The 461373-nt window shown below is 55.7% G+C and carries 329 protein-coding genes, 1 pseudogene and 1 riboswitch (2 of these 331 only partly in view); of the genes and pseudogenes, 135 read left to right on the top strand and 195 right to left on the bottom strand.

Features of this window, described 5'->3' with window-relative positions; all coding sequences use genetic code 11:
- Together Pla52nx_RS27065 and Pla52nx_RS27070 are read right to left on the bottom strand one after the other, a co-directional pair.
- Positions 1-241, bottom strand: partial view of a hypothetical protein gene (locus Pla52nx_RS27065; protein ID WP_146519803.1) — the start only. Its footprint begins 278 nt before the window's first position; only the first 241 of its 519 coding nucleotides appear in the window; it begins with the start codon at positions 239-241; its stop codon lies off the left edge, out of view.
- A gap of 104 nt (positions 242-345) precedes the next feature.
- A complete protein-coding gene (locus Pla52nx_RS27070; protein WP_146519804.1) occupies positions 346-738 on the bottom strand; it encodes an AtpZ/AtpI family protein in 393 nt (130 codons plus the stop codon).
- A 637-nt stretch (positions 739-1375) separates the two neighbouring features.
- Here Pla52nx_RS27070 and Pla52nx_RS27075 point away from each other — a divergent pair.
- The 10 genes from Pla52nx_RS27075 to Pla52nx_RS27120 all read left to right on the top strand — a co-directional run bounded on the left by Pla52nx_RS27075 (position 1376) and on the right by Pla52nx_RS27120 (position 16024).
- The gene (locus Pla52nx_RS27075; protein WP_146520441.1) at positions 1376-2731 is read left to right on the top strand and encodes a DUF4912 domain-containing protein; all 1356 of its coding nucleotides are present in this window, start codon (positions 1376-1378) and stop codon (positions 2729-2731) included.
- 3 nt (positions 2732-2734) lie between these two features.
- Positions 2735-3481 carry a ThuA domain-containing protein gene (locus tag Pla52nx_RS27080; RefSeq protein ID WP_146519805.1) on the top strand — a complete coding sequence of 249 codons (747 nt, stop codon included), beginning with the start codon at positions 2735-2737 and terminating at the stop codon, positions 3479-3481.
- A gap of 109 nt (positions 3482-3590) precedes the next feature.
- Positions 3591-4160 (top strand): Fur family transcriptional regulator, encoded by a 570-nt coding sequence (locus tag Pla52nx_RS27085; RefSeq protein ID WP_146519806.1) that lies wholly within the window; start codon positions 3591-3593, stop codon positions 4158-4160.
- Positions 4161-4354: 194 nt separating this feature from the next.
- Positions 4355-5326: a TIR domain-containing protein gene (locus Pla52nx_RS27090; protein WP_197454543.1), complete on the top strand. Its 972-nt coding sequence runs from the start codon at positions 4355-4357 to the stop codon at positions 5324-5326.
- 505 nt (positions 5327-5831) lie between these two features.
- On the top strand, positions 5832-6695 hold the full coding sequence (locus Pla52nx_RS27095) for a hypothetical protein (protein ID WP_146519808.1): 864 nt from the start codon (positions 5832-5834) through the stop codon (positions 6693-6695).
- Between the two features lie 53 nt (positions 6696-6748).
- Entirely contained in the window at positions 6749-11122 is a 4374-nt protein-coding gene (locus Pla52nx_RS27100) for a hypothetical protein (protein ID WP_146519809.1), read from the top strand.
- Positions 11115-12530, top strand: a complete 1416-nt coding sequence (locus tag Pla52nx_RS27105; protein ID WP_146519810.1) for a TRAFAC clade GTPase domain-containing protein — start codon at positions 11115-11117, stop codon at positions 12528-12530. The genes Pla52nx_RS27100 and Pla52nx_RS27105 overlap by 8 nt, the downstream gene beginning before the upstream one ends.
- Before the next feature lie 141 nt (positions 12531-12671).
- Positions 12672-13289, top strand: coding sequence for an SUMF1/EgtB/PvdO family nonheme iron enzyme (locus Pla52nx_RS27110; RefSeq protein WP_231741934.1), 618 nt, complete (start codon positions 12672-12674; stop codon positions 13287-13289).
- A 2-nt stretch (positions 13290-13291) separates the two neighbouring features.
- Entirely contained in the window at positions 13292-14998 is a 1707-nt protein-coding gene (locus Pla52nx_RS27115; protein ID WP_146519812.1) for a hypothetical protein, read from the top strand.
- A 24-nt stretch (positions 14999-15022) separates the two neighbouring features.
- The gene (locus Pla52nx_RS27120; RefSeq protein ID WP_146519813.1) at positions 15023-16024 is read left to right on the top strand and encodes a hypothetical protein; all 1002 of its coding nucleotides are present in this window, start codon (positions 15023-15025) and stop codon (positions 16022-16024) included.
- Positions 16025-16225: 201 nt separating this feature from the next.
- Here Pla52nx_RS27120 and Pla52nx_RS27125 read toward each other — a convergent pair whose 3' ends face one another.
- Positions 16226-17752 carry an alpha/beta hydrolase gene (locus Pla52nx_RS27125; protein ID WP_197454544.1) on the bottom strand — a complete coding sequence of 509 codons (1527 nt, stop codon included), beginning with the start codon at positions 17750-17752 and terminating at the stop codon, positions 16226-16228.
- Positions 17753-17972: 220 nt separating this feature from the next.
- Positions 17973-18395, bottom strand: a complete 423-nt coding sequence (locus Pla52nx_RS27130) for a hypothetical protein (protein ID WP_146519815.1) — start codon at positions 18393-18395, stop codon at positions 17973-17975.
- A 258-nt stretch (positions 18396-18653) separates the two neighbouring features.
- Between Pla52nx_RS27130 and Pla52nx_RS27135 the strand changes: the two genes are divergently transcribed.
- A complete protein-coding gene (locus tag Pla52nx_RS27135) occupies positions 18654-19598 on the top strand; it encodes a tetratricopeptide repeat protein (RefSeq protein ID WP_231741935.1) in 945 nt (314 codons plus the stop codon).
- A 309-nt stretch (positions 19599-19907) separates the two neighbouring features.
- Entirely contained in the window at positions 19908-20237 is a 330-nt protein-coding gene (locus tag Pla52nx_RS27140) for a hypothetical protein (protein WP_146519817.1), read from the top strand.
- Between the two features lie 18 nt (positions 20238-20255).
- Here the strand turns inward: Pla52nx_RS27140 and Pla52nx_RS27145 are convergent, their stop codons facing one another.
- Genes Pla52nx_RS27145 through Pla52nx_RS27155 form a run of 3 tightly spaced genes read right to left on the bottom strand, consistent with a single transcriptional unit; the run spans position 20256 to position 24318 of the window.
- On the bottom strand, positions 20256-21203 hold the full coding sequence (locus Pla52nx_RS27145; protein ID WP_146519818.1) for a CNNM domain-containing protein: 948 nt from the start codon (positions 21201-21203) through the stop codon (positions 20256-20258).
- Positions 21200-22549: a CNNM domain-containing protein gene (locus Pla52nx_RS27150; RefSeq protein WP_146519819.1), complete on the bottom strand. Its 1350-nt coding sequence runs from the start codon at positions 22547-22549 to the stop codon at positions 21200-21202. The genes Pla52nx_RS27145 and Pla52nx_RS27150 overlap by 4 nt, the downstream gene beginning before the upstream one ends.
- Entirely contained in the window at positions 22549-24318 is a 1770-nt protein-coding gene (locus Pla52nx_RS27155; RefSeq protein ID WP_146519820.1) for a hypothetical protein, read from the bottom strand. Before Pla52nx_RS27155 ends, Pla52nx_RS27150 begins: the two co-directional genes overlap by 1 nt.
- A 362-nt stretch (positions 24319-24680) precedes the next feature.
- Between Pla52nx_RS27155 and Pla52nx_RS27160 the strand changes: the two genes are divergently transcribed.
- The gene (locus Pla52nx_RS27160; protein WP_146519821.1) at positions 24681-24860 is read left to right on the top strand and encodes a Flp family type IVb pilin; all 180 of its coding nucleotides are present in this window, start codon (positions 24681-24683) and stop codon (positions 24858-24860) included.
- Positions 24861-24987: 127 nt separating this feature from the next.
- The gene (locus tag Pla52nx_RS27165; protein ID WP_146519822.1) at positions 24988-25884 is read left to right on the top strand and encodes an NAD-dependent epimerase/dehydratase family protein; all 897 of its coding nucleotides are present in this window, start codon (positions 24988-24990) and stop codon (positions 25882-25884) included.
- 11 nt (positions 25885-25895) lie between these two features.
- Here Pla52nx_RS27165 and Pla52nx_RS27170 read toward each other — a convergent pair whose 3' ends face one another.
- Both Pla52nx_RS27170 and Pla52nx_RS27175 read right to left on the bottom strand, forming a co-directional pair.
- Positions 25896-26765 (bottom strand): DUF4465 domain-containing protein, encoded by an 870-nt coding sequence (locus Pla52nx_RS27170; protein ID WP_197454545.1) that lies wholly within the window; start codon positions 26763-26765, stop codon positions 25896-25898.
- 60 nt (positions 26766-26825) lie between these two features.
- The gene (locus tag Pla52nx_RS27175) at positions 26826-27629 is read right to left on the bottom strand and encodes a DUF1559 domain-containing protein (protein ID WP_342190268.1); all 804 of its coding nucleotides are present in this window, start codon (positions 27627-27629) and stop codon (positions 26826-26828) included.
- A gap of 288 nt (positions 27630-27917) precedes the next feature.
- Positions 27918-28251: riboswitch (cobalamin riboswitch) on the bottom strand.
- A gap of 90 nt (positions 28252-28341) precedes the next feature.
- Between Pla52nx_RS27175 and Pla52nx_RS27180 the strand changes: the two genes are divergently transcribed.
- The 4 genes from Pla52nx_RS27180 to Pla52nx_RS27195 all read left to right on the top strand — a co-directional run bounded on the left by Pla52nx_RS27180 (position 28342) and on the right by Pla52nx_RS27195 (position 32633).
- Positions 28342-29277, top strand: coding sequence for a 3-deoxy-manno-octulosonate cytidylyltransferase (locus Pla52nx_RS27180; protein ID WP_146519825.1), 936 nt, complete (start codon positions 28342-28344; stop codon positions 29275-29277).
- A 40-nt stretch (positions 29278-29317) separates the two neighbouring features.
- Positions 29318-30958 (top strand): CTP synthase, encoded by a 1641-nt coding sequence (locus Pla52nx_RS27185; protein WP_146519826.1) that lies wholly within the window; start codon positions 29318-29320, stop codon positions 30956-30958.
- Between the two features lie 6 nt (positions 30959-30964).
- Entirely contained in the window at positions 30965-31429 is a 465-nt protein-coding gene (locus Pla52nx_RS27190; protein ID WP_146519827.1) for a DUF1844 domain-containing protein, read from the top strand.
- A gap of 70 nt (positions 31430-31499) precedes the next feature.
- Positions 31500-32633 carry a hypothetical protein gene (locus Pla52nx_RS27195; protein WP_146519828.1) on the top strand — a complete coding sequence of 378 codons (1134 nt, stop codon included), beginning with the start codon at positions 31500-31502 and terminating at the stop codon, positions 32631-32633.
- 21 nt (positions 32634-32654) lie between these two features.
- On the opposite strand, the gene Pla52nx_RS27200 is transcribed toward Pla52nx_RS27195, so the two are convergent.
- The 9 genes from Pla52nx_RS27200 to Pla52nx_RS27240 all read right to left on the bottom strand — a co-directional run bounded on the left by Pla52nx_RS27200 (position 32655) and on the right by Pla52nx_RS27240 (position 45302).
- Positions 32655-33518 (bottom strand): ABC transporter permease, encoded by an 864-nt coding sequence (locus Pla52nx_RS27200; RefSeq protein WP_146519829.1) that lies wholly within the window; start codon positions 33516-33518, stop codon positions 32655-32657.
- Positions 33519-33527: 9 nt separating this feature from the next.
- Positions 33528-34415: an ABC transporter permease gene (locus tag Pla52nx_RS27205; protein ID WP_390620378.1), complete on the bottom strand. Its 888-nt coding sequence runs from the start codon at positions 34413-34415 to the stop codon at positions 33528-33530.
- A gap of 499 nt (positions 34416-34914) precedes the next feature.
- The gene (locus Pla52nx_RS27210) at positions 34915-35679 is read right to left on the bottom strand and encodes a sulfite exporter TauE/SafE family protein (RefSeq protein WP_146519830.1); all 765 of its coding nucleotides are present in this window, start codon (positions 35677-35679) and stop codon (positions 34915-34917) included.
- 5 nt (positions 35680-35684) lie between these two features.
- Positions 35685-36995: an MFS transporter gene (locus Pla52nx_RS27215; protein ID WP_146519831.1), complete on the bottom strand. Its 1311-nt coding sequence runs from the start codon at positions 36993-36995 to the stop codon at positions 35685-35687.
- Between the two features lie 40 nt (positions 36996-37035).
- Positions 37036-38046, bottom strand: a complete 1011-nt coding sequence (locus Pla52nx_RS27220; protein WP_146519832.1) for a TauD/TfdA family dioxygenase — start codon at positions 38044-38046, stop codon at positions 37036-37038.
- Between the two features lie 141 nt (positions 38047-38187).
- Positions 38188-39339, bottom strand: a complete 1152-nt coding sequence (locus Pla52nx_RS27225) for a glycosyltransferase (protein WP_146519833.1) — start codon at positions 39337-39339, stop codon at positions 38188-38190.
- Positions 39336-40640: a glycosyltransferase family 4 protein gene (locus tag Pla52nx_RS27230; protein ID WP_146519834.1), complete on the bottom strand. Its 1305-nt coding sequence runs from the start codon at positions 40638-40640 to the stop codon at positions 39336-39338. Before Pla52nx_RS27230 ends, Pla52nx_RS27225 begins: the two co-directional genes overlap by 4 nt.
- Positions 40641-40857: 217 nt before the next feature.
- Positions 40858-41457 (bottom strand): aspartyl/asparaginyl beta-hydroxylase domain-containing protein, encoded by a 600-nt coding sequence (locus tag Pla52nx_RS27235; RefSeq protein WP_146519835.1) that lies wholly within the window; start codon positions 41455-41457, stop codon positions 40858-40860.
- A gap of 1661 nt (positions 41458-43118) precedes the next feature.
- A complete protein-coding gene (locus Pla52nx_RS27240; protein WP_146519836.1) occupies positions 43119-45302 on the bottom strand; it encodes an arylsulfatase in 2184 nt (727 codons plus the stop codon).
- A 241-nt stretch (positions 45303-45543) separates the two neighbouring features.
- On the opposite strand from Pla52nx_RS27240, the gene Pla52nx_RS27245 reads away from it, so the two are divergent.
- On the top strand, positions 45544-46542 hold the full coding sequence (locus Pla52nx_RS27245; RefSeq protein WP_146519837.1) for a glycosyltransferase family 2 protein: 999 nt from the start codon (positions 45544-45546) through the stop codon (positions 46540-46542).
- Positions 46543-46564: 22 nt separating this feature from the next.
- Here Pla52nx_RS27245 and Pla52nx_RS27250 read toward each other — a convergent pair whose 3' ends face one another.
- The 15 genes from Pla52nx_RS27250 to Pla52nx_RS27320 form a co-directional block, all read right to left on the bottom strand.
- Positions 46565-47239, bottom strand: coding sequence for a hypothetical protein (locus Pla52nx_RS27250; RefSeq protein ID WP_146519838.1), 675 nt, complete (start codon positions 47237-47239; stop codon positions 46565-46567).
- Positions 47240-47241: 2 nt separating this feature from the next.
- Entirely contained in the window at positions 47242-47598 is a 357-nt protein-coding gene (locus Pla52nx_RS27255; protein ID WP_197454546.1) for a hypothetical protein, read from the bottom strand.
- 74 nt (positions 47599-47672) lie between these two features.
- Positions 47673-50744 carry a DUF6493 family protein gene (locus Pla52nx_RS27260; RefSeq protein ID WP_146519839.1) on the bottom strand — a complete coding sequence of 1024 codons (3072 nt, stop codon included), beginning with the start codon at positions 50742-50744 and terminating at the stop codon, positions 47673-47675.
- The gene (locus Pla52nx_RS27265; protein ID WP_146519840.1) at positions 50741-52078 is read right to left on the bottom strand and encodes an SWIM zinc finger family protein; all 1338 of its coding nucleotides are present in this window, start codon (positions 52076-52078) and stop codon (positions 50741-50743) included. Before Pla52nx_RS27265 ends, Pla52nx_RS27260 begins: the two co-directional genes overlap by 4 nt.
- 82 nt (positions 52079-52160) lie before the next feature.
- Complete coding sequence (locus tag Pla52nx_RS27270; RefSeq protein ID WP_146519841.1) at positions 52161-52556, bottom strand: rhodanese-like domain-containing protein; 396 nt, start codon at positions 52554-52556, stop codon at positions 52161-52163.
- 213 nt (positions 52557-52769) lie between these two features.
- Complete coding sequence (locus Pla52nx_RS27275; RefSeq protein WP_146519842.1) at positions 52770-53282, bottom strand: hypothetical protein; 513 nt, start codon at positions 53280-53282, stop codon at positions 52770-52772.
- A 60-nt stretch (positions 53283-53342) separates the two neighbouring features.
- The gene (locus tag Pla52nx_RS27280) at positions 53343-53735 is read right to left on the bottom strand and encodes a hypothetical protein (RefSeq protein WP_146519843.1); all 393 of its coding nucleotides are present in this window, start codon (positions 53733-53735) and stop codon (positions 53343-53345) included.
- A 117-nt stretch (positions 53736-53852) separates the two neighbouring features.
- Positions 53853-54614 (bottom strand): hypothetical protein, encoded by a 762-nt coding sequence (locus tag Pla52nx_RS27285; protein WP_146519844.1) that lies wholly within the window; start codon positions 54612-54614, stop codon positions 53853-53855.
- A gap of 72 nt (positions 54615-54686) precedes the next feature.
- Positions 54687-55136 carry a hypothetical protein gene (locus tag Pla52nx_RS27290; protein WP_146519845.1) on the bottom strand — a complete coding sequence of 150 codons (450 nt, stop codon included), beginning with the start codon at positions 55134-55136 and terminating at the stop codon, positions 54687-54689.
- On the bottom strand, positions 55130-56707 hold the full coding sequence (locus Pla52nx_RS27295) for an ISKra4 family transposase (protein ID WP_342190269.1): 1578 nt from the start codon (positions 56705-56707) through the stop codon (positions 55130-55132). The genes Pla52nx_RS27290 and Pla52nx_RS27295 overlap by 7 nt, the downstream gene beginning before the upstream one ends.
- A gap of 547 nt (positions 56708-57254) precedes the next feature.
- Positions 57255-58019 (bottom strand): hypothetical protein, encoded by a 765-nt coding sequence (locus Pla52nx_RS27300; RefSeq protein WP_146523728.1) that lies wholly within the window; start codon positions 58017-58019, stop codon positions 57255-57257.
- 160 nt (positions 58020-58179) lie between these two features.
- Complete coding sequence (locus Pla52nx_RS27305) at positions 58180-59292, bottom strand: hypothetical protein (protein ID WP_146523727.1); 1113 nt, start codon at positions 59290-59292, stop codon at positions 58180-58182.
- 854 nt (positions 59293-60146) lie between these two features.
- Positions 60147-60659 (bottom strand): hypothetical protein, encoded by a 513-nt coding sequence (locus Pla52nx_RS27310; RefSeq protein ID WP_146523726.1) that lies wholly within the window; start codon positions 60657-60659, stop codon positions 60147-60149.
- A gap of 79 nt (positions 60660-60738) precedes the next feature.
- On the bottom strand, positions 60739-81357 hold the full coding sequence (locus Pla52nx_RS27315; protein ID WP_146523725.1) for a putative Ig domain-containing protein: 20619 nt from the start codon (positions 81355-81357) through the stop codon (positions 60739-60741).
- A gap of 541 nt (positions 81358-81898) precedes the next feature.
- Positions 81899-82498: an ANTAR domain-containing response regulator gene (locus Pla52nx_RS27320; RefSeq protein WP_231742863.1), complete on the bottom strand. Its 600-nt coding sequence runs from the start codon at positions 82496-82498 to the stop codon at positions 81899-81901.
- A gap of 266 nt (positions 82499-82764) precedes the next feature.
- Between Pla52nx_RS27320 and Pla52nx_RS27325 the strand changes: the two genes are divergently transcribed.
- Positions 82765-83451 (top strand): hypothetical protein, encoded by a 687-nt coding sequence (locus tag Pla52nx_RS27325; RefSeq protein ID WP_146523723.1) that lies wholly within the window; start codon positions 82765-82767, stop codon positions 83449-83451.
- 9 nt (positions 83452-83460) lie between these two features.
- Entirely contained in the window at positions 83461-84651 is a 1191-nt protein-coding gene (locus Pla52nx_RS27330) for a glycosyltransferase (RefSeq protein WP_146523722.1), read from the top strand.
- 64 nt (positions 84652-84715) lie between these two features.
- On the opposite strand, the gene Pla52nx_RS27335 is transcribed toward Pla52nx_RS27330, so the two are convergent.
- Together Pla52nx_RS27335 and Pla52nx_RS27340 are read right to left on the bottom strand one after the other, a co-directional pair.
- The gene (locus Pla52nx_RS27335) at positions 84716-85312 is read right to left on the bottom strand and encodes an FkbM family methyltransferase (protein WP_146523721.1); all 597 of its coding nucleotides are present in this window, start codon (positions 85310-85312) and stop codon (positions 84716-84718) included.
- 13 nt (positions 85313-85325) lie between these two features.
- Positions 85326-86657 carry a PQQ-binding-like beta-propeller repeat protein gene (locus Pla52nx_RS27340; protein WP_146523720.1) on the bottom strand — a complete coding sequence of 444 codons (1332 nt, stop codon included), beginning with the start codon at positions 86655-86657 and terminating at the stop codon, positions 85326-85328.
- Positions 86658-87127: 470 nt separating this feature from the next.
- Between Pla52nx_RS27340 and Pla52nx_RS27345 the strand changes: the two genes are divergently transcribed.
- Positions 87128-88705 carry an ISKra4 family transposase gene (locus tag Pla52nx_RS27345; protein ID WP_197455184.1) on the top strand — a complete coding sequence of 526 codons (1578 nt, stop codon included), beginning with the start codon at positions 87128-87130 and terminating at the stop codon, positions 88703-88705.
- Here the strand turns inward: Pla52nx_RS27345 and Pla52nx_RS27350 are convergent.
- From Pla52nx_RS27350 to Pla52nx_RS27360, 3 genes are all read right to left on the bottom strand, one after another.
- A complete protein-coding gene (locus Pla52nx_RS27350) occupies positions 88689-90608 on the bottom strand; it encodes a PQQ-binding-like beta-propeller repeat protein (RefSeq protein ID WP_146522134.1) in 1920 nt (639 codons plus the stop codon). The two genes, Pla52nx_RS27345 and Pla52nx_RS27350, sit on opposite strands and share 17 nt — an antisense overlap.
- 562 nt (positions 90609-91170) lie before the next feature.
- Positions 91171-92481 (bottom strand): GspE/PulE family protein, encoded by a 1311-nt coding sequence (locus tag Pla52nx_RS27355; RefSeq protein ID WP_231742308.1) that lies wholly within the window; start codon positions 92479-92481, stop codon positions 91171-91173.
- A gap of 73 nt (positions 92482-92554) precedes the next feature.
- The gene (locus Pla52nx_RS27360) at positions 92555-93622 is read right to left on the bottom strand and encodes a type II secretion system F family protein (RefSeq protein ID WP_231742309.1); all 1068 of its coding nucleotides are present in this window, start codon (positions 93620-93622) and stop codon (positions 92555-92557) included.
- Positions 93623-93931: 309 nt separating this feature from the next.
- Between Pla52nx_RS27360 and Pla52nx_RS27365 the strand changes: the two genes are divergently transcribed.
- Positions 93932-95914 (top strand): redoxin domain-containing protein, encoded by a 1983-nt coding sequence (locus Pla52nx_RS27365; RefSeq protein ID WP_342190270.1) that lies wholly within the window; start codon positions 93932-93934, stop codon positions 95912-95914.
- Positions 95911-98307 carry an efflux RND transporter permease subunit gene (locus Pla52nx_RS27370; protein ID WP_146522137.1) on the top strand — a complete coding sequence of 799 codons (2397 nt, stop codon included), beginning with the start codon at positions 95911-95913 and terminating at the stop codon, positions 98305-98307. The genes Pla52nx_RS27365 and Pla52nx_RS27370 overlap by 4 nt, the downstream gene beginning before the upstream one ends.
- Positions 98308-98845: 538 nt before the next feature.
- On the opposite strand, the gene Pla52nx_RS27375 is transcribed toward Pla52nx_RS27370, so the two are convergent.
- The 4 genes from Pla52nx_RS27375 to Pla52nx_RS27390 all read right to left on the bottom strand — a co-directional run bounded on the left by Pla52nx_RS27375 (position 98846) and on the right by Pla52nx_RS27390 (position 106082).
- Entirely contained in the window at positions 98846-100354 is a 1509-nt protein-coding gene (locus Pla52nx_RS27375) for an AAA family ATPase (RefSeq protein WP_146522138.1), read from the bottom strand.
- A 1071-nt stretch (positions 100355-101425) separates the two neighbouring features.
- Entirely contained in the window at positions 101426-102457 is a 1032-nt protein-coding gene (locus Pla52nx_RS27380) for a hypothetical protein (protein WP_146522139.1), read from the bottom strand.
- The gene (locus tag Pla52nx_RS27385; protein ID WP_146522140.1) at positions 102454-104583 is read right to left on the bottom strand and encodes a hypothetical protein; all 2130 of its coding nucleotides are present in this window, start codon (positions 104581-104583) and stop codon (positions 102454-102456) included. The genes Pla52nx_RS27380 and Pla52nx_RS27385 overlap by 4 nt, the downstream gene beginning before the upstream one ends.
- Positions 104580-106082: a MotA/TolQ/ExbB proton channel family protein gene (locus tag Pla52nx_RS27390; RefSeq protein ID WP_146522141.1), complete on the bottom strand. Its 1503-nt coding sequence runs from the start codon at positions 106080-106082 to the stop codon at positions 104580-104582. Before Pla52nx_RS27390 ends, Pla52nx_RS27385 begins: the two co-directional genes overlap by 4 nt.
- A 971-nt stretch (positions 106083-107053) precedes the next feature.
- On the opposite strand from Pla52nx_RS27390, the gene Pla52nx_RS27395 reads away from it, so the two are divergent.
- From Pla52nx_RS27395 to Pla52nx_RS27420, 6 genes are all read left to right on the top strand, one after another.
- Positions 107054-107542, top strand: coding sequence for a hypothetical protein (locus Pla52nx_RS27395; protein ID WP_146522142.1), 489 nt, complete (start codon positions 107054-107056; stop codon positions 107540-107542).
- Between the two features lie 77 nt (positions 107543-107619).
- Positions 107620-109335 carry a helix-turn-helix domain-containing protein gene (locus Pla52nx_RS27400; protein ID WP_146522143.1) on the top strand — a complete coding sequence of 572 codons (1716 nt, stop codon included), beginning with the start codon at positions 107620-107622 and terminating at the stop codon, positions 109333-109335.
- Between the two features lie 488 nt (positions 109336-109823).
- Entirely contained in the window at positions 109824-110906 is a 1083-nt protein-coding gene (locus tag Pla52nx_RS27405; protein ID WP_146522260.1) for a hypothetical protein, read from the top strand.
- Between the two features lie 126 nt (positions 110907-111032).
- Positions 111033-114839 (top strand): cytochrome c biogenesis protein, encoded by a 3807-nt coding sequence (ccsA, locus tag Pla52nx_RS27410; protein ID WP_231742316.1) that lies wholly within the window; start codon positions 111033-111035, stop codon positions 114837-114839.
- Positions 114840-115787: 948 nt separating this feature from the next.
- A complete protein-coding gene (locus Pla52nx_RS27415; RefSeq protein WP_146522144.1) occupies positions 115788-117740 on the top strand; it encodes an ABC transporter ATP-binding protein in 1953 nt (650 codons plus the stop codon).
- Positions 117741-118286: 546 nt separating this feature from the next.
- Positions 118287-119594 carry a PQQ-binding-like beta-propeller repeat protein gene (locus tag Pla52nx_RS27420; RefSeq protein ID WP_146522145.1) on the top strand — a complete coding sequence of 436 codons (1308 nt, stop codon included), beginning with the start codon at positions 118287-118289 and terminating at the stop codon, positions 119592-119594.
- Between the two features lie 261 nt (positions 119595-119855).
- On the opposite strand, the gene Pla52nx_RS27425 is transcribed toward Pla52nx_RS27420, so the two are convergent.
- The 3 genes from Pla52nx_RS27425 to Pla52nx_RS27435 form a co-directional block, all read right to left on the bottom strand.
- Complete coding sequence (locus tag Pla52nx_RS27425; protein ID WP_146522146.1) at positions 119856-120902, bottom strand: prenyltransferase/squalene oxidase repeat-containing protein; 1047 nt, start codon at positions 120900-120902, stop codon at positions 119856-119858.
- 94 nt (positions 120903-120996) lie between these two features.
- Positions 120997-121881: a bifunctional DNA-formamidopyrimidine glycosylase/DNA-(apurinic or apyrimidinic site) lyase gene (gene mutM / locus Pla52nx_RS27430; protein WP_146522147.1), complete on the bottom strand. Its 885-nt coding sequence runs from the start codon at positions 121879-121881 to the stop codon at positions 120997-120999.
- The gene (locus Pla52nx_RS27435; RefSeq protein WP_231742317.1) at positions 121874-122878 is read right to left on the bottom strand and encodes a DUF429 domain-containing protein; all 1005 of its coding nucleotides are present in this window, start codon (positions 122876-122878) and stop codon (positions 121874-121876) included. Before Pla52nx_RS27435 ends, mutM begins: the two co-directional genes overlap by 8 nt.
- Positions 122879-122954: 76 nt before the next feature.
- Here Pla52nx_RS27435 and trpB point away from each other — a divergent pair, with 76 nt between their 5' ends.
- Entirely contained in the window at positions 122955-124178 is a 1224-nt protein-coding gene (gene trpB, locus Pla52nx_RS27440; RefSeq protein ID WP_146522148.1) for a tryptophan synthase subunit beta, read from the top strand.
- Positions 124179-124340: 162 nt separating this feature from the next.
- Complete coding sequence (locus Pla52nx_RS27445) at positions 124341-125024, top strand: metal-dependent hydrolase (RefSeq protein ID WP_146522149.1); 684 nt, start codon at positions 124341-124343, stop codon at positions 125022-125024.
- A gap of 25 nt (positions 125025-125049) precedes the next feature.
- Here the strand turns inward: Pla52nx_RS27445 and Pla52nx_RS27450 are convergent, their stop codons facing one another.
- Positions 125050-125388, bottom strand: coding sequence for a Rieske (2Fe-2S) protein (locus Pla52nx_RS27450; RefSeq protein ID WP_146522150.1), 339 nt, complete (start codon positions 125386-125388; stop codon positions 125050-125052).
- Between the two features lie 136 nt (positions 125389-125524).
- On the opposite strand from Pla52nx_RS27450, the gene Pla52nx_RS27455 reads away from it, so the two are divergent.
- On the top strand, positions 125525-127360 hold the full coding sequence (locus Pla52nx_RS27455; RefSeq protein ID WP_146522151.1) for a TIGR03960 family B12-binding radical SAM protein: 1836 nt from the start codon (positions 125525-125527) through the stop codon (positions 127358-127360).
- Positions 127361-127410: 50 nt separating this feature from the next.
- Here the strand turns inward: Pla52nx_RS27455 and Pla52nx_RS27460 are convergent, their stop codons facing one another.
- The gene (locus Pla52nx_RS27460) at positions 127411-128613 is read right to left on the bottom strand and encodes a hypothetical protein (RefSeq protein WP_146522152.1); all 1203 of its coding nucleotides are present in this window, start codon (positions 128611-128613) and stop codon (positions 127411-127413) included.
- Positions 128614-128766: 153 nt separating this feature from the next.
- On the opposite strand from Pla52nx_RS27460, the gene Pla52nx_RS27465 reads away from it, so the two are divergent.
- Positions 128767-130161 (top strand): arylsulfatase, encoded by a 1395-nt coding sequence (locus Pla52nx_RS27465; protein ID WP_146522153.1) that lies wholly within the window; start codon positions 128767-128769, stop codon positions 130159-130161.
- A 435-nt stretch (positions 130162-130596) separates the two neighbouring features.
- On the opposite strand, the gene Pla52nx_RS27470 is transcribed toward Pla52nx_RS27465, so the two are convergent.
- From Pla52nx_RS27470 to Pla52nx_RS27585, 24 genes are all read right to left on the bottom strand, one after another.
- Positions 130597-131637, bottom strand: a complete 1041-nt coding sequence (locus Pla52nx_RS27470; protein ID WP_146522154.1) for a Gfo/Idh/MocA family protein — start codon at positions 131635-131637, stop codon at positions 130597-130599.
- The gene (locus tag Pla52nx_RS27475; RefSeq protein ID WP_146522155.1) at positions 131630-132955 is read right to left on the bottom strand and encodes a Gfo/Idh/MocA family protein; all 1326 of its coding nucleotides are present in this window, start codon (positions 132953-132955) and stop codon (positions 131630-131632) included. The genes Pla52nx_RS27470 and Pla52nx_RS27475 overlap by 8 nt, the downstream gene beginning before the upstream one ends.
- A 90-nt stretch (positions 132956-133045) precedes the next feature.
- Positions 133046-134890 carry a heparinase II/III family protein gene (locus tag Pla52nx_RS27480; RefSeq protein ID WP_146522156.1) on the bottom strand — a complete coding sequence of 615 codons (1845 nt, stop codon included), beginning with the start codon at positions 134888-134890 and terminating at the stop codon, positions 133046-133048.
- 51 nt (positions 134891-134941) lie between these two features.
- Positions 134942-136294, bottom strand: coding sequence for a glycosyltransferase family 4 protein (locus tag Pla52nx_RS27485; RefSeq protein WP_197454908.1), 1353 nt, complete (start codon positions 136292-136294; stop codon positions 134942-134944).
- 193 nt (positions 136295-136487) lie between these two features.
- Complete coding sequence (locus Pla52nx_RS27490) at positions 136488-136952, bottom strand: serine O-acetyltransferase (RefSeq protein ID WP_146522158.1); 465 nt, start codon at positions 136950-136952, stop codon at positions 136488-136490.
- Positions 136949-138055, bottom strand: coding sequence for a glycosyltransferase family 4 protein (locus Pla52nx_RS27495; RefSeq protein WP_146522159.1), 1107 nt, complete (start codon positions 138053-138055; stop codon positions 136949-136951). Before Pla52nx_RS27495 ends, Pla52nx_RS27490 begins: the two co-directional genes overlap by 4 nt.
- 39 nt (positions 138056-138094) lie before the next feature.
- Entirely contained in the window at positions 138095-139291 is a 1197-nt protein-coding gene (locus Pla52nx_RS27500; protein WP_146522160.1) for an O-antigen ligase family protein, read from the bottom strand.
- Between the two features lie 60 nt (positions 139292-139351).
- On the bottom strand, positions 139352-141214 hold the full coding sequence (asnB, locus tag Pla52nx_RS27505) for an asparagine synthase (glutamine-hydrolyzing) (protein WP_146522161.1): 1863 nt from the start codon (positions 141212-141214) through the stop codon (positions 139352-139354).
- Positions 141215-141218: 4 nt separating this feature from the next.
- Complete coding sequence (locus tag Pla52nx_RS27510; protein WP_342190271.1) at positions 141219-142457, bottom strand: hypothetical protein; 1239 nt, start codon at positions 142455-142457, stop codon at positions 141219-141221.
- The gene (locus Pla52nx_RS27515) at positions 142408-143766 is read right to left on the bottom strand and encodes a glycosyltransferase family 4 protein (protein ID WP_146522163.1); all 1359 of its coding nucleotides are present in this window, start codon (positions 143764-143766) and stop codon (positions 142408-142410) included. Before Pla52nx_RS27515 ends, Pla52nx_RS27510 begins: the two co-directional genes overlap by 50 nt.
- A 52-nt stretch (positions 143767-143818) precedes the next feature.
- The gene (locus tag Pla52nx_RS27520) at positions 143819-144457 is read right to left on the bottom strand and encodes a class I SAM-dependent methyltransferase (RefSeq protein ID WP_146522164.1); all 639 of its coding nucleotides are present in this window, start codon (positions 144455-144457) and stop codon (positions 143819-143821) included.
- 26 nt (positions 144458-144483) lie between these two features.
- A complete protein-coding gene (locus tag Pla52nx_RS27525; RefSeq protein ID WP_146522165.1) occupies positions 144484-145995 on the bottom strand; it encodes a lipopolysaccharide biosynthesis protein in 1512 nt (503 codons plus the stop codon).
- A gap of 3 nt (positions 145996-145998) precedes the next feature.
- Complete coding sequence (locus Pla52nx_RS27530) at positions 145999-146937, bottom strand: NAD-dependent epimerase/dehydratase family protein (RefSeq protein ID WP_146522166.1); 939 nt, start codon at positions 146935-146937, stop codon at positions 145999-146001.
- On the bottom strand, positions 146934-147872 hold the full coding sequence (locus tag Pla52nx_RS27535) for a glycosyltransferase family A protein (RefSeq protein WP_197454910.1): 939 nt from the start codon (positions 147870-147872) through the stop codon (positions 146934-146936). Before Pla52nx_RS27535 ends, Pla52nx_RS27530 begins: the two co-directional genes overlap by 4 nt.
- A gap of 74 nt (positions 147873-147946) precedes the next feature.
- Positions 147947-148564, bottom strand: a complete 618-nt coding sequence (locus Pla52nx_RS27540; protein WP_146522168.1) for an acyltransferase — start codon at positions 148562-148564, stop codon at positions 147947-147949.
- Positions 148561-149262 carry a cytidylyltransferase domain-containing protein gene (locus Pla52nx_RS27545; protein WP_146522169.1) on the bottom strand — a complete coding sequence of 234 codons (702 nt, stop codon included), beginning with the start codon at positions 149260-149262 and terminating at the stop codon, positions 148561-148563. The genes Pla52nx_RS27540 and Pla52nx_RS27545 overlap by 4 nt, the downstream gene beginning before the upstream one ends.
- Positions 149263-149304: 42 nt before the next feature.
- Positions 149305-150489: a UDP-N-acetylglucosamine 2-epimerase gene (gene neuC, locus Pla52nx_RS27550; RefSeq protein ID WP_146522170.1), complete on the bottom strand. Its 1185-nt coding sequence runs from the start codon at positions 150487-150489 to the stop codon at positions 149305-149307.
- Entirely contained in the window at positions 150486-151541 is a 1056-nt protein-coding gene (locus tag Pla52nx_RS27555; protein ID WP_146522171.1) for an N-acetylneuraminate synthase family protein, read from the bottom strand. The genes neuC and Pla52nx_RS27555 overlap by 4 nt, the downstream gene beginning before the upstream one ends.
- Positions 151542-151586: 45 nt before the next feature.
- Complete coding sequence (locus tag Pla52nx_RS27560) at positions 151587-154226, bottom strand: O-antigen ligase family protein (protein ID WP_146522172.1); 2640 nt, start codon at positions 154224-154226, stop codon at positions 151587-151589.
- A gap of 94 nt (positions 154227-154320) precedes the next feature.
- A complete protein-coding gene (gene gmd / locus Pla52nx_RS27565; RefSeq protein WP_146522173.1) occupies positions 154321-155352 on the bottom strand; it encodes a GDP-mannose 4,6-dehydratase in 1032 nt (343 codons plus the stop codon).
- A 17-nt stretch (positions 155353-155369) separates the two neighbouring features.
- Positions 155370-156338 (bottom strand): GDP-L-fucose synthase family protein, encoded by a 969-nt coding sequence (locus Pla52nx_RS27570; RefSeq protein WP_146522174.1) that lies wholly within the window; start codon positions 156336-156338, stop codon positions 155370-155372.
- Between the two features lie 165 nt (positions 156339-156503).
- On the bottom strand, positions 156504-157913 hold the full coding sequence (locus tag Pla52nx_RS27575) for a UDP-glucose 6-dehydrogenase (RefSeq protein ID WP_146522175.1): 1410 nt from the start codon (positions 157911-157913) through the stop codon (positions 156504-156506).
- An 86-nt stretch (positions 157914-157999) separates the two neighbouring features.
- The gene (nusG, locus tag Pla52nx_RS27580; protein ID WP_146522176.1) at positions 158000-158563 is read right to left on the bottom strand and encodes a transcription termination/antitermination protein NusG; all 564 of its coding nucleotides are present in this window, start codon (positions 158561-158563) and stop codon (positions 158000-158002) included.
- A 541-nt stretch (positions 158564-159104) separates the two neighbouring features.
- Positions 159105-160646, bottom strand: a complete 1542-nt coding sequence (locus Pla52nx_RS27585) for an MraY family glycosyltransferase (protein WP_231742318.1) — start codon at positions 160644-160646, stop codon at positions 159105-159107.
- A 386-nt stretch (positions 160647-161032) separates the two neighbouring features.
- Between Pla52nx_RS27585 and Pla52nx_RS27590 the strand changes: the two genes are divergently transcribed.
- A complete protein-coding gene (locus Pla52nx_RS27590; protein ID WP_146522178.1) occupies positions 161033-162217 on the top strand; it encodes a hypothetical protein in 1185 nt (394 codons plus the stop codon).
- 110 nt (positions 162218-162327) lie between these two features.
- Positions 162328-163644 carry a polysaccharide biosynthesis/export family protein gene (locus Pla52nx_RS27595; RefSeq protein WP_146522262.1) on the top strand — a complete coding sequence of 439 codons (1317 nt, stop codon included), beginning with the start codon at positions 162328-162330 and terminating at the stop codon, positions 163642-163644.
- A 77-nt stretch (positions 163645-163721) separates the two neighbouring features.
- Here Pla52nx_RS27595 and Pla52nx_RS27600 read toward each other — a convergent pair whose 3' ends face one another.
- Genes Pla52nx_RS27600 through Pla52nx_RS27620 form a run of 5 tightly spaced genes read right to left on the bottom strand, consistent with a single transcriptional unit; the run spans position 163722 to position 167426 of the window.
- Positions 163722-164054: a histidine kinase gene (locus Pla52nx_RS27600; protein ID WP_231742321.1), complete on the bottom strand. Its 333-nt coding sequence runs from the start codon at positions 164052-164054 to the stop codon at positions 163722-163724.
- Complete coding sequence (locus tag Pla52nx_RS27605; RefSeq protein ID WP_146522180.1) at positions 164054-164899, bottom strand: sugar phosphate isomerase/epimerase family protein; 846 nt, start codon at positions 164897-164899, stop codon at positions 164054-164056. The genes Pla52nx_RS27600 and Pla52nx_RS27605 overlap by 1 nt, the downstream gene beginning before the upstream one ends.
- 20 nt (positions 164900-164919) lie before the next feature.
- The gene (locus tag Pla52nx_RS27610; RefSeq protein WP_146522181.1) at positions 164920-165606 is read right to left on the bottom strand and encodes a hypothetical protein; all 687 of its coding nucleotides are present in this window, start codon (positions 165604-165606) and stop codon (positions 164920-164922) included.
- On the bottom strand, positions 165603-166154 hold the full coding sequence (locus tag Pla52nx_RS27615; protein ID WP_146522182.1) for an NUDIX hydrolase: 552 nt from the start codon (positions 166152-166154) through the stop codon (positions 165603-165605). The genes Pla52nx_RS27610 and Pla52nx_RS27615 overlap by 4 nt, the downstream gene beginning before the upstream one ends.
- A gap of 48 nt (positions 166155-166202) precedes the next feature.
- Positions 166203-167426 carry a lactate racemase domain-containing protein gene (locus tag Pla52nx_RS27620; RefSeq protein WP_197454911.1) on the bottom strand — a complete coding sequence of 408 codons (1224 nt, stop codon included), beginning with the start codon at positions 167424-167426 and terminating at the stop codon, positions 166203-166205.
- Positions 167427-167551: 125 nt separating this feature from the next.
- Here Pla52nx_RS27620 and Pla52nx_RS27625 point away from each other — a divergent pair, with 125 nt between their 5' ends.
- From Pla52nx_RS27625 to Pla52nx_RS27635, 3 genes are all read left to right on the top strand, one after another.
- Complete coding sequence (locus Pla52nx_RS27625; RefSeq protein WP_146522184.1) at positions 167552-168937, top strand: hypothetical protein; 1386 nt, start codon at positions 167552-167554, stop codon at positions 168935-168937.
- A 77-nt stretch (positions 168938-169014) separates the two neighbouring features.
- Positions 169015-170073, top strand: coding sequence for a HEAT repeat domain-containing protein (locus Pla52nx_RS27630; protein ID WP_146522185.1), 1059 nt, complete (start codon positions 169015-169017; stop codon positions 170071-170073).
- 356 nt (positions 170074-170429) lie between these two features.
- Entirely contained in the window at positions 170430-171089 is a 660-nt protein-coding gene (locus Pla52nx_RS27635; RefSeq protein WP_146522186.1) for a hypothetical protein, read from the top strand.
- 185 nt (positions 171090-171274) lie between these two features.
- Here Pla52nx_RS27635 and Pla52nx_RS27640 read toward each other — a convergent pair whose 3' ends face one another.
- Positions 171275-172375, bottom strand: coding sequence for a lactonase family protein (locus tag Pla52nx_RS27640; protein WP_231742323.1), 1101 nt, complete (start codon positions 172373-172375; stop codon positions 171275-171277).
- 123 nt (positions 172376-172498) lie between these two features.
- On the opposite strand from Pla52nx_RS27640, the gene Pla52nx_RS27645 reads away from it, so the two are divergent.
- Entirely contained in the window at positions 172499-175957 is a 3459-nt protein-coding gene (locus Pla52nx_RS27645) for a DUF11 domain-containing protein (RefSeq protein WP_146522188.1), read from the top strand.
- Positions 175958-176049: 92 nt separating this feature from the next.
- On the opposite strand, the gene Pla52nx_RS27650 is transcribed toward Pla52nx_RS27645, so the two are convergent.
- The 3 genes from Pla52nx_RS27650 to Pla52nx_RS27660 are packed head-to-tail and all read right to left on the bottom strand — an operon-like array spanning position 176050 to position 178185.
- Positions 176050-176868, bottom strand: coding sequence for a hypothetical protein (locus Pla52nx_RS27650; RefSeq protein WP_146522189.1), 819 nt, complete (start codon positions 176866-176868; stop codon positions 176050-176052).
- A gap of 10 nt (positions 176869-176878) precedes the next feature.
- Positions 176879-177541, bottom strand: coding sequence for a hypothetical protein (locus Pla52nx_RS27655; protein WP_146522190.1), 663 nt, complete (start codon positions 177539-177541; stop codon positions 176879-176881).
- Positions 177542-177591: 50 nt separating this feature from the next.
- Entirely contained in the window at positions 177592-178185 is a 594-nt protein-coding gene (locus tag Pla52nx_RS27660; protein ID WP_146522191.1) for a peroxiredoxin, read from the bottom strand.
- Positions 178186-178531: 346 nt separating this feature from the next.
- Between Pla52nx_RS27660 and Pla52nx_RS27665 the strand changes: the two genes are divergently transcribed.
- A complete protein-coding gene (locus tag Pla52nx_RS27665; protein ID WP_146522192.1) occupies positions 178532-179179 on the top strand; it encodes a hypothetical protein in 648 nt (215 codons plus the stop codon).
- Between the two features lie 69 nt (positions 179180-179248).
- Here the strand turns inward: Pla52nx_RS27665 and Pla52nx_RS27670 are convergent, their stop codons facing one another.
- Both Pla52nx_RS27670 and Pla52nx_RS27675 read right to left on the bottom strand, forming a co-directional pair.
- Complete coding sequence (locus tag Pla52nx_RS27670) at positions 179249-180226, bottom strand: sugar phosphate isomerase/epimerase family protein (protein WP_146522193.1); 978 nt, start codon at positions 180224-180226, stop codon at positions 179249-179251.
- A 105-nt stretch (positions 180227-180331) separates the two neighbouring features.
- Complete coding sequence (locus tag Pla52nx_RS27675; protein WP_146522194.1) at positions 180332-182056, bottom strand: NADPH-dependent assimilatory sulfite reductase hemoprotein subunit; 1725 nt, start codon at positions 182054-182056, stop codon at positions 180332-180334.
- A 159-nt stretch (positions 182057-182215) separates the two neighbouring features.
- On the opposite strand from Pla52nx_RS27675, the gene folD reads away from it, so the two are divergent.
- Positions 182216-183115 (top strand): bifunctional methylenetetrahydrofolate dehydrogenase/methenyltetrahydrofolate cyclohydrolase FolD, encoded by a 900-nt coding sequence (gene folD / locus Pla52nx_RS27680; protein WP_146522195.1) that lies wholly within the window; start codon positions 182216-182218, stop codon positions 183113-183115.
- Positions 183116-183306: 191 nt separating this feature from the next.
- Here folD and Pla52nx_RS27685 read toward each other — a convergent pair whose 3' ends face one another.
- The gene (locus Pla52nx_RS27685; protein WP_146522196.1) at positions 183307-183630 is read right to left on the bottom strand and encodes a flagellar biosynthesis anti-sigma factor FlgM; all 324 of its coding nucleotides are present in this window, start codon (positions 183628-183630) and stop codon (positions 183307-183309) included.
- Positions 183631-184189: 559 nt separating this feature from the next.
- The gene (locus tag Pla52nx_RS27690) at positions 184190-186292 is read right to left on the bottom strand and encodes a fused MFS/spermidine synthase (protein WP_146522197.1); all 2103 of its coding nucleotides are present in this window, start codon (positions 186290-186292) and stop codon (positions 184190-184192) included.
- 335 nt (positions 186293-186627) lie between these two features.
- On the opposite strand from Pla52nx_RS27690, the gene Pla52nx_RS27695 reads away from it, so the two are divergent.
- From Pla52nx_RS27695 to Pla52nx_RS27720, 6 genes are all read left to right on the top strand, one after another.
- Positions 186628-187275, top strand: a complete 648-nt coding sequence (locus Pla52nx_RS27695; RefSeq protein WP_146522198.1) for an RNA polymerase sigma factor — start codon at positions 186628-186630, stop codon at positions 187273-187275.
- A 4-nt stretch (positions 187276-187279) separates the two neighbouring features.
- The gene (locus Pla52nx_RS27700) at positions 187280-189652 is read left to right on the top strand and encodes a WD40 repeat domain-containing serine/threonine protein kinase (protein WP_146522199.1); all 2373 of its coding nucleotides are present in this window, start codon (positions 187280-187282) and stop codon (positions 189650-189652) included.
- 215 nt (positions 189653-189867) lie between these two features.
- Complete coding sequence (locus Pla52nx_RS27705; protein ID WP_146522200.1) at positions 189868-193950, top strand: DUF4011 domain-containing protein; 4083 nt, start codon at positions 189868-189870, stop codon at positions 193948-193950.
- 665 nt (positions 193951-194615) lie between these two features.
- The gene (locus tag Pla52nx_RS27710) at positions 194616-195602 is read left to right on the top strand and encodes a hypothetical protein (RefSeq protein ID WP_146522201.1); all 987 of its coding nucleotides are present in this window, start codon (positions 194616-194618) and stop codon (positions 195600-195602) included.
- A gap of 224 nt (positions 195603-195826) precedes the next feature.
- Positions 195827-196513 carry a transposase gene (locus Pla52nx_RS27715; protein WP_146522202.1) on the top strand — a complete coding sequence of 229 codons (687 nt, stop codon included), beginning with the start codon at positions 195827-195829 and terminating at the stop codon, positions 196511-196513.
- 723 nt (positions 196514-197236) lie between these two features.
- The gene (locus tag Pla52nx_RS27720; RefSeq protein ID WP_342190272.1) at positions 197237-198871 is read left to right on the top strand and encodes an SHD1 domain-containing protein; all 1635 of its coding nucleotides are present in this window, start codon (positions 197237-197239) and stop codon (positions 198869-198871) included.
- 894 nt (positions 198872-199765) lie between these two features.
- Here Pla52nx_RS27720 and Pla52nx_RS27725 read toward each other — a convergent pair.
- A complete protein-coding gene (locus Pla52nx_RS27725; protein WP_146522204.1) occupies positions 199766-200080 on the bottom strand; it encodes a hypothetical protein in 315 nt (104 codons plus the stop codon).
- 272 nt (positions 200081-200352) lie between these two features.
- Between Pla52nx_RS27725 and Pla52nx_RS27730 the strand changes: the two genes are divergently transcribed.
- Entirely contained in the window at positions 200353-202062 is a 1710-nt protein-coding gene (locus Pla52nx_RS27730; protein WP_231742324.1) for a hypothetical protein, read from the top strand.
- A 394-nt stretch (positions 202063-202456) separates the two neighbouring features.
- On the opposite strand, the gene Pla52nx_RS27735 is transcribed toward Pla52nx_RS27730, so the two are convergent.
- The 13 genes from Pla52nx_RS27735 to Pla52nx_RS27795 form a co-directional block, all read right to left on the bottom strand.
- A complete protein-coding gene (locus Pla52nx_RS27735) occupies positions 202457-203383 on the bottom strand; it encodes a transglutaminase family protein (RefSeq protein WP_146522206.1) in 927 nt (308 codons plus the stop codon).
- 43 nt (positions 203384-203426) lie between these two features.
- Positions 203427-205976: a circularly permuted type 2 ATP-grasp protein gene (locus Pla52nx_RS27740; protein ID WP_231742326.1), complete on the bottom strand. Its 2550-nt coding sequence runs from the start codon at positions 205974-205976 to the stop codon at positions 203427-203429.
- A 510-nt stretch (positions 205977-206486) separates the two neighbouring features.
- Entirely contained in the window at positions 206487-209810 is a 3324-nt protein-coding gene (locus tag Pla52nx_RS27745) for a DUF2126 domain-containing protein (RefSeq protein ID WP_146522208.1), read from the bottom strand.
- Positions 209807-210757 carry an alpha-E domain-containing protein gene (locus tag Pla52nx_RS27750; RefSeq protein WP_146522209.1) on the bottom strand — a complete coding sequence of 317 codons (951 nt, stop codon included), beginning with the start codon at positions 210755-210757 and terminating at the stop codon, positions 209807-209809. The genes Pla52nx_RS27745 and Pla52nx_RS27750 overlap by 4 nt, the downstream gene beginning before the upstream one ends.
- A 5-nt stretch (positions 210758-210762) precedes the next feature.
- On the bottom strand, positions 210763-212316 hold the full coding sequence (locus tag Pla52nx_RS27755; protein ID WP_146522210.1) for a circularly permuted type 2 ATP-grasp protein: 1554 nt from the start codon (positions 212314-212316) through the stop codon (positions 210763-210765).
- 218 nt (positions 212317-212534) lie between these two features.
- Positions 212535-213422: a peptide chain release factor N(5)-glutamine methyltransferase gene (gene prmC, locus Pla52nx_RS27760; RefSeq protein ID WP_146522211.1), complete on the bottom strand. Its 888-nt coding sequence runs from the start codon at positions 213420-213422 to the stop codon at positions 212535-212537.
- A gap of 75 nt (positions 213423-213497) precedes the next feature.
- The gene (prfA, locus tag Pla52nx_RS27765; protein ID WP_146522212.1) at positions 213498-214580 is read right to left on the bottom strand and encodes a peptide chain release factor 1; all 1083 of its coding nucleotides are present in this window, start codon (positions 214578-214580) and stop codon (positions 213498-213500) included.
- Between the two features lie 106 nt (positions 214581-214686).
- Entirely contained in the window at positions 214687-214923 is a 237-nt protein-coding gene (rpmE, locus tag Pla52nx_RS27770) for a 50S ribosomal protein L31 (RefSeq protein WP_146522213.1), read from the bottom strand.
- Between the two features lie 629 nt (positions 214924-215552).
- On the bottom strand, positions 215553-215867 hold the full coding sequence (locus Pla52nx_RS27775; RefSeq protein WP_146522214.1) for a hypothetical protein: 315 nt from the start codon (positions 215865-215867) through the stop codon (positions 215553-215555).
- A gap of 3 nt (positions 215868-215870) precedes the next feature.
- Entirely contained in the window at positions 215871-220463 is a 4593-nt protein-coding gene (locus Pla52nx_RS27780; RefSeq protein ID WP_146522215.1) for a bifunctional serine/threonine-protein kinase/formylglycine-generating enzyme family protein, read from the bottom strand.
- Between the two features lie 82 nt (positions 220464-220545).
- Positions 220546-222075, bottom strand: a complete 1530-nt coding sequence (locus Pla52nx_RS27785) for a sulfatase family protein (RefSeq protein WP_146522216.1) — start codon at positions 222073-222075, stop codon at positions 220546-220548.
- 511 nt (positions 222076-222586) lie between these two features.
- Positions 222587-223174 (bottom strand): HAD-IA family hydrolase, encoded by a 588-nt coding sequence (locus Pla52nx_RS27790; protein WP_146522263.1) that lies wholly within the window; start codon positions 223172-223174, stop codon positions 222587-222589.
- Positions 223175-223621: 447 nt separating this feature from the next.
- Positions 223622-224581: a bile acid:sodium symporter family protein gene (locus tag Pla52nx_RS27795; RefSeq protein ID WP_146522217.1), complete on the bottom strand. Its 960-nt coding sequence runs from the start codon at positions 224579-224581 to the stop codon at positions 223622-223624.
- A gap of 138 nt (positions 224582-224719) precedes the next feature.
- Between Pla52nx_RS27795 and Pla52nx_RS27800 the strand changes: the two genes are divergently transcribed.
- Entirely contained in the window at positions 224720-226093 is a 1374-nt protein-coding gene (locus tag Pla52nx_RS27800) for a hypothetical protein (RefSeq protein WP_146522218.1), read from the top strand.
- A 127-nt stretch (positions 226094-226220) separates the two neighbouring features.
- Here Pla52nx_RS27800 and Pla52nx_RS27805 read toward each other — a convergent pair whose 3' ends face one another.
- Both Pla52nx_RS27805 and Pla52nx_RS27810 read right to left on the bottom strand, forming a co-directional pair.
- Positions 226221-227249, bottom strand: a complete 1029-nt coding sequence (locus tag Pla52nx_RS27805; RefSeq protein WP_146522219.1) for a hypothetical protein — start codon at positions 227247-227249, stop codon at positions 226221-226223.
- Between the two features lie 470 nt (positions 227250-227719).
- Positions 227720-228841, bottom strand: a complete 1122-nt coding sequence (locus Pla52nx_RS27810; RefSeq protein WP_342190214.1) for an ISAs1 family transposase — start codon at positions 228839-228841, stop codon at positions 227720-227722.
- 35 nt (positions 228842-228876) lie between these two features.
- Here Pla52nx_RS27810 and Pla52nx_RS27815 point away from each other — a divergent pair, with 35 nt between their 5' ends.
- On the top strand, positions 228877-229968 hold the full coding sequence (locus Pla52nx_RS27815; protein WP_425289855.1) for an ISAs1 family transposase: 1092 nt from the start codon (positions 228877-228879) through the stop codon (positions 229966-229968).
- 218 nt (positions 229969-230186) lie between these two features.
- Here Pla52nx_RS27815 and Pla52nx_RS27820 read toward each other — a convergent pair whose 3' ends face one another.
- Positions 230187-230615: a hypothetical protein gene (locus tag Pla52nx_RS27820; protein ID WP_146521964.1), complete on the bottom strand. Its 429-nt coding sequence runs from the start codon at positions 230613-230615 to the stop codon at positions 230187-230189.
- A 22-nt stretch (positions 230616-230637) separates the two neighbouring features.
- Positions 230638-231759, bottom strand: a complete 1122-nt coding sequence (locus tag Pla52nx_RS27825; RefSeq protein WP_146521963.1) for a DUF1573 domain-containing protein — start codon at positions 231757-231759, stop codon at positions 230638-230640.
- Between the two features lie 710 nt (positions 231760-232469).
- On the opposite strand from Pla52nx_RS27825, the gene Pla52nx_RS27830 reads away from it, so the two are divergent.
- The 9 genes from Pla52nx_RS27830 (at position 232470) to Pla52nx_RS27870 (ending at position 247483) form a co-directional block, all read left to right on the top strand.
- Positions 232470-233000 carry a hypothetical protein gene (locus Pla52nx_RS27830; RefSeq protein ID WP_146521962.1) on the top strand — a complete coding sequence of 177 codons (531 nt, stop codon included), beginning with the start codon at positions 232470-232472 and terminating at the stop codon, positions 232998-233000.
- A gap of 868 nt (positions 233001-233868) precedes the next feature.
- On the top strand, positions 233869-235323 hold the full coding sequence (locus Pla52nx_RS27835) for a sulfatase-like hydrolase/transferase (protein WP_231742272.1): 1455 nt from the start codon (positions 233869-233871) through the stop codon (positions 235321-235323).
- Positions 235324-235492: 169 nt separating this feature from the next.
- Positions 235493-235936, top strand: coding sequence for a thioredoxin family protein (locus Pla52nx_RS27840; RefSeq protein WP_146521961.1), 444 nt, complete (start codon positions 235493-235495; stop codon positions 235934-235936).
- Between the two features lie 331 nt (positions 235937-236267).
- Positions 236268-239525: a tetratricopeptide repeat protein gene (locus tag Pla52nx_RS27845; protein WP_231742270.1), complete on the top strand. Its 3258-nt coding sequence runs from the start codon at positions 236268-236270 to the stop codon at positions 239523-239525.
- A 62-nt stretch (positions 239526-239587) separates the two neighbouring features.
- Positions 239588-240511, top strand: coding sequence for a MotA/TolQ/ExbB proton channel family protein (locus Pla52nx_RS27850; RefSeq protein ID WP_146521960.1), 924 nt, complete (start codon positions 239588-239590; stop codon positions 240509-240511).
- 4 nt (positions 240512-240515) lie between these two features.
- Positions 240516-240938, top strand: a complete 423-nt coding sequence (locus Pla52nx_RS27855) for an ExbD/TolR family protein (protein ID WP_146521959.1) — start codon at positions 240516-240518, stop codon at positions 240936-240938.
- 4 nt (positions 240939-240942) lie between these two features.
- A complete protein-coding gene (locus tag Pla52nx_RS27860) occupies positions 240943-243684 on the top strand; it encodes a prenyltransferase/squalene oxidase repeat-containing protein (protein ID WP_231742268.1) in 2742 nt (913 codons plus the stop codon).
- Positions 243685-244091: 407 nt separating this feature from the next.
- Positions 244092-246143, top strand: coding sequence for a PQQ-binding-like beta-propeller repeat protein (locus Pla52nx_RS27865; protein WP_342190273.1), 2052 nt, complete (start codon positions 244092-244094; stop codon positions 246141-246143).
- A complete protein-coding gene (locus Pla52nx_RS27870) occupies positions 246140-247483 on the top strand; it encodes an MFS transporter (RefSeq protein ID WP_146521957.1) in 1344 nt (447 codons plus the stop codon). Before Pla52nx_RS27865 ends, Pla52nx_RS27870 begins: the two co-directional genes overlap by 4 nt.
- Before the next feature lie 190 nt (positions 247484-247673).
- On the opposite strand, the gene Pla52nx_RS27875 is transcribed toward Pla52nx_RS27870, so the two are convergent.
- From Pla52nx_RS27875 to Pla52nx_RS27890, 4 genes are all read right to left on the bottom strand, one after another.
- The gene (locus Pla52nx_RS27875) at positions 247674-248852 is read right to left on the bottom strand and encodes a hypothetical protein (RefSeq protein ID WP_146521956.1); all 1179 of its coding nucleotides are present in this window, start codon (positions 248850-248852) and stop codon (positions 247674-247676) included.
- 82 nt (positions 248853-248934) lie between these two features.
- On the bottom strand, positions 248935-250437 hold the full coding sequence (locus Pla52nx_RS27880; RefSeq protein WP_231742267.1) for a pectate lyase: 1503 nt from the start codon (positions 250435-250437) through the stop codon (positions 248935-248937).
- A 105-nt stretch (positions 250438-250542) separates the two neighbouring features.
- Entirely contained in the window at positions 250543-252030 is a 1488-nt protein-coding gene (locus Pla52nx_RS27885) for a vitamin K epoxide reductase family protein (protein ID WP_231742265.1), read from the bottom strand.
- A 198-nt stretch (positions 252031-252228) separates the two neighbouring features.
- Positions 252229-252843, bottom strand: a complete 615-nt coding sequence (locus Pla52nx_RS27890; RefSeq protein WP_197454877.1) for a BON domain-containing protein — start codon at positions 252841-252843, stop codon at positions 252229-252231.
- Between the two features lie 433 nt (positions 252844-253276).
- On the opposite strand from Pla52nx_RS27890, the gene Pla52nx_RS27895 reads away from it, so the two are divergent.
- Genes Pla52nx_RS27895 through Pla52nx_RS27910 form a run of 4 tightly spaced genes read left to right on the top strand, consistent with a single transcriptional unit; the run spans position 253277 to position 258316 of the window.
- Positions 253277-254764 (top strand): sigma-54-dependent transcriptional regulator, encoded by a 1488-nt coding sequence (locus Pla52nx_RS27895; protein ID WP_146521954.1) that lies wholly within the window; start codon positions 253277-253279, stop codon positions 254762-254764.
- 42 nt (positions 254765-254806) lie between these two features.
- On the top strand, positions 254807-256729 hold the full coding sequence (locus Pla52nx_RS27900) for an ATP-binding protein (RefSeq protein ID WP_146521953.1): 1923 nt from the start codon (positions 254807-254809) through the stop codon (positions 256727-256729).
- A gap of 35 nt (positions 256730-256764) precedes the next feature.
- Complete coding sequence (locus tag Pla52nx_RS27905) at positions 256765-257202, top strand: response regulator (RefSeq protein WP_342190274.1); 438 nt, start codon at positions 256765-256767, stop codon at positions 257200-257202.
- A gap of 4 nt (positions 257203-257206) precedes the next feature.
- On the top strand, positions 257207-258316 hold the full coding sequence (locus tag Pla52nx_RS27910) for a sensor histidine kinase (protein WP_146521952.1): 1110 nt from the start codon (positions 257207-257209) through the stop codon (positions 258314-258316).
- 29 nt (positions 258317-258345) lie between these two features.
- Here the strand turns inward: Pla52nx_RS27910 and Pla52nx_RS27915 are convergent, their stop codons facing one another.
- On the bottom strand, positions 258346-259266 hold the full coding sequence (locus Pla52nx_RS27915; protein WP_197454875.1) for a PP2C family protein-serine/threonine phosphatase: 921 nt from the start codon (positions 259264-259266) through the stop codon (positions 258346-258348).
- Positions 259267-259666: 400 nt separating this feature from the next.
- Here Pla52nx_RS27915 and Pla52nx_RS27920 point away from each other — a divergent pair, with 400 nt between their 5' ends.
- Together Pla52nx_RS27920 and Pla52nx_RS27925 are read left to right on the top strand one after the other, a co-directional pair.
- Positions 259667-260572 carry a response regulator gene (locus Pla52nx_RS27920; protein WP_197454874.1) on the top strand — a complete coding sequence of 302 codons (906 nt, stop codon included), beginning with the start codon at positions 259667-259669 and terminating at the stop codon, positions 260570-260572.
- Positions 260573-260666: 94 nt separating this feature from the next.
- A complete protein-coding gene (locus Pla52nx_RS27925) occupies positions 260667-261467 on the top strand; it encodes a response regulator (RefSeq protein ID WP_197454873.1) in 801 nt (266 codons plus the stop codon).
- Positions 261468-261492: 25 nt separating this feature from the next.
- Here the strand turns inward: Pla52nx_RS27925 and Pla52nx_RS27930 are convergent, their stop codons facing one another.
- The gene (locus tag Pla52nx_RS27930; RefSeq protein WP_146521949.1) at positions 261493-261912 is read right to left on the bottom strand and encodes a response regulator; all 420 of its coding nucleotides are present in this window, start codon (positions 261910-261912) and stop codon (positions 261493-261495) included.
- A gap of 205 nt (positions 261913-262117) precedes the next feature.
- On the opposite strand from Pla52nx_RS27930, the gene Pla52nx_RS27935 reads away from it, so the two are divergent.
- Positions 262118-263092: an SHD1 domain-containing protein gene (locus Pla52nx_RS27935; protein ID WP_146521948.1), complete on the top strand. Its 975-nt coding sequence runs from the start codon at positions 262118-262120 to the stop codon at positions 263090-263092.
- A 16-nt stretch (positions 263093-263108) separates the two neighbouring features.
- Here the strand turns inward: Pla52nx_RS27935 and Pla52nx_RS27940 are convergent, their stop codons facing one another.
- From Pla52nx_RS27940 to Pla52nx_RS27965, 6 genes are all read right to left on the bottom strand, one after another.
- Positions 263109-264398 (bottom strand): class II aldolase/adducin family protein, encoded by a 1290-nt coding sequence (locus tag Pla52nx_RS27940; RefSeq protein WP_146521947.1) that lies wholly within the window; start codon positions 264396-264398, stop codon positions 263109-263111.
- A gap of 36 nt (positions 264399-264434) precedes the next feature.
- Entirely contained in the window at positions 264435-265925 is a 1491-nt protein-coding gene (locus Pla52nx_RS27945) for an aldehyde dehydrogenase family protein (protein ID WP_146521946.1), read from the bottom strand.
- A gap of 562 nt (positions 265926-266487) precedes the next feature.
- Positions 266488-269907: a glycoside hydrolase family 78 protein gene (locus Pla52nx_RS27950; protein WP_146521945.1), complete on the bottom strand. Its 3420-nt coding sequence runs from the start codon at positions 269905-269907 to the stop codon at positions 266488-266490.
- Between the two features lie 192 nt (positions 269908-270099).
- Positions 270100-270297, bottom strand: a complete 198-nt coding sequence (locus Pla52nx_RS27955) for a hypothetical protein (protein WP_146521944.1) — start codon at positions 270295-270297, stop codon at positions 270100-270102.
- Between the two features lie 15 nt (positions 270298-270312).
- On the bottom strand, positions 270313-271761 hold the full coding sequence (locus Pla52nx_RS27960; protein ID WP_146521943.1) for a purine-cytosine permease family protein: 1449 nt from the start codon (positions 271759-271761) through the stop codon (positions 270313-270315).
- Between the two features lie 37 nt (positions 271762-271798).
- On the bottom strand, positions 271799-273082 hold the full coding sequence (locus Pla52nx_RS27965; RefSeq protein WP_146521942.1) for an L-rhamnose isomerase: 1284 nt from the start codon (positions 273080-273082) through the stop codon (positions 271799-271801).
- Positions 273083-273453: 371 nt separating this feature from the next.
- Between Pla52nx_RS27965 and Pla52nx_RS27970 the strand changes: the two genes are divergently transcribed.
- On the top strand, positions 273454-274341 hold the full coding sequence (locus Pla52nx_RS27970) for a helix-turn-helix domain-containing protein (RefSeq protein WP_146521941.1): 888 nt from the start codon (positions 273454-273456) through the stop codon (positions 274339-274341).
- Between the two features lie 52 nt (positions 274342-274393).
- Positions 274394-275896 (top strand): sulfatase, encoded by a 1503-nt coding sequence (locus Pla52nx_RS27975; protein WP_146521940.1) that lies wholly within the window; start codon positions 274394-274396, stop codon positions 275894-275896.
- Between the two features lie 745 nt (positions 275897-276641).
- Here Pla52nx_RS27975 and Pla52nx_RS27980 read toward each other — a convergent pair.
- The 3 genes from Pla52nx_RS27980 to Pla52nx_RS27990 all read right to left on the bottom strand — a co-directional run bounded on the left by Pla52nx_RS27980 (position 276642) and on the right by Pla52nx_RS27990 (position 280738).
- Positions 276642-277193: a hypothetical protein gene (locus tag Pla52nx_RS27980; protein ID WP_231742262.1), complete on the bottom strand. Its 552-nt coding sequence runs from the start codon at positions 277191-277193 to the stop codon at positions 276642-276644.
- Positions 277194-278101: 908 nt separating this feature from the next.
- A complete protein-coding gene (locus Pla52nx_RS27985) occupies positions 278102-278815 on the bottom strand; it encodes a hypothetical protein (protein WP_146521938.1) in 714 nt (237 codons plus the stop codon).
- 48 nt (positions 278816-278863) lie between these two features.
- A complete protein-coding gene (locus Pla52nx_RS27990) occupies positions 278864-280738 on the bottom strand; it encodes an RHS repeat-associated core domain-containing protein (RefSeq protein ID WP_146521937.1) in 1875 nt (624 codons plus the stop codon).
- 628 nt (positions 280739-281366) lie between these two features.
- On the opposite strand from Pla52nx_RS27990, the gene fliP reads away from it, so the two are divergent.
- From fliP to Pla52nx_RS28010, 4 genes are read left to right on the top strand one after another with little or no spacing between them, the layout of a single operon-like run.
- On the top strand, positions 281367-282275 hold the full coding sequence (gene fliP, locus Pla52nx_RS27995) for a flagellar type III secretion system pore protein FliP (RefSeq protein WP_231742260.1): 909 nt from the start codon (positions 281367-281369) through the stop codon (positions 282273-282275).
- Positions 282276-282320: 45 nt separating this feature from the next.
- A complete protein-coding gene (locus Pla52nx_RS28000; protein ID WP_146521936.1) occupies positions 282321-282584 on the top strand; it encodes a flagellar biosynthetic protein FliQ in 264 nt (87 codons plus the stop codon).
- Positions 282584-283387 carry a flagellar biosynthetic protein FliR gene (locus tag Pla52nx_RS28005; protein WP_197454871.1) on the top strand — a complete coding sequence of 268 codons (804 nt, stop codon included), beginning with the start codon at positions 282584-282586 and terminating at the stop codon, positions 283385-283387. The genes Pla52nx_RS28000 and Pla52nx_RS28005 overlap by 1 nt, the downstream gene beginning before the upstream one ends.
- Before the next feature lie 3 nt (positions 283388-283390).
- Positions 283391-284152: an EscU/YscU/HrcU family type III secretion system export apparatus switch protein gene (locus Pla52nx_RS28010; RefSeq protein ID WP_146521934.1), complete on the top strand. Its 762-nt coding sequence runs from the start codon at positions 283391-283393 to the stop codon at positions 284150-284152.
- Positions 284153-284490: 338 nt separating this feature from the next.
- Here Pla52nx_RS28010 and Pla52nx_RS28015 read toward each other — a convergent pair whose 3' ends face one another.
- Entirely contained in the window at positions 284491-284685 is a 195-nt protein-coding gene (locus Pla52nx_RS28015; protein WP_146521933.1) for a hypothetical protein, read from the bottom strand.
- Positions 284686-284818: 133 nt separating this feature from the next.
- Between Pla52nx_RS28015 and Pla52nx_RS28020 the strand changes: the two genes are divergently transcribed.
- The 6 genes from Pla52nx_RS28020 to Pla52nx_RS28045 all read left to right on the top strand — a co-directional run bounded on the left by Pla52nx_RS28020 (position 284819) and on the right by Pla52nx_RS28045 (position 293865).
- Positions 284819-285412, top strand: a complete 594-nt coding sequence (locus Pla52nx_RS28020) for an RNA polymerase sigma factor (protein WP_146521932.1) — start codon at positions 284819-284821, stop codon at positions 285410-285412.
- Positions 285409-288501, top strand: coding sequence for a protein kinase domain-containing protein (locus Pla52nx_RS28025; protein WP_146521931.1), 3093 nt, complete (start codon positions 285409-285411; stop codon positions 288499-288501). Before Pla52nx_RS28020 ends, Pla52nx_RS28025 begins: the two co-directional genes overlap by 4 nt.
- Before the next feature lie 316 nt (positions 288502-288817).
- Positions 288818-290386 (top strand): 2-isopropylmalate synthase, encoded by a 1569-nt coding sequence (locus tag Pla52nx_RS28030; protein WP_146522232.1) that lies wholly within the window; start codon positions 288818-288820, stop codon positions 290384-290386.
- Between the two features lie 51 nt (positions 290387-290437).
- Positions 290438-290704, top strand: coding sequence for a DUF2007 domain-containing protein (locus Pla52nx_RS28035; protein WP_146521930.1), 267 nt, complete (start codon positions 290438-290440; stop codon positions 290702-290704).
- 83 nt (positions 290705-290787) lie between these two features.
- Positions 290788-291834, top strand: a complete 1047-nt coding sequence (locus Pla52nx_RS28040; RefSeq protein WP_197454870.1) for an exo-alpha-sialidase — start codon at positions 290788-290790, stop codon at positions 291832-291834.
- 144 nt (positions 291835-291978) lie between these two features.
- Complete coding sequence (locus Pla52nx_RS28045; RefSeq protein WP_146521928.1) at positions 291979-293865, top strand: protein kinase domain-containing protein; 1887 nt, start codon at positions 291979-291981, stop codon at positions 293863-293865.
- Positions 293866-293917: 52 nt separating this feature from the next.
- Here the strand turns inward: Pla52nx_RS28045 and Pla52nx_RS28050 are convergent.
- Positions 293918-294436, bottom strand: a pseudogene (locus Pla52nx_RS28050) (Uma2 family endonuclease); the annotation flags it as partial.
- Between the two features lie 356 nt (positions 294437-294792).
- On the opposite strand from Pla52nx_RS28050, the gene Pla52nx_RS28055 reads away from it, so the two are divergent.
- A complete protein-coding gene (locus tag Pla52nx_RS28055) occupies positions 294793-295971 on the top strand; it encodes a calcium-binding protein (RefSeq protein WP_146521926.1) in 1179 nt (392 codons plus the stop codon).
- Between the two features lie 102 nt (positions 295972-296073).
- Here the strand turns inward: Pla52nx_RS28055 and Pla52nx_RS28060 are convergent, their stop codons facing one another.
- Positions 296074-297639 (bottom strand): sulfatase-like hydrolase/transferase, encoded by a 1566-nt coding sequence (locus Pla52nx_RS28060; RefSeq protein ID WP_146521925.1) that lies wholly within the window; start codon positions 297637-297639, stop codon positions 296074-296076.
- 74 nt (positions 297640-297713) lie between these two features.
- Complete coding sequence (locus Pla52nx_RS28065; RefSeq protein ID WP_146521924.1) at positions 297714-300002, bottom strand: glucuronate isomerase; 2289 nt, start codon at positions 300000-300002, stop codon at positions 297714-297716.
- A 541-nt stretch (positions 300003-300543) separates the two neighbouring features.
- Between Pla52nx_RS28065 and Pla52nx_RS28070 the strand changes: the two genes are divergently transcribed.
- The 6 genes from Pla52nx_RS28070 (at position 300544) to Pla52nx_RS28095 (ending at position 308910) form a co-directional block, all read left to right on the top strand.
- A complete protein-coding gene (locus Pla52nx_RS28070) occupies positions 300544-302160 on the top strand; it encodes a S1C family serine protease (protein ID WP_231742255.1) in 1617 nt (538 codons plus the stop codon).
- A 172-nt stretch (positions 302161-302332) separates the two neighbouring features.
- Positions 302333-303589 carry a formylglycine-generating enzyme family protein gene (locus Pla52nx_RS28075; protein ID WP_390620403.1) on the top strand — a complete coding sequence of 419 codons (1257 nt, stop codon included), beginning with the start codon at positions 302333-302335 and terminating at the stop codon, positions 303587-303589.
- 3 nt (positions 303590-303592) lie between these two features.
- Positions 303593-304357, top strand: a complete 765-nt coding sequence (truA, locus tag Pla52nx_RS28080) for a tRNA pseudouridine(38-40) synthase TruA (protein ID WP_146521923.1) — start codon at positions 303593-303595, stop codon at positions 304355-304357.
- A gap of 398 nt (positions 304358-304755) precedes the next feature.
- Positions 304756-306321 (top strand): serine/threonine-protein kinase, encoded by a 1566-nt coding sequence (locus Pla52nx_RS28085; RefSeq protein ID WP_231742254.1) that lies wholly within the window; start codon positions 304756-304758, stop codon positions 306319-306321.
- Between the two features lie 59 nt (positions 306322-306380).
- Positions 306381-307421, top strand: coding sequence for an FHA domain-containing protein (locus Pla52nx_RS28090; RefSeq protein WP_146521922.1), 1041 nt, complete (start codon positions 306381-306383; stop codon positions 307419-307421).
- A gap of 88 nt (positions 307422-307509) precedes the next feature.
- Positions 307510-308910 (top strand): lipopolysaccharide biosynthesis protein, encoded by a 1401-nt coding sequence (locus Pla52nx_RS28095; protein ID WP_146521921.1) that lies wholly within the window; start codon positions 307510-307512, stop codon positions 308908-308910.
- Between the two features lie 107 nt (positions 308911-309017).
- On the opposite strand, the gene Pla52nx_RS28100 is transcribed toward Pla52nx_RS28095, so the two are convergent.
- Positions 309018-309830 carry a hypothetical protein gene (locus tag Pla52nx_RS28100; protein ID WP_146521920.1) on the bottom strand — a complete coding sequence of 271 codons (813 nt, stop codon included), beginning with the start codon at positions 309828-309830 and terminating at the stop codon, positions 309018-309020.
- Positions 309831-310108: 278 nt separating this feature from the next.
- Here Pla52nx_RS28100 and Pla52nx_RS28105 point away from each other — a divergent pair, with 278 nt between their 5' ends.
- The 6 genes from Pla52nx_RS28105 (at position 310109) to Pla52nx_RS28130 (ending at position 320109) form a co-directional block, all read left to right on the top strand.
- On the top strand, positions 310109-310738 hold the full coding sequence (locus Pla52nx_RS28105; protein WP_146521919.1) for an NYN domain-containing protein: 630 nt from the start codon (positions 310109-310111) through the stop codon (positions 310736-310738).
- Between the two features lie 258 nt (positions 310739-310996).
- A complete protein-coding gene (serC, locus tag Pla52nx_RS28110; protein ID WP_146521918.1) occupies positions 310997-312109 on the top strand; it encodes a 3-phosphoserine/phosphohydroxythreonine transaminase in 1113 nt (370 codons plus the stop codon).
- Between the two features lie 120 nt (positions 312110-312229).
- Complete coding sequence (gene serA, locus Pla52nx_RS28115) at positions 312230-313852, top strand: phosphoglycerate dehydrogenase (protein ID WP_146521917.1); 1623 nt, start codon at positions 312230-312232, stop codon at positions 313850-313852.
- 765 nt (positions 313853-314617) lie between these two features.
- A complete protein-coding gene (locus Pla52nx_RS28120; RefSeq protein WP_197454868.1) occupies positions 314618-315037 on the top strand; it encodes a BlaI/MecI/CopY family transcriptional regulator in 420 nt (139 codons plus the stop codon).
- Positions 315034-318579, top strand: a complete 3546-nt coding sequence (locus tag Pla52nx_RS28125) for a M56 family metallopeptidase (RefSeq protein WP_146521916.1) — start codon at positions 315034-315036, stop codon at positions 318577-318579. The genes Pla52nx_RS28120 and Pla52nx_RS28125 overlap by 4 nt, the downstream gene beginning before the upstream one ends.
- 753 nt (positions 318580-319332) lie before the next feature.
- Positions 319333-320109, top strand: a complete 777-nt coding sequence (locus tag Pla52nx_RS28130; RefSeq protein ID WP_146521915.1) for a ThuA domain-containing protein — start codon at positions 319333-319335, stop codon at positions 320107-320109.
- A 964-nt stretch (positions 320110-321073) separates the two neighbouring features.
- On the opposite strand, the gene Pla52nx_RS28135 is transcribed toward Pla52nx_RS28130, so the two are convergent.
- The 5 genes from Pla52nx_RS28135 to Pla52nx_RS28155 form a co-directional block, all read right to left on the bottom strand.
- Positions 321074-322126 (bottom strand): hypothetical protein, encoded by a 1053-nt coding sequence (locus Pla52nx_RS28135; RefSeq protein WP_146521914.1) that lies wholly within the window; start codon positions 322124-322126, stop codon positions 321074-321076.
- Between the two features lie 105 nt (positions 322127-322231).
- Positions 322232-322861, bottom strand: coding sequence for a hypothetical protein (locus tag Pla52nx_RS28140; protein ID WP_231742248.1), 630 nt, complete (start codon positions 322859-322861; stop codon positions 322232-322234).
- Between the two features lie 1204 nt (positions 322862-324065).
- On the bottom strand, positions 324066-324530 hold the full coding sequence (locus tag Pla52nx_RS28145; protein WP_146521912.1) for a hypothetical protein: 465 nt from the start codon (positions 324528-324530) through the stop codon (positions 324066-324068).
- Positions 324531-324648: 118 nt separating this feature from the next.
- On the bottom strand, positions 324649-325278 hold the full coding sequence (locus Pla52nx_RS28150) for a super-infection exclusion protein B (RefSeq protein ID WP_146521911.1): 630 nt from the start codon (positions 325276-325278) through the stop codon (positions 324649-324651).
- A gap of 196 nt (positions 325279-325474) precedes the next feature.
- Positions 325475-325732 (bottom strand): hypothetical protein, encoded by a 258-nt coding sequence (locus tag Pla52nx_RS28155; RefSeq protein WP_146521910.1) that lies wholly within the window; start codon positions 325730-325732, stop codon positions 325475-325477.
- A 2692-nt stretch (positions 325733-328424) separates the two neighbouring features.
- Here Pla52nx_RS28155 and Pla52nx_RS28160 point away from each other — a divergent pair.
- Positions 328425-328751 (top strand): type II toxin-antitoxin system RelE/ParE family toxin, encoded by a 327-nt coding sequence (locus Pla52nx_RS28160; protein ID WP_146521909.1) that lies wholly within the window; start codon positions 328425-328427, stop codon positions 328749-328751.
- 32 nt (positions 328752-328783) lie between these two features.
- Here the strand turns inward: Pla52nx_RS28160 and Pla52nx_RS28165 are convergent, their stop codons facing one another.
- From Pla52nx_RS28165 to Pla52nx_RS28265, 21 genes are all read right to left on the bottom strand, one after another.
- On the bottom strand, positions 328784-329008 hold the full coding sequence (locus Pla52nx_RS28165) for a hypothetical protein (RefSeq protein ID WP_146521908.1): 225 nt from the start codon (positions 329006-329008) through the stop codon (positions 328784-328786).
- The gene (locus Pla52nx_RS28170; protein ID WP_146521907.1) at positions 328998-329399 is read right to left on the bottom strand and encodes a type II toxin-antitoxin system VapC family toxin; all 402 of its coding nucleotides are present in this window, start codon (positions 329397-329399) and stop codon (positions 328998-329000) included. The genes Pla52nx_RS28165 and Pla52nx_RS28170 overlap by 11 nt, the downstream gene beginning before the upstream one ends.
- Before the next feature lie 1157 nt (positions 329400-330556).
- Positions 330557-331024, bottom strand: coding sequence for a hypothetical protein (locus Pla52nx_RS28175; protein WP_146521906.1), 468 nt, complete (start codon positions 331022-331024; stop codon positions 330557-330559).
- Positions 331025-331402: 378 nt separating this feature from the next.
- A complete protein-coding gene (locus Pla52nx_RS28180) occupies positions 331403-332500 on the bottom strand; it encodes a hypothetical protein (protein ID WP_197454865.1) in 1098 nt (365 codons plus the stop codon).
- Positions 332491-334410: a group II intron reverse transcriptase/maturase gene (gene ltrA / locus Pla52nx_RS28185; RefSeq protein ID WP_197454864.1), complete on the bottom strand. Its 1920-nt coding sequence runs from the start codon at positions 334408-334410 to the stop codon at positions 332491-332493. The genes Pla52nx_RS28180 and ltrA overlap by 10 nt, the downstream gene beginning before the upstream one ends.
- A 560-nt stretch (positions 334411-334970) precedes the next feature.
- Positions 334971-335912, bottom strand: coding sequence for a DUF1559 domain-containing protein (locus Pla52nx_RS28190; RefSeq protein WP_146521903.1), 942 nt, complete (start codon positions 335910-335912; stop codon positions 334971-334973).
- Positions 335913-336179: 267 nt separating this feature from the next.
- Complete coding sequence (locus tag Pla52nx_RS28195) at positions 336180-336362, bottom strand: hypothetical protein (protein WP_146521902.1); 183 nt, start codon at positions 336360-336362, stop codon at positions 336180-336182.
- A gap of 372 nt (positions 336363-336734) precedes the next feature.
- Entirely contained in the window at positions 336735-337301 is a 567-nt protein-coding gene (locus tag Pla52nx_RS28200; RefSeq protein WP_146521901.1) for a hypothetical protein, read from the bottom strand.
- 99 nt (positions 337302-337400) lie between these two features.
- The gene (locus Pla52nx_RS28205; RefSeq protein ID WP_146521900.1) at positions 337401-337787 is read right to left on the bottom strand and encodes a hypothetical protein; all 387 of its coding nucleotides are present in this window, start codon (positions 337785-337787) and stop codon (positions 337401-337403) included.
- Between the two features lie 110 nt (positions 337788-337897).
- A complete protein-coding gene (locus Pla52nx_RS28210; RefSeq protein ID WP_146521899.1) occupies positions 337898-338389 on the bottom strand; it encodes a hypothetical protein in 492 nt (163 codons plus the stop codon).
- A gap of 317 nt (positions 338390-338706) precedes the next feature.
- Positions 338707-339066: a hypothetical protein gene (locus tag Pla52nx_RS28215; RefSeq protein ID WP_146521898.1), complete on the bottom strand. Its 360-nt coding sequence runs from the start codon at positions 339064-339066 to the stop codon at positions 338707-338709.
- Positions 339067-339563: 497 nt separating this feature from the next.
- Entirely contained in the window at positions 339564-339884 is a 321-nt protein-coding gene (locus tag Pla52nx_RS28220; protein WP_146521897.1) for a hypothetical protein, read from the bottom strand.
- Positions 339885-340035: 151 nt separating this feature from the next.
- Positions 340036-340473, bottom strand: a complete 438-nt coding sequence (locus tag Pla52nx_RS28225) for a hypothetical protein (RefSeq protein ID WP_342190275.1) — start codon at positions 340471-340473, stop codon at positions 340036-340038.
- Between the two features lie 876 nt (positions 340474-341349).
- Entirely contained in the window at positions 341350-341901 is a 552-nt protein-coding gene (locus tag Pla52nx_RS28230) for a hypothetical protein (protein WP_146521896.1), read from the bottom strand.
- A gap of 336 nt (positions 341902-342237) precedes the next feature.
- A complete protein-coding gene (locus Pla52nx_RS28235) occupies positions 342238-342513 on the bottom strand; it encodes a hypothetical protein (RefSeq protein WP_146521895.1) in 276 nt (91 codons plus the stop codon).
- A 371-nt stretch (positions 342514-342884) separates the two neighbouring features.
- The gene (locus Pla52nx_RS28240; RefSeq protein ID WP_146521894.1) at positions 342885-343238 is read right to left on the bottom strand and encodes a hypothetical protein; all 354 of its coding nucleotides are present in this window, start codon (positions 343236-343238) and stop codon (positions 342885-342887) included.
- A gap of 918 nt (positions 343239-344156) precedes the next feature.
- A complete protein-coding gene (locus Pla52nx_RS28245; RefSeq protein WP_146521893.1) occupies positions 344157-344459 on the bottom strand; it encodes a hydrolase in 303 nt (100 codons plus the stop codon).
- 120 nt (positions 344460-344579) lie between these two features.
- Positions 344580-345059 (bottom strand): hypothetical protein, encoded by a 480-nt coding sequence (locus tag Pla52nx_RS28250; protein ID WP_146521892.1) that lies wholly within the window; start codon positions 345057-345059, stop codon positions 344580-344582.
- 123 nt (positions 345060-345182) lie between these two features.
- Positions 345183-345647, bottom strand: coding sequence for a hypothetical protein (locus Pla52nx_RS28255; RefSeq protein ID WP_146521891.1), 465 nt, complete (start codon positions 345645-345647; stop codon positions 345183-345185).
- Between the two features lie 486 nt (positions 345648-346133).
- Complete coding sequence (locus Pla52nx_RS28260; RefSeq protein ID WP_146521890.1) at positions 346134-346622, bottom strand: hypothetical protein; 489 nt, start codon at positions 346620-346622, stop codon at positions 346134-346136.
- 121 nt (positions 346623-346743) lie between these two features.
- Positions 346744-347355: a hypothetical protein gene (locus Pla52nx_RS28265; protein WP_342190276.1), complete on the bottom strand. Its 612-nt coding sequence runs from the start codon at positions 347353-347355 to the stop codon at positions 346744-346746.
- A 105-nt stretch (positions 347356-347460) separates the two neighbouring features.
- Between Pla52nx_RS28265 and Pla52nx_RS28270 the strand changes: the two genes are divergently transcribed.
- Positions 347461-347628 (top strand): hypothetical protein, encoded by a 168-nt coding sequence (locus Pla52nx_RS28270; protein WP_342190277.1) that lies wholly within the window; start codon positions 347461-347463, stop codon positions 347626-347628.
- A gap of 915 nt (positions 347629-348543) precedes the next feature.
- Here Pla52nx_RS28270 and Pla52nx_RS28275 read toward each other — a convergent pair.
- Positions 348544-348693, bottom strand: a complete 150-nt coding sequence (locus Pla52nx_RS28275) for a hypothetical protein (RefSeq protein ID WP_197454771.1) — start codon at positions 348691-348693, stop codon at positions 348544-348546.
- Positions 348694-349215: 522 nt separating this feature from the next.
- Between Pla52nx_RS28275 and Pla52nx_RS28280 the strand changes: the two genes are divergently transcribed.
- The 8 genes from Pla52nx_RS28280 to Pla52nx_RS28315 all read left to right on the top strand — a co-directional run bounded on the left by Pla52nx_RS28280 (position 349216) and on the right by Pla52nx_RS28315 (position 361510).
- Positions 349216-350604: an integron integrase gene (locus Pla52nx_RS28280; protein WP_342190278.1), complete on the top strand. Its 1389-nt coding sequence runs from the start codon at positions 349216-349218 to the stop codon at positions 350602-350604.
- Positions 350605-351935: 1331 nt separating this feature from the next.
- On the top strand, positions 351936-354017 hold the full coding sequence (locus tag Pla52nx_RS28285; protein ID WP_146521311.1) for a flagellar biosynthesis protein FlhA: 2082 nt from the start codon (positions 351936-351938) through the stop codon (positions 354015-354017).
- A gap of 32 nt (positions 354018-354049) precedes the next feature.
- The gene (locus Pla52nx_RS28290) at positions 354050-355294 is read left to right on the top strand and encodes a flagellar biosynthesis protein FlhF (protein ID WP_146521312.1); all 1245 of its coding nucleotides are present in this window, start codon (positions 354050-354052) and stop codon (positions 355292-355294) included.
- Positions 355295-355501: 207 nt separating this feature from the next.
- A complete protein-coding gene (locus Pla52nx_RS28295; RefSeq protein ID WP_146521313.1) occupies positions 355502-356299 on the top strand; it encodes a FliA/WhiG family RNA polymerase sigma factor in 798 nt (265 codons plus the stop codon).
- 246 nt (positions 356300-356545) lie between these two features.
- The gene (locus Pla52nx_RS28300) at positions 356546-358312 is read left to right on the top strand and encodes an SMP-30/gluconolactonase/LRE family protein (RefSeq protein WP_197454772.1); all 1767 of its coding nucleotides are present in this window, start codon (positions 356546-356548) and stop codon (positions 358310-358312) included.
- A 17-nt stretch (positions 358313-358329) separates the two neighbouring features.
- A complete protein-coding gene (locus Pla52nx_RS28305; protein WP_146521315.1) occupies positions 358330-359511 on the top strand; it encodes a glycosyltransferase family 4 protein in 1182 nt (393 codons plus the stop codon).
- 61 nt (positions 359512-359572) lie between these two features.
- Positions 359573-360523, top strand: coding sequence for a serine/threonine protein kinase (locus Pla52nx_RS28310; protein ID WP_146521316.1), 951 nt, complete (start codon positions 359573-359575; stop codon positions 360521-360523).
- A gap of 6 nt (positions 360524-360529) precedes the next feature.
- Entirely contained in the window at positions 360530-361510 is a 981-nt protein-coding gene (locus Pla52nx_RS28315; RefSeq protein ID WP_146521317.1) for an acetyl-CoA carboxylase carboxyltransferase subunit alpha, read from the top strand.
- 212 nt (positions 361511-361722) lie between these two features.
- Here the strand turns inward: Pla52nx_RS28315 and Pla52nx_RS28320 are convergent, their stop codons facing one another.
- Complete coding sequence (locus Pla52nx_RS28320) at positions 361723-362367, bottom strand: hypothetical protein (protein ID WP_197454773.1); 645 nt, start codon at positions 362365-362367, stop codon at positions 361723-361725.
- Positions 362368-363047: 680 nt separating this feature from the next.
- Between Pla52nx_RS28320 and Pla52nx_RS28325 the strand changes: the two genes are divergently transcribed.
- A complete protein-coding gene (locus Pla52nx_RS28325) occupies positions 363048-363410 on the top strand; it encodes a DUF5684 domain-containing protein (protein ID WP_146521319.1) in 363 nt (120 codons plus the stop codon).
- A gap of 342 nt (positions 363411-363752) precedes the next feature.
- On the opposite strand, the gene Pla52nx_RS28330 is transcribed toward Pla52nx_RS28325, so the two are convergent.
- Positions 363753-364463 carry a CvpA family protein gene (locus Pla52nx_RS28330; protein WP_146521320.1) on the bottom strand — a complete coding sequence of 237 codons (711 nt, stop codon included), beginning with the start codon at positions 364461-364463 and terminating at the stop codon, positions 363753-363755.
- A 151-nt stretch (positions 364464-364614) separates the two neighbouring features.
- Here Pla52nx_RS28330 and Pla52nx_RS28335 point away from each other — a divergent pair, with 151 nt between their 5' ends.
- Positions 364615-365388: a metal-dependent hydrolase gene (locus tag Pla52nx_RS28335; RefSeq protein WP_146521321.1), complete on the top strand. Its 774-nt coding sequence runs from the start codon at positions 364615-364617 to the stop codon at positions 365386-365388.
- 164 nt (positions 365389-365552) lie between these two features.
- Here Pla52nx_RS28335 and dtd read toward each other — a convergent pair whose 3' ends face one another.
- Complete coding sequence (gene dtd / locus Pla52nx_RS28340) at positions 365553-365990, bottom strand: D-aminoacyl-tRNA deacylase (protein WP_146521322.1); 438 nt, start codon at positions 365988-365990, stop codon at positions 365553-365555.
- Between the two features lie 69 nt (positions 365991-366059).
- On the opposite strand from dtd, the gene Pla52nx_RS28345 reads away from it, so the two are divergent.
- The gene (locus Pla52nx_RS28345) at positions 366060-367040 is read left to right on the top strand and encodes a DUF1559 domain-containing protein (protein WP_231742134.1); all 981 of its coding nucleotides are present in this window, start codon (positions 366060-366062) and stop codon (positions 367038-367040) included.
- A gap of 19 nt (positions 367041-367059) precedes the next feature.
- On the opposite strand, the gene Pla52nx_RS28350 is transcribed toward Pla52nx_RS28345, so the two are convergent.
- Complete coding sequence (locus tag Pla52nx_RS28350; RefSeq protein WP_146521323.1) at positions 367060-368280, bottom strand: argininosuccinate synthase; 1221 nt, start codon at positions 368278-368280, stop codon at positions 367060-367062.
- 160 nt (positions 368281-368440) lie between these two features.
- On the opposite strand from Pla52nx_RS28350, the gene larB reads away from it, so the two are divergent.
- The 4 genes from larB (at position 368441) to Pla52nx_RS28370 (ending at position 372348) form a co-directional block, all read left to right on the top strand.
- Complete coding sequence (gene larB / locus Pla52nx_RS28355) at positions 368441-369412, top strand: nickel pincer cofactor biosynthesis protein LarB (RefSeq protein WP_342190279.1); 972 nt, start codon at positions 368441-368443, stop codon at positions 369410-369412.
- Entirely contained in the window at positions 369409-370311 is a 903-nt protein-coding gene (locus Pla52nx_RS28360; protein ID WP_146521324.1) for an NAD(P)H-hydrate dehydratase, read from the top strand. The genes larB and Pla52nx_RS28360 overlap by 4 nt, the downstream gene beginning before the upstream one ends.
- An 82-nt stretch (positions 370312-370393) precedes the next feature.
- Complete coding sequence (locus Pla52nx_RS28365; RefSeq protein WP_231742136.1) at positions 370394-371350, top strand: bifunctional riboflavin kinase/FAD synthetase; 957 nt, start codon at positions 370394-370396, stop codon at positions 371348-371350.
- A complete protein-coding gene (locus Pla52nx_RS28370; RefSeq protein ID WP_146521325.1) occupies positions 371347-372348 on the top strand; it encodes a DHH family phosphoesterase in 1002 nt (333 codons plus the stop codon). The genes Pla52nx_RS28365 and Pla52nx_RS28370 overlap by 4 nt, the downstream gene beginning before the upstream one ends.
- A 2-nt stretch (positions 372349-372350) precedes the next feature.
- Here Pla52nx_RS28370 and Pla52nx_RS28375 read toward each other — a convergent pair whose 3' ends face one another.
- Positions 372351-374303, bottom strand: a complete 1953-nt coding sequence (locus tag Pla52nx_RS28375) for a membrane or secreted protein (RefSeq protein WP_146521326.1) — start codon at positions 374301-374303, stop codon at positions 372351-372353.
- Between the two features lie 307 nt (positions 374304-374610).
- On the opposite strand from Pla52nx_RS28375, the gene purB reads away from it, so the two are divergent.
- On the top strand, positions 374611-376047 hold the full coding sequence (purB, locus tag Pla52nx_RS28380) for an adenylosuccinate lyase (protein ID WP_146521327.1): 1437 nt from the start codon (positions 374611-374613) through the stop codon (positions 376045-376047).
- A 47-nt stretch (positions 376048-376094) separates the two neighbouring features.
- On the opposite strand, the gene ppk1 is transcribed toward purB, so the two are convergent.
- The 3 genes from ppk1 to Pla52nx_RS28395 form a co-directional block, all read right to left on the bottom strand.
- Positions 376095-378272, bottom strand: a complete 2178-nt coding sequence (gene ppk1 / locus Pla52nx_RS28385; protein ID WP_231742218.1) for a polyphosphate kinase 1 — start codon at positions 378270-378272, stop codon at positions 376095-376097.
- Between the two features lie 225 nt (positions 378273-378497).
- Positions 378498-379571: a c-type cytochrome domain-containing protein gene (locus Pla52nx_RS28390; protein ID WP_231742137.1), complete on the bottom strand. Its 1074-nt coding sequence runs from the start codon at positions 379569-379571 to the stop codon at positions 378498-378500.
- Positions 379572-379896: 325 nt separating this feature from the next.
- Positions 379897-380493 carry a hypothetical protein gene (locus Pla52nx_RS28395; protein ID WP_197454774.1) on the bottom strand — a complete coding sequence of 199 codons (597 nt, stop codon included), beginning with the start codon at positions 380491-380493 and terminating at the stop codon, positions 379897-379899.
- A gap of 333 nt (positions 380494-380826) precedes the next feature.
- Here Pla52nx_RS28395 and Pla52nx_RS28400 point away from each other — a divergent pair, with 333 nt between their 5' ends.
- Together Pla52nx_RS28400 and queC are read left to right on the top strand one after the other, a co-directional pair.
- Positions 380827-381792: a 3'-5' exoribonuclease YhaM family protein gene (locus Pla52nx_RS28400; protein WP_197454775.1), complete on the top strand. Its 966-nt coding sequence runs from the start codon at positions 380827-380829 to the stop codon at positions 381790-381792.
- Positions 381785-382510 carry a 7-cyano-7-deazaguanine synthase QueC gene (gene queC / locus Pla52nx_RS28405; protein ID WP_231742138.1) on the top strand — a complete coding sequence of 242 codons (726 nt, stop codon included), beginning with the start codon at positions 381785-381787 and terminating at the stop codon, positions 382508-382510. Before Pla52nx_RS28400 ends, queC begins: the two co-directional genes overlap by 8 nt.
- A 237-nt stretch (positions 382511-382747) precedes the next feature.
- On the opposite strand, the gene Pla52nx_RS28410 is transcribed toward queC, so the two are convergent.
- The 9 genes from Pla52nx_RS28410 to Pla52nx_RS28450 all read right to left on the bottom strand — a co-directional run bounded on the left by Pla52nx_RS28410 (position 382748) and on the right by Pla52nx_RS28450 (position 398705).
- Positions 382748-385870, bottom strand: coding sequence for a redoxin domain-containing protein (locus Pla52nx_RS28410; protein WP_146521330.1), 3123 nt, complete (start codon positions 385868-385870; stop codon positions 382748-382750).
- Positions 385867-387000, bottom strand: coding sequence for a prenyltransferase/squalene oxidase repeat-containing protein (locus tag Pla52nx_RS28415; protein ID WP_231742139.1), 1134 nt, complete (start codon positions 386998-387000; stop codon positions 385867-385869). The genes Pla52nx_RS28410 and Pla52nx_RS28415 overlap by 4 nt, the downstream gene beginning before the upstream one ends.
- A gap of 17 nt (positions 387001-387017) precedes the next feature.
- Positions 387018-387803, bottom strand: a complete 786-nt coding sequence (locus tag Pla52nx_RS28420) for a hypothetical protein (RefSeq protein WP_146521331.1) — start codon at positions 387801-387803, stop codon at positions 387018-387020.
- On the bottom strand, positions 387800-388657 hold the full coding sequence (locus Pla52nx_RS28425) for a hypothetical protein (protein ID WP_146521332.1): 858 nt from the start codon (positions 388655-388657) through the stop codon (positions 387800-387802). Before Pla52nx_RS28425 ends, Pla52nx_RS28420 begins: the two co-directional genes overlap by 4 nt.
- Positions 388654-391971 (bottom strand): hypothetical protein, encoded by a 3318-nt coding sequence (locus tag Pla52nx_RS28430; protein WP_146521333.1) that lies wholly within the window; start codon positions 391969-391971, stop codon positions 388654-388656. Before Pla52nx_RS28430 ends, Pla52nx_RS28425 begins: the two co-directional genes overlap by 4 nt.
- Positions 391972-392260: 289 nt before the next feature.
- On the bottom strand, positions 392261-394453 hold the full coding sequence (locus tag Pla52nx_RS28435) for a hypothetical protein (protein ID WP_146521334.1): 2193 nt from the start codon (positions 394451-394453) through the stop codon (positions 392261-392263).
- Complete coding sequence (locus tag Pla52nx_RS28440; RefSeq protein WP_146521335.1) at positions 394450-396615, bottom strand: BatA domain-containing protein; 2166 nt, start codon at positions 396613-396615, stop codon at positions 394450-394452. Before Pla52nx_RS28440 ends, Pla52nx_RS28435 begins: the two co-directional genes overlap by 4 nt.
- A complete protein-coding gene (locus Pla52nx_RS28445) occupies positions 396612-397520 on the bottom strand; it encodes a DUF58 domain-containing protein (RefSeq protein ID WP_146521336.1) in 909 nt (302 codons plus the stop codon). The genes Pla52nx_RS28440 and Pla52nx_RS28445 overlap by 4 nt, the downstream gene beginning before the upstream one ends.
- Positions 397521-397685: 165 nt before the next feature.
- Positions 397686-398705 carry an AAA family ATPase gene (locus Pla52nx_RS28450; RefSeq protein WP_146521337.1) on the bottom strand — a complete coding sequence of 340 codons (1020 nt, stop codon included), beginning with the start codon at positions 398703-398705 and terminating at the stop codon, positions 397686-397688.
- 374 nt (positions 398706-399079) lie between these two features.
- Here Pla52nx_RS28450 and Pla52nx_RS28455 point away from each other — a divergent pair, with 374 nt between their 5' ends.
- On the top strand, positions 399080-401320 hold the full coding sequence (locus tag Pla52nx_RS28455; protein WP_146521338.1) for a hypothetical protein: 2241 nt from the start codon (positions 399080-399082) through the stop codon (positions 401318-401320).
- Between the two features lie 428 nt (positions 401321-401748).
- Here the strand turns inward: Pla52nx_RS28455 and Pla52nx_RS28460 are convergent, their stop codons facing one another.
- Positions 401749-402384 (bottom strand): PEP-CTERM sorting domain-containing protein, encoded by a 636-nt coding sequence (locus tag Pla52nx_RS28460; protein WP_146521339.1) that lies wholly within the window; start codon positions 402382-402384, stop codon positions 401749-401751.
- 275 nt (positions 402385-402659) lie between these two features.
- On the opposite strand from Pla52nx_RS28460, the gene Pla52nx_RS28465 reads away from it, so the two are divergent.
- A complete protein-coding gene (locus Pla52nx_RS28465) occupies positions 402660-403676 on the top strand; it encodes a hypothetical protein (protein WP_146521340.1) in 1017 nt (338 codons plus the stop codon).
- A 26-nt stretch (positions 403677-403702) separates the two neighbouring features.
- Here the strand turns inward: Pla52nx_RS28465 and Pla52nx_RS28470 are convergent, their stop codons facing one another.
- The 8 genes from Pla52nx_RS28470 to Pla52nx_RS28505 form a co-directional block, all read right to left on the bottom strand.
- The gene (locus Pla52nx_RS28470) at positions 403703-404377 is read right to left on the bottom strand and encodes a PEP-CTERM sorting domain-containing protein (protein ID WP_146521341.1); all 675 of its coding nucleotides are present in this window, start codon (positions 404375-404377) and stop codon (positions 403703-403705) included.
- A 604-nt stretch (positions 404378-404981) separates the two neighbouring features.
- Entirely contained in the window at positions 404982-405434 is a 453-nt protein-coding gene (locus tag Pla52nx_RS28475) for a YraN family protein (protein WP_146521342.1), read from the bottom strand.
- A gap of 125 nt (positions 405435-405559) precedes the next feature.
- Entirely contained in the window at positions 405560-405913 is a 354-nt protein-coding gene (gene rplS / locus Pla52nx_RS28480) for a 50S ribosomal protein L19 (RefSeq protein WP_146521343.1), read from the bottom strand.
- Positions 405914-405987: 74 nt separating this feature from the next.
- On the bottom strand, positions 405988-406695 hold the full coding sequence (gene trmD, locus Pla52nx_RS28485; protein ID WP_146521344.1) for a tRNA (guanosine(37)-N1)-methyltransferase TrmD: 708 nt from the start codon (positions 406693-406695) through the stop codon (positions 405988-405990).
- A 59-nt stretch (positions 406696-406754) separates the two neighbouring features.
- Positions 406755-407198 (bottom strand): 30S ribosomal protein S16, encoded by a 444-nt coding sequence (rpsP, locus tag Pla52nx_RS28490; protein WP_146521345.1) that lies wholly within the window; start codon positions 407196-407198, stop codon positions 406755-406757.
- A 67-nt stretch (positions 407199-407265) separates the two neighbouring features.
- On the bottom strand, positions 407266-408738 hold the full coding sequence (gene ffh, locus Pla52nx_RS28495; protein WP_146521346.1) for a signal recognition particle protein: 1473 nt from the start codon (positions 408736-408738) through the stop codon (positions 407266-407268).
- Between the two features lie 151 nt (positions 408739-408889).
- On the bottom strand, positions 408890-409708 hold the full coding sequence (gene hisN, locus Pla52nx_RS28500; protein ID WP_146521347.1) for a histidinol-phosphatase: 819 nt from the start codon (positions 409706-409708) through the stop codon (positions 408890-408892).
- A 5-nt stretch (positions 409709-409713) separates the two neighbouring features.
- Positions 409714-410376, bottom strand: coding sequence for a signal peptidase II (locus tag Pla52nx_RS28505; RefSeq protein WP_146521348.1), 663 nt, complete (start codon positions 410374-410376; stop codon positions 409714-409716).
- A 240-nt stretch (positions 410377-410616) separates the two neighbouring features.
- Here Pla52nx_RS28505 and thrC point away from each other — a divergent pair, with 240 nt between their 5' ends.
- Both thrC and dapB read left to right on the top strand, forming a co-directional pair.
- On the top strand, positions 410617-412044 hold the full coding sequence (gene thrC, locus Pla52nx_RS28510) for a threonine synthase (protein WP_146521349.1): 1428 nt from the start codon (positions 410617-410619) through the stop codon (positions 412042-412044).
- Between the two features lie 159 nt (positions 412045-412203).
- Complete coding sequence (dapB, locus tag Pla52nx_RS28515; RefSeq protein ID WP_146521350.1) at positions 412204-413007, top strand: 4-hydroxy-tetrahydrodipicolinate reductase; 804 nt, start codon at positions 412204-412206, stop codon at positions 413005-413007.
- 166 nt (positions 413008-413173) lie between these two features.
- On the opposite strand, the gene Pla52nx_RS28520 is transcribed toward dapB, so the two are convergent.
- Positions 413174-413503 carry a hypothetical protein gene (locus Pla52nx_RS28520; RefSeq protein ID WP_146521351.1) on the bottom strand — a complete coding sequence of 110 codons (330 nt, stop codon included), beginning with the start codon at positions 413501-413503 and terminating at the stop codon, positions 413174-413176.
- A gap of 693 nt (positions 413504-414196) precedes the next feature.
- On the opposite strand from Pla52nx_RS28520, the gene Pla52nx_RS28525 reads away from it, so the two are divergent.
- Positions 414197-415075: a hypothetical protein gene (locus Pla52nx_RS28525; RefSeq protein WP_146521352.1), complete on the top strand. Its 879-nt coding sequence runs from the start codon at positions 414197-414199 to the stop codon at positions 415073-415075.
- Between the two features lie 187 nt (positions 415076-415262).
- Positions 415263-415622, top strand: a complete 360-nt coding sequence (locus Pla52nx_RS28530) for a hypothetical protein (protein WP_146521353.1) — start codon at positions 415263-415265, stop codon at positions 415620-415622.
- Positions 415623-415695: 73 nt separating this feature from the next.
- Here the strand turns inward: Pla52nx_RS28530 and Pla52nx_RS28535 are convergent, their stop codons facing one another.
- On the bottom strand, positions 415696-416505 hold the full coding sequence (locus Pla52nx_RS28535; protein ID WP_146521354.1) for a DUF4058 family protein: 810 nt from the start codon (positions 416503-416505) through the stop codon (positions 415696-415698).
- A gap of 233 nt (positions 416506-416738) precedes the next feature.
- Between Pla52nx_RS28535 and Pla52nx_RS28540 the strand changes: the two genes are divergently transcribed.
- The 5 genes from Pla52nx_RS28540 to Pla52nx_RS28560 all read left to right on the top strand — a co-directional run bounded on the left by Pla52nx_RS28540 (position 416739) and on the right by Pla52nx_RS28560 (position 426349).
- Entirely contained in the window at positions 416739-418091 is a 1353-nt protein-coding gene (locus Pla52nx_RS28540) for an MFS transporter (RefSeq protein ID WP_146521355.1), read from the top strand.
- Between the two features lie 107 nt (positions 418092-418198).
- The gene (locus Pla52nx_RS28545; protein ID WP_146521356.1) at positions 418199-418762 is read left to right on the top strand and encodes a hypothetical protein; all 564 of its coding nucleotides are present in this window, start codon (positions 418199-418201) and stop codon (positions 418760-418762) included.
- A 615-nt stretch (positions 418763-419377) separates the two neighbouring features.
- Positions 419378-421033, top strand: a complete 1656-nt coding sequence (locus Pla52nx_RS28550) for a hypothetical protein (RefSeq protein WP_146521357.1) — start codon at positions 419378-419380, stop codon at positions 421031-421033.
- A 51-nt stretch (positions 421034-421084) separates the two neighbouring features.
- Positions 421085-422671, top strand: coding sequence for a hypothetical protein (locus tag Pla52nx_RS28555; protein ID WP_146521358.1), 1587 nt, complete (start codon positions 421085-421087; stop codon positions 422669-422671).
- A gap of 30 nt (positions 422672-422701) precedes the next feature.
- Positions 422702-426349 carry a hypothetical protein gene (locus Pla52nx_RS28560; protein WP_146521359.1) on the top strand — a complete coding sequence of 1216 codons (3648 nt, stop codon included), beginning with the start codon at positions 422702-422704 and terminating at the stop codon, positions 426347-426349.
- 672 nt (positions 426350-427021) lie between these two features.
- On the opposite strand, the gene Pla52nx_RS28565 is transcribed toward Pla52nx_RS28560, so the two are convergent.
- From Pla52nx_RS28565 to Pla52nx_RS28580, 4 genes are all read right to left on the bottom strand, one after another.
- Complete coding sequence (locus Pla52nx_RS28565) at positions 427022-427819, bottom strand: S8/S53 family peptidase (RefSeq protein WP_146521360.1); 798 nt, start codon at positions 427817-427819, stop codon at positions 427022-427024.
- A 7-nt stretch (positions 427820-427826) separates the two neighbouring features.
- Positions 427827-428231, bottom strand: coding sequence for a YkgJ family cysteine cluster protein (locus Pla52nx_RS28570; protein ID WP_146521361.1), 405 nt, complete (start codon positions 428229-428231; stop codon positions 427827-427829).
- Positions 428228-429607 carry a phosphomethylpyrimidine synthase ThiC gene (gene thiC, locus Pla52nx_RS28575; protein ID WP_261344260.1) on the bottom strand — a complete coding sequence of 460 codons (1380 nt, stop codon included), beginning with the start codon at positions 429605-429607 and terminating at the stop codon, positions 428228-428230. The genes Pla52nx_RS28570 and thiC overlap by 4 nt, the downstream gene beginning before the upstream one ends.
- A gap of 87 nt (positions 429608-429694) precedes the next feature.
- The gene (locus tag Pla52nx_RS28580; RefSeq protein ID WP_146521363.1) at positions 429695-431131 is read right to left on the bottom strand and encodes a hypothetical protein; all 1437 of its coding nucleotides are present in this window, start codon (positions 431129-431131) and stop codon (positions 429695-429697) included.
- A 340-nt stretch (positions 431132-431471) separates the two neighbouring features.
- Between Pla52nx_RS28580 and Pla52nx_RS28585 the strand changes: the two genes are divergently transcribed.
- From Pla52nx_RS28585 to Pla52nx_RS28595, 3 genes are all read left to right on the top strand, one after another.
- Positions 431472-432446, top strand: a complete 975-nt coding sequence (locus Pla52nx_RS28585) for a hypothetical protein (RefSeq protein WP_197454777.1) — start codon at positions 431472-431474, stop codon at positions 432444-432446.
- Complete coding sequence (locus tag Pla52nx_RS28590) at positions 432431-433171, top strand: class I SAM-dependent methyltransferase (RefSeq protein WP_146521365.1); 741 nt, start codon at positions 432431-432433, stop codon at positions 433169-433171. Before Pla52nx_RS28585 ends, Pla52nx_RS28590 begins: the two co-directional genes overlap by 16 nt.
- 152 nt (positions 433172-433323) lie before the next feature.
- Positions 433324-435261: a carboxypeptidase-like regulatory domain-containing protein gene (locus Pla52nx_RS28595; RefSeq protein ID WP_146521366.1), complete on the top strand. Its 1938-nt coding sequence runs from the start codon at positions 433324-433326 to the stop codon at positions 435259-435261.
- 25 nt (positions 435262-435286) lie between these two features.
- On the opposite strand, the gene Pla52nx_RS28600 is transcribed toward Pla52nx_RS28595, so the two are convergent.
- The gene (locus Pla52nx_RS28600; RefSeq protein WP_146521367.1) at positions 435287-436822 is read right to left on the bottom strand and encodes a hypothetical protein; all 1536 of its coding nucleotides are present in this window, start codon (positions 436820-436822) and stop codon (positions 435287-435289) included.
- Positions 436823-436836: 14 nt separating this feature from the next.
- Positions 436837-437877 (bottom strand): threonine aldolase family protein, encoded by a 1041-nt coding sequence (locus Pla52nx_RS28605; protein ID WP_146521368.1) that lies wholly within the window; start codon positions 437875-437877, stop codon positions 436837-436839.
- 248 nt (positions 437878-438125) lie between these two features.
- Between Pla52nx_RS28605 and hisD the strand changes: the two genes are divergently transcribed.
- The 6 genes from hisD to Pla52nx_RS28635 all read left to right on the top strand — a co-directional run bounded on the left by hisD (position 438126) and on the right by Pla52nx_RS28635 (position 444251).
- The gene (hisD, locus tag Pla52nx_RS28610) at positions 438126-439490 is read left to right on the top strand and encodes a histidinol dehydrogenase (RefSeq protein ID WP_146521369.1); all 1365 of its coding nucleotides are present in this window, start codon (positions 438126-438128) and stop codon (positions 439488-439490) included.
- A 73-nt stretch (positions 439491-439563) separates the two neighbouring features.
- Positions 439564-440613 (top strand): histidinol-phosphate transaminase, encoded by a 1050-nt coding sequence (hisC, locus tag Pla52nx_RS28615; RefSeq protein ID WP_197454851.1) that lies wholly within the window; start codon positions 439564-439566, stop codon positions 440611-440613.
- Positions 440614-441027: 414 nt separating this feature from the next.
- Positions 441028-441615, top strand: coding sequence for an imidazoleglycerol-phosphate dehydratase HisB (gene hisB, locus Pla52nx_RS28620; RefSeq protein ID WP_146521371.1), 588 nt, complete (start codon positions 441028-441030; stop codon positions 441613-441615).
- The gene (locus Pla52nx_RS28625) at positions 441616-441825 is read left to right on the top strand and encodes a hypothetical protein (protein WP_146521372.1); all 210 of its coding nucleotides are present in this window, start codon (positions 441616-441618) and stop codon (positions 441823-441825) included.
- On the top strand, positions 441815-442288 hold the full coding sequence (locus Pla52nx_RS28630) for a hypothetical protein (RefSeq protein WP_146521373.1): 474 nt from the start codon (positions 441815-441817) through the stop codon (positions 442286-442288). The genes Pla52nx_RS28625 and Pla52nx_RS28630 overlap by 11 nt, the downstream gene beginning before the upstream one ends.
- A gap of 106 nt (positions 442289-442394) precedes the next feature.
- Positions 442395-444251 carry a cation:proton antiporter gene (locus Pla52nx_RS28635; RefSeq protein WP_146521374.1) on the top strand — a complete coding sequence of 619 codons (1857 nt, stop codon included), beginning with the start codon at positions 442395-442397 and terminating at the stop codon, positions 444249-444251.
- Between the two features lie 99 nt (positions 444252-444350).
- On the opposite strand, the gene Pla52nx_RS28640 is transcribed toward Pla52nx_RS28635, so the two are convergent.
- Positions 444351-444629, bottom strand: a complete 279-nt coding sequence (locus Pla52nx_RS28640) for a pyrimidine/purine nucleoside phosphorylase (RefSeq protein WP_146521375.1) — start codon at positions 444627-444629, stop codon at positions 444351-444353.
- Positions 444630-444766: 137 nt separating this feature from the next.
- On the opposite strand from Pla52nx_RS28640, the gene Pla52nx_RS28645 reads away from it, so the two are divergent.
- Positions 444767-445954: a DMT family transporter gene (locus tag Pla52nx_RS28645; protein WP_146521376.1), complete on the top strand. Its 1188-nt coding sequence runs from the start codon at positions 444767-444769 to the stop codon at positions 445952-445954.
- On the opposite strand, the gene Pla52nx_RS28650 is transcribed toward Pla52nx_RS28645, so the two are convergent.
- The 11 genes from Pla52nx_RS28650 to mnmG form a co-directional block, all read right to left on the bottom strand.
- A complete protein-coding gene (locus Pla52nx_RS28650) occupies positions 445930-446796 on the bottom strand; it encodes a hypothetical protein (RefSeq protein ID WP_146521377.1) in 867 nt (288 codons plus the stop codon). The genes Pla52nx_RS28645 and Pla52nx_RS28650 overlap by 25 nt on opposite strands.
- Positions 446793-447245, bottom strand: coding sequence for a hypothetical protein (locus Pla52nx_RS28655; RefSeq protein ID WP_146521378.1), 453 nt, complete (start codon positions 447243-447245; stop codon positions 446793-446795). The genes Pla52nx_RS28650 and Pla52nx_RS28655 overlap by 4 nt, the downstream gene beginning before the upstream one ends.
- Positions 447246-447625: 380 nt before the next feature.
- A complete protein-coding gene (locus Pla52nx_RS28660) occupies positions 447626-449230 on the bottom strand; it encodes an SUMF1/EgtB/PvdO family nonheme iron enzyme (protein ID WP_197454779.1) in 1605 nt (534 codons plus the stop codon).
- A 381-nt stretch (positions 449231-449611) separates the two neighbouring features.
- Positions 449612-450067: a transposase gene (locus Pla52nx_RS28665; protein WP_146521380.1), complete on the bottom strand. Its 456-nt coding sequence runs from the start codon at positions 450065-450067 to the stop codon at positions 449612-449614.
- Positions 450068-450766: 699 nt separating this feature from the next.
- Positions 450767-452230, bottom strand: coding sequence for an Asp-tRNA(Asn)/Glu-tRNA(Gln) amidotransferase subunit GatB (gene gatB / locus Pla52nx_RS28670; RefSeq protein ID WP_146521381.1), 1464 nt, complete (start codon positions 452228-452230; stop codon positions 450767-450769).
- Positions 452227-453702, bottom strand: a complete 1476-nt coding sequence (gatA, locus tag Pla52nx_RS28675; RefSeq protein WP_146521382.1) for an Asp-tRNA(Asn)/Glu-tRNA(Gln) amidotransferase subunit GatA — start codon at positions 453700-453702, stop codon at positions 452227-452229. Before gatA ends, gatB begins: the two co-directional genes overlap by 4 nt.
- 254 nt (positions 453703-453956) lie before the next feature.
- Positions 453957-454256: a type II toxin-antitoxin system RelE/ParE family toxin gene (locus tag Pla52nx_RS28680; RefSeq protein WP_146521383.1), complete on the bottom strand. Its 300-nt coding sequence runs from the start codon at positions 454254-454256 to the stop codon at positions 453957-453959.
- The gene (locus Pla52nx_RS28685; protein WP_197454780.1) at positions 454249-454470 is read right to left on the bottom strand and encodes an addiction module protein; all 222 of its coding nucleotides are present in this window, start codon (positions 454468-454470) and stop codon (positions 454249-454251) included. Before Pla52nx_RS28685 ends, Pla52nx_RS28680 begins: the two co-directional genes overlap by 8 nt.
- 159 nt (positions 454471-454629) lie before the next feature.
- Positions 454630-455856 (bottom strand): sensor histidine kinase, encoded by a 1227-nt coding sequence (locus Pla52nx_RS28690; protein WP_146521385.1) that lies wholly within the window; start codon positions 455854-455856, stop codon positions 454630-454632.
- 53 nt (positions 455857-455909) lie between these two features.
- Positions 455910-456497, bottom strand: coding sequence for a response regulator (locus Pla52nx_RS28695; protein ID WP_197454781.1), 588 nt, complete (start codon positions 456495-456497; stop codon positions 455910-455912).
- Positions 456498-456897: 400 nt separating this feature from the next.
- On the bottom strand, positions 456898-458718 hold the full coding sequence (mnmG, locus tag Pla52nx_RS28700) for a tRNA uridine-5-carboxymethylaminomethyl(34) synthesis enzyme MnmG (protein ID WP_146521387.1): 1821 nt from the start codon (positions 458716-458718) through the stop codon (positions 456898-456900).
- A 185-nt stretch (positions 458719-458903) separates the two neighbouring features.
- On the opposite strand from mnmG, the gene Pla52nx_RS28705 reads away from it, so the two are divergent.
- On the top strand, positions 458904-461060 hold the full coding sequence (locus Pla52nx_RS28705; RefSeq protein WP_146521388.1) for a hypothetical protein: 2157 nt from the start codon (positions 458904-458906) through the stop codon (positions 461058-461060).
- Between the two features lie 235 nt (positions 461061-461295).
- A protein-coding gene (gene holA, locus Pla52nx_RS28710; protein WP_146521389.1) for a DNA polymerase III subunit delta crosses the window boundary here: on the top strand, positions 461296-461373 show its 5' end (the start). The gene runs 966 nt beyond the window's last position; 78 of the gene's 1044 nt are visible here — the first part of the coding sequence; the start codon lies at positions 461296-461298; the stop codon falls past the right edge of the window.

The raw sequence follows: 461373 nt of genomic DNA on the forward strand, positions 1-461373 counted from the left end.
ATGCCGGACTGGACTGGCCGGCCCCCTTGGGAAGCCACTCGACCATCGCGCCAGGCATCAATGCACAGAGCGACACCGCAACACTGCCCAGGGCAACCCACACGAACTGACTCATCGAGGCAAGCGAGGCAGTAACCACAAGGCCACCCACCAAACCAACAGAAACCGCCCACAACAACAAGAGGTAGACACCCACCGTCGTAAAAGGCTTCTGCGTTCGATTGGGAGACAACAAATCCATGAGAACTACAAATCTGAATGTTCTGATTCGACAAACAAACGAAACGCTGCAGGCAAACACCGACTGCCCGCTCTCTCGCTCCGAAACTCTCTCTCCGGGACCAATCAAGCCCCACCGCGTCTCTGAGAAAGTACTGCCATGCGAACGAGGCGGTACATCCCAAAACAAAAACCAACCAGTCCGAACAACGCCGTCAAAAAAGGCTTCGCCGTCCCCAGACGACCATCCAACCAATGCCCAATCCCGCCAAGCACGATCGTGTACAGGGCGATCTCCATCCCCACACCGACGAACCGCATCCAAGGCTTGCCTCGCTCATCGGAACCGGAACGCTTGAAACCAACCTTGCTGGGCGACTCACCATCCGTCCCCATTTCGCTCGATGCCGCAAGCGGACCTGCAGTGTCTGAATCCGACTCGGAATCACCTCCCACGGACTCGCCTGCATGGGAACGCTGGGGCGGAACACCGCCGGAGGAGTGAGACAAATCTGTCACGGGTTTGAGTGTCCCTCGTGCGTGGCAGCAGTCTGACTGCCGCTGACAACTTCGCTAGGTATCGCGACCGATCGCCGCACCAAAAAACACACCAGCCGAGCACGCATGCTAACGCATTGAAACTCGGGCCAGTACCGGCAGCCGACTCATTCAGGCCAAGAATTGACGCAAAGCGACCGTGCGCGAGATGGACAGATACCGAACACCGCGAATGGGGGACCTAGCGAAACCGTGGAAGAAATCTCTTTTGTGGCGATTGAAACGGGAAAACCCGGGTCAAGTCGTACCGAATAGCAGGTTTCTTCAAGGCAAAGCCTGGAACTATTGTCGCACAGTTGGCATAATGCGTTCGGGCGGTGATTACCCCATTAAGAGCAACTGAGTGGCTATGTGGCCCTTCCAAAACCCCGTTCCTGGGGGATTTGGTGGTAAAAACCCACATTTAACCGCTTTGATCTCTCCCAAATGCAATCACCCACACCCACAACTCCCTGACATCACCCTGATGGCTTGGGGCAAGGAAGCAACGGAAACCTGCATCAGTAAGTCTCCGTGCCGCATCAAGACGATGCCCGTCCTGCCTATCAACGAGAGTCTCAACGGTGAACAGCCGTTGATGCCGCTGGAGAAAACAAAAGTGATCAAGACCGCTGATTTGAAAGCCCAAACCCGGCGCGAGCTGGCGACACTGGCAAAGAACTACAGTGTCGAAGGCTGGCATGCGATGAAAAAGGACGAGCTGGTCGACGCGATCACCAAAGTGCAACGGCGTCTGCGACGCAAAGCAAATGGCTCTGCAAAACCAGAGTCGAAAACCGGCACCAAGACCTCTCGTGCCGCCGCCCCCAAATCAAAGACGACGACCGTCAAGGCACAATCCAGAGCGGTAGCTCCGACGTCAAAAGACAAACGCACCGCGGCGGCCGGTACCCCATCTCGAAGCGACGACGCCCGCAAATCAGCAGGACGCAGCACTCGGCGATCCTCCTCGACAAAGTCGCGTCGCTCGGCCGCCAACACATCCCTCAATGACCGCCCCCTGCCGGAGATGAAACCGCCGCGGATCTCTGCCAAAACGGCCCGCATCCGATCACTGATGCGGAAACGACAGGAACTGGTGCAAAAAAACCGCGATCTGTCAACCGGCACGCTCGTGGGCGGCTCCGCCGTGATCAGCGGCGCCCAACGATCCAGAACCGAGGAACCACATCGCGACCGCATCATCTTGCTGGTGCGCGATTCCTACTGGTTGCAAGCCACCTGGGAAATCACCCGAGGCAGCGTTCAACGGGCACAGTCATCACTGGCGGAACGATGGCACACCGCAACCCCAACTCTGCGAGTACTGTCTGTCGGTGACGTCACTGCCAACGGCGCCGAAACAGCAGAACGAGACATCACCATCCACGGCGGCGTCGACACGTGGTATGTCGATGTCCAAGAACCGCCGTCTCGCTTTCGCGTCGCGATCGGCTATCTCACCGGCGACGGGGAGTTCTACACCATCTGCCGCAGCAACGTCGTCGAAACACCTCGTCCCGGTGAATGCGAGCGACTGGACGAACACTGGCACGACATCGCCGAAGATTACGAGCGGATTTATTCCCTCAGCGGTGGCTACGATACCGACGGCGGTGATCTCAGAGAAGTCTTCGAAGAACGACTTCGACGCCCTATGCCCATGCGTGGCGAAAACGGCCAAACCGTGGCCGAACCGACCCTGCTGCGCCAAACCAAGTTGCCCTTCAAAGTCGATGCGGAACTGATCGTCTTCGGAAAGACATCCCCCGGCTGCTCGGTCAATGTTTCGGGACGCCCTGTGAAATTGCAGGCCGACGGCTCCTTTACCGTCCGCATGGAACTGCCCGACAAACGCCAAGTTCTGCCGGTGACCACCGAGAGCCGAGACGGCTTGCGTCAACGGACGACCGTGATCGCTGTCGAGCGAAACACCAAAGTGATGGAAACCGTCGAACTGGAAGACAACCGCTAAGCCATGAAATTCGCCCCCCGCCTGCTCATCGCCCTGGCCGCAACGTTCGTTTTCGGCGTCGCCCCCAGCCTAGCCCAGAAACCTCTCAGCCTACTGCTGATCACCAGCGGTTGCTGCCACGACTACGATTTCCAAACCAAATCGATGCAACTTGCTTTTGAAAAGCAGGGCGTCGAGGCGAATTGGACAGTCGTGAATGAAGGTGGCACCGGCACAAAGGCCGAAATCGAGTTCTACAACAATCCGGATTGGGCCAAAGGATTCGACGTGGTCATCCACAACGAATGCTTCGCCGGGACCACCAACCCGGAATATATCCGCAAGGTCACCAGTCCCCACCACGCCGGCGTCAATGCCGTGGTCATCCACTGTGCGATGCACACCTATCGAGACGCCACCATCGACGACTGGCGTGAATTCCTGGGCGTCACCAGCCGACGCCACGAACATCAGAGCAACTACGAGATCAAAGTCGTCGCGGCCGACCATCCGATCATGAAATCGTTCCCCGATGGCCACAAGACAGCCAAGGACGAACTTTATGTGATCGAAAAGACTTGGCCAAACACCACCGTCTTGGCGACCAGCAAGAGCGAGCGAGATGGAAAGGTTTACCCCGTTCTGTGGACCAACCAGTACGGAAAAGCAAGGGTTTTCGGCACAACCTACGGCCATTCCAACGAAACCTTTCAGGATCAGGTCTTCCTCGACGCTCTGGTACGTGGAACCGTCTGGGCGGCCGGTCGATAGAGCGGCCTTTTGCCACTTGCCCCCCAGCAGCGTTTCCCCTCATCGAAATATCGCCTAAGATGGAACGACAGGCCAGTGATTGCGTTTCGTTTTGGCCTGCCTGATTTCAATGCAGCAGGGCCCCGATCTTTTGTCCGACTCGTCGCCAGTTCGTTCCAGAGCAGTTTCGACCGCCTCACCTAACGGTCAAGACTCACTGACACCCATCAAGGTATCCCTGACGCCACAACAGCGTTTCGAGGAATACCTGCAGTCACGCGGCTTGCGACAGACGAACCAGCGAAAGTTTCTGATCGATCGCGTCTTCAGTCACCACGAGCACTTTGACGCCGATGAACTGATCGAACGGCTCCCGCGACGAGGCCAGGAAAACTACGTCAGTAGCGCGACCGTGTATCGAACCCTGCGGGAATTCGTCGACGCCGGTTTGCTGAACAGTTTTCAGTTAGACGGACGAACGGTCTACGAACACGGCTACGGATATCCCCAGCACGACCACCTGTATTGCACCTCCTGTCGCGAACTGTTCGAATTCCAGAGCGACGACCTCCTAGAACTCCGCAACGAAGTCGCCGCCCAGCGTGGCTTTCGAGTCAACAGCCACCGCATGATCATCCAAGGCGTCTGCCAAAAATGCAGCAAAAAACGCCGCAAGAAACGCAAACAAGATCTCGTCTGATCGACGGTCCATACGTCTCGCCTCACTAAAAAAACCTTGAGCGTGGCGGTCGAGGGGATACACTACCACCTGCGGAGGTTTCGCTGGGCCCGCACGATCAAACATCGACCGGTGCCACAAAAGCCGCTCCAATCAGTGTTGGTTTTGGTTTTTCGTCATGGGTCGCAGGGAGTTTGTGATCGGGGATGACAGACATGAGCGTAGATGCATTCATCAGCTACTCGACCCAGGATGATCCAGTGGCCATCGAGATTCGTGATGCTCTTGAGGACAACGGAATCCGCTGCTGGTACGCGCCTCGCGATGCTCCCCCTGGATATGTCTACCAAGACACCATTCCCGCTGCGATTCGCCAAACCAAGTTCCTGCTGCTGATCCTCTCGGAACATTCCATTCAATCTCGGTATGTCCACAGCGAAGTCTCGGTCGCCTACTCCATGACCCCGGTCGCCAAACCCATCCTCACTTACCGGCTCGATGAATTCGAGATCCCTGACAGGTTCAAGTTCCTGATTGGTCATCGAACTTGGATTGATGCCCATCACGGCGCCCCAATCGATCACCTACGGAGCCTTGTTCAAAGTGCTCGTCTGCTCTGCGATCGCTCTTCGACAGAAATCGGAACGCCGCCCACAATTAAAAAACCACAAATCGAATGCGATTTGAAAGAAAACCGACGTCAGGCCGTTACCACATTGCGACTATCCGGCCCCGACGTCACCAGTGAAACCCTCCTCGATCTGGGTGACGTAACTCAAGGCCGACTTTGCAAGATTTCCGACGCCACCCAGTTACGAGGACTATCGCTATACGACACACAGATTGACGACCAGGCATTGGAATTGGTGTCGACGTTGCCCTCGTTGACGCTGTTGCGAATCGAACGAACTCCGGTTACCGACCGTGGAATGGAACATTTGCCCAAACTACAGAACCTCGAAGATCTCTGGCTTTCGGGAACAGAGATCACCGACAGGGGAATATCATCATTACGATCAATGCAACGTCTCGAACAGATACGCGCAAACGACACACGAATCACTGACGACGCCATTCCAGCGATATTGGAGATCAGCCGTCTGAAAGAGCTACATATTGAGCGAACTGGCATCACCGAGAAAGGAATCAAACGGTTGGAAACCATGCTACGGATTGTGCACCATTGAAAACATATTCCGATGCGAAACCCACCGCCGGAATTACACTCTCCCTAGGAACTCCGGCCACATTTGCTTTCAGGAGACCATTTTGCCAGACTCACAAAAAACTCGGATTGACTCTGGACCTGAGGCTCATCGTCAGGTGAACCATCAATCCACTCCTCGCCTCGCCATGGCAACGACTGAGTCCGCGCAACTCGCTCCTCCGCCCAGCGGCGAAACGCGATCTTCCCAGCAAGATCCGAGGCAACTTGAACCGCCAAGCCGAGACGGTCAATCAACACTGTCGTCCACCAGCAGGCATCCGTCGATTGACACAAACCTAGGAGCTGACCTCGGGTGCGCCTGGAGTTTCGAGACGCTCAACCCAAAGCATTCGGATCCTCGGCGTCGAGAATTCCTTCGATGCACGCAGTGCAAATGCCTATTCCTGAAAATCAAATGGCCCGGCCAGTGCCATCTCTGCGGATGCCAAACAGCCGATCCCGCGTCAATCAACCCGGTCCCACCTGTGACGATCAGACAGAGGACCGCGATCCCGTACAACAGCGGTCCACTGAACTCGATTCGCGACACGCCGTTGGGCATGTCCACCGGGACGATCTACCGATGCGATTGCAGCGAGCAATTGGTTCTGTTTCAGAACAACTCCAGTCAACCGATTGAATTGCCCACGGACTTCGGGCCCACTTGGATGACCGTCAGTTGGAGATCACCTCATCCGTCACATGAGCCCCAGGATGAAAGTCCAATTGTCCGCCAAGTCTCTACCTTAAAGCTCTCATTGCCTCCCAGAAAAGCCGTGCTGGCACGCGTCCGGCTCCACCATTTTCGCCCCCCCAGCCGAGAATCCTTCATCAGCATTCACGGTGAACAGGGGATCCTGGTTGCAACACACCAGGAAGCCTGGGTTCCCAACCTGATTGCTGTTGGACTTTTGGGCTTGGTATTCCTTGGGTTCAGTTTTGGTCCATCACCGCTCAGTTCGGCTGCAGTCTTGGGTGCTCTTGCTGGTTCAATTCTGTTCTTATCACCCAAGCTTTATCTGAAATCATCTCGAATGTTCGGACTGGCACCTCCGTGTGAAGATGCCTTCACTGGCGACACAGACGCCTCAGTGTCGACGACCTTGACAACGAGATTCCTGCTCTGCTTGGTGATTGGCATCCTAGCGACGTTCCTGACGTGGCCAATGCTTCTTGGGATCTTTGCGGTTGCCAGCCGTCTAACGCCGATCTTGTGGTTTGCTGGAGCGATGAGCGTGTTGGCAGGCGTCGATTTTTGGCTCAGCAGACATGACGTCGGGATTTTCTGTTTCGCCAAGAAAAGATTAGCCGGCCGACAGAGTCCCAGCCAAACGTCAGCACCATCCTAGCGACCGCATCGGATCGATTTTCAAAACCAATTGCGATTTGGAATCTCATCTCAATGTTCGAATCCGATTCAGACGAATCAATTGACGCTGCGAGCTCACCTGAGCCATCGCCTGATGAGAATCCCGACACGGCGATGGATGAAGAAATGGGGTCGCTTCCCACCTCGCAAAGCGAACCCAACGAGAATGTGAGTCACGATGCAGCGGAGGAATCCCTCACGGTCGATTCCGCTCATGCCGAGAACCTTTCCGATGACACGGAGCGTGACTTTGAATCGGAAAGGACGCAAGAATCAGAGTCGGAGCCTGCGGACGACGCCACGCCGCAAACGACACAGCGAAACTCGATCGTCGATCTATCGCGACTGGGCAGCGTCTCGCAGCGACGAGATCAAGCGAACGCCAAGCCTCGCCTGACCCAGATCGTGGCTTCAACGCTGAACAGGATCGAGTACCTCTTTGTCGAGCCGAAAAGTTGTAAAGCATTCCGCGACCTACTGCGAGTGGGCGATGCGTTCCATCCCGACAAGCGGATCTTCTTGATCGACGGACTACCAAAGACAGGCCGATTCACCTGCGCCGTTCGACTCGCACTTTGGCTTACAGAACAACGACGGCATCGTACCTGCTTTAGCTATGAACCACGCCACCTGTTTCTCGACGAAATCATCGAACAACCAGACGCTTTCCAGGAACAGTCTGTCTTCATCATCCGCGATGCATTCCAAAAGTCCGTCTCCATCGACTCACTGGGTGGAGAATACCTAGACATTGTCAATCAACGATTAGAGAAGAACGATTCCTATTTAATCATGACGACCGTCGACACCGACAACCGAGTGTTGCAAACGTTGGCGGGATATCTACATCCCTTGCAAATCGAAGCTGACCATGAGGCAGAGTTCATTCAGCAGGTCATTTCCAATCACTTAAAATTCTATCGTCAGGGGGACGGCACGGCGACGAATGACCTCCTCTGGGACACCTTGGGCGAAGTGATCCAGGACACAAACAACGAGCTATCGAAAGAGCTTCGCAACCCTGTCCAAGTGAGTGTGTTCTTTCTGCGATTGAGCCAAAGCGGATTGACAAACATCGACGACGGCGATCCTCGTCGTTTGTTGATGGAACTCAGTCACGAGGTCACGCGAAACGATCGCCGCATCGTTCGATCATGGTTCCGGCAACTGTCAATCAACGCAAAGCTCTACGCGATGCTGATCAGTTTGTTTCAGGGACTCGATGCGGACATCGTTCACGAACTGTATCGAGAATCGCTGTCCGAACTATTGCCGCTGCGAATCGAGGGATTGCATGATGACCGCCAAGATGGACTGGAACAATTGTTCGAAGAGCTTCATGTCATCGAAGCAAACGACGCCGGCTCACTGGAATTTACGCCCAGCGCGTTTGGACAAGAAGTCGATTTTCAAATTGAAAGCTACCGGCACCTGCTCTGGACGGTCATGGCATCGACCGGCTTTCATTGGATCAATCGATTTCGCGAACGCGAGTTCTGGGAACTGCGACGCAGCCTTGGTCGTGCCTTGGGACGGCTCGGGATTCATGATTGGGAAAAACTCCGAATTCTTTTGACCAGTCTCGCATCGCATTCGCACGGCGCCATCGCTTCGGTACCCGGATACGCGTTGCAAGTCATCATTGAACGTGGCGGCCCCAGCGGTGATCCCGAGCGATTGCCCCGCATCGGCGAACTGCTATCGGAATGGGTGGAGTCCGGCAACCCGAACCTGATGTGGGCCTCAGCAGCATGCTGTTGGCGATTTCATGACGCGTTGGCGGAAACCGCTGATCATGCCCAAGAAGCGATCGAAAAGCAATCACTACAATCTCAGTCCGCGATCAAGGCTGCCAAGGAAACACTGGAGCACTGCGAGTCCCTCCTTGCCAAACTCGCCAAGCGATTCAACCAATTCGACTCTGCCGCGTTGAAGGATTTGCAAAGCGAACTTCCCAGCAAAGTCACCATCGATTCGCTAAGGTCCCAAGCGGCGAGCGATAACTTCGATAGTGTGCAGAGAGCCATTTGTGAAATCTATCGACTGCATCCCAGCCGAGCCGTCGATTTGATTTGCGATTGGATCGGAGCGTTGGACAACCAAGTGGATCAGGATACTGTCGCCGATGACTCAGAATCGAACTCGCTCACGGGACAGAACGACGACGATGATCCAGATCGTCGTCATCTGCAGGCTCAAGAAACGGATTTCGCCGAGCGAATTATCCTGCAACAATTCGGCGCCGCCATCGGGCAAAAACTCCTGGAAAACCACAAGGACCCTTTACTGCTACGTGAGAGCTATGCACCACTCCTGCGATTGATTCGCCCAGTGCTTCATCTGGCAGCCGACCGATACAACGCAGAAAACGAACTGGCGGATTCCTACGGAACCTATCAGCAAGTGGTCGACTCGCTGTTGGATGTACTTCGGCACTGGTTACAGAATTCCAGGTGGACCGAACGCGTTTTCAGAGAATTGCTCCAAGCAATCAATCGATCGACTCAACATCAGCGACGCAGAATCACTCGCACACTCATCAATGAATGGCTACCCGATGAGGATCCTGGACTGAGGCACATCGCAGAAACGCTTCTCGCGCGGGCGTTGATCATCGATGGCGTGCCCGTCGATCTACCAAACGCTGAGGCCGGAATCATTCTGCTTGAGACAACATCTACGGCCAGGAGAAATCGGATCCTATCCGACTCCGGTCTGCCGCTTTATCATCGTTTCCGAACCCAAGCAGATATCTACGTAGGACAACTCGGGATGAATCAATGGATCGTCGAGCCGACAGCGGATTTTGACGAAAAGAAATTCGTTCACACGGAATCGAGGCTGCCATTGACCGTCCCGTTGCTGGAAACAAAAGACCCCGGCGACATTCATTTCTTGCTGATCATCGCTTGCCAAACCCCATGGGATATCGAAGACATCCAGTCGGTCCATCCCGATTGGTTGCAACGAACGATCGGTCGTATTGCCAACCCAAAGCTCTCTGCCGATGGGCTGGAAGAGATCGGATTCATAGCGAAACACTTTCGCGCGTTCAATCGCTTGCTGCATGAAAAGGAACGGGAAAACATTTGCTACTCAGTGGACCAGCGAATCGCTACCGTTTTGGCCGCTCGGGGTTCGAGCAAATGGTGGAGTTTGTTGAGTCCGTATCTCGCGAACGCCGACCCTGCGGACCTGCAGAGTGTCTGTAACCAGATTCAAGAACTTTCTGATCGACTCGACGACATTCCTGATCCCGATGATCAAGTCGATACCGCGCGACTGGTGGGCTGTGCCTTGCAATGGCTCAATGCCGTTTCACCCCACAGTCTCGTTGAGCTACTCAAGCGTTGGATACAGTTGGACGAAGACGCACCCCAGGTTCCGATGGGTCGTTCCTACACGAGAATGCTCTTTCGAATCATGGGCCTCTATCCCCAAAAGAATGGCCTGAGCGAACAGCCGCAAGAAACCAGTCAACGCAAGACAGACATCTGGGGCGTACCCGTTGACTCCGAAGACCTAAGCATCGCTACGATGGAGCCGGAACCAGCTTCGGACGATGAATCAGCATTTTTCCCAAGTGTTGAGACTCACTCTCCCCTGCTAAGCCTTGCCCCGCTGGTCGCCGCCAAAGACGATTGGCAGTGCGTCAAGGCCATCCTGCATTGGGTGCGGCGTTGGTGCCACGATCCTGCCTGGGCTCAACACTTTAGACAGTCGCTGGAACTCAGAGAGATGATTGAGAACTGTCCCTCGACATGGCGATCACATCTTGCGACCTACCTCACCGACTTTACAAAAGCTCGTTCCGGTTGGGGCGAAGAATCGGTGCCTGAGCAAGCCGAGCGTATCGGAAACTCTTTGTTGGTCCATCTACTACTTGGTCCTAGAAAGGCGATCCCTGAACTCAAGGAAGACGAAGAGCTTCTCGTCATCATCGTTGACTCGCACGTGATGAAACTGGCTAAGATTGCCACCGGACTGTTTCGATACTACCGAAGATCTGCCCCCGTTGGTTCGAGATATGCAAAGAAGATTCGCCCGATTCTGTTTCGATTGGGGCAGAACGATCCCGTTGCAGTAGCCAGTGATCCAATCGCATTCGACTCGCTTCATTTGCCTGACGCACCACGCTTTGCACCGACAATACTCCCGATCCTTGACCGCTTGCCGAGAGACCAAATTCGACGGCTTGTGCTACTCAGCAATACACCCGTGATGGATCTGGAGGATTGTCAACAGGACTGGACGGCGGACGGCAGTTTCTACTGTGACCACGCGAAAAAGAACATCCATTGGGCTCCATCCTGGGACACCATCTCACCAGATCGACACGACAAGAAAGCCCTAAAGAACATTATCGAGCATCTCAACGGAATACTCGAAGGAGAAATCAATGACTAAGGAATTGCGGTGTCCCTACTGCACCAACCCCGTCCTGCAGTGTGTTCAAGCGGGCAAGTGCCCGTTGCCCATCGACTACGAAAAGAAATGTGCTGCCGCGCCGGCAACTTGGATCACCTCCGTGGGCTTTTCCGGGCACGGCAAGACCGTCTACTTGTCAGCGTTGAGCTTGATGCTCGATCAACTCGCCGACGCGATTCCCAACTTTACCTGTGATTATCTGGATCAATACACGCTGGATACTGTTCGGGAGATGCGTTGGCAAGCGAAAAACGGCAGCCTGAGCGAGTCGACACAACCTCGTAATCCCCAGCCGCTGATGATGCAAATCGACGGTCGCTTGGAACCGAGTTCGCCAAGTACTAAGCGAACCCTGGTCATCTACGATGCAGCAGGCGAATTCTTTACCAGCCTGGAAACGCTCAACGAAAACCTGCCTGCAATAGAGCATGTCCAAACGATCTGGTTCCTGGTCAGCGTCAGCGATTTTCGTCAATCAGAAGAACAAACCTCGCTTACCGATCTTTTTCGATCCTACCAAGCCGCGATGGAATCTTCACGAGTCGATTTGCGAGGTCGGCAAATCATCGTCGTTTTCACAAAGTCCGAGTTGATCCGCCGCGACCTGCCCGCCGACGTCATTGAGTACCTATCGAATGATCCTTTCGCCGACCTCAATGAGGGAACCTCCAAACTGGATCCATCGTTTTCTGTTTCTCATTACCTGGAGAAAGCGGCCGAAATTTCGGACCTGCTCGAGTCATTCGCCGAAACCCTGAGCGGAGGACGGCAGTTCATCAATATGGTGCGAAAACATCAAATGCGATTGCGTTTTGTCGCCACATCCGCGCTAGGACATCACCCAGATGATTCCTCCAATCGATTGATAGAGCGAGCGAAACGCTACCGTGTTCTCGATCCACTGTTTTGGACGATCGCTGCGCCCACAGAACAATCTGTGTTGAAGAAAGATCCTTTGTTGCTGATTGTTGACTGCAGTAGTGAGTGTGATCCCTTCTATGCGAACGATACACTGCAGCAGTACTGGCGTGCGATGTCGTCACACGGAGACACTTGGACACATTACCTGGGAGGGTTGCGACCGGCGAGTCATGTCGGTCAGCAACCACCGGAATCACCCTCCAAACAACGTCGTTCCAGAATCATCGGTTCGATTCTTGACCGAGCTCCCGCTGGTTGCCGTGCTCTGGTCTTAACTGCAGGCCCGATCATTGACATCGCTGATTTTGTCACTTCGCCATTGCGGGATCGCATCTTGATCGGTGTTGCAGACGAGCAGTTCGAAGACATCTGGCCGCACACGTTTGTGATTCGTCCCAACGACGACCCCAACGCCGTGGTACACCGACTCATTCATCTCGACCGCGAGGCGTCGTTCGTCAACTAACAAGCTTTACTTGCTACAATCCCGTTACTCAAGCAGAGTCCACTCTCAGCTTTTCTCACCCTGTTTCGCCGTCTTTCGAGCCTCAGTATGTCCGCGTTCACTGACACTGATTCATTCACGTTGGATCGCACTGGTTTTCCAATGTTCTGGAGTTCAGCGGTCGATGCCTATGTGAGCTGTCTACCGATCACCAAGATTCAATTTGAGTACTTTTTGAGCGACCGACCTGAGCCACACTTCGATGAACAATGGTATCGCGGCGTCCTGGAACGTAGCCCTCGCGTTTCTCCAGGAAAAGTGCGAATGAACAATTACTGGCATTGTTTCATCACCGGCATCACTCCGACCGATGCACAGTCATTTGCAAACTGGTGCGGAAAAAACAGTGATGACACCTACGAACTGCCCTCCAGCGAAGAGTGGTACAGCATCTATCAATCGATCAAGACGGAGCCAACGATCGCTGGTTCGCTCTATCGCGAATTGGCCCTGAAACCTCGCGTCGAGAGCCTGCTGAATCAATTGGAATTGTCGGCAGCAAAGGTGCAGGGCGGACAGCGAAGCATGCCGGATTCCCTATTGATGCGTGAAGGGATTTTTGAGTGGGTACGGATGAAAGCAGACCAATGGGGCGGAGCGGGATTACCGCACGGAGAAGCCGGCGGAGGAATCATCAATTTAGACGCAGGTCAACCGAGACAACCGACGACGATTGATCCGGCGCCCGCCTTTTACGGATTTCGACTGCTAAAAAGATAGCCATGCCATCAATCATCGCAGAACAACTTGTCTTCACGCGACTGCAGCCTGCCTATTCTCCCACACGGCGGGCGGGCTATCAGATCGCCTATCATTCTCCCGGCCTGGCGAACGATGCCCGAGAGATCGAGAACCGTGTCAAATGTTTTGGCGTCGGCCGACGTGATCCGCACTCTGAGAGACTGCAGTATTTTCGGCTTCGAGATGGGCGAATCGTACTCACTTACTCCTGCCCTGTATCCCACGCTGAAATCGTCGATAAACGTAGCGGGGCGTTTCTTGCTCACTGCCTCGTCTTGTCCCCGCAGGAGTTTTCAAAACTCCGGAACAATCCGTTTGCAATTTTTGATGGTAGCGATCCCTTTGTCCACGATGCCGAACAGCTCGTTGAACGCTTCATCGAACCCCAAGAAATCGATCCGTTTCTTAGAATCGACTGCGATACAACCAATCCTCCTCACACAGACTGGCCTGCGTCTTCCTTGATAGAACTGAGACGACTGGGCCTGATGGCACAATCGATGAACCGCAATAGCGAGTCGGTTCTGCTGATCGGGGATAGCGACGAGGCTGCCGATGTGTTGAGAGTCCTGTTTTCACTGTTGGACAATGAATCCTTGCGCATCCACTGCACGTTCAGCACACATGTTGAAACATGCCGAGTCGAACCGGGTGAATACTGGGCGGTCGGTGCTCGCAACCGAGAACGCCCCGGATTCTTGGAGGTCGATACGAGCAGGCAGCAAATCGCGGATAAACCGGAGGGAATCCCCGACCGAAATGACTCTCACTACATGATCTGGTTGCACGAGAGCTTGAATTCGACCCCTCCTGATGAAGTCGTTCGGCGGGCATCAACCATTCAGTACCTTGAACGCTCTTTGGTTCACGGAGAAACGATACCCGACGATGTGAAATTAATCCCGGCCGCATGTGCCGATTTCCATCGCCTCTTTCCTGAATGCTCACTTTCCATCATTGATAATTGTCTCTCCAAGCAACTCTCGCAACGCACCGCAAGATTGTTGGCCGACTTCATCGACGAACAAACGGCTGATGAGGAACTGCCTCTGCGAGCGACCGGGACCGTGTCCCCTTTCAACCGCTCTGAAATCGCGAAATGGATTCTGCGGTGGCTGAAGGTATTCTCGGACGATGCCGAATGCCTAAGACTAAAGTCCCGCGACTGGAACTCGATTCGATCATTCGCTTATGACAATGAATATTGGCAACTGATGCTCTGGGCAACGATCTTGGACACGACCCGATGGTTCAAAGGTTCATTGGATCGAGTACGACTGAATTCGCTGCAGCAAATGGATGAACGCGCATTCCAAGCCTCCTTGGCATTGCTGCAAAGACCGGTGGCAGCCCACCAATTCGTCATTCGTCGACACAGCGCCACTCTGCTAGATGCGTTGGATTGGTCTCTCATGAATTCCGATTCATTTCAGCTTCTCGTAGAAGCACTTGCGATGGAAGGTGCCATCGAAGCGTTCGACGATGATCGTCTATGCCTGTTCGTTGCACGACTCACTCGAAAAGAATCGCTCCGCCTGCACAAGAAACTTAGCCGCTTGCAGTTGGAACAAACATCCCTGTCAAAAGCACTGCAAGCCGGTCCGCAAAACGCACGGAGCAACGGCTCGGTCTTTCCTCCCGCCGCATCCTTGGTATTGAAAAACTCCCCTCCTCAAGTCGATCCATAATCCGCCCAACCAGAGAGGCCCAACGTGCTGTCACTTTTTGGCAAACGAAAGAAATCAATCGAGTGCTGTTACTGTGCCAAGATGATGCGAATCGTCGAGGATGCGGATCGGTGTGAATGCGGCAAAGAGGAGAACCCCCGCTTTTACATGCAGGACTACGCGATCGCAAAACCGTTCTATGTCCCGATCGTTGGATGGTCCTCCGTCGGTAAAACCGTATGGCTCCATTCTCTCACCCGACGCATGCGTGAACTCAGTCGAACCGCCTGGGATCAGTTTACGCCGACACCGGCTAACGAAGCCACGATGCGTTTCCAAAAGGCGGTCGAAGAATCAATCCGAAGAAAGGAACTCCCCGAGATGACTCAACTCGGGGTTCAGGAAGCCTACATCATGGTACTTTCAAAGATGCCGTATTGGGGCAGTCGCACCTTTGTACTCCGAGATTGTGGCGGTGAGAATTTCAACGATTTTGAGATTCCCGAGACCCAAGTTCCCTTTCTCCTCAACACTCGAACCTCGTTCTTTATGTTTAGCCTCAGCGATTTCCAGGATGAAACCACTGATTCGTCGAGCAGATCAATGGAGCAGTTGTTGCAGGGTTACGTCAACACGCTGCTGAAGTACAACGCCAATGTCCGACAGGAGCGTCGAAAAATCATCGTGATTCTAAGCAAGGTCGATGCATTGAAGGCAGACTTGCCGAAAAACCTCTTTGAGTACACCGTTAGCGATCCGATCGCCTTGGCCGCAAACAACGGAACGAAACTCGCCGGCTTTGACAGTGCTGGCATGAATGACTACATGAAGGTTCTGCAACGAGTGAGCGATCAGATTCGTGAGTGGCTGTCCTCTCGGACCGACGGCAAACAATTCATCAACTTTGCCAACAATCAAAATATCGACTTGAGATTCACCGTGGTTTCGTCTCTGGGCGGCAGTGCTCAGGGTGACCGAACCGAGCAATGGGAGCCCTATCGAGTCCTGGACCCATTCTTTTGGGCTCTCGACCTGCACAGCAATTGACACAGCAATGCTATCGGGAAGAAAACGTGACGGAGGTGGTTTTCCAGAATCGGCAGTAGTTTCTGGTATTTGCAATCATTCGTCGCTTACGAAATTGCAGTGTGTCGCTCCGGAAAACAGTAGCTGGGGAGATTTCACTGGACTCCCATGTCTGAGTCCACAATGCAGACGCGTCGCCAGACCACCGACTGGTCCAGCGCCCTAGTCTTCGGGATTATGCATCGCCGCGAATTCGATGGGCGGCAATTTCAGCTCGTCAGGCAGTTTGAGCGACGCGATAGTTTGGTTGCTGAAGTCGGCGTCGAGAAACCGCATGACATGATCGTGAAAACTGGGGTCGTGCTTTGCGATTTGCATGATGGCGGCGTGAGTGCCGCCGTGAATGCGAATCAGATGCGCGTTCGACGAGAACTCCATTTGCTCTTTCGCGTTTTCGAAAGGTGTCGACATATCCAAATCGCCTTGAACCATCAGTACCGGCAAGTCCGTCTTCAAAATCCGAAACGATTCCGGAATGACTGGCGTCGGCGTGACGTCTCGTGTCGCCTTATAAGTGGCGTTCAGTTCGCCGATCCATCTGCGGCCCGGTTCATTGTCGATTCGCGACAGACGCACTTCGCTAATATCAAGGCTATTGTCGATCAGATAGGCCTGCAAGGGCGAGGCACCGACGGAGTTTTTGCGAGCGGCTTTCGCTGCCAATACCGTGTAGTTTTCCATGTAAATTTCGTAGACGAACTTGGGCATCTTGGCGATGGATTCGTGGGTTTCGCGATGTGCTCCATGCCCACCAAGCATCGCGCGTTGAAAATCCGCAGGTCCAATCACCACTTCCGTCTTTCCGGTCTTCGCACGAACAGGCTGTGACTCTAAACGTTTAACAATCGACTCAATGGCGTCCGTCAACGAAACCTCTGGAAACCCCAACTTGTCACGGTCGGGGGCAATGCGTTTCTCCAACCGCTTGATCACATTCCAAATCCCCTGAGGGCTGTCCCAGCCATGATCGATTGGTTCGATTCCCGACAAAACGGCGCGGTCCACATGATCGGGATACTTCTGCATGTAACAGAAAGCCCACTGCGAGCCAAAACTGCCGCCGTACAAGACAATCTTTTCATAACCCAGTTTCTCACGCACGTCATCAAGATCCGCCGCCACGTTCATGATGTCGTAGCCAGCCAAGTCGATGCCTTGCTGAGCACAACGATCGATTGCCATCTTGTAGTTCTCTTGAATCCGGCCCTTCATCGCATCGTGGTCGTAGGGTTCCCCCACGGGGGCACCCAAAGTCATAAACATCATGGACATGAACGCTGGTCCAGCGCCACGCTGATTGACAAACACGACATCTCGCGTTTCGGCAAACTCCCAGACCTCGCCTAGCATGCCGCCGGTGGGTTTGTGATTCAACCGTTCGATCAGTTTGTCTCCAAAAAACTGACCTGGCCCACCACCTAAAAGAAAGATCGGCGCGTATCCGGATGGCTTGCGGGCCTTGATTTGATAACCATACAAACGAATATGACGACTCGATTCCGACGCCCGATTCTCGGGAACAGACAAGCGAAACTTTTTCGTCTCTGGGCCGTCCTGAATCACAAAATCGATCATGTCGAACGCTCCCGCTGGCTGATCACTGTGCGCGGGCAAAAGCGTCACATCGATCGCTAGCCCACGCACTGTCGCAAGGATACAGATCAGGAACAGGTAGATTTGAAGACGCATTCTGGCCCCCATGTTTTGTCGCACAAACGTAGATTCTGAGGTCATTCTACTCCAGGCGTTTCGCCAACTGGAATCCGAGCCCCACTGAGTCACGGACACATCAAAGCGTTTGTCTGAACACCGAAAATGCGTTCCAGTCCGTTCGGACCACTGAGTCAGTCGATGCGTGATACGCTGGCAACCGTTCGAAAAACTCGTGTCGGTGCCAACATCAGGAGACTCAGGAGAAAATCTGTTGCAAGATCGCTGCGAAGACCTGCTCGTTGGCGTCGTAGTCGCGACTCTCGGCCTGCATCTGAATGATCAACCGCTCGTCGCCACGTGATGTCAAAACGATCCGGGAGATCACGATCAGGTCAAGGTAGTAAAACCGCAACTCCAAGCCTCGGTCTTCAGGCCCCAGTTGATCGATCTGGATGTCCTCCCGCTCGACTTCGTCGTACTCCGCTGCAATTGCCGAGACGACGCGTTCGATCAACTCGTCGTCCGGCAACAGTGAATCATCCTTCTCGATCGAAAAGAACCCGCCGCTGGGCAACTCCAAGGTGACTCCGCTGCCCGACTCCTCGTCCGGTCGTTCAGCCACCACCCAATTGTCGGGGTACAGAAACTGAACGCCAAAGGAATCAAACTGGGCGGGCATGCCGAATGCTTTACGCTTTCTTGGGGCGGGAAATGAGGGATCGAGTTGCCGAGACTCGCGATATCATGCCAGAGTGGCCCCGAAGGGACAACGCAAGCAAATGCCGATTTTTTCATGCGCAGCCAAGTTCACGGATTTGCTTTCAACCTGCGAACCTTTTTTCCATTGCCTGCGGCCCGTCAGAATTGGTAAACCCTGCAGGGATTGATGACCTTTTCTCAACCACTGCACGCTACCGTCAAGCAATACCGTCAAGCAATGAATCGCCCTTCCGCCCCCCTGCGATCCATTGCCTGCCTGCTTTTCATCGTCCTCACTCCAACCGCTTTGACCGGTTGCCGGGCGATCCGCAAGATCGGCGACAACGGTGAATCGATCGCCGCCCGACGCTTGTCCCGCGAAGGCATCAAAGCGATGCATGACGGACGATGGGATGTCGCGGAAAACTTATTCGGCGATGCGTTGGAGATCTCCAAGGCAGATGACCGCGCCCACCGTGGACTCGCCGAAGCACTCTGGAATCGCGGTGAGCATGACGCCGCGATCGTGCACATGGAAAACGCCGTGCGGCTTAGTGCGGGTGACCCTAAACTCGTCGCTCGACTCGGACGAATGTACCTGGAGAACGGACGCTTGGAGGACGCCAACGCTCAATGTCAGATCGCGCTGTCTGCCGAAAGGAATTCTGCCGACATTTGGGCTCTCCACGGTGACTGCTTGAACGAACACGGCGAAGTCGATGAAGCGTTGTCGGCCTACCATCGTGCACTCGCCTTGCAACCCAATCACCTGGACGTTCAGATCCAAACTGCTGAGATCTATCGCATCAAGAAACGATTCGACCGACTGCTCGCGACCCTGGATCGCATCGAACTCAATGGCGATGGAGCCGACGTCCCCGCCCGAGTCGACTTGCTGAGAGGAATCGCGATGCGTCAACTGGGCCGCACACAGGAGGCGCATGAGAACTTTGCATTGGCGGCGAAGAAAAATCCTGACGACGCCGAACCGTGGCTGCACATGGCATCGATCGAAACGGAAGCCAAGAATTTCAACAACGCTCGCCAATACGTCGCCATGGCGATGGAACGAGACCCCCAATTGGTTCAACAGTCAGGTTGGAGCCGCCTGGTCGATTCACCAGGAACGATGAGTCAAGACATACCCCATGTTGCCGATGCTCGCGACGCAGTGCTGCAATGAAGACGAATCCGTGATTCTCGACGAGTATCGATCGAACCGATTGCACGCATTATTCACTCGATTCACTCGTTCCAATGCTGACGTCTCACCCTCAATGGGCAGCGATTCATGTTTTTTTCAATCTGTCGACGCATCCCCGTGGTGGTCCGTAGCGTAGGCTTTGGACGTTGCGTTGTGCCGCAGGCCCCGTGAAAATGAGGCCTCGCTATAACAAGGCCTCTTGAATCTCTAGGACCCTGTGCACATCGCTCGACCTGACACTCACGCACCAATGGATTGGCTGCTCTTATCAACCGACAGAGAGTTCCCATGCCAGCACCGAGCGTTCACAACGACACGACGATGATCAACTCCCCAAACTCCTTTGGCCTGGGCATCGCCAACTCATCTTCATGTGGCGAATCCCATTCAACCGGCGATGAGAGCGGCACATTCTTTGATCGTCGTCGCGGCAACGAATCAGGTGGCAAAGCGGAGCGTCGACAGTTTGGCAGTTCGCATGACGGACTCACCGAAAACGGTCGAGAACTCGCACTGGCCATCGACCAGTACAAGCTGGCCCATCACCGCAGATACATCACTTGTGATGAAATGCTGGCTGTACTCTCGACTCTCGGCTACCGAAAGTGCGACGAGTAGGCGTCCAAGCCCAGTCCCCTACAGTGTCTTCAGCATCGGCTGCAACAACTGACGCCGGGTCACGCAATAACGCATCTCACCTTTGTCGTCCGACAGCACGGCCACTTCGCTGCCCGCGTCGTACATCCGCAGCAACAATGACAAATGTCGGTCGTTGATTCGTCCCCGAATCACCGGCCGAACCTCTGGCGTCTCTTGTCCGCCAAACAGATTGCTGTATCTGAGATAGCCGATCACTCGTCCGCCCCTGCGAACCAAGATGATCGGATGATTCTGCCGCCGAGCTTTCTGTACCGCGATTTGTGGATCAATCGGAGAGTCAACGGCAGCCAAACGATCCGGCGGCACGGCAAAAGAGACAGCGGGTTGATTACCCACCACAAACAATTGCTGCACCAGCGACCGTTGCCCGGCCCCCAAAATACCCGCTTCCTGACCGGCCCGCATCACTTGGTCCAACTCACCTCTCGCCATCGCCAACTGCAACCGAAACGGTGTTTGCCCGGTCAACCAACTGAGCACCGTCCCCAGCAGTCCCAAGACCAGCGAAACGGGCAAGAAGACCACCGTTGCAATCAATAGCAACGGTCGCACCATCGTCAGCATACGATACGGCGCTTGATAGAAAAGATACTTTGGCAACAACTCACCAAATACGAACACGACAGGTGTCATCAACATGGGACCGAGTAATTCTGCCGTGGAGGAATGCCCGAAACACTGCGCCACGCCCCAAACCAATGCAAAACTGGTGACGAAATTCGCCACGTTATTCCCAACGAGCGTCGTCGCGACGAAAATCGCTGGTCGATTGAGCAACCAAATCAACGCTTTGGCCGATGCTGATCCATCCAGTCCGTCCAACACCAATCGTGTTCGCGAAACCCGATACAAACCGGTTTCCGATCCGCTAAAGAATGCGCTCAAGCCCAAACCACAGAGAAACAAGACGATGGCAATGATCATCTTTCACCTCCCATCGTGTCTGTGTCCGTTCGTTTCTTCAATTCGATCGTCAGCTCACCGTCGGTTTCCTGCATGACAACCATCTCGTATGGCTCCAAAATGGCTGTGTCCCCCACTCGTGGCAACCGCTCGTTGGATCGCTGGATGTAGCCCGCGACCGTTGCGATGGATTCGTCTGAGACCTCCACGCCGAGACGTTTTGCGACCGCGCGAAAACTGGTCGAACCCATGGTTTGATGATGGCCTTCGCCGATCGTATCAATGTACGACTCGCCCAGCATCTGTTCTGGACCACCACCGCTTTGAGCCAAGATGTGCCGAAAGATACGTTCAATGCTCAGCGCCCCGATCGCTTCTCCGTACTCGTCAACCACAACGGCGACACTCAATTGCTCTTCGGTGAGCTGTTCCAACACCATCGATACGCGCGCGCTCCAAGGCACATAAATCACAGGTTCAATCGCTGAATTCAAATCGTCGAGCTGACTGGGGCGAAGCAGACGTACGCCGATTGAACCGATGATCTGGTTTTCTTCTTCGCCAGTGACCATCAAATAGCCACCGGCAGGCTCGACCCCCTGCAGCACGGCATTGCTGACGGGTGAGGAACAAAGAATCAACTTGCCCCGCGGACGCATCAATTCACTGGCTCTCGTCTCCGCCATCTCCACCAACGCACGCAGTGCGGACCGCTCACGTTGCAAGAGTGCAGCGTCATCGGTGCTCAGTTCGATTGCACGTTCGATATCGGTTAGCTCGATATCCGGCTCGGGCTGAAAATTGGGCCAAATGAGCCGTCCTGCCAACACATTGGAGACTTTGACCAGCGGCAGAAACGGCGACACGACGCGAACGGCCACGTTCAACGGAATGGCGACCAAAACACTCAGCCGCAGCGGTGACAAAACGGCGATGCTCTTGGGCAACATCTCGCTAAAAAAGATGACCGTCAACAAACTCAGCGACGTGAACACGATCGCCGAGGACGCATTGCCCGCGATACTCTCTCCATCATCTTGGGTGCCGCTTGTCCCGGACTCTAAATCACCGGCAAGAATCGAGGCGATTGCAAAGAACGTCATGTTGATGAGCAGATTCCAGAACAGGATTGCCGAAAGCAAACGTTCAGGATCGTCCAACAACCGGTCCGCGATTCGCCCGCCAACCCCCGCCCTGGCCAGCTTACGACGACTGCGGGCATGAAGCGAAAACAGGGCCGCTTCGCTGGCACTGAACAACGCGCTGGCAACAACCAATACGAACATCGTCAGCAGCCAAGGCCAAGTCTCGGCCAACCAAACGGCGGGAACAAATGCGGCAATGCCCCCAGCAAACCCCGGTGTCATCAAGCCGCATCTCCGGGGGCACCACGATCTCGCTCCAACGAAACGTCAAATTCGCTCAACGCCGGAATCATCAGCGCCGCAGTGGTGAACCCATAACCCACGACAAGCGGAAACACGACGAACAGGTGATCCGTTTGCAGCAAGAACTGAGTGATGGCATAAAACGTGATGACAGGCAAAAAGAACGACGAGAGAAAAATCGCCGACGAGGGGTTCCGCCAACCCAGCGACGCAAACAAAGCCGCCCCGCCGCCCAAAATCATCACCAGGAACGGTGCCAACTGCAACTGAAACGCACCGCGAAAACTGACCATGATCGTCATGCAAATCGCGATACCGATACACAAAAAGAAGACCGTTCCCAAACTCGCGAGTGTCGCTGTCCGCCCCGCCACATAATTCAGCCCGGAGTGAACCCCCAGCATCGCCACAAAGAAGAACAGGACCAACGCCCCCACAATCGCGTACACGGTGTTCTCCAAAGTCATCACGCCGGTTGCCGCCAAATAGACCAGCAACAACAGAGGCAACAATATCATCTCCTTGCCCACATACAACACTCCCAACAATTTGCCAAAGACAAACTCACTGGGATTCAAATCCGTGACCAACAACAAATCGATTGCCAATCCGTCTCGCTCGCCCGTGATCGAGTTGACGGCCAAAGCGTTGACGAGAACCAAACTGACGACACCGATCGCCGCGACAGGCAAAGTTGCCGCGGGTAACGAACGAGCAATGCGTCCGGCAGGCTCAAACGCCACCCCGCTTTGAACCTGCATCGCCACGACGCCGGCAACCAACAAAAACAATCCCGCAAACGCCACGCGAATGATCACGACCTTGCGGCCATAAGCCCAAGTTCGAATCTCTCGCCATAAAATTGGGTTGTCCCAAACCGGTCGCGGCGCACGAACTTTCCAACTCCGTGGCCCAGACTCCGCTTCCATCTCTTCGCTCGTCTCGATCTCCGGTGCCTTCAGTCGAACCTCTCGCGACGGATTCCAAACCCGCACACGATTGACACCAAAGGCCAAGACAGCGATCGACAGGGTGAACGCCAATACGGTGAAGTAAATCACGCCGGTGGACGTGGCCTGTGACAAACTTGCTAAAGGAGATGCCGCTGCCATCAATGCCCTGACGGGACTAAATGCGAGCTGAAATGATTCGGGCAAAGCAAATAACACCGAAACGATTTCCCCCGTCCCCACCAAGATCAATAGCAACAACACGGTCAACGCGATCGCCTGAAAGGTTTTCTCACGCCACATTCCCACGACCGTTCCGACCGACCCCGCCAAAATCACCGTTGCCGCCGTCACGACAAAAACACCCAACACCTGCTGAGGCGATACGCCGCCCAACAAGGGAAAAATCAAGAACAAGGGCAGGGCACAGACAAGCATCGAAAGCGGCCCCAACAACGTGGCGGTCAGCTTTCCCACCACCACTTCGAAGCCACTGAGACGTGTCATCAACAGCAGGATCAATGTTCGCCGATCCTTTTCCTGAGCAACACTGCTGGCCGCGCCCACGGCAGCCAAACTGCTCAAAATCAGCAACTGCAGGGGCGAAAGCATCGCAAACATCCACCCGCCAAAACGCGACGAATCAGAAACCGTCGCCAGCGAACGAGACCCATCAAGCACCAAGTAGCCAGTGCAAATCAGGCCAAAAAGTGTCAGCAGATACAATCCGCGGGCCAAATACGTCTGTGGTCGCTTGGGAACGACACTGGCTTCGCGATTGAAGACGGGTCCGAACATACGGGTTCTGCAAAAAATGACTGGATTGAAAGTACGGGTCGGAATCAAGTCCCCATGATAGCAGGACGCGGCTCGACACCGAGACCGGCCCCCCCCACTCCCGACCGAATCGCCCGACCGAATCGCCCGACCGAATCGCCCGACCGAATCAACTTGACCGCACATCGGCACACACTTGGGGTGATTCCATCGACACAATCGTCAGATCGCGTCCCCCCTGCACTTGGGATAGGTACGCACCAACCTCCAAAAAAGCCCATTCGCTCGCGTCAGGCCTCAGATGACGTAGGCTTTGGTGGAACATTCCTTCGGGGGCGTTCCCCAAAAACTACATCGTGGTCCTCCATGCTGAATATAAAACCGTGAATCAATCCACCCGCGAATTCCTACGAGAGGAAGAAGGCGCTACGGCGGTCGAATATGCCGTCATGCTTGCTCTGATCGTTGCTGTCTGTATCGGTGCCGTTTCGACACTGACCAATAACACAAAGCAGAGCTTTGACGAATCCGCCAATGCCATATCAGGCGCATTCGGCAACTAGCCCCGCGACTTTTCTTCTCTCATTCATCATCATTTGCTAATCTCCTCAGCCCACGGCCTGCTTCGGCAGCGTCGAGGATCACTGTCCGTCCGAACGGATGCTCCGTCAAGCTCGATAGGATTTGCAGATGTTGGTTTCTCTCACCGGTGGAACTGGTTTCCTCGGGCGTTACCTGATCGAACGATTCATCACCGCGGGCTATGAAGTCCGCGCATGGTGTCGCTGTTTACCCGACGAAGACCACTTGGATCCGCGGGTCCACTGGATCCAGGGAACTCTCAAAGACGATGAGTCCGCAGAACGACTGCTGGCCAAGTCCGACGCCGTGGTCCACTCCGCCGTCCACCGCTCCACGGACAGTTTCATCGCCGACGTGGACGATCCACAGCACTACTTTGACCTCAACGTGGGGGGATCGCTCAAGCTGCTGGAAACCGCCGCCCGTCAGCGGGTCGGACGTTTTGTGTTCATTTCATCGGGAGCCGTTCACGATCAAATTCTCTCCGACAGACCGCTCGATGAAACGCATCCGCTGTGGCCGAAATCCTTCTACGGAGCATGCAAAGCTGCCACCGAAGCGTTAATTCATCACTACGGCATGAGCGGTAAACTGCAAACCTGCTCGCTGCGTCCCACCGCCATCTACGCAGTCGCCCAACCGACCGAGCAGTCCAAGTGGTACGAACTGATCACCCAAGTCGTCAGCGAAAGGGATGTTGACGTCAGCGGCGGCAGCAAAGAAGTGCACGCGTCGGATGTTGCCAAGGCAGCCCATCTGCTGCTGACGACCGACCGGCCCATCGCAGGCGAATCATTCAACTGCTGCGACCGCATGATCAGTCATCACGAAGTCGCCTCCATCGCTAAGCGTCTCACCGGCAGCCACTCCCAAATTCACGGTGACCGCAAAGAAGCCAAGCATCAAATCGACACGAGCAAGATCCGATCACTGGGAATGGAGTTCGGCGGCACGCCACTGCTGGAACAAACCATCCAAACGTTAGTCGATTCGCTGCGCGCCTGATACAGCAAAGGTCACACTCGACGGCGACGACGTCGACAAATCGCCCCACCGACGACCGCGGCCGGCAAAACCACAGAACTCGGTTCGGGAACTGCCGAAACAAAACTGATGTTGTCCACCGCAGCATAAGAAGGCACATCGCTGAAAATGCCAAACGGCCCAAAGTCACTGATCTGACTGGATGTCGCCGAGAACATCAGTGATTGAGTAAGACCGAATCCGGACAAGTCGATGGTTTCCCACGAATTGAGAAAGAAGTCGTCGCCGACACCTGGACCACCGTAGTTTGCCAAGTCGTATTCGATCACCCCGGTCGAATTTCCCGTACCGGCCGCTCCGTCAAAACCGGAGATCCGTATCCGGAAAAAATCTCCATCTGAAAACTGTTGATTGGCGTCGAAGTCGGGCGATCCAAAAGCATCCAAACCGTTGAGTGCATATTGCGCAACATAAGTCGTGTTTGCCAGATCAAGTGAATTCAAGAGCGTGGGTTGCGCAAACGAAATCGTCGCCCCATTGGTTGGCTCACCGTTGAGCAAGGTAGAGGAACCCGTATTGACCACCCCGTACGCAGAGCCAACTTGCACGCCTCCGGCACCGTTGGAGCCACCTCCTGGGAAAGCGGCAAACTGGTTGGTAAATCCAGGCAGAGTGGTGTTGATCACGTTGGAGTACGACCAGCCTGGCCCAAACTCGTTCGTGGTAAACGTCACACTCTGCAACTCAAACCCAGCCGAATTGGCGCCGGCACCGTAGCCGTTGAACACCGAATCCGCCCCCGGCAGCAAACCCTCGAACGTGACTGTTTCTGCGGGCACCGACCGAACGAAAACGCAAATCGCAACTAGCGATGCGACGATGAAACTTTGATTCATAATCATGCTGTATCTCTCGTGTCTCTTCATTTCAAAAACTAGCCATTCCAAGAATTGGCGCTGCACCTAAAAAACATCTGCTGGGATCACTTCGTGACCTGCTCTAGTAATCATCTGCCCCAACACGACACGATCCATCGACTCATTGAGCAGATGGACAGATCCATCCAAAAACAAGACCATTGCCCCGGCGGGATGCAATGATCGGATTTCGTTGTCGCCGACCCACACGGTGGGATCATTGATCGGGTAGGACTGCACAAAAATGTTTCTGCCATTGATCCATTCACTGTCCGGCCCCACCATGTCCTCTCCGGTGGCGATCGTGTGAGACAACCCGTCGATGCAATCACGAAACTTGATGATCGTGTCGTAGAGAAACACCCCATCGTCAGGCCGCGAGTCGACAAGCCGCTCTCCAAACAACCCGCCATAGCTGATTTCGCCACGCGAGCCGTTTTCCGGAATCTCCGTGGGGCACATGTACGACTCAACCACCACAGCCGCCGCGTCGGCATTCTTGGGGTGGTCAAATGCGTAGTCAAAATCGACCGCTTCATACAACGGCTGCTCGCCCATTTGCGGCAACAACAACGCCGACCAAGCAAGATTCTTCCGCGTCATCGGTTGCCCATGTCCCCGCCACTGTACGCATCCGATCGGCAACGAACGATGACAGTTGTGATAGGCCTGCAAGGCGATCCCGATCTGATGCTGATGATTCTTGCAATTCGCCTGCCGCGCGGCTTCACGAGCAAACTGAACAGCGGGCAGCAACAAACTGACGAGAATTCCGATGATCGCCATAACGACCAACAGTTCCACCAACGTGAACGCGTCTCGCATCTGATTCTGATGATGGGCAGTCACATCAGGGTCCCAGTGTGTAAACATTCCGACGGTCGAGCTCATCCATCACATGACGTTTGCTGCGCAGCCATTGCTACAACGGCAGTAACGCTTTGCCGCCAGCGCGATACCGACACATCGATACCGCCCTGGCGCAGCAACCATACCCGGACTCCACAACCGGAAATCCTTAGATGGTGGGATGCATCCATTCGTCCGTACGCAACCTCTCCGGTGAAGAAACTTTTCTCCGTCCGAATCATCACGTACGACTTGAGCTCTCAACGCCGACCTCACCCAAGAAGGTCACGAAGCGTCCGTCACGTGGTAGGTCTTCTGACTCCCGATGAATCACAAGTGTCCCGCCTTCTCGTCGTCCAGCCTCCATGACTCGGGCAATTGACACCGGCTCGGCAGTTGACTGCCCGGCGGCACCCTTGCACAGGATCACAATGACTGTGGACAATGGCAAAAAGAATGAAACACTGGCGGATCGAGTTGAAATCCCGTGGACGTAAAGCCCGTGGCCTCAACTCCATCACATCGGTCACAGCGGCCGGGCCGTCTTGGATTCTCACCAAAGTTCCCTGTTCACACGGTTGCCATTCCCGACAATCGTGTCACCACATGACGTTGACGAGAACCTATTGCTCCCATCGCTGGCTGTCAAGCGAATTCGTCAAAATGCACGCCACCTGTTCTCGCTCAAGCGAGCCGACTCTTGAAGAATGCCATGAAAAACCGGTGTCAAATCGTCATTCCCGCACGTTTGGCGTCCACACGCCTGAGCGAAAAATTACTACAAAAAGTCGCCGGGCGAACCGTTCTGGAACACACCTTCCGGGCCGCCTCAGCCGCCACCTGCGCTGAGGCGGTCTTGATCGCCGTGGATGATCCCCGGCTGGCCGAAATTTGCGATTCCTTCGCCGCGCCCTGGATCATGACCCGCCCCGACTGCCCCAGCGGTACCGATCGGATCGCCGAGGTCGCATCCCAAATGCCCGATGTCGACGTGTTTGTGAACGTTCAAGGAGACGAGCCGGAAATCGATCCCCGGGCAATCGACGCCGTCGCCCAAACGCTTTTGCAACACGAATCTGCCGACATGTCGACGGCCGCCGCCCCGATTCGCTCCGTCCAGGCACTCCAGGATCCCGGAATCGTCAAAGTCGTGATGGGGGACCCGTCGCCGCAGCAGCCTCCTCAGTCAGTGAGCCGCAAGGCGCTAGCCGCGGGTGCAAAGACGCCACCGACGGGTGAAACACCATTATCGGCGGCCAGCGACTTGCCAGCCACCAATGCAGGACGTGAAACGATTGAATCCACAACCTGCCAGGACAGCGAAAAGCAGAATCTCGAAAAACAGGGCAGGGCGATCTATTTCAGCCGCGCCCCGGTTCCCTACGATCGGGATCAAAACCCCGAAACACGACTGCACCAGTTCCCGCCCGTCTACTGGCACCACCTAGGACTGTACGCCTACCGCCGAAGCTTTTTACAATGGTTTGCCGCTCATCCGCCCAGCCCGCTGGAGCAAATCGAACGCCTGGAGCAGCTCCGAGCCATCCAAGCAGGCAAGACGATCATGGTCGCCCACGTCGACTCCGCAACGCCGGGAATCGACACCCAAGCCGACTTGGACGCGTTTCGTCAGCGACTTTCTCAGTAGCACCTTTTGCATTTCCATTCGCGCGTTATCATTCGTCTCCATGACGAAGCATATTTTTGTAACCGGCGGTGTGGTCAGTTCTCTCGGCAAGGGCCTCACCAGCGCCTCGCTTGGAATGCTCCTGGAAGCTCGCGGGTTGCGGGTCCGGATGCAGAAGCTCGACCCCTACATCAATGTCGATCCCGGCACGATGAGTCCCTATCAGCACGGGGAAGTCTACGTGCTGGATGATGGCAGCGAGACCGATCTGGATCTCGGGCACTACGAACGGTTCACCTCCGGCCGTTTATCTCGCGACTGCAATTACACGACTGGGCAGATCTATCTGTCCGTCATCGAAAAAGAACGCAAAGGGCGGTTTCTGGGCAAGACCGTCCAGGTGATCCCCCACATCACCGATGAAATCAAATCCGTTATCTCCCGCATGGGCGGCGATGATGTCGATGTGGTGATCACCGAAATCGGGGGAACCGTCGGCGATATCGAAAGCTTGCCCTTCATGGAAGCGATCCGGCAGTTCTCGCAAGACGTCGGACGAGAAAACGTGCTGTACATGCACCTGACCCTCGTCCCCTATCTCAAAGCCGCCGACGAACTCAAAACCAAACCCACCCAGCACTCCGTCGGCCAACTTCGCCAAATCGGCATCCAACCCGACATCCTGGTCTGCCGCTGCGAACACTCGATCACCCGTGAGGACCGTGAAAAGATTGCTCTTTTCTGCAACGTGCCCGTCGAAGCCGTGATCGAAGAAAAGGACAAGGACTTCTCGATCTACGAAGTCCCGATTTCACTGGTCGACAACCGACTCGACGAACTGGTCGTCAACCGCCTCGGACTGCACGCCAACGCTCTGGACATCACACCCTGGACCGACCTGCTGCACCGGTTGCGTAATCCGCGACACGAAGTCGCCATCGCCGTGGTCGGCAAATACGCCGAACACAAAGACGCGTACAAGTCGATCTACGAATCGATCGACCACGCCGGCATGCACCACCAAGCCTCCGTTCGCGTCGGACGAATCCAAAGCAGCGATATCGAACGTGAAGGCGCCGAACGACTGCTCAGCGGATATCACGGTATCCTCGTCCCCGGCGGTTTCGGCGAACGCGGTATCGAAGGCAAGGTGCAAGCCATCCAGTTCGCACGCCAACGCGGCATCCCCTTCTTTGGAATCTGCCTGGGAATGCAATGCGCCGTCGTCGAATTCGGACGCAACATCTGCGGTCTGAACGAAGCCAACAGCAGTGAATTCAACAAAGACACCGCGCACCCCGTCATCTGCTTGCTCGACGAACAACAAAACGTCACTCAAATGGGTGGCACCATGCGATTGGGCAGCCAGCCGACCAAATTGGCCCCCAACACCAAAGCCGCTAGCGCCTACGGCAAAGAAAACGTTGACGAAAGACATCGGCACCGCTACGAATTCAATAATCAGTATCGTGGCCAATTCGAAGCCAACGGGATGACGTTCTCCGGAACAAGCCCCGACGGCAGCCTGGTCGAAATCATCGAACTGCCCGATCACCCATGGTTCCTGGCGGTTCAATTTCACCCCGAATTCAAAAGCAAACCCCTGGCAGCACACCCGCTGTTTGCCGGGTTTGTCGAAGCCGCGATCAAACGTCACGCTCGCCGTAATGAATCCGATTCCCCCGCCATCATCAACCAGTAAGCAACCATGCCTGACTCCGAACCAGAATTGATCGTCGACAGCGACTGGAAAGCACAGGTCGAAAAGGAAAAGCAACAAGCCGCAGCGGCCAAGGATGCCGGGAAAACACCATCGGATGAGCCGACCGATGATTCCAGTGCAGTGGTAGATACCGACGCCATCGATACCGACGCCATCGATACAGACGCGATCGATTCAGACCCTGCTGATCACGGCCCCATCCCGCCCGCCAGCCTCGAAGTCCTGCTGACGACTCTTTACTCCCAAACAATGATGTCCCTCGGGGTGATCCCCAACCCGAGCACGCAGCAGGCAAAGACGGACTTGCCGATGGCCAAGCATTTCATCGACACAATCGAAATCCTGCAAACCAAAACCACCGGCAACACCAGCGACGATGAGTCCAAGATGTTCGAGGAAATTCTCTACAACCTGAGAATGGCATACGTCCAAATGTCCAAGAATTCCTAACTCGTACGTCAGGCTTTCTAGCCTGACCTACCACCACTCGCTCCGCCGTGCCGAGTCATAATGGACAGTCATGTCCATCAACCCCTACCAAGCGCCCGGCGAACTCACTGACGAGGATCCCGCCAAAAACCCCGACACGATCGGTGTTGTGTTTCACACCGATTGGTCCGACGACGGTCTACGCGAACGAATGCAGCAACGTTCGCGAGGACATGTCCTCAATGCGATATTCGCCCTGACGTCAGCAGGATTTGGGCTGTCAATTCTGATGGCGTTTTTTGGCGTCAGCTCCCACATCCCTTGTCTGGGCTTCGTCGTCTGGACGTGGCTAGGGATTTTCTGGCTCAGCGCCCTGGTCGAGCGTCGCTCAGGCGTACCTTCAGTGCCCGGATTCGCAGGCCCCGTTGCCGGAGAACTCACCACGGAATACCTGATCGTCAGCGGACCCTCCTCGACCCTGGTCGCGCTGCAAACGATCCCCCGCGGAATGATCCTCAAACGCAATCTAGAAATCCGCTTGCCAGCAATCCCCAAACCATTTCCGATCGCGGATACCGATGTCATACGCTGCTTGAACTCCACCCAGACATCCCCGATTGACGACCCACTAGACGCAGCCTCGCAACTGGCAAACTCAAACCTTCCGACAGAAGCTCACATTCGCGTGGAAGGAAAACTACTCGGCCAAGACCTCAAGTCTTTTCCTTGCTACTTGCAATGGCTGCTGGGAGCCATCGTGCTGACAGTCTTGTGCCTTGGCTGCATCGGGGCCGCCATTTGGATCTATCGCTCCATTCCGTCATCTGCTCTCAACTTCCCCCGTGGCTACGTGATTCGAGACCGATATCAAAACTCGATTTCGTTGATCTATGTTGCCGCAGCCGTCGCGATTGCATTGGGCATCTGGGCAGCATTCGTGACCTCCAGGTTGTTTTGCAATCACGGCATTTTCGCCGCCGAGATCTCACCCCATTCAATCACAATCGCCGACAGACAATACAAACGCGCCTACGCCATGCGAGGTGAGTCGCTGGGCCATTTTCAATGGACTACCGCCGGACTGGCCGTCAAATCATTTCACGACAAACCGCTGTTTATCATCCCGACACGTTGGCTCTCAGACGCCCAAGCTCTCCAGATCCAAACCTGGAGCGACCAATGGCCTCCGTTATCGCGAGACAACTACTACGGCCCCAGCGTCTAGCGGCCTGTTGATTGAGTGCCTTTAAGAACTCGCGCTCCGGTAACTCCCCAACGCCAGCCGAAACACCCATCGGCTGATCAGCACACTCAACACCGTTGCGATCACTGCCAATCCGACCATCTGCCATTCCCAATTCGTCCGCGGCGAGATCGGCTTGGCAAGCAACCTGGCCGGCACATTGACCACCAATAAAATCGGGATCACAAACGTAAAGAAGCCATACAACGGCTTGCCCCAACCCTTGTCATAGATTTCCATCGGGTAACGGCTGAAGTTGGTGATGTAGAACCAAAAATTGTACAGCGACTGATTCCGCCCCAACCAAATACTCGTCGCACTCAAACAGATCATCAAGCTGTACATCATCACCACGCCGCACAAGATGAACACAACGTACAACAAAACAGACCACCACGACGGGATCATCGGATCGATATCACGGGTCGCCAAACTCCATAACGCATAACCCGCAATCACCAAACCGGAGGCAAAGTTCGAGAGGGCACTCCACTCGATCCGCCGGAACGAAATCAGAAACTGCGTATCGATAGGTTTCAACAACGCAAAATCCAATCCGCCGGTCCGGATCAGTTCACTGAACTCCTGTGCGTTGGGCATGAAAAACGCCTGCACCAGACTGTTGATGAACCAAGTCGTCGCGATGAACAAAAAGAATCGATCGCGATCCCATCCGGTGCCTTCGCCGATCGACGCCGTGTGTTGAAAAATGATCAGGTAGAAACCGACGTTCATCGCGGTCCAGCCGACACTGCTGACACATTGCAACAAGAAATTAGTGCGGAAGGTCATGTCGCGAACCAGACTGTTTCGCGCAAACGTCAGGAAAACTTTCCAGTAGTTCGGACGGACGGGCAACTCATTCATCAATGAAACTTAGCCCCCAAATCCGCTGTAGCGTCGCACGCCGCGGGCGTAGGCTACCCTGCATGCGACCACGAAAAAAACCAACCAGGCCGCTTCGACCGCCAACTCCATCGGCAATTCCTCCTCCGGTACCTTTCCCAAAAATACCGCTGCGGGAAAATACGCGAGGTACTTGAAGGGCAGAAAATTCACCAACCCCTCCACTCCGTCGGGCAACATCGTCAGCGGAAACATGTGCCCGCTGAGAAAGAAACTGAACAGCATCATCACAAACAGCAACGAGCTGACCTCCAAGAACCAAAATCCGATCATGCCGATCAGGGCTTCAAAGAAAAAACCGATCAAAAACCCCATCACCAATGACGCGCAAAAACTAAAAAACACGTTCAACGGCGGCCATCCGTCGACAAAGTATTCGCGGCACAGATAGAACACCAACGCGAACGGCAGAATGGCGATGGTGTAATACGCCAGCTTGTGTGCCACCCGAGTCAGCAGCAGGAAACCGATGAAATCGATCGGCTGGATCATGTACCGCTTGATCTCGCCGTCGCGCACTTGTTGTGAGATCCCCGAAGCCAAACTCGGCATGCTGGAAAACGCCCTCGCGATCATCGTCAACAAGTAGTAAGCGACCATGTCCGGAAACTGGTAACCTCCGATCTCGGCGGCCTTTTCTCCCTCGACTTGTCCGATCGCATCAAACACCGCCGACCATAAGAACACCTGCGTGATGATCGGCAGAAAACGCATCAGCGTTCCCAGCACAAAATCCCCGCGATACACAAAACGCTCTTCCAAGGCCGTCCGCAGAATCATCCACCACAGGGACAATTTCCAAGCGATCCCGCTGTGATGCGGGACAGGCTCATCGATAGTGGATAAAGTCGACGACACGCGAAGTTCACACAGAGTTCAAACGAGGACAAAAGTTCGCTTACAGCCCCAAGGTTCGATGAACCATTTGCTGGAACACCTAGTAGTGGGATTCGCCAGAATTCCTTTTGCACAGGATTTCTGGCGAAATCCACTACGCCATCTATTGATAATGCGCCCAACGGACATGCGTAGCATGATAGCCGCAAGATGAGTTTGACTCCATGTCACTGGTTGATTCGCTACGGACGAGCATCGTTTACGCCTCCTCAATGCTTTGCGATGTGGCGTTTCGTGTTCAAACTGAGATCAAACCCTAATCCAGTATGCTACCTCTCCCTCAACTTGTTGGGGGAGAGGTCGGACGAGGCGTTTAGCCTTCGTCCGGGTGAGGGGGTGATACGTGACGGTAATGTGCGTAGAACGCCCCTCACCCGAACATCGTGAAATCCAAAACTCATTCACTCATAAGTCAAGTTCATACGGTCCTGAGAAAGATTTGTGGTCCAGACCAAGCCCGTTATCCCTCTCCCCGTAAAACAAACAATACCGCAATCCCGACCAGCGCCACCGCGACGACGACCTGAAACCAGCCGGCCGAAAGTCGACCGCTAAAGTACGCCCCCACGCGAATGCCAATGATCGCCAACGGAGCCAACCACAACGCTTGGTAACAAACCTCCCGGTCAACCAAATCACGCACCAGCAATGCGGCAACCTTGTAAATCGAAACCGCCAATAGGAATTGATTCAAAAACGCCTTGAACCGTTTCTGTTCCCAACTCTGCTGCAATGCCCACGCCGCGACCGGCGGGGCTGCAATACTGACCGCTCCTGCGAGAAACCCTCCGTATGCGCCAGCCAGCGCCGCATGACCGCCCAAAGACTGACCGCCCGACGCATGGCAATCAGAGCGTTGCTGAGCCAATCGTCGATTTCGAAAACTCATCCACACCATCACCAGAATCGCCACTCCGGTGCCGCGAACGAGATAGTCCATCGACATCCGCTCGAACGCCAGCACACCCAGCGGCAGACCGATCGCCGCTCCCGCCAATGCCTTGAGCAAACTGCGATAGTCTGCACCTTCACGATACGTCCAAACCGTACCAATCAGGACCGGAACACTGGCCAAACTGATCAGGACGTGGGCTTGCCTTGCGTCAATCACCAGCGGCATCAGCGTGACCGCGACGATTCCAAACCCAAACCCGATCGCGCTGTGGATAAACCCTGCGGCCAACGCAATCGCACAGATCGAGACGATCACCCAGAACGGTTCCACCTCGCCTAAGCCTCCACCAAATCGCGATCCTTGGTCTCGGGCAACGTCAGTATGATCGCAATCCCCACCAAGAACAGCAGCGACAAGCCCATCACGGCTGTGCTCAGCGAAACGTCCTCACGGCTCTTCAACCACCCAGAAAACAGCAACACGGGAACCGCCATCATCCGACCGCCGTTGAAACAAAAGCTCGCACCCGTGGCGCGAATATTCGTTGGAAACAACTCGGGAAAGTAAATCGCGTAGCCCGAATGCATTCCCAACGTCAAAAACCCAAACACGGGTAACAAGATCAACAACTGTGTGTACGTCTGCGGCAAAAAACAAACGCAAGGTACGATCGCCAACGCTGCGGCATGAAACCCGATGAACGTCCGCTTGCGGCCGAACCTGGCAGCCAACGGGCCGAAGGACAGCAATCCCAAACCACCACCAGTGGCCTGCACGATCCCGTAAGCAAACTTGGCCCTTGATTTCGCGTCTTCCTCCACCACACCTCGCTCCAACAGAAACTCGCGCACGATATCCTGCCCCGCCACCGTCACTGCCCAAAACGTTCCAAGCCCGACTGCCGCCAACAGCATCCCGCGAATGGCCAAGCCATTCCATTGGGAGTTGAGCAACAACTCTCGGAAACTGCCCATCTGACTGACCTCGGTCGACCGCCTGCGTTCTTCCCATCGCTGAGGCTCTTTGACGCTGACACGAACCCAAACGATCAACAATGCGGGCAAGACTCCGATCAAATAGGCGTACCGCCATTGCGACGCCACCCAGATCCCGACCAAAGCGGCCAGCCACGTCCCCAAGATGCTCGTCGCATGAAAGATCCCCGACGCATGCGCTCGCGCGTGCTTGGGAAATACCTCCGCGACCAAGCTGGCGGCAACGGCCCACTCGCCGCCAATGCCCAGTGCGACCAAGAATCGCAATCCACCGATCGTGTAGATGTCGCTGGCAAAAAAAGTCAGGCCCGAAAACACGCTGTACATCAGGATCGTCGCGATCATGATCGGCTGCCGTCCATAACGGTCGGCCAATGAACCGAACAGCAGCCCGCCGATCGTACCGCCACAGAGGAAGATCGCAAGAAAGAAGTCCCCCCACTGCTTGGTCGCCGCCTCATCACCGCCCAACACCTCAAGCAACATGTCTTGACGGGTGATGTTAAAGATCTGACCTTCGTATACGTCAAACACCCAACCGGCGCAAGCGATGATCAACACCAGCCACTGATAGTTTGTGACACCGTGATACCACTTGCGAGGCTCCGTTTGCGTCTGTTCCGTATTCGGCGCTTCGTTGTCCGCGTTCATGCGTACCGACTTGTCTAGAGATTGGGATTGATCGCGAAGACTAGGAAACCGTCAAAGCATGTGTTCGCATTTCAGCAAGTGATGCCAAGATCTTTCGCGTGCCTGAAAACGGTCGACGCGCATGCATGGCAACCGTGTTGTCCAACAGCACAACATCACCTTGAACCCATTGATGGTCGTAACAAAGTTCTTCCGATAACTCGATCGCCACATTGACGGCTTCGCTATCCAGCGGCGTACCGTCACCATGACGAATCGCTTTGGACGGATCGTTGCGATCATCGCTCCAGCCACAATACGCGGCGATCAATTGATTAAAGAAAGTTTTTTGACCAGGCGCGACTTCCATCACCGCAGGCAACGGCGGCGTGGTCGCTTTCAAGCATCCGTTGTCCATCCACTCATACGAGTACCTCAATTCACCCAAACGCGACTCGGCTTCCTCGCGAGTCTGCACACCCAGCGTGCTCTGCCAACTTCGCCCCATCCCGGACTTGGCATCGTCGCTATCGGGCATCACGTTGGTGTAACACAAGCCTTTCTCTTCGCACGTCTTGGCAAATTCCGGGCAGCGTTCCGCCAATTTCTGGAACAACAAATCGCTGCGACACAACGGCGTCGCACCACCGCTCTGGGCCGGGATCTCGCAGTAAAAAAAGATGTACTTGGGGTACAGAGGCGTCTGCGCCATCTCATGGTGAAAAAAGATTCTCACCTCAGGCGGAGCTTCGTTGGCCGAAAACACGCGTTCAGTTCGATTGACACGCACCGCGTTTGACAGTGATTTCTTGTACGGAAAATTCTCTAACTGCAGTTCGCTGACAACACGATCAAAGGCTTCGACCGTCGACGTTGGAAATCCTCTCAACGCGACCGCCCCATGAACACGCATCAAACGCAACAGTTCCTCGCGATTCTCCGCCACCCACCGGGCGGTATCCTCCAAGGTCGCATTCGCATCATCACACGCAAACACGTAGGGAAATCGAGAATCGCCGTAAGCCTGCTGCCCATCAACCGTGGCATTGGCATTCACTGACAATGAGTTCATTTGGATTGAATGTTCTGAAAGAAACTGCGGGGTGGGGGAAGTACACGACCGCTAACTTAATGGGTGCGCGACCTCCCATGTCCGGCCAGAGCCGATTTGCGAGAACTTTTTCAACGACATCACACGCAACGACAACGCGTGTCAGACGACGTGATCACGCAGCGACTGGACGATTCGCTGCGATACTCGGCTGAGAGAGTAGCGGCTGAATAACTCATCGCGGATCGATACGATCGTCGCTTGATCGACATCCAACGCGTTTTTCAGAGCCTGATCAAGGCTGTCGACGTCCGCCAAATCGAACGCACCAAACCGACCGACGCTTGGCAAAATTTCATCCACCGATGTGCCCCGGACGTAGCAGACCGATGTCCCCACGTAGTAGGCTTCCACTGCGGGCAACCCAAACCCCTCAATCTCACTGGGCATCAACAGCACCCTGGCTCGACCGACCCACGACTGCAACTGGGGTAGCGTTTGCCGAGGCAGCAACTCCACGTGCTGCAATTCAGCCAAAATCGACCGCCCCGCCACATCCAATTCACCGACCAGTTTCAACGGCGGCAATGATCCCGAACGCTGCTGCAGTGTTCGCCACATCTCCAACAGACGATTGGTCTTCTTGTGAGGAGAAGTCGAAGCGAGATGAACGACAAAATCCTCCTTTTGAAAATCCTTCAGCCGCAATGTTTCCCATACACTGCCCTCGTACGTGACCTCGATCTTGGGCTGCGGCAATCGATGACGATCACAAAAATCACGCAGTTGATTGGCCGCGTGATTGGAGATCGTCAACACGCAATCCAACCTCGTCAGACTGCGTTTGGTCACATTGATCCAATAGCGGAACGCGCCAGCAGTCCGTGTCTCGGGATAATGGTCCGCGTAATGCTGAACAATGGTGTCGTGCATCGTGCCGACAGAGGGCAACCGGGCGACTGCAAATCGAGGAACGTAACCTTTGGGATAATACCAAACGTCCACATCAGGCCGGGCGATCCAAGGATGAACCGAATCGGCGATCAAACGTCCCAACGAGTGATCGGTCCGAAATGGCAAACGAATCGTCCTGAATCGAGACTCACGCTGATGATGCGAACTGCGACTGGTGATCTGCGTCATCAATAAATCATTTCGCTTGGCCATCTCACCGAGCAAAGATTCTGTCATCGACGTGATGCCGAGACTACGGTCACGGTGCGGGTTTTGATCGGCCAAGTAGACCGCCACCCGCAACACTTCTAAGTCTCGCTCACTGAGCTGGATCGGCTGTGCCGCTATCACGCTACTCATGAACGACTCCCCGAAGATTGCAGTGATGTCGATCGGACGGGAGTCTCTGACTGCAAATCCGACTGCAAATCCACGCTTGGTGAGATCGGCAAACCTCGCCGTCTCGCAATCGCATTACCGACCGCCAATACGAACTGATCCGCCGACGCCTGAGGTGTCCTGCCCCGAACCGACAAACGTGCACGCTGCGACATTTCCTGCCGCTGCTCAGGCGTCAACGTCACGTAGCGACTCAACGCCAGTCCCAATGATTCGATGAATTCTGGATCGTACAAATACCCATTCACACCCGACTGCAGGAGCGTCGTCGCCGCCTGACTATGACAGCTTCCGATCACTGCCAAGCCTGAGAACAAAGCCTCATCAACCACCAACCCCCATTCATCACCAAGCGTCGGAAACAACATCACGTCGTTCGCTCCGTAGTGCTGCCGAATCTCGTCCGGATCGCAATGACCATGCAGAATCAATTCAACATTCTCCGGCATCTGTTGGCCTCGAAGCTGGGATTCCAACGGCCCACTGCCCACTAAATTCCATTGGACTCGCCTCTCTGGATTTTGGCGAGCCCAAAGACCGAGCTGCTCCATCGCCTGCACCACACCCTTACGCGCAGCAAGCTGACCAACGGTCAAAATACGGATCGCTTCACCGCGACCAGAATCCCCCGACCATGACTCCAGTCGCTCTCCCAGGAACGCTTTCTCTGGATCCGACGCGTAATTCCAAGCCGACATGTTTTGCGTCGTCGCCCCAAGCGACAGCAGCAAACGCTCACAACTGGGACCATTCTGCGTCACCCAATCGGCGCGCCGTAGCAACCGCCTGCGGACAAACCGACGTATGCCCCCGCGTCCCGCTTCGCTTCGCTCCGATGCGTAGACCGCCACCACATGAGCACACGTTCGACTCAACGTTCGGTGCAACGAAGAAAAAAACGTTCGCGCCCCCAGCTCCAACGAAACGATCGCATCCGGGTCCAATCGACGCAGTTGACTCAAGCTATCCAAGGGCACATGAATGTAGTTGTGCTCCTCATACCCCCCTGGATGCTTGACCGTCCGCGTGATGGTCCACGTTTTTTGCACGATCACATCCAGACCTCCTGCATCCATTTCCCACTGCCGATTAGCCTCCATCTCGACCGAGGAAAGCACCGTCAGCCGTCCGACCCGTTTGGCGACTTCCTTCAACACCGCCACCAAATTGGGCGCAACGAAATTGACCAGAAAGACGACATGTGCGTCTCCGGCGAGTAATTGGGGATCGGTTGGGCGTTGCGGAACAGGTACCTCGGGCATCGCGACATTATCGATGCCCGTCCCAATTTTTTCAGAGCTTTTTTGTCAGGTCACCGTGAATTCTGACCCTTTTTTGTCCACATTCCATCGCGAATGGGTTCAAACCAGCACTATGGGGGCGATGCGGCCGACCCCCCTTGAGGCAAACGGGCTCCCAAACCCGCCCTAAATGCGAACCGCCGCCCACTCGGGAAACAGCTCGCCGTAGTTCATCGCGTCATACAGTGGACCCCGGCAATAAGGACCGGACCCAATCGTTGGGCACCATGTCGATGGTCAAGTTGATGCGTTCCTCCAACCCGCCATGCGTGATCCGATGCGGATCGGTCAGCCTCAGATACCAACACTCTCCCGCTTTCATCGGCACCACTGTCCCATTGAGAAAAAACTCCACCGCATCCTCTGTTTTGATCGGCACCGTCAGCCGTATCACGGACTTTGGGATCTCAAGTCCCAATGTCGGATCAGTGTGCTCATCCACGACCGCACCGGCAGCTAGACGCAGCAAACGCACGAGCGTGACGCTGCAGTGAGCCCGAAAGAAATCCACCACGCTGGTGAGATAAGGAAACGACGTCAGCGCAGGTGTATCCAGCCACGGCGTCCACGATCCGTCCGCATAATCCGCAGCCGGTGGTGGAGGGTTCAGTGACGAATCGACCAAGTGCGCCGGGGACCTCAGCGGCAGGACATCGTAGTACAGAAAATCCGCCAACTGCATCGCACGGACTTCATCAAGCATCCGCTCTGCATCAAACGTGAAATCAAGCCGAATCCGATCACCCATCGTCCCGTTACCCGTCGCATGATCAGTCATGATGGAACCTCGGTTTATCGAATCATCAGCAATACCCATCCGATTGTACTCAATTCAAAGGATCATCGTCGCTCGTCTCTCCGGTTCAAGAACGCTCCCACATCCAGCACTCAAACGCCATCGACCTGGAAGGTCGAGCGACATTGTCGTTCGACTCTCAGAGTCGAAAACGCTCCCACACCACCCCAAAGCCAAGAACCGCATCCAGGACTCAAACGCCATCGACCTGAAAGGTCGAGCGACATTGTCGTTCGACTCTCAGAGTCGAAAACGCTCCCACACCACCCCAAAGCCAAGAACCGAACCCAGGACTCAAACGCCATCGACCTGGAAGGTCGAGCGACAATGTCGTTCGACTCTCAGAGTCGAAAACGCTCCCACACCACCCCAAAGCCAAGAACCGAACCCAGGACTCAAACGCCATCGACCTGGAACGTCGAGCGACAATGTCGTTCGACTCTCAGAGTCGAAAACGCTCCCACACCACCCCAAAGCCAAGAACCGAACCCAGGACTCAAACGCCATCGACCTGGAAGGTCGAGCGACAATGTCGTTCGACTCTCAGAGTCGAAAACGCTCCCACACCACCCCAAAGCCAAGAACCGAACCCAGGACTCAAACGCCATCGACCTGAAAGGTCGAGCGACATTGTCCTTCGACTCTCAGAGTCGAAAACGCTCCCACACCATCCCAAAGCCAAGAACCGAACCCAGGGCTCCAACGCTATCGACCTGGAAGGTCGAGCGACAATGTCGTTCGACTCTCAGAGTCGAAAACGCTCCCACACCACCCCAAAGCCAGGAACCGCACCCAGCACTCTAACGCCATCGACCTGGAAGGTCGAGCGACAATGTCGTTCGACTCTCAGAGTCGAAAACGCTCCCACACCATCCCAAAGCCAAGAACCGCACCCAGCACTCAAACGCCATCGACCTGGAAGGTCGAGCGACATTGTCGTTCGACTCTCAGAGTCGAAAACGCTCCCACACCACCCCAGAGCCAAGAACCGCATTCAGCACTCGAACGCCATCGACCTGGAAGGTCGAGCGACAATGTCGTTCGACTCTCAGAGTCGAAAACGCTCCCACGCCATCCCAAAGCCAAGAACCGAACCCAGGACTCAAACGCCATCGACCTGAAAGGTCGAGCGACATTGTCGTTCGACTCTCAGAGTCGAAAACGCTCCCACACCACCCCAAAGCCAAGAACCGAACCCAGGACTCAAACGCCATCGACCTGGAAGGTCGAGCGACAATGTCGTTCGACTCTCAGAGTCGAAAACGCTCCCACACCACCCCAAAGCCAAGAACCGAACCCAGGACTCAAACGCCATCGACCTGGAACGTCGAGCGACAATGTCGTTCGACTCTCAGAGTCGAAAACGCTTCAACGCCACCCCAGAGCCAAGAACCGCATCCAGCACTCAAACGCCATCGACCTGGAAGGTCGAGCGACATTGTCGTTCGACTCTCAGAGTCGAAAACGCTCCCACACCATCCCAAAGCCAAGAACCGCACCCAGGACTCAAACGCCATCGACCTGAAAGGTCGAGCGACATTGTCGTTCGACTCACAGAGTCGAAAACGCTTCAACGCCACCCCAAAGCCAAGAGCCGCACCCAGGGCTCAAACGCCATTGACCTGGAAGGTCGAGCGACATTGTCACAGCTCGATCACCACTTTCGTCACCTTTCCGCTCAGCGGATTGGGCGACTCGTAGTCGTCCACGTTTCCTCCGCTGTCTTGCCCCACCTGCAAACCGTCGATCGGTTGACTCGTCATCGGCCAAGCAATCGCACTCTCCGCCACGACTTTGTCGTCCACGAATAACTTCGCCGCACCTTTGCGTCCCACCGAGACACGGATCTTGCAATCACCCATCACGAGAGATTCGCTCACCATCGACTCACGTTTTCCAGCAATCGTTGCGCAAAACACTGGCCTGCCATCACGAATGTGCAACGACCAGCCGTGTGCCGTCCCACCCTGAGCAACGACGACGCCGTCACCGTCAACGGAAACCTGTGCCTCGACACTCAGTGGGCGTCCAACCACGTACGGTGCCGACTCGCCACCAAGGTCCGCGCCGCCAACAAGCTCAAATCGTCGTTGCTCCCTGTTTGCCGCATTCCTATCTGCAGCATTCTTCTTCGCCCCCGGATTGAGCGGCAACACGTTGGCGCGTTCGGCATAAGCGTGCCACATCTGAGCAAGCTCCTCTGCACGCTCCGGCATTTCGCTCGACAAGTCGTTTTGTTCGCTGCGATCCTTGGAGATGTCGTACAGCTCCCAAGGACCGTTGGCACCCTTGGCGACCAACTTGTCGTTCCCGACTCGGATCGCACGATTGCCTTCGTGCTCCCAGTAAATCGCCCTTTGCTCGATCGATTTCCCATCAAAGGTCGGCGCCAGTGAGACGCCCTCCATCGGCTTGATCGGCTTTCCGTCGTGATAAACGGCCGGATACTCCGCGCCACCGACATCCACGGCGGTCGCCATCAAATCGACCAAATGCCCTGGAGTCGAATCCAATTCGCCAGCACGCTTGATACGTTGCGGCCAATGCGCGATCAGCGGCGTCGAGATTCCGCCTTCATGGTTGTAATGTTTGTATTCACGAAACGGCGTGTTGGACACGGTCGCCCAACCACGACCATAGCCGATGTAGGTATCCGCTCCACCCGCCATCACACCCTTGCCGGTTCGCACGGGATAGCCGTCACGCGATTGCTTTGGCTGCATGTCGGGTTGCAGATAATCATCCGCCAACGGGGGCAACGTCGGCGCATCCGCTCGCGGTTGCCCATTCCCGCCACGGCCATAGTTCTCCGCACACCCGCCGTTGTCTTGAAAGAAACAGATGAGAGTATTGTCAAACTGATCGGTGTCCTGAAGCGACTCAACAATCCGTCCGATCCCCTGATCCATGCTGTCGATCATCGCGGCATAAACTTCCATGTTGTGTTTATCCCATTCCCAAAACTCGGTTTCCTTCCACTCGTCCGCAATGGGCCAGTTCACCGTGCTGTCTTCGGTGATCAAACCCAGCTCCAGCATCCTTCGATAACGAGCGTTTCGGACCGCGGCATACCCCTCATCGTACTTCCCGGTGTACTTGGCAATGTCTTTGGGCAACGCGTGCATCGGCCAGTGGGCTGCAGTGAAGCTGACGTACAGAAAGAAAGGTTGATCGCCCGTCTGGATTCGATGCTCGTGAATGAAGCGACAAGCTTGATCCGCAATCGCATCGGTGTAGTAAAACGTTCCGTTGGATTGGTGAGCGACTGTGTACGCTGGATCGGCCAACGGTGAGATGTACTGGTTGTCACGCGTCAACGTGTTGGGGTCAAAGAAACTTCCCGCGCCATGGATCGTCCCGTAAAAACGGTCAAACCCACGCTGCAGCGGCCAGTTGAACTTGTCCGCATCCGTCTTCGGCCTGACTTCGCGAGTGACGTGCCATTTCCCGGAAAGGTACGCTCGATAACCGGCACTCTTGAGTGCTTCGGCGATTGTCACGCAGTTGCGATTCAGTTCGCCGCGATAACCGTCAAAACCACGATCCTCCATCATGTGCCCGATTCCGGCTTGATGGGGATACAACCCGGTCAGCAGACTCGCGCGTGTCGGGCAACAACGTCCCGTGTTGTAAAACTGCGTGTACCGAATCCCGCCGTCGGCCAGCATGTTCAAATTCGGCGTGCTAATCTCGCCACCGTAACACTCGATGTCCGAGTAACCCATGTCGTCCGACATGATGTAAACGATGTTGGGCTTTTCAGCCGCGGAGGCAACGGCAAGGACAAGGAGTCCAAATGCAACGGACAGGGTGGATCGAAAGATCATTGTTGGAACGTAGAATCCAGCGTGGGGAATGACTTTTTCCGACAACAGATATTCAAACGCAGGTGGATTGAAATCATCGGAATGCAGATTCGAGTATACCTAAGTCGGAACGTACCAGAGAGGATTCAGGTCACCTAAAACCTCGAAACTTTCCCCTCGACGGAACCTGTTGTGCCTCACTCCCCTCGTCAAAAACAATCCGTAGCAGAAATCTCTCGCCGGTTGCATTAGAATCGGTTCCATGAACACGCAAGCTCGACAGCGACACAACCTTCGTGTGCTTCAACGTTTATCTGCAGAACGCTCACGCCTGAAACGGGCGGTCGAGAGTATTGAGATCATCCGTCGCTTGCCGCCCCCATCACTCACGCAACTCATCTGCGTGATGGTGGTGTTCAATGAGTCCTTGCGTCTCCCGGATTCACTTCGCCACTATCGCAGCTTGGGCATTGAACGATTTGCCATCATGGACAACTCGTCCACCGACTCAACTCGCGACTACCTACTGCAACAACCCGATGTGGATCTGTACTCCGTCCCGTTGGACTACAAGACATCCGTTGGCGGATGCGGCTGGGTGTCGGCGTTGATCCATATACACTACGGAGCCCACCGCTGGGTCGTCTGGTCCGATGCGGATGAGCAGCTCGTATTTGATGGCAGCGAGCAACACGATCTGCATGCTCTAACGGACCACATGAAAGCGATGGGAAATGCCTCGCTGCCCTGCGTCATGGTCGATATGTACTCCCACGGAGACCTTTCATCCGTGATTCTCCATGCGGACCAAACCCTGCTGGAGTGCTGCCCGTATTTCGATGGCAACGGATATCAACGTCAAGAGATCGAGCCTGACGGCCTTGTGCCGCGGGTCGTTTGGTCTGGAGGAGCCAGCGAACGTGTCTTCGGAAACCAACGCGGCTGGATGGCTAAAATCCCACTGATCTACTGGCGACCTGAGACCTGGTATTGGAACCCCCACGTCGCCTATCCCTTCGAGCTAAACTTCAACCAACCCTCGGGTGCTCTACTCCATTTCAAATACATGGCTGATTTCGCAGCCACGGTAGACCGCGAAGTAAGCCGAAACCAACATGCGTCCAATGCTGAAAAATACCGTGTGTTTCAAAACCATCTGCGGAATTCGGACACCACCAGCCTTCATTACGGCGAAAGTGCTCGCTATGAAAACTCGACATCTCTGCTGGAACGAAAGCTAATCACAGCGATCCATTGGTAGCACGACTCCCAACTCGCGTTGATCACTCAACACGATTCACGTCCCCGCCGAAATCACGCCAAAAGAGAAAGTCAGCAACAAGCTGGATTCGCCGCATGAATTCGACAGATTCGATCGGCTTGAGCATTGAAAAGTCGATCCCAGGATCGACCACTTCTTGGTTTTGCAAAATGGTGTCCACCACGCGGGTGTAAAGATCTACCGCATCCGGTACTTGGCAGACGCCCGGCATCCCTGCGATGCGTTTACTTTCTTCGCCACGCTTCACATCCCCTGACAACAAGGCCACGTACTTGGACGCAGCCGCGCGACTCTCGGCGGAGTTCGCACTCAATTCCTCCAACTGGCTCGACTCCAGTTCTCGAAATCTTCCTGGCAGCGCATTAACGAGTGAACGCCCCCACTCCTGTGCTTCCTTACGACTATGGATTTCCGTCCATCCCCTGCCAGAATCGTTGGCAATTTCAGTGATCAAATCGATCACGCAGAGCTCTTTGTACAAGTACCCGTGATTCAGAAACGACACAACCGCGTAAGCATAAAATGCAGGTGACTCGCTACCGGACTGGTTGATAACGACGGCCTGGTGGTGCCCCCCTTTCCGTTTTCTAAAGAAGTAAAGCCCACAGACGCTACTTGAATGAAGCCGAAACTCAGCAGCTTCCAAGTCGGTACAGAAATCAGTTTCATACAACATGGTTAGCTGCCGAATTGAGGCTCCCAGAACTTCTGCCCCTCGACATCACTGTAGCATTCAAGAAACTCAGAGAAAGATCGCGACGTTACCGAACGAGAGTCTGGCTGCGAAAGCAACTTCAATCCCCATTGGCCGTAATTGACGTCCTGAAAGAGACAAACGCTCTCAAAATGCAACCAAAAGCTTGCAAGGTCCGGAGGAAAACCGGCGATTTCTGGCGATTCTATAACGGGCTTTGAGGTGCACTGCATTGGCATTTCAAGTGACGCACGTGCATCGACCATATACTGCGGCACACGTGGAGTTGCCCACAGTGAGACAAGAATCTCAATGAGTTCGGGAACTGTTTTTTTGCTCATTCCTGATTGCTACTCTACGGTCGAAGGTCAACGTGGTGCGCTTTAACGCAACCTGCGGTGACTGGTGCGACACTTCATTTGGGTTTTGAGGAATCGCCGTGACCATCCATGAACGAAGCTGTGGCATGCCAACGTTCACCTCTCTGGACGAACGTTGCGAGCACCAGGGAATCCAGATCTTGACGGGAAGTTGCTTCAGTAAGTTTGACCAGTTGTTTGGCAAGTTTGGCGGTTTTGGAACTGCCGGATATCGCCGACAGTTTTTCTGCCAGAGTCTGACCTGGTGCAATGCCAAGGTCTGAGCTGGACTCAAGCAGGACACTCAAGAGAAGTTGAATGTCGATGGGCAGCTCCTCCAAGTGAAGTATCGTAAACTCGATCGACTGCGAGATGACAAATCGATGCAGCTTGGATTCCCCCGCAACCGAACTCAAAACTTTGCTGAGGCGATTTAGCTTGATGAATGGCAAGGTGTTGGCGATGACCGTTCCCAATATCTCTGGCGACACCAACGAGCGAGCAATCGCGTCCAGCAATCCATCCGTGGCGAGAATCCGATTTTCACCTCGCTCGTCGCCCGCAGCCATCACGAATAGTCTGCAGGTCGCATCGTTCCACGTGGACTCCGGATCGAGCAGATGCCCCAGATGTCCCGCCATGCAACTGGCTGAGGTATCGAATGGGTTGGTCAATGACTCCCAGGTATCCAACCAAGACTGTTTGTCGGTGGGTGCCTTGACACGATGGAAAAAGGGTTCAACGGACAAAGCCACTTCTGCCAATGAAAAAGGAACGGTTGGGTCATCCGTAATCGCTCCTTCAATGGCAATGCTTTGATCATTGCGGTAGAACGCTTTTGCGATGGGCAAGACCGGCGCAACATTTGGCAAAATCACATGGCGTGCCCGGACTGCCGCTGCCTTGACCGCATCTTCGCCCCAGCCGCCGAAGGACTTCAGCTCACAGTCATCCCCCAATGCATAACGCAGCAAGTGACCGCCGTTGTAGTGACTTGGCTTGTCCAATTGTCCCAAGGCCTGCGATCGCCCCTCGGGCATCAATCGCAGCAAAGCCTGCGCGAAGTCATAGCTATCAAGCAACTCTCGATGCTTGGCGTAGTGATCATTGATTCGTTGGACGAGAACCATTGGATCGATCCAACCACCCAGGTGCGTCGGAAGCGATAAAAGCGGCATCGGGACACTATCTGCACGCCGATATGCCTGACGCGACTGCACGATGTCATTCGTCAGTCCAGAAATACGTTCGCGCAGGAACCAACCACGCATGCTGTACCAGTGCACATTTTGGTCAGCGGGCGTCTCGGGCATTTCGAGCCAGGTGTTCAGCAAGCGAGTCAAGCCGATACTATTCGCTTGGTCAAGAAATCTGCCTGAGTGACGTTCACTTTGTTTGACGATACGTTTCTTGAGCGAGGACGTACGCGAATCGAAATCGGCTGGCCGCTCTCGATGAAACCGAGAGATACCATCGAGAATCCGCTCCAAATCCATAACGTCCTCGATTGACTCGATCGTCGATGACACCAACTCGATCAGCTCCGCCACGTTTTCGACGGGATTGACTTGCCGATCTCGATCTCGTCGAGGGACCTCGTGGGGAGTAACCGGTGGCCAAGTCAAACATTTTCCCGATTCGTGTTGCTCAAACGCTGCGAGCAGGCCCGACGTTTTCTGAATCAACTTGGGCAGCTTCTCAGCTCGTTCCTTCAAAGCTTTCAGATCTGCCAACGCTACTCCTGATGAATCAGACTTTGACTTGGTTTGGCTCTCGCCTGAATTTGGTTTACGGCCTGAACTCGGTGGGTCTCCTGCAGGCTCGACTGGCTCGATGTTCACCTGCGTGTCTTGTCTCAGCAAACTCTCTAGGTCATTCTTCAATGAAGCCGCTACGTGTTCGCGGAGTGATGCCAATCGAGATTGTGCCTCAACCGGAATTGGACCCTCGATCGCATCCAATAGTTTCAAGCAAGCACTCTGAACATCAGCGTTATCATGCTGAACTCCCTCGACGATGGCGATCGCAGCGGCCGCTTGAATCGACGACTCTTGTTTGAGCAACTTTTTCGTGATCCCCAAGGCCTTCATCGGCTGGGCTTTCTTTTCAATTCGAAACACATCCGGCAACGCGGCAAAAAATGCATTCGCGTCCAGCCGCTTTGCTTTCAGCAAGACCTCGCAGGCTGCCAAAGCTTGTCCGACCACGGTGGATTGACTCGCAGAAAAGAGCGACAAGTATTCCTGCAGAAAAGATTCGCGTTCTTCGACGGTCGGCCCTAGCAACTGATGAAACTTCCCCATTCCCGTCAAAGTGCCGGGCGATAGCGGCAAGCCCATGCCTTGCAGACTTCTCTTGAGCAACTCGCGTCGATCGATTTTCCCCTCATCCGACAGTGATACTAAGGCCTCGCTCCACGACTCATAAGCATTCCGCATGACGGAAGAATCAAATTCAAAGATACCCCAGATCTCTTCTTTCAACAGCTCTGGATCCGCATCAATTACTTCTTTGACGCTCCGCCGCTTGCGTTTGAAAACATCCGTTTTCCAAGCGTCCGCTGGATAACTTTCCATGCTGTCGTTAGCAAGACGATCGTAGTAACCCGAGTCACGACTGGCTGGGATAAGACCCTCACGAATGAGACCTCGCTCGACAAACGAGTTGGGCACTGGTCGTTCATTCCTCCATTCCTTTTCGACCCACTTTGCGAGCCATTTCGGCTTGCGCGCTACCAAAATACGCAGCAGTCTTTCAGGCATGCCCGAAAGATCGTCGCGTAACCAGGACAAACCCTGATCCCAGGGTTTGTCAAGCGTCTTTAAATCGCAGACCGCAACCACCAACAGATTGACCGTCCATCGCGGCACCCGCCAATCAACATAGTTCTGTTTATCCAAAGCCTTCAGAAGATCACGCTGACTTTCGACCAATGCATCGTTCGATATGTCAATCTCCAAACCGCCTGGTCCCCAATATCGATCGATCGCCACTCCGATCTCCAAAGCTTCCTCCTTCAATTCGGATCGCTGTTTCTCATCCAGAGGATCTAACAACGTACACAGTTTTTCACGGTCTCCTTGGACGACAAGATCACGTAGTTGATCAATCAGTCTTGCATCATTCATGCTTCTTCACCCCTGCATATCATCGCGGCCAGAATATGTTTGCACGGTCCCCGCGTTGTCTTGTGCTTGCTGTACCAAATGCACGAGCACTTGTAGGACTGCTGCGTCACTTCCACCAAATGCTCAACACCACTGCCTTGGACAATCCAGCGTTCCGAGTCTGAGTTGCTGTCGCAACCCGAAATACGATTCTGTTGCACAATTTTGCGTGCCGCAATCAAGCGAGGCTGCAATGACTCGACCAGCGAGGACTCGAACGGCATCACACGGTAGAAGTACCGTTGCTGATAGAGGTCATATCCCAATACTCCCCGTGTTGCCAGTGCCGTCAATGCGGATGAAATCTCGTTGCGAGGAAGCTTGAGCTTGGCGGCAAGCGAATCCGAATCCAAGTTCTCATGCCAATTCAAAACACCACGCACACGATCAATGGCGTTCTTCCAAGATTCGTCGGCGAGATCCGACAACACTTGGCCTTCACCGGAAAACCCGCGATAAATGCCTGGACTCAAAAGCATTCCGAATTGCAGATTTCCGAACTCACAGAACCAAGAACTGGTTGCTTGGTCGGGAATTCGGCCCATCGAAATGGTTCCATCGTGAGACCTCAAAAGCTTTTCCATCAACCGAAGCCGGTCTGTCCCCACCAACGGTACCGCCTGGTCCGTTTCGCGAGTCGATGCACGCAATCCTTTACCCGACGGCACGATCCACAGAGGATGCTGACGAGCCGCGTTTCGAGGCAAGCCTTGTAAGAACTTACGCACCTCCCGACTAGAACATGTGATGCGATGCTCAACGCGTGCCAAAATGTTCTGAACTTCACAAAACCCTCTCAGCCAACGCAGCGGCAGCTTGACCTTCTTTTCTCGATATGAAGAATCCTCGTCGATCAACTCCACGGCATCATGTCTCACCAACAGACTCAGCGATTGCTTTTGCCGGAAGAGCGACAGGCCGTTTCGAAAATCATCGTTGAAGTCAACATTGGTTGTGCCAAACTCGAATTGGGCGTTGTCAAACATCGGTTCCATAAAGTTTGCAGTGACATAGACACCGCAACAACCACTAAAACCTTCGAATCGAACCCCATTGGGATCGCAGGTGACGACCGGATCAAGCATTCCCGGTGCAGCATACGCAAAATTTGATCGAACGATATCAGAAAGGCACAGCAAAGCGTCGCAGAACAATCCCGAGTTTGCAAACTGCCCCTGGAACGAAAACGGACGATCGGGAGCGAGTATCACCTGACCATCAGTACCAGATGCCCCATCCGACAGATGACTCGAATTTCGATACGAGTAACGATGCTCAAGCGTGTCAAGTGACATCGTAGGGTAGGGATGCCTTCTGAGGAACGGTATATTCTTGGTCGCCCGGGTTCTCGATGATCACTCCAAATTGCTCAGCGTCTCACTCGTATTTCGATTTAATGTCGTCGTACCCACCTGCGTTCTCAACGTTGGTGAACCCGAGTTCCTCAAGCTTTGTTTTCGCTTTTCCCGCTCTGCCGCCAACGGCACAGTAGACGACAATTTTCGCGTCTTTGTCATCAGTCACGTTGCTGATTCTCTCTGCAATCTCCGTGTGAGGAATGTGAACTGCCTGTTTGACATGTCCCGAGTCCCACTCTTCCTGAGAACGAACGTCGATCACGATCACATCGGGTTCGGTTCCTGTTTCGCTGCCAGCCTGAACAGGAGCAACATCTGCCGACACAGCGGTGTCTTGGTCTGTACTCACCGACGACGTCTGCGTCGTGCATCCGACAACGGCTGAGGCAAACAAACAAATCAAAACCTTTCGCATGGAACCATCTTTCGCTAGAGTCAGTTCGGACGGTCAATCTCAAGTGTCCATGGAACATTCATGAACCGACTCGATAGCCTAAAACGTAAGATCAACCGAAAACACCCCTCAATCCTAATCGATGCTCCGTACGTGCGCAATACGGCAGGATGAATCCTAGGCAGAAGTCTCACCACGGCGCTGACGAGACTCTGCATGCGCCAATCAACTTGCTTACAGCCCTCCGACCACTGATCTGAAGAAATCACGGCAAGTTGCACTCCCCGCTCGCTCTGAACATTGATGGACGATCTCGAGCCCGCGACCTTTCCATTTCACACGATTCACAATGGCTTCGGCGGCAAATAACAGGGCATCCAGGAATTGCTCTGAACTCTCGGCGCAAGCCATCGGTGCAACTTCGGGCGAATCATGATGCAACATCCAAATCTTACGCTCATGATCGACCACAAGTGGATCCGCTTCGCAGAACCCGAACCGAACTCCTCCTTGCGTAGGCACAACACCCGAATCAAATCGTACGATCCCGATCGCAACGGCTGAGCAATCAAACGCCGTCACCAGTCGCTCAACCTCCGTGCTCACTGGCCCACCAGAGTTTCTCGGTTTTGCGTCAAATGCGGATTGAATCTCCTCGATCTCATCAGCGTCAAGTCCGTACTCAGCTAGGTCCTTGGCTCTGGGCATGAATGCTCGCAGTGAATTTGCAAATGCAATTGCATCCATCAACCAATCCCCTATTCACGTGGTTCTTCTCGGGAGCCTCATAGGCTTCAGACACCGGAATCATTCAAAGATCTTCTGCAACGATTGAATTGCATCAATGATCAGAGTGGCCTGAGTATCAACAAACTCTATGGGCGTTTCGCCTGCTCTTGTTTCAAAAAACTCGCCCGGGACGAAATCCCCGTAGCTGGACACGAAACATTTCAGTGCTTCACAGGATTCCTTCATCGACGTCCGAAAACTTGCGTCGTTATGAAAGGCTTGCAGTTCAACATCAATCATCCCCGGGGGTGCGGCCAAACCCTGCTGCTTGAGTTCGCTGATGAAATGCTCGACTCCGGCGTGGAGGTACTCGTCGCCAAAACACTCTTCCGCGAGCAAACCCACTAGCAAGCAAACTTGGTCGTTGAGCCGCACGGCTCGACTTCGAAATTCAATGTAGCTTGATGCCATTGAAGCATTTTCCCTAGGACAAGGCTCGGGACATTATCTCTTCCACTTCAAGATCCCTCTCCCGTTACGTGCTATCGCAAAGACTCCGTTCAATTCGGTTTGAATTCGCACCGAGATTCAATCGAACAGCTTGTTGTTTCGCCGGAATTCCAATCCCGTCAATCCTGCATCTCGCAAAGCCTCGTACAGTTCCCGTCGAACGTATGTCTCCGTCGCACTCAGTTTTCCCATGCCGAAGATGGCAGGCTTGGGGGCGTGTCCCGCCATGAATGTCAATTTTTTGTAGGCGAGCCGATTGAAACGTTTGCTTCCTTCCAGCTCCCCTTTCATCGCTTGAACTTTCTTCTGCTTCAAGTCCTCAACCGAAGAGACTTCGACCAAGTGCTTCGGGCTACCCGACATTTCCTCAAGATAGAATTCACACTCACCAATGTCGATATCTTCCATCAAGACATGATTGGCAACGAAGAGCAAGGTGTACCGCTGCACCTCTTTTCCGCGACGCACTTCCGCTTTGTACTTTTTTGATTTACCCAAATCAAATTGCTCGAAAACAGCAAGTGCTTTGTCGCTAAGCAAAAACGCGTGAGACCAAAGCCCTGCCGACAACACGTCAGTCCACTTGGCAGCTCGACTTAACTCTAGCACGATCGGTTCGTGCAGGGACTTGGGAAAGCGGTCCTGATACAGATCACCATCGTCTTCCAAATACTCCTTGCTTGTATCAAGACTTGCCTGGGGATAGTCTCCGACCTCGGATCTCTCTGTCGAGAGCATTGCGGCAACAAAGTTTCGTGAGGCGGATTGATCGCCAATGAACCGATCAACCTCGCTTTCGATTTGCAAGACAAGATCGTCCAACTCAGAATGTTCGTCCATTTTGTTCGTCCAACTGTGGAATGCGGATAGTCAACAGGTGAAATCAAAGGCCTGACCGCCTTGATGGCTGTACTAAAGATCCTCGTCGTACAACTTAATCAACATCTCGGCTTGCTTCACTGTAGGACTAACCTGAAAAGGATCACCTACGTATGCAAACTCGGGGATCTCTTCGTCACCATTTGACGACTTCCGCTCGATCACTCCTTCCCAATACCTCAAAGCCTCTATCAATAAATCAGAATCAAAGGTGACTGACTGGGCGGTGCCGAAAATACTCTCCAAGAAAGTCCATTGCTGTGTTACGACGAGCTTATGTCCATTACCCAATAGCTGAATAGGCCCACCTGAATCCGGCAAAATTGCAGCGAGTGATTCATTCAGGTAGTGACGACAAGAAGCAACTGCCTTTCCTACATCTTGTGTCAGGAAATTTCCTATGACTTCAAAAGGTGGGTCAAAAACGGCGATCCAGATCTCGTCACTTAAATCGAGTGTGACCGGCAACCCGCCGGTTAACATGCCATGGTAAGCGGAGTGTAGTGGCAGACCATGTTACGGTTTGGATGGGTGCTCTCGCTCAACTCCGTGACTCGCTGTTTGCAGAATTTATCCCAGTAGTCACTCTGAAATACCGCCCGCACGTTGAGCATGCTCCGTGCAGCTTCCAGCGTCCAACGCATCCCGCTTCGTTCCATGCGGTCCTTTACCAAGTGCCCGCACGCGCCTTCGATCACACCCGAGGCAATCGGGTAGCCTGCAGCAAGATATTCGTCGTAACGCATCCGATCCTTGTGTTTCTCGAAGTAACCACAGATGCGTCGAAGGTCTTTGAGTTTATCGCCCTTGAGTTTCCCAAGCGAACCCATTCGACGTAGCCCTCGGATCACCCCGTTGACCTCACCACGCAGGATTTTCAGCAATCGCTCCCGCGTAAACGCTGCTCGCTTTTCGCTGGATTTCTCGAACAATGACGAAGCCTCCCACACGTAAGTCGCTACGTGAATGATGTCCAAGATTGGCACCACTAATGGATCGTCGCCTAAGTGTAACTGCGCGACTTCCCAGAGGCTCTGCTGACCGTCCATTAACAGAATGATCACTTGGAGTTTCTTTCGGCGGACACTGACTTGATCTGCGAGCCATGCGATCCCCTCGTGGATACCGCTGATGGGAACCTCCGTATCGTCGTCCACGAAGGTCGCGGGAAAGTGAGCCGATGTGTGCTTGTGCTTTGGCCGCGGTCGTTTCTTTTTGCTCTTGCGTGATTGCGTGCCGGGTTCTTTGTCATCACGGAACAAGGCAGCGACAATTTGCTCGGCTGTGCGAACATAGGGATCGACGGTGTAAGCACTCGTGACCGTTGCCATGCGACGGTTTCCGGGCCGTTTCTTTGCTGTCTCAAAAGCAGCCACTTTGGCGGCATCGTCTTTGATTAAGGGAACGCCCTTGCAGTCGGCCGAAGCGACGAGAAGCTCGGCTTCATCCTTCTTTTTGGGCGTCGGCAAGTCGTCCAGAAAGGCATCGGCCTCGACCCCCATTCTCTGGCTGGTCTGTTCGAGCGTGTCGATCGAGAATTTCGCTCCGAAAACGAGTTCGAGATTATCAGCGGCCTGGTTGAATGCGGATTCGACGCAGAACATTTGGGAGAACTCTTGGAGCAGGTACGACCAGCGGTGCTCCGGCAGTTGCATGCGGGCGCTGATCGGATGCAGTTCGATTCTCTTGTTCTTTCCCGGGCTGTAGGTGTACTGTTGAAAGGCGTGTTCACCGAAAATCGACCGAACCACCGTGTCGGTCGGTTTCTCGCTGCGTCGCAGTGTTTTGCCTGATTCGCTGACCGCTTGATCACCAAGGTCCCCCTTGCCTTGGAGTTTGGTGAAGAGCTCCATCGCCAGAAAGCCGGTTTTCAAGACAAGATTCCACACGGCACGCTCGGTTTCATCGAAAGACTGGCCGCATTTAGAAGCATTGACGACGTGTTCTCGGATGGTGTCGCCGCACTGCTGCAGTTTCTCGGCGATTTGCTCGGGCGACTGCGGAAAAGAAGACGAAGTGGGGTTGTCAATATCGCTTGAATGTTCGACGCTCATTTCAGCGGCCTCCTGCCTTTGATACCTGGAAGTTAGAACCCAAATCATGGCAGGTTGGCCGCTTTTTGTTTACCCAGATTCCGCAATGCTCCGCAGAAGCCCCGCGGGTTGCCGGTCACACTCACTTAAATCGACCACTCTGCCAGAAACTCTCGTATTCATATTCTGCCGTTTAAGCATTTTGCCACGCTGAATGAGCAACACCGTCCCTTAAAAGCGTCTTGATTTTCGCATCTTTCGGGTAAGTTTAGCGGATCACGCTTGGAGGAGCGTGGATTGGACTTGGAAAACGAAAACGCGAGCACCAGCAATCGTTTTAGTGGCAACCACCTCAAACTCCGCTGCACGCACGATGTGTCCCCTGGGTCACAGCATCAATCCTCAAACAACATCAGCACGCGGCGAATGAGTCGTCGGAGTTGCGCCCGCAGCGACAATCGAAGTCCACTAAACCAATCAGCGCAGGACTGCTCAGTAAACGGAACCGCTTTCTGTCTTCACTCAAACTCGTCCACGAACACGACAGGTTGGGGGGCAGCTCGATTTCCTACAGAAACAATCGAGTATTACTGGCAAATTGAAGTCCAGACACACCTGCTTTCAGCAAAGCGTCTCGCAGCGGAGTGGAAACGTACGTTTTTGTGTCCAATTGACTCATCCCGAAAATGTCAGCTGAAGGTGCGTGTCCTGGCAGCAGCTGAACCTTTCCCATTGCGATCCTGGAAAACGGCTCGCTGTCGGGTAGTGACCCTTCGTTTGCCTGCTGGACTTTCGCCAGGTAATCAGCCTTGTCAACGACTGCTATCTCGCCCAATGGATCACTGAGCATATCGACCAAAAAACATTCAGTTCTAGGAAAGTCGACATCGTCCAGCGTCACGTGGTTGCAAATGAAGATGTAGGTGTAATCCCTCTTCTCTTTCTTCTTGCCCAGAACCGCCGCTTCGTAGTACTTCACGTTCCCCAGATCAAAACGTTTGAAAACTTCCAACGCTGTCGAGTTCACGAGGAGACAAAAGTACTTGATCGACGCGGACAACACATCGGTCCACTCTGCCCCACTTTGCAGTCGCAACTCAATCGGATTGCCAGCCGGCTCGGGGAACCGGTCAAAGTACAAATACCCATCGTCCTGGAAGTCACCGTTCGCTTTCGGAGGGGCCGCCTGCGGATACACTCCGACGATGTCCTCGTCTAAACAAAAAGACAGCTCGACGACGGAATCGCTCCCACTCCTCCCCTTTGAAATGCTCTGGGACCTCAACTCCAATTGCTCAGCCGCTTCGTCAAGCGATGACTTTTTCTTACTCATCCAAGGTTCCTGAATTGATGGAAGCGTTTCGTTACGAAACAGATCAAGAGTCACAGGGTACCAATATAGCTCGATGGCGATAGCGTGCGTGGTCGCGGGCGGCGGTACCGAAATGAGTAAATTGGTTGCGTTGTTTTCATCAATCCGATTCAGATAGCCTTTAGCTATTTCGATCGCTCAAATAACTAGCGAGTCTATCGCGATCAGACGACAAGCCCTTCAACCCAAACCACCTAGAAATGTGATTCACAAACCTTTCTTCGTCGCCCCACAAAGAATCATTTTCAATGACGGCGTTGAGAACAATTCTTTGCGGGCAAGTCAACTTCTCTGCCCCATCCTCAAAATTCAGCCTGTCTGGGAAATACGCTCTTACGATCTCAACGCATGAGTCGCTCAGCAACACATTTGAATGACTCACGCGTTCTGCAAATGCCCGCGCAACATCATCGCTTGATAGAAATTCGCTCGAAAGAAGAATTCGCTCCGCAATGACCACGACATTTGGATGAAACCATGGAAAAATGAAATCATTGGTGAGATCTGCGGGGAACCCATAGGCGAATTTTTCGATTGCTTGCTTCGGATGACGGCAACATTCAACAAGAGCTAAAAACAGGTCCAAGTCTGACGCCAGCTTGACCGGCGAAACGGTGACCGCCGTGACAAGTCGTTCCTCAAACGACAACTCCTTCGGTCCAGCAAAGCAAATCGGAACCTCTGCATAGCTTGATAGTTGATTTGCTGCCATCCTGAGCCCGGCTTTGTCGATCGGTTCCTGCGAACGTTCCCAAAACTCCTGCAACCAACCAGATGGGTCGATCATGGAACGACGCTGGAACTTCCTCTCCAACAAAGCAGCATTCGTGACAACGTAAGACAGAACGCTCAGAAAGCCTGGGTGAGAGGAGTTCGCGCTAAGCAATGAAGATTCAGATTCCCCAATCAGGTCGGTGCAAGCAATCGCTATCTCAAAAACTTGTGAGTCGGCTCCTGACTGTTCAAGACTCTCTTTGCAGTTTTCCAGCATCCGACCAGCCAACGAACCAGATCGCAACGATGCCTTCCCCCCAGCGAGAAATGTTTTGATCAGCGGATCGAGACAATGGGGAAAGCAATCGTAAACGCGTCCGTAGTCAACGCCTGAGCTTTCCCACAATGTGGCCAAAGCTGCACCAACCACCTTCTCATCCGAACCATTGAGCTGCCGAAACAATTCCGGAAACTCTTCACAATCATCTTCCTCGCTCTCCAATTGCTGCCAATCAACCATTGTCTCTCCGAGTTGATGTCAAACGCCATTTACAGCTCTTCCTCGCCGAGTGGAGTACGCCGCTGGGCCGACAGTCTAAATGCAGCGAGCTTCCACTCCGAAAGCGGCTAGCTTTCACGCTCGATCCGGCCGGGAAAACGGGACAACAGCCCCAATAAGATAGCAGCAGCGGATCGAACCCTGGCCTGCAAAGCCATCGCCACGAGGAAACCCATCGCCTGCCTTCACCTCGCGGCACCACCACCGACCCACCCCATGAAGCGACGCGTCCCTCAAATCGCTTCTTCTCGCGTTCGACGAGCGGGTGACGCATAGCAGGAGAGTCGATGGGCATCAACTGAAACGCAAAGAGCTCCACCGGATGAATTCACAGTGCCTCGCACAAGCTTCGCCCGAACCCTCGTAATCCAGGTCTTCGCGAAAGCTCGCTGCATGCAACACACCTCGTTGTGGGGACAAATACAGTCAACCTCTTTGAGCGGCCCGTGGTGAGCTTGGCATCAAGCTGGCGATCCTGCTAGCAGAAAACCAAATCGCTAACGATCACTTTCCGCTACACAGAGGCCCGCCCCCTTGTTTTTCCCCAAGCAAAGTGCTGTGTCCCCAGGGTGGTTTTGTGACCTTCATCGTGAAACAGTGCCCGTCGACCATCACCCCGAGTGATCAGGTGATAGATAGCCGCGAGGAACTGGAAGCGGTGAGGACGAGGCATGATCAACCTTGGAGCGGAGCACGATCAAACGGCAATTGAATCCAGAACCGCCGAAAACCCAATGCAAGGCCTGACCCCAGCGAAGCTGCTTCATGGCAAGCAAAAATATCAACACTTCACGGAACGGTTACGATTTTTCTGCCTACAAACCACCAACCACCGACCTGTAGAAACCGAGGTACCCACTCCCCCCCGCCCGCTCGGAACATTCACGAGCAACTTCGATACCGCGACCTTTCCAGCCCACTCGATTAACAATTGCGTCGGCGGCAAAAAGCATGGCATCCAGGAAACGTTCAGAATCCTCAGCGCAACCTATCGGGTCAGCATCAATAACGTCGTGATGAAGCATTAAAATCCTACCATCACCATCCACGACTAGCGGATCTGCTTCACAGTACGCAAATCGAGTCCCTCCTTTAACGGATGTGACACCAGAATCAAATCGCACAATCCCGATCGCAATGGAGGAACAATCAAATGCCGTAACCAGATGTTCAACTTCCGTGTTCTTTGCCTCATAGGTCTGTCTCTGCTTCGCGTCAAATGCTGATTGGACATCCGCAATCTCTTCAGCGTCCAGCCCGTACTCCTCTAAATCCACGGCGGAGGGCATCAATGTTCGAAGCGAATTTACAAATGCAACTGCATCCATCAATCAAATCCAAAAGCTGTGTCCAACGACTTCTTTTCTACCCAACCCGGCCCAATTCTAATCCAGTTTCAATTCCTATTCAATGGCTGTGGAGCACAGACGTCCATTGCTGATGAACTGTTACGGGAAGTGGCACCGCCGTGCGCCCATGGTCGATGTGGTGATGGTGGAGCACGTCCTGCTTAAAGCTCATGTGAGACGGATTGTGCTCAATCCACTTTGGATCAACCTTTGGTGACAACTCAAGCACTTCAATCTTATATCGATTCCCCGCACTGAACATTTCAGGGTACTTATCAAGAAGCTGACGCCAGAACCAGTTTGCGTTACGAACTTCTCCGAACGCATTCTCCGTCGACCCTGCTAGAGCACGCGCAGGCTCCATATCAATGATATGCCGTGGATCCATGTACGATCCCGGAATAGCCGAGTACAAAGCTTTGTCGGGTACATAATCCGCATCAGCGTTATGCACAAGAACACCGGCGACGCCAACTCGATAAACATGTTCACAATGAACTTCAATGTTAAACACGTCGCTTGGCAGCACGTCACTTGAAATGCCTACGACGCTAGTTTCACCACAAAGTGATGAAAGCCGCTCTCCCTGCGTCAAATTGCCAATTTCTTTCCATTCGCCCTCACTCAATGACCAAACAAGGTGATTATTGGTCCCTACAATTGAATCTCCGTTTTGCAAAGCAACTCGCACAAGGTTTGTAGCGTCGCGAGTACAAAAAGTACCGATAACGACTCGGCCAGGTCCGCGATCAATTGTGAAGTCGCGGTTAATGTGAACTATTTTAGCAATCCCAAAATTGTTTAACTCGTTCACCCTAAGATCAATGACTTGTCCCTCCTCAAGTCCAAACATGTCGATCCACCATTGTGGACGCAGCAATTCAGTTTCAACCGTTATCCCATCATCACGGGTATGCTGCAAAACGACCTTCCGCCAATCCTCGGCGTTTGGCTCGTCGAACGCTGGATCTTTTTCCAAAACTACGTCTGCTGACGATTCAACTCTCGCACCAAGCTTTATGTCCTGTAATCGTGACAAGCCGGTAGTCATTGATACGTGCGACAGAACACTACTGGATGCAGAGCGATGCCAATCTTTGCTATGGCTCACGCATTCGGATTCAGTAGCATTATGGACGAGCGTTTCTCCAACGAAGCAACCTCCAAACCGGCCGATGCATTCACCAAACAACTTCTTTCCATACTTCGACAATAGCAACAATCCACTCGCTGCCATTCCTATCAAGTTGGTTGCCGCAGCCCACATTATACTTTGTCCACCGATTGTCACATCGGAGACAACTCTAATTCCAAAATCTAATATATTTCTTGCAGCGATTGCTTTCCGCGTCTTGTTACCTATTCCTGCGGTAACAAAGTTTGCTATGAAATTTGTACCGAGACTCCTTGCTAGTTCATAATTAGTTGTCTCGAAAGGAATCCCGGTAATCAGAGCAATAAACTTTCCAACAATTACCTCGACAGTCGTCTCAATCACGCTGATGGCGAATTGCTTTGCAGAATAGACTGCTAGTCCATGCCACGAGAAATTCGCGGTGCTGATTCCGATTGCGCCCAGCATTCCTCCCAGACTCCACATTCCCGTCGGGTCGGTGTTGGAGATCGGGTCGCTGTGGGCGTAGGCGTATTTGTGGAATGATTGGGGATCTTCCGCGTTGCCCGCGAATGGATCCAGGCGGTTGAAGCGACCCGTGGCCGGGTCGTAGAAGCGTGCCCGGAGATACTGTTGGCCGGATGCGGCGTCAAACCGTTCGCCGGAATATCCGATGTTGGTCAACGACGCTGATTCACCGCCGGCGACGAAGTTGCCTGTGTCGTCGTGAACGGCGATGGTCTGTCCATACGCGGAATAGGTGAGCACCTGTTCGAGCACGCCAGAGACCGTCTCGGCCAGGTCGTAAAGCACTCGCACGCTGCCGTGGCCGTCGTGACCGAAGACGAGACGCGTGTCTTGCGTGACGACTCCAGAGGAATTGCGAATGACCTTGCGTTGGGCAATCTCATCGTGGCCGAACGTGTAGTCGATGGTGATCGTGCTGCCGTCGGCATTGAATTCCGTTTCGCGGATGGCTTGCGTGTAGTCCGTCGGATTGTGGCGATCGGCCAGGAACTCGACCGTGGAGGTTTCGACGAAGTTGTTGTCCAGATTTGGATCGTTTTCGTTGACCACGCCGACGCGAAAATCGGCACCGTCGTACTCGTATCGAGTTCTGGTCCGTGACGTCAGCGTTTCGGAGCCGTCATATGCTTCGTTGGTGACCGAAGCCATGCGTCCTTGCAGGTCATAGGTAAAGAACTGGCGACTGACGACATTTGGGAGGCTCGCCGGCGCAGTATTCTCGTCGACAAAGCCGCTGTAAACGGTGGTTTCCGTTTGCTGAGTCTGGTCGTATTGATAGGCCGTGGTGACGTCGATATCCATGTCGGCGTCGTTGTCCAACCAGGCAAACAGCAGGCGGTCATTGGCATCGTATTCGTACGTGAACGCTTCATCCTGCTTCGCAACGCCGGCGTAGTCGATGGTGTGCGAAACGCGATTGCCGGTCAGGTCATAGACAAACGATTCCGTCTGCGAAATATCCGCGTCGTGATGCGTGATGACTTCATCGGTCAGACGACCAATGTCGTCATAGGTCCAGTCATATTGGTTGGATTTTTGTTCACCCGGATCGACCGTTCCGTCCTGGTCTTCGTCGTACCAGAAGGTTTCATCGAGTTGGCTGCGCTTGCCGTCCGCGCGGACGTCATAGTCATATTGGGCCAGTACGTTTCCGGACCCGTCCGTTTCGGTCTGAACGTCTAGACGCCCGAGTTCATCGTGATCGTACGTCGTTGTCACCGAACCATTGTCGGCCGTCGTCGTCTGCTCTCGCATCATAGATCGAATGTCGAATTCGTAATCCGTGTCGACCTGAGGTGCATCATTGGGGTCTGCAGGTGTCTCGTCTTCTTCCACACCCGACAATCGTCCCAGTGCGTCATACTCGTAGTGCGTGACGCGATCTGGTGTATTGGTCAGCGGTGTCCCTGCCGGGCGGACTTCCGAGGCAACCATGCGACTGAGGTTGTCGTACTCGTAGCTGATCGAGCCTTCTTCGCTGATTTCGGCAATGATTCGGCTACGATCGTCGTATTGAGTTGATTCGGTTCTAGAGACGGAAAAGGAACCGTGAGTAGCTGCCGACTGAGTGTCCGCGATGGTGGTTGGAGTGGCCGCGTCGAATCGAGCCCAACCTTCTTTCCTGCCTCGCTGATCGTAGATCACTTGATCACGCTGGCTGACCAGACCGGAGTCGTAATCCGATTCGGACTGATAATGGTTCACGGCCCACATCCGTCCGAATTCATCGTAGAGGTTTTCTGTGACGACACCCTCGAACGAGTAGTGCAGATGCTGACGTCCTTTTGCATCGTACGTCGTTCGCTCCGTGAACGGCTGAGACCCCGCATCCAGGCGAAGATTCTCTAGATCAACAGCGGACGCAATTCCATCATCGCCAAATCCATAGGGCAGTGTCCTCGTCGCTTGGAACCCGCGATCCGAGAAAGTAAATCGTGTCTCTCGCCCCAGCGGATCACGCAACAAGACCTGGTTGCCACGTTCGTCGTATCCATATTCATACTTCGGCCGGACGATCGCGTTTGAGTTGTTCGGGTCAGCGACCGCAGGCAATTCGACGGACGAAAGTCGATCATCAACGTCGTAGTGAAATAGTTTGGTTGGAACCGCCGTGGTGGTGCCGTCAATGACAAAGCTATTTTCCGTTTCACTCCATACCGCCGTCGTTGCACCGTCTGTCATTTGCATCTCGGCGACAACACGACCCTGCTCGTCAAACCGCTTCAACATGTAAGAGTGAACGGAACCGCCGGTACGCTCCGTCAGACCTGTGGTGGTGTTGTACTGAACCGTTCCGCCAACGATGAATTCGACGCGATACGGGCGTCCAAAAGCGTCGGTGAACGTTTTGGTGTCGACCGACTGAGCGTCCAAAACGTCCACGAAGTCGCCATCGGGTTCTTCGACATGAGCGAGTCCTTCGCGAGTCAGATACGCTCGACCGTACGAGTCGTACTGAATCTCAGAACGAGCGCGAACGAGATTTCCGTCATAGTCGGTACCGCTGAGGCCGAGATCGGCAGCAGGTAGCGGATGTCCCAGCGTTCCGATTTGACGGCCGCGAGCATCATAGATTGAGTCGGTAATGATCCCAGGGGATAGATTGAGAGATTCGTACGGGTCAACGACTCCATTTCGAACGGGATAGTTTGACAGTGCCTGGAATTGCGATTGTGCTTTTGCCGATAATGATGCCAATGGAACACGACCCGAAATCGTCCGGTACGCTCGTCCAGCCGAGTCGTAAAGTGTTTCAGAAACGCTTTCAAGTTGCCCGATATCGTCAATCGTCGGCGACGGAGAGTAGGTCAGATTCACATCCTGGCTGAGCGAGACCAGGGCATCAACATAGGTCTCTGATGCAACCGCACGACCTTGATCATCGTAGACGGTTTTCGATGCGACGACCGCGACCGGTTCGCGCAAACCGGTTCCCGAGTTCAATGGATCTTCGCCCAGGGGTGTATCGATGGGAACGATGAATTGCCCGGTTTGAAGCGTGACTCGCCCCTTCGAATCGTAAATCGTGCGGGTCACGAGCCAACTGTGCGTCCCGTCAGTGGCGACCACCTCGTTTCTTGACTCGACAATTTCACCGAACTGCCCATACAGAGATTGGGTTCGCAAACCATAGTCGTTTTCTGACTCAATGACCCGGCCGACTTCGTCGTAATGGCTGCGTGAAAAGCCGATGACTGTACCGGGCGAACTGACAACGGATTGAAGCCCGATGGCGGTGGAAATGATGTCGATATCAACGCCAATCAGATTCTCAGTTCTTTCCACTCTCCCAACGGCATCGTAAACCGTGTGGGTACCGCTGACTTCAGAAATTGCCGCGTCTTCTGGTAAACCCGACGTGGAATAAATCACTCGACCCAAGTCATCGTAGACGGTGTTGGAAATCAGCCACGTGCTGACACCATCAGAATCGACCGTCTCGATACGCGACTGTATGACTTGGCCACGAGCGTCGTACACGGTCTCGGTGGTTCGACCGTTGTCGTTGATCTGTACGGAGGGCCGACCCAAAGCGTCGTATCGCGTCGTGTACGCGCTTCCTTGCCCATCCGTCGTCCCATCGGCGACGCCATCGGGGCCGATCACATTGGATGTTGTGATCGTCTGGTCAGGCAATATTCCCAGCGGATCTTGCCATGTGCTCGTCGTTTCTGTTTGAATGCCAATGGCGTTGTATGTAACGGTTCTCTCTTTGCCCTCGTGACTGGTCGTACCGATGGCATCGCCGTATGTGTTGTATTCAAGTTCGATCGTCGTTCCCGTCGATGATCCTGATTCCCTTTGCGTTAGCGAATTGACATTGCCGAATTCGTCGTAGCCGAAGTTTGACGAATTGCCGTCCGGGTCAGTCATCGAGGCGACGTCGCCTTCGTCGGTGAACCAGTAGGTTGTGATTTCACCGTAGGCGTCGATTTCCCGTGATGGAAAACCTCGTTGGTCATAGACGGTTTGCTCACTGTTTCCTCTGGGGTCGACGACTCCTGTTCGTTGACCGTGCGAATTGTAGGTGTACGTCATCACCAAATCGTCACCGGTTCCATTGGCAATTTGCTCAGGCGTATCCGGCAGACCGATGATGTAAGTCTCTGACGATTTGAGTGCACGGTTGCCGTCCTGATAGGTCGTTACAGTGACGCGTCCTTGCTCGTCAACTTGTCGTACAGGATTACCAAACGTATCGAGAGTCACCTCCTGCGGTCCTGTTCCGGTGTCCCGTGTCAAACTGAGTTCGTCAATGTCGTAGCTCAATTGCGCGACATTGCCTTCAGCGTCCGTCATTCCCCTCATTCTCCCGGTCTCATCGAAGTTGGACTGGGCGATCGTGACACCGAGCGGGTCGATGATCTTCGTCAGGAAGTTCGCGTAGTCGTCATTGGAATCTCGATACTCATAACGGAAGGGTTCGTCGGCAGTTCCATCGTCCAAGTCGCGAGAAAGCCTTCGATCCGAGAATGACACCAGTCGACCGGCGGCATCGTAGCCATACCGCAACTCAAATCCGGCCGGATCCGTGATGGTGGTGATGCGGCCTCGCCAGTCTCGTGTGAATTCGATGCTGCGACCGCGATTGCTGGTGATTCCGTCGTCGCGAAACTGCAGCTCATTGCCATACTTGTCCGCGACTCGTGTGCCCTGCAACAGTTCGGTCGAGATCGTGTACTCAAGCCCCTTGGATCCGGGAGCGACTTCCTTGAGCAGGTACGCTCCACCGTACGTCGGATCTTGCGCGGAGTAGATGTCGCCGTAGAAATCTTGATAGCCGGTGCTGCCAACTTTATTGAACATCTGATCCGCTCCCGGAGGAATCAGGTCATAGTCATTTCCGGGATCAGGGTCGAAATTGGGGCGATAGTATCGTTGCAAGCCGAGCGCTCCGTAGCCGTCGTCAGCCCCCACACCTCGGAACGTGAACCCTTCTTCCTTGCCATTCGGCGTTGTCACGATCACTCGTGTGCCATCGACGAATGTTGGGTAACGTCGATCGTTGGGTGTCGATGTCGTCCCGGCGACGATTTCGAGTTCCGGTTGCACGATTTCCAAATTCCAGCCGTAGCCGAAGTCCCCGGACGATCGGGAATCGAGCGTTTCGTAGGTTCTCTTGACGGTGATGGGGATTCCCGCAACGGGAACTTCCAGATCAGTGAATGAGAGACTGAAATTGCCGAGCTTCAAGCGACCTTCCACAGACAGATTGATGCTATCGCGGCCTTCGTTTCCTCCATTGTCGGTCGCGATCAGCGTGACACCATAGCTCCCGTTGGCGAGAATCGTCGGGTCGAATAGTCCCACGGCAGCAGGATTGGGGACCAAGCCGGTTCCGGTTGCAATTGTTCGTGGTGAGCCGCCGTCGGGCGAGAACGGTGTCAGGATCAATTCCCAAGCCAATTCCGAACCGTCATCCGTGATCGTGCCGATCAGTTCCGTCGGTGATGTGATCTTGCCAGTCGGCTGAACCAAGTTGACTTGAGGGCGCTGCGTATCATTGGGATCGGTGACCTGGACAGTGATTGGATCCGAGGTGGACGTGTTTCCCGCCGCGTCGGTGGCCGTTGCAGTGAAAGTCAACACACCGAGATGCTCTGCCAACGCCGTGAGGCGGTGCACATTGGCGGCCGTGAGTGGCAGCGACTCGTTCAGCGTCGTGGTGTTGTTGGACAAGTCGGTGACACTCACCAACGTCAATGTACGAGCTGTGACCGCGACATCGTCGACCGCATGAACCTGTAAGTCTACGAATTCGTCGATATCCAGCTTGCTTTTACTGGCGACAACGGTAACCGCCGGCCCCGTCGTGTCGGCCGAAACTGTCAGGTCGAACGACTCCGTTCCGGTCAAACGTCCGTCGCTGACCGTCACTGTGACGGTGTGGGGCGAGGAGGTGATGTCTCCATCATCGGTGGGCCAGGTGATTCGTCCGAGTGAATCGATGGCAAGACCGAGTGATTCAGAAGCGGTGTCCAGGCTGTACGAAAGATCGTCGCCATTTGCATCGCGTCCGTAGGCATCGATGCGAAGCGTTGCACCGGCGGTCAAGTCGACGTCATCGATCGGATCGATCGTGGGCGCGACGTTGGCCGCACCGATCACGACCGTGTATTGAAAATAGCTCGAAAGTGATCCGTCACTGACAACAACCTTGAACGTCGCCGTGTCATTGGGATTGCCCGTCGCCGTCCCCGTGATCACTCCGGTACTGGAATTGATCGACGCCCAACTCGGCTTGACCGGCAGACTAAATGTCAGCGTGTCGTTTTCAGCATCGGTGGCATCAAAGTCATAGTTGTACGATTCGCCCGTGGGAACTCGCTGGGGTGGATCGATCGTGGTGATCCGTGGAGCGGTGTTCGGCCCGGTGCCGCCGCCTCCGCCTCCGCCCGTTCCCGTCACAACGGAAACGTCAAAGATATGTGCAAAGCCGAGCCCAAATTCGTCCACGACGTTGACTTGAATGCGATTGGTGGCGACCGCAGTGGGCGTCCACGAAATCAATCCTGTCTGGCTATCGATGGTGATCGCCCCATTGGTGTCCGCCGTAGTGGCTTCGCCGAGCGAGTAGGTCAGCTCGTGACCGTCGGGATCGGATGCTTCGACGTCATAGGCATACGTTTCCCCGACGTATGCGACCGTAGGCGGATCAGAAAGCAACTTGGGCGGACGATTGACGCTGCCGACATCGATTTGGAAATTCAATGTATCGATTCCGCCTCGACCATCGACGACCGTGAGTTGCACATCGTGCTTGCCCAATTGCGAGGCCGTCGGAATCCACTGAATCAGTCCGGTGTTGTAGTTGATGACCATGCCATTGGGCTTGGTCGCCAAAGCGTATCGAAGCGTGTCACCGTCGGCATCCGTCGCATCGGCGTCGAACTTGTACAGACCGTCGGCGACGGCATTTAGTTTTGGCGGTGTGGTGAACATGGGCGGGGTGTTGTCCGCTTTGCTGGTAACGTCCAACGTGAACGTCTCAGCGTCCGTACCGCCCCGGCCATCGTCGGCAGTGACCGTGAACGTGTGGCTACCGAGTTGATCGCTGGCCGGAGTCCAGTCGAGGATCCCCGATGCGGACACGGTCAATCCGGTCGGACCATTGCTGATCGTAAACGTCAGCGGATCGCCATCGGGGTCGGTCGCTTGAAGATCATGGACTAGTCGTTGACCGATCTGCAAGCTCCCCGAAAGCGTACTGCCGATCGTTGGCGGATTGTTCGGCCCAGCAGGATCGCGAACCCGAAGCGAGAATTCTTGGACGTCGCGGGCACCGTCATCGTCGGTGACCGAAACGAAAACCGTGTAGACGCCGACGGCCGCAGAGGTCCAACTGATTTGCCCCGTGACAGAATCAATCAGCATGCCACGGTCCAAGGACACCGGATCGATCGCGTAGGTAAGCGTATCGCCTGCGTTTGGATCGACGGCGTCCGCATCGTACGAATAGCTCTGTCCGACATCGACCGTGGTCACCGGATCGGAAGTGAACCGCGGGGGCGCATTCTCCAGAACGGGGAGATGGAATCCTTGTTCGTCATTCCCGCCCGATGGATCGGTGGCGATCACGTGAATCGTAAAGGTCCCGTCCACCGTCGGCGTCCATGTGACCAATCCGGTCAATGAATCGATCCCCAAGTCGCCGATCGCTTCGGCTGGAATGGCAGACGTGTCCAGAGACCAAGTCACGTCGTCGCCGTTGGGATCCGTCGCAATGGCTTGATATTGCCAAAGCACATCACGAACGGCGGGCCCCGTCGGGTTGCTGGTGATCTTTGGCGGATCGTTGGCGGACTGAGGTGCCGAGACCGTGATCTGGAACGACTGAGTGACAGCGGAGTTGATTCCATCGCTGACCGCAACGGTGACATCCGCAGTCCCCAATCGATCGGGCCGCCAAGAGATCTCCCCCGTTGACGAATCAATCGACATTCCCAGAGGGGCCGAAGCGAGCGTGTAGAGCAACGAATCCCCATCAAGGTCCGTTGCCGAAACGTCGTACTGGTAGACGTCTCCCAACACCACTGATGTGACCGGGATCGAACGAATGACCGGAGGCACATTGTTGCCCGAGGTACCGTCGATGACCGCTGCCAAGCGGAATGTCTGTTCCGAATAGGCACCATGGGGATCGGTGACGCGGAAAGTGAAATCAATGGTCTGCTCAGTCGACGGAGTCCAAGAAACTGCTCCGGTCATCGAATCGAAAGTCAATTCAGATGATGTGCTCGGCGATTCCATCGACAACGTCAACGTCTCAATCGCATCGTTGAGGTCCTCCGGCTCCAGCAAGTACGTCCATTCGTCGCCGACGATCGCCGGTCCACTCGGACGCGAGACGATCTCAGGTGCGACATTCGTACTGACCACACTGAGGGTAAAGGATTGAGTCGCTGTCCCCCCATTACCATCGTCTGCGGTCACTGTGACAAAGACTTCACCGACCGCATCCGGCGTCCATTCGACTCGACCACTTGCCGAATCAATGCTCATTCCCAGAGATTCCGATGACGCGTCCAAGGAATAGGTGAGCGTGTCCCCGTCGTCGTCGGTCGCTCGCGCCATGTACGACCATAGTTGGCCGAAGAATACCGGGCCACTGGGCTTGGAAACGAACTGAGGTGGTTCGTTGTTGGGATCGAACGTCGGCGGAGCCACTGAATCGACCGTAAACGTTTGAGTCGCAGTTCCATCAACATTGTCCGTCGCCGAGAGCGTCACGGTGAGCGTCGCACCGGCAATCGAAGGTGTCCAACGCAATGAACCGGAGTTCGTGTCGAAGTCCACCGTCTCGGTACCGGTGCTGCTCGTCGCCGAATCAAGCGAATACTCCAGGACATCCCCATCGGCATCAACGGCATTGAATACATACTGCCATTCGTCGCTTTCAATCGCTGGGCCCACCGGTGTGGACGTGATCCGCGGGACCGCGCCTGGTGGATCGACAATATCGAGCGTGAACGTTTGAGTGACCGAACCGTCGATGCCATCATCGGCCACCACATCAAAGGTCACTTGGTTCGCTGTTCCCGGCTCAAATGTCAGCAACCCACTCGTCGGATTGATCGAGGCACCGGTGACAGGACTGCCCAGCGAATAAACGATTTCATCTCCGTTGGCATCGATGGCAATCGTTGGATAAGTCCATGTCTTACCCCGAACAGCCGGTCCGGTCGGAACGCTTGTGATTTCCGGCAGTGCACCTTGACGATTGTCAGCCGCGGTGGCGGTGAATGACTGCGTGACCCACACACCGGTTCCGTCGGTGACTCGAATCGTAAACGACTCGGTCCCCGGCGCAGAGGGTGTCCACGACAAGACATTGTCGGTGATCGAAACGTTCGGGTTACCGGTTGGCAGATCGAGCGTGTAGTCCAATTCCAAATCGTCGCCATCGGGATCAATGGCATCGATTTCGTAGGTCCACGTTTGCCCGGTGTAGATCGGCCCCTCGGGTCGAGAAAGAATCTGAGGCGGCTCACTGGCGACCGCGGGTTCGACAACCGACAATGTGTAAGTCTGCGTTTGTCCCTCCCCGAGGTCATCCAACGCCGTGACCACAACTTCGAACTCGCCGAGGGTCTCCGGAGTCCACGACAGAATGGTGCCGTTGAATGTCATTCCGCGAGAGATGGCGTCGTCGGAAATGGAAACGGTCACCGTGTCCCCTGGATTGGGATCTTCCGTGGTGATCGTGTATTGATAGAGGTCTCCCACGGGGGTGACCGTATTGGGTGTCGACGTGATCCGCGCGGGCGCATTGTCGGTCACACGCACAAAGAACTCTTGACGATCCGTTCCTCCACGATTGTCGTCCGCGATCATCACGACTCGATAGGTTCCTTCGTCGCCGGGAACCCAATTGATCACGCCTTGAGCATCGAAACCCATGCCTGTGGGCGGATCGATGAGTCGAAACTGCACGAGGTCCCCATTAGGATCCTCCGCAGCAGGTTCGTATTTCCAAAGAACGCCGGTCGCTGCGGAAAGCTCCGGCAGAGTAACGATCGTCGGTGCCGCATTGACGTCGGTTACCACGAGCGTGAAGGACTGCAGATCAGTTCCTCCCCGCGGATCTTGAACCATCAAGGTCACGTCGTATTGCCCAATGTCAGCTTCCTGTGGTCGCCATGCAACCAATCCCGTCGTGCCGTCAACCACCATGCCCGCCGGTCCGGCGGCCAGCTCATAGGTCAACGCGTCACTTTCGGCGTCGGCAGCTTGAGAGTGATAGCGATAGAGTTGTCCTGCGACGGCAGTATTGATCGGCTCGGTGTAGAAGTTCGGCGCCGTGTTTCTTTCGAAACGTGACACGTTCAAGACCACTTCCTGTACGTCTTCGCCGCCGCGACCATCGAGCACACGAACTTTAAATGAGACTTGTCCCTCTTCCGCGATTCCCGGCGACCAAGTGACCAGACCACTGGCGGTGTCGATCGACATACCGATCGGCGTGTTGGACTCTAAGTGCGGTTCGATGTAGTAGGCTACCGGATCGCTATCGGGATCTGTGGCGATCGCTTGGTACGCAAAATCACTACCAGCCTGCGCAACGGTCGGCGCTGGGGAAGTGATCTCGGGATCTTCGTTGGGATCGCCCGATGAAACGTGAACGGTGAAGGTCTGTGTATCAAAACCGCCGCGGCCGTCCTCGGCACGTACGGTGAACTCGTAATCGCCAGGCTCCGGCGGTGACCAGTGCAGTAGCCCCGTAACGGGATCGATGGTGGCACCGTCCGGCGCGTCGTCCATGCTGTAAGTGATCGGGTCGTCATCAGGATCGATGGCGTCGACGTCGTAGCGGTAGCCTTCATTGATTCGCACGGGGATCGACCCCAACACGACACCGGTACCCGAACGGACGAATAGCAAGTCAAATGAATGGCGGAAGCCATCGCCGGTGAATTCAGCATCGAACGTGACCGTATCGCCGGGTGCTTTGTCCTGGAGGACTCCTGTCAAGTTCTCAAACAGCGTCGAACCGTTGCTGGCGATCACGTCGACGTCATAGGAAACACCGACCAACGCGGATTTCACAGCAGTGACGATTCCGGCCGCGAACGGAGAGAGACCGTTGCCGGGATCTCCGACAGAAGGATTGGTCAGGCTGACGGTCGCAGTGGAAGTGCCATCCAAACCATCATCAATCGTGTACGTAAAGCTCTCTGCAACATGGCCGCTGGCGGGCGGATCATAAATCAAATAGTCGCCGCTTGAGCTGATCGTGACCGTTCCGGCAGAGGGCTGGGTCACCGAAGTGATTGTCAACTGATCATGGTTGATGTCTTCGTCGTTGTTGAGCACATGAAGATTGAAAACATGACCGGTACGTTGGTCGTAGATGTCGTATGAATCATTGACCGCGTTGGGCGCCGTCGCTCCCAATCCGCCATGAGAATGATTGTGAAGTTCGACTTGGGCCGTTACCGAGTTCCCGTTGCCATCACTGACGGTATAGCTGAACACCGTGTCGACGAAACCGGTCACTGGAGGTGTGTAAATCAGTCGATCGCTGCCGGAATCAATACTGACGGAACCGGCCGTGGGCTGCGTGATGGATGTGATCGTGAGTGAATCACCCTCAGGATCATAGTCATTGTTGAGAGTATGAATCTCCATGTCATGGCTATCGTCAACGCTCATCAGATAGATGTCGTCCTTTTGCAAGACCGGCGGAGCGTTGTAGCCACCGTATCCACCGTAGCCGCCGTATCCACCATAGCCGCCGCCTCCATAACCTCCGCCACCGTAGCCGCCCCCGCCGTAGCCACCACCATAACCGGCATAGGCTTCGTCTTCGATGTGGATGGTCGCCGAATGCTCCGTTCCGTCGTCAGCGGTGATGGTGTAGTCAATCGAAGTGTCTGCGTGACCGGACGACGGAGGCGTGTAGAGAATACGGTCTCCTTCGGCTGCGATGGTGGCGGTCCCGGCGGATGGCGTCGAGATCGATGTGATCGTATAACGACCGGCGACATCGGTATCGCCGTCGTTGTTCATCGGATAGATCTCGACCGTTTGGCCGACATCGAGATGCCCCAGGTAAACTTGATCATCAGCGGCGCCACCATAGTCGCCGTAATAGCCGTAGTATCCACCATAAAAATCGGTGTACGTCGAGTTGTCCAGTTTCGATCCCGCGGCGAACAAACGAACGGTTGCACTACCGGTTCCGCCCTCGGCATCGGAAACACTGTAGACAAACTCATCGTCCTGAAAATCACCGGTTGGTGTGTAGGTGACGAAATCGCCGTCAGCGCTGATCGTGACAGTACCGTGCTGAGGTTGGGACGAAACGCTGGTGACCGTCAGTTTTCCGTCCGCGGTCGATGTATCGTTACCAAGCACAAACAGATCAATCGGCTGGCCTGGAACACGGTTACCAAGAAAGACATCGTCGTACTGCGCATCGACATACCCACCGTAGCCGCCACCGTAGGATTCGTCGAAAAAGAAATAGTAGGGGTCGCCTTGCTCGATCGGATCACCACTGATGCCACTGTCCACTGGCGTCGACGAACTGTTGACCGCACCGGTCAATTTCGCAAGTGCCTCCAGGACTTGTCTGGGGGCGCTGGATGCACTGGTGCCGGTCCCAACACCGATCACCAAGGCACCAAGATCGTTTAATGCATCAATCGTTTCTTGAATCTGGGCACCACGACCGCCCGGCGTCGACCCACGAGACATCGACAGAAATTCAGTCAATGCAACGGAGACTCCTCCATCTCCGTAAATCGTCGTATTGCTGGGGTTGGGATCGGGCTCGTAGGCCGTTCCCACATCGGTTGCCGAGATGATGATCGGAACGGCAAACCCTCGAAAACCGGCGCCGCCAAAATCACCCACGGGCGACAAGACATTGTTGGATGGGTCCGCAGTGAATGAATCAAACGCGGGCACGTCGCCACCGTAGCCGGGATTGGTTTGTGTGGATGCGAGTCCCGCAGGACCACTGTCTGTCGTGTCGCCGTCTCCGTTGCCGTCAAAACCAATTCCGGTGGCGAGTTGGTAAAGTGATTCGATGAGCGATTCCGGTGCATCGGCACCACCACCGGGCGCAGTGCGATTGAGTGCCGACAACATGGCAAGATCAAAATTCGGATCACTCGGCAGCGCGATCGGATGACTGAGGATGAACGGTCGATCTCCCAAACCCGTCGAGTAGTCCTCAAACCGACCGACACCGAATCCCAAACTCACTCCGGCAAGCTCTGGATCGTTCAACAGGGCGGCAATGATCTCGGGAAACTCAGCGGCAATCTGGGGACCGGCGTTACTGAAGCTCCCCGTATCGTCAAAGTTCAGAAAAACATCCGCCGCCAATCCCTCCGGCGAGAGCGTTACCGAAACAGGTTCTACATGTTGTTGCCCGTTGGTCAGCCCAAGGTCGATCACCAGTGGCGTGACATCCCCTGACGCAGGAGAGTTCTCGCCAGAGATCTCGAAGTAGGTTGACGGTTCACTGATGATGACCGGCGGATGATTTCCCGGCTCGGGATGAACATAAATCAAGTAATCCTGGATCGCAGTCCCGCCTTGCCCGTCGGAAACTTCTAACGAGACAGGCACGTGCTGTCCCACCAACTCCGGAGGAGCGACCCAGTCCACGACCCCGGTCGCCGGATCGACGATGGTCAAGTTCTCTGGACCTGAAATGACAGTGAATGAAAGCGGATCCGCGTCGGGATCGAACCCGGCTCCGGGATACTCGTACGGCATGTTGACATAGGCATCGACGACGGGATCACTGGTCCAGCGTGGCGGACGATTCGGGACGCCATCGACCACCGAAATCACATAGGCTTGTTCGTCAGATCCGCCATGCCCATCCTCCGTGGTGATGCGAACATAGTGGTCGCCAACGTCACCAGTGGTTGTTGCCCACGAAAGAACCCCGCTGGATGGATCGATGGACAATCCACTCGGCCCCACAGTCAACGCATAGGTCAACGTGTCTTGGTCAGGATCCATCGCGTCGGAGTCGTATTGGTACGTCGCCCCCGCAGCCACTTGGACTCGCGGTGGTGTGACGAAACGTGGATCGCGGTTGGGTGATCCAAATACGACGAGCTGATAATCAAATGGATGGCGGTCGGGGTTATCAAACGCCAACGTAAACGTCTCAGAAGCATCGCCTGCCGGCAAACCGCTTTGCGCTACCAGGGAGGTGATGTCGTAATACGGGATTCCCTGAGGACTGTATCCGTCCGGATTTGCCAGCGCGACTCTCGGATCGGAGATGTCTTTGACACCCACTAAAATGGGACCTCTGACTGCAAAACTGCCTTGATTCTCGATTTGCAGGTCCGTATAGAGTCTGTCAATTCGATCCTCGAACGAGGTTCGCCCGTAGTTGGGAAACAGACCAGCGGAAGCCGCACTTTGAGTCACCGAAAAATCGATCCCCGAGTAAGGATGGACGTTGCTCGTTTGGAAGTTCGCTGAGTTCAACGCGTCCGCTCCCGTCACATCGCTCGCCGAAACCGCGATGCTGCCATTGGGTGGAGTGCTCGGGACCGCAGCAAAGAAGTTGCCGGCCGCATCGACGGTCACCGACGATGCACCGGAAACAGAAACCGAAGCAATCGCATCCGGATTGGGCTGCACCGTCCCTGTGACCAAGACGCTGGATTGAGGATCAATCACGTCGCTACTGATCGGGTCATTGACCGTCAAAAAAGGCGGATCAGCAATTCCCTCGGGAAAGGTATTCAGCGAAACCGTGTCGCCGTTGCCGAGCTTTTGAACCTGCAACGAGAATGTGGTCGAAGCAATACGGAATGGAGCGACATAGCTCTTTAACTCGGCATCCACAATCAGCTTGTTACTGGATGAACCGCTGTTGGCCCACTTATGGACCTCGATGGCAATCACGTTCGTGCCGACGACCAACTCCGTGGGACTGACTTTGATGTCGTAGTAGGTGCTGGTGCTGTTTGAGTCTCCACGGGGTTTGGTGTCGTAATCCACCGCGCCAAAGGGCATATTGTGCCGAGCGATCTCGACACCATTGACGTAAACGACGGCACCGTCATCTCGACGCAAAGCCAAATTCAAGCCCGTGTAGTCGTCACCGCTGACCGTGAACTCACTACGGAAATACGTGGTGTTATTCTTGTCACTTGAATTGCCACCATAACCGATGGTCGTCGTTTCCCCCGCTCCGTACCCCAGTGGTGCCTGACCAGTCGACCAAGCCGAGTCATCAAAATCGGAGTCCTTCCAATGGGCGCCCGTCGATGTTTGCTCCGGCGGATCGGCATCCGTGACCAAATAGCTCCAGGTAGAGTTTTTGCTTAGGAACGTAACATTGGAATCATTGCCGTTGTCCACCCAGTCAACTGAATCGGGGTAGACAAACACCTCCCCGCGAGTTTTGTCCACGACATACAGATTCGCACCGAACGTCCCCACACCGGTCGGCTCCGTGGTGAGATCGGTCGGGTTTTGGTTTCCGGGATCCAGGTCCCAACGCCCCAAGTACGAACCACTGGAGCGGTCATAGACAAACACTTCGCGACGGTTGAGATCCGTCACAAAGGCACGCGTCGCATCGACCGCCAATCCGCTCGGATCCGTATTCTGGGAGTTCAGTGCAAAGGAAGACGTCGCATTCTGATTGCCCGAGGGAAGCGTACCAGCGGCGTCCTCGTAGAAGTAGATTCGAGAGCTGGATCCATTCTTGTCGACGACCCAAATGTCCTGACTGTCCGTCGCAATATCGGTCGGCTGCGTCAAAGCCGACCCGCCAGCGGTCTTCGGATTCCAAGATCCGTTCAATGCCAAAACATGATTCACAACGTCATATGAATATTCGTAAATCGATTTGTCCTGATCGATGGACCAAAGCTGAGAACCGTCGTGATTGCTCGTCAGCCCGATGGACTGATCGTTTGCCGCCGTCGGGTCAAGCTCGGTTTGAACGGCGTTGCCCTGCGAGTTGTAAAAGAAAATCTGATCATTGGTCGACGCGTCATTGTCGACAAAGAATTTTGGAGTCTGTGTCTGAGAGATCGGCGTGATTTTGATGGTGAAGTTCAGGTCATCGTAGTCTTCGTCCGAGTTTTGCCCGGAAACGCCGTATTGACCGCGCAGCAAGTCTTCATGTCCATATCGCAACGATCCATCCGGCAAAGTGCTGACACGAAAGTGAGGGTGTGCATCGTCTGGATTCGCCTCTTTGGCGGTAAAGAATGCCACCCGTTTGTAGTTGCTGGGATTGATCGTGTTGCTGGGATTGTTCGCGATCCACCAGTCCGTCGTTTGGTCCTGAATTGCGTAAAAGGAAACAAACGAACCTGCTTCGACCATCACTCGATAGTTGTGCTGCTGCCGAGAGGGACCGGCCATGTTTTTGGTTTCAGCCATGAAGTCGCGGTGCAAAATCACACGGCGACTCGCGTGCGTGATTGCCGCTTCCGCATACCCACTATCCCCCGGTTGCAACAAAGTCCCGCTGCTATCGCGAATCGAACCGTCGACGTCCTCGACGATAAAGATCCCCAGCTCGTTGTTGTAGCCTGCCTCGACCTCCAAACCAGACAGGTCCAACTCGATGAAGGAATCCTCCGTGATGGTGATGATATCTCCGGCGATGTACGCCTTGAATGCTCGTTGGGCGACTCCCCCATCGTCATCCGTCACCGTCACCGTGACGTCGTATGTCCCGTTGGACGTGTAATCGTGCGTGCCACTGACCGTCCCGCTGCCCGCGGTGGTTGTCAGCGAGCCTGACGACGTCGAACCGTCACCCCAATCGACGACATAAGTGTGGGTATCGGCAAGTCCGACGTCGGCAAATCCTGTCGAAAACGAGATTCGACGTTCTTCACCTGAGGGCTGCAACTCATTGTTGATCGCAATGTCTTGGATGAATTCGATCGTGGGATCAACATTCACAATGGTTGCCAATGCCTGCTCCGAAGCGATCTCAACTCCTGACTGAAAGACAGTCACGTTGACTTGATAATTCTCCGGTTGATCGTCCGCGTAGACATGGCTTGAGGTGATTTGCAAGTCTCCACCAACCGCAGTAACCGTCGCCGCTTCGGCGGACGACCCATCACCCCAGTCGACCTGAGCCGTGTAACCTGTAGCGTCGCCAACTCCTGTCAACACCGCCACCAGCGGAACACTCGATCCCTCGTTCTGGTTCAGAGGATCGACCGACAACTCCGATGATCCGGGACGAAGCCGAAACATGGTGGAGTCGTCGTCATCATTGTTGACCAACCGTAAAACCAAGTCATACGTCGCCCCGGCAGGCAAACTCGAGATATCCAACTGCACAATGCCGGACTGCGACATCGAACCGGTGGTCACGGTGTGTGTGACTCCGTCGCCAAGAGCTTCGCTGAGCTGTTCCGTCAAATTGAAGAACGAATCTCGATCGCGACCGATCGTCGGAATCACGCTGTATCCGTCTTGCCCCAAAAGTGCGACTTCAAAAGCATCGTTGATGAAGTCATCATCACTTGTGTCAAATTCCCCTTCGTAAGCAAACTCCAGAATCGTTGGCACCTCTGGAATCACCACCGTTTGATGCAGCTCGACCAGAAATGAGTTGCCTTCGGTCAACAGCAGACTGCCGTTGTCATCCGTTACGGCACCAAAACCTGTCACGCCCCCACCGTACTGGGTTTGAGTCCAACCGTCGAAAGGATCAGGGCTGCCGGGCTCAATCACCAACGGATCAAACGTCGGTCCGCCAGGATCGACAATCACACCATTGGCGATTCCATCGGCATCACCTCGACCACCATCGATCAGATGCAACGTGATCTGATTCCCGTTGATGACTGCGCCGGTTTGCCCGTCAAAACTGAAGTCGTATGCATCACCAGTTGCGGGATCGATTTTTGAATAGCCGTCAGCAATCACGCCGTCAGGCAACAACAATTCGACTTCGGCCGAACCACCAATCTCGACATCCGTGATGTCAAACTGGAACTGCCCCAAAGGCAACTTTTTCTGCCCAGTCCATTCGTCGTCATTGGCATGCCAATCCACGTTGGTCAGTTTGTGCGCGCCGCTGCGAAGCCCAATCGGCTTGCCGTCCTTGCCACCGTCAAAACGATACTCGTTGTCGGCGATGCGAGTCGCGATACGTCGATTCTCGACCACTGCGGGCACCTCCTGATCCAGCCCCGCTGTCACCGTGATCTCTGAAGTCGCATCTGCAACTCCAGATTCAAGTTCGTTGACAATTCCCGCCAACTCGCTTTGTGGACCGTCTGAGCGCAGACCGGCATCCCCGGACGCAGATGCCGTATCCGATGTTGCGTTCACCGCACCATCGACCGGGGCCACCGCATCACCTGCATCGCCCGCATCGCCACCGCCACCTCCTCCCCCACCACCTCTCGAACCGGAGTGACTGACGCCCATCGCACCACCGACAGAATCAGCGGCGACACCCGTTGGTGTCCGGAGCGAACCGAATCCACCTCCAGAGCCACTCTCCAATGAAAGGGGATCCCCCATATCAAATCCGCTTGAGACCGTGATCGGGTCATCCATTTCCGCAGCTTCCGCGATCGAGGCGTCTAGCTGTTGGTTGACAAGATCTCGATCATTGAGCGACGACAATGGATACCTGGCTGGTGCCGCGAACCCTGACCCCAGCAAAGGTAGACCAAGCGGCGGTGCGATATCCAAGTCCGGTCGCTGAAACGATTCGTCGCCCTCCAGGTTCCCCGAATATCCCGACCGGAGATCCAACCCCATCGCGTCGAGCGACGTTGATGAAACGCTCGTTTGCGATGCACGCAGGGGCTGGCCAATCGTCTCGCGTTGCGTTCGGAACTGCTCGGCCTGGATCAACGACTTGGCGATGGGATCTCCGTCTGGGTCGCCAAGTGTCATGCGAGCGACATTGCTGGCGAGTACCTCCCACATGCTTCCTGGAGCCGCTCTGGTTTCCAGAGACTGGACGAGATGAATTCTCTTTTTTCGGCGTTGAAATGCAGAACGCCGCTTATTGCGAGCAGAAAAGAAACGCTCGGCAGAAAGCAATTGTGGCATCGAAACCCTCTTGCATACGGTGATCAGATGAACGGATTGCGTGCCAGTGATGGGCAGCGATCATCAAAACCGTGGTATGGACCAATCCGACGCGAATCGTACGCGGCGATGTCCATACATTTTCGAGGGTAGCTTCGGGGCCACCAAACCTGTTGCCGGTGCGTTCCAATCAGAGTTCAATCAGAATTCGATCAAAAAACACAGCAACATTGATGAGCAAACAAGACTCACAAAACAACCTCACCGGCAATTGAATTCAGCGGGTCGTGACTGAAAGGTTCAATGAGGTTGGGGTGAGTATACGGAGCAAGATGGCTACGTCAAATTTATTTTTGGGAAAATCAGAACCCATTATTCTCGTCGAGCCGACCTCGCACGACATCGTCAATAACAGCAAGGATCGCAAGCAAAACTCGTGCCGAATGAACCGCGTGAATGAGCTGTCCGAACATGAATGAGCGGCCCGATCAGACCGCGATCAGACCACGATCCTTTGCGAATCGTGAACCACACTTCGATTCGCGAGGAACACGGACTCTGACTACGCGGTCCCACATGCACCACTTGCTAACAAAATCGTCCGTGCCACGTCGATCATCTTTTGATTGCCACTTCGTGCCGTCAACTTCAATCGCGTGAATGCTTCCTGTTCCGTCAATCCCCAATCACGCATCATCACTCCCTTTGCTCGCTCGATCATCTTTCGATCCTCCAATGCCTGACGCAGATTCTGAAACTCTCTCTGCAAAAGATACAACTCATCGAAACGGGCCCTCGCGATCGTGATCGCCGCGGCCAGGTTCCTCTTGTCAATGGGCTTCACAAGATAGGCGAGAATGTGTTCACGACTGGCACGCTGAAAGAACTCTTGATCATCAAACTTCGATACGATGATCAATGGTAGCGGGCGTTGTCGATAGATTTTTGCAACCACACTGAATCCGTCCATGTCTGACATCACCACGTCGGTGACGACAAAATCTGGTCTGTGCCGGGCACAGCTTTGCAGCAAACCAGCGCCAGAATCAGACGCGGAAACCACATGATGCCCTAAGCCGGTAAGACATTCCTTCAATCGCTCACGCATCTCTTGATCATCGTCCGCAATGCAAACCGATAAACTTTCGCCCTGAACAGCCATCTTCGCTACCCCATTTTTGCCCACGAAACGTTCACGCCAGAGAACGCATTCTAGGGGAATTCCACTAGGCGTAGGTACTGAGAAATCATTTTTCCCATCGCTTCCATGGATGGATTTCCTCGTTTGACAACAAAGCCAGCAATTGGATACTGATGCATCCATTGTCAACACAATGGGTTGGACTGGGAATCATGTGAAGTCGCAATGATCGTTCCGTGATCCTGCAATGAAGTCCCTCGTCATAGTCAATGGAGATGTCGGGGCAAATGAATCGGCAAGAATTCAACATAACCGGTCCGAGAAAGGTGTTTGCCGTCCTCGGACCCTATCGTGGCGGAACCTCACTCGTCACGGGGATTCTCGAAGCATTCGAAGTTTTCGTCGGTGACGATTTCTTCAATGCGGAAACAGGATACTGCACCTATGAAGACACGCGTCTTCGTCTCACGTGCTTGGCTTGCTTTGACGAACGCGAAGGTCACTGGTACTACCGCAAACCCCCTCCACAACGCGTCGCTTTGCTGCAAACCTGGCACCACTGGGCGGCGGCACGCGCTGAGACACTGGGACGACGGGCATTCGGCGGAAAACACCCGTTGTTATGCAAGTTGATTCAGGAAATCTCACTCGCTTGCAACACGACATCGGTAGAGAACATTGTCTTCGTTTCCGTGAATCGCCCGGTCGACGACGTGCATCGTTCTTGGATTCGCAGAACCCCACAGTCGCCTACCTCATGGTGGCCTCGTCGTGATCGTCGGCAGGTCATCGATGACTTGGTGCAGTCTCGCGACAACAGTTTGAGAGGCCGCCCTCACATCCAAATCGAATTCAATGACTTGATCGCCGATCCGGCATCAACACTCGAGAAATTCGCAGACCAATGCGGACTTCCCTCTCATCGCATTCCGGATGCGATCCAACGTATCCGAGAACGCAAATCGAAGTCCTAGAGTGGAACCATGACCAGAATCCTTTACGCGTGGGAATGGGGAGCCGGGGTCGGACACATTGCGAGGTTCGCGCCGATCGCGCAGCGTCTGAAACAGGACGGCAACCAGATCGCCGTCGCACTACGATCGCATTCGCATGTCGACTCCTTTTTCCCGTCCGATCAATACGAGATCTATCAAGCCCCGGTCACACCGGACAGGCCGCCTCGATCGATCCGCCATCCTCGAACGTTGGCGTCTCTGTCGTGGAACTTGGGTTACTGCAGCAAAGAGCGGGTCGGGTCTCTGGTCAAACGTTGGATTGAATTGGTGCACGGCATTTCACCCGACGTCATCATCTCCGATTTTGGCATCGGGGCGGCAATTGCTGGAGCAGCGATGCAGATTCCACAAATGCGTCTGGGAACAGGCTACGAGTGTCCGCCACCTCAATCACCGCTGGCGGAAATTCGCTTGGCAGGTTTTCCCAGCTCTGTCTGCGAGCGTGACGTCGAAGATCAAATTCTCAACTGGATCACCACCGCGTTGCGTGAAAGTGGCTTCCATGGACACAGCATTTCCTGCTTCGCGGACTTGATCGGCGACCAAGCACTGCTGTCCACTGTTGGAGAGTTGGATCACTACGAGCGGGCGACTCCTGAAAGCAGCTATCTTGGGATTTGGGACCATGGTGATGGCCCGCCCGCGCAATGGCCTTCCAACGAACTGCCCCGTGTCTTTGCCTATCTAAAACCGCACCCCAATGTCCCCCAATTGCTACGTGAAATCACTCGTCATGGCTATCAAGTCGCGGTCGCGTCCGATGTCTTGAAGATGCAGCGTTTGATTCCGTCTGATCTTTCGACGGTTCGCTTGCAAAGCCAACTGGTTTCTCTTGAGCAGATAGCTGACGACTGCCAATTCGCCATCACCAACGGTAACCACGGCACAACACTTCGCTTGCTCAGCTACGGGTTACCCATCCTGGCGTGCCCTCTGTTCATCGAGCAACAGGTGACCTCGCAACGCATTGCTCATTTGGGACTCGGACGCCAAGCAAGCCTGAATTCAGTGGGACAATTCAGTTCGGCCATCCAACAAATGAACAATCACCAAATCAAAGAGACCGTCAGATGTTTTTCGAATCGAAATTCGGACTCCCTGGATGCTCTCGCCTTGGACCGGGCTCTCACACAACTCCAAGGGTTCCTCAACACATGACTCGTCCGACAGATGTCAGCCAAATGACTCCCATCTAGCATTCGGCGTGAACGGCACCTTCCGTTCAACTCCAGGGCAAAAGCCGCACTCCCGATTGTCGTAGCTGCTGTTCCAATTGCCGACGGGAATTTTGTGTTTCACTCTTGAGTAAGCGGACATGCCACTCGATGAAAAGCAGTTTGATTCGATCGATCACGCCTTCCGCGATCAAGTGACGAAGCACAGGAAACTCCGCTCCCTCGATGTCCATTTTGACCACGATGTGATCCGCCGGTGAATAGGACCGAAGCATTTCCGCAAAGTCGACGCAAGGAACTGCAATGGGCGGCAACAACGCCGGATGGTGACTTTCCAGTGACGTGATTGCACTGCCCCAACCATCGATCTCGCTTCGCCCATCGGTGGGCGATCGGTTTCTCGCAAGACGATGGTTTTGTTGCGAAAACTGAATTCGTCCGTCCTCGATCCAAACGGCGGCGTTGTGTACTTGGATGTCCCGTTCCGTGCCCAGTTTCGAGCCACGCATTCGCTCCACGAGAAAGCACTCGGGATTCGGCTCGAATAGATGTATCTCCCAATCGCTATCGATCCCCAATCGGATCGCTAGCGGTTCAAGTGACTCGCCGTGATGCGCCCCAAGATCGAACAAGACTTTTCGCATTTCCAGAAACCCCTCACGGATTGGCAAATCGATACAAGGCTGCTTTCGTGCGGATCAGCAAGTCGCTGCCGACCGGAACAGGACTCGCCATGACCTGCTCCCCGAGATCAGCCGTTTTGATTTCCTGGTATTCGCCGCCGGCACGGAAGACCGTGATTTCGCCATCGTGATTGGCGATGAACAGCTTATCCCCAGAAAGCAACGGCGATGCCGAAAACGTTCCGCCAATCCGCTTTCGCCATCGTGATGCCCCGTCGGCCAACGACACCGCGGTAACGATCCCATCGTCACTGACCAAGTACACCAATTGACCGTCGCTGATCGGCGACGGTTTGGCGGGAACGCCTCGATTGATTCGCCAACGCACATGGGTTTGTGTGACGTCCCCGCGACCGGTCGGATCAACGGCGACCAGCTCGGGGGTGATGTAGCCGGTAGAAAATACAACCAATCCACCCGCGTAGATCGGCATCGGTGTGACACTGAAACCCGAACCGTGATCGGCACGCCAGTGCTCACGACCTGTCGCAGGATCGTACGCGACGATCCATTGTGCACCGGGAATGACGGCTTGCGTTTCACCATCAACCTCGATGATCAGCGGCGTGCAGTAAGCTTTCTGGAATTCGCCATTGGGCGTGCGCATCTTGGGCCGCGGTGTCTGCCAGAGGACTTCGCCCTCAGACAGCGAGACCCCCGCGACGAACTGCTTGTCGATACCGTCACACACCAACAGCACAATGTCGTCGACCACGATCGGGCTGCTGCCAGGTCCAACACTATCGTCGACCACCAGTCGTTGCGTCCAAATCGTTTCACCCGTTGTTGCATCCAAACACCAAGTGCCGTATCCACCGAAGTGGCAAATGAGTCGATCGCCTACCAAGGCAGGCGTCGGGGATGCGTAACTGTTCATCGGATGAATGGGGTTGGGATCTCCGATCTTGCCGAGAGATTTCTCAAACAGAATCTCGCCGCTGGTGGCATCGACGCACTGTGCCAGCAACTCGATGGAACCCGCCACATCCTTCATGTTTGCCATTTGCACTTTGGCCAGCTTCGCCTTGCGCTGCTCCTGCGTCGCTTCGGTGACGATCGCCGATGTCAACCAAACCCGCTGCCCGTCGGTCACCGGCGAAGACCACCCGACGCCACGCAGCGGTGTGCGGAAGGCCGGCGTTTCGAAATTCAGGCCCACCGAGTCGCTTGACGCGACGCCCATCCCTTGCGGCCCGCGAAACTGCCCCCACACGCCCGGCGTCGGTGACTCCGCTTGCGTTGCCGTCGCAACAATGCATAAAAGCGTGAAGATGCAGAGCAGGGCACTGGAAGATTTCAAAGTCATTGTCTTGCTGAGTAGCTGGAGAAAAACGTTCGGAACGAGAGAGTTGCCATTGTGAAAACAATTCAAAGAAAGAATACCAGGGCGGGCAAAAGATCTTTCAGGCAAAGCCCGCTTTTTTCTCCGGGTTCGACTCTTTTAATAGCACACCAAAACGATTGATTTTGCTACTCCGTGTTCAAGAACCAATCTCGTATTTCGCGTACAACACGGCGGAACCTGCTCCATAGAACGCAACATACGAGATGCCCCAACACACGGCTTCCGCCAATCGACTCCCCCACCCAGACCTGCGGGCAAAATATCGGCAGGCCAACAGCGTGGGCACGGCGGCGACGAATCCAAACAAGGAGTGTGACCGGCAACCCGCGAGGCTTCTGCGGAGCATTGCGGAATCTGGGTAAACAAAAAGCGGCCAACCTGCCATGATTTGGGTTCTAACTTCCAGGTATCAAAGGCAGGAGGCCGCTGAAATGAGCGTCGAACATTCAAGCGATATTGACAACCCCACTTCGTCTTCTTTTCCGCAGTCGCCCGAGCAAATCGCCGAGAAACTGCAGCAGTGCGGCGACACCATCCGAGAACACGTCGTCAATGCTTCTAAATGCGGCCAGTCTTTCGATGAAACAGAGCGTGCCGTGTGGAATCTTGTCTTGAAAACCGGCTTTCTGGCGATGGAGCTCTTCACCAAACTCCAAGGCAAGGGGGACCTTGGTGATCAAGCGGTCAGCGAATCAGGCAAAACACTGCGACGCAGCGAGAAACCGACCGACACGGTGGTTCGGTCGATTTTCGGTGAACACGCCTTTCAACAGTACACCTACAGCCCGGGAAAGAACAAGAGAATCGAACTGCATCCGATCAGCGCCCGCATGCAACTGCCGGAGCACCGCTGGTCGTACCTGCTCCAAGAGTTCTCCCAAATGTTCTGCGTCGAATCCGCATTCAACCAGGCCGCTGATAATCTCGAACTCGTTTTCGGAGCGAAATTCTCGATCGACACGCTCGAACAGACCAGCCAGAGAATGGGGGTCCAGGCCGATGCCTTTCTGGACGACTTGCCCACGCCCAAAAAGAAGGATGAAGCCGAGCTTCTCGTCGCTTCGGCCGACTGCAAGGGCGTTCCCTTGATCAAAGACGATGCCGCCAAAGTTGCTGCTTTTGAGACAGCAAAGAAACGGCCCGGAAACCGTCGCATGGCAACGGTCACGAGTGCTTACACCGTCGATCCCTATGTTCGCACAGCCGAGCAAATTGTCGCTGCCTTGTTCCGTGATGACAAAGAACCCGGCACGCAATCACGCAAGAGCAAAAAGAAACGACCGCGGCCAAAGCACAAGCACACATCGGCTCACTTTCCCGCGACCTTCGTGGACGACGATACGGAGGTTCCCATCAGCGGTATCCACGAGGGGATCGCATGGCTCGCAGATCAAGTCAGTGTCCGCCGAAAGAAACTCCAAGTGATCATTCTGTTAATGGACGGTCAGCAGAGCCTCTGGGAAGTCGCGCAGTTACACTTAGGCGACGATCCATTAGTGGTGCCAATCTTGGACATCATTCACGTAGCGACTTACGTGTGGGAGGCTTCGTCATTGTTCGAGAAATCCAGCGAAAAGCGAGCAGCGTTTACGCGGGAGCGATTGCTGAAAATCCTGCGTGGTGAGGTCAACGGGGTGATCCGAGGGCTACGTCGAATGGGTTCGCTTGGGAAACTCAAGGGCGATAAACTCAAAGACCTTCGACGCATCTGTGGTTACTTCGAGAAACACAAGGATCGGATGCGTTACGACGAATATCTTGCTGCAGGCTACCCGATTGCCTCGGGTGTGATCGAAGGCGCGTGCGGGCACTTGGTAAAGGACCGCATGGAACGAAGCGGGATGCGTTGGACGCTGGAAGCTGCACGGAGCATGCTCAACGTGCGGGCGGTATTTCAGAGTGACTACTGGGATAAATTCTGCAAACAGCGAGTCACGGAGTTGAGCGAGAGCACCCATCCAAACCGTAACATGGTCTGCCACTACACTCCGCTTACCATGGCATGTTAACCGGCGGGTTGCCGGTCACACTCCCAAACAAGAACACCCACTGCGTGACCAAGCTCAGCCGACGACAGACCAGAAAATACCCCCAACACGTCGCAAGAAAAATCAGCACTCCGTACAGATCCCCACGTGATCTCGACTTCGATTGCTCTGTTTTCGCCAAGCGTCGCGATGACTTGCTCAAGTAAATCGCGACCGTCAACGCGACAAACAAACACCCCGGCCAAGTGAACACAAAATCATTCGTCACCAAGCTGATCACGCCGCCCGAAACAAGACATGCGGCAAAAGCCCATCCGGCAAAGACTCCTCGATACCACTTCCCCGAGATCCTTCGGCGTTTCACAACGGCAACTCCTACCGTGGCCAACGCAGCCGCCAAGAAACAGCCGCTAATCGCGATGAACCAATTCACCAACCAACGGCTTGTCGGCGGGTCCATCGCGTACTCCGGTTCCACACCCAGAACCACACTCCAGTCCCAGTAGCGTCCGGAAAGCTCCGATAGAGGAATCGCATTCTCACGAACCGTCGGACTGATGAATGCCTCCTCGCCAAGATGCAGACAAACCAATCGTTCTTGATTGCGAACATACAGGCATCCCCGGTGTAACGCGGGAGCCGCCCAACCGATCTCGCCCCCCAATACCGACACGCGTCCCAACTCTTCGTAACGCGATGGGTTCGCCTTCGCGAGAATCAACTCTCCCAGATCGCTGAGCAAAATCAATTTGTCATCGGCAACCACAACGCTCGCGTGACCCACGGTTTGCGTCTTTGCGTTCTCGTCAAAATCCGTGCTGCGGCGAACTTTCAGCGAACCGTTTTCCCACTGGGTTTCACCTGTCATAAAATCAATGCAGCGAAACTGTCCGCGCGACGGACGGTGTGCTTTGGATTGTGCTTCCGCCAAATCAAACCCGTAGACATACCCATCCACCAGAACGCTGGATGCAACATCGTTGGACATGTTGTCTCCCTGCATCACACGCTGGATGCTCGCTGCCCTGTCGCCCTCGCTTGGCAGGACCTTGAACAATTGCCATCCGGCCTGAAAGGGCGCGGAGATCCACAGATGAGGTTCCCGGTACAACGGCCAAGAAGAGTGCTCGTCGTACCCTCGCGACAGACTGACCTTCCACAACTCATTACCAGTGAGCAGATCGAATCCACACAAGGCGTGTTGCATGTAGCCGACAACCTGTGTTTGCTGTCCGACACGAATGGGCAACGCGGATGCATAACTGGCCGGTTCGTCACCTGAATGCCACGCTACGCGACCTGTGGCCGCGTCCAAGGCAACCATGCTGGCGTTCTTTCCTCCCAGCGGCAACAAAACGTGTCCCTGTTCGATGACGGGACTGCACGCGTACCCGAATTCCGTTCCGCGAGAACCGAAACGTTCGGCCAAGTCAACGGACCATAAAAGCACACCATCCCAACTGAGACATCCGACAACCGCGTCGGGGCTGGTGAAGTAGACGCGATGATCGGCGACCGTCGGCGTACTGCGCGGCCCCGGGTACAAACCGGTTGCTTCGTAAGCCCAACCGTAGCGGTGCTCCCAAATCGTGTCCCCTGATGCGGCATCCATGCACAGAACGTACTGCCCGGCAAGCGTCTGATACTGTGTGAAAACACGATCATGCGCCGTCGTGACCGACGAATAGCTTTGCCCCAGCCGTCGAGTCCACAACACCGGTGGCCCTGATGGCGGCCAAGCGTCGGCAAGATGAATCTCATCGCTGTGGCCGTTGAGGTGTGGTCCTCGCATCGTCGGCCACCCCAACTCGGAGACTCCATCGGGCAGGAATGCATTACGGGTTGATTGTGCTGGTGCGCAATAAGCCATCGTCGCCAAGATCATGGGCACAAACAGCAATCGATGGATTTCGCGAAGAGGCATCCCGCCATCTTAAGCCCTGCGAAACCTCTCCGCTTGATCGAGCGTCATCCGACGCACCGAGGTCAAAACATTTCAACACCACCCCAGAGGCAAGAACCGAAGTCAGGCCTCGAACGCTATCGACCTGGAAGGTCGAGCGACAATCATTGTCGTTCGACGCCTGGAATGTGAAAAGAATTGTTGCTGCAAATGACCGTGAAGCGGTCTCAGACGGTGGCCGGCGATAGAGCGCAGCGATCATCGCCGGTCGATTCGGTCTCGCAAGAACCGACCCCGAAGGCGGTCGCAGCCCAGATTCCGAGTAGTCTGCGACACCCTGCGGGGTCGATTCAAAATGGTCGTCGCACACCACGGGTGCGCCTTCGGCGACCCGTGGCTACCTTCTGCGATCCCTTGCGGGATCCAATTTCGCTCACACGAATCAGCACCCTTACAGCCAGGTAATCAAAGACGTCAGCAATACATCTCACGTTCCCCGAGTCGATAGCGATTCAACACCACCCCAAAGCCAAGAACCGAAGTCAGGCTTCGAACGCTATCGACCTGGAGGGTCGAGCGACAATCAGATTCGCATCGTCATCCCGAGCACTCGGCGGACTTCTTGTGCCGTCGTCTTTCCCTCACGGACCAACTCGGTGGCTCGTTCCCATAGCGATTTCATGCCCGATTCGACCGCGATTCGATACGTCGCTCGACTGTCCTTGGTGTCCAAGATCGCGTCGGCCAAGGCGGAATCCTTGAGCGACAGGAACTCACTGATCACCTTTCGGCCTTGGTACCCTGAATCATTGCATCGCTCACAACCCCGCGCGATCGCCGTTCGCTCGATCGGTAATCCACAGAAGTCATTCTGGTCTGTGGATTGATCTGCACACTCGCAGACCAATCGCAACAACCGCTGACACAGAATTCCGATCACGCCACTGCGCAACAAATAGGGTTCGATGCCCATGTCCAACAGACGACTGACTGCAGTGACGGAGCTGTCGGCATGGAATGTGGTGACCATCAACTGGCCCGTCAACGAAGCCTGGATCGCAATCTCAGCGGTCTCGGGATCGCGTATTTCGCCGATCATGATGACCTCCGGATCCTGCCTCAGCAGTGATCTCAATCCCGTGTTCAGATCGAATCCGGCCGCCACATTGACTTGACTTTGTGATGCCCCAGGCACGGGCACTTCGATCGGATCCTCCAACGTCATCAGATTGCGAGCGCCGCCGGTGGTCGAAACGAGATGTCGCAAACAAGCGTACAACGTCGTCGACTTGCCACTGCCGGCCGGACCGCAGATCAGCATCGCACCGCTCGTTTCGGCCAAGCAATCGCGAATCATCTCGGTGACATCCGGCGAGTGTCCCAGCTCGTCGAGTTTCTTGAATCGGTTTCCGTGGCCAAAGAATCGCAGCACGGCACGCTCGCCATGCAATGTCGGATAAGTGCTCACGCGGACTTCTGTCGCATCACTCGGCGCCGCGATACGGCCTTCCTGTGGAATATCACTTCGATAAGTCAACAGGTTGGCGATCACCTTCAACCGCGAAACGATCGAAGAACTCGCACCGACGGGAAACTCTCCCAGCGGCTGCAACACGCCGTCGTTTCGAAACCGCACTTCAAATCCAGTCAGCGTCGGCTGGAGATGCAAATCGCTGGTCCGCACCCGCGCGGCGAACTGCAGGATTTGATCGACAAACTCGGTCGCGTAAGCATCCGTCTTGGGCTGCAAATGCAACAACCGATCGACGATCAACTTACGCTGCTCAGCCAAATCGATTGGTTCATCGACAGTTGCTGCATCCGCACGTGAATATCTACCGTTCACTTCTGTCGGACGATTCGTCCGGCTGACTTCATTCGTATTGGATGCCACGTTGCTCACTCAATGGTTGTATTGTTCAATGTCGGGGTACGGCAAAATGCCTGGGTAGCCCGCTGCTGCTGGATCAACGGTTTGCCCGATCCATCGCACCTTGCGCGGCACTACCGATGTTGTCCACATAAAGTGAAAACACCCTGAAGATGATCACCATCAGCGCGGCTGCGATGATCATCCAAATCAATGCGGACGCCACGTAAGTGATCGTTGCCATCGACGATCGAACTTGACTCTGCAAATGACGAAAGTGTTTGTCGAGAGTTTCCGCCAAACGACCCGATTCTTCACCAAGCTGCACCGCTTCGATCGTCTCTCGCTGAAACAATTGAGTGTTCTGCAAGACATCGTGAATTTCTTTCCCTTGCAGAATCGATTCTTTGGCCGGTTCGGCTCGGCTGGCAAACTGGGGCGTCCCGGCGGCTCGAAACGAAAGATCCACCGCTGTCCACGCGTCAATGCCCGACTCGATCGCCATAGAAAGCGTTTGCACAAATCGGGCTTCGGGAAAGACCGAGAATACATTGCCGATCCATGGCAGTCTCGCTGCCCAGTCAGCGGCGAACCCAAAGTGTCCGTTCTTGCCCAACATCACCAACGCAAACAACACCAAACACGCGATACCGACATAGACGATGTACGTGATCAACCCGGACACGCCGACGAGTCCAAATCCGAGCAGATCGCGACTGGCTTCCGAATTCTCAGGAACAATGACCGACGGCAAATAGATCAGGAGGCCGACGATCAGGACGGCCAGCACCAATTGAACGACCGGCCAAAGAATGGAACTGACAAAGAGCTTTCGGAAATCTGCCAGCTGTTGGTAGTAGTCTGCCAATCTCCCCAAGACACGATCCAGTTGACCAGTCCGTTCGCCACCCTCGATCATGTCCGCAAAGTTAGACGGAAAATAGTTGCCCTGCGCCTTCACCGCATCCGCGAGCGATCCGCCGCGACTGACGTGGTCCGCCACGGACTGCATATGTCGACTGTAACGGCTGCCCCGTTTCTCGGCCTCACGAGCAAACACGCGGTGGGGGTCCAGGCCGACGTCAAAAGCAACGCCGACACGTTCACAGAGTGTGCTGAGAGTTTGGTGTTTGATGCGATTTGCGAACACGGTGTCTTGGTTCAAATTTGGGGAGGGTGGTGGTGGATTTCGCCAGAAATAGGTTGGGGACGGGAATTCTGGCGAATCCCATTACGGTGGGCCGAGCCGATGCGGGCTGCGGAAGTTAGCAGGTGATGGTGAAGCCTGGACGAAGATCCGGGGAAGACAGCATGTTGACTTTGCTGCTCCAACGGCGTCGCTTGAACGAATCGGTGCAAAGACGGTATCATGCAAGCTTCGTTTTCTAAGCATTTCTCGATCGATTGCCCTGCTATGCATTTTCTGCCCGGCGTACGCTCGTGGGTTTGGCTGTCACTTTGTTGCTGCTTGATCGTGGCCACAGCCCCCCAACTGGACGCCGCCGACGCGACCTCCTCTGCACAGGCATCCTCTGCACAGGCCGTTGTGCCGTTTCAGCAAATGACCTTGCGTGGCACCGATGGAAAAGACATCACGTTGCCGCCCTCCAAGTTCACGGTTGTCTGCTTTCTCGGCACGCAATGTCCGCTCGCAAAACTCTACGGTGGTCGATTACAAGACTTGTCTGACCGCTACGCAGATCGCGGCGTGAACTTCGTCGGTGTCAACAGCAATGTCCAAGACTCACCCGCCGAGATCGACGCGTATGCTCGTGAGCATCGAGTTCACTTTCCGATGGTCAAGGACGCGGATCAATCCATCGCTGATGCTTTGAAGGCGACACGGACTCCGGAGGTCTTTGTGTTGGACGCTTTGGGGATCGTTCGCTACCAAGGACGCATCGATGACCAATACGAACCGGGCCGAGCACGAGCCGAACCGTCACGCAACGACTTGGATGATGCCATCGCCGCATTGCTGGCCGGTGAACCCGTAAAAAACCCAGAGACCGCCGGCGTCGGTTGCTTGATCACACGCGTCAAACGGCCGGAGGACAACGAGCCCTCCAAAGTCACCGTGACGTTCAACCGCGACATCGCCCCGATCCTGAATACACACTGCGTCGAATGCCACCGCCCGGGCGAAATCGGACCGATGGAGTTGACCGACTACGACGAAGTCATCGGGTGGGGACAGATGATCTTGGAAGTCATCGACGAAAAGCGAATGCCACCTTGGCACGCCGATCCGGCGGTCGGCCACTACGAAGGCGAACGGATCATGCCTCGCGCTGACCGTGACACGATCGCCAAATGGATCGATGAAGGCATGGCGGAAGGTGACGCAGCGGACCTGCCGCCACAACAGCACTTCGCCAGCGGTTGGCATTTGGAGACCAAGCCCGACGCGGAGCTTCCGATGCGTGATCGTCCTTTCCTCGTTCCGTCCGAAGGCATCATCGAATACCAGTATTTCGTCGTCGACCCGGGCTGGAAAACCGATCAGTGGATTCAAGCCGCTCAAGTGATCCCGGGTGACGCGAGTGTCGTCCACCACTGCATCGTATTCGTCCGCCCGCCCGACGGTTCCCTTTTCAATGGCATCGGCTGGCTTGGAGCATACGTTCCCGGCCAACGAACATTTGCACTGCCACCGGGGCACGCGCGTCGCATCCCGGCGGGCTCCAAGCTGGTTTTCCAAATGCACTACACGCCCAACGGGCGAGAGACCAACGACCAGTCCCGTGTCGGCGTCTGGAGGATCCCCGAGTCCGAAGTGACTCACGAAGTCACCACGCAGATTGCGATCAATCATGAATTCGAGATCCCGCCAGAGAACGGTGATTTCGAGGTCAAGATGACGAAAGATTCGTTCTACGCCGGTGGCCGAATGCTGGGGATCACGCCCCACATGCACTTGCGTGGCAAATCGTTTCGACTCGATGCGACCTGGAAAGACGGCAAGACGGAAACGATGCTCAGCGTACCGCACTACGATTTCAACTGGCAACACTGGTACGCGTTTCGAAAACCGGTCGACTTGGACGCGATCCAGTCCTTGGAAATGACGGTCACGTTCGACAACTCACGCGGCAACCCGGTCAACCCGTCGCCTGAGGAATACGTCTCCTGGGGCGACCAGACACACGAGGAAATGGCGATCGCTTTCTTTGACGTGGCCACCCCAGTCGGCGCTATCGAGAATAATTTTCTCAAAGGCGTTGACTTGAGTGATGCCGACGAACAACGCATCAAGGATCTGACCCAACAGTTCGCGGATCAGTTTCGCAAACAGATGGACCGCGACGGAGACGGAACGATCGCCAAAGAAGAGACCCCGCAAGGTTTCCAACGATACATGTTTCGCCACATGGATGAAAATGGCGATCAAGTGCTCGATGCAGCTGAGATCGAGAGTGTCGCACACGACCGCGCCGTCAACACGGTGCTGAAATGAGTGACGGCCAACCGCCCGAGACTCAGCTTGCCGATGACGACTCGCCCCGACCTCGCTTGACCACGCGTTGGTTCTATTGGTGGGCTGATCACACGTGGGTGCAACTCTCGGTCTTCGTCGTGCTCTCCACGTTGGCACTCATCGGGTACTTTCGTCCCTCACTGATTCGCGACCTGTTCTTGGCACCGGATCAGCAGCAGGAGCATCGCTATTACATCGACGCCGGAGGTCGCTCCCGGCTCAATGTCACCCTGGCGTCCAACGCCACCCAATCAATACCGGCGAGACCGAGACCATACGTCGAACCCTTTCGGGTCAGCGGTGGTGACTGCGTGCTGGTCGCGACGATTCCCGATGACAATGAGCTAGGATTCTTTAACAAGGAAAACTTGCAAGCGATCTATTCCGTCGCCGATCGCTTGCAAGAACTGCCGCAGGTCCATCGGGTGATGTGGCTGGACAACATTCCGGGTTTCAACCTGTTCGGCCTGACGGGAACACTGGTTCCCAGCCCCAATGCGTCGCCTCGACAGTTGGCAGAAGCCCGAAAACAGGTCCTGGACAATCCACTCGCCGTCGGGCAGTTGATTTCCGCCGATGGTAAAACGCTGTTGATGCACGTTACCATCGACTGGTTCTTCGTCGACAGCGATGACGCCGTGACGGTCGCGTTGCGGCAGTGTGCCGAGCAGGCGACCGCAGAGGTTCCGGGTGCCAACATTCGTTATCAAGTGACCGGACAGGTTCCACTGCATCTGATGGTGGCGAGCAATCACGTGACCGATTCGGTGAAGTACCAGTTGATCGGCTACTCGATCATGATGGTTTCCGCGATCGTGTTGTTTCGAGGATTCGCGGCCGTGATCATCGTCGCCCTCGCGCCGGCCGTCGGCGTGTTTTGGACGATGGGGATGCTGCATTTTTTTGACTTGCAAGACAACCCCTTCAACGACATCATCGTGCCGGTGCTGATCAGCCTGGTCGGATTGACCGACTCGGTTCACTTGATGGTCGAGATTCGTCACCAGCGTTCGACCGGCTTGCCGACCAGACAAGCCGCTCGGGTCGGGATCGCCAGAGTCGGCATGGCGTGTTTCTTGACCAGCGCCACCACGGCGATCGGTTTCATCTCTCTGTGGTGGGCGCACCACGTCATCGTCCGCGATTTCGGCATGTGCTGCGTCGTCGGAGTCGTGATGACGTTCGTCAGCGTCTTGACCGTGACTCCCTTGGGATGCCGTTCACCCTTGGGGCGTCGACTGCATATCGGGATGGGCAAGAGCTTGATCGACGGACAACTTCGCCGCATCGGGCCGCTGGTCCAATGGATCTTGCGACACGACCGCAAGGTTTCGCTTGCTGCGATCCTGTCGACGATCGTGTTGGTCGTGATCGCGTTGCAACTGACACCCGACGAGAAACGTTACAGCGGTTTGAGCGAATCGGGTGAAGCGGCAATAGCGTTGCGACATCTGGACCGTTCTCTCGGCGGACTGGACTTCGGAACGGTCAACGTCTCGTGGAACAAGCGATCCACGGAGGCCGATGTCTTGCAGGTGCTTGATCGTGTCGGCAAAATCCTGAAGGACGAGCCGCTGATCGGTAATCCGTTGGGCATGCGTCAGATCCTCGATGCGCTGCCCGGCAGCGGCGATGCGGCCGAACGAATGTCGCTGTTGGATTTGCTGCCGCCGTCGCTGAAGCGTGCATTTTATGACCCCGAGGGCCGCCACGCTGTCGTCCAGTTTCGCATCCAAGACCTCGGTATTGCGGCCTACAGCGATACCTTCAGCCGTATTGAAAAGGAGCTTGAGCGGGTCACGAACGATTACCCAGGGTTCGGCATCGCTTTGGATGGCAACGCGGTTTGGCGTTGGCGCAACGTGTTTCAAATCGTGACGGATTTGGCGACCAGCCTGGGCACGGCCAGCATCGTGATTTGGCTGGTACTGACACTGGTGTATCGATCATTGAGAATCGGGTTGATCTCGATCATCCCCAACGTGTTTCCGTTGGCGGCAACGGGCGCGATGTTGGTGTTGACCGGTCAGCACTTGGAGATGGTAACGGTGTGCGTGTTCACCATCTGCATCGGAATCGCGGTGGACGACACGATCCATTTCTTGACCCGATATCAGGAGGAGATGCGTAAAGGCGGAGACCATCAAGAGGTGATCCGCCGCGCGTTCACGGGAGTGGGATCTGCGTTGTTGATGACGACGATCGTATTGGTCGCCGGAATGGGTTCCGCGATCGTGGGCGATTCCCGCGACGCCCGCCTGTTCGGCATTATGGGCTGCCTGACACTGACCACAGCACTATTCGCCGACGTGATCCTGCTGCCAGCGATGTTGAGCCGGTTTGCAAAGAAGAACACGGCGGAGAGTACCTAGCCTCTGTTTGCGTATTCGACTCGGTGAGTCGAACGACTGTCGCTCGACTCTCCGAGTCGTTAGCTTGCCCCGGCGTGCGTCCGCCCACCGCCTAACGATGTAGCGTCACAGACACGATAGACATCGTAAGCTTCGGATTGCAGGTACAACCCTTCTCATGGTTTTGATCGAAATCGATCATGCGTTGAACGATTGTTTTCGTCAAACGAACAACCGATTCACATCCGTGTTCATGCCCCCTCACCCCCGGCCCCTCTCCCCCAAATCCTGGCTCGCTGAGGCTCGCCAGGATTCGGGGGAGAGGGGAGCCATGAGAGTGTGAGGCGATTGCCTGATAACCCTTCAGCGTCGAAGGCTACAACCAGTGTAGATGGAGCCCATGGTACGGCTGGACTGACAAAAGGTTGCGGTAGACACGGAATTCAGTTTCGCAAGTTTTGTTCCGCGAAGCTCCTTCCGTCGAGTTTGTCTCGGCGGAGGAAACAACTGACGGCTACCTTCCCTGACGACGCTGCTATTGCGTCGCGTTGTCCCGCTATCATCCTTCTCCGTCGTCTTTCTTCTTTTTCTTTTTACGCTTCTCTTCTGCCTTCTTCAGACGCGAATAGTCCAGGTAATACAGGTTTGCCTGGATATTGTCGGTCGCTGAATAGACATAGGCCAAAAAGAACTCAGTCACACTTGCATCACGGTTGGCCAACTCTTCGACGGTGCGTAACAATAACGCCGGTCGGTTTTTGTTTTCTTCCTCAAAGGCCGTCCACCACTTCCGCGCCGAGCCGGTGGTTATTCCCCAACTCAATTTGGATGCCTTGAGCATCTCGATTCGATTCCAAATCCTCTCGTTTGACCAACTCGACGCATTGGTGATCTTTCCCGATGCGGTTTCCACTTGATCGGGCTCGCGAACTACCGGGGCGGGTGTCGCGGGCAATCCCGCCAAGGCTTCCTCACGCAATGCGAGATCCAAACGCTCTCGCTGGGTTGATTCGCGAAACAACTGCGGCTGCCCATTGCTCGTCGCACAGTCAAGATCGATCACGACGCGGGTCACCCCGTCAGTCGCCAACTCGTGCCAGCGATGATCCACCGCGTCGACGGCTCGCCCGATCAAACGATGCAACCCCCGAGCGCCGGTTCCCAACTGGACCGCTTCCTCGGCGATGGCATCCAACGCTTCATCAGACAACTCCAATTCGATCCCATGCAACTTCGCCAGCAACTGTTGCTGGTCCAATGCCGATCGCGTGACGGTGCCACGTACGATTTGTCGCAAGTCCTGGCGAGAAAGGTCGTGCAGCACGCTGACGGTCGCGAATCGACCGATGAATTCGGGGATCATGCCAAACTCGACCAGATCCGCGGTTTGTGACTGACACAACGCCGAGTAGGTCGGTTGATCGGGGTACTCGTCGACGTCCTCACCCGCGCGAGGTGCGAAACCGATCTTGGATTTTCCCGTGCCCAAGCGTCGCTGGACGATCTCTCGCAATCCGACGAACGCGCCGGTGCAAATGAACAGAAGGCGAGAGGTATCAACAGAAGCGTGCTCGTTTCCGTCCAAACCGGACGAACGTCGACCATCCAGCAAGGTCAACAAAGCATTCTGGACTCCTTCGCCACTGATATCGCGACCACCCGTTTCCCCACGACGGATTTTGTCGATCTCGTCGATGAACACGATTCCCTTTTCCGCTTTCTTGGGATCCCCTCCGGCGCGATCCAACAAACTGCGGACGACTGTCTCCACAGAGTTCCCCTTGTATCCGGCCTCCACCAAGCCCGCCGCACTGGCAAACCCGATGGGGACGTCCAAGTAATCTGCCAAAGTCCGAACGATATACGTTTTCCCAACACCGGTTGGGCCAATCAACAGGATGTGATGACGCCCCAAGTCGATGCCTTCGCGTTCGCGATAGGCTTGCGAGAGATAGTGGTTGTAGATCGCAACCGCGATGTCTTGTTTTGCACGCGATTGACCTCGCACAAATTGATCCAGGTGCCCGATCATGTCCGACGGTGTGGGCAATAACCGAGGAGACTCCATACGATAAACTCCAAAAACGATGCGGCGAAGTGATTGGTCGCCGGTATTGTAAACGGGTGCGACCGAGGAAATGAGTCCGTATACGTTTTCGAATCGTCGAGTCGAACGACTGTCGCTCGACTCTCCGAACGTGAAATGTATTGCTGACGTCTTTGATTACCCATCTGTGTGGGGACTGATTCGTGAGTGCGAAATTGATCCCGCGAGGGATCGCAGAAGGTAGCCACGGGTCGCCGAAGGCGCACCCGTAGTATGCGACGACCATATTGAATCGACCCCGAAGGGTGTCGCAGACGTCTCGGAATTGGGGCTGCGACCGCCTCCGGGGTCGGTTTTCATAACACCGAATAAACCGGCGATGATCGCTGCGCTCTATCGCCGGCTACCGTCTGTGACCGCTTCACGGTCATATGCAGCAAAAATTCTTTTCACGTTCCCCGAGGCGTGCGAAAGGGACGATTACCGTCCCGAAGGGACATGACAAAATAGCCCAGGGCAGAGCGCAGCGTCGCCCTGGGTTGTTGTGCGCCGTGAACCTCCAAGCCCCGAAGTGGGCGTTGCAGCGCTTTCCTTGACGCGAAATTGTGTTTGGCGAACGGGTCGATTGAGATTGCGACCGATGTTCTGCCCTTTCAGGGCGAGATGTTAGTCGGTTGTTCGATTACCCAGGGCGGCGCTTCGCTCTGCCCTGGGCTTTCCTGTTCGGCCCCTTCGGGACGTGGGGTCTTGTTGGTTGCCCAACAGACCCGCCTGGACGCAACAAAATCTCATCCGTATTCATTTCCCCCTCTCCCCCAAATCCTGACTCGCATAGGCTCGCCAGGATTCGGGGGAGAGGGGAGCCATGGGACTGTAAGTGCTTGCGTTTTCGACTCGTCGAGTCGAACGATTGTCGCTCGACTCTCCGAGTCGTTAGCGTGCCCCGGCATGAGACTTGGCCGTTGCCGAATGATGACCATCACCGAGAACAACAAACGTTGTTGGATAGGAGTTTTCAAGAAAGGCCCGACCGCTGACGCGTCGCGGCTCATGGCGTTTAGATCTCGCCATCCGGTTTGCGCTTCAGACGTGCTATTGCGCGCTGCTGCGGGTGCCGTGGGGGCTGGCCATGATGGGGCGGTGGGCTTCCAGGGGGCGACCGGCGGTTGCGAAGCCGCGTTCGTAGAGGTTTTCTTTCAACGAACGAAACGCGGCGTAGCTGTCGGGATACACCCACACCGTGACCGTTGTCGTCGCTGGGTTGCGGCCAGCGAGTTGGATGTCGAGCCACTGGCGGTCGCGCAGCACTTCGTCCATCATCAATCCGTGCGGCTCGTTCAACGGCTCGAACATGATCGCTTGCAGTTGCACCATTGTCATCCGTCCCACAGCACCACCGCGTGCGACCAACTCCTCCGACTTGTGCAACGCGTAACGCGCCACATAGTCGTTGACCGGTCCGATCACCGCGTCCATCATCCCATCGCGTGAACCACCGGCGACTCGTGACAAGTCACGTTTCAATTCGTCGAGCAATCGATCCACCGGAACAACGCTTAAACGATTGTCTTTCAACCGCATGTGGATCTCGGTACCAAACACAGTCTTGGCCATCGGGGTGGGCAAGTGCGACACGGCGATCACGGGCGTGTCTTGATTGGCCAAACGTTGCAGTTCACCGTCGACCGTCTCAAGCTCTTGATGCAACAACGCCATCTCCTCGTTTTGCTTGGAGCGTTCACGAGCCACTTCGTCGAGCGACTCCTGATGTTCCTTCCATGCCTCCTCCGCAACCCGCAACACGTCGAGCATTGTCGCCCTCTGTTCGGCTTTGGATGCGAGCTGTTGATCCAATACCTTGATCGTCTTTTCCAGACGCAAGGAATCGGCGCGGGCGGCGGCGGCACGTGTGGCTTCGGTCGCCAAGTCGCTGAACTCAGCATCGCCTGCGTAAGTGATCTTGGGTTCTTCGTTGAGTTTCTGTTCCTGCGTCTCCCGGATCACTTGTTGGCTCTTGGCACCCAAGATGACGACCAAGATGATCAGGATTCCGACGAGGTTGGCGACGATGTCCAGGAAGGCATCGTTGCCGTTCTCTAGTGAAGATCGTTTTCTGCGTTTCATGGTCCGTTACTCCGCTCCACTTCGATCCCACTGCCCGTCATCAATGTGCGTAGCTGATGAAAACGGTGATCCCCTCGCTCCATCACGGTCACGTCCAAACGAGGCTGCCAACGACCACCGGGGATGGCGGCACCCCAACTGCTGATGCGGTCTCGGATCGCCGTTGCCAACTCCAACGTCGCCCGGTTGACTTCACCATCGGTGAAACTGAACGACTGAGCACGCTCACCCGGTCGTGAGGATGGCAGCAGCACGAAGGAATCCTGATAACACTCCACGCGGATCGAGCGAACGATCGCGTTGCCCCGCGACTGGGCGACTTCTGGTGGCAACGCCCAGTCCATGCCGCCACGACGCACGGTGCTGGCCGAAGGAGGTGTCGAGGATTTTGTAACGTTTGCCGAGAGACCGCTCGGCGGTTGAGCCGATGGGTCGACATTTTGCATATCCGCCGGCAGATCGGGACTCATCTGGCTGCCTCGCGTCGAGGAGCCCGCCACCTGATTGGGATTGGATGGACTGCTTTGGTTCTGCGGAGGCGTGCTGCCAGAGTTAATGGATGAAGTCATCGCCGAGGACCCAGTACTGGTTGCTGGCGGTGTATCGGTCATCGGCGCGGTGAGACTCATCGCGGCATCGGACGATGCCATGCGATCACCTGGGGCACTGTTCCCTGCGGCCGTTTGCGAATCCATCGCTTCGGAAGGCGCGTAGGGATTCTGTTGATACTTTCCACCAACACGTTGTTCGCTGGCCGTGGCGGTCGGCGGTGGCACACCGCTGGGTGGATTTTGTGTGAGCTGACGACCAAGCTCATCCGTTGCGGTTCCGGCTGCGATATCACTTCCCTGTGGATACCCGAGCCCAGAAAGTGGGTCGCCGGGCAATCCACCATCCGTATTGAGCTGCGACGCGGCTTCTCTCAGTCGAGCGTCCAGCTTGGCGGCGACGTCATCACCGGTTCCGGCGGAGTAAGGATTGCTGGCGCCGTACGAGCCCGAGTAGCTCGAACCGACAGGTGCACGATGGTCATCAAACCCACTGCTGCGTCCTTGACGGTCCATTTGCGCAGCGGAGAGTCTCGGCAGCGGTTTGTCAGGACTGTTGGAGACTGTTCCACCTCCAACGCCCGATGCAGAACTTGGAACTTGACTACGTGTTGCGTTGGCAAGCGAACGCCCAGAGCCTCCGCCGCCTGGACCGCGGTCCGCGATGGCTTGGAAGCTGTATTGTTTGATGACGGCTTGCCGGATCGCGTCCTCCATTCGATTTTTCAGCTCGATATCCGGCGTCGCATATGCCAGTTCGACTTGAGCAGGGACCAACTCATAGCCGAATTGGTCATCCCAATCTTGCATCGCAGTTCGCGCAGCGGAGTAGGATGCAACGCCGTCGGGACGCACGATCAACATCGGATACGGTGCGACTTGATCACCGTAATCTTGCAGGGCACGATAGCGGGCAACACGCAGGGCGGCATCAAGTGGATTGGCACTGCGTGTCGTGTCCTCCAAGCTGCCCATCTCGATCTTGGAACCCTCCGGCCAGATCGTCACTCCCTCGGCCGTGCACTCGATATAGATGGGGCGTCGATCCGTTCCGTTGGGTCCCTTGTGGGGAACAATCACCACTCGCGGAGTCTTGTCCTTGGACTTCTCACGCAGTTTCTCCAACTCGGCTTTGTTCTTTTCGAGTTGTTCTTGCAGCACAACGAGTTTTTCATCGTCAACCGGATCCGACGGCGAATCTGATTCAGCCGCGATCAGTTGATCGTTGATGTGTTTGAGCTTCAGACGAATACGACGGATGTGATCGTCCAGGTGCGCGAGTTGATCACGTCGATTCTCCAAGTCTGCGGTTTGCGCGTCGCGCATGTCGACGAACTCTTCCGTGCGGAATCGTTCTTCTTCGATCAAGTCTTGGACTTGAGCCATCGTCAGCTTGGGCTGATCGGAATCCCCTGACAGATCCTCCACCTGCTCAGCCTCAGCGGCAGCAACAATCGCGTCCGTCGAGTTTTCGGCGACCAACGCCAACAGCAAAATCAGCGTTCCCAGCGTACACACGAGGACGGCGAGGAACGGAAACAGCGATGGCGATAGCGTTTGGCGGCGACGCCCGCTCATGCGGCTTCCCTCGATCGAGTCGCATGGTCAGCTTCGTTGCCCGGTTTGATTGTCCGCGTGGCCGCAACTGCAGTCGACGGAAGAACTGCACTGACGATGTCACTTGTTGCAGCGGTTTTGGCCGCAGCAGTTTTCGCTGCAGATGCGGGAAGTTGTTTGGACAGCACGTCGACGGCGCGGGCCAGGATTCGCATTGCATCGGCCATGCCTTGACCGGCCGCGGCACCCAGATTCTTGTCGATCTGTTGACCGGCAACTTGCAAACGTTCCAGATTCGAATCCAACGCGGCTTGCAGTTGCATCAGCAGTCCGGTGTCGGTGCTGGTTTCCAACATCCGGTCACACTGAGCGATCAGTGTTTCGTGATGGCTAGCAAGGACTTGAGCACCGCCGTCCATGGCGTCTTGCCACTGCCCAATTCCTTGCTGCCACCGGTCCCAAAGTTTTTCGGTGCGTTCGTGATTGCGTTGCGATGACGATTCCAATTGATAGGCGTGATCGATGAGCGCGGGCTTGAGCGTCGACTCGATCGCGTCGATGATCCCGTTGGCTTGCGTCTCATGAGCGCGTTGCCAGTACTGCTGGGCTTCGTCGATCGTACCGCGCCACAGGTCGGCTTGGTTCGCCAATGACTCGGCCACCGCGGCGCGGACGCCTTCGCACAAGTTGGCCAGCAACTCATACTGGTTGTCGGCCGGCTCGTCGCTGGGCAGACCGGCTGAGAGCAAGTGGCCGACACGGTGATCGATCTCTGCAAGCAGACGCTGTTCGCTTTTCTCGACGGGGAACTGCAGGAAGATCGCGAGCACCGAAAGGACCAAACCCAAGGCCGTCGTATCGAAGGCCACGTACAGGCCGCTCTTGAGATTATCCACGGCCGCGTTGCCGTTGGAGAAGTCCAATCCACCAAGTGTCTGAGTGATACCGATCACGGTTCCGAGAAATCCCAACATCGGAATCGCCCAAACGATGATGCGGACCAACGCCAGCGAATCATGCGCATCATCGGCGTCACGCGATGACAACTCGCGCAAGTCATCCGACAGATGCTTGGTCGTGCCCCGTTGAGACTGCCGCGTCAGCAGTTCTTGCAAACGGATGACCAGCCAACTGCGTTGCATGTTGAGCGTCAGACCCGAAAGCGACTTGAGCCATCCACGGGCAACGTGCCCCGCGTCGTGCCGGTTGCGATAGTCGTCCGAGGGCGACAAGTTCTCGTTGCGCGGAAAGAGCCGTTCGTCGGCAATCCCGTTGATGGTTTTCCACTGCGTCGAGACCGCCAGCCATTTCACCGCCAGAATCGCGACGGCGAAACAGAACAGGACCGTTGCGGCGACAGCCACGGGGTGCCCTAGGAAATATCGCTGCAGAGGCGACCAAGGAACGAAGGCGACCAAGAGATAAAAGCAGCCCGCCATCGTCGCGCCCAAGACGGGCACCATGTAGCTCGGGGTCGTCTTCTTGCTCGCCAGAACCACGCTCTTGCTAGCTTCGCTCACGTCAACATCCCTGTATCAATGCGTTCCATTTCGGGAGGCGATTCTGCCGGAGTCCAAAAAAAGGCGTGATCAGCCAAGTCGAGCTCACCGGAGAATCCCTTCACCCGGATCGGCTAACGCGACCGGCTGACTTGACCTAATCGTCAGAGTTTGTCACCGGGCGTGCTAGCATTCGCAGGACATCACTGGGATGTTCAAAATTCGGGGTTGTGGCACTATGGCGCTCCGCAAGTTTCTGTCACCTCTCCCGGCGCAGCTGGTGGCCCCCAGTGAGCCTCAGACGCTAGCCGTGAGCCTGAGGCGGATTGTGGCCGGCCCACGGCTAGCCCGGATTATTCATCAGCCGGCACGCGATAGCGTCCGGTTCCCGAATTACAGGCGTGAGAACCGGACGCTATCGCGTGGCGGCTGATGTGCGCAGACTGTTTTCGTGCACGGTTTCCGTTTGACCCGTAGCCAACGGCGCAGGCGGAAGCGGCGGTGGACTGTGCGGTGCAATGCGTTTGGTAGCGTCTCCTACGCCTTCGGCTGCGGGTCAAACGTAGGGAAAGGCCTAGCCTGGATGATTTATCAGCCGGCAAGCGGGTGAATTTGGCGACTCACTCGCTTGCGTTTCGTGCTGGTATGCCCTGCGTTTCGGCAAATAAAATGCTTCACCGCGTTGCGTGCTGGGGTTGCCGGGAAGGGCGGCGGATTGATACCAGGGGAGAAGCCGTTTTTGCGTCGTGAGGACGCTGTTGTCATCCTGGAGTCTTGCCGTGACTATAACCTTCCACTCCGGTATCCAATCGATTCGTCGAGGCCGGATTGCAGTCTTGATCGTAGCAGCATGGATCACCCTCTCCGGGACCTCCCAGAGCCAGCGACCTGACTCAGGACAAACCTTTACCTCGGGCACACAGATCGGCGCGGCCCCCCCTTCGTCGATTCCGGTTTGGGAAGGTGGCCAGTATCGCACCGAGCCGGACACAGTGGCCACACCCCCCCTCAATTCGGCGGCCACGCCGGGCAAGAAGATGAGCGCTGCCGAGTATGTGCGATTTCTCGAAGGCGGCTCGCCACAAGCAGCGGTATCTGCCCCCTCTGCATCCGCCAATGCAGATGTGTCAGCGCCAGCGGGTTCAGAAATCGCCCAGGCCCCCCCAGCCGACCAACCACCCCTCATTGGGGGCGTCGACGCATCGAGTTTGTATAAAAATCAAGCAAAAGCGGACGATGGTGCCGATGAAGTGGGTGCTGCCGGGCAGATGATCGGTTTTTCACATTCTGACGGCTCGGGAACTCAAACAATTACGCTAGTTCATACCGGCAAATCGTGGATGGCCGTGTATCATATTGATAGGTCGGGCCAGATCCGTTTGGTCAGTAGCCGCCCGATCGACGACGACTTTTCCCTATTACTGAATGCCACTTCCCCCACTCCCAGCGAAATCCGCGGGATGAATAGTGTGGGCAAGTGAGGCATGCTGGATGATCGCATGGACGATCTCTGGCTGCCACAGCACCAACCAGCCAGCTTTCGGAGCCCGTATCTCCCATGCCAAACTATCTGTCACTCGAAGAAGCCGCCGCAAAACTAGGTGTGCCCACGGACCGTTTGGTGGAACTGCGTAGCCAAGGTCAGATCCGTGGATTCAAAGACGGCAGCAGTTGGAAATTCCCCGACACCGAGATCGACCGTCTGGCTGACGAACTGGCCATGGACGGCGTCGGCTCAGGTGAACTGGTCGACTTCGGCGGCGGCATCGGCTCGATCATCGGTGATGATGAAGGCACCGATGACGGGGCGGGCAGTGACTTGGGCATCGGCGGCGAACCGCTGAAAGAAGGCAGCACCGGTGGCAGCGATGTCAACTTGATCGCCAATGCGAGCGAGGACGGCAGCGATGTTTCGCTCGTCCCTAGCGGCAGTGGCATCGAACTCGATGATGATGACGATCTGCTGTTCGATGACGACTCGATGAATTTGGTGGAAATCGATTCGGCCGAACTGCGACTGGACGATCCAGCGATCTTGCACGATTCAGATGAATCCATCGACTTGGCGATCGATCCCAAAGAAGGCAGCACGGGGCCGGTTGCACGAAAAGACATTGATGATGCCCTGGCCGAGTCCGCCAGTTCGTTGAGCTTGGAAGGCGAGAGTTCAGACGAATCCAAGAGCGACTTGAGTTTTTCTGGATTGGCGGATGACGATAGCGACGATGCGATGATCGGCGATGACAGTGGGTCCATCGACGCACTTGCTGACGACGATCTCGGCTTGGCATCAGCGGGCGCCAGCAGCCTAGAACTGATGAACGATTTGGATGCGCCCACGGGCGGCGACAATCCGATTCGCTCCTCCGGTGCCGACGTGCTCAGTGAGCTGGACTTGCTCAGCGCAGAACAGTCCGGCAGCGGACTGATCTCCGGCGACAGCGAGAGCCTGCTCTCCTCATCCGGATTGGGCAGCAGCCTCTCATCCGGCGTGCTGGCGGAGATGGACGACGCGTTGGATAGCGACGACGATCTCGTGATCGCGGACGATGACGCAGACTTGATGCTCGACAGTGTCAGCGACATCTCCGTTGCCGGCGACAGCGGCATCAACTTGATGAGTCCCTCCGACAGCGGATTGTCCTTGGAAAGCGAACCTTTGGACTTGGCGGGCAGCAGCATCTCCGCGCTGGACCTGGGCGCAGAACTTGCCGAAGGCAGTGACATTTCCGGCTCCGCCATTTCCAGCGGCGATGGCAGCGCGGTTGATTTTCAGTCCGACGAAGAATTCCAACTGTCTCCCTCGGGCGTCGGACTGGAAATCGAATCCGACAGCAGCTCTCAAGTGATCGAAATCGAAGACACCGAAGCGGTCGGTGAAGCCGTTGTCTTTGACGACGACTTTGGTGACGCAGTACCCGTGGGTGATGCCGCTGGTTTTGCCGCTGGCGGTGCGTCGATGGACGCGTTTGGCGACGGGATGCCCGTTGGCCAAGCGACCCCTGTGGCCGTTGACCCGATGGGGGAACCCGTCCAGCCGGACATGATGATGGAGGAAGAAGTCGCGGCCTCGCCTCGTGCATCGGTCGGCGGATTTGAAGTCCCCTTCACGCTGCTACAATGCGTCGTTTTGTTGCTGATCATGATGATCCTCAGCCTCGGTGGCATGCTGATGACCGACTTGGTCCGCAACATGTGGGCTTACTCCGAAACCACGGCCCCAGTCAGCTCCTTGACCGATGCGTTGATCGGCTTGATGGGCTGGGATTCCTAAAAAACAACAGGAAATCCAGGAGCGCACCAGGTAGTGGGATTCGCCAGTCTTTCTCGGTCCGCTGCTCAACCGGACAACTTGACGCATGGCCGACGCAGCGATTTTCAACAACATCGCTGCTATCATTAGCTTTGCTTTATCTCAACGTCCCGAAAGCGTCCGAATACGGACGATGGAATGATTCTCGGGTACGATGAATGGTGCCCAGACGTTTATACTGTCGGAGAGCGAATACTTCGGTCTGACTCTCCTCCCTCAGTCTGACCGCTGCGCGCGTTCGTTCCGCTGGGCTGGGTCACAGGACTTCACTCAACAGGGCGACAGTCCACTCACCAATCATCCGACGTGGCCCCCGCTCGCCACAACTCCGTCGGATCAATCACGCTTGATTTAGGTCACCGATGCATCGGGCTACCGTTATTCCCACAACCACCTCTGCCGCTCAACGCGATTGCCCTCACCAGGCAAACACGCGTCAATCGTCGCTGATGTTCCTTTGGCTGGCGTGCGTCGCAACTTATGTCCTCACCGCCATCGGTTGCTCCGAGCCCGAACCGATCACAAAGTATCGGATTCCGACGCAGATCCCTGCGCAACTATTACCTGGCAAGGACAGGATGCTGGCGGCAATGGTTCCCCACGGTGGCGACGTGTGGTTCTTTAAGGTGACCGGCCCAGAGGATTCCATCAAAGAAATCCAAGAAACCTTTCGTGACTTTGTGATCAATGTGCAATTCGTCGACAGTTCACCAGATCTCAGCAATCCGCCCAAAGGATGGAAACGAGGCCGCGAACGACAAATGCGTTTCGCCAGCTTTGACGTGACCACCAAAGACAAACAACTCGACGTCAGTATCTCAATGCTTCCCGGTCGCGACGACTGGGACGACTACGTTTCAGAAAACGTCAACCGTTGGCGCGGTCAACTTGGCCTGGAACCCTCCACCGAAAGATGGGCAGCGGCAGAAACCATTGAGGTGCCGGCAGCGGACGGTGATTCGATCTGGTTAGACATCACCGGAAAACCGGGCGGCGGATCCTCCATGATGCCGCCGATGATGGCATCGCAAAATCAATCGCGTCCAATCCCCCCACAAGCCAGCGCCCCTGAGGTTGCCCCCCAATCGCCTGCCGGAGAGATGACGGCCGATCGGGACAACCTAAAATTCGAGCGACCGGACTCCTGGCGGGATGGACGTCCCAGCAGCATGCGATGGGCGTCCTTTGCCGCTGGCCCGACAGATGCCGAAGCAGAAATATCGATGATGCCCGCCGGCGGCAACCTGCGTGACAATGTGGCTCGATGGCTGGAACAGGTTCGCCTAACCAAGCCACCCGAGGATGTCGTCGATCAAGCCATGGCGGCGGCCGAAAAACGAACGGTTTCCGATCGCGACGCGCAGCGGTTTATCTTGACAGGCGAAAATGCCCAGGAGGGCGAGATCATTGACGCGACGATCGTGCCCGTCGGTGCCGGATTCAGCATGTTCATCAAAATGAAAGGCCCGGCGGCCACCGTCAGCAGCCAACGCGAAGCGATGGGCCAGTTCCTGGATTCATTGAAATTCTGACCAGCACCCTCGAGAAGATCGACGACTTGCTGGCCAGTCCAAATAGACGCGTCAAATAGACTCGCCCTACCAAACGCGCCCAATCAAACCTTTCCGACCAACAACGACTCCTTTCGGAGACCTCCAATGGCAACCGTCACGAACAACGACGCGCTTCATAGCGAATCTGTCGAAAACCACGACGTCCTTGACTCGCTGGCATCTGTCCTCCGCGTTCTCGGTTCGCTCAAGATCACGGTCGCCCTGTTCGCTTGTTCGCTGATCCTTGTCCTCGTCGGCACACTTGCCCAGGACGAGATGAACATGCAAGACGTCAAGCAGCGGTACTTCGTATCGTGGATCGCCCGAATGCACGTGGACGACTTCTTTCCACAAGCCTTCTACCCACACACGCGGCCCTTTGAACTGGTGCTGCCGTTTCCCGGTGGAGCGCTCATCGGCACGATGCTGCTGATCAACTTGATCGCCGCCAAAGTCACCCGGTTCAAGATCCACGCCAAAGGAAACCGACTCGTTGCTGGATTGGTATTCCTGGCTATGGGCGCATTCCTCACCACCTTGATCGTGTTCACCGGGCACAATGCGGAAGGCTTGCAGGGAGCACCTCCGATGAGTTCGGCGACACTCTGGCGGTTGGTCCAAGTCACCATGGGATTGGGAGTGGTGGGACTCGTGTTCGCCGCCAACAGCATCAAACAACCTGTCCTGCAAAAACTGACGTTTCTCCTAGCGACGATCATCGGCATGGTGCTGATGTACACGATCTTTTCAGGCAACCGCATCGACGATCCAGGACTACGTATCGTCTGGCAGTTGACCAAAGGCCTCGGTGCAGGACTTGTCTTGATGGTCGGATGCATGCTGGTGTTCGATCGCCAAGGCGGCAACGTGCTGCTGCACCTCGGTGTCGCACTGTTGATGGTCGGACAGTTTCAGTTCGGCGATCGTCAATTGGAGCAACGCATCAGCTTGGTCGAAGGCGACTCGACGAACACGCTGGTCAATCTGGACCAAGTCGAATTGACTCTGATCTCCAAAGGCGAGACGGACGACGAAGTCATCGCGATCCCCGGCAGTCGGCTGATCGATTCCTTTGAGTCCAAGACCGCCATCTCCGATCCAACATTACCCGTCGATGTCCGCGTGTTGAGCTTCTACGAAAACTCCAAACTCGCCGACCTGGATCCCAATCAAACCAACCCCGCGACGAAGGGAATCGGCACCGAACTCCAGGCGGTCGAAGACCGCAAACACGGCGGCACGGATTCCGAAGTCAATGTCGTGTCGGCTTACATCGATTTGATCGACAAAGAATCCGGAGCCTCGATCGGTACCTACCTTGTCAGTCAGCTCCTGTCTGATCGCAAAATGCTGTTCCCCGGTGAAAAGGTGGACAACCACTTCGACTCGGTCACCATTGCGGACACCGAGTATCAACTGGGCCTGAAATATCATCGCGAAGTCAAACCGTACTGGGTCCAACTGGAAGACGTTCGTCGCACCAATTACGCCGGAACCAGCACACCACGTGATTATTCTTCGTTCGTGCGAATCATCGACCCCGAAACGGGAGAAGATCGCAGGGAACGCATCTGGATGAACAACCCACTGCGTTACCGCGGCGAAACATTCTTTCAATCCAGCTACACACCCTTGCCCAGTGGTAAGGAACTGACGGGACTACAGGTCGTCCGCAACTCGGGCTGGTTGATCCCCTACGTCGCCTGCAGCATCACGTCGCTGGGCATGCTGGTCCACTTCCTGGGCACCCTGAATCGCTTTGTCGGTCGACGTGAACGTGAACTTCGCCAAAGACGACAGCTTCAAAAACTCGCCGGTGATACATCGTCCGGCATCAAAGGGTTTGTTATCGCAGCGGCAATCATGGCAGTCTTTGCCGTTTTCAGCCTCGTTCCTTGGACCGCGGTCAAAGATTCACTGCGGCCACAAACACGCGACACTCATTTCGATCTCTATGCCGCTGGAAAAATCCCGACCAAGTACGGCGGTCGCGTGTTGCCGCTCGATGCATACGCCCGTCAAGCACTCAAGGCGATGAGCAACCGCGAATCGCTCTACCTGGAAATCCCAGAACCTTACGAGTACGACGAGTCGGACGAGACCAAGACCTCAGAAACCGTGTCCGCCAATAACGTCGCCTTCACTCAAGCTGAGAACAGCGACACAGCCGACACGGACACAGCGGATTCCACTCCAGACGCCGACGCCGCCCAGGACCCGAATTCTGACACGGAGGATCCGTTGGCCGCAATGAAAGACCGCGTCGGAGGCAAGAAAGAAAAGATCTCTGCCCTGCAGTGGCTGATGGAGGTCGCGATCGACTCAGATTCGCTGCAAGAACTGCCGATGTTCCGCATCGACTCAGACGAGATCCGTACCGAACTCGGACTGGAACGACGCAAGAGCAAACTCTACTCGCTGATGGAATTGAGGACCAACTGGAGCCGTGCGTTGACCTTGATGCGAGAAGCCGGAGAAAAAGATCCCGCTGAGCGATCTTTCAAAGAAAAGAAACTGATGGAGTTGCAAGGACGTTTCACGCAATACGTGATGACCGCGCAAGCCTTTCAACAACCCTTCCTGCCGTCCATCGATCCCGCTCGCTTGCCGCCGGGCATCACGATGCAGGACGTCATGACACGGGCCTTGCAAGAATTGGCAAGCGAGATGGCACGACTGTCCAATTCATCGGCACCCGCCATCATTCCGCCATCGGCCAAGGATGCCGAGGTAGCCGTCGACACCGTTGCTTGGCAACCGTTTGCCTCAGCAGCGTTTGAGCAGATGAAAGCCGCCGCACAAGACAGCGAAGAAACGATTGCCGGCGTGGCCACCTTTGAATCCATGCTCAGTGCCTATCGCACGAAGGATCACGAAGCGTTCAACAAAGCGGTCGATCAGCACATTGCGGATGTGCAAGCCTATCCGATCCCCCGTTACTCTCCCGGCAAAGTCCGCTTGGAGCGATGGATGAACTCGAACTGGCCCACCGGTGTGGCGACGGTTTTCTACATCATCGCTGTGATTTTGGGACTGATCTATTTTGCTACCGGATTCTCAAACATCCGAACGGCGACCACCGGTGTCCTGCTGGTGACATTGATCATTCATACGATCGCGATCCTTTCGCGGATCTACATCACCGGACGCGCGCCCGTGATCAACATCTATTCGTCTGCCGTGTTCATCGGCTGGGCGGCTGTCGTGTTTGGCATGGGTGTCGAACAGATCTTCAAACAAGGGTTCGGCAACATCCTCGCCGCCACCAGCGGCATGCTGACCCTGCTCGTCGCGTACGGATTGAGCTCGGGCGATACGATGCCCGTGCTGCAAGCCGTATTGGACACCCAATTTTGGTTGGCCACCCACGTGATCAGTGTTTCACTCGGATACGTCGCCACACTCGTCGCCGGCATGCTTGGGATCGGCTTGCTGGTGGCCAATTGGAGCGGGATGACGAGCGAAAAACAACGCAACCTGTATCGAATGATTTATGGTGCATCGTGCTTCGGCATCCTCTTCAGCTTCGTCGGCACCGTACTGGGCGGACTGTGGGCCGACGACAGTTGGGGACGTTTCTGGGGATGGGACCCCAAAGAAAACGGAGCGTTGCTGATCGTCATCTGGAACGCATTGATGTTGCATGCCCGCTGGGACGGCATGGTGAAAGACCGCGGATTCGCCATCTTGGCCATCGGTGGAAACATCGTCACGGCGTGGAGCTGGTTCGGCACGAACGAGTTGGGCATCGGCCTGCACAGCTATGGCTTCACGCAAGGTGTCCTGATGTGGCTCTCGATCTTTGTGGTCTCACAACTGACGTTTCTCGTCGCCGGACTCTGCTTCTGGCGAGACAAAAACGACGACGGGCCAATCGCACCACGCTCCGTCGATCCCTCGATTTCGATTTGATTGGCGGCCATTGTCGTTCGACTCTCAGAGTCGAAAACGCTTCGACACCATCCGACAGCCGAGAACCGAACCCAAGGCTCCGACGCTATCGACCTGGAAGGTCGAGCGACAATCATCGTCGTTCGACCCTCGGACTCGAGAACCGAACCGAGGGCTCGACCATTGTCGTTCGACTCTCAGAGTCGAAAACGCTTCAACACCATCCGACGGCCGAGAACCGAACCCAAGGCTCCGACGCTATCGACCTGGAAGGTCGAGCGACAATCATCGTCGTTCGACCCTCGGACTCAAAAACCGAACCAAGGGATCGGCCATTGTCGTTCGACTCTCAGAGTCGAAAACGCTTCAACACCATCCGACGGCCGAGAACCGAACCCAAGGCTCCGACGCTATCGACCTGGAAGGTCGAGCGACAATCGTCGTCGTTCGACCCTCGGACTCGAGAACCGAACCCAAGGGATCGGCCATTGTCGTTCGACTCTCAGAGTCGAAAACGCTTCAACACCATCCGACGGCCGAGAACCGAACCCAAGGCTCCGACGCTATCGACCTGGAAGGTCGAGCGACAATCATCGTCGTTCGACCCTCGGACTCGAGAACCGAACCGAGAGCTCGACATTTGTCGTTCGACTCTCAGAGTCGAAAACGCTTCAACACCATCCGACGGCCGAGAACCGAACCCAAGGCTCCGACGCTATCGACCTGGAAGGTCGAGCGACAATCATCGTCGTTCGACCCTCGGACTCGAGAACCGAACCGAGGGCTCGACCATTGTCGTTCGACTCTCAGAGTCGAAAACGCTTCAACACCATCCGACAGCCGAGAACCGAACCCAAGGCTCCGACGCTATCGACCTGGAAGGTCGAGCGACAATCATCGTCGTTCGACCCTCGGACTCAAAAACCGCAGGACCTTGCCGACTCACCCTGTGGCGACTACCAATAGTGGATGCCAATTCTCACCAGTCGACAACGATTCCGTCAGTACCGTGAAATGGTCCGCGAGCGAAATGCACGCGGACAATCAGCCAGCGAGCGAGGTCACGGGCACCATCACTCGGAACACAAGCCCAAGAAACTGGGCGACAAGGATCGTGGATTCTTTGAGCTATTCGGTTCCTTTTGGAGCCTGCTGGCCAACCACCGTCGCCAAATCCTTTTCTCGCTAGCCTTGCTGACCGTCGCCATCTCGCTGCGGCTGATTCCGCCCGTGGGCACCAAGCTGGCAATCGACTGCGTCCTGACGACACCGCCGAAGCCGTTTCCGGCGTGGCTGGAATTCATCGCAGTCCCATCGTCGCGACTGGGGCAATTGTTTTTCATAGCAATGGCCGTCGTCGTGGTCACACTGATCGCCACCTTCATTCATCTGTGCAGCCGTTGGATCGCCACCAAAGCCGTCAACCAAACGCAGATCACCGTACGACGTCGCGTCTTTGAACACACCATTCGACTGCCGTTGCACCAAGTCTATGACCTCAAGAGCGGTGGCGTTGCCAGTTTGATCCGAGAAGATGCCGGCGGTGTTGCCGATCTGATCTTCAGCATGCTCTACAACCCCTGGCGTGCGATCGTCCAATTCATCGGCAGCCTGATCATCCTGGTCTTCGTCGATTGGAAACTGATGGTCGGCGGTTTGCTGTTGTTGCCCATTGTTTGGTTGACTCACCGAACCTGGATCAACCGTATTCGCCCGATGTACCGCGACATCCGCAAACAACGCCAAAAAATTGACTCGGGTGCGACCGAAACATTCGGTGGCATCCGCGTGGTCCGAACCTTCTCGCGTTCTCGTGATGAGTCGTCACGATTCGTTCGCGAAGGCGGCTTCCTGGTTCGACAACAACTCTTTACCTGGTGGTGGACCCGGATCATCGAAACGATTTGGGAAGTCATCATTCCGCTCGCTTCGACCGCGCTGCTGCTCTACGGCGGCTATCAAATCATCAACGCGGAATTGACGCTTGGTGAGCTGATGATGTTCTTGATTTACTTGACCATGCTGTTGGACCCGATCGCGACGATCGCCAGCAGTGCCGTCGGATTCCAAAACAATTTGGCCGGCCTCGATCGCGTACTCGACGTGTTGGAAGCCGAGAAGGAGCTGCCCAGTCGCCCCGGTGCCGTCAGCGTCGAAAAAGAGCTTGTCGCCGGCAATATCGAAATCAGCGGTCTGTCGTTTGCCTATCCCGGCAGCGAAACACAAGTGCTGCACGATGTCACACTCACCATCGCTGCAGGGGAAACGGTCGCATTGGTCGGCCGCAGTGGTGCCGGAAAGACGACGCTAACCAACTTGATCGCCAGGTTCTATGATCCACAATCGGGCAGCATTCGATTGGATGGACGCGATCTGCGAGACATTCAACTGGAAAGCTATCGGCGTCTGCTGGGAATCGTCGAACAAGAAGTATTCATGTTCGACGGAACGATCCGCGAGAACATCGCTTACTCGACTCGACACGCAACAGATCAGGAAATCGTGCAAGCGGCGACGGCGGCTGCGGCCAACGAGTTCATCGACAAGCTACCACTGGGTTACGACTCCGTGATCGGCGAACGCGGTGTCAAACTTTCCGGAGGCCAACGCCAACGACTGGCCATCGCACGCGCGATTCTGGCCAATCCCAAAATTCTGATCCTTGACGAAGCCACCAGCAACTTGGACAGCGAAAGCGAACGCTTGATCCAACGCAGCCTGGACGAACTGCTGCAGGACCGGACCGCGTTCGTGATCGCCCACCGCCTGAGCACGATCACCGGTGCCGACAAGATCATCGTGTTGGAGGACGGCCGCGTGGCCGAAGTCGGAACGCACGAGGAGCTGCTGCGTAAAGGTGGCCGGTATCGCGATATGATTCATCTGCAAATGAGCGACCCCGTCGTCCCCTCACCGAGCTAGCCCGGATTATTCATCAGCCGGCACGCGATAGCGTCCGGTTTCCGATTACAGGCGTGAGAACCGGACGCTATCGCGTGGCGGCTGATCTGCGCAGACTGTTTTCGTGTCAATCCGCGTAAACCGTTTGGTGCAAACGTATTGCGAAGACTGTCGTCAGTGGCGTGAATAATCCGGGCTAGCGGGCCGTTCAAGAGTGAGCGGCCGACGACGAGGTCAACACACAGCTTGTCAGAACGATTCGAAATCTGGCATTTTCCAACGTTTCTGATCGAGTTTGCTATACTGAAGCGGCACTACCCTGGACTGTCAAAACGTTGGGGTGGATACGGAATTCTGGTTTGCAAGTTTTGTTCCGCGCAGCTCCTGCCGTCGAGCTTGTCTCGGCGGAGGAAACCACTGATCACGGTAGCTGCCAGTTGTTGCTCCGAACCGGGGCAAGCCCGGCGGAAGCAAGGAATCAATCTTGTATCAACCGAGAATGCCACACCCCAAACTCTTGACAGTCCAACACATTGCCCCTCCCTCCCGCCGTCGTTCTGCCGACTGATGCCTCACCTGCTTCCTCGCGTCACCACTTCGTTTCTGCTTGCCTGCACACTCACCTGCGTCACCGCATCATCCGCACGCTCCGGCGACACAGATTGGCCCCAGTGGCGAGGCCCCAATCGCGACGGACACGCCGCTCCCCAAGAACTGTTGCAAGACTGGCCATCAGGCGGTCCGCCGATGAGTTGGACGGCGGTGAATTTGGGTACGGGCTACTCCACCGTGTCGGTCGTCGACGGAAAAGTTTTCACGATGGGTGCCAACGATGACGAATGCTTTGCGATCTGCCTGTCGCTCGGTGACGGCAGTGAAATCTGGAAAACACCCGTCGCCCGCGCCGGCAACTCGGGCGACTACAACGACCAGTGGGGCGCCGGCCCTCGCGGCACACCGACGGTCGATGGCGACCAAGTCTTCGTGGTCACCGACATTGGTACCGTGGCTGCTCTGGCCAAAGACACCGGTGAACTTCTCTGGTCGACTTCGATGACCGCCGACCACGGCGGCCAGGTCCCGACCTGGGGCTACAGTGAATCGCCATTGGTCGATGGCGATCGAGTGGTGGTGACACCGGGCGAAAATAACTTCATGATCGCCTTGGATCGAAACAGCGGAAAAAAAGTCTGGGGTTCAAAAGGAATTCACGAACCCGCACAGTACGTCTCCATCATGCGAGGCCAACGAAAACAAACTGCGTTTTACTTGACCGCCAGCAAAAGCGGTTTGATCGCGGTTGATTGCAAGAGTGGAGACGAGGTCTTTCGTGATACCGCAACGGGCAATCAAACCGCTGTGATCCCGACGCCCATTCTGCATGATCGCTTCATCTATCACACCAGCGCGTACGGCGCGGGCAACACCCTGCTGAAGATCAAGGACAAACCGGACGGACTCTCGGTGCAGTCCGTCTATGCACTGTCCAACAAATCCATGGAAAACAATCACGGTGGCGTCGTTTTGGTCAACGACGTGATCTACGGATTCACGAAATCCAACGGCGGGAACTGGATGGCCCAAGACATGCAGTCCGGTGACACGCTATGGGAACAAGGTGAACGCCCCAACCGCAGCGGCGCCATCTGTTACGCCGACGGTCGTCTGTACTGCTACAACGATCAAGACGGCACGGTCCATTTGGCGGAACCCAATCGCAGCGATTGGATTTCCCACGGCAAATTGACGCTGCCCAAGCAAACCGAGCTGGATCGCGGCAAAGGAGCCATCTGGACGCACCCGGTCGTCGCCGCCGGCAAGTTGATCATCCGCGACCAAGACCTGATGTACGCCTACGACATCGCCGCGGATTGAATTCACGTAGGTCATGCTCCGCATGACGAAATACGCGAATCACAAGCGAGTCTCGAAGGCCAACCCAGCAAACTTCACCCCCAGCCTCGTTTGACCCGTAGCCGACAGGCGCAGGCGGCGTTGGACCATGCGGGCCAAGCCGGTTGGTAGCGTCTCCTACGCCTTCGGCTGCGGGTCAAACAAAATTGCGCAGATGTCAGCCTGGAAAGGCTGACGTACACAAGACGTACGTGGAAACGGCATCCCTATGCGTTCAACTGCTTACCGCTGATAGATCGGTAGGTAGCTGTGGTCCAATTGCATCATGATCAGGTTACAGGCGGACACGTAGACTTGATGGATCTGGCCTTCCCAATATCCATCGGGACGCTGCGTGGTTGCGATTTGATCGTACAGCTTTTGACGAAACGGTTTCCAAAGCTCGTCGCCTTGGCGATACACGACTTGGCTGTAGTACAAGTAGGTGTAGTTCCAGTGACCGAACGCGCGAGCCGTGTCACTGATGTTGTGCAAATTCTCTTTGGCGTAAGCGAGCATCTCGGGTACGTGCTCGCTGTCGTAGTCACCCGCGTTGTAAAGCGCCGCCAAGGCCGCCGCAGTGATCGCCGGACGACTGCTGCCACGCTGGCGACTGCTGTAGCTGATTCCGCCATCCTTGTTCTTACAACCGTAGATGTAGTCTTTTGCACGTTGAATGATCTCGCCGCTCACAGGAATCCCCGCGTTGCGACAACCACGCAGCCCTTGCACTTGCGTGATCGTCGTGGAGCCTTCGTCGAAATCGTTTCCTTCGGCCGCTGAAACGTAGCCCCATCCGCCAGCCGCCGTCTGAGCGTTGCCGCTGAACTCGACTGCCTTAGTCAACACCTCGACCAGTTCACGTCGCCGATCCAACAAGCCTTCTTCGCCCAAGACTTGCGACATAAACAACATCGCAAATCCGTGCCCGTAGGTGTAGCGTGAATCGGTCTTCGGATCTCCGATCAACCCGTTGCTGTTGGCTTTGCTGATCAAGTAATCCGCAGTTCTTGCGATCGGTTTGGCGTAGGGACCCTGAGTCGTCGTCGAACCACTAGCGATCATCGCCGTCCCGGCAAGCGCCGCCATCGCGGTCGGATAGACCTGAGTGTTCCAATGGCCGCGAGAGGACTGGGTTCGGCTCAACCAATCAAGCCCTTTGCGAACGGACTCCTCCCATTTGGCATTTTCCTCAGCATGGACAGGCCGCCCCACGGACGCAGACAGCCCGATCGCGGACAACACTGTCGCCTGCCGAAGCCAGTCACGTCGGGTTTGTTTTGGATTCATGAAAACATCTCAGTTCGAAAGAGTCGCCAAACTTTGGGCGTTCAGACCACACCATTATTCTACCAGAGCAGCCAAATTCCGGCTCGATCAGTTTTCACACATCGAGTGACGACTCCCGCAAATCGGCCACTCCCTCGTATAAACCTGACTTTCGCTGGCAAACCGGACAGAAAAATGTGCTTCGTTGAGCTTGAACGATTCGGCGAATTTCGGCTTTTCCGCAACGGGCACAGCATTCTCCCTCTCGATCGTAGACCCGATGATAGTTTTGATAGCCACCTGCGTCATTCAATGCGTTTCGATAGGTTCCATCGCTGAGCGTGCTGCCCTCGTGCTCGATCGCCTCCGCCAGAACCAACTGCGCCGCGGCACGAATCCGCTGCCATTGGGGCCGCGTCAACCGGTCACATCGCGTCCTCGGATCGACCCCGGCAACGAACAGAATTTCCGCAGCGTAGAGATTGCCAATTCCAGCGACTGCGGATTGGTCCAGCAATGCCACCTTCACGGCGCGCCGGCTGGACTTGAGACTTTGCTGCAGTTGCTGCGATGTGATCTCCAGAGCATCCATTCCCAGTCGTGCACGTACCTTTGTCGCCAACTCACCGGGGCGGTACAAACGCACCGTACCGAGTCCCCTACGATCCCAGAACAGCAACTGTCGATTCGACTCACTTGATAACTCTAATCGCAAACGCAAGTGTTCTATGGTGGGCGGATCGCTCAACAAGACCAAGCCGGTCATGCGAGGCTCCATTACGATCGCTTGATCATCCTCCAAGATCACAATCACCCGTTTGCCCAACCGCTGAATGTCTGTGATCGTCTTGCCGGCAACGCGTCGATCAAATGTGGAGATCGTCGGCTGAAACAGAATCGGACGACGAGGGCAGGGCGGTCGTTCGGCGGAAACGATGCGTGTGCCCACGATCGGCAGCACACCTCGTCGCATCGTTTCGACTTCGGGCAATTCAGGCATAAACACGTCCCTCGACCGGATATCGGTGGTGACCGGCCAAATGTTGATGGTCTGCGGCGGCCCAATCCTGCCAGCTTCCCAAACCCGCCAACACCGCATCCAAAGCGTCACCGCCGGAATCATTCATGATCACACGACGTCGATAGGGCGTCAGCTCCACCCAGCGAGTGATCGTTTTCAAAATCACCTGCCGCGTCCTTTTGTGGATCGCTTCGGGCGGTTTGCCACCAGATTGTTTGTAGCGCTGATGCGGCAATCCCAATCGCTTCAACGTGGACGACGGACAGGCCTCAACCACCAGCCGCGAAACCGGTTTCCGCGACCGCAACCGTTCGTACTGAAATGGCAGCACCGCAACATCGGAGCGGCCTGCCAGCGGTGCCAGAACGTCTTTCATCCCATGATAGGTCTGGTAGATGATGCGATAGTGATAGCAGTCAAACGGCGTTTGTGTTTCTCGATCCGTGTCCCGCCGCGTGTGCATCGTCGAAACTCGCTGCTGGGTCAATTTGACGAGATGTCGACCGTAGTCCTTGGCCCCGACAGAGGATCTGCCTTGGATGCCCGCGAATCCCTGATCGCGAGAAAACTCCGCCACATGCTCCAATTGCGACGGCCAATCCCCCAACTGGAGCTCGATCGGCAATCCGAAGGGAAAATCGCATCCCCAGAAAGTTTTCTCGCCGCCGGAAATCCGGTCCACTAAATAACCACAGACGGCTTCGCGTCGATCCTCGCCCGCCAAACGGCCCAGTCGGTCCAAAGAATCCAGCCTCAGCCTGGGCAAACCGTCCGCGCAGACACCAATGGGTCGCATTTGAGCACACCACGCTGTTTTTCCGGACAATGCGGCACCACTGAAATCAACGCCCATGACGGACCGGATCTCGGGCAGACGGATGGTCGATGGTTTCGTCGCGTTGACCAACTCGGATGGTCCAGAGAGAATCGGGGAACAGAACGGCGTCTTTGCTGTCGAATAAACTTTAGCGGCCACGGTCGATCTGAACACCGATCGCCCCCATCACCAACACCAAAACCACTTCGCTGACCTCTGCCCCTCGGAAATCCTCATGAGTATCGCACCGGATTCCTCTCACGCTTCAGCATCGGTTCCCGACGCGCGGGGCAGGTTCGGCGACTACGGCGGTCGATTTGTCCCGGAAACGCTCACTCGCGCCCTCGACCAACTGATCGATGAATACGAGCGAGCCAAGAAAGACCCCGAGTTCCAACGTGAACTGAACGGATTACTGAAGACCTTCGTCGGCCGCCCCAGCCCGTTCTACCACGCAAAACGACTGACGGAAGCTTGCGGGGGCGCCCAGATCTGGCTCAAACGCGAAGACCTCAATCACACCGGTGCCCACAAGATCAACAATACGCTTGGTCAAGCCCTGCTGACGCTGCGAATGGGCAAGACACGCGTGATCGCGGAAACAGGTGCCGGACAACACGGCGTCGCCAGTGCCACCGCCTGTGCCCACTTCGGCTTGCCATGCACGGTCTACATGGGCGCCGAAGACATCCGCCGCCAAAAACCAAATGTCTTTAGCATGAAACTCATGGGTGCGGAGATCCGCAGCGTCGAGAGCGGCTCGCGCACTTTGCGTGACGCGGTGAACGAAGCCATGCGGGACTGGATGTCGTCCGTCGAGAATACCCACTACATCATTGGCAGCGTCATCGGCCCCCATCCGTTTCCGATGATGGTTCGAGATTTCCAGGCCGTGATCGGACGCGAAACACGTGATCAATCTCGCGAAATCCTAGGCAAGTTGCCCGAGTGCGTCGTTGCTTGTGTGGGCGGTGGCAGCAACGCGGCAGGCATGTTCTATCCCTTTGTCGAAGACGACGGCGTGCGGATGGTCGGCGTGGAAGCGGGCGGACGAGGCAGCAACCCAGGCGACCACGCCGCCCCGATGTCGTTCGGTTCACCGGGCGTGCTGCACGGCAGCTACAGCTACGTGATGCAAGACGCCGACGGACAAACCTGCGACGTTCACTCGATGAGCGCCGGACTGGACTATCCGGGCGTCGGCCCCGAACACAGTTATTGGAAGGACACCGGGCGGGTCGACTACATCCAGTGCGGAGACGACGAAGCCATGGCGGCGTTCGATCAGCTTGCCCGCACCGAAGGCATCATCGCAGCCCTGGAGTCCAGCCACGCATTGGCCAAAGCGATGCAGATCGCCAGCGAGATGTCGTCCAAGGAAAACCTTGTGGTCTGCCTGTCCGGACGCGGCGACAAAGACGCCATGGAAATCGCCCGCCTCCGCGGCGAAACCTGGTAACCCGTACATCAGCAACAAGTACGTCAGCCTTTCCAGGCTGACATGCCCTCACCCAGTCAGGCTAGAAAGCCTGACGTACAAAAACCCAGTCAGGCTAGAAAGCCTGACGTACAGAAACCCAGTCAGGCTAGAAAGCCTGACGTACTCACCCAACGAAGCACGATGACGAAACTCACTTGGCTTTCTCACGCCTCTTGGCTGATCGATACCGGTTCGCATCGCATCCTGCTCGATCCTTTCTTGACCGATAACCCAACGGCCAAGTCCAAGCCGTCCGACTTCACGGACATCAGCCACATCCTGATCTCACACGGACACTTTGATCACGTGGCCGACGCTGCGGCAATCGCCAAAGCGAACGACGCTACCGTGATCGCTGTTTTTGAGATCGCTCAATGGTTCGCCGACACTCATTCCATCCAATCGACCCTCGGAATGAATCTTGGTGGCTCCGCTGACTTGCCATTCGGCACCGTCAAGATGATTCCCGCTCTGCACAGCAGCTCACTGCCCGACGGCAGCGACGCGGGTTGCCCGGCCGGATTCATTCTCACGATCAACGGCAAACGGATTTACTTTGCCTGCGACACCGCACTCTTCAGCGACATGCGTTTGTACGCTCAGGGTGTCGACGTAGCCGTGTTGCCCATCGGCGACCTGTTCACGATGGGAGTGGACGACAGTGTTGCGGCAACCAAACTGATCGAGCCGTCGGTGGTGCTGCCCACACATTATGGAACTTGGCCTCCAATCGCGCAAGACGCACAGGTTTGGGCGGAAAAGATCACCCAGCAAACCGGCGCGACGCCGGTTGTCCTGGATGTCGACGGAACCTACGAAATCTAACAAACCGCATCCGGCAGTTCGACACTCACTCCACATCTCCCTCTTTTTCCACCACCCGTTCACGAACCTTCACGTCATCGCCATCGACCTGCACTTCGAACGAGTCGACCTTGACCCGGGGATTGTCTTCCCAAGTCCCATCGGCAACGCAGAATCGCCATGCGTGCCAGGGGCAAGTCACCGAATTGCCCTCCACGTATCCTTCGGCCAGCGACGCCCCCATGTGAGGGCACAGGTCGTCGATCGCGTACCACTCGCCACTTTCCTGGCGAAATACCGCGACCATTCGACCGTCATACGGCACCGCACGGCCGCGACCGACCTCAAAATCGCTCACTTTCCCGACCACTTCAAAATCACTCACGTTCATATCCTTTAGGCTGACACCGGTTTCCCTTGTGGAAATCGGCTTGTTTCGACCAGAATTGATTTCACCCAATGGTGCAAATTTACCGCACTGCGAAATCTTGCCCACCTGACCAACCACCAAAAGCCTCCGCATGATCAATCACGAACGCCGCCGACTGCTGGAATCACGTATTTGGCCCCACGTTCAAACTCCCGCACAATACGTCGGCGGCGAACGAAACATCGTGGTCAAGGATCATGGACACCTTCGCGGCAAGCTGTGTATCGGATTCCCCGATGCCTACACGATCGGTATGAGCCACCACGGGCTGCAAGTCCTGTACTCGCTGATGAATCGCCGCTCCGACTGGTGTGCCGAACGGGTTTTCGCTCCATGGCCAGACATGGAACAGCAACTCCGCAAACACGACATACCACTCTACAGCCTGGAAACCTTCACCGCCCTGTCGGATTTCGACGTCGTCGGACTGAGCCTGCAGTACGAGATCAGCTCGCCAAACGTGTTAACCATGATCGATCTGGGAGGCATTCCACTGGATGCCGTGGATCGCACGATGGCCGATCCGCTGTTGGTCGCTGGCGGCCCGTGTTGCCAAAACCCGGAACCGATGGCGGACTACTTTGACGTCATGATCACCGGCGATGGAGAACCGGCACTGCCAGTCATCTGCGACCTCTGGATCGAACTCAAAGAAAAATATCGCCGCGCCGATGGCAGCTTTGCCGACGGTGAGACTGGCCGCCAACAGCGTGCCGATGCTTTACTCGTCGTCGCCCAACAAATCGAATACGCCTACGTCCCACGCTTCTACCAATGCGAATACGCCGACGATCGCATCCAATCCCTCACGCCCACACGCGACGACATCCCCAAAACAGTCGCCCCCAGCGTCATCAGCGACTTGGACGGAATCCCCCTACCGACCAAGCCGATCGTTCCCTACATCGAATGTGTTCACGATCGAATCGCATTAGAAATCATGCGTGGATGCCCGCACCTCTGTCGGTTCTGCCAAAGCACGGTGATCAAACGCCCGCTGCGAATCCGCGAAGTCGAAACGATCGTCGACGCCGCTTGGGAAAGCTATCTCAACACGGGCCACAACGAGATCAGCATCCTCTCGCTCTCCAGCAGTGACTACCCGCACTTCGAACCCCTGGTCAAACGACTCCACGAAGTCTTCAAGCCGGTCGGCGTGAACATCAGCGTCCCCAGCCTTCGCGTGAATGATCAACTGCGCTCGTTGCCGCAATTGATCGGTAGCGAACGTCGAAATTCATTGACACTGGCACCCGAAGTCGCCCGCGATGACATGCGGGAACAGATTCGCAAAAAGATCAAGAACAGTGACTTGATCGAAGGCTGCCGGGCCGCGTTCCAAAACGGCTTTGAGAGCGTCAAGCTGTATTTCATGTGCGGCCTGCCCGGCGAACGCGCCGTCGATCTCGATGGCATCGTCGACTTGGCTGAAACGATTGCCACCGTAGGTAAAGAAGTCCGTGGTCGCTACGCACGCGTGACCGCCAGCGTGTCTAACTTCGTCCCCAAAGCTCACACGCCGTACCAGTGGAACGGAATGCAGCGTCGGGAATACTTTCAATGGGCACACAAGTATTTGTGGAGTCGACGCACGATCCGCAGCGTGAACATCAAGTGCCACGACATCGAAACGAGCCTGCTAGAAGGCGTCATCAGCCGAGGCGATCGCCGAACCGGCAAAGCCATCCGACTGGCGTGGGAACGCGGCGCTCGCATGGACGGATGGACCGAATACCTCGATCCGCAACGATGGTGGCAAGCCCTAGCGGACGCCGGAATCAACGTCGATCGTCAAGTCCACGATAGCTATGAAATGATGGACAAGCTGCCCTGGGATCACGTCAACATCAAATTCGGACGCGGCTATCTAGAGAAAGAGCAGGGCAGGGCAACGGTTCAACTGGCCGCCATGGCCAATGCCACCTAGCTGCTGCGGGATCGAATGAAGCTTGCCTCACAACCCGACATGCATGTCCGCTACGCCCCCAGTACCGCGATCTGCTCCACCGCGTTGACGTCGGCGACCTTGGTTTCTGCGCCAGCCGAGTCGAGTCGGTACACGCCGCCACCATCGCTGTACAACACCGCCCCGTCATCCGCTACCGCATACGCCATCACGTGCTTTGCAATCGACTTGGCGGAACCGGTATCGAACGACTCACCAGGCTCGAAACGCACCAACTCCCAATCCCCTGGGACCAGCCGCATGCGTTTCTCTTGCCCCTTCTGCTGAATCGCTTTCTGCGTTTCCAAAACCCTGCCCCACAAGACACGACGCTGCGTTTGCGTCTCGGGTGTCTCCACCAGATGCTCGCTGGTCAACGGTTTGCCGACGAACATCATCGACATGAAATTGGCAAAGAAAAATAGCATCCGCATGAAACGATACGGCAACAAGAAAAAATCCTTCACCGTCGTTTTCAGATCGCCACTCTGCCGCTGCATCGGTGGTTTGTACGGTCGCCGAATCGCGTACAAAGCGCCCTGATGATCCAAACGCGGATTTAAAAAATCGTACGCTTCGTCACTCACCAAATGCTCCACGTCGCCTTCATCAACCGCAATGCGACAGATCTGCCCCGGGCCTCGACCGATCGGGTAGCCTTCGGGCGTACGTCCAACAGCCGTGCTGTGAAAATACAAAAACGCGGTTTCGTCATCACGATGCCACCACGGACACTCGTCACAGGTGTCGCCATCAGTGATCTGCCGTTGATGAGGGCGATCCGTGTGCTTGAGCTTGATGTGGACGGTACCGTCGCCTGCGGCCACCGCGAATGCCAACATGCCGTCCCAGGCATTGGCAACCAAGCCTTGCGGGTCAAAGTCGTTGCTGTGCATCAACCGCGTCTCGAACCCTTTCTCCAAGTCATACGAGAACAATCCGCCAGCGCCAAACACGTTCATCGAATAACACATCGTATTGCCGATGCCACGCGTCACCCCCGTGAATCGCGGAATCGCTTGTGGCCGCGCCGCATTCTGAAACGCACCGAGTCCGGGCATCATGCTGGCATTCAGATCCCAAGCGTCCGTTTCTTGCTTCCAACTGTTGGTCGATCGAGACCGCTGCACTCGCGACTCGGCCTCCTTGGCGAACCGACTCTCATGCGTCGTCGGATCACGATCGCCATCGACCAAATAAACCTTTCCACCGCTCAGCAAAGCCAATTTTGTCATCGTATCGGACGTCGATTCCGTGTTTCCGCTAAGTTACTGTGACATCACCTGAGACCGATCTTAATCGATTGAACCCTGCTCCGGTGCCAGCGACTGGACTAAGATAGAACGTTCCCATCACACATTTCCCAACTCTCAATGACTTGTCAATCGATGCTTCAGAAACTACTTTCCCTGACCGCACTGATCTGCTTGCTCGCCATCCAGGGCTTCAGCCCCGCTGAAGCAGCCGAAAAACCAAACATCATCTACATCCTGCTGGACGACGCGGGCTACGGGGATCTGTCCTGTTACGGACAACAGAAGTTCCAGACACCCAACATCGACCGACTGGCCCAGGAAGGCATCCAGTTCACCGACCACTACTCCGGTAGCACCGTCTGCGCACCGACGCGTTGCTCGCTGATGACCGGCCTGCATACCGGTCACACCTACGTCAGAGGAAACCGCGAAGTCAAACCGGAGGGGCAGGCAGCCATGCCGGCAGATATCGTAACGATCCCTCGCTTGCTACGTAACGCCGGCTACAAAACCGGCGCGTTCGGCAAATGGGGACTCGGCGCACCAGGCTCGCCAAGTGATCCTGCGAATCACTTCGACGTGTTCTATGGATACAACTGCCAACGTGAAGCACACAATTATTACCCGACACACTTGTGGAGCAATTTTGAGCGTGTTGAACTCGACGGCAAGACCTACACCGCACCGCTGATCGCGAACGCAGCAACTCAATTCATCAGGGACAATAAAGACGTTCCGTTCTTTGTTTACTTGCCCGTCACCATTCCGCATGCCGCCATGCACGCGCCCGAGTCCGATGTGGCACCGTTCCGCGATCAGTTTCCTGAGTACGAAAACAAAATCGGAAAGTACGCGGGCACCGAGTTTCGCAACCCCGCCGCAGCCTTTGTCGCGATGATGACGATCCTGGACAACGAAGTCGGTGAGTTGATGACGCTCCTTCAAACACTTGACCTTGACGACAACACCATCGTGATGCTCTCCAGTGACAACGGTCCACACCGCGAAGGAGGTCATGACCCGGTGCTCTTCGACAGCAACGGACCACTTCGAGGTTTCAAACGCGACCTTACCGAAGGCGGCATTCGGGCTCCGATGATCGCCCGATGGCCCGGAAAGATCGCCCCCGGCAGAAAAACGTCACACGCCTCTGCGCACTGGGACGTCCTGCCAACCGTCTGTGAACTGGCCGGCGTGAAGACACCCAACAACATCGATGGCATCTCGTTCGTCAACACCCTGATGGGCAAACCCGACCAGCAACCCCAACACGACTACCTGTACTGGGAATTCTACGAACAAGGCGGAAAACGGGCGGTCCGCTTCGGCAACTGGAAAGCGATCCAGTTGAACCTGAACAAAAATGCGGACAGTCCCGTCGCACTCTACGACCTCAGCCAAGACATCGGCGAAACCAACGACGTCGCATCCGAACATCCCGACTTGGTCGCCAAAGCAAAACGCTTTTTCACCGATGCCCACACACCCAGCGAGTTCTGGAGCTTCGGCACAAAAAAGCAGAAGTAGCCGCACGCTATCGACTTTCCAAGTCGAAAACGAACGCCACCATACGCCCAAACACAAACCATACGCTCTCCGCCGCGACTCCCTACCGCCACCTCCCCCAAGGAACTTGGGGAACGTCGAGCGACGATTGTCGTTCGACTTTCTAAGTCGAAAACAAACGCCACCATACGCCCAAACACAAACCATACGCTCTCCGCCGCGACTCCCTACCGCCACCTCCCCCAAGGAACTTGGGGGAGGTCGAGCAGAGCCTTTTAGGCGAATGCGAGGGAGGGGGCCTGTCTGCCCAAGAATACGTTTGAACGTGGCAAATCGCTTGCCGGGGCACGCTATCGACTTGGAAAGTCGAGCGACAATTGTCGTTCGACTTTCCAAGTCGAAAACGAACGCCACCATACGCCCAAACACAAACCATACGCTCTCCGCCGAGACGCCTTAACGTCGATCAATCTCCGCCGCCGCACCGATTCGAATCGATTCGGTTGCGGCCAAGCACATTGCGACCGACCATCGCCCGTCCTCCGCCGTGCAATGCAACGCGGTGCCGTTCTGAATTGCATCGGCGACGCGAACGATCTGATCCTCCAACTCAAACAACTCACCGGTCGGTTTCTCGATCGGGATCGTTGTGACTTCGTTGCCATCAAACGCCCGCAACGAAAAAGTCGGATGCCGAGTCCGATCCATCGCACCACTCCACGACGCCCACAAAGCACCCTTGGTCCCTGTGATCTTCGCCGTTTGATGATGCTCAAACGCGCTGAGCGTTTGCGTCACCACGGCATAGGCGCCCCCATCAAGATGCATGATCGCGCTGAAATTGTCTTGCAACTCAGGGTGATCCGGCTGCCGAGAATTGGCCGTTGCATAAACCGATTTTGGCTCGCCTGCCGACGCAAGGTACCAGCGTGCCAAGTCAAAGAAGTGGATCGGTTCCTCAAGAATCCAGTTTCCGACGCGATGGATGTCGTACCGCCAACCATCCGCTCCTTGACGATACGGATTTCGAGACAATTCGACGAGACAGTACTGCGGCGTCCCAATGAATCCGTCTTCGATCATCTCCTTGGCCTTGCCCCACATCGATGACAATCGCAGTTCGTGTCCGACGCACAGCAAACGATCCCGTTCCTTGGCCAAATCGATCATCGAATCGCACTCGCCCAGCGAAACACCCATTGGCTTTTCCAACAGCAAGTGCTTTCCAGCGGACAACACCGCCGTGGCGACTTCATGGTGCAGATAGCTGGGCACCACCACATCAACGACGGTGACTTCACCACGAGACAACAGCTCTCGATAGTCGGTGGTCACAAAAGCATCAGGATACATCTCGCGTGCAGCAGCAGCAGACGCATCGCTTCTGGCCGCAATGGCAACCAACTTTGCATTGTCAGCTTTCGCGATCGCATCGGCATGATGTTTTCCCCATGCTCCAAATCCGATCAGTCCGTAGGCAACCTTATTGTCATCCATCAATCTCGTATCCCTTTCGATAACTGCGTTTCATCAATGATGCGGCGACTTCATCCCCGACAATCTGCTCCTGCACGGGGTCCCAGGTGATCTCTCGATGCACTCGCAAACAGATGTTGGCCAAGTGACAGGTGGTCAAAATCCGATGATGCGAATCAATGTCGGAGATAGGAGTTTGGCGAGTCCGCAAACACTGAAAGAAATTGCCCATGTGCGACCCGGGCTCGCCACCGTACAAATCTTGCAACACACCCTCGGGCAGCGGACGTTCCGCCAACTGCGTGACCGGCGTGCCCTCCAAAGTTCCTCGATTGACAAAGAAACGTCCTTGCGTCCCCGTGAACGTGATTCCGTTTCGCGACGAATCAATCAACATTTCAATGTCGTTGTCAAACTGACAAGTGACTGAAAAATTGATCGGCGTGTTGTAGGTGTCATCACGCGTCGGCATTCCATCGACCAGCGTCTGATTCATCTTCGCGGTCCCCGCAACACGCTTGGGGCCACCGTCGGCTTGACCGATCGCCCATTGCGCGATGTCAACGTGATGTGCCCCCCAATCACAAAGCTGCCCGCCTGCGTACTCATACCACCAGCGAAACGTTCGGTGCGTTCGCTCCGGTATGTACTCCGTCAACGGCGCTGGCCCCAACCAACGCTCCCAGTTCAGGGTTGCCGGAGGCGACGACGCGTCAAACGGACCACCTTCCCAGCCCTTATCAAGTCCGATGTGAATCTTCTGCAGGGTCCCGACGCGGCCATCTCGAACCATCGCGATCGCTGTCAAAAAACGATTGTTGTATTCACTCCGCTGCTGCGTCCCCACCTGAAACACTCGCCCGGTTTCCTTGACCACATCGCGGATACGTTTTCCTTCGTCGATCGTCACCGCAACCGGCTTTTCACAGTAAACATCCTTGCCCGCTCGCATGGCTTCGATTGCGATTTTGGCGTGCCAGTGATCGGGCGTTGCGATCAAGACCGCGTCAATGTCTGGCCTTTCTAGCACACGACGATAATCGTCGACCAGTTCACAGCGATCGCCTGTGACATGCTTCTTCGCGTACCGCCCGGCATCCTGATCCAATTCACATATGGCAGCGATATCGCCCAATTCCGCAGCCAGCTTTCCGATCGCGATCCCCCGTCCCTGTCGCTTGGTTTTCGGCTGAAATCCAGCGCCGATCAATCCCAACACCGGCCGATCATTCTTTGCCGAATCGTCGGCCAACACATCACCGTAACAGACGCTCGTGGACGCCAACGCGGTTGCCGCAGTCGCCAAGAATGCGCGGCGGTTCGTCTTTCGATGTTTCATGAATACGATTCGCTAACAAGCCAGGAAGACAGATAAAATCGGATCAGGTGATGGACCATTGTAACCATCTCCAATCCGCGCCGGGGCACCTTAGGATGCCCTTGGAATCTGAACGCAGCGTCCATCTTGCAATCCCAAACGCACAAAATCTCCATCGACCTCAATTCGCTCCACACTCATCACCTCACGGTCTTGATCGCCCCAAGTCAACGTCCAGCCAAGCCAAGCAAATCCCGATGAGGATTGAGACAACTGCAGGACATCGTTTGGATGTCTGACACCAAACTCAGGACAATACCAACCTGTTCCCTTGCCCCACCGATCACTCTCTCGAAGACTGCGAAGACGTACGATGTCTTGGCCGTAAATCAATTCGGCCACCTCGGACGCACCAGAAAGCTCACACCGCCAGCTTGGATGGACATGCAACCGACTGACCAACTGATGCTGCCCACGTGATCGAATCCAGTCCACGACCGTCCACGAGCATCCATCCGCCAAAACCAAGCGTCCTACTTCGCGAACGCCCAAGTGACGATACGCGTCGTGCGTTGCCACACACCAACTTAGCGAGTCTTCTCTGCCGCTTGCGCGCCACGTGATGTGCCCTCGACGCCCCATGCGAAATCGACTCCACAGATCACAGTGATCCACACCATCGACCTGCAATACATTGTGTGCTTCCGTCGCGCGACAATACCGCCGCATCTCAGATGGCTCGTAGTCAAAATTCCCCGAGTCCACCAACAGCGGGCGGCCAGCAACCGAAGCGACTACCTGCAATAAATCCGCGTGCGCATGAGCGGGCAATGAATCACACCCCACGTCGCTGACATCAAAGACAAACTTTTCCCGACCACTGGGGCAATCAACCCAAGGTTCAGCCACCGTCTCCGTGCCATCGAATCTGATCGTCGAGTTTTCTCCTGTCCACTCGAACAACACCGATGGATTTGGAGTCTCGTCCATCGCCGAATCGCCAAACAGCGGAATGCTGCCGTCCGAATGAAGCACATGCTGTAACCACCGGCACATCAACTCGGCTACCGTGACCAATTGACCTCGCATGGGATGCGACGCAAATTCGGTCGCATCGACCAACTCCAGTACGCAAAACAGCATGATGGCATGATACGTCGGCGTGCGTTCAAAATGCTCACCGCTCGGCAAAACCTGCAATCGAATCTCACGCATCAATCGCGACTCGAACCGTGGCAGCGACTTCCCTGAGAGCGTCTCTAAAAAGCAATTCGCAAACACCAACGTCGCCAGGTTTTCCAGCAGATGGTTCCCCCCGAGATCCCACTCAAGATTGCGTGCCAGCCACCGCAACTGGTCGTGAACACTCAACCAAAAAGCAGTCTCGATGTCATCCTCGAGCTCAAACGCCGCAGCGAAACAGATCCAAACACGCAGTCGACGTGAGATGCAAAACGGATGCCAAGCGTTTTCATCTCGATCTGGAAATTGATGCAGCGGATCACTGAGCCAACCGCGCAGCAAATCATTCGCGGCCTCCAAATCATGCTCTGCCAATTCCAACAGGTATTCGTGACACTGCAGATGGAACAACCACAACCGAGGCTCGTCTCCTCGCCAACGAATCGACTGGAGCGACGTCGTATCCTGCTCGGTCAGCCTGACCGACTGATTGAGAAAACAAAACGTGCCTTCGGCCATTTGAGATCCGTCATGGCCGCGATGCGACCAAGCACTCAGTCGCTTTTCAGATAGCCGGGTCAGCGACTCCTTCGCTCCGGCTCGTAGACAGCATGCATCTCTGCCAAGCTGAAAGATCATCCGTTCGGGAAGACGACGACGGACCTTAAGCTGCACGCTCTTCCAAGCCCGTCCAATCAGTTGGCTGGGTTTGTGATAGGCCAGCAGGTTCGACACACGAGCGAGCCGGCGTCCAAAGAACCGTTCGCTCAGCATACCTACTTATTCCATCTCTTTGCGTCGATCGATCTGCGGGAGTCGAGAAAACTACCCAACCTGTTCCGCTTGCGTTTTCGCAGCAACACCAGCCGATGAACTTGACTTCGATCGACGCTCCTCAGGACCGATCGCAGGCAAATCTGCCACAACGGTGGTGACCGGCTGACCGGATGCAACCTCCCGCAACAATGTCAGATAGGTTGCGGCGAGATCGTTTCGGTCGAAGTGCTTCAGTGCAAAACGCCTTGCGTCGCTCCCCATCGCACGCGCCAGCTCGGGATCCTCCGCCAACCGCAAGACGGCATTGAACAACTCGGCATCGTCTTCCGGCTCGACGGCCACACCGCCGCCCGCCATCATCACGATGTCGCGCGCGGGCCCTTTCACGCCCATGATGATCGGTCGTTCCATCGCCATGGTTTCAAAAATCTTGGATGGAATCACCGTCGCAAACAACGCGACATTGCTCAAGTGAACCAAACACGCGTCCGATGTCGCCAACACCTTGGGCATCTGAGGCTTATCCAAATGCCCGGTCATCACGATGAAATCATCCAGCCGAAGCTCTGAAACCGTCTCACGCAATGACGACAGTTTCGCGCCTCCTCCAACGACCATGAACACGACATCGTCACGACCTGCATCGCGTAGACGCTCAGCGGTTCGCACCACGATGTCCAATCCATGCGCCAGCCCCACGGTACCGACATAGGAGCAGATGAACTTGCCCTGCAAGCCATAGGTCTCCACGATGTCCAAACAACGTTCCTCGGGTGTGAACTGCTCTGGGTCCACCCCGTTGGTGATCACTGAAATCCGATCACCCAAGCCAACCTTTTTCATGATGTTGGTTCGGTAACCCGAACCAACGGCGACGATGTGTGATGCGTTTCGATACATCCATCGTTCGATCACCTCCAACGCTCGGATGATCGGTGATCGCCCCATGGCACCAACGGTTAAAATGGATTCCGGCCATATATCGCGAATCTCCAACACCAATGGCCGCCACTTCAACCAGCTCGCCAAGACGCCGGCAACGCCACAAAAAAACTGTGGACTTGTGGCGACGATCACGTTGGGCCGTCTGACAAAGAACACGAAGGCGAACAGAGCGGAAAACATGTAGGACAAGAAATTCAGGATCAAGTCCTTCTTGCCTGGCTTGGGGCGAATGCGGGTCCACACCCGGACCACTTCTATCCCGTCGATCGTTTCTCTAACCGGCCAAAGTCCGTTCGAGTATCCCTCGTAGACCTCTCCATTAGGCACATTGGGCGCACAAGTGATCACCGTGACCTCATGCCCGGCCGCCGCCCACCGCGCGCAATGGTCATGCGTCCGAGATGCCGGCGCATTCCCTTCGGGCGTGAAGTAGTGCGAAAAGAAGACGATTTTCACGGTCTGATTGGCGTGGTCAAGAAAAGTGCGGCCCCAATCGGGCATCGGGATGAGAGCAAAATAGGCTGGGCTTTAGAAGGCTCCATTGTCTTCAATCGCGATCGCCTTCGCACAGAATAAGCGACGAAATGGCCGGTGAAATCCCAAATTCACCAACGTTCAGTCCGATCGCGAAAGCTGTAGCACGCTGCGGCTAAGGAACAATCCCGCTAAGAACCGTTTCCAATTCGTACTGAGTCAGCTCTCGCACGACTTTGGCCGGCGATCCGACGGCCAGTACCCCATCCGGCAAATCGCTCAGAACGACACTGTTTGCACCAATGATGACTCGGCTACCGATGCAAATCGATCCGGAAACCACCGCGCCCGTTGCAATGTAAACATGGTCGCCAATCTTCGGCACGCCCGGCTGACCAGGATTTCGACCCACCGTGACATTGGTGCCAATATGACAATAGTCGCCGATCACACAATCCTTGTGCAACACCACTCCCAGTCCCCAGTATCCGATGACGATCGACTTGCCAAGTGAAGCACTTGACGGAACGAAACCGCCAAAGATCAATCGGTTGATCCAAGTGATCACCCAACCGATTCGCCGCATCCCATGTCGATGAAACCAATTGCCAATCCGGTAGCAAATCACGGTGGGATTCATCTCAACAATTCCCTGAACTGCTGGACTGCATTTTCAAGCGAATTCTCACGCACAGCCCGACGATACGCGTTCTCGGCAAACTGCGATCGCAACGATCGATTACCACATAGCTCAATCACGCGTGCGGCCATCGCCTCATGATCTGCGACATCAACAATGAAGCCGCCGACTTCATCGACAACCATATCGGACACCGCTCCCACATCGGTCGCAACCGTCGGCACCTTCAACGCGATCGTCTCCAGCAATGCATTGGGGAAACCCTCCGCATGCGAACAAAACAAAATCACGTCCAACTCTCGCAAACGCTCTTTCTTGTCGTTGTCTAGCCAACCGCCATACTTGATTGCACCGTCACCGCGTTGTTGAATCAAACGCTGCAACTCGTCCAAATCCGCGCCATCGCCAAACACAATCGCGCGAATCTGCGGGTTCACTTTCCGCAATTGGTCAACCACCTCAACAAAATCCCAAATCCCTTTCGATTTCTCGATCCGATTGTAAAAACCGACCACCGCACCGGTTCCATCGGACGACGACACAGGTTCATCGATGTCCACAAACGCCGACGCTCGCAACCAGTTCTCTAATACGACAAAGCGAGATTCGGCTTCCCCGACTTGGGCGTACATCTCCACATAAAAATCTTTCCAACGCTCACTCTGACAGAGGACGCGCCACGAGCACCGAACAACCAGTCGACCAAATCTGCGCATCCAAGCACGAGATTGCAGTTGGTTCATCAAGTGACCTGATCGTGGGAACAACACCACTCGTTTCCCAAGACAACGTCCCAGGATCGCGATCGTCCCCTTCTCCAAGAAACTGTTTCCATGGCTGGTGAAACAAACGACATAACGCACCCGACTCGTCGTCATCAACCAGAGACTTTTCAGAATTCGAATCACGGATGATGGTGCACGTCGCCAGCCAGACTGATTGCGAATGCTGCTGATCGTCGAATCGACCAACAAGAACTCGTAGTCCTGCTGCAATTCACTCTCGACCAGACTACTGCACGCAAAAGCTAAACCGCCAATCCGATCGTCCTCGGCGGTACGCCTGAACGCTCCGATCACCAACACCTTCTCTTTCTTACTCATGTGGCTGCGGCTACTGAACGATCCTGACCGGCATATTCCTCATGCATTTTGATAAGGTTGCCATGCCAACTCGTCCTCATGGGCAAACCTGATGAACTGAACACAAACACCGAGCATGACCCAAAAGTGAATCATACCGACCATGTCGTTGCCAAGCGAATTGAGCATGCTGACCGCCAAGAAACCGATCACGAAATCACGTTCCAACCCCATCCCCTCTGTCGCTTTCGCCAATCGGTACATCATCAATGCAAAACAACAAAAGCCAAAGAAGCCCCATTCGGTCAACAGCGTCACATAGAAATTGTGCGACCCCAGTTTCCGCAGCGTTCCATCCGTTCGGCGTTCACGAAAGAACTTGGTGTGGTATTTCTCTCGGTACTGCCCAAACCCGATCCCAACGAACCCGTGCTCGTAACCCACCTGCAATGCAGCGGATGCCACGGCAATCCGTCCCGCACCTCCCCTCGCGATGACATCTCGATTGGTCAATCGCGTGAAAACGGCTCGCTGAGTGATGCGGCTGATCTCTTTTTCAAAATAGAGTGATACCCCAGCGATCACCAAACCAGTGATCAACAACCCATTGAACAATCTCGGATTGCGCCAGGTCTGTGACATGAAACATCCCACCATTCCCACCAGCGCATTTCGGGAACCGGTCAAAACCATAATCGGAATCAGCCCAACCGCGACTGCCAAACGCACACCGTTTGGAATCACCAGGTTGCGGTTGATGACGATCAGCAACACAAAGCAACCACCAAATCCGATAGCGTTAGGGTTCTCAAACAAACCCGACAACCGATACTCGCCCTGATTGAAAGCCAACAGTCCAAAGTACGCGGAGACAATGAAAGAGACGACAGATGCATACAGTCCGATGATCAGTGAGCGTCGTGACGTCACCCCAAACGTCGCCACATAAAGAATCAGAATAGAACCGATCAATGGCACGTTTGCCAACATGTCTCGACCGCCGAAGAGAACCGTTACGATCGAGCCATAGAATATGGCCGCGAACAGCAACCTGGAAAACTGGCGTGTCACAGCGGCCTCACGAACAAATTTGGGCCACACAAAGGCACAGATAACCAGTGCAATCACACGATAGGGCTTGAACATTGTGTCAATGCCGACCAACTCCAGTAAATTGGGAACATTGACGAACAACATCATGCCCCAATACAGGTAGTCCGTCACCGCATAGCGTTGCTTTCCTGAATCATTCTGCATAACGCACTATTTCCATTCGCGACGATCTCGACGAGTCCATGTCAAATACTCGACCTGTGCTCACATCGCCACCTGATACTTATCGAACCAGATCGCCAACTGAAACAGTTTCCACAAGAAGAACGCATCACGCTCTGATCCAGATTGATGCCTCGCCAGCATTGCATCCACAGCAGACTGCTTCAGCATGCCCTTTTCAGCCATGCCCGCAAAATGGTCACGAGCCATTTCATTGAGCGGCCCTCGCAACCACGCTGAGTAGGGCACGCCAAATCCAGACTTCCTCGCTGTCAATATCTCACTAGGAACAATTCCCGAAAGAGACTCGCGAAGCAACCACTTCTGTACGCCCGAACGGACCTTGAATGAACTAGGAAGCGATACAGCAAAGTCGACCAAGTCATTCTCAAGTAACGGCACTCGCACTTCTATTCCATTTGCCATCGACGCTCGATCGACTTTCTCCAGAAATACGTCGGGCAATACAATCTCCAGGTCCGTCAGCAACATTGCTTGGACACTGTCCAAACTCGAGTACTTACCGGCGATTTCTTTGTATCGCTCAAACGGTTGTTGATCCAGCAATCGACGCCCGATGCCATCACTAAACACACCACTCAATCGTTCTGTCGAGGTTTCGGTCGTCAACAACCGTGCGAACCTGTCTCCTCTATTTTTGGGCAGGAAGCATTGCAGATACCGTGAGAGACGCTGAGGCAGTGCACCCGAAATTCCGGGAATCCTGAGAACTTGAGCGATGCACCGATAGAACGCCTCATGAGTCAGCGTTCGATATCGCCGATATCCTCCAAACAATTCATCTCCGCCATCGCCCTGCAACACAACCTTGATGTCTGCAAGATTCTGTCTGCACAGCAGGTACAACGGAATATTTGCCGAATCGCCAAAGGGCAAATCATGGCACTCCACCAACGCCGAAACGGTTGCCTCCAGCCCAAAACCGGAAACTTGAACCTCGTGATGCTCCGTATCAAATCGCTCCGCAACGAGCTTGGCCAATTCCAACTCACTTTTGTCAGCGAAATCAAAGGCCACCGAGAATGTCCGGAGCTTTCCTGGGTAATGCCGGGACGCAAACGCAGTGATGGCCGAAGAATCCAAACCGCCGCTGAGAAACACGCCAATCGGAACATCTCCCGTCAACTGAGATCGAACCGCCGCCTCCAATCGCTCGCGTGTCTCCTCAATCGCATCTCCAACTGTTCCCGAGTATCCACCAGGTTCCGGATACCAATAGACTCCCGTCACCGGCGACTGATCACCGCGACTCCAGATCGCATAGCTCGCAGGCGGCAACTGCGAGATTCCCGCGAATAGAGTCTTGCCACCCAGCGAAACTCCAAATTGCAGGAACTCGGAAAACGCCTGAAACTGCACTTCTCGCTTCAGCTCCGGTACCGCGTGCAAAATCGCCTTGATCTCCGAAGCGAGCACCAACTGCCCGCCATGGGAATAAAGGTACAGCGGCTTGACGCCCAACCGGTCTCTCGCGACCGTCAGCGTCTTGGCATCACGATCCCAAAACGCGAACGCAAAGATCCCATTGAGCTTCCTTAGACAATCAACTCCCCAGTGCTTCAAGCCATAGGCCAACACTTCGGTATCGCAGTGGGTACGGAACCGCACTCCGAGAGCTTCCAACTCGGACTTGAGCTGAGCAAAGTTGTAGATTTCACCGTTGTAGACCAGGGTAAACCTACCGCCGTCAATGGTAAATGGCTGATTGGCTCCCGCGGTCAAGTCGACGATGCTTAATCGTGTATGCCCCAATCCCACATGCTCATCGACAATAGCATCACTGAAATCTGGACCGCGATGAGACAACGTTTCGGTCGCCTCGCGAACCCGAGACGGATCAATCTCGGTTTCATTCGAATCAAAAAGGGCAAAGATTCCACACATCGACCTAGACCGCCGGCCGACGAATCTGGTCACGGAACTGTGATGTCACTCGCTGACCAAAAAACAAACCCGCCGCTGTCATTGCGTTTCGTATCTTGTCATCAGCAAGCTCTCTATCAGCAACCAATCGATCGAGCGCAGCAACAAGCTCGGACTCGCTCGGCTGTGTCACCAAGCAACCAATTCCGTGCTCTCTCACGAACTCCGACAAAAACGCGTTCTCCGGTGAATGCACCAACAGGGGCAGCCCGCTCAACATCATCGGAATGGTGCGAGTTGGAAAAATCGTTTGATACTCGACAGCTCCGTACCCACCCGTCAACCCGTGCGTCAAAGCAACTAGGTCATACTGCCGGATCTCCGACATCATGTCATCGAACGACAGATGCCCCAACGCCCCGTGATAGTGCTCTGTGGAAACGTTCAAGCCACGCTGAGCCAACAACAATCGCGGAACATCTGTGTAAAAGTGCAATTCATAGTCACAGCGAGATCGCACAGCCGCTTGCAAACGCAACGTGGCATCCAGATTGGATTGATTGAAATTCCCAAACAGGACAATTCTCTTCGTCCCTGTGACAGAAACGGGCTCTCTTTCAAAACGGGACGGATACTCACAAAACACATGCGTCAAGACGGAGAACTTGACCTCCGGATAAGTGTCCCGCATGTAGCCCAACATGCCATCGCTCATCACAAAAACTGTTCGTGACCTCTCAAAGATCTCAGCTTGATATTGCTGGGCACGCACGTCCTCGATGGCATCGTTGTCAACATAGGTGTTGTGAAAATACGAATCGAACGGGACATTCAATCTCTTGGCCGCCAAACATGCAGCGTAACACCACAGATCATCGGGATAGACTCCCAAAATGTGGTTGCATCGGTGCCGGGTGGCGACATCCATGATCCTTTTCACCAAGCGGTCCAATAGCCGCCAACGAAGCCGCTTAAAAAAACGAGCCCCTCTGCCTCCCAGGGACATCGCGGTCCCGAAATACTCGACCTCGGGAAACCCCTGCTGGCGCTGATGCTCAGTACGCTTTCCAAAGGCACAATCACCCAGCAAAACCAGCTCATCCGCGGAAAAGTGGGCAGCAAAGTTCTCCATCACGATCGACGAACCGCATCGCTTTGGCAGCAGCGACTCCGACACAACAAGCGTTTTGATCGAATCGACCATCAAACGATCGTCAATTTCCCATCTCAAGAATTCGGTCGAATGCGGTCGCAACTCGCTCACAACTCAGACCATCGATGGCTCGGCACTCCCGTGCCAAAGTCTCTGCTCGTTGCTGATGGTTGCGATCCGGATCTGTGAGATAGGCGTCGATTTCAGCTTCCAGTTGCGCAAAGGAATCAACAGGAGAAACGCCTCCCATTTCGATCAGTTTCTTGTAATGTGGATACTCACGAATCCTGCTCGCAGACTGCCACCACGGCAAATCGGTTCGATCGGCATCAAACATCGTCAAAACAACTGGTTTGTTGTGCGCCAGTGCATCGATCGAAAGCGTTGATCCGCTGTTGAGACAGATCGAGCACCCGGCCAACAGATTCACCAAGACGGTCAGATCGCGAGTCTCCAAGTCCCAACTCAGACCACGCTGACTCAACAATGGCAAATTCAATGCGACTCGACTGCTGCGCATTGCCTTGAGTCGATCGAGCCAACTCACGTCGGCCATGTTCCCGGTCACATTCTGTGGATGAGGACGGATCACCAGTTGCATATCGTCGCCGAAGCGCCCAGTGGACACATTGTCGGCAAGCCACTGCACAACATCGATTTCGTGAGGCGCAAAAATCGGAGCACTCATTCCGAGGAAGAGATACGGCTTGCCAGGGTCCAACCCCAAATCTTGCAACACATCACTGTTCAGGCTCGGATCGATCTCCTCTCGATGTGCATCAAAGTGAGGCACGCCCACTGGAAAGATCCGATCGCAATCCACTCCATAGTGCTGCTCAATCTCCTCCGACATGACAGGCCCCCAACTGACGAAATAGTCGGGAACCGCCGTGAACCTTCCTTTACAGGTGATATTGTCCCACGAAAGCAGATGCCCGACCGTCTTGATTCCCAATTCCTTCGCAGCCAACAACCCACTGATCTCGAACGGATCGACAGGATAGGTTGAAACGACCAGCGACGGTGAGATCGACCGAAGCTTGTCCACCAACGCCGCACGCCGATGAAACTTGCGATCCACGGCGTCAAATGCTCGATGAACAAACTGGCGTCGAAACAGCAAACGATGGGCAGCGTGATTCATCCAAGCACGATACTTCGCGTAGTTGCCGGCCAATCCAGACGCCACATACTGATGGCGAGACCACAACGCTGCGTTCTCCTGGATCGGTTCGCGTAAATATCGCCGCGCATCGTTGAGCGTCATCAGCAAATGCGTTTTCTGAAACGCAACCGACTCCGTTGCCAACTGGTCCGACTGAAACGCTTTGATCGATCCGGCCCCTGAATCAGGAGTCAACACCACCAAACGGAATCCCGCTCTGCGGAGTTGCGTTGAGAGCTTACTGTGCAGCACCATCCTTGCCGAAAATCCATTCGACAAGAGATAGCAAACTGTTGGCCCTGTCTGCTCAGATTCCAAGACAATTGCCGTCACGATAAAACACTGCCGTTCCGTTGTCCTTCCGGGACCCCGGTGCCATTCCAAAGAACTCGATACAGCGGAAGCCGGCTTCTTTCATGTGATCATAAATGGGCCGATACTCTTCGCGGACGCAGTCGTCCAACACCATCACTCCACGATCGCTCAAGAGCTTAACGGCCTCCTTACTACACTGCACCCGTTCCAAACCGTCCACCACAATGAAATCAAACTGCCGTCCTAACGTGCCCGCAAACGTGATGTACTCGGGCAATTGCTTGAGGTGGATGTCGACGACGCGTTGATCAACCTGAGACAGCAGCTTGTTGTACCAGTCCGAGTCGCTTTCAACAGAAACAACAGATTGAGCCAACTTGGAATAAAACAGCGTCGAGTTTCCGCTGCCGTACTCCAACACAGTCATTGACGAATCGAGACGAGGTGTCAGGAACTTCACAAATGGGATCGTCAGCCATGGAACCGGTGTTCCATCTTTCGCCACAGGCGATTGTTCTGCAAACGAACGTATCCAGCCATTCTGAAACAGATACCCGCTATGCGTCATCATGTACAAATAGCTCAACTGCCGCTTGTTCAACAAAAAACGAACGGTTCGTCCAATATTCATTTTATCTGCTGTAAATAAAACATGCGTCAAGCGATGCTAGGTCGATTCAACCGAACCCAAACCCGCTTCAAATCCGAGAGCAACGACTGCAGCGTCTCTCGATAGCGAGGGAACGCCCAATAAGCTGCGAGCATCACGGGAAACCCCAGGCAGTATCCACACATCAGATTCATCCACGGGGCGTCAAAGTCTATGACCGTCCCATTTGCCAGCAGCAGCCCCGCGAAAACCGAAACACAAACAATCACGTTGACTAGGTAGTCCGCAACGTAGCCAACGACCTCAATGAGGCCCCGTCGCCCAGCGAACATCAGCAACAGCCCCTGCACACCAATCAACCCGGTAAGAACAAAGGCAATCGTAACAGCCGTCAAACCGAATCTCGCTGCAATCGCCAAGCTGACGGTCAAGAGTGAGAAACAGATCGCGTAGTAGAACGTCAAACCACGGATGTCCGCATGAGCCACGTGCGCGAGGTAGCAGATCATGAGTGTGATGTGCACCCAGATATAGGGAGCCAGAATCGCAAACAGGGGAGCAACTGGTGCCCATTTCTCTCCCATCGTGAACATCACCAAGTCATCCGAAAAGGCCGCTGCAGGAACGAGAAACAAGGTGCACGGAACGAGATACAAACGCTGTAGCTTGCGAATGGTTTGCTTGAACAGCGTCCTATCCTCAATCACCTGCGACAAAGCGGCGACATTGAATCGTTTGAAACCACCAAGCATCTTCGTAACGGGGACGAGTACGAGATTGTGTGCCCGTGAATAGTAACCCAGAGAGTCCGGCCCCAAGTATCTGCCGATAATGATTCGATCGACGTTTGCACTTGCGTACCCCAAGAATCCACCCAACGTCAAAACGCTGCCAAATTTCAAGTGCGATCGAGTCGCACCAATATCCTCCAATTTTCCGGGCACAAAACCACTGATCCAAAATGCGCCAGTCGTTGAGATCAATTCCACAGACAGGGAGAAACAAACGATCGACCAAGCGCCCAGGCCGTACCATGCTGCGATGACGGCGACGAAGAATCCAACCACCAACGCGGCGATACGCCAAATCGCCAACTCACGAAATCGAAAATCACGTTGAGCAAGCGCGGTGGGTTGGTTGCCCAGACTGCTGAGCATGAAGATCCCTGCGTACCCGATCATCAGCGGTATGACCGCCGGCTCATCGAACCATTTTGCACACAAGGGTGCCCCCAGCAACATCACGCCGCAGATTGCCGCCGACATGCCCGTTCCGATCCAGAACAAGTTGACAGAATCCTGTCGCCGAAGATCCTTGACTTGTAAGGTTGACGTGGAGAAACCGAAATCCTTGAAAACAGATGTGATGGCGAAAATGGCACCCGCCATTGCCGCCAATCCATAGTCGGTGGAGGTAAGCAGCCGACTCAACACAAACACTTGCACAAAGTGGACTGCAAACGCCACACATTGCTGCAAGACAATGTAAAAGCCTGATTCGCGTTGGTTTCTCTCGATGCTTGACAATGTCTCGCCCTGAGCGTCAGCGGTCTGGTCCACCGCCTACTGGCTTTCTCGATGGGTCGCTATCGTCTTCCGCAACCCGTCCAACAGTGAGGTCATGTCACGCTGCAGGATTTCTCGCATCAGGGAATTATCGGGCTGCCGTCGCGTCATGTCGCCTTCAGGTAAACGAGGTAGATGCACGATGCGAGACTTTGAGCCGGTTTCGTTAATGATCAACTCCGCCAATTCAATAATCGTCAGTTCGACATCGCTGCCGATATTGATCACTTGGTTGGACCATCGATCGTCGCTTAAGACATTAATCACGGTGTCGAGATTGTCGTCGATATAGCAAAAGGTCCGAGTCTGGTTACCGTCACCGTACACCGGTATGTCTTCGTTCCTCAGTGCCGCATCGATGAACTTTGGAACCACGAAGTCCGTCGTTTGCTTCGGCCCATAGGTGTTGAAGAAGCGAAAGATGTTGTACTCCAACCCGTACTCTTCGTAGTACGACCGGAAAAAAGATTCACCAAGATTCTTGATGATCGCGTAGGGAAGTCGCGAATTGAGTGGCGTCGTCAGCTCATTCTGCGGCAGTTCCACTGGTTCCCCGTACACCTCCGAGGATGACGAATAGAACACGCGTTTCACACCGGTGTTCTTACTGGCTCGCAGCACATTGCGGATTCCATCGACATCATTCAACACCGAAACAGGGTTCTTCAGCGTTCGTTGAACCCCGACGACTGCCGCGTAATGAAACACGTAGTCAAATCGGTAAGACGTCATGATCTCCGTGACGTCAGACTGGTCATTGGCATCCGCCTTGATGAACGTCCAGTTGGCTCTCGACTTGGGGGGCAACTTCGATGCGCACCCGGTGCTCAAATTGTCCAGGATGACAACATGATTCGACGGCTCCTCTGTGAGTCGACAGGCAAGACTTCCGCCTACGTTTCCCGCCCCACCAGTGATCAAAATGTTCTTGCTCATCTCACTCGACCTCGGTAGTACTTTGCTAACGCGTGAACGGGTAGAAATGCCAGTCGTCGAAAAAACATCGGCAACCTACCGATCAACAGTGGTCCCGATGTAATGATTGCGGACATCTCGCTGTCGTCATGCAGTTCTAAGGGTGGCGTCGATTCGATCTCCGCGACTGCAGCTCCAAACCATGGCTCCACAGAGTTGCCAAGGTGGTACACGTGATACTCTGGTGTCGACAAACGCTGATACCCTTGTCGATCTGGCTCTGCATCGATTTCCTGCTCGCCATTGGAGGCGCCCGCAAGCCTCGGCAGGTAGTCAAAACGGCGGAAGGCTGCGGTACGTAGCATCACGACGAAATGCCCTCCACCGATCAAAGTGGTACACCGATTGCTCTTGAGCGAAAACTGCATTCTCTTTGCTTCAACAGGAAAATGCTCGACGGGCTTTCCAATGGAAGAAAGAAACTCGTCGATGGCAGAGTCCTCGACAAACTTGCCCGAGCGAACCTTGCCATGCAGTAGACCATACAGCCAAGTTGTCGCGGTCTTGTAAAAGGGATGATTGGGAGCTGGAAACGGAGAAACGGCACCGACGCTTGGGTGGCAAAGAAAAACCTCTTCCAGTCGTCGCATCCAACCATGCCGGAACAATACGTCACAGTCAGTCAAAGTCACAAACGGCTCATAGACCGCCTTGATCTCTGCTGCCACCGCGTCTGGTTTTCCGCGATTGGTTTGATTGCGAACATAGCGGTCGATCTTCTTAGCAACGATGTACGGTTCCAGAATCTGATCAACCCCGGGAATGCTGTCGTTGTTGATCACCGTTACAGAAACATGACGCTCGTCAATCGTGGCAAACAAGCTTCGAAGACACAAATCCAGCGTCTCCGCCGACTCTCGAAAGTACTCATGGTTGTCACCAATGAATATCGGCATGATAACCCGATGCCGCTTGTACGGTTGCAACTCAGAACGCTGCTTATGAGGGTTTGTTCCAACTCGCATTTGATTCAGTCTTCGCCACTCAACTCAAAATCATTGACAATTGTTTTGACAACCTTGCCGGGGTTCCCCGCGACGATGGAGAACTCAGGAACATCTTTGGTCACCACCGCACCAGCAGCCACAATCGACCACTGACCAATCCTGACTCCCTTCAAAATCATCGCGTGACGACCGATCCAGACGCCATCCTCGATCGCTACCGGCTTGCATGCCACTTGATCCGACATTTTCCAGAGCACTGAACCAGGGGGCGTACACGTCATTTCCTTTCGGGCCAGTGGCGATACAGGGTGATTGTCATTGTCAGCGATAAAAATCCCTTCTGCGCCAAAAACATGATCGCCGATGGTGATCAGATCTCTTGAGGACATGTGGGTCCCAGTTCGAAAACTGCAATGCGATCCGATGACGATCCGGCCCTCGCTGCCAAGAATGTAGCGGCCTTCCAAATGGGTGTGCTCACCGATGCGAAAGGTTTCGCCCGTTGGAACACCTGATTCTCTCTTAACCAACAGCCGATGTGAACATTGCACATGAGACAAATCAATCCCGTTGCGTTCCAGATAGCGGCGTACCTGACGAGCACGCATGCGATTGACGACTTGGACCATTCGACCGATCATCGAGATGAATTCTGCCCACTTTCGGCAACTCGTCGAAAACTCTCCAAATCCTGCATCGTGTCGATATTGATGCCGGGCTCGGCTTCAAATCCAACCACATGATCGCCGTAAAGCGATCTTCGCTGCATGATGACCTGCGTCTTGGTCAGATACACCCGACCGTCTCGAATGAAAGCATCTGGTAGTAACTGTCGTCTCGGAATGGGTTCCACGCCGCCGGTCGACAACTCCATTGATTGGCCCTCATTCATCCAATAGACCCAATGCGGATTGTGCTGGTGCGGCACACGCACCACCGTGATCAGTGAATCAGCATCAGACCGACTAAACCTTTCGATACACTGATCAATGAGGTTCCCTGGACGCTGAGGACTAGTCGGCTGCAGCAAACAAATGGCGTCATACACCTTGGCGTCTTTTTGTAGTGCCTGACAAAGATGCACCAAGACATCGATGGTGGGCGTACTATCCTGAGCAAGCTCATCAGGCCTCAGGAAAGGGACTTCGACACCAAGCCGGCGTCCGACGTCTGCTATCTCGGGATCATCCGTGGACAAGACAACGCTATCGAGTGACTCGGCCGCCAAGGCTTGCTCTATGGTCCATGCGATCAACGGACGACCACAGACATCGGCAAGGTTCTTGCGAGGGATTCCTTTTGAACCTCCGCGAGCGGGTATCACTCCGAGTACTTTCATCGATTGATCATCTCACTTGTTTGCTGACTCTCCGGTCGCCAGTCAGTAGCTCAGCGTCTTGCTGATTGACAACTGACAGGTCGCCAGCACTTCTGCGATCTTGATACCTGCGGAGCCATCACCGTAGATCGGATCGCTTGCGTACCGCCCATGGTTTGCCTGTTTTCTTGCGGCCGCCAAAATCTCTATCTCGTCGTAGTCCACATCAATAACATTCAGGCCTCGTTGCCGCCCCGACTGTCTAGACCCAATATTTACGACCGGAACACCCAGATAGGCGCATTCGCGGATTCCCACGCTGGAATTGCCGATCAGACATCGGCTGCCTAGCAACAGCTTTAGGAAATCAGTCGGCGACATGTTCTTAAAGAAGTGAAATCTCTCGGCATCGTTTCGTTCTCGAAACGAACGAATTCCGGTCGAGGTCCCATCGGACCCTGCATCGACGTTGGGCCAAAACCACAAGACTGGCATGCCCAACTGAGAAGTCGCACGGAGAGTCATTTCGACATGACGTCGCGAATCAGCGTATTCCGTAGTCACCGGGTGCTGCATGACGACGACGTAGTCATCGGAAATGCTCTTCAACTTGCCAACCCCACCGTATCGCTCAATCGGATCAAAATCCAGTTCGGGATCTGCAGCGATTTGCGCCGCAATGTCGGTGGAAGGACAACCGGTACAAAAGACCTGATCGGGGTTCTCCCCGAGCCGAATCACGCGTTGACGAGCATTCTCCGATGCGACCAAGTGAATGTCGGACAGTTTTGTCACCGCGTGCCGGACTTTTTCGTCAATGGAGCCGGTGACCTCGCCGCCTTGGATGTGGGCCACCGAAATGTTCATGTATGAACCAGCGATGGCTGTTGCGATCGTTTCGTAACGATCGGCGATCGTCACGACGACATCCGGCTCAAGCTTCAAGAAGACCGTCGACAACTCCATCACTCCGATCCCGGTCGTCTTTGCCATGGATGTCGGATTCTCGCCTTCCAACACCATGAACACGCGTTCGGCGACCTGGAATCCGTCGTTCTCGATTTCTTGCATGACGTTGCCGTAGCGATCCAATAGCGCGGAGGCAGCGACCACCAGTTGCAACTCCAATTTTGGATGTTGCTGTATCGCGTAAAGTGCTGATCGGACACGACTGTAACTTGGGCGCGCCGTGACCACGACACAGACCTTGCGCACGCGATCGTCTGACTGGTCCTGTTTCACAATCATTCCTGAATATCGTCCACGGCAAAGAGGTGGTCGGCAGGCACATCTCGATTGAGCCTCTTGCCAACGAGCGTCTGAAAGTGCTTTGCTGATATCCCGTCGCCGGGCTTCTTGAACGCAAGATCACCGCGAGCCAACTCGTGACCTTGGGGCAACGACCGTGCCGCGACAATGCTCTTTGTGAACAGCGCCCGAAGCTCGCCACTTTGCGAAGCGACAAGATCCTTGTCCACTGGATGAGCCATTGCAAGGCTGAGCATGCGCGCAGAACCCACCAACTGAGCAAGTTCGTCCACGGTCAGCGACGATTTGCTATCCGGACCGAACTGCCGCTTGGAAAATGTCATGTGCACCTCGAACATCGTTGCCCCACGGGCGATGGCGGCCAAACTGGGAACCACCGTTCCACTGTGGTCGCTCAATCCGATCGGGCAGTCATAGCGTTCTCGCATCTGGTCAATGACGTTCAATCCCCATTGCCGTGGTGGACAAGGATACGACGATGTGCACTGAAATACACCGTAGGCTCCTCCGTTCTGCTCGATGAATGCGATGGTCTCATCCAATTCTTGCCAGGAACTCATGCCACTGGAGAGCAGAATCGGCTTGCCGGTTTGGCACATTTCTTCGATCATCGGATAGTTGGTTAACTCGCCTGAGGCAAGCTTCCAGGCCGGCACCTCACACTGACTCAACCACTGAACGGCTTGTGAACTGAATGGCGAACTCATGAACAGCACGCCCCGAGACCGAGCATGTTCTGCAAGCTTCATCCATTGATCCAGCGTGAAAGCCGTGCGTCGCCAATAGTCTGATCGTGTTGCATCCTGCGGAAACACAGGGACTCGAAACTTCTCTCGCGACGTGCCCTCGTGCTCTGCAAGATGGGTTTGAAACTTCACGGCATCCACTCCCGCAGACGCTGCAGCATCCACCATCGAAAACGCCATCCCCAACGATCCTTCGTGCGCCAAACCGATCTCGGCAATCACAAAGAGTTCGCCGGAGCGATGCAACTGTTTATCACCGATTTGAAATCTTTGACAAGAAAACATGTCAGCTACAGGATTTCATCAAGAGTTCCATCGTACTTAGCACGTCTATCGCTCAGCCTTCTTGCTTGATTCCACTTCTTTGAGATCCTCTTCTGCCATTTCCTTGATCATCTTGTCAAAGGTCGCCGTATCGGTCATTTGCGTCCGTGAACGTCTTGCTTCCTGCAAGGCTTGTCGATGGTAGCCCATTTCTCTCAATCGCGCGATCCATTTCGATTTCAGCAAGGAATTGCTAGGGTCACGCTTGACCGCAGATTCCAGATGCTCCAACGCAGATTCGCCATTGCCCAAATAGGATTGCAGATCTGCGGCCAATTCGTAGCAACTGGCCCCCTCCGAAATGGTTTCGCATTGGTTGCAATGCAACTTTCCATCGGCCTGCTGAAGAAACTCGGTCGCTTTCTGTCTCAAGACTTCATCATCCGCCGCCGTCGCCAATAGCAGCTTGACGGCAACCTGTTGTGCGACGGAATTGTCATCAATGCATTCCAGCAAACTCAGTTTCGGATATCGGCGAACAAACTCCACTGCGAACCGTGCACGACGCGGTTGCAACAAGGTCGCTCGCTTCCACAACTGGGCAGCTAAGTCATAGTCATCGCCCCCGGCGGCCCACTCAGCGATCTGGATCAACTGCTCTGGACTGTGATGTTGAAACTCGCCCAATTGCTGCAACGCAGCACGAGTCAACCGCACGTCCTGATGCACAAAGTCCAGGTAAACCAGTTTCGCTCGCGGCTCAACCCCCAGTGGCAACCGCTGCAGTGCTCGCTCTACCCGCTCTAGCGCCGGTCGATATCGTTCGATCTCCGCGTCGGACACCGCATGCTCGCTCTCATCAGGGTGCCGCCAAGCTCTCCGATACTTGCTTGTCCGAGTGTTCTCGTACGCAGATGTGATTTCACTACTGCCTTCCGGTTCTCTCTCGAACACCTCATTGAGACGAGCTGATTGACGACTCAGATCCGCTGACGCAATGAGCAATTCGTAGGTTTCTCGCTGAGCAAGTCGCTCTTCAACAGCCGCGTACCCTCGTCTCACCCGTCCACTGTCGTAATACGAACTCTGCAGTGTCAGTGCAGCGGATCGAACAAGTGCTTGATCAGTTGCGTCGTCCCGCAGAGTTGGAACACACAGGGCCGCCGAAAGGATCGCCAACACTCCGACGATCATTGATGACCACGCCGTTCTACCAATGGAAGTCTTGCGGTCCGATCTGAACAGAATCGTCTCGTCCACTTCAGGCTCAGACTGCGTGGTGCCGAACGCAGCCCGGGTACAAACGATGCCAAACAAAACAACGACGATCGTAAAGTTTGCCGGAATGATCAGCCCGAAATCAGCGATTTGAGAAATCCCGATCACTCCCACCGCAAACCAACCGGCGGTACGAATTCCTTGGTCGACCGGATCCACATTCTCATTCAGCTTTCTTAGTGAGTGGATGATCATGCCGATGATTACCACAACGAGCAGCACTCCTGGGATCCCCTGCTCGACGAACAGCTCCAACCAAATATTCTCTGCGTGATGAAACCATGCTCTCGATCCCGTGTTCTGATAGGGCAGATATGCCCACGCATAGGTCGATAGCCCGGCTCCCGCTGGCAGGTGAGCCAGTCCGGTATCAATCGAATCGCCCCAATGAGACCAGCGACTGTCGTCGATCACGCCCTCGCCACTATTGAGATCGATGTCTCGCAGTCGATCCAACGTTGTCGACCCTCGACCGCCCACAGGCAAGAACAGAATCGCGCCGAGCAAAAACGTTGCCAAGAAAATCGCAACCCAGCGGAAAATCCCCTTCCTGCCACGCATGATGCCAAAGACGATCAACAGTCCCGCGAAAGCCGAAACGATCCCGGCCCGAGATCCGCAAGTCAAAATGCCCAAGCAACAGACAAGCAGCGACCCCACGGCAACGAGTGATTGAAAGTCATTGAAGAGCACCAGTAAGTCCGCAATCTCGAAGTCATCCTCGTCCACCTGTTGCCCAATAACAGTCGCCAACCTCCAGCCGATCACCCCGAGACTGCACGCAATCGCAAGGTTGAAGTACAACGCGGCATTATTACGATTGACGAACGCCCCAAAGCCGGTCTCGATGCCCATCTCGTTGGCCGGGCGTATGGACCATTCCGGGTGAATCAAACAAGTGATTCCATAGAGCACGTGCAAGCTCACACCGATCGAGATCGCGTGAAGCACGAACACGATCCGCGATGAAGTGCTGAACAGTCGCCCGGACAGCCATGCCAAGGGCAACAACAAGACAAAAACGCACGTGGCATGCCGGGTGTAGTCAGGTGCAATGGACATAGGCAACCGACTCAAGTCAGATCCTGCACCCAACAAGGGTTGCATCCAATCTTGATAGGCTGCCGCGGTTCCCTGACTCAACCATCCAACGAACGAGGCGTCGAAGGAACAACGATGCAACCACGAGTATGCGATCCACAGCCCCAGCGGAACCATCACCAACTGATGACGCAAAGTCAATTTGGGGTGGGACCACAGGGTTCCCAGCGTCAGACAGGCGGATGCGATCACCACCAACGCCAAAGCGTGGTGCGACCACCAAAGGACACCGCCGAAATCGAACCCTAGTCCTATCGGCAGCAAAGCCACCATCACGACGGCTACCCAAGCCGCGACGGTGATCGATAATCGCAGTAGGGTTTCCATAGAATCAAACGCTGCTCTGAGCAGCTAACCACCGGTAAGATTCTGGAAAGATTCTTGCATCTAGCCGGTGGCTGGTCTCAATCGACAGACCCGATCAGGCCTGTGACTGTGCCAATGCTTCTTGGCGGGCCAGAGCGAGGTCGTGGTCGACCATCAACTCGGCCAATTCTTTGCAAGTCGTGGTCGCTTCCCAGCCGAGCTTTTGCTTGGCCTTGGAACAATCGCCTAACAACAAATCGACCTCGGTCGGCCGGAAGTATCGAGGGTCGATCTCGACGTAATTGTTCCAATCCAAATCCAAGTAACCGAAGGTGTAGTCCAAGAATTGGCGAATCGTGTAGGTCTCACCCGTTGCCAAGACAAAGTCATCGGGCTCGTGGTGCTGCAGGATCATCCACATGCCCACCACATAATCCTTGGCGTAGCCCCAGTCGCGTTTTGCGTCCAAGTTGCCCAGGTAAAGTTTTTCTTGCAGCCCCAACTTGATACGAGTCGCCGCACGCGTGATTTTGCGGGTCACAAAGGTCTCGCCGCGGCGTGGTGATTCGTGATTGAACAGAATGCCGTTGCTGGCGAATAGATCGTAGGCGTGTCGATAATTGACGGTCTGGTGATACGCGTAAACCTTGGCACACGCGTAAGGACTCTGAGGCTGAAACGGAGTCTTTTCCGACTGCGGGGTCTCAAGCACGTCACCGAACATCTCGCTACTGGACGCCTGGTAAACGCGAACCGGTTTTTGCTTGTTGAGTTGCCGAGCAGCTTCCAGCACATTCAACGCGCCCACTCCGGTCGCCTGAACGGTGTACACCGGCGCATCGAACGAGACGCGAACGTGAGACTGAGCCCCCAAGTTGTAGATTTCGTCGGGAGCGACATCCAATACCAAGTTGGTCAACGACTGGCCGTCTGTCAGGTCACCGTAGTGCAAAAACAGCTTGGCATCTTCCTCGTGGGGGTCCATGTAGATCTGATCGATGCGTTCGGTGTTGAACGTGCTGCTGCGTCGAACGATGCCGTGAACTTCGTAGCCCTTTTCAAGCAGCAACTCGGCCAAGTACGAACCGTCTTGGCCTGTGATGCCGGTGATGAGAGCTTTCTTTTCGGCGGATTTCTGTGCGTTCATGTTTTTCTCGAATGAAGTCAAACGGATCGCAGGGATCCTTGCTTGGTTTCTTGAAGGTAATCCTGGTAGGTGCGGCGAATGCCCTCTTTCAATTCGACCGACGGCTGCCAGCCCGTCGATTGAATCAGATCAATGTTCGTGCGTTTGACGGGCGTGCCGTCTTTCTTGGTCAAGTCCTGGCGGATATTGCCCGTGAAACCAACGGTATCAGCCACCAGCTCAGCCAGCTCACGTATCGAAATGTCCTTGCCCGTTCCCACGTTGACGAGGTTGGGCGGATCATCAAGTGATACAAGGTGCAATATAGCGTCGGCAAGATCGTCCACATGCAAGAACTCTCGCCGAGGCGTTCCCGTCCCCCAAACAACGACTTCCTCTGCATCCGACCGGGCCGCGTCGTCAAATCGCCGAATCATCGCCGGCATCACGTGAGAGTTGTCTGGGTGATAGTTGTCACCTGGACCGTACAAATTGGTCGGCATGGCAGAATGAAAAGTAACGCCGTACTGCTGGCGGTAGTACTGACACATCTTCAATCCGCTGATCTTGGCCAACGCGTAGGCCTCATTGGTCGGCTCCAGTGGCCCCGACAGCAGGCATGACTCCTCCATCGGTTGTGGAGCCATTCTCGGGTAGATGCAGGTGCTGCCGAGAAACAAGAAACGCTTGGTGCCCCACCGATACGCCGCGTCGATCGCGTTGGCGGCCATCATCAGATTGTCGTAGATGAACTGCGCCGGAAAGGTGTCGTTGGCATGGATGCCGCCCACCTTTGCCGCTGCAAAGATCACGATGTCCGGTCTTTCCTGATCAAAGAACTCTTCGACGTCACGCTGTCGGATCAAGTCGAGCTGATTCCGGTCCCGCGTGATGATTTGATCGGAATCAAACCCCGCTTGCAGAAACCGCCGAACGACGGCGCCGCCGACCATCCCGCGATGACCCGCGACAAAGACACGACCAGCGGCATTCGTGATCTGATTCATCAACCAAGCTGACAGGGGGAACAATGTTAACGGTGAGAAAATTGGCGACCTGTGTCCGGATCGGCATTGAGCCGAAGTTTGATGGCCAGATTCTACGCGGAAACGTCGTTTATTTCAGGAGGGGTCTATTTCAGGGTGGCCGGGCTTGGCAGGCCGTTGGGGGATTCAGAAACCGATCCCGTAGTATTCGAACCCCTTTTTCGCGAGGTCAAGGTTCTTGAGCTTGTTTCGTCCATCGAACAAAAACGCAGGCTTTTTCATCGAATCAAGCACTTTTGCGAAATCCAGCTTGGCGAATTCATCCCACTCGGTCAGCAAGGCGACCGCGTGAGCCTGCTCGGCGGCTTCCTCGCAACTGACCGCCACTGTCACATGATCATGGATCAATCGTCGCTTGGAGTCGCTCAACTCTCCATCGGCTTCTGCAAAGACGTACTCCAACTCCTGCCGAATCTGCTGCTCACCGACGCGGGGATCGTAAATACACAGCCTTGCCTTTTCGAGCAGCAAGTCGCGACAGACGTAGATCGATGCTGATTCGCGAGTGTCGTTGGTGTCCTTTTTGAAGGCAAATCCCCAAATGGCGATCTTTTTGTCGGAAACGGTGTTGAACATCGTTCGTACCATTCTTGTCACGAAACGTTTCTTTTGGAAATCGTTCATCTTTACGACCTGCTCCCAATACTCCGCGACTTCGGGTAGCCCAAAGTACTCACAGAGGTAGACCAAGTTCAGAATGTCCTTTTGAAAGCAACTGCCTCCGAATCCGACCGAGGCCTTCAAGAACTTGGGACCGATTCGAGAATCGCTACCGATCGCCGCGGCGACTTCGTCCACGTCCGCTTCGGTGGCCTCACACAACGCGGAGATCGCATTGATCGAAGAAACCCGCTGTGCCAAGAATGCGTTGGCGGTCAGCTTTGACAGCTCACTGCTCCACAAGTTGGTGGTCAACAGACGTTCGCGTGGCACCCAGCGAGCATAGACATCCACCAAGGCCTGGATCGCATCAGGGCTCTCGCCGCCGATCAAGACGCGATCGGGATCCAACAAGTCTTCGATCGCCGTTCCTTCGGCGAGGAACTCTGGATTGCTCAGCACATCAAACGTGGCGTTGTTGTTTGAATTGGACAGGATACGCTTGACGGCTTCGGCGGTACGAACCGGCAGGGTGGATTTTTCAACGACGATCTTGTGACCTTCGGAAACATCTGCAATTTGCCGGGCACACTTTTCAACGAACTCCAGATTCGCAGCCCGACCGGCACCCACACCGAATGTTTTTGTTGGCGTGTTAACCGAGATGAACACCATGTCTGCGTTGCGAATCGATTCTTCCACAGCAGTCGTGAAGGTCAGATTCTTTCCACGACACTGTTGAACGATTTCTGTCAGTCCCGGCTCGTAAATCGGCAGCGTGTCCGAGTTCCATTGGGCAATCCGATGCTCATTGATATCGACGACGCGAACATCAATGTCCGGACATTGTTTCGCAATCATCGCCATCGTGGGACCACCGACGTAGCCGGCACCGATGCAGCAAATGCGTCGAATGGGATGTGTTTTATTGACCATAGAACTATCTAAATTGGTAGCGTAGTAGGATGAAAGTCATCGAGAAAAGGACAGGGCAGAAACGAACAGATCGGGTTCGCCCGATGTCATTTGGCGAGCGTTCCAATCGGCTCCAGTTGGCAATCGTCGAGCTTGACACTCACGCCCTGATCCATGAAACGCACGGAGACCAACAAGCGAGTTTCTTGGTCACGTCGCAACACGGTTCCTTCGAACCCAGCGAAGGCTCCATTGCGAACTCGCACCATTTGTCCCGGCTCCAGTCGGCTTTCGACCGACAGCGGAACGCCCATCTCGATCAAGTCTCGAATTTGACGAAGATCATTGAGCAGCATCGGTGTGTCCGTGATCTCGGACGCTTTCTGAACACAACCGGTACAAACCGCTTGATAACGCGAGTCGTTGTCACCGCACAAAAAGACGTAGTTATTGAATAGAGGCGCGTAGGTCGTTCGCACACGGCCTGCGGGCGAGCGGCGGCGATGGGCAATCTGTGGACCATAGTGCGGCAACTCGAGTCGCCGCAATTGCCGCATCAGCTGTTTTTCTTGACGCGACTTGGTGTACAGCAGCCACCATGTTCCCAAAGCGATCTCGGTCTCCAACAGATCGGCCGGATAATGGTCTGGTTCTTGAGGCAGGATTGGCAACGGACAAACACCGTAAAAAGGAAACGGGGGAACATAGTGAGGGCGCAGACTTCGTCCACCTGGGTGGCAGACCCTATCAAAATTCCGGCAACGACTTGGATTGCATCATTCCTGACGACTCGGTGCCGAAGAACAGCAAAAAGCGATATTTACGAGCGTTTTGAAGCCGCATCATGTCGTTCTCTCAGCGGGTGTCAGAATGATTGATTGGCAGAGAATTGACAAGGATTGCCGGTCTGAAAGGCCCGATTCCCCTGCAGCATAGCAACGCGACTGGGGCAATCGCCATGACCGGTACAATCGATTGCAATCACAGAATGAGCCTTCCATGCTTCATACGGGCCTAGCCCGGATTATTCACGCTAGCTCACTACAGTCTTCGCAATACGTTCGCACGAAACGGCTTACGCGGATCGGCACGAAAACAGGCTGTACAGATCAGCCGCCACGCGATAGCGTCCGGTTCTCACGACTGTCATCGGGAACCGGACGCTATCGCGTGCCGGCTGATGAATATCCGGCCTAGTGCGAGACACTGCGATCAGACGACAGAGAGGGGGTCGGCAACACCGACAGACGAACGACTCTCCGTTTCATCCGAACCGGTGGATTCAAGAGCCGTCAAGAGCTCGTCGATCTGCGGCCGCAAGACCATCAGTCGCTCGGCGAGCTCTGACAGTTTGGAGTAAGCCTTCGGATCATCGCCACGCAAAATGACCTCCAGTCGTCCGATGCAGATCAACTCGGTCTTTCCGCGGGGGTAAGCAAAAAGCGGAATCTTGAGCTGCAGCTGCCGAACGCGGTCAGGAAGTCGAACGGCAGACCAATTGGCGTGATAGCCTTCGTGAAGCCATGCCAAGTTGAGGTCGATTTTGATCCGTGCAAAATCCCGCTCTTTGGCAAACTGAACCAATGGGTTCCAAATCGACTCCCAGTTGCCCGTTCCCTGCAGAGGAACACTCGACTGCGTTTTCCCATCCTCACACGTCTTGGGGCTGATCAAGAAGGATCGGCAAAGGGAGGAAAGTCGGATCACGACCAAGCGGAATTCTGCGTGACCGAAGGAACGAGTAAACACCAACACTCCCAACGCCATCACGACCCCCAAGCCCGAGAGCCAAGGCATCTTGAGATACGTTGACAGGATTGCCAGCACCGTCGTGAACGTGCATAACCCTGCCACCATCAACAACATTCCATGGTGGCCAAACTTTGCTTCCAGCAAATGATGCAAGTGAGCACGATCGGTCGCGTAGATACTGCGTCCCGTCAGCCAACGTCGCAGCACCGCGGCACTGGAATCAAACAGGGGAATCGCCAGAATGGCAACCGGCGCCGACGCCAATAGCGTCGGACTCTTCATGCTGCTCCACACGGCCAGAACGCCCACAAACAAGCCGATGACCATGCTGCCTGCATCACCGAGAAAGATCGATGCGGGCGGGCGGTTGTAGTTCAAAAAGCCGATCAACGATCCCGCCAAACAGAACGCGACCAATGCAGCCATGATGGAACCGTGTTGCCAACTCAGCACTGCCAGTCCCAAGCTGATGAAGATACCAGCGGTTGTTGCCACACCGTCGGCACCGTCGATCAGATTCAACGCGTTGACTGCAATCAGCAACCACAGAACCGTAACGGGATAGGCCAGTGGGCCAAGGTTAAACTGGTAGCCAAACAGATTGATCGACTCGACCACCGTGCCCGTCCCGATCATCACGCTGATGATCAGGATCTGAGCGAGAAGTTTTTGACGCCCTCGCATGTTCCACTTGTCGTCGACCAACCCGACCAACAACATCGCGCCGGCACAGAAGAAAAGCCCGTACCAGCGAGCTTGGATATATTCCAGTTCAAACCCGCCCCAATAGCGGTCATAGGAAATCACCGCTGCAAAGGCAACAAAGACCGAAACCAGTACCGCCACCCCACCACCCAACGCAATCGGTTTACGATGCAACTTTCGTTCGGCGTCAGGCGCATCGACGATCCCGACCAAATGGGCAAGCCATCGGACCACTGGCACCAGTACCAGTGAAGTGGCCAGAGAGAGGCCCAACGATCCGAGAATTAGCCACAGCATGCGGGGCGCCTTGGGGGACGAAACAACTCCCCCAACGGGGAGATTCATGACTCCATGTGAACTACATTGTCGTTCTAATGCAGGTTCACTTCAGTATAAAACGTCGGTTGTTTGGCAAAATGAACCAGACCCGAATTCTTGGAATCTTTCGTCAGGTCGCATGCAAACCCCCGCGTACTTAGGGTCCATTTCGCCGTTTTACCGACTTGACCTGTACAGGCGACATCAGCGTTGAAATCCGCACAGATGCTCTTTCCGTCAGTTTTGGTTAATTCCGCACGTCCGTTACGGCGATAAACCTAGCTAGAGAAGTCTGGCCTCCGGGATCAGGCGACTCGAAATCGAAATTGACTATACCGAATGCCGTTGATGCCAAGGGGGGCCAAATGGCGATTCGTTCTGCTTGTGCGGGCTCCGCACAACACGACACACTGACAGATCCGACCGTCGCAAACGAAAACTCGTTGGCGCAGCGTTCTCTCACCCAGCGAAATAAGTCTCACGAGATCCGCCGTTACGCACGGCGGCAGTCTCTGCGACGAATCGTGCTGGCAGGGCTCGCAGCGGTCATTGTCGCCGGCTCGACCGGCTGCACATCGTTATCCTCTGGTTTTCGCAAAGCGTTTAACCAGAGCGATTGCATTGACGATTTCATGATCGGACATCGCAATCGTGTAATGGCTCTCAAAGCTTGGTATCGCGAGCGAGATTGCCATTGCAACAAACAGAACCTGGATGAATTCCAAGCAGGTTTCATCCAAGGCTACATCGACGTTGCCGAAGGCAGCGACGGTTGCACACCGGCGGTTGCCCCCAGTGAGTATTGGGGCTGGAAATACCAGTCACCCAATGGTCAGTGTGCGGTCAACTCCTGGTTCGCAGGCTACCCGCTCGGCGTGAAAGCGGCCGAACAGGATGGCGTCGGCCATTGGGGTGAGATTCGCCCCACGGGATTGACCCAACCCTACGGCTCGGGACTGCCAGGATCACATTCGTATCCGACGCAGCCTTATCACGGTGAACCGACGGTGATCTTCGACGAACACGGCGTTCCGATGCTAACCGGCCCCGGCGTAATCAACAACTTGGATGCGTCCCCGGCTTCGGCAGCTTCGCAAACAACGACCGATTCGGTGGAGCATGGATCGCCCTCGGATTCTGTTCCAGAAGATGCCACCTTGCAACTGCAAGATGCATTGGATGGCCCCGCGCCAAACGTGGGCTTACCCAATGTCGATGCCGAAGCGGGCCGAGCATTGCAGATACAACCGTTGGGCAGCACAGGCGGCTCAACGAAAACAGGTAGCTCGACTGCAGATCTTGCAGAGGCCAGCGACCTGGTTCCCTACGGAACACAAACGACGTACTCACTCAACGATGCGTCAACGGATGATTCAATGGAACAAGAAGCGATCCAACAAATCTTTGGTGCGATCGACTTGCCCAACTCAGGCGTACAAAACTCGAGCGTACAACCTGCATCCAACGCAACTCAGTCGACTTCGCCTACCGATTCTGCGGCAGTTGAAACCGCTGACGCAAGTGACGCACTGCAGTTCAAGTTCGAGTAAACATTGCTATTGCCGCCTGGGATATTTTCACTAGGGCCCAACGAGAGAGTTCAGGGATGACAACGAAACTTGCTACGGCCAGCCAAGCAACTTCACGCTTGCGAAAGCGCATGATCGGCTGGGCGGCCAAATCCATTGCGGCCGGATTGCTGATCGCATCGACAACCGGTTGCACCGCGCTGACGCAACCGATCGACGGAGTGCCAGCCAACCGACTGCCGCGTGAATTCTTTGCCGAGCCAAAGAATGATTTGGTGCCGGTCGACATCGCCATGCTGTCACTGGAACCGTCTCGTGAGTACCTCATCGGTCCGGGCGACATCCTGGGCGTTTACATCGAAGGCGTCTTGCCCTTCAATCCGCCCAACTCGCCGCCCGAACCCCCGCCGGTGAATTTCCCCGATGCGGAGAGCACTCTCCCCCCGTCGATCGGTTATCCGATTGCGGTTCAAGAAGACGGCACGCTTTCGCTGCCTCTGATCGAACCGCTCAAGGTCGGTGACTTGACGCTGGAACAAGTGCGTGACGCGGTCCGCGAAGCCTACATCGACAGCGACATTCTGCGTCCCGAGAAAGCTCGACCGATCGTGACGATCATCAAAGAACGTACGGTCGACGTGATCGTGGTCCGCGAAGACGGCGGTGGCGGGTTGTCGACGAACAACTTGGGCTCTCAGTTTCTGACCGGCGGCAGTGATCGCTCGGCACGTGGAGGCCTGGTCAAGCTGAAGGCATACCAGAACGACATTCTGCACGCTTTGGTCGAAACCGGTGGCCTGCCCGGCCTGAACGCAAAGAACGAGGTCAAGGTCCTGCGAGCCAATCGCACCAATCAGGCCATTCGCGATAAGTTCATGGAACAGTTCTACGCCCAACAACGCGCCGCGATGTTGGACCCCTGTGCCTGTGCCCCCGAGTTGCCCGAAGATCCCACGATCTTGCGAATCCCACTACGCCTGCCGCCAGGAGTGATGCCGCAAATCAGCCGCAAGGACGTCGAGCTGCACGACGGCGACATCATCTACATCGAGTCACGAGAAACGGAGATTTTCTACACCGGTGGTTTGCTCCCCGGTGGCCAGTTCCCGCTACCACGTGACTATGACCTCGACGTGCTGGGCGCCATGGCCATGGCGGGCAACGGAGCCTACGGCACCGGACGTCAAGGTGGCGGCGGAATCGGAGGCCTCGGTGGTCAAATCGCAACCCTGCCACCAGGACTGCTGTACATCCTTCGCAATACCAAATGCAACGGACAGGTTGCCATCGAAGTCGACTTGACCGAAGCGATCAACGATCCGAGAAAACGACCGTTGATCCAAGCAGGTGACACGCTGATCCTGCAATACAAGTGCGAAGAAGAGCTGATCAACTTCGGCCTGGGCACCTTCTTCACCTTCGGAATCCGCGAACTGCTTGCCAACTAAAGACGCAAACAGCAGCTCGTCAACTCAAGAGCTCGCCCCGACTTGATCGGGGCGAGCTTTTTTCGTTGCACAAAGCTTCAGTGAAAGAGTTTCCCTGCCAACTCGCGATCGAATTGCCCGCGAGTCATCACCGTTGGTATCCCCGCTGCACGTGCGGCATCCAACCGCGAAACCTGCACGTGCGGACCAAAGGCTATCAGCTTTGCCTCGGGACAAAGCTGACCACATTGCTCGACCAACGTCTCTGTCAGCTTGCTCCGGGTGGCCAGATCCAAAATCACGAACCGAATCTCACTCAGCTCAGTTGGCATTTGAGTCGCCAGAACAAACTCGAGGTCATTCGCCTGCGCGGCGGCACGCACACGCGACGCGAACATCAAGTCACCCGATAGGAATACGACGCTGGGCATCAAGACCGCTTTTCGATTTCGCGTTTCATGAACGCCAAGCCTTCGGTGGCCAACGTGATTTCGTCATCGAACATTCGACGCCAAATCTTGGTCGCCGCGGCGATCTCCGGCAAAGCCAACCCGAACGCTTCGATCACAAGCCAACTGTCGTAGCCGCTCTTGACGATGGCGTCAAAGTTGTCGTCCCATCGTACGATTCCCTTGCCGGGCGTGCTGCGATCGTTCTCGCTGATGTGAATGTGAATCAGCTTGTCACCTCCGGCATTGATCGCATCAGCGATCGACTTTTCCTCGATGTTGGAATGGAAGGTGTCGTACATCATTCCACAATTGGGGTGGTCGACTTCACGAACAAAGCGTGCGGAGTCCCCGTGGGCATTGAGCAGGTAGCACTCGAACCGGTTGAGTGCTTCGACGCCCAACATCACACCGACTTGACCTGCATACTCGGCGACCTCACGCATGCTCTGGACGCCCCATTTCCACTCGTCCTGCGTGGGGCCTTCACCAGAAAAGTAGCCGATCGCGGAGTGATAGGGACCGACCAAGGTTTCGACACCGGCCGCGGCACAGCAGTCGAGCGTCTTCTTGGTCAGCTCGATTCCTTTCTTTCGAACAGCCGGATCCGGCGAGATCGGGTTGTCTTCTTCGCCACGAATCGTCACGGCGGTGCGTGCCAATCCCATCGCATCGAGTTTCTTACCGAGACTTGCGTAGTCCAAATCCAGATTGAACATGGGCAATTCGACACCATCAAAACCGGCGGCCTTGAGTTGTTCGCAAACGGGCAGCAGCTCATCGGTTACTTCACCGCTCCAGAGCAGCAGGTTCATGCCGTATTTCATCGCGTATGCATCACTTGGGGTTAGGGAGAATGAAAAGGAAGGTCGATGTGACTGGTGCCATCGGCACGTGTCAAAAAACGACGACGACGAGATTCTATCATTTCGCCGGCTTCGGTGAGCCAGGGGAGCAGCGTGTCGGGCAGAAGCGGCAGATTGACACGTTTCATCACCTGATTGAGCCGCATGAGCAGCTTTTCAGGGTCCAAATAGTCCAACAAAAATCGACTGTCCGCAAAACGCAACATCGTCTCCGCCAAACGATCCGTGGGTTTTCCGGTGATCACATTGACACACCGCTGGACGATCCTTGCCCGCTGCTCATCAAACAACGCGTAGTACTGGCGACCGATCTCGGCGCGATCTCGCAACCAAAACGCGTCGAGAAAAATCTCGATCAGGATGTGCCCGACGAACGTGGGTCGAAAGCCTTCATCACCCGGCAACCGATCTCGCAATTGAACGGCCAACGCCATATTGGTCTCGACAAAGGCCGCCGTGGAGTGAAACCAGCGGTCATCGTTGACGTGATGCAAGATGCCCTGGGCGACCTGACGCAGTTCGTCATCGGGGCTGTTCAGATGCAGCATTGCTGATCGCCCCCTGGCGCGGATCTTTCGATCGATGACACTCAACCAATCAGGAACTCCCGTTGAAATCGCCACCAGCGGTTCGTCGAAATACGGCATGGCGTGGCACAGAAAGTTCATCGCTGAGTCCGACTCATATCTGGTGTTTCATCACCGAGCCAATACTCGATCGCTCGCCGATTGGACTCAAACGCCATGTTGTCCAAATGCCCGGCTGTTGGAATCGTCCACACGAAATGATCCAGTTCATCGCGGGCCAACTTGATCTCGGCATCATTATCGATTCGGCAAAGATAAAACAAATCGATGACCGGTGAAACCACTCCGTGGTAGTCGTACGAATTGGGAAACGTCACCAACAGTATTTGTTCAACCAGACGCAGTTGGGTTTCTTCGATGACCTCTCGCTGCAACGCTTGTTCGATCGTTTCGCCACGATCGACGAAGCCACCGGGTAATCCCCAACGTCCCTTGCCCGGGTTGCGTGCGCGACGCACCAACAGCAATTCTCCTTTTTCGTTGACGATCAAGCCACCCACCGCGGCAACCGGACCGAAGAACAATGTCATTCCGCAGGCAGCGCATCGAAACGGAATGCTTGCCGGCGACTGGTTGGCTTCACCACACCTCGGGCAAAACTGAAACGCGGACTCGATCGGAACCGACATAGAAAACGAACTTTAGCGAGGTGATGAAACAATTCGAACGGGTGATGCCTAATCTGCCACGGCCGCGCCAGGGTATGACGCACCGGCGAACTGAGCCGCACGGAGAACGCCACAAGTAGGAAAGGATTGACTTAGTTTTTCCAATTCGGCGGGCGATTGGATGACTCCCACCCCCATCGACTCCAATACTGTGGGATCCAATCGCGTCCTTACCAAGACGCGATGCTCCTGCATGATTCTTTGCAGTACTCGTGCCCAAGCATTGTTTTGATGAGAGGGAGGAAAGCCATCTTTGGCCTCAGTGTCGTCTTCGTCATCATCCGACTCTTCTGCCTGCATCGCGGACTCCGATTCATCCATGTCGCTATCCACTCGGGTCAAACGCCCCGTGGGCGGCTCTTCGATATCAGTCCAAATCACGATCGTCCCACCATCGGCGACAAACCGAAGCGCCGCATGTGCGGCGCGAATCGCGTTGGCCCACGTCTGCTGCCGTGACTCACCGTCCAGCGATGCGACCACCAATTCAGCCTTGGGTGGCACGGAATCCGGCTCGTTGACTCTCGACGTCACTTGCCCTCCGATCGCATCCGGTGTCCCCGCAAAAACGTTGCCAACGAGTCCCTTTGCATTGGCGGTCACTCCCAGCACAAGCTGAACGCCCAACAGCCACCGAGTCTCAGCGGACATCTTGCCCACGGCCAACGGCTGATCAAATCCCCGATCGGCATTCAGGAATCGCGAAACGGTTGCTGAATCGGCGAGCGAGGGAAAGATCCCCGTCAGATCACGTTTCAGCTCGACGTCGTCCGCACGAATCGCGTGCACAGGCAATACGAAATCCGCATCGATCACGGCTCGATTGAGATAGATCGGTTCCGCATCCCCATCCGCACCCAAATATCGCAATTGGCCACGTCGGCGGGACTGATGCACAATCACGGCACACTCGCCGGCGACCGAGCGAACCTCCTGAACGGTTTGTTCCGTCGCCTCGTCCCACAGGACGATGTCCACGTCACCAATATCGGACTGATGCAACGCTCGCAAAAGGCCTGATACGACTTCGCCGATTTGAGGAACATTGGGGTCCAGTGCGATGGCAACGCGGTCGCCAGGAACGATGGCTGCATCAATGCCGGGAAAGTCCAAGGGGGCATTGAGCGACTTGACCACCTCATCGATCACGTCGGACAACTCCGCGTCTGAACCACTTTCGTACTCCCACACCGCGTCCGACGCAAGATTCGGGACGTCACTGGAAAACAACACGTTGTATTCACCGAGGCAATTGGGGGATGATATTTCGGGGTAGATCTTTGCACGATTATGGGTTATCCCGTGAACCCGACGGTCACGCAAGTGCGGGGACCACACCGCGCACCGCCAGATTGTCCATGATTTTGCCACATTTCAACACCGGACTCGCCATCTCGATGCTGGCAATTGCCTTGCTGGTTGCGGGTTGTGGTCGCGGTGACAACCCAGAAAGTTCATCCTCCTCTGGTCCAGCGTTACCTGAGCAGCCCGCCCAAGACTTCCTCAGCCGCACCTTCGCGACCTACCAAACGGCGACATCCTATCGTGACCAAGGCGTCGTACGCCTGAGCGTCTCGATCAATGATCGAATCCAACGTGAAACGGCACCGCTGAACGTTTCGTTTCACAATCAGATGTTTCTTCTCAGTGCCTACGACGTTCGCATGTGGTCGGATGCAAAACAGGTCTTGCTTTGGCTGGAAGATCCCACGACGGACCACCATGACTCACAAGTCCGAGTCCAACGTCGCAAGTCCGGCACACGTTTGCAACTCGAGGAACTGTTGGACGACACGATCATTACGGAACGACTCAATGCGGGACTTGCGGGCCCCGCACCGCAACTGGAATGGTTGTTCGCTCCAGAGCCGATGGAAAAACTTTTTCAGTCCGAAAACAAGATCCGCTATGACGGACATGAGACCATCGACGGAACTCCATGTGTCATCGTTCACGCGCAAGCCGGCGACGATGTCTACCGTTTCTTTATCGCACGTGACTCGATGCTGATTCGACGCGTTGAGCTGCCGCCTCCTCGTGCCGAAGTGATCGCCTTGGCAACAGGTGCCGATCCGCTGAACGTGCGTGTCATGGGCTTGGAGCTGGACTTGGTCGGTGCGACCTTGCAACCGCCCGCCGAAATGCTGCAACGGCCCCCGATGCCCCAGCGACCTCAATGGGTTCACGCCCTCGTGCCACTGCCACCATCGCCACCCTCCGCCTCTCTGGGGCGGTCACTCAACAATGTCCGATTCGGCACAGAACTCGAACGCGAACTGACATCCGACGGCACCGTCGTGGTGGTCTTCGTTGCCGACCGCGTCGACCTGACCGACGGCGGGGCAATGCTGACACCGCATTCCGCCCAGTCCATCGCATCACTCAATCTGTGGCGTCAGCTCCTGCCCGGTTCAATGAAACGCCGCTTGCGTTCTTTTGCGATCGTCGACAACTCATCCATCGCCGCGGAACTGAACCAACCTGGCTCCCTGCCCGCCCTGGTGGATGCACAGCAGCGTTTTCAAGACGCGACGAAGACACGCCCGGGTGACCTGGTGATCATAGACGGCCAACGCAAAGTCGCGTGGGTTCAATCCGGCCTCAACGCGTCGGGCTTGCCGGCCTTTGGGACCGTCGTTGGCGATGTTTTGAACAAAATCGAGGTTTCACAACGACTGCATGAGCAGTGGCAATCGGACCAAAAAGCGTACCGCGAAAAAATCACGGAGCTTTCGGTTCGCTAAAGACTGATCTTGCGACTCGCCAGGGGCATTGGCGACACTCTGGTCCCCCTCCCAAGTCCGACCCGATGGATGTTGTCATGGATGCCGATTTCCACGAATCGCAAAATCCCTTTTCGATCTTCGCTCAGCAACAACGTCAACCACGACAGGCTTTCCTATCAGCAGCCAAGTTGCTGATCCTTTGCGTGATCGCCTTCATCGTCTTGGTGACCGCAACGGGCACTTGGCAACGCTGGACGGTGCAGCGAATGGCAGACCGATTGCCGCAACTCTCTGCTGATGAAAAATGCGCAGCGCTGACTCAACTCGCCCGACACGACGTCCTGGCGATTGCGACGTTGACGCAGTCCTTGACGGACGAGTCCGCGATGGTCTCCGCCCACGCAAACGAGCTGATCTCCCAAGCTCAGCGGCAATGGCTAACGCTGCCGGCCAAAGAGCGGCTTCTGCGTCAAACAACGTTGGCGACCGCATTGTCAGAACTGCGACCATCGTCGTCCTCAGAAACACAAGTCGTCGCCGTCGCTCGGGACCTGATTCGAGACTCATCCGGCGCCGCGGACGAAGAATCACGACGAGTCTACGAACTCGCACTGACCGCCATCGCAAACACATCGAGGGGCGATGATCCGGCGATCGACACTACCAGTGAGCGTGGTCAGCTAGCATTCGACGGCCAAACTTCCTTGCCTGCGATGTCTGATACACCCTTGCCGCTGGGCAACACAAACGTGCAGTGGACCGACTGGCCGCCCTCGGCTCCGACGGTCGTCAAAGCTTCGGTTCAAACTTTGCGCGAAGTGGACGTCAGCACCGTGGTCCTGGGACAACCTCGCGTCGCTGTGACGGAAGACACTGTCGACGCACGAGATATCGAACCCGCTACGGCTCGGCAAACCCCGGTGATCACACCGACCGTCCATCTGGCTGCGGACCCGATCGATTCACTGGCAAACGACTCGTTGGCGACTTGCCTGGCCGGACTGCAAAGCCCCAGCCGACTGGTGCGACTGCGAGCAATCGAGTCACTTTCACAGAGCACCGATCCCCAGGCCCGACAAATCCTGGTTGAACACCTGCCGGTGGAAACCGACCAAACGGCCGCCTTTCGAATCCGCAAAGCCCTACAGCCTTAGCCCGGACTGCTCAAAGTTTGGTGTTGTGTCTTTTTGGGTTTGCGCAAGTTTATGTCCCTACTGCCGGCGCAGCTGGTGGCCCCCAGTGAGCCTCAGGCGCTAGCCGTGGGCCTGAGGCGGAATGTGGTGCCGGCCCACGGCTAGCGCCTGAGGCTCACTTTGATTGCGATGCATGGATCAAAAACATGGACTGAGAAAACAATGTCAACACCAAACTTTGAGCAGTCCGTGGCTAGCGCCATCGGCTCACAGAAATTGCAGAATGCGAACCGTTTGAAGCGACAGCGTGCAATTTTCGCCGCCTGCGGGTAAAACGGTGGTAGTCCACCCAACCACCCACAACACGAGGCCCGTCCGTGAACGTTCGTACGATGATTGCCGCTCTCCTGCTCGGCATGCTCTCCCTGACACCTGGTTGCATCGGAGTCGATTCGCAGCATCCGCTGAGCGATCCAGCCGACGCCGTATTGGACACGCGGCTCAACGGCCAATGGGTCCAAACGGAAGAGAAGGTCACGATCCGCTATCAGGTCAAAGCGGCTGGCGGTGAAGCCCCCAAAGGACTGCACCGGATGACGATGACAATCGACAAGGACACCGCCTCAACGTACTTCTTTGTCACTCAGCTCGGTGAGCATCGCTACATCAACATGGCGAACTTTGAGACCGACGACGCGCCGGAAAAATGGGATCCCGCCAAGGTCACTTACTACAGCATCTTTGGCTACGAACTCGTCAACGAAAACGAAATCACTCTGCAACCGCTCAACGAAAAATTCTTTGAGAAACTCGTCGAGAATGGTGAACTGAAAAAACGTGTCGACAAAGTTGACCTGGAACAGCTCACGATCGACATCGAGCCCAACAAAGATGATGACTCGGCTTCGGACCCATCGTTTGAGCTGACCAGCGATTCAAAAACGCTGGCCAAAGTCTTCACCAATCACGCCAAGGAACTATGGCAAGGCAAAACGCTGCGAGTCACACGCGCGGGCACCCAGTCGGCTGGCAAGTGATCGGAACCCTACTGAGACTGCTGATTTAATCGTGTTGCGTTATCACTGTGAGCCGATGGCGCTAGCCACGGGCCTCGAAGGGTTTCGTCAACACCATTGGGCCCGCGGCTAGCGCCTTGCGGCTCACTCAATCAGCAGTCTCCTGCTGCGGCCAGGCAAGTGTTAAGTTTGCCAATCAGAACTCGTCACTCGGCAAACAGCACGCAAATCGGTGTGGGCACCATGGCTGCTTTCATGGTGAACTGCAATTGGCCGGATTGCTGATCGATCTCAAAGATCGTTACGGAATTGGTGTTCTGGCCCGCAGCGAGCAGCCATTTGCCGGTCGGGTCCAAGGCAAAGTTCCTCGGCCACGCGCCGCGGATCGGCTCGACTTCGATCAGCTCCAAAGTGCCGTCGGCTTCTTTGACACGGTATGCCGTGATGGAATCGTTGCCTCGATTCGCCGCGTAGACAAATTTTCCGTTGGGATGCACACGAATTTCGGAAGAGCTATTGAATCGTTCCCCGGCTTTCACGGCTTCCGAAAGTGTCTCAATGGTCTGCTTCGGTGACATCGTCCCCGCCTTCGCGTCGTAGTCGAACACGGTCACGGAGAGAGAAAGCTCGTTGAGCAAGTAGACGATTTTTCCGTTCGGGTGGAACTTCATGTGACGTGGACCGCCGCCGGGAACACTTTGGCCAAAACCATGTGGCGTCAGTGTTGCCGTTTCTGTGTCCACTTTCCAAATCACGACTTGATCCATTCCCAGATCGGGAACGAACAGAAAGCGATTGTCGGGCGACGTGCCGGTCCAGTGTGCGTGCGGCGATGTCTGCCGATTGGGCACGACATCGGATCCTCCGACGTGTTTGTACAGCCCCGTTCGCTCGACGATTCCACCGTCATCGTCAAGACGAAACGCTGCGGTGCTGCCACCGCCGTACTGCGCGGTGAACAAGACCTTTCCCGTGCGATCGACCGAAACATGGGCGGCACCGCCATCACCGATCTCCGCAGAGCTGTGCCACGTCAAACTTGTTTGTGCACCGTCTCGATGGATCGTGTAAGCCGAAACGGATGGCTTTCCCTCGTGATTGCCCACGCTGTAGAGAACGTTTCCGTTGGGATGCAACGCCAAGAATCCCGGTCCGTCGGCTTCAGCGGCCAACGTTGCCTGCGACAACTCGCCTTTCTCAGTATCAAACTTGGCGTGATAGATCCCCTTGCTCAGTCCGTTGCGTGGGGTACTGGTTCCGAACCAAACGTCAACCGTTTCGGCATGAGCGTCGGCAAGTTGAAACATGGTGACTGAGAGTGAGCCTACGAAGAGGAATAGCAGAGACTGCAGGGCAGAGCAGGGCAGGGGAGAAAGGATCATTCGAAACCATCTGGGGCGGTTTGGGGGACGAAACGTGAAACACGTTGCATGAAACATCACGCGATGGGGCACGCACAGATCACCCATTTTAACGAATCGAAAGGCAGGGCAGGCAAATACAGCAGCCAACCTCCCGACAAACCGTCACAATCCGCAAATTCGACTCAACGTGCGCAAGCGGATTCGACGATACAACGACTGACACACCCTCTTTACGCAAACACGCGAGATGTACGCATGGATGGCGGCAACCGCAGCTATTTGGCTCCGAAACTCCTGATTCTTCCCTTGGCTCTCTGCTTGATCGGCCCGCAGGCCCTCTGCCTGATCGACACTGCACGAGCTGACGAGAAGGTCACAACATCGGATGTCCAACCAGCTCTCGCCCTCGGCACGACCGATTCCCCCGGGGCAATTCAACAGGTCGCGGGCAAACAACCGGGACGACGCGAAACACGTCCCATCGCCACCGTGCTCAACGACGGCCCCCAATCGGCTCCGACAACCGGTCCCATACGATCGATTTTGGGCAACCTGTTCAACGGCCCGGCTGCAGCCGAACCCGCCCCATCAGCGCCACGTGCAGCTCGCGCGGTGAACACGCCCCGTGAAGCGGCCGATTGGACGGGGATCCCGTATCACCAAGCCACCAGCACACCGTCGCGTCCGACCACCAGCGCGCCCATTCGAGACCCTCGTCCAGGCGAAACTCGAATGCCGACCGCTGGCACTGCACCATCCGTCAGGACAACGCCACCATCGGTTCCAGCGGCCGCCCCGTTGACCAACGTCCCAAAACCGCCGGCCTTGGCATCCACGTCGTCCAGCCGACAAAGTGCAACCGAGACACCGGTCACCGAAGACACTCAGGTGGCAGCTCCTCAGTTCTCGCGAGTGGAAGCACCCAAGCTTTCCAGCGAAGCAAGCAGCCGCCGGCGTGGACGTCGCGATATCCCATCGCTGGACGCATCCGAAGTCGCCGCCGCCGGAGAGGGTGCCTCGCCTGTCGCCGAAGAAGTCTTGGTGCCGAAAATCGCTCGACGCGAATTGACTCAAGACAAACCCAAAACGACACCCACTCAAGTCGCCAAGTCTGCTCCGGTCAAATCGACCGCGCAGGCCGATGTGCCAGCGAAGACTGCAACGAAGACACCAGCCCAAACACCCACGGCTGAAATCGCGACCGTCCCTCGCAAGGCAATCCCCACTCCGCAGCCAACTCCCGAGCCAGCGGTTGCCAAAGTAGAGACAGCCGCTCCGGCACAAACTGCTGACGAAACGACTGCTAAGGAAACGACTGCTGCCGAAACAGCAACACCGTCGCAGTCCATCGCTGCTGCAACGACCAACAACGCCACAACCCCAGAAACCGAGGACGGCCCAACCGCGACCTTGGCGACTCCCGTTATGGCATCGCCACAGCCATCCACGGTCGCTTCCGTACCGAGCAGCGTGCCCTTGGCTCCAAGTGCCAGCACGGTTTCGCAACGTAGTGGCCCGCCGAGCAGCGATTTCGATCACGTATCGAATTTCCAAGCACGGCGTCCGATGGAAACACCCCACAGTTACTCCGCAGTGCCAGACGCACCAATCGGATCGGGTGTCCCCAACACACAAACCAACGCCTCCGGTGTGACTTTCCGTCCGCCGACCAGCATGCCCGCACCATCGTCGATTCCAGGCTACAGCCAAGCACCTGCTTACACGGCTGTCCCCTATCAATCGCCTCAACAGCCCTACGTTGCTGCTGGTGCGCCGACGACGACTGCGCAAAACCGAATCGCGACGGCACCTCCAGCACCCCCGACTTCGCCTTACACCGAACCCGGTTCCGACAACGCTTACTATCCCGCCGATCCATACGCGCAACAGACTCCGCAATCGTTGGCACAAGCACCGGCAACCGCCCCAGCTCAGTCTCCAGCGGTTCCCGCACCACGCAGCTTTGTCGACACTCCGCCGACCCAATCGGCACCGTCGGCCACGGCGACCGCGCGGTCGCAACCGGCCGAGTTCAACGACAAACCGTTCGCCAGCGCCCCGGAACAACGCTACCGCAATCAACCCATTGAAACGCGTGCGTTGCCACCAGGGCAAACCGCCGTGGCTTCGGAGCTGCCCGGAATCCGCGTGGTCACTCACGGCCCGTCCAAGGTCATGATCCGTCAGACCAACCAGTTCGAGATCCGCGTCGAAAACCGCGGTTCAATCGACGCCACGGGTGTCATGGTTCGTGCCGTGATTCCTGATTGGGCAGAAGTCCAAGGTCAGAGCGCCTCTCGTGGAACGGTCGACGCACAGTCGGGCGACGGGAACGAAAAACTCGTCTGGGAAATCGATTCACTGCCAGCCGGCACGAGCGAAAAGCTGTTCGTACGACTCAAGGCAGAACGCAGTGGCACGCACGGTTTGGATGTCGACTGGACATTGATCCCACAAAAAAGCGTGACACAAGTTGTGGTTCGAGAGCCTCAGTTGAACTTGATGATCGAAGGTCCCGAGTCGGTGGTCTACGGTGAATCACAGACCTATCGTGTTCGCGTCCTGAATCCCGGCGACGGAATCGCTCCCAACGTCGTGTTCACATTGTCACCCAACTCACCGACACCGCAAACGCAACGCATCGGCGACATCCCGTCCGGCAAAGAAGCTCAATTCGAAGTCGAACTGACCGCCCAAGACCTTGGCGACCTCAAGATCCACGGACTCGCATCGGGCGACTTGGAATTGCAAGCCGAAGCAAGCAAGACGATCAAGGTTTCCGCCGCGGCATTGTCCGCTGTCATGAACGGCCCCGAGCTGAAGTATCAAGACACGGAAGCGGTTTACAACTTGCAATTGCTCAACGAAGGCGACGCAACGAGCAAGAACATCGTTGCTTCTCTCAGCCTGCCGGCAGGTGCAGAATACCTCGGCGGCATCGATGACGCGAAACAGCGTGGCGCACTGCTGACTTGGCAGATCGACGCACTGGCCCCCGGAGCAGTTCGCGACTACCAATTCCGATGCTTGATGAAATCACCCGGCGAACAAACCTTTGCCTTTGAGTGCAAGGGCTCCGCAGCCGGACAAACGGATGTCGCACTGGACACAACGGTCGAATCCATCGCCGACTTGGTGTTGACCATCCAAGACCCCGTGGCACCGGCTCCGGTCAACGCCGAAGTCGTCTATGAGATCTCGATCCGCAACCGCGGCAGCAAGGACGCCAACGGTGTTCGTGCCATCGCCCAGTTCAGCAACGGCATCGAGCCACGACGCGTGGAAGGCCACAGCGGAGAAGTGCTGACCGGACAAGTGTTGTTCGATCCGATTCCAGTGATCGCAGCGGGCAGCGAAGTCAAGCTGCGAGTGATCGCGGAAGCCGGCGAAGGTGGACACCATCGTTTCCGAACCGAAATTCGCAGCGGCGAAACGGTCTTGGTCGCCGAGGAAGCCACTCATTACATGAGCCAACGCTCCGACCGCGTCAGCCGCCGCAGCACGTCCAGCAGCGAACTGAAGTAGGCTCAAGACCGTAGTACGTCAGCCTTTCCAGGCTGACATACGATGCAAAGGTCAGCCTGGAAAGGCTAACGTACAACTGCTGACGCACATCCTTACCCCGCCAACAACGCCGCGGCGATCAAGAACGCGGCCAATCCGATCGGGTAAACGATTCCCACGTTGGCCATGTTCGATCCAGTCAAATTATCCAACGCTTCTTGCGTGTCTCGCAATCCATGCAATTGGCCTTCTTTCTTGGACGTTGCATAGACGGCAAAGAAGCTCACCATCTCAGGGATGCTGGTCACGACACCCAAGATCCAGCCCGCGATGGCCGGACGAATCCCCATTTGCTCGATCACCTGTGCCGTTGCGTTGCCCAAGAACATGCCGGCCACCGCGATGCATACCAACGCGGTGACACCCAGAATCATTCCCAACGGCAAGCTCCCCACAGCGGCTTCGGACTCCTGGCCTCCTTCCTTCGGTCGATTGACACGCCGATCGATGACTTGATAGACGACAAAGAATCCCAGGAGCGCTGGCACTAGGTACCACTGCGTATCGGCTCCCCAGTACATCAAGGCAATCGGAACCACGATGGCCAGTCCCGCAAAGACCACTTCGTCGATAAAGCGTCGATTCCAAAGGTCTCCGAATTGCCGATAGTAGGCCACCGCCATCAGCATCAAACCCGCATTGATGATGTTGGAACTGGCGATGTTCCACAAGCCGGCCTCCCAAACTCCGGCCAACCCGGCCGCAACCAGGCAAACCAATTCGGGGACCGAAGTGGCGTATCCGGTGACTTGACCACGCGTCTTGGCACTCCAGTTCAGTGCACCAGCGACATGGTCGATGCCGCGTAGCAAACCAAACTTGACCAACAAGATGATCACTGCTGCAGATCCGATCATGATCAACGCCGACATCGATGACTCCCTAGCTCGTCAGCGGCAATGGGCTGAAAGATAGCTCTTGATGCCAGCGTTTGAGTTGTTCTGGTGAGATTGATTGGCCTGATCGGTCGATCACGATCCACGGGCGAGCCTTGCGGATCACTCCCTTTTCGAGAAACTCGCCAAACAATCGCAAACGAACGCCAGTATTACCTCCGCCAGACAGATCACTTGTGAAGGGACTGTCGTGCGGACCAAGCAGAATCGCGGTGGAATGTGTTTCGGAAATCGTTGCCGAAATAGCAGGACCGGCGAGTTCATCGTCAGCACGAATCGTTTGATGTTGGCCTGCACTGAGTACGTCGACCGTCGGATGGGCGTCCAGCAGGACGGTCTCGATCGACGTGACACACTCCAGCACGAGCACGTCAGCGTCGCTTTGAATCGGTCGCAACATCAACCGCAATCCGAACTGGCCGCCGGATTGCGGATAACGCAAATGCAACTCGTCTGCTCGCACGAACAACTCGTCCAACTCGGGCAACGTTTGATCGTCCACCGCCGCAAGTGAAACGTAGGCGACTCCATCTCGCTCGCCGTCCACGAGGGAGATCGGTGAACTACCGCCACGAGCCTCCAACAGCCAGACCGAATTGCCGGTCTGCCAGGCAACGATGCCGCGACGATTGGGATGCACGATCCACATCTGGTTGACTCTCTGATTGGATGCCGCTGAGTTGTCCGCTTGACGTTTTCTTAGCCCGCGTACTCGGCGCTGAAAAACGCCTTGCTGTTTTCCACATCGGGCTTGATCGTGCGGCTTCCTTCGTCCCAGTTGGCCGGGCAGACTTCGCCGTTGGTTTCAAAGTACTGCAATGCTTTAACCATTCGCAGCGCTTCATCGACGCTTCGTCCCAAAGGCAAATCGTTGACGACTTGATGTCGCACAGTGCCTTCTTTGTCGATCAAGAACAAACCACGTAGCGCGACGCCGCCGTCCAACAACACGTCATAGTCGCGTGAGATCTGTTTGCTCAAGTCCGCGATCAGCGGATACGCCGTCTTGCCGATCCCGCCTTGATTGCGTGGCGTATTGGTCCAAGCAAGGTGGGTGAAATGACTGTCGATCGAAACGCCCAGGATCTGCACTCCCAGTTTTTCGAAATCGGCCGCGCGGTCGCTGAAGGCGATGATTTCGGTGGGACAGACGAACGTGAAGTCCAACGGCCAAAAGAACAGCAGAACATACTTGCCCTTGTAATCGCTCAAGGAGACTTCCTTGAACTGACCATCAGGCATCACGGCTTGGGCTTTGAAATCAGGTGCTTGCTGGGTAACCAAAACACTCATGGAAATTCAGTATGGCTGGAGGGTATCAATGGAATGGTCATTCAGCCGCGACGATGGCGTGGAGCCTCGGGGCGTAGGGGCTGAAACGCGCAAACGAGCGTCAGAATCGACACTGCGGACGCTCGAACGCTGTCACTATTGAGGCAACGGCGATTTCAGGCAACCGGTGACCCCCTCGAATCGGTGATTTTGACCTCGGCAGACAGATCCTGGGACGCCTAAGTATGCTAAAACATTCATTCTTTTCCCGGCCCTAGTCAACTCGATGCGAATTTCGGCAGCCCGGAGTCCTGTGATTCTGTAACGGCCGACCATTCACCTCGAGCGTGTTCTTATGAGGATTCCGATGTCCGTTTCTTCCAGTGAAGATCAAGTCGCTGATGCTGCGTCTGACGCCGCCTCGGGCAACTCTGTGATCAGAAAAACTATCCTTTTCGCCGTTCTGGCGGTCATGATCGCTGCCTTGATCTACGACTATCGGGTCGCCCGACCTGCCGTCGCCAAGGCCTACGACGACATCGCCACCGCCAGTGTGGAAGCCAACAAAAACCCAGACGACGTTCTGACCAAAGAAGACGTCGCCAAGCTGCTCGACAAAGAACCGATCGAAACGTTCAACGATGGTGTCGAATTGGTCGAAGTTTATGCGTGGACGAGTGGAATCCCGGGTCGCCCCCACAAGCTGTACACCGTCTTCAAACCTCACGGCACCAACCACATCTTTTACCGCCATGCGAAATTCGCCTACGAATCGTCGAGCGAAGTCTCTCCCGTGGCCGGCAAAGTCGTCGGAACCGATATGACGGACGCCGAGCGTGAGGCATACGAAGCTCAGATGCTGACGCCAGATCCCTCGGCCGACAACAACAAAGCCGACTCGTCGCCTGGTAAAGAATCTTCAGAGGACTCCGCCACAAATCCCGATCTCACGCCACCGGCTGATCCGAAACCCAAAGTGACCGACGAAACACCGCCTCCCGCCGACGCGAAGTAACGCGACTGAATGCACAACGTTCTAGGACCACGCTATCGATCTGGAAGATCGTGCGACTGTCATCATTCCTTACCCAAAGGCCTTTCGCAACATCGCCAGACTTTGCGGAATGGCCTTTTCGTGTTTTTCCTTGCCCTCAAACTCCAGTGACACGTACCCTGTGTAACCGACATCCTTGAGGATTTCGGCCACGCGGTCATAGTCGATCTCCAGTGTGTACCAGGTTCCGCCGCCAAAGTACGTCTTGGCTTGCACGAACACCGCTTCGGGTGCCAACTCACGATACTGTTCGTACTGGTTTTCCAAAAAGTTGCCCGTGTCCAAGGTCGCCTTGAGCCACGGTGAATCCACGTCCCGGATCACACGCAAGACACCGGCGGCGGTCCGGCCAAGTCCCCAGTGGTTTTCCAAACCCAGCACCACTCCGCATTTTTCAGCAACCGGCAGACACTTCTCCAGCGAGTCAATCACCCAGCCAAAGCCGTCCTCGTCGGTGTAGCCTTCCAATCGCGGCTCGATCCCTTTGTTGGCCATCAATTCATCGAAATCCTTCGATGTCCCCCAACGCCCCGTGTTGACCCGAATCGTCGGGATGCCAAGCGAGTACGCCAACTCGATGCACTTGATCGTGTGGTCGATGTTCTCCTGTCGCTTGTCGGCATCGGGATAGACAAAGGATTGATGGGTCGAAAGCCCACACAGACTCAAGCCCGCTCGAAAGGCACGTTGCTTGATCCTCTGAAGCGCGCCGTTGGATTCGTCTTGCATCTGAACGTGCAAGATCTCAACGGCATCGAAGCCCGCTTCGGCGGCCAAGTCGATGCACTCTTCGATCCCGAGCTTGCTGTCGTCCCGGTAACGCCAATAGGAATAGGTGGAGACCGCGATGGGGTTAGCCCGAGCCCCTGAGGGCGTCAGAGCAGCAAAGGGATTATCGGAAGCCACCGCTGGGGACGAGAATCCGGTCGCGCAAACAGCGGCCGACGCCGCAGCAGCCAAGGAAGTTCCCAGCAGGCGGCGACGCGAAGTGGAATATGACGGATTCATGATGCATAGGGCTCCAGGGCAAAACAATCGATTTCGCCCCAATGTACCAAACACACCCGTTCCACACCGCAGTCAACTGCACACCGCGGTAACGGCGCAGCCAGATCAAGGCCGCGGTGCTGCCGCCGCCAGCGACTCCAACTCGTCACGTCCGACCCGGGTGCAAAACTCGCCGAGGGATTCGCCCTCGTTGCGATGCGATTTGTACGCACTGCAAACACCGACGATTTCGTCGACCAACGTGTCCGCAGGAACCAGATCCTTGTAGACGTAGGCGAGTCGATTGCCCAGCCAACCGCCTCCGGCATAGAACGTGTACTTCTCCTTGGCTTTGCCGACAAACGCCAAATCGGCGTTGTAGGGTCGCGCACAACCGTTGGGACATCCGGTCATCCGGATGGTAAAGCGGTCTTTGTCCAAGCCGAGTTTCGCCAGAGGCGCCTCCAGCCCATCGATCAAACTTGGCAAGTATCGTTCGCTCTCCGTGATCGCCAACCCACACGTGGGCAACGCGACGCAGGCCATCGACCAACGACGTACCGTACTGGTGTCTTCGGTCAAACGAACCCCGTGATCCGAAAAGATCTTGGTCAGTTTGTCTTTGTCCGCCGGATCGATGTCAGTAAAGATGATGCTCTGATGCCCGGTCATGCGAAGCTCGGTATTGAACTCCTTGCACGCGGCACGCATGGCGGCTTTGAGTTGCACTTTCTCATTATCGTACAAACGACCGTTCTCGATGTTCAGACCGTAGGACCACTTGCCATCCAGCTGATCCTGCCATCCCATGTGGTCGTCAAAACCGGTAACGTCGTCTTCGGTGCAATCCTTCAGCGGTGTACCCAAGTACTCTTCGACCGCGCGGCGGAACTTGTCGATGCCCCACTTGTCGACCAGGTACTTCATCCGCGCGATCTTGCGATCTTCGCGGTTGCCGTAGTCCCGTTGGACCTTCAAGATCGCCTTGGCCACCTCAACGGCTTGATCCGGCGTGCAGAACGCCATCCGTTTGGCGAGCGCAGGATAGGTTTTTTCTTTCAACGCGGGCGTGGTGCCCATACCGCCGCCGGCCAACACGTTGAAACCGATGATCTTGCCATCGCGAACGACGGCCAAGAATCCGACATCCTGGGTGTAAATGTCGATGCAGTTGTCTTCGGGCAATGCGATGCCCATCTTGAACTTGCGGGGCAAGTACCGCGGTCCATAGAGCGGCTCGACGACTCCCGTCGGCTCACCGCCACCCTCAAGCGTTTTCTCACCGGTTTCCGGATCTTCCACCCAGAGCTCGTGGTACGCCGGTGTTTGTGGAGCCAAGGCGATGGTCAGCTCATCGGTCAACTGATTCAGTTGCTCGCGAATCCCATCGTTGATCTTCGCCGGACAGCACATGATGTTCCGATTGACGTCACCGCACGCCGCCAGGGTGGACAGTCCGATTTCATTGATGCGGTTGATGGTCTTGCGCAAGTCCGACTTGAGCACACCGTGCAACTGGATCGTTTGACGCGTGGTGATCTTCATCGTCGAATCACCCAGCTCGTCACACATGTCCAAGTGCGCCAGCATCTGTGACGAAGTGATCCGGCCGCCCGGAATCCGGCATCGCACCATCATCGAGTACGCTTTGCCGCCGCCGGTTTTCTTTAGCTCGGCGCGTTGGTCGCGGTTGTCCTGCTGGTAGGTCCCGTGAAACTTGAGCAGTTGGATATCGGCGTCACCAAAGTGGTCGGTATCGGCAGCCATCTCCGGGCCGATCGTGCCGGCGAGGAACTGGCTTTCTTCTTTGATCTTCTCTACTTTGCTAAGCTTCGGCGTGTCAGTAGACATCGAGCATGGGGTCCTGTGTAAATATATTCGACGGTAGGTTCCGCACGTCGCTGCGTGCGGTCAGACTACGGTGGGCAGGTGAAACTATAACGACCGTCGGACGTTATCACTATGGTGATCCTTTTCGTCCGGCTCCTACACCCAGAGGGGAATGAATTCATGAGTGGCCGGATCCTGGACGGAAAGCAAATCGCTGCGGAAATCCGCGAGGAAGTGGGGCGTGATGTCGCAGCTTTCGTTGCCGCCGGAAACCCCGCCCCCTGCCTCGCGGCCGTCCTGGTGGGCGAAGACCCGGCCAGCCAGGTCTATGTTCGCAACAAAGCCCGAGCCTGCGAAAAAGCAGGGATCGAAGGACGAACTCACCGCTTGGCGGCCGACTGTGGTCAAAAACACTTGATGGATCTCGTCGCCCAGCTCAACGCAGACCCGAGCGTCAACGGCATCCTGGTTCAACTGCCGCTGCCCAACCCCAGCGGAGGCCCCTCCTACGACGAGCGAGCGGTTCTCGATGCCGTGGATCCCCTCAAAGACGTTGATGCATTTTCACCGATCAACGTCGGACTGCTGATGCAAGGCCGACCGCGGTTCCTGCCCTGTACGCCTCACGGCATCGTGCAGTTACTGGCTCGCTGCGACATTTCTGTCGCCGGCAAACAAGTCTGTGTGGTCGGCCGCAGCGACATCGTTGGCAAACCGATGGCCATGATGCTGGCCCAAAAAGATGGCACGTGCGGCCCCGCCGTCGCCAACGCAACGGTCACCTTGGCTCACAGTCGCACGGAAGACCTAGCCGCAGTGTGCCGCACCGCGGACTGTTTGATCGCTGCGGTGGGCCGTCCAGAAATGATCACCGCCGACATGGTCAAACCCGGCGCGGTGGTCATCGATGTGGGAATCAACCGCGTGGGCGAAAAATTGGTCGGCGATGTCGCCTATGATACGGTCCGCGAGGTCGCGTCGGCCATCACTCCGGTGCCCGGCGGCGTTGGCCCACTGACCATCGCCATGCTGTTGCACAACACGTTGATGGCCGCAAAGTTGCAATGTGCTCAGAGCTGACGCTTGCCGGTCCAAAAAGGCTGTCGATTTAGTCGAAATTGGGAACACATGGGTGAGCCGTGGGCCGTAAGGCACCGGGCAATGCGGTAGGCCCGGCCGCTTACGCATCGCGGCTCACGGCGTATTATTGCGACGCCACCATCCAGACCGCTGGCCGTCAGGCCACGCGTTTCAAAACATGCTGTTCGCTCTCAGCCCCAATTGTCGAGCATGCGGTCCAACGCCGCATCCATTCGCTCGGGCGTGTCGTAGGTTCCGTCGGCGATTTGCCGACGCAATTCGGCAACGCGGTCGAACCGGATGCCCTCGCCAGCGACCGGCCCGGCGGACTCCATTCGGTTAGCTCCATGAGCCGCACTCAGATCCAATTGATCCACGGGCGAGTTGCCACGTGTGGAGGTTTCACTGATCTTGGATGCGTCACCCGCGCCGGCAGCCTGTGAGACTTCGCCGGTACGTTGAATGCCGCCAGTGGTTTGCGTGGTCGAGACGCGAAAGGGACCGTAAATCTGCATCTGGGAATTGCTCCGAGTGGTGTTGGAACTTCCGGTCACACAGCCGCACCCGATTGAACGGATACTCCTGATCGGCTGGCTTGCGGAGTCGTTAGCGCGAAATTGACCGGACCAAAGAACCCGTTCCATCCTGGATGAGCTTTTTTGGCCGTTTTCGCTTCGGTCGTCAGCGCCGCGATCCTTGTCCCAGGACGCAATCCATTAGTGAGAAGAGACTTTTCTCAGCGCGAAGAGGCGAAAACATAATAGTTGTCGGCCCCACGCTGCGTTGATCTTCAGCCGTTTTACGGCTTACGTCGATTTCCTCTCACCAGATTGCGCGTCCTGGTTTCCGGACCGCCGCCGACCCTATCAAAGCCGTGAAACTCCAGGCAAGATCATTGCCGGGGCTTTCTCCGTTTTTCTCGATTCAACCGATCTGTTAACAGAGCGGGCTATTGATATCGTGAGCCGCGACGCGTATGCGGACTATTCACGCAACTCTATACAACCTACGCAAAACGTTTGCACAAAACGGCTTGCGGGGATTGGCTCGAAAACAGTCTGCGTCTATCAGCAATCACCACAGACGCAGCACGCTGACCAAATTGTGATGCTGATCGGTCCAAAGCGGTGCATCTGCTAATTCGGCTTCGCTAGCAAACTCGGCATCGGCCAACTGCGGATCATCCAGCAACGGGTGACCCTCTGGCGAAATCAGCATCCATGTCGAATGCCGCGTTCCGATGTCCAAGTCCCCGCCCGCCCGATACACACGGCTGACCAATCCGGCGTCGTGACTGAGCCGATGCACTAGTGGCACCAAGTTGAGGTGATTGTTGGAAACGTGAATGGCCAACACTCCGTCTGCGGCCAACCGATCCCGATACAGCTCCATTGACTCTCGTGTCAGCAAGTGCGCCGGGATCGCGTCGCTGCTGAACGCGTCCAGGACCAGCAGATCAAACCGCGCGTCCCGCATCCGCTCCAACACCAACCGTCCGTCACCCAAGTGATTCTCGATCGTCGATGGGCAATCCTTCATGAACGAAAAGTGCTCTTGAGCAATCTCGACCACCGCCGGATTGATTTCGATCATGTCAAACCGGTCCGCTGGTCGACCGTAACTGGCCAAGACGCCGCATCCCAGTCCAACGACGCCGACTCGCATCGACGGTTTGTCCGCCTGCAACGCAGCCAATGTCAGCCCCACGCCGCTTTTTCGACCGTAATAGGTGGTCGGTTCACTCTGGTGGGGAGCATTGCGTTGCATGCCGTGAATGGTGCTGCCGTGCACCAGTCGCATCCCCGCGTCATCCTTCAACACTCGCAGGACGCCAAAGAAGTTTCGTTCCGAGGCGATGATCTCATCTTTCTCTGCCAAGAACACGGTCAGGAACGGAGCAATCATCAGGACTGCCGCACCGAACTTCAATCGCGACGCTGCGGTCCAATCGTAAGTCGTCTCACGCCAGCCCTTGCACGCAAAGAACAACAGGAACGTGAGCGATGACACCAGGGCAACACTGAAGGGCAATTCGACAAAGCTGCTCAAAAACGTCGGACACAGTACCGCCACGATCAATCCGCCGATCGCGCCGCCGCCGGACAACATCGCGTAGTACTGTGTCAACAACCCCGCGGCTGGCTTGATCCGCGCGACTTCGCCGTGACACAGCAGACAAACCCCCAACAACATCACCATGTAACAACTGGCTTCCGCGATCAGTTGAACACTGCCTGGCAACATGCCTTTGGCTTGAATCAGTACCAACGCGATCAATGTCGCGCCCGCGATGGCCTTGGGCTTGTACCACTGCGGTGAATCAAAACACACGATAAAACTGATCAAATACAAACTCAGCGGCAGCACCCACAAGAACGGAATCACGGCAACGTCTTGGCAAACATGATTGGTGACCACCAACAACATGGTCGACGCCAACGCGGGCAACGCAACCCATGCGGAGCGATGAATCCATGAGGGTGTGGCGGGTGGATCGGCTGATTTCGCTTCGCTGGTTCCTTCGGTTCCACCACCTGCTTTCACCCGGAACATACCGATCGCCACGCCGCCTTGGACCAAGACGAACAAACAGAACATCAGTGACCACAACATCGACTGCGTCGACACCGAGAACACTGGCTCAAACAAGAACGGATAGCTCAACAGAGCGAACAAAGAGCCCGCGTTGGAGAGCGCGTAAAGTCGATACACGCGGTCGCTGTCGTCTTGAAAACTCAACCAAGCCTGTACCAATGGCCCGGTGCTGGAGAGAACGAAGTACGGCAGCCCGACGTGACTGGCCAACATCCACAACAGGTACAGCGTCGGCGACTCGGCGCCGCCCGGTTTCCAAGCGTCAGACGGCTCGATCGGCAACACCAACGCCGCAGCACTCAACAGCGTGATGTGAACAATGCCCTGCAACAGCGGCGGAAAATAGGTTTTCAGCAGGTGGGCATACAAATACCCTCCGAACAACAGCAATTGAAAGAACAACATGCAAGTCGTCCAGACAGCCGGAGTCCCGCCAAACCAAGGCAAAACGCATTTGCTGATGATCGGCTGGACTTGAAAGACCAAGAAAGCGCCCAGCAAAGTGGTTGCCGAAAACCAAATGATCGAATGACCGCCAGATGAACCGGCTTGCGCTGGCACCGATTGTGAGGGTTGTGTCACCGAATTGTCCCGCGTGCGATTGAGAGTCAGGTGTAGAGTACGCAGAACACTAGGTCACAGAACACTCGGTCACAGCGCCGGTGATGCCGAAAAGCAACGCTTTTTCCCGGTGATTCGAGCACCTGAAAGCCCCCGTTCACACGCGTTAATGGAGAAATAGCACCCGCTGGATGAGGAAAAGCGGGATGGGTGCCGCGAAATTCCCTGCAAGAATCGATGGACTGTGAAAGACCGGCCCAATTCGCCAGTATCCCCGTGTGAATCCGTCGATGCGGTTGCCCCGCTGGCCTGGGCGATATAATCACGATCATCTGTTCCAGGTGGATGCTGGCCCGATGTTCGTGCTTGCCTGGCATGCTGGTTTTCTGGACGTGATCGCATTGACTGATTCACCCAACGAGACCCGAGCGACCCTGCTGTTGCGACTCCGCGACGGCGGCGATAGCGACGCGTGGAATCAGTTTCTGCGTGACTACGGCCCCATGCTGTATCGCTTCGTCCGCAGCCGAGGACTGCAAGACGCCGACGCCGCGGACATTGTCCAAGACGTGATGCGTCGCGTCGGCACGGCAATCGGTCGCTTGGAATACAACAAACAAAAAGGCGGCTTTCGCGCGTGGTTGTTCACGATCACTCGCAATCGTCTGTACACATACTTTGAACAACGCAGCCGAAACAGCGCAACAGTAAACGACACCGCGCAGTTCGAACTCCTTTCCCAGGCTGCGGACACTCAAAACGAATTGGAACAGCAGTGGGAACACGAACACATGCGTCAACTGGCGGCCGTCGCGATGTCGACCGTACGCGATGATGTCGAACCCAGTACTTGGCTCGCTTTTCAACGCACCGCGGTGGATGGTCTGTCGGCAACCGCAGTGGCTGAGGAACTGAAAATGAGCACGGGCGCAATCTACGTCGCCAAGAGCCGAGTGACCGCAAAACTACGCGCAGAAGTCGAACGGCTTCAGGAAAACGAATGACTCCATGAGCACACTAACATGCCCCACTCGCGTCGAACTGCAAGCGTTGCTCAACGGCTCGATGCCCGATTCGGAGGCCGGCCGAACAACCGATCACATTGGCACCTGCACGACATGCCAACAAACACTCGACAGCATCGCCACGGGCGAAATACCCATCGAGTCACTCGTCACGGGAATCGACCCCGACGGTCCGCTGCAAGATTCTGCGTACTGGAAAGCCATCGAGTCCGTCAAAGCGGAACACGTGCCGGTCAAATCGGACGCATCGTCGGTAGATATTCGAACCGATGTCACGCAAGATTTATCCGTTGCCCCAACACCCTCGCAGTCAAGTCCCGCGAGTGCATCGTCCAAGAGCACCACGAATCTGCCCCCCGTCGCTATCGATCACCGCTTGAGCTTCTTGGCCCCCAGCGACGACCCGGCTTACATCGGACGACTCGGACACTTTGAGATCGCACGCGTCATCGGCAGCGGCGGTATGGGGATCGTGCTGGAAGGCTTCGACACACACCTGCGTCGCAACGTAGCCATCAAAGTTTTGCGTCAAGAAGTAGCGAAGAACGAAGTGGCCCGCCAGCGATTCTGTCGCGAAGGCCGTGCCGCTGCCGCGATCGCACACGAGCACGTCGTTGCGATGCACCAAGTGGTCCGTCAAGAACAAGACGAAATCGCTTACTTGGTCATGCAGTTGATCGAAGGTGAAACGCTGGAGAGCAGGCTCCGCGATGGACAACCCTTGCCTCCGGCTGAAACCGCCCGCATCGGCATGCAGATGGCCGCTGGACTTTCCGCTGCGCACGCACGCGGGATGGTTCACCGTGACATCAAGCCCGCCAATATCTTGATCGAAGCCGAAACGAACCGAGTCAAGTTGACGGATTTCGGACTGGCCCGCGCGACCGACGATGTGAAATTGACCAAGACCGGCATGGTCGCCGGAACACCCCTGTACATGTCGCCCGAACAAGCCACCGGTGCCGCCGCCGACGAACGAAGCGACATGTTTTCGCTCGGTGCGGTGCTCTACGAAATGGCAACCGGCAAGTCACCCTTTGCAGCACCGTCGATCGTCGGCGTCATGAAACGCATCATGGATGAGACCCCGGAGCCTCCGCACAAGGTCAACCCCGCCGTGCCCCGTGTGCTTTCAGACATCACGATGGCTCTGCTGGACAAACGACCTGAACGCCGTCCTGAATCGACCGCCCAAGTCGCCTCGGCGCTTGCCGGCGTGGTCAATCAGTTCGGTCCGATCTCGCCGCTGCAGGTGCCGGCCGTCGGAGTCGCCGATGCGAAAACATTGAGCGGCAACCATCGCAGACTCGGCAATCCCAAAACGCTCGGCATTTGGGCCGCCGCCGCAGTCACTCTGTTGATGATCGGCGGCCTACTGGGCTATTCACTCTCTGGTTCACTGCCTGGTGAACGCACCAGTGAACTGTCTGGACCGGCAGCGTCGACATCGCCCAAGCCCGATGGCCCCAGTTTTCCCGTCGTCGTGTTGTCGGGAAATCCCGGCACTGTTTGGTCGGTGGATTTTGCCCCCGATCGAAAACACATCGCCGCAGCCATCGGTGACGGTTCGGTACGACTGTGGAATGTGGAAAACCAAGAACTGGTCAAGAGCTTCAATGCGCATCGTGGGATCGTCTGGATGGTTCGGTACCACCCGACACGCCCGATCGTAGCCACCAGCGGCGACGATGGCTTTGTCAAACTCTGGGATCGAGAAACCTTTGAACCGATCAGTCAGTGGCGTGCCACCAACGCGGTCCGCAACATTGCCTTTTCCCCCAACGGTGAGCGACTCGTCGCCGGTGATCGAGACGGCAAGATCACTGTCTTGGATATCGACAAAGGAGAACCGGTCGTCCAAGTCACCCAGCCGGGTTCGATCTTCGGCGTGGACTACTCCGCCGACGGAAACTTGATCGCCACCGTCGGCAGCGACAAGATCGTCCGCATCTGGGACGCAGAAAACTTGTCCGAGCGACAAACCATGGCGGGGCATCCCGGTCCCATCTACAACGTCGCCTTTGCTCCCACCGGATCGACACTCGCGACCGTCGGCTGGGGCAAATCGGTGATCCTGTGGAACACGGAAACCGGCACCGAAAAGCAAACCCTGACGGGCAGCGAAGGCGATGTCTGGAGCGCCGGCTTTTGCACCACCGGCGGCCATCTGGTCACCGCCAGCCAAGACTCCACGGCCAAGATCTGGGACCTGAAGTCAGGAAAAATCATCGCTACCCTGGCCGGTCACGAATCCGCCGTCCACAACGCTTCCATCGACTCCGCCAATCAACGCGTCGCCACCAGCGGACGCGACGGAACGATCCGAATCTGGGACCTCAGCTCCTTGCAGCCCTAAGCACCCGCGAAGGTGATCAACACTTACGTCCCATCGGTCCCCTCTGTCACCTTGGTCCTATTCTCGGCTCCGTGGTAGGTGCGCCCGGCCGGCTGAACCCGGCACACCAACCGAATTTGCCCCAGATCGATGCTTATTGATCTGCTATCTTTGTGCAGACCTCCTCCCTTTCTCCGCAACCGGCTTGCGCGTACCGCTACTCTCTCCGGCAGACGATGTCCGATTCCAACATCCCAGAACAGCTCGAACGCGCGCGTGTCGAGCTGCTGGATTTGACGGCTCGTAATCGCCTCATCAACACGTCGCGTTCCTCCAGTCGATCCAGTCGCCTGGAGATTGTCGATGAACTCTCCGACGATGTGTTTCACCGCCTGTGTGTCAAACGAAGGCGGATGACGTTTCTGCCCAAACCTGATCAGACCGACTCGGGCGATCCAAAACCCGAGCGAGAACCGGCAAACGACAACGAGCTGCAACAACCCGATGAGCCCAGCTTGCCGACCGGAGCCGGGGACAACCATCTGCAAACCGAACTGGACTCACAGAAACTTCAAACACGTCTCCTGAGAACCTTTTACGACGCGAGAACCTACGAACAAGAACACGGGGCAAACGTTCTCTACTTGGCGACGGGGTTCCTGAAATGGTTCGAAAGCCCATCCAGCGACAAACCTCGCTACGCACCCCTGATCTTGATCCCGGTGACGTTAGAACGCACCTCTGCTAACGCCAAGTTTCGAGTGACGGCGACCGAGGAGGAAATCTCGACCAATCTCTCGCTCAGCGAAAAACTCCGCTTGGAGTTTGAGATCAGCCTGCCAGAGATCCCCGAGTCGATCTCAGATTCCGATGATTTCCGACCGTCGGACTATTTCAACGCCGTGCGTCAGGCAATCGTCGACCAACCGCGTTGGGAGGTGTTGGACAACGACATGGTGCTGTGGCTGTACTCGTTTGCAAAATTCCTGATGTACCAGGATCTCAAACCCGAATCTTGGCCGGAGAACCAACGCATCCACGCTCATCCACTGATCGAATCCCTGCTGGGTGACGGATTCGACAGCGGCCAAGTCATCTTTGACGAACACGATGATGTCGATCGCATCATCACACCAAGCGAGATGTTTCATGTGATGGACGCAGACAGCTCCCAGATGCTGGTGATCGAAGAATCCAAGTGCGGCACCAACCTCGTTGTTCAAGGTCCCCCGGGGACCGGCAAAAGCCAAACGATCACCAACATGATCGCCACCGCAGTTCAAGCCGGTAAACGCGTCCTGTTCATCGCTGAAAAAATGGCGGCGTTGGACGTCGTCAAGCGCAGGCTCACCCATGTAGGCCTGGGCGACATGTGCTTGGAACTGCACAGTCACAAGGCCAACAAACGCGAAGTCCTGAGCGATCTGCTCGTCACGCTCAACATGGCATCGCCCCAGCAAGTCGACGTGACCACGCAAGCCGAAGAGCTGACCACGTATCGACATCGCATGAACGAGCACGCGATGTCGCTGCACACACCGATCGGCAACACCGGGCTAACCGTCTTCGACGCCGTCGGAGAACTCGTCCGCTTGGCCGCCAAAGGTGTTTCTGCCGCTTCGTTCGCCTTCGCGTACGCAGCCGCATGGTCCAAGGGCGAAATGCGAGAGCGAAAACACTTGATACAGGACTTGGCGACTCAACTCACCCACGTGAGCGTTCCCAGCAATCATCCCTGGCGAGGTTGCGGCATCCCGTCCGTCCTGCCTGCCGACATGACACAAATCGCCCGCGATGCTGGTGATGCTCAAATGGCATTAGAGAAACTTCGCGATGCATCCGATCACCTGGCGACACAAATACCCTGCGTCGACGACCTCTCTTTGGCAAACATCGCTCGCTTGATCGAGCTGGGTGAACTTGCCTGCCAAATGCCGCCTTGCGACCCGTCGTCCCAGATCTCCGACGCGTGGGACACCAAACATCGCCGTCAACTCGAAAAACTCGTTTTCGAAATCGGACCCGCTGCGTCCGAGTATCGCAAGCGGCTCGCCGCCAAAATCACCGACGACGCGTGGTCGACCGACTGGTCACAAACCCGTCAGCAATTGGCGACTCGTGGCCGGTCTCTATTTCGTATCTTCTATCGAGACTATCGCCAATCATCCGCCAAGCTGGCCGAACACCTAACCGATCGGCCGCCTCGCAGTCTTGATGATAAGCTGAGTCTGCTGGACATGTTGATGCAGTGGCAGCAAGCCGATGGACAACTGCGTCAAACCGACTTGCTCACCAAAGCCATGGGCGACAAGTATCAACAGCAGGAAACCGATTGGATCTCGCTGCAATCAATCCTGAAATGGAGAAAGACTTGCGACGCCGCCGAAATACCGGAAACATTTCTGCACCGTTGCAGCCAGCCGATCGACGCCAAAACGATTCGCCAAGGCATCGACAACATCAAGCCGCTTGTACAAACAGCGACTGCTCACATTCAATCGCTATGCAGCCGTCTGAAACTAGACATTCGATCGGCATTCGATGCCGACACCGAACGTGGCGTTTGCATCACGACTTGGATCCAGCGGTTAAAACAATGGCAAGACCGCCCGCTGGAACTACAGAAATGGATCGCTTATTACCGTCGCTACCAAAATGCGATCGCCGCCGACTTGGGTGAAATGGCCGACCAGATCCATCGCGGTCACATCGAACAAGACGCAGTCACCGATCAATTCGAAACCGCCTATCACGAAGCCATCTTGCGTGCAGCGTATTGTGAGTTTCCGCAACTCGCCGAATTTGAGGGTACCTCGCACGAGTTTGCGTTACAGCGTTTTGTCGAGCTCGATCTGGGACGAATCAACAACGCACGTCATCAAGTCTCAGCGACGCACCATTCTCGCCTGCCCACGACCGTGAAATCACCGGGCATGAAAGTGCTGCGGCACGAGATGAAGAAAAAGATGCGGCACAAACCGCTGCGAAAAATGCTCGAACTGGCCGGCGCAGAAATCCAAGCGATCAAGCCCGTGTTCATGATGAGCCCCATGTCAGTGGCCCAATACTTGCCGCCGGGCAGCGTGGAATTTGACCTGTTGCTGATCGACGAAGCCAGCCAGGTGCGTCCCTGCGATGCCATCGGCGCAATCGCCCGAGCGAAACAGATCGTGGTCGTGGGCGATGATCGCCAACTGCCTCCGACGACATTCTTTGCCAAGACCAGCCACGAAATCGACGACTCCGAAGACTACCTGGAGAGCGTTGGAGATTTGGAGAGTGTCCTTGGGCTGTGCGAATCGCAAAACATGCCTCGACGCATGCTGCGTTGGCACTACCGCAGTCTGCACCAATCGCTGATCGCGGTTTCCAACAGAGAGTTTTACGCAGATCAACTCTACGTCGTGCCCAGCCCGATCGAAGAATCGGATGACCTGGGACTGAAGTTTCATTTCCTCAAAGACGGCGTCTATGACAGAGGAGGCTCCAGCACCAATGCGATCGAAGCCCAAACGGTCGCCTCGGCAGTGATGCGCCACGCACACAAACAGCCCCATCTCTCCTTGGGCGTGGGAGCCTTTTCGGTTGCGCAGCGTGATGCGATCCTGGACGAAATCGAACGCTTGCGTCGACAGTCCCCCGAGACGGAATCGTTCTTCGCCGACGAAGGCCCTGAGCCATTCTTCGTCAAGAACTTGGAGAACATCCAAGGTGACGAACGCGATTGCGTTTTCATTTCGGTCGGTTATGGACGCGACTCCAGCGGCAAACTATCCATGAGCTTCGGACCTCTGAACGTCGATGGCGGTGAACGACGACTCAATGTTCTGGTCACTCGCGCAAAGCAGCAATGCCACGTCTTTACATCGATCCGCTCGGACGACATCGACTTGACCAAAACGAACGCACGCGGCGTAGCGGCCTTGAAAACCTTTTTGGCATACGCGGAGAAAGGAATCTTGAACGGCGAGAGCCAACAGCAAAAGCCACCCGCATCCGAGTTCGAAAAACAAGTCGCCACCGCGCTGACCCAACATGGCTATGACGTTCACGCACAAGTCGGCATGGAAGGATTCGTGGTCGATCTGGCCATCGTAGATCCCCAACGTCCCGGTCAATACTTGATCGGAATCGAGTGTGACGGCGAGAGCTATCGAACCGCCACCTCCGCTCGTGATCGCGACAGGATTCGCCAACAGGTTCTCGAGGACCGCGGCTGGATCATCCATCGCATCTGGTCCATCGACTGGTTCAAGAACCCCGACGAACAATTGCAACGCGTGATTGCGACCATCAGGAACCTTAGACCACCTTCGTAACGAACGCCGATCTCAAGCCCCCCCATAAGCTTGTCTCACGGGTGAATGAGCTCTGGAGTTAACGGGAGTTAGCTTCTCAAAGCAGCCAAATCTGAAAGCCGCGGAGGCGGCGAAAGCGTAAAGCCTGGGACGCGAGTCCCAGGTCACGTTTCCAAACGATTCCAGACAAGCCGCGGAAGCGGCGACAGACTGCGGTCGATTTCCCAACCTATCTCTCACCACGTCGCGGCTTTTCAGGCACGGTGATCTGGCACCCCATGGGACTCACGTCCCATGCTTAGCGGGGCCGTCGCATCCACGACTATGGACTCCGAACCCCTATGAGCTTGTCTCATGGGTGAATGAGTTTTGTAGTTAGCTTTCAAAGCATCCAGATTCCCAGTCGTTTGCCGCGAAGGGCGGCAAACGACTGGGAATCTGAGGAGCCTGTCTGGGGTGCATTAACCAACAAAACGATTGCTCACGCCAAGCAAGCTGGCATGAGGCAAGTAGGACCAACGCGGAAAGAACATTTTGTTGCTTACGCACAACAATGTGCTCTGTCCCCATTCGCTTTTCCCCAGCATTCTCGATTTGGAGGATACAAGGTGACGTCGGGCAGTCCCTTACGTACACTAAGAAGATAACTCTAGCTAAATAGCACCGCTACTCATCGAGTGAAACAGATGAATAAATGCATCGTCTTCCCTTTCGTATTGCTGATGGTGGTATTCGATTCCTCGAATGTTCACGGCGTTGAAGGGAGTGATCAGTTCAACCGTGGAGTCGCGGAATTAGCTTACCGGCTTGCAACGGAAAAACAAAAAGTCGTACTTCGCGAAGTGGTGAATCTCTATGCGAATGTGGGAAGCCCTGCGTCCGCTTTGGACTCATCATCCTCGAACATTGAGATTCCAAAACTGCTCGGCGATGTGATTGCCTCTCACGATCTTGAGTCAAAGCTGCCGCTGAGATCTGAACCTGCAAAGGGCTTGGTGACGCGTGTTTATGGTGATTCCAATGATGCAAAGACAGTCAGCAATTTCTCTCGCATTGACGTTGTTGAACCTCCAATCGCTTTGCGACGAGCATACGAAGAAACTGGGAAGCAATCAAAATCGGAGTGTGCGAGCGCCGTCGCATGGTTGCTTCGTTCAGTGAGTGACGGGCACAATCCATTCTATTTTGCTGATGAGAAGGGTGTTGTCGATTCAACAGACATTGAGACAGTGGCCGAAAAGCAAAGGCACTGGGATTCTGCGTGCTTGATCGGCGTTCAAATCATCAGAAAGTTCTCACGTCGAGACATTTCGACAATCCAATCTGTGTTGACAAATGAAAGCCATTCATTGCGTTTTTACCCAGGCTATTTTACGCCTCCTCGTTGGATTCGAGAGTCGGAACTGCTCCTTAGTGGCCGATACACTGCTCCGTCGATCCACGCAAAATTGTCGGTGGGCGTCCCTGAACAGCAAATCGTGGGCAGCAAAGAACTTTATCATTTGGCCGTTGACCAGATGATCCGCGCGGCGAATCGATTCAACGTCAGTATGTCAAACCCACGGGTTCTGGATTGGAAGCGGTTGGAGAGGAAAACCGATGTGAAGGACCCTTTCGGAGACCCCCTCAGAAGCCCGTTCGGTGAGCCTGTTCAAAACCCATTTGGCGGGTGAGCTTCGCTGGGGTCAGGCCTTGCATTGGGTTTTCGACGGTGATAGATGTTACCGGCCTTTTTGATGTCGCATTTTTGGCCGAATTGAGATCGGATGGTTTCATTGGGAGAGAAAATGGGACGAGAGAAAATGGGACGGGGGTAGTTCTGAGTCCTAGGAGAGAAACTGGGATGGGGGTAATTTTGAGCCCTATCGCATGATAAACTGCCTGCTTTGGAGTTTCCATGCCACGACAGAAGCGGGCCGATGAAGCTGGCGTTATTGATCACGCGATCAATCGTGGGAACGCTCGTCAGAAGATTTTCCTGAAGCAGGACGACTATGACGCGTTCATTCGAGTGCTGGCCGAGGGATTGGAGAAGTATCCAGTCGAATTGTTTTCGTTTACACTGATGCCCAATCGCTGGCATTTGGTCCTGCGGCCTCAGCAGAAAGGGCAAATGGGACGTTTGCTTTGTTGGGTGACGGCAACTCATTCTCTGCGTTATCACGGGCACTATCGAACTCGCGGCGAAGGCCATCTTTACCAGTCCCGCTTCAAAAGCTTTCCTGTCCAAGGCGACACGCATTTCTATGTTTTATGTCGCTACATCGAACGCAATCCACTCCGAGCGAACTTGGTCAAGCACGCAGAGGATTGGCAATATGGATCACTTTTTCGTTGGAACCAGTCCGCAGAGCCACTTCCGAAAATACTCTCGCCATGGCCGATTCCACGACTGCCCAACTGGGTCCAGCGAGTCAATGAACCGTTGGGTGAAAAGGAATTGGACGCCATTCGCACCTGCGTCAACCGTGGTCGTCCATTTGGTGATGAGCAGTGGACAGATGAGGTTGCGGAAAAGCACGGACTCTGGTTCACGATGCGCCCGGTGGGACGCCCCCGCAAGAAGCGGACGCCAACAAAATGAGGGATCGTCCTGTCAATATTACCCCCGTTCCTTTTTCCTCGCCCAATGTGTCCGACAGCGACGGTGAGAAGTGGACGATTGCGGAGTGACGCCGTAGAAAGCGTCCAACCACAAAATGCAAATGCATGGGATGATCAATTATTGCGGTTGAAACTGGTCAAGCGTCCCTTGTTTTTGGCATCAACGCTTCGTTGACGTTATCGACTCGGGGGACGTGAAAAGAATTGGTGACGCAGTATGACAGCTTGCTCTCACGATTCGCAACGATTCGGTGTCGAACGATTCGCGTCCCGACGGGACAAAAAAGACAGCCCAGGGCACAGCGTAGCGTCGCCCTGGGGCAATGATTTACAACGTTTGCCACAGCCCTGCACCAAATCGGTGTCCGACACCTTTTCTACGGCACCTTTTCTACGGCCGATTGAGACTGAAAGATTCGCGAGATACAATTTCCTGCAAAGACAATGAATCAGGTTTTACAATGAATCAAATTTTGGTCTCATCTTGTGAGCTTCGGTAGAGAGAATGGAAATTCAAACGAGTTGCCCGGATATTGAATGCCAAAACTCCATTCGCGTATCATCAAAAATGGACGGCCAAACCGTTGCATGTGAAGCATGCGGAAAAGAGTTTGTCGTCAAAAGCGGCGTCGGCCTTATTAGCGGTTTCGACCTTGTCTCTGACGCGGCGGAACAAACGCCGGTCGCTTCGGCAAACCCACCGTTGGAATCCAACCCGTTCGCGGAAATCGATACTCCTCTGATGCCGGATCTAGAAGAAGCCCTGCGGCAATCGGAATTGAATGCTCGTCCTTTCGTTAGTTCTCCAGCGACGAATTTTGCGTATCCCAGCGACGAGCGAGATCTTCTCGAAATCAGTCTGGACAACGACTCGTCCATCGAAACCAAGACACTACAAAGTAGGCTTCCGCTAATCATCGGAGCCCTCGTGGCATTTCTAATGATTGGCTTGGTAGTTCTTGCAATTCTTTTTGTGCGTTCGTTAGGGATTGGTTCCCAAACCAGTCGCGAGGCAATGGCTGGCGGCGGGGATGCGACAGCGAGTCTTGACGATTTCGCGGACAATTTCCGACAGTTTCGACGTGGACACGAATTAGGTTCAATCGAGTACTCCAACGTGCATCCAGGGCCTGTCTGTTGGTCAGGGGTATTCTATTCCTGCAATAAGTTTGGCGTCCTGCGATTTGCGTTACCGAAATCCTGCCCAGTTGACATTGTGTTTTTGTCGGCCCAGGAAGCGATTCCGCAATGGATGGAATTGAAACCTGGCGCGAGTGTCACGTTTACAGCAAATCTAACACCAAGGGTTCATTATGCGATTCACTGGGGCGCAAACGTTGTCCCAAACGAATTCAAATACGAGTCCAACGGACTGACCGATGGCACCGGACGGTTGGACGAGAAAGCCGGCTACCAGGGAAGGGATCAGGTGCAAGCAAAGCTGATCGTGAACGAACTGCGGCTTGCTTCAGCGAAGCCTCTTTCTGAAATTCAGAACGCGAAAGCGTTTGCCGAGCATTGGGTCGCGCTGGATCTTGGAACATTAGAGATGAACGAGGATGGCGAAATCACCGGTTTTTCGGCCGCAAGCACACAGCGTCAAAACTTCATCCCCAACCTGCCAGCGTCTGAACAAGTCAGTACGAATCTGACCGACGACGCACTTGCAATGATCTGTCTGCTCCCCGAGCTTTCTCATTTGACAGTCATCTCCTCGAACCTAACGTCGCAAGCGATGAAAGAGATCGCAAAGTGCAAAAAACTAAGAACCCTTTCCTTTATGGGAACGGAATTTTCAAACGAAGACGTGCTGAAAATCAGCAAGTGCGATTCACTTAGCATTCTCTCGATAGACGGAAAGGGAATTACGGACGAGGCTATCCCAACACTGCTAGCGATGCCCAATTTAAAAAATGTTTTCCTGACTGAATCGGGCATGACGAAGGAGGGGCTTGCAACTCTAAGGAAGACGCTTCACGAGCGTGTCTTTGGCGAGGAAAGCAAGGATTCGACGACCGATGCATCAGCGGACGCGGAGGTTGGCCAAGTGCCTCAGGCTGAGATGTATCAATCGCTCGAAACTGCTCCGTCGATTGAAAAATCAACCGAAGCTCCAGAAAAGCAACCGACGAACGACAATGTTGAACTGACCGAGGATGACAATTGGCGGACCTTCCGCAGCAGGAATGGCAAATACGAAAAAGAAGCTCGCTTCCTAAAACTCATCGGCGACACAGTCCACCTGCGAACGCGGGATGGTCAGGAAATTTCTTTGGCCATTGGTCTCTTGTCTGATGACGATCAGCTCTACATTTCCAGAGCTTTAAAGAGTCGTTAAGATTGAGGGGGGAATTAGCCGCCCTGTTTTGTTCGGAGAAATCATTCGGAGCGTTGACGGTGCAGGCGAAGGCAGGCGCCTTAGATGAACGCGTGGGGACGGAAACCTATCTGCAAGAGTGTCGATCCGCTGTCCTCAGTTGCCGGGGTGAGCTTCGTTGGAGTGAGCTTCGTTGGGGTCAGGCCTTGCATTGGGTTTTCGACGGTGATAGATGTTACCGGCCTTTTTGATGTCGCATTTTTGGCCGAATTGAGATCGGATGGTTTCATTGGCCAGAAGTGACTCATTGTTCACGGTCTACGTAGGATGGATTCTTTGCTTCCGCCGGGCTTGCCCCGGTTCGGAGCAACAAATGGCAGCTACCCTCATTGCATTCACTTCCCCCCACCGCCCGCGAATCGCCGCAGGCGATTCGCGGGCGGTGGGGAGGTTTTGTTGGCGTGCGCAAGTAGCCGTCAGTTGTTTCCTCCGCCGAGACAAGCTCGACGGAAGGTGCTTTAAATCAGACCGAAGTAGGATCGAATCATGTTTGTAAGTTTGAAGTGGGAGGAGTGAAGTTGGTAGTTGGCTTTTTGTGCTCGAAGTCGCTTGGAATAGGCACTTGTTGGGTGACGCAACGTTTCAGCGCTCAGCCCTTTTCCCCCGGAAAAGCTTGGGGAGAATGGAGCCAGGGTGGACGAGTGGTGCGGATTGTGGTTCGAGGCCCACGGCTAGGCGCGGATGATTCATCAGCCGCCTAGCGTCTGAGGCTCACGAGGCATCGAGCTATTTGCTAAGCGTTTCGTTCCTTCGAGCCATGCCGTTGGCCACGGCGTCCAGCAGGCGGGTGCTTACCGATCCGACGGCCACCTCCGTAGACGATCTCGTCGCCATCGCCGTGACGCAACACGATCTTTACCTTGCCTGGAGGCGATAGGGAGACACCGGCAGCGGGCAGCTTTGCCGGCCGGCAAATTGCTGCAAGTGTTGATCGAATGTCTGATCACTCACGCCAACCAGCACTGGCACGAATTCACATCGATCCGCCCAAACGCCATCCATCGTCGATCCACAGCGTCCCAGCCAATACGTGGTTGTGACCATCGAGGAATCTTTCTTCCATCGCGTCTCCGAGTCTTGATCAAACCATCGACGAAAGTTCACGCTTTCGCCTGCGTCGTGGAAAAGATGTTTGTTCAGACGTGAGCGAAGCGTTAACAGAGCTTTCATCTGCGGCCTCTATGCTTTGCATCAAAGTCAAAGCGACCAGGCGGAGAAAATGGGACGGGGGCAGTTTTGATGAGGTTGCGGAAAAGCACGGACTCTGGTTCACGATGCGTCCGGTGGGACGCCCCCGCAAGAAGCCGACGCCAATAAAATGAGGGATTGTCCTGCCAATATTACCCCCGTCCCTTTTTCTCGCCCAGGCTGTTGAGCCTTCTTGTAGTTGTATCAAAGCAGAGCTTGAACGTGGGCCAATCCCACCAGGCGGATCCCGAGCATTGCGTTTGAAGCTATCAACCGTCGGTAGAGCCCGACATCCAGATGCTGTGGTGCCGATCAATCTGGTGAGCGAGTCATCGCAAGCTCTCAATCTGCCTATCTATCTTAAGTGCCGGCTCACCGGAATGATGGAATTCTCGCAGCCAATGACTGCAATAGAGGTAGCTGATGCAAATGAGCCAGTGACAGTCAAAATCCCGTTTTTCATGACACCCCCAGTGCAGCAGCGAAATCTGTTTGCAACGATGCAGCCGGAACTTCTGCCGTGCCAGATTGTTAAGTCTGATGTACACGATAACGCATGGGATATCGCGATCACACTTTCGCCATCGCAGATACCTGACAGAGGCCTGAGCTTTGTCATCAAGCTTGCTGATGATGTGACCGGTAGGGAAATCGAGACTCACTGCTCGTTAACTAAGCGACTGGATCTGCGGCTAAGTCCGCGAACAATGCGATTTTCGAGGGAAGATGATTCTAAGCAGTTTGTTGCAAATTGCCTACTTCAGGCGGCTGTAGATTTGGAGGAAGGGAAGTCACCAGCAAAAAAAAGTGCCGAAAAACAATTGCCGAAACCTTCTATTTCTGTATCAATGGGAACGAAGCCCCTGAAAACTAGCATCGTTCCGATTTCTGACAGTAGTTGGAGAATAAAAGTTTTTATCGATTCGGATACGTTAGCAGTCGCCACAGAAAACAACAGGCAATTGGATTGGATTGTTATTGTGGGCGACATTAAGCAGCCATTCAAGTCGCCGATATCAGTGCTGCGAGCCAGCCTCATGGATGAAGACCTTGACAATCGCAACGCCGAGGCTTCATCACTTTTTGATGCTTATATTGGAAACCTAGAATCTATCAAAGACTTTGATGTTGCATACAGAGTTGATAGCTTTGTCACTTGTGAGGGCACAGCGGAGACATTTAATGAAGTTGTATATGTACGTCATATGGTGAATGACGGGATTGGATTCAAGTTGTTTTTCCGCGAAGCTGAAAGGGAGATGACCGCAGAGAACGGAGAGGCGAAGAAAGGGTTTCAGCTATCTGCTGGACTCCAATACGATGGACTTGTTTGCACGCGGCAATTCCCAGAAGGTCGCAATTGCTTGCCTCGATCTAATGACACGGATGCCCAGTTTGTGCTCGCGATGGCACCGACCGACTACAGATTGATTGGCGTTGCCCGGTTTCCTTACTCATCGGGGGTTCCAGAAGCGGTAATTAAGGCTCGACTGAATTCGTATCGAACAGCAAATCCAGCTCAGCGACTACTGCAGGCATCTGGTCGCGGAGCTGGAACAGTGGAACTTAAAACAGATGACGGTTTGATTTTTAACGAACATCGTTTCGAATTTGATCTTGAGCATTCTCTGATTAAGAACTGGAGATTCAAACGGCGCTGGCATGAGAGCTCTTCGTTCGATCCAATCCTCGTAGAAAGCTATCAATGGCGGCGAATTGGTGGGGTGTATGTGCCGTCAAAGATTGGAGGTGAGTTTCGAGAAATGTACCGAAACAAAGATAACGAAATCGAGGTAAAGGTCCATCATTATGATGTTGAATTCAAATGGGTCAGCTTCGGTGAAAGAGTTAGTGATGACAGCGATAGTATCAAAGATATAGACACGACTTATCTCGACAGTATCCACGAATCGAAGAATCTTCTCCTTTTTGGCGAGTTGGACGACATAGCGAGACCTCTGTAGCTTTATCGCTAGCGCGACGCTGGTAGTGGAAGAAGAAGCTAAAAAAACCCTGATCCCCTTTTCGAACTGGGCTGTTCAAAATTCGGGGTTTTGACACTGTGGCGCTCCGCAAGTTTCTGTCTCTTCTCCCGGCGCAGCCGGGAAAGGCCGGATCGAGCGAAGCAAGATCCGGGAAGGGGCTTGTCTGCGCAAGTCAACGATTGGCAATGGCAAATCGCTTGGCGGGGCACGCTATCGACTTGGAAAGTCGAGCGACGATTGTCGTTCGACTTTCCAAGTCGAGAACGAGCACCACCGTCCGCCCACATACAAACCATACGCTTTGTGCTGTGCTGCGTAACTGTTACCTCCCCCAGCCGCGAAGAATGTAGCGAGCCAGCGTGAATAGTCCGCTTTAGGACTTAGACTTGTCTTCGATCGGCTCGACATCGACGCTGACTTTCAACGTGTGCGCACCTCCGCCGAGGACCACGCCTCGCATTGGGCTGACGTCGCCGTAGTCCCTGCCGACACAGATGGGAATGTGGTTGGTGCTGACCATACAAGCGTTCGTCGGGTCCAGACCGATCCAGCCGACATCCTTGCCCGCATGCACTTCCAACCAAGCATGTGATTCGTCCGCACCGACCATCCGTGGTTTTCCCGGTGGCGGCGTCGTTCTCAGATAGCCGCTGACATATCTCGCCGCCAACCCGATACTTCGCAGACAAGCGATCTGGATGTGAGCAAAATCCTGACACACGCCCGCTCGAATCGCGAACGCTTCCTCCGGCGTCGTATTAACAGTCGTGACCGTCGTATCGTAGCGGAAATCAGCGTGAATTCGACGCGTCAGATCCAGTGAGGCCGCCAAGAGACTGCGGCCCGGCGTGAACGAGGATGTCGCATACTGAGCAAACGGTTCACCGCAACGAACCAGCGGCGAGTTGAACCGATGCTCGTCAATCAAGGGCTCCGCCGGTGCCAATTCGATCGAACTGGAGCATTGTTCCCACGGTGGCGTTGAATCTTCGTCGATCACTGCTTGCGGTTCGATCGAAACGACGCTCGAGGCCGTTACAACCAACGAACGGTGAACCGACTCGATGGAAAACGTCTGTACGTGATTTCCAAAATAGTCAAAGTGGGACTCGATCGTCGTCGGTGCCGGTTCGATTCGTATCTGCGACCGATGACACTGCAGATTGCCACCGCTGACAGGCTGCATCCGCAACTGGTTTTGGCAGACGGAGACATCCGAGCTGTACTGATAATGTGTCCGGTGCTTGACTCGATACAGAATGGATGCCGAGTCACTTTGGGGGACAGAATTTTGATTCATCAGAGTTCACAAAGACACGCGAGTGAGAAATGGACCGACCGCATCAACGTGCCCCTGTGATCTGCTGAACAGTTTGCGTATGAATCAGATACCGTGCATTGACCGCCTGGGCCAATTTGGGTATTTCCTCTTTGACCATCGTCATCAACGCACGCAATCTATCCAACTCGCCGCTCTCGGAGAGGTGGCAGAGATGATGGGGCTCGGCCATGATCAACTGGTGGTGCATGTTCATGGCGATTCTCTCATCCGGTCCAGGGCCGATCTCTTGTTCCCCTGATGGCAATCGTTTGAGCAACTGAACGATCTCGTCCAGTTGATATCGAATCGAACGCGGATTGGTTTCGTCCACGGCAACCAAATCAATGACGGGAGCCAAGCGGACAAGGTTCAGGTATCGCGAGCGGTAGGTCATCGAACTGTCGGTGACTTGCAACACGGCTTCATGAATCCTTGACCCGTTTGGAGTGGCCGGGCACAACATGGTTAGCAACAGATCCGCCGTGTGGTCTGCCCGCTCGATACGACGCCCCAGTTCCAGGAATTGCCAAGCGTGAGTGCGGACAAAACCTTCCGTTACGATTCCGGCAAAGGAGAGCAGGTCAACAATCAACGTGCCCATCCGCTCAATGGCTTGACCAATATTGTCGGGGCCCAGCGGTGCATTGAGTTCACGTTGAGCCCGTTGCACGATACGGTAGGCGTCCATCGACAGTCGATCTCGCACCGCAGTCGCGTTGTGGACAACGGACTGCATGGTACGTTGCAAGCCTCGAGGTTGATCGACGTCGGTGATCGAACGGGGCAAAACGATTTCCAACTCGGGCAGGTTCGCAGCAAAAGATTCCAATGCGAAACTCGGTTCGACTTGCCCCATCGATGCCAACGCGTAGACCAAACGTGGAATCTCGGAAACCGATTTGATCTCGTCTTCGCCGGAAATGCGGTCCAACGTGGTCCGCAGCAAGCGCGCGAGTGCTTCGGCGCGTTCGCTGTAGCGTCCCAACCAATACAGATGTTCGGCAACACGACTGGGCAATTCATCGCCCGCGCGCCGAATCTGAATCGATCCGTGACTCTCCTTGAGCAACGTGATTTGGTGTTCAACAGGTTTTTCGCTCATGACCCAGCAGTCCTGAGTCATGTTCCCGCTGACCGGCGACCACGCCAGTTCTAAATCGTCTTTTCCAACTCGCGTCAGCGCGCCGGGCAACACACGAACTCGTTCGTCATCAACATTCTCGCCGCGTAGCAATTGGAACGTACGCAGTGACACACATTGAGACTGAATGCCGCCACTGGTCCATACAGGTGTGGTGCTGTACTGAAATCGTTCTTGCGCGATGAAATCCCGTGGCGATGCAGTGATACGCCCCCGCAACTTGCCACGATCCTCTTGGCTCATCTCCGAAACCACGTACGGTGGGTCGCTGGACACGGCAAAAGCGGGACGCACGATCAGATCATCCAAGTGATCCAAGACGTATTTACGATCTTTGTCGTCACCACACCAATAGACCTTGGCGCTTTTCAGCGTCAGCGGCTCGCTAAAGAAGTATTGGTTCGCGGCGTCCAAATAAGCCATCAACGCGGGCGTCTGAACAAGTACGCTGCCCAGAGTATTGACCACCGCGACTTGCTGATTGCGAACGCAACGCAGCATTCCGGAGACACCCGAGCTGGAATCGGGTGCCAACTCCAGGGGATCGCAACTACGATCACTGACGTGTCGCCACACGACCTGTAGCGGCAACAGCCCGCCCAGCGTCTTGAGGTTCAATTGCCCGCCACGGACGGCCAAATCAGATCCCTGGACCAACATCATGCCGAGGTAACGTGCCAAGTAGGCGTCTTCAAACTCTCGGTAGCTCGCTCCCGGCGGTGTCATCAACACGACACGAGGATTGTCTCGCTGTGTCTTTGCTTGAGATCGCAGATGCTCTCGTAGTGATTCAAAAAACGATGCGCATCGCAGTGTCTTGCAACTGCGAATCAGTTGCGGGAACACACGACTGGTGACGATGCGGTTTTCTAACAGATACCCGAGGCCGCTGGGCGCACGAGTCCGATCGCCCGTCACGATCCACTGACCGTCGGACCGCCTGGCCAAGTCTGTCGCCGTCAGGTGCAGCTTTTGACTGTTTCTGTCCAACTCATGATAGGTTCGATAGAAGTTTGGGTTCTCCCACAGCAATCGCCCTGGCAAGATCCCCTCACGAATCAATCGTTGCGGCCCGAGCAAATCTTGCAGGATGGTTTCCAACAAGATCGTGCGTTGTGCCAGACCTGCACTGAGGTCTTGCCACTGTCTGGGCTCGAAAACCATCGGGATTGGAGAAACCTGCCAGGGACGACTCGACCCAGCTTTCTTTTCCCCATCATCGACTCGAAAGGTGGTTCCATTCTCTCGAACCAAGCGTTCCATCGTCGCGGAGCATTCGGTGAGGCCTGCCGCACCGAGTTGCTGGAGTTGCGATTTGAGAAAACGCCAATGTGGACGCGTTGTTCCATCTGGGAACAGCATCTCGTCAAATCGATCGCCGCTGCTGCGATACGACTGCCAGATCGAAGCCGTTTCAATCGCAGTATTCAATAGCTCAGACCAATAGGGGAAACTCGCATTTTGGCTCCGCATCGAGGCGGCCGACTGAGCATTGTTTTAACACACAATTATCGCACGTGAACGTATGGAGGCTTGAGCCTTTCTACCGATATTTTCGGTCTAAACGATCGATCCGTGCCCCACTGCTGGGATGACGAAGCGACTGCCCCGGGGTATTGCATCAGCCGCAGTGGCGTTAGCTCGGATTATTCATCAGCCGAAACGAGATAGCGTCCGGTTCGCAAGGACAGGCGTAGGAACCGGACGCTATCGCGTGGCGGCTGATGTGCGTGGACTGTTTTCGTACCAACCCGCAAAAGCCGTTTTGTGCAAACCTGTTGCAAAGACTGTAGTCGGTCGCGTGAATAATCCGCGCCTAGCGGGCTGTTGATTGAGTGAGCCGCGACGCGTAAGCGGCCGGGCCTACCGCACTGCCCGGTGCCTTACGGCCCACGGCTCACTGTTGCGCTGTCTCGGCCTACTGGTTTTGCAAACTCCGGGCTACCATCCTCGTCTCATGTCAAAGGTAATTGGATACTCGTCCGGCGTGGAAAGGGGAACCGGTAAATCGGGAACGGCCAGCCGCCCCCCGGTAGCCGTTCCCGCATGAAAACGCGTCGCCCGTCGCGACTCCGCTTCGTTCGCATTGATCGGAAAAATCTCGTGCGCTCGCCCTGATGGGTCTGCGGTGAAATACCGACAGCCGCCCATCGAGTACTCCGTCCGACGATCCACCAAGTCGAACTGCAACGGCACATGCACGCCGATCATCGGGTGCAAACAACGCGGTGGCTGCCAAGCTCTGTACTTGATTCCGGCGACGAAACGTCCGGCGACTCCGGTCGGGTGCATTGGGACACGCCGACCGTTGCACAACACGGCGTGACGCTTGGGGTCCATGCCATCGACGCAAACCTGCAATCGTTCCATCGAGGAATCGACAAATCGTGCGGTGCCGCCACCGGCCGGTTCTTCGCCCATCAGATACCAAGGTTCGATCGCCGTTCGGATTTCCAAACTCACGCTGCCGCACTGTATCCCTCCGATTTTCGGAAAGCGAAACTCGTGATGCGGCACAAACCATTCCGGTTTCATCGGCACGCCGTTCTGCTTCAACTCCTGGATCAAGTCACACAAATCCGTCCAGACAAAATGCGGCAACAAGAATCGATCGTAGAGCGATGTCCCCCAGCGAGTCAGCGTTCGCGTGTACGGCCGCTGCCAAAACGCGGCGACGATCGAGCGAATCAATAGTTGTTGCGACAAGTTGACTCGAGCGCTCGGTGGCATTTCGAACCCACGCAACTCGACCAAGCCCAATCGGCCGGTGCTGGAGTCCGGCGAAAACATCTTGTCGATGCAAATCTCCGCGCGGTGAGTGTTTCCCGTCAAGTCGACCATCAAGTCACGGAACAAGCGATCGACCATCCAAGGCGGCTGATAATCATTTCCGCCAAACATGTTGTCCAAGTGTTCCAGCGCGATCTCCATTTCGTAGACACTGTCACGTCGTGCCTCGTCCATCCGCGGCGCTTGACTGGTCGGCCCGATGAACTTGCCGCTGAACAGGTACGAAAGGGCAGGGTGGTTGTGCCAAAACCGAATCATGCTGCCCAGCAAGTGCGGTCGTCGCAGGAACGGACTGTCCTCAGGTCGTGAACCGCCCATCACGATATGGGAACCGCCTCCGGTGCCGGTGTGGCTGCCGTCGATGTCAAACTTCTCGGCAACCAACCGACTCTCGCGTGCCTTTTGATACAGCGTCTCCGTCAAGCCGACCAGCTGCCTCCAGGAAGACGACGGCTGCACGTTGACTTCGATCACCCCCGGGTCCGGTGTGACTTTGAACATCTCGACGCGGTAATCCGTCGGCGGCAAATAGCCTTCCACGATGACTGGGATGTCCAGGTCGACACAGGTCTCCTCGACCGCCGCGATGAGATCCAAATAATCCTCCAACCTTTGAGTCGGAGGCATGAACACGTGCAGTCGACCGAAACGGCACTCGACACACAGGGCGGTCAAAACCAAATCGTCGGTCGGTGGCGTCGGCTCGTCCTGCAATTGCTGTTCGTTGATTCGGTTGATCCGCTCGGGATCCTGTTTGATCGTGTAAGCCGCAGGTAGCGCTTCGCGAGGTGCAAATGGATCAATCGGCGCGGCCAACAGATCGGCGTTCAATGAGGCACCTGCGCCGCCCTTGGGCAACGAGTCCAGCGGCAATCGCAAACCGATGGGCGAATCACCCGGCAACAAGAACAGCTTGTCACTCCGCAACGGCCATCGTCCGCTGATCCAACCCGAGTGTGCATTCCACCAGGCACGACGGATCGGCATCACAAATCCCACCGGATTGCTTAACCCCTGTGTGAACGTTCGCATCATCATCGCACGTTCGTTGGGATCGTCGAGCTTGGGGTCGGCCGGATCGACATCGATCGGCAACCGGTTCTCTCGCCACAGATAGTGAAAGGTGTCTTCGTAGACGGGAAAGGTGGTCTTTGCCGACACGCCGAGGTTGACCGCCAGATGCCGAACGAAGCGTTGGGCATCGTCATGCGTGTGGCCGTAGTTGGTTCCTTCGTCGGCGATGTATTTTGGGTTTTGCCAGACCGGTTCGCCGTCTCGACGCCACAGGCAAGTCAACGCCCAACGGGGCAATGATTCGCCTGGGTACCATTTTCCTTGACCGTAATGCAGCAATGCTCCGGGAGCTACTTCATCACGCAGTTTCAACAACAGCACATTGCTGAGCACACGTTTTTCGACGCCGACAGCATCCGTGTTCCATTGGGGATCATCGGGATTGTCGACGGAGACGAACGTGGGTTCGCCGCCCATCGTCAGCCGGACGTCTTGGTCGACCAATAGTCGATCCACGTGATCTCCTGCCGCGAGGATCTCGTTCCACTGCTGGTCCGTGTAGGGCCGACTGGTGCGAGGTTGCTCTTCGATCCGCTTGACCGACATCTCGTGTTTGAACTCGACCTCGCACGGTTCGTGTCCGCCGGTGATGGGAGCAGCCCCGGTGTAGTGCGGAGTGCAAGACAATGGAATGTGTCCTTCGCCCGCCATCAAACCACTGGTCGGGTCCAGCCCGACCCAACCGGCCCCTGGCAGATAGACTTCCGTCCAAGCATGCAGGTCGCAAAAATCGGCCGTCGGTCCTTCGGGACCCTCAATCGGTTTCTCGTCCGGTGCCAGTTGAATCAAGTAACCCGAAACAAACCGAGCGGCCAATCCCGCGTGCCGGAACCCGTGAACCAACATCCAAGCCGAATCGCGACACGAGCCGCTGCCCAAAGTCAGTGTTTCCTCCGGCGTCTGGACTCCCGGCTCCATCCGCACGACGTAGTTGATCATCTTCTGGGCCGAACGGTTCACGTCGACCAGGAAATCGATCACCTGCTCACGCTCCTTGGGCATGGAATCGACCCACTGACTGAGTTTTGGCGTCAGCTCGCCCGGCACCAGATAAGGTGCCAACTGAACCTTCAGCGCCGGGTCATATTGGAACGGCCATGACTCTGCGTAATCCTCGATGAAGAAATCGAACGGATTGAAAACCGTCATGTCGACGACCAAGTCCACCATGATGGACAACTCGGTCGCCGGTTTGGGGAACACCAGTCGCGCCGCGGGATTGGCGAACGGATCCTGTTGCCAGTTGATAAAATGCTCGGTGGGACGAATTTGCAAATCGTATGAGACGACTTTAGTGCGACCGTGATAGGCCGGACGCAGACGCACCAATTGCGGCCCCAGACCGATCGGGCGGTCGTACTGGTAGTGGGTGTGATGGTGGAGAGCGACTCGAATGGTCATGCGGGCTGCGTGCTGTGAAAGTAATCTTGTCCGAGCGATACGCCGATTTCATTGAGTTGAATCTGCAAACGATCGATGAACTGGTGCATTCCGCCGGCGATCACTTCTTCGACACTGGTGTTCGACAAACGATGCAATAGAGATTGGATTTGCTTTTGAACTTCGGTGGTACGATCACCACCACAATCGGAATCGATCTGAGCCAGCGACCCGTCTGCGCCACGGATACAAGACAGAATCGACCTCGGAAAGGACTTATGAAAGAGAAAGAATTCAACGATCTTTTTCACGTCCGCCAAATGGTGCTCGCGTCGGTACGCTTCAAATCCACTGACTGCCAGCAGCAACGTAGACCATTGCAAATCGTCGACGGCAGTACCGACATCCTCCAGGCTGGGCAAGAGGCTGAAATACTTGACATCCAAAATCCGAGACGTTTTGTCCGCACGTTCCAGCAGTCGCCCTAAATTGATGAAGTGCCACGCAGCGTCGTGCGCCATGGTGCTATCCAGCACTCCTGTCCATGTCAATGCATGGAGCCTCACCTGTTCAAAAAATTCCGCGGTGGGATCTTTGATCTGAGCCTCCGCGTTGTCTTGGACGAAATGATAAAACTCGTTGAGTTCCTCGAACGATTCCGTTGAAATGGTCTCACGAACACCGCGAGCGTTTTCTCGGGCTGCGATCAAACACGTCAGCATCGAACTGTGGTACTCGGTGTCAAACGCCAAGAACTTGACGACGTTGTCGCGGTCGGCGACACCATATTTCTCGGTGAACCATTCGTTGTCTCCGGTCACCTTGACCAGCGGCTCCCAAGGATCAACGACGAACTCTGGTTGATCCAGGATCATGTACAAAGTGACTTCGATGAATCGCGCCAGGTTCTCGGCCCGCTCTGCTTGGCGGCTCATCCAATAGATTGATTCAGCTACACGTGACAACATACGAATCAGTGGGTTGAAGGGGAGTCGATCGAGGCGATGGGCTGACCGGCTTCGGCGATCACCCAAGTATCCTTGCTGCCGCCACCCTGGGATGAGTTGACGACCAGCGAACCTTTCTTGAGCGCGACCCGCGTCAATCCGCCTGGCAAGACCCAGACGTCATCGGGTCGACTGCACAAAATGTAGGGACGCAAATCGACATGGCGCCCCTCCAAATGGTCTCCGACGACGGTAGGCATTCGTGACAGTTGCAACGTCGGTTGGGCGATGTAATTACGTGGATTGGACCGAATGGCTTTGGCAAATTCCTGTCGCTGCTCATCGGTCGCGTGTGGACCGATCAAGATCCCATAGCCTCCCGATTCGCCGGCGGCTTTGACCACCAACTCGTCGAGGTGACTGAGCACGTATTCTCGATCCTCTTCGTCGTGACAGACGTAGGTCTTGACGCTCGCCAGGATCGGTTCTTCGTCGAGGTAATAGCGAATCATGTCCGGAACGTACGCGTAGATGACCTTGTCGTCCGCGACGCCGGTTCCCGGCGCATTGGCCAGGGTGATGTTGCCCAAACGGTACACGTTCATCAAACCGGCAACGCCCAGCACACTGTCGCTGCGGAAAACCTTGGGATCCAAGAATGCGTCATCGATTCGGCGATAGATCACATCCACTCGCTTCAACCCTCGCGTGGTTCGCATGTAGACGTGGTCGTTCTTGACGATCAAGTCACGTCCCTCGACCAATTGAACCCCCATCTGCTGGGCGAGAAACGAATGTTCGTAGTACGCGCTGTTGTAGACCCCCGGCGTCAATACGACGACGGTCGGATCGTCCACATGTGGCGGTGCGACTTCCCGCAACATCCCGTACAAACGCGACGTGTAATCCGAAACGGGCCGAATCTGTGACGCCCGAAACACTTGCGGAAAGTTCCGCTTCATCACGTGCCGATTTTGCAACACGTACGACACGCCCGAGGGACATCGCAGGTTGTCCTCCAAGACATAGACGGCACCACTGTTGTCTCGAACCAAGTCCGTGCCTGTGATGTGACACCAAACATCATTGAAGGGCTTGAGCCCCACGCACTGTTTCAAATAGGCCGGGCACGAGTCGATCAGTTCGGCCGGAACGATCCCTTCCTGTACGATCTCCCGCTCGTTGTACACGTCACACAAGAAACGGTTCAGCGCCCGAATACGTTGCTTCAGTCCGGCATCGATATGCTTCCACAGCAAGGACGATACGATGCGTGGGACCACGTCAAAGGGCATGATCTTTTCGGTGCCGGAGGAATCACTGTAGACCGTGAATGTGATCCCCATCTTGAACAGGGCACGTTCGATCGCGTCCTGTCGTCGCAGGAGCTCCTTGGGCGGCAAGCTGATGATCAAATCCACCAGAGCTTGCGCGTCTGGACGCGCTACACAATCCTTATCGACCAACTCATCAAAAAATCCATCGGTTTGATACCCAGACAATGCCGGCAGCTTTTCTCGCGGGCTCCGTGAGATGGCGGGCGAACGCGATGAAGCCTGAGACTGAGATTGATTCTGCATCACGAGACGGGGGTTCCCAATTGCGCACAAATGAACGACCGCTAAGCGGCGTCAGCCGATCCGCTGATGGACTGAAAACTCTCTCCCGCCTGAAAGAGAGTCGGCATTGTAACCGGGCTTGCAAGCGACCGTAGGATCAATCCCCTGACGGATTCACTGCGGTGCCAGAATCCCCCCTTCACGCCGAACTTGCGGCGGAGAACCCCATCAAAACGCTGCTAGACACGCGATAGTGACAGGATGCGACGATGGCCGGCAAGATCCTTGATGAACCGCAGGTCACCCAGTTCTGAGATTTGCTCCGCCAACTCCGCACAAGCCTCGGCGATCATCGGGCTGAGCTCAATGATCAGCCTGCCGCCCTGATGAAGCCGGCCATAGGACTCGCCCAGCAAGCGCTTGATGGTTTCTGTCCCGTCCGGCCCCGAAACCAACGCCAACTTGGGCTCAAAGTCGCGAACGGTCGGCTGCAATTGATCGAACTCGCTCTCACTGACGTAAGGCGGATTGCTGCAGATCAAGTCAAACTTGGCCGGAGTGGTGACATCGGCGAGTAGGTCACCGGCGACAAAATCGATCCGCTCGGCGACACCGTGTTGGTCTGCGTTCCACCTTGCCACCTCTAACGCTTCCGGACTCAAATCGATTGCCGTGATGCGGGCGGAAGGCAGATGAACCGCCAAACTCACCGCGATCGCGCCGCTGCCCGTGCCCACGTCCGCGATTTGCAGTGGCCGATCACCGGGCTTGATCGCCTTGGCACAGTCCAAAGCCTCGATCACCAAATGCTCCGTCTCGGGGCGTGGGATCAGCACATGCTCGTTCACACGAAACCGCAGCGAATAGAACTCCTTGTAACCGACCAACTGAGCCACCGGTGTGCCTTCGCCACGCCGGCGCACCAATTCGCGAAAAGCGGTCTTTTGTTCGTCATCGGGCTCTTCCTGAAACGCCGTGTACAGCTCGATCCGACTGCACTGCCTGGCATGCGCCAACAATACCTCGGCATCCAACCGCGCCGACTCGCTGCCACGGCGTTTGAAAAAGTCCGTTGTCCATTCCAGCAATCGCAAGACTGTCCAGGGTTGTTCAGCGGACTCAGGCATGGAACTGTATTGACGGGGTTGAAGTGGAATGGCTCGGAGCAAGAACAGGTAGCCGGTGGGATGACGGTAACGACATCAGGTATCCACCATGTCGCCGCGAAGCTGATCACGGTCGTACTCGATCAACGCCTCGGTGACCGGCGTGACGGCGCCCGCCATCACCTGATCGAGCTTGTAGAGAGTGAAATTGATGCGGTGATCGGTCAGTCGATTCTGAGGAAAGTTGTAGGTGCGGATCCGTTGGCTTCGGTCACCTGAACCGATCAAACCTTTGCGTTGCTCGGCCTGCTTGGCTTGCTCCTCTTCGCGTTTCTTTTCATAGACCCGCGCCTTGAGCACCCGCAGAGCTTTTGCCAAGTTCTTGTGCTGACTTTTTTCATCCTGACACTGCACCACGATGCCGGTCTCATGGTGCGTCAAGCGAATCGCCGACTCGGTTTTGTTGACGTGCTGGCCGCCAGGTCCCGAAGCGCAGAACTTGTCGACACGGTAGTCATCTGCTTTCACATCGACCTCCACGTCCTCAGGCTCAGGCATCACGGCAACGGTTGCCGCCGAGGTGTGCACACGTCCTTGTGTCTCCGTTTCGGGAACGCGTTGAACTCGATGCCCGCCGGACTCATACGCCAGATCGCGGTAGACACTCTCGCCCTCGAGCGTCAACGTGATTTCCTTGAATCCGCCCATGTCGGACACGCTGCTGTCCATGACCTCCACCTTCCAGCCCTTGATCTCAGCGTACCGACGGTACATCTCGAACAGGTCACGGGCAAACAAAGCGGCTTCCTCGCCTCCGGTCCCCGCGCGGATCTCCATCACACAGCGGGTGCGATGACTGTCTTCGCCACCCACGGTCATCGACAGCAAATCGTCCCACAACACTTCGCGTTTGGAACGCAGCTCGGCCATTTCGGTTTCGGCCATTTCGCGTTCATCATAATCCTCCGCTGCCTCGGCCATTTCCTGGCAACCGCGAATCTCCTTGCTCAACCGCTTGAACTCACGGTACTTGCTCGCCACCTTGGCGAGCCCGCCGTGCTCGCGCGCAGCAGCACCCATCTTCGCGCCATCGGCCAACACCTCGGGGTCGGACATTTGGCGTTCCAACTCTTGGAATCGGGCAAGTTTTTCTTCCAGCAAATCGCGGACGATGCTCATGGCTCACGCGTTAGGCAAAGGGGAGGAGGGTGTACGAAAAAAGCCGCATCGTTCCATTGAAATGCGGACGACGCGGCTGTATCGCGAGGGAGCAACGCTGAGCGAGCTACTTTTTCTTGCCCTTCTTTTGCAGGCTGCCGTAGGTACCAGCGGCAAACTTCTTTTGGAACTTGTCGATCCGACCGGCCGTGTCAACAAACTTCAATTTGCCGGTGTAAAAAGGATGACAAGCGTTGCAAATGTCGACCTTCAACTCGGGCCGAACGCTGCGTGTCTGAAACGTATTGCCGCAACCGCAACTGACGGTTGTTTCCTGATAATTGGGGTGGATGCCTTCTTTCATGGCGTCTTTCTCATTGGTTCGGGGGGGTGGAACTGGCTTGGTACAGCGCCGCGAAGCTTCGAAGTGTATTCGACCGGAGGCTGACTGGACAAGTGCTAACGTGCCGGATTCGGGTTTCTATCGGGTTTCGCTAGCGATCCGTTGAAGGAATCTGCGTCGGAGCCTGCCGGCTGAGGACGAAAACAGCGACCCGGGGCCTAGCCTGGACGTTTCAAAATTTGGGGTTGTGGCACTGTGGGTCTGAGGAAGTTTATGTCCCTACTGCCGGCGAAGCTGGTGGACTCCAGTGAGCCTCAGGCGCTAGCCGTGGGCCTGAGGCGGATTGTGGTGCCGGCCCACGGCTAGCGCCCGAGGCTCACTTTGATTGCGACAGGTGGAACAAAAACATTGACAAAAATAGCAGTGTCAACACTAATCTTTGAGCAGTCCGGTTCTCACGCCTGTCATCGGGAACCGGACGCTATCGCGCGCCGGCTGATGAATATCCGGGCAAGCACCCCGCCAGCGGCAGGCGTCAGCGTTTGCGGCCGTCAAATGCCGTCGAATGGGTGCCCGGAATCCATCGGGACCGAAAAAAAGCCGGCTTGGGAAAGCCGGCTTCGAGTTGACAGTTGAGCGAGACGCTCAGATCAGGCACAGGCAGGCTGCACACAGGGAGTGAGCCGCAATTGACCCTTGAACTGGCCGGGAACCGACGGCGGATCGCCGGCGACACCGCCGGACTCGGATTGCACACTTTGGAGATCCCACTTCTCTCCATCATATCGCCACGTCGCGACTCCCTCAGGAACCGAACGACTGCCGCTGCTGCCCCCCAAGAACACACTCTGCTGAACGTCCCACATAACTTTTCTCGCTGCTTGCGAAATACGGAATTCCATTGAGCGGACGCCCCGCTCGTTTGCCAGCGTAACGCCCCACCCGACGGTGGTCAAGAAAATCATTCGCTATTGTTTTGCTGCCGATCGCGCCACGCGAAAACCCAGAGAAAAAAACCGAGTTTCTGGATTGAATCCACCCGTCGAGATGGAATCCAGCACGTCTTGCAGATAGGCATTGCATCGAGGTCCACGCACGGCCCGCAGCTTCTGGCCGCTGCCTTGCAAATCAGTACACCACTCGGTGACATTGCCGAGCATGCCGTGCATCCCTGTGGGCAGCGGCTTCTTTACTTTGACCGGCATCACCGACGGCGCAGACTGAAACAGTGTCCATCCGTACTCCTGCACGATTGATGCGTCGTACCCGAACGGCAATCTCGTGACCGCATCGCCACGACACGCGGCTTCCCATTCAGTGGACAGTGGCAGACGATATCCCAACTTCTCTACGTAATCGGGCTTCAAGCTCCAGCCGTGCTCGTCACCGTCGACAGCAACGTAACATTGCTCTTCGTCTCCCAAGCCTTCTTCCAACGTCAACCACTGACAATACTCCACGGCATCAGACCAAGTGACCTGGATCATGGGACAGCGGAGGTCCGGCGCCTGAGACTCCTTGTAGGAATGTCCGGAGCGAAAATCCAAGAACTGTTCCACCGTGACTTCCGTCGAGGATAACTGAAACGCAGAGGATCGTGACTCGAATCGAACCATCGTTTGACCTCGCGAATTGATCGACCACGCCCGAGCGCGGCCTGCTTCCAAATCGGCTACATCCTTTTCCCGCAGCTTGTTGATCGCGGTGTCCACCCAGTCACGGTCGTCGAATTGCTGCAAGAGCCACTCGGCGGCGGAATGGACGTCAGGATCGGCGGAATCTGAAAACACCTGGCGAGCAATCAAACGACCCTGGCTCACCTGCTGATCCTTCACTCGCTCCCGCCCAAGACTGCCCAACGCCAACATCAATCCGCTCTCGACGCCTCGCGGATCGCTGCTCAACTGCGTGGAGGAGAGACGCTCGATGAGCAATCGAGGATCCACCTCCATGACTTTGATGCGATGGATCAAACCGCTACGTGTATTGGGGATCGGATCGTGACGCAGCAACGGCCACACACTGTCGGTCACGCCACGTCGCAACAAGTACGCGGCCGCATTGACCTGTCGATTGGAGACATGCTGCTGTTCCTGCTCGCCCACCTGCGCCGTCGGGCTGTTTCGCAATGCGGAATCCAAAACGGAACGCATTTGACTCAAATCGCTGGTATCGAGCACTTCGACAAACGCGTCGACTTGCTCCACATCAGAATCCAAGAAAATGTCGGCTAATTGAGCGGGTTCCTCCGACCACAGATCAACCAACAGGCTAGCGACCTTTTGACGCTGAGTCGAATCACCCGGCTGCATGAACACCCGCCTCAACTCAGGCGTGATATAGGGAGCAACCTTGGAAATGGACTCAACGATGATCAAGTAGTCCTTGGGATTGCGGATCGTTTGCCGTATCACCTCTTCGGTCACAAACTCACGATGCTCTATCCAACGCTGGGGTGGCCCATCGGCATCGCTTGAATCAGTTTTCGAATCTGTGTCTGAACCAACGCTCGCTGTCCCGACCTGGGGCGGGTCGAACGACATGAGCATCAAGGCGGATCGAAAACGCTCCTCCGACGCTCGTGACGTGTCGTTCAAGACGGACCAGTACTGCTGGACGACATTGGGCAGTCCACGATGCCCGGAAAGTTCGTCGCGGATCAGGGGCAACTCTTTCAACTCGGCTTTCAGCGACTGTGTGGCCACTTCCTTGAACAAACCGTTGTCGCTCGGATTGACCCTCAGTAGTCCCAAACGTCCGTGCAACCCGCCGGCTTCATCGATCGGCAAACGGTCTCGCAATTGAGTCAGCGGCGTTTTGCTCCAGCCCCGCAAGGACTGGAGTTTGTCGATCACACCGGAGACTTGACTGGCCTCCGCAACGCTGAGCTGTTCGGTGATCAATTGCGCACGGCTTCGCCCCCAAAGCTCGTAGCCGCCCCAACCCACGGCGACGATGGCGAACAACGCGACGACCATCCGACGCGAATGCTGTTTCGTAGCCGCAAACATCATCCGGCGTTCTGGATCGCTCCAACGTGACGATTGAGTCAGCGTTTGGAACATCGCCCATTCGCCCCAGGACGGCAAATGCTTTTTGTCCGGCCTCGATTTCCAGACATCCGCACGATCGGCCAACCGCATCGCTGCTCGTCCGCTGAATGTGAGCTGCTGACGATATTGCAACCATTGGCGAACCGCGGGCACCAGATAGTCATGCGTCAATTGGTAGTACCGTTGCCCGGACGCCTTGTCCAAGGGAGCATCCGAATCGGGATCCGTGGGTGTGATCAACCTCAGATCGGTATCCAAAATCGTCAGCAACTTGGCCAACCGCTTTGGCTCCGATTGATAGCCCGATATCTCTCGCAATTCGGACTCTGAACGCATCGCACCCTTGATGTCCGTTCCCGCCTCGGGCAACAGGGACTTCAAGATCGCTTGCGCGGCCAACTCGTGAGAACGATTCTCGGCTGGGGCGCTGGCACCGAGCGATTCTTCCAAGAAACGAATCCCAACGCCTTCGATACCACCGAGTTCTTGCAACGACCGCACGGTCCACTCGCGGCTTTTCATGATTTCCGCAAACGTCACCAACTGCACCGGAATGATTTTGCCCTCGTCGGCCAACCCCTCGATCGCTTGATCCAGGAACTGGTTTTGAGAAAGACTCAAATCGGACAGGTTGTCAGGCAATCGGGAATACCCACGACCGTATTCGGCCAGTACCTTTCGCGCGTGCCGTTTGTCGAACAAATCGACCATGGCCAAGTTGTGGCTGCGAACCAAATCGACTTCCAGTTGATCGACAAAGCGACTGACGCCGATCCAAAAGTCATCACGCACCAACAACAGACACTGCAAATGCTGACCGTCGCATTGACGCAATGCAAGAATCAGGTCAGAGCGTAGGTCGTTGCCGTGAGCGTGCAGCCATTGCTCGAATTGATCAATGACGATCAGCACTTTGCGGCCGACTTGACCATCCAAGCTGCGACGAACCCACGCGAGACTCTCGACCAAATCCAAATCTTTCGGCATCCCAAACACACGCTTGCGCAGCCCGCTGAGCAATTGCAACTCGGTGCGATTGCCGGTCGCCTCCAGCGAGATGACGGTGACATTGGGATCCAGTGTCGGCAACAGGCCCGCGTTGACGAACGACGACTTCCCCGAACCGGAGGAACCGTAGATCACTCCGACACGAAAAGCGGTCAAAGGGTCGTCGGACTCGATCCGTCGACGCCAAAATCGCAAACTATCCGGCAAACCATCGCGATCGCGGGTCCCAGGCAACAACTCGCGAAAGTAGGTGGCATCCTCGTGGTCAAACGACCGCAACCCACGAGGGACGATCCCGACCAACTGATCATGCGACTCGATTTGCGGTCGCGTTCCGGTCGGCACCGAAGTGACGCTGATTGCATCTTCGTCGCCCTGCCTGATGAAATGCTCCAGGTCTTCGACCAAGTCATCAGCGATCAAATATCGATCCGCGGCGCGTTTGGAAAGCAGCCTCAGACAGATCCGTTCCAATTCCTTGGGTATCTTTGGATTGTGCCCACGCAATGGCCGCGGCTCTTGATTGCAAATCAACAACACGACCTCTTGCCAACTATCAGCCATAAACGGCAACTGCCCCGTCAACATCTCGTACATCATGACGCCGACAGAAAACAGGTCCGACCGCCCGTCGACCAAGTGACCTTCGCCCCGTGCTTGCTCTGGACTCATGTAGATGACCGTGCCGATCCGACCGCGATCCTTGCCGTAGCTGTTGTCCCGCAGCGCCAAACCGAAATCGGTGATGAAGCAGTTGCCGGCCTGATCCAACAGCAAGTTGGCGGGTTTGACGTCGCGGTGAACCACGCCCGCCAAATGGATGAATTGCAGAATCTCTGCGATCGTCAACAACATCCTCACGGTGTCATCGACCGACAACGGCGAACGTTTGATACGATCGGCAAGCGTTTCCCCATCGATGAACTTGGAAACCACATAGCAACGATCTTCGATACGATCGAAGTCATAGATCGGTACGACTCCCGGATGGTCCAAACTCGCCAGCGTCCTCGCTTCATCCAAGAATCGCTCGATGTCGACCGGACGGGCCACACGATTCTTGTGCGGCACCTTGATCGCAACTCGCCGATGCAATTGCGTATCTACCGCCAGAAAAACACGCCCAAACCCACCAGCACCCAATTCACGCTCAATGGTGTAGCGTCCCAGCGAAACCGGTTTGTCTGAAACACTGTCAAACACACTGCTACTTTTCTTGTCGTCCGCACTTTCGCTAAGGGAAAAATCACCGGTCACAGCGAATGACGGATCATCTGTCTCATAAACTGCGGTTTGCCCAATCTCCGAAGGCGAAGTTTCTGTCGGTCGGTCTGCCAGCGGGACACCACGCCCAGACGAAACCACCGGCAAGTCTTCGGGCAAAAGAGACTCACTCTGAGAATCCAAGCCATCCTCGTCCAGCGGCTTCTTGTCGTGATCTGCGTCGTGATCTGCTCTGGGCTCATCGTCGCCGATCGGCTGCTCATCAGAAAGGGACATCTTGCTCTTTCGGTATTACCACAACAAAGAAAACTCTGCGAGCGTTCCGCTCTGTTTGCCCCGCTCTGTTTGACACAATCGATTATCGAATCGCCTTGTCGGGCAACTCGGTTCCGATGCCCTCGTCCATCGGCATTTCGTCTTTCTCAATGCCGACGCTCCTCATCGCCTTGACCAAGCGTCCCTGCATCTCTTGCACCACGCTGGCGTGATTCGGATCGTTGATCAAATTGGTGCGCTCGCCGGGGTCGTTCTGCAGATCGTACAACTCGGACAGGTGACGATCCGCGGTCCCGTCCCCGTGTGGATAGCGAATGTATTTCCAACGATCACCTCTGACCGCACGAACGTTAGGTGTGTAGGGAAACTGTTTTTCATAGTTGTAGTGATACAGCCACTCGGTACGCCAACCGCTGGTCTGACCGACCGCCAGCGGCCGAATCGATTGACCGTGGATGCCTTTCATCGGCGCGGCACCGGCGGCATCCAAGATGGTCGGTGCGACGTCCGTCGTCAGCACTTGGCTGGCGATCTTGGACGGTCCCGTCTGTGCCGTCCACGCGGGATAGCGAATGATCATCGGCACGCGAATGCTGGCTTCGTGCGCAGTGCGTTTGTCGACCATTCCATGCTCGCCCTCCAGCAATCCGTTGTCACCCAAAAAGATGAACATCGTGTTGTCCAACTCGCCGGCTGCTTTCAGATCAGCAACCAAGCGACCGACGCTGTCATCGACGGACAGGATGGTTCCCCAGTAGGCGCGCACCATACGCTCAAAGTCGAGCACCGCATCGGCCTTGTCGTTGGGAAACTCCTTGCGCCAATCGAACAACGGCCCGTAAATGCCATGCCAAGTATTCAAACGCTGCGTGATCCACTTCGGCTTGCCCTCCAAATGAAACGCCGAATGCGGATAGTTGATCTCCACGTCGTCAAAAACATGCTCGTACTTCTTTTCGGGAAAGTAAAAACTGTGCGGAGCCTTTTGTCCGATCATCATCATGAACGGTTTTCCCGATGACGCAGCTCGATGCTCCTTCATCCAATCGATCGCCATGTCGGTCACCACCGTGGTGTAGTAACCCTCCACGACGCGACGACCCTGACCGTTGAAATTGAACTCCGTGTCAAAATACTTTCCCTGACCTTTGTGGGTGACGAAGTAATCAAAACCAGGACGGGGCTCGTCGTTTTGCTCGCCCATATGCCACTTGCCGATGTACGCCGTCTTGTATCCGGCGGCCTGCAGACGCAATGGAAAGCTATCCAAATCGGCGGGGTAGTCGGTGAAGTTGTTCGTGACCCCGTGCGCATGGGCGTACAGTCCACTCAAGATGCTGGCGCGAGAGGGTGAACACAAACTGGTGGTGCAGAACATGTTCTCAAAGTACATGCCCTCGGCAGCCAATTGATCGATATGCGGCGTCTTGAGGTGCGGATGCCCGGCACAGGAAAGGGCGTTCCAACGAATGTCGTCACAAAGGACCAAAACCACGTTGGGCTGATCCGCCGCTTGAGCCACCGCACGAACCGTCGGGACCGTCAACGAGAAAACCAGCAGTAGAAATCCGACGAAGGCTTTGGCGCAGGACCAATCAAAGAACTGAGTCATGATGAGCAAGTTTGGGGCAAGCGTGGGCGGGGCAGAGCGGGGTAGGGGGCGACAGGACGTACGCGATCGAATCTGGGATCGGTTCTGAATCCTCCCAAATCAACCGCTGCAACCTGCAACTGCTCCACAGTTTAATGCATGACACGCCCCACCGGTAACGCGATTCCCTAGCCCGGATTATTCATCAGCCGGCACGCGATAGCGTCCGGTTCCCGATTACAGGCGTGAGAACGGGACGCTATCGCGTGGCGGCTAATATTGGACTGCTCAAAGTTTGGTGTTGTGTCTTTTTGGGCTTGCGCAAGTTTATGTCCCTACTGCCGGCGCAGCTGGTGGCCCCCAGTGAGCCTCAGGCGCTAGCCGTGGGCCTGAGGCGGATTGTGGTGCTGGCCCACGGCTAGCGTCTGAGGCTCACTTTGATTGCGATGCATGGAACAAAAACATGGACTGAAAAAAACAATGTCAACCCTAAACTTTGAGCAGTCCAGTGAGCCAGCGTGAATAATCCGGGCTACCGCGCCGCCCAAGCCGCCGGTCGGACGTCGAGCCACTTCATCCCCGCCGCCTCTGCCGCTTGAAATCCCAGCGGCGAGTCCTCGAACACAAGACACCGCTGTGCCGCCACGCCCAATCGACGGGCGGCTTCCAAAAACACATCCGGCTCCGGCTTGTGCCGCTGAGTGTCCTCCGCCGCGACAATCGTTTGAAACAAAGCATCCAAGCCCAAGACATTCAACTGCTTGACCACCACCTCGCGACCACTGCCGCTGGCCACCGCCATCGGCAAACGACCATGGTGGAATCTCGCGATTTCGCATATGTGCTCACAGGGCTGAACTCGGTCGATCATCCCGACAAACGCCGCCTCCTTTTCCAACGCAACTGACACCGCGTCGACACGAACGGATTGCTCCCGCCCCAAGGTTTCGACGATCATTCCGCTGGGCATCCCGCCCATCTGATAGAAACGCTCCTCGGTGAACGTGATCCCATGCTTGGCCAAGGTTTCTCGCCAAGCGACAAAATGCAGCGGCATCGAATCGCTCAATGTCCCATCACAGTCAAAGATCAATGCGTCAAATTCGTTGGTGTAATCCATCATCAATACCGAAGAGCTGGCAGGAACTGTGTCAAGAGAGTATGCGCGTATCAACCGCATCGCGATAGAGAACGTCCAGCTGAGCATGGTCGTGCTACCAAGCGCTAGGCGCGGATTATTCATTAGCCGGTACGCGATACCGTACGGTTCCCGATTACAGGCGTGAGAACCGGACGCTATCGCGTGGCGGCTGATATGCGCAGCCTGCTTTCGTGCCAATCCGCGTAAACCGTTTCGTGCAAACGAATTGCGAAGACTGCAGTGAGCCAGCGTCAATAATCCGGGCTAGGTGGTATCATACGCCCTGAGCCGCTGGCCGTCAGGCCACTGGCTTTACGCACTGAAATGGATGCACGATGCGTGCAAGACCCGGCCGCTCACGCGTCACGGCTCACGGCGTTAGGTAGCGTCGTACGTTTAGACTCATTGAGCGCCAGCCGCTGATGATCAATCCGTGCTCACACCAACTCCGTGCTTGGCCGACCAGCGCGACGCGATGATCGTGTCCAGCACCAACTGGGCCAAATGAAAGATCAACATCGGCAAGACGCTCACGCCACAATCGATCGCGACCTGCAGACCGACCATCAACGTTTTCTGACTGCCCGAGATGCCCACCGCGATCTGCTGCTCGGCCGGCAAACCCAAACGACGCGATACAAAAACGCCGCTTGCCAATGCCGCCAAATGGACGCCCGACGCGACCAACAACATGGGCAACTGCGACCACCAACTGACGCCAGTGGTATGCCCCAAGTACTCCGCGCTGGAAACCGCACCGATCATCACCATCATCAAGATGCCCAGTTGAGCCGCCGATGAGATTGCCAACTTATTGCGGTCCGCCCATCTGCCCACCCATCGCCTCATCATTTGTGCGACGATCAAGGGCAAGACGACCAACAACGCCAGTTTGATCATTTGATCCAGCGGTGAAATCGTCACCTGCTTGGCCAACACCAGGGCAACTCCCAGCGGCACCACCAGCACGCAAGCCACGTTCGTCACCAGCGTTGTCATGATGGCAATGGAGTCGTCACCGCCGGCTTTGCGAGTCCAAACCGACGCCGACGCCAATGTGCACGGGACCAACGCGGCGACGAACAGCCCGCCAAACTCCACCGGGCTGAGCAGCCACCAAAAGGGCAGACACAACAAAGGAACCAAAAAAACATTGGTACCTATTGCCAGCAAACACGGCAGCGGACGTGTCACGCTGCGACGCACCGCGTCCGGCTTGAGCGTCACGCCCATCGCCCACATCACCGCAAAAACAAGCCCGTTTCGCAACGGAGGCCACTTCGCCACCGGCTCCAAGCTCTGCGAGAAACCATGACCGACGGCAAAACACACCACCAGTGCTAGCAAAAACCAATATTTCGCGAGCCATCGAGAGGGGAATGCCATGGGAAACGGTCTACCGACGCACGGGCGAGAGAATCTAGTATCAGGGTCGCGAATCAGGCCAGCCCAAACAGCCAGTCCCGATTGGCACCCCGGATGGATCAGCCCAGATCGTAGCCGAACCCAGAGAGTAACGCACGGATGCATGAGCGAACTGAACGAGCGATAGCTCGGTTGCTGTTCGTTTTCTGCTGCGCGGTCCCCACGTCACTGACGCTACTGGCAATTCTGATCACCTGGACGCCTTGGTACCACGCCAGTCGCCTCGCCGCGATCGCCGAGCATCTCTCTCGCGAAACAGGACTGGTCGTCCAGATCGAAGATTTTCGTCGTGTTTCGCCCAACCGTTGGACGCTGCACCGTGTCGAATTGATCGAACCGGAAACGCTATACCAAGTCGCGATGATTCGCCAAATCGATTGGACGCAAGACGCCGATTCCGTGCGTGTCATGATTCACCAACCGGAGCTTCAGTCCGAACAACTCGGACACGCGTGGTCGATGATTCACGATCGGCTGATCAGTCGTCCGGAGCACACCACGATCCCGATCGAGATCGCCGCCAACGATGTCACGATCGTCAGTCGCACCGGTGACATGCCGCTGCGAGACGTGCAAGCGTGGGTGCAACCCAACGCGACGGGATTGCGTATGAATCTGGAATGCCGATTGGCGGACCAAAGTCCTCGGATGGTGAAGTCGACTTCAACCTCCACAAACACTTCGTTGACCCGTGTCACGCTGGTGCGCGACCGCAGCGGCGAGCGACCAGAGAGCACACTGATTTTAGAAAGCGGCGACAACGACCTGCCTTGCTCGGCCATTGCCGGCTACCTGCCGACCCTACAAGGACTCGGCCCCAACGCGACCTTTCGTGGAGCCCTGGAGTGCCGCATGACGGACACCGGCACATCGATCGTACTCGATGGTTCCCAGTTCAATCAGATCGACTTGAGCTATTGGAGCAAACACTTGCCTTACCCGGTTGTCGGTACCGCCGATCTGCAACTGGCTCGCTGCACCATGCGGCCCGGCGAACCGATCAACGTCGCCGGAACGCTGATCGCTCGTGACGGACTGGTGGGCATCGGGATGCTCGGTTCACTGCAACGCGACTTGGGTTTCGAGATCGACATGAACGCCCTGCCTCCAGACGGTCGGGGCTTGCCCTATCGATTGGCGGCGTTGAAGTTTTCGATGTTGGGCGATTCACAGATTTCACTGCAAGGCATGTGCGACACCCAGTTGGAGTTTCGCGGCGGGCCACCCGGCGTCGCATTGCTGAGAGCCGAAGACGGACAACCGGTGGTGTTCAGCTCGGGCGGCGCGATCAAACCGCATCAGTTGATGGCGACCCTGGGCGCCGACCGACACTACTCACCCTTCTGGTCCGAAATCCTGATGACACCGCCAAGACCGATCGGGATGGAAACACTCGACCCGAACGCCCCGCCTTCGGGACGACTGATCCCTTCGATCGCCACGCAAAAAGAAGACGTGATCAAGCAGCGTTAGATGAGGTTGTTTAAACTTTGGAGTTGACTATGTCCTGCACTGCGTGCTGGCTGATTCGCAGGCGTAAACAAACTTTTCCTTTTGCTCTACCGTGACGGTCACGATCACCGCAATCGCTCACTGACTACTATTTGGGATCGCTGTCGGACAAAATTTCTTGAGGCGTCTTCCATTGAGATCCAGTTAAACGGCCGCCAGGCTTCGCGTATGTGTCGAAGTAAAACTCAAAGAGCGGAGTAAACTGCAAGCGAAAGTCCTTAGATTCGCAATCAAAGAATTCGTTGGGAACCTGTTTTCCAACACGCCAATTGAATACCCAATGATGTTGCTCTTGAGTCAAATCAAACGGACTTCCCGACGCTGCCTTTAACACATGTGGCAATAACTTGCCCGAATCATTCTTTTTCCAAGAGATTTCAGTATTACCAAACAAGTTTGGCATGTTTGGAATCTTGCTCTTATACGTCAATCGAACAGGCATGTAATCGCACGCCTTCGATTGCCACATTTCGATCTCAAAGTCGAGCGTATGATGCTTCGATCGCCATTTGGAATGAATTTCCCCCTGAACAACTCGCTGCGCCTCGATCAGCTCACCTTCACGCAAGAACACCTGTTCAATCCAACCGAATTGCTCCATTGGATTCTGAAGAAACATTGGGTGAAGCACTAAATCATCGAATGCATCAAAATTGACAGCGCTCAATGCGTTTTTCTTCACGAATTCTCGCGTAGAAATATCCTTCTCTTTCATCATATATCCGCGAGCTGATGCAGCGCCATTTCGACCCTCAGTTTTCCCACCGCACGTGAATAGTTCGGTCCAAGTCTGAAATTCAAACGGTTGATTAGATTCTCCAATGCCAATTACGCGACCGTGTGCCGAATACTCAAGATCCTTTGCAGACGACCTTGCTTTCAATCGGTAGATCCTAAATATTCTAACAGGAGGCCGCCCTTTTACCTTGTCACTGTAGAACACCTGTGACTCGCCTTGGACCATCAGCGCGTACCGCTTCAATACCTCATCTCTGGCAACCGTCATATCTGCAAGTCCTTGGTAAACGATATCATGGGCGGACTCCTTTTCCTGAGCGGTGCCTTCACCAGACCATGAAATCGACAACAAGAACGCCAGTGAGCAGAAAAATCGCATGCGCTCGCTCCACGCTTAGATTGAATACAAAAATAAAACTCGTTAACGTGCCAGCGACTGCTAAACAGGTACAGTATCCGAACAGCCAAACAAAAACTTTTCTGTCGGCGCTATTCAATGCACCTGACGCTTTTTCCATAATGGAAGATAATACACCGACGTCCTGCGAATACTCAAACCAATCTCCCCGAGCTCGAACAAACATCGTCAGGCGAATATCCTTGACGCTCACAGGGCGATTGCGCCACACTGGGTAATTTGCGAAGATGAGCGAAGATTCGTGTTTGGGTCGCTGAGATGCAGTGGCTGGGCGAATCGACTCGCTCAGGATTGGCTTGATGGAACGCTCTGCTTCACTGATTGAAAAACTTAATACCGTTTCCGATCCACGACCGGGCGAGCCGATTTATCCGCTTGTCAATATTCTCTTTATGACGATCTGTGCGGTGACAGGGCGATTGCACGGCGATTTACCGACTGAAAACGACCTTTTCCATGTAGTCATCGTCCCACCCGGCGGTGAGCCGCCTGTTCTTGACTCCACACTTCGCAGTTTTCTCTTGCTTGAGCAAGCTTAAGGCCGTCCGTCTAAGCGTGCTGAAGTTCTCGTCACCATGACCTTTGCGAATGCGACATTGGTCTTCGCCAAACGTCACGTCCAACTGCCAATGACAGCTGTTCTCGATGCCCCAGTGGTTACGCACAGCACAGGCAAACGATTCTCCTTCAAGTGTTTTGCTGAGTATGTAATAACGCACTGCGATCTCGTCGCCCTTTCGACGTTCCGTGTTGTTGATCGACATACCGATGGCACTGAGATTTTTCCAACGACTGGCGTCTGGAAGATCGCTGGGAACCTTGCACAAGTAGTAGCTACGCTCATCCACACGTCCGTGATCGGTCTCCTTCGTGTGATGTTCAAACACCTCGATTCGGGCAAAGTCATCCTCAAGATGATCCAAGAAGAAGGCCTTGATTCCCTCGTGAAGTGTCGGTTGGTTCCCTTTCACTGCCAAGCAATAGTCCGCACCTTCGTCAACGATCTTTGCAGCGATCTCTGTTTGGCAGCCCATTGCATCAATCGTTACCAAACCTCCGGAAACGTCGATGATTTCCAGCAATTTAGGAATCGCTGTGATCTCGTTGCTCTTCGCATCGACCACCGTTTGTCCAAGGCTGATGTGGTTAGCCGTCGCCCATGCACTGACCATGTGGATGGCAGCTTTGCCGGTCGCAGTGTCGTAGCTTCTGCGAAGAGTCTTGCCGTCGATCGCAATGACTTGGCCATCGGTGATCTTGTGAAGCTGAGTGATCCATTCGAGCAGCATCGGTTCAAACTCTTCAGGTTTGACCGCATTGAGGATGGCGTTGAAACGATCGTGCGATGGAACTCCTGCGGTCATATCCAGGAACTTGGAGAACCATTCTTTCTTTGTGTTGGCAAACTTAGCGATCGCAACGAAATCATCCGCACCAGCGATCACCGCACAGATCGTCATAAAGAGAATATTGACAAGCGGATAAATCGGCTCGCCCGGTCGTGGATCGGAAACGGTATTAAGTTTTTCAATCAGTGAAGCAGAGCGTTCCATCAAGCCAATCCTGAGCGAGTCGATTCGCCCAGCCACTGCATCTCAGCGACCCAAACACGAATCTTCGCTCATCTTCGCAAATTACCCAGTGTGGCGCAATCGCCCTGTGTGCGGTGATCGCTGGTGCGGATGATTTCGTTGCGATCGCTAAGTTTGCCAACACAAAGAAAGAATGGTTCTCCAAGTTCCTGGATATGACCGCAGGAGTTCCATCGCACGATCGTTTCAACGCCATCCTCAATGCGGTCAAACCTGAAGAGTTTGAACCGATGCTGCTCGAATGGATCACTCAGCTTCACAAGATCACCGATGGCCAAGTCATTGCGATCGACGGCAAGACTCTTCGCAGAAGCTACGACACTGCGACCGGCAAAGCTGCCATCCACATGGTCAGTGCATGGGCGACGGCTAACCACATCAGCCTTGGACAAACGGTGGTCGATGCGAAGAGCAACGAGATCACAGCGATTCCTAAATTGCTGGAAATCATCGACGTTTCCGGAGGTTTGGTAACGATTGATGCAATGGGCTGCCAAACAGAGATCGCTGCAAAGATCGTTGACGAAGGTGCGGACTATTGCTTGGCAGTGAAAGGGAACCAACCGACACTTCACGAGGGAATCAAGGCCTTCTTCTTGGATCATCTTGAGGATGACTTTGCCCGAATCGAGGTGTTTGAACATCACACGAAGGAGACCGATCACGGACGTGTGGATGAGCGTAGCTACTACTTGTGCAAGGTTCCCAGCGATCTTCCAGACGCCAGTCGTTGGAAAAATCTCAGTGCCATCGGTATGTCGATCAACAACACGGAACGTCGAAAGGGCGACGAGATCGCAGTGCGTTATTACATACTCAGCAAAACACTTGAAGGAGAATCGTTTGCCTGTGCTGTGCGTAACCACTGGGGCATCGAGAACAGCTGTCATTGGCAGTTGGACGTGACGTTTGGCGAAGACCAATGTCGCATTCGCAAAGGTCATGGTGACGAGAACTTCAGCACGCTTAGACGGACGGCCTTAAGCTTGCTCAAGCAAGAGAAAACTGCGAAGTGTGGAGTCAAGAACAGGCGGCTCACCGCCGGGTGGGACGATGACTACATGGAAAAGGTCGTTTTCAGTCGGTAAATCGCCGTGCAATCGCCCTGTTGACGCTCACTGGAGGAAGGCAGCCTGCACCATTTACAAACTATTGGGCAGTACCCAACGCATTTTCTTTCCGTCTACTGCCCGATACTCCTAACGGATCTACAAATCAATTATTGCGAATATTCTGCGTGATACCCGCATCCATACTACGTGTTCGGCAGGGACTTCTAGCAGTATTCGACCAGTGGCTTGAAAAGCTACCCAAAACACTGAACGCCAGAGAGCTCATAAACGTCCTTTTCCTCTACCCAATTCTCGTTTTGACCTCCTTGGCATTGCCAAAAGGTATCTTCCCACTCGCACTCGCAATCACCTTCTTTCCAGCACTCATAGTGATCGGGATTGGCTTCATCGGCTAAACGCCCCTCCTCCTCGGAGGCCGCGTTCCTTTGCTCTTTCACAGTGGCGTTGTAGTCATCATCGTACCAGCGCCAATCTTTGTTTACGCAAATCGCTGACGTTTCTGGATTCCCACACTGTGATGTCTGGCCAGTTAAGCAACCAGAATAGCTCGCGGTACCGCATACGCGAACATAATTGTACGGAACAACATACCGTACGCAATCTTGAGCAGCCAGCGTGCCTGCAGCAACTACTAAAAGACTACAAGTAAATGCAAATCTCATTCTTCTCACCTCAGTAAAGCGTTTAGGAATCAAGAAACCGGAATCGAGCCGTAAACCCAATCTCGCCACACGAGATCTTTGCTTCCACATCCGTGGACAAGCTTGCATCACGAATCCAATCGGACAAATCACTGCTAAATGATAGCGAGACACCTTGCTTTAAGACTGTCATCTTCGCTTCAACCGTCTTGCTTGCCGTCCCTCCCTCTTTCAACTTCAGCTCTATAAATACATCTATTCTTGAATTCTCTTTTGGAATAATTGACGATACGTCGCCAAACAAAAAAAATCGCAAATCTCTTGCTGCTGCAATGTACAAAGTTTTTGGCACTGCCCGAATGACGCCCTCATATTTGACGCGGATTGAGACTGGCTCAAACTTCCGATCGCCTTCAACCCGGGGCTGCAAATGAATGGCTTCGTAAAACTGGCCGCTGTCATTTCGTGCAATCTTCAGCCACACTTCGTCATCAAGAACCCTCTTCTCAAGGATCTTAAATTGGTCACTATCAGGTTCGAAGCTAATCGAATCTAGAGCGATAGTCCCATCACGGATCTCCAACGTAACCTCTCCTTCTCCGTCCTCACCAATCACCAACTCACTCTGGGGCCATACAGGAGCCTGGATTCGCCCTTTCAATTCGATAGTATGCTGGCGCCCAGAGATAATTACATCAACTGATTCCGCAAACGCCCCCAGCCCCTTTCTTGACACTTGAATAAGAACGCTTTGACTTCCCTCCGGCGAAATCTCTCTCTCACTTGATTGAGCAATCGTACACCCGCAGGAGCTTTTTATCCGTTCAATACGGATACCGTGCTCCCCACTATTGATGACAACAACACGCCCCTGGAAAACCGACCCAAGAAAGGCAGTACCAAGCTCTAGCCGATGCCTGGACTGCTCACCGTTGGACATTATCCGGCCGTAGACAGGAAGCTTCTCAACAGCCTCGCTGGAGAGAACAATCTCACTTTTATGAATTGCCTCATCACCGAGCACGTGATTTCGAGAGAGACCAACGATCGCAGCGAAGCACGAGAAGACAAGAAGACAAGAAGATGCCTGTTCATCAGAAGCCCCAGTGTTGTACGAACCAAAGTCGAACGTCCTTAACGCTATGAATTTCAACAAGAGAGTCAAGCAAAATGTTTGGAAAATCACACATTAGTTTCACGCTTGGTTTAAAGCCTCATGTTTTGTAGTGAAACTGAGAGAGAGGCACTGCCAGGGGCTATTGTTTTGTTTTGGGAGGGCAAAAGGCTCGCCTCGACGAAGATTCCTGAGTTTTCAAAGGGCGTTTTTTTCGGAGGAAGGGCTTAAGTTTTTAGTTCATCCGCAGATTCAGTTGTTGTAAGTTGCAGGGTTCCCGACGCAACGAATCGCGGGAAAGAGCTTCCCTGGGGATTGCGGTTGGGACGGCTGTCACCAGCCTCCACCCCGCACAGATCCGTACGCGAAGTACTACCTCATACGGCTCCTGCTGCTAGTCGAGCGCGAAATCGATCTTCCGGATAGGGATGAAGGATTTTCGGCTGAGGAAGGTAACGTATTCAGCTTTTCTGGGGTCAGGCCTTGCATTGGGGTTTCGACGGCAATAGATTCAGCAGCCGCGTGATCGTTCTCCGCTCCGAAGTTGACCATGCCTCGCCCTCACCCCGCTGGTCCGCCGTGCCGAGCGACAACATACCCAGTCGCCGCCGTGGCTACGACGGGCAACTTCGATTGAAGACAGGTTGCAATTGAAAACCCAACGCAAAGCCTGACCCCGGACACGGTAACCCTAAAATCCATCAAGCAGGCAGTATCGCAAAATGCGATTTTTCATACGACATGTTTTGATACTAATTTCCGTGACTTCCATTGCTTTCTGGTCGAGTCATCGTGGAATGGTGCTATACGGAACGAATGGGGCGATTATATTTCTGTCGATTTTTTCAGTGTTTGCTATCGGGTTGAGTTTGGCGGCGTTAAATTGGCGAACTTCCTCGGCAATGCAGCGAATATGCTATATGGGTATTTTGGGGCTTGCTCTATCATTTTTATTCTTCCCACAATCTCTTATTTCCGGGCATGACAGAATGCGTCAGGATGCGATTGTCGATGCTAGGATAAAGCAAATACGAAATGCCCTTTCGTCAGATGATCGATTTCGACATATTGATGTTGCTTACGCTAGAAGTGGCTCGCCAGGTCATTCTCCTATGCTAGGGACTCTATATTTAACAGGGGAAGTTGCCGAGCCATTTCTTGTTGATCTGCGAACCACGATTACGAATGACCCGATGGGTTTCCAGCTAGATGTTGAAGGAGACAATTACGTGTTTATTACTTGGAATGTCGTAGTGCGTAAAAATGACAATATAAAGTCGGGCGTTCGCTAGATGTTACTGTTTTGGTCCAGCGTGAATTGGAGTCGAGCGTGATCTTTGCTAATTGGACACGTGGAACTTAAGAGTCGGAAATGGTTGGAAGTACCTGGGGGACCAGTCCCCCAAGTACTCCACGTCTTTCCTGTTTTCAAACCTTACTCTTGCGAATAGCAACGGTCAGTTTCGACTCCAGTTCACGCTGAACCAAAACATGATCGTTCTCCGCTCCGAAGTTGACCATGCCTCGTCCTCACCGCGCTGGTCCGCCGTGCCGAGCGACAACATACCCAGTCGCCGTCGTGGCGACGACGGGCAACTTCGATTGAAGACAGGCTGCAATTGAAAACCCAAAGCAAAGCCTGACCCCGGACACGGTCGTCGCTGCGGACACGGTCGTCGCACAAAGCCTGACCCCGGACACGGTCGTCGCACCTCAAAAAAACAACCCCACCTCCAAACCATCGCGATGAGCGTCGGCAAACCGGTCAACCACGTCTCATTGAGTGAGCTGAATTGGAATCGAATCATTCCGCAGCAAAAGAAGAACCACTAATCTTCACTAATGAAACACTAATCGGAGAGAGTCTTTCGCGAGATCCCGAGCTGAAACTTCACCCACCGCCAACTGCACGTGTCCATCCCGTGAGCGCTCTTGCTGATTAGTGTTCTATTAGTGCCGATTAGTGTTCCCCAAAAAACTCACCCACCTATGAATCAGCGAGACACCCTTCGACTATCCTTTCAACGATTGCTCATCGGTTAAGCTGGCGAGGAGTCGTTCGTCAGGAGGATCGCTAACCACTTCGATCTTGCTGCGTTGGAGACTCGCCATCATCGTTCAATAACCATTGCCAAGCGAATGCCTGAGAGATCACCAAGAATGCACCGAAATGATAGAACGGCTCGCCTCAACCTCTACTCGCTCGATTTGCCGAAACGCCTGACCGCATTTGCGTTTTTGTCGCTGACTGTGTCCTGTGTGTCTTTGCTGGCGAGCCGCTCAGCCAAGGCCGAGTCAACGTCTCGCCCCAATGTCGTGATGTTGCTGGCCGATGACCTCGGTTATCAAGACGTCGGTTGCTACGACGGGCCGGTGCTGACACCGACCATCGATTCTTTGGCTACAGACGGCACACGCTTTTCAGATTTTTATTCCGGATGCGCGGTGTGCTCGCCGTCGCGTGCCACGTTGCTGACCGGCCGTCATCACATCCGTGCCGGCGTTTACAGTTGGATCAACGACGCGTCACAGCAATCTCATTTGCTGCTCCGCGAAGTCACTCTCGCTGAGATCCTGCACGACGCGGGCTACTCGACCGCGCACATCGGCAAGTGGCACCTTGGGCTGCCCACCGATGATCGTGACAAGCCGACACCGAGCGACCATGGATTTGATCACTGGTTTGCAACCTTCAACAACGCCAGCCCCAGTCACCACAACCCGGACAACTTCATCCGTAACGGTGAGCCGGTGGGAAAATTAGAAGGTTACTCCTGTCAGATCGTTGCCGACGAAGCCACACGTTGGTTGGACTCGAAACGAGACCCTGGTAAACCGTTTTTCTTGAACGTCTGGTTTCATGAACCGCACGCACCGATCGCCGCACCGAAGGATTTGGTCACGCGATACGGCAAGCCCAATGACAAGGCCGCCGTCTACTCCGGAACGATCGACAACACCGACACGGCGATTGCTCGTTTACTCGACAAGCTCAAGGCGATGCAGTGCCTGGAGAACACGCTGATCATCTACGCCTCGGACAACGGCAGCTACCGTGATGACAGAACCGGTGGCTTGCGAGGCCGCAAGGGAATGAACTGGGATGGTGGCATCCGTGTGCCGGGAATCTTTCACTGGCCCGGCAAGATCTCAGCCGGAGTGGTTGCCCGTCAGCCCGCCGGTTTGGTCGACGTGCTGCCCACGGTTTGTGGCTTGCTGGGACTGCCCAAGCCCGCCGGCGTGCACCTCGACGGCAGTGACCTGTCGCCGATCTTGACCGGCAACGCGGATGGGTTCACCCGTCATCAGCCACTTTTCTGGCATTTGCAAAAATCTCGACCGATCGTCGCCATGCGAGACGGGGACTACTCCCTGGTCGCCGATCCCGACTACGAGCTATCGACCAGTAATATGTTCGACGAAACCTGGATTCCAGCCATCAAAAACGGCAGCTATACCCACTTTCAGCTGTTCAATCTCGCGGACGACCCGGCTCAGACCACCGACATCGCCGAGCAACACCCCGAAATCGTTGCCCGAATGCGTGAAAAACTGCTGTCGATCAACGCCAGCGTGATGGCCGATGGACCGGATTGGCACCTGCAATCGAATTGACACGGCATACGAATTGCTGAGAAATTGGTTTCAGTACTGCCGTCTGCCGTGTCGACAGGCATCTGGCGGGGCAGGGTGTTAGAAAGCAATTACATCCCTGCCAGCGTGAACGTGCCCAACGTGAACGTGCCGCCACCATTTCCCACCCACCAAGTTCGCAGAGCCGCCGATGTCCAATCAATCCGGGTTCATGACCGCATTTGCCGTGCTCGTCATCGCAGCGGCGGGCATCGCCATTTGGAATCGATCACACACACCGTCGTTGCCGGCATCGGCCGAGTCGCTGGTGGAGTACTCTGCGGACGCGGACGCACCCACACAGCCCAACCTGCGGCTGATCAAATTCGGTGCAACTTGGTGCCCGCCGTGCCGAGCGTTGGACTCCGAATTGGAACAACTGAATTTGACTCACAGTGACATGGTGTCCGTGATCAAAGTCGACGTGGATGAGCACCCGGAATTGGCAGAGGAGTACAACGTCAACGGCATTCCGCGGCTCCTGCTGGTCCAAGGAAACCAAATCATCGGCGACCAAATCGGCTACTACACACACGACGAACTCACAAGGTGGATTCGCGAAACGGCAGCGGCGAATCCCGTAAAAAGCGAGTAGCGCGTAGACGCGTCTCTCCGAGACGCGAAACTGCGAGTCTCGGAGAGACTCGCCTACGTGTCCAGCACCCCGGTCGAGGGGCGAGCCCGATCGGGACGCTGTGTCGCACCTTTTCTGACATCAAACCGCCCCTCTGGCGGGAGTTTGCGGCCTGGGGGAATTGGGCGGCGAACTATCGATCCGGTAGGCAGAGCGTTAAACTGTTTCTCCATAGTGTGCGTTTCGTCCTGCGAGCCACGATGGTCCACCAGATTCCAGCGTTTCGGAGACAGATCCCGTGATCCGCCTGAGCAACCCATGCTCCCAGATGCCCGGCTCCCCAAAGTCATCCATGATCCCTCAAAAAATCTTTGTCGCGGCATTCACGTTGTTTCTCGTCTCCGGACTGAATCTCCGTCTGCCGGCGGCCGAAAGCACGGAAGAATCACTCGCCGCTTACGCTGATGCTGCCAACTTTCAAACCAACGGCGCGATCGATCTGGCGATTCAGGCTTGGAAGAAATTCTTGGACCAGTACCCCGACGACGACATGGCGTCCAAGGCAGCCCACTACCTGGGCGTTTGCTACATGCAGCGTGAAAACCCAGACTACGCGGCCGCCGCCAACGCCTTCGAAACGGCTTTGCAGGACAAGAAATACGAACTGCGTGAAGAAAGTTTGGCCAACCAAGGCTGGTGCCACTACGCCTCGGCCGGTGACGGTCCCCAACGCGACGAGAATCGCCTCAAGAAAACCATCGCAACCTTTGAAACGCTGAGGAAGGAAAAGCCGAAGAGCGAGTTCTTGGATCGCGCTTTGTTCTACAGCGGTGAAGCAGCCTACGGTTTGGGCGACCGCAAAAAGGCCATCGAGTTCTACAACGACATGTTGGCGTTACCGCAAGCCAACGAGTCGCCACTACGGTGCGACGCACTTTATGCACGTGGGATCGCTTACGAAGAAATCGACCAGTTCGATCAAGCAGTGGCGTCCTACAAACAATTGCTAACCAGTTGCGAGAATCAAGAACTGGCGACCGACGTTCATCTCCGCATGGGCGACGTGATGATCAGCCGCAAAGAATTTGACGCGGCAGTTCAGTCATTCGAGTCCGCGTTCAAAACGAGCGAGTCCGATGACGACAAGAGCTATGCCGTCTTCCGCGAAGCCTACGCACTGGTGCAGGCGGGTAAGCCTGATCAAGCGGCGTTGCAATACGAACGGCTGCTCAAAGAGTTTCCCGACTCCGTTTACGCGGCCAACGCGACGATGGCTGCGGCACAAAGCCTGTATCGCGCCGGAAAAACGGACGAAGCCGCCGAGCGATTCCGCGCGGTGCTGGGCCAAAACAATCCTGCCGCCGCCACCGAGTCGGCGCACTGGCTGGCTCGCATCGAGTTGGCGAAGAACAATTCCACAGCAGCCGTCGAGATCGCCCGAAAGCAGCTCGCCGCCGGTGCACAAGGCGAATACGCGGTGGACTTGAAATTGGATTTGGCGGAAGCCCTGGCGGTCGACCCGAAAACGATCGCCGAAAGTGTGACGGTTGCCGAGGAAGTCTACCGGGAGTCGCCCGACGATCCGCTTGCCGCCCGCGCCCTGTACAACGCTGCTTTCTCGGCTCTACAGACGAGTCAGCAAGAGAAATCGCTGAAGCTGGCCAACGAATTCTTGCAGCGGTTTCCCAAGGACGAATTGCTGCCCGATGTTCGCTTCATCGCCGCGGAAAGTCAGTTGATGACCGGTGACGTGGCTGGCGCCGCGGAGAGCTACCAAAAGCTGATCGCGGAAGTCCCTGCGAACGCCAGCGTCCAGCGACCGCTGTGGGTCTTGCGGGCCGGGACAACACTGAACGCCGCCAAGAAATACGACGACACGATCGCATTGTTGAAACAAGAATACGCGACGATCTCGGATGCGAACCAGAAAGCGGAAGCACAGTTCTTGGTCGGCCAAGCTCATTTGATGTCCGGTCGGGCCAACGATGCAGCATTGAGTTTTCAGCGATGCGTCGATGCCAGTCCGCAATGGCAACGTGCCGGCGAAGCGATGCTGTTGCAGGGAACGGCTTTGTTCTCCGCTGGAAAACGTGACGAAGCCAAGGCGGCTTGGGAGAAACTTGTTTCATCCAACGGTGACACCCCGATGGGCGATCAAGCCCGATACAAGTTGGCCCAATTGGCCAGCACTTCGGGTGACTACGCAAACGCAGTGAAACTGTACGATCAGATCTTGGCCAATGACAAAGACAAAGGGTTGATTCCGTACACACTCTACGGTCGCGCATGGTCACTGATGCAAGCCGGGGATCACAAATCCGCCGTTCCATCACTGCAAAGGATCCTGAAAGAGACTCCTCAGCATCCGGTCGCAGACGACGCTCTGTTGGCCAGAGGCATCTCCAATCGCAACTTGGAACAACTCGGTGATGCCCGCTCGGACTTGGAGAAATACCTCGCCCTCAAACCAACCGGTACGAATCTCGGCCACGCTCTCTACGAACTGGCTTTGATCGAACAGAAGGAAAATAAACCGGGCGAGGCCGCCAAGCGACTGGAGGAACTGGTCGACAAGGTGCCCAAGTATCCGTCGATGGAGAAAGTACTCTACGAATTGGGTTGGTCGTTTCGCGAAGCGGGCGATTTGGACAAGGCCGAGCAGCGATTCACCCAGCTGGTCAGCCAGTACCCAGAAGCGTCGGTGACTCCTGAGGCAGCGTACTTCATCGGACAACAAAACTACGCCGCCGAGAAATGGCAAAAGGCGGCGGAGAGCTTTGGTGTCGCGGCCGAGAAAACCAAGGATCCGACTTTGGCGGAAAAGTCCCTGTACCGGCTCGGTTGGTCCCGCTTCAAACTCGATGATTTCGACGGATCGCAATCCGCGTTTCAAAAACAGGCCAGCGAGCACCCCGATGGTTCACTGGCCATCGACGCGTTGATGATGGTCGGCGAATGCGAGTTCAAAAAACCCGCCTATGAGAAAGCCCTGGAGTCGTACACCCAAGCACGCGAGCGGATTCGCAAGAATGACGATAACTCCAAGACGATTCGCGATACCGCTGAACGCCAAGTTCGTGAACTGGTCTTGTTGCATGGAGGACAAAGTGCAGCTCAGTTGAAAAAGTGGGACGAAGCGATCGGCTGGTACACCGAGTTAAAGGAACGCTTTCCCGCGACGACTTATTTGTCCCAGGTGTTCTACGAAACCGGATTCGCTTACCAACAAAAGGGTGAACTTTCCGAGGCGCTGAAGTTCTTTTCACAGGTCGCGGACAACTATCGCAATGAAGTCGCTGCAAGGGCGCGATTCATGATGGGCGAAATCCACTTCGGCGAGAAACAATTCGACAAGGCAATCCCGGAATTCCAACGCGTGATGTACGGGTTCGGCGCCGAGAAAGCGCCTGATGAAATTAAGAACTGGCAGGCCAAGAGCGGATTCGAAGCCGGTCGCTGTAGCGAGTTGCTGATGCAGACGGCCAAGACAGATAAGGCGAGAGATCAATCCAAAGAATTTGCGGTCCGATTCTTTGAATACGTCACGCAGAAACATCCTAGCCATGAATTGGCAACCAAATCAGCAGAGCGACTGGAGGCTCTAAAGTAATCGTGATTGCGACAGAAAGAATCCGATCCGGCCGCTGGACTGCTTGGCTGTGCCTGGCAGCGATGCTGCTACTGACCACCCTCGGCAGCCTCAGCACGGGCAACCGAGCACTCGGCCAAGGTCCCGACGAGTCCGAACCCGACAATGCAGCGGCCATCGACGCGGCAGCTATCCAAGCGGTGATGAACGCAGAGGAAGAAGCCGCAACAGACGCACCGGCCCAGCCCTCCGGCATCGATTTGCTGTCGCTGATTTCCAGTGGCGGGCGATTCATGATCCCGATCGGCCTGATGAGCCTGTTGGTGGTCACCCTGGCAACCGAGCGTGCCCTGAGCCTTCGTCGCAGCAAGGTCTTGCCCAAGCAATTGATCCGCGAATTGCACCAACTGTCCGACCCCGTCGAAAAACTTCGTCCCAAACTGGCATATCTCGCTTGCCAAGAAAATCCATCCCCGACGGCACGCGTGATCGGTTCGATGTTGCTGCGCACCGGACAACCGCTCGGTGAAATCGAACGCACGGCCAATGAAGCCGTTCAGCGTCAGGCCGATGAATATGCCGCTCCCATCCGCTGGCTCAACTTGGCGGCTGCCGCCACGCCCTTGATGGGTTTGTTGGGCACGGTCTGGGGCATGATCGTCGCCTTTCATGAATCGACCTCGTTGACCGCGGATCGCTCGCGCAGCGAACAACTTTCCGAAGGCATCTACACGGCGTTGGTGACCACGCTGGCGGGGCTTGCCGTCGCGATTCCAGCGGCAATCCTGGCACAGTACCTGGAGAATCGGGTTTCCAAACTGTTCCACGAGATCGAACAATTGGCATTCGACATGGCTCCCGGACTCGCCAAATTCCAAGGACGACAACGACTGGACGTCGATGGCAACTTGCACCCGATCGAACATCACCTCGGCGAAGCCACGCCACCACCGCCACCGCTGCCACCTCGTCCTGCTGCGACCGCAGGCGGAACGAACGTGAACTGATCTCATGGCCGTAGAAATCAAACGCTCCAGCGTTGCCGGAACCCTCAGCTTGACACCGCTGATCGATGTCGTGTTTCTGCTGCTGATTTTCTTTCTCGTGACCAGCGAGTTCGAAGAAGAAGAGCGGCGACTGGATATCGTATTGCCCACCGCGACCAGCGCCGTGCCGATGACTGGCAAGCCACGCGAGATCGTGATCGATGTGGACGACAAGGGCGAAGTCTACCTGGGCGGACAGCCGACCAACTTGGACGATCTGGAGAAACTGCTCCGAGCCGCCGTCGCAAAAAATCCAACCAACCAATCGGCCGTGATCCGAGCCGATCGCAGCACATCGTTTCAGCCGGTCGTCTCGGTGATGGACGTGTGCAACCGTTCTGGGATCTCCGATTACTCGGTGACCACCCAAGAAGGCCCAGAGAGCTGAAACATTGGCTAAGTTTCCTCCTCATCAACGATTGCCCGAAGCACAACCGACCGAAACGGGTCGCATGTGGCCGCTGGATGTTTCGTTGGTGGCGTTGTCATCGCTGGTGCTGTTTCTGGTCGTCTCGCGACTGCGACTGGATGACGAACGCTGGCTGTTCAATGCGTGGACCTACATCATCGGCGTCCCCGCAGTGGCCTTGGCAATGGCCTTTGCACTTCGCGGACTGACCTCTCGCTATGTTCAGAAGACGATCCAATTGGGATTCCTTTTCAGCGTCTGTGTCCACCTGCTGCTGTTGATCTTGGCGATCAACGTCGTGATCTTCACCTCATTTCAGCCCCACGCATCCAACGGGGAACAACCCAAACGTTCGCCGATTCGCAAGACCGTGCCGGAACACCTGTTCCAATCCCCCAAAGAAACCGCTCAAACGCCGGACTGGTCCAAACCCGTCGAGGCCGCCACGACTTCGCCCGTCGTCCCCAAAGAACAACGTCAATTGCCACCTGTCGAACGTACCCAACCGCGTTTGGAGATGCCCAAGCCACGGCAGTTGGAAAAGCAGCCGATGCAGAAGTTTCTGACCGAGCGTCAACAACCGACCTCGGCGCAACCGATGCCGGCCGACTCACCCGGCAAGTTGGCCAAACGCCCCTCTCAGAACAATGAACCCGTTCCCGCCAACACGCCGGTGGAAGCCCCCTCGGTACCGAGTGACGCGACCGCGCCGGCTAAAGCCGCTCCGACCGAACGCGCCCTCGCCGACAACCCATCCTCCAGCACCTCTCGTCGTGCACCGACCCAATTGGAACCGCTGGCCGCGATGTCGGTCCAGACGCCCACGCCGACAAACAACACCACACCGACGGCGGCGTCACGAAGTCAACTGCAATCGATGCCAACCATCGGGGACGCCGGGATGTCCCGACAACGTCAAGCTCGCTCTCGTCCGCAACAGGTCGCCGTCGCCGGTGCCGCTCCTGCACCGATGACCGTTGCGGTCGCGCGCAGTAGTGACGACGCAAGCCTGATGCTCGCGCCAGTTGAGATCCCGATGAATCGTACGGGCAAGACCCAAGGCGCGCAAATCACAACCGGTGAAAGCCCGAGCTTCTCCGCGGAATCCAGCCCATCGACTTCACCCGGCAGCGCCGACATCGCACGCAATGCCTTAGCCGCACGCGCCGGTGTACCCGATATCAACAGCGGCAACGCGGCGCGTGCCCCAGGTCGTTCACGCCGAGCCAACGTTGCATCGGGATTCTCTCCGATCGGTGCCCCCACGCCCAACGATGCGTTGGCAGCAAGTTCAACCGGAACGAGCGGTCAAGGCAGCGTGGACCAGTTGGACGATCGCATGGGCACCATGGACATGATGGCGGAACGATCGGAAAACTCCGGCGGCTCCACCACACCCGAACTATCAGCCGCGGGCGCACCCAGTTTGGCACTCGATCTGATGGCCGAACTCGGACCGGTCGGACTGTCCAACGAAATCAGCAAGACCGTCGGTGTGGTTCCCAGCGAAGATCAACCGGAGATCGCCGCACTAGAACTCAGTCGCGACGCGCGTCCCAAACGCAACGTCGGCGGACCGGCCACGCCCGCCGGTACCAAGATCGCCGCGGTCGAATCCTTCAGCCGACGCGTGATGCGAACCAGCGGCGGCGCAGCGCCCTCGCCTCCTGGCTTGGGCGGCCCGGCGACGGAGGAAGCCATCGAGCGTGGCCTAGCATTCCTCGCCAGCGTGCAAAACGAAGACGGCAGTTGGTCACTGCAAGGTCACGGCGATCCGGTTTTGCTGCGCAGCGATTCCGCCGCAACCGGCCTCTGTCTGCTGGCCTTTCAAGGAGCCGGTTACACGCATCAACAACACCAGTATGCGACGACCGTTTCTAAGGGATTGAAATTCCTGATCGACAACCAACGCACCAACGGCGACCTGTATCGCAGCGAAAACGAAGTCAGCGATCGCAACGTTGCGTTCTACAGCCACGGCATCGCCGCCTTGGCGATGAGCGAAGCCTACGGGATGACCCAAGATCCTGAGCTTCGCCCCGCGGCACAAGCCGCGCTCAGCTACATCATCGAAACGCAACATCACAAACGGGGCGGCTGGCGGTACACACCTCAAGTCAGCAGCGACACCAGCGTGACGGGCTGGATGATGATGGCGCTCAAGAGCGGTGAACTGGCCGGACTGGAGGTACCACAAGCAACCTACGACGGGATCGACAAATGGTTGGACTTGGCCAGAGAAAGCCCCGAACGACTGGACCGATATCGGTACAACCCGTATGCACCCGACACGCCACAGCAGCGGCATGGACGTGTTCCATCACGCACGATGACTGCCGTCGGCATGCTGATGCGAATGTACAACGGATGGAGTCGAGAGAATCCTGCGATGCAATCCGCTGCGGACTACTTGCTGCAATACCCACCGCAACTGGGCGAGAAAACACGTCCCCGGCGCGACGGATACTACTGGTACTACGCCACGCAAGTGATGTTCCACATGGGCGGCGAACACTGGGATCAGTGGAACCGTTATCTCAACCCACTGCTCTTGGAAACCCAGATCAAGAGCGGCCCGGAAGCAGGCAGTTGGGACCCCGAGCTACCAGTCCCCGATCGCTGGAGTGCCCACGCCGGCCGGTTGTACGTCACGACCATGAACCTGCTGAACCTGGAAGTCTACTACCGGCACCTCCCGATCTACGAAGACACCGCCGCCGAGTAACCCGTACGTCAGTCTTTCCAGACTGACATCCCCCTCATGTCAGCCTGGAAAGGCTGACGTACAAAAGGCTGACGTACAAAAGGCTGACGTACGAAAGACTAACGTACAAAATATTTTCCGATTTCGCGGAACCGTTGACGTCGGCGGTGGTTGGATAGCTCAGCTCGATTGCGTTGTTGCGTTTTTTACCGCCCTGTCACCTAAAGTCTCCTTCGTTGACCCGAACCTGTTCGCGTTTTCGCGTCGCCCTCCTTTCACTCCCCGTCCTCTTCATCGCTTTTGCCCCAAACGGGCATTGCGCCGACTCGCTCGATTGGCCCAATTGGCGTGGTCCCCATCAGAACGGCCACTCCGATGACACCGGCTTAATAGACAGCTTTGACCCCGACGGGGGTCCAGGCAGCAACGTGCTTTGGAAAAGCGAAACCGCGGCGGGAATCTCCACGCCGATCGTGATGGACGGCAGATTGTTCACGATCGTTCGCGATCAACCGGGAACGCCCAAGGACGCGGAAAAGGTGATCGCGTTGGACGCCGCGACCGGCGAGCTGCTGTGGGAAAACGTTTACAACGTGTTCCTTTCCGACTTGCCCGCTGAACGGGTCGGCTGGTCCAACGTCTGTGGCGACCCAGCCACCCAACGCGTCTTTGTCCTCGGCGCGTGCTGCTTCTTTCAATGCATGGATGCGAAAAGCGGGCAAACGGTTTGGTCCCGATCACTCAGCGAAGAGTTCGGCATGCTGAGCACCTACGGCGGCCGAACCAATACACCGGTCGTCTTCGAAAACCTCGTCATCATCAGCGGCGTCACCACCGGGTGGGACGAGTCCGCACGTCCAGCACATCGCTTCTTTGCCTTTGACACCAGCGACGGAAAACTCGTTTGGACCAACAGCACGCGTCCCTTGCCCGAGGACACCACGTACAGCACTCCGGTGATCAAAGTCATCAACGGTCAACAAGTGATGGTCGCCGGTTCGGGCGATGGCGACGTGTACGCCTTTCAACCTCGCACGGGCAAGATCCTGTGGCACGAAGCGTTGTCGCGTCGTGGAATCAATACGACGGTGTCGGTCGATGATTTCGGCAGCGTCTACGCAACCCACGGGGAAGAAAACCCGCAGGGGACCGCGATGGGCGCCGTCGTCCGAATCGACACCGCAACCAATGATGCGACGGCACCATCGAGCGAACGATGGCGCAGCGAAGAAATCGCGGCGGGCAAAAGCTCTCCGCTGCTGATCGGCGATCGTCTTTACGTGGTGGAAGACTCATCACGCATGCACATGCTGGACATCGCGACGGGTGAAACAATCGGTAAACCGCTGAAACTCGGAACCGCGATGCGGGGCAGCTTGTTGTACGCCGACGGCAAAATCTATAGTGCGTCATCACAGGGCATCATCCAAATCCTGCGTCCCACCGCGGATGGAGTCGAGCCGATTTTCAAAGTCCGCTTGCCGCGTGGCCACGACGTCGGCGGCTCGCCGATCGCATCGCATGGCAAGCTGTACTTGCCGACCACCGGTGGTTTGTTCTGTCTGGCAACCGATGCGGCATCCCCGTCGCCCAACGCAACCACGCTCGTCAACAGTCCGACGAACAGCGCACCGTCCGAAGCCGCCGTTTCGCATAACCCGGACGTTGCCCAACTGCAGATCGTTCCAGCCGAGTCGATGATTCAACCCGGCCAAAAGATTGCCTTGACCGTGCATGCCTTCAACTCATTGGGACAACGATTGCCGGTGGATCTCGATCAAGTCACCTTCACGGCAAGCGTCGGCACGATCGACGGTCAGTCGTTCACTGCCCCGATGACCGACCAACACATCGCCGGCACCTTGACGGCAACACTGGGTGATACCGAGGGAGCGGCCCGAGTGCGAATCATTCCTTCGCTGCCGTGGAGCTTTGACTTTGCCAACGGCGAAGTCCCGATCACTTGGATCGGAGCTCGTTACCGACACGAAGCTCGATCGGAGATCAAGGAACCTGTGATCGTCAAGATATCGACGATCCCCAAGGGAACTCGCAGCCAAACTTGGTTCGGACCAACCGATCTGCACGACTACACCATCACGGCGGACGTCAAAGCTCAACCCGGGACAAGCAAACTGCCCGACATGGGCGTGATCGCTCAACGTTACACCTTGGACCTGATGGGAGAATCCCAGCAGCTACAAATTCGCACATGGGCGGCACAACTACGGATGGCTCAGAGCGTTCCCATGAACTGGAACGCCGGCGTTTGGTATCGATTGAAATTCCAAGCATCCACAGAAAACGGAAAGGCGGTCTTGCGAGGAAAAGTATGGCAGCGAGACGAGCCTGAGCCCACCGACTGGACGATCACCGCCACGGATGAAGCAGCCAACCTCAATGGCAGCCCGGGCTTGTTCGGCAACGCGACCAATGCAGAAATCTTCATCGACAACGTTTCGGTGCAATCCAATCCATGAGCACTGAATCCTATCGTCCATCACGGACTACGCTCTGGATCGTCTGCTTCATCGCAGCACTTGGTTTTGCATTCGACATCTATGAGTTGTTGATGCTACCGTTGATCTTGCGACCTGCTTTGCAAGAGCTAGGTGGCGTCGCTCCTGGAACGCCCGACTTTGAGTTTTGGCGGGGCGTGCTGTTCTTCGTGCCGGCTATGGTCGGCGGCGTATTCGGACTGCTTGGCGGTTACTTGACCGACCTGTGGGGACGACGCCGGGTGCTGACCTACAGCATCCTGTTGTACGCCTTCTCGGCACTCGCGTGCGGGTTTGTGCAATCGATCGAGATGCTGTTGGTTTTCCGCTGCCTTGTTTTTGTCGGAGTCTGCGTCGAGTTCGTTGCGGCGGTCGCATGGCTCGCCGAGTTGTTTCGTGACCCCAAATCACGCGAAGCCGTGCTGGGATACACGCAAGCGTTCTCGTCGATCGGTGGCATCCTGGTGACCGGTGCAAACCTGCTGGCGATCCGATACGCCATGTCTCTGCCGGAGATCGCCGGCGGTCATGAAGCATGGCGATACACGGTCATCTCCGGTGTGATCCCGGCGATTCCCCTGATCATCATTCGTCCCTTCTTGCCCGAGTCCCCGGTATGGGCAGAGAAGAAAGCGGCCGGCACGTTGCGGCGACCCAGCATCACCGAGTTGTTCGCGCCGAAGTTACGACGCACGACGATCATCACCACGTTGATGTTTGCGTGCAGCTACGGAGCGGCGTTTGGAGCGTTGCAACAAACACCGTCGATCGTTCCCAGTCTGCCGGAAGTCCAAGCGATGACCGCAGACATGCCCGTGCCGCAGAAAAAGAAAACGGAGCAGCAGATTGCAGCCACGGTCAACGGGTATCAGGAAGTCGGCGGGCTGATCGGACGCTTTGCTTTGGCGACGCTGGCCATGGTGATTGTTAGTCGTCGACGACTGCTGAGGATCTTTCAGTGGCCGGGGTTGGTGATCGTCCCGTTGCTGTTTTTCTATCCGGCACGCGACAACCTGGAACTGCTGAAATGGGGCATCTTCGTCGCCGGATTGTTAACGGTGGCGCAGTTCAGCTTCTGGGGCAACTATTTGCCGCGAGTCTTTCCGGTGCACTTGCGAGGCACCGGCGAGAGCTTTGCCGCGAACATCGGCGGCCGAATGATCGGCACCTCGTTCGCCGCCGTGACGGCTTGGTTGACCACCATGCTGCCCTCAGGCAGCACCGCAGTCGCCGCCGCAATCGTAGCATTGATCGTCTACCTCATCGGCAGCGTGTTGTCGTTCTGGCTACCAGAACCACCACCAGAAGACACGGACGAGTGATCGCTGCGGACGGAAAACCGCTTGATGCACCGCAGTGGCCTGTTTTGGGAGCTACCGGCCAAACGCACTCGCCCCCGCCGTTTGACCCGCAGCCGAAGGCGCAGGAGAGCCCCGCCGTTTGATTCGGATCAAACCCATTCGCCGCACCCACCTTCGCCTACGGCTACGGGTCAAACAGCAGGCGACCCAATCACACGCCCTGCTTCAGTAGCACGCGTAGGCCGTCGAGTACTCGGTTGAAGCGGCTTCTTGCCCTTTCGATCGCTTGGTCCTGGGTGCGGTCGCGGAGGCGTTTGGCGTGCAACTCTTTGGGTGACATTTTGACTCGCCCCGATGCAATGTCGGCGTCTTCTCGCATCAATCGCTGGCTACGTGCGGACGCATTGGCGACAAACTTTCCGTTCAAGCTTTCAATGATCTGCAAAGCCAAATCATATTGCCCCGTACGAAACTCTTTGTCGCGGACATAGGCGATCTGGTCCGCTCCGGGAACAATCCCGCAGCGCTGCGCGGAATCCATCAGTTGGCTCAGCGCCCCCATGTCCAGCACGCGGTCACGTACTTCGTCCGTCGCTCCTTCGTCGTCGCTCAGTTGCCGGACTTCTGCAGGGGAACGCAGCAGCACGACGACCTTGCGTTCTTGGCCAAATTCCACCAGTACATTCAGCGGAACATGAAACGTGCCGCCGGTCGCCAAGTTCACCATCTCGACCGGCTCGCGTCCGTCGACTTTCGAGAGACATACCAGCAAGCTTTCATCGTCTCCCTTGAGGAAACAAACCGTGCCGGCGACGACATCTTGATCGGTTTGGATCGGTTGAAACCCGAAACGCTGTCCGATCAGTTCGATCTGTTCTTGAGTTGTCGATTGCATGAACTGATCGACAAAATCGGGGCTCACTTCATCGGCCGTCAAGGTGTCAGCGTCCAATCCGCTTTCGCTGGGACTCTCATCGTTCGTTGCCGACTCACTATCGGCGACATCACTTGAGGCATCGTCCGTCGGTGGTGCGGATTCTGCCTGCGCAGCTTCCTTTGCCTTCTTCGTCTTTTCTTTGTCACTCAGCTTTTTTAGTTCAGGCAGCACTTCATCGATCATCGCCAGAATCTCTTCGGCTTTCTCGCGTTTCCGCACTAGGCGGCGGATCTGTCGATCGGCATCCTTGGCTTTCGGATCGACTTGTTTGACGGGATCCTGTTTCAGAATCCGGAATCGGCTCTCCTGATACTTTTCCTGCGCCTCGGTCATTTTCCCCAAGGCAGCCGTGTACTGCTGATCCAAGAATAGTGAGCGAGCGTCCATGACCAGAGGGGCAGATCGGCTGCCACGCAATTCGTCGTAGATACTTTGCAGGTCTTCGGCATTCATGAACGCAGTTTAGAAAGATGAGGAAAATGGGGCTCCGCCGGAGCTCAGTATAGCGTCTCAGAGCAGCGAGCCCGAACCTCCATCATCGAACGCGTTTTGCCGCCGCCAACCAATCGGCCAGCACCCTCATGTTCTTGATGAACACGGCGGACTCAACCACTCCCTCAGCGGGGGTTACTTTCTTTCCATCTCCGTCGCGAACAAACGTGGGCGTTAGCCAAGCACCATCGCTTCGCTGGGCCGCAAGCACCGGTGCCACCGCTTTGGCCAGAGTCTTGAGTGATTTCGACTTCGGTTCCGGACCAGCGTTGATCAAACGCTGATACTCGCGGTCCAATGGTTCGAGCTTGGACTCGACGATGAATCCATAGTGATCGGGCACATTCGAGTCGTCGCTGGTCAGTTGGTATTCCTTGTCGAAGTACAATGGTCGATTCGTTTGCAGCTCGTAGTATCGCGCCAACTGGCCGTCCTTGCGCAGAGAGTTGCGAAGGTATTTCAGTGCAGGACCGATCGGCTGCAAAAAACGCTCTTGCCCGGTTTCTCGATACAATTTCAGCAGCGTCGCGATCACGTCCTGGGACTCACCACCGGTAATCGCCGGCGGCTCAAACTTGCGTTCCCAGACCGGATGCATGTTTTCGTCGTACTGCTGAGCCCAAGCCGGTTGGGGCATCGGCATCTGAGCATTGACCAAGAAGTCTCCGCCGCGAATGGCACTTTGCCGATACCGATCGTCGTCGTAAACGTCTGCCGCCAGCAACATCGTCTCGATCATGTTGGTGGTGATCCGGTCGTTGAGACCGTAACACCCGTTCCATGCATTGGGCCACTTGCGAGGCCAATCTTTGGGATAGCTGGCCCTCAAGATGGGATAAAAGGATTCGCTAGGTGGCGAAGGTTGAAAGCGGTCATAGTTGTGCCCCCATGCGCCGATCGGATACTGCGCGTTCAGAGTCGATTGCAAAGCATACAATGCCGCGTCGTGAATCTCTTGATGCTTGAAACCGAGTTCTTGGTCCAACTTTGCCAAGAACCGAATGCTGGCTGGCGTCGTGTCGTCGTCGATCAACGTCTTGTTGGCCTTGTTCTTGCCCTGTCGCCAAACAGTCCATCCACCGGGTGATGGCGTTGGCGTGATCTGGTCCTTTCCGCCGTGTGGACCAACTCGATACGGAATTTTTTTCCGAAGCGACGGATCGAACTCGATCGAGTAGCCCCAACCGCCGCTGCGCAACTGTCCGGCGACCAACGCGTTTCCGGCATCGATCGCGGCGTCAAGATGAACTTTGTCGCCGCTGGCCTGGTAGGCTTGCAACATCGCCATGCCGACTGCGGGCGTCCCCGGTGGTTGCACCCAGATGCGATCGGGTCCGGCGATGCCTTCGCCGTTGGAGTACTTGCCGTCAGCGCTCGACACATAAGCATAACCCCCGTGGTCAGCGATTTGATCTCGCATGAACGAGGTCGCCGAAACCATGGCTTGACGAACGGACTGCTGGGTGAAGGACGGATCCTGTGCCGTTCCCATCCGCACAGAAATCAAAAGAAACGCAAGGGCAGGGCAGAGCAGGGCAATACGCATGGACCGATCCCGACAGGAAGGACTGATTGACACAGTCAGTTTAGTCGAGATTGATCTTGCAAGGTGCTTGCGTCCATGAAATCAAGAAACCGTCGCCGGTTTGTGTCACTTCAGGTGCTGATCGATCAAGTTGATCATCGCCTGAGGTGATTCGACGGCGCCAACCGTCGAGGTTTTTGGAAAGAGTAGTTTCGGGATCGTTCCTGCGCCTGCACGCTGATAGAGAGTGACGTGTTTCTTGATGTAGTCGGTAGGCAACTGCCCCTGCATGGTCTGCTGGAGCTTTCCGGCATCGACCACGCTCTTGGCATGTTGCATCGCCTGAGCATAACTAGGCCTTGTTTCGAATAGATAGTCGTGGAACTCTGCAAACTGATTTCGGTCGACTCGCCAGACCGCGACCGCCAGCTTTGCCAAGTCACACGCTTCGCTGTGGCTGGCATTGGTGGACCGAACTGTCGAGTTGCACTTGCTATCCAACGGCACCGGCAACATGACGACCGCCAGTCGATCTCCGTACGACTTCATCGCCGCTTTGAGCGACTGGTGCGTTCGCTGGCAGTGCGGGCACGTGTAGTCAAACATCTCGACGAATACCATTTCCGCGTCTGGCTTTCCAATCAACGGCCAGTCACTGGTTGACAACTTGACGCCCCCCAACACCGTCACCATCTTGGATGCCGCTTTCGAGGTCGCCGAGACCTGTCCACTGAGCAGCATCACAGGATTTGCCATGGCCACGATGAACGGTGACCAATGTTGTTCTGTCTCCATGCGATCATTGTGCTGCTGCATTGAGTATCGCCCCGTTGAGTCCTGACTCGTTGACGACTGTGCCGTCGTCGCATCTGGCGCTGCAAAGAAAAGGGCATCGGAGTCTTCCGTTGCACTAGAATTATCACTGGGCTTATCACCGGGCTTATCAAGGGCGGCAGGAACTTCGGCATGATCGATCACCTCATAGGACTCCGTTGGCGGGGTCAAGAACTGCATGCCCATCAATACTGACAACCCAGCAACCGCCGCACCGCCGACCCATTTCAACTGACCAGACGCGACCGGGCGCTGCCAAAGAAAGGTGACAGCTAGGATCAGGCCGGCGGCATGAGCGACGAGACAGTACGGACACAGGTGCCCCAACGCGAACACCTGCAGACCGGTAAACCAGAACGCCGCCGCCCCTGCGGACAGGCTCACGAAACCCAGCGCTAGCCAGCGAAGGTTTTGTCGACGCTGATCCGATGGTTTGGCAAGCAGTAATCCTAATGTCGTCACGTGTAGTCCCACCGCAAAAACACTCACAGGAATTGCAAACACAGTCGACCATCGACTGTGTAAGACGTGACTGCAATCAAAGGTATCTCCTCCGCTGCAACCGGCGATGGGAGACGACGTCAGTGAGGACCAAGCTAAGTAGCTGCTGACGATGATGGCAGTCACGCTACAGGCCGCCATCGTCCACCAGGCAATCGCCGTGATCTGCCCGGCATCGTGAGCCCATGGCAGCGGCTTGACGTGAGATTTGACGTGTGAATGGGAGTGCGACTGCAGCATCAGCGGACGAGACTGCCCACGAAGTTCGATCAAGGACATGACTGGATTCCAAAGACAAAGGTGAATTTTCGAGGTGCTGAGACTAGCGATGAGCAGTTTTCGTTCCAATTGACGAAGCAGCATTACCCTGCCGGTTTCTGCCCCCTATACGACGAATCGAGAGCACAAAATGATGTGTTTTCAACCAAAGTGAAAGACAATAAACCAACCAAGGTTTTGCCACGGGCCCGTGACGTACTATTTCGGCGAATACGCCTCCAACGAGCGAGCCACCATTTCGCCGTTCTCAGGCTCCATTTCGGCAAACACCAACAGCCCCGCACTCAGCATTTCATGCGAAACAACTTCTCCGTCGAGCGTGACCATGGCATCGTCACTGATCGTCGCTGAAACTCGACCGCCACGAAAACCGCGAATGACGATCAAATCGTCCACTTTGGACGCAAGCAACCCACGTACCATCTCAGTCCCCGGTGGTTTCGAGGTTGTATTGAAAGACGACGCACGCCCCCGTCGACTCCCGTTGAGTTGATGGTGTCGTATTTCGATCGGAACACGTTCCACTTGAATTCGATTGTTCACGTAGCGAACACCCTCAATCTCGGCTACGCGACGTTCGATCCGAGATCGCTCGCGATAGCTCGTTACTGCCCCAGCCAACGTGACTTTGCCAGCGACTACCCGAGCATCAATCTCGGAATGAACCAACGGGAATATGTCGCGTATCTCCTGATTCACTTCCGCTTTGATACGATGATCGAATACTCGTGCTTGCTGGTCCGTCTCGGCTCTCAGCGTTGCAGACAGGCAGATCGTCAGGCAAAAGACAACGGTGGGGCTTAGACGAGACATGTTCATTACCTCAAGATTCGAGATAGATCGCTCCGAGACGTGAATGCTATCGGGGCGTCAGCAATCGTAGGCTCATGGCCTGAAGCTCATAGCATGCAATCCGAAGCTCATAGCGTGCCAATCAGCTTGGGCGAGCTAATTCATCAATTTCACTCTCATCACTGCCCCGGTGATGACACCGACGTGACCATCACGACACGATCGCTACCATCACTTGATACCAGTCGTTGCAGCAATCGACGAAAAAGCCACACCTCGGCCTCTCGGTCATCAGACGCAATTCGCTACGCTACGCTTAACGCGGGACCGAGGGTAGAATGAGTCAGTGAAGGCGATGAACTGCGGTCGGAACGATCCGAAAGGCAATCCAGATCGATGAATCCCGCCATACACCGGCCTGGAATTCACACCCGGAACTCTCCCGAGAACGCAAATGTCGAAAGTCGTGGTAATCGATGACGATCCCATGGTGCAAGAATTGATTGCCGCAGCACTGAGGGACTTACCGGTCGAAGTCTCATTTGCGGATTCAGCTGAGTCAGGACTGGCAGCCATCAGGACGCAAGAACCTGACACACTGTTCTTGGACATTCGGCTGCCTGACCTATCAGGAATCGAGCTGACGGAAACAATCCACGCGTTGGATCCCAAGCTTCCGATCATCTTCATCACCGCGTCGGACGATAGTAACACGGCGATCGAAGCAATGACGGTGGGCGCCTATGAGTTATTACTCAAGCCGTTGGATATCGGCCAGATTCAAGAAGTCGCATCGCGCGCGATTTCGGCACGTCGGATGATGCAGATCCCCGTGCGACTGAGCAACGACGAGGATACCTCCTCCAACGTCATGAGTGACCAGGACTCCATGATCGGACGCAGCGCGGCCATGCTGGAAGTTTACAAGGACATCGGTCGAGTCGCAAAACAAGAGGTGACGGTTCTGATCTGCGGCGAGAGTGGAACGGGCAAGGAATTGGTTGCTCGCGCCGTCTATCAACATAGTCTTCGATCGGAGAAGCCGTTCCTGGCTGTCAATTGCGCGGCGCTCTCGGAGACTTTGTTGGAGAGCGAACTGTTCGGACATGAAAAGGGAGCGTTCACCGGTGCCGATCGTCGACGCATCGGAAAATTCGAACAGTGCGACGGTGGAACGATCTTCCTGGACGAGGTTGGTGACATGTCGCCTTCTGTTCAAGGCAAAGTCTTGCGTTTGCTGCAAGAACAACGCTTTGAACGCGTCGGCGGTCGCGACACCATTCAAACGGATGTTCGAATCATCTCGGCGACCAATCGAGATTTTGAACAAATGATCCAGGACGGCGACTTTCGACTGGATCTCTATCATCGCCTCAATGGCTATCGCATCGACCTACCTCCACTGCGAGATCGCGGCGACGACATCGTCAAACTACTCGACTTCCTGCTGACAAAATATGCCAACGAGGCGGCAAAAGACATTCAAGGAATTGCCGCCGAGACACTCGAATTGCTCAAGAGCTACGATTGGCCTGGAAACATTCGTGAGATGCAGTCCGTCATTCGCAAAGCGATTCTCAAATCGACTGGCCCCGTCTTGGTGCCTGATTGCCTCCCCAGCGAGATCTGCGGTCAAGTTAACACGACAACCCAGGACTCTCGTGACGCCCAGTCACCGCTTCAAGAATCCGCTTCTCGCCCAAACACAGAGATCAACGACGCCGTCGATCTGGTTGCCTTTGTCGACCAATGTCGCAATGCCAAATCCACGTCTCTGTACGCCGACGCACTTGAGTTCATGGAGCGATATCTGATCGCCCGTGTGCTAGAGGAATCAGCCGGTAATCAATCCAAAGCAGCCGCAGACCTCGGAATCAGCCGAGGCAGTTTGAGAAAAAAGGTCCGTGAATTGGGATTGTCAATTGAACATCATGTCGAGTAGCCCCCCGATCACTACAAACAACGTTCTTTCTGTTCAGCCGCAATGCCAAGGAAGCTCATTGCGATGAGGACGGACCAGAGCGATCAGAGTGATCAGAAAACACGTTTCGCGATTCCGATTCGATGGAAATTGCTAGCCACGACGGCAGCGATTGGGCTGGTGGCCGCTCTGATCGCAATCAGTGGATTGTCCAGGATGCAAGCGCTCAATGATCGCATGAACCGAATCGTTGATGTCGCGGCGGCGAAATCCAAGCTGGCTTCCTTGACCAAACAAGAGTTGGTCGCCGCGACGCGTGCTGAGAAAAACATGATCCTTGCGAAAAGCCAAGAGGAGATGGAGCGGCACATGAACACGATCGATCGGACATTGGACGAATTGCAAAAAAACGAAACAGCACTTCGTGCATTGGTATCTGACGAGACCCGGGAACAACTCGATCAATTTCGATCCAAGTGGGACCAATGGCAGTTCAATCATGCTGAACTGCGGCAAATGACCCGACTCAACTCCGATGTGACTGCTCGCATGCTGTCTGTCGGAGACGCGAGAAATCAAATCGACGCCTTGGAGGGCCAACTTGTTCTCATCGGTTCTCAGTCGGACGATCCCGAAGTTCAGCGTATGGTCTTCGAACTTAGCCTTTCCGCCTTGAAACTCCAGCGATTTGAGAAAAACCTGATCCTTGCGTCGACCGCCGAGGCGGTCGACGACTTCAGCGAACACGTTCGTCCTTTGCGACTATCGATCAGCGAGGGACTACAGCGGTTGGCAGAGATCAGCGACGCTCGATTTGACGAGCAGATCACAGCCGCCCAAATGGCGTTGGACAAATACATTGCCCTGACAGAATCGATTCGCAACTACATGGGCGACAGTGGTGACTTCCTCGTTTTTCAGCTCGCATACGGAGTCGGTGAACCGTTGGCCGACGAATCGGAAGAACTATTGAATGCAATCATCGACAGCAGCGAGATGGAAATGACGGAGTTGCAAACGGAGAGCGGAAAAGCATACCGAACAGCTCGCAACGGATTGATCGTGCTCAGTGCGATAGGAATTGCTGTGGGCGTGTTGATTTCGTTTGTGATCGGTGGACGAATCGCCAACGATCTTGGCAAGTTAGCGGCGTACGCACAGGCAGTTCACGATGCACGTGACTTGTCGCGTCCTATTCCGGTCGTCGGTAATGACGAAGTCGGACAGGTTGCCAAAGCATTTGACGGAATGCGAAAAACCGTTTACGCGCAGAACGCCGAAATGGCCTCGCTCAACAGTGCACTGGTTGACAAATCACAGGAGATGGAACAGTTCGTTTATACCGTGTCGCACGACTTGAAATCGCCATTGGTCTCGTGCAAAGGCTTACTCGGATTACTCAAGGAAGACCTTGAGGACGAAGCCTACGATGATGTCATCGACTCGGCAAATCGACTGGAAGCAGCGACCGATCAGTTGAGCAGAATCATTGATGACTTGCTGGAACTGAGTCGTATCGGACGAAAACCTCTTGAGCTCGTCGAGGTGAACGTCCATGCCCTGATGACTCAGTTGGTGCAGGACTTGACTGAGCGTCTTGAGGTCGCAGGCGTCTCGATCTCCGTCGCAGCGAATTTACCCGCGATCCGTGCTGACGAAAGCGATCTTCGCCGAGCGTTTGATAACCTGATCACCAACGCCATCAAATATGCAGCCGACGTGCAGGACCCTAAGATCGAAGTCGGTGGGCTGCAATCCAAGCACGCTGTCAGGTACTTCGTTCGGGACAACGGACCCGGAATCGAACCAGGCTATCAAGAAAAGATTTTTGGTTTGTTCCAGCGACTGGACAACAAAAAAGAAGGAACCGGACTGGGACTTGCATCAGTGCGAAAGATTGCCCGGATGCACGGCGGTCGAGCTTGGGTCGAATCCAAACCGACCGAAGGTGCTACGTTCTGGATCGAGATCCCCGTAAAAGTGTGAGCGAAAAACAAGTGCCTGAACCCAAGGAGAGAATATTGTCCCCCCATTTACTCACGTTCCTGCTGGTGGAAGACGACGACAATCATGCCCACTTGGTGATGCGAAGTCTGCAAAAAGCACGCGTACAGAATCGCGTTTTTCGAGTGTCCGACGGGGCAGAAGCCTTGGCGTTTTTGCGAAGTGAGGGCGATTTCGCAGACACGCCTCACCCAGATGTGGTGCTGCTGGATCTCAATCTGCCAAAACTCAGTGGGCATGAAGTCCTGGCGATCATCAAACAAGACGAACACTTGAAAACCATCCCTGTTGTCGTGATGACGACCTCGGATGCCGAATCCGATCGTGTCAAGGCGTACGAGCATCACGCAAACAGCTACGTCGTCAAACCGCTTGATTTTGACCGCTTTCGCGAATTGGTAAGAGATCTTTGCCTGTACTGGGGTGTCTGGAACGAGCCACCGGAAGGAGAATGAGCGCATGCCACTGGGTAAACATCTGCGTGTCCTGCTCGTAGAGGACAACGAAACTCACGCTCACTTGGTACGTCGACATCTCCAAAAAGCTCAACTGTCCACCATTGATGTCCAACGTGTGGGCACGCTTCGTGACGCCATCGATGCGATTCACACCGACAAATATGATGCCGTGCTACTGGACCTGAGCTTGCCGGACAGCGACATCACGGAAACGCTCGGACGCTTCATCGATACAACTCCCAACGCTGCCATTATCGTATTGACTTCTCTAAACGACCTGGATTTTGCCAGCAAACTGGTTTTGCAAGGTGCCGATGACTTCCTTGTCAAATCGGATATCGATAGCCAAGTCCTCGTGCGGTCGATTCGCTACGCCATCGAACGCAGAAAGAACAAGGTTCAACTTGCTCAGTACGCGAACCAATTGGAAAAGAGAAACGAAGAACTGAAAACGTTCGCTCACACCGTCGCTCACGAAGTCCGGTCGCCGCTGAACATCGTGTCGTGCTGTCTGACCTTGATCGACGAAGACCACCATGATGCTTTGGGCCCTGATAGTGTCGAAGCGATTGCGGACGCCAAGGAAGCCATTGTGGGAATGACCGAGTTGGTCACCGATCTGCTGGAATATTCCCAAGTGGAAAACACGCCATCCGAGCTTTGTAGTGTTGACATGAACGTCGCTTTCCAAGAAGCAATCAGCACACTAAAACACGAAGTGATCGATGCGTCAGCGACAGTCGACTGTGCAACGCTGCCGACCGTCAACGGCAACCCGATTCGACTAAGACAACTGCTAAGAAATCTGCTCTCCAACGCATTGAAATACCGAGATCCTCATCGAAATCCGCAGATCAACGTTGCCGTTCGAGAACAGGAATCGAGCTGGGAATTCTCCGTTTCCGATAACGGACTGGGCATGAGCCCTCAATCAACCCAACAGGTGTTTGCTCCCTTTGTCAGGGCGCACGAGTCGACGGGAATTCCAGGGACAGGAATCGGCCTATCCTTTTGCCAACGTGTGGTCGAAGGCCACGGCGGACGAATTTGGGTAGAATCCGCTGAGGGATCTGGCAGTCGCTTTTGCTTCACACTACCGCGACCGAAATGACTGAACGGACGAGACGAAACAAACTGCGATCACCCAACCGTATTGATCGAATTCGATGCTCCGAAACTTGCCAGCAGTCGAGCCCAAATCGACTCATTCGTTGCTTTCGCCGGCACCGGAGTAACAGATTGAATCTTGAGCGATGCTTCGACAACCTCAGGCTCATTTCGAACGATCACCACGGCAATGTTGTCTCGCCCTCCGCGTTCATTTGCCTTGCCGACCAGGTCGTTAAGCACCGAAACGGTGAACGTGTCCGACCGTAATGCCTCAACGATTTCCGTTTCGTCAACGTGTCTCAATAAACCATCCGTGGTCAGAACAAGCGTATCCCCCTCACTCAGTTCACACTCAGTGAAATCGATCATCATCTCGCCGGGATGGTACCCACCAATGCAGTTATAGAGCAGGTGCGATGTCGACAAGGACACTCGTCGGCTATTCTTGATCAGCTCGGCCATCGTGTGATCATTGGTCAGTTGCTTAAGACTCGAACCACTGTGCAGATAACACCTGCTATCGCCGACGTGTGCGATAAAAACTTTGCCATTCTCAATCAGTGCTACGGTCAATGTGGTTGCCATGCCGTACAAATCGGGGTCCTCGAAACTCCGATCGCTAATGTTGCGATTGCATTGAATGACCGCTCGTCTCAAATCATCTTCAGGAGTCAACTTAATCGACGCTGTTCTGGAACTCTTATCGAACTCGTTACGAAGCGTTTCCACAGCGATTCGTGAGGCAACCTCTCCACCCCGGTGCCCGCCAACACCGTCTGCGACGGCAAGCAATAGTTGATCACCGCCACGCACATTGACGACCGACGAATCGGTTGCCGTGTAACTACGTGGACTGCTGCGAAAACGACTTGCAACCAAAAACTGATCCTCGTTTTTCTTTCTTGCCGCACCTCGGTCAGTAATCGCGAACGTGTTGTATTGAGTTGCCATGACTCCGTTTCCTAATGCATTTTGATCGAACACTGTTTGGCATTTCTGAGAAGCACACATCATGCCAAAGCCCGAAAGACCACAAACGGGGTTGTTTTCATTGACTTTTCTGTTTCCAAGATTCGCTTTCCTGACTGCGAAAGATGTGAGACTTGGAGCCGATGGTATCAACATGGCCAAGATCAGACCGCTGAAGAATCGGAGACGAACGAGCATTGGGAGAACACACTCATCGACGCAAGCCTTTGACAGACAAGGACTTACCACAAGTGATCTAGAACGAGGAACGATTTGGCATGCCGTCTGCCTCTTGATCAAGGGCAGACGTGATCTCCACGATATCGAACGGAACATTCCATTCGGATGGGTGCGTCACAACCATTATCGGAGAGCTGTTCCCATGAATCCCACCATACTGATTGTCGATGACTTGGCCGTTGAACGTGAAATCGTTGCGCGACTGATCAGATCGAACTCTCGGTTTGACGTTGAATTTGCTCGTGATGGGAACGACGCGATGAATGTGCTAAGAGATTCTCGTATCGATGTCATCGTCACCGATCTGATCATGCCCGGAATGGATGGAATGGAACTCACTCTGGCGGCCAACGATGCGTATCCCAGCATCCCAATTCTATTGATGACTGCGTACGACACCGGTCACATTGCCAAGGAAGCTCTCACGAAAGGCGCGGCTAGCTTTGTTCCCAAGACGCAACTCAACGAGCGATTGGTCGGCATCGTCAAGCGACTTGTCAATCGCGGCATTATTGATCGATGCCGAAACTTTGCGGGAAAATGTTTGTCTGAGGGATATTCTTGCTACGAGCTCAGCAATGATCTCTCCATGATTGAACCAGTCGTCAATGCGATACACAGAACCATGACCAGTATGGAAATAGCAAACCCATCGTCGAGAATTCGAACCTGTACCGCGGTGGAGGAAGCGATCCTCAATGCGATTGTCCATGGGAACCTCGAGATAGGCCAGTCGAATTTCATCACGGTTCGCGATCAAGGTAAGATCACCCTCCATCGCACGGTTGATCGCCGCGGCAGAATGCTGAAGTTCCGCGATCGCAAGGTCATCGTGAAAGCAAGCTTTTGTCGGGAGGCAGCAGAGATCAGCATCCAAGATTCCGGAGACGGCTTTGATGTCAACGCGATCGTGGAGGCAAATTCGAGTGATCATTTTCACGATGGTCGGTCGCACGGCTTGGCTTTAATGCACTCACTGGTCGGTCGTGTTCGCTTCAACGATGTCGCCAACGAAGTCACCTTGTCAACTGCGACGGTGGACTTCTAATGTTGACATCGCTAGGATTGCTTGCTCATTCATGCCAGATGTCCCTGCAAGAATCAGCGGCTTCAACGTTCAGCTTTCCGATGAGCGAGTGACCATGTCCAGACCCAAAATTCGAATCTTGCTCGCGGACGATGTGCCAGCAAATCTGAGGGCGATGCAACGACTGTTGGTCAGACGCGGATGCGAAGTGACCACGGCGGCTAACGGGCAAGAGGCGGTCACGATATTTGCCGACGGACACTTTGATGCCGTCCTACTCGATCTACAGATGCCGGTGATGGATGGTTACCAAGCTGCCAATGAAATTCGGAACCATGCACAATCCAATGGTCAGCAGCTCACTCTGATCGCAATGAGCGCTCGCGGGTCAGAATCGGATCGACGAGATTGCGCGAAAGCTGGATTCACTGACTGCGTTCCCAAACCGGTTGACCTGGATTACCTCTTTCGCATCATCGCTCCGACGCCAGCGGATGAATCGCTGGAAAATCTGTCGGACGACATCGAGAACGATGATATCGAGAACATAGCAACAAACCCCGCAGCGCACTCCAGTCATCTTGTGCTCAACAAACCTGCGGCAATGAAACGTTTGCAGGATGACGAAACACTCTACACCCTGTTTGTGAGCCAATTCAAATCTGACGCAGCCTCCATTGCCGCAGAGATCGATGCACAAACGGAGCAAGAGCAGTGGGATCGAACAGCTCATGCAGCACATCGTTTGAGAGGTATCGCTGCGAATTTGGCTGCGGAGCAATTGGAGCAACTGACAGGACAGATTGAGCAGTCTGCGAAACTGCATCATGAAGCCGAAACGAATTCACTGGTCAGCAAACTGCCCATGGCCATGGACAGAGTACGTCGCCGTCTCGACGAACTCGACGTCCCGTAAGCAACCTGCAAACAACCATCCGCGTTTAGCGGGAAATCAACTTCCGTGCACAGTTGGCGATCGCGATGCGTAGCTCGCTGGGCCTGATAGGTTTAGTCACGTACGCATCGGCCCCAAGTTCGATCGCGTGATCGGCGTAGATTCGATCGGATCGGGTGCTGCAAACAATGATCGGAATATCGCCGATCCGGCGATCGCCGACTTGGCGTACGGAACGAATGAGCTCGAATCCACTCCAAACTGGCATTTCGAGGTCTGTGATGATCAAGTCAGGATGGCAAGTGCGTGCCAGTTGCCAACCTGCGTAACCATCTTGTGCGGTGATGCACCTGCATCCCAAACGCTCAAGTAGATTGGAAAGCAACCAGCGAAAGACACGAGTATCGTCAATCGCCAAGACATTGGGGCGGTAGTTCGGTTTGGTCAAGTTTTCCTGCAGGATCATTTCATCTTCTCCGTAGCATTTTCTACTGCCGCAAACTCCGTGCCATTGGTGTCTTGCAGTTGACCGCTGGCACCAAGGGCTACAGACAGCTTGCTGCAGATTGGGCGTTCTGGCATACAAGTTGCTTCCCTTCCTCTAACAAACCGGATGCTTTGGCAGACGCTGGTCTGACGTTCCGGGTAGTCGATAGGGATCGGAGATCAACATGTTTTGTCGAATCAGCAACTGCATCGTATCCATTGCAACACTTGCATTTGTTTTCCTTCTGCCCGTCGGCGCATCCGCGGAGATTCGTCACTGGGAGGATGCGAGTGGCTTGTATTCAGTCGACGCCGACTTTGTAACGTCAGACGACAAACTAGTCGTGCTTGCCAAGGAAGATGGCGAATTGGTAGTGCTGCGCCGCGACGAGCTTTCCACGGCGGACCGAGAGTTCCTGACGGAACTGTTGGCGCGACGAACGAAAGCTGCCGAATCCTCCGAGCTCGCCGGCGAAGGCATCTCGAGATGGAAACTTCTCGATGGCTCCATCATTCAAGGGGAACTGGTGGGATTCGGTGACCAGAAGCTCATCGTAAAACGCGAAAGAGGCGATCTCTATGTCAATGAATACAAACTCGACGCGTTGCCAATGGCGTACGAGAAAGTCGTGCCGCATGTCGTTTCCGCTATCGACGGCAAGCCACTTGAGAACTTGAATGAACTGGAGAAGCACCTCGCCGATGGCGGTGGAGGTCCATTCGAGTACGACATCGAAGGTGTGCAACTGAAGCTCGCCGAAGGCGGCGCGATCACGATTCCATTACCGTTGCTGGCCTCGGAAGAGGCAAAAGCCATCATGCCTGGTTTCACACGCTGGAAAGCCGCCCGAGCGGAGGAAGTTGCTGAAGAGGACCGGTACGAAGCGGAGACCCGTGAACGTCTTGCTCTGGATAGCTATCAGCGTCTCCGACAAAGAGAATCCATTCGCGATCGCCAATTCAAAATGATGGAACTGGGACTGCTACAAGTCGGAACGGGCATCGTGGATGTTTGGGAGGTCGCACTGTTTCCCAATAATGCCTACGGTTATCCACGGTCCGTTGTGGTCTCTGCACGCGACAGTTTGGCCGCGCAGCAAATGGCCCATCAGCGATATCCCCGTTGGCGTGTGGGAGCGGTTCGCAAACTGAGTCGTTGAAGATCGAGTGCGAAACTTAGAGATTGAACGCGGACCGAAGCTCTTCGATCACATTATCGTCCATCGCCACGACGTTGCCGATCGCCTTGGCGTTGATCACGGCCTCAGCGGTCGATTCCAGCACTTCCAATCGATCGAAAACGTCCAAAACATTGCTGCCGGTGACGATCACTCCATCGTTTTCCAGCATCGCAGCGGGAGATTCGACGGACAGATAGTCCGCTATCTTGCCGTCGGATCGATACTGAACGCCGTAGGGAACTCGCTTGACGTCACGCAGAAAAACGTAGCTTTCGGGGATCGTGCGGACATCAAAATTGGAATCCGTCACGCTGAAAGCGGTAGCATTCACCGGATGTGCAAAAACGATCGCGTGGACATTGGGGTGGCGTTGGTAGATCGCTTGGTGGGCGTTTGCAGCGCGACTTGCCAGTTTTCCCGCCTCGCGTTTTTCTCCATCGACGAGAACCAAGTCCTCGACGTCCAATAACTCACGATCGCATCGAGTGGGAGTGATCAAGAAACTCTCGCGATCGACACGCGCGGAAAAGCTGCCTTCGGTACTGATCAACAAACGTTGGCGACAGCCTCGTCGAATGAACAAGCAGAGCTGCCGCCGCAATTCCCGTTCGGTCGCGGTGGCAACCGGGGGATCAAATGACTCAAAGTCCACGCTGCGTTGAGCGGCCTGATTCAATTGGCTATCCGTCAGGTAGCGAACGTCGCCAAGCTGGCCTGCTTTGACCAAGGTTTTTCCCGCAAACTCGAACGCCTCGAAACGCTGAAAAGCATGAGCCAAGCTGTCGCCGCCAACAACGACACCGTGGTTTTCTAGAATCACGCTGTCGGCACCTTGGGCAAAGGTTGCCGCAATGTTCGCCCCCAGTTGCTCGCTGCCTGGACATGCGTATGGCGCAAACCCCAGGTTGCCGCAGACACTGTGGGCTTGATGAAACAGCTTTGTGTTGGGTGTCTCTCGGCAAATACTGAACGCGACCAGGGCAACCGGATGGGCATGAACGATCGCGCGAATGTCCGGGCGAGCCTCATAAATCGCACGGTGAAAGGGGAACTCCGAGGACGGCCGATGTAGCCCGTCGATCGATCCATCGCTGAGTACCCGAACGACGTCGGCACGAGTCAAGTTTCCTTTGTCGACCCGCGCGGGCGAAATCCATACGTCACCGTTCTCATCTCGAATGGACAGGTTCCCTCCCGACGTGGTGGTCATGCGGTAACGATAGATGCGATCCATCGTTTGCATGATTTCATCACGCGGGTGAATCAGACTGCGAGTAGAGTTCATGTGATTCTTTCGGAACCTGTTCACAAGAGAGTATGCTCAGCCCAACGGTCGGACGATCGACGTGCTGCGATAATAATCCATCAGAGTTTCGATCGACAGTACGCCGCCACCCATGCCGCTCTTGTTCACCCCGCCGTAGGGCACGCCGTGAGCAAAGACGTTGTGGGCGTTGATCCAACTGTTGCCCGCGACCATCGACTCAGCGACGCGAGCGGCACGCCGGGAATCCTTTGTCCATACACTGTTGGCCAGACCGTAGTCAGTGTCGTTGACCATCTCGATGGCTTGCTCCTCCGTTTCAAACGTAGCCAAGTAAGCGACGGGGCCAAAGATTTCCTCGCGTGCGGCCACGTTGTCGAGCGTTCCGGCCAGCAACGCAGGCTGAACATAGTTGCCCTCGTAGCCCTCGACCGTGGCCGCGCCACCGCCGACGAGACACTCGGCTCCCTCGGCGATCCCCTTTTCTTGGTAACCCAAAACGCGGGCACATTGTTTGGCGTTCACGACCGGCCCCATCTGGCTGTTGGGATCCAGGGGGTGTCCGATGCGGACGTTGGATAAATGCTTTTTGCATTCGTCGACAAACTCATCGTAGATGTCTCGATGGATCAACCAACGCGTTGCATCACAGCAAACCTGGCCTGTGTGAAAAGTGATCGCGCCGACAAGTTTTTGCGCCGTGTCGGCAACGTCCACATCGTCAAACACCACGGCTGCTCCCTTGCCGCCCAGCTCCAACTTGACCGGTACCAGGTTTCGCCCGCAGGCTTCTCCCACCAATCGGCCGACTTCCGGTGAACCGGTGAACGACATGCGTTTGATCTTGGTGTTGTTGGTCAATGCGGCTCCGGCCGTCGCACCGGCGCCAGTCACGACGTTGATGACGCCATCAGGCACCCCGACTTCTTTGGCAAGCTGAGCGAGATACAGGGCCGAAAGCGATGTGTCTTCTGCCGGTTTGATCACCACGGTGTTTCCCGCTGCCAGTGCCGGAGATATCCCCCAACCGATCAGCAGAAAGGGAAAGTTCCACGGAAAGATGAACGCACACGCTCCCCAAGGTTGCTTGTGCGTCCACGCGTCATAGCCGTCGACGTCCAGCTTGTTGCGTACTTGCACGTCACCGGCAAGTTTGACGAAATATCTCAGAGTATCGATGAAATTCTGGACATCGCCTTGAGCCTGGGCTTCGATCTTGCCCGCATCAAGAGCTTCGATTTGTGCGATGATCGGCTTGTGTTCTGACACGGCATCGGCCAAACGCAATAGGATCGCCGATCGATCGGCGACCGACAGACCCGCCCATGCCGGGAATGCGGCGGCGGCGACATCGACTGCCTCGTCGATCGCGGCAGCGTCCAGGTCATGGATCTCCGCAAGCTTTTCGCCCGAGCCCGGATCGATCGTCGCGATGGTTGCGCCGCTGGCAGACTCGATATCTTTGCCACCAACAAACGCCGGAAAGACACCTCGTTTGAGAAACGCTTCGACTTCCGGCAGCATTCGGGTTTCAGTAACGGTGCTCATGGCATGGTCCTCAATCAGTTGGAAAGGGCAGGGGAGGGCAGCTTCACAGCGGATTTCTATGTATCAAGGGACGTGCGGAAAATAAGTGTCGCGAAATCCACGGAGCAATCATCGCTCCGCGTGATTTTGGCAAACAGACAGGACACTTATTTTTCGCACGTCCCACGATGCATTGTCGCAAAGCTGAAACGAGTTGTTCTTGTCTCGGTAGGTAATCTGCCTGCCCGATCGTGTTCCTCATCTCATCGGGATCGGACTGCAGGCCATACAATTCTATCGTAGCAGCGCGGCCACCGTGGTTCTGTGGATTCATTTCCGCCAGGTCTTGGTCTTCCGTCATGACAAACATCACGTCTGGGTGTTTTCCTTTCCCCGCCCCCCCATCATTGTCGCCCGCATTCCGTTTCGCCGGTGCCTAGCCCGGATTATTCATAACCCGACGCGTAAGCGAGGGATACTCGGTAAATCCCTCGCTGACGCGTCGGGTTATGAAAACGATGTCACCACTCATTGTCAACAATCTGTTTGCGCTAAAATCAATCATCCGCATGAATAATCCCGGCTAGCGATCGGGCAGCTCAAACACCGCGATCGATTCGATCATCATCTCGCCCGCCTTGGCGTATTTGTCGTAGGTCGCAAACGGATCGAAGCGGATTTTCGTCACGGGACCCTTTTCTGTGATCAAAAACAAATACGCGTTGACTTGCTCCGTCGCCATCAACATTCGCTTGGTCTGCTGGGTGGCGTTGAATCCGTTGTTCGGACCCGCCCAGAAAAACTGACTGGTCGCACCGTTGGCTGGCAAAGCTCTCAACTCGATCACCAAGCGTCCCGTCGCGGGCGTTGGCAATCTGACCGCCATCTGTGAGTCGTCGCCGGTGGCAACCAAATAAGACAGCCCATCACGCTGTTCGATCTCCACGTTCTTGCGATCAAACCATTTGTCCAAGTCCGTCGTCTTGGTGAAATCCCAACGGGCGAGTTCTTTGGCCCCCGTCAAATCGATCTTCAGCGGATTGATCGAGTTGTCCTTCGGCTTGGAGGTTTTCAATGCAACCGCTGCCGCCTTGGGTGCTCCGGTGGAACGAAACGTGTAACTGCCGGATCCCACGGCCAACGCAGCCAGTGAGTCCTGGATCTGGATCAATCGAACATTCGAATTGCCCTCGATCGGCATTCCGCCTTCGGTAATCTCCGACGCCTGTGTCGCGGGCAGGTAGACCGTTGCGTTGGTGTTCGCGGGGATCGTGACATTCAGTTCAAACGTTCCTGCGGCGAGTTTCCATTCACTACGAATCGGCCCACGAATCGAATCGTAGGACGCACGCACCCAATCAATCGAATCGTGCATGGCATTGCTGCCTAGCGTCGGCGGATGGGGATGAATCGTAATGTGTTTGTACCCCGGTCCATCAGACGAGATCCCTGCCAGCGTTTCAAACATCCATTCACAAACGGCACCGAACGCGTAGTGAGAGAACGAGTTCATCGCCGCGTTGTGACGACCAAACGCGTCTTCTTTGGTGTAGCTGTCCCAGCGTTCCCAAATCGTGGTGGCTCCATTCTGGATCTCGTAACCCCAGGATGGAAACTCTCGCGACTGCAGCAGGAAGGTGGCCAAGTCATGCTGTCCGGCACTGGAAAGCACCGGCAGCAAAGGTCGCGTGCCGAGAAACCCCGTGGCCATGTGATTGCCGTTCTCCGATAACATCTCGGCCAACCGACGGCCGGTGGCTTCGCGTTGATCCTCCGGTATCAAATCGGCAAACAGCGCCAACGCCTGTGCGGTTTGCGTGTTCACGTTGATGCTGCCATCAGCTTGCAAGTACTTTGCTTGAAACGCTTTCTTGGTTCGCTGAAACTGATCGCGGTACGCCGCGGCTTCGTCCTCTCGTCCGATCGCCGCGGCCATCTCCGACATCATCTTGGCCGAAATGGCAAAGTAAACCGAGTCGACATAGTCCAACGGCGTCTCAGCACCTTGAGCCAACCAGTCGCCCCACGCGTTTCCGTGCGCGACGCCCAAGTCGTTGACGCTTGTCGCGGCACGCCACTTCATGAAATCCGTCATCGGCTGCCAACACGTTTCGATCACTCGCGTGTCCCCGTAGGCTTGCCACAACGTCCAAGGACAAATCACGCCGGCGTCAGCCCACGCGGTTCCAAAATCCCAACCGTGCTGAAAAGGAAACGGCGCGTAGCCCGGAAACGCGCCACTGGGTCGTTGCGATTCCATCAACTCACGCAGCCACTTCGTATAAAACGCACCGATGTCCGCGTTGTAGGCCGCCGTCGCCACGTAGGCTTGGGCGTCGCCCGTCCACCCCATCCGCTCGTCTCGTTGCGGACAGTCGGTGGGCAGGTCCAAGAAATTTGATCGCTGTGTCCAAAGGACGTTTTGAAAAAGCTGATTGACCATCGGATCACTGCATGCGAACTCGCTGGTCATCGGCGTGTCACTGTGCATCACCAGTCCGGTGACAGTTTCCAAAGTGGGTTCACCGGGGAAATTCTGCAACTCCACGAATTGGAATCCGTGGAACGTAAACCGCGGCTGATAGACTTCGCCCTCCGGGTCACCCTTGAGCGTATAAAAATCCGTCGCCCGAGCCTTGCGGAGGTTCTCCGTCATCAATCGACCATCGGGATGCAACATTTCGCCGTAGCGGATTTGCACGTGTGTCCCGGCGGGTCCCTTGAGCTTCAAGCGAATGACGCCGGCAAAGTTTTGCCCGAGATCAAACACATAGGTTCCAGGTTCGCGAGCCGTCATCTTTCGCGCGGGCAACTCTTGTGTGATACGGACCGGTACTCCAGGAAAGGACTCCAGTTTGGGGCGTTTGAATCCGAGATCGATCGGCTCACCGAGAATGCGTGGACCGCCCCCGGCACGTTCTGGGTTTCGTCCTTGATAAAAAGTGGCCGCAATCTTGCCGGTAGACTCAGCCGCGATCGCCGAGGACCATTTCGAATCATCAAAACCGGGTGCCGACCATCCGGGCATTTCGGCGCGTGCGTCGTATGCCTCGCCCATCAACAAGTCGGCTTCCTGGATCGGACCGTCGCCGGTGACCCGCCATGACGGATCGGTTCCGATCGTTTGACGCGATCCGTCCGTGTATTCGATCTCCAGTTGAGCCATCCACGCCGGTGTCTTGCCGTAGGTGGCGCGGCCCGTTTTCTCCGTTCCCATCCCCGTCAACAATCCGAAACCGACGTATCCGCTGTACCAACCATCTGCCACCCAGGCCCCCAAGGCATTCTCGCCGCCGCGGACCAAGCCGGTAACATCGTAGGTGTTGTAGTACGCACGTTGATCGTAGTCCGTCCACCCCGGTGCAAAGTAAGCATCACCGACACGTTGCCCATTGAGATGTAGTTCATAGATTCCCAACGCTGTCGAATAAATCGTCGCTCGGGCGATCTGTTTTGACTCACCATTCTGCGTCGCAAACTCCTTGCGATACTGCCTCGCCGAAGGCAAATGCAACTCATTCACGTCCGTATGAACGGAAACCGTATCTGAGTAACTGATGTACTGAGCAGACCAATCCGATTCAGCCAACAGCCCCATCGACCACGAGGCCGATTCACTCCAAACCGGAGCAGGTAAATCATTGCACCAGACTTGCACCTTCCAGAAACACTGTTGACGAGATTGCAACGGCAGACCGGCATACTCGATAAACAATGTTTGATCCGACTCGACTTTTCCCGAGTCCCAGATGTCCGCCACCTCGGCATCAAGCCTTTCCTGAGTCGACGCCACAAGGACTCGATAGGCGGTTTGGCGAACGCCGCGTCCGTCAGACTCTATTCGATAGCTGAGCCGTGGCTTGATCGAGTCAATGCCGATGGGGTCTTGCAAGTACTCGCAACGCAGACGCGTCGGCCGCGTGGAGTCGGCACGCGCCGCCCCGGCGATCGAAACCAAACCCAAAAGCAAAGTGAGACAAATGGAGGTGAAGACAGAGTGCATGTTGAGCGTCTGAAGGAGAAGGAAAACGAATGGCGATTTACTGGAACGCGAGGGTGAACCGTGGCTTGACCTTGATTGGGAACGATGCCAATACCAGCACGAACCGCAAGCGAGTGAATAAAACGCCGCGAATCACTCGCTTGCGCGTCGTGCTGGCATGCAGGCTCAAAGTCGCGATTCTGGAACTACCATTTAGATCTCGACTTCTCCTGCGTCGACAGGCAAATCTCGACTCATCCACATCGGCGTCGCGATGAACCAAACGATCGTGCCGGCAAGCGCCGTCCATTTCACGGCATCAAGCCCGACAAGACCGAGAAAATACCCCAAGCAGGGCAACATCACGGCGGCCAAGGACACCAAGGAAATCAGTTTTACGATGGGAGTCATGTGGCTTTCCTGGGTTCAAATTTGTGCGTTGGACGCGGCTTCGTTCGACGGTTTCTGCATCACCTTGCTGAGCAGCAAGTACAGCACGCCACACGCGAGCCAGCAGGGGACGACGGCATAGGCTGCGAACAATCCTTGCCAAAAGATCAAGTACAACCCGACGGCGACGGGCAACAGCCAAGCCAACATCACAGCGACGTTGACGGATTGCCCATGGCGCGCTGCGTACTCGTCACGCATGCCAAACCTTTTCAACAAGTAGAAATCCACGCAGATGACCGCGCCCATCGGACCCAAGACTGTCCCATATGTTCCCACAAACCCGAGCAACTGCGCCGAGAGATTGGGGAAAGCGCCTGCGAGCGTCGCAACCGCTCCAGCGACCAACGTCATCGTCGTTCGCGAACTCTTGGGCAAGATGCCTTGGAAAGCCAAACCGGCACGATAGATCGTCGGATTCGCCGTCGTCCATCCCGCGATCACCACGCAGATGATGCCCGTCCAACCGAGTGATTGAAATGCCAACAGACCTGGATTGGCGACAACCTTGCCATCGTCTCCCAGAGCCATCGCAGACTGAGTCTTGATCAGCGCTGCCAACAGCAGGGCTGCTGCGATCCAGGCCATGTAGTGTCCCAAAAACATGCCGATCGATGGTGCCCATCCCGACGCCTTGCTCTTGGCAAAACGAAAGATCGACAAGTCCGCCATGCCGAAATGCATCGCGCCGTTGCACAGCCAAGCAAAAACGACAATCTTCCAAAAGCCGAACGTTTCCGTGCCATTCTTTTCCTGCACAAAAGCAACCGCATCCGTCCAGAATTTTCCTTCCGTGATGGACGACCAATTCGTCGCGCCCATCTGACCCATGGCCACGATTCCGCACGCGGCGAATACGGCGATCATCCAGGGCGCAGCAATGTTGGCCACGCGAGCCACTCGCTGATAACCACCCGCGGCGACCAATGCGATGACCACCCCGACGATGAACACCAACGCGGTGAAAGCTGGATTGCTGAGCCCAAACATTGATTCGGGCACATCGAACTTGATGTCAAACGGCACGCCGACTGCCGAAGCGGAGACGGTGACCATCGCGCCGGCCAAAAAACAGAACAGCAAGCCGTTGACCAAGTTGTAAAACTTGACCAAAGAACCACCAGCGATGCGTTCGAGCTGGTAGTACAACGTGTACCGTTTGGCCATCGCGATCGGGGTGACCAAGAATCGCCATGTCAGCACCGCCAACAGGTTTCCCAGCAACAAACCGAGGATCAAATCCTGCAAGCTCGCACCGGCGGCCAGAAACAACGGGCCGATCATGAACTCGGTGCCCGCCGCATGCTCGCCCGCGTACATACCCCAGAACTTGCCCGAGCCCAACAACGCCGAATCTGGCACGCGTTCGCGTTCAAACTCACCGCCTGAATCCGATCCGCTCGGATCCGAGTTTTCTTCACTCATCCAACGACTCTCCTAAGCCACCTGTGAGAAACCGAAATCAAACCACCGCCGACTGGTCATTACGTTGGGACAGCACATCCGACTCGTACTGGCGAACGTTCTGCAACCAATCCGCGCCGACAGGCACATCCGACATCAGACAAAACTGATCCCAAACGGCCCCCAGCGGCATCATCTTTTGTTCTTCCATCAGTGCCAAGCGAGTGGTGTAGTCACCTTCACGCTCGGCCCGCTGCAACGTCTCGGTCGGCTCCAACAACGCCGCCAACAACGCCTTCAACGCGTTGCGTGTTCCGATCACCCAAGCCGCAACGCGGTTGATCGAGGCGTCAAAGAAATCCAGTCCGATGTGGACACGGTCCAGATACTGCCCCCGAACAATCTCCTGCATGATGGCCTGCAGCTCGTCGCTGAACGTCACGACGTGGTCACTGTCCCAGCGGACACCACGGCTGACATGCAGCAACAGCTCGGGTACGTACATCAACACCGAAGAAATCTTGTCCGAGATGACCTCAGTGGGATGAAAATGCCCAGCGTCCAGGCACAACGTCTTGTTTCTTGAGATCGCGTAGCCCAAATAAAACTCGTGTGATCCGACGACGTAGCTTTCCGATCCGATACCGAACAACTTGCACTCGACGGCATCGAGCAACTTGTCCGTGTCGATCACCTCGTCAAAGATTTCGTCCAGTGATGCGGCAAGTCTCTCCCGAGGTGCCTTGCGACACGCGGGCGAGTCCTTGTAGCCATCGGGCACCCAAAAGTTGTTCACGCAGGGAGTGCCTTGAGCCCCGCCCATCGCGGCAGCGATTTTTCGACAAGCGATGCCGTGGTCGATCCAGAACTGCCGAACGCCAGAATCGGAATGGGAAAGCGTGAATCCATCGTCGGCTTTCTCATGCGAGAAGTAACTCGGATTGAAATCCAGCTTTACCTCTTCGCTACGAGCCCAATCAATCCAACCTTGAAAATGAGTGACATCGATTTCATCGCGATCGACTTGACCAGAGAACTCACCGTACAGGGCGTGCAGATTCAAACGATGACGACCTGGGATTAGCGAGTACGCCAACTGGAGATCGCTCCGCAACTCATCCGCGTTTCTGGCGCGACCGGGATAGTTTCCTGTCACAGCCAACCCGCTGCCGAGCGCGACATCGGTGGCTTCGAACCCGGCCACGTCATCGCCCTGCCAACAATGGACCGAGATCGCGACTTGACGCAGACTTTGGATCGCCCGATCAACGTCCACGCCGATCGACGCATAACGTTCCTTGGCAAGAGCAAAGGCCTTTTCGATTTGCTCCACTTTCGTCATCTCAAATACTTTCGTGGAAAAAAAGGGTGTTCACGAGTGCCCCACAAGATAGCCGACCCACCGTTGCCGCGTGAGCGCGGCGTCTGCGGTCTTAGCACAATGGGAACCTTATTCGCATCGCTCGCCTTTCGCCTTGACGATATCGCCATGCAAAAGCACGAAAGTGCCAGATCGCCCAACTAACTGAACAAACAGGGCTTTTCACCCGCCCTAAAGTTTATTCGTGATGCTCTGATGGTCTATCTTGCCGAAAACTCAGACTCCCATTCTGAGCCCCAAGAGTCTTCTGTGTGGGCAGGAACTAGCACTGAGTTGCGGCGACAGACCTGCGCATCGCCGAACAACGAAGCGACCGTCCCTTCCCTTCCTTGATGCAACAAGCCACCGTGCGAAAACTGCGTAAAGAAGACTGGTTTCACGAAGACGGTTTTCCGATTGTCGTGGAACGTCGTGACCCCCAAGAACCGTTCGGCCTGCACAGCCACGAGTTCTGTGAAATCGTCGTGATCACCGGCGGCAAAGGCCTGCACTTCACCACCGAAGACACGTACGAACTGTCCATCGGCGACGCTTTCGTCATCGGAGGTGATCGCCCACACGACTACTTGAACATGGAACGATTGAGCTTGATCAACATCCTGTTCGAGCCGGAACACTTGCCGATGGAGTTCTGCGACCTGCCGCAGTTGTCGGGCTATCACGCACTGTTCAAACTCGAGCCCGCTTTCCGAAAACAGCATCAGTTCAGTAGCCGACTGCAACTCACGCCAGTGGAGTTGGCACACACCACGCAGTTGATCGATCAACTGCAAGCCGAGTTGGCCGAACGCGGTGACGGCTTTCGTGTCATGGCCACGACCTTGTTCCTGCAACTGGTCGCCTACCTGTCCCGCTGTTACAGCCGAGCACGTGACCCCGGCGGCCGATCCCTGTTGGCCATTGCCGCCGCGATCTCACACCTGGAACGCAACTACTCTCAGCAAATCACGCTGGACGAATTGGTGGAGATGTCGGGGATGTCCCGCCGCAATTTTCTGCGGATCTTTGAATCGACGATGGGGCTGCCACCGATCAAATACCTCATTCGCCTGAGGATTCGTCGCGCCTGCGAACTGCTGCAACAAGGCGAATTGGGGATTTCCGAGATCGCACTGCGTGTCGGATTCCCTGACAGCAATTACTTTAGTCGACAGTTTCGGGCGGTGACCGGATCGTCCCCCAGCCAATACCGAGGCGCGATGGGTAATAATGGACGTTGAACCAATTTGATCACCAGCCTTTCGCGCCAAACCACCCAACCACCGATCTGACATGACTGGAACGTTCCCAAAACTCACCGATGCTCGTTTACGGACGGCCGCTTTCTTCGCCATTGCAATCACTCTCTCCGCCGATTTCGCATTGCACGCGGAGTCCGCTCGTCAGCCCAACATCGTTTTCTTCCTCGTCGATGATCTGGGATATCGAGACATCGGGGCAAACAACGCGGAGACCTTTTATGAAACACCCAATGTCGATCGCTTGGCAGCCAGCGGCACGAACTTCACCAACGGCTACGCCGCCAATCCGGTCTGTTCGCCCACTCGCTACAGCATTCTGACTGGACGTTACCCGACACGCGCCGGTACCACGAACTTCTTTTCCGGAACACGCGGCGGACGATTCAAACCGGCTCCTTTGAACGACCGCATGCCGCTGCAGGACGTGACATTGGCCGAAGCACTCAAGGAACACGGTTACCACACGTTCTTTGCCGGCAAATGGCACCTGGGTCCGGACGAATCTTTTTGGCCCGAGCATCAAGGATTCGATGTCAACCGTGGCGGGTTCAGCCGCGGCGGTCCCTACGGAGGCAAACGCTACTTTTCGCCCTACGGTAACCCACGTCTGACGGACGGCCCCGATGGCGAACACTTGCCGATTCGCTTGGCGAGAGAAACGTCGGACTTCATCCGACAGCATCGCGGCGAACCGTTCTTTGCCTACCTCGCGTTCTACAGCGTACACACACCGTTGATGGGACCAAAGGAGTTGGTGGACAAGTACACCGAGAAAGCCAAACGACTGGGACTGACTGAACAAGAAGCGTTCGCACCCGAGGAACAAGTCTGGCCAGATGCCAAACAAGAACGCAAGGTACGTACGCTGCAAGCTCACGCGACTTATGCGGCCATGGTCGAGTCGATGGACACGGCGGTCGGCAATGTGCTGTCAACGATTAAGGAGCTGAACCTGGAAAACGACACCATCGTTTGTTTCACCAGCGACAACGGAGGCCTGTCGACATCCGAAGGCTCACCGACGAGCAATCTACCGCTGCGAGGCGGCAAGGGCTGGGTGTACGAGGGCGGAATCCGTGAAGCCTACATCATTCGTGCTCCCATGATCAAAGATCAAGTCGCGACTTGTGACACCCCCGTGATCAGCACCGACTTTTACCCGACGCTATTGGATCTCGCTGGCCTGCCGCCACGCGCAGAAGCCGTTGACGGCGTCTCGCTGAAACCCTTGCTCGACGGACAACCCTCTATCGACCGCGACGCACTCTTTTGGCACTACCCGCACTACAGCAACCAAGGCGGATTCCCCGGCGGCGCCGTTCGCATGGGCGACTGGAAACTGGTCGAACGATACGAGGACGGACACGTCCACCTGTACAACTTGCGCGAAGACATCGGAGAGCGAAACGACGTGGCCGACCGTCATCCAGACCGCGTCAAGCAAATGCGAAACCGCCTACACGCTTGGTACCAAGACGTGGACGCCAAATTCTTGATGCCGCATAAGGACGGGAAAACTCCTTGGCGACCATGAGAAACGTCGTCCCGAAGGGCAATTGTCGTTCGACTCTCCGAGTCGACAACGTACAGCGAAGAACGCTATCGACTTGGAAAGTCGAGCGACAATTGTTTACCGCACGTCCCGAAGGGAAATGACATGAAAGCCCAGGGCAAAGCGCAGCGTCGCCCTGGGTTACTGTCGGCAGTTCCCCCCTTAGCCCCGAAGTGGGCATAACAATGCTGTTGGGTGACACCATTTGGCTCAGCGAAGCTTTCCCAAGGCGAGCAAAATCAGGTTCGGCCATGACAGTGCTTTGATTTTTCTGACCCCTTTGATTTTTCCTTTCCTGCTATTCTCGAAACAAGAACCAGAATCCCACCAACGAAAAGATCAAACCGGAAAGTATCAGTATCAAGAATTCATCGCGAATACCCAGTAACACTGGATAGGCCTCCTCAAGTGTTGCAACAAGCAGGACAAAGGCGAACCCGTTCACGACGTAGCTACTAACCACCCACAAAGGTCTCCTCGTAAAGCAAGCAACTGCAACCGCTAACGGAATTCCGAACATCAACGGTATCAGTGGTATTACCATTGTTTCTCCATATGGAAAAACTTGTTTTACGACCAAAGATGCAAAAAGGACACCCACGAAATAAGACGCGCAAGCAGCGATCAACCATGCTCCGACACGGAACAACCAGGAACGCTGTTTGGTGGCGGTCGGAACCTTCAATTCTCTTGCAGGCTGATACGGGTTCGGCATTACATCCAATTGCTATCTGTTAGCTGCGTTTGGAACATGAGGCGCATCGCCGCTTGGTGTCTGTCGATTCTGATTCCGCGGAAAGTACTCCGGCGGAAGTGTCGTTGCATTTTGTATGTCGAATGTAGTTTCGAAGGGCTGGACTCCGAAGGGCAGCGTGACTCCGTGGTCGCCGAAGTCGTATGTTCCTGGTAAACCTAAAGAAATCAAGAACGAATTCATGAATCGGTTGCAATTAGTGCTCATCGCTCCATACGGAATCGGATTTGCAGCTTCCGCATTACGATAGAACTGTGCGGAATCAAGTAGTGCTCCTATGAAATCCAGTTCTGACATTCCATTTGGAGATGTTACCGGATGATCTTGATAGCTGAAGTCTCCAGAAAACGTATCCATGACTGCGACGAATGCACCGAAAAAACCGTCATGCCCCCGGTGCCGGCCTTCCTGTGTCGCTCTCACATCGGCTCGCTGATTAAGCAACACTTGCAATCGTCCATCGACTTGATGTCCAGCTATTATAAACCCACCGGCCGGATCGTTTGGGTCACACAACGTTGTCAAGGGCCAGTTTCCTTGGAAGAACTCTTGACGGTGGAATCGGTCCAAAAGAACATTTTGGTGCCACCCACCCTGTCGTAGCCAGTCAGCCGGATTCACCACCGGCAAGAGTCTGGTTAAATGGAGCGAATAGCGCCAGCCCCATGAATGACATACTTCCAAGCTCTCCACCGGGCTTGCCCCGGTGGAAGCAAGACTGACGAGCTACAAAGTAGCGGGCGATTCTCTCGGCTCCCCTCCGGCCTCGTGCCGGTGGAAGCAAGGGCCGAATTTGGTGGGTGGCACCATTCGGCCAATGGAACACGTGTGCGAGAAGGGCTTCGCCGGGGTCAGGCTTTGCATTGGGTTTTCAGCTTTAGCCTGTCCTCAATCGAAGCCGCCCGTCGCCGCCACGACGGCGACTGGGCATGCCGTTGCTCGGCACGGCGGACCAGACCCGAGACGCTGCCAATTGACCTTGACACCGAACGCCTCGCCTAGTTCTGCCAAAGTCGCTCCGGTCCAACGACGGCACAGCCACGCGGCCATGTCCCGACCGGGAGCCGAAGAACGAAACCCGGCATAGTACGAAGCGGTCACGCCATGATCTACGGCGACCGCTTAAACCCCGTGTGATCAGGTGATTGATAGCTCCGGGGAACTGGACGCAGCGAGCACGAGGCATCGTCAACCTTGCAGCGGAGGACGATCAAACGGCTCCTGAATCAAACACCGCCGAAAACCCAATGCAAGGCCTGACCCCAGCGAAGCTCTCCCTGCCCAGCGAAGCTCTCCCCAACTGACCCGTTTGATTTCTCTGACCCGTTTGATTTCTCCTCACTCCCGAATTAGATGGCCAGTACAGAACATACCGCTGCCCAAACCCAGCCGTCAATATTGGTGGGTGGCACCAATTGACCCTGCCGCAACATCTATGGAGTCGTTTTACCAAGAGGTTTACGAAACGACAGATCAATATCGGGCCGCAGACTAGATAGAGTTGAGTGGATCTGTTCGCTATTCTGATTAGTTACGACTGTAAGCTTCTTTAAGTGCTTCATTTCTGCAAAAAGCTTCAGTTGATCTGTGGAAAGCTGCGTCACCTGAACGGTTGCTTCAAGAATGTTCTGCGACTTTGCGATATCCGTAAGCTGCGTGGCATCAAGATCCGTGTGAGCACAGTAAAAATACGCAACGCGAGTTTTCCGCAGTGATTGAAACGCACGCTCTGATAGCTCGCATCCCGACAATGACAAGAACTTCAACCGGTTTGCATGCTCTGAAGACACAAGCAAGTCTCCTTCAATCCGTGAATCGACGAAGTAAACCCGATTCAATGTTTTCGCGATAGATTTACGGTTTAGAAGAGTCGACAAATCAGTTAGCTCGCATCGCCGAAACTCCAAAGTCGAAACTGAGCTGAAGTCTGGAACGAGTTTGAAGAACTGGTGTGTGTGTAGGTCCCAAAACGCCAGCGTATCAACTGGAACGTGCTTGGCAGAGGCAGTAATCTGTTTCAAATAGGACTTTGTCTCCTCGCCGTAACTCTTGATTCGCAGTTCCCCGACACCGGCATCGAAACTCGCATCAAGAATCTCAATGCCTTCGTCCCCCTTTGCCTCCCCCAGTCCAATTGGGAAAAACATGCACACTACAAGCACTAGAAAAACTCGCGATCGAGAGACGATTTTCACCTACTGCCCCCTTTGTGCCTCTATGAGGAAGCTGATGGAATCCTTACCGGGATAAACAGCACCAAATATGTTGTCCATGTACCCCTCGACCTGGGACTGGCTGGGCGCCTGAAACGCTGGAACGATTTGGCGGAATTTGAGATGAGGCAGGAATTCACTTCCGTCATCGCCGATGAGGTGCGGCAGGTGTTTTTCTTTCGCGATTTTGAACATCTCGTCTCTCAAGAACTTGCCGTTGTTGCCAAGTGCTTGTCGATCAGCCGCAAGTCCTTTGACGTTGCCTAGGAATTCATCGATTTCTGCTCGCATTTCTTTGGTGATCGGTTTTCCAACGTATCCACTGAGGGCAGGTGCCAAAGAGTCTACATACGCCTCATAGTTCTTATAGTCGTACGCAATGATGTCCGGTACGTGCCCAGTGTCCTTAGCGATTTCCAAACCGCTCATGTCGTTGTTGTCGATAACGCTAAGCGGCGGCGTAACGCTGCCGTGTCCGATCCACCATCCGTAGGCTTCACGGTTGCCATTGCCACTGATGAAGGTGTGAGCAAACGTGTCGCCGAACGTATGAATTGCGTAGCCTACCTCTTGAATCGAGCGATTTCCTCCCGCAGCAACAAAACGTTCCAACGACGTGCGCCATTTTTGCACATCATCGGTTCCGTGGAGGGCATGTAGAATTCCGTTGATTTGACGTGCGTAAGCAATCGTCGAATCCTCCTCATACGCCAACATTCCTGCTTGCCCGGTAATGGTAGGCCTTCCCGTCGCCGCATTCCACCAGTCTTTCGCCATAGTCTTGGTGACACTCATCGATCGAGTCGCGTTCGCCTTGCCGGCATTCATTACCTGTGGTACGGCTTCGTGGTCCTTGATGATATCCGGAAGTTGGGAATAGTATGCGAGTTTTGCTGATGCGAGTGAGTCCCCGGAAATTATTTGGGAAATGATGTACGTGGTCAGAAAGTGTCCGCCAGCATCATAGAGACCTGTCGGATCAGTCGCTCCGGTCACCCCGTTCCCCACATACCGATACAAGTTCGCATCACCGGCGGCGAAGCCAATCGGGTCTTGGCTGATCCAACTGCCGGTTCGGGCGTCATAGTAACGGGCGCGGTTGTACTGCAAGTCCGTTTCCGGGTCGCGGTCACGACCGGTGTAGCCGAATCGAGATCGCCAGTCCTCGGGAGTCGGCGATATCGGTTGAATTTCGTTGCCGAAGGCATCGAACTCCGTGTGGATGCGACGCACCACTTGGTCCACCCCGTCCTGCCACGTCAGTGCATCGCGCACCGTGCCCAGGTGATCCGCCGCAGAAAACATGACGGTCCTGGCGCCGGCTTCGTCGAATCGCTCTTCCGCAAGGATCTGGTCCACCATCGGTCCGTGTACGAGTTGCTCCGTGACACGTCCTTGCCCATTGATCACCGCCAGCAAGTGACCACCATCGTGAACAAATTTCTCGATGGTCGTTACACCTTCAGCCGAATTGAAAGTCTGCGTCTCAGTGCCTGATTCTGAACCCTGGGGTGTGTAGTCGGTGATTCGCTTGGCGACCCGACGGTTCAATCCATCGTACAGATAGTGTACCTCCTGCAACACGTCGTCGCCGTCAAACTCCGAGACTTTGATCAAACGACTGCGGTTGTCCCAATCGTACGTCGTGTAGTCATCCAGCGGATCATTGACGGGTGCATCAGGTGACGATGAACCCGAGCCAGATCCGCCTGACCCCGAGCCACCAGTCGTCACAGTTCCGCTGGAAATCGATCCCGACGTGGAACCGGGATACCCGCCATCGGATCCTGATGTCGAGCCATCGAGAAGGGCTTCGCCGGGGTCCCACGTCCCGCGGGGAACAAAATGACCTGGCACGGGTAAATCCCGGTCGCGTCGACCAAATGCGAAACCGCCTGCACGCATGATACCAAGACGTGGACGCCAAATTCTTGATGCCCTAAGGCGATGGAGTTCAACCTTGGCACCCCTAGTGCCACAGCTCCAAACGTTGAATGGACTCTTTTCACCGTCGGCGAATCCCGTTGGAGTCCAAGCTTCAGCCGCCTCCCCCTGGCTCGCTCGCCGAAAGACTCCTGCTGGAGCCAAAGCCCCAACCGAGCAAGCCAAGTTTTACTCAGTTCCCAGATCGGCTAAAGCCTACCACTCCAACGGTTTTCGTTCAGTACTCGGATCGGCTGAAGCCTAACACTCCAACGGTGTTGTTCGTCGGGGGCAGGCATTGTTTTTCACGTTCAAAGCGGCCGCATGCCAGAGAGCGAAAGATGGGGGGCTAGCTGACATTGTGCATTCGCGTCTCTAGGGGATGCGAATATCGAGACTGCCGCGTGAAAACATTGCGTGAAACTCGTGCGGCTGATTTTCTGATCGATCTTTCGACATTCGCCGGATTTTCTCTAAAGTCCGACTGAGGTGAGCAAAGGAATGCTCCCAACCAGCCCAAGGATCAGGCCCTGTAACGTTGTCCCGTCACTGCATTTCGCAATTGAACTCGACCATTTTCCGATGGCTCTGCGCCGCCGGGCTGGTGATCTTGCTCGGGCTGACCGGAGTATCCGACGCCCATGCCGAATCGAAGGGGGGCGTTGATTCAAACACCGACTTGGTCAGCCGCTTGATCCCTCGATCATCGGTTTCCGTTGCTCCAGTCGATCACTCAGCCCAATCCCCCAGCGCAGATGCAACCGAGCCCGCGGCGTCCTGGCCGGGCACCGATCGGCTGACCAGCCCACAAGGATTGGGAGGCAGCTTGCAAGTCATGCTGTTGATCTCGGTGCTGAGTTTGGCTCCGGCGATCCTACTGATGACGACGTGCTACGTAAGAATCATCATCGTCCTCAGCTTGCTCCGACAAGCCATCGGACTGCAATCGTTGCCGCCCACTCAAGTCCTGACCAGTGTCGCATTGTTCATGACGCTACTGGTGATGACCCCCGTCTGGACCCGCGTATACGACGACGCAATCGCTCCCTATTCGGATCCTGAAACGGAGATGACGCTCGCGCAAGCCTACGAGAAGGGTAGCGTTCCGATTCGCCAATTCATGTCACAGCAAATCGACTCCGCTGAGAACCATGACGATGTCAGATTGTTCTATCAATACGCGGAACCGGACAGCCCCATGCCCAGCTCTTTCGCGGATGTGCCGATCCGTGTGCTGTTGCCAGCCTACATCCTGAGCGAATTGAAGATCGCTTTTTTGATGGGATTCAAAATCTACCTGCCTTTCCTGATCGTCGATCTGGTCGTCGCCAGCGTCACGATGTCGATGGGCATGATGATGTTGCCGCCGCACGTGATCGCATTGCCGCTGAAATTGTTGCTATTTGTATTGGTCGATGGATGGCGTTTGGTGGTTCAGATGCTGATGAACAGTTTCATGGTGGCGGGATAGCCGAAAAAGAGTCCTGACACCTTTTTACTCAGAGTGACGCTTTTCATGATTGATCAATCCAGTGCCATCGACCTTTGCCGCAGCGTGATGATGATCGCGATCCTGTTGGCCGCGCCCGTGATGATTGTGGCGACGGTGGTTGGATTGCTCACCGGGATTCTGCAGACCTTGTTCCAAGTTCAAGATCAGAGCATTTCGTTTGTCCCCAAGTTGATCGCATGCACGATCGTCGTTGTCGCGTGCATGCCGTGGATGTTTTCTCGTTTGATCGAGTTCACCCAGCAAACGTTTCTGGGCAGCGGATTCTGATGCAACCACTTCTTTCACTCCTGCAACTCGATCTTTCCGATCTACTGATCGCATTGCTCGTGTTCTCACGCATCGGCGGCATGGTGTTGGCGATGCCCGGGATCACAACACACGTTTCCTGGCGACTCCGGATCGTGATCACTTTGTCAATCACCGCGGTACTCGTTCCCGGACTTGTTGACACCGAATCCGCGTCCGTTGCTGGTTTGCTCGGCGAATCGAGCTGGACCATGTTGATCGTCAACATGGCTGCAGCCGCCGGACGAGAATTGATCCTGGGAATGATCATCGGCGGCGTTGTTCAGCTTTTGGTGTCGGGCGTTCAGTTGGCCGGTGAAATGATCGCGACCGTTTCGGGAATTCCATTGGGAGGTATCGAGGGTTCTGGAGAGCAGGGAACGCCGGCGCTTTCGCGTCTGATCGGCCTGCTTGCCGTGGCCGTCATGATGCTTGCCGGTGGGCACCGTGCACTGGTGTCTGCCCTGTTGGATAGTTTTTCGGGTGTTGCGCCGGGCGATGCATCGATCAACCAGCCGTTGATCGAACTGATCATCGATCAATTGACAAAGGGCATGGGCGCGGGCCTCCGAGTTGCCGCGCCGGTTTGCTTGACCCTGATCGCGACGCAATTGCTGGTGGGCTTGATCAGTCGAACCATGCCCCAGATCAACATTTTTGCCGTCGGTTTGAATCTAAATGTACTGGCCATGCTGGTGGTGACCGCGCTGACGATCGGCTCCGCTGGACTGATCTTTCAAGAAGAACTCAGTCTCGCGACCGAGCAACTCCATGGGCTTTGGTGATCCATGTCCGATAATGATGCACCCAAGATACATCCACCGACACCGCGAAAACGAAAGCGAGCGCGCGACGAAGGACGTGTCGCGCGCAGTGGTGAACTGGTCACCGCCCTGCTGTTGCTGTCAGCCTCAGGCGTTCTCTCGCTATGGGGGCAAGACGTTCTGACAAACATGATGCAGATGATCCGCGAGGGTTTGGCATCACCAACCAACCTGACGCTGAACTCAGTCGATGCCATTGGATTGCTGACACGATCGGCCATGGCGTTTGCCATCCTGCTGGCGCCCATCTTGTTGGTTTACATGGCTGTCAGCATCGCTGCTCAAGTGCTACAGACCGGGCTGCTGTGGACACCAGGTAGACTTGCTGCGTCGGGCAACCATCTCAATCCCGCCAACAACGCTCAAAAACTCTTTTCAATGAAGCAATGGACGGCAACTGGCTTGGTGATGATCAAGCTGGCAATTTTGTCGGCAGCCGTGGTCTGGATTGCTCGCAATGAAGGTCGCGCGGTCCTCTATCTGGGTCAGTATCAGCCGATCGCCATGATTGGGGAGGTCTTTCGCTGCCTGAACCAAGCCTGTTTTCGTCTTGCATTGGCCATGATCGTCCTGGGCGGGCTGGAATACGGTGTCCGATGGTGGCAGTTGGAACAAAGCCTTCGCATGACGGACCAGGAACTCAAGGACGAACTGCGCGACGATGAGCCCAAGCGACCGCGACGACGCGTTTCCAGCACTCGGGCCGTTACCCCAGCAGAACTCTGATTCCGGCAGGGGGGGGAGATCGCATCAGCAATTTTGCGTAACGCGGTTGCGAATGACATCACGCGGGGCAAATGTGAAAAGTGTGATGTGTTTCCTGAATTCGTTTGATGGCCCCCCAACCTGCGTGTAGCATCCGTTTTGAATTAGCGTTCCGGTTTACTCCCCGTGCCTGCCCCGGACTCCGACCAGTGCCGAAGATTGCGTCTGCTCAGATGTTCACTTAGGAGCGATTCCTCAATCAATGGCGTAGTGGATTTCGCCGGAAATCCCGTGCGAAAGGAATTCTGGTGAATCCCACGACCAAGTGCGCCAGTAATTGTATCGTTGTTCCTTGGCCATTAGGGTTTGCCCGTTGCCTGCTGGATGATGGATGTGACTTCATGGATCAATTGTTGGACCAATTCAAGGTCTTCCTGCGATTCTTGGGAATAGATTCGCAGCAGCAGCGTTTCAATATCAGATAACCGATGGTCAGCAGATTGGACCGATTGATCGTCCTCGTTGACCGGCGGACCGGTTGGTCGTTGTTTCATTGGATAGCCCCTACTCGGTTCCGTGTGACCTTTCACTTGTGTTTTCGGGATCGCGCCACGCAAAGCCTGTTGATTGCCTCATCCAGAAGAAAATTCTTGCCTGCCCTACCTGTAGCCTCAGGCCGTCTTTGCAATGACTGACGTTCAACCCGCCGAATCGACTTCCACCAACCTGCTGGAGCGGTTGATCGTACGAGACTCCCAGGCATGGGGTCGGTTCGCGGCGATCTACACGCCGCTGGTGTTTCGCTGGGCCAAAGGAAGCGGGCTGCAGTCGGCGGATGTCGCGGATGTCACTCAAGACGTTTTTCGCGTGGTTGCGACCAAGTTGCAATCTTTTGAGCGGACCACATCCAAACAGGGATCGTTCCGCAGATGGCTATGGGGAATCACGCGAAACATCCTGCGTCAACACTTTGATGCCAACTCCAAGACCGCGCAAGGCACCGGCGGTACGACAGCCCACCGATTGATCACTGCTGTCCCCGACTACCTGGAATCCGACGAACCGCCACACGATGCAGATGCGGAAAAGAGCTTGGTTCATCGAGCCCTCAAAGCGATCGAAGGTGACTTTCAGCCGCACACCTGGAAAGCCTTTTGGCGAATGACGGTTGAACAGCAATCCGCCAACGAAATTGCGGATTCCTTGGGAATGACTCCTCGGGCAGTGCGACAAGCCAAGTATCGAGTGTTGAGCCGCTTGCGTGAAGAATTACTACAGTGATTTCACCGGACGATCCTATCGAACCGCCAGACCGCACGGACGATGAATTCGATTTCACCGCGTTGGACGAACTTGATGCGATCGCTGCATACATAGGACACGATAAACCGAAACCGAATTCCCACACGGATGAGTTGGACGAGTTGATTCAGCGTGTCAAAGACATCGCTCACGAAGCACAGTTTCCGGTCGCAGCGGATTTGCATCAGCCAGTGTCGCCACCATTGTTGATCAATGAATACGAGCTATTGGGGAAACTTGGCTGCGGAGGGATGGGGACGGTATTCAAAGCACGACACTGCCGCCTAGATCGGTTCGTCGCGCTGAAAATCCTGTCATCACATCGCTTTCATCGTGCGGATTCCGTGAATCGTTTTCGGAATGAAGTGCGTGCAGCCGGCAGGCTCAACCATCCGAACATTGTCGCCGCACTCGACGCGGGCGAATACGACGGCTTTTGTTACTTGGCGATGGAGTTGGTGGAGGGAGCTGATCTGTCGGCCATCGTAAGACATCACGGACCACTGCCTCAGAGCGATGCGTGTGAGATCATACGCCAAGCCGCCACTGGTTTAAGTGAATCGTATGCTCAAGACATCGTGCACCGTGACATCAAGCCATCCAATCTGATGCTGACACGTGACCGAACCGGCGAGCCGATCATCAAGATCCTGGACATGGGACTAGCTCTGATGATCGATGCGGTTGCGGAAGGAGAACAACTGACGGCGACCGGACAATTGATGGGAACCGTGGACTTCATGGCCCCTGAACAGTGCGATGACAGCCACGGGGTCGACATTCGAGCAGACATCTACGCGCTCGGAGCCACATTGCACTGTCTGCTGACAGGCGTGCCTCCACACAATCATCCATCACAGGATTCGATGGTTAAGCGATTGCTTACCATCACCAGCAAACCCGCACCATTGGTCAGTGAGTTGCGAACGGATCTATCGGATGACTTGGTCGAACTCGTTGCCCAACTGCTGAGCAATGATCCGGACAATCGTCCTGCGACTCCCGGCGAAGTGATCCGCAGGATTCAGCCGCTGTGCAACGGACACCAGTTGCAGGCACTCCTTGCCGCTTTGCCCGACGTCGAACTGGAACCGCTGGAGAAAGCTGATCGGGCGCTGACGCACTGGGCCAGTGAGACGATCAACTCTCAACCCTCTCACCAATTTCTAACTTCGTCAGGTTCATCAAAAGAAATTTCACACAATACGGAGCCTGTAGAAACATCGGCCGGTTCGGCGACGATAGGCCAGCCAGAACGCAGCACTCGCCGGAGTTGGAAATCGGTCGCCATTTCACTCTTCGTACTCGGCGTGTCGCTGACGGCCGCGGGTTGGTGGCAAAACATCAACACACCTGAACGAGAGCCTGCCAGCCCATCGCCAGGATCGCACCGTGCGTCCACTGAAGAGAGCACAGCAGGCAGTTCACTTGACAGCACCGCATCGCCAAAGCTAACCCCACAGCCGCGTTCGGCGTTTGACGCACCGGCGGGCTTGGTGGCCTACTGGCCGCTGGATGACTCCCACGAAAACGCGTTCCGGGATCGTTCCGGAAATGGGCTTGATGGCGTCCCTACCGTCCCCTCAAGCGAATTGAGCGGCAGTTCAGCGCCAATGATTGGCACCCGACTGTCTGCCCAGCTTCGATCGCCAGCACCTCTGGCCCTGATTCCGCATCACGCTTCCTTTGATACCGAAGAACTCACCGTCTCCTTTTGGCTCAAGACCCCAAGGGCCAAACTGACCGAAAACATCAAGTTGATTCAAAAGCGAAGTGAGTCAGCGGGATTTGCCATTTCGCTGTTGTCAACGGATTCATCTCAAGCAGGCAGAGTGATCGTCAATCTGTTCAGCGATGATCAGCATATCCCTGCGATTCGCTCCCGCCGCATGATTGCCGACGGCTCGTGGCACCACCTCGCCTTCACATTATCCCCATCCCAATCAAGCATTTTTGTGGATGGCGTGATCGACACGACGGCGGACACCCCGCACGCCATTCTTAGCAATTCGGATCAAATGATTGTCGGCTCCATCAACGGCACCACGACGAAAGGCATGATCGATGAGATCTGCATTTTTTCTCGTGCGATGGGAGTCGAAGAAATCCGCGGATTGAGCCAGTGGCGAACCTCACCCCTGCCGCTGCTGGCCCCTCAATCAGCAGCACAAACCCGCAAGATCCAGACCGCATGGAGCCATCACTGCAACCTGCCGCAGGAATACGTCAATTCCCTGGGGATGAAACTACGTCTTATTCCACCCGGTGAATTTGGAATGGGATCAACACAAGACGAGATCGATGAACTGGCGTCGTGGGACAAACGTGAAACGAAACGAGACGATTACCAAGCCGAAGCGCCACTGCATCGCGTACGGATCAGTCAGCCATTCTATCTCGGCACCATGGAAGTCACTCGAGGTCAGTATCAAGCGGTCACCGGCAAGCGTCCTTCGCACCACGCCAACAACGATCCGTCATCAAACAATTTCGATCCCGAATCGATGCCAATCGAAAGTGTCAGCTGGTTCGACGCAGCCGCTTTCTGCAATGCACTCAGCCAAGCGGAAGGGCTCTCGCCGAGCTACGAAATCCGTGAAGAGGTGGTCTGGCCGATACCGAATAGCACCGGGTATCGACTGCCCACCGAAGCACAGTGGGAGTACTGCTGTCGCGCGGGAACAGAAACGCCCTGGTCGCACCCGGTCGATGAATTCGAGCAATTCGATTGGTCGATCTCTGCCACCAAACGCCCCCAACCCACTGGAAGCTTGAAACCCAATCCGTTCGGATTGTACGACATGCACGGCAACGTGTTTGAGTGGTGCCAAGACTGGTACGCCGCTGACTATTACGCCGAACTTGATGCGAACGTCACACTGGACCCGCAAGGACCGCCGACGGGCACACGCCGTGTTTATCGAGGCGGCAGTTACTGGCAACGTCGGACCATTTCCCGCAGCGCCTGTCGAGGAAATCACTTCCCAGCATTCACCCACAAAGAACACGGCATGCGAGTGCTGTTGCCGGTTTCCGCTCAAATCGCGCCCCTTGTCGATCATCAATAAACGTCGACTAAACTAAAAATCGTGAACCTTGCCAACACGAATCCACTCCTGATCGCAGCGGGGTAACCTGCGGGTGATGTCCACCAGAGCAACATCACCCATTGACGATCTGCCCCCTATCTGCCTACGATGAAATCATGACTTTCATTCTCGACATCCTACTACTCCTATTGCAAAACGCCTCTGCGGCGGGAGATGAGGGTGTGTAGAGACCGCTAAAACAGCGGATTTGACCAAGACACAACAAACCCGAGTCCCCGTGGACTCGGGTTTTTTTTATGCTTTTACTTCACCACCATTCACAGTTTTGATGGCCATGCCGGAAACCGCCCCCGTCCCCAACGATTCCGTGACCGAAACACCTCCCCAGCCGACGCGACAAATCCGCATTTTTGACACCACGCTGCGCGACGGCGAACAATCGCCCGGTGCCAGCATGAACTTGGCCGAAAAGCTGGAGGTCGCACAGAGTCTCGCGGACTTGGGTGTGGACATCATCGAAGCCGGTTTCCCGATCGCTTCTCCGGGTGACTTTGAAGCCGTCCAGCAGATCGCTCGCACCATCAAAGGCTCAACCATCTGTGGATTGGCCCGCTGCAACGACAAAGACATCGACGCGGCTGGTAAAGCCGTCGGGCCCGCAGAAAGCTCCCGCATCCACGTGTTCTTGGCCACCAGCGCCATCCATCGCGAGTTCAAACTCCGAATGACAACCGACGAAATCGTGCGGCGTGCCGTTGCCGGTGTTCAACGCGCGGTCTCCTTATGCGACGACGTCGAGTTTTCACCGGAAGACGCTTGTCGCACCGAACATGATTTTCTCTGCCGAGTCGTCGAAGCCGCGATCGATGCGGGGGCGACCACGATCAACGTCCCCGATACCGTGGGCTACGTCACGCCGGAGGAAGTTTTCAAGATCTTTGACATGCTCCGCAATCGCGTGCCCAATATCGACAAAGCCGTCTTGAGCACACACTGCCACGACGACTTGGGCATGGCCGTCGCCAACAGCTTGGCCGCTGTTGCCGCCGGGGCAGGGCAGATCGAATGCACGATCAACGGAATCGGCGAACGCGCGGGCAACGCGGCGTTGGAGGAAGTCGTGATGGCGATGAAAACTCGCAGCGACTTTTATCACTGCCAAACTCGCATCGATACCAAACGCTTGGTACCGATCAGCCGTTTGGTCAGTTCCACCACCGGCATCAATGTGCAACGCAATAAAGCCATCGTCGGCCGCAACGCGTTTGCGCACGAGTCCGGGATCCACCAAGACGGCATGCTGAAAGAACGCAGCACGTACGAGATCATGTCGCCAGAGGACGTCGGCGTTGCCAAGACCGATTTGGTGCTGGGAAAACACAGCGGACGCGCCGCCTTGGCCGACCGCGCCCAGTCGCTCGGCTACCACTTGGACGCCGAACAACTGCAAACCGTCTTTGACCAGTTCAAGATCTTGGCGGATAAGAAAAAAGAGATCTACGACGGCGACATCATCGCATTGATCCGCCAAGAAATCCGCGCCGACACCGAACAGGGTTGGAAGCTGATCGATTACGTGGTCACCAGTGGCAAAAACATCACTCCCGAAGTCCAAATGACGCTCCGCAAAGGAGACAATGAACAGTCCGTGAAAGTGGCCCAGGGCGATGGCCCCATCGACGCCGCATTTTGGGCCGTCGAAAAAATCACGGGCGTCGAAGTCGTCTGTAAAGATTTCCGAGTACATAGCGCCACGCTGGGACGCGACGCGATCGGCGAAGTCAATTTGGAAGTCGAGCACAAAGGCCAGCTGTATCGCGGAGTCGGCCTCAGCACGGATAGTGTCGAAAGCACCATCCTGGCCATGTTGAACGCGATCAACCAAATCGAGAATCGTTCGTAGCCCCCGTATCTTCCGCCAACCGCTGAACAATCAACCACGAGCGAACCCAAAATGACTCAGCCCACCGATTCTCTCGACAACTCCAAATTGGTAACCGTCGCCGAACGTGCCGACGAAATGAGCGCGACCATTCTGGTGTCGGTACTGGCCGACGAAGGCATTCGGGCGATCGCGACGGGAGGATTCACCTCTGGTTTTCGAGCCGAGGCACCAGGGATGGTGCAGGTCAAAACGTTTGAAGCCGATGCCGCTCTCGCCAGAGAGATCATCGCCGAAATCAAGATGCTGCCATCTGATGAAATGGCGGATGAAACGTGAACAGCCGATACGGCGACTGTACACGGCCGATGTGATTTCCGTTTATGCTGGTGGCTCCCTCCTCAAACCAAGGTTGCCCCACCATGAACCTCAGCTACCACTTCGCGTTCAAACTTGCTCTTGCCTGCATGACCGCCCTGTCGTCGCCTTCAGTGCTGTCGGCAGTGGAACCGACAACGGCAGAATCGCCTGACCAACCGACAAGTCAACCGCGTTTGATTTCCGTCAAACGCATCTGGGACAAAGCTCCTCACAACGCGTTCACGGACCTGCTGCATCACAAAGGAAAGTGGTACTGCGTGTTCCGCGAAGGCAGCCGACACGTTTCACCCGACGGCTCCATTCGTGTACTCGTCTCTGATGACGGTGACAACTGGACTTCGCTCGCCTTGGTCACGGATCCGACAGAGGACCTGCGAGACGCTAAGATATGCGTGACGCCAAACGGAGAACTGATGCTCAATGGCGCAGGAATGCAGGCTGATCAGCCGGTGCGATACCATTCCATGGTGTGGTTCTCCAAAGACGATGGCAAGACATGGAGCAAAGGTGAACGTATCGGCGACCCGGGATTCTGGCTGTGGCGTGCAACTTGGCACGAGGGTCATTGCTACACCATGGGCTACGACACCGATCGGGACCGCCAGAAACGAACGACGCGCTTCTACCGCAGTGACGACGGGCGTGACTATGTTTCATGGATCGATGAAGTGAACATCGACAAGGGTGTCGGCGAAGACACCATCCTATTCCTCCCCGATCAATCCGCGTTATGCTTGTTTCGACATGAATCAGGCAGCCAAATGGCGTTCCTCGGCAAGTCAACGCCACCCTACCAACAGTGGACTTGGACGGAGATGAATCGGCGAATCGGTGGCCCGAACATGCTCAGGCTACCAGACAGCCGAATCCTCGCCGCGGTTCGACTTTATGATGGCCGCCAGCGAACCTCACTTTGCTGGGTCGACCCCGATTCCGCAACGCTAGAGGAATGCTTGACGCTGCCCTCCGGTGGCGACACAAGCTATGCGGGCATGGTCTGGAAAGACGATTTGCTGTGGATCAGCTACTACTCGTCACACGAAGAAAAAACGTGCATCTATCTGGCCAAGGTCGCGTTTGACGGATGAGGGTCGCTGGTCGTCAAGTATCCGAAATCGCTGTGGGACAGATAGGACGAAGACGACAAAGGGGACCTACGGCATTCACTTTGACGCTGGCCCAAACTAAGCTTCCTACTTGGCGACACTCCGGACAACAAGGCATCTGTGCCGATGGCGAACGATCAACGACACCCTGATGCCAAGACGCTCAAAGCGTTCGCGATCGGAAAGCTCGATGAACGAGAAATGCTGGTTGTCGGGCGTCACGTTTCCCAATGCGAACAGTGCGCCCAAGCCCTGGACACTCCCGTCCACGAGCGACTCGTCGACCAATTGAGGAATATCTCCTACGAATCATCGGTAGACAAAAAAGAGACACCCCCCGAGGCCTCACCGCCACGTTCTGCACAGGACTTGGCCGCATTGTTTGCCAAGCATTCCAACTATCGGCTGGAGAAACAGCTCGGCAGCGGTGGCATGGGCGCCGTCTATCTTGCCACTCATAAAAAGATGGGGCGATCGGTCGCCATCAAAGTCATCCGTGGGGATCTGGTCGCCGACAAACAAGCCATCGCTCGATTTCATCAGGAAGTCCAATCCGCTGCACGGCTTTCTCATCGCAATGTTGTCACCGCGTACGATGCCGACCAAGTGGATGACATCCACTTTTTGGCAATGGAGTACATCGAAGGCGAATCGCTGGCCCAAACGATCGATCGAAAAGGTGCGTTGGGCGTAACACACAGTTGCAATTACATCTTGCAAGCCGCACTTGGGATTCAGCACGCGTTTGAACAAGGCATGGTGCATCGTGACATCAAGCCAGCCAACCTGATGAAATCGACCAAGGGCGTGATCAAGGTCATGGACTTCGGCTTGGCTCGTGTCAACGATGGAAAGCATCAGTCCGAATTGACAGCCTCCGGTGTCGTGATGGGCACCGCCAGCTTCATTGCCCCCGAGCAAGCACGTGACTCACGTTTGGCAGACGTCCGCAGCGATCTGTACAGCCTAGGCTGCACCCTCTATTACCTACTCGCCGCACAACCACCCTTTGTCCGTGACGGCTATGTGGAAACCGTCATCGCACATTGCACCGATCCCTTCCCAAGCATTCAACAGCAACGCCATGACGTTCCCGACGAAGTCGCCAGGATCATCAGCAAGTTGACGGCCAAAGATCCAGATGCTCGCTATCAAACTCCCTCGGAATTAATGGCTGATCTGGCTCCTTTTGCCAAACCGACCAAATCAAACACTACGGAGACAATCGCAGACGCTCAGCCTGTGTCGACTCCCATTTCGATCGTGACGCACGACACCGCGACTCCTCAATCGACGTCCAGACCTAATCGCCGCGCGGCGATGTTTGGCATTGCGGGTGTTCTTGCAGCGTCGCTCTTGGCAGCAGGCTACTTTGTCGTCGGCGGGGCAGGGCAGGGGAGCCATGATTCGCAAGGTGAGCGTCGCGCTGGAGAAAACCGTATCCACCCTGGGTCTGACGTCGCCCCCAACTCGACGAAGGTCCTGTTGGTGATCAGCGCTGATCGATTCTGGTACAGCGATTTGGGACCGATTCGCGCACACCTGCAACAATCTGGGGTCCCGTTCACCATCACTGCCGATCGAGTTGGGATCGCCAACTTCAACCCCGATGATCGTGCCCCCGATCGCACGACCGTCAACGTGCAACGCGACATCATCGACATCGTGGAAAACGACCTCGATGACTACACGGCCGTGGTGTTCATGGGAGACGGATACGATTCCTTTATCGCAACGGATGCGGTGGGCGCAGCGGTCAACAGACTGCTCCAATCCTTTCGCGCTCGAAAATGGATCGCTGCTATCGGAAAGGGAATGAACATCCCGATCTACCACGGCGCCTTTGACGGAGCCACTATCGCAGACTCACGCTGGATCGAGGTGAGCAACGCATCGCAACACCGAACCACAAGTGAACCCGTTGTGGTGGACAACAACGCCAAAGTCATTACGGGCAGCAGTTGGAACGATGTCGATGCTTTTTCCGATGCATTGATCACCAACTTGCGATGAAGGTGCTCAGGTGACGGACCGCGGCGAGCTAGAGAAAGCGCCCACCAGAGACTTATCGCCCAGAGTCGTTGCAACCTTCGGCTAGCGGACGCTCAGAATTCGACGATTTGCGAGTCGGCCAGATTTCAGCGGGGTCGATTTCGATCTGACAGTTGTCGCCGAGTGTGAAGCGCGTGATGCCGCCGAGCGGGGTGGATTCACCGCCAGGACTTGTCATGTCGAACGCAGCCACGGTCTGGGCAATGAGGTCAGCGACCCAATAGTGCGTCACCCCTTGCTCGTGATAAAGATCCTTCTTGTAGCCGAGATCGTTCGCCCGAGTGCTCGGAGAAAGTACTTCCACAATTTTTGCGGGCGGAGCGAGCTGATGGCCTTCGGGTGGATCACCGCAAATGACCATGACATCGGGACGGACCACCGTGTCTTGGCGGACGATCCAATCGCGTTCGGCAACTGCAACGCCGTCACAGCCAACAGCGACAAGGGCATTGTTGAGTTGCGTCACCATCTTTGCAACGACCACTTGGTGCAGCCCGAATGGACTCGGAGACTTGGCGATAGGAACTCCGTCCCAGAGTTCGAGGAACCGAGCTCATGAAACGTCAAGCGATTGAGAGACGGATGGCGGGATGCCCCCACCGTACCAAACCTTCCGTCGTACGCCAATCATTTGCACTCGCCATGCGGTGGCTCAAACGTGTTTTCAATCCGGAGGATCGAACGACAAACTCGCTGAATTCGGCATGGTACAGTGTCCCCATCAATTCACCTTGACGAGGGGCATCGGATGGTCCGATTGCTGATGGATCCTCCCAATCTGGGTGTTTCGTTTGGTCCGAGCATGAATAGGGAGTAACAACCGGCGTTCGCTACCGCTTCGTTGGGCATGGTTTTCCGTCAACTCACCTCAAAACGCCAATTGTAGCCATGTCTCACGTCCTCAAATCGTTCACGTTTGCCAACATCGCTCTGCTGGTTGCCGCTCACTTTGCCAGTGCGGGTGTCAGCATCGACCGTGATGACCGCGTACTGATCGTGTCGGTAGATGATCCGGCAAACGAAGTTCAAATCGTAGATTTCTTTGGCGACATTCGTGTCGACATCACGAGATACGACACTGCGACGATCGATTTCGGCCAAGTTTCTGGTCGCCGAGATCGCACTTTCTCGTATGGCGACATCGATCGAGTAGAAGTCTTCGCCGAATCGTTTGAGACTCGCGTGCTGTATTTGTGCGACAAACCAGTCTCCGTGGTGCTTGGTGATGGCCGGAATAACCTGGAAGTATTTGGAGCCAGTGATGTCCAGGTGCTGGGAGGCGACGGCCCCGACTTCATCACGATTTATGACTGTGAGAATGTGGACATTGACTGCGGTGACTCCGTGGCATTAGGTAACAACTCGGAATTCAGTACCGACTTGGTTTACGTTTTAGGCGCACGTCAAGCAGTCGTTGATGGAGGAGCCGGTGATGACACCATCCGCTGCGGTTTCTTAGATAATTATAGAGAAGCAAGCTATCTGCTTGATGGCGTAGAATTCGCACTTTCATTGGACGCCGAACTCCCTGGTCGCTACATCGTCCGCGGCGGAGAGGGTGACGACGATATCATTGGTGCCGAAGATCGGGCGAACGTCGGCAGCCAAATGTTTTTCTATGGCGACGATGGGGATGATCACTTGACCGGTGCCCAGCAGTGTTACAACCGTCTCGATGGTGGTGCCGACGATGACGTACTCGTCGGTGGAAAAATGCGAGATGCGCTCTATGGCCGTGACGGTGCCGACCAGTTGATCGGATGCCAGGAAAACAGATATGAACCGTTCAGTGGTGGAGATGGAAATCCCGTGAACGACGGATTCGACGACGAAATGCATGGTGGATCGGGACCAGACCGTTTCTATGGCGAGATTGCCGAAACACGCACCCAACTCGTAACAGAAAAACGGATTCGATTCCAATTGGATCGACGCACCGGAAAGTTGGTCGCAAAGTCATACAACGCTTCGGTGCTCAAGCGTGTCGAGGTGGTCATCGAAACAGAAAAGATCAGTGACCTGAAGCCAACCGAGGGCGATGAAAACATCCGGACGGTCCTTAACTGAGACGATACCGTTCATCGCTCGCCACGCATCGTTGCTCGCGTACAATCACGTCGTGGCGAGCTCAAATCCTTGAGTCGTGAGACAACGTCTCACTGGGTGGCGTCAGCCCGGCAACTGAGGCAGGACGGCTTTACCGCTGTCGTCGATCGGGTAGACCGCCTGATGAGATTTGAGCGACTCGATCAAGGATTCCATCATCCGATTCAGCTCGTCAGGATGGTCGGCCGCGACATTGGCAGACTCAAAGGGATCCTGGTCGAGGTTGAACAACTGGTAGTGTCCTTGGAACAGGTCGATGTGGTCGTCCTTGTTTCCTTTTTCGGGCAGATAGTGATAGACCACTTTCCAAGCCCCGTCTCGGTACACCGTGAAATAGTTGCTGCGGTGTGGAGCATGGGGATAGTGCATCAGAAACTGTTGCGAACGATCCGGTTGGCTGGCTCCAGTCAACAGGGTTTGCAGCGGCGCACCGTCTTGCACGTGCGACGCGGGTGCCTCGGCGCCCACGAGTGACAAGACCGTTGGAAACAGATCCGACACGGATGCGACTTGGTTTTGAATCTGGCCTGCGGGAATTGCCAGACTTTTTTGCAACGGACTCTCTGAATTCGGCTTCGCCCAAGCGGCGATGAATGGGACCCGCATGCCGCCTTCGTAGTGTGCCCCTTTCTTTCCACGCAGCGGCTCGGCGCAAGCGACTTCATGCTGATGCCCCAAAGGCGCGTCCGATCCGTTGTCGCCCAGGAACAGAACCAGCGTGTTTTCGGCAACCCCCAATTCGTTCAAGTGGTCGAGCATGTCGCCCAGGGACTTGTCCATGCCTTCGATCAACGTCGCAAAGGCTTGGGCATTCTTGGGCTTGCCAGAATCCGCATAGTGATCAGCAAATCGCGGATCGGATTCAAACGGTGCGTGTACGGCATAGTGAGCAAAGTAGAGATAGAACGGTTGACCTTTGCCCACAGTCTCTGTCACACGCTTCTTTGCTTCGATCGTCAGCGCTTCGGTCAAGAACGTTTCTGTGCCGTGGTAGGCATCCAAGTGCGGCACGGCATGATGGCTGCGTTTGGTTCCGTGGCCGAAATTCATTTTGCCGTAGTAGCTGCCCGGTGCTCCGAAGGCAGCGCCGGCAACGTTCACATCGAAACCAAGATTCAGCGGCTCGGCACCGGAATGCTCCTCTGGACCAAAGTGTCCTTTACCGACATGAATCGTTCGGTACCCATTCTGACTCAGAATACCGGGCAGCGTCACATCGCCTTCTGTGAGACCGGCCCAATTCCAGTCGTGCGCGCCGTTCTTGCCGGCGTTGTCTGTTCTGGGATTGATCCAGTTGGTCGTACGATGTCGCGCAGCGTTCTGGCCCGTCATGATCGAAATCCGCGTCGGCGAACAAACACTCATGGCGTAGAACTGATTGAATCGAATTCCTTGGCTGGCAAGACGCTCCATTCCCGGCGTTCGATAGTAATCGTTCAGCGGATAACGTTTGGGTTGCCCGTTTTCGTCTTGGAGAAACGGAACCGACGTGTCCATCATCCCCATGTCATCCACCAAGAAGACCATGATGTTGGGCCGTGCCGCAGCGTCAGCCTCTGCGGCAACCACGCAACACGCATGAGTCGCGAACAGAGGAACGAGAAAGCACAACGTCACGAGAGATTTCATGGACATATTCAATGGCGGTGGGGAGGAAGAAGTTGCTTAGCCGTCTTGATTCTATCTGCGAACTCATCCCGAAATCAAAAAACGCCTTGGCCAAATCCCAAGTCGTCATCATCGGACGGGTCGGCTCCGGAGGGATCGCTTTCGGATGATTCGTCGAGATCACCTGACGATTCGGCAGCTGGATCTCCTGAAACCTCCAGGTCGATAACCTCAACGTCGTCCAAATCCCATTGTCCATCGTCGGCCGATGGGGAATCGGAAACGGGGAACTGCAATTCGCCCGTCAGCGGATCGGTCTTGAGTAGCAGTTCTTCATCGCCTGGCGTGAACGCTCCATCACCTGAGAGCATGCGAATCTCAGAGTCTGCCAGCGAGGATTTATCGCCAGCGGACTGAGCAACGGAATCGGCAGAGGACTCATCGTCCAACGAAAGATCGCCCACGTCCAGTGGCAACGGATCGATCTCCAGCTCCAACGACTGTGCATCGAGCAATTCATCGGACGCGTCAGTCAACTCGACGTCTCCGACCGATGTAAGACTGATTTCGTCATCCGTGGGCAGCGGGTCCAAAAGTTCATCATCGATCACTGCCAATTCGCCGTCATCAGAAACCTTGTTGGAATCATCGGCTGAATCACTGGCGGTTGAATCATCATCTGACATAGCACCGAATGACTCGCCAAAGGATTCATCTTCGGCGACAGTCCCCAGTTGAGGCCCGACCGTCTTTTCGTTCTTCAAGTCAAGAGTCGAGTCCCCCGAATCAGGATCGTCGACCGAATCGGACGCGAGAAAGTCCGCCAGCTCGCTGGATATCCCAGAGTCGCCTTGAGCGTCCTCCGAATCAGAGACAGCGGACGGTGACTCGTCGTCATCGGACAGAAAATCCAATGTGGGCTGGGGATCCGAATTCGATTTCATCATTGTGCCAGCGACTGCACCCGCAGCAGCAACACCAGCGATCAGCGGATCAATGTCAGAAACTGTGTCTTCAGTTCCTGAGGAGACAATGTTTGATGAAACGCTTGGCACCGATTCCGACAGACCGTCACCCTCCGGCTCGAGAGCCTCCAAGGGAGATCGAAACACATCGTCGACATTGCCACGCAAGACGCGGTGCCCCAGTTCGATCGCACGTTCTTCGCTCCAACCGCAATCACCGACGAAGTAATCCGCCAAGATGCCCGCCAAAATGCGTCGGTACATGCCAAACTTGGGCAACACAAATTCCAACTTGTACGCGTCGCTGTAGTAGCCGATCTGCTTGTTCTGTGGCACGGCTTCGAGTCTCGCGGCGGCGTCACGTTTGATGAACGACGGTGTGTTGCTGTACCACCAATGACCGTTGGTCAACACGTTGGGAAAGATCCAACTGTAACTGACCAATTCTTGGTTGGTCACGCTGGCCAACACCGACACGGGAAACTTCAAATCGGGAAACGCGTTGAACAACTCACGATACTGGATCAACGAGACGCGACTGTCGTACAAGTCCTGACCTTGGTAGACGCCTTTGGGATAGACACGGCGATTGACGCCGATCATCAAATCAAAGGGCAATCCATACTCGTCGCAAAGCTCAGCGATCGTCCAGAACACGCGACGCGACAATGCATCCACGTGCGATGGTTCCGAAGAAAGATTGTGAGTGAGCACGTGGTCGAGTGCTTTGGCGGCACGGCCATCGGAAACCATGGTCGGTGCAAAACTTGGCGGAATCGAGATCGCGCAAGCTCTGGCGCCCGACGCAACGAAATGCTCAAAGCGTTGGTTCAGGGCGGCTCGAAGATTGGACAATGAGCCGTCAATTGCAATGCCGCTGCACGCCGACAACCGCTCCCGCGTCTCCGGTTTGGCAAGATGGAATACCAAGTCATCCGTTCTCAGACAGGGGATGTAGGTCCTGGTATCAAAGCCTTGCAAGTCGTCGTCGAAGTCGTTGGTCAAGAAAACGGATTCGACGTTGCTTTTCTCCAACACGATCTCGGGCCACTGGGCGGCATTCATCTTTGATTGAGCCGTGTCGTACAACGATTCCCAGTTGTCCGACGTGATCACGTTGTCATCGAAATCAAAGAACGTTTGACAGATCTCGATCAACCACTGGTAGTTGGCCGTGTTCTGAATGTTGGGCAATCCCTTGACCAGACGTCCAACCAATTCCCGCGGCGAGATCCCGGGTTCTTCGATCTGAGCCTGTGGCATTCCGGCGGAGTGAACCAGCTCCGTGTAATAGTGGTAGCCCAATATGTCCGCCAACGTGTGGGAACCAGGATCATGGGGATTGATGTGGGTGTGAGGGTCCACCAACCGGATCGAAGAAATCGCCTCATGGATCGAATCGCGCAGAGAATTGGGCATGTCTATCGAAAACTGAATCGGGGGGATGGATGGGGAGTCGGGAACTGGATTGACCAACAATTTGACGGTGTCCACCAAAAAAACGAGCCCCAAGAGCACTTTCATGCCGGATCAAACCGTTTTTTCTACCAGTGAATCGGGATTCTGCGGGCGATTTGAGAGAAAAATGTTGCTTGGCAGAGAGTCCGTTGCGCTAAAATGGGGTTTTGAGGAGTTGAGGCGTCTGGTCGCGTTCGTACTGACACCACCAAAGCAGACTCCCCCAACACTGTTTCACTAGTGCATCGTCCAGTCTTAGAACGTGGGTTCGGTAGATGAGCCGTTTTGGCGTTAGCCACGGTTTTCGTGACACAACCGTGGCTAACGCCAAAACGGCTAACCCCAAAATCAAGACCGGATGTTTCACTAGGTTCATTTCTACCTCCACCGGGTTTGACGCAATAGCATGGATTCATCGTCGTCATCTCCGCCCGACGTGGTCCCGCCAGAGGCGTTCGAGCCAGTGACTCCTGGGCCTGAGACTGTTGGGCCTGAGACCCCAGTGAACACTCAACGGCAGCCAGCGGGTGCCGACGCCCCGCCACAGGTCATCAAGCTGCCAGCGGATCGGGTCAGCGGAGAACCTGCGAGGACTTTGGTGTTCCACCGAATCCAATCCTCCCGACCACACATTCACCCATCCGACGCGAGCGATGGTCCTTCCTCTCGCATGATCGAGACCGATGGCTCAGACTTGGCCGATTGCGAACGCCGTATTTCGTATCGCGTGCTGGATGTAGCCACTCCCGAGTCTTGGGGTCGCGGTCGAAGGGTTGCACTGAAGACGACCGGCTGGAAGTCGACAGGTTTAACGACAACAGACCGAAAAAAAACGGGGCAGGGCAGGGCGTTGCGTCGCTTGGACGACTTGTCGACCCATGGCGCTCGCAGCACCGAGAAAGCTCGTGTGGCAAGCACGTTTGCATCCAGCCTGACGCTGCTGGCCACCGTCGCGATCATGCTGGCATCGGCACGCTACGTTGTTCCACCGATCGTCGAGGAAATCCGCTACGCCCAACATCGCGGTCAACTGCGAGCGGAATTCGAAGTCGGCAGTGACGGACTCAAGAATGTTTCGATGGACACGCTGAGCCAAGCCTATCAGATGGTCACGGCAGCCGCAGGCCCCAGCGTGGTGCACATCGATGTCCATCGGCCCATCAATCCCGTTATCACTGCCGCGACCGGAATCCCCGGCGGTGATATGCACGGCGCTGATATGCACGGTCCTGAAATGCATGGATTTGATGATCGAGACCGTTTTCATTCACCAGACCATCCGGAGATCAACGATCAGGGCAGCGGCGTGGTGGTCGACAAGGCCGGCTACATCCTGACCAATCGTCACGTGATTGCCGACGGTGAAATCATCGACGTGACACTCAGTGACGGACGCCGCGTCCAGGCACAAGTGATCGGCACTGATGCGTTGACCGATTTGGCGCTTCTGAAAGTCGACGCCAGCGGATTGATTCCGATTCCTTGGGGTGACAGTGATCGCATTCGAGTCGGATCGCCTGTGTGGGCAATCGGCAGCCCCTTTGGTCTGGACAGAACGGTGACCTTTGGGATCCTCAGCGGCAAGCATCGCCTAGTCCGAGCCAGCAGCCGCTATCAGGATTTCATGCAGAGCGATGTTGCGGTCAATCCAGGCAACAGCGGTGGTCCATTGGTCGACGCCCGCGGAACCTTGGTCGGAATCAACACGGCGATCGTCGGCGACACCTACCAAGGCGTCAGTTTTTCCATCCCCAGCAGTGTTGCCAAAGAAGTCTACGAGCGACTGCGGGACACCGGCTACGTCCAGCGGGGATGGCTGGGCGTTTTTCTCGCCGAAGTCCCTGACGAACAGTTTGTCGGCTCGGATCATCGCACCCGCGGCGCGTTGATCACCGGCGTGGCCGACAGCGACGCCGGCGCGGCACGAGCCGGATTGAAAACCGATGACATCATCATCGAAGTCAACGGGGAGAACATCCGCGACATGGGGCACCTGATGCGGTTGATCGGGAATGCCACCTCCGGGACCACGATCCCCATGCGAATTCGGCGTGACGGCGAGGAGCTGACCGTGAAAGTCACTCTCGGCAGCCGACCCGATCGCCTCAACGTTCGCTGATTCTGGCGTCAGCGATTCTGTAATCAGTCAGCGCTGCCCAATTGCCGATCGAATTATTCGGTTCCGCTGCCTATAATGAGGATTCAGTCGCCTCAAAAACCATCTCCCGGGCGACAGTTCGGCGATCCATCCAACCGACCAAACACCACATTTCACGCACGATTCAGCACCCATGCCCCATCTCAGCGACCTTCGTTACAACGCTCGATCCCACAGTTCTAGAGATCGGTTCGCCCGCTGGACCATTGCCTCCGCTGCTTTGATGGTTGCGATGGCTATCCTGGCTCCGACGATCACTCAGGCTGAATCACCCGCCAGTGCGACACCAGGCATCAGCAAAGAAAAACCCGCCAGTGGGCCATCGGTGAAAGTGGCGGAAGGTTATATGGTCCCGTACTCCATTAAAGTTCCCGGCACCGATGTCACCGTCGAAATGATTCCCGTCCCAGGCGGCGAGTTCATGATGGGCAGCCCTGAGAGCGAGGAAGGCCACCGAGAAGACGAAGGCCCCCAGGTCAAAGTCGTAGTGGAACCGATGTGGGTCGCCAAGACCGAAGTGACGTGGGAACTGTACAAGGAGTACATGAAGCTCTACGGCATTTTCAAAGACTTTGAGTCCAAGAAAATTCGGCCGATCACCGACGAAAACAAAGTCGACGCGATCACCGCACCCACCGAACTCTACGATCCGTCATTCACTTATGAGTACGGCGAAGAACCGCAGCAGCCGGCCGTCACCATGACTCAATACGCCGCGCAACAGTTCACCAAGTGGATCAGCCTAGTCAGCGGAACCCAGTACCGCTTGCCCACCGAAGCCGAATGGGAATACGCCGCTCGTGGTGGTACATCCACTGCATACAGTTGGGGAAATGCATCCGATAACATCGAAGACTACGCATACCTGTTCGACAACTCCGACGAAGGTGCCGGATTTGTCGGGACGAAGAAACCCAATCCGTTCGGCTTGCACGACATGCACGGCAATGCGGCCGAGTGGACCGTCAATGCCTACACTGAAAACGGCTACGCGGACTTTGCCGACAAACAACCCATCGCCGCAGTGGACATGGTCAAATGGCCTGAGACGGCATTTCCCAGCGTCGTCCGTGGCGGCAGTTGGTGGGACGAAGAAAAGGAAGCACTTCGCAGCGCCGCTCGATTGGCCAGCAACGACGAAGACTGGAAAGAAGAAGACCCCAACTTTCCACTCAGCCCGTGGTGGTTCACCAGTGACCCGGCGCGTGGCGTCGGCATGAGAATCTTTCGGTCCTACAAAGAACTGCCACGTGAAAAGATCACCAAGTTCTGGGAAGCCAGCGCCGATGACGTCAAGGGCGACGTGCAGTTGCGAATCGAAGGCGGTCGAGGCGGATTGGGACTGGTCGACAAAGAACTGCCGGCAGCCATCGAGAAGCTGCAAAAGTAGCGGATGCCGCGATTCTTTAAATTGACCGTCGCCTACGACGGCACAAACTACTCGGGTTGGCAAGTTCAGCCCGAGCAGAGGACCATTCAAGGCGAATTACAATCCGCCATCCGACGCGCGACCAAACACGAGGTCGCCGTCATCGGCAGCGGCAGGACCGACGCAGGTGTTCATGCGATTGGTCAAGTCGCCAGCATCAAGCTGCCCGAGTGGACCGCAGGGACCATCGCGCTAACCAAAGCGATCAACTCGCGACTACCCGAAACCATCTCCGTCTTGCGTGTCGACGAAGCGCCCGATGACTTTCACGCGATCCGTGATGCGATCGGCAAACGATACCGGTATCAATTGCAAGTTCGCGGCAACCATTGCCCGTTCGAACATCGTTACCGCTGGCGATTGCGGCGAGCCGTGGATATCGACGCGATGCAGCAGGCGGCCGAACGCATCGTGGGCGAAAAGGACTTTGCCAGCTTTCAATCCGCCGGCGCCGATCGCAAAACCACGGTCCGCGACGTGCGAGCCTGTGATGTGATCGTGCAGAATGCCGATCCCGAGCGTTTTCACGTCGCCATCGAGGTCGAGTCAAACGGATTCTTGTACAACATGGTCCGAAATATTGTCGGAACGGTGGTCGAAGTCGGCTTTGGCAAGCAGCCACCGGAATGGATTGACGAGGTGATTTCCGCCCAGAACCGCATCCATGCGGGACAAACGGCACCGCCCCAGGGCCTCTTTTTATTACGTGTCGATTACGACCCGATGTGACCCACTAAAGGCAACACGATCTGAACGCCTCCTTAACGCCTTCTTAACGGTATTTGGAAGTCAATCGTCGATAATCCCTGCGGATCAATCAGCCCTTTCAAACGAAGCAGCCGGGGCGTTCAGGCAGATGCATCAAGTTCATTTCAGTGGTGCCCGAGCGCGTTGGTGTCATCAGAGACTGCTAACTTTGTGAGCCGCAAGGCGCTAGGAGACTGCTGATTAAATCGTTGTTCTTTATCACTGTGAGCCGATGGCGCTAGCCACGGGCCTCGAAGGGTTGGGACAGCACCATTAGGCCCGTGACTAGCGCCTTGCGGCTCACAGATAGAACGCAGCACGACCAAGTCAGCAGTCTCCATCAACCTTCGGTCAAACGACAGGGCACCGCGAACCCAAGAGTGACGCTGCACAATGCAGCACAAAACATGGCGATGTCGGTGAAAGAAAGCGTCCCGCAACCGGTCCTAGACGACGACACCCGCGGCTTAGTCCGTCGGATGCTCGCTGCTGGGCTGGTCGAGATCGACGACATCAAAAAAGTCGTTGTGTCCTTGATGGCCGAGAGCAACCAGTTCACCCCCCAGCGACTCGCCGAAGGACTCGTTGGTGCGAGCTTGTTGACCGAGTGGCAGTCCCGAAAACTGCTCGAGGGCAAGGCTCGCGGTTTTCATTTGGGCAGCTATCGTTTGCTGAAACCGCTTGGCAAGGGCGGCATGGGTGTTGTCTTTCTGGCTCAACACAACGTGATGAACCGCCTGATGGCGCTCAAGATCCTGCCGCCCGAAGCCACGGCGGATGCAAAACGAATCGCACGCTTCAAAGAAGAAGCCCGCGCTTGCGCTCAACTGGATCATCCCAATATCGTCCAGGCGTTCGACTTCTCACAGTCTGATGGCAAGTTGTTCATCGTGATGGAGTACATCGACGGCATCGATCTGCATCGCGCGGTCGCTCGCGATGGATTGATGTCCCATGGAACGGCGCTCGACGCAATCACCCAAGCCACACAGGGACTGGCTCACGCTCATCAACGCGGCATCATCCACCGCGACATCAAACCGTCGAACCTGTTGTTGCGCAGCGACGGCGTGGTCAAACTCAGCGATCTCGGTTTGGCCCGCATCGGATGGGATGCAGCCGATGGCTCCGAGAATCCCGGACGGCTGACTGGCACCGCCGACTTCGTTGCACCCGAGCAAGCGATCAACAGTCGCACCGTGGATTCTCGCGCCGACATCTACTCCCTGGGATGCACCTGGTATTTCTTGCTCACCGGTCGCCCACCGTTCTCCGGCGACACCGTGCACATGCGACTGGCCAAACACCAAACCGCTCCCGCACCCGATGTCCGAGCGATCCGCAAAGACTGCCCCGCAGCGATCGCAGAATTGATCCTCCGCATGATGGCCAAACGACCGTCCGACCGTCCCGCGTCCGCGGTCGAACTGCTCGCCCAACTCGAACGATTGTCAGGGCAAACCGGTGGATCGACACTTGCCAAGCGTTTGCCGTCTGCACAAGTGGCCCCCGCCGGTAACACGCTCTCAGACAATCCCTCCAGCGATTCTACCTTTGACGACAGTGGACCATTGGAGGAAATGTCCGAAGTTGCTGCGGGGGTCGAAGTCTTTGATTTCGGCAGCTTGCCCGCAATCGATCTTTCCAAAATCCCGACGACACAAGGCCCAAGTTCGTCGCTGTCTGCCACTCCGATGTCGCCCTTGGCCAATTCCCCGATGTCGATGCCCGCAAACAACTCGGCGGGCAACAAATCGTCGCGGTCGACCAGCACCACCGATGGCAATCAACAGGTCTTGTTGGGTGTCGGTTTGGCATTCGCAATCCTTGCTTTGATCGCTGTCGTTGGCGTCGTTTATTATCAAATCAATCAAGAGCCGGCTGCCCAGCCACGACTGAAAACCATGGAAGACGGTAAGGGCAACGTGATCGTGATTCGTGAGTGACACCCATTCTCGCCCAACCTTGTATTCCGTCTTCCATCGCCCAGATTCCCCCACGATTCATGAATGTTGAACTGACTCTCAATGTAGGCTCTCCCGGTGGGACCATCGCGCCCCTGCAGGAAGGCTACTACATGATCGGTCGGCATCGTGAATGCCAGATTCGCCCGAAGAGCAAATCTGTTAGTCGTCGCCACTGCCTGATCCTCAATAACGAAGACGGTCTGGGGATCTTGGATCTGGAGAGCACTCGAGGAACGCAGGTCAACGGCAAGCGGCTGCACCCCAAGACTTGGCATCGACTCAACCACGGCGATCTCGTCCGTTGCGGCAAAGTCACGATCGAAGTCAGCATTTCGCAGCCCAATGCAAAATCGAACGGAAAGCCCCAATCAACATCAAAGGCCCACGCCAAGTTGAGCCTTCCCGACGACTCGATCGCACGACAAAGACTCGCATCGATCGGTACTGATACCCCGGAATCCTGGCACAGTGTCGATGTCGAAATGTTCCTCTCGCCTGAGAACATTGATGATGAAAACATCCTGGGGCAGGGCGTCGAAGACCCTTCTCAAGACTCCGACGAAATCGATCCGGCAACCATCTCAAACGAAGCTCAAACGGCCGACCGCCAAGTTGTCACCGCTGCGACGTCCGACGGAGCAAAGCTGAGCCAGGATACCGAAGACCTCAGCATCTTTGCCGACACCCCGCTGGATGACGACGAATCGGCCTCGAGCGTGGATCTGTTCAACTTTTCCGATGACGAGGGCGGGTCAAACAAGGGCGGGGCGAACGCGGACGGGGCGAACGCGGACGGGGGAACTCATGTCGACAGCACCGCTGAATCCACGAGCGAATCGAAACCCCCTGCCCCGAAAAAGACGAAGCCGCTAAAACCCCACAAAATCCCCAAGCCAAAGCGTCCCAAGGGACCGTCGCGTCTGCCCTCGTTTTCGCTCAGCAGCCTGTCGGGCGATACCGATACCTGGAAAATGGTCGCCGCAGGAGCCTTGGCCCTGTGCTTGCTGGGGTTTGCTGCGTACCAAGCGGTGGGTTTCTTCAAAGGCCCCGAGGTACGCGTGCTGCGAGATTTGGACTGATTATCGGGGCTGGACGACTTTTTTGCCGCAGCAGGGGAGAAAGTTGCCTGGGGAAAACGCCGCTTGGCCAACTATAATCGGCCCCACCATGGCGCGCGACTCCTTCACTGCCGACTCTTCTTTGCTCTCCGAACAGGTTCACCCTGCGCGCGTGTCGCTGGACCCAGCGGTGGAGAACCTGTCCGAGCTAACAGGCCCGTCGCACCAGGCATCGCCTTCACCAAACGGCCAAGCATCGATCGCTCATACGGACGCCGGTGACAGTGCCCCCAAAGTCCGTTTTCAGTTTGTCGCGACCGTCGCGGTCGCGTTTGCCATCGTCCTGCTGCAGATGGCTCAAGGCATCTTGCTGGCACGGTTGCTCGGTCCCGAAGGCCGCGGGGCCTACGCAACGGCCGTCCTGTATGCGCAGATGTTGCTGTACATCGGACTGTTCGGTGGACTGGAAGTCATCTGCCGATACGCGGCAGAGGCGCGTGTGGATCAGACGCAACTCCGTCGCGCAGCGCTCTGGCTGGGCATGACCACCGGAATCATCACCACGGCGGTCGTCGTCGTCTTGGCCGCCACCATGCTGCCGGCAGAGAAACGTTACTTGATCCCACAAGCCATCATCGTCTCACTCAGCGTCATGGGCCAACAAGTCATGTTGATCATGACCGCAGTCGATCGCGGCAGAGGCAGATTCGGGCCGTACAACATCCGTCGAGTGATCGCCGCAGCAGCGTTTCCCGTGCTGTTGCTCATCGCATTGCCATTCACTCAAATCGATGTCAACCTCGCGTGCTGGCTGTTCGTCGGTGCATCGGTGATCTCGATGCTCGCGTGCTTGACTCATCTGCCCAAACCGTTCACCGGTGAAAGTCATCCATCGGTTCCCAAGCTGCTCAAAGAAAGTCGTCCCTACGCGGTATCGATGCTGGTCACGGACCTGTTCGATCGTATGGACCTATTCTTGGTCACTTGGTTGGTCGTCCTGCAGGAACAAGGATTCTATGCAGCGATCGTTCCAGTGGTTTATCCGTTGACGGTCATCCCCAATACCATGGGATTGTTTCTGTTCAACGCCGGAGCTGATCAAGAACGCTCGTTGACGACGAAAGACATCCATCGGATCCTCGGTTCCGCCATCGCAGTGCAAACCATGATGACCGTCGCATTCGTCATCTTGGTCGGCCCCGTGGTTCGCCTGCTGTACGGCGAAGCGTTTGAACCGGCGATTGAGTTCGCTTATTGGCTCGCTCCCGCATCGGCCATCAAAGGCATCCTGCAAGGACTGGACAGCTATCTCAAAGGACGAGGACGCCCGCTCTCTGTGTTGGGTTGCCGAATCGTTGCCATCGTCATGATGCTGATTGTCACCATGCTGCTGCTCGATTCGATGGGCACGGTCGCCGTCGCCGTCGCGGCACTGGCCGGTCAAGTCGTCTGCCTGATCTGGTTCGCCGCCATCGTCTACGCCGACGTCCAACCCGAACGCCTCTCGTAATGGGATTCGCCAGATCGCCATCGACGTGGAACGTCGAGCAACTATCGATCTCACTGCGTCTTTCGACGTTCCAACAATGACAACGCACGATCAAAGCTGCGTTTCCCCTACGCCAAACCGGCTTTCTTTTTGGCTTTCTTCATCGATTTGGCGATCGCCTTGTCGTGTGCCAGCTCAGGCGAGAGAGAAACGATCTCGTCGTAACTTGCCGCAGCCTCCGCGAACTGCTTGGCCGTCATCTGCTCGGGCACCATCTGCAACAAGATCGGCAGCCGTTCTTGAGGCGTTGTAGCCTGCGCAAGTGCCGCTTTGTACGCCTCGATGGCTTCCGCCCGACGCTTGCGAACGACCAACAAGTGGGCCCTTTGCTGGTGTGGGTACGCCACGTCGGTCTTGCTCGCTGCCGCAGCACTGAGCGACTCGATCGCGGCGTCGGTACGCCCCCGCATCGTTTCCATCGCGGCTGTCAGCACATGGCTGGCATACTTTGCCCTCGGGTCGCGAAGCTGTGACAACAACCCTTCACAGTACTCGTTTTCACCAGCAGCGTACAACCAGTCAAACGCGCCGTGCAGAAACGCAACGCAATCCGTCGGCTCGCCGGTTTCATCGCCCTCGATCACAAATTGCTCTTCACCCGACTGCAACGCGACCACGGCATCCGCCGCGTGGTCCTTCATCGACTGCGTCACTTGCTCATAGTTCTCCACCTCAAACTCTTGATAAACATTGCACTTGGAGCACGCCTTGTGGTGTCGCCGCCGACCCCGGGTGGGGATCACGGGCAGATAGTACAAGTGAAAGAACATCAGTGGCGATGAACTCTTCAGCTTGGTGAACTGATCGCAGTGGGCACAAAAGCCGTGTTGAACCACGCGAGCGGATCCGAAGTAAGGTCGTGTTCCAAAAATGATGATCATGTGTTGAATGCACGCGGGAGTGAGAACAAAGCCAACAAATAGTGCCAAAGTGCCAAACGAGCGGACGATGTGACGGCAATGGTATACCCCATTTGCTTCACCCCATGGTACCCGGTTCCTACCGCGACGCGTCAGTGCATCACCACGCGTTCCCGCCACGAACCTGACCTCGCAACCCCTTCGCGATTGTACGATCATGATGATTGGGCTACGATCGATCGGATTGGCGGATCAATGACGGCATCGCCCGCTCCCATTTCTCCAAACGTCTTCTGTCCATGCCATGGGTTTTGCTGATCGACGGCTACAACGTGATCGCCCCCGTGGCGAGACCTGGTCGTCAATCCCGCTGGGTTTCTGCCAGCGAGCCCGATCCGCTATGGCTGCATCGGGAGCGAATGCTCTTGATCCAGCGGCTCGCTGACGCATTACCTAAATCCGTTCACGCAAAAACCTGCGTTGTGTTTGACGCACGAAATCCTCCGCCAGATCGCTCCGATTCGTTCACCGAGCGTGGGATCTCGATTCGCTTTGCCGTCGATCACCCGGAGGCCGATGACCTGCTGGAGGAAATCATCCGCGCCCATCATTCGCCCAAGCGTTTGATGGTGGTTTCGTCAGACCACCGCGTTCAATCCGCCGCAAAGCGACGCGGCGCTCAGACATGCGACTCCCAACAGTGGCTCGATGACCTGTTGGATGGAAAGGTCCGGCTGGCGATCAAGATTCCGCGATCCAAGCAAGAAAGAGCAGGGGACCTGACGACGATGACGACATCATCCGGCCAGCCAAACGAAACGGGCGGGGCAGGGCAGGGCGGCAGCAAGCCAAGTGGCGGGATTTCTGCAGACGAAGTCTCCCAGTGGCTCGACGAATTCGGCTTCGATCGCCCAGACAGACCCGACTGACGGTGGCGATCAAAAACCGCCAGCCCCCCCAAACCCTCGCGTTCGTGGCAGATTGCCGCTTAAAATCACCCGCAATGCGGCCCCCTCCCGCCGGTGAACGTCCCGGCCAGCCCTCCGCCACGGTTGCTCCTTCCGTACTCGCTACCCCAAGCGTAGAATCAGGCCAGACCTGCACCGAGATGCAGGCGGGGATCATCGCAGGCGCCCTCGTTTCCCCTGCAAACTTTCCGCTGAACCTTCACGTTTCACGATTCCATCATGACTGCAACCGCCGTCTCGCAACGAGCCTTCAACTTTTCGGCCGGCCCAGCCGTTCTTCCCGTCTCCGTCCTCCAGGAGGTGCAGGACGAACTCTTGTGCTTGCCCGGTGCACGCACGTCACTGATGGAAATGAGCCATCGTGAAAAGGAATTCATCGAAATCCTGCATGACGCCGAAAACTCGCTCCGATCCCTGATGGGTATCAGCGACGATTACGCGGTACTGTTCCTGCAAGGCGGCGCAGCGCTTCAGTTCTCCATGATCCCCGCCAACTTGCTCCGCGGCACCGACAAAACCGCTGCCTACATCCAGACCGGAACCTGGGGCAAGAAAGCGATCGGAGAAGCCAAGAAGGAAGGCAAGATCAACGTCGTTTACGACGCCGCCACCAGCAATTTCAACCATGTGCCCGCCGCGGGTGACTACCAAGTCGCCGACGACGCTGCCTATCTGTACTATTGCAGCAACGAAACCATCCAAGGCGTTCAGTTCCAATCCGAACCAGAGTGCCCGTCGAGCGTCCCGCTGATCAGCGATGCATCGAGCGACTTTCTGTGCCGTCCGCTGGACATCAACAAGTACGGTTTGCTCTACGCATGCGCTCAAAAGAACGCGGGCCCCGCCGGCGTGACCGCGGTCATCATTCGTCGCGATTTGCTCGACCGAGGCAGCGATCAACTGCCCGGCTACCTTAACTACAAGAACCACGCCGAAAACGATTCGGAATGGAACACCCCGCCGACCTTTGCCATCTACGTGCTCGGTAAAGTCGCTCGCTGGCTGACCAACGACATCGGCGGACTCGACGCAATGGAAAAAATCAACCGCGAAAAATCGCAACTGCTGTACTCGGCAATCGATGAAAGCGATGGATTTTACGCCAGCCACGCCAAGCCCGATTGCCGTTCGACGATGAACGTCACCTTCAACTTGCCCAACGACGAGTTACTGACGGCTTTCATCAAGGGTGCCGCCGAGAACGACTTGGTCAACCTGAAAGGTCACCGCAGCGTCGGCGGAATTCGTGCCAGCATCTACAACGCCATGCCACGCGAAGGCGTCGAGTGCCTGGCCAACTTCATGAAAGACTTTGCGTCTAAGAATGGTTGATCCTCACTCGATCAAGCTTCGTACCGGGCAACTGCTCGCATTTGTCCAGTCACCGGCCGCAACGTCACGCTTGCGGCATCTGAACCTTTCTTCCCAACATCCCAACCACTCAGCTCCGCTATGCATCGCATCATCGTCCTGGACAACATCGCCCAAGAAGGCCTGGACATTCTCGACGCCACACCCGGTATCGAATACGAAATTCGAACCGGACTCTCGGGAGACGAACTCAAAGCCGCACTCAATGAGTTCGACGCCGGCATCCTGCGGAGTGGCGTGAAGATCACGCCTGAGTCGCTCGAAGGCAACACGCGTCTGAAAGCTCTCGTGCGTGCCGGCGTGGGAACGGACAATATTGACAAACCCGCGTCCACACGCCGCGGAATCGTCGTCATGAACACCCCGGCCGGCAACACCGTCAGCACGGCCGAACACGCCTTCGCACTGATGATGGCGCTTTCACGCAATATCGCAGCGGCCAACCAAAGCCTGATCGAAGGACGCTGGGACCGCAAAAAGTACATGGGCACGCAGCTCGCCGGCAAAACCGTCGGCATCGTCGGCATGGGACGCATCGGTCGCGAATTCGCGACCCGCGCCCTCGTCTTTGACATGAAAGTCGTCGCGTATGATCCGTTCTTGACGAACGAACAAGCCGCCGCGTTGGGCGTCACCCGCGCCAGCACGGTCGAAGAAATGCTGCCCGAAATCGATTATCTCACCGTCCACACCCCGCTGACGCCCGAAACAAAAGGCATGATCAGCCACGCACAATTGGCGATCGTCAAACCAGGGTTGCGAGTCATCAACGCCGCTCGCGGCGGCATCTATGACATCGACGCCCTGGTGGAAGGACTCAAGACGGGCAAACTCGGCGGCGTCGCCCTGGACGTTTTCGAAAATGAACCCTGCACCGACAGCCCGCTGTTCGGAATGGACAACGTCATCTGCACTCCCCACTTGGGCGCCAGTACCGAAGAAGCCCAAACGCAAGTTGCTGTGGAAGGCATCCACTTGCTGATCAATTTCCTCAAGACCGGCGAGATCAAGCACAGCGTCAACGTCGCCGCACTGGACCCCAAAGCACTCGCCGAGTTGCGCGGCTTCCTGAACGTCTCGCATCGTCTGGGCCTGCTCTCCGCCCAGTTGCACGGCAGCGGAATCGACAAGGTATCACTGACCTATCGCGGAGAACTGGCGCACAAGGACACCCGCGTGGTGACCAACGCTTTCTGCGCCGGCCTGCTGGAACGCATCGTCGACGACGCCAACATCGTCAACAGCGAAATGCTGTTGCGTGAACGAGGAATCGAGCTGAGCGAAGAAAAGCATCACGAGATGGGCGCCTTCTCGTCCAGCCTGACCGCAACCGTTTCCGGTGGCGGCCAAAGCGTCACGGTCGGCGGTGCGATCCTCGGTCAACACATGCCGCGTTTAATCAACGTCAACGGCTATCGCTTGGAGTCCTATCTCGACGGCAAGCTGATGATCTTCATGCACAACGATGTCCCGGGCATCATCGGCAAAGTCGGCAGCATCTTCGGTGACCACGGCGTCAACATCGCCCAGATGGCAGTCGGTCGCGAAGGCACCACGCCCGGCGGCGCCGCCATCGGTGTTCTGAGCCTGGACGGCGAAGTCCCCGCAGCCGCGATCGCAGCAGTGGAAGCACTCGATGCCGTCGAGAAAGCCATCGTCATCGACCTCCCCGCCGCCGACGACCTACCCGCCTGGCTCGGCTAACGGTTGCCCCGAGTTGGCTTCCAAGCCCGGATGATTCACGCAACTCACTTCAGTCATCGCAAAACGTTTGCGTGAATCAGCTTGCGCGGATTGGCAGAAAAACAGTCTGCGCAGATCGGCCGCCACGCGATAGAGAACGTCCGGCTTAGCAGGCGGCGGAATCACAGTATTTCGCGGGGAGTGGCGTTCAATTCCTAATAGCTAAACGTCTTTAAGCGGATCACGCTACCAAACGCCGTGAGCCGCGACGCGTGAGCGGCCGGGCCTTTCGAATTGCCCGGGGCGTCAAAAGATGAGGGCTGTGAAAACGCCTGCGATCTCCCAAACCGATCGTCCGGTACTCTCTCCCCGCCCAAAAAAGCTCGGTCAACAATCTCCCGCTGTCCCCCCCAAAGCTGCGAAGCAGCGGCAGCATAGAGCCTTGGGCGTCAGCCCAAGGACCGCTTATTGTCGCCACGCCCCAAAGGGGCCGAATAAGAAAGCCCAGGGCAGAGCGTAGCGCCGCCCTGGGCTACTTTGTCATGCCCCTTCGGGACAAAAACAGTACACACCATAACGAAGACCGCACGGAAAATACGTGTCGCGAAATCCACCTAGGAATCATCTCTCCGCGTGATTTTGGCAAAGAGACAGGACAGTTATTTTCCGCACGCCCCGAGCAGCGGCAGAAAAACACCAGCCTTTGCGAATATCTAAAAAATCACTTGACCGACACGGCCAATCCGTTACAAACTGTAACGTTACATTACGTAGCAGGAGAATCATGTGGCAAAGAAGTCGAAAAAGCCGCCAGCGAAGAAGCCGACCCTGAGCGAGCTTGAAAACAAAGTCATGGACGTGGTCTGGCGTCAGCGTGAAGTCAATGCCGAGCAGGTCCGTCGCTTGGTCAAGTCCAATCAGCCGTTGACGGACAGCACCATCCGGACCGTCCTTCGACGACTGGAGGCAAAGGGTTATGTGTCCCATCGTCGCGAAGGCCGTCTGTATCTCTACCAGCCGACCGACTTCTCTCAGAACGTCGCTGCCGACGCCGTCCGCGGGATCATCGACCGGTTTTGCGACGGCTCCGTTGAATCGCTGCTGGTGGGCATGGTCAATCGCGAAGTGGTGACGCCGGAGAAGCTACGGGAACTGGCTGATCGAATCAAAACCGACCAACAGAAGCGAAAGGGCAACAAAAAATGATCCACCTCGACTCCATTGCATTGCCAGGACTCGAACTTCTGGTGAACGTTTCCTTGAAAACTTTGTGCTTGGCATGGGTCGTCTGGACGGCGGTGAGCCTCTGCCGCGTGCGAGACGCAACCGTCCTTTCACGACTGAATCTCTGCTTGTTGATCGGAATGATGTTGATGCCAATCCTCGTCATCGCTTCTCCACGAATCGCATTGCCTTGGATTTCAGTCAACTCGGTTGTCGCTGATTCTCAACCGCATCCAACACAGAATTTGCATGATTTCAACAACGCAAATCCTGCAGCCGTCAAAGACACGCCGATGGATTTTCAATCACATCCCGTCGCAAGCAACATCACGGACAACGCCTATTCAAAGCAGGCCATGGAACCGTCTGGTATTCCGACCGTCGATGATGACCGCGTCTCGGGTCTGGAAATGGTCCCAACGGACAACCAAACCTTGGTCCCAACGAGCCAAATCCAACCAATCGAATCGAGCGATCGATCAACACGCACGACATCAACTTCAACGATCACTTGGGTTGCCTTGGTCGTCTTGGGGACCTACTTCGTCGGTGCGTTGGCCATGCTCGCTCGGACGACAATTGGATGTCTGCGTTGCACTGGGATTGCCTCCCGAGCAAGGCGAGTGACGGCCCTGCTCCCATCGAATTCATTGCACACAGATTTATTGCCCACAGATGACCCAGCCTTGAGTGTCTGGCAGTCGGATGAGATTTCCGTCCCGGTGACCGTTGGCTTTTGGTCGCCCAAGATTCTGTTGCCGACCGACTGGCCTCAGTGGGAACATGAACTGGTTCAGATCGCAATAGCGCACGAGAGAGAGCACCAGCGACGTGGGGATACCTTGACGATGCTTTTGTCATCGTTCAATCTCGCGATCTACTGGTTTCATCCGATTGCCTGGACCCTACAGCGTCGACTTGCTGAATTGGCAGAACACGTTTGTGATGACTCAGTCATTCTGACAACAGGACATCGGCACACGTATGCAAAACATCTGATCTGGATGGCTCAGCGTGCAACTGACCTGCAACGTCAGCCACTTTTGGTTGGGATGGCACGTGGCCCAATGATCGAGCAGCGTATCGAGCGAATCATTGACTTCAGCCGACCGCTGAGCCAACGACTTTCCAAGTCGGTCGCAAGTTTCGTCGCCCTCGTCGTCATCGCGTTGTCGGTCATGATCGCCGGAGTGACCGCCAGGGCTCAGCAGCGAGAAAACCCGGACAGCGATCCATCCACCACATCACCGGCGGACGATGTCAAGCCGTCCCTTTCGGGTCGAGTCATCGGTCCCGACCAAAAACCTGTCGCCGGCGCAACTGTCTATCTCAGGACGCGGCAGGCCAATGCGACTCGCTCCGAACCACAAGAAACGACCACCGACAACATCGGGCGTTTCGTTTTCAAAGAGCTGCCCGACGGTGAACACCAATTGGTCGCCGCTGCCAGCGGAATGTCTTCGCGTGTGAAACGCTACCAGGGAGAGAAGGTTTCACCAGACGAAAACGAAATTGAGCTGCAACTCTCAGCTAGCCCGACCTTGCAAGTCGAGGTGTACTCGAAAAAAGATCAATCGACCGTCCGTGACGCGATTGTGCGTTTGAATTGGTCCGATATCAAACGTGATCACGCTGTCGACGAAAGGGGGACCGCTACCATTGACGGCCTGACAGCAGAAGAATGGAGTGTCGAAGTCAGAGCGCCCGGATATGCCGAGCAGAACCATACCGTCAGGCTACCGACGGGTGGATACACAACGATCAAGTCCTACCTGGACCCAGGAGCCTCCTTGGCCGGACGCGTGGTCGATGATGCGGGCACGCCGATTGGCGACTTGGGACTCAGTGTATTTCCTGGAGACATGAGCGGTGGACAAATCGAGTACGTCAAGACGCAGCCCGACGGAACCTATCGATTCGATTGCCTGCCAATGGGCGGGCTTCGCTTGTCTTCGAACTCACCTGATCATTCGAATCAAGACTGGCAGGTTTCGCTCACCGCAAAACCGGGTGAAACGCAAACCCTCGACTTGACGGTTCCACGTCGTCCCGATGGTGGTTCGATCAAGGGCACAGTGGTCGACAAAGACGGCCATCCGATTGCCAACGCCAGCATCAGCAATCACGGACGCTCGTCCAACCTCATCCGAGAAACAGGCTCGGACGAACAAGGACGCTTTCACTTACAGAATTTGTACAGCCCCGACGAACTGGTGGTCCAAGCCAACGGATACGCACCGGTTCAAATGAGCATTGCAGGAAAAGTCACCGAGCCTCCGTCAGAAATCAAGATCGTGCTACAACCGGGACACAGCATCGCCGGCAAGGTGGTGGACGAACGAGGAAAATCGATTCCCGATGTTTTCATTGTCTCCAATGGCAGGACTGGCGGCGGCTTGCGGATTTCGCGAACCACCAAGTCCGACGTCGATGGTCGATTCAATTTCAATTCACTACCCAAAGGAGCAACCCTCGACTTTCGCAAAAGCGGCTTCACTGCGCTTGGAGATCGCGAGTTGCCGCTGGATCGCGATGACGAAGTCGTCATCACGATGCCCGACCAAGGAATGCTGCGTGGCCGTGCGATTGATGAAAGCACGGGGAAGCCGATTCCATCCTTCAATGTCCGCATCACCTTTTCGCCAGATCGCAAACCCGGCGAACCGAGCGGGGGATTGACCGGCAACCGGGTTCATGAAGGGGAGGCCTTCTCCAGTGTCACCGGTCGCTTTGAATTGCTGGACCTGATTCAAGGAATGCCGTTGCAAGTGACCGTATCGGCTGAGGGCTATCAGCCCGCCGTGCTGCGACGCGTTGTTGCTCAACGAGATTCCGAGGCAGCTGCTGACGTGTACAGATTGAAGCCCATCGATCCGAGTCAGCACTTTACACTTTCCGGCAAAGTCGTCGATGAAGACGGAAATGGCATTGCTGGACTTGAAATGCGATTGATCGCCTGCAGTGAGCAACGCGGCGACTCTCGAGCGGAGTTTCCTTTCAACTGGGAGATGGTGCTCAACGGACAAGTCGCGCAAAGTGCGGAGGTCACTCAGTTTCTCAAGACGATCTCCAAACCAGATGGTTCCTTCACCTTTGCCAACGTCCAACCAGCCGTTGACATGGAGATTGCCTACTGGGGCGACGGTGCTGTGCGAAGCCGGATGCAGGGAATTGAAAAACTCAAGCCCGACGCACGCGAAACACTGGTGATACGAGCAAGTCGCGGCGGCGAGGTAACCGGCAAAATCGACATCGACTCCTTTCATGGCATTTCACAGATCCAACTTTCTGGTAGCGATGGCACTTTGCCGGCCATTCTCTCTCCAGACAAATCCAGCTATGTGATCAAAAACGTTCCTCCGGGAACACATCGTCTCATCGTTTACGGGCCTCCGATTCGTGCCGACGAACTCAATGGGTTTTTCCGAATGGATGTCGTCAAACGTGTTCCTTGTGAAATCGAGCAAGGCCAGACTCTCCAGATCGATCTCGCGGCAGTCACACCTCCCAGTCAGGATGATTGATCAGCCGCAGCGTGAGAGCGTCCCACTTAGCATGGTTGTGTTATCAAACGCTGGGCGGTGCCATACGCCCTGAGCCGCTGGCCGTCAGGCCACGGTTTTACGCTTTGCAATGGACGCACGATACGTGCCAGCCCCGACCTGACGCGTCACGACTCACGGCGTTTGGTAGCGTCATCCGCTTAGATACGTTGAGCTGCTTGGGATTGAACGCCACTTTCCGCGAAATGCAGTGATTCCGCCGCGTTCTAAGCGGGACGCTCTCTATCGCGTGGCGGCTGATGAGCGCAGACTGTTTTCGTGCCAATCGTTCTGGAATCTTATCGACCGACCGAGGCACAAAGATGAGCGGATGACCGTGAAGCGGTCACAGACGGTAGCCGGCGATAGAGCGCAGCGATCATCGCCGGTTCATTCGGTGTTATGAAAACCGACCCCGGAGGCGGTCGTAGCACCGATTCCGAGAAGCCTGCGACACCCTTCGGGGTCGATTCAACATCGTCGTTGCAAACCACGGGTGCGCCTTCGGCGACCCGTGGCTACCTTCTGCGATCCCTCGCGGGATCCGATTTCGCTTTCCCGACTCAGTCCCCATTCAGATGGGTAACCAAAGACGTCAGCAATAAACTTCACCTCTCGAGAGACGCGGCTACGTGAAGCGAGAGCCTGCAGGGCAGGGCAGGGGAGTGGTGTGTACAATGTCTCCGTTCCTCATGAACCATCGACTTCACCCTCTACCTTCTGCCAATCACTGCCATGCACTCGTACTTCCGCACCGTTGCGACCATGGTCGCCGTCTTGTCCTTGACTCTCTCCTGCGTCACGGAAAACGCCGGGGCAGCAGACGATCCCCATGTGGTCATCATGGTTGCGGAACGGGAATATCAGACCGATGAGTCGCTGACGGCGTTTGCCAAGCAGCACCTCGCCAGCGGCTATCGCGTGTCCATCTTGCGAGCCGCAGACGACGACCGGAATCGGTTCGTGGGCGCCGAAGCGATCGACTCGGCCGATGTGCTGATCATCAGCGTGCGACGCCGTACGCTGCCCGCCGAGCAACTCGACAAGGTTCGCCGACACGTGGCCGAGGGCAAACCGGTGATCGGCATCCGCACGGCCAACCACGCGTTCTGTTTACGCAACGAAGATCCTCCGGCTGACCGGGCCGCTTGGCCGGAGTTCGATAAAGAAGTCTTCGCAGGCAGCTACACCAACCATTACGGCAAGGACTTGAAAACAACCCTACAAGTTGTCCCCACAGCCGCTTCGCATCCCATCCTTGCAGGGATTGATTCCAACAAAACGTACGACGCTGGCGGGTCGTTATACAAAGTCGCGCCCTTGGGCGAGAACACCACGACATTGATGTCGGGAACGGTCACAGAAAAGCCCACCGAACCGATCGCCTGGACACACACGCGATCTGACGGCGGCAAGAGCTTCTACACCTCGCTGGGACACGTCGACGATTTCGCCGGCCCCGTGCTGCCCCGAATGCTGAAGAACGCCATTCAGTGGGGATTGATGAAGTAGGGCTTTCCCTGAACTGCTCAAATCTTGGGGTTGTGGCAGTTTGGGTTTGCGCGGGGTCTGCTGTCACCTCCACCAAAGAATGAGACTGCTGATTTAATCGTTTTTCGTTATCACTGTGAGCCGATGGCGCTAGCCACGGGCCTCGAAGGGTTGGGACAGCACCATCAGGCCCGCGGCTAGCGTCTTGCGGCTCACTAAATCAGCAGTCTCGGAATTTGAGGGAGGTCGGATCGAGCGAAGCAAGATCCAGGAGAGGGCCTACGCTAGAACGAGAAAACGTAACGCGACGAGAGAACGTAACGGGGTTAGTTTCGCCGGATCGGCGGTCGTCTTGAGTATCCGTAGGTCATGCTCTGCATGACGAAATACGGTCTGCCCAACTCCACGTTTGGCTGCATAGATCCGGGAAGACATCTGCTGATGACCGATGTTATCGACTTGTGATGGACTTTTGCCGGCATGCAAACCATCACCTACCGCAACTGCCGAACCAACGCTGCGTCAAAGGACCGACAGCGAGGGGCCAAAAAATGCTGGATCAGAATGAGCACGAGCATTTTTTTGCCCTTCCATTTTTTTGCCCAAACTTTTCGCACCGAAGTATCTCAAGTCGACCTGACAACCTAGAAGTATCGATCGATATTACTCGACTTCGTTCCACCTGATTCGCTTCGGACACTCACAAGCTTTGAGCACTGTAATCAACTGATTGGGCCAACAGATACAATTCTTCAGAGCTATTCCCGTTCACAGCCGCGCTCACCACCCACAGTCCATTCATCCTCACCCCCTCTCTGCCTGCCTCGCTTCAGAAGCTTCAACGACTAACTTCCAGCACCAGTCTTAGACAGCCGCTGCAACACTCACTACTGGGCCTGCCGCTTGCAGTTACCCAGGCGGGATCTCCCCCCGCTCGTCAATCAGACCTTGCCGGTCCACACGTGCAACGGTTTGTTCTGCGGTGTTAGCGAACTGCTAGCCCCACGGAATCACACTCTTGGTCAAACGTATGCTCGGCGAGAACGGAAAGGTCAGACGGATCAAGGCGTCGAATTGACTCGCGGGCAGCAACCCACAGACCGGAATGCTCTCCGAATCCGACCACTTGTACGCCCAATTCGACTTTGCCCATCAGTTCACCATCGGAGTTGAACGACACGAGGTTTCCAGTCACCCCGTCGACAACCAGAATTCGCTTCAAGCTGCCCCGATAAGTTGCACAAGCGATGCTTCTGGGATCGATTTCGTTTAACTCCACGAGGATACGGGTCTGTCCATCTGGATCAACCGCGAAGAGTCGAGTCTTGCTCCCGGTTACGTCTGGGTGGTCCCGCTCGATAACCCAAATCCTCCGCCACCAGTCATTGTCATTTGGTTCGATGGCAACTCCAACACCACACCAGTTTCTGGAATTGATAACCGTGGGGTGTTCGGGTTCCACCGGTAACTGGGTTAAGGGCCGCCTGATGCCGATCTCGCCAGGGGGTTCAAACGCGATTAACTGCTTTCCAATCGCCCAAAGCTGTGACCCCACGACATCATTCGTCAGAGCGACCGCGCCCAAGTTCAGGCGGCGGATCTCCTTTCCAGTCGTCGTGTCGAAGAACACTGTTTGCCCGTCGTTGATTGTTTTGCCGGCCACGCATCCGATTTGTTTTGCGTCGTTGGTCAGGACGATTGCGGTGGCATTCTCAATCGGAATTGTGAGTTGAGAAGTTCCGTCGTAGTCAAATACCGACACACGATCACGCAGGTTTTCGGCGATAAGTACGTGCCGATGGACCGCATCAAACCGCAAGGTGTTCTGGGACGATAGTGATTGGCATACTCCGAGGCCAGAGATGACGTTGATTACGTTCGCTTGCGTGTCCAGCAAGATCGCAGAATCGCGGTTAAGATCAGCTCCGCTAACGGACGGTTCGGAATCACGGAGCACGGCGACGACGGGATTGGACTGTGCCAACGCCGAGCACGCGAAACAGAACAGAAGTCCGAGTGACGCCAGATATCGAACCATCGCAGGTCTCCTCTCGAAATGTAAACCGCAGAACGTTGGACATCACGGGGGACGGACGAAAGACTTTCCACTCCAAAAACCGCGCAAGCAGTTCTCCCGTGCATGTCATGGTTCGCCATTCGTTTGTTCTTCTGACGGCTTACCATTTTTCAGAAACGTCGGATCACCGACAACCATACTGCCGTGCGCATTTACCAAGTCGTCGACTTTTGCATTTGGGTGTCTGTACCCAGGTCGGTTGGGATCGAAATCGATCAACGCCGAACCCGCAGACCCGCGTCCTTTCCAGGTGTACTCAATCCCGCCTGGAACAGATCGCCATGTACCCGCCATTTGCTCGAGGAACTGGTAAGGGATCAATAACGATTTTCCGTCTGAAGTAAGTATGTGGAGGACATGATTGCTGCCACGCTCAGCATTGGGTTTAAACTGAGTAAATACTGCAACGCTAGGCCTATCCGCGAGCAGTGGTTCAACCGGATTTTCATCGGAAGTCTCTTCGTTGATGTACTCAACGCGGACCTGCTTTACTGCGGTCTTGTAAGCCTGCTGAAGCTCCGAAAGTTTTTGTCTGTACTCGCGGGTTATCTGCTCGACCTGTTCTTCGTAGTCGCCAGAATCGCGTGTCGCTGCCCGAGGAATTTCAGTGTTTGGATTATCATCGGCAGACAGGTTCAGCGTCATCGCAAACGCGAATACGACGACGATAGAGCGCAATAGGCGATATTTCATCATGGGTCCTAAAGTACGGTGACAGGTAGGCGAACGGCGGCGTTGACCGAGCGACGCCATTGTGGTTTCCATGTTCATCCGCCCGATGCGTCGCTTCGGGCGAGTAGGCCGGGTTCTCTTTGGTTTAGGTTACGGTTTGTTTTCCCTGTTTGCCACCCGTTTCCTCTGGTGGTGTCACAATATTGTAACCATGCCGCATTGATCCCCGGCCCCTCTCAGATCCGGACGTGCCGTGTTACAGCATCCGGCTCCCAGATTTCACTTGTCTCCCGCACGCACTTGTTGCTGGGACATCGCGATCAGGTCCCTCAATCGAAAAGCAACCGTAGGTCAGTTGGGGCAAAAAAATGTGCGGGCAAAAATACGTGACCAGAATAACCGTAGGTCATGCTCTGCATGACAAAATACGGTCTGCCCATCTCCACGTTTGGCTGCATGGATCCGGGAAGACATCTGCTGATGACCGATGTTATCGACTTGTGATGGACTTTTGCCGGCATGCAAACCATCACCTACCGCAACTGCCGAACCAACGCTGCGTCAAAGGACCGACAGCGAGGGGCCAAAAAATGCTGGATCAGAATGAGCACGAGCATTTTTTTGCCCTTCCATTTTTTTGCCCAAACTTTTCGCACCGAAGTATCTCAAGTCGACCTGACAACCTGAAAGTATCGATCGATCTTACTCGCCTTCGTTGCTTATTCCACTTCTGGGACATACTCGAATCGGCACGGCTGGATGCCGTGGTCGATCAAGAACCTCAGGGTCCTCATTGGTTACCTGACTGACGTGATGTGTAGCGCGAGTGAGCCGACCAAGGCGAACAGCAAGCGTTCGCCGGGGCGCCGACTCGGGGTCTCTCCACGAAGCTCGCCGTTGACGCGTCGCGGAGTGTTGCCTTGGGGCATGTACAAACCTTGGGCACTGGAATCATCTGATGGGGGCCAACAGGTACCAAATGTCGGAGCTATTCCCCTTCACAGCTGCGCACACCACCCACAGTCCATTCATCCTCACTCCCTTTCTGCCTGTCTCGCTCCAGAAAGTCCCGTGCTTCAACGACTGACTTCGAGCACCGGTCTTATACAGTCGCTGCAACACTCAATACTGGGCCTGTCAATACTGGGCCTGTGGCTAGCAGCTACCCAGGCGGGATCTCCCCCCGCTCGTCAATCAGACCTTGCCAGTCCGCACGTGCATTTTATGGTTATCGCGATTGTCGTTTGGCGTAGCGTTCGAGTACAGCATCCGCCATGAGTTCTGGAGTGAGTTCACGTTGATTGTCGCCGTCGCCGAAGTACTCGCCCGGCCAAAATACCAAATCGGAAATCTGATTGTCACCAAACGTCTTTTTGATCGTTGTGAAGACGTACTGCAGATACGCGTTGTCGCAAGGGTCGGCGAGTACTTTTGCAAACATAGTGGCAAGGGTGTCACGCTCTAACCCCGGCAAAGCTTCCGTGACGCGATCAGTCAACACGCGACGGACATAGTCAATGTGTTCTTCTGCCCCGTAGATTCCTTGGAACTCAGAAAACGGAATGCTTGTACCAGCCAATTGATTGAACTCGGCAAGAATTGAGGCGTCGGCATTTTCGTCGCCGCCATCTAGCCGCGCCGCCAGTGCTGCAAGACGCTGCAACAGGTCTTCATCGAGTTTCGGTTGAGCCATGATTCGTGAACTCAAAAGCGATAACGGCGCTGATCAGCGGGGACGGGCGAACGACGTGCAAGCAGACGAGAAAACGGACCACCCGTCCTCCGTTGCATCACATGGTTCGTCGTGGATTCTACCATCGTTCTCGACGTGGTATCACAAATTCGGGCCTACGCTCATCGACCCACTCGAACCCTTCATGCGTGAGTGTCAATTTTCCGTCGTCAGTTACGACTGTGAATTGCGCAAGCCCTAGTGTGTCCGGTGTGATATGTTTCTCTGCGACCGCCGAGATGCGAAATGGAAACATCATCCCGTCTAGAGAGTAGTTGCCGTAAGCACCGATTCGTTCCAAGATTCCCTTAGCTGAAAGCCCGACCACCGCCGGATTGTCCATTGGAATCTTCAATGTTGAACTGCCGCTCAGCATGAATTCCCGCAGAATCGCTTGCTCAACGGGGTCCAGGTTCTCCAATTCGCTGGACACTTGGGATCGGCGTCGGGCTAAAGACCCGCGGCGCCGAAATATGCAAACACCCTCGCACCAAGCGTTTACCAATACAATGCCGCTTGAGATCAGAAATACGATCCCGACAACAGCTCCGTAGGTCGCCGGAATCAAGGACAAGTGCAGTTTGTCGAGAATCGCTTGTGGTGAAAACAGGACAGCGCCCGTAACGAACGCCAATAACGCGACATACTTGGTTGGAAGTTTGAAAACGTCCGAAAGTTTGGTTAACCATTCCAAAGTTGAGCCCTCCATAACGGCGTGGTAATGCAAGCAATTCTAGGCCATATGTGTAGTGGCGGCAAATCGCACGAGAGAGGGCGCGAATTTTTCAGATCGACGAACGAATTGCGATCTATGCAGACACAGGACGTGCATGCATAGATCGGGCGTTGAACTTTGTCGGAGGTTGGCAGTCTCGTAAGACTTGGATCGGAGCGTCCGATCCGCCTCAAAAAGATTCTATCTCGAATGACACTCCCGGTGTTAAACCAGGCAGGTACATCTGGATCGCTTTTGCCGGTTCCGGCCCCGTTTCCCTTGCGACTTCTACCTGCGTTTCCAGGTACCAGTCGTAATCATCCGAACCGTAGTGGGCCGTCCAGAACTCGCGGTGCGACTCCCGCTGGCGCTCCGCGTACCACTCCGGACACGTTTCACTCTCCCGCCAGATCAACTCCTTCCACGTCGGCTTGGGCGTCTCACACACCAAACTTAGCTCGATGCTCCCGCAGTGCGCACACTCGCTCGAGGCAGCTTTCGTTGGCAATCCCGAGTCTGACCCCGGCGAACGCCGCCTAGGATTCTTCCGCAGTGTGTTCTCGTGCGAAGCCGAGATGCATCCATGTTCCATTGGTTTCGCTGCCACCCGTCGTCCTTGTCACATCCTGACCTCCGGCACGACCGCGTTGCAGTAGATGGATGCTGTCATGCCCAGCATGACCTACCGAAACCGCGTTGTGGCAAAGAGCAGAGAGCGTGGGCAAAAAAATGTGTGGGCAAAAAATATGGCATCAGAATGAACAGGAGCATCTTTTTGCCCGTCCATTTTTTTGCCCTAACTCCCCGCACTGGTGTGGCTTTGCTTAGGCTGGGTCTACTGGCTGGACAGCGGCTACACACCGCAGGAAAAACCACTGACGACTCCGCTTCGCTGCCTCCACTGTGGTGGCTAGGTCCGAGTGGTGTAGGTGACATACGAAGCCACCCTGTTGCCACGCGGCCCACCGCAAGCGGTGTTCGCCAAGGAAACGTCATCGGGGAGGCGAAGGATGAAGGCACGTACCGACCTCGCAAATCGTCACCAATAAGATGACTGGAAACGGATCTACGATCCCAACGCATCGCCAGACAGTCGCAGACCGATACGAGAAGCAGCATCGCACTCCGTGTCATGTCTTCCAGTATGGATGACGGCACCGCCAGCGTCTGAAACAGCGGCAAGCAAAACCCAAGTGAGCTAGTCAAATCGCTCGTCAGGACCACGGGCTTCTTGAACAGAGGACTTGAGTATCACCTGCGTTCGTTCCTCACTCCGCGATGTCAAATCCTTGTTGGTTATTGGCTTCTTGACTCATCCGAACTTTCGGCTTCGGATCGCAGGGTGTTTGCATAGTCTAGCATTGCGGGTCTGACGATGGCTCGGTAAAGCACAACGAAAATGACGGTAAAACCAAGTCCGATTAGGAGCGACCGAACAGCCGACTCAACATTGCCAGGATTCGGTTCATACCAATCACGCCATGCAATCAGCGCACTAGCCGCCAGTGCATACGGCAGGGTTAAACCAAAGAACCATTTGGCCGCGCGACGTTTGTCAACGCATTGTCCAATCTCGCCGGAAACACGAAGACGCTCGGAAAAACCATCGAGAAGTTGTTTCAATTTCTAGTCCCAAGTCCGGTATTTTGAATCGTGGATCGCGGACTGGGCGAAAACACTCAGATCTGCCAGCAAATCCCAGACACGTTGCTGGACATTAACAATAGTAGTGATGAACAATGCCGCTGTCTTGGCATACTCTCGAATGTGAACTCTGTTCTTTCGCTTCTTCTCGTTTTCACCGATTGATTGCTAAATCAACCTCGTTTAACGCCAAGCCGCAGGCGTAGGCGAATCCGTCAACACAACCAAGAGCCGTCGCCCAGACCATCGGCATCAACACAGCAAAGATGCCGTTCCTCCAACACGACTCCCCCCGACCGCGAAGTCGGTCACAGAAGGTAGCCGTCGGTCGCGACAGCGCACCGACGGTCCTCCGAACCTCACCTCAATCGACCCCGAAGGCGGTCGCAGAAACACCTTGCAACATACCGTCTGTGCAAAGTCAATTCCGCCCACGTGGCGGGCGAAAGAAAAGACGAGGTTGCGAATGCAAGAAGAAGCTCAGTGAAGATTTGAAGTTGGTTGGCAAGGAAGCCAACGCCTCCTTCCTGGCAGGATGCGTACCCCTGACTTCAACCCCGAGCAGTCAGCACTTGACTTCAAACCCTACCACGAACTCAACCAACAAAGACCTGATTAGGTTCAACGATACAAATCACCGAGTACGAACAAAAAGGTCACCATCAAAAACTGCGCTTTTGGGTACTTCGGTGATTTGTATCGTTGGGTTTGCAGCGGCCAAAAAGCGACCATCGCTAGGCACCGCAAGCGAAATACTACTGTAAGCAATTCCGCAAGACAAATCACAGCTGTTTCTGATGCGCCCTTTTGTGTCTCTTTGTGCTTTTCGTGGCTATCGATTGGTCAGCGCACTCTCCCCGGCAGACGATGAAGGTTGCTAGCCACAAAAAACGCAAGAACAAGCAAAAATCGCCGTCTGCATTCGCTCGTTTCGCGGCGCGAGTTGAAACGCGGCATCAAAAGCGAGATGCAATCCAGCAAGAAAGTTGGCGAGCAAGCATCACGCGCATCTAGCGCCGAGCCCACGTTTCGTTTGCCTCGCCCAAGACGTTCGCGTCGGAATCATCCTTTACCCAACGAACGGTGGCGATTCGCGGGCGGCGGCCAGTGACCCAGCCATTGCGAAAACGGCGACCACCGCCGCTCCGTATCATCGCATGGTTCGCCGCGAATTCGAATGGGCAAGGAAAGGAGCTGACCCAGCGCTCACAATGGTGTAGAATTGGGCGTGGCAAGAGTCCCAGGAGCCGAAAATGTCTACGATCAGTGTCAATGTACCCGACCCAATAATGTCAGCAATCGTGGAGCGTGCAAGGATTAGCGGCTATGACGACGTCAACGAATTCGTATCGCATCTCATCATGCGAATATCTGAGCGCCAGACTGAAGTAGAGAATCTCGCGATCGAAGGGTTGCAGAGTGGACCAAGTGAGCCATGGAATGGAAAAGAAATAGAGGCAATTCGCGCAGAGTTAAAGTCAAAGCACGGAAATTGAATGCCTGGACGCAAAGTGCCGCATCGCAGGCGGCTTGCCATCGAAGACATCGCGGGACACTCAAGTTACATTGCCGAATCGAATCTCGATTCAGCCCTGCATTTTCTTGATGCGATCGAAGCGACCGTCGAAATGTTATGTCAATTTCCGGAAGCAGGTGGTGTGGTGCCGACCACACGATCGGAAGCCAAAGGTCTTCGTGCGAAGTTGGTAAGCGGGTTCGGCAGCTATGCCATGCTCTATTTCGTGACGCCAGAATTGATCGACATCGCGCGAGTCATACGGGGAGGACAGGAGATGGACCAGATTGCGTTACAAAGCAGGTGAAGTCCCCGTCTTCAGTCGCTGAATGGTGGCGATCAGCGGGCGGCGGGAGTTGACTCACCACTTGCAGAAACGTCGCCACCGCCGCTCCGTTGCATCGCATGGTTCGCCGGCTTGCGTGAAGGTCGGCGAATGCAAGTACGCCCAGACTCGGCCTGTACACGACGAATCCGAGCAAAAATACGGTCAAGATCAAAACCATCATCCGCCCCCAGTTGATGACGGATACGCTTGATCTCAGCGGTCGGGTCAGGAATCATCGAACGCCTCAAGCAATTGTTCGGGTGTGCATATCGTCGTTGCCAACAATTCGATCCCGTTTACGGCGGCAATCGCGATGTGGGTTGCGTCCCGTGGCTCGGACCGAGGAACCGCGTTTCCATCAAGCAGTAAATCAGCGAGCGATTTTGCACCGTCGCCGCCATCGAGCATCGGAAGGTCGCCAATCACAGCGGGACGTTCTGAGGCAGCGGTAGGGTCCCCGCCGTTGCATTCGTCAACGACCAGGGCTGAGACGAACAATTCGTAGCGATCTGGGGCAGTGTCCCACCATCGTCGCGTGACGGATTGCCTAGCCGCCATTGCGAGATCAGGGTGCACACGGCCAGCGATGTTGCCAATGACGGTCGTTTCGAGGTAGACACTTTGCATCGAAGTATCTTAGCGGATCTCGAGCAGCGAAGCTGCTGTGAGTCTATCGGTCGACAGAACGGCAGCGTTGACCGAGCGACGGCAATGTGGCATCCATTTGCAAAAGCCGTATCCGTCGCTTCGTGTCCAACGCATTGTTCGTTGGTGTTTTGGTAGCGGCGAACGAGCAACCATTGCCCCACACCGATCACCAAAGTTTAGCGTGCGTATCATCACGCGCCAAATTCGACCGCGCATCGTCGATCGCAACCTTCGTGGTGAAGATTGTCGGCCGCATCGACGCCTGACGCTGGTTTCGAGCATCCGAGTCGTTCCGCCTCCAACCGTAAAGACGATTTGCCACGAAGAACACGAAAAGACACGAAGAAGGTCGCAAGCATTCATTCATCGCGCGGACCAAGATCAGACCCGGCAACAGATCGCGATAGCGTGTCAAAGATAGCCATCAAAACAGACGACGGCAAACCAACACGACACGCATCCTCTTCGATCACATCGATCTTTTGCCTCGCCCAAGACACCTGCGTTGGATTCATTCTTCATCCAACGAACGGCGGTCGTAACCGAGGACGCGCGAAAGACTCACAATTGCCAAACCGCTCAGCACGCGTCCTTCGGTGGATGTCATGGTTCGTTGCTACAAACACCTGAGGTAAGAACCTCAATCAATCTAGATTCTATGGTCAGCCCGAAATTTTGCGACTTCGGATTCCGTAGGGAAGTGGTCGAACGTCCTCGTAGGATAAACAATGGTACGCGGTATTGGAGTGTTCGTGTCAACACTAGCCGGGACAAACCAGTGCTTCTCGCGTCGAATATGCGTTTCCTCGTGAATTAGGTAGCAAAGCATGAACCGTCCCCCAGTTTTCATTACCGCGATGACATGATGTGGATCCAATTCGACAACGACGCGAATTTCCGAACTGTGGGTGAGCCGCAAATCATGTCGCAGCTCCTTGATGATCGATCGTGGACGTGGAACAAGAGCGAACGCTATGGTAAATACCGCAACCAAAAACATCAAAGTCATTACGCGGAAAGTCATCCGGCGACTCATATTTTCGGCGAACGCTCACAATCACCCGGCGGGCGCGAGTGACTGTCCATTTTGAAAACGCCCGAGTCGCCCGCTCGGGTGCATTGTGTTGTTACGCCATTCAGTCCCACCATAGAACGACCACTCGCATTCCCGGCATCAATTCAGGCGCTGCGGATGGTTTCTTGTCGGTGTTGCAGGACCACTTACTTCCAATCTCGGTCGGCATCAGTGGAGACGCCCATTCAGCAACCTCATCGTCCGTTGCAGATGTGAGGACATAGATGGTGTCACTATCCGGCCAAATATCTTCGTCCTCCGGTTCATCAGCATATGGGCTTTCGTGAATTGCAATAAGAACGTCTTGCACAGTCGGGCGTTCCCGTATTTCGCGTAAGATTCGGTAGCATTCGGCCAATGGCGGCCGTCCAGAGCCTGCGATATTCGGAGCAAGTGAGCTCTCGTCCCAGTTGTGTTCAAAGAAGTCTTCAATGGATACGACGGGAAGAACTGCAGTATCGGAGTCGGCATCGTACTGAGCCATGATCTTTGCGATCACCGAATTTCGATGTTCGAGCGCAAGCGACATTCAGCTTTTCTCTGTGGCGTAACGGCACGCGTCACCCGGTACGCGCGAAAGATTCTCAATTTCAAAACCGCCCGACTCGCGTACTCGGGGTGAGTAGGCCGGGGTCTCTTTGGTTTAGGTTACGGTTTGTTTTCCCTGTTTGCCACCCGTTTCCTCTGGTGGTGTCACAATATTGTAACCATGCCGCATTGACTCCCGGCCCCTCGTAGATCCGGACGTGCCGTGTTACAGCATCCGGCTCCCAGATTTCACTTGTCCCCCGCACTTCGCTTCGCCCGTGACATCGCGATCAGGTCCGTTAAACCGACGGGGCTCGCCAAGGGGTGACGCTCCGTGAAGAGATTGAAATCGTCGGGTGAAGTCTCGCCAGGGGGCCGTTTAGGCGGCGATTTGCGGGTTCATTGATGTAGTTGGGGCGTAAGTTCGAATCGTTGCCACGTTCTTCAATAGCGTTGCACCATAGGTGGCCTCCCATGTTCCGCTCAGCAAGATCGTCCGTAGCGTCAGAATTTGACCGGCACCCGAGTGACTCCAACGCATTCCCGATAGCTTCAACCGCTGCGTGAAGACCGTCTTGCAAGCCGCTTCCGTCACCCCGCTGCCAATCGGAAGATGGTTGCGTTTGTAGTCATGGTACTTCAGGTAACTCGTTCGCTCTTGGATGTACCGGTACGCCTTTTGAAAATTCGCCAGTCGTGTCTTGCCCAGCTTGCGGCGACTTCGCAGACTGGCCGCCGAGTGAAGCACACGACTGGCACCACTGGGTCGTTTCAAGTCTTTCAACATCCGGCGTGCCCAGGCCACCGACTGGCGTTCTTGCGACTTGGGAAACAACGCACCCGCCATCGCCCATACCCGTTCGCTGACATGATAGAAGTCAGCCACTCGCGTCCAATCCAGTTTCGCACCTGTGATCGGATGCTTCATTGGCCGCAGCACTCGACGAAAATAGTTCGTCTCATTGCTTCCCGAATCGGTCACGTAGGCCAACCGCGGAAGCGGGCCACTCCAACTTGTAAACAGCTCGATCAGCAACTCTGTCAGCATGGAATCCATCGTCGTTTGCCCCAACTCAGGCGGATAAGCCAAGTAGATCGTCCCCAATCGTTTCCCCGCTCGATCGTAAACGCTCAAGGTTGCGGCAGTCGCTACTTCAAAGAACCCGAGTCGATGTCGAAGCGTGATCCCATCTCGCCCCACAGCCAGCACGGGCTTACGACTACCGCTGCTTTCGCCCGCGATTCGCAGCATTTCGATCAGCGCATCGACCTGGTGCGTTTGCCGAATCGGCTCCATCGCTGCGGCCAATGCGACAGTGCAAGCACGCAAGCGTTTGACGCCCATCGAGACGCCCGAGTTCTGTTTGATCAAAGCCAGCGTTGCTTGTTGGCTCATGCCAGCAGCAGCATGAGTCTTGCCGATCCAGTCCAGCATTGCCGGCGAGACGTTTTCCACCAGTCCCAGCATCAATTGCAAAGGAAAGATGGTTTCTTCACCCCGTTGCCAGCTTCGGTAACCGGTTCGACAAAGGACGATGTTGCCGAAGCGTGTTGCGATCGATCGGTTGGGAGTTGGTTTGGAGCGACGACGATACCCGCTACATTGGAAGTACAGATCTTTGGGCAAGGTGTCAGCTTGACTGGGTTCAAGCGACTGAACCACAGCTTGCAGCACCAATCGCCCGAGCTCACGAACGAGCAACAGCAAAGCGACTTCAAATTGGAAGAATGCGGTAGGAGTGATCGCCAGGGCGAGAAACGACTCAACAGTGGCGACGAACCTGGGTTTGACCGTGTCAAAAACTTGGTCGACGATTTGTTGTGCGATAAGAAATCGGTGTTGATCCGTTGCGTGCTGGTGTCCCCAGCATTTAAACTCATCCATGAGGGCGTCCTTGTGTTGCCGTATTTGTTTTGCAACATCAGTGTGACGCGGGACGCCCTCTTTATGAAATACCAATCCGAACTCACGCCGATCTTCGACTTACGCCCTTCGCTATCCCTCGGAATCTTGCGCCCTGGCGAGACGACACCCAAATCGTCCCAGTTCACGTAGCTCTTTTGACTGCGGCGGCTCAGGTGACGTTTTGCCATCCGGCGAACCTTGCTTCGGAACGCCATCAGCATCGGCCAATTGTCATTGATCCCGTAATACTGATAGTGCCCCCGAAGTTTCGCGTTGAGCACTTGCCACATTTCGCCCACCGGAGTGGAGAGCTGATGATGAAACCAGAGACGCATTTCACTCAGCTTCATACGCAGCTTCTTACCCGACGTTTTCCTTTTCAGTTTGAACTTCCCGGCACGTGACCGGCCGCAGTAATGAGTGAATCCGAGGAAGTCGAATACCGCTGGAGCGCCTTCACCCAACCGCTGGCTATCGCGACGGGCGAAACGTCCAAAACGGATCAACTTGGTTTTCTCCTCGGCGATTGACAGCGAGAACCGGGCAAGTCGCTTGGGCAATACCGCTTGGTATCTCCTCGCATCAGATTCAAGTTCAATGCCGCACACGAAATCATCAGCAAAGCGTACGATGTACGCTTCGCCCCGAAGCCGTGGCTTGACTTCTTGCTCGAACCATTGGTCCAACACGTAATTCAAATACACGTTGGCCAACAACGGGGAGAGACTTGCCCCTTGTGGGACACCGTCTTCGGTTGCCGTCAGCTTGCCATCGATCATCACTCCGGCTCTAAGAAAACCGGTGATCAGTCGAAGCATCTTCGGGTCGCTGACACGGATGCGCAGCAATTCGATTAAGCGTTCATGAGACACATTGTCGAAGAAACCTTCGATGTCTGCGTCACTGATCCAGTTCACTCTTTGCGTGGCGATGATCGCCCCAAGTGTCGACAGGGCCGCGTGACAGGATCGCTTGGGACGGTAACCATACGAAGCGTCATGAAAGTCGACTTCGTAGATTTGTTCCAAGATCATCACGACTGCGCGTTGGACAAGTTTGTCCTCCACGCAAGCGATACCAAGCGGCCTCGTTTTCCCATTCCCTTTGGGAATGTTCTTTCGCAAACTTGGTCTCGGCCGATAGGAGCCTCGGTGCAGTCGCAGAAGAAGGTCCTGCAGGTTGGCCCGCAGATTCTCTTCGTAGTCTTCCACCGTGACGTTGTCGACGCCGGGCGTCTTGCCTCGTTTCAATCGGCGAAAGGCGTACCAGAGCAGCTCGTAGTTGAGCAGCGAGAAGAGGTTGTTGAAAACCGCTCCCGGGTCCGCTTTCGCTCGTTGAGAGATGCGATCCAGCCTGGTTAGCACCGTGGGTCCGTCACTGAGTACGGCCGGTGCCAGGTCTGAATCGCGTGAAATCCCGACCGCCTTCCCTCGATCGATATTACTCGACTTCGTTCCACTTGATTGGCCTTCAAGCTTCAACGGTAGTATTCGGTCGTCCGACTCCCTGAGCGTCATTTGTCTTCGTCGCTTATTCCACTTCTCGGACATACTCACTCGACCACGATTGGAGATCGCGGATCGATCAAGAACCTCAGGGTCTCACTGGTTGCCTGACTGACGTTGTGTGTAGCGCGCGTGAGCCGACCAAGGCGAACAGCAAGCGTTCTTCGGGGCGCCGACTCCGGGGCTCTCCACGAAGCTCGCCAATGACGCGTCGTGAAGTATTGCCTTGGGGCATGCACAAACCTTGGGCACTGTAACCATCTGATTGGGGCCAACAGGTACCAAATTTCGGAGCTATTCCCCTTCACAGCCGCGCACACCACCCACAGTCCATTCATCCTCACTACCTTTCTGCCTGCCTCGCTCCAGAAAGTCCAGTGCTTCAACGACTGACTTCGACCACCGGTCTTATACAGCCGCTGCAACACTCAATACTGGGCCTGTGGCTAGCAGTTACCCAGGCGGGATCTCCCCCCGCTCGTCAATCAGACCTTGCCAGTCCGCACGTGCATCGCTTGGTTCGTCCGATCTTACGTTCAGTGCGGAACAAGGTAGCCCTTGGCGATCATTTCATCACGAGAAATTGGTTCGCCACCGTCAATCGTAACCATCGCTCGAAGTAAATCGGGTGTCACCGACGAGTGTAAACGATAAACCGCGCCGTCGCAAAACAGAACAGCAGGACCGCTAGCGTGAGGGCTAGAGATTGAATTCAGACCATCGTTCAATGAAAACGACATCTTGTCAATGTTAAGGTCGGTTGGGTCGAGCCAGTGAACGTCCGACCGTATCGTTTCCACGATGGCGAGCGTTGTCTCAAGTCCATCAACGATTTCATCGGAGCGTCGCCATCCGCCAGGCTTGCCAAAGGCATGCACACCTACGAGCATCAGAAACGCTGTGTGATGAGCATTAGATTCGTCAATACACTGGTAAGCGTAGGGCATGCCGTGTGGTTCTTCAGGTGGTGGTCCACCGTCTGGTGGAAAGTCTTTAGTGGGCAATGGCCTAGTGTCAATCGAGATGTTGGCCTCAGAATCCCATGGTTCATCGAAGCGATATTCGCCGTACATTGGGGACGCAAACATGAATGGAACGCAACGGATACGCCAGCTATGACCGTCACAGTCGGGCGAAGGAAAGCGGCCAAACGAAGAGTGATAGCTCTGCACAGCGTGCCCAACATACCGAAGGTTGGCGGCGCAAGTTTGTTCGGCACGTCGCTGAGAAGCGTATGGCACGACGTAGCCGATGAATGAAATTGCCAAGAGGCTGCAAGCAATAGCGAGGGCTATTTTTGTGTTGCGTGTCAGAGTGCGTTCCTCTAGGGACGAACGATCAAAATCACCCGGTTGCCGCCAAGTGACTCTGACTTCATGAAACGCCCGACCGGCAACTCGGGTGCATTTTTTTGTTATTTGGCTTTGCTGCGTCCGTGGCGATTTAGTCATTGATCTGGTGGCATTTCCCTTGTGCATTTTGCACACACTGTTGCAGACTGGTCAATGCTCGACTGACAGAATGGGCAAAGCTTTTGAGGCCGTCCCGCTAGGCTTATAAGTAGGAATAGTGGGCCGAAGATTATTGCGTGGGGTAATGAAAACAAGACCACGAATAATGCGCGTTCGGGACGCGCGGATTTTGAGAGAAGAAGGAATGACCCAACCAGACCGAGGCCACTCCAGATAAAGATGTAGGGAAAAAGAGTCATCGTGCGCCGTAAGACGATCTATTGGATTGAGGGATCAACAGGGAGTGCAACGATCATGATCTACGCGTCTGCCAAATAACGGCGGCGTTGACCGAGCGACGCCATTGTGGTTTCCATGTTCATCCGCCCGATGCGTCGCTTCGGTCCAACGCATGGTTCTGTCGTCTTCCGTGGCGGCACTGTACCGCTCGAATGCGACCATTGGATTGTATCGCATGCTCGGACGACACTGCAAATCGAGTCCTGGATTCCGCTCCTGATTTTGCCCCGCCGACGATGTGGTCGAAGTCGAATGCCGAGGCCGGACCGTCACACGCGATCCAATGGCAACAGATGATGATACGAGTCCTGGATCGCCAGCACACGATCTCATGCACAACAGTTCGGCGAGAGGACGCATTGCCGAAGTCAACAACATGCTGTCGGCCCCAAGATCTGCCAACTCATTCGACTGGTCGATCACTACATCGACACGCGACGATCAAGCACGGTTACGACAGAACGGTGGCGTTAACGCGGCGGGCGCGTTTGACTATCATTTCAAGACCGGCGTGATCGCCCGCTCGCGTTCAACGCTTGGTTCGTCCGATTATGGCAGTTTCAAGCGACTTAGCTCGATCTTAAATCGATCGTCAAAGATCTTGTCAATCGGAGCGTCTTTGAGAGCATCCATGAAGTTCCTGTCATTTTCAGCCACGTAAACCAATGACTGCTCTGAATTCTCGTATTTGAGGAATTTGCCGTTAATCTTGCCGTCGGCGACCATCTGTTTGATATTGTCGCCATTTGGAAACATTAGAGTGATCTTGTCTGTGCCGTCCCGACGCATCAGCATGAAACCGTATCCGGCCTCCGATTCGATTTTCGTCTTGATGCGAACGCATAGCATGTCACGATCACCAACACGTGTCGGGACCGCAATGGAATCCATGAGTTCAAATTGGTCGTCCGCTCGTCGTGAAATAGATCCGATTAACAGCTCGCCTTTGGCGGTCAATTCTGCACGCCATAGTTCTTTGTCTCGATCAGAACACCACCATCCAACAAGCTCCCGCGTTTGCACCTTGGTCCATCGAGTTCCAGGTACGTCGCGAACACGTACGACGGTGCATCCACAGATGAGAACGACCATCATGAGATAGGCTATAGAACGCATGATGATCCTTGTAAGAACGAACGTCAGTGGTCACCCGGCACGCGCGGTTGACTCTCCATTTCGAAACGCCCGACTCGCGTGCTCGGGTGCACCACATTGTTACCCGCTGTCCGGCGGTCGATACGGGTTGCCGTCCTCAGGTCGCGGATCGACTTTGTTCGTGATTGGGGTTGATGAATCAGGTCGATCAAATAGGAGGCGAAAGCCGCCATGAATCCAACCGCCAGCCAAGCCAACTAGCAAACCGAACCATGACAAGATCATCGGCCCCATTCCCGTCGTCGGATTTGGCCAGTTCAGAATGTACGCAACCAGCCCGGGACCCATGAAACCAATTGCGACCCATTCTGGAATGTATCGGCCGTGAACGTACTTGCGTCTGGAATCCTTTGAAACACGTTTGTGCTCGTGTCGTCCCATCCAATAGATGCCCGCTCCGAAAAAGAGCAGCGTACCGATGTCGGTCAACAGTCGCGATTCGGGCATGGCAATGGATGAAGCCACCCTGTCGGGTAACGGCGGCCGTCACCGAGCCGCCGGAGACACGCTCTCCATTGGCAAACCGCGCGATCGGCGGCTTCGTGTGCACGGCATTGTTATTTGGCATTTTCGTATTGAGATCGAAGTTTTTTGAGGTCAGTATCGCTGATCAGGTCTTTCGTGCAACCAGACTCATTGAGTATCCAACGCCAAAGATCGTAGTCATGGTGGATTCGTGGGCATTCCAACTCACCCGACCAACGAACGTCGTCAGCCCGCCATCCTGAAATCCGCATGTGCAATGTTCCGTTGTCATCGAATGAATGCCATTCACGCCAATACCATGTCGTATCAGTTGGCTGTTCGTAGCACTGTTGCCACCACGGCGGCGGATTAGTGATCTGCTGGTACTTGGTCATGTGTAGCGGATCGCCTTTGCAGATCAGCTCGAATCCGGTGCCATCCTCGTTGAACGATACGACCATTTTCTCGCCGCATGCCGGGCAAGGAGTGGCAGCGATCGAATCAAGAGACGCGTGGCTGCGAACCATGGCGATTAGGTGATCGGCTTCGTCGTCGAAAATGCCATAGGTGGATTGCATCTTCATACGACATCCTCAGCCAAATAATCGCAGAGATCACCCAGCCGCGGCGGTGGTCTCTTGTGGTACGTAACGACAACACCCGCGGCTTGGGTGCATCGACATTGATCATCGCGGTACAAGGAGCGACGGCCGGAACCAACGTCGCTCGTTGCCATTGTACCGGTTGAACTCGGCCGTGGGCAATTCGATCACTCTGATCAGTGCCTGCCTCCACTCTGCACTCGATCGCTAGCCGCGTTGATCGGTAGTCGTAACCGAGCCGGAACGGTTGACTTTCCATTTGAAAAAGGTCGCAAGTCCGGCTTCGGTTCACGACATGGTTATCTGACGTCCTGCCGTTGTTGCGCGACGAAAGTTAAAAGAGATTGTATCGTAAATTCGCGCGGCTTTGAGGCACAAAACGCCTCGAATTCATCAGGTGTAACATCGCCTTTCGACTCGGTCCACTCGCCATCAATTAATTGAAAAAGTTGGGAACCGGGCTTTGGTAGTGAATGCTCAGAGCCGTCTGGAAAGTGAATTTTGTGCCAATTGTACCCAACTCCTCCTCCGCCTCGAATGAGTCCATTTGTAGAACCTCCAGAATTGATCGGGTCACCTGCAATCGCAACGAACAGCAGTTTGTTGTTGCGTACGCCAGATTGAACCAACAAACGATGGTTGGCGTCGCTGGTCGCCACGGATGTCGAGTCAGTCCAAGATTTGCGATCTGGGACTAGGTACAACGCTACAACTGCAGTGAGGATGAGCAGTGTTGCGATCGAGAACCGAACGCGTCTCAATGAAAGGTCCAATTCAGCTCAGATAACGCAGAGATCACCCAGCCGCGGCGGTGGTCTCTTGTGGTACGTAACGACAACACCCGCGGCTTGGGTGCATCGACATTGATCATCGCGGTACAAGGAGCGACGGCCGGAACCAGCGTCGCTCAATGCCATTGTACCCGGTCAAGTCGACCGTGGGTCAATCGAGAACTCCGCTCCGTCTTTGCCTCCACTCTGCACTCGATCGCTAGCCGCGTTGATCGTTAGAAATCACGCGGGACGGGCGAACGATGTGCAAGCAGACCGAAAACCGCGACTCCCGTCCTCGCGTGCATTTCATGGTTCGTCAGTTTTGCAGCGCGGGGAAACGACCATTGCTCCCACGCGCTGTCCAAAGTCTATCAATCGTGCAGTCATTCATCAAATTCCTGGGGATGCAGGACATGGTCGCGCTGCAGATAGGGAGTTCGCTTGATGCATGCGCCGATAGTGAGTCCGATCAACGTGAGCGCCAGCAAAACGAAAACGGCGAAGATGCAAACGATCATCACAGCGGCGGAGAAAATGGGCGAGTGATCCGTTACGGTCGGATCAATCGCGCCCGACATGATGCGCCAAACCGCGAGGAGCCCCAGAACGCATCCGATCAGAGCGCCGCGTCTTGCGTATGACGATGGCGGAATCTGGGATTGGGAATCGTTGTTCAAGTTGTCACTGGCAGTATCGTTTTGCATGAACGCGATCGCGAACTTCTAGTCTGACGAACGTCCAGGATCACGGCGGACGAACGGAAAGGTGCCCATTGGGTAACGGCGCCTTGAGTCCTGCCGTGCATCCGTTTGTTCTGTCGTCTTCCGATCGCGGCACCGTACCGCCGGGATGCGATCACTGGATTGTATCGCATGCTCGGACCGCACTGCAATTCGAGCCCTGGTTTCGCTCCTGGTTTTGTCCCGCCGAAGACGTGGCCGAAGTCGAATGCCGAAGCCGGACCGTCACACGCGATCCAATGGCGTCAGATGACTCGAGCATCCGGTCGACCGCACTCCATTTCGCGCGCAACAGTTCGGCGAGAGGACGCATTGCCGAAGCCAACAACATGCTGTCGGCCCCAAGATCCGCCAACTCATTCGACTGGTCGATCACTACATCGACACGCCACAATGGAGCACTGTAACGACAGAACGGCGGCGTTGACCGAGCGACGCCATTGTGGTTTCCATGTTCATCCGGCCGATGCGTCGCTTCGGTCCAACGCATGGTTCTGTCGTCTTCTTTAGCGGCACTGTACCGCTGGGATGCGACCATTGGATTGTATCGCATGCTCGGACCGCACTGCAATTCGAGTCCTGGTTTCGTTTCTGAATATGTCCCGCCGACGATGTGGCCGAAGTCGAATGCTGAGGCCGGACCGTCACACGTGTTCCAATGGCAACAAGTGGTTCGAGCATCCGGTCGACCACACTCCATTTCACTCGCAACAGTTCGGCGAGAGGACGCATTGCCGAAGCCAACAACATGCTGTCGGCCCCAATATCTGCCAACTCATTCGACTGGTAGATCACTACATCGACACGCGACGCTCGAGCACCGTAACGACAGAACGCTAGACATCACGGAGGACGGACGATTGATCTTCCACTTCAACAACCACGCAAGCCGTCCTTCCGTGCATGTCATGGTTCTGCCTTCGTGGTTCCACGCAATGGCTCACGATTGAAGACGCACCCTGCGTTTGTAGAGTATACCCAACGCCACCGCCCACGGGATCATGATAAACGCCGTGACCGGAACCGCAGCATGCAACGCGCACCGCAAATAATCACGTAAAGTGAAGTCGGTCCTAATCCTAAATGCTCCCGTCGCGGGATCGACCTCATAGTTCAAGCGAATCGAGTAGTCAAAATAGAGTGCCAGAAACGCAGGCACCGCGAGAACTAAAGACCAGCGTAGCCCACGTCCAAACCCTCGTGAAAACGAAGGGGCATGTCGTACCACCAAAGGCTTTTGCGTCAGGTTTTCACCTTTCGATCGGACTGGAGCGTATGGATTCATCACTTGCGTAATGGTCGGAATGCAAGACGGGCAGGAAGCGGCTTTGCGTGGCAGAACGTTACGAATCACATGGCGACGGCGAAAGACCAACCACTCCAACCAACTCGACTCCGTCGCTCGTGTGCATTCGATGGTTCTGTCGCGTCACTCTCTGTCCGATTCCAACTCGTGAAGTTGCTCACGAAACAGTTCCATCGCCGCACGAGCGTCCGAACTGCCAGAAGAGCGAAAATCATTTTGAGCATCAATGAACGCGGTTCTTGCCGCCTCGATCTGCAATTGTCGAAGTGACGCTCCGGAGCGGTCATCTAACCAAGAATCCACATTCTCGCGAGTTAGTACAGGGTAGTTGCGGAGCGATTTCGGGAGCCGTGTAGTTTCAATCATATCCTGAATCGTCCACAAGGCGTGTTCGCCGATCGTAATATCGCCAGAGTTTATCGAACGCGTTGAGTATCCGGTTGGAATAAGTCGTTCATCTGATAGATGCAGTCTCAATTCCGCAATCGCGGGCAAACCACCGTAGGCCAGACGCGCCTGCGCTGAGTTTACGTAGTCAAAATCGTGCGACGTGGCAATGATCTCGACCGCAGTGTCGAAATCAACATCGGCAGGAGTGATGACTCGCTGGCCCGTGGAGTCGCTGCATCCAGCCGCAACCATCAATGTTAGGAACGCTGCTAACTGGACTTTCATTTAAGCTTGACAGAACGCAGAGATCACCCAGCCGCGGCGGTGGTCTCTTGTGGTACGTAACGACGACACCCGCGGCTTGGGTGCATCGACATTGATCATCGCGGTACAAGGAGCGACGGTTGGGAAGCATCGCCGCCCGTTGCCATTCTACCGGTTGAACTCGGCCGTGGGCAATTCGATCACTCAGATCAGTTCCTGCCTCCACGCTGCACTCGATCACTAGCCGCGCTGATCGACCGCCGTAACCGAGCGGCGACGAGAGATTTTCCATTACAAGTCCGCCCAACTTCGCCGCTTCGGTTCACGGCTTGGTTCTGCGTGTTCTGACGATCCAGTTTATCGCTCGCCTTCATCCCGCGCAATTGCTTCAAATGGACACTCATAGAAGTTCGACCAGTACTTCTCATCGTCGCAATTAAATTCAGCACCACGAGTTTCACGTAGATGACGATAGCGTGCTCGGTTCAATTCCTTTGCAACAGAAAGCGTAACGCCACACCAGTCCATAATCAATTTGATTGCTTCCAATCTTTCACCAGCGATGATACGAACATCGAGCGTGTCTTGTTGGACATCCGACAGTGCATCAAGTTTTGGAGCATTGTTTGACATGTCAACGCGCTACACGTGGTTTTCGATCATCAGTGTCCCGGAACTTCTACATCGCAGAACGCAGAGATCACCCAGCCGCGGCGGTGGTCTCTTGTGGTGCGTAACGACAACACCCGCGGCTTGGGTGCATCGACATTGATCATCGCGGTACAAGGAGCGACGGCCGGAACCAGCGTCGCTCAATGCCATTGTACCCGGTCAAGTCGACCGTGGGTCAATCGAGAACTCCGCTCCGTCTCTGCCTCCACGCTGTACTCGAACGCTAGCCGCGTTGATCGTCGCCCGTCACCGCGGACGGACGGTTGATGTTCCATTCAATTAAACGCGCAAGCCGTCCTGCGGTGCACGGGATTGTTACCCGCCGTTGTGGTTCAGTTTATCAATGTAGATCGACCGACCCACCAGGGAATGTACGGCAGACACCAAGCCGGGACAATCCTACGAAGTATGGCGAATGCGATGAACGTGACCAACGCGAATAGGACGGGAAGGCAAACGAGCGGTATCCAAGCATGGTTCTCGTGCAGCCAAGCCAGTAAGTCAGTCGCTGTTGGTTCGCCGCGTCGTTCGGCTACAACGCGAACAGCAGGAATCAATACGGCGACGAAGAATCCGATGATGCCCGCGACGATCACAATTTCGCCAAGTGCGATGTGAAACTTGGAGACAGGCGTTGCATCATCATTGCCGTCGTCGGTTTCAGATGTGGGTGTATAAGGATTCACGACACCAGGCGACAAGTTCGAGGTCGTTTGATTTATTCGGGTAACGCAGAGATCACCCAGCCGCGGCGGTGGTCTCTTGTGGTACGTAACGACGACACCCGCGGCTTGGGTGCATCGACATTGATCATCGCGGTACAAGGAGCGACGGTTGGAACCAGCGTCGCTCCATGCCATTGTACTCGTTCAACTCGACCGTGGGGCAATTGAGAACTCCGCTCCGTCTCTGACTCCACGCTGTACTCGAACGCTAGCCGCGTTGATCGTCACGCGTCACCCGGTACGCGCGAAAGATTCTCCACTTCAAAAACGCCGCCTCGCGTACTCGGGTGCACGCGATTGTTCCTCGGCTCTTAACAGTTGCGGCGATCCACCAGCCGCCTCATTCCGTCTGAATCAGGTCTCGATTGTACTCTGCGGTTTTTCGTCAGTGGGATTCCACGCCAGGTATTTACGAACGATCTTTCCGGTCGTGAAGACGCCAAGTGGCACCCAAATGATAGTCAGTAGCATCATTATTGATCCGCAGTCGCCGCTTCGTGCAGACCACGTCAAAAATGGGTGAAGCACTGTAAATCCGACATTCCACGCACATGTCGATGGCGCAAGGAAGGAACGTAGGAAAATCGCCGAAGTCAGAACGACGAGAAGTAACTGCACGACGAAACCCATCATCGCGAACAACTCAGCACTGTAGATTGCGATCGGTGCTCCTTCGCCACTGCACGCAAGAATGCTCAATCGGAATCACCTGTGCGAGGAACGATACGGATCACGTGGCCGCCGCGAACGACTGACCACTTCAATAAACTCAACTCGGCGGCTCACGTGCATCCGCTGGTTCGCCGCATCTTCGAGCCGATGCATTGTGCCATTCAGTCACCGGAGTGCTGAGGATTATACCGTCCTCGAAACGAGATGTCAGTGATTCGATGCATTCGACGGAAGGATGAACTCGCAATAGTCCAGTAAGTCGGCACCACGGTCATCGAGCACAACGTCGGGTTTGGGTAGGAAACCCAAAAAGCACTCGTCAATGCCGAGAGAGGCAGCAACATCACGCGAGTATTCAGCGCCGCCGCGACTCCAACAATAGAGTGTGTGACCATCGGCATGCATTCGACGAACGTAGTCCACACATGACGTCATCGGGATCTGCTTTGTGCCGAACGTTCGGATCAGCGTGTCATCGACGTCGATGTAAATGATGCGTTTACGTTCCAAGTTCAAAGCATCCGTGTGAAGCGTCAGTCTCTTTCAGTCGGCGAACGTTAGAAATCACGGCGGACGGGCGGGCGATTTGCAAGCAGACCGATTAACGAAACTCCCGTCCTGCCGTGCATTTCATTGTTCTGCTCCATCTTCCGATTGAGTGTAGGAGTGCTCTCGCCCATTCTGTAATCTCCGGAAGAATTCAATCCGGCGTTGAACGTCGACCGGGTCTACCTCTTCACCGTTCTCTGCCGCACTATCACCGGATTCTGGCGAATCATCGGTGAATGTGAATAGCGATTGAAGCGACTGCAATAAGCTTGGCTTCGGTGGACTAAAAGTAGGTTCTATGGATTCTGCGAAAAACTCCATGCGTCGGTCCATTTCCTTTCTTGCGGCGGGCGACATTGCATTGTAGCGGGCGCTAAATTGTCCCCGTCCGTGAATCACTCCGAGTTCTGGAATATACGTGCCACCAGACGACTGAGCGATCTCTTCTGCTGCAACGTAGACGTCGCGATTGTAGTTGACACCACGAGTCCACCATCCAAGCGCGAACATCGCAGGCAAAGCCAAAAGAGTAAAAAGTCCGAATTGAGTTGGTCGCTTCATCAGGTCACATTCTGGCCATTGCCGCGTTTGAATCTGTAGCAGAACGTCAGCCGTCACCGAGGTCGGGCGATGGACTGACCACTTCAATAAACACGACTCCCGACCTTCGTGTGCACGGCATGGTTACCCGTTTTTAATGATTGACCAGCTGGTGAGTCCGGTCGAGCCAAGGCCCGCACTGGGATCCAGTACAAAACCGACCGAAAACCCGGAGTCGAGACGAAGGACGCACTCCGGCGCGTAAGGATCATCACATCCAGTGTAGTACAAATCCTTGGCGTCGAGAATCGATTTCAGTTCATCAAGCGGCATTTTGAGTCGAAGCTTCCAAGGCTCAATGATCAGCGACGGACCGCCATCGAATAGAGCGTCAGCATCACAATGGATTAGTGTCAGAAGATCGTGATTAAAGTGAAACTCGACCGTCCCATAGCGCCAGATACATGAAGTGCGTTTGCGATTGGCAAATGTCGCATCTGTCGGTTCACCTAGCACCTCTCCAACGATGTGCCGCGATACGCCAAGCGCGAACGGCCCAAGTGAACCACGCTCGATTGCCTCCACAATTGAAACCTGCGTGGCCGTCATGAATTTCCGATCGGGTAACGATGGCATTCACCGAGCCGCGGGTGAATGGCTTGCTTCAGAAAACTCGCTGCACGCGGCTTCGGTGCAATGGTTGGTTCTGATTGGCCCGCCGTATCATCGCCTTGCCAACCAATCCTCGATCGTAGCCGAACTCAGATCTCGGTGGCAAGCAATTCTTTCGTGTGCATCACTTACGACTCGCAACCTTGCCCCGCGTGAAACGCGTCTTGAGACAAACCCTCGCAAGCCAATGGCAAACGGATTGCCCCGTTGTTCCATGCTTGAATCGAGGCGAGAGACCGTTTACCGCGCTCGGCATGAACAATTGCGGTTGGACTACTGAGAGGTCTTGAAGCGAGATGCCGGCAGCGAGACCGATTCAGCAAGGGGCAATTCAGAACGACCAAGTTCACGCGGCGGGCGCGTTGGACGTTGATTTCAATACCGACGCTGTCGCCCGCTCGCGTGCAACGCCTGGTTCGCCAGCTATTTTGATTCGTCGAGGGAATGATTCCAAATTGCCGAACCCTTTTCGTGCCCCGCGACGCCAGCGAAAAAAGCTTCGAAGGCATGATCCAAGTCGAAGTCTTCGCAGTTGTCCCACGCCAGTACTTTCGGTTTATGGACGCGAAACCTACCACTGTCCTTGGGCGTATACGGAATCGCAAAGGCGGCCACGGAGGCAGGTGAAAAATATGTACGCATTTCAATGATCAGTGCATCCAGCTTTTCTTCACCAAGCGTGATCCGTCCATCGTAGATCAGTGCTGCATCATTGGCATCCATGTCGTTGGATGCCAGTTTGTTTCTCCCGTATTCGACTGCTGCACCAAGGTCATCATGTGCGAGACGTTCCATTTGACGTCCACCATTCTCGTCAGTGAAGACGAGCATCGGGATCAGCGTATCTCCGTCCGACACGCACCACACCGCGTGGGCTGCGAACATGCCTGCCAATTCCGATGCTGTGATCATTTGCGGCCTCTGCTGGCGAACGATACGGATCACGTGGTCGCCGCGAACGACTGACCTCTTCAAAAAACTCAATTCGGCGACTCACGTGCATCCGCTGGTTCGCCGATTTCTTTGTGTCTCCTTACCGCGGGAACCACGCTGGAAACTCCGTCGTCGTACCCGAAACTATGTCCCTAATACCAATTCCGACCACGCTCCAAGCGATATTGTACCGCAAGTTGATTGGCCCGAAGTACGAGCCCGTAATTGGATGATCACTCAAGTATTGATGCGGGAAATAGAGCGTGTCTGTAAGCTCGGTCAGCCATGCGGGATGTTCATCGAATGCGAGAAATACTCGAACCGTACCCACATACGGACCGACCGACGCAAAGTAGAGTAGCGTCGTCGCAACGACAATCGAGAAACGCCGAAGCCACCGACGACAAAAGCCTTTTGGTGAGTTGGAAAGCAGGACCACCGTCATTGGTACAGTTGCCAATACGAAGACAGCGACGCCCGAATTCCATGCGAACAGTGCCATTCCAATCGCAATCATCGCGGTAGTTGCCAACAGATGTCGGATTGTCATGACGAGAGAAACTTCACCGGCGAACGGCGGCGTTGACCGAGCGACGCCATTGTGGTTTCCATGTTCATCCGCCCGATGCGTCGCTTCGGTCCAACGCATGGTTCTGTCGTCTTCCTCGGCGGCACTGTACCGCTCGGATGCGACCATTGGATTGTATCGCATGCTCGGACCGCACTGCAATTCGAGTCCTGGTTTCGTTTCTGAATATGTCCCGCCGACGATGTGGCCGAAGTCGAATGCTGAGGCCGGACCGTCACACGTGTTCCAATGGCAACAAGTGGTTCGACCATCCGGTCGACCACAATCCATTTCACGCGTAACGGTTCAGCGAGAGAACGCGCGGCCGAAGCCGACGTGCTGCTGTCGGACCCAAGATCTGCCAACTCATTCGATTGGTCGATCACTACATCGACACGCGACGATCGAGCACTGTAACGACAGAACGGCAGCGTTGACCGAGCGACGCCATTGTGGTTTCCATGTTCATCCGCCCGATGCGTCGCTTCGGTCCAACGCATGGTTCTGTCGTATTCCGTGGCGGCACTGTACCGCTCGGATGCGACCATTGGATTGTACCGCATGCTCGAACCGCACTGCAATTCGAGTCCTGGATTCCGCTCCTGATTTTGCCCCGCCGACGATGTGGCCGAAGTCGAATGCCGATGCCGGACCGTCACACGTGTGCCAATGGGAACAAGTGGTTCGAGCATCCGGTCGACCACACTCCATTTGACGCGCAACGGTTCAGCGAGAGAACTCGCGGCCGAAGCCGACGTGCTGCTGTCGGCCCCATGATCTGCCAACTCATTCGATTGGTCGATCGCTACATCGACACGCGACGATCGAGCACTGTAACGACAGAACGGTGCGGTTCAGCGGGGCCGCGCGAACGACTCACCACTTCGAAAACGTCAACTCGCGGCCTCCGTTGCAACCGATGGTTCCCCGCGGTTTTGGAAGTACGGGTGCGAATCAGCTATTGTACACTTGGTATGAGGGCGATGAAATGAGCGACGACGATCATAGCTTCAACAGCGAGAAGAATCATGCGTCCAGGTGCCGGGGCAGTCGATCGGGCAAGGCCAACCAGCAGTGCAACCGGGCAGACGAAGAACCCCAGTGTTCCAAATAGTAGACCGAGTTCGATGAATGGAATGTATTGTTTCGGCCAAATGATGGACCGAATGTCATGCGTCATCCCGAGTCCAGTGAGCGCAACGGCGACAAGGTGCAAGTAGATTGCAGGTCGGACGATTCGCGAGATGCGGCGTTGAGATATATCCGGCGCGACATGCGCGGTAGTGCTCTCAGCGGCTTCGTACGGATTGAGCGTCAATTCGCGTTATAGTTTCAGTCGGGGAACGGCGGCGTTGACCGAGCGACGCCATTGTGGTGTCCATGTTCATCCGGCCGATGCGTCGCTTCGGTCCAACGCATGGTTCTGTCGTCTTCCCAGGCGGCACTGTACCGCTCGGATGCGACCATTGGATTGTATCGCATGCTCGGACCGCACTGCAATTCGAGCCCTGGTTTCGCTCCTGATTTCGTCCCGCCGACGGTGTGGCCGAAGTCGAATGCCGAGGCCGGACCGTCACACGCGATCCAATGGCAACGAATGTTTCGAGCACTTGGTCGTCCGCGCACCGTTTCACGCGCACCATTTCACGCGCAACTGATTGGCGAGAGGACGCTTCACCGAAGTCATCCTACTGTTGTCGGCCCCAAGATCATCCAACTCTTTCGAGGCGTAGATCTCAACATTGCGACGCGACGATCGAGCGCTACGACGACAGAACTACTAAGCTAAACCCTACTCACCCAGTGATATATTTGGATTTCGGGTAATATCGACTACTCAAGTAGCGGATAATACCTGAGAACGCTCGTCTCGTCAAGTTGCGTGATATGCAGTAAGATCACCCTGCTCGCGGCATGTCTTCGGTTCGGCTGCCGCACCGAATTGGGGGACTTGCGTCCAGTTTCCTTCTCTCGTTTCGCTCCATCTAAATTTATAGGGTCAGCATGACGGTTCTTCAATTTGAAAAAGAGGTTTTGCTTTCAGCACAATTTGGGGAAAATGACAAGACTTGGTTTCCCAGGTGGGTGAGGCGATATTCGTTGACTTTGCGAAAAGGGCTTGATGGTGAGTTGGCGGTCAATCGGGGCTCCGTGATCCGCTTTTCCAAAGCTTTGCTTGCCAGCGGTGCCCCGGCATGGCAGCGTTGGCAAGCGGTCCGGGCACTTGAGTGCTATCGGGATCTGGTATTGAAGCGATCTGAGCCTGACCTGTCAGACATCGTGGCGACACTGGCACGGCTGGGAAAGCGAGAGAGAAATATCGAATTGGACGCACCACCAACCGCCGAGGAACTTGCTCGATTGCGGGGGAACGTCAATCGCTCTGAGCCGCTCTTGATCCAAACCATGCGGGGTGAAATGCGAGTCCTGCACTATGCAATGGCGACGGAGAGGGCCTACGTGCGTTGGGTCAAGCGATTCATGACGCACGTCGGTTCGGAGAAGTTGGAGCAGTTCAATGAACTCGACATTGCCACCTTCCTAACAGCCCTGGCAACACGCGATCAAGTGTCCGCGAGCACTCAAACGCAAGCGCAGTCGGGGATTCTGTTTCTGTATCAGTGCATTTTGGGAAAACGTTTGGGGTTCATTGACGCGGTAAGAGTGAAGCGTCCGGAGACGTTGCCGGTTTGGTTCAGCCGCGAAGAAATCGGAAAGCTGTTGGATCAATTGACCGGCATGCACCGTTTGATGTTCTTGTTGATGTACGGGTCGGGACTTCGGCACAAGGAGTGCCGTCGGCTGCGGATCAAGGACATTTGCTTTGACGCCAAGCACATCGTGGTGCGTGATGGTAAAGGGGAGAAGGATCGAGTGACGTTTTTGCCGGAGCAGGCGATTGCGGAATTGAAGCGTCAGATTGAAACAGCGGAGCGTATGCATCACAGGGACGTTGCCGACGGATTTGAACAGGTGTACTTGCCGTACGCATTGGGTCGCAAGTATCCCAATGCGTGCAAGGAACTGGGTTGGAAATGGGTCTTTCCTTCTCGTCAGCGCAGTCGAGACAAACGCAGTGGTCAGGTTTGGCGGCACCATATCAGCGAGGAGCAGTTTGCCAATGCTCTGAAAGCGGCTCAGAAAGCGGCCGGGATCACAAAGAACGGGGTGCCGCACTCACTTCGTCACAGTTTCGCGACGCATCTGGTCGAGGACGGGACGGATTTGGCCACGGTGCAAAAGCTGATGGGGCACAAAGACATTGAAACGACGATGAAGTATGTGCATGTCGACGTGGGATTTGACGGCCGCTTGCAAAGTCCGATCGATCGGTTGATGCAAGAGGGAGGTTGCCTTGGTGGTGGCAACGCAATCCGTTTAGCGTCGTTGTGATGTCAGACGTAGAGTCGACGTGCTGGATGATGCGAGGTTTCTGAGAATTGGTTTGAGAACGGGACGCTCTCGAGAACGTGGCGGCTGATTTGGGCAGGCGTAAGAACCGGACGCTATCGAGAACGTCCCGCTTAGAACGCGGAGGAAACAAAGCATTTTGCGAGATAGTGGCATTGAATCCCAAACAGCTCAACCTATGGAAGCGGATGACGCTATCAAACGCCGTGAGCCGTGACGCGTGAGCGGCCGGGTCTTATACGTATTAAGCATCCATTTCAGTGCGTAAAACCCGTGGCCTGACGGCCAGCGGCTCAGGGCGTATGACATCGAAGAGCGTTTGATAGCACAAACAGGCTAAGCGGGACGTGCTCGTGAGCGGCCGGGTCTTATACGTATCAAGTATCCATTTCAGTGAATAAAACCCGTGGCCTGACGGCCAGCGGCTCAGGGCGTATGACACCAAAGAGCGTTTGATAACATAACTAGGCTAAGCGGGACGTGCTCTATCGCGTGGCGGGTGATTTGGGCAGGCGTTTTTCGTGCCAATGGGTGCGAGCTGTTTCGTGCAAATGTGTTGTGCCTTTTGGGGTTGCGCAAGGTTATGTCTCTACTGTCGGCGCACCTGGTGGCCCCAGTGAGCCTCAGGCGCTAGCCGTGGGCTGTTCAAAATTTGGGGTTGTAAGGGGATTGGCATGCGCAACTTTTCTCCCTACGCCGAAGGCGTTTAACAGCATAGCCCAGGGTTAAAGCCGTCATTCGCCTTGGCGAATGACGCTGCAACCCTGGGTACAGATAAGGTCCCCACCAGTACCTCACTCCCGCTCCGATTTTGGCGGCTTCGCCGCCAAAATCGGAGCGGGAGTGAGGTGAGAGTCGATCGCATTCTCAACCCAGGGTGGCGGTCCCACTCGTTACACTCGCGGGAACCTTACCCTGGGCTATGTTGTTAAACGCCTTCGGCGTATCTTCCAAAGGGAGGAACCAAACCGGCTGATTGAAGTTGCAAGTCAAGACCAATGTTTTGCCGGCCCAGGCTAGCGCCTGAGGCTCACTTTGATTGTGGGCCGGCCCACGGCTAGCGCCTGAGGCTCACTTTGATTGTGGTGCATGGATCGTAAACATGGAATGGAAAAACAATGTCAACCCCAAACTTTGAGCAGACCAGGCTTGGGCGGATTGGCACGAGAACAGGCTGCGCATATCAGCCGGTTTCGGGCTGGGTGGGTCTCTCTGGACCTTGGGGGCTCGTTTCCAGTATTGTCCCCGAGACGGGGCAGGGCAGGGCGGTTGGGTGACAACGAGACGAACATCACACACGCGAAGGATCGCAGGTGCAGGCTTTACAGCGATATCGAGATTACATCTTGCCGGTGGGGATCATTTCCTGCCTGCTGGTGATCTTGGTCCCGCTGCCGACCGCGATCATGGACTTTTTGCTTGCGGCCAACATCACCGCTGGCGTTATCATCCTGTTGACCACCATTCATGTGGCCACGCCGCTGGAATTCAGTGTTTTTCCGACGCTGCTGCTGGCAACCACTTTGGCTCGACTGGTCCTGAACATCGCCACGACGCGATTGATCTTGACAGGCGCGGAAACTCGTGGACTGGACGCGGCGGGCGGTGTCGTCAGGAGCTTTGGTCAGTTCGTCGCGGGGGATCAGATCGAAGTCGGTTTGATCCTGTTCTTGATTTTGATCGTCGTCCAGTTCGTCGTCATCACCAAAGGCTCGACACGAATCAGTGAAGTCGCCGCCAGATTTGCTCTGGACGGCATGCCTGGAAAACAAAGTGCGATCGACGCGGATTTGAACGCGGGCGTGATCGACTCGGCGACGGCCGGAAAACGTCGAGCCGAGGTGGCCGATCAAGCAGACTTTTACTCAGCGATGGACGGTGCGGGAAAGTTTGTCCGGGGTGATGCGATCGCCGGATTGCTGATCACCGCTGTGAACATCATCGGCGGACTGTACATCGGCGTGATTCATGCCAAGATGGAGATCGGTACCGCTGCGTCGACTTTCACAAAGTTGACGATCGGCGACGGACTGGTCAGCCAAGTGCCCGCGCTGTTGATCTCGCTGGCTGCCGGTATCTTGGTCAGCCGAAGTTCAAGACGCACCAATCTGTCGAGTGATTTCATTTCCCAGTTGCTGGGCAGCTCAAAATCTCTTTATGCTGCGGGCGTCTTTCTGTGCCTATTGATCTTTACCGGCTTGCCCGCGATTCCACTAGCGTTGCTGGGCGGCGGCTGCATCACAATGGCAGTGATCTTGGGCAAACAGGAAGCTCAACGCGAAGCTGCGGAACGGGAGCCGGCGAAACCTGCAACGGCCACACAAAAACGAGTGGAAGATTTCTTGACGGTCGATCCGATGGAAGTTTCGATCGGAATCGGCCTGCTGGCTTTGGCTGACCCCGCGCGGGGCGGCGATTTGATGCAACGCATCAGCAATGTTCGTAATCAGATGGCGGGCGACATCGGAATCGTATTGCCCAAAGTCCGCGTACGAGACGAATCAACATTGGCTGAAAACGAATATGAAATTCGAATCAACGGCAACCTGATCGCGAAAGGCGATTTGCGTCCCGACAAGATTCTGGCGATCGACGACGGGCGCACAACGGGCACCGTTTCGGGTGAAAAAGCGACTCCGCGGGAATATGCGTTGCCATCGATTTGGATCGATGCCGACTCGCGGGACCAAGCCTTGATCTACGGGTACAAGACACAGACACCTGTGGCGGCGTTGGTAGAGCATTTGGAGATGGTCGCACGGTCGCACGCGGACGAACTGCTGTCGCGTGACGCTACCAAACACTTGATTGATGAATTGCGAAGCGTTGCGCCGGCGATCGTCGATGAGTTGATTCCTCAAGTCGTACAGGTTCACGACGTTCAGTACGTCCTGCGTAGCCTGCTGAACGAGAACGTGACGATTCGTCAGTTGGGATTGATTTTGGAATCACTGGGAGAGATCGCGAGAACGGTCTCCGATCCGGTGCAGTGGACCGAGCATGTTCGACGAGGATTGTCACGCACGCTGTGCGCTCAATTTCGAGATGCGAGTAACACGCTGCATGTCGTCGAATTGTCGCCAGAATTGAACGATCAGATCACAAATGCCTTGTCCGATGCCACCTTTGGGCCAACCGTGTCGAACCAATCCGACATCACCACAAAAGAAACGCAAGACTTCACTTGCAAGACAGTTCGTCAAGCAGTTAAGAACCTGTTGCGAGACGGACATCCACCTGTGTTGTTGGTCTCCGCCGAAATTCGACCGATCGTGAAACAGATCACGCGAGGCACGATGCCTTGGTTGAACGTTTTATCCCATCGTGAAATCACCCGAGACACAACCATCCAGTCGCACAGCGTCGCCGGCACTCAAAAATCCATCGCCGCCTGATCCGTCACTTGGTTCCTAGAGCGTTTCCATCCATGCGAATCCAAATATTCCGAGCCGCCAGCTTGCAAGCTGCCCTGGAGGAAATCCGCCAGGAGATGGGTCCCGATGCATCGGTGCTGAGAACACGTCAGCGACGTGACGGTTGGATGGGATGGCTGGGACGAACGTATGTCGAAGTGACCGCTGGGATCAGCGAAGGAAGCCATGCCCATTGCGACGCATCGTCGCATGAACATTCTCAGCAACAGTCAATCGGTTCCGGATCGAGTGGCGGCTACGCTGATGGTTTCTCAGGAAACGACTTCGGCAGGGATGTGCTCGGTCCGCTGGATGTGCGTCAAACCAATCCGCGGCTTGATCGGCTTAGCGATCGTTATCGCGGCCCGGAGACGCTACCGATGTGGGACGCATCTGGCGAGTCGGTCAAACCACGATTGATCGAGCCGGCCCTGCCGCCGCAGCTCGCCGAGCTGGAGAAGTCTTTGCGAGCGGCCGGTGTGCATGAGACGATCGTATCGCGTTGGATCCGATCCACATGCAGCTTTGCCGCAAATTTGGGAGACGATTTCCCCGAGCCATGGCTGGAACACTTACAACGCAGTGTCGCCCGAGAGATCCGCTGGAGCGGACCGATTCGAACGCAACCGGGCAGCCGCCATGTCGTGGCATTGGTCGGACCCACCGGGGTGGGCAAGACGACGACGGTTGCCAAATTGGCCGCCGGATTTCGTCTGGATTCCAAGCGGCGAGTCGGCCTGCTGACGATTGACACCTTTCGCATCGCCGCAGTCGAACAATTGAGATCCTACGCCGACATCATGGACTTGCCGATGCAGGTCGTCGAACAACCCGATCAGATGCAACCCGCGCTCAAACGTTTGGGCGACGTCGACTTGGTCTTGATCGACACGGCCGGACGTAGCCCGAGAAGCGACAGTCGTATCGAACAATTGGTGGAACTGCTTCGTTTGGCGGAAGTCGACGAGACGCACTTGGTGCTTAGCGCGACGAGTTCTGCTGCGGTGATCGGCTCCGTCCTGCAAGGATTCTCGCCCGCGCATCCCACCTCAGCGATCTTGACCAAGCTCGATGAGACGCCGTGCACTGCCGCAGTGTTGTCAGCGGTGACCGCATCGGCAACGCGTCCAGGCATGCCCTTGAGTTACATCACCAACGGGCAACAGGTTCCTGATGACATTGCGATCGCGGATGCCACCGCGCTGGTGAGTCGACTGCTGCCTGCACCGGTGTCGTTGCCAGACGTAGGGGCGGCGTAGCAAACGGAATACCAGAGCGAAGAAGGTTTTATGAATTTTCTCGCAAAAAGATTTATCTTGGGCTTAGCAGACGCCCGATACAGAAACAGTGGAGAGCTACAAACTTTGAAACGGACTTGAGAAGTTTTTTTGAAGTGTAGCTCAGTCAACTTGGAAAACACTTCCGGCAGGACGCCGGCGGATACGAATTGGTTCACGGAGGATTGAATGCCAGCCGCAGTTTCAACGGACGAAGAAATCCTAGAGGTTTGGAAGCAGTTTAAACAAACCGAGAAGGATTCGGCCGACTACGAACCCCTTCGTAATCGTTTGGTCGAACGCTATATGCCATTGGTTCGCTACAATGGCGAACGCATTTGGCAACGATTACCAGACGGGGTCGAGTTGGATGACTTGATCAGCGCAGGCATCTTTGGATTGATGGATGCGATTGACGCCTACGACATGGATCGAGGCGTTAAGTTTGAGACCTACTGTGTGCCACGGATTCGTGGTGCCATGTTGGACGAACTGCGTACGATGGACTGGGTGCCCCGATTGGTACGTAGCAAGGCCAGCAAGCTGGGTGTTGCTCGCAAGCAATTGGAGACAAAGTTTGGACGACCACCAACGGTCGCCGAATTGTCGGCCCACATGGAGATCAGCATCAAAGAAGTCGAAAAGATGCAATCCGATGCCAACGCCGTCGGCGTGGTGTCATTGAACAAAAAGTGGTACGAAACGGACAGCTACAAAGACGTTCGAGAGATCGACATCTTGGAAGACAAGAAGGGTGAAGACCCGACGCGTCGCGTCCAAAAAAACGATCTGATGCGATTGGTCACCAAAGGACTCAACCGCAACGAACGCTTGATCATCATTCTGTACTACTACGAAGAATTGACGATGAAGGAGATCGGGGCCACTCTCGATCTTTCTGAATCACGCGTCAGCCAGATGCACACATCGATCGTCAACCGGTTGCAATCGCAACTGGGCCGGCGACGCATCGAGTTCGGAACGTAAATAGAAGTACGTCAGCCTTTCTAGGCTGACACGAGACTGTGTATGTCAGCCTAGAAAGGCTGACGTACGCGATGGTCAGTCTGGAAAGGCTGACGTACGAATGCGGCATCCCATGCTATGGGATGCCGCTTTTTTTGTTGCATCTGGGTCTTTCACAAACACCTGCCGTTGATTCAAGCCACTGGGCGGCTCATGCTGGGGCATTCCGTTGCTTCCTGGGTTTCACATTTGTTCTTGAGTTTCGCCATGTGCCGTGTCCATTCCCTCCTCGCCCTGATGCTGGCCTTGACGATGACACAGATCCCGGCATCGGCAGAGAATCCTGGCCGAACCATCTTTGCCGATCCATCCGAACTGGCCTTGATCAGCAACGATTTTGAAATGGCCGACGGTGCCGCTTGGGATGGAGCCAGTCGGCTGTTTGTGCCCGATGTCAAAGGTCAAGTGCTCAAGGTCTTTCAGCTACGCAATCCCGAGGACGCCGCCAGAACGCGTGCCAGTGGGCTCGCAATCTCGGGCACGTGTTTTCAACTGGGACACTTGTATTTTGCCGATAATCGCGGTGCCCGGATCGCGATACTGGGCAACGAAGGCCCCGGGGTGACGTTGGCCAAGTTCAACGAGAACCAGCGTCCCAACGATCTTGACGTTGACGCGATGGGCAATGTTTACGTCACCTTCACACCCGAAGGCGTGGTGAGAAAAATCACGCCTGACGGAAAGGTGACCGTGCTCGTCGATGGACTGTCCACTCCCAACGGGATCGCTTTGTCGCCCAGCGGACGAACGCTCTATGTGTCGTCGGCGAAAACAGGAATTGTTTATCGATTAGCGATCAGCGACGGCAATGAACCTGCGACAGCCGAGTCCTTTGCCCAGTTGCCTGAAACCGAGAACGGATTCCGCGGTGATGGCATGTGCACCGATCGCGCGGGCAATCTCTACGTCACCGGCGCCGAGTCGGTCACCGTGTTTGCAACCTCAGGCGAAATCGTTGACACGCTGCAGACTCCCGAGCGACCGATCAATGTGGTACTTGGTGGAATCGATTCACGGGTGTTGTTTATCAGCACACTGGGTGGACTCTACAGCATCCCCGTCGATGCCTACGCTATCGCCCCGACTCCCAACTCAGGGACACCTCAACAAGAAACCTCCGGTGAATCGACGAGGGAGGAAAAGGCGATGCCGGCTCCGATCTCCACCGTGATCCGACCATCGATTCGCTCACAGCTGAACGTGGTCTACGCAACCGTCGACGGACGCGAATTGCTGATGGACGTGTTCACGCCGACCAGTGGCTCACCGGCAAAGCCATGTGTGATCGTGGTGCACGGCGGGGGCTGGCTCAACGGCGACAAGACTCGATTTCGTGCCCTGGCGTTACGGCTTGCTGAGCGTGGTTATGTCACGGCGGCGATTGAGTACCGACTGGGCTACGAAGCGTGTTTCCCCGCCGGGATTCGCGACTGCAATGCGGCGACGATCTTTCTGAAAGAGAACGCGGGCCGTTTTGGCCTGGACCCCAATCGAATCTCTGCCGTTGGCGGTTCCGCTGGCGGTCATCTCGTCGGCTTGATGGCGGCGGGTGCAAACAACGACGAACTGAAACATCCCGCAGATCAAGGCAAGAACGCTTCGTTGAAAGCCGCCGTCGTGATGGCGGGGCCTCTGCAGGTCGCCAGCGGCAGCGTTGCCGAGCGATCAAGCGGTCCCGAGGCAAACAGCAATGCGGTGCAATGGATTGGCGCTGATTTCACCACGGCACCCGAGATGTATCATCTTGCCGACGCGTATGAGCAGATTTCCAGCAGCATGCCTCCGACGCTTTTTGTTTCAGGCAGCTTGGACAACCCAGAACGTAACCAGCCATCACGCGACAAGATGACTTCGCTGGGTGTCTTCAATCGATTGATCGTCCACCCTGGAGCCAAGCACGGCCATTGGAATCAGGCTGATTGGATTCTGAGAGTCGTTGCCGACGTCGATGGCTTCTTGAAACAACAGTTGTAGGAACGGCGAAAGCGGACATGCGAATTGCTCACATCATCACTCGGATGATCATTGGAGGCGCGCAAGAAAACACATTGTTGAATTGCCTGGATCTGATGCACGATCATGGCGATGAGGTGCTGCTGATCACGGGGCCGTCAGTTGGTCCCGAAGGAAACCTTTTGGATCAGGGCAGGGCAGGGGAGTTGCCAATTGAGCAGGTGCCGTCACTGCGACGTGCGATCCATCCCTATCACGACTGGCAAGCGACACGCTCGATTCGATCGATTTTGAGAACTTTTCGTCCGGATGTGGTTCACACACATAGTGCAAAGGGTGGATTACTCGGACGACATGTGGCTTGGGGGTTGCGAGACAATGAGGGACAGCGACCTGCGGTGATTCACACCGTTCACGGCGCACCGTTTCATCCTTTTCAGTCCGCGCCCGCCCGAGAGTTTTTTCGACGGTGCGAACGTTGGGCCGCCCAACGTTGCCATCACATGGTCAGTGTCGCCGATGCGATGACCGATTTGATGGTGGATGCGGACGTGGCACCGCGGGAAAAGTTCACGACAATCTACAGTGGAATGGACGTTGACCCGTTTCTGCATTCGGACGACCATCGCCAAGCGATCCGTGACCGCTTTGGTTTTCGCAACGAGCATGTGGTCATCGGCAAGATTGCCCGGTTGTTTCACCTCAAGGGACACGACGACCTGATCACTGCCGCCGCCATCGTCGCATCAGAATATCCCCAGGTGCGATTTTTACTGGTAGGCGATGGGCTGCTGCGACAGCCATTGACGGATCGGATCGCTTCGTTGGGGTTACAAGATCACTTTGTCTTTGCCGGCTTGGTCCCGCCCTCGGAGGTGCCGCCGCTGATCGGAGCCATGGACGTGCTGGTCCATACCTCGCTGCGAGAGGGGCTCGCTCGTGCGTTGCCTCAAGCCCTGTTGGCGGGTAAACCGGCGGTCAGCTACGACGTGGACGGAGCCCGCGAGGTCGTGATCAACGACCAAACCGGCTACCTGATTGAGCCCGGTGACACCCAGGGATTGGCAAAATCGCTCAGTAAATTGACGGGAAATCAAAAGTTGCGGGCGGAACTGGGCGGGGCAGGGCAGAGGCGTTTTACCGAGCAATTCCGGCACGAAACGATGACACGGCTGATACGAGAGCTCTATCTGCGGACCCTGGGCAGCCTTTCAAGGTAGTGCCGAATTGAACTATCATGACGAGGCTGACGGAACTGACCTCGACTGAACCAGCCCCCCGATGACCAAGACCCGAGACTTCTTTGGCCCATACCGACTTGCGCGGCTGATTCGCTCTGGATCCACTGCAGAGGTATGGGAAGCGATCGACGAAAACACGAACGAGCGATATGCACTCAAAATCTTGAAGCGGCAGAGCGCGGGCGACAGGACCGAGGTCGCGATGCTCAAACATGAGTACAACGTGGGCAAGGACCTCGCCAGTCCGCGAATCATCAAGATCCTGGACTACCAAGTCGCCAACGACCGTCCATTCCTGGTCCTGGAACTGTTCAGCGAACTGAATATCAAACAAGCCTTGCGGCGTGGCCCCGAATCGCTGGCGTTCATGCTGCGAAAGATCATCGAGCAAGCCGGCGAAGGCCTCTACTACATGCACACCAAGAACTGGTTGCACCTGGACATCAAGCCGGACAATTTCCTCGTCAGCCGAGACGGCGAAACCAAACTCATCGACTTCACCATCAGCGAGAAAAAGAAAACCGGCCTGAGCAAGCTGTTCCACAAATCCAAGACGGCTCGCGGGACTCGCAGCTACATGGCCCCGGAACAGATTCGCTGCAAGGTCTGTGACGAGCGAACCGACATCTATGCCTTTGGCTGTGTCCTGTACGAAATGTGCACGGGAAAACCACCGTACACCGGCGACACGCCCAACGACTTGCTCAGCCGACACCTGAGTTCGTCGATCCCAAGCCCGATTGTCCATAACGACAACATCACCCCCGAATTTGCCGCCATCGTCAAACGCATGATGGCAAAGAATCCCGCTGATCGACCGGACTCGATGTGGGATTTCTTGAAAGAGTTTCGAACGACTGAAATCCATCGCAAACGCCCCCGAAAACCAAAGATCAGCGTGTTCGACAGCATGCCGGGAATCAAGGGTGCCGACGACATGCTCCGCAAAGATGCCGGCCTGGAAAACGATGTCATTGAATACGAGGACTGATACGAGATGAGCGCTGGCCCCGGACTGGAATTTGAAAACGAAATCGCTGATCTGGAATCACGCATCAGCGTGCTGGAACGGCAAACCGATCGCAGCAACGAAGTCGAGAACGAACTTCGTGAACTGAGACTGCTGCGCGTCAATCAATTACGCGATGTCTATTCGTCACTGGACGCTTGGCAAACGGTGCAAGTTGCTCGGCACAAAAATCGACCGTACACCAAGGACTACTTGAATCTGGCGTTCGACGAGTTTGTGGAGCTGCACGGCGATAAGCATTTTGGCGACGACCGTGCGATGATCTCAGGCTTTGCCAAACTGGATCGCTTTAAAGTCATGGTGCTGGGTCATCAAAAGGGACGCACGTTCAAAGAACGCGCCGCCTGCCATTTCGGCTGCGCCCATCCCGAAGGTTACCGCAAAGCGATGAGCAAGATGCGTCTGGCTGAAAAGTATCGCTTGCCGTTGATCTGTTTTATCGACACCCCCGGTGCCTATCCCGGCGTCGGCGCCGAAGAACGCGGACAGGCCCAGGTGATCGCCGAAAGCATGTTCAAGATGAGTCGTCTGAGAACCCCGATCATCTGCGTTGTGATCGGCGAAGGTGGCAGCGGTGGAGCATTGGGCATCGGTGTGGGCGATCGAATCGCGATGCTGAAACATTCCTACTACAGCGTGATCAGCCCGGAGGGTTGCGCGGGGATTCTGTGGAAGAGCCACGAACACGCCCCCAAAGCAGCCGCGGCGTTGAAGTTCACCAGCGACAGCCTGAAGAACCTGGGCGTGGTCGATGATGTTTTGGAAGAACCCCTGGGAGGCGCCCATCGTGATCATCACCAAATGGCGACTCGATTGAAAACGTATCTGTCACGAGCGCTGACCGAACTGGAAAGCCAGGACGTGGATGAGATGCTCGACGCTAGGTACGAAAAATTCCGTCGCATGGGCGTGTTTCTTGACGGCGGGGTCGAGGAACTTGCGACCTGACTCGAGGTTGGCTACTGCACTTGCACCTGCAGGTCGACCGCAAGTTCAACGAAGCACCCGGCTGTGGCGTTTTTGTTTAACAGGTAGTCGAAGGTTTTGAAGTTACGCTTTTGCGCGAGGCATTGGTCTTAGGTAACCCGAAGCGTGAGCGAGGGATGAGTCAAGATCGAATCTCCCTCGCTTTCGCAGCGGGTTACCCAAAAGGAGCAACTTCATAAGCCGAAGGCGACGCTCAATGAAACACTGCCTACCCTTCGGGCACGGGTTAAAAAGAACATGGAACGGCTGCGGGTCAATCGAGAATGGGACGCCTGCGAGGCGAAGCAGTGCAGGGGAGTTGCTTCGAAGTGAGCCTCAGGCGCTAGCCGTGGGCCCGGCACCACAATCCGCTTCAGGCCCACGGCTAGCGCCTGAGGCTCACTGGGGCCAGCAACGGCGACAACTCGTTGTTGATCGAGTCCGCAACCGGAATAACCCGAATTCGTCGTCGTCGGTGAAAACTGGATTTGCGATGCAAAGCAAATCGAATTTCGTGAAATCAGAACGTCAAACCGGACGATCTGAGACTCAAAATCGAGCCTCAAAACCGATTTCGATTTGGGGCTCTTTGACAAGCGTCGCAACGGTGCAGCAACGCCGCCCAAAACTCTCTTTCGGCGACCCGAATCCGCTCTCCATTTTGCTTGGTTGTCGACGCCGTGCTTGGTTGTCGACAACCAAGCAATCTCGCTCGTCGTTGGTTGTCGACAACCGATCACGGTGACGCCTGGAACGCGGCGAACAAACTCTTCGATCGCTTTCGCCCAGCGATCTCGGACGCTCAGCGAGGATGCCCGACGAGAGCTCGGATTGGCCATCAACGGACGAACCATCTGGGCAGACAGGAACCTGGAAACGGCGAAACACAGGGCGTTTTAGCCACTTCTGCAACGTCCGATAATCACTCTTATGTTGTATTCAGGCTGCGGAAATCCCCGTATTTGAGCGATTTCCGTGTTTCGCCGTCCCGGAACCCGATGTCGATCAACGCTGACCAAGGCTGAACCACGAGCCCTGCTTCCCCAAGCTCGACAACACAGCCTCTCGCTCAATGCAACGGCAACCAAACTGCAACGTCAGCCTGGCAATGCGGGGTCGATCATGAGCCAAGCGGTGTCCGCCGCGAACTGGAGAAGAGACCAACATGCCAGTCGAATTCGCCAGTCAAATTCGCCGTTTGAATTCGATGATCGAGCGCCCCAAAAGAATGAGAGCTGAGCCCTTTCACCAGCCCTTGAATTCAGCGTCACCACGGCCGCGGAATTGGTCGCCAACGATCGTCCTGGAACCGTCCCAAGACAGCCTCGCATTTTGGCTCTGCTGAACGCCAGACCGGACGTGATCAACACAGATTGCTCTCCGGAGAATTGCATGATTCCTGCGAACCTCCAACCTCCAAAAGCTTGCGTCGCCCAGCTCAAAGCGCTACGATCAACCGATCCCCCCAACCACCCATCCGGGCCGGGGCAAATCTCCCTCTCATCGAAAGACAAAATCAATGGACAACATCGGACCTATCATCGGCGGCGTGCTCTACCTCGGTTTCATCATCCTGATGATCGCCAGCCTGTGGATCGTTTTTCAGAAAGCAGGAAAGCCGGGGTGGGCGTCAATCATCCCGATCTACAACGCGATTGTTCTGATTGAGATTGCCGGGAAACCTCTCTGGTGGATCTTGCTATTGATGATCCCGTTTGTGAACATCATCTTTGGAATCATGCTTTCCATCGCGATCGCAGAAAACTTCGGCAAGTCCACTGGGTTTGGCATTGGATTGGCTTTCCTCGGATTCATCTTCTTTCCGATCCTGGCATTCAGCGACGCCCGCTATCTGGGCGTTCAAAACACTCAGGTGAACTGACCATTGAACGACGAACCCTCAAGCGTCAATCCGTTCGCTCCTCCCTCGTTCGACGATTACGAACGCGGGAGGACAGGATTGCTATCAGAGGACCAACCGGAGCCCACGCCGTGTCCCGCATGCGGCTCCAAAGACTCGCAACCCGCTGCCTATGACAAATGGCACGGTCGGCGCGGCCCACGAGCATTGCAGGACATGATCTGCCAGTCCTGTGGGGCAAACTTCGATGGCGAAACCGGCGTGGAATACCCACCTCGAAAGAGCCCGATGGTGTGGTTCCTGCTTTCTTTGCTAGCGTGTGCGATTTATGTAGCGCTCACGATTTTGCTGTGACGCACCGCATCAAAAGTTCAACGTCTGCGGCAATCCGATCGGTGCTGGATTGGGAGCCGACGAAGGCTGCCCATTGGGTAGTATTCCGGATGCTGAATCGATCCATCCTTCGACCTGTCCGGGCGTGACGTTGGGCAAACCGGGAAACGATTCTTGAGTTCCGGAAAAAAGCCCCGAATCCGCCCCCATACCGGCACCGGAGCCCGATTCGTGGAACCGCTCGTCAAAACGCTCCAGGTACGGCCGGATCACTTGATGAATCTCCGGCGGGATGACCGATTCGGTGCGATCAAGTGTCCTCGCTATGAAGTTGCCGCTCTTGCTAGCAACGATCGACCTGCGGATACCGTCGCCCATCAGAGTGACAGCAAAGAGTGTCACGAGGGTGCAGTACAGGGCTCCTTTTGCTAGCCCAAAAAGCGCACCGATCTGACGATCGAACTCCCGCAACTTCATTCGGTCGATGGAGTTGCTGACCATGCGAAATGCAACCCAAATCACGAGCGAGGTTCCGATGAACAGGATCAGCATCGCCAGAAAGCGATTCCAGGGTGGCTCGGCTTGGATCGATTGACTCAGGGGCTCGCGGAAACGGTAGGCGACGAAGTAGCTGACCAGGATGGAAGCAATGGACGCCAACTGCCAAGCAAACCCTTTGACGGCACCGAAGATCCCGGCAGCGACCAAGATGATCAACATCACGATGTCATAGACTTCCACAGTTTCGCGTCCGTTGCCTGAGTGAGTGCGTTAACGTTTCGGATTCTAGGGAATCCGGCTTCGCGAACGAAGATCGATTTTGTTTTGCTAGCGAAGCGAAGTTGCCGGACTCGTGTCGACCCGGACGCTCTGAAATGTCTAGTATCGCAGCGTGGCAGACTTCAAAACACACATCACCGTCAGCACCGTTGGTGGTATCGCGTACGGATACTGGGGTGCAGCGACTCAAGGCATGACCGTGGAGAACGGCATGCTGGCCGGTGGCTTGTGCGCCGTCAGTGGAATGCTGCCCGACTTGGACAGCGACGGTGGAATTCCGTTGCGTGAGACCAGCATGTTTGCGGCCGCGGTGGTACCGATCTTGATGATCGATCGATTTCGTGATTACGGATTGTCGCGAGAGTCGATGGCCTTGGCGGCGATGATCATCTACTTGGGAATACGATTCGTCGTGGTCGAATTCTTCAAACGGTTCACGGTGCACCGCGGCATGTGGCACAGCCTGCCTGCTGCCGCGGCGGCAGGCTTGATCGCCTACTTGTTGATGCCCAGCCAAAGTGAAGCGGTGCGCGCATACAAAAGTTTTGCCGTGGTGTTGGGTTTCATCATCCATTTGATTTTGGATGAGATATGGGCGGTTGAAGTCGGTGTGGGAAGATTGAGAACAAAGAAATCATTTGGCACGGCATTAAAGTTCTTTGGCCCCAATGCGACGGCCAATGCGTTCGTCTACTTGATGGTCATCGGTTTGTCATACGCGGCATGGCATGACGATGGGATCTGCAAACGCCTAAAGGAACAAGAACGTTCGTGGATCTTTGGTCCGACACAGTACACGGCGCCGGTAGAACCGCCTCCATTCACGATGCCGCAGTTCGCGCAGCCGGCGCCGCCGTATTACGATCCAAACAGTTGGACGCGGTGACGCTCACGTAGAAGCGTCTCTCCGAGACGCTAAGGAGACGGGACTACGCGTTTCATTATCCACGAAGCCGCGTCTCTCCGAGGCTCGGAATTCCGCGTCTCGGAGAGACGTGACGACGTGGTTCATTGCGAGTCTCGGAGAGACGCGACTACGTGGTTTGCCGACTAGCGTTCCAAGATCAGGGTGACGGGACCGTCGTTGAGGAGTGACACTTTCATGTCAGCGGCAAAGACTCCTTTTTGGACACCAATCCCCTGCCCTGCCAGCAGATCCGCGTAATGCAAATAGAGTTCGTTGGCGATCTCCGGATGTGCAGCACCGGTGAACGCGGGTCGGCGTCCTTTCCGGCAATCTCCCAGAAGCGTGAATTGGCTGACGACCAGGACCTCTCCGCCTGTGTCCAGGATGCTACGGTTCATCTTTCCCTGATCGTCTTCAAAGATTCTCAGTTGGGCGGTTTTCTCTGCCATCCACCGCACTTGGTCTGCCGTGTCACCTTCGGCGATGCCGACCAACGCCAGCAACCCTGGTCCGATTTGGCCGACGCACGTCCCGTCGACGGTAACGCTCGCCTGAGTCACTCGCTGCAAAACGACTTTCAAGGTGAGATCCTTTCGTAAAATGGGAACGACCCTTGTGGGCTTTCCTCACAGAGGTCGCGAACCAGTAGAATGATAGTCACGTTTCGCGCCCCGCAAGCATTCGTTACTCGAAACCGCAACCGACTCGCCATGCCGTATTTGTTCACCTGCCCCCATTGTCAAACGAAAACGCAAGTTGACGATCGGTACAGCGGTCACAAGGGCCAATGTGCGACATGCGGTGGCGACATCACAGTCCCGTATTTCACTGACGCGGGGGCGGTTCAAGCGAGCGCCACAAGGTCCGCCACAGCAAAGAGAAACAAATCGACCGGCTTGTTCGTGGCCGCAGGCTTGGCGGTGGTGATCTTGGCATGCATTGTTTTTGCGGCGATCCGCTACGGCGGCCAAACGGTCGCGGCGCTCACGGAAAATCGACTGCGATCAGCATCGATGAAAAACCTGCAAGAGATCGCAACGGCATTGAACGCGTACGCAGACGAATTCGGCACTTATCCGCCCGCCTACACAACGAGCGCCAACGGCACTCCCCTGCACTCTTGGCGTGTCCTCATCCTGCCGTATTTGGATGAAGTTGAGCTGTATGACCAATTCGATCTCAGTAAACCGTGGAGTGACGAAGCCAACATGTCGGTTGCATATCAGATGCCCGGTGTTTACGAGCATCCTGATACCAACGCGGTCGGCTACTCAATGGTGCCCGCGTACTATTACTTGACCGGCCCAGGCACATTGTTTCCCAAAGGAAAACCGCTTGGCCCCGAAGACGTGAAGGACAACGGTTCACAAACGATCCTGGTGATCGAAGGACGACCGACGATCAGCTCTGGAATGTGGACAGAGCCGGTCGACATGGATTACGGCAAGATGCAGGGACTGGTTGGGGGTGCCGTCGGTATTGAACCAGGCGGATGGATACCCGGTGGAGTTGCGATGGCGACCGTCGATGGACGTGCACACTTTCTGCCCATCGGGACGCCCGCGTCAACGTTCAATGCACTGGTGACCCCGGCCGGCAATGAGCCGCTTGCCGACGACACCTTGGACTGATGCGATACGGATGCTCGGATCAGAACTTGCGTGGGGTCACGATTCCTTGGACGCGGCTGGGCAAGCCTTGAATACGCAAGAAACCTTCGGCGTCGTCTTGGTTGTACGACCCGCCGCCTTCCATCGTTGCGATCTCGGCGTCGTAGAGGCTGTTCGGGCTGGTGCGGGAATCGACCATGACGTTGCCCTTGTAAAGTTTCAGCGTCACGCTGCCGGTCACCGTCTTTTGTGCTTGGCGGATAAAGGCCATTAAGGAATCCATTTTGGGCGTGTACCAGAATCCGTAGTAAACCATCTCGGCGACTTCGGGGGCCAAACGATCACGCAAGTGCATCAGGTCGCGGTCCATGGTCAGTTGTTCCACATACATCAACGCGTCGTACAGGACGGTCATTCCAGGTGACTCGTACACGCCGCGGCTCTTCATGCCGACGAAGCGGTTCTCGACCATGTCGATTCGGCCGACGCCGTTGCGTCCGGCGATGGCGTTGAGTTGCTCGACCATCTCCAAGGCGCTGACCTTATTGCCATTGAGCGCGACCGGCACACCGGATTCGAAATCAATGGTCACCGACTCGGGCGTATCGGGTGCTTCTTGAGGACTGACACCCATGCCAAAGTCGACCAGTTCGACGCCGTTGACGTTGAGGTCTTCCAGATCCCCGGCTTCGTAGCTGATATGCAACACATTCTCGTCGCTGCTGTACGGCTTGGCCGTGGACGCTTTGACGGGAATGTTTTTTTCATTGCAGTAGGCGATCAACTCGGTGCGTCCCGGGAACGCTTCGCGGAATGCTTTGATGCGCCAGGGAGCGATCATCTCGACTTTGGGATTGAGCGCTTCGGCGGCCAACTGGAATCGGCACTGGTCGTTGCCCTTGCCGGTCGCGCCGTGCGCGTAGGCGGTCGCGCCGACTTCACGGGCGACTTCCAAACAGACCTTGCTGATCAACGGGCGGGCGATCGACGTGCCCAGCAGATAGATCTGTTCATACTTGGCTTGCCACGCCAGTACGGGAAAGGCAAAGTCGCGACAGAGTTCTTCGCGGACGTCGATCAACCGGGCGGACGCGGCACCACCGTCGCGAGCCTTTTTCATGATCGCCTCACGGTCTTCGCAAGGCTGACCCAAGTCGACGTAGACAGCGTGCACCTCGTAGCCTTGATCCTGCAGCCATCCCAGAATGACCGAAGTATCGAGACCGCCGGAGTAAGCCAGAACGCAACTTTTTTTGGACATGGAGATGCCTGATGGGAACGCGAAACGCTAGGTTGGAGAATTGTGCGGCACGATCCGCAACTGTATCTAAACCAGATTGAAATTCCGAACCCGGTTTCCCGCAACCGCCCTCTGTGCTGGAATGTTTCGAATTGTGACCAAAACCCCGCCGGACACTGTTGTGACATCGCCTGCTGACCCACCCCGAACCGACGACCCGGCATTGGTCTTGGGACGAGTAGCCGCGGGACAAATGTCGGTGGCCGACGCACTCCGTCGGCTGGGAATCGACTCAACGGGCGATGCGGGGACGCGCGATGCAGCAATCGGCGATTCAGCAATCGGCGATTCAGCGACCGGCGATTCAGCGACCGGCGATTCAGCGACACGGCAATTGGAGAACGCGACAGTGGATTTGGGGCGTTCGTCCCGCTGTGGGTTTGCCGAAGTGATTTATGGTGAAGGCAAATCGGCGGACTTGATCATCCGTATCATCTCGGCTCAGCAGACCGCCGGGCAAAGCTCACTGGTGACGCGAATCGACCCCGACACGGCGACCGAAGTCCTGCGGAGTGTTCCCACGGCAGGAGCCGAAGAAGTCTTGGCCCGACACAATCCCACCGCGCGAACCCTGAGCGTGGGTGTCGCCACGGCGAATCGGCCCATCCCACTGAACGCGACACCACTGAGCGAGACATCATTGGATGCAGACGGAGTCTCTGCCCTGCCCCGTCACGTTGCCGTGGTCACAGCGGGCAGCACGGACGCGCCGGTGGCCGAAGAGGCGATGGAGACCTTGCACTGGATGGGAGTTCCATTTTCATTGATCACGGACATCGGAGTTGCCGGTCCACAGCGATTACTGCAAGCCGTTCCCAGACTGCGTGCCGCGTCGGCGATCATCGTGATCGCGGGCATGGAGGGAGCTTTGCCGGCGGCGATCGGAGGACACGTTCGATGCGTTGTGTTTGCGGTGCCCACCAGTGTCGGTTACGGGGCGACGTTGGGCGGGTTGACTCCGATGCTGGGAATGCTCAGCTCGTGCGCGTCCAATGTCGCCGTGGTGAACATTGATGCGGGGTTCAAAGCCGCTTATCTTGCCGGCATCACTTGGCAACAACTCAACGCCGCCGCCGAGGAGTCCAAATCGTGAACAGCCGCCCTCCCCTGCTCTTTCCAAGCCGTGACACCGACAGCCACAAGGGAGACTTTGGACGTGTGGTCTTGATCGGCGGCAGTCGTGGCATGGCGGGCTCGATTTCACTGTCAAGCATTGCGGCGCTCAAAACCGGTTCGGGGCTCGTCACCGCATTGGTACCCGATCGCTGTTTGGAAACGGTGGCGTCCTTTCATCCGGGCGTGATGACCGTGCCGCTTGCTGACACACCGCAAGGACGATTCGACGTGCTCGATGAGTGCCATGAGGTGAACAAACACTTGCAGCGTGCCGATGCGATCGGAATCGGACCTGGCATGACCACCGGGGCCGGATCCGTTGGATTGGTTTGCCGCGTGCTGCAGCAAACATCGATTCCCCGTGTTCTCGACGCGGACGCGATCAATATTCTGGCGGAGCATGGGTGGTTGAACTCGGACTCACCGGCAGTCCCGATCAATGGCCCGATCAATGGCCCGATCGTTTTGACGCCGCATCCTGGAGAGCTGTCGCGATTGACGGGGGTGCCTGCCGGGGAGCGGAAAAAGCAGATCGATGCCGCGGCGGGACTGGCACAGCGACACGGAATCGTCGTGGTCGTCAAAGGCGGCCCGACGGTGGTGGTGGGATTTGACAGCGCGACTGCGCAGCCGCTGCGTTGGACCAACGACACGGGAAACCCCGGCATGGCGACCGCGGGCAGCGGCGACGTGCTGACCGGCGTGATCACATCGCTGCTCGGGCAGGGGCTCTCTGCGTGGGATGCGTCCCGACTGGGCGTCTGGGTACACGGACGAGCAGGCGATCGGGCCGCTGATTCGATCGGTAGCTCAGGCATGACGTGCTGGGAGATTTTGACCGCCCTGCCCTGCTCTGCCCAGGATGCGACCGTCTGACAGGTTCCCAAGACGCTTGATTTGAATCATCATAACGGGCATTCAGCGTCATCCTCATTTTACCTTTGCAGTCTGGATTTCAGTGACCTCCATCGTTTCGCTTGCCGACCTCAACGCGCCGGCGGTCGACTCGGTCCTGCAGGGCGGCGTCATCAGCATCGGCAATTTTGACGGCGTCCACCGCGGCCACGCCCTGCTGTTGCGTGAGGTGCGACGCCAAGCGGACAAGCGAGGATGTCCGGCGGTTGCCGTCACGCTGTTTCCCCACCCGGCGGTGCTGCTGCGTCCTGAATCGGCCCCGCCACGGTTGACGTGGTTGGAACGGCGAGCCGAACGCATGCACGCGTTGGGGATTGACCAGTTGATTATCTGCGAAACGACCAGCGAACTGCTGAGCCTGACCGCGGAGTCATTCTTTGAACTGCTGGCCATCCAACACATGGGGGCCAGCGGGATCGTGGAAGGCCCAAACTTTTATTTCGGGCGGGACCGTGCGGGCGACATCAACACGCTGGGCGAGTTGTGCCAACGCAGCGGCATCGAATTGTCGGTCGTCACCGGTTTTCGCAAAGGACACGAGTTGGTCAGCAGCACGCGGATTCGCGACGCGTTGAACCGCGGCAATGTGCACCTGGCGTGTGACATGCTGGGCGATGCACACAGGATCCGGGGGCGTGTCGTGGCGGGCGACGGACGCGGCCGAACGCTCGGGTTTCCGACCGCGAACTTGGATCAGATCGATGTCGTCGTGCCCGCGCCCGGCGTTTATGCAGGCTGGGCGATGATCGACGGCGGCTTGATTCGCCAAGCCGCCGCGATTCACGTCGGCCAAAGCCCGACCTTTGACAGCGGCGAAAACGGCAAAGTGGAAGTCCACCTGTTGGATCACAACGGCGACTTGTACGGACACGAGCTTTACGTCGATTTCGTCGCGCGAGTGCGTGACGTCGCCCGATTCGAATCGGGCGAGCAACTTACGCAGCAACTTCACCAGGACGTGGACCGCGTCCGAAAACTACTACGAAAGAGTCATTCATGAGCGTCAATTGGAAAGCCTTTGTCGACCAGATCAGCCACTATCAGTCCTTTGTGCTGGTCAGCCACATCCGCCCCGACTGTGACGCTCTGGGCAGCGAACTGGGGATGGCCTACGTGCTGCGTCAGATCGGCAAGGACGTTCGTATCATCAACGCGCACCGTACTCCGCCTGCCCTGCAATTCTTGGATCCGGCGGGCAACATCGAAGTCCTTGGTGATGATGTGGAGGCCGAAGACATCTCGCCCGACTGCATCATGATCCTGGACACCAGCGCGTGGGCTCAACTGGGCGACATGGGCGACGTCATTCGCGCCGCATCGTGTGACAAGATGGTCCTGGACCACCATGTCGGTGAAGACGCCCTCGGGGCGACGATGTACAAGGATTATCAAGCCGAAGCCACAGGGCACTTGGTCGTCCAAGCCGCGGACGCACTGAAAGTACCGTTGGCTCGGCAGATGGCCGGAGCACTGTTCGCCGCCATCGCAACCGACACCGGCTGGTTCCGTTTCGGCAGCGTGACTCCGGAAACCTATCGTGTCGTTGCCCGATTGATCGAAGCCGGTGTTGTGCCCAGCGAGATCTATGGCGATCTCTACGAGCGTGACACACTGGGACGCCTGAAACTGCGCGGCCTGATCCTTTCACGAACACAGAGCGAAGTCGGCGGTGCCTTGATGCACACCTATGTCGAAAAGGAAGATTTCGAAGCCGTCGGAGCACTCCCCAGCGATACCGAAGACGCGATCAACCTGACGCTCGCGGTGGAGAACACCAAAGCCGCCGTGATCTTTGTCGGCCAGATTCGAGGCGGATTCAAGCTGAGTTTCAGGAGCCGCTGCGCGATGGACTGCAACGAGATCGCAAGGCAGTTCGGTGGCGGTGGACACAAAGCCGCCGCGGGTGCCTTTCAAGAAGGCACGCTGGCGGATGTCAAAGCTCGCGTGTTGCCGGTCGTGATCGCAGCAGTCGAGAAAGCGATGCAGCAGGAAGGCTGAGGTTACTTCAAGACAAAGCCCGTGAGCGTCCAGCCGTCAGCGGTCTTTTCCCAGAAACTGCCACCGTTGCGCAAGTACTTTTCAATCTTTGCCAGCGGCGGCAACGTGCTCCAATCGATTGGCTCACCTTTGTTGCCGTCCGCATCGGCGGCTTCGTCCATTCGCTGCAACAGCTTCGCCAACATCGAGTCGCCTTCCTGCAATTGATTGGTGCGGAGCAACTCCCATCGAGAACGGAAGGCGATCCGAGTGCGTGTGATGCGATCCAAAGCGATTTCGTTGACCCCAAGCTTTTTCTTCTCCTGCGAGACTTCCTCCACGTCAGCCTGTTTCCACATGCCATCAGCTTTGCCCGCGGCGATACGCTGAGCGACGTCGACGAGGAAGTCGGAATGACTGGAAAATAGGAGGTAAGCCGAGCCGTCAGCGGCCTTCGGTTCGGCCACGCCGATGGCCCAGTGGTTCAACAACGGAGCAGCATCTTCATCGTCAAAGTCTTCGCCCAACCCAAACTCTGCCAGCTCCAGATCGACATCCAAGTCCTCGTCAGACGAATCACGCTGGACTTGCCAAACATCCAATTCAGCCACGTCCAACTTTGTCGCATCGGGCTCCACTTCCATCGCCTTGCGAATCACATTCTTGACCGACGCCGCATCGGTCAACCGCATGGCGACCAACATGCGATCGGAGTCCGGTCCGGCCGGCTCCGTGTTGTCGGTCAGGAAGATCAACTCATCGTCCAAATGCGGCAGAAAGTTTTTGGCAATGTCGATCTGAGGTCCTTCCGGATCGTTCTTGATGCCCTCAATCATTTCGCGAAAGATTTCGTCATCCACGGCGTCGTTGATCATTGGCTCGGACGCCCAAAAGGCTTCCTCCATTTTCCAATTCAATCGTGTGAAGGACCCGACCGTTGCTGGAATCCATCCCGGGGATTCTTCGTAGGGTGTGTTGAACATCTGCAACATCTGCGCTGCTTTGGTAAACTCGCCCGGTGCCAAGATCAAGCCGCGATGCAGTATGTCAAACTGATCACCGGCCACGACTCCGACACCACCGATGGCTTCGACAACCTCAAAACCTTGTCGCTCCAGTAGAGCCAGCACATCGAGTTGATTGCCACGATCGTACTCAAAGACCTCACGAAGAATGCGTCCCATCGCGAACGGGCGGGCGAACCACTCCCAGCAGACCACACCGGTCTTGTCATCTGTCTTTTCGATCGCTGCTTGGGATTGCTCCAGTACCTTCTGATAATCGGGCAATTGCGAAAGCGGCTTCACGGTGGATTTCCCGGCTACCACGTCGAGCACGTTTTGCACAACCGTGTCGCGGTCTGCAGCAATGATGCGTGTTTTGTTCCATGATAACGCGACTTGATCGACTTTGAGTTGCCCAGGCTTGGGCTTGGTCGTGTACACGCGGATGACTTCGCCGCCGTACTGGACGTCCTTGCGAACCGCATCACCGGCTTTCAGATCGCGATCAATCTTTTCCACCGCCGCTGCGACTTCCTGGTCTTTTCCGCGCACGTCAGCGATCACGCACGCAGCGTAGGGACGACGCTTGTCTTGATCAAACGGCAACCACGCAAAGGCGACTTCACCGGACGCGATGTCGTAGAGATCGTTGGGCCGCAGACCGATGGGGCTTTCGACGGCATCGAGCAAGTTTTCAGCACGCTTACGCTGCGCTTCGATGAAAGGCTGCATCGCTTCATCGTCAACCAGTTTCCCGAACTGAGTCTTTTTCCATGCGTCACAGAAGGTCGGCAGATTGGGCACACGCACGATGCCTGCCGTCGATTCGGGCAACAAGTCGACTGCATCGATGTACGCGACCTGCGCGTCGGCCTGCTGCGTACCGTCCTGGCCAGTTGCTGACTCCGCCCCAAGACCGAGCCCGATCAGGCAGACAATCCAGGAGGCAACGATCCCTCTGGCACGAGACAACCTCGTTGCTCGGCGTGAACGCTCCGGGCGAGCGCAGGAGGGGATTTCAGATGACGACGTCAATTTGTATTGTGATGGCATAAATTTACTTTTCGGCAACAACCAACACTCAAGCGTCGGATGGTTGAAAAAAGGCATTCCAAGTCCGGTCTGGATTGGCCTCTGGGGAAGTGAGACCCATTAGTGGGATCAGGCAAGATCTACCGTCAAGCACAGCTTGTCAAATAGGCCGAATTGCCCAACCAAACTCAGGCTGTATGTTATCGCACTCGATTCGACCCCGAAACGCCGCCTCGAATGACAGCCCATGTCCGACTTTGAATCCACTCCTTACCAAAACCCCCTCATTGAGCGATACAGCTCCCGCGAAATGGCCCATTGGTGGGGCCCTGAGCGACGATTCCAGACCTGGAGAAGCCTCTGGATCGCCCTGGCGGAAAGCGAAAAAGAGCTCGGTTTGCCGATTTCTGACACCCAGATCGAACAATTGAAGGCATTTCGGGAGAATTTGAACCTCGACGTCGCCGCAGAATATGAGCGAATTCGACGCCATGACGTGATGGCGCACGTGGAAGCCTATGGCGACCAATGCCCCGATGCCAAGCCGATCATTCACCTGGGTGCGACGAGCTGTTTCGTTACCGACAACGCAGATTTGGTGCTGATTCGTGGTGCGTTGGAGCTTGTCGCCCGACGATTGGCCGGCACGATCGACGCCCTGGGAACCTTTGCGGCCCAGCACCGTGCCCTGCCCTGCCTCGGATTTACGCACCTGCAACCCGCTCAACCGACGACGGTCGGCAAACGATGCTGCCTGTGGGCCTACGATTTGGTGCTGGATCTGCACGAAATCGAACACCGCTTGGAACAATTGCGGGCCCGGAGCGCCAAGGGGACCACGGGCACCCAAGCCAGTTTCCTGCAACTCTTTGGCGGGGACCACGAAAAGGTCCTGCAGCTTGAGAAAAAAGTCTCCGAAAAACTTGGCTTTTCCGATTCCTACGCCGTCACCGGGCAGACTTATCCTCGCAAAGTCGACTCGCAGATTCTTGACGCGCTGAGTGGCGTCAGCCAATCGCTACACAAAATCGCCACGGACATTCGTCTGCTGGCCAACCGCAAGGAAATCGAAGAACCGATCGAGAAGCATCAGATCGGCAGCTCGGCGATGCCCTACAAACGCAATCCGATGCGAAGCGAACGGATCTGCGCGTTGACTCGCTACGTCATCAGCTTGCAGAGCAGTCCCGCCATGACGGCGGCGACTCAGTGGATGGAACGCACGCTGGACGACAGCGCCAATCGACGACTCGTCATCCCACAAGCTTTCCTGGCCGTGGACGCCTCACTGGTGTTGATGCAAAACATTGCCAGCGGTTTCGAAGTCTACCCCAAGACGATTGAGTACAACTTGGCAAAAGAACTGCCGTACATGGAAACCGAAAACATCATGATGAAAGCCGTCGCGGCGGGCGGTGACCGTCAAGAGCTGCACGAACGCATCCGTGTGCACAGCCGCGAAGTCGCCCAGCGGGTCAACGCGGAGGGCAAACCCAACGACATGATCGAACGATTAAAGAACGACGCGGCTTTCTCGGCGGTCGAGTTTGATACCGAGATCGACCCGATGGATTTCGTGGGTCGATCACCACAACAAGTCGACCAGTTCATCGCAGAACACGTCGACCCCATTCGAGTCCGCTACGGCGGCAAATCCGACTTGAGTGTCGAAGTCAACGTGTGACCTGAACTGGTGTACCGGATTGGTCTGGCTGAAGCCGGTGCACCGGCTTATGAGTCTTGGGCTTGATGTGTTTCGAAAGTCGTTCGGCGGTTCATCTCAGCTTCCCTGAACGCCTTGGTGATCTCGTCATACAACACTCGTTGCGAACGCACTCGCTCAACTTTTCCGCTGACTGATCGTTTTTTGTAGCTGCCATCCTGCTGCATTTTCCAGCAGTGTGTGTTGTCGCGAAAATATGTCTTCAGCGTTTCCAACAGCCGCTCACGACACGTCGGATCGTTCACCGGTATGAGCAATTCGATTCTGCGATCCAGGTTCCTGGGCATCCAATCCGCACTGCTGATCAAGACCTGCTCGTCGCCTCCGTGACGGAAATACAGGACTCTGGCATGCTCTAAAAATCGGTCGACGATCGAGTAGACTTCGATCGTTTCGCTCAAACCCTCGACGCCCGGTTTCAAACAACAGACGCCGCGAATGTTCAGACGGATGCGAACACCGGCTTGGCTGGCCCGGTACAACGCGTCAATGACTTTGGGATCGGCCAACGCGTTGAGCTTGGCAATGATCTCCCCTTTTTGTCCCTGTCTGGCCCGCTCCGTCTCTCCTTCGATCAACTCCATCACTCGATTGCGCAGCGTGGTGGGTGCGGAAGACAACTCACGCAACTGGCGAGGCTGGCTGGCCCCTGTGACGGCGTTGAAAAACGCTGAAGCATCGGCCCCCAATACATCGTCGCACGTGAACAGTGATACGTCACTGTACAAGTTCGCCGTGACTTCGTTGTAGTTCCCGGTACCGAAATGGACGTATCGCACAATCCCCTGAGGTTCACGCCGCACGATGATGCAAACCTTTGCGTGCGTTTTCAAACCGCGAACGCCGTAGATGACTTGAACCCCGGCACGCTCCATTTCCCGCGCCCACTCAATGTTGCGAGCTTCGTCAAATCGCGCTTTCAACTCCACAATGGCTGAGACGTATTTGCCGTTCTCTGCGGCGCGTTCCAAGGCGGCCACAATCGGGCTCTTTTTGCTCGTGCGATACAAAACTTGCTTGATCGCCAGCACATCAGGGTCCACGGCGGCTTCTTCGATCAAGCGAACGACGGAATCGAATCGTTCATAGGGATGAACCAGTAACAGGTCCCCCGCCGCGATCGTCGAAAACATCGGCTCGGCGGCATCAATCCGCGGATTGGGAACCGCCGGCCAATTGGGATCCCGCAACGCTTCGAAACCATCCAGTCCGTGCAGTGCAAACAGGTACGTCAGGTCGAGCGGTCCATCAATGGGGAACAAGTCATCGTCGCCCAAGCTCAATGCCTCGCGGAGAAACGCGATCATTTCAGGACTCGCCGTCGCACTGTACTCCAAACGTACTGCGCCCGAGTAACGTCGGCCTTCCAAGACCTCTTCCATTCCGCCGAGCAAGTCAGCGGCTTCATCCTCACGCAGTTGTATGTCCGCATTGCGGGTCAAGCGAAAGGGAACACACTCCACGACATCACGTCCGGGAAAGAATTCCTTGGCGTGATGCATCACCAAGTCTTCCAACAAAACATAGTTGTGAGCGGATTCTGAGCCATCGAGATCGCCGGGCAATGGCACGACGCGAGAGATGGACTTGCCCAACGGGATCACGGCGTAGTCCCACTCGTCGTCCGCCGCATCGGTTTCATCGGCCTTCTGGCCTGCCCGTAGATGCTCAGGAACCAAATTGCCTGTTCCACCGGCCACCATTCGCACACAAACTTGCAGTCCCAAACCCTGCAACAGTGGAAACGACCAGTCGATGGCGACGCTCTGCGGCGAGAGAACATTGACGATGTCGGTGTGAAAACGAGCTTCGGCGGCATCGGCGATGTTCTCACTGCACTGACTCAGATCGACATGACGAATCCCAAAATCACTGAGTTGCGGCTGGACATCTTCTCTCAGCAAACGGTACTGACGTTTTACGATCGAATGTGCTTTCTTGGCGATCCAGTGCAGTTGCTGAGTCACGGTCAAACCGACCGGATCGACAACCGACTTGTTCTGCTGTTTCTGCAATCGCAGACCACCGACGCGAACCATCATGAATTCATCGAGATTAGAACTCGTGATGGCGAGGAATTTGGCTCGTTCCAATATGGGCAACGATTCGTTCGCGGCTTGCTCCAACACCCGCTGATTAAATTCCAACCAGCTCAGCTCTCGATTGATGAATCGATCGACCGGCAATGCCTCGAACTCTTTCTCCGCCGCGCGTTTTTCACCGACTCCCTTGTGAATGGATTTCTTTGCAGAGGAAGCCTCATCTACCAGTTTTTTCTCGACAGCGGGTGCTTTCGATGACTTCGTCTTAGCTTTTTTTGCCACAGCGTTTTGGCTTTCAGATCCAGGCGAAAAATATCACGTCAAACAAATCAGGCAAAAAAAACGAAAACGCATTCTTGTGGATGCAGTTTAGGCGTCGCCTGAGGGTACCGCATCGGGATCAACAGTGGTGTCCGCTTCGGTGGCGTCCGCTTCACTGGTGTCTGCTTCGGTGGGCGGGACCTTTTCTTCCGAAGAACCGCCGGTCAAGACGTTGAACGCGCGAGTGTAGAAATCCTTGCCGTAACTCAGCTCGCCACCTTGGTGCCCCACGGCACCGATCATACCGGCCAGCACGACCAATCCGATCTTCCAAACCCGAGTCAGACCATCGTTCTTTTTCTTCAGCGACATCAAGGCGATCACCGCAAAGACAGTCGCCAACACGGCAACGATCACGCCACTCCAGCGATGCCAGAAGACTTCACTGTCAAAGTCCACCTTGGTCCACGAACCGTAGCCCTGTTCGGTGGCGAACGACAGACCCATCAATGTTGCGCCGATTGCGGCCGGAGCCCCCAACAACAAACAGGCCAACGGTATCTGAGTGCCCAGCGTCGGCCACTTGAGCCCCACGATGACGAACAGACCGCCGAGGGACAGCAAAGCAATCGGGAAGTGGACCGCTGCGGGGTGAAAGTATCCCTGAAATCCCCAAAGCCGTCCGACCACCGACCTCGCAACTTCGGGCTTTGGCTCCACTACCGCCTCATGCCCCTCCACTCCCGGCTCTCCGACGATCACACCCTCCGGCCAATTCGCGCCTTCGGCGATCCACAGGTGAACCAAAGACAGCTCAGCAGCAGAAAGCGGTCCTCCCTTGGATGGCGGCGGCATCATCAAATCAGGATCATCCGTCGTCATGTATTCGACAAACATCGCGCTCGACTCCACGTCGCCTGGCTCGACATACGCCATGACCGTGTCCAGTTCATCGATGCGAAAATCGCTCTTGGCTTCTTTGGGGCCGTGACATTCAAGGCAATGTTTTTGAAATATCGGCACGATGTCACGCTCAAAGTTCACCATTCGTCCGTCCGGATCTCGCGGAGATCGGACTTCTTGGGCGGAAACGAGGGCAACGAAGGACAAGAACAGAGTCATCGCCATCACGGCGGGCAGGAGGACGCGATGGAAGGCCAGAAGGTGGGATCGTGTGTACATCGGTGGGCCAAGGGGGGGAGAGTGATTTGCTCAACACGCTTGCACCCATTGTCGGTGACATCCTCATTCGTTTCCAGTGCCGATGGATAGCGAACCGCCAGGAATGTACGTCAGCCTGGAAAGGCTGACGTACGCGCGGGCCCCCTCGCCCGGATGATTCATCAGCCGGCACGCGATAGCGTCCGGTTCCCGATTCCAGGCGTGAGAACCGGACGCTATCGCGTGCCGGCTGATAGGCGCAGCCTGTTTTCGTGCCAATCCGCGCAAGCCGTTTCATGCAAACGCATTGCGAAGACTGTAGTGAGCCAGCGCGAATGATCCGCGCCTAGTGGGTCGCTAGGCCGGCAAATGCGCCCGACATGCCCAGACTTTGGATCTCGTTGCGAACGTCGGCCTTGGTGGGCGATTCCAGCGTTTCAACGACTTCGTCGGCGAGCAGTTGAGCGAATGTGGCTTTGGATTGCTGCAGCAGCCGATTCACGGTTGAGGCATCGACTTGGATCAAGGCTGTCTTGTTGGCTTGCACAACCAACTCGTCGATATTCGCCTTGGGATTCTTAGTCGACGCCCACAGAATGGAATAAAGCGGCGTTTCTGGATCTTTGTGCTCCGCACGTTCCAGAGCACGCCACGAACGCTCCAACAAGCAATCTCGCCAATAACGAACCCAGTTGGGCGATTCCAATTTCAGTTCGTCCAGGGTCACGGCTGTTCGTTGCTGCTCGGGGATTTCCTTGAGCCGCGCCTTGGCCGATGAGCGAATGCCGCGAACCAGGAAATCCCTGAGTCGCCCTTTTCGGTGATCGCCAAAACCAGCGGCCACCAAATGTGCCAGCAGCAAACGGAGCGCCTCGTCGGCTTCCTTGGTCGAACCCATGACCTCCACCAATTGACGCCGCATCGGCGATAGATAGCGAAGCACGAACCCGGCTGCACTGTCCGCCTCAGTCCACGACTGTGACGAGCGCACCAGATTGATCGACGAAGGACTAGACCCGGCAGATGAGATCGAATTGGCCATAACGGGATTATAGCAAAACAAAGCGACAGTGCGACCCAGCGAGGGTGACCAGATCCACCTAAATCGTCCCAGCCGAGCCGCGAAATCGCTGTGCCCCTCCGCGTCGGCGCGCCGACACCCTCCGCGTCAAAGTTCAACCGATCGACAAAACCGGCCAAATCTCAAATGATGGTCTTCCTGGGACCCTCGAATCCCCTCGCCTTTACCGCTTCTCTCCCACCGAGATCTCCTATCGTGCCACGTACCCCGATCACCGAACTCACCGATGGACTTGCCGTCTCGCAATCCTTTCGCACCGCAGACAAACAGTTGCGAGTCAATCGACAAGGTGGCAAATACATTCTGTTGAAACTGGCCGATCGCTCTGGCACCTTGGTCGCCATGCTGTGGAACGCCGACGAGCGTGTCTTTGACAGTTTTGACCGTGGGGACTACGTCCACTGCGAAGGCCGAACACAGGTACATAACGGTGCCCTTCAAATCATTCTGACCAGCATCGAGCGGATGGACCCGTCCGAAATTGATACAGCAGACTTCGATCGTTTCGACGCCGACCAAGCAGATCAGTTGGATAAACGACTACGTGAGATCTTTGGGCAACTGAAAAACGTCCACTTGCGTCGGCTCGCTGACGTCTACTTGGCCGACGAAGTATTCATGACCGATCTGCGTTGCGCCGCCGCAGCGGTCACGAATCACCACGCCTACCCGGGCGGACTGCTTCGACACACCATCGACCTGATGGAGCTGTGTTTGTTGATTTCGCCCCAGTACCCTCAACTCGACGGCGAGCTATTGGTGTTCGGCGCCTTCCTACACGATTTGGGCAAGACGCTGGAACTGTCCTCGCGCGGCGAAATAAGCTACACCGACCGTGGACAGTTGGTCGGACACATCGTGATCGGCATCCAAATGCTGGGTGAGAAAATCACCGCTTGCGAAAAAAACCACGGCGAGTCCTTTCCAGAAGGCTTGCGGCGGCAACTGGAACATCTGATCGTCAGCCACCACGGTCAATTGGAGTTCGGCAGCCCCAAGCTACCGGTCACACTGGAAGCCGTCGCGTTGCACCACATCGACAACTTGGACGCCAAACTATCCTCCTACACCACCGTGATCGAGTCCGACGTTGCCGCCGATGGCAATTGGACCAACTACACGCCCTCGATTGGACGCAAACTTTGGAAGAAACGTGACTGAGACGAACTCAAACAACTCGCATCAGCCCGCAGTGGTCCTGCTGTCCGGGGGACTGGACAGCGTCACCTGCCTGGCCATCGCACAGTCGATGGGATTCCATGTCCATACGATCAGCTTTCGCTATGGCCAACGCCATCAATACGAACTGCAGCGCGCGGAGTATTTGGCAAAGTCCTACGCAGTGGCGTCGCATCGAGTCGTCGACATCAACTTGGCTCAGTTCGGCGGCTCGGCGCTGACCGATGACACCATCGCGGTTCCTAAATCAGAATCCGCCGATGACATGGGCAGCGACATCCCGGTGACCTATGTTCCGGCACGCAATACCGTGTTTCTGTCGTTGGCATTGGCATTGGCCGAGACGCTCAACGCCTCCGACATCTTCATCGGCGTCAATGCATTGGACTACAGCGGCTATCCGGACTGTCGTGGTGAGTACATCGCGGCGTTTGAGACGATGGCCAACTTGGCGACCAAGCGATGCACGGCAGGAGAACAACGCTTGACGATCCACACTCCCCTGATCGATTTGACCAAAGCTCAAATCATCGCCCGAGGAATGCAACTGGGCGTCGACTACTCCATCACTCTCTCTTGCTACGATCCCTTGCCTGGTGATCGCAACGACCTGCACGGCAAACCGTGCGGCCATTGCGACGCATGCCTGCTGAGAAACAAAGGATTCACCGAAAACGGGATGACAGATCCGTCGCTTTGAGGCGGATGATTCATCAGCCGCAGCGAGATAGAGAGCGTCCCGGTTCTCGAATATAGGTGTAAGAGCCGCACGCTATCGACGTGGAACGTCGAGCGAATGTCGCTCGATCTTCCAGATCGATAGCGTGCGCCGCCATACGTTCGACCAACACCCAAAAATTACGAACGTAGCAATGCGTGAACACGAAAAGCAGTGGCCGAGCGGATGATCCCGCACGCTATCGACGTTGAGCGACGATCACTGCGTCAGGGCGGCTCGAAGATCCTTGAGGAATTTGGAACCGCCGCCGACGAAGACGTGGGTGACGTTTCCTTCGGGGTCGATGATTACCGTTTGCGGAATGGCACGGGCATCGTAGAAACGCCCGGTCTCGCCATCGACATCCATCACGACCAACGCATTGGCCAACCCCATTCGCTCGACCGCCAGCTTGGCCCGCTCGACGGAATCCTGCAGATTGACGGCGACCAGCATCAGGTCCTCTCGCTCAAGTGATTCCACCAGCTTCTCGACTTCGGGCATCGTTTGAATGCACGGTCCACACCAACTGGCCCAGAAATCCAGGATCACCCATTTGCCTTGATGATCGGCCAAGTTGAATGGCTCGCCATCGATCGTGTTCAATCGGATGTCCGGCGCGGGCTTGCCCACCAACGGTCCTATTTTGCCAGCGTTGGCATCGCCTGCGCTGGTGTCTTCTTCGTAAATGCGAGGCAACTTGGCCAACGAAAGCTTCCAACTCTCGTCGCGACGTTCTTGCGCTCGCGAACCCACGTCACTGCCAAACATCAGGAGCGTCAAATCGGAAATCGCGACCGAGCATTCTCCCAACAGTTCACTTTCACCCGACAACGTTTCCGCATCACAAGCAGTGGGGCGAAACGTCACGCCACGTCCAGATGGCCGGATCGCGTGAACGAGCATTTCCGTCTCGGGCGGATCAGCCGCTGGTTGTTCAGGTGCGTCATCACCCTCCGCGGACCCATCACCCTCACCGGCATCTTTCTTGTCCAACCAAGGTCGCTCATGCAGCCAAATGATGCGTGATACGTTTTCAATGGGGATCGAACGCAGTTGCAAACGGACTTCGACGTTCACGTTTTTCTCATCCAACGAGACCAACCGACATCGCAGAAAGTCCCCGGTGGGTGAAACCAATAAGTGTGTCGGTGGGTCGTCTCGCATTTGACGAGGCACGGTCATCAACCGCTGCATCTTTTCTTCGTCCACCGGGGTGTTTTTGCTCGGCGGCGATAACAATACCGAATGAATCTTGTCATGGGGCACAAACGAAGTGGCCGTGGACTGACTGGCCAGTTTCATACCTTCGGCATCGATTCGCGTGACCGCACCACGAATCGAGTCGCCCGACATGAAAACCATCTCGGCCGTCTCTGGCAGCCCGTCCACATTGGGCTTGTGCGGCAAAACGGACGCCGGTGAAGGTCGAGACGCAGGAGCTCCGCCGAAAATGCCACCGAGCAATTGCCCAATCCCACCGCCCTGCCCTGCCCCATTGCCTGGGCCGGGGTTGGCAGCAACCGGAGCCTGGACACGTCGACCCGACGACGTGAACGCGATCTCACCTCTCGCATCGGATGTCAATGCAACGGCCGACTCACTCGCCCAGGGTCGCCAGACCAAGACCGTTGGTCCATCGACATCGCCCGCATCCACCAGAGAACCAGATAACTGCACGCCATCAGCGGTCAATTGCCCTCGCGTCGTCGGCACATCGGAATCTTCTTTCGCGGTGTAGCGATTTTCGGAACCAGTGATCGACACCACCCCGACCGCGTCATAAGAGAGACCAAGTGACTCGCTACCGCGAACACTTTGACATCGCATACGAAATCGCTGCTGATCATCGGCGGCGTCCATGAAACCGACCAATCGTGACCCACCGGCAAGTTGAACCTCGACCATTTGAGCGGCATCCCGCTGGGCAAAGTCTTCTCGCTCGGCTGCATCTTTTGCGGTTTCCAGTTCCGCCTCGGATTTCGTAGACGAATCTTTCTCTTTGTCAGTATTCTCTGACTCAGTGTTCTCTGACTCAGTATTCTCTGACTCAGTGTTCTCTGACTCAGTGTTCTCAGGATTCTCTTGCTCCGACTCATCAGTCTCCTCTGTCGCCGAATCCGACGCTGATTGGTCAGGCTGCGGTCGGGCGAGAATCGATCGTTGCAGTTTATCGATCGACAACGAATCTGATTCGCCATCGAGATGAACCAACGTCAATTCGCCCGAACTGGGGTCAAAACCGGTGATCGACCCTTGGATCATGGCACCATCGCGAGCCAGGACATAGCTTTCAGGAAAATCCATCGACTCGGGCAGATGACCATCCCACGCAAAGACATCGAACTGGTCCAGCGAAATCTGCTTTCCAAAGTTCTCCAGCAGGACGTAGGGATTCTCTGAACCGGGCGTGCCGGGCACGACGATCTTTTCCAACATGCGTCCTCGCTTGGAATAGATCGCAACCACGCCCTCCACCTGATCAATGTAAAAAGTCAACTCGAATCGATCGGCTGAATCCTCCAGCGGCAGCACTGCAATGTCAGCCAAGTTTCCGACTTCGCGGACGGTGGCCAAGTGCGCGTCCCACATTTCGATTCGCGTGCCATAATTGCGTCGATCCTGCGCTGCGGGCAAATTCACGCGGCGCACCACCCCATTTTCCACTTGCACGTTCTCACGATTCTTTGGCTTCTCGCAACCGATGGCCAAGACGAAGTCCGGGTTCTCGTTCCATGACATGGCGAGGGACAAACGAAACCGCACGGGCAACCCAACGTCACTTGCCAAACGTGCTCCCTTGACACTGGTCGTCAGCGATCCCGAGACGTAGTCCCAAGACTTATCGGTGGACAACACACTCCACTGATCGACTGACTTGGGACCGGCATAAAGACGTTGGCCGACAATCTCGTTGGACTCAATGCTTCTCAAGTCCTCGCGACGAATTTGAACCAATCCACAGTCCGGTGAATCGACACTGACCCACTGCTCACCCCACTGTTGCAGCGTTCCCGATATCCGCGTTCCAGATTCCAGCAAAAAGGAATGCCCTTTTTGCGGCGCCGGCGGCGCAGCGCTGCCGGAAACATTCCTCAATGCCTGGATATCGAATTCCAGCGGGCCGCTGAATTGTGGGTTGCTCCAGCGAATCCGATTGTCCGTCGGACTGGAAACCGGCTGCCCGAGAACGAACCCTCCGTCCTTGAGCGACAGACGCAGCGCACCATTGTCTGACGCAGCATCCTCCGCGGCGCGGCTGACGGCCGCAGGACAAAACAATGCCACACACAACGCCAAGCAAGTCCGTCGGAATATCAGAATGTTTTTCAATTGAATCATCGTTCGTAGATCGGCAAGAATCGGTAGTTGAGTGCCAACGCCAACAGTCCCATCGATGTGCTATTGGCGGGCCCCAAATCGCCTTGAAAACTGCCATCTTCTTTCTGGGCGGATTTTAGTTTTCGGACCAGCGAGCGATTCCATTTCTCCCACGCATCGATGTCGGCTTGGAACAACGCCTGAGCCTGGTAATAGCGGGAGTACTCGGGCCAAGAAGACGACTCGGACAAATTATTGATCAAATAACTCTTCGTGGCTTCGTACTGTTTCAAGTCTTTGCGGCCGGCGATGGAGTAGACCAAACAGGCGATGCTGCTGCGTGCAATCGATTCACCGAAACCACCCAAACCGCCTGAGTAGCCGACGATGCCATTGCCGCCGGTCATGCTGGTGAAGTACTTGATCGCGCGATCGACGTTTTCGTCCGGCACTTCGATCCCGGCGTTGCGTGCCGCCAACAAGCCCATCAGTACGGCACCGCTGACCGATGTGTCGGCGTCTCGAGTTCGAGGCGAATAACGCCATGCACCAAGAGGGTTGCTTTTCTGCGAAGTCAAGGCACAGCGAACGCCCAGCTCCAATGTCTCCGCGATGCTGCGATTGACGGCATCGGACGATCCAGCCCACAAATCGGTTTCATCCACCGCGCCATAAGCTTCACTGAGCGCCAACAATGCAAAGCCGTGGTGATACATGCTCGGTCCCATGTATCCCGTGCTATCGGATTGAGTTTTGATCAAATGCTGAACGGCTTTGCGGATCGGCGTCCGATAGGGACCAAAGTTCGGATCTTCGCCCGACGCTAACAACGCCAACAGACCCAATCCGGTCGTTCCCGCACCTCGCTCTCCGGATGATGCCCAAGTCCCATCGTCGGTCTGTGTCGAAACCAGATAGGCTAAACCTCGGTCATACATTTCACGCACGTCACGTGAGACGACATCACCCTGTGGAGCGACGAACTCTTGCGCCGTTGCGGAAGGCGTCGAAAAAATCAGCAGCAATACCGCGAAGCTGAACGCAACGATCAAAGACGTCTTGGGGTTCAAGCGGGAGTCCTTGGGGGGAAGGGAATTCTGGCGAATCCCATTACGGGTGTGGGGAGAGGGGGAGGTCGTCCAGTTGGTCATGTTGCAACTCTGTTTGTTCACGGCACCACCTGCCCCAACCAGCCTTCGTATCGTAGTCGGTATTGATCGATCACTTTCATTTGCGCCGGTGTGAGAAATTTCTTTAGTTGTTGATCATGCTTGGCCGAACCGGTCAAACGGATGTAGCCTGCGTAGCCATCCATCTGTTTGTTGAGCGTGGCTGGCAATTCCACTTTTTCCAATACCGCCAGCAATTGGTCGCGTTGCGATGAGGTCAGCGGCATCGAATTGCGTTCAATTTCGGCGATGTTCATCCGTGTGATGATATTCCAACGTCGAACCCTTTGTCGGACCAATTCGTCTTGATAAGCCGTCTGTTGATCCGGCGTCAGGACCGACTTGATGACCCGCTGGAACAACGACTGTTCACCGAAGATTCCCGCATTCATTCTTACTTGAATCGGCGACACGACCTGCCATGCTTCGTTGATATCGTTTGGTCCCAGCTTCATTTCATCCAACTGATGACGCACCTGATCGACTTCGCGAAAGAAGCGACGGATGTCCGATTCCGTGGCCGCCTGCAACTTGTCGGTCTGCTGCTCATCCAGCTCACCAATCTTGGCGACCAAATCGACTTGAATGCCCGACAGCATCCTCATCTGATTCTTCACATCGGTTTCCGAACGACCGTTAAAGGCAAACATCGCGATAAAATCGCGCTCGGCAGCCTGGCCGGCAAAGAAAACCTGCGCATCGGCATGACGCCAGCTTGTCAGGAACCAGCCGATCAACACCAGAAGGGCCAAGTTCGTAGCAGAACGAACAGAGCCGTACTTCATGGTTTGATCACGATCGGCGTTTCGCCGTTGTTAAAACTCTCGGATGAAAAAGAGACCTGTTGCAACCCGCCGTAGATTTTCAACTGTTCTTTATCCAGACCATCCAACAGGTGCGAGGGAATCGACGGCACATACTGGTTGCCAGAAAAATACGGCGACATCATCATGTCTCGATTTTTCAGCCACGGGATGAGTTTTGTTTTCAGTGGCTCGCGTTGCTCATCCCTGACATTGAGCTGTGTGCTCAGGCACTCGATCACCGCATCCGCAGTGGCTTCGTGCTGAAACCTTTCTGCAGCAAGTCGCTCGTCGTCCAACAGCTTTTCTTGCTCTTGGGTCAAGATACCTGTGATCGCCTCGTCGATCGTTGATCGCACAGCGGCTTCATCGACGAATGGCTGGCCACGCCCTCTGTTGATCGGACGGGGCTGTGCACCAAAAAAACGAGCAATCAAATTCGGCTGCACCACTCTGACTTCTTGTTCAGGACGCTCGACCGACTGCTTGATCTTTTCCTGCACCCACTTGTCGTCCAACTCATCGAGCTGTTTTTTCTGGACGTCATCCAGTTCACAAACTAACGACACCAACACTCGCTGGCGACGAACATAGGCCTTCAACTTGGACTCAACGGGATTGCCGTTGATGTCCAAGCCCATTTCCATATCCATGGCCATAGCCTCTTCAAATACGACGTCTACTTCGTCCATCTCGACGATGACATCTTCCTCGCCCACTTCAACCGCTTGCAACACCTCGCCATCATCGGCAAACACGGTCGCCGTACCGAAGCAAATGCAAACGGTGGCGAAGCAGAGAGCGCAGAAGACTCGGAGGGTTGAGGGGGAACTCATTTTTGACGTTCCAGTCGATTGAAATACTCATCGAGTCCGGCCCGGAATTCTTCCGGCAGTGCACGTCCTGTCTCGCCGGTTGCTTGCGTGACATCGGTCGCACGACGTTGTTCCTTTTCATTGACACCGGTGCCCAGCAAGGCCAACGCGGCATCTTGGGTGTCGCCCTGCCCTCCTCCGCCTGGACTGCTGCCTCCACCGCCGCCACCCTTGGGATTGATTCGTTTGCAACGCAGCAACAACTCGATCGCTTCGGTCTCCGCTGCGATCGCCGCGCTGCCGGTCTCGGCTGAAACCAAGATCTCTCGAGCTTCTACCATCACGCGACTGACGGCGGTCAACAAGTCGATTTCCTTGGCAAACTTCGCCGCCCCCTCGGGCAACTGCTCGATTCGCTCGATGACCTGATCGGTACGATCCCGCAACCCGTCTTGGGTTTCACTCAACCGGATCGCTTCGCTCTTGTGATCGTCCTTCTCCATCGCCTCGCGGGCCTGCTCGGTCACACGGGTTTCTTCACGCAAGTTGACTTCGCCCTCCAGGATTTGCAGTACCTCCAGAATCACCGATGGCGGCAGGGAGTCGGCTCCCTTGCATCCGGGGCACTGGCCACTGCAGGCCGGATCGACCAAGTCATCGGCCCAACGATCAAAACTGTCCGACCAAAACTCGGCTTGCGCGATCGACATGCCCTGCTCTTTAGGAATGTCTTCGCTCAAGGTCGTCAACGCGGTCAGCACTTCCGACTCGCGCATCTCGTCCAAGACCGCTTTGAACTGATTCATGCGTCGGCGTTCAAAGTAGCTTTGCATGTCGTCCATGATGTACGACACCGACTTGGTCGTGCCCAATTCGACTTCGGACAACTTGGCCAATAACTCTCGGTCGGTTTTCTCATCAGGTGATCGATCGCCAAACACCGCATCGATACGCTCACTGATGCGTTCGGCGATCTGATTCTGTTCACGCGACATCGCTTTGAGACGTTTGACCAATGTGCTGCCTTCCAAATTGGCCAACAGCGTGTTGAGTTCATCGGCGACTTTCTCAAACTCGGCGAGCAAGTCCTTTTGTTCCTTGATCGCTTCGTCCATCGGTTCTTCGGGCTTGTCTTCTTCCTTCTCGGCCGCCGGATCCGGCTTCTTTGGCGGACCTGCAATCGTGGTGACAGGCAGCGTCAAACGCGGATTCGATTCTTTCTTTTTCTTGTTGGGTTCTTCGCCTGCTGGGTCGGCGGGTTGCTGCGAGCTTTCTTGATCTACCAACGAAGGCACCGCAGGTTTCTCACCCTTCTTTTCTTCCTCCGGCTTGTCCTCACCGCCGGGAGCGCCCGCGGTGGCTCGATTTTTGCCGGCCTGTGGTCCCGACTTGCTGTCCTTGCGAGCGATCTTGTTTGCCGCGGACGCTTTGTCGAGCAACTCAGCAACCGAAGGCATCCGATTGGCTGAGATGTCTTCCAAGATCTGCAACATCTCGGCCCACTTCTCCAAGTGCCCCACGCCCAACTCGGGGTTCCGTGCGGCTTGTCGTAGTAGTTCTTTGCCTTGCCGAGACAGACTGGCCAACTGACGACCGTTGGAGGCTTCGCCGCGTGCCTGCTTGCGGATTTCGTCACGCATGGCATCGTCGGCCAGTTCCTCCGGTGACATCTCTCGGATTTGCTTGTTTCGTTCGTGCAGCCCCATCTCACGATCTCGCACGTCGAGCGCGGCGCGATGCCACTTGCTCATCTCGTTGGTCATCCAGATGGCGTGCTGCTCTGGCGTCAACACATAGAAAATGTGCGGCGACGAATACACGCGGTTTCGACCGGGCAAGTAATCCTCCACCCACAACCGAAGTTCGATCGGCTGGGGTTCAATTCCGAATGACTTCGCACTGAATGTGGCGGGCAACTGCAACGAGGATTGCTCGGGACCTCCCATGGCCAAAACCTTTTCGCCCTCGGCAGGTGTTTGCATCCGGTCGTCCAACCCACGCCACTCCAAGCCGACGCGTTTGATTCCAAAATCGTCCGCCGACATGGCTTGGAAATTCAACTGCTCGCTGTCCAATAGCACAGCTTGGCGGGGCAATTCCTGTGTGACCACGCTGGGTGCTTCATCGGGCGCGGACTTCAACGACAACTCAAAGGGCTGCTTGCCCTCCAGTCCGTCGCGGTCCCGCCAGGTCAACGCCAGTTGACCTGCCTCGCCATCGATAGAAACGTCAGCCGATGAAAAACTCGCGTTGATCACTGCAACCTGCTCTTCGTTGATCGCGGCAGCCTCCAAGTCGCGCGACGCGGTTGCGGTGACCTTGGCCTTGCTACCTTGAACGACACTCAAGGTGCCGCTGCGGACGTCACGTTCCATCGTTTCCTTGATTTGCAAGTACTCAGGTAACTGAACCATCGCGTTGGCAGCGACCAGTTCGGGTCGGAATTGGGGATCGAGTTGAACGGATTGATAGAAGTCACCGATTCGAACCATCATCTCCGACGGCGCGGTGCTGGCCGGCAATTGAAACTCGTAACGACCTGAGCTACCCGATGTGCGTGCAACAGCCTCGGTTGCATTCTCTGGCTTGACCAACGAGACGACTTGTTCTGGGTATCCCGGCACGGTCAACGTCGCCTGCTCTGGTTGCCATCGTGATTCCGGATCCAAGGCAACCGTCCAGCGGACGCTTTCGCCATGTGGCACGATCATTGATTCGGGCATCGGTTCAACGGCGGTGAACGTGTATCGCTCCGGCCCGTTAAAGGGAGACAGCAATCGCGACCATGCGTTGGAGACTGCTGGCGGCGACCAAATGAGCAAACCAAGCATCGCCAACAGGGCGGCGCCGACGAGCGAGCCTACCACGGGCAACCAGTGACGAGGTGCCGCATCGTTGAGATTGCGTTTTTGCGCCGCGCCCGCAACCTGCTCGATCGCAGCAGCACACAACGCGCGTGAACGCGATTGTTCGGTATCGCTCTCTGCCAACTCGATGACGCCCAACAGTTGATCACCAATGCTTGGCTCTCGTTGTCGCAGCAATCGGGCCAGTTGATCCAAACGTCGATTGCGATACACCCATCGATAGATGGCAATCGGTATGACCAGCATCGTGACCGTCATCGCGATCAGGATCACCGCGCGAACCAACGGTGAGGTGTCCACAAATCGATCGACGATGAACACCGACAATAAGGCAACCAATACGGCCAAGCATGCCAGGCCGACAGCCTCGACCACCTTGGTCGTCCACACCCGAGACCGAAAAGAGAGCAACTGGCGTTTGAGTGACGCCGGCAGGGTCAACAGCGAGGGAGTTTCGTTAGTGCTCATGGCTTCATTCAAGCTCGAGTGCTGGAACCGAGTGCAGGGACAGTCCAATCAGGGGTCGGGCCCGATCAGGGGTCTGGTTTGGACACCACCAGTTTATGCGTTTGGACGTCAATAAGTACAGCGAATTTGTCTGCCCGTGCAAAAAAGCCGGCTACTGCCAAAATCGCGAATTGAGCTTTGATACCAGCACGAAGCGCAAGCGAGTGATTCATGGCGTTTTATTCACTCGCTTGCGCTTCGTGCTGGTATTTGACTCGTTTCCAATCAATGTCAATTCACACTCATAGCACTAGATCACGCCGACCATCTTTCGTCCGACCCAAAAAAGCCCCAACATCGCGATCATCAGGGCCGCAACCAACGGATGGCTCCACAATTGGACCCGCCGGACTTGGGCGACCGGCGGCGGAATATCGGAAATCGCTTGGACGATTTTTCCGACATCGCCCGATTTCAGCACCTGTCCCCGCGTCACACGGGCTAGTTCCTCCAGCACCTCCGGCCGGGCAGGCTTACCCAGTCGCTCCAATGTGGCACCCTGAACATCGATGTTGGTTTGCAGGACGGCTTGCGTCTGAGCACACCTCAAGGTGACTTCGTGGCGCCCCGGCTCGCTGGGCGTGAACGCGCCGCCAAAGGCTCCCCACTGTTCACCGATTTTTTGCAAGCGAACCGTTTTGGCTTCGCCGCTGGGGGCGACGATCCGTGCGGTCACGTTTCCTTTGCTCAGTGGCTCACCGCTCTTTTCCATCGCATTGACGGACAATGCGATGGTCTGGCGTACCTTGGGCTGTTCGGGTGTATAAAAGAATCGCATCAACTCGCCCTTGGCCATGTTTCGACGATACGCCATCCAGCGAACGACTTGGCCCCAGAAACGATAGTGGTAGAGATCCTCCACGCCTCGCCGCCAACGCCACGCGCCGTCCGTTCCCATGAAGAGGACCTTTCCGGCACCGGATGTCTTGGTCACCAATAGCGGAATGCGACCGTACTCGTTGGACGCGTCTTGGTGCACGGCCAACACATCCGTGCCCGCCTTGGCTCGAATGATCGGTGCGTACCACTGAAACCCTGGCAGGCTTTCCCAAACCTGCATGTTTTCGTCCGAAGTGTCGGCCAGTTTGGTCAGCAGGCTTCGTCGGCCCAGTTCGGTCAATGCAAAGTGCCCCGGCGCCTGCGACCCCCAGCCCTCCGGCTGCCCCTCATCAAGAGTGACGGGAATCAACTCTGCCAATTCGGTTTCGGCGAGCGACAGTTGGTTGCCTTGCCAACCGGGCATGAAAACCAGACCACTGGCCTGCTGCTGTACTAAACCTTTTAGCAAAGCGCACTGCTCGGGCGTCAGTTGTCCATTGTCGATCCCGACGTCTCCGAGAAAGACGACGTCGTACAATGCCAAATCTTCCAGAGCTTCGGGAAAGGTCTTGATGTAGTCGCGATTTCCGCCGCCGACCTTGCTGAGTTTGGGATGAAACAACAGGCACGAGACTTCGACACCCGGATCGCGCGACAACGCATTCCTTAGGTATCGATACTCCCAACGCGGCAGGGATTCGACGACCAGCACCTTGAGCTTTTCTTCTTTGATGGTGATCGAAGCGGTTCGCGAATTGTTGTCCGTGATCTGTTCGTCACCGTGTTCAGGAACCGACAGCGTCAAGGCGAACTCGCCGACGTTTTCGGGCTTCCACAAAATGGCATCGGTGGTTCGCCCCATCGCACTGATCCGAACGTCGTGAGTGACTTTTTCACCATCCTGCGATGTCATCGTCACAACAACACTGTGATCGCGAGGCAGTGAGCTTTCAATCGTGAACGGAATGCGAACTGCTTTACCGACGACGCCTGAGGTGGGCAAGTCAAACGACAAGAGATCCACGTCGGGCAACCGTGATGCACTGCCGACACTGACACCAAAGATCGGCACTTGCGCCAAACGCAATCGGGTCGCAACATCGACGGGCGGCGGGCCGCTGTTCCAATCGCCATCGCTGGCCAACAGCACGCCGCGCAAATTCGCGTGTTCTCGACGAGCAGATTCCAAGGCACCGGCCAAGTCGGTTTCATCGCTCTGTTCACCTTCGGCAAACGGCTGAACGACGACATTGAATCGATCTTTGACGTCCGACCAAGTCGCCTCGTCCATCAAGCCATCGATCGCTTCGCTGCGTGTCGTCAACGCCCTTTCGCCGCCAGCGTCCAATCCAGCGTCACGCGTCATCATGCTCTTGGATCGATCACCCAAGACCACGATCGTCGGTTTTTCGGTGGGCAGAAATTGCTGCACGGTTTCGGGCTGATTGAGCAACAGGACTGCGGCCAACACCAACAACACGCGGAGCAACTCGAGCAAATTGATGCCGCGATGAAACCCGCTGCGTTGCCACGACCAATACGCCAACACCACGACCATCACCACGGCGATGATCGAAACGATCAGCGAAGCCACGTTGGGCTGCAAGGAAAAACTAGCGATCATGCGGCGCTCGTCTCCTTCGTCCGATCGCTACCGGCCGTCGTTCGATCCGCGGAACGACTATCTGATTTCTTGAACCCGCTGACGTCGGGACGCCCTACGATCGCCGCGGCGCTCGCCCGACGGCGGGGAATGCACAACAGGGCTTCCAACAACATTGCGGCGATCATCAGGATCAAAAAGAATCGCCAGATCTCTTGAACGATTCCCTCCAGTCCGCCAGCAGAATCATCCACTCGTGAATAATCCAAACCGGCAAATAAGTTGCTCAACTGCGAATCCGTCAACGTGTCGCGTTGGTCTTCGGGGACCGAACGATTGACTGCGACCAATGGCTGCTCTTTTTCTGTGGTCTCGTTGGTGGCTTGATACACGCCAGCTTGGTAGGTGTATTCACTCGACAACACACCGGTGGGACCTGCGATCTGTCGCCACTGAGCCATTTCTTCTGCCGCACTCCCCTGCCCTGCCCCGCTTGATTCGGAGGAGGCATCTTCGTCAACTGCGTCCTCACCAGTTGATCCAGCAACACGATTGCCAGTCTGCCCGATCGCATCCAAGCCCTGCCGGATCGCGCGTTGCACGGCGACGTACAGCACGATCCCGTTGCTGGCCAAAGTCGACTGGCCAGAGGCCGCGGTCGCGGTACAGAAATAAACGCCGCCACGCGCCGTCGGCACACGAACCAACAGCGGGTCGCCACCTGACAAAGTCGCCAACTGGGTGAATTCGCCGCCAAGTTTGGCATGTTCGTTGATTTCCAATTGACCGACCGGCAAACCGACTCCGCTGCCGGTAGCCGCCAACAAGTCCTGATCGCCACGCCAATTCTCCACCAACGCTTTCTCATCACCGACCCAGCTTTGCCAAGACACTCCGAGAAACTCGCCCTCGACATCCAAACCGCCACTGAGGCTACTGGGCGGAAAAAACAGGACTTGCCCACCGCCATCGACATAACGTTTGACCGCCGGCGAAATCTCGTCGTCGGGTAACGCGGCTTGCCAAATCAAAACCGCAGCGTCATCCAACACCAACGAATCCAAAGTTTCTGGTGCCATGACTTCCACGGTCGATTCGCTCTTGCCGTCCGGCGAAATCGCAGCGGCAATCTCGATCGCCGCCGATGCTTCGCGATCATCGGTGACCAACACGACTCGTCGCGCCGGCGGATCGGCGAATACAAAGTACGCTTCATTGTCCGCCGCATTGGAATCCGCAGGAATGGAAACTTTTCCCCAGCCTCGATCGACACTGCCGGCCAACGGAACACGGTAGTCACGCACGGTGACTTGATTGCCCGTCATCTCGACATTCAATTCCGTGGTCGCACCATCGATCTCGATCCGCACCGGCATCATCCCACCGCTTGCGACCGTCCCCGATTGGCTGACCTGCATCGACAACAGCACCGCGTTGCCCTCGGCTTGTGTGCGACGTGCACCCAAAACCCGAATGGATGCATCGCTGTCGGCGGACTCTGGATAAGCAACGAGATGAAATCGAACCGTCTGCGGCATTTTGGCGAACGCCTCTCGAACGGCCTTCCAACGCCCTGAATCAGGTTGCCAGTCCGCGGAACGCAAATCGCTGCACAACCAGACTTCGCTGGCACCAGGCTGGTTGTTGTTCAAATAGTCCACGGTCGCTTGCAGCATCCCTGGGATGTCGGCTGCCGCGCTGGTTCCATCCGTCGATGGAGCATCAATCATGGCTTCCAACGACTCGAACGACTGCGGCTGCATCGTCGCGCTGTCGATCAACACCCAGTGGGTGGAGCCGAGGGTCTTCAGTGCATCAGCGATCTGGCGACGCCCGGTCTCCAACTTGGACTGCCCTCCCCTGCCCGCTTGTTGCATGCTGGGAGATCGATCCAACAACAAGATCGTCGTGTCTGGGCGTCCACCCGCTGACCAACCCAACAGTCCGCTGGCGAGCGGTCGGGCGATGGCAAAGATCAATCCTGCAATGACCAACATCCGTGCCGCCATGATCAACCACTGACGCAGCTTGGCATAGCCGCGAGCCATCTTGTTGGCCTTCAGCAGGAACATCATTGCGCCCCACTGCTTGGTCTGATATCGCCATTGGTTGATGAGGTGAATGATCACCGGCAACAACACCAGGGGCAACGCGGCCAACATACCGATCTGCAAAAAGCTCATCGTTTCCCCCGATGAAAAGCGCGATCGACAAGGAAATCCGTCAGCACTTTTTCGTACGGTTGATCGATGATCACGCGACGGTAGTCCACAGCGGTCTCCAACGAGACCTTTTTGACCGCGGTCAAGTATTCCGACAACGCGTCATGATAGCGATCGGCGATCTCGGTCGGTTCGGCAAAGATCGCCGTTCCGCCCTCCATGTCCAAGAATCGTGTGGGTCGGTGGAAATCGAATCCGATCTCTTCTGGATCGAGCAAATGAAACACCGAAACATCGTGCTTGCGAAATCTCAAATGCTCAAAGCAATCTCGCATCGCGTCGGGCTCGATGAACATGTCCGATAGCACGATGATCAAAGCACGCTGACGCACCGTCTCGGCCAACTCATGCAACACCGTTTCCAAACCGGTCTCGCCCTGAGGCACCGCACCGGACAAGGTATCCATCAAGGTCTTGACGTGCGAAGCACTTCGCCGCGGCGGAATCTCTTGATGAATCCCGTCGGCCACGCACGCAAGTCCGACCGCGTCGCCTTGTTGGATCGCTAGATAACTCAACGTCGCCGCAACGCTGCGGGCGTAGTTCAGTTTGGTGGTTCCCACGCTGCCGAAATCCATCGAGCCGCTGGTGTCGACAACCAGAACCATTCGCAGATTGGTGTCCGCCTCGAACTCTTTGACATAAAAACGATCGCATCGCCCATAGGCTCGCCAGTCCAAACGACGCAGATCGTCGCCGGGCACGTACTTGCGATACTCGGCAAACTCCACACTTGCGCCACGGTGTGGGCTGGCATGTTTTCCCGAAACGCTGCCCAACATCGGTCGACGCGCCGTCAGCGGCAACGCGCTCAGTCGCGCGACCACTTGCGGATCAAAAAAACTACGTGTGTTGGGTTCAGACATACGTGGGAAATGGTAGGTGTGAGCATCCGTGCAGCTTTCAGCGGCCAAGCATGTACGTCAGCCTTTCTAGCCTGACATACTTACCAAGTCAGCCTAGAAAGGCTGACGTACTTTCCAGCCTGACATTCTCACCGCAAGTCAGCCTGGAAAGGCTGACGTACATATCTAGGCAGGCGTTTCTTCGACTAAGCGTTTGACAATGTCTTTGGCGCTGACCCGTTCGGCTTGCGCAGCGAAGGTCGTGATCAACCGGTGTGTCAGAACGGCGGGTGCGACGTACTGGATGTCTTCCAAGCGAACCATGTAGCTACCCTCCAACGCCGCCCGGCTCTTGGCTCCCAGGATCAAGTTCTGCACAGCACGAGGCCCAGCCCCCCAACCGACCAAAGGTGTCAGCCAGTCTGGTGCGGTGGTCCCTTGCGGTCGTGTCCGACGCACCAACTGCGCGGCATACGTATAGATGTGATCGGGAACAGGAACACGACGAACGAGCGCTTGATGCGAGATGATTTCTTCGGCTGACATCAAGGAATCCAACGTGGGCAGATCGCCACCGGTGGTCGTCCGCGCGATCTGGATCTCCTCTTCCTCACTCGGATAATCCAGCTCGATCAACGACATAAAACGGTCCAACTGAGCTTCGGGCAGCGGATACGTGCCTTCTTGCTCGACCGGATTCTGTGTCGCCAACACCATGAACGGTGCTTCGAGGTGAAACTCCTTGCCCAACACCGTGACGTTCTGCTCCTGCATCGCTTCCAACAGCGCTGCCTGCGTCTTGGGTGGGGCGCGGTTGATTTCGTCGGCCAAGACGATGTTGGCAAAGATCGGGCCTTTGACAAACTGAAACTCACGGCGTCCATCCGCCGTGTCTTGCAAAATGTCGGTCCCAGTGATGTCCATCGGCATCAGGTCGGGCGTGAACTGAATCCGGTGAAACTTCAATGACAATGTCTCGGCCAACTTGCTGACCAGCAGCGTCTTGGCCAAACCGGGCACACCCATCAACAAAGCATGGCGTCGGGCGAACAGGCAAATGGAGAGTTGTTCGATGGTCGTCGCTTGGCCAACGATGACTCGCCCCAGTTCATTCCTCAACCGTTGATAAGCGTCTCTCAAGCGATCGATCGCTTGGACATCGTCATCGCTCAGTTTTTCTACTTCACTGTTGATCGCTTGGCTCATCCAACACTCTCACGGGTGGCGTTCACGTTGAAACTCAAATTTGGTCGGGCCAGTATACTCGGCCCCGCCAGTACCGGTGGCAACAACCCGATGGCATTCTGGCAAGATCGCGAACGAATTTCCGATAAAAACCGATGGAAAACCAACCTTCAACCAATACGGGCTGGAAAGTGGACAGCTGGGGTCGCGAAAACTCCCCAAAAAAGCAGAACTGCGATTCGAACCTCGCACGGCGGGCGGTTTTGCTGCATCACCTGCCTCCGACTCTTGCCTCGGCCATTCTTGTTGAAATAACTGCCATGCCCTTTCCTTTCGTGACGTGCAAGACTGTTTCGCTTGCAGTCACCCGTTTCCCTCCAACGCGAATCAACCTGATGCGATTACTGATCACCGCTGGCATGTTTTGTTGCCTGATACCCATCAGTGAAATTTCGCTGGCCCAGACTCCCAACGCCGGCATCGCAACTGACCCGCCATCTCTCCAACGCATGCCGGCAGACATCTCGTTTTACTTCGGCATCCACCGCGGCGGAGAACTGTTCTCAATGTTGGGCGGCAGGGAACTCGCCGACAAACTGGCAACCCTGGAAACGGATTCAGCGGCCACTCAAACAGACTTGGAGGATCAACCCGTCGCGGTTGATCTTGGAATCATTGGATTGGAACTGTCGGACATCGCCAGTAACGCCGACCAAATCAAACAAATGCAGAATTCCAAACCAGGGCTTGTTTTTAACCAGCTCTTTCAAACAGATGCCTATCTATGCGGCGATGAAAGCTGGACATCGACTTGGCATGCGGTCTCAATCGCAATCGCGGACGCAAAGAACAACTTGACCGACGAAGCAACGGCTCGAAGCGATGAGGAGAAAGCCGAATCCCTACACCAGCACCTGAAAGACATCCGGGTGCCCAACACACTCGCCGGCTTTCACTTGAGCGATCCAACCCTCGCAAGGGAACTGCTCGCCGAATGGCAAGCCAGCTTGACCGAAGAAGAGATCCCTTGGGAAATCGGCGAGCACCGAATCGATCACGAATCGCTGACAACCTTGTCGGTCAAACTGGAAACCTGGTTCGACTCGCTCGTCGAAGATGTCAACGTGAATGAGTCCGACCTGCTGTTTCAACAAGCCGTTCGCAGATCGCTAAGAGATCGTTCCCTTCACGTCTCCATTGGAATCATTCGAAATCAGTTGATCGTCTTTGTCGGCGAAGACTTGACGGCGATCGACAAGCTAACCGCGGTGCCTGATGAAAATGACGAGCGATTGGTGGACACGCCAGAATTTGCCGCCGCAATGCCACCGGCCGGTCAATCGCATTTCGCAACTGCGTACATTTCCGATTCGTTCGCAAAATCAGGCGTGGTGCCGGATGAGTCCGGCTGGATGACCAATTGGGTCGATACCATTTCTCTCATCGCCCGTTCGGCCAAAGTCGACGGAGTGCCGATGGGCGACATGGGCATGCTGATGGGTGTCCCTATACTGAGCAGCTCAGATTTTAGCGGCCGAATGAAAAGCCTCGCGCAGCGCTGGGATGCTTTAGCGTTGCCACCGGCCGGCTGGGCGATGACGGTCGGCTGCGATGCCACAGGAATCAGCAGTCATAGCGTTTGGATGAGCGTTGACCCACGGCTGCCTGACACACCACTGAATGTCGATCGCTACGCGGGTGGTGACACCGTCGCAATCTATGCTCGCCAAGGAACCACGACCGCCACTCGCTGCTTGCTCGGATTTGAACTCGTTACCAATACCTACTTGGGATTCATGGAAACCATGTTTGCGATGATGGGCGACGAAGGCCTTCCCACAGAATCGCAGCGATACTTGGCTCGACTGCAACAGATGCCGATGCGACTGAGCACAATCGTGGAGGACAAATGGTTTCCCGCACTGGGCGACGGAGGTCAGGCATTGGTCGCGACCTTCCATCACGCTGCCCCGGGCATCCCCAAAAAGTCGCCGATCGAATTTACCCTGCTGAGTCGCGTCGCCCATCGTGACGACTTGATCGTCGCCGGTGGAATGCTGCGCACCTGGGCGAACTCTTATGTCAATCAATACTTTGAGATGGCGAAGACACTCGACGACGATGATGAGATTCCTTTACCACCACAGATCGATCCGCCCACCATCCTGGATGATGGTGACTCCGACATCTACACCATCGCCACCCCGGACCTCTCTGCGTTCGAAGTCGAAACCGTTGAGCTGGATGATGACGCTATTGCAGAAGAAGAAACGCCGGAAGAAACCAGCCAAACCGATTTTCACTGGCGACTGAGTGATGACATCCTCGCCATAGGCAGCCAGCGTGACGTGACCAAAGCAATGCTTGTCCCAAACGATGATTCCGTTGTTTGGCGGGACAGCGAGGAAACAGGCCTGTTGCGATCGGTTCTTTGGATCGACTTCGATCTGCTCACCGACCGCCTTTCACAGATCGCCAACGCCAACGAGATGGAGCAAGAAGAGCGTGAAGAGTTTCAAGCGTTCATTGATGCCTTGAGAAAAGTCCACTCGTTCCACCGAGTCACCCACACTCGCGACGGCATGACGGTGACCCAAACCAAACTCGCGATGCCACTGGGCAGCAGCGATCCGTAGAGCCAACTTTCAATCCTGAGTGGGATGTGCCGGGGGTGAGGTTGTCTTTCGGTCATGCCTCTCATCTCTAAGGATTCATGCGTGATGAGTGTATTCATAACACCTGATCGACCCGCAGCAGCCTTCGAAAATCAAAGAGACGGGAATCATTCGATCAAGAGAAACTTGATCGCTGGACAAGCCGGATCGTTGCCCCCTCTCCCCCAATCCCTGACTCGCTGGAAGCTCGCCAGGAATCGGGGGAGAGGGGAGCCATTGAGAATAGTACTGATCAAACTTGGCTCCCCTCTCCCCCATGATTTTCGCGGAGCAGACTCCTCCATCACCCATGACTCAGTCGCGAAAATCTTGGGGGAGAGGGGCCGGGGGTGAGGGGCTGCGATGCTGCAGTTTAACCGTGTGGCACTTCGAGTTTTCTGCTGCTAACCCTAAACGCGTCGTCGACGAAGCAAAACCATCCCGCTTAGCAAGATCAAAGCAAAGCTGCTCGGCTCGGGAACAGCAGCAGTACCGGTGAAACTCGCGAAAACATCATCGATGCGAAAACTTGTTCCGCTGCCCGACGTCGCCGTGCCTCCCAAAACGAAAACGTTATTGGGCAAAGGAGTCACAAAGGTCGGATCATTGCCAACCGACGTGATCAAGTCCGCGGGATTGATCCCCGTTGTCGAAGCCCCCACCACATCCGCGCCGTCGACATACTCACTGAAGTCCAGACCAGAGAAACCATTGAACACCACGGTGCCACCCGTCACGTTCGAAGTTGACACCGTGAACTGCAACCATTCGTTCGTGTCGATTCCCACCGTGAGTCCGCCAGCCACTGCAAGCCCCGTTCCACCGCTACCCCCGTTCAATGTCGCTGATCCCGTCACGGAGATGTTCAAATCGAAAGTCACTCCGTCGGAGATGAGACCGTTCAAGTTGTTGGTGAACGAGTCACCTGCCACCAAACCACTTTGCGTTCCGTCCAACGCAATGTGCACAATGCCACCGTGGACTCGTTGCGAGTGGACAAACAACAAACAAACCAAAACGACAGAGCAGACGCGATGACCAGACATGATGGCGAGACTGAATGAGTGACGAGAGGAGAAAAAGAGCCCGTCAATATAACCACTAGAGTCAGCACAACCAACAAAAACGCCCCCCTTCGCCAAGGCCTCTCAACACCACCACCATCATTAGCCAAACAGCGTCCCCACCCCATGCTTGGCGTGCACCCACATCCAACTATGCCAACGGACGCGTTAGAGTGTTGCCGACCCACCGTTCACAACCAAGCGAGGGATACCACTTCGCTGACTGATCTAGAATCCGTTTCCCGGAATACTCCAACATGACACTTCGGCTCGACGTTGGCTTTCTCGTTCTTGGCGGAGTTGCCACGACTTTGCTGAGGGTGAGTCAGCGAACCGGTTGGCCGGAAACGATCTGTGAAGCTTCGGCATGGAGCGTCGCTGCCATCGGAGTTTTCTTTGCCGGCGACATGCGTGCCCGGTTCGAGTTGATGCTGGAGCGAATGTTTCATCGTGACGCGATTCGTTTTCCAGAGAGCAAACGCGAATCTCATCAAACACAGCTGCGACGTGGGATCCAATCATTGGCCGATCGCGGCGGGATCATCGGCGCATTGGCGTTGCCCGGTGTGTTATTGATCGCCTACTTGTCGTTGTTTTCACTTCAGCAAGATTTACTTGTTGGCATCACCTGGCTTCTTGAAATCATCGCCGCTGCGATGGTCGGCAATCACGTCGGACGCGGCGTCGTCTACGGACTCTTGGGTAACATCCTGAAACTGCATGGTGCATCCGTCATCGTCAAAGCATCCCATCCCGATGGTGCCGCTGGATTGAAACCGGCTGGCGAGTTCTACAGCTTCCAGGCGTGCTTGCTGATGATCCCGACAGCATTCTTCGCCATCTGGTGGCTCATCATTCGACTGTGGATCGACACACCGCCTTTGGTGGATTGGCAGAACTGGTATTTGGTGTTCTTTGCCATCGCGATCGCCTGCGAACTGATCGCGTTTGCCTATCCCCTGCTCTTCTTTCACCAGCAGATGAAGTCTCGCAAACGAGAACTTCTCAGCTCAGCCGACGAGATTGGTGATCGCATCGTTGCGATCAAGACACAATTGAGATCCGAATCGGCAACCAATCGAATCAAAATCATGGAGGATGAACTTGCCGGACTCAGCGAACAGTACAACAGCATCGAAGAACTCCCGACGTGGCCGTTTGATCAAAGCCTGCGTCGTCGTCTGGCGATCAGCAACGTCACCCTGGTCGTCCCGGTGATCGTGGGCAATCTCGACAAAGTCAAAGAAGCGTTGAAGAGTTTGTTTTCGGGATGACTAACGGAAGCAACTGAACTCAAGTTTCAGTTCTTACGCCGACGCATCATACAAGTGCAACCGATCAGCCCAATCGCCACCGCCAAGCTGCTTGGCTCAGGGACAGTCGAGCTAATCGGGTTACCGAAAATCTGTACGTTCGCTACTGACAAAGTCTCGGGGTTGGCGTTGATACGAAGAATGAAGGTCATAGATGTAATCGAGCTATTATCTACACTTGAGTCGAAAGTGAAATCCGCGTCAAAATTGACGTTGGGAAACGTCGTTGGTCCATTCTCAAAATCAGTTTCTATCGTTGTTCCGGTAAGATCATTCAGCGAGTTCCCGTTGATTTCGACTCCAGAACCAAAGATTCGAAATCCGTCTGAAGAATTAATTGGGTTTGCAAAGTTCGCGTCCCATTCGAGCCCCTCCGCGGCACCATCAAATCCAACGGTAATATCCTGAAAACCCAGGGTCGAGATTGAACCCGTCAACTCTACAAGAATTTGAGCGGCTCCACTTCCAGAACTCTTGTCAGCCATGATTGTGGTTGCTGTTGCAGTCGATAAATTATTAGCGTCACCGGATCCCGACAACGTTGTCGTCCAATTCGTGTCGGTGAAGTCCAGAGTGGTAAGCAGCGCTGCATTTGCCTCCGCCGACAAAGAGAAAATGGCGACAGCAAACAAGGCATGAAGCGGGAATTTATGTTTGAACATCTGTATAACCCTGAACATATCCGCGTAAAGCACATTTCTTACCAAGATGCTACACCACCTCGCATTTGCCCCAACCATCAAACCATCTTTGGTAACCCAATTTTCACATTTCACGAAAACAAAACGCGAAACACAAGCATGCACCGCGATAATGGGAGATGGCCCACCCTTAAGCAATGGCTACTGGCATCAGCGCCAAGTCATCTTATCAGCTGTCAAAACGAACTGGATTCACGATATCTCACCTCCCATGGCACCATTTCTCTACTGCCCCAACCGTCTCGTGTTTTTGCATGAAACGACATGTTAAACTTACGGACAACCGTAAAGCAGCTATCAATGGTCGCCTTAACTGTTCGAGTCGGCGTTTTTTATTCGATCGTCGCCGGACGTTCACAACGACCCAAGAAATTCGTGCACGAGCGAGTTTGCCGGAGACGATCTGTCAGGCTCCTAATCAGGTCTCTGCTGTAACTGAAGTCGTCTTACTGAAGAAATATGGTCTAGGCTCGAACTGATAGTGGAGCGGAAGAGCACGGGAAGGGGAATTCAGGCGAATCCCATTACGATGACTTGGCGTTCAACATGGTCGCCGGGAATCGCGTTAAAACATTTGGAAATCGCCGGCGGCCTCGAAAGCGTGTTCGTAGTGCTCGACGCGGGTGGGTGAAGGCTGATTGGCGGGCCACCAGATCGCGACGACGTCGAATCGGCAACGGGCACCGAGCATCTTCTTGCGTTTCAGATACCGCAGCGCAGCACGCGTGATCCGTGCTTGCTTTTCTTCGTCCACACGGTCAGCGGGGTGCCCGGGACGAGTGGTTTGCAACGTTTTGACTTCGACAAACACGACTTCGCGTGTTTTTTTATCCAACGCGATCAGATCGATCTCGCCGGCGCGATCGGACTCACTATGTGCGACGACGATGAGCCCTTTGCGGCGCAGCAATCTTGCCGCGAGCTGTTCGCCTTGCAAACCGATCGGAGCGGTCGGATCGATCGCTCCGTAACGCCAACTGAGATAGCGCTCGGTGAGTCGATTGATCAGGCGGCTCATTGCTCAGTCCCACGGAATTCCCGCCGATAGGTTGACCGTCTCGGCGAGAGGGGAACGTTGATATTGGCTAACCGTATGATGCCGCACGCTAACGACGCGGAGCGTCGAGCGACGATTTCAGCAACCTACGAGCGGCGACGTTCTTTCAGGCGGACGGCTTTACCGACGCGGCCACGCAGGAAGTACAGCTTGGCACGGCGGACGACACCGCTGCGTTTGACTTCGACACGTTCGATTTTGGGACTGTGCAGCGGGAACTTACGCTCCACACCTTCGCCGGCCACGATGCGTCGCACGGAGAACATTTCACGGGTGCCGCTGCCGCTCTTGGCGATCACGACGCCGGTGAAGACCTGAATACGTTCTTTGTTGCCTTCCAAAATTCGCAAGTGCACGTCGACGGTATCGCCGATTTCGAATTCAGGAGGAGTCTCCTTCAGGTGTGCTTTCTCGACTTTGTCCAGGATCGCTTGACTCATGACTTTCTCTCTTCTTGCATCAAAAAACGTTGTGCTGTGTTCTTGCCTCTGCCACAGGGGCAGGAGTTCCTATTTCAATCGTTTTGATCTGATCGGCCATCGAGCAGATCGGATCGTCGTTGTTCTGTTCTGATTCGGCTTTGTTTTTCCCGCCACGCGGCAATCGCCCCGTGGTCACCGCCCAACAGGACATCCGGGACACAGTGCCCCTGAAACTCTCTGGGTCGGGTGTATTGCGGGTACTCGAGCAACCGATTGCCTCGACTGAACGAATCCTGCACCGAACTGTTCTCATCGCCCAACACGCCTGGCAGCAGACGCACCACGGAATCGATGATCACCATCGCAGCGACTTCGCCCCCGTTGAGGACAAAATCACCGATGCTTACTTCCTCGGGTTCCAGAATGTCCGTCACCCGTTGGTCAAATCCTTCGTAGCGACCACACAACAGCATGACTCTGTCGCTGGTCGCCAAATCCTCCGCCATCCGTTGATCAAACCGTTTGCCTTGTGGTGTCAGCAGGATGCGTCTCGCCGGTGTCAGTGACAATTCGTCGACGGCGTTGACGCACCGGACGGTCACATCGACCTGCAACAACATTCCCGGACCTCCGCCAAACGGGCGATCGTCCACCTTGCGATGCGGGGTGTCTTGTGCCCAGTCTCGCAAGTCGTGTCGTTGGATATCGACCAGCCCACGCTGGATCGCTTTCTCCAACAACGATTGAGTCAGGTATCCGTCAAAAATGGCGGGGAACAGGGTGACGACATCAAATCGCATGATTCACTTGCGTTGCTTGGTCACTCAAATTCCACGAACACTGACAACAGCTCGACCGATCACTCGGCTGCGGTTTCTTCACCAGCGGATGCTTCTGCTGCGACTTCTTCGGTCGCGGCTTCTTCGGCTGCTGGTTCTTCCGCAGGAGCCTCTTCCACCTTGGCAACCGGCTTGGGTGCTGCTGGTGGTGCGGGTGTGTATTCCTTGCGTTTTCCCAGACGGGCCAAAGCGGCTTCGCGGGCATCCAAGTGGGTGCCGTTGGTACCGTACTTTTTGATCAGCGTGGCGACCTTTTCGCTCGGCTGTGCTCCGACGCCCAACCAATAGTCAACACGTTCGCCCTTAAGCGTCACGCGTGCATCGGTTTCAGGGCACATCGGATCGTAGTGACCCAACTCTTCGATCACGCGGCCATCGCGAGGACTGCGTTGGTCCATCGCACAGACGCGGAAGAAAGGTCGGTGGGTGCGACCCATCTTTTTCAGACGAATACGAACTGCCATTTTAAAACTTGCTCCGTAGAACTTCTCGTTGAAATGTTTTCAGTGGATAGGTGGTTCATCGCGACGATCATTTGCCGCGACGTTTGAGTTGTCTCTTCATTTTGTCACGCTGTTTTTTCAAATCAGCGCGTTCACGCGCACTGAGCCGCTTGCCGGTACTTTTCTTGACCTTCATCCCCGACATCGTCGGATCGTTGGCCATACTGGTTTGCAACTGTTGCATCATGCGAGCGCGGTCGGCGACGCCGCCACCGGCCATGCCTTGCATGATGGGTTTCATTATCTCAAATTGCTTGATCAACTGTGAAACCACTGGTGTTTGCACACCGGCTCCATTGGCAATCCGAGTCCGCCGAGTCGCGTCGATGATCTTGGGATTTCGGCGTTCGGCCATCGTCATGCTGTTGATGGCACCGATGGTCTGCTTGATCCCGCCCGCGGCTTCTTCGCTCTCCAGGGCTTCCTTGAATTGCCCCATGCCGGGCATCAAGCCCATCATCTTGCCCATCAGACCGGGCTTGGCGACTTTCTCCATCATCTTCTTGAAATCGTCAAGCGTGAAATCGCCGGCCGCCATCTTGGCTTCCAATTCCTCACGCTCTTTTTCATCGACGATTCGATGTGCTTCACGAGCAGCGGCGACGATGTCGCCCATCTGCAGGATCCGGCCCGCCATGCCTTCAGGGCGAAATGGCTCGAGCGCATCCATGTGCTCGCCGGTACCCATGAACTTGATCGGCACACCCGTGACGTGTTTGACAGACAGCAATGCACCGCCACGGGCATCACCATCGAGCTTGGTCATGATGACCCCGTCCAGCTCCAGTGATTTATTGAAGGCATCGGCGCTGTTGACCGCGTCCTGTCCGGTCATGCCGTCGACGACCAAGTAAACTTGGTCGGGGGCAACCTTCTTGTCGATGCGGCTCAGCTCGGCCATCAACTCTTCGTCGATCGCGAGCCGACCGGCGGTATCCAGAATCACCACGCGGGCGCCATCGGCCTTGGCTTTCGCCACACCGTTCTGACAAACCTCCACCGGATTCTTGTTTTGCGGCTCACTGTACACGGGGACGTCCAACTGGCGTCCGATCACGTGTAACTGTTCGATCGCGGCCGGCCGCTGCAAGTCGGCGGCGACGAGCGTGGCCTTGATGTTTTCTTCTTTGAGCAGTTGAGCAAGCTTGCCGCAGGTCGTCGTCTTTCCGCTGCCCTGCAGACCGCACAGCATGATGATCGTCGGGCCTTCCTTGCGAAGATGCAACGACGAATCCACCGGTCCTAGCAGCGAAACCAGCTCCGAATGGACAATGCTGACCAGCTCTTCGTGAGGCCGCAGGCTCAGCAACACGCGTTTTCCGAGTGCCCGCTCGGTGACGTGACCCATGAAATCCTGGACCACCGGGTAGCTCACGTCGGCTTCCAGCAGCGATTTCCGGACAATCTCCAGACCATCGCGCATATTGCCCTCAGTCAGCTTGCCTTTACCACGCAAGCTTTTGAAAGCGGACTGTAGACCTTCGGAGAGCGAGTCGAACACGACCTATCTGGGACAATTGGAGGAAAACACGGGCAATTCCCTTTCTGAAACGCTCGGTCAATGCGTACCGCTAGCGCCGTGGGAAAGCCCGGCAGTTTACGGACTTTGATGGCGGATTGTAAATGGATAAAGACGGCAGAAATGCGGAGAGCTACACAGAACCATCCTTCAACATCGCCAACACGGCCTGATGAAGCCGCCCATTCGTGCCAAAACCATCCCCCCCACGCACCGTTTTCTCGCCTTTCCAACTCGTGAATTCGCCGCCCGCCTCGAGGATCACCGGCATGATCGCGGCGACGTCCCATGCATTACAGATTGGATCGACCATCAGGTCCGCCCGACCTGTCGCGACCAACAGGTACCCGTACCCATCACCCCAGGAACGGGTGATCCGGCAAGCGGATTCCAGCGATCGGTACGCAGCATCCGCGCCCCGGGCGGCGAACGAATCGACTTGGCTGGTCACAAACACGGCATCAGAAAGCGATTCCCGGTCGGAAACACAGGCGATTTGCCAAGCCCTGCCGGCCTGCTGATACCAAGCCCCCAATCCAGACGCCGCGACGACGATTTCGCCCAAAGCGGGCAAATAAATCACGCCACCGATCGGCTCCCCGTCCTTTTCCAATGCCAGCAAGGTGGAATAAAGCGGCACGCCACAGACGAAGGACTTGGTGCCGTCGATCGGATCGACGACCCAGCGAAAGGAGCTTTCGCCAACGGTTTCCGCGAATTCTTCGCCTTGAACGGTATCGTCGGGGAAACGCTCCGTGATCATGCGGCGAACCAACTGCTCGGCTTCGCGGTCAGCAATGGTGACGGGCGACTCGTCGCTCTTGGCGTCGACCACCAATCCGGTGCTGCGAAAATGCGTCAGCGTGTGATCGCCAGCGGCGCGGGCAACATCCACCATGGCGGACAAGCGTCCTTCGTGCAGTCCGGACCAACGGGAGGGTTCTGATTTCATGGTGCTCAGCTCGATTCTGCGTCGTTCGTTGTTTCGCTCGGTTCAGCCTGCGGGTCTGTCGCTTGCGGGTCTGTCGTCAGACCAAACTGTCCCGGAAAAACGGATTGATACAACAACATTCCCGCGCCGACGACCAGGAGTGAATCGGCGATATTGAAATTCGGCCACGTCCATTTTTCGTTGATGCGCCAGAGGATCCAATCCCGGACACCGCTGCTCCAGGACTGCGGATAATCCGGCGTCCACCAGAATCCCAGACGGTCGTACAAGTTTCCGATGATCCCTCCGGTGACCAACCCCAGCGCCACGGTCAGCCACAACGAGTGGGCGGCTCGAAATCGAAACAGCCATACCAGGATGCCAACCAACGCAAACACGGACATTGCGGCAAACACGGTCCCCTTGCCGGCTCCCATACCGAACAACGCACCGGGGTTCACGGCGGTCTCGATGCCAAAATACGGCTCGATCACCCACCAAATGTCCTTTTGCCCAGGGATCCCTCGGGTGGCAAAGACGAAGTGTTTGGACCACAGATCTAGCGCAGCACCCGTAATGGCGAGGGTGAAATACACCGCCGCGCGGCCCAGCAACGACGCTTCATCCGCCACAGGAGGCACGTTATGCGATCGGTCTGAAGACTCTTCGGGACGATCAGACGCATCCATGGATCTGCTGGGAAATTTGGCTGGGAGGGAAGTGTAAAACGATCCGATGAAAGTTGCCGGAGACTCCACCGCACGTCAACGGTAAAATCATTGCCATGCTTTGCCCAGGTCAACTTGCCGGAATTGACCGCCCGCGTGTGACTTTTTCCCTATGTTCTCTCGCTGGAAACTAGCGACAATCCGATTCAACCGATCTATTGTTGATACATCCAACACTACGTCCTCACCGACACCATCGTCATGATCCATACTGCTGCCCAGCACAACGCCGTTCGTACCGACCTCGCTTTCCAACGCTGCATCAACCCGGTTTGTGGTGCCACGTACGACTCGAGCGAACTGCACACGTCGTGCCCTAAGTGCAGCAATCTGCTAGATGTCGCCTACGACTGGGATCGGATCGCCGTGCCCAAACACCTCAACGAGTTTGAGGCGATGTGGAGCCAGCGGACCAACCCGGTTCGCTTCAGCGGCGTTTGGCGTTTCCATGAACTGCTCCCCTTTGCCCCCCAAGACCGCGTGGTGACGGTGGGCGAAGGCCAGACGCTGCTTCAACAGACCGATGCGGTCGGCGAATATGTGGGCATGGACAACGGCAAACTGCATCTGCAATACGAAGGCATGAACCCGTCGGGGAGCTTCAAAGACAACGGCATGTGCGCCGCGGTCACCCACGCCAGCATCTTGGGTGCGCAGCGGGCCGCTTGTGCCAGCACGGGCAACACCTCGGCGTCGCTCGCGCTCTATTGCAGCGCAACCCGACTGATGAAGGCGATCATCTTCATCGGCAGCGGCAAAATCTCCTACGGCAAACTCAGCCAAGCCCTCGACTACGGCGCCCTGACGGTTCAAATCGCGGGCGACTTTGACGACGCGATGTTGCGAGTGCGTGAGGTCGCTAAGGAACTAGGGATCTATCTGGTCAACAGCGTCAATCCGTTTCGTCTTGAGGGCCAAAAGACGATCATGTTTCGGGTCCTGGAAGCGCTTCGTTGGGAAGTCCCCGATTGGATCGTGGTGCCCGGCGGCAACCTGGGCAACAGCAGCGCGTTTGGCAAAGCGTTCATGGAGCTGAAAGAACTCGGACTGATCGACCGTGTCCCACGCATCGCCGTCATCAATGCCAGCGGCGCGGACACTCTGTATGAATTGCACGAGCGACGCGGTGTGCGCTGGAACGGCGGTCATGTGAACATGGATCCGATCGTTCAATACAACGACCAAATGGATCGCGAAGGCATCAAGGCCGATACGATCGCCAGCGCGATCGAGATCAACCGTCCCGTGAATCTCAAAAAGTGCTTGCGTGCGTTGGAGTTCACCGACGGTGTGGTCCGCCAAGTCAGCGACCAAGAAATCTTGGACGCCAAAGCCCGAGTCGGCGCGGGTGGCTTTGGCTGCGAACCGGCATCGGCCGCCAGCGTTGCCGGCGCCAAGATGCTGCGTCGTGAAGGCGTGATCTCCGCAAGCGATCGTGTCGTCTGCATCTTGACCGGACACGAACTGAAGGACCCCACCGCGACGGTCGCTTATCACACCACGGACCAGGAAGTCTTTCACAAGACCCTGGGCAGCCGCGGTGTGACCAAAGCAAGCTTTGCCAACAAAGCCATCGCGGTACCCAACGAGCTGGACAACATCATCAAAGCCATCCAGCTCTACGCTTAGTCAGCAAATCAATCTGTCCCTGCTGTAGTGGACGAGGTAACGAGTCCCCGTAGCGAAGAACCCGTTCAAGGACTCGTGACCTGGATCTTTTCAACGCTGAGCCGCAGCACGTGCGTCACGCCCACCACACCAGTCGCCCCCACCTACTTAAAAAACAACATGAGCGAAATCCTCAACATCGCCGTCCACGGTGCCGCCGGACGCATGGGCCGACGTGTCGTTGCACTCGCCTCCGCAGATCCATTGCTGAAAGTCGTCGCCGCGATCGAAAACGATGACAACGCACTGCTGGGCCAAGACGCAGGCGATCTTTCGGGCGTGGAAACCCTGGACGTGCCTCTGTCCTCCCAATGGCCGACCGACGCCGACGTCGTCATCGACTTCTCACTGCCAACCGCCATTGATCGCTGCATCGAACAGTGCATCGCACACGACACCGCGTTGGTGATCGCGACGACGGGCATGACGGACGCCCAAGTCGATAAACTACAACAAGCCGCCAAGATCATCCCGATCGTCTGGGCACCCAGCATGTCGCTCGCGGTCAACTTGACCATGAAAGTCACCCAGCAGATCACCGAAAAACTGCGTGACGTGCCCGGCGGCCTGGACATCGAAATCATCGAACGCCATCACCGTTACAAAGCCGACGCGCCGAGCGGCACCGCCCTGAAATTCGGTGACTTGATCGCCGACAAACTCGACGACGGCACGCGACATGTGCATGGCCGCGAAGGACACACTGGTCAACGACAACGAAACGAGATCGGCTACCACGCCGTCCGCGTCGGCGACAACCCCGGCGAACACACGATCGTCTTCGGCATGCTGGGAGAACGCATCGAGATCAACGTCGCCGCCAGCAACCGCGACTGCTACGCCTCCGGCGCCATCGCCGCCGCGAAATGGCTCGCAGAAAAACCAGCAGGCATGTACGACATGTTCGACGTCCTGGAAATGTAATTAGAATTGTCGCTCGACTCTCCGAGTCGATAGCGTTTTCAGCAGTGCGTTGTCGACTCGGAGAGTCGAACGACGATGCGCAAGCGGTAAATGATTCATTGCACGTCCCTCAGTGGTTAGCGTCGGATACGGCGAGAGGCATGTCATGGACCGCTTCAGATGAAGATCACTCGCCTTTCGCTTCGCGATAATGCTCGAAAATTTCAGATGGTGGTTCGTAGGGCGGCGACATCGTCAACACGCCGTCTTGGATCCGCATGAAGTCCGCCTTGAAATGATCCATAATCCGCTGACAAAAGTCCTCCGTCGCAAGATCAAACGCGGCATCCGGTGCCTTACCCCCAATCGCCCATTGCAGCTTGACGATCTGACTGACCAGTTTGTCCTGGCCGTTGAAGTTAGTACTTTGTTCCGCCAACTCAGGTAGCCAAAAACCGTCGATCTTGCTCCATCGAAAGAACCGCAAGTGCTGTCGCACTTTACTTTTTTGGCTCATCCGCAGAATCAGTGGGTGTAAGTTGCAGGGTTCTGGTACGTTCCTGACAAACGACTGTGCTGTCGAACACTCGTCCCAAGTGCATTCAGGATGAAGGATTTTTCAGGCATGGGCTCCTGCGTCCAATGCGATTTTGCATCAATCGCTGCCAAATGTTAATCTGAAAAGGCGGGAAAAAACGGACTCAGGCTCTGCGGGGAAGTTGGCCTGGGAAGGGATATTCCGGTCGATTGCGCGCCAATGGTGCGGGTAGTCTCGGCGAGCGAGTGCCTGTCGAGACTGCCTTTTTCAGCTCATTGGACGCAGGAGCCCATGCCTCCGAAAATCCATCTTCAAACTGGTGTTCACTTTCAAAACAGTACCGACCTCTCAAGAAACTCAAGTCTCGCAGAGCTAATCGCGTCAATTCGATTGAAATACACCCACTGATTCTTCGGAAGAGCCAGACAAAAATCTCGCGCGAGGGCGCATAGAGCACTTGCAGTAAACTTTTCTGGAGATTGGTTCACATGCACGCTGTACTATCACAAGTGACAGGAGTCTGTCGCGTCGACAAAGCTCAAATTGCGAGTAGGCACACTGAAAGCTCAGACTGGAGACTGGAGTCTACTTTCAAAACGTTAATTTGAGGCGTTAGGAGAGTTGTTTTGGTAGTTCGGCTGTTCGTTCTCTAGGATTTCAATAGGTTTTCTGATGTTTATCAAACTAGCCATTTGTTTGATTGCCTGCGGCACGCCGGTGGCGATTTCTTTCGCGCAAGATGTTCCTTCCCAATTCAAGCTCGGTGGGCAGTCGGAACATGGCCCTGCAAAGCCCGTCAGTCGATCAAAAGAGGTGAAACGCCTGTACGAGTCTATTGCGCACAGGGATTCAATTCAGCTTCTGATTGGAAGCCTCGATGAGTTGGCTGTTGCAGATATCTCAGATGGCCTCGAACATGAATTGCGTGATTTGTACGTTTACCAAATCGCAGCGATGGAAAAATACAGGCAATCTCTTTTGCTAGCCGATTCATCGAAGCTTGACAAAAAGGAGGTAATTGAGGTCGCGGAGGAGGTTGAAGGTTTCCGACGCGATCTCGACAAGCAAGTTGCTTCGGTTTTGAAGAAGCATTTGAAGCCAAAAGACTTCGACGCTATTGTGACTTCGCTGATTAGGAAAATGCCACAAGACTACTATGAGTGCCATCTTATCACGAGCGAACTTGGCCTTAATGCCAATCAGGTTCGACAATTGCACGATATACGAAAGACAGAACTACGAATGATGGAGTCCGTTGATCTGAAGCTGGTTGATCTGAAGTCGATCGATCTAGAATCGGTCGATCCATTAGCATCGATCAGGAGTTCGATCTCAAGAAACCAAGCTCGATTAGCAGATGTACTGGATGAGAGTCAGCTTGTCCGAGTATGGACAGCATGGGGAGTTCTAAAAGAAGGACAGGGTATTGAGGATTTCGTCATGAATCGACGGAGCAAGCCTGGGTTTGATGAGTTTGTATCTGCCTCCAGAGTATTGACGAATCACTGGAACCGCCTCTTTCCAAACAGGCAGCTAGAGTTCACCAAGTAGCCACTGGATAGCCGAACCCACACCCAAGGTAGGTAAGTTTGAGAGCCTTCATCATTCGAATCCCAGCAGTTCCTGGCTCTACTGGACATTTCGATTTGGCGTTGGTGTGATCTGCATTGCTTGCAGTAAAATAGGCTCGATTAGTCGATCTTTTACCGTTGATCCCAACTGCCAATCGCTAGCTGACATGAAATGCGACGAAGGTTATCGATGCGATGTTTGCGGTAATGATGTGACGTCGATCGTCGAAAGTGATCTGTACCTGCGTTTTGTGATCGGTGAACTGGACCCCGAAGTCCTGCACACGACCGCCGAACGCCACATCCGCTGCAACCCCGTGTTGGCTCAGTTCATCGATCACTCGGAATTCGAGTCGGTGACCGTCGATGGCCCGATGAACCTGACACAGTTGGATCCAGGCTTTGTGGCAACGCGGCGGCAACTGGTCACAGCGGGCTATGCTCGACTGTTGGAAATCAACAACTGGCCCGGCGACCGCGATGTCACGGCGTACCCATTGCCCGAAGTGGCCGCGCGATACCGATAACCTTCGTTTAACGACAAGCCGAAGGCGACATCGAAACACATCGTCGCCTTCGGCTTGTCGTTAAACGAATGAGTCAACTTGGTTTGCGCAAACCCGCCTTTGCCAACAAACCTTCCGCCCACTGTTTTTCCGCCGGGATCCATTCCGGTTCGGGCAGCGGTCGTTGGGCCAATTGCCAATAACGGCCGGTTTGATAACAGCGGTCCACCAGTGGTTGCAGATCCAATGCGACATCCTCATCGGTTTGCCGAAGCGGGACACCGACGACGGGAATGCGTTTGTCGATCGGACTGTAGTAGACCTCGCGACCTTCGACATCGTGCGCGCGCCCAGCGACGATCAGGTACATCGTCGAATCTGTTTCCTGCAGCAAATGCAAAAACGCATCAGGCACCGTTCGTTTGCCGCCGCGAATCAGATCGATCTCCAACGTGTTGACGCCGGAGAGCAGCAGGCTGTCCTGACGCCGGGCAAATTTTTTCGCCGCGTCAGGGGTCTTGTTCGATGGACTCAAGACCTCGATGACCGTGATCACACGATCCTCTGTATCGCGAATTTCCAACCAGCGATGCGTATGCTTCCGCGTTGCACGCAACAAAACAGGTGAATCGATCGCGACCGTGGCGGCCTCGCTCGCCCCCCAGTCCCGATCCGGAATCTGAATGTCACTCACCTCCGCGACTTCGACATCGGCTCGGAGGGACAACTCGACCATTTCGTCCGGTGCATCGATCGAAACGGATTCTTCCGCCACGACGGTCAAGTCTCCGGGCAACGACTCGCTGATCGCGTCACCAATGTACGCGATCAATCGCGTATGCGCATCCGGCCACCTCGCCTGAAGATACGGATTCATGCCGGGAAACGGGTTGGTTGTTTGCATAGGGCTCCCTCACGGCTCGCGTTGCGCAGCCATACGACTCGAAACTCACAAAACCAGTATAGGCTCGACGGCGGAAACACGGAAATCCGCTCCGCCGCTCTCGACATTCCCGGCTTTTCTGCGAAGTCGCTTGGTCCCCAGGGGCTCCAAAATCGCTGTCACGGGATTTTGCCAGGAATGCTACACTTCGCCGATCCGACATTGATCCGCTCCTCCGTCGACGACTCCTAACCTTGAAAAACAAGCTCCTCAATCGCGGCTTCCTGAGCCTGGTCGTCTCCCAATTCTTTGGGGCAATGAACGACAACATCCTCAAAGTCATCTTGACGTTCACGGTCATCCGCGGCGTTTGGGAAGGCAAACTCGGTGACGGTGGCCAAGGCATTGTCGGTGTTTGCTTCACCGTCCCCTTCATCCTGCTCTCAGGGTTTGCCGGACAGATCGCCGATCGTTTCTCCAAACGCACCGTCACCGTGTGGGTCAAGATCGCGGAGATCCCGATCGTCGCCCTGGCCGGAATCGGCTTTTACACGCAGAACCTCTGGATCACCCTGTTCGCGTTGATCCTGTTGACCTGCCAAAGCTCGTTTTTCGGGCCGGCCAAATACGGGATGATCCCCGAGTTGGTTCCCGATGGTGAACTCAGTCGTGCCAACGGAATCATCAACATGATGACCAACTTGGCCGTGATCGGCGGAACGATCCTCGCGGGCGTGGCAAGCGACCTGTACGGCGGACAAAACATGCTGTGGATCCCCTTCGCCGTGATGACCGTCACCGCCGTGTTGGGACTGCTCGCTGCCTGGACGCTCACTCCGTTGCCGGCTGGCAACCCCGGCATCCAATACGAACTCAACCCGTTCGCAACCTACGTCGAGACGATCCGCGAGATGTCCAAGTCGCGATTGTTGATGGTGATGATGGCCTGGGGATACTTCTACCTCCTGGCCGGACTGGCCTTGTACATCGTGCCCGAGTACAGCGTGGTGCTGAATGTCAGCGACACAGAAGCCAGTGTGTTGATGGGCGTCTTGGGGATCGCGATCGGTGTGGGTTGTGCCGTTGCCGGTTGGATCTCCGGTCACCACATCGAGCCGCGACTGACGACCGTGGGCGCGGCGGGACTGATCGTGTTCTTCATCTTGCTGGCTGCCGTCCCACCATGGATGCCCAACCTGGGGCCGATGAAACGTGTCCTGTTGAGCAACGTCTCATTCTTCATCCTCGGCGCAGGCTTCTTTTCAGGTTTCTACATCATTCCATTGCAAGCATTGCTGCAAAAACTTTCACCGGATGATGAACGTGGCCAGTTCTTGGGCACGGCCAACGCCGTTTCGTTCACTTTCATGACCGTCAGCGGAATTCTTTTCTACCTGCTCCGCCCTGCCTTTGGCGTCCAACCTCAACACATGTTTTACATCTGCAGCTTGCTGATGTTCCTGGGTGCCGCTTTCTTTCTTTGGAAGCTGCGAGGAACTGGAATTTTGACCGGCAGCTCGAGCGAAGCCAACAACCTCCCCCTCAGCGAATCAACCACGCCAGAGGAAACCGAGAACCCGTATCAAAGCCCCGCCGATGTGCCCTAAGCCGAGCAAGAACTGATGTTGGCGGTTTTCTGGAATAGGGGAATAATAACGCAAGTCGATTTCGTCGACGAACTTCAAACGGACACATCTCGAATAGGACCATGACGATGGAAAGTTTCTTTGAAGCGTTTCCAGACCTGCGTAGCACGGAAATGAGAGTGCTCTTTTTCGTCGACCCTGACAACATGCGTCCTCCTGATCGACTGCACGATCAACAATTCCTGATACAGGAGTTCTACTGCGTCGATCCCGAATGTGATTGTCAGCGAGTGGTGCTCAAAGTCATCGAACTCAAAGATCCGCAGAATCCGACCTTCGATGAGCTCGCCACAATCAACTACTCCTGGGACCCAGACGATGTAATGGGAAAGATGCTCGGAATGGGCAATCCTTTTCTCGACCCCCTGCACTATCAAGCGGAGGACGCCGAGCAACTGCTCGATTTGGTCCACGAAACATGTCTCAGCGATCCCGTGTTCATTGAACGTCTGCAAAGGCACCGCCGAATGTTGCGAGAACACGTTGGTGATTCGCCAGATTACTCCTCACCGTATGCAGGCATCGCGACCAAAACGAAGACAAAAACAGGCATCATCATGCCAACCCTGACGCCCAATCAACGCAAGAAGCGACGTCAGTTGCTCAACAAGCGAACGAAACGAGCGAAGTAGCTCTAGACCACTAGTGCATCGTCCGGTCTTGATTTTGGGGTTAGCCGTTTTGGCGTTAGCCACGGTTGTGTCACGAAAACCGTGGCTAACGCCAAAACGGCTCATCTACCGAACCCACGTTCTAAGACTGGACGATGCACTAGTGGTCTGGGACAACTTATCTTTAGGGTAGTGGATCTTGTTAAAGATCCTGTAGCGGTGGGATCTTTGGCAAGATCCACTACGGCAAACACTAACTTCTAGCTGTCCCAGACCCTAGGCTGCGGCATCCATCTATTCTAGCCTTGTCCATTCGATCGACGCGGACAACGATGGCGATTGAAGACACCCATGTTTTCGGCGGCGCTGCAGCGATCTCGATCTCTCTCTCGTGGTTCAGTCTGAACCACACATCAAGACGTGACGTGCACGGTTGCGGTCTCCATCGATAGGGCCATCGCCGTATCGTTGTCTTCAAGAGATGCGCAGTGGCTACGACGCAGCACGTGTACGCACCTCCACCCTGCCTGTGAACGCATCGCAAAAACGTCTTTGGCGTAACGGTACTGCGAATCACCTCTTGCAGCCTCTTGTGACCCGATCACAGCGAATGACAGAGCCAAAGGAAACTCCCAGATGCCCAATGACACCAACAACTCTTTGACCGACTTTGACATGTGCCTCGCGTTGGCGCAGAAAGCGATCGACAGCCAAATCGCTTCCGCGTGGAAGGAGTGGGTCTCTCGCTCAGAGTTCAGCGACTCCGGCGATGACGATGCGTTCGGGTATTTGGACGTCTACATGAAAAGTCCAAAGACTGGCAAACCAACCCCATTGGGCATGAGCGCCGAACTGGCACCGCTCACCGTCAGCCTCAACGTTCCCAATGCGAAACTCGGTCAGGTGGAGGTAACGATTCGCCTCCGAAGCGGAACAGTGACTTACTTTGACCAATTCGAGTTCGAGAAAGCAACTTGCCCGATCGACAATTGGAGCGTTTCGTTTCTCACGGACTTGGACACCAAACCGGTCGATCCAGAACTGCTGCGAAAAATTGACCCCAAGGCTGCAGAGCGAGCAGACGAGGTCATCAAGAACGCCACGGAAAAGAACCCCGGACTGGACGACTCGTACTTTTCGATCGAGTACTTGTTCATGAAGTTCACCAAGATCGACTTGCTGTTGGTCGACAACAAATCCATCAACATTCCCAATGAACAAACCCCGGAAAATCCGGACGGCATCCCACTGGCGGCACGCACACAAGCGTTGGTTGCGTTGAACACGGTCCTGCAAGGTGACGGCACAAACGAGTTCATGCTGGGAACCGTTGTGCGTCGCGAAAAGAAGAATCAAGGCGACAAACCGATTCCGACCTTCGCCATGACCGACTTCGCCTTCAATATTTTCTCCGATCCGGTCGACCCTACGGCCAGCACGCTGAGCTACTTGGGGATGTTTTCCGGCAACGTTCTACCGAAAGGCCAGGACCTGGATCGTGCTCGGGTCAAGCTACAGGACAATTGGGTGCGTCCCGAAAGGCTTAACGGCACCGATGCGACGGTCTCGGGAACCATGGCCATCTCGGCTCACACGTTCTTGGATAACTACCTGATTCCAAAAATCACGCAGGCTTTGGGCATGACACCCAAACGCGATGCCGAGCACCCACTGAAATGGAACTATTCCAACGCTTGGGATCAAAAGCAAACGATCGACGACATCATCCGTCGCAAATTCTTTTTCGATTGGTCCAAATCGCTCTCCGTGGAAGTCATGACGGGGCAAGCCGTCCTGAATATCACGGGGAAAATCAGTTCGTCGATCGGATACGACGGATACACGCACGGTGCAGAAGGCTTGGGTATCGGACGCTCGGAGTGGATCGCCTACGCCGGACACCGCACCATCACGACATCACTGCAACTACGCGAAACCGGCGGGAGCGTAGGCTTCGGAATCGCTTTTGACATCCCCGATGCCGATTACTTTGGCCCCGTCGTTGTCGACAAGGACGAGATCGAAGGCTTTGCAAAGGTCAACGAAGCCGTCGGGGGAGTCCTCAAAGGGGTCGGCATCATCGGGGACACGCCAGCGGCAATGCTGGAATCCAGCATGTCGAAAACGGTGGAAGCATTGCGGTCCGAACTCGACTCGGCGCTCAAGAATCTGGACGTTGAACTCAACCAACAGGCGTTCATTCCACCAGGAGGCGGTGTCTTCACATTCCAAAATGTTCGCTTCTCCGCTGTCGGCGATGTCCTGCTCGACGTGATCTACAAAGCGGCCTGACGGGACGCTTTTCTTTTCGATCACCGTTCTCAAAACCTCCAGGATCACTTCATGTCCAATGATACGACCAACGTACTGCGAGACTTCGACTTCTGCCTTGCCATCACCCAACAGACGATCAATCGTCAAATCAGTGATCTGTGGGATCGCTGGCTGAGGGACTCACGGTTGACCGAGGGAACAACGCTAAAGGTGTTCCCGGTATCACCCTTGGGGAAACAGAGCCCTTTGGGAATCCAAGCCGAGTTGGCTCCCCTGAGCGTCAACTTCGTCGTCCCCAATGGCAAGCCCGGTCAGGTCGAAGTGACCATGCATCTGAAATCGGGTGAGGTCACTTACGCGAACACGAGCGAGCCGGACGACAACGGGATGCCGACCATTGCCAAGTGCAGCATTCAGAATTGGCAGTACACCTTTCTCGCACAATTGTCTCAACAGCAAGACAGTCTCGATACGCTTCGCAACCGATCGGCCGATGCAGCCGCATCGGTGCAACAAGCGTTGCAAAAAACAGGGCAACCCATCTCTCATTTCGAAATCGAATCGCTGTTGATGGATTTTACCAATCTGGAGACTCAACCCTCAGCGACCAAGACCTGGAGCCCTCGCACCATCCCCGCGGGAGCACTGCAGCAGGCATCGGTTTGTTTGAACACCATCCTGCCGCAGCGTGCAGGCAAATTCTTGCTCGGCACGATCGTTCGACGCAACCGAGCGGCAGGCCCCACGCCAACCTTTGCCGTCACCAGCACAGCTGTTCGTGTCTATCAAGAACGTGCGGACCGCGACGCGAGCACACTCAACTACGTCGGGATGTTTAGCGGGCACCCCATGCCCTCGGGGATCGACGCCGCCTTCGTGCGAATGTCCGACAACTGGGTCGACTCGGCAGCGATGTGGCGTGCCAACGGTCAACTGGCAGGTGTCATGGCGATCAGCCGCGCATCCTTCCTCGACAATCACTTGATCCCGATGTTCTCTCGTGCGTTGGGAGTGCCAGCCGTCCCCGTTGGCAATGGTTCCTGGAGTTTTACCAACGGCCAAGACAGACAACACAGGACAAAGGATTTGGTCAAACGTTATCACAAGACAGGATTCAGCTACAAACTCGTCGTCACCCCCACTCCGGGAACCAACCAGTTACGGCTAACCGGTCGCATCGCGTCGTACTACCACTACGACGCTTACACGCTCGACATGGGATTCTTGGGCGGAAACGACCACACGGAATGGATGTACTTCAACGGGCACCGCGACATCGCATCCAGTGTTCGTTTGGTCGAACAAAACGGAGGTTCGGGTTTCCACATCAGGGCGGACATACCCAACAGCGGCTACTTCGGCGGCGTTGTCGTCGATCGAAACACCGTCGGCGGATTCGCGGTGGTCACGAACGGTTTGGGTTCAGCAGGCAAAGCTCTCGGCCTGCTGGGCAATTCTCCAGAAGAAATCCTTTCCAGCGCGATGCACCAACAACTCTCGGGCATCACACAGCATCTCAATCAAATCCTGCAACACCTGGATTTGCAACTCAATCACCAGACGTTTGTACCACCGGGTGGCGGTGAGATGAACTATTCCAATGTCCGGTTTTCGCATGCCGGTGACTTGCTGTGTGACGCTCAATACAAACGATAACCGCCTGTTGCCCTTTCAAGGAACCTTAGAATGAATACGCCAAACGTTTCTCGACTGTCGGTAACAGACAACGACGGAAAGCCAGCGTCCCTCACGATCTCGACAGACATCGTCGACTATGTCGAATCGGCGAGAACCTTCGGACGCGAGGATCTCTCCGACCCGAACGCAGACGGACGATTTCAACGCCGCATGGTTGCGATTCCGGACAAACAGGGTGACGTCGTCACTCCCATGGTCTTGACGATCAGCAGCTCCGCCGGCCTGTATTTGGTGCGCAAAGACGGAACCAGCGGAGACGGTGACGGGTGGCGATTGATCGACGTCGATGATTCGATCGAAGCAATGGTCGGCTACAAACCTCGCATTCGCACCTTCAATGCGGCATGGACTGACGAAGACCAAGTCGCCATCGTCGTCGCATTTGATGATCAAACAAGCGAACGCAGTCGGGTCTTTGTTGCCTACAATCTCAGCACCCGCAACACCGATTGGCAAAACATCGCCTGGCAGGACTTGGGCACACGCGAAGACGTTCGTGTGGAAGGGATCCGCGTGCTCAGTGATGGCAAGGGCGGATGGCGGGTCGTCCTGGCGGGCGACCGAGGTCCCAATGACATGCTGTACCTGCTCGACAGCCAGGATGCCAAACCCTTTGCAAAATCAACCGTCTTTAACCCCGCCGTCACCCTCGATGAGATCTTTGATTTCGATGCGGCCATGCACCCGACGCAAGGTCCCGGTATCGCCGTGCTGGGAACCAATGGTGGAACACGCGACCTGTCCTTTCGCCCCTTCCCGACGCCTGAAATCCCCATTCCGCCCGTGGTCCCCTTGCCGTGTCCCTCTGGCGCGACGGTTATCGAATCGGGCCTCACTCGACCGGTCGGTCGCAGTGGTCGACTGCACGCAACGAATCTCTACATCAGCGGCGAAGGCACCTACCTGATCGAAGCGGCGGAATTGCGGAACCAGGAGGAAGCTGCGGTTACCGAAATCGTTTCCCCATCGGTTGCCGCTCAAACTCAAGATCTCGTTGTCGCGGAGAACTCAGACGGCTCCGCAGTGGTCTGGACCGTCGGACAAGGCGGCCGATTGGTGATGGTCCGAAAGTCCGGTGAACAAAACGCCCCTTGGTCGACACCGCTGAGTCTGCGAAACGATGTGGTGGCGATCGCACCGGTCCACGGTGACGATCACACGACGACATCGCTGTTGACGGTCTACCGCGACGGTCACGCCGCTTTCCTGTCACGTGAACAAGGACCCTCGGGGCAATGGCAAGAACGCAGACTCTCGGTCGCGACGCCGGAAGACGCCATCAGGATCACCTGCTATGGCACTTCCTTTCGACTGCTCGACTCATCCGGTATCCCCATCCCGGAAAAAAGCGTCTCCGTTTCCGCGTCGACGCTGTCGAGCGTCGTTGTCAATGGAAAGTCAGCCTTCATCGGACCCAACCTGACCGTCACGGCAACCACTGACTTGAACGGCAGCATCAACGTCTATGACCGAGTGAGTTCACTCACGCCCGCCGTCTATCGATTCCAATCCGAGACACTCTCTGAGGCAATCGACGTCAACCCTTCTGGCGGCGTGCAAGAACGGCTCCGATCGATGACCGGCGATGAGCTTCGCGGCGCCACCATCACCAACCCCGACGGCCGCAGTGAGTCCCTGTTACCCGCAGAGTACAAAGCGGGCGGTCAGCTCTCGGCACAAGTCGACGCGGTTGCGCAAGCGATGCAGCAAGTGGCCAAGCTGAGCGTCACGACGACGGGACAAAAACTGCCTGCCGGTGTGACCAAAGCCGCAACAACCGCCTCCTACAGCTCGCAACTGAATACGGCCTCCATCCCTGATGGATTTCGAATGGGGATTCAGACAACCGCCCAGGGCGTCATCACCATGGAAAATGACGTCATCAACGGCCTCATCAACGCGGGAGAAGCCGTCGGATCATTCTTTGCAGACATCGGAGAATCGATCGCCGATTTCTTTGAAGGCATCGGAGCCAAAATCAAAGAAGGCTTGCAGTTCGTGATGGCGAAAGTCGAAAAAGGCCTGGAGTTCATCTGCAAAATCGGCAATCAGGTCAAGCGTTTCTTGGTGGATACCCTTGAACAATTAGGCGGCATGCTCACTTGGCTTTGGGACCAAGTCAAAACGGGGCTGGAGAAGGTTTGGGAATACCTCAAGTTCGTCTTTGATTGGCAAGACATCATCATCGCTCGCAATGTGATGGTCACCGCCACCGGCGAAGCCATCACCTATGTCGAAGGCTGTGTGGATGAACTCAAAGACAAGACGGAGGATGGATTCAACAAAGTCATCGCGGATATCCGACGCTGGCAAGCAGAGATCGGTGTCCCATCGGTCAAACTGAACCCCGATGAAGCCGGCGGGGGTTTCGGCAAACAGTTGATGGATGGACTGAGCAGTGTCGGTGACGTGATTGACAAGATCACCGGAAACAGCGTCATCGGCTGGGTCATGGAAAAAGCGACCGGATTGATGGATGAAATCATCACGATCGAAAGCGAGAACCCCAGCGCCCTGGCAATGAAAACAGCCAAAGACTTTGTCGGCGGGCTTATCTCCGATGAAATCAATAATGTGATGTCTCTCTGGCAACAACTCGCGGCGGATATCGTCAGCATTGTGGGACGCGAAGTTCCTAGCCGAGAATCGATCTCCTTTGAAATGATCCAAAACCTGATCATCGCCGTCGGTGCCGATCTTGTCGTCGGCTTCTTGGAAAGCGTCAAGGACCTCGTCGTCCGAACCCTCGAATTGATCCGTGGATTGATCGAAGTGGTCCGCTCTGCCGTGTTCGCCAAGATCCGATTCCCCTTCATCGAGAAAATCATCAAGCTGTTTTCACCCGAATCCGATGTCGACGTGTCCTTCCGGCTCGTGGACGCATTCATGTTGATGCTGGCGGTCCCATCAACGATCGCGTACAAGCTGATTTTCAACGAAGCACCCTTCAAGAAAGGTCAAACACTTAACCTGCCACTGGGTAGAGCGACTGTGTCGTCTTATGCGATCGGTGACATCATGCCGTACATGGCGATCGCCGGCGGGTTTGCAAAGCTGGCGGTCGCCGGTTACCAGACAAAGCAAGCAGTGGCGAAAAAAGATGGACTTGGCAAAATGGGCATCATTGGCGGTCTCTTCTTTGGAGGCATCGGACTGGCAGCAGAGGTCTTCGCGCGACACGACCCCGACAAAGAACACAATGGTGATACGATCAACGCGTTGGAAATGTGCGGAATCGGCGCCGCCAGCTTTGTCCTCCTGACCTCTGCCGCTTTCGCGGCAGCGAAATGGGGAGCGACCGCTGATTCGGCAGAGATTGATGCCGCCGTCTCTATCGTCGGAAACGTCGCTTTGGTCGGTGTCGGATGCGCCGTGTTTGGCATCCTGATCGACTACCTTAGACAATCCGAGGACGAGTATCAGCAACGTCGCCAAGCATCCGAATCACTCCGCTGGCTCACTCGCACGTTCGATCAAGCCGGTACGATCCTGATCATGAGCGGCGTGTTCCCCAAAGATCCTGTTCTCAAGACGATTCTCATCGGCAGTGGCGCTGCGTGCAAAGCAGGCACGCTATTGTTCACGATCTCGCAAGTCGTCACGCAGAAAACGTACGTCGACAAAGCGCTGGCTTAAACGAAACGCGAACCGTGTGCTTACACTGGACTGCTCAAAGTTTGGTGTTGACATTGTTTTTTCAGTCCATGTTTTTGTTCCATGCATCGCAATCAAAGTGAGCCTCAGGCGCTAGCCGTGGGCCGGCACCACAATACGCCTCAGGCCCACGGCTAGCGCTTGAGGCTCACTGGGGGCCATCAGTTGCGCGGCAGTAGGGACATAAACTTGCGTAAACCCATTAGAAACAACACCAAACTTTGAGCAGTCCAGCGTAAGCCGTTTCGTGCAAACCTATTGCGAAGACAGCACGGCACACGGCGTATGGTTTGTGTTTGGGCGGATGGTGGTGTTCGTTTTCGACTTGGAAAGTCGAACGACAATCGTCGCTCGACTTTCCAAGTCGATAGCGTGCCCCGCCAAGCGTTTTGCCATTGCCTATCATTGACTTGCGCAGACAGGCCCCCTCCCTCGCATTCGCCTGAACGGCTAAGCGCGACCAAACGGTCAAGAAAATTCATCGACAGCTAGCCCGGATGATTCATAACCCGACGCGTAAGCGAGGGATACTCGGTAAATCCCTCGCTTACGCGTCGGGTTATGAAAAACAATCTGCATTTCCCAACGATATCACAACTCATTGTCAAGAATCTGTTAGCGCTAAAATCAATCATCCGCATGAATCATCGGCGGCTACGGCTCCAATGCGGGCCACGTAAGCCCGGCCGGGGATTCGAACTCGGTGGTCTGTGTTCGCATCAGCAACTGAACCAACTCGTCGCAAGTCGCGCCGGGGCATCGACCTCTCAGTCGTGCCAATCGTCCCGCCACCACCGCTGCCGCCCCACTGGTATCACCCGGCGGCCCGGGCACGGCAAAGACGTTTGTTGCGCAATCCCGATGGACCGATCGATGCAGACGTTGCGAACGCGGCGCGATTCTGAGCGTCCTGTCATCGTCTAACGGACGCAATGCTCCTACGCTGACGGTCTCTCGTAAAATCGCCGGCCAAGCCATTCCATGAACGTCCCGCCAACTCGTTTCGATGTACCGATTTCCAGCCGGCGCGACCGTGGGAACGCCGGCTGTCTTGAGAGCAGCGACGAGTTCTTGTAATCGCGATCCCCTGTGGATGTCATCATCACTTGTGTGACTGCCATCAGAGAACGAAGCACAGACAACGGCGACCGGCTGGGTTTGATGCCGGTGCAGAATCCATTCCAAAGCATCCTCTAAACCTGGTCCATGAGGCAGGTATCCCAGATCAACCAACAATTTGATCGGCAACAAACGGACCTCGGCAAACTCATCCACGATCGTTCGACCGATGGCGGTCCCATGCCCGTTGCGATCCAAGAAGTCGATTGAGTCGCCTTCGCCGCTGAAATTGCAACCTTGCATCACGACGCCCGCGGGCAATGCTGACGCATCCACTCCCGTATCCAAAACGACAACGATTGGATCGGAAGTCGCCGGCAACGCAACAGTCATGGATTCACTAGGGGCGGAGCAACGAAGAATAGCTTTGACGCCAAGCCAGACATTGCGATCGTCCGACCTCAAAGTCTCGGCAGACCTGGGGCCGATGTTCGTGATGCAAACACTGATTTGTCTTGGCATCCAGCCACGTACAGCGACCGTCCAACTCACCGTCGGCAGGCGGCTGGTAACTTAAGATCGTCGCGAGGGTTTCGTCACGCAAACGCACCGGCATTTCCAACCAGCGTTGCAGGTCCGCCCGGGCAGCCTGGCCCATCTGGCCAGCGTCGACGTTCTTTCCAGCAACCACCGCCTGGAGCTGATCCGGCTCCAAATTGAATGTCGGATGGCCCATGTGCAGACAACACACGCCGCAGCCGGTGCAATCGGTCACCGGCAATGCGGTCTCAGCAGCCACGTTCATTCTGCGGTCGGCAATTGAACCAACTCTTTTTCTTGGGCCATTTTGCGGATGTCCTCGGTGATTTTCATCGAGCAGTACTTGGGTCCGCACATGCTGCAGAAGTGGGCGCTTTTGAAGGTATCCTGCGGCAGCGTTTCGTCGTGATACCGCTGCGCCGTTTCCGGATCGAGCGACAAACGAAACTGCTCGTTCCAATCGAACGCGAAACGGGCGCGGCTGAGCGCATCGTCACGATCTTGGGCACCCTTGCGACCGCGAGCCAAGTCCGCCGCGTGTGCGGAAATCTTGTACGCGATCACGCCTTGCTTGACGTCTTCTTCGTTGGGCAGCCCGAGGTGTTCCTTGGGAGTGACGTAGCACAACATCGCTGCGCCGTGCCATCCGGCCAGCGCGGCACCGATGGCGCTGGTGATGTGATCGTATCCAGGTGCGATGTCGGTGACCAACGGCCCCAAGACATAGAACGGAGCGCCGTCGCACAGCTCAGCTTGCTTTTCCATGTTCATTTGGATCTGGTGCATCGGCACGTGACCGGGACCTTCGACCATCACCTGAGTGCCGTTGGCTTTGCCGCGTTTGGTCAACTCACCCAACACTTCCAACTCGGCAAACTGAGCCGCATCGGACGCGTCGGCGATCGAACCGGGACGCAACCCGTCGCCGAGCGACCAAGTGACGTCATACTCACGCATGATGTCACAGAGATCATCGAACGCATCATAAAGTGGGTTCTGTTTGTTGTGCGACATCATCCACTTGGCGATCAACGAGCCACCTCGGCTGACGATGCCGGTGATGCGGTTGATGCTCAGGTGCAGGTGTTCCAGTTTGACGCCGCAATGGATCGTCATGTAATCAACGCCTTGCTTGGCCTGGTGCTCGACCATGTCCAAGAAATGCTGGGCGTTCATGTCTTCGATATTGCCGCCGAGTTCTTCCAGCATCTGATAGATCGGCACGGTTCCGATCGGCACGGGGCTCTTTTCGATGATCTGGCGACGGATGTTGTCGATGTCCTTGCCGGTCGACAGATCCATCACCGTGTCGGCACCATGGTGAACCGCGGTGTGCAGCTTCTGCAGCTCTTCGTCGACGTTGCTGGTCACGGCGCTGTTGCCGATGTTGGCGTTGATCTTGCACTTGGCCGCCACACCGATGCACATCGGCTCCAAGGCTCCCGCCGCGTGGACTTTATTGGCGGGGATGACCATTCGTCCCGCTGCGACCTCGTCCCGGATGGTCTCCACCGGCAGATCTTCGCGCCGAGCGCAGAATTCCATCTCGGGGGTAATCTCACCTGCTTGCGCGGCCAAAATCTGCGTTTTACTCATAGTCTCCTCTGCTCCCAAAACCCGCCGAGTCGGCGGAAAACTCAATGAATCGGACAGGCTGTTATACGCCCCGGGGCCGGATAAGAGTAGGTGCCAAATCCGCCACACCCGGCCAAATGGGGGCGACCACTCTCACAGCGTTTTGAGATACTCCAAAACAGCACGCTTTTCATCGACGCTCAGCCGATCAGGGAAATCGTGCCCCTGGTTGCTCTTGCCGAACTTTCTCGTATCAAAAAAGCTTCTCCGCTCAGCGATATCGGTGACACCCGAGGGAATCGCGTCGACCGACTCCACATCGAGCCCGACCTTTTCCTCATCCAACGCCTGGGACACCGGCCGCCAAAGCGTCGGTCGATCGCTTGGATTGAGCACGCCCCAGAGCGTCGGCACACTACCGTTGTGAAAATACGGCGCACTGGCCCACACCCCATCCAACGGCGGCGCGACATAGCCGCCTGGATCAACGACGGTTTCCTGCTCGGCGGCCTCTCCCGCATGCGCAAACCAGCTTTCGGCATACTTCGTTCGCCCCGCCGTCGATAAAGCAGTCAAACGCACCGGGTCCGTTTCGATTTCATCGATCGGCACGCGACGGTTGGGATACGTCCAAGTCTCGCCGTACGTTCCATGACACTCCGCGCAATTGTTTTGGAACACTCCCCTGCCCTGCTCTGCCAACAAAGTATCGATCACCCCGGTGTACTTCGGCGCACGCAAGGAACTGATGTACGCGTACACGTCTTTGAAATCCTGTTCATGGCGACGATAAAACGCAGGGCCGTTCTCCGGAATCAAAGTGAATTGCATCAGGCCTCGATGGCCTTTTTGTGCAAACCCGTCGATGTAAATGTACGGCCGCTTGTGAAAATGCCACCAGGGCGGCGCGTCCATGTCGTGGTGCGTAAAGAACTCCGGTCGCGACGGGACGATGTTCAAGTCGCGATCACGTGATTTCATCAGCCCCATGCCAAAGACCACCGCGTTGGTCGTGCCATTGGTCGTCCCCAAAGGAATGAACAGCGACCCCATCTCCATTCGGCCCGGCAGCTTTCCCAGACTCGCTTTGGATTTCGCGATCTCTTCTGTCAACGTCTGCAACGCGTAACGATTGTTGGGTGCCCCGGGCATTGGCTCGCCGTAGACGCTGCCGCCATGGCAGGAAAAACAATTCATGGTCCACATGCCGCCGTCATCAACGACGTACTGCAGCGGTTTACCAGACTTATCGTCGGGGCGAGGCGTCAAACCGTACCGCTCAAACATCATCTCACGGCGACGCTCTGGACTCGCTGACTCGGCTTGCTTGCGAAGCTCCTGCGGCCAAACGGTCCAAAGATGATCCACGGTCGTTTGATCAAAGTCGCTGCTCAGCACCGCCGACTCGGTCAAGAATTGATAGCCTCTCTGGGCGGACGGTGTGAAACCCGCTTTTCCGACTCGACCTTCACTCGGCTCGACAGCTTGCAAATCACCGCTGCCACACGGCAAAAAGATTCCCAACAGGGCAACAACAGCCAGCCTGGACGACAGGAAGAGTCGCATTTTGAAAGGAACGGAATGACTCATGGGCCGCATCATTTGCCATATTTTCTGCATCAGAACTGTTTTTTCATTGTATCGTCTTGTCGAGTCAACACCCTGCAGAAAGACGATTTCGTCACAAACCGTCGACACTCTGAACAAGATCACGCTGCTCCTCTGCCCGCATATCCTGCTATTGTTTAACGACAAGCCGTAGGCGACAGTTGTTTAACGACAAAGGGAACGTCGCCTACGGAACACTACCTACCCTTCGGGAACGGGTTAAACGACTAAATCGACAGCTTGACAAGTCATCGACGCCTGGGGCTTGTCGCTAAACAATTGCATCCATCAATCCTCCATCCACTGGGCTAGTACTGCGACGATGTCGCAACAGCAGACGATTCCGCGACCACCGGCCACGCACAATGCCTCGCCTCCAGACTCGGCGATGTCACCAGCGGCATGGACGGGGACCTTAGCCAACCACGCACGTCCTCCCTCCACAGTGCCGCGAATCAACGCCGTTTCGCTAGACGCGGTCGCCGTGGCCGCCGTCTGGCTGGCCGCAGTGACCCGCTTGCACACGGGGCACGGCCCGGACTGGGGGCACGTATGCTTGATGGCCCTTACAGTGTGGCTGGTGTACACCGGGGATCACCTGATGGACGCTCGCAAGGAACGCTCACCAGCGTGTCCGATTCCGTATCGTCATGTCTTCCACCGACAACACTGGCGTCTCATTTCCATCACCATGATGGCTGCCGCGCCGCTGTTGATGGTTGCAATTCCGTTTGTCCTAAATTCAGTAGAGTTGGCTTTGGCAGCCTTGGGCAGTGTTGCCGTGGGCGGATACCTCATCTTGGTTCATCGACGCAATCGGTTGACTGTCGATTCCCTGCCTGTCTGGTTCAAGCCGGCGGTGGTGGCAAGCTTGTTTGCATATGGAATGCACATCCCTGCCTTGGCTGCATTCATCACCGGCGAACTGCCCACCGGCAATTCGGAACCATTCTCCGTCATCCGTTTGGCCGCCACCTGGGTGATCAGCAGTGGGCTGTTCTTCTTGAATTGCCAATGGGTTTCGAATTTGGATCGCCAGCCCGAAAAACAGTTTCGTCGACTTCCTGAAAAGACTGTGACGATCACCGCGATAACGATTCTTCTGGCCTCCAGTCTGCTTCGCTTTCCCATCACAATGGTGATGGCAACCGGGCCAGCGTTGATGCTGCTGATCGGCATAGCCGCTCGCCGACACCGTGGCCATGAATTCACGACCAGCTTGTGGGCATCCGCATTCGATGTATCGCTCGTACTGACGGGGCTCCTCTTGTGGGCAACCGCATGTCAGACGATTTGATCCGCGCTCGGCCTCCGGCACGCAACCTTGCTGTAGGCGGCAACCGTGGCTACGACCGCTTGGCGACGGTCTATTCCGCGTTGGAGTGGGCGATGTTTGGTGGTAATCTGGATCGCTGTCGAGAAACCTTTGCCAATCGGATCGTCGACACGGTGAATGCGAATGCTCGATTGCTGCTATGCGGTGGTGGTACCGGTCGTCTGCTGCTCCGCTTGGCTACCGCGAAGCCCGAATCGACAATCACCAGTCTCGATTTCAGCCATGCAATGATTGCGGCGCAGCAACGTCGTTGCGCCACCCTCAGGAACGGCCAACGCATCACGTGGCAACTTGCCGACTTACGAACGTGGAACGCACCATCGCAAGCGTACGACGAAATCATCTTGCCCTTTGTGCTGGATTGTTTTTCACCCGATGAGCTGCAGGTCGTGCTGAAAACAGTCGCCAGCGCATTGGCCCCCGAAGGACGCATCTGGGTCCTGGATTTTCGCCATCCCGTTTCCGCTTCGCTTTTTGCCAACATGATCGCCGGAATCAAACTGTGGTTGATGCACCGATTCTTTCGACTGTCGACGTCCCTGCCCAATCAGCGTTTGATTGACCTACCGAATCTGCTCACGCAAACGGTCGGTCGACCCGTCTTCGAACAAGACCACATGGCGGGGCTGGTCTGGATGTCAGCATACAGATCGTCCTCAGAATCTCGTTCGCAGCTTGTCCTCTGAAATGGCGGTGTAAACCATTCGTTGCTTGTGAACCTCCAGGGCTCTATGATGCATCGGCACACACGCCCACCCAGACTTCCAGCAGCGTTCCTATGTCGCAAACACTCCACCGATCTTTGGTACTTGTTAGCGTCTTTTTCCTTGGCCTGCTCATGGCCAGAAACGCTCGAGCGGATGATGCAGACACATCCGTCAAACGCGGTGCCGGCTCAATGCTATTGCGTGGCATCGTCGTCAACGAACTCGGCGATCCGGTTGCCGGTGCTGTCTTAGAAACCGTTGGCTATCGATTGGACGCGCCGATCCGAATCACCACCAATGACCGCGGAGCCTTCGTCAAACGAGTTCCAGCAGACAACGAGTACTACGGAGAGCCGATGCTCATCACAGGCCCCGATGGCCAGCGAACATCGTTCGTTAGCGGATACCAATACCATCCATCCGACGTGAAACCGTTTCGAATCGTCATTCGCCCCAAACAGAAAACGTCGGTGCAAGTGGTCGATACCGATGGTCGCCCGGTTGCCGACGCGGACGTTCGCTTGATCGCCAACCACCATGAACTTACCCACCTAAGAACGGACCATGACGGAACGGCTGAACTTTCTTATCCGTCAGATGCCGAAGTCGACTGGATCGTGGCACATCGCGACGGCAAAGGAATGGACTACTACGAAAACTATGATGCGTTTCCGTCAACCGAGCGTTTGCAAGTCCCTGAGAACATCACGATGACGCTGCAAGGAGCCGTTGATGTCACGGTGAAGGTCGAGGATTCCAAAGGTGCACCACTGAGTGGGATTCGCGTCCATCCATGGACCATTCACATCAAAGACAAACTTTCCTACGTGAATCTTTCTGGAGTCGGTCGTTTTCAAAGTAACAATGCAGGCGAGTGCAAGTTCAATTGGTTCCCTGCCAATCTGCTAGGCAGCGTCACCTTTCTTGGCCACAGTGATGACTACTACTGCCCGGGCAATCCGAGCTACGTTGCGTCCTCGCCGGAGTCATCACAACTGACGATGACCATGTTTCGCAACTCCATCGTGCGAGGCAATGTGAGGTACGCCGATGGCAGCCCCGCCGTCGGCATCCGCATGCAAGGCGAAGGTCGTGGGGACACCAATCACTACTTTCGCGATCATTGTTCCACGGACGAAAATGGCAATTACGAAATCAAGATCTATCCCGACCAAACAACGATCCTGGCGATTACCGATCAAAACTTCGCCGCTGAAAGCAAAACAGATATTTTGCTCCCCGAAGGCAAGGACATTGACGACGTCGATTTCACTTTGAGCTCCGGAACGCTGGTGACCGGCGTGGTGACGATGGGAGCAGATCAGCAACCGGTTCAAAACCAAACCGCCACATTGATTCAGAACGCGGCAGGAGACGCAAATCTGGTTCGCTGGAACGAAACGGATGAAACAGGCCGTTATCATTTCCGAGTCGGCCCGGGCACCTATACGCTGAGACTGGTGGACGGCCCCAGCCACGAAATCGTGGTGAAGGACGAACCAGAACTGATTGTGAATCAGCACCTCGATCGATTACCTCGAGGAAACCTGGACGGTCGCGTCGTGGATGCGGCCGGAGAGCCGGTTGCCGGAGCGGTGATCATGGGTGAGTCCACCAATGCACCTGGCCACGCCGGTTTCTCAACCACATCGGGTGATGAAGGGACATTTGCGACGGAGCGATGGATGGACCGAATATCCGTTCATGCATTCGATATTCAATCTAATCAGGTTGGCCATCAATTGATCGAACCAGACGACAAGAACCTAACGATCGAGCTGCAACCCGGCGGAAAGATTGTCGGAACGTTGCTGAAAGCAGACGGCACCCCTATCAAGAGCCGTCGCGTTGTCTTGAATCAATCGCCTCTTAAAACGTTCCCGGCACAAAATGGCAAATCCATCCGGCGTTTCGCCATGACGGATGAAATGGGGCAATACGAATTTCACGCCGTACCGATCAACGTCCCGCACACTCTCTACATCGTCTCTCCGCGGGACGAGAATCCGGAACAACTGGATGTCACGATCGACGAGTCCAATGTGGCAGAAATAAAAACGAAGCTTTGACGGTGCCCGGATCAGTTGGTTTCGATCAGTCGGGCATGCTCAGCCTCACGACGCTCAGCTGACCGAGTCGTCGCATTCGGATATCGGCATGGATGACTGACCGTGCGCGTTCGCAATACCGACTCACCGCGTCGGGGTGCTGACGACTGATCAGCCAAACAGCGTGACCTTCCCGGAATGCTTCGTTCCATCGCTGACGTCGCCAACTTTCGTGCTCGGTCACCGAAACCACCGTGACATCCTCCAATCGATAAGGTCCCGAAACGGGAAACGCTAAATACCGCCAGAACTCTGTGGGCAGATCGTCGGCATCACTCATCGGTTCGCTCAAGAATGACGCTTCGATCAATCCCGTGTCCAACCAAACGGGCTCACCGGCTTTCCGTTCCGCCTGGACCAAGGCAACAGCTTCACGCCACGGTTCACCTCGCAACTCTCTCGGCACCCGACCGGTGTGCCAAAGATGCCCCAGCGTTCCTTGGTGCCACATCAACACACAGAGAACGATCACGGCACTGCCAACCGCAAGAAATGAACCCAGTCGCTTGCAAGGCAACCCCCATGTTCCAGCGACGCCGGCCGACCAAGCCAACAGCGGCAACGCTGCGATGAAATAACGTCGATGCCAAAGCGGGACGATGTCCAGATACGACGCCACAAAGAAAGCCACCGTTCCGACCACGCCCACCAAGCCCGGCAACCAACCGCTGAGCACGTCGGTGTGTTTCTCCTGTCGGACACGCCGCACCACTGACCATACGACCGCCAATCCGATGGGCAAGATCGCCAACGGCAACCAGGCCCACGCGCGGCGTTCATCCCACAATTGCGACCAAGAGGTCGCATGGGCAAACGATTTCCATTGCTCTCGATGCGACCACGACTGGGGCAACGACGACCGCCACAGCATCCAGACCGTGATGACGATGACCACAACCGCCACACCATCCCATCGCGTGAACACACATTGCCCCCGACGCCAAATCACGATCCATGTGATCGGCACCAACCAACCCAAAACACCCAACGAAGTCGGATGTAGCAAAGCAGCCAAACACACCGAACCGATCAACGCCAATCGCCAACGATCTGAACGCTGCCGCGAATCCAACGCCGCCACAGCCGACCATGCGGCCAACACAGCGCAACACATCACTGCGGCATACGGACGCAACTCGCATCCAAAGAACATCGCGTTGCGTTCCACGACCAGGATTCCACCGGCAATCACGCCCGCCGAAATCCTTCGCGTTGTCACTGCCACGCCAATCACCAAACAACCCGCGGCGAACGCCGACAGCAACACGCTGCTCATACGCATCGGCAACTCGCCGTCACCGACCAGCGCCCGCCACAACCACAAGGCCTGAAAGTACAACGGCGTCTGGTTGCCAATCCTGGCCCGTGGTGCGACATCGCCCAATCCGTCGGCGACCGTCCAAGCCGAATGCAGTTCGTCGATCCAAAAGCTTTCGCTGCACGATGGCAAACGAAACACGATCGTCAGCCCCACGACCAAGATGCAGGCCGATGCGAGTTGCAGCAGGAACCTTGTCGTCATCAAACGATCGGCATTCAAAAGTCTGCCGCCACACGCTGCATGATCCGGCACGCTTGTTCAATCTGCGACACACTGACGTCCAAATGCGTGACCATCCGAACGGCTTGCGGACCAATTGCAAAACACCAGATGCCGTTCTCTCTCAATTTCGCGACAAAGTCCCCTGCCCCGCCGCGATCAGGATCGATTTCAAAGATCAGCATGTTCGTTTGCACGCCGCCGCCTCGAATCCGGAATCCTTGACACTCCGCGATCGCATCACCAAGTCGCTGAGCAGCGGCGTGATCCTCGACCAACCGCTCGCGATGATTTTCCAACGCGTACAACGCACCCGCCGCGATGATTCCCGCCTGACGCATCGCACCTCCGAACAGCTTTCGCCCCCGGCGTGCTTCGCGAACAAACTCGACCGATCCGGCAAGCGCGGAACCGACCGGCGCCCCGAGTCCTTTACTGAAACAAACACTCACCGAATCAAAGGGCTGAGCCAACTCGGCGAGATCCATGCCCGTCGCCGCCGCTGCATTCCAAATCCGGGCGCCGTCGAGATGCGTTTTCAGTTGATGCGAGCGAGCCCACTGACAAGCCGAGATCACGGAGGACTGATCCAAAATCCGACCGCCCCAACGATTGTGCGTGTTCTCTATACAAAACAGACGCGTCCGCGCATGATGCTCATCGTCATGCAAAACGCATGCGTCCAACTGCTCCCGACGAATCGTACCGCCATCGGTCGCGATCAAACGCGGCACGAGCCCCGAAAGCGACGCAAATGCGGCTTGCTCGTAATGAAACACATGGCAGTCGGCTTCGCAGATGAACTCGCTGCCTGAGGGACAATGGGTCCTCAAGGCAACTTGGTTGGTCATTGAACCGCTAGGCATGTACACCGCGGCTTCCTTGCCCAACAACTCGGCTGTCAGCTCCTCCAACCGCTGAACGGTGGGGTCAATATCGATCACCGCATCGCCGACCGGCGCATCAGCCATCGCCCGCCGCATCTCTGGCGTCGGCTTGGTCACGGTATCACTACGCAAATCGATGATTTCTGACATGGTGGCGGATTGGAAGTGGAGAAATGAGCGGAATGGATGTCAAAGTACACCAAACTCGTCCCCTGCGTGAAATCACCCTTTCAGAAACGCGAACCGCGGAGGACCGGCGGCTGTCCTGGCGTGAGAGCCTATCGAAAACAGACGCGGTGTACCAAGTTTGGCCCCCTGCCTATCATACGGCTTTCCGCGATGAATCCCCAAACGTCTCTCCGCCGTCTTTCCGCACTGAAAAACCGACTTCCACCCCCATGACGACCCGTGATCTCCCCGCCCTGAACATACAACGGGTCGACGCCCGTGACGGCTCCGCGGAAATCCTGCAGCAGTTACGCGACAAACTCAGCCCCGACGGAAATGTCGTTTCGCCACGCGGCAAGGCCTTGACCGAAGAAGTGTTCGGGCAGCCGCTGACGCCGATCGAAGTCGTCCAGCGGATTTGCGACGACGTCCGACGCGAAGGCACGCAGGCCCTGCTGCGATACGGTCGCCAGCTCGACAAAAAAGAACTCTCCGCAGACCAAATCCGAGTCCCCGCCGCCGATCTCGCCGCCGCCCACGCCGGTGCCGATCCTGAGTTGTTGCAGTCCATTCGCCGCATCCGCGACAACGTTGCCGAGTTCCAATCCGCCATCCTGCACCGCGACGTCACGATCACGCCCAAGCCCGGCGTCACGCTCACCCAACGCTACGTACCCCTGCATCGAGTCGGCGTCTGTGTACCCGGCGGCGCAGCAGCCTACCCATCGACGGTGCTGATGACCGTGGTCCCCGCCCAAGTCGCGGGCGTGGACGAAATCGCCGTCGTCGCGCCGCCCACGCCCTTCGGTGCTTACAACAATGACATGCTGGCGACCTGTCACGAACTGGGGGTCACAGAAGTCTACCGGATGGGCGGAGCCCAAGCCGTCGCGGCGATGGCATACGGTTGCGACATCGTTCCCGCCGTCGACAAAATCGTTGGCCCGGGCAACCTCTTCGTCGCCTTGGCGAAAAAGCATGTTTACGGAACCGTCGACATCGATTCCTTTGCCGGCCCTAGCGAAGTCATCGTGATCGCGGACGAGACGGCGCGAGCCGATTTCATCGCCGCCGACTTGTTGGCCCAAGCCGAGCACTCACCCGGCAGCGCGATCTTGATCACTTGGCACGAAGCGTTGATCGAAGCCGTCGCGGTCGAACTTGAGATACAGGTCGCCCAGTTGGAACGCAGCGAGCTGACGGTCGATTCCCTGGAATCCTTTGGCGCATTGATCCTGGTTCGCGACGAACAACACGCATGCGAGCTGACCGATTCGTTTGCCCCGGAACACTTGCACATCGAAACGGCCAACCCTCGTCAACAAATCGCTCAGATCCGCAACAGCGGTGCGGCCTTTCTGGGCCAACATACACCCGTCGCCCTGGGCGACTATGCCGCAGGCCCCAGTCACGTGTTGCCCACCGGCGGGACCTGCACCTGGGCGGCCGGCTTGAGCAGCAACAGTTTCCTACGCAGCGGCAGCGTCACCGAATTTAATGCAGACGCGATGAAAGCGATCGCGCCCGACGTTGAACGTTTGGCCGAAAAAGAAGGACTGACCGCACACGCCCGCAGCGTCTCCATCCGCCGCTGATCGAAAAAGGTGTCAGGACTCTTTTTTCACATCAACCACCAGATCACCGCTTCGCCAAGCCGCCATGAGCAAAATTGACCTGCGTCCCGCACTCTCCAAAATGCAACCCTACACGCCCGGTGAACAACCGCCGCCGGGCAAGTACATCAAACTCAACACCAACGAAAATCCGTACCCACCTCCACCGTCCGTGGTTTCTGCATTGCAAGCCGCCGCGTCGGGACCGCTTAACCGCTACCCCGATCCGACCGCGACCGCGTTTCGACGCGCTGCGGCCAACGCATTGGGCTTGCCCGGCCCCGAGTGGATCTTGGCAGGTAACGGCAGCGATGAAATCCTGACGATCCTCGTCCGCGCATTTGTCGGCGAAGGCCAACTGTTGCGGCTTCCCTACCCGAGTTACATCCTGTACCGAACGCTAGCCGACATCCAAGGAGCTCGCTGGGAACAGATGCCCTTCCTGGACGGCTGGCACTTGCCGACCGCATTCGGCCAAGGAAGCGATGATCTGCGGCTCGTCTTGCTGCCCAATCCCAACAGCCCCAGCGGCACCATCGTTTCCCGCGACGAGATCGAAAAACTCGCGAACACCCTGCCCTGCCCTCTCGTGGTCGACGAAGCCTACGCGGACTTTGCCGAGTTCAACTGCATCGACCTGGTTCAAAAACACGAAAACATTCTCGTCACGCGAACGCTCAGCAAGTCCTACGGTTTGGCCGGAGTCCGATTCGGATTCTTGGTCGCACAGCCGCAGTTGATCAAGAAACTCTGCAACATCAAAGACAGTTACAACTGTGACTACTTGGCCACGATTGCGGCCACCGAAGCCATGAACGCACAAGACTGGCTCGCCGATGTCGTCAAGAAAATGAACGCCACGCGTGCTCGCATGCAGCTGCGTTTGAGTGAACTCGGCTTCAACGTCACGCCTTCGCAAGCCAATTTCGTCTGGTGCCAACATCCCAGTGGCAAACACAATGAGATGTACCAGTACCTGAAAAAGCAACAGATCCTGGTCCGCTACATGGATTTCCCCGACTGGGGCGACGGATTACGAATCAGCGTCGGCACGGACGACCAAGTCGATGCCTGTCTTATGATGCTGGAACGATTTTTTCAATGAAGTACGTCAGCCTTTCCAGGCTGACATACGCGGCATATTCATCGAGGCAAAAGTTTTTTGCAAATGGCTCCCCTCTCCCCCGAATCCTGACGCGTCTAAGTGAGTCAGGATTCGGGGGAGAGGGGCTGGGGTGAGGGGGAATTCACCCTGAAATCAATCCCATCAAAATGAATGGCAGATCCGGCTATGATGATGGGAAAAACATACAAATCGAATTCGTTGCAACTTCAATCGGATCCCCCTCACCCCCAGCCCCTCTCCCCACTGACGAAGGCAAGCACAACTTGCCTTCGTCAGCGGGGAGAGGGGAGCCATCGTTGCTTCGCTTGTATCGATTCTTCGGTATCGACGCTGCGACTCTAACCTCAATCCATCAAAACCATTCCGCACAAGAACGCTTGAGACATTGCTCCCATGACACGAACCGCAACGATCAAACGCAAGACCGGTGAGACCGACATTCAGCTCTCGATCAATCTCGATGGTGACGGCTCCGGCTCACGCAAATCCGGCATCGGTTTTCTCGATCACATGCTGGACTTGCTCGCCAAACACGCCCTGATCGATTTGGACGTTCAGGCCACGGGCGACTTGCACGTGGATGATCACCACACCGCAGAAGACATCGGGATCGCTTTGGGTACCGCCATCGATCAGGCGTTGGGCGATCGCGCCGGCATTCGCCGCTACGGACACTTCACCTTGCCGATGGACGAATGCCTCGTCACCGCCGCAGTCGATTTGGGCGGTCGCTACGCGTTTGAATACCACGCCCCCATCACCTCGCCCAAGATCGGGACGTTTGACAGCGAACTGGTCGAGCACTTCTGGCAATCGTTCGCGGCCAACGCCAAATGCAACCTGCATGTGGTGCTGCACCACGGCCGCAACGCTCACCACATCAGCGAATGCGTTTTCAAATCCGTCGCCCGCGCGATCCGCATGGCCGCCGAAAGTGATCCGCGATCCGATGCGGTTCCCAGCACCAAAGGCGTCCTGTAGATGGATTTTCCGGACACCACTGCCGCCGAGAATTATCGCCGCCGTCAGGCTTTGGCCATGACGCCAGAACAACGTCTTGAGCTGGGAGCAGAATTGAATCGGCAAGCCTGGGAACTACTGCAAGCCAACCCGGCGGCGTACGAAGCCTTTCTGAAACGAAACTTCCGCCTCCGTCGACGTCGAGAGAATAAGTCCAGTCATGAGCAATGACTTCTTTCGAGCCGTGGACTTGTTGCTGGCACGCAACGTTCCCTTGACCATCATCGGCGGGCACGCGGTTGTTGCACACGGACACATACGGGCCACGCAAGACATTGACGTGCTGTTTCTCAGATCGCCAGAAGTGGAACAACAGGTTGCAGAAGTCCTTAGGGAGATCAACGCATTCTGGATCTCTGACGACGTGGATCCCGAAACAGGAATCGAAAAAACCGTTCCGGCAGACATTGCCTACGTCCGCAGCTCACATCTGATGATGTTGGGTTCGGACTGCGGTTTTCTGGATCTGTTTGACTTCGTTCCTGGACTGGCCGATACCGATGTGTCAACAGTGCTCGCGGATTCAATCACCATTTCAGGGCGTCCTTTTGCATCCTTGGCATGGCTTCGTCGAATGAAACAAGCCTCCGGCCGCCCGATCGACTTGAGTGACCTCCAGGCCCTACCGGAATGAGCCAACAAAGTCTCCTGTTTGGGCGGATATCAGACCACTGGACATTGATCTACGATGGGTCTCCATCAGCTTCTTGACATCCACTCCTGAGTGATCCAGCCCGGCCATGGAATTTTTACTCTACCTTTCCCTCGTTCCCGCCATCGGTGTGCTCGCTCAGTGGCTCGCATGGCGTTTGAACTTGCCGGGCATTTTGCTGCTGCTGCTCTTTGGGATGATCCTCGGGCAGTTTCTGCAGCCCGATGATTATTTGGCAAAATTGACAGGAGGTGATGAAACCGCCGGACCGAATTTGCTCTTTCCACTGGTCGCATTGTCGGTCGCCGTGATCATGTTCGAAGGCGGCCTGTCGCTGAAACTGCACGAACTGAAAGAAGCCGGTGCTGCGGTGTTGCAACTGTGTACCATCGGAGCCGCGATCACATTTGCACTGGCCGCGACGGCCGCGCGTTGGACCCTCGGTTTCGATTGGTCCATTTGCTTCCTGCTGGGCGGCATCTTGACTGTGACCGGTCCGACGGTCATCGGACCACTCCTCAGACAAGTCCAACCCAGTCGACGTGTGTCATCCACGTTGAAATGGGAAGGCATCGTGATCGACCCGATCGGCGCGGTCCTGGCTGTCTTGGTTTTTGAACAGTTGATCGACCAACTCCACCAGGGCGGAGCCGCATCGGCTGCCCTGATGTTACTCAAGACCGTCGCCGTTGGCAGCGTTCTGGGCATCCTCGGCGGACTACTATTGGCGATCGCACTGCGTCGCTTTTGGATTCCCGATAACTTGCACGGCGTCGCCGCGTTGTCATTGGGCATGCTGCTCTTTGCCCTCAGTGACATGCTCGCCCACGAATCCGGTTTGATCACAGTCACCGTGATGGGCGTTTGGCTTGCCAATCAAAAGAACCTCGACATCGAGCATATCGTCGAACTGAAAGAAAACTTGCGAACATTGTTGATCGGCTGTCTGTTCGTCGTGCTCGGATCCCGTGTGCAATTGAGTGACATCATGGCCATCGGCTGGGGCGGAATTGCGTTCGTCGCACTGCTGATTGTGATCGTTCGTCCCATCTCCGTTTTTGCGTCCACGCTCGGGACCAAGCTGACCTTGCCGGAAAAAACATTCGTCGCATTCCTGGCACCTCGCGGGATTGTCGCCGCAGCGGTCAGTAGTGTCTTTGCGTTGGCGATCGAACGCGACGGACAGCCGTTGAATCTCGTGGGCAGCGACCAACTCAGCACGGTCACGTTCTTTGTCATCGTTGCCACTGTGCTGATCTACGGATTGTCCGCTTCTCCGCTCGCCAAGCTACTCGGGCTCGCGGAGGACCAGTCCAATGGCATCTTGATCGCCGGAGCAGACCCTTGGGTACGTGATTTTGCATTGACTTTGCAAAAAGAAGACGTTGCGGTGCTGCTGGTCGACACCAACTTCAACAAAGTCTCTGCGGCACGCCAACTCGGCATCAATGCGGTGTGCGCCAACATTTTGAACGAACACGTCCGAGAAGACTTGGACCTGACCGGCATCGGGCAACTGATGGCGCTGACACAGAACGACGAAGTGAATTCGCTTGCCACCCGAGAATGTCGACACCTGTTCAACCGATCGGCGTTGTATCAACTGCCCTTCAAGAATCAAAACGCAAAGAGCCGCCGCGGATTGACGTCCAACTTGATGGGTCGGGCTTTGTTTTCCCCCGAACGAACCTTTTCCAACATCCGTGACATGCACGCTGCGGGCGCAGTCTTCAAAGCGACGAAGCTCAGCGAAACATTCACGTTTGCCGATTTTGAAACGACCTACGGTGATTCAGCGACGATCCTTTGCAGCATCGACACGAACCGCAAACTGCTGGTCAACACGATCGATGCACCGTTGAAACCAGAAGCCGGCCAGACGGTCATCGCCCTGGTCGGTTCGATCAACGTCCCCGACGAACACGCCGCGACCCCGGCAGAATGACGACCGCCCGACTGTCCAACTAGCCAGCGGGTGATGAGGATGCAGGTGGTTCAAAGCGCTTGGTGGTGTCATGAGCCCTGAGCCGCTGGCATCAGGCGATCAACCGTAAAAACACAGATACGCGGTCGCTTGCTCGACCTGCAACTGAAACTTCTCGTTCGCCTCGACGTTGAACTCCGTTCCTGCGGGGAATGACTCAAAGCTTTCACTGCCCGGCAATCGGACCTTCAACTCGCCCGAGACGACCTTCATTCGCTCATGCTCATTGGTCCCAAACTCGTACTCGCCCGGTGCCATGACGCCCGCCGTGACACGGCCTTCACTGTTCTCAAAACCGATCGACTTCACGTTGCCGTCGAAATACTCATTGACCTGCATGGGGGCTTTCCAAAACGCATGTTGAGGGACGAAAGATCGGCTAGACTTTAGTCAGCACGCTCCCCTGGAAACAGGGGGAGATGCACGAAATATCACGACAAAGCGTCCGCAAGAACCCCTCACACAAGGTGATTCCCATGAGCATGTCCGATGACCACCTGGACGCTCCCAAACGAAAAAACCTGTTGAGCATTCTGCTGGGATTCACGGTCGGGTTTCTCCTGGCGGCGGCCGCCATCGTTTTGATCCGTGGGATGGATTCCGAGACCGACGGCATGAATGCCTTGATCGCCGCGCTCTCGATTTTCGTTCCGGCGTTCTTGCTGACGATGGTCGTCTGGTTCGTGCAACGCAAAGGCGAGCGTCGTCCACTTCATTGGCCACTGGCACTGCTATGCGGTGCGGTCGGACTCGGAGGCGCCTCCATGCTTTGGTTCACAGTCCCGACCCAAGAGCAAGTCCGACAGGAGTACCTAGCCAAACACAGCGACATTTTGAAACGCCGCGCGAATCAATTCGCGAAAATCAAAACGGCTGTCGAATCCGTTCCCCCTGGCTCACTGTTGGAGACGATCACGGACGAGCAACGCGAGGAGCTCAAGACCCTGCAACTTGACTTTCGCAACACAAAACCACCTCGCCAAGAAACATGGAACACGTTGCTGACCTGCGAAGCGGAGTACGCTCGTGTGGCTGCAGACACCGATCCCGACTCCGTGATGAACTCATGGGACCGCCCCAGCAGAAAGTTCCCCAGAAAGGATCGCTACCAGTACACGAGTGACAGCGAAGTCGATCAGATCGCCGACTACGCATTCGGCGACCCGTACTTTGGAATCTGGGAACTGGAGGACACGGTCAAAGACGCGAAAAAAATGAAGTACGTCGTCTACGTCCGCATGACCGATCAAGAATTGCCGGTCCTAACCGGACAAGAATTCCGAGGAGGGTTTCGCTCTGCCGAAGCCTTTGTGTACGACCTCGACGCCGAGAAAATCGCTTCCGCGTTTACCTTCAGCGCCACCAACAGCGAACAAGTCGACTACCAATACCAAGAAAACGCTGGCGTTGCTGGCAAGACCAACTCGGCGATGAATTCGGTCATCGAAGACTTGAACAACAACATGTGGCCGGCCTTCTGGAACCGCATCCATCAAGTCGCCCCAGAGTCCAAATCCGAATTCGAGAATCTGGAATTGCCCTACAAACCGCTCAGCTTGGCCGAAGCGTTCTTGAATTGGAAACGCAAGTCGGATGCGGACAAGGAAAAAGCAAAGAAGATTCAGGCGGAACTGGAGGCTCAAGGTGTTTCGCCTAACCTCTGACTTGGCACCAGAAATCCGACCGACGACATTCCGACCATGCAAGTCAGCACGGAAAAGAGCCAGAAATTCGACAAAGCTGCGATCGAAAAGAACAGTGTGACTCCCAGTGCGGCTGCCCATCGCGGTGGCAGTCGCCACATTCCAAATCCGCAAATTGTTTCCACCACCACGACCTTGCGGCTGTACCACATGGCCATCGTTCGCAAAGTCTCCGGCTCAAAGCTTTCACGAAGTCGATTGAATAGCCAGTGATCCCGGTCGCGAAAATAGATGTCGTAGAACACTTCACCCGACCAGTACTCCGGTGTCCACTTGCCCACCGCTCCGCCCAACAAGATCATCGACCCAATCAGACGTGCCAAAAACGCAGCGTGTGTCAAGACTGCGACTGAGTCACCCCGCCCCATCCGCGTCGTCAACCACAGCACCCACAGCGTGACCCACCACGAAGTCGCAAAGGTGGCATCATTGTAGCTGCCCTGATGCACACACAGGATGCTCAGCCCGACCAACGACACCACCGCCATCGCGATTCGCACCAGGCGAAATTTTCCGACGATCCCGATCAATAGTGATGCCATCGTGCAAAGGAAAGCCCAACGAAGCACTTCGGCGGATCGCAACCAATCGGGAAAGAAGGGATCCAGCAACGGTGTGCGATGATAAAGTTCATCGGCGAGCAGAAAGAAACCCTTCTGCCACACCAACCCGCTTGGCGTGATCAACGCAAGTTTCCAAAACAGACCGATGAACAGGCTGGCTTGCACGATCAAGTACGCGGCAGTGATCCGGCCGGCGTACGGATCCGTCGTGACGTTTTCGTCTGACTCGCCATTCGTCACGGCAGCGCCTCGCGGATCATTTCGAATTTGCCGTCACCCAGCGGTTTCAAATGAACCCGCGTCTCCATCGTCTGACCACGATAGGTCGTCCACAATGTGACCCAACGATCGGTCCCCGGTTCGGTCAACAGGTAACGCGTGTTCGCGAACGTCAGCACCCGCATGGGAAAATGGTTGATGTAACGTCGCTCGCTCTGATCCAAGATCGGACTGAGAAAATCCGCGGGCACGTCTTGCACTTCGTATTGATTGCTGAAGTTGTACATGGCCGGGATGGGCTGCTGAAGGGCAAACCAAGCAAACGACGAACTGCTTAAATGAAACCGCCCCATGGTCGAACGAGCGACCGCTGGCACGAATGGCGTGAGCAACAACCAAAACGCGACGCAGCACACGAGGGCAACGATCCCTCGAAAGAACCAGTCGTTGGATGGTTTTGGATGTGTCATGGAGAGCCAGCCCGCAGGGATTGTCCGAACGCCGCATCATCCTACAAAAACCCAGCAACCGGTCACAATCGCGAATTTCCCGAAAGAGAGCCGGTGGCTCGACGCCGCTACGTGTTTGACCCGCAGCCGAAGGCGTAGGAGACACCACCAAACGGATTGAACCGCGGAAACAATCGCCGCTTCCGCCTACGCCTGTCGGCTACGGGTCAAACAGGGCAGGCTCGATTCTCGCGTCTCGGAGAGACGCGGCTACGTGGTTTAATCGACGGTGTTGCTGGCGCTACGCCTTCCGCTACGGCACCTACGGAACTCCGGCTACCGCCTCCATTCCTCCGGGCCTCCGCTCTCGGCTCCGCTTGCTCGCTCGTTTAGCTCAGCCCTTACCGACCTACGGCAACGCGGAAGCCCAGGTCGTAGCTCCGGAAGCCCGGCGAGATGAAGTTGCGGTCCGCCGACCGGCAGTACCCGGCAACGTCGTACCAGCTACCGCCGCGAAACCCGCGGAGCGAGCCTGTAGAAGGGCCCTGAGGGTCGGTGACGCTTCCAGCTGGGTAGTCCGCTTTCCAATCCGAGCACCATTCCCAAACGTTTCCGTGCATGTCATACAGACCAAACGCATTCGCTCGCTTCAGTCCGACCTCATGCGCAAACTTCTGTTCGACATCCCACGCATTTCCGTCGAACCAGCCATATTCACTCAATCCCGTGGGATCGTCACCAAAACCATATGCCGTCGTCGTGCCGCCTCGGCACGCGTATTCCCATTCCGCTTCCGTCGGCAAACGATACGTCTTGCCCTCCTTTGCACTCAACTTCTTGCAAAACTCCACCGCATCCTCCCAGCTCACGTACGTCGCGGCGACGTTCGACCCTTCCTTTACGTATCTTTGTCCCTTCCAAGGCGTCGTACCCATCACCGATTCCCATTGCCCCTGTGTCACCTCGGTCGTGCCAAGGTAAAAGTCCTTGGTCAATGTCACTCGATGCTGGGTCTCATCATCCTGTCTGTCTTGCTCCGTTGCGGGTGATCCCATCAGGAACGTCCCAGCGGGAATCAAGTTCAACCGCATGCCGATGCTGTTGGTGATCGATTTCGCGGTTGCGTCGGATTGCGGCTTGGTCGGATTCATCTCGGCGGGTTGCCGACCTCGGTCAAGCCGGACCAGTTTCATCGCACCCGTGGCACGACCCAAGCGTTCGGGAATCTGCGGTTTACCGATGTTCACCCGCGCCCATTTCTGCACGCTCTTGATCGTGAAATATTCCAGTTCGATGAGATCAACGGCTTGGTCCCCGTCATCGTCGGCTTCGCCCGCCAATGCGCGATTGACGAAGTGAAAGAAGACGCCGCTTTGCAAGTCCGGCGATTCAAAGGATTGCTGCGAAGCACTGCAACTGAAAATCGCGACCGTTCCACCGGACAGAACCGGAGCCGCACGATCGAGAACGGGTTCCAGCTCGATCCGCTTGGCCGTCTTGGCCACCTGTGTCAACGGATCGTCGCGACAGGCGTCGACCAACAGTAATTTCGTTCGTGCTTTGCAACGATTGAGCGATTCGTAAATCTCCGTCAATGAAATGAGTGTCGACTTGTCGGTCGGTTTGGCGTCCAAGGGACAGAAGTAGTTCACCGGATCGCCCTTGAATTGCAGTCCGTGCCCGGAGAATCCGACGATGATCGAATCGTCCGGGCCGAGTTCACTGAGCAACAGTTGGAACTCGCGTCGGATTTGATCTGACCGCGGAGAAAGACGTGCTTTTCCTAGTGACATTCGCTGAGTCATCAAAACGATGTTGTCTTGCGGGACGCCGGATCGGTAGAGAGTCCCCGCCAGCGTGTGAACGTCGTCTTCGGTGTATTTCAGTGCGGTCAGCTCGTTGTGCAGCGAGTAATCACGCACACCAACGAGAAACGCGTATTGCTCGCCCTGGACCGGCGAGACCAGGGCAAACAGCAAGAGCAAGAGGAGGGTGCGAGTGATCATCAGAACGTATCGCGGCGAGTATATGGATTGGGTACCACCGCTAGCGGCGTATTGGAAGGTAATCGTACTGGACGAGGAAAACTTCCCGAAGGACGATTTTTTTGTTCTAGCAGCGAAGATTCTAGCTTCTGTGGAGACGCCCCCACTGACCGAAAACAACCGCACCGCCATGATAGCGAACGCCGTGAGCCTCAGGCGCTAGCCGTGGGCCCGAAGCGGATTGCAGTACCGGCCCACGGCGCCTGTGAGCCTCAGGCGCTAGCCGTGGGCCCGAAGCGGATTGCAACACAGGCCCACGGCTAGCGCCTGAGGCTAACGCGCTAGCCGTGGGCCCGAAGCGGATTGCAGCACCGGCCCACGGCTAGCGCCTGAGGCTCACGTTCATTGGGCTTCCAGGACGTAGATGATGCAATCATGGATTTCTTGTTCAGTGTCAAGGATCTCGATATCAGCCCCCTTTGCCCATGTTCGCTCGACTATCAATGGGATCTCTTGTTGCCGTAGGTGTCGTGTGCAATTCGCTTTGAGCTGATCGCGAACGGCTTTCGGGCCTCGATCTGCAACAACGACAAGATGCACATGATTGGTGCGAGCATTCACAGCCAGTAGAGACCAGCCTCGATAATTGCAGTGCTCCTGGCAAGCCTTTTCTACCGTTTGCCGATCTTGTTCCGACAAGACAACGGGATCAAACCGCATCTGCTCTCGGCACCACTGCTCCAATTCGGGCCGTGGTTGTTGGTTACCAGCCCCGCGTTTGCGCCAGCCTCGCGAATCCCCAGGTAACCGTGATCCGTAGGTTGCCCAAGTGATGAAGTATGTCCAACGTTCAACCATTCTTTGCCCCCAACCGCAGTGGTCCGCTTAATCGGCCTCGAGAATTGTAGGCATGAGATTGTAATAATCGTCTCGATAATCGGCCACCACGTTCCTGTGAGCCTCAGGCGCTAGCCGTGGGCCCAATGCGGATTACGGCACAGGCCCACGGCGTTTGTGAGCCTCAGGCGCTAGCCGTGGGCCCAATGCGGATTACGGCACAGGCCCACGGCTAGCGCCTGAGGCTCACTCTCAATGGGCAACGCAATTGGTGATTTTGAAATCATTATCACGAACATGCAGCGCAATACAGCACCGGCCCACGGCGTTTGTGAGCCTCAGGCGCTAGCCGTGGGCCCAATGCGGATTACGGCACAGGCCCACGGCTAGCGCCTGAGGCTCACTCTCAATGGGCAACGCAATTGGTGATTTTGAAATCATTATCACGAACATGCAGCGCAATACAGCACCGGCCCACGGCGTTTGTGAGCCTCAGGCGCTAGCCGTGGGGCCGAAGCGGATTACGGCACAGGCCCACGGCTAGCGCCTGAGGCTCACTCTCAATGGGCAACGCAATTGGTGATTTTGAAATCATTATCACGAACATGCAGCGCAATACAGCACCGGCCCACGACGTTTGTGAGCCTCAGACGCTAGCCGTGGGGCCAATGCGGATTGCAGTACAGGCCCACGGCTAGCGCCTGAGGCTCACGTTACGGCCTACCCGTTGATCAACTTCAGCGCTATCTCGCTGACCTGCTGAGGACTCGCGTTGGGGTTCTTCTTGCGGGCCTGTCCGATCAGCGCACCGACCGCCTTGTTGTTGCCGCCTTGAACATCCGCAACGATTTTCGGGTTCGCGTCCAACAACTCTTGCACCAACGTTTCCAATTCACTGCCATCGACCGATTCGATCCCCAGTGACTTGATCGCCTGCGTGACACTTTCGTCGTGATCCATCAAGTGCTTGAAAACATCACGCGCTCGGTCGTTGGTCAATTCACCCGCGACGACCTTGCCCAACAACTCCCCAAGTTTCTCAGCGGAAACGGGGAACGCATCGATGGACAGTTGACGTTCCTTGGACTCACGCATCACGTCCTGCTGGATCCAGGCACTCGCGCGCCTCGCGTCCGATGCACCGGCGACAGTCTCAAAGAACACGATCATCGCGGCACCTTGAGAAACGATCACGTCGGAGTCGTATTGCTTGATGCCGTACTGGGACACCAGCCGCGTGCGAGCTTCATCGGGTGTCTCCCCCAACGAAGCACGGATCTCCTCGACTCGCTCGCGTGGAATCCGAACTGGCAACAAGTCGGGATCGGGGAAATAACGATAGTCAGCGGACTCTTCCTTTTCACGCTGGGCGTACGTGATCTCCTTGTTATCGTCCCAGCCGAACGTCCGCTTGCCGTCCTTGAAAGTTTGACCGGTTTGCTCCCACTCGTCGTACTGACGCTCGATCTCATAAGCGATCGCGCCGGCCACGCTGCGGAAGCTGTTCATGTTCTTGACCTCGACGATCCGCGTCGCGATCTTCTCACCGGCTTTGTCGATGTGCAAGTTGATGTTCACGTCGACACGCAAGCTGCCTTCCTGCATCTCGCAATCGGAGACGCCGAGGTGGATCATCAACTCCTTGAGCTTGGTCAAGTACGCCAGGGCTTCCTCGGCGGAACGCATGTCGGGCTCACTGACGATTTCCAACAGCGGTGTGCCGCAGCGGTTCAGGTCGATGCGACTGTCGCTGCGTCCCGCCGCTTCGTCGTGCATGCTCTTCCCGGCGTCTTCTTCCAAGTGAGCACGGGTGAGCTGAATTCTGCGGACGCTGCCGGGATTTGCCGGGTCGTCGATCTCGACGTAACCTCCGTCACAAATCGGCAAATCGAATTGGCTGATCTGATATCCCTTGGGCAAATCCGGATAGAAGTACTGTTTGCGGTCCCATTTGGTCAGCGGCGGAATCTCGCTGTTGAGCGCCAGACCGGCGCGAACGGCCAAGTCGATGGCGTTTTGATTCATCACGGGCAACGCACCGGGCAACCCCAAACAAACCGGACAAACTTGAGTGTTCGGCGGGCTTCCGAATTGCGTGCTGCAACCACAAAACAGCTTCGTCGCCGTCTTGAGTTGCACGTGAACTTCCAGTCCGATGATCGTTGTGAATGGCAGTCGCGTCATGATGCGGGCCGTTTGGTGTGAAAATCAGTAACGGTTTGAAACGCGTGAGCGGCGGACAACAAACGTGCTTCGTCCAACACGGGTGCTTGCAACTGAATCCCGATTGGCAATCCTCCGGCGTTGAATCCGCCCGGCAACGAGATCGCCGGGATGCCGGCCAAGTTCGCGCCGACGGTGAACAGGTCGCACAAGTACATTTGCACGGGATCGTCGATCTTGTCACCCAACTCAAAGGCCGGCGTCGGCGCGACCGGACCGAGTAATAAATCGGCTTGAGCGAATGCGTTGTCGTAATCGCCTTTGATCAACCGGCGAACTTTCAACGCCTTGTTGTAGTACTCATCCGCGTAGCCTTCGCTCAGCGCGTAGGTGCCGATCATGATCCGCCGTTTGACTTCGGCGCCAAACCCCTGCGATCGGCTTTGACAATACATCGAAACCAGCGGCCCCAACTCGGGATCGACTTTCACCGGATCGGCACGGTGTCCGTAGTGGGCACCGTCGAAACGTGACAGGTTGCTGCTGGCTTCACTGGGCGCGATCACATAGTAAGTCGGTACGCCGTATTCCTTGTGTGGCAACTCAACATCCACGATCGTTGCACCGAGCCCAACGAAGACATCGATCGAGTCAAGCACGACTTGCCGGACCTCGGGGTCGAGCCCGTCAACGTCCAAGGCGTCTCGCAAGACACCAATGCGCACCCCGCTGAGATCGGTCGAATCAAGGGCTTGCATGTAATCCGGAACGGGACGATCCAACGAAGTCGAATCGCGTGGTTCGAAACCGGCGATGGTTTGCATGAGCAACGCGCAATCGGCCGCCGACCAAGCCATCGGTCCGACTTGATCCAAGCTGCTGGCAAAGGCGATCAAGCCGTAGCGACTGACGCGTCCGTAGGTGGGTTTCATTCCGGTGATGCCACAGAAAGACGCCGGTTGTCGAATCGAACCACCAGTGTCGGTCCCCAAACTCAGCGGCACCGTCCCCGCCGCGACCGCCGCGGCCGCCCCGCCACTGCTGCCGCCGGGTGTCCGCTGGGTGTCCCATGGATTGCGAGTGACGCCAAAGAAGCTGGTTTCGGTACTGGCCCCCATCGCGAACTCGTCCATGTTCGTCTTGCCCACGATCACCGCATCGGCGGCCCGCAGCTTTTCCACGACGGTGGCGTCGTAGGGTGGGACAAAATTTCGCAGCATGTTGGAGGAGCAAGTCGCCGGCATGCCGGTGGCACACAAGACATCCTTCACCGCAACGGGAACCCCGGCCAGCGGCCCCAATGTCTCACCGGCGGCTCGTCTGGCGTCCACGGCGGCGGCGGCCTGCAAAGCGGATTCGGCGGCCACGTGAGTGAATGAATTATGTGTCGGTTGCGAAGCCTCAATCGCGGCGATCGCGCGCTCGGCGATCTCGACGGCGGTGATCTCCCCGTCGGCCTGAAGTCTCAGCAATTGCTGGGCGGAATGAAGCATGATCGGTCGATATGGCGTGAAATCTGACGAAAAACAGGTTCAAGCCGCCGATTATCGACCAAGAACCCGCCCTCGCCTACCGGGCAGGCCAAAGGCATTCTCTAGCCCCGGTAGGTCATGCACAGCATGACCTACGATTGCTGACAAGCCTTGCCAACAATGGACTTGGAGTCATCGCTACCGCAATGCCTTGCCATAGCTCCCCATCACCTTCCCACAGGCGATAGTCGTCAATTGTGTAGTGAGGGGTCATGCTAACCGAGCCTTGCGATCCACTGACTGGGCTCTTGCGATGGGTGCATGACGCCGAATAGCAAAACCTCAGAAGGTGTCACGTCGTACAGGATCAAATGTGGAAATCGTTGGATGGGCCAGTATCGAAATCCATAGTGAAAATTCGATCGACGTTCAGGATCAGAAAGCAATGCTTCGATTCCCGTTTCGACTTCGTGCGTAAACCCAACACCAAGCCCGACGGCCTTGGATTCGTACCAATCGGCGGACTGCAAGACATCCACAGTAAAGAGTGGATGAAAACGTGGGGACCTAGGCATCTCGCCATGCTCGAATGCGATCGAGAACGTCTTGATGAGTGTGTCCCAAGTTCGGATCGGCGATCATTTGGTCGCGTCGCCGTCCAACTTCAGAAACAAGCCATTCGGGCAACGGAATAGCGTCGGATGACGATAAATCGCTCCATATCCGCTGGACAAGCAGTAACTTGTCGACTTCAGAAAGATTTTGAATGCTGTCGGTGTATATGTCCATTTGTCGCCTCCATCTGCAGTCTAGTGACATCACCTGTGATTCGCAAACAAATGCCCGGCAGATAAATCGACCGCACGGGAAGTCCTCAAACGTCCTACCGGAAACGAGACCACCACGCGTGAAGACGGACATTCCGTATTTCGTCATGCACAGCATGACCTACGATTTTGCGATTGGCAGCGTCAGCGTGGCGACGCAGCCGGTGGGGCCGGTGGTCAAAGCGACGTCGCCTTGATGTAGACGTGCGACTCGATAAACACGACAGAGCCCCAAACCAAGTCCGCGACCGGCTTCGCGTCCGCTGTAATACGGATCGAAGGCGTGCTCGCGGTCTCGCGCCGATAGACCCGGTCCGCTATCGGCGACTCGAATCTGAAATCGTTCGCCCTCTTGCTCGACCGAAACGATGATCGTCCCCCGCTGACCAATCGCTTCCGCCGCGTTGCGAACCAGCCCCCGAACGGCTTCCCCGATCATCGAGCGATCACCGCTGACCCAGGCAGATCCGACAACCTGCTGAAACTCGATCCGGATACGTTGCACCTCAGCCGCCGACTGCATTGCGGGCAACACGTCTGCCACCAACGGCACGAGGTCCAGTCGGACGGGATTCACCATCGGCGGATTGGCATAGAACATGAGGTCCGCAATCATCTCGTGCGCGCGGTACACCTGATCGACGATGCGCTGCAACACCGCGTGGCGCTGCGGATCAGATTCCTCACGTTGCAATTGCTGCGCCCGCGTGGAAATATTTGCCAGCGGATTGTTGATCTCGTGACTCAACCCATAGGCAAGCTGTTTGAGCGAACCGAGCTTGGCGCGATGCAGTCTCTCGTCAAAAGCCGCCTGCAGAGATTCCGCACGCTGGGTTTGCCTCGCCAACTGCTGCAAGAAAATTCCCGAATCGAGCGGTGAAGCTTCCGCCTCCATCACTTCGGCGTCGAATTCAATCTCCGGCCAGTGCTGATGCCAACTCAACGGAACCGGCGGCCCCAACACCTCCAGCCATAGCGGTGCGTCACGCATCCAATCGTTGTGTGCAATCGCCGCGTAATGGGCGTGCAACTTTCGCCAACGTTGTTTGTGTTCAACGACGATGTCGGGCGCACCCAAAAAAGCGTCTCCGCTTGCGAATCGACCACGCGCGTTTTCGATCCACCAGTCGGCGAGATCCTCCAAGCCGGCGGTGTCGCTACTGAATTGAAGCGCCGCGTACAAAAAGAACGTCGGATCGCTTTGTAACAATTCGATCACCGCGGATCGAACATGCGAAGGCACCTGCGGCGGTGCAAGCAGCAAACGACCGATCACCGTATGCGCGTCTTCGCCCAGCGGCAACCACCACCGATTTTCACCGTGACGCAAACAGGGATACAACCCCATCAGGCAAGGTCTCCTCGCGGTGGTCGGAATCGTAGAGTCGGTTAGAGACGCTATCAGTGGGTGACGCTTCGCTCAATTTCCAGCAAGTCGCATGCACGGTTGACCAAATCGTCAATCGCAAACGGCTTTTGCATGAAATCGTTCGCACCGGCCGCTCGCAACGCGTCGACCTTGCTATGTTCGACCATCCCCGAAATACAGAGGATCTTGACCATGTCCAACGCAGCGTCCGTACGCACTCGCTGACAAACTTCTTTGCCGTTGATGTCGGGCAGCATCACATCGAGTACGACCAAATCAGGCCGGAACTCTTTGACACCCATCCCGGCGTCGAAACCGTTGTTGGCCGTTCGAATCTCGAATCGTCCGTCACGTTCAAAACCGTCCTTCATCAAGTCAACCAAATCCTGGTCATCGTCGACGATCAACAATTTCTTCTTGCCGCTCTCCAACGCATCCGTGGGAATGCCGTTGTCCTTCATGAACAGATACAACTGCTCACGTGGAATTCTGCGGAACTTGCTGCCCGGTACTCGGAAGCCCTTGAGCGACCCGTTGTCGAAACAACGAATGATCGTCTGTTGACTTACCTTGCAAATCTTCGCCGCTTCGCCTGTCGTAAAGACCGTTTTTATGGTCATGGCAGAAACCATCCTCCCTGCATGACGAGCCGTTTCCCAATCCAGTGCAATCACCTGAAGCGCGACAATGCAAATCAGGCCAACTTCTCTCCATTTAGCAAACCTCCGTTCTTTCGCACTAGCGCATTCCAGCGCCAATTTACGTTAAAAACGCAGGCGGCAGCAAATACCGAAACCCTCGGCCTTACCAGCCTTGCCCTGGTGACGGATTCTACCGATTTAACGCAGTGCGTCAAGATCACTTAAGAGTCGCCAAACACCGCAATCAGCACTTCTTATCAAGAAACGTCACGTCAGTGGCAAACATTTTTTTCGAGCCCATTTATTGAGCCAGCGCCCAGTTCGCTGACAATCTCGATAGCAAGCGTCCGCGTTCGCATTTCACTCACACCGATTGCACTCACTCCGATTCCATGTAAGCCAACAGCAAAGCGATGTCCGCCGGTGTGATACCACTGATGCGTTGGGCTTGATCCAACGTCAGCGGTCGTATTTCACTGAATTTTTCGCGTGCCTCGATTCGCATCGATGTGATGGCCTTGTAATCAAATTGAGCCGGAATGCGTTTCTTGGCCATGCGGTGCTGACGTTCGACTTCCGCTTTCTGCCGACTGACATAGCCTTCGTATTTGATGTCGTACAAGCACTGCTGGGCGGCTTGCGACTCGATTTCGCTGAGCCCCTCGACGCGTGAGCAAACCACTTGCCAATCGACTTCGTTGCGTCGCAAGTAAACATTGCCGGGAACTCCGTCGCAGCGAGCCGAAGCTAGCAACGTCATTGCTCGCTCGATCTGCTCGACCTTGCGGTTGAAACGATCCCTTCGCTCCGGAGTGGTCAACCCCAGTTCAATCGCATCGGGAGTCAGTCGTCGATCGGCGTTGTCTTGTCGCAACAACAGGCGATACTCGGCACGACTGGTGAACATTCGATAGGGTTCATCGGTTCCCGAAGTGACCAAATCATCGACCAACACGCCGAGATACGCTTGGTCACGCGTGGGCACCCAAGTCGCTTTGCCGGCGACGCTGCGTGCAGCGTTCAGTCCGGCGATCAGCCCCTGCCCGGCGGCCTCTTCGTAACCCGTCGTGCCATTGATTTGGCCGGCGAAGTACAACCCGCTAACTCGCTTGGTTTCCAAATGCGGCCACAATTGCGTGGGCGGGCAAAAGTCGTATTCGACCGCGTAGCCGTAACGCATGATCTGAGCATTTTCCAAACCTTCGATCATCCGAAACATCTGGTCTTGGACGTCGCGAGGCAGACTGGTCGAGATACCGTTGACGTAAATCTCTTCCGTGTGGTGACCTTCCGGCTCAAGGAACAACTGATGGCTGTCTTTGTCGGCAAAGCGAACCACCTTGTCTTCGATCGACGGACAGTAGCGAGGTCCGCGCGAGTGAATCTGTCCGCTGTACATCGGCGCGCGGTGCAAGTTCTGGCGGATCAGCTCGTGGACACTGTCATTGGTGAACGCCATGTGACAGGGCACCTGTTCCAACAGCAATCGATCCGTCAAGAACGAAAACGCTTGCGGCTGATCATCGCCAGGTTGTTCGCTGAGCTTTGAATAGTCGATGGTGCGGCGATTCAATCGCGGGGGCGTACCGGTCTTGAAGCGATCGAGGGTGAACCCCAACCGATTCAGAGCGCCGCTGATCCCTTGCGTTGTGCCCTCCCCTGCCCTGCCCCCGGCGGTCTTTGCATCGCCAGTATGCATGATGGCGGCAAGGAACGTGCCGGTGGTCAAGATCACGGCGGGCGCGAGATACTCGGCGTCGCCACGGACACGAACTCCCACGATGCGTGATCCGTTCTCCTCGTCGGTGGTGATCAAATCCTCGACGGTTTCTTGTCGCAAGTCCAAGTTGTCTTGCAATTCGATTTGGTGCTTGATGTGAATCTGGTAAGCCTTTTTGTCGGCTTGCGCGCGAGGACTGTGCATCGCGGGGCCTTTGCGGCAATTCAACATCCGAAATTGGATGCCCGTCGCATCAATGGCTTGCCCCATCAATCCGCCCAACGCATCGACCTCGCGAACGATTTGTCCTTTGGCGACACCTCCGATGGCCGGGTTGCACGACATTTGGCCGACGGTATCCAGATTGGTCGTCAACAGCGCCGTCTTGGCCCCCAGTCGAGCGGCAGCCGCTGCGGCTTCGGTTCCGGCATGCCCGGCACCGATGACGACGACATCGTATTGATAGCGAATGGAACTCATAGGGAAATTGTGACCTGTGGCGACGCCAGACCTTCGTTTACTTCAAGAAAACCGGCATGAATTGCCGATCCCGAACGGGAGGCAACCTCCCAAACGGAATGGGAAGTTTGCATCGTCCGCGGATTGTGCGCCGCGAAACCCTATCCCGTGGACCCGTTTTCCGCCATTGAGGCTCGGTCGACAAGATGCGATTCGCCATCCCAGCTCTACTTGCAAGCCGCAACGGACAGTTTACCAAGAGGCAAGCGAGGGTGACCGATCGCTGCTCGCCCGAGATTCGTGCTGGCAGATTTCGCAGCGTTCTACGTGACGCGTTGGCCGCAGGTTTGCTGGCGGCGCTCACCCTGCCCTCGATCGCGTCGGCCCAGTGGCCGCCGGGTTATGGACCGTCGGGTTACGCACCAGCAGGCAATGGACTAGCAGCTAACGGACCTTTACCGCCACTGCCGCCGCCCGCTGCATTGTCCTCTGCTCCGGCATCCTTCACGGGCATGGCAACCACCCGGACGTCCGCCCCCCCACCAACGCCCAGCCAACGCCCCAGCCCCGATGCGGTGATCCTTCACTCCCGCTCGTTCGGGATCCCCGTCAACGTCGACGCGCGTCAATCACAACCGGTCGAGGTACAACTGTATGTGGCCCAGGGCGAGAAAGCGTCTTGGCAATTGATCGACCGACGCGACGCCGGCGTGTCCGAGTTTCAGTTTGTCGGTCAAACCGACGGTGAGTTCTGGTTTGCCACCCGAACCGTGGACGCAGCGGGTCAACCGCACCCCAGCGGTACGCTGCAACCGCAGCTCAAAGTCTTCGTGGACAGCACCAAACCGTCGGTAACGCTCAATGCCCAAGCCGATGCATCGGGCAGCGTGATCGTCGAGCTGAGCACCGCCGACGCGACGCCAGTTCGATCCCTGCAGTTGCACTACGCCACCGATAGCGTGCGGCAATGGCAATCGATCGACACCCGATCCCTGATGCAAACCAGCACCCCAGGCAACGGCAGTCTCGTCATCCGCGGGGAAAGCTCTTGGCAACAAATGTCGGTGCAAGCCATCGTCGTGGACGCGGCCGGCAACCAAACCATCCAAACCGAGATCGTTCATCGACCTCGCATCGCTGCCGGTGCCACACGGGCACTTGCCGCCGCATCGCCCGGTCAAGACCACGGCGGCGTCAACGCAAAGACCGTCGCCGGTCCCAACTCGCCGAACTACATCAACGCCAGCGACAGCAGCGGACTGAACTCACCACCGAGCCAAAGCTTTCCCGCACCGACCATCCCCGAAATCATTCCGCCGGGACAAGCCACATACGCGCCCCGTCCCGCGACACCACAGTCAATAGATGCCGACTCGTTGACCCCGGAAACGAAACCACCCGCTGCACAGAAACCCGTTGCTCCAAAACCGCGGCGGACATTGCAACAAGCCATGCGTCCGCTCGAAAGCGCGGAGAACATCCCCACCCCGAAACCCGATGGCGATGTCACAACGCCTTCGCCTGAGACGATACCGCCACAAGGTTTCCGCCCTTCGCTCGGATCGCAATCCCCCACCCGCTCATCAGCCGAGGACAAGAAAAACAGCGCGTCGAGCACGCCCCGCAAGACATTCATTCCCGGTGCTGAAAACATCCCGATGTCCAGTGGACGCAGCGAAGCCTACGAAGCCAACCGTGCCGCGCAAGCCGAGTACGACCGCGCGTTGCTGGCCAACAAGGTCGCGATTCGCCACAGCGATTCCTTGCGATTCAGCCTCGAGTACGAACTGGAAGCCGTCGGCAACACGGGCGTCGACGCGGTCGAGCTCTATGGCAGCACCGACGCGGGTAAAACGTGGCGACGCTGGGGAGCCGATCCCGATCGCACCAGTCCGTTTGACATCGAGACGAGCGAAGAAGGCACGTTTTGTTTTCGCATCGTCGTGCTCGGTCGCAACGGACTGGCCAGCCCGCGACCCTTGCCTGGTGAAACACCGGACATCGCCGTCGTGGTCGACCAGACGCCGCCCAAATTGGACATCACCGCGGCGCGATATGGCGAAGGTGACCAAGTGGGCGCGCTGGTGATCGAATACGAATGCAGAGATGACAACTTGATGCAACGACCGATCGCACTCTCGTTCGGCGAATCGACGGAAGGCCCCTGGTCGACGATCGCGTCGGGCCTGCGAAACGATGGTTCCCACGTCTGGCCGGCCGACCCTCAGTTGCCCCGCGAAATCTACTTGCGAATCGACGCGACCGATCAAGCGGGCAACATCGGCACCTACATCCTGGACCAGCCGATCGACACCCTCGGCCTGGCTCCCCGAGCTCGCATCCTGGGTTTCCGACCTCGCTGAGGACTCGGAAGCCTTTCCCCGAATCCCGTTTGACCCGCAGCCGAAGGCGTAGGCCCCGTTTGACCCGCAGCCGAAGGCGCAGGCCCCGTTTGACCCGCAGCCAAAGGCGTAGGCGGGAGCGGCAATTGACCCTGCGGGGCAATCCGGTTGGCTGCGTCTCCTACGCCTTCGGCTGCGGGTCAAACGATGTGGAGACTCACTGACAGCGTGCAGCGGTTCTGGTAATCTGGGCAGCATGAGTCTCAAACACGCCTTCGACTTTCTGATCACCCCGGCCGACGGCCCCGTCGACTTCGACGTCGCTGCGTTATTC

The organism is Stieleria varia, from assembly GCF_038443385.1.
Classification (GTDB): Bacteria; Planctomycetota; Planctomycetia; order Pirellulales; family Pirellulaceae; genus Stieleria; species Stieleria varia.

Excerpts from the sequence above, each read along its gene's own strand:
- Pla52nx_RS27080 (WP_146519805.1), top strand. The coding sequence starts at position 2,735 with ATGAAATTCGCCCCCCGCCTGCTCATCGCCCTGGCCGCAACGTTCGTT.
- Pla52nx_RS27085 (WP_146519806.1), top strand. The coding sequence starts at position 3,591 with ATGCAGCAGGGCCCCGATCTTTTGTCCGACTCGTCGCCAGTTCGTTCC.
- Pla52nx_RS27090 (WP_197454543.1), top strand. The coding sequence starts at position 4,355 with ATGAGCGTAGATGCATTCATCAGCTACTCGACCCAGGATGATCCAGTG.
- Pla52nx_RS27100 (WP_146519809.1), top strand. The coding sequence starts at position 6,749 with ATGTTCGAATCCGATTCAGACGAATCAATTGACGCTGCGAGCTCACCT.
- Pla52nx_RS27105 (WP_146519810.1), top strand. The coding sequence starts at position 11,115 with ATGACTAAGGAATTGCGGTGTCCCTACTGCACCAACCCCGTCCTGCAG.
- Pla52nx_RS27110 (WP_231741934.1), top strand. The coding sequence starts at position 12,672 with ATGTTCTGGAGTTCAGCGGTCGATGCCTATGTGAGCTGTCTACCGATC.
- Pla52nx_RS27115 (WP_146519812.1), top strand. The coding sequence starts at position 13,292 with ATGCCATCAATCATCGCAGAACAACTTGTCTTCACGCGACTGCAGCCT.
- Pla52nx_RS27125 (WP_197454544.1), bottom strand. The coding sequence starts at position 17,752 with ATGCGTCTTCAAATCTACCTGTTCCTGATCTGTATCCTTGCGACAGTG.
- Pla52nx_RS27130 (WP_146519815.1), bottom strand. The coding sequence starts at position 18,395 with ATGCCCGCCCAGTTTGATTCCTTTGGCGTTCAGTTTCTGTACCCCGAC.
- Pla52nx_RS27135 (WP_231741935.1), top strand. The coding sequence starts at position 18,654 with ATGAATCGCCCTTCCGCCCCCCTGCGATCCATTGCCTGCCTGCTTTTC.
- Pla52nx_RS27140 (WP_146519817.1), top strand. The coding sequence starts at position 19,908 with ATGCCAGCACCGAGCGTTCACAACGACACGACGATGATCAACTCCCCA.
- Pla52nx_RS27145 (WP_146519818.1), bottom strand. The coding sequence starts at position 21,203 with ATGATCATTGCCATCGTCTTGTTTCTCTGTGGTTTGGGCTTGAGCGCA.
- Pla52nx_RS27150 (WP_146519819.1), bottom strand. The coding sequence starts at position 22,549 with ATGACACCGGGGTTTGCTGGGGGCATTGCCGCATTTGTTCCCGCCGTT.
- Pla52nx_RS27155 (WP_146519820.1), bottom strand. The coding sequence starts at position 24,318 with ATGTTCGGACCCGTCTTCAATCGCGAAGCCAGTGTCGTTCCCAAGCGA.
- Pla52nx_RS27165 (WP_146519822.1), top strand. The coding sequence starts at position 24,988 with ATGTTGGTTTCTCTCACCGGTGGAACTGGTTTCCTCGGGCGTTACCTG.
- Pla52nx_RS27170 (WP_197454545.1), bottom strand. The coding sequence starts at position 26,765 with ATGATTATGAATCAAAGTTTCATCGTCGCATCGCTAGTTGCGATTTGC.
- Pla52nx_RS27180 (WP_146519825.1), top strand. The coding sequence starts at position 28,342 with ATGAAAAACCGGTGTCAAATCGTCATTCCCGCACGTTTGGCGTCCACA.
- Pla52nx_RS27185 (WP_146519826.1), top strand. The coding sequence starts at position 29,318 with ATGACGAAGCATATTTTTGTAACCGGCGGTGTGGTCAGTTCTCTCGGC.
- Pla52nx_RS27190 (WP_146519827.1), top strand. The coding sequence starts at position 30,965 with ATGCCTGACTCCGAACCAGAATTGATCGTCGACAGCGACTGGAAAGCA.
- Pla52nx_RS27195 (WP_146519828.1), top strand. The coding sequence starts at position 31,500 with ATGTCCATCAACCCCTACCAAGCGCCCGGCGAACTCACTGACGAGGAT.
- Pla52nx_RS27200 (WP_146519829.1), bottom strand. The coding sequence starts at position 33,518 with ATGAATGAGTTGCCCGTCCGTCCGAACTACTGGAAAGTTTTCCTGACG.
- Pla52nx_RS27215 (WP_146519831.1), bottom strand. The coding sequence starts at position 36,995 with ATGAACGCGGACAACGAAGCGCCGAATACGGAACAGACGCAAACGGAG.
- Pla52nx_RS27220 (WP_146519832.1), bottom strand. The coding sequence starts at position 38,046 with ATGAACTCATTGTCAGTGAATGCCAATGCCACGGTTGATGGGCAGCAG.
- Pla52nx_RS27225 (WP_146519833.1), bottom strand. The coding sequence starts at position 39,339 with ATGAGTAGCGTGATAGCGGCACAGCCGATCCAGCTCAGTGAGCGAGAC.
- Pla52nx_RS27230 (WP_146519834.1), bottom strand. The coding sequence starts at position 40,640 with ATGCCCGAGGTACCTGTTCCGCAACGCCCAACCGATCCCCAATTACTC.
- Pla52nx_RS27235 (WP_146519835.1), bottom strand. The coding sequence starts at position 41,457 with ATGACTGATCATGCGACGGGTAACGGGACGATGGGTGATCGGATTCGG.
- Pla52nx_RS27240 (WP_146519836.1), bottom strand. The coding sequence starts at position 45,302 with ATGATCTTTCGATCCACCCTGTCCGTTGCATTTGGACTCCTTGTCCTT.
- Pla52nx_RS27245 (WP_146519837.1), top strand. The coding sequence starts at position 45,544 with ATGAACACGCAAGCTCGACAGCGACACAACCTTCGTGTGCTTCAACGT.
- Pla52nx_RS27250 (WP_146519838.1), bottom strand. The coding sequence starts at position 47,239 with ATGTTGTATGAAACTGATTTCTGTACCGACTTGGAAGCTGCTGAGTTT.
- Pla52nx_RS27255 (WP_197454546.1), bottom strand. The coding sequence starts at position 47,598 with ATGAGCAAAAAAACAGTTCCCGAACTCATTGAGATTCTTGTCTCACTG.
- Pla52nx_RS27260 (WP_146519839.1), bottom strand. The coding sequence starts at position 50,744 with ATGAATGATGCAAGACTGATTGATCAACTACGTGATCTTGTCGTCCAA.
- Pla52nx_RS27265 (WP_146519840.1), bottom strand. The coding sequence starts at position 52,078 with ATGTCACTTGACACGCTTGAGCATCGTTACTCGTATCGAAATTCGAGT.
- Pla52nx_RS27270 (WP_146519841.1), bottom strand. The coding sequence starts at position 52,556 with ATGCGAAAGGTTTTGATTTGTTTGTTTGCCTCAGCCGTTGTCGGATGC.
- Pla52nx_RS27275 (WP_146519842.1), bottom strand. The coding sequence starts at position 53,282 with ATGGATGCAATTGCATTTGCAAATTCACTGCGAGCATTCATGCCCAGA.
- Pla52nx_RS27280 (WP_146519843.1), bottom strand. The coding sequence starts at position 53,735 with ATGGCATCAAGCTACATTGAATTTCGAAGTCGAGCCGTGCGGCTCAAC.
- Pla52nx_RS27285 (WP_146519844.1), bottom strand. The coding sequence starts at position 54,614 with ATGGACGAACATTCTGAGTTGGACGATCTTGTCTTGCAAATCGAAAGC.
- Pla52nx_RS27290 (WP_146519845.1), bottom strand. The coding sequence starts at position 55,136 with ATGTTAACCGGCGGGTTGCCGGTCACACTCGATTTAAGTGACGAGATC.
- Pla52nx_RS27295 (WP_342190269.1), bottom strand. The coding sequence starts at position 56,707 with ATGAGCGTCGAACATTCAAGCGATATTGACAACCCCACTTCGTCTTCT.
- Pla52nx_RS27300 (WP_146523728.1), bottom strand. The coding sequence starts at position 58,019 with ATGAGTAAGAAAAAGTCATCGCTTGACGAAGCGGCTGAGCAATTGGAG.
- Pla52nx_RS27305 (WP_146523727.1), bottom strand. The coding sequence starts at position 59,292 with ATGGTTGATTGGCAGCAATTGGAGAGCGAGGAAGATGATTGTGAAGAG.
- Pla52nx_RS27310 (WP_146523726.1), bottom strand. The coding sequence starts at position 60,659 with ATGGATGCAGTTGCATTTGTAAATTCGCTTCGAACATTGATGCCCTCC.
- Pla52nx_RS27315 (WP_146523725.1), bottom strand. The coding sequence starts at position 81,357 with ATGCCACAATTGCTTTCTGCCGAGCGTTTCTTTTCTGCTCGCAATAAG.
- Pla52nx_RS27320 (WP_231742863.1), bottom strand. The coding sequence starts at position 82,498 with ATGGCTGTTCAGGGCGAAAGTTTATCGGTTTGCATTGCGGACGATGAT.
- Pla52nx_RS27325 (WP_146523723.1), top strand. The coding sequence starts at position 82,765 with ATGAATCGGCAAGAATTCAACATAACCGGTCCGAGAAAGGTGTTTGCC.
- Pla52nx_RS27330 (WP_146523722.1), top strand. The coding sequence starts at position 83,461 with ATGACCAGAATCCTTTACGCGTGGGAATGGGGAGCCGGGGTCGGACAC.
- Pla52nx_RS27335 (WP_146523721.1), bottom strand. The coding sequence starts at position 85,312 with ATGCGAAAAGTCTTGTTCGATCTTGGGGCGCATCACGGCGAGTCACTT.
- Pla52nx_RS27340 (WP_146523720.1), bottom strand. The coding sequence starts at position 86,657 with ATGACTTTGAAATCTTCCAGTGCCCTGCTCTGCATCTTCACGCTTTTA.
- Pla52nx_RS27345 (WP_197455184.1), top strand. The coding sequence starts at position 87,128 with ATGAGCGTCGAACATTCAAGCGATATTGACAACCCCACTTCGTCTTCT.
- Pla52nx_RS27350 (WP_146522134.1), bottom strand. The coding sequence starts at position 90,608 with ATGCCTCTTCGCGAAATCCATCGATTGCTGTTTGTGCCCATGATCTTG.
- Pla52nx_RS27370 (WP_146522137.1), top strand. The coding sequence starts at position 95,911 with ATGAGTGACGGCCAACCGCCCGAGACTCAGCTTGCCGATGACGACTCG.
- Pla52nx_RS27375 (WP_146522138.1), bottom strand. The coding sequence starts at position 100,354 with ATGGAGTCTCCTCGGTTATTGCCCACACCGTCGGACATGATCGGGCAC.
- Pla52nx_RS27380 (WP_146522139.1), bottom strand. The coding sequence starts at position 102,457 with ATGAAACGCAGAAAACGATCTTCACTAGAGAACGGCAACGATGCCTTC.
- Pla52nx_RS27385 (WP_146522140.1), bottom strand. The coding sequence starts at position 104,583 with ATGAGCGGGCGTCGCCGCCAAACGCTATCGCCATCGCTGTTTCCGTTC.
- Pla52nx_RS27400 (WP_146522143.1), top strand. The coding sequence starts at position 107,620 with ATGCCAAACTATCTGTCACTCGAAGAAGCCGCCGCAAAACTAGGTGTG.
- Pla52nx_RS27405 (WP_146522260.1), top strand. The coding sequence starts at position 109,824 with ATGTTCCTTTGGCTGGCGTGCGTCGCAACTTATGTCCTCACCGCCATC.
- ccsA (WP_231742316.1), top strand. The coding sequence starts at position 111,033 with ATGGCAACCGTCACGAACAACGACGCGCTTCATAGCGAATCTGTCGAA.
- Pla52nx_RS27415 (WP_146522144.1), top strand. The coding sequence starts at position 115,788 with ATGCCAATTCTCACCAGTCGACAACGATTCCGTCAGTACCGTGAAATG.
- Pla52nx_RS27420 (WP_146522145.1), top strand. The coding sequence starts at position 118,287 with ATGCCTCACCTGCTTCCTCGCGTCACCACTTCGTTTCTGCTTGCCTGC.
- Pla52nx_RS27425 (WP_146522146.1), bottom strand. The coding sequence starts at position 120,902 with ATGAATCCAAAACAAACCCGACGTGACTGGCTTCGGCAGGCGACAGTG.
- mutM (WP_146522147.1), bottom strand. The coding sequence starts at position 121,881 with ATGCCTGAATTGCCCGAAGTCGAAACGATGCGACGAGGTGTGCTGCCG.
- trpB (WP_146522148.1), top strand. The coding sequence starts at position 122,955 with ATGAGTATCGCACCGGATTCCTCTCACGCTTCAGCATCGGTTCCCGAC.
- Pla52nx_RS27445 (WP_146522149.1), top strand. The coding sequence starts at position 124,341 with ATGACGAAACTCACTTGGCTTTCTCACGCCTCTTGGCTGATCGATACC.
- Pla52nx_RS27455 (WP_146522151.1), top strand. The coding sequence starts at position 125,525 with ATGATCAATCACGAACGCCGCCGACTGCTGGAATCACGTATTTGGCCC.
- Pla52nx_RS27460 (WP_146522152.1), bottom strand. The coding sequence starts at position 128,613 with ATGACAAAATTGGCTTTGCTGAGCGGTGGAAAGGTTTATTTGGTCGAT.
- Pla52nx_RS27465 (WP_146522153.1), top strand. The coding sequence starts at position 128,767 with ATGCTTCAGAAACTACTTTCCCTGACCGCACTGATCTGCTTGCTCGCC.
- Pla52nx_RS27470 (WP_146522154.1), bottom strand. The coding sequence starts at position 131,637 with ATGGATGACAATAAGGTTGCCTACGGACTGATCGGATTTGGAGCATGG.
- Pla52nx_RS27475 (WP_146522155.1), bottom strand. The coding sequence starts at position 132,955 with ATGAAACATCGAAAGACGAACCGCCGCGCATTCTTGGCGACTGCGGCA.
- Pla52nx_RS27480 (WP_146522156.1), bottom strand. The coding sequence starts at position 134,890 with ATGCTGAGCGAACGGTTCTTTGGACGCCGGCTCGCTCGTGTGTCGAAC.
- Pla52nx_RS27490 (WP_146522158.1), bottom strand. The coding sequence starts at position 136,952 with ATGAATCCCACCGTGATTTGCTACCGGATTGGCAATTGGTTTCATCGA.
- Pla52nx_RS27495 (WP_146522159.1), bottom strand. The coding sequence starts at position 138,055 with ATGAGTAAGAAAGAGAAGGTGTTGGTGATCGGAGCGTTCAGGCGTACC.
- Pla52nx_RS27500 (WP_146522160.1), bottom strand. The coding sequence starts at position 139,291 with ATGCAGAATGATTCAGGAAAGCAACGCTATGCGGTGACGGACTACCTG.
- asnB (WP_146522161.1), bottom strand. The coding sequence starts at position 141,214 with ATGTGTGGAATCTTTGCCCTTTTTGATTCGAATGAAACCGAGATTGAT.
- Pla52nx_RS27515 (WP_146522163.1), bottom strand. The coding sequence starts at position 143,766 with ATGGTGCTGCACAGTAAGCTCTCAACGCAACTCCGCAGAGCGGGATTC.
- Pla52nx_RS27520 (WP_146522164.1), bottom strand. The coding sequence starts at position 144,457 with ATGAATATTGGACGAACCGTTCGTTTTTTGTTGAACAAGCGGCAGTTG.
- Pla52nx_RS27530 (WP_146522166.1), bottom strand. The coding sequence starts at position 146,937 with ATGAGCAAGAACATTTTGATCACTGGTGGGGCGGGAAACGTAGGCGGA.
- Pla52nx_RS27535 (WP_197454910.1), bottom strand. The coding sequence starts at position 147,872 with ATGCCGATATTCATTGGTGACAACCATGAGTACTTTCGAGAGTCGGCG.
- Pla52nx_RS27540 (WP_146522168.1), bottom strand. The coding sequence starts at position 148,564 with ATGATCGGTCGAATGGTCCAAGTCGTCAATCGCATGCGTGCTCGTCAG.
- Pla52nx_RS27545 (WP_146522169.1), bottom strand. The coding sequence starts at position 149,262 with ATGAAAGTACTCGGAGTGATACCCGCTCGCGGAGGTTCAAAAGGAATC.
- neuC (WP_146522170.1), bottom strand. The coding sequence starts at position 150,489 with ATGATTGTGAAACAGGACCAGTCAGACGATCGCGTGCGCAAGGTCTGT.
- Pla52nx_RS27555 (WP_146522171.1), bottom strand. The coding sequence starts at position 151,541 with ATGTTTTCTTGTCAAAGATTTCAAATCGGTGATAAACAGTTGCATCGC.
- Pla52nx_RS27560 (WP_146522172.1), bottom strand. The coding sequence starts at position 154,226 with ATGGAAACCCTACTGCGATTATCGATCACCGTCGCGGCTTGGGTAGCC.
- gmd (WP_146522173.1), bottom strand. The coding sequence starts at position 155,352 with ATGAACGCACAGAAATCCGCCGAAAAGAAAGCTCTCATCACCGGCATC.
- Pla52nx_RS27570 (WP_146522174.1), bottom strand. The coding sequence starts at position 156,338 with ATGAATCAGATCACGAATGCCGCTGGTCGTGTCTTTGTCGCGGGTCAT.
- Pla52nx_RS27575 (WP_146522175.1), bottom strand. The coding sequence starts at position 157,913 with ATGGTCAATAAAACACATCCCATTCGACGCATTTGCTGCATCGGTGCC.
- Pla52nx_RS27585 (WP_231742318.1), bottom strand. The coding sequence starts at position 160,646 with ATGCTGTGGCTAATTCTCGGATCGTTGGGCCTCTCTCTGGCCACTTCA.
- Pla52nx_RS27590 (WP_146522178.1), top strand. The coding sequence starts at position 161,033 with ATGGCGATTCGTTCTGCTTGTGCGGGCTCCGCACAACACGACACACTG.
- Pla52nx_RS27595 (WP_146522262.1), top strand. The coding sequence starts at position 162,328 with ATGATCGGCTGGGCGGCCAAATCCATTGCGGCCGGATTGCTGATCGCA.
- Pla52nx_RS27600 (WP_231742321.1), bottom strand. The coding sequence starts at position 164,054 with ATGCCCAGCGTCGTATTCCTATCGGGTGACTTGATGTTCGCGTCGCGT.
- Pla52nx_RS27605 (WP_146522180.1), bottom strand. The coding sequence starts at position 164,899 with ATGAAATACGGCATGAACCTGCTGCTCTGGAGCGGTGAAGTAACCGAT.
- Pla52nx_RS27610 (WP_146522181.1), bottom strand. The coding sequence starts at position 165,606 with ATGAACTTTCTGTGCCACGCCATGCCGTATTTCGACGAACCGCTGGTG.
- Pla52nx_RS27615 (WP_146522182.1), bottom strand. The coding sequence starts at position 166,154 with ATGTCGGTTCCGATCGAGTCCGCGTTTCAGTTTTGCCCGAGGTGTGGT.
- Pla52nx_RS27625 (WP_146522184.1), top strand. The coding sequence starts at position 167,552 with ATGATTTTGCCACATTTCAACACCGGACTCGCCATCTCGATGCTGGCA.
- Pla52nx_RS27630 (WP_146522185.1), top strand. The coding sequence starts at position 169,015 with ATGGATGCCGATTTCCACGAATCGCAAAATCCCTTTTCGATCTTCGCT.
- Pla52nx_RS27640 (WP_231742323.1), bottom strand. The coding sequence starts at position 172,375 with ATGTTTCAACTTGCCGACGCTCATGCCGAAACGGTTGACGTTTGGTTC.
- Pla52nx_RS27645 (WP_146522188.1), top strand. The coding sequence starts at position 172,499 with ATGAAACATCACGCGATGGGGCACGCACAGATCACCCATTTTAACGAA.
- Pla52nx_RS27650 (WP_146522189.1), bottom strand. The coding sequence starts at position 176,868 with ATGTCGGCGTTGATCATGATCGGATCTGCAGCAGTGATCATCTTGTTG.
- Pla52nx_RS27655 (WP_146522190.1), bottom strand. The coding sequence starts at position 177,541 with ATGTGGATCGTGCATCCCAATCGTCGCGGCATCGTTGCCTGGCAGACC.
- Pla52nx_RS27660 (WP_146522191.1), bottom strand. The coding sequence starts at position 178,185 with ATGAGTGTTTTGGTTACCCAGCAAGCACCTGATTTCAAAGCCCAAGCC.
- Pla52nx_RS27665 (WP_146522192.1), top strand. The coding sequence starts at position 178,532 with ATGTCCGTTTCTTCCAGTGAAGATCAAGTCGCTGATGCTGCGTCTGAC.
- Pla52nx_RS27670 (WP_146522193.1), bottom strand. The coding sequence starts at position 180,226 with ATGAATCCGTCATATTCCACTTCGCGTCGCCGCCTGCTGGGAACTTCC.
- Pla52nx_RS27675 (WP_146522194.1), bottom strand. The coding sequence starts at position 182,056 with ATGTCTACTGACACGCCGAAGCTTAGCAAAGTAGAGAAGATCAAAGAA.
- folD (WP_146522195.1), top strand. The coding sequence starts at position 182,216 with ATGAGTGGCCGGATCCTGGACGGAAAGCAAATCGCTGCGGAAATCCGC.
- Pla52nx_RS27685 (WP_146522196.1), bottom strand. The coding sequence starts at position 183,630 with ATGCAGATTTACGGTCCCTTTCGCGTCTCGACCACGCAAACCACTGGC.
- Pla52nx_RS27695 (WP_146522198.1), top strand. The coding sequence starts at position 186,628 with ATGTTCGTGCTTGCCTGGCATGCTGGTTTTCTGGACGTGATCGCATTG.
- Pla52nx_RS27700 (WP_146522199.1), top strand. The coding sequence starts at position 187,280 with ATGAGCACACTAACATGCCCCACTCGCGTCGAACTGCAAGCGTTGCTC.
- Pla52nx_RS27705 (WP_146522200.1), top strand. The coding sequence starts at position 189,868 with ATGTCCGATTCCAACATCCCAGAACAGCTCGAACGCGCGCGTGTCGAG.
- Pla52nx_RS27710 (WP_146522201.1), top strand. The coding sequence starts at position 194,616 with ATGAATAAATGCATCGTCTTCCCTTTCGTATTGCTGATGGTGGTATTC.
- Pla52nx_RS27715 (WP_146522202.1), top strand. The coding sequence starts at position 195,827 with ATGCCACGACAGAAGCGGGCCGATGAAGCTGGCGTTATTGATCACGCG.
- Pla52nx_RS27725 (WP_146522204.1), bottom strand. The coding sequence starts at position 200,080 with ATGAAAGCTCTGTTAACGCTTCGCTCACGTCTGAACAAACATCTTTTC.
- Pla52nx_RS27735 (WP_146522206.1), bottom strand. The coding sequence starts at position 203,383 with ATGAATCAAAATTCTGTCCCCCAAAGTGACTCGGCATCCATTCTGTAT.
- Pla52nx_RS27745 (WP_146522208.1), bottom strand. The coding sequence starts at position 209,810 with ATGACCATTCGAGTCGCTCTCCACCATCACACCCACTACCAGTACGAC.
- Pla52nx_RS27750 (WP_146522209.1), bottom strand. The coding sequence starts at position 210,757 with ATGTTGTCACGTGTAGCTGAATCAATCTATTGGATGAGCCGCCAAGCA.
- Pla52nx_RS27755 (WP_146522210.1), bottom strand. The coding sequence starts at position 212,316 with ATGCAGAATCAATCTCAGTCTCAGGCTTCATCGCGTTCGCCCGCCATC.
- prmC (WP_146522211.1), bottom strand. The coding sequence starts at position 213,422 with ATGCCTGAGTCCGCTGAACAACCCTGGACAGTCTTGCGATTGCTGGAA.
- prfA (WP_146522212.1), bottom strand. The coding sequence starts at position 214,580 with ATGAGCATCGTCCGCGATTTGCTGGAAGAAAAACTTGCCCGATTCCAA.
- rpmE (WP_146522213.1), bottom strand. The coding sequence starts at position 214,923 with ATGAAAGAAGGCATCCACCCCAATTATCAGGAAACAACCGTCAGTTGC.
- Pla52nx_RS27775 (WP_146522214.1), bottom strand. The coding sequence starts at position 215,867 with ATGATTTTCTTGACCACCGTCGGGTGGGGCGTTACGCTGGCAAACGAG.
- Pla52nx_RS27780 (WP_146522215.1), bottom strand. The coding sequence starts at position 220,463 with ATGTCCCTTTCTGATGAGCAGCCGATCGGCGACGATGAGCCCAGAGCA.
- Pla52nx_RS27785 (WP_146522216.1), bottom strand. The coding sequence starts at position 222,075 with ATGACTCAGTTCTTTGATTGGTCCTGCGCCAAAGCCTTCGTCGGATTT.
- Pla52nx_RS27790 (WP_146522263.1), bottom strand. The coding sequence starts at position 223,174 with ATGGATTACACCAACGAATTTGACGCATTGATCTTTGACTGTGATGGG.
- Pla52nx_RS27795 (WP_146522217.1), bottom strand. The coding sequence starts at position 224,581 with ATGGCATTCCCCTCTCGATGGCTCGCGAAATATTGGTTTTTGCTAGCA.
- Pla52nx_RS27800 (WP_146522218.1), top strand. The coding sequence starts at position 224,720 with ATGCATGAGCGAACTGAACGAGCGATAGCTCGGTTGCTGTTCGTTTTC.
- Pla52nx_RS27805 (WP_146522219.1), bottom strand. The coding sequence starts at position 227,249 with ATGCGATTTTTCTGCTCACTGGCGTTCTTGTTGTCGATTTCATGGTCT.
- Pla52nx_RS27810 (WP_342190214.1), bottom strand. The coding sequence starts at position 228,841 with ATGGAACGCTCTGCTTCACTGATTGAAAAACTTAATACCGTTTCCGAT.
- Pla52nx_RS27820 (WP_146521964.1), bottom strand. The coding sequence starts at position 230,615 with ATGAGATTTGCATTTACTTGTAGTCTTTTAGTAGTTGCTGCAGGCACG.
- Pla52nx_RS27835 (WP_231742272.1), top strand. The coding sequence starts at position 233,869 with ATGCACCGAAATGATAGAACGGCTCGCCTCAACCTCTACTCGCTCGAT.
- Pla52nx_RS27840 (WP_146521961.1), top strand. The coding sequence starts at position 235,493 with ATGTCCAATCAATCCGGGTTCATGACCGCATTTGCCGTGCTCGTCATC.
- Pla52nx_RS27845 (WP_231742270.1), top strand. The coding sequence starts at position 236,268 with ATGATCCCTCAAAAAATCTTTGTCGCGGCATTCACGTTGTTTCTCGTC.
- Pla52nx_RS27850 (WP_146521960.1), top strand. The coding sequence starts at position 239,588 with ATGCTGCTACTGACCACCCTCGGCAGCCTCAGCACGGGCAACCGAGCA.
- Pla52nx_RS27855 (WP_146521959.1), top strand. The coding sequence starts at position 240,516 with ATGGCCGTAGAAATCAAACGCTCCAGCGTTGCCGGAACCCTCAGCTTG.
- Pla52nx_RS27870 (WP_146521957.1), top strand. The coding sequence starts at position 246,140 with ATGAGCACTGAATCCTATCGTCCATCACGGACTACGCTCTGGATCGTC.
- Pla52nx_RS27875 (WP_146521956.1), bottom strand. The coding sequence starts at position 248,852 with ATGAATGCCGAAGACCTGCAAAGTATCTACGACGAATTGCGTGGCAGC.
- Pla52nx_RS27880 (WP_231742267.1), bottom strand. The coding sequence starts at position 250,437 with ATGCGTATTGCCCTGCTCTGCCCTGCCCTTGCGTTTCTTTTGATTTCT.
- Pla52nx_RS27885 (WP_231742265.1), bottom strand. The coding sequence starts at position 252,030 with ATGTCCTTGATCGAACTTCGTGGGCAGTCTCGTCCGCTGATGCTGCAG.
- Pla52nx_RS27890 (WP_197454877.1), bottom strand. The coding sequence starts at position 252,843 with ATGTCTCGTCTAAGCCCCACCGTTGTCTTTTGCCTGACGATCTGCCTG.
- Pla52nx_RS27895 (WP_146521954.1), top strand. The coding sequence starts at position 253,277 with ATGTCGAAAGTCGTGGTAATCGATGACGATCCCATGGTGCAAGAATTG.
- Pla52nx_RS27900 (WP_146521953.1), top strand. The coding sequence starts at position 254,807 with ATGCCAAGGAAGCTCATTGCGATGAGGACGGACCAGAGCGATCAGAGT.
- Pla52nx_RS27910 (WP_146521952.1), top strand. The coding sequence starts at position 257,207 with ATGCCACTGGGTAAACATCTGCGTGTCCTGCTCGTAGAGGACAACGAA.
- Pla52nx_RS27915 (WP_197454875.1), bottom strand. The coding sequence starts at position 259,266 with ATGGCAACTCAATACAACACGTTCGCGATTACTGACCGAGGTGCGGCA.
- Pla52nx_RS27920 (WP_197454874.1), top strand. The coding sequence starts at position 259,667 with ATGAATCCCACCATACTGATTGTCGATGACTTGGCCGTTGAACGTGAA.
- Pla52nx_RS27925 (WP_197454873.1), top strand. The coding sequence starts at position 260,667 with ATGTCCAGACCCAAAATTCGAATCTTGCTCGCGGACGATGTGCCAGCA.
- Pla52nx_RS27930 (WP_146521949.1), bottom strand. The coding sequence starts at position 261,912 with ATGATCCTGCAGGAAAACTTGACCAAACCGAACTACCGCCCCAATGTC.
- Pla52nx_RS27935 (WP_146521948.1), top strand. The coding sequence starts at position 262,118 with ATGTTTTGTCGAATCAGCAACTGCATCGTATCCATTGCAACACTTGCA.
- Pla52nx_RS27940 (WP_146521947.1), bottom strand. The coding sequence starts at position 264,398 with ATGAACTCTACTCGCAGTCTGATTCACCCGCGTGATGAAATCATGCAA.
- Pla52nx_RS27945 (WP_146521946.1), bottom strand. The coding sequence starts at position 265,925 with ATGAGCACCGTTACTGAAACCCGAATGCTGCCGGAAGTCGAAGCGTTT.
- Pla52nx_RS27950 (WP_146521945.1), bottom strand. The coding sequence starts at position 269,907 with ATGCACTCTGTCTTCACCTCCATTTGTCTCACTTTGCTTTTGGGTTTG.
- Pla52nx_RS27955 (WP_146521944.1), bottom strand. The coding sequence starts at position 270,297 with ATGACTCCCATCGTAAAACTGATTTCCTTGGTGTCCTTGGCCGCCGTG.
- Pla52nx_RS27960 (WP_146521943.1), bottom strand. The coding sequence starts at position 271,761 with ATGAGTGAAGAAAACTCGGATCCGAGCGGATCGGATTCAGGCGGTGAG.
- Pla52nx_RS27965 (WP_146521942.1), bottom strand. The coding sequence starts at position 273,082 with ATGACGAAAGTGGAGCAAATCGAAAAGGCCTTTGCTCTTGCCAAGGAA.
- Pla52nx_RS27970 (WP_146521941.1), top strand. The coding sequence starts at position 273,454 with ATGCAACAAGCCACCGTGCGAAAACTGCGTAAAGAAGACTGGTTTCAC.
- Pla52nx_RS27975 (WP_146521940.1), top strand. The coding sequence starts at position 274,394 with ATGACTGGAACGTTCCCAAAACTCACCGATGCTCGTTTACGGACGGCC.
- Pla52nx_RS27985 (WP_146521938.1), bottom strand. The coding sequence starts at position 278,815 with ATGTTTTTCCCAATTGGACTGGGGGAGGCAAAGGGGGACGAAGGCATT.
- Pla52nx_RS28000 (WP_146521936.1), top strand. The coding sequence starts at position 282,321 with ATGATTGATCAATCCAGTGCCATCGACCTTTGCCGCAGCGTGATGATG.
- Pla52nx_RS28005 (WP_197454871.1), top strand. The coding sequence starts at position 282,584 with ATGCAACCACTTCTTTCACTCCTGCAACTCGATCTTTCCGATCTACTG.
- Pla52nx_RS28010 (WP_146521934.1), top strand. The coding sequence starts at position 283,391 with ATGTCCGATAATGATGCACCCAAGATACATCCACCGACACCGCGAAAA.
- Pla52nx_RS28015 (WP_146521933.1), bottom strand. The coding sequence starts at position 284,685 with ATGAAACAACGACCAACCGGTCCGCCGGTCAACGAGGACGATCAATCG.
- Pla52nx_RS28020 (WP_146521932.1), top strand. The coding sequence starts at position 284,819 with ATGACTGACGTTCAACCCGCCGAATCGACTTCCACCAACCTGCTGGAG.
- Pla52nx_RS28030 (WP_146522232.1), top strand. The coding sequence starts at position 288,818 with ATGCCGGAAACCGCCCCCGTCCCCAACGATTCCGTGACCGAAACACCT.
- Pla52nx_RS28035 (WP_146521930.1), top strand. The coding sequence starts at position 290,438 with ATGACTCAGCCCACCGATTCTCTCGACAACTCCAAATTGGTAACCGTC.
- Pla52nx_RS28040 (WP_197454870.1), top strand. The coding sequence starts at position 290,788 with ATGAACCTCAGCTACCACTTCGCGTTCAAACTTGCTCTTGCCTGCATG.
- Pla52nx_RS28045 (WP_146521928.1), top strand. The coding sequence starts at position 291,979 with ATGGCGAACGATCAACGACACCCTGATGCCAAGACGCTCAAAGCGTTC.
- Pla52nx_RS28055 (WP_146521926.1), top strand. The coding sequence starts at position 294,793 with ATGTCTCACGTCCTCAAATCGTTCACGTTTGCCAACATCGCTCTGCTG.
- Pla52nx_RS28060 (WP_146521925.1), bottom strand. The coding sequence starts at position 297,639 with ATGAAATCTCTCGTGACGTTGTGCTTTCTCGTTCCTCTGTTCGCGACT.
- Pla52nx_RS28065 (WP_146521924.1), bottom strand. The coding sequence starts at position 300,002 with ATGCCCAATTCTCTGCGCGATTCGATCCATGAGGCGATTTCTTCGATC.
- Pla52nx_RS28075 (WP_390620403.1), top strand. The coding sequence starts at position 302,333 with ATGCCCCATCTCAGCGACCTTCGTTACAACGCTCGATCCCACAGTTCT.
- truA (WP_146521923.1), top strand. The coding sequence starts at position 303,593 with ATGCCGCGATTCTTTAAATTGACCGTCGCCTACGACGGCACAAACTAC.
- Pla52nx_RS28090 (WP_146521922.1), top strand. The coding sequence starts at position 306,381 with ATGAATGTTGAACTGACTCTCAATGTAGGCTCTCCCGGTGGGACCATC.
- Pla52nx_RS28095 (WP_146521921.1), top strand. The coding sequence starts at position 307,510 with ATGGCGCGCGACTCCTTCACTGCCGACTCTTCTTTGCTCTCCGAACAG.
- Pla52nx_RS28100 (WP_146521920.1), bottom strand. The coding sequence starts at position 309,830 with ATGATCATCATTTTTGGAACACGACCTTACTTCGGATCCGCTCGCGTG.
- Pla52nx_RS28105 (WP_146521919.1), top strand. The coding sequence starts at position 310,109 with ATGCCATGGGTTTTGCTGATCGACGGCTACAACGTGATCGCCCCCGTG.
- serC (WP_146521918.1), top strand. The coding sequence starts at position 310,997 with ATGACTGCAACCGCCGTCTCGCAACGAGCCTTCAACTTTTCGGCCGGC.
- serA (WP_146521917.1), top strand. The coding sequence starts at position 312,230 with ATGCATCGCATCATCGTCCTGGACAACATCGCCCAAGAAGGCCTGGAC.
- Pla52nx_RS28125 (WP_146521916.1), top strand. The coding sequence starts at position 315,034 with ATGATCCACCTCGACTCCATTGCATTGCCAGGACTCGAACTTCTGGTG.
- Pla52nx_RS28130 (WP_146521915.1), top strand. The coding sequence starts at position 319,333 with ATGCACTCGTACTTCCGCACCGTTGCGACCATGGTCGCCGTCTTGTCC.
- Pla52nx_RS28135 (WP_146521914.1), bottom strand. The coding sequence starts at position 322,126 with ATGGTTCGATATCTGGCGTCACTCGGACTTCTGTTCTGTTTCGCGTGC.
- Pla52nx_RS28140 (WP_231742248.1), bottom strand. The coding sequence starts at position 322,861 with ATGATGAAATATCGCCTATTGCGCTCTATCGTCGTCGTATTCGCGTTT.
- Pla52nx_RS28145 (WP_146521912.1), bottom strand. The coding sequence starts at position 324,530 with ATGGCTCAACCGAAACTCGATGAAGACCTGTTGCAGCGTCTTGCAGCA.
- Pla52nx_RS28150 (WP_146521911.1), bottom strand. The coding sequence starts at position 325,278 with ATGGAGGGCTCAACTTTGGAATGGTTAACCAAACTTTCGGACGTTTTC.
- Pla52nx_RS28160 (WP_146521909.1), top strand. The coding sequence starts at position 328,425 with ATGCCTGGACGCAAAGTGCCGCATCGCAGGCGGCTTGCCATCGAAGAC.
- Pla52nx_RS28165 (WP_146521908.1), bottom strand. The coding sequence starts at position 329,008 with ATGATTCCTGACCCGACCGCTGAGATCAAGCGTATCCGTCATCAACTG.
- Pla52nx_RS28170 (WP_146521907.1), bottom strand. The coding sequence starts at position 329,399 with ATGCAAAGTGTCTACCTCGAAACGACCGTCATTGGCAACATCGCTGGC.
- Pla52nx_RS28175 (WP_146521906.1), bottom strand. The coding sequence starts at position 331,024 with ATGTCGCTTGCGCTCGAACATCGAAATTCGGTGATCGCAAAGATCATG.
- Pla52nx_RS28190 (WP_146521903.1), bottom strand. The coding sequence starts at position 335,912 with ATGCACAAGGGAAATGCCACCAGATCAATGACTAAATCGCCACGGACG.
- Pla52nx_RS28195 (WP_146521902.1), bottom strand. The coding sequence starts at position 336,362 with ATGCGATACAATCCAATGGTCGCATTCGAGCGGTACAGTGCCGCCACG.
- Pla52nx_RS28200 (WP_146521901.1), bottom strand. The coding sequence starts at position 337,301 with ATGCGTTCTATAGCCTATCTCATGATGGTCGTTCTCATCTGTGGATGC.
- Pla52nx_RS28205 (WP_146521900.1), bottom strand. The coding sequence starts at position 337,787 with ATGCCCGAATCGCGACTGTTGACCGACATCGGTACGCTGCTCTTTTTC.
- Pla52nx_RS28210 (WP_146521899.1), bottom strand. The coding sequence starts at position 338,389 with ATGAAGATGCAATCCACCTATGGCATTTTCGACGACGAAGCCGATCAC.
- Pla52nx_RS28220 (WP_146521897.1), bottom strand. The coding sequence starts at position 339,884 with ATGCAAAACGATACTGCCAGTGACAACTTGAACAACGATTCCCAATCC.
- Pla52nx_RS28225 (WP_342190275.1), bottom strand. The coding sequence starts at position 340,473 with ATGCGATACAATCCAATGGTCGCATCCCAGCGGTACAGTGCCGCTAAA.
- Pla52nx_RS28230 (WP_146521896.1), bottom strand. The coding sequence starts at position 341,901 with ATGAAAGTCCAGTTAGCAGCGTTCCTAACATTGATGGTTGCGGCTGGA.
- Pla52nx_RS28235 (WP_146521895.1), bottom strand. The coding sequence starts at position 342,513 with ATGTCAAACAATGCTCCAAAACTTGATGCACTGTCGGATGTCCAACAA.
- Pla52nx_RS28250 (WP_146521892.1), bottom strand. The coding sequence starts at position 345,059 with ATGAAGCGACCAACTCAATTCGGACTTTTTACTCTTTTGGCTTTGCCT.
- Pla52nx_RS28255 (WP_146521891.1), bottom strand. The coding sequence starts at position 345,647 with ATGACGGCCACGCAGGTTTCAATTGTGGAGGCAATCGAGCGTGGTTCA.
- Pla52nx_RS28260 (WP_146521890.1), bottom strand. The coding sequence starts at position 346,622 with ATGATCACAGCATCGGAATTGGCAGGCATGTTCGCAGCCCACGCGGTG.
- Pla52nx_RS28265 (WP_342190276.1), bottom strand. The coding sequence starts at position 347,355 with ATGCGATACAATCCAATGGTCGCATCCGAGCGGTACAGTGCCGCCGAG.
- Pla52nx_RS28270 (WP_342190277.1), top strand. The coding sequence starts at position 347,461 with ATGGCAACAAGTGGTTCGACCATCCGGTCGACCACAATCCATTTCACG.
- Pla52nx_RS28275 (WP_197454771.1), bottom strand. The coding sequence starts at position 348,693 with ATGCGATACAATCCAATGGTCGCATCCGAGCGGTACAGTGCCGCCTGG.
- Pla52nx_RS28280 (WP_342190278.1), top strand. The coding sequence starts at position 349,216 with ATGACGGTTCTTCAATTTGAAAAAGAGGTTTTGCTTTCAGCACAATTT.
- Pla52nx_RS28290 (WP_146521312.1), top strand. The coding sequence starts at position 354,050 with ATGCGAATCCAAATATTCCGAGCCGCCAGCTTGCAAGCTGCCCTGGAG.
- Pla52nx_RS28295 (WP_146521313.1), top strand. The coding sequence starts at position 355,502 with ATGCCAGCCGCAGTTTCAACGGACGAAGAAATCCTAGAGGTTTGGAAG.
- Pla52nx_RS28300 (WP_197454772.1), top strand. The coding sequence starts at position 356,546 with ATGTGCCGTGTCCATTCCCTCCTCGCCCTGATGCTGGCCTTGACGATG.
- Pla52nx_RS28305 (WP_146521315.1), top strand. The coding sequence starts at position 358,330 with ATGCGAATTGCTCACATCATCACTCGGATGATCATTGGAGGCGCGCAA.
- Pla52nx_RS28310 (WP_146521316.1), top strand. The coding sequence starts at position 359,573 with ATGACCAAGACCCGAGACTTCTTTGGCCCATACCGACTTGCGCGGCTG.
- Pla52nx_RS28315 (WP_146521317.1), top strand. The coding sequence starts at position 360,530 with ATGAGCGCTGGCCCCGGACTGGAATTTGAAAACGAAATCGCTGATCTG.
- Pla52nx_RS28320 (WP_197454773.1), bottom strand. The coding sequence starts at position 362,367 with ATGGCCAATCCGAGCTCTCGTCGGGCATCCTCGCTGAGCGTCCGAGAT.
- Pla52nx_RS28325 (WP_146521319.1), top strand. The coding sequence starts at position 363,048 with ATGGACAACATCGGACCTATCATCGGCGGCGTGCTCTACCTCGGTTTC.
- Pla52nx_RS28345 (WP_231742134.1), top strand. The coding sequence starts at position 366,060 with ATGATAGTCACGTTTCGCGCCCCGCAAGCATTCGTTACTCGAAACCGC.
- Pla52nx_RS28350 (WP_146521323.1), bottom strand. The coding sequence starts at position 368,280 with ATGTCCAAAAAAAGTTGCGTTCTGGCTTACTCCGGCGGTCTCGATACT.
- Pla52nx_RS28370 (WP_146521325.1), top strand. The coding sequence starts at position 371,347 with ATGAGCGTCAATTGGAAAGCCTTTGTCGACCAGATCAGCCACTATCAG.
- purB (WP_146521327.1), top strand. The coding sequence starts at position 374,611 with ATGTCCGACTTTGAATCCACTCCTTACCAAAACCCCCTCATTGAGCGA.
- Pla52nx_RS28390 (WP_231742137.1), bottom strand. The coding sequence starts at position 379,571 with ATGTACACACGATCCCACCTTCTGGCCTTCCATCGCGTCCTCCTGCCC.
- Pla52nx_RS28410 (WP_146521330.1), bottom strand. The coding sequence starts at position 385,870 with ATGATTCAATTGAAAAACATTCTGATATTCCGACGGACTTGCTTGGCG.
- Pla52nx_RS28415 (WP_231742139.1), bottom strand. The coding sequence starts at position 387,000 with ATGACCAACTGGACGACCTCCCCCTCTCCCCACACCCGTAATGGGATT.
- Pla52nx_RS28420 (WP_146521331.1), bottom strand. The coding sequence starts at position 387,803 with ATGAAGTACGGCTCTGTTCGTTCTGCTACGAACTTGGCCCTTCTGGTG.
- Pla52nx_RS28425 (WP_146521332.1), bottom strand. The coding sequence starts at position 388,657 with ATGAGTTCCCCCTCAACCCTCCGAGTCTTCTGCGCTCTCTGCTTCGCC.
- Pla52nx_RS28430 (WP_146521333.1), bottom strand. The coding sequence starts at position 391,971 with ATGAGCACTAACGAAACTCCCTCGCTGTTGACCCTGCCGGCGTCACTC.
- Pla52nx_RS28435 (WP_146521334.1), bottom strand. The coding sequence starts at position 394,453 with ATGATCGCTAGTTTTTCCTTGCAGCCCAACGTGGCTTCGCTGATCGTT.
- Pla52nx_RS28440 (WP_146521335.1), bottom strand. The coding sequence starts at position 396,615 with ATGAGCTTTTTGCAGATCGGTATGTTGGCCGCGTTGCCCCTGGTGTTG.
- Pla52nx_RS28445 (WP_146521336.1), bottom strand. The coding sequence starts at position 397,520 with ATGTCTGAACCCAACACACGTAGTTTTTTTGATCCGCAAGTGGTCGCG.
- Pla52nx_RS28450 (WP_146521337.1), bottom strand. The coding sequence starts at position 398,705 with ATGAGCCAAGCGATCAACAGTGAAGTAGAAAAACTGAGCGATGACGAT.
- Pla52nx_RS28455 (WP_146521338.1), top strand. The coding sequence starts at position 399,080 with ATGCGATTACTGATCACCGCTGGCATGTTTTGTTGCCTGATACCCATC.
- Pla52nx_RS28460 (WP_146521339.1), bottom strand. The coding sequence starts at position 402,384 with ATGTCTGGTCATCGCGTCTGCTCTGTCGTTTTGGTTTGTTTGTTGTTT.
- Pla52nx_RS28465 (WP_146521340.1), top strand. The coding sequence starts at position 402,660 with ATGACACTTCGGCTCGACGTTGGCTTTCTCGTTCTTGGCGGAGTTGCC.
- Pla52nx_RS28470 (WP_146521341.1), bottom strand. The coding sequence starts at position 404,377 with ATGTTCAAACATAAATTCCCGCTTCATGCCTTGTTTGCTGTCGCCATT.
- Pla52nx_RS28475 (WP_146521342.1), bottom strand. The coding sequence starts at position 405,434 with ATGAGCCGCCTGATCAATCGACTCACCGAGCGCTATCTCAGTTGGCGT.
- rplS (WP_146521343.1), bottom strand. The coding sequence starts at position 405,913 with ATGAGTCAAGCGATCCTGGACAAAGTCGAGAAAGCACACCTGAAGGAG.
- trmD (WP_146521344.1), bottom strand. The coding sequence starts at position 406,695 with ATGCGATTTGATGTCGTCACCCTGTTCCCCGCCATTTTTGACGGATAC.
- rpsP (WP_146521345.1), bottom strand. The coding sequence starts at position 407,198 with ATGGCAGTTCGTATTCGTCTGAAAAAGATGGGTCGCACCCACCGACCT.
- hisN (WP_146521347.1), bottom strand. The coding sequence starts at position 409,708 with ATGAAATCAGAACCCTCCCGTTGGTCCGGACTGCACGAAGGACGCTTG.
- Pla52nx_RS28505 (WP_146521348.1), bottom strand. The coding sequence starts at position 410,376 with ATGGATGCGTCTGATCGTCCCGAAGAGTCTTCAGACCGATCGCATAAC.
- thrC (WP_146521349.1), top strand. The coding sequence starts at position 410,617 with ATGATCCATACTGCTGCCCAGCACAACGCCGTTCGTACCGACCTCGCT.
- dapB (WP_146521350.1), top strand. The coding sequence starts at position 412,204 with ATGAGCGAAATCCTCAACATCGCCGTCCACGGTGCCGCCGGACGCATG.
- Pla52nx_RS28520 (WP_146521351.1), bottom strand. The coding sequence starts at position 413,503 with ATGAGCCAAAAAAGTAAAGTGCGACAGCACTTGCGGTTCTTTCGATGG.
- Pla52nx_RS28525 (WP_146521352.1), top strand. The coding sequence starts at position 414,197 with ATGTTTATCAAACTAGCCATTTGTTTGATTGCCTGCGGCACGCCGGTG.
- Pla52nx_RS28530 (WP_146521353.1), top strand. The coding sequence starts at position 415,263 with ATGAAATGCGACGAAGGTTATCGATGCGATGTTTGCGGTAATGATGTG.
- Pla52nx_RS28535 (WP_146521354.1), bottom strand. The coding sequence starts at position 416,505 with ATGCAAACAACCAACCCGTTTCCCGGCATGAATCCGTATCTTCAGGCG.
- Pla52nx_RS28545 (WP_146521356.1), top strand. The coding sequence starts at position 418,199 with ATGGAAAGTTTCTTTGAAGCGTTTCCAGACCTGCGTAGCACGGAAATG.
- Pla52nx_RS28550 (WP_146521357.1), top strand. The coding sequence starts at position 419,378 with ATGCCCAATGACACCAACAACTCTTTGACCGACTTTGACATGTGCCTC.
- Pla52nx_RS28555 (WP_146521358.1), top strand. The coding sequence starts at position 421,085 with ATGTCCAATGATACGACCAACGTACTGCGAGACTTCGACTTCTGCCTT.
- Pla52nx_RS28560 (WP_146521359.1), top strand. The coding sequence starts at position 422,702 with ATGAATACGCCAAACGTTTCTCGACTGTCGGTAACAGACAACGACGGA.
- Pla52nx_RS28565 (WP_146521360.1), bottom strand. The coding sequence starts at position 427,819 with ATGACTGTTGCGTTGCCGGCGACTTCCGATCCAATCGTTGTCGTTTTG.
- Pla52nx_RS28570 (WP_146521361.1), bottom strand. The coding sequence starts at position 428,231 with ATGAACGTGGCTGCTGAGACCGCATTGCCGGTGACCGATTGCACCGGC.
- Pla52nx_RS28580 (WP_146521363.1), bottom strand. The coding sequence starts at position 431,131 with ATGAGTCATTCCGTTCCTTTCAAAATGCGACTCTTCCTGTCGTCCAGG.
- Pla52nx_RS28585 (WP_197454777.1), top strand. The coding sequence starts at position 431,472 with ATGTCGCAACAGCAGACGATTCCGCGACCACCGGCCACGCACAATGCC.
- Pla52nx_RS28590 (WP_146521365.1), top strand. The coding sequence starts at position 432,431 with ATGTCAGACGATTTGATCCGCGCTCGGCCTCCGGCACGCAACCTTGCT.
- Pla52nx_RS28595 (WP_146521366.1), top strand. The coding sequence starts at position 433,324 with ATGGCCAGAAACGCTCGAGCGGATGATGCAGACACATCCGTCAAACGC.
- Pla52nx_RS28600 (WP_146521367.1), bottom strand. The coding sequence starts at position 436,822 with ATGACGACAAGGTTCCTGCTGCAACTCGCATCGGCCTGCATCTTGGTC.
- Pla52nx_RS28605 (WP_146521368.1), bottom strand. The coding sequence starts at position 437,877 with ATGTCAGAAATCATCGATTTGCGTAGTGATACCGTGACCAAGCCGACG.
- hisD (WP_146521369.1), top strand. The coding sequence starts at position 438,126 with ATGACGACCCGTGATCTCCCCGCCCTGAACATACAACGGGTCGACGCC.
- hisB (WP_146521371.1), top strand. The coding sequence starts at position 441,028 with ATGACACGAACCGCAACGATCAAACGCAAGACCGGTGAGACCGACATT.
- Pla52nx_RS28625 (WP_146521372.1), top strand. The coding sequence starts at position 441,616 with ATGGATTTTCCGGACACCACTGCCGCCGAGAATTATCGCCGCCGTCAG.
- Pla52nx_RS28630 (WP_146521373.1), top strand. The coding sequence starts at position 441,815 with ATGAGCAATGACTTCTTTCGAGCCGTGGACTTGTTGCTGGCACGCAAC.
- Pla52nx_RS28635 (WP_146521374.1), top strand. The coding sequence starts at position 442,395 with ATGGAATTTTTACTCTACCTTTCCCTCGTTCCCGCCATCGGTGTGCTC.
- Pla52nx_RS28640 (WP_146521375.1), bottom strand. The coding sequence starts at position 444,629 with ATGCAGGTCAATGAGTATTTCGACGGCAACGTGAAGTCGATCGGTTTT.
- Pla52nx_RS28645 (WP_146521376.1), top strand. The coding sequence starts at position 444,767 with ATGAGCATGTCCGATGACCACCTGGACGCTCCCAAACGAAAAAACCTG.
- Pla52nx_RS28655 (WP_146521378.1), bottom strand. The coding sequence starts at position 447,245 with ATGACACATCCAAAACCATCCAACGACTGGTTCTTTCGAGGGATCGTT.
- Pla52nx_RS28660 (WP_197454779.1), bottom strand. The coding sequence starts at position 449,230 with ATGATCACTCGCACCCTCCTCTTGCTCTTGCTGTTTGCCCTGGTCTCG.
- Pla52nx_RS28665 (WP_146521380.1), bottom strand. The coding sequence starts at position 450,067 with ATGGTTGAACGTTGGACATACTTCATCACTTGGGCAACCTACGGATCA.
- gatB (WP_146521381.1), bottom strand. The coding sequence starts at position 452,230 with ATGACGCGACTGCCATTCACAACGATCATCGGACTGGAAGTTCACGTG.
- gatA (WP_146521382.1), bottom strand. The coding sequence starts at position 453,702 with ATGCTTCATTCCGCCCAGCAATTGCTGAGACTTCAGGCCGACGGGGAG.
- Pla52nx_RS28680 (WP_146521383.1), bottom strand. The coding sequence starts at position 454,256 with ATGCCTAGGTCCCCACGTTTTCATCCACTCTTTACTGTGGATGTCTTG.
- Pla52nx_RS28685 (WP_197454780.1), bottom strand. The coding sequence starts at position 454,470 with ATGGACATATACACCGACAGCATTCAAAATCTTTCTGAAGTCGACAAG.
- Pla52nx_RS28690 (WP_146521385.1), bottom strand. The coding sequence starts at position 455,856 with ATGGGGTTGTATCCCTGTTTGCGTCACGGTGAAAATCGGTGGTGGTTG.
- Pla52nx_RS28695 (WP_197454781.1), bottom strand. The coding sequence starts at position 456,497 with ATGACCATAAAAACGGTCTTTACGACAGGCGAAGCGGCGAAGATTTGC.
- mnmG (WP_146521387.1), bottom strand. The coding sequence starts at position 458,718 with ATGAGTTCCATTCGCTATCAATACGATGTCGTCGTCATCGGTGCCGGG.
- Pla52nx_RS28705 (WP_146521388.1), top strand. The coding sequence starts at position 458,904 with ATGCGATTCGCCATCCCAGCTCTACTTGCAAGCCGCAACGGACAGTTT.